This is a genomic window from Pseudomonas sp. DTU12.1, from assembly GCF_009873475.1.
In the GTDB taxonomy this organism is placed as follows: domain Bacteria; phylum Pseudomonadota; class Gammaproteobacteria; order Pseudomonadales; family Pseudomonadaceae; genus Aquipseudomonas; species Aquipseudomonas proteolytica.
The window spans coordinates 858,314-1,316,714 of record NZ_CP045254.1; the positions used below are offsets into that span (position 1 = coordinate 858,314).

Sequence of the window (458,401 nt, forward strand, 5' to 3'; positions counted from 1 at the left end):
CATCTTGCCGTTCACGCCACCCTTGGCGTTGATCTCGTCGATGGTCATCAGCGCCATGTCCTTGAGGGACGTTTCGGAGATGGCCATGGTTCCGGACAGCGAATGCAGGATGCCGACCTTGATGGTCTCGGCGGCCTGGACAGTCCAGGTCATGCCCATGGCGGCAATGGATGCCGACAGAGTGAAAGCCTTTATCAAGCTGCGACGCTTCATGGTGTGGTCTCCAGAACTCAATATTTTTAGGGGGCAGGTAGGGCGCTGAGGGAGCGTTTGCAAAGGCTGTGCCTACTGCGAGTGGCCCCTGGTTATGCGGGGAGTCAGGCGTCTGGATCGCGAGCTGTGCACCAAGTCAGGGCTTGTTTCAGGTGTTGGTGCAGGGCGCGCGCCTGAACGGGGCAGGGTGTGGATAACTATCTAGCGCCCTGGGGATGGCACCAGGGGCAAAGATCGCCGTGACCCTGGCCAGCGTCTGGCCACGGCATATTTGAGGGGATGTCATGGAACGACCTAAACGCGGATGGTTCGGCGGTGGCCTGAAGTCCGATGTGGCGCTACCGCCTGTGGGGCCTGCCTTTATCACCATGGACGATGCGGCCCGCTACGCCCACCGGCAGATCGGCAGCCGGCGTGCTATCGAGTATGGGGGGGTGATTCTGGAGCGCTTGTCAGATGGCTATTTCTATAGCACCGAACCTATTGCGGGGCAGCGCAATACTTTCGACTTCTGGGACGTGCTCAAGGTCGACAGCAACAGTCAGTACTTGCACCCGCAAGGCTATCGGTGCGTGGCCGAATATCACTCACACCCCGATATTTTCGACGCTTTTGCGGCCAATAATCCTGAGCTTTCCGAACGCCAGGCCAGGGCCTTGAACAGCTTCTTTTCGGATATCGACCTGAGTATCAATATTTTGGAGCGCGGCTTTTTTTCTGCTTCTTACCTGTCCGGTCCGGACGGTGCGCTGCTCAAACATGTCACCACGGGGTCGGAGGCGGAGCGGCGCTTTGGCGTGTGGTTGAAGAAAGGCCTGCACTTCGGCCATGAGGACGGTCCCCCCGACGTGAAACCTGAGAGCCTCATCAAGAAGCTGCTCAGCGTCAGCCAATTGTCCTTCGTGGTGCCCAGTGGTTTATGGGGCGGCTCGGTAGGTACAGTGCCCACGCAATGGCAGCCTTTTTCCCCGTTCGTCTCGCGCACCTACGACCTGCCGGCTTGCGGGGCTGTGCAGTCCGGGCTGGATGCCACGCTGGCATTGCTTGAGCACCGCCAAACGGCGTTTATCCTCAAGCACATCGATAAAGAAGATTACGTGCTGATCGAGCCGCTGGCCGGTGGCGCGGCGCCTGTGACCATTCAACAGCTTTTTGCACTGACCCCGGATGGCAATCGGGTGCAGCACGATCAGTTTCATTGGTACGGCGTTTACCAGGGACGCACCCCAGTGCCTGCCAGGCTCACCGCCCAGGAACCATGGTTGTACCGCAACTTTTTTGCTCCCGCCGAACTGGCAACCCAGCTTTATCAAGGGCACCAGTCCAAGGACTTGTTGGGGCCACAGCAGCGGCTGGTGTTCTATCGCAGTGTCAATGATGGGGCCTTGCTGCAATACACCTGTTCGTTCTCGGCGGCGGAGGCCGATCTTTTTCGCGTCGAGGCTGACGGTCGGGTGGTGGATAACCAGATCGATTCGGCGTTACTCGCCGGTACATTGCGGCCTCGGGCCTTTGTGTTGCGCGTGGCCGCAGCAGGGCATCTGACGGTCTTGCGCACGGGAAAAGTCTGGGACAGGAGCGGCCCAGTGGATGCTCAGTGGCGCGCGTTTTCATTGATTCCAAAACCGGTCTTGAGCCCGCCCTTCATCAGCGCTGACGATGCTGCCCGCTGGGCCCACGACCGGATTGGCAATCAGCGAGACAAGGAGTACGGCGGTGTCGTGCTGAAACAGGGAGTGCGCTATTTCGCCACGGAGCCGGTGGCCGGCATGGCCACTCAGTTTAGTTTTGTCACCATCCTGGCCACCGATGAACATGATCACTTCATCGCCCCGCAATCTTATGAGTGCTACGCCCTCTATCACTCCCATCCGGCCAAGTCCGAGGGAGAGCAAGAACTGTTGACGCAACACCCCGCTGATCAGGTCGCTTTGTTTGTCAGCTTTTTTTCGTCGGCTGACGCGACGTTAATCATCGCTAATCGCACGTTTGCTTCGGCCCACTATCTATCGGGGCCGGGGGGCTCGTTGCTCAAATACGTAAGCAGCGGTTCGGCTGCAGAGCAGAAGCTGCTGGATCAGTTGACCGGTGAAGAACCATTTGAGCCGAACACTGAATTTGAGGCAGTGATTTGGAGTATTGCAGACGTTGGAGACCTGCGAGTGGTGCTGCCCAGTCGTATTTGGGGAGGTGTTCGCGGCCGTGTCTCCAAAGGGTGGCGGCTCGGTACGCCGGTCGGTCCTGCCAATGTCGTGCAGGAGCAGCCCTTCTTCACATCCGCCGCGAACACGGGGCAAGTGGCTGCGCTGATTGCACTGAACCAGATGGCCGCCTTGCCAGCCGGTGCGTACCAAGGCGTTGTACTCAAGCACAAGACCACGCAAACCTACGCCGCGACGCTGCCCGTTGCGGCCGGCACGAGCGTGGCAAGCCAGTTTCCGCTGCGGGCCGACGGTCAGCCAAGACTGCCGGCCAATTACCGACTGGTCGGTATCTACCGCAATGCGCCGCCCCTTGATGCCGCGCAACTGCCCGTTCGGGAGGGTTGGCTGTACAGGCGCTTTACCAGCCCGAAATTGCTGGTGGAGAGCGTACAACAGGGGCTGGAAACCTTTGCGTTGCAGGTCGCCGGGCTGGGGCTGAAGTTGTATCTGCGCACCGCCGACGACGCATTGCTGCAATGGCAGGTGCCAGGTGCCGCGCCCGACAACGAACTGGTGACGGTGACTGGCAGTACGGTGACCGACAAAGGCAACCAGGCCGCCTTGCTCGACGGCTCGTTGTCTCCACGGGACTTCGTGCGCCGGGTGATCCGTGCCGGTGCGTTGTCGGTGCTTCAGCAGGGCGCGTTATGGCAAATCCAGGGACCGGTGTATGACAGCGAGAGCCTGCCATTGGGCTCGGTTCCCATGGTGTTGAGTGCGGCGTTCCTGACGGCCGAGGATGCCGCTCGCCATGCCCATGAGCGGATCGGCTTTCGCCGAGCGGCGGCCTATGGTGGTTATATCCTCAAGGGGCTGGATGGGCGATTTGTCTTCACTGAGCCGTTGACTATCCACGGCAATGGATTCACTGCCGACCTGCTCACGCCGGTTGCCGGTAATGGGGTGCTGGTACCGCCGCGAGGTTATGAGCTGCATGCGCGCTACGCCTCCCACGCCGCACTGTCGGCCAGTGACCGCGAGCGCCAGCAGCGGTTGAACTGGACGCTGACGGACCTGGAAGTCATGACCACGATGTTCTCGGATCAGGAACTCCACGCGGTGATTGCGTCGCGCCGACCGGCCTACCTGAGCGGCTCGCCGAACAACCTGATCGGCTACGTCCCCGGCGGCTCGGCCAGGGAGGTGGTGGTGCAGAGCAACACCACCCGTGAGCCTGGCAAGCATGGGTATTTTGAGCGATTGGAAGCAGGTGCGCTCAAGCCGGCAGACATCGTTACCCGGCTGGCTGACGCAGGCGACCTGCAAGTGCTGGTCCGCAGTTCGTTGTGGGGCCCCCGTGGCCGGGTCTACAGCGACTGGACGCCAAACTTCGACTACGCCGATGTCGATCCGTTGAGCCCGGCATTCGGCGCGATTTTCAGCAGCCAGGATGGCGCGGCGCTCAATGCCCATTTGCGTTGGGCAGGCAGGAACCTGGATGCCCAGGGCTACATCGCCTATGTGCTCAAGCACCCAGAGGCGGATGAGTTTGTGGTCAGCGAACTGTTACCGGTAGCCCTCAGCGGGCGTTCGTTACGTGACGCCTCCAAAGGGGCCGGCTATCTGGCTGGTGGTGCTTTTGCCAGGGGCTTTACGGTGGTGGGGCTGCTCTATTCACAGCAATGGCTACCGTCGGGGTTGCCGCCGGTCGAGGCCTGGCTGATGCGGTTTTTTGTCACCCCGGATGTGCTGATGCGTGCCGAAGGCGACGCCCGCTCGATACCGCGTGCTTCAGCGACAGGCATATTGCCGGTCTACCTGTCGACGCTGGACGGCGCCTTGTTGCGTTATCAGCCACAAGGCGCGCCCCTGCTCACAGAGCCCCCTCAAGGTGAGGACGTGACAATCGAGGGCATGAGCCTGCGCAACGGCACGTTCGACACCGCCAAGTTTGTTTCATTGGTCGCCAAGGCTGGGGACTTGCGGGTGCTGTACAGCAGCCAGTGCTGGGATCGGCGAGGGGCGGTGAGCCGAGGCTCCGAGCCATGGCGACCCTATGCCAATTTTCTGCGCCGTCGCCTGGGGCCGGCCTTCCATCATCAGGACGATGCGGTACGCCATGTACAGTTGTTGTTGCTCCAGGGCAACGGCTTGATGGGCGGGGTGATCCTCAAGCGCCCCGACGGCCTGTTTGTGGCCACTGAACCGCTGAAAGTGCCGCGTGAAGATTTCGACCCCAAATGGATCTTCCCGGATGAAGTGGTCAGCACGGGCGGCTTCCCCGCCGCCCACACCCTTGTGGGGCGCTACCGCTCAAGCCCGGTCCGCGAGTTGCCCTTTGCCCTGGAGACCCACCAGGAGCAGCTGTATCGCAATATGCCGTCCACCAGGGTGATTGGCGCAGCGCTTTGGGGGCAGGACGCCAGCTTGACTGACGAGTACCTGTTGGGCGCCGATCGCTGTGTGGTGAGTTACACCCGCAGCGGGACGCCATTGGAAGAGCAACTGAAAAAAGACCTGCAAGCGTTGGACCCGGTGCGCGCAGATCTGCTGGATAACCGCATTGAGCGGCAGATCCGCAAGGGCGAACTGACCCCCACTGAGTTTGTCACCCGCCTGGGCAAAACCGGGGTGTTGCGAGTGGTGCAGGGCAGCCCTGCCTGGGGTGTTCCACGCCGGATCAGTGGGGAGTTCATTGCGTTTCAGGTCGCGCCGTTGATGATCCGCAATGCCCTGGCAGACCCGGCGTTCAGTCCGCTCTTTGCCAACGAAAAGGATGCGATACGTTATGTCCATGAGCGCTGCCGACATGGTGAAAATCTACAGTTTGGCTATCTCTTCAAGTCAAAGAAAACCGCACGTTATATGGCCAGCCTGCCGATGGTGCGCCAGAGCTATCGCGACTTCTGGCAAGTCTTTCCCAATGGCCAGTTTCCCCAGGACTATGGGCTCGAAGGTTTCTACCTGTGCGCCAGCAACGTAGCCCAGGCGCCCGCCGACGATCCACTGCGCCAGGCGTTCTTTGCGCCCACGGATATCGACACCGGCATTCGCTTCTCCCTGCATGGCTTGAAGGACAAGCGCCTGGGGTTGTACTTGTCGTGCCAGGACGGCGCCTTGCTCCACTATGAGTACCAGGGAACCGAGGCCCAATTGGAGGATTTTGGGCGATTGGTCGAGTTGCGCCAGCAGTTACTGGAAGGCAAGCGGACCGTACTCAGTTACGTGCAGGACCTGGTGGCGCGCGGCGATCTGAGCACGCTGATCCAGGGGCGGGTGTGGACCACGCGCAATCGTGTGGATCAGTTCTGGCGGCCTGGCGTGGTCGAGGTCTTGGTCGACCCATGGGCGGCGGCATGTGGCCCGGTGTTCTCCCATGGGGATGATGCGGTGCGCTATCTGCAGCGGCAACTCTCGCCTTATCAGGATCAGCAGTACCTCGCTGCCGTTCTGGCCGACGCCACGCGCTCCTCGTTCCTGGTCACGCTCCCCGTGGCTCCTGGGGTTGGGCGCGCGCTGATTTTGCGGCTGTTCTACAGCGGCCCTCAAGGTCCCGTCCAACCGGTGGAGCCCCCGGCGCCAATGCCGGACTTCCCGTCAAATCATGGGGTTGTCGGGGTGCATCTGCTCTACAGCAGCATGCCTGCCACGGACAGCCTGGATCCAGCGGACCAGGCCCTGTTGCGCAATTTTGTGGGGCCGGAACTCATGAGTTATTTCATCTGGGTATTGCGTAGCTTGCCCCGTGAGTCCGCCGCTCTTTATCTCTCGTGCCAGGGCGGTGCGCTATTGAAATACGTGCCAAGTTTTATGCCCACCGAAGGCAAGACGCTGGTGACCGGGCCCACGGTTTATCCCAGCGTGTTTCTCAAAGGCATGGTCAACGCCGGCAAGCTGTTGGTCCTGGATAAAGACGGATTCTGGATCAACGAAGGGCAGCTGTCCGAGCAGCAGTTGGGATATGCCAATGGTCTGAGCCTGGAAGCGATCGGGGGGGATGAGCCGCTGAACATACGGGATCGGGATGAGCTGTAAGCGCGGGCCCGGTTTTTTCAGGGGGCCGGCGGCCTAACGCTTGCGCATCAGGCCAATGAAAAACAGCCCGCCAATCGCCGCCGTGGCTACGCCGATAGGCAGGTCTTCGGGGGCGATCAGGGTGCGTGCAGCGACGTCGACCCATACCAGGAACAGGCTGCCGAGCAAGCCGCAGGCCGGTAGCAGTCGCCGATGCTCGGCACCCACCAGGCGCCGGGCAATGTGCGGCACCATCAACCCGACAAAGCCGATGGAGCCGCTGATGGACACCAGTACGCCGGTCATCAGCGACGTAATCAGGAACACCTTCAGGCGCACATTGCGTGCGTTCAGGCCCAGGGTGACGGCGGTCTGCTCGCCAGCCATCAGTGCGTTGAGCGGGCGCGCCATGCCCAGCAGCAACAGCAGCCCGAGCAGCACAGTCGCAGAGGGAATTGCCAGCAACTCCCAGCGTGCCAGGCCCAGGCCGCCGAGCATCCAGAACATCACCGCCGACGCGGCGCGATGGTCGCCCATGAACAGCAGCAGGTTGGCCACCGCCATCATCACAAACGACACCGCGACACCGCACAGCAACAGGCGATCACTTTCCAGGCGCCCGTTGCGACTGGCCACGGCCAGCACCACGAGCATGCTCAACAGCGCGCCGATAAATGCGGCCAGCGGCAGAGTCAGCAAGCCGATGACCTGGCCGACATGCAGCACCACGATCACCGCGCCCAAGGTGGCGCCGGAGGTCACGCCCAGCAGATGGGGGTCGGCCAGCGGGTTGCGCGTCACGGCCTGCAGCACCGCGCCGATCAACGCGAGACCCGCGCCCACCAGCGCGCCGAGCAGCATGCGCGGCACGCGGATCAACCAGACGATATGTTCCTGGCCGGCGCTCCAGCTCACCTCGCCAACGCCCGCTACCTTGTGCAGCAGAATCCGCCACACCACGTCCTGGGGCACCCGCGCGGGGCCGAAGCCCAAAGACATCACGCAAGACACCAGCAACAACGCGCCAAGGGCCACCAGCAGCAGGGCGTAGCGACGGTCAATCATGGGTGGTGAAACCCCTTGGCCAGGGTCTGGACCGCCAGCACATTGTCGATACCGGGCGTGGCCTGCACGTAGGGGATCACGATAAAGCGCTGGTGCTTGATGGCGTCCACCGCTTGCAGCGCCGGGTTATCCAGCAGGAATTGCTGCTTCTGTGCGGCGCTGATTTCGCTGTAGTCGACGATCACGATGACCTGTGGGTTGCGCTCGACCACGGTTTCCCAATTGATGCGGGTCCAACTGGCGTCCACGTCATGGAGGATATTGCGCCCGCCCGCCGCCTCGATCAGCGCTTGCGGCATGCCCAGGCGGCCTGAGGTCATGGCGCGGTCTTCGCCACTGTCGTAGAGAAATACCCGGGGTTTTTCCGCCGGCAGGTTTTTTTGTATATCGGCGACCTGTGCCTGCATCCGGGTGATCAAGGCATTGGCGCGCTCCTGCACGTCGAAGATCTTGCCCAGGTTGCGCAGGTCGTTATAGGTGTCATCCAGGGTGGCGGCCGGGCGCTTCATCACAAACGCACAGGACTCGGTCAGCTCCAGCACATTGATGCCCAAAGGTTGCAGGGTTTGCGGCGTGAGGTCGCCGCCCACGCGCATGCCGTAGTCCCAGCCGGCGAAGAAGAAATCGACGTTGGCATTGAGCAGGGTTTCCACCGACGGGTACTTGCTTGCCAGCTCTGGCAGGCCATCGAGCAGCTGGGCCATTTGCGGGGTCACGGATTTCCAGCCCGTCACGCCGCTGTAGCCGACCATGCGCGACTTGAGCCCCAGGGCCAGCATCATCTGGGTCATGTTGATGTCGTGGCTGACGGCGTGTTCCGGCGCCTGGTTGAAGGTCACTTCGCGGTTGCAGCTCTGGATTTTCAGCGGGTAATGGGTCGCTTCGGCAAACGCCTGGGCAGTGCCCAGCAGCAAAGCGAGGGAGAGCAGGGAGCGCAGGATCATGGTTGGGTTATCCAGGTGATTCGAGGGTAGCCGGACAAAGGATGGGCATCGATCAAGGCCTCGACACCGAAGACCTCGCGCAGCAACTCGGTGGTCAACACCTCGTGCGGCGTGCCGCTGGTGATGATGCGCCCGTGGTTTATCACGTACAGGCGATCACAGAAGGCTGCCGCCAGGTTCAGGTCGTGGATACTGGCCAGGGTGCCGATCTGCAGGCGCTTGACCAGCTTGAGCAGCTCAAGCTGGTAGCGCGGATCGAGGTGGTTGGTCGGTTCATCGAGGATCAGCAGTTGCGGTTGCTGGGCCAGGGCGCGGGCGAGGATCACGCGCTGTTTTTCACCGCCGGAAAGGGTGGCGAAGGCGTGGTCCTCAAAGCCCAGCAGGCCGACTGAGTCGAGGGCCTGTTGCACCAGTTGGCGATCGTGTTGGGTATCGCCGTCGAACAGCCCTTTGTGGGGCGTGCGGCCCATGGCGACGACTTCATCGACGCGCAAGCCGAAGGCATCGGGGAACTCCTGCAACACCACGGCGATGCGCTGGGCGCACCAGCGTGAAGGCTGCTTCCAGACGTTCTGGTGATCGAACCGCACTTCGCCCTGCTCGGGTTTGCTGAACCGATAGGCGCAGCGCAACAGGCTGGTCTTGCCGCTGCCATTGGGCCCGATCAACCCGACAAACTCCCCGGCGCCCACCTGCAGGCTGGCATCACGCAGCTGGAACTGGTGATGGCAGTGGCTGTGGCCCAGGGGGGACCAGGCGAGGTGGTGAAGGTCGAGGGTGGGCATCAAATCTCTCAAGTCAAACAGCGATCCAGTGTGGGAGCGGGCTTGCCCGCGATTGCGCTCTGTCAGTAAGTGCATCTTTGACTGATCCGCCGCTATCGCGGGCAAGCCCGCTCCCACATTGTGGGGGGGTTAGAAGGTGTAGTCGGCCGTCACAAAGAACGAGCGCGGCTCCCCCAGTATCCATTGCTGGCCGTCATTGTATTGGCTCACGGCATAGGTGCGGTCGAACAGGTTATTCAATTGCAGGCCCAATGTCGTGTTGCGCAGGGCTTTCCACGAAACGCTGGCATCGACCACGGTGTAGCTGGGCAGCTCGTTCTGGTTGGCCATGTCGGCGTAACGCGCATCCACATAACGTACGCCGGCACTGGCGCGGATGTCTTCGGTCACGGCCTTGCTCAGCCACAGGTTGGCGGTGCGGCGCGGCACGTCCACCGGGCGATTGCCATCGCGCGAGACTTGTACGCCGCCAACATTCTGCTGGAAGTCGTCGTACTGCGCCCGCACGATGGCCGCGTTGGCTTGCAGCTGCCAGGCGTGGGGCAGTTGCAGGTCGAGGCTGGCTTCCAGGCCATTGGAGGATTGCTGGCCCACCTGCTGTTTGAACTGCGGGTTGCCCGGCACATCGGTCAGCAGTTTCTTTTTGACGATATGGTAGGCCGCCAGGGTCCACTCGCCGCGCTGGTCCCAGAAGGCCTGCTTGATACCGATCTCGGTCTGCTTGGCAGTGGACAGGTCGAACGCTTGCTGGCTTGAACTCAGGGAGATCAACCCGCCGACGCCATCGGTGCTGGTGGCGTACTGGCCGTAGACCGAGGTGTCTGGAGTGATGGCAAATACCAGGCCGGCCTTCCAGTTGTTGCCGGTCAGGGTCCTGTCGCTGCGCTCACCGCTGCGCAGTTCATCGCGGTCCAGGTGCACGTAGTCGCGACGGATGCCGGTGATCAGCGAGAGCTGGTCGGTCAGTTGCAGGCGGTTTTCGGCAAAGCCTGCGAACTGCTTGGTGGTGGTGGCGAACAGCGGCAGGAACGGGTCGGCACTTTCAAAAGGGGCCTGGGCCGGGTGTTTCACATCAATCGGCTGGCCACCGGTTACGACGTCTTCAAACGGTGAGTTGCTGGCCAGGCGGAAACGGATGCGGTTGTATTCCACGCCGGTCACGGTCTGGCTGTCGAGGCCGAACAGGGTGTGCTTGAAGGTGAAGGTCTGGCGATCGCCGACCTGCTCCTGGTTGTGCTTGATGCCGTAGAACCCGCTGCGGGTCAGCTGCCCGGCGCCGAAATTGTAGTTCTCGGCGTTCTGCCAGCGGCGCTGGGCCTTGAGGTAGTACAGCTCGTTGCGCGCGCTGACGGCATCGTTGATCTGCCATTCGCTGCTCAGGCGCGTCCACTGGTCGTTGTAATGCTGGGTGTCGTTGCTGACGTTGTAGTTCTTGTCGCGCAGGCCCTTGTGCAAGTGGCCGTTGAGCAGCGGTGTACCAAAGTAGTTCTGTGGGCGCTGGTCGCCGTAGTCGTGGGCCAGGGTGAAGCTCAGGTTGTCGGCGGCCTGCCAGCGCAGGGCGCCGCTGGCAAAATCGCTGGCCGAGTCGCCACGGTCGATAAAGCCATTGCTGCGCAGGCGGTTTAGGTTCAGGCGATAGCTCAAGGTGTCGGTCAGCGAACCGCCGCTGTCCAGGGCTTGTTGCTGGCGATCATAGGAGCCGTAGCCCAGGCGGATGTGGTTTTCGATCTCGCCAGTGAAGGGCTTCTTTGAAATCGTGTTGACCACTGCGCCGGTGGCGCCTTCGCCGTACAGCACCGAGGCCGGGCCGCGCAGCACGTCCACGCGCTCGACCGCCCAGGTGTCGACCGGGAAGGTCGAGGTGCCCATGCCGGTGTACAGGCGGTTGCCGTCATACAACTGCATCACCGAGCCCTGGCCGGTAAAACCACGGGCTTGCAGCGAGGTGCCGCCGTCGCCCGGGGTGCCGGTGCGGCTGATGCCGGTGGCACGGGAGATTGCGTCCTGCACACTGGCGTCGCCCCGTTCGCGGATCTGCGTGCCGGTCTGGCTTTCGACACTGCCGGGGGTTTGCAGGGCTGTGAGGCCCAGGCGCGAACCGGCGGTGGTTGGAGTGCTCAGGTCGATATATTCGCTGTCCACCGCCGGGGCGGTCACGGGGCTGGCGGGCAGGGTCAGGGCCTGGGCGCTGTTTTGCAAGGCAAGCAGGCACAGGCCGCTGGCAAGGTACTTGTTCATCGGACGACAGATCGCTTCTTCGAGACGGTACTCGCCGCTGGACGCGGCGAGTGGGGACGGTGCAGTAAGTGTTATAAGTTAACACTTCTTACGTTTGGGATGAAAGCCCGCGTAAGACTACATAACGTCTCTATGTAGGGCATCTCGCCTACCTCATGGGGAAGATGAGGCCGATTCACGTTGCTTGAAAAAGCGCGCCAGCACCAGCCGATCCAAGACCCACACCAGGATCAGCGACGCGCCGACCAATGGGAAAATGATCGCCAGCGCGAGCATGATCACCATGGCGGTTTTCCACTTCGGCAAATCATGGCGCAACGGTGGAACCCCCAGGCCACCTTGGGGCCGGCGTTTCCACCAGATCACCACGCCGCTGACCGCACTCAGCAGAATCATCAGGCACACCAGCAGCACGATGACCTGGTTGATCACGCCGAACATCTTGCCCTCGTGCAACATCACCCCGGACTCGGTAACCCGCGCCACCGTGTTGTAGTGCTGCCAACGCACATCGGCGAGGACCTTGCCGGTGTATTGGTCCACATGCAGGGTTGCGTCATTGCGCGGGTCGTTGGCGAACACGGCGATGGTGAATACGCCTGTGGCCGTGGTCGGGAAGGTGATGCTGTAGCCCGGCTCGACCTGGCGTGCGGTGGCCAGGTCCACCACCTGTTGCAGGCTGATCGAGGGCGCGGCCGGGCCGTGGTGCATGCCACCGTGCTGCATGTGTTCGGCATGCTCGCCGGACACCGGCATGGGGGTGTTTTCCATGGCCCAGGGCACGGTCTGCTGCGTCGCGGTATTGAGGCTGCGGGCCTGTTGATCGGACTGCGGCACATCGTTCCACATCGCCGCCGGGAAGCGGTTCCACAGGTCGGCGTACTGCTTGCCCCAGAAGCCGGTCCAGGTCATGCCGCTGAGGATCATCAGCAGCAGAAACGCCGCGCCCCAGAACCCGGTGACGGCATGCAGGTCGCGCCAGAACAGGCGCCCGCGACTGCCCAGGCGCGGCCACAGAATCCCGGCAGCAGAGCGACCGCGCGGCCACCACAGGTACAGGCCGGACACCACCAGCATCACCCCCCAGCCGGCCGCGAGTTCAATCAGGCGGTCGCCGGTGGTGCCGATCATCAATTCACCATGCAGGGCACGAACGATGGCTTGCAGGTTGTAGGTCGCGTCCTGCTCGCCAAGCACGCTGCCGCGATAAGGGTCGACAAAAACGGTCAGCTCGTTGCCTGCGTTGTGCAGGACAAACTGCGCGCTGCTGCTGGCGTCCACGGGCGGCAGGTATTTGCTGAGGGTGGCGTGTGGATAGGCGGCCTTGGCCCGCTGCAATTGCTCATCGGCGCTGAGGACGTGTTCGGCGGGCTGCACGTTGAGCAGCTGACCGTACATCAACGGGTCAAGCTGGGGCTTGAACAGGTAGATGATGCCGGTCACTGCCAGCAACACCATGAAGGGGGCGACAAACAGCCCGGCGTAGAAATGCCAGCGCCAGGCCAGGTTGTAGAAGGAGATCTTTGGAGGGTTCATCAGGGTGCTCCGCAAGGACGTTATTTTTGTGCATGACTTGTAGGAGCGAGCTTGCTCGCGAAAAACCTGAGGTTGGCGCGTTGAGTCTGATTTGCTGCGTCATCGTTCACGTTCTTCGCGAGCAAGCTCGCTCCTACAACGGTGGTGGCTAGAAGCTCATGTCGACCTTGGTCCAGAGCGTGCGCCCCGGTTCATTGATGGCTTGTGGGTCGTTGGCCGGGTAGCCGAACCCGGCGTTGCCGGCCAGGTTCAAGTGCTCGGCGTAGGCCTTGCCAAACAGGTTGTCGACGCCAGTGCTGACCTTGAAGCTCTTGTTGATGCGGTATGCAGCATTGAGCGAGAACACGCCAAAACCACCGCTCTTGGCGAAGTCCTTGCCGACCACGTTGCCTTTGTTCTGGTCGATGCGGTTTTGCGCTGCGACCACACGCCACAAGGCGCCGGCGCTCCAGTCGTCTTCGCTGTAGGTCAGGCCAAAGCGTGCGTCCAGGGGCGGCATTTGCGGCAGCGCCTTGCCGTCGCTGCTGTTCTTGCCCCAGGCGTAGGCCAGGGTGGCGTCGGCTTTCCAGTTGGACGTCAGTTTGTACGCTGCGCCCAATTCACCGCCCATGATCCGCGCATCGATGTTCTGCGCCTGGGAGGTCATGCCCATCATCCCTGGGGTGTAGTTGAACAGGATGTAGTCGCGCACTTGGCCGACATAACCGGAGGCCCAGGCTTCCAAGTCTGCGGTCTTGTATTGCAGGCCGAAATCCAGCTGGGTGGTTTTCTCCGGCTTGATCGCGTCGAAGGCATTCAACGAGCCCGCAGGGCCACGGTTGGGGGAGAACAACTCCCAGTAGTCCGGGAAGCGTTCGGCGTGGCCGAGGCCGGCGTAGAGGGTTGTCGGGCTGTCGGCCAAGTCATGTTCATAACGTACGAAACCGGACGGCAGCGTGTCGGCGCGGGTATCGCCGGCGGTAGGGTTGGCGCGACTCATCATGCCGCTGCCGGTGCGCTGGCGGTAATCCTTGACCGAGGCGCGATCCAGGCGGGCGCCGGTAATCAGCCGGTCATTGTCGGCGGCGTACCAGGTCAATTCGCCAAACACCCCATAGTTATGGAAGTCGGCGTCCTTGTTGCGCGGCAGGTTCTTGTAGGTGTCGACCCCGGCGCTGCTGCGCTGGCGGTGCTCGTTGGTCTGCGCATCGATGCCGCTGATCAGTTGCACATCGGCCCAGCGCCAGGTGGCCTTGATCCGCGCGCCGAGGGTGCGGCGGTCGACGTTGGACGCCATGGGCCCGGCCATCATCCCGGTGCCCGAGGGCGTGCGCAGGCTGTAGTTGTCCATCACATGGTCGGCGTAGTTGTAGTAGACCTGGGCTTCGACCTTGTCGAGTACCTCGCCGATATTGGATTTCTCGAAGCGCAGACCGAGGCTTTCGCGCAGGAACTGCGAGCCATCCATGCCACGTCCGGCGTAACGCGCTTCACCATCGCCACGACCGGCGGTGAGTTCCAGCAGCGTGTCGGCGTCCGGGGTCCAGCCGAGGGCGACGTCGCCATTCCATTTGTCGTAGCGCGAGGCGACGGTGTCGTGGTTGCCGTCCTTGTAGTCATCGGCGTGGGCCTGGTTGCCGATCACGCGGATATACCCCAGCGAGCCACCGGCGGCGGCATCCAGCACTTTGTCGAAACGCCCGTTGGAACCGGCGAGGATGCTGGCGTTGACCCGCGTGCCCAGTTCGCCGAACTGCTCCGGCTCACGGTCGAACAGCACCGTGCCGGCCGAGGCGCCGGGGCCCCAGAGCACGGTTTGCGGGCCTTTGATCACGGTGAGCTTGTCGTAGGTTTCCGGCGAGATGTAGGAGGTGGGTGCGTCCATGCGGCCCGGGCAGGCGCCGAGCATCATGCTGCCGTTGGTGAGGATATTCAGGCGCGAGCCGAACATGCCGCGCAGCACCGGGTCGCCATTGGTGCCGCCGTTGCGCACCAGGGCAAAGCCCGGGATGGTCTTGAGGTAGTCGCCGCCGTCACTGGCCGGCACCGGCTGGCGTGGGTCCTTGGGGTTGGTGACGATGGTCAGTGGGGAGCTTGGGGCAACGCCGGTAATCACCGTCGGGCTGAGCTCGTTGTGGTGTTCGGCGTGGTCGTCGGCATACGCCTGTGGGGCCAAGAGTGCGCCGCACAAAACGGCGAGCACGGGGGTACATCCCATACGGGTGTCAGCAGGAAACCTGGACATGAAAAATTCCATCAGTCAGTCGTAAACAACACGGCCAGCAGCCTGCGGCTGTCTGTGTGAAGGCGGCCGTGCGAAGTTGTGTGTGATTGGCGGTTTACGACTGGCCGGGCGGGGCGCGGCTGCGCGCGCCAGGGAAAATGCTCTGCCGGGCATGGCCCAGGCGCGTTGCAGGGGTGAGGGCGTTGGCCGGTGGTGGGGTGCCAAGGGCCACGAATGAAACACTGCCCGGCAGGGCCGGGCAACTGAACAACAGGCTGCAATAGCCGCATTTCTCCCACATGACGTGGTCGGCGGCGGGGGGCTTGGTGTGCTCGGCGGGATGCTTTGGCGCGGCGTGGCAGGTGTCGTCCATGGACATCTGCATGGACATGCCGGCGTGATGATCCATCGGCATCGCTTGGGAAATCAGCGGTCCGATAAAGATCATCAGCATGGCGAACAGGCTGATCCAGCTGCCGCGGGCCAGCCTCAAGGGCTGGCGACGGCGCGTGGTTGACCTGTTGGCGGAAGCACCCATGGGGAGCGGCCTGGGGTGGTTAATGGGCGTGCTTTTGCTCGTGGCCGGCCATCGGCGGTACTTTTTGTACCGAGACTTCCACTTTTACTGGCCCGGCCTTTTCGAAGTTCAGGGTCAGGGGGAAGTGCTGGCCGTCGCGCAACTGGCTGCGATCCTTCAGGTCCAGGAGCATCACGTGATAGGCCATCGGTGCGAAGGTCAGCTCGCCCTTGGACGGCACGGCCACGCTGGGCACCTGTTGCATTTTCATCAAGTCGCCCTGCATGACGTGTTCATGCAGCTCGGCCTTGGCTGCCACCGGCGTATCGACGCTGAGCAGGCGGTCCGGGGCTTCACCCTGGTTATGGATCACAAAGTACGCGGCCACCGTCGGCGCATTGGGTGGCAACTCCTGGGACCAGGGATCGCTGACCAGCAGGTCGCCGGCCTTGTAGTCCTCGGCATTGGCGGCACTGAACACAGGCAGCAGCAAGGCCGCCAGAAGCAGGGAAGATTTGAGCATGGCAGTTCTCCAGAACGATTCAAACGCAGTTCAATTGCGAAGTGATCAAACGACAGGAGAGGCGCGGGGGTTGAGGCTCGGCCATTGCTGGCGCGGAGTCGGGGCTTGCAGGGTGGGTGATGACAGGCCAGGGGCCGGGTCGATCCGTGTGAGATACAACTGCGGCACATGCCCCAGTGCCAGCAGCGGCGGCGAGCCCGAGCAGCACCAGCAATGCTGCATGGAGGAATGCTCGTCCTGCTGCGGCGCCGGTATATCCAGCTTGCCCAGGGAGATCGCCACCAGCTTGCTGCCATTGGAGGAGCAGAAACTGCCCCACAGCAATTGTTCGGCAGGGCTCTGACCCTGCTGCATCGCCCCGGCCATCGGCATGGCAAACGCGTTGAACAGCACTGCAAGGCAGGCGATCCAGGCAAATGCAAAGCGTTGACGGGCCATGGCGGACAATCCGTAGGGTTAAGCGATCAGGTAGGTATTTAGCCTGATCGGGGGGCATAAGTAAAAAGTGGCGGTGTGGTTTGGTGTCGCAGTGATGTCAAGTTATGCGACGGGAACGCCATGCACCTGCATATCGACGCCAAGCCCCTTTCGGAGTACCGCAAATATCGCCGCCAGGTTATCCATGCTGGGGTTGCCATGGGCCGAAAGCATACGGTGCAAGCTTTTGCTCGGTTTGGCCGTCTCTTTTGCCAAACTCTCAAAACCAACAGTGGCGTTGACCAGGTCGCGCAGAATGATGCGGGACAATTCGGGTTCGCCATTGAGAAATAGCGTAGCAGCCTCATCGAGGAGTGCCTGGGCAAACTCTGGGTCGCGCTGGGCGGCTTCGGCAATCGTGAGTTTATAACTGCGGGTAAGTGCCATGCTGGCTACCTCTTTTGTTCCAGTTTTTTGTCGCGTTTATATTCCTCAATCTCAATCATCGCCCGCCTCGAAGGTAACAAATAGGTTACTAATCAAGCAAGCGGGCGATCCTGACTTATTGAGTGAAACTTGCCAATGCTGTGAGTGTTTCTTGGGGCGTCAAAAACTCCCGATCCACCCCCGCCAACACCGGCCGCTGCAATACCAGCACCGGTACGCCGCGCTCGCGGGCCACTTCCAGCTTGGGTTCGGTGGCGCTGCTGCCGCTGTTCTTGCTGATCAAGACATCGATCTGCCGGCGTTCGAACAACGCCCGTTCATCCGCGAGCAAAAACGGCCCGCGGGCGCCGATCACTTCGCAGCGTTCGTTGCCGGGGTAGGTGTCCAATGCGCGCAAGGTCCAGAACTGCCCGGCGGGGATTTCGTCGAGGTGTTGCAGCGGTTCGCGGCCCAGGGTGAACAACGGGCGCTGGAAGGGTTGCAAGGCCTCGATCAGCCCGGCCCAGTCGCGCACTTCGCGCCAGTCATCGCCGGGTTGTGGCTGCCAGGCGGGGCGGCGCAGGGCCCAGCAGGGGATATTGCACATTTGTGCGGCCTGGGCGGCGTTGGCGCTGATCTGTGCGGCGTAGGGGTGGGTGGCGTCGAGGATCAGGCTGATGTGCTCGGCGCGGACAAACTGCGCCAGCCCCTCGGCACCGCCGTAACCGCCGACGCGTAACTGGCATGCCAGGTCGGTGGGCACCCGGCCGATCCCGGCCAGGCTGTAGATATGTTGCGGGCCCAGCGTGCGGGCGATGGCCAGGGCTTCAGTCACGCCGCCCAGCAGCAGGATGCGCTTCATAGCGGCTTGATCACTTCCAGCAGGGTGATGGGCAGCGCCTGGCGCCAGGTGTCGAACTCGCCCAGGGGCTGGGCCTGGGCCACATGGATGCGGGTCAGTTCGCCGCCGTGTTGTGCGCGCCAGTTCATCAAGGTCATTTCGCTTTGCAGGGTCACGGCATTGGCCACCAGTCGCCCACCCGGGCGCAGGTGTTGCCAGCAGGTGTCGAGCACGCCGTCGCGGGTCACACCGCCGCCGATGAAGATCGCATCGGGCGCTTCCAGCCCCGCAAGGGCCTGGGGTGCGCTGCCGCGAATCAAATGCAGGCCGGGCACGCCGAGGGCATCGCGGTTGTGTTCGATCAACTGCTGGCGGCCGGCGTCGGCTTCAATCGCCAGGGCGCGGCAGCTGGGGTGGGCGCGCATCCATTCGATACCGATGGAGCCGCTGCCCGCGCCGACGTCCCAAAGCAACTCGCCGGGGGCGGGGGCAAGGCGCGCGAGGGTCATGGCTCGCACATCGCGCTTGGTCAGTTGGCCGTCATGCTTGAAGGCCGCATCCGGCAGGCCGGCCAGGCGCGACAGGCGCGGGGTATTGGCGTCGGCGAGGCAGTCGATGGCGATCAGGTTCAGCGCCGCAACCGGCGGGTCCTGCCAGCTTTCGGCGTTGCCATCGATGCGCCGTTCAGCGCTGCCACCGAGGTGTTCAAACACACTCAGGCGGCTCAGGCCAAAACCGCTGCTGCGCAACATGGCGGCGATAGCGGCCGGGCTCTGGCCGTCGTTGCTCAACACCAGCAAGCGCACACCGCTGGCCAGATGGGCATTGAGCGCAGCCACCGGGCGGGCGACTACCGACAGCGTCACCACATCCTGCAGCGGCCAGCCCAGGCGTGCCGCCGCCAGCGACACGGAAGAGGGCGCAGGCAGGATCAACAGTTCATCCGCCGCCACCTGCCGCGCCAGGCTGGCGCCGACGCCGTAGAACATCGGGTCGCCACTGGCCAGCACGCATATCGGCTCAAAGCGCCGCGCCAGCAGCGGCGCCAGGGAAAACGGGCTGGGCCACAACTCGCGCTCAGCACGAATGCACACCGGCAGCAAATCCAGCTGGCGCTGGCCGCCAATGATACGAGAGGCGCGCAACAGAGCATGCCGGGCATTCCTGCCCAGGCCCTTGAAGCCGTCTTCACCGATGCCTACTACCGTCAGCCAGGGCGACATATTGATTCCTTGAACGACATCCGACGGGCAGGCTTTTCATGCTGCCGGACAAAGCAGGCATAATACCGCGCCTTTACCCGTGAACCGGTAGCCCCCGTGAAGCCACTTCCTCTGTCCAATAGCAAACGCCCCTCGGGTTGCCCGGGGTTGCTGCGTATTGTCCAGGCGTTGGATGGTGGGATTTGCCGGATCAAATTGGCCGGTGGGGCTATCACCGCTGCGCAGGCCTTGGCCGTGGCGCACGCCGCGCAGGCTTACGCCGGCGGGGTGATCGAGGCGACCAACCGCGCCAACCTGCAGATTCGCGGCATTGGCCCGCAGCATGATGGCTTGATCACGCACCTGCTGGCTGCGGGCCTGGGCCCGACCACCGCCGGCGGCGATGACGTACGCAATGTGATGCTCAGCCCCGGCGCTGGCATCGACCGCGCGATGCTGCTGGACACCCGGCCCCTGGCGGACCAGATCCTCGCCACCCTGCAAGCCCATCCACGGTTTCATGAGTTGTCGGCCAAGTTCGCCGTGCAACTGGATGGCGGTGAAGCCCTGGCGATGCTCGACCATCATCACGACCTGTGGTTATCGGCCTATGCCGCGCAGGGCCAGACGTTATTGGCGTTCGGCCTGGCCGGTTGCCCCGCGCGCGACCTGCCGCTGGCCGCGGTCCGCGTGGATCAAGGGCATGACCTGGTCGTCGCAGTGCTGGAGCTGTTTCTCGACCTGGCCCGGCCCGACCAGAACCGCATGCGCGACCTGCTGGCGCAAACGTCTGTGGATAACTTTGTCGGGCGTTTGAACCTGCCCTTGCTCCCCGCCGATGGCTATCGTCGCCGCGCCACTGCGAGCCGCTTGCGCCTGGGGACTTATCCACAGCGCCAACCCGAGCGGGTCTACGTGGCCGTAGTCACGCCATTGGGCCGGCTGGACCCAGCCATGCTGCGCGGCGCTGCGCAACTGGCCCTCGAATGTGGCGACGGCACATTACGCTTCACCCCGTGGCAGGGCCTGTTGCTGCCCAACCTGGCGCCGCACGCAGCGCCGCGCGTGACTGAAGGCCTGGCGCAGCTGGGCTTCCTGTGTTCGGCCGACCAGGCCCTGGCGCGGATGATTGCCTGCACCGGTTCCAGCGGCTGCGCCAAGGCCCAGGCCGACACCAAGGCCGATGCCTTGCACCTGGCCACGCTGCTCCAGGACCACGGCCAGGGCCTGGACGTGCACCTGTCCGGCTGCCCGCGCACCTGCGCTGCGGCGCACATTGCCCCGGTCACTTTGCTGGCGGTGGGCGTTGGGCACTACGACCTCTATTTTCGCGATGCAGGCCAGCCGGGTTTCGGCCGCCTGCACGCGCACAACCTTTCTATTGAAGCGGCGGGCGCCGTGTTGCGTGCCCGTCCACGGAGCAACACCGATGATTGATTACATCCGCGACGGTCAGGAGATCTATCGCAACTCCTTTGCGATCATTCGCGCAGAGGCCAAGCTTGATCGCATCCCGGCCGACCTGGAAAAACTCGCCGTGCGGGTGATTCACGCCTGCGGCATGGTCGAGGCGATCGACGGTCTGCAGTTCTCCGAAGGCGCAGGCAAGGCCGGCCGTGAGGCCCTGGCCGCTGGCGCGCCGATCCTGTGTGATGCGCGGATGGTTTCTGAAGGGGTGACCCGGGCCCGCCTGCCGGCCAACAACCCAGTGATCTGCACGTTGCGCGACGACAGCGTGCCGCAGTTGGCCCGCGAGTTGGGCAACACCCGTTCCGCTGCCGCCCTGGAACTGTGGCGCCCGCATCTTGCCGGCAGTGTGGTGGTGATCGGCAATGCGCCTACCGCCCTGTTCTACCTGTTGGAAATGCTCGACGCCGGCGCGCCCAAGCCGGCGCTGATCCTCGGTTTCCCGGTAGGTTTTGTCGGCGCCGCCGAGTCCAAGGCGATGCTCGCCGCCGACAGCCGTGGCGTGCCGTTTGTGATCATGCAGGGCCGTCTGGGCGGCAGTGCGATGGCCGCTGCGGCGGTCAACGCCCTGGCCACGGAGGTCGAATGATGCAGGCGCGTGGACGTTTGATCGGCCTGGGCGTCGGCCCCGGCGACCCGGAACTGATCACCCTCAAGGCCCTGCGCCTGCTGCGCGAATCGCCGGTGGTGGCGTACTTCGTCGCCAAGGGCAAGAAGGGCAATGCGTTTGGCATTATCGAAGAGCACCTGGTGCCCCAGCAGACGCTGATGCCGCTGGTGTACCCGGTGACCACCGAAGCCTTGCCGGCGCCGCTGTCCTATGAGCAGGTGATCAGCGATTTTTATGACGCCGCCAGTGTCGACGTGGCCGCGCACCTGGATGCCGGGCGTGATGTGGCGGTGATCTGCGAAGGCGACCCGTTCTTCTACGGCTCCTACATGTACCTGCATGACCGCCTCGCCGAGCGCTACGACGCCCAGGTCATCCCCGGCGTGTGCTCGATGCTCGGCGGCGCTTCGGTGCTGGGCGCACCGTTGGTGTATCGCAACCAGAGCCTGTCGGTACTGTCCGGGGTGCTGCCCCATGACGAACTCAAGCGGCGCCTGGCGGATGCCGATGCGGCGGTGATCATGAAGCTGGGGCGCAACTTCACCAAGGTGCGCCAGGTGCTTGAGGAACTGGGGCTGGCCGGGCGTGCGCTGTATGTCGAGCGCGCGACCATGGCCAACCAGAAAATCGTCGCGCTGGATCAGGTCGAGCCGATGTCGTCGCCGTATTTCTCGTTGATCATCGTGCCGGGCGAAAGGTGGCAAGGGTGATGACGCCGGCGATCGTAATCCTCGGCCAGGGCAGCCTGGCCACGGCTCGCAGCATCCAGCAGGTATACCCCGGCGCGCAGATCCACGGCTTGGCCGGTCGGGTGGAAGGCGCCGACCAGACCTACAGTGAGTTTGGCGCGACCCTGCGCCAGTTGTATCAGCAGGGCACGCCGATCATTGCCCTGTGCGCGGCAGGCATTGTGATCCGCACGTTGGCCGCGCTGTTGCTGGAAAAAGGCGAAGAGCCGGCGGTACTGGCGGTTGCCGAAGACGGCAGCGCGGTGGTGCCGTTGCTCGGTGGCTTGGGTGGGGTCAATGGCATGGCGCGGGAAATCGCGGCGGCCCTGGGTGTGGCGGCCGCGATCACCACCAGTGGCGAGCTGCGCTTTGGCACCTGCCTGCTCAACCCGCCCCAGGGCTATCAACTGGCCGACCTGGAGCTGGGCAAGCGCTTTGTCTCGGACCTGCTGGCCGGTGAGCAAGTGCGTATCGAAGGCGCGGCGCCGTGGCTGGAGCAGGCTAATCTGGCGCAGGACCAGCAGGCGCGCCTGAGCATTCATGTGGGCAGCGCCGAACGTGTGCCGGCGGCCAATGAGCTGCTGATCTATCCGAAGAACACCTGGGTCGCCTGCCGCCCGGGCGCCGAACTGGCGGCGCGGGTTCGCCAGGCGTTACAGCAGGACGGCATCGCTGTGCAGTCGCTGGCGTGCCTGTTGGCCGACGATGCCGACATGGCCAGCGGTCAATTGCAGGAAGCTGCGCTGGAACTGGGTGTGCCACTGCGGTTTACGACGCTGGCTGCCGGGCCGGATATCGTCATCCATGGCGCTGCTGCGCCGGTAGACCTGGCGCAACTGGGCCGCCCCCGTGGCCGTCTCGCCGTGATCGGCCTGGGCCCCGGCGCTGCCGAACTGATGGTGCCGGCGGTCAAGGCCGAACTGGCGCGTTGCACCGATGTGCTGGGCTACGAAACCTATGTGCGCATGGCCGGGCCGTTTCGCGCCGACCAAGTGCAGCACTGCACCGACAACCGTGAAGAAATGCAGCGGGCGCGGCACGCCTTCGAGCTGGCGGCCCAGGGGCGTTCGGTGGTGGTGGTGTCTTCTGGCGACCCTGGCGTATTCGCCATGGCGGCGGCGGTGCTGGAGGCGTTGCATGAATCCAGCGACCCGGCCTGGCAGCGGGTCGAGCTGGAAATCCTGCCGGGGGTCTCGGCCTCCCTCGCCACTGCAGCCCAGGCGGGTGCGCCGCTGGGGCATGACTTCTGCGTGATGTCGCTGTCGGACAACCTCAAGCCCTGGTCCATCATCGAAAAACGCCTGGACCTGGCATGCCAGGCCGACCTGGCCCTGGCGTTCTACAACCCCATCTCCCGTTCGCGCCCATGGCAACTGGGGCGCGCCCTGGAAATCGTCGCCCAGCACCGCAATGCGGCAACGCCGGTGGTGTTGGGGCGGGATATTGGTCGTCCTGGGCAGACGCTGCGCACCCTCACCTTGGGCCAACTGACACCGGACCAGGTGGACATGCGCACCATGGTGCTGATCGGTTCGTCCACCACCTGTGCGTTCTCTCGGCTGGGCGGTGGCGAGTGGGTGTACACGCCACGCTGGTACGGTGAAAAACCGCTCTCCTGATGCAACAGCGGCCCCGCAATGGGGCCGCTGACGGGTAGGAAAAGACCAACTCCCGGCGATGACGTTTCCCTATCCGATGGGGCTGTTTCGACACGCCAGCCATGGTTTCTCACCTTATTGCTACAGAAGCAAACCTGCGCTTTATCAGGCTTGGCGCCCTCCCCAGTGTTTGCGGGAGCTGGCGCTGGCAGGTGCTTTTTGCCCACCGCATTCGGTGCTGCCCGGGCCCCTGAAAAAAACGCCTGGGCCGGCTAGTGTTGGCAGTAGACCCGTGTGGGTTTTTGTGGAGAAACATTCATGGAGCGAAAACATAAACGAATCAATATGGCGAAAAAGAGCAAGTTGATTGCCACTTACCGTTTACCGGTGAGCGCGCAGTCGTCGGTGGGGCCTTTACCCGCCGAGGCGCAGGTCGACCTCAATGGCGCGGTGATTAACAACAGTGTGTTCTCGTTTGTCGCGGGCATGAGCCATCTCAACAAGGAATACACCCGCAAGAGCTACCTGTTGGCCAGCAGCTATGTGAGTGACGTGCTGAACGTGACGCGCGGCAGCCAGGCCTGGTATGACGAGTTCATCAAGGTCATGACCAGCCTGGGGTGGTTGCCGATACGCAGCAGTTTTGAGCGGGTGACGACCTCCAGGAAAGGCCTGACGGTGCAGATGGCGGCGCTCAACATCATCTCGTCCACCGTGGCTTCGACGTCCCTTGCGGGCCCGTTGGCCATGGCGCTGCCCAAGTTGGCAGCGGACGCCTTCGACGCGCTGAAGCAACAGGCGGCGCCGTTTGATCTGTTCAAGCGCAACATTGTCACCCATGAAGGCGGTGACTTTGGCCTGGCGTCCTGCTCTGAAGTCGATGGCGAAGTGCTGATGATTTTGGTGACTTACAGCGCCCATGGCGTCAGCAAGAAACTGGGCGTCCCGTTTTTTGAATGGGACAGCTCCACGGTCGAAGCCTTCAGTGGTCAGACCTGCCTGATGCTCAACCCGGCGGTGGTCAACGAGGCAACCCTCAAGCAGTTGCGCAGGAGTGCAGGCGACAAGGTCTTGCAGGCCATTGCCCAATACCGGATTTGACCGCTGCCTCAGGGCACCAGATAACCGCGTATCCCGGTAAAAATGATCTGCGCGGCCAGCGCGCACACGAACAGGCCCATCAAGCGGCTGACAATCTGCAGGCCCTGGTCACCGAGGATGCGTTCGATCCGATTGGACAGGTACAGCACCACGCCTACGGTCAGGCTGGCCAGGGCAATGCTGAGAATCGCCATGAACTTGTCGTCCCAATGGGGCTGGCTGACCCCCATCACCAGCAGCGCGCCGATGGTGCCCGGGCCGACAGTCAGGGGAATGGTCAGGGGGACGATGGTCACGTCCTGCTGCACATTGTCGGTCTGTACCGCTGACTTGCCTTGGGCCATGCCCAGGGCTGAAATGAACAGCACACTGCCGGCGCCGATGCGGAAGGCATCCACGGTGATGCCAAACACACTGAAAATCACCCGGCCAAACAGGTAGAGCAACACGCTTGACACCAGCGTCGCCAAGGCGACCTTCCAGGCCAGGCGCCGCCGTTCCTTGCTGGAATAGCCGCGGGTCAGGCTGATAAAGCAGGAGAGGACAAAGAAGGGGCTATACAGCACCAGCATCTTCAAATAAACGCTGAACAACACATGGAGCATGGTGGAAGCTCACAGCGAAGGAAGGGCGAGGGGGAGTCTATCAGGCTTGTGGGCTTTCTGTGGCTAGGGGGCTTTCTGAAGGAGAGTGGGCTTTTTGTGGCTAGGGGGCTTGTCCCCCGCTGGGCCGCGAAGCGGCCCCACCCGCCTCATTGAGTTCTTTCAGTTAAATCCGGATAGCAGGTTTAAGGGCCGCTTCGCAGCCCAGCGGGGGACAAGCCCCCTCGCCACAGGGAGCCTCCTTGCCTCAGGAAGTGTGCGCCTGCTCCGCCGGCTGCTCGCGCTGTGTCACCCAGTATTCAACCAGTTCGCGCAGTTGCGATAACTCCACCGGCTTGGCCATATGCCCATCCATCCCGGCCTGGCGTGCGCGTTCCTTGTGTTCCGAGAGAATGTGCGCGGTCAGTGCCACCACCGGCGTGCGGGTGCGCTGGTTGCTGACTTCCCAGACCCGCAGCTGCTGGGTCGCGGAGAAGCCATCGAGGATCGGCATTTCGCAGTCCATCAATACCAGGTCGTAACGCTGGGCCTTCATCGCCTGCAAGGCTTCCTCGCCATTGCTGGCGGTATCGGGTTGCAGGTTGAGCTTGCCGAGCATGCCGCGAATCACTTTGGTGGAGATGCTGTTGTCTTCGGCCACCAGGATGCGGAAATCACTGGGCACGGTGACGGCCACAGGAACGTTCGGCGCGATGTGGCGGGGTTGGACCACGCCTTTGCTGCGCTGGGTCAGTTCGTCGGCCAGGGTGGTCTTGAGGGTGTAGCCCGCAACCGGCTTGGCCAGGATGCGTTTGATCCCGCAGTTGCGCGCGATGATCTTGCTCGGTGCGTTGCTGATGCCGGTGAGCATGATCAGCAGGATGTCGTGGTTCAGGCTCGGGTCTTCCTTGATCTTCGCCGCCAGTTGCATGCCGGTCATGCCGGGCATGTTCTGGTCCAGCAGCACCACGTCGAAATAGTCGCGCAGGTGCGCCTTGGTGCGCAGCAGGGCCAGGGCTTCCTTGCCCGATGGCACGGCGCTGACGTTCAGGCCCCAGGCGGTGCATTGCTGCACCAACACCTTGCGGCAGGTGTCGTTGTCGTCCACCACCAACACCCGCGCGCCTTGCAGCGGGCCGTCGAGATCGGAGGTCGGGTGCTCCAGGCGCTCGGGGTCCAGCGGCAAGGTCAGCCACAGGGTGCTGCCTTGCTGGCTGCCGGCCTTGATGCCGAACTCGCCATTCATCAGCAGGATCAGTTGGCGGGCGATCACCAAGCCGAGGTGGCCGCTCAGGCGGGTGGCCGACAGGAAATTCTTGCTGTGCAGTTCGCTGTGCAGCAGGGCGTCGCGCTCGGCGGCTTCCATCGGCAGGCCGCTGTCTTGCACGGCGATGCGCAGGCGCGGTTTGCTGCTGCGTTCATCCAGGGCGACCACGATCAGCACTTCGCCTTCGTCGGTCTTTTGCAGGGCATTTTCCAGCAGGCTCAGCAGGGCCTGGCGCAGGCGTGTCGGGTCGCCGCTGATGACCCGTGGCACCTGGGGCTGGATAAAGCTGATCAGTTCGACGTTCTGCTGCTCGGCCTTGGCGCGGAAAATACTCAGGCAGTCTTCGATCAGGGCGTTGAGGTCGAACTGCACGTCGTCCAGTTCAATCTGCCCGGACTCGAGCTTGGAAATGTCGAGAATCTCGTTGATCAGGGTCAGCAGTTCATTGCCGGCGCTGTGGATGGTCTGCACGTAGTCACGCTGCTTGACCGACAAAGGCGTGCCCAACAGCAATTCGGTCATGCCCAGTACGCCGTTCATGGGCGTGCGGATTTCATGGCTGATTTTCGCCAGGAACTCGGCCTTGGCCGCGATCTCGGCGTTGCTGGCCGCCAGGTCGCGGCTGAGGCTGAAGCGATCCTCGACGATGCTGCGCTGGCGCTCGCCCAGGGCCTGGCTCATCAGCAGGCCGCTGACGCAGATCACCGCCAGCAGGGTAATGATCAGGCCTTGCGGGGCCACCAGGGTCAGGCCCAGCAGGGCCGGGAGGATAATCAGCGTGCCAGTGTTGAATACCACCATGGCGAGCAAGAACAGGCGTGCAGGCCGGTAGCCTTTTTGCCAGTGGTAGGCCGAGACAAACAGCATGCTCAGGCCGGCCAGTGCCACCAGGGCATAGGTGATGATGTTCAGCGGCAGGGTGTTGACGAACAGCAGTAACAGGCCGCACAGGACGATCAGCAGGATATCGGCCATCAGCAGCTTGTTCAGCGGGTGCGGGCCCAGTGGCGCGAAGAAGCGATAGGCGAACATCAAGCCGCACGGCGCGGTCAGCAGCAACGCCATATAGGCGCCTGGCGTTTGCAGGGCGTGCCAGTTCGGCAGCCAGGGGCCCAGCAGGTTGAGCAGCAGCAACAGGCTGAGCAACAGCAGCACTTCGCAGGCCGCCAGCCACAGGCTGCTGCGCGAACGATGGTAGGCGTAGCGGGTAAGGTTGTGCAGGATCAGCATCAGCAGGCAGCCGAACAGCAGGCCATAGACCAGGGTCTGGGTCTGGTTGGCGGCAGCCATCACGGCCGGTTCCAGGGTCAGGTACGGCCGCAGTTCGTGCTCCGAGACCAGGCGCACATACACATCCAGGGGTTTCTGGCTCTGGGGCATGGGCAGCATGAAGTCGCTGCTCGGCAGCGGACGTTCAGCCTGGGGTTGGCGGGTGCCGGTATTCACTTGCTCGATCAGCGTGTCGCCGTCCAGCACATACAGGTTGAGGTGCGCCAGGTCCGGCGCGAATACGCGCAGCACTTGCTCGTGCTTGCCCGGTTGCAGCCTGAAACGTACCCACAGCGCGCCATTGGGCTCGGCGGCGGTGATCCGGTCCAGTTCGATGGGGCTAAATTGGTTGTTGTAGCGGGGGGAGCGAATGTCGCTCAGTTGCAGGTCGGCCTGTTCATCGAGTAATACGGCCCAGCCACTGCCTTGCGCGACGGCCTGGGCCGGCAACAGGCAGAGCAAGGTCAGCAGGCTGACAGTAAAAACTATGGCGATCCTGAGCCAGCGCACGGCGAAATCCCTTCGTAGGTTGATGCACGGGGTTAACTATGCGCGGGACCGCAATAGGACGGCAAGGGCCAAAGGCCCTTGCCTAGCCGAACGGATAGCTGGTTACTGATCTTCGCCGCGCTCACGGGCAATGGCACGGTAGCCGATGTCCTTGCGGTAGAAGCAGCCCTGCCAGTCGATCTTGGCGGCCAGCTTGTACGCTTGCTGCTGGGCGGCATCGACACTGGCGCCCATGGCCGTGGCGCAGAGTACACGGCCACCGGCGGTGACGACCTGGCCGTCCTTGAGCGCGGTACCGGCGTGGAACACCTTGCCTTCGAGTGTAGCGGCCGCATCCAGGCCCTGGATCACATCACCCTTGGCGTAGTCGGCAGGGTAACCACCGGCCGCCAGCACAATGCCAACGCTCGGACGTGGATCCCACTGTGCTTCAACCTTGTCCAGGGCCTGGGCCAGGGCGGCTTCCACCAGCAGCACCAGGCTCGACTGCAGGCGCAGCATCACCGGTTGGGTTTCCGGGTCGCCGAAGCGGCAGTTGAACTCGATGACTTTCGGGTTGCCGGCCTTGTCGATCATCAGGCCCGCGTACAGGAAGCCGGTGTAGACATTGCCTTCATCGGCCATGCCACGCACGGTCGGCCAGATCACCAGGTCCATCACGCGCTGGTGCACCTGGGCGGTGACCACCGGGGCAGGGGAGTAGGCACCCATGCCACCGGTGTTCGGGCCGGTATCGCCGTCGCCGACGCGCTTGTGGTCCTGGCTGGTAGCCATCGGCAAGACGTTCTTGCCGTCGACCATCACGATGAAGCTGGCTTCTTCGCCGTCGAGGAATTCTTCGATCACCACGCGCGAACCCGCGTCACCGAAGGCATTGCCGGCGAGCATGTCGCGCACGGCGTCTTCTGCTTCCTGCAGGGTCATCGCCACGATCACGCCTTTACCGGCGGCCAGGCCATCGGCCTTGATCACGATCGGTGCGCCTTTTTCACGCAGGTAAGCCAGGGCCGGCTCGATCTCGGTGAAGTTCTGGTAGTCGGCGGTCGGGATCTTGTGGCGAGCCAGGAAATCCTTGGTGAAGGCTTTCGAGCCTTCCAGCTGGGCCGCGCCCGCAGTCGGGCCGAAGCAGTCCAGGCCACGGCTGCGGAACAGGTCCACGACGCCCGCCACCAGCGGTACTTCCGGGCCGACGATGGTCAGCGACACGTTCTTTTGCGCAAAGTCGGCCAGTTGCTCAAGGGCCAATACGTCGATGGAGACGTTTTCGCACTTGGCTTCAATGGCGGTACCGGCGTTGCCGGGGGCCACGAATACTTTCTGCACGCGTGGGTCTTGGGCGACTTTCCAGGCCAGTGCGTGTTCACGGCCACCGCTGCCAATGATCAAAACATTCATTTCAAAAACCTCGAATTCTGTAGGCGCTGCAGGAGCGCTTTAAAATGTGGGAGCGGGCTTGCTCGCGAAAGCGGTGGATCTGTGAGGAATGTGTCGAGTGACACACCCCATTCGCGAGCAAGCCCGCTCCCACATAAGCCCCTCCCACATTTGGATCAGTGACGGAAGTGGCGCATGCCAGTGAAGACCATCGCGATACCGGCTTCATCAGCCGCGGCGATCACCTCGGCATCACGCATCGAACCGCCCGGTTGGATCACGGCAGTCACGCCCGCTTTTGCGGCGTTGTCCAGGCCATCACGGAACGGGAAGAATGCGTCGGAAGCCATCACCGAACCCACCACCTGCAAACCGGCGTGTTCAGCCTTGATCGCGGCGATACGCGCCGAGTTCACACGGCTCATCTGGCCCGCGCCGACACCGATGGTCTGGCGGTTCTTGGCGTAGACGATGGCGTTGGATTTAACGTACTTGGCCACTTTCCAGGCAAAGATCAGGTCGTTGATCTCTTGCTCGGTCGGCGCGCGCTTGGTCACAACTGTAAGGTCTTGGCTGCCGATCATCCCGATGTCGCGGCTCTGTACCAGCAAGCCGCCATTGACGCGCTTGTAGTCCCAGGCAGCGGCACGGTCAGCCGACCACTCGCCGCAGGCCAACAGACGCACATTGGCCTTGGCCGCCACGATGGCACGGGCCTCGCTGCTGACGCTTGGCGCGATGATCACTTCAACGAACTGACGCTCGACGATGGCCTTGGCGGTCTCGGCGTCCAGTTCGCGGTTGAACGCGATGATGCCGCCGAATGCCGATTCGGTATCGGTGGCGTAGGCCAGTTCGTAGGCCTGGCGGATCCCGCCTTCGGCGTCCGGGCTCACGGCCACGCCGCATGGGTTGGCGTGCTTGACGATCACGCAGGCCGGCTTGACGAAGCTCTTCACGCACTCCAGCGCGGCGTCGGTATCGGCCACGTTGTTGTAGGACAGCTCTTTGCCTTGCAGTTGGGTCGCGGTGGCGATGCCCACTTCGGCAGGCTTGGCTTCCACGTAGAACGCCGCGCTCTGGTGCGGGTTCTCGCCGTAGCGCATTTCCTGGGCCTTGATGAACTGGCTGTTGAAGGTGCGCGGGAACTGGCTGCGGCCTTCAGTGCTGAGGGTCTCGGCGGCCTGGTTCACGGTGCCCATGTAGTTGGCAATCATGCCGTCATAGGCGGCGGTGTGTTCGAAGGCCTTGAGCATCAGGTCGAAACGCTGGGCGTAGGTCAGGCCGCCGGCTTTCAGGCTTTCCAATACGTGGGCGTAGTCGCTGGCGTTGACCACGATGGCCACGTCTTTATGGTTCTTGGCTGCCGAGCGCACCATGGTCGGGCCGCCGATATCGATGTTTTCGATAGCGGTCGGCAGGTCGCAGCCTGGCTTGTTGATGGTGGCTTCGAACGGGTAGAGGTTAACGGCCACCAGGTCGATCGGCTTGATGCCGTGCTCGTTCATGATGGCGTCGTCGATACCGCGACGGCCGAGGATGCCGCCATGGATTTTCGGGTGCAGGGTCTTGACCCGACCGTCCATCATTTCTGCGAAACCGGTGTAGTCCGCGACTTCTACTGCGGCCACGCCGTTGTCCTGCAGCAGTTTGAAGGTCCCGCCCGTGGAGAGGATTTCCACACCCAGGGCTTCCAGCTCCCGGGCAAATTCGAGGATCCCGGTCTTGTCGGAAACACTGATCAAGGCGCGGCGGATCGGCAGGCGGGTAGTCTGGTCGGTCATCTCAATTTCCATCAAAAGCAAAGGAGTCAGCAAAAAAGGCGACCGGTTTTACGCGGGCGCCTTTCTGGTTTGATTGAATGCTTACAGCAAATCGTACTGTTTGAGCTTCTTGCGCAGGGTCCCACGGTTCAGGCCCAGCAGCTCACTGGCTTTGGTCTGGTTGCCCTTGACGTAGTTCATCACGCTTTCGAGCAAGGGCGCCTCGACTTCGGAGAGCACCAGGTTGTACACATCCGTGACGGCCGCGCCCTCAAGGTGGGCGAAATAATTGTGCAGCGCTTTCTCGACGCTCCCGCGAAGGGTCTGGCCTTCTTCGCTCGGCGTGTTGAGGTGCTGTTTCAAATTGACGTTGTCGCTCACGGGTGTTGTTCCACTCACTAAAGTCTCGGTCATCATCGTCATGCGGCCACCCCTTCTCCGTCCCCTGCTCTCAGGCTCTTGTCTCGTTCGGCAAAGAACTCACGAACGGCGGTGACCTGTGCTTGCGTTTCATCCAAACGATTGAACCCTGCGCGAAACTCTTTGGCGCCGGGCAGGGTTGCGAGATACCAACCCACATGCTTGCGAGCAATGCGCGCGCCCATCACGTCCCCATAGAAGGTGTGCAGGGCGGCCAGATGCTCTAGCAGAATACGTTCCACCTCGATCAGCCCCGGTGCCGGCATGATTTCGCCGGTACGCAGGAAGTGCTCGATCTCACGAAAGATCCATGGCCGCCCCTGGGCGGCCCGGCCGATCAACAGGCCATCGGCACCGGTTGCGTGCAGTACGCGCCGGGCTTTCTCGGCCGAGTCGATGTCGCCGTTGGCAAAGACCGGAATCGACACCGCCTGCTTGATCGCAGCGATGGTGTCGTATTCGGCTTCACCGGTATAAAGGTCAGCGCGGGTGCGGCCATGCACCGCCAATGCTGTAATGCCTGCCTGTTCGGCGATCTTCGCCACCGTCAGGCCGTTCTTGTTGTCCCGGTCCCAGCCGGTACGGATCTTCAGGGTGACCGGTACATCCACTGCGCCGACAACGGCCTGCAGGATCTCGGCCACCAGTTGCTCATCCTTCAACAGGGCGGAACCGGCGGCCTTGTTGCAGACCTTCTTGGCCGGGCAGCCCATGTTGATATCAATAATCTGTGCACCCAGCTCTACGTTGGCCCGGGCCGCATCCGCCAGCATTTGTGCATCACCACCGGCGATCTGTACCGAGCGGGGCTCGGGATCACCTTCGTGGATCATGCGCATCCGCGATTTGCGGGTGTTCCACAAGCTCATGTCGCTGGTGACCATTTCCGAGACTACAAGGCCCGCGCCCAAACGTTTGCACAGCTGACGAAAGGGCTGGTCGGTGACGCCCGCCATCGGGGCGAGAATCAAAGCGTTTGGCAATGTATATGGGCCGATGCGTACCGCCGACATAGGACTTCCCTGTTGTGGGGCCGGATCATTAGAGTTCGAAAAAGGGTTGGCATGATACCCGCTCTCGATGACTGGTTAAAGGCTGAATTGGATAAAATCTGAGCAGCTATTTTCTTATCGCCAGCGGTTTGGTCGTGGACGGGCAAGTCAATAACCTGCCGTCCGAACCTTGACGCGCGCGGCCAATCACTCGGGGGAGTGGAAACTGAGACTGTAGTTCACAGCTTTGTTGCCCGGGTCGAGAATGTCCAGGGCGATATGGATCGGGGTCTGGGATGGCATCTCGGTCTGGCCGGCCAACTCACCGCTGAGGTACTCGGCGGGCTTGAAGCGCCGGCTGGCGATCATCCGGCCATTGAGGTCGGCAAAGCGCAGCTCCAGCAGCGGGAACGGCTGGGAGAAGGTGGCGCGGTTGTAGATGATCGCATCCACCACCAGCGCGCCGGCGAACTCGGGATGGCTGCGCACCACCAGGTTACTGCTCTTGATATGCGCGATATCGACCCGCGACGGCACGGTGCAGCCCAGTTTCGGGCACAGCTCCTGGAACCACGGCCGGTATTTGTCCTGGCGGGCCAGCTCGTCGAACTGGTAGGCGATGTACTGTCCGGCGAGCGCAGCGGCGGCCAGCAGCACCATGGCCAGCCAGAACAGGCGGCGGCCCCAGCCAGCGGGGCGTTTGCCGGTGTAGAGGTGCAGCGGGTCGTCTTCCAGGTCCTGCAGCATCTCGTCATGGGCATTGGAGGCGGTGCGGGAGCGCTTGCGGCGCGGTTCAGGCTCAGGCTCGTCCGGTTCGCTGCCGAGCGTTGGCTCGGGCGGGTCGAGGGCGTCGGCGGTATGCAGCGCCGTTGGCTCGTCGTCCACCTCGTGAAGGTCGAAGGACATCGAAGGCTCGGTGCGCAGGGGTTTGCCCGTGGGTACTGGGGCCGGCTCGACGGCTTCCTCGGCGTGGGCGATTGTCGCAGCCCGTTCGTCTGGTGGATCGCTGAACAGGCTGGCGGCCCATTGTTCTTCTTCGGCCTTGGCGGTGTCGCGGCTGGCGCTCATCGACTCGTCTTTTTGCCGGCGGTCGGCGCTGGCTTGGCGCCGTTCGCTGCCCTGGGGCTGAGTGTGCTGGATCTCCCGGCGCTCCAGCTTGGCCAGTTCCTCGTCCAGGTCCAGGTTATCCAGGTCCAGCTCTTCGGCGCTCCATTGCTTCTGGCTGATGGCGCGCGGCGCAGCTTCGGCGCTTGGCGCCTCAGGTGCGTGGGCACGCTGCTCCAGCAACTGGCGGGCAGCATTGAACACTTGCAGGCAAGAGCCACAGCGAACCACGCCACGGGCCACGCTCAGTTGAGCATGGCTGACGCGGAAACGGGTTTGGCAATGCGGGCACTGAGTGACGAAACTGTCGGTCATGCGGCCATCCGATTCATGCAGGCGCTCATTCTAGCGCCGACGACCGCTGATGCGTACCCAGCCATCGCGGTTGGCGATGGGGTCCAGGTCAAAGTCCTGGGCATAGGCGGCGGCGACTTCTTCACCCTGCTCGGCGAGGATCCCCGACAGCGCCAGGCGCCCGCCAGGCTTGACCAGGCTCGACAGTTGCGGGGCCAGCGAGACCAGCGGCCCGGCAAGGATATTGGCGACCAACACGTCGGCCTGTACCTGGGGCAACTGCTCCGGTAGGTACAGTGGGAATTTGTCTTCAGGGATGTTGTTGCGCCCGGCGTTATCGCGGGAAGCTTCCAGGGCCTGCACGTCGATATCGGTGCCGACCGCTTCCTTGGCGCCCAGCAGCAGCGCGGCGATGGCCAGGATCCCCGAACCGCAGCCGAAGTCCAGCACGTTGCAACCGTGCAAGTCCTGGCCGTCGAGCCATTCCAGGCACAGGGCGGTGGTCGGGTGGGTGCCGGTGCCGAATGCCAGGCCCGGGTCCAGCAGCAGGTTGACGGCCTCAGGCTCCGGGGCGGCATGCCAGCTGGGTACGATCCACAGGCGCTGGCCGAAACGCATGGGTTGGAAGTTGTCCATCCAGCTGCGTTCCCAGTCCTGGTCTTCGATCACTTCACTGTGGTGCTCGGGCAACGGGCCGCCGGTCAGCAGTTCCATATGGGCAAAGACGCTGGCGGCGTCGGTGCCATCTTCGAACAGGGCCAGCAGGTGGGTGTGGGACCACAGCGGCGTGGTGTTCAGCTCAGGCTCGAAAATCGGCTGGTCTTCGGCGTCCATGAAGGTCACCGACACGGCGCCCACTTCGAGGAACGCGTCTTCATAGGTTTCGGCTTGTTCTGGGCTGATGGCGAGACGGACTTGCAGCCAAGGCATGGCGGGCACCTTTGAAAAAATGAGTGTGCAGCGGGGTGGGGCTGCGAAAGGGCGCAAGTTTACGCGAGAGCAGGCCAGAAGACGACAGTGCCGACGATATGCGCTGCAGCGGGTGTACATGGAGCAAAATGTGGGAGCGGGCTTGCTCGCGAATGCGGTGGGGCAGTGATGGACATGGTCACTGATACACCGCATTCGCGAGCAAGCCCGCTCCCACATTTGGATTGTGTGCATCCATAAACAACAAAACCGCCCGAAGGCGGTTTTGTGAGTGGAGCACAAACTTACTGGTTGGCCAGCTTGTGTTCCAGGTAGTGAATGTTCACACCACCTTCGCAGAAGCCTTCATCGCGAACCAGATCCCGATGCAGTGGGATGTTGGTCTTGATGCCGTCGACCACGATTTCGTCCAGGGCGTTGCGCATACGGGCCATGGCCTCGTCGCGGGTGGCGCCCCAGGTGATCAGCTTGCCGATCAACGAGTCGTAGTTGGACGGAACCTTGTAGCCGCTGTACAGGTGCGAATCCACACGCACGCCGTTGCCGCCTGGCGCATGGAAATGCTTGACCAGGCCAGGGCTTGGGATAAAGGTTTTCGGGTCTTCGGCGTTGATCCGGCACTCCAGGGAGTGGCCGTGCATCTTCACGTCGTCCTGGGTGATGGACAGCACGTTGCCAGCGGCGATGCTCAGCATCTCCTTGACGATGTCGATACCGGTGACCATCTCCGAAACCGGATGCTCTACCTGCACGCGAGTGTTCATCTCGATGAAGTAGAAGCGGCCGTTCTCGTAGAGGAACTCGAAAGTCCCGGCGCCACGGTAGTTGATATCGATGCAAGCCTTGACGCAGCGTGCCAGGACTTCCTGACGCGCCTTTTCATCCAGGCCCGGCGCCGGAGCTTCTTCCAGGACCTTCTGGTGACGACGTTGCAGCGAGCAATCGCGGTCGCCCAGGTGGATGGCGTGGCCCTGGCCGTCGGACAGTACCTGGACTTCCACGTGACGTGGGTTGGTCAGGTATTTTTCCAGGTAGACCATCGGGTTGCCGAACCAGGCGCCCGCTTCCGAGCGAGTCTGCTTGGCTGCTTCGATCAGGTCTTCTTCCTTGTGCACCACGCGCATGCCGCGACCACCACCGCCGCCGGCGGCCTTGATGATCACCGGGTAACCGACTTCACGACCAATGCGCAGAGCGGTTTCCTCGTCTTCCGGCAGCGGGCCGTCGGAGCCTGGAACGGTTGGCACGCCGGCTGCGATCATGGCGTCCTTGGCCGAAACCTTGTCGCCCATCAGGCGAATGGTCTCGGCTTTCGGGCCGATGAAGGCAAAGCCGGATTTTTCCACCTGTTCGGCGAAGTCGGCGTTTTCCGCGAGGAAGCCGTAGCCAGGGTGGATGCCATCAGCGCCGGTCACTTCAGCCGCGGCGATGATGTTCGAGACCTTCAGGTACGAGTTCGTGGCCAGTGGCGGGCCGATGCAGATGCTTTCGTCCGCCAGTTTCACGTGCATCAATTCGGTATCGGCCGTCGAGTAAACAGCGACGGTCTTGATGCCCTCTTCCTTACAGGCGCGCAGGATACGCAGCGCGATCTCGCCGCGGTTGGCGATCAGGACTTTTTGCAGTTTCTTCGCAGGTTTCAACATCGAAGGCGCTCCGCGGTTCAAACGATGGTGAACAGCGGCTGGTCGTACTCAACCGGCTGACCGTTTTCTACCAGGATGGATTCGATGACGCCGGCTTTTTCGGCCGTGATGTGGTTCATCATTTTCATCGCTTCCACGATGCAGATGGTGTCGCCCACTTTCACAGTCTTGCCCACTTCAACGAAGGCTGGCGAGGTCGGTGCCGGGGTGCGGTAGAACGTACCGACCATTGGCGACTTGACCACGAAGCCATTCAGTACAGGAGCGGCCGGGGCAGCAGGCGCGGCGGCAGCGGCTGGCGCGGCAGCAGGTGCAGCGGCTGGAGCCGGTGCTTGCATCTGCGGCGCGTAGAACTGTTGGGCCGGGGTCTTGCTGTGACGGCTGATCCGTACGGACTCTTCGCCTTCCTTGATTTCCAGCTCGTCGATACCGGATTCTTCCAGCAGTTCGATCAGTTTCTTAACTTTACGGATATCCATGAATCATCAACTCCCAAGGGTCGGTCAGGGGCGTTTAGCCTGTTCTTCAACTTGTTCCAGGGCGGCCTCCAGGGCCAGTCGGTAACCGCTGGCGCCAAGGCCGCAGATCACTCCTACCGCTACGTCGGAGAAGTAAGAGTGATGGCGGAAAGCTTCGCGTTTATGCACGTTCGATAAATGCACTTCGATGAATGGGATGCTCACCGCCAGCAGCGCGTCACGTAATGCAACGCTTGTGTGCGTAAAAGCGGCGGGATTGATCAGGATGAAGTCCACGCCTTCGCTGCGCGCGGCGTGAATGCGATCAATCAATTCATACTCGGCATTGCTTTGCAGGTAGAGCAGATGGTGGCCGGCTTCACGGGCCCGTCGTTCCAGATCGAGGTTGATCTGTTCGAGGGTCACTGCACCGTATACACCCGGCTCGCGGGTGCCGAGCAGGTTCAGGTTGGGTCCGTGCAGAACCAGTAAGGTCGCCATCGGCTGTTCCTTGTTATTGGAGGTGGGTACGTCAGAACCCGGCGACTATGCCGCAAAGCCTTTGTGACTGTCCAGTTCTCTGCAATAGCCAGCACGATTAGCGAGGATTGCGCAAAGTATGTGACCGAGGCGCACGATCCGGTCATTGGTAATACGGTCTAGAAAGCAATGAAGATCGACTGTGGGAGCTGGCTTGCCTGCGATAGCGGTGGATCAGTAGCCGATTAGTCGCCTGGCACACCGCTATCGCAGGCAAGCCAGCTCCCACATTTGATCTTCATGGGGCGGGAGATGGCGTTAGACGCGGAAGGCCTGCACGGCCGTATTAAGCTGCCCGCCGAGCACCAACAAATGCTCGCCCTGGCTGCGGCCCTGGCCAATGCGCAGCAGGTTGTCCTCGCCCAACTGGTGGATGCGTTCGCTGTTATCACGGATCTCACTGACGGCGCCGCTCTGCTGCGCCGTGACATCGGCAATGCGGATGGCCGTGTCGGAAATGGTCTGGATCGCGTTGACGATTTCGTCCAGCGCGCCGTCGGCGGCCTGGGCTTGTTGAGCGGTGGCTTCGGCATGTTCGACCTGGGCGCGCATGCCCTCCACCGACTGCCTTGCTGCGGTCTGCAGGCCGGCGATCAGGGTCTGGATTTCGGCGGTGGCGCCTGCGGTGCGCTGGGCCAGGGAACGCACTTCGTCGGCGACCACGGCAAACCCGCGGCCGGCCTCACCGGCGCGGGCGGCTTCGATGGCGGCATTGAGCGCCAGCAGGTTGGTCTGGTCGGCAATCGAGCGGATCACCGTCAGCACGCTGCCAATGGTGGCGGACTCTTCGGCGAGTTTTTCGATCATTTGCGCATTGTCCTGCACCTCGCCCACCAGTGCGTGCAGGCCGGTCAGGCTCAAGCCGATCACCCGTTGGCCATGCTCCACGGCGTCGCCGGCGCTGCGGCTGGCCCCGGCGGCCTGGCTGGCGTCGCCGGCGACCTGCTGGATCGTGGCTTCCAGTTCGCCCAACGAATCGCGGATTTGCGCAGTGTCCCCGGCCTGGCGTTCGGCGCCGTCATGCAGGCCGCCGCTCAGTTCGGCCAGGGCGCGGCTGCTACCGGCCACTTCCTCTGCGTTGGCGCGGATAGTGCCCACCAGGTTCACCAGGTAAGCGCGCAGGCGATTGAGCGAGGCTTCAATATCATGCAGTTCGCGGTTGGTCGCACCCAGGGCGATCGGTTGGCTGAAATCGCCCTCGGCCCAGGTCGACAGGGCCGGCGCCAGGCTGGTGAGCACTCGCGCCAGGCGTCGTTGCAGGGTGTCGATGAGCAGGGCGATCAACAGGATCAGGCCAATCATCACGCCTTGGATCACCCGCACCTCGCCCTGGATCTTGCCGTGCTGGGCACGCACCTCGGGCTCCAGCGCGGCGATGGCTTGCTGCACGGTGTCGATTTTCAGGTGCGTGGCAGCGGCCAGTTCTGCGCGCTTATGGATTTGCTCACGGGTCCGCGCAAGCTCTGCCGGGTAGCGTGTGAGCAGGCTGTTGAGTTCGCGTTTGAGATTGACGCCGGTGTCTTCGGCGGTGGTGGTTTCGCTGCTTTCCAGGCCCATCAACGCAGAAAAGTCATCGCTGTTGGAGGCACTGCTGGCAGTCACGCCCAGTAGTGGCAGTTGCTCAAGCAGGTCAGCCTGGCTGCGGATATTGGTCAGTTCACGTTCCACGTCGGCGGCCAATTCACTGCGCCCGCTGCTCACCAGTTTGTCCCGCGCCAGGGACAGCTTGGCCAGGTGCTGCGAGGCGGCCAGCAGCGGCGGCAGATAACGCCCTGCATCGGCTGAGTTGACGCCCATGGCGTACTGGCTCAGTTGCTCCAGGTTGGCCCCCAGTTCCCGCTCGGCTTGCAGCAGCAAGGCTTGTGGGTCGCCGGCCAGTTTGCCGGCGGCCAGCAGGTCGGTCTTGCTGAAGCCATCGAGGTCGAGCAGGCCGGGCCGCAGTTTTTCGGTCAGCTCAGGCGGCAATTGATCCAGGTGCAGCAACAGGTTTTCCAGGCTCTGGCCGGCCGCGCTCAGGCGCAAGGCGTCGCCGCTGGCCAGATAGTCGTCGATATTGCGCGCGGTCTGGTTCTGGAACGCCTGGGACAGGCCCAGATAACGCTCCATCAATAGATAAGGGCGTTCGAGGGCCCGTTGCGACCACCAGAGCGTAGCGCCCAGGGCCAGGCAAACGGCGACCAGCAGAAGGGTGTTCAGATTCGTCAGCAGCTTCAGGCGCATGCGTGGTTTCAACCAACGGCAGAAGGAGTAAGTGCCTGAAGTTATTGCGTTTTCGTTACAGGGTTATGACGGACTGAGTGGAATCTGGTGAAAAAGTGGCACTTTGCCTTGATTCACCCGAAGCATGCACCCGATTACGCCCGGCGTCCTTGGCGCGGTACAGCGCTTCATCGGCCTGGGCCGCCATCATCAGGCTGTCGGAGCCGTCGCATAGCTGCACCACGCCGGCGCTGAAGGTGCACCATAAATCCTGGGGCTGGGCCGGGTAATGGATTTCGGCAAAGCGCCCACGGATTTCGTCGAGCACCTTGCAGGCGGCGTCCAGGTCGGTGTCGGGCATGACAATGGCAAATTCTTCGCCGCCGTACCGGCCGATATAGTCGGTCTTGCGCAGGCGCTGCTTGAGAAACAGCGCCAGGCTTTTGATCACGCGGTCGCCCATGGGGTGGCCGTGGCTGTCGTTGACCCGCTTGAAGTGGTCAATGTCGAGCATGGCAAAGCTCAGCGGCTTGTTCTCGCGGCGCGAGCGGAAGCTGCAGTCTTCCAGCAGTTGCAGGATATGGGTGTGGTTGTACAGGCCGGTCAGGCTGTCGCGCACCATCCGCGCCTTGAGATGACGGGCGCGGGCCGCGCGGTTGCGCACGGTGGTGATCAGGTGGCGCGGCTTGATCGGCTTGGTGAGGAAGTCGTCGCCGCCTTCGCTCATGGCGTCCAGCTGTTTATCCAGGTCGTCTTCGGCCGACAGGTAAATGATCGGCACGCTGACATAGCGGTCGTTGTGGCGAATCACCTTGGCCAGCTCGGTGCCGGTGCAGGCTGGCATGTACATGTCGAGGATGATCAGGTCGGGCTGGAAATCCGCAAGCTCAGCCATGGCCTGGATCGGTTCGATCAAGGTGCGGGTGACGATCCCGGCGCTGTTGAGCAAGCGTTCGGTGTGCATCGCCTGGGCGCGGGAGTCGTCAATGATCAGCACTTTATAAGGTTCGTACTGGGCGACGCAGGTCAGGACTTCGATTTTTTCCAGCAGGCTGGAGGCTTCCAGGGTGCCGGTGAGAAACTCCTGGCCCCCAGCGCGCACGGCGGCCAGGCGGGTGGGGGTGTCGGTTTCGTGCAGGCTGAAGAACAGCAGCGGCAGTTTCTGCTCCAGGCCTTCCTGGGCTTCGGCGGCCAGCTTCAGGCCCAGGCCGGTGCCGCAGAAGTCCACGTCCATCACAATCGCAGCCGGCAGGCGTTCGGCCATGGACGAACGGAAGGCCGCCACGCTGTCCAGGGACTGCGCGCTCAAGCCAAAGAATTCCAGTTGCTTGGCCAGGCGCTCGGCGCGGTCGTGATCGGCCAGCATCACGTAGATGGGCTTGCGCATCGGCGGCAGGAAGGTCTGGTCCAACTGATCGCCCTGGCGCAGGCCGGTACGGGACAGGCGCTGCATCAAGCGGTTGAGGTCGGTGATCAGGTTGCTGCTCAGGCGGCCGCGGTTTTCATCCACGGCTTTAAGCGACTCGATGATGTGCCGGGCCAGTTGGCCATGCTCGGGTTGCTCAAAGCGCTCGGCAAAACGCAGCAGGCGCAGATTGGCCTCGCTGAGCTCGTTCAATTCGGCGTTCGACCATTCGCTGCGCTGCAAACGCTGCCAGATCTCAAGAATTTGACGCGCCTGATGAATTACCCGCTGGGCAAAGTGGTGCTTGAGACGCTCACGGCTGGGGTCTTCTGGCTCGGTCATATCCTGACTACTAGGTAAGGGTGCATGCTGAGGTCGACTGGTGGCTCTATGCTAGCACCTCTTTTCATTCGCACGAGTGTCATACGTCAATTAACTGCAACGTCCAGATGATTCATTTGCTGACTGTTGGGTCGCGTAGGCGCATCAGCGCCCATCCTTTATAGTTGAGTGCCAGCTTTACGCCACCTTGATTAAAAGCCCCGCACAGACGGGCACGATGGGGTAGGGTTGTGGTCGTAGCTATTGAACTCAAGTGACTGAAAGGATATCCGCCATGCTGGACTGGAAAAACCGTGCAGGCAGCGCCCCAGGCCCAAGCCCTGCGCCCAAGTCGGCCTCCCGCAGCTATTTTCGCAATTTGCTGATGAGTCGTGCCCTGCTGACCCTGGTTGTAATTTACCTGTTGGTCACCGGTGGCCTGGGTTGGTATTGGAGCCAGGAGCCGGCGCTGTTCCCGGTCCAGCAAAACGCGCAAATTGCCGCCGAAAAAGACGGCAAGCAAATGGTGATCGGCTTTACCACCGTCGAAACCGTCAAGACCGTGGTGGGCACCCTGCTGAACAAGCCGGGTGGCTATATCTCCAACGACCGCTTCCCGCCTGGGCTGTGGATGGACAATATGCCCAGCTGGGAATATGGCGTGCTGGTGCAGGTGCGTGACCTGACCCGCGCCCTGCGCAAGGATTTCGCCCGCTCGCAATCGCAATCGGCCGAAGACGCCGACCTGGCCAAGGCCGAGCCGCGCTTCAACTTCGATAACAAGAGCTGGGTGCTGCCTTCCAGTGAATCGGAGTACCAGGAAGGCATCAACTCCCTGAACCGCTACCAGGCGCGCCTGTCCGACCCCAACCAGAAAGGCGCCCTGTTCTATGCGCGTGCCGACAACCTGAACAACTGGCTGGGCGACGTCGCCACTCGCCTGGGTTCGTTGTCGCAGCGCTTGTCGGCCAGTGTGGGCCGGGTCAAGCTCAACACCGCGTTGAAAACCGAAGCGCTGGCGCCGGGCGAAGTGCCGCAGGTCGATGAAGAAGTGGTGGAAACCCCATGGATGCAGATCGACAACGTGTTCTATGAAGCCCGTGGCCAGGCGTGGGCCCTGTCCCACCTGTTGCGCGCCATCGAAGTCGACTTTGCCGACGTACTGGCCAAGAAAAACGCCACCGTCAGCGTACGCCAGATCATTCGTGAGCTGGAGGCGTCGCAGGAAACCCTGTGGAGCCCGATGATCCTCAACGGCAGCGGCTATGGCGTATTGGCCAACCACTCGTTGGTGATGGCCAACTACATCTCCCGCGCCAACGCCGCGGTGATCGACTTGCGTCAACTGCTGAACCAGGGTTGAGTCGTGGTCGATAGCGCCAAGGAGGTCGCGCACCGCGCGGCCTCGGATGCCGAACATATCGCCTGGGTCGACGAGCAGGACAACCTGCTCGGCGCCCTGGTGCGCGCCGACCTGCGTGAACGCGGTCTGATCGGCCGCGGCACCTACATCATGCTATTCAACTCAAAGGGCGAGTTGTGCGTGCACCGGCGCACCCTGAGCAAAGCCATCTATCCCGGTTACTGGGACGTGGCGGCAGGCGGGATGGTGGCGGCTGGCGAAACCTATGAGCAGTCGGCAGCCCGTGAGCTGGAAGAAGAGTTGGGCGTCAGTGGTGTTGAATTGACCGCCCACGACCACTTTTTTTTCGAGGATACGGGCAACCGGCTCTGGTGCTCGGCGTTCTCGGCGGTCTGGGATGGGCCGCTGCAGCTGCAGCCCGAAGAGGTGCTGGAAGCGCGCTTTATGAGTGTCGAGGCGGTGCTTGAGGATATCGAGCGAAAGCCCTATTGCCCCGACTCCCTGGCCGCATTAAAACGCTATCTGGCCGCGCGTCGCTAAAGTTGCATAAATTGGCGCCATTTGGCTCTTAGCAATCAGGCTTTTTGCCGTTACACTGCGCGACTTTTCAAGCCGAACCGCCACCGCGTCTCCCCGGCCCCTGTAGGAGCGAGCTTGCTCGCGAAAAACCCAATGTCACCGCGTGCTGCCTGAATGCCCGCGTTATCGTTGACGATTTTCGCGAGCACGCTCGCTCCTACAGGGGCGGGGAGGGCTGAGCGGTTCGGTAGCGCTGCCCCTGCCTGAGTGGGGCTTCGCGGTCAGCCGCCCATTGCGGGCACTGACCAGTCTTCATCCTCCCAAGAGGATTGCCGGTGGCCAAAAAAGCCGCATCCTTCGCCGCCCTTGGTGGCCTGGTGTTTTCCACCGACGCAGGTCGGCATTGCCCGGACTGTCGCCAGCCCGTGGACGCCTGTACCTGCAAACAGACCCTGATTCCCGAAGGTGACGGCATTGCCCGCGTGCGCCGCGAGAGCAAGGGCCGTGGCGGCAAGACGGTGACCACCATCACCGGCGTGCCCCTGGCCGCCGAGCCACTCAAGGAGTTGGCCACCGTGCTGAAGAAGCGCTGCGGCACCGGTGGTGCCCTGAAAGACGGGATCATCGAAATCCAGGGCGATCACGTCGAGTTGCTGTTGGCCGAGTTGATCAAGCTCGGATACAAGGCGAAGAAATCCGGCGGCTAGCAGCCTCTGTGAAACCCGCACCGACGAGCGCGCTCGTCGTCTCCATGGTTTCACAGAGCCTGTTCCTGACCGGTGTCTAAACTCTGTCCTGCAAGTGGGGTCTACCCCTCTCACAGGCAAATCGTCATTTTCACTCTTTAGACTGCGCCAGCCTCTGACTTGGGTGGCGCTCTTCGACTTTATATAGGGGACTTCGATGTCCGTACGACGCACACGCAAAGACGATGGCAGCCAATGGACAGTTGCGGACAGCCGCAGTGTTTACGGGATTCGCCATTGGGGGGCCGGATATTTCGCGATCAATGATGCCGGTCGCGTTGAAGTCCGTCCGAACGGCCCGAACAGCTCGCCCATCGATTTGTACGAGCAAGTGGACGAGCTGCGCAAAAGCGGCCTGTCCCTGCCATTGCTGGTGCGCTTCCCGGATATCCTGCAAGACCGCGTGCGCCAGCTGACCGGTGCCTTCGACGCGAACATCGAGCGCCTGGAATACCAGAGCAAATACACCGCGCTGTACCCGATCAAGGTCAACCAGCAGGAAGCGGTGATCGAGAACATCATCGCCACCCAGGACGTGTCCATCGGCCTGGAAGCCGGCTCCAAGCCCGAGCTGCTGGCCGTGCTGGCCCTGGCACCGAAGGGCGGCACCATCGTCTGCAACGGTTACAAAGACCGTGAGTTCATCCGCCTGGCGCTGATGGGCCAGAAGCTGGGCCACAACGTGTTCATCGTGATCGAGAAAGAGTCCGAAGTGGGCCTGGTCATCGAAGAAGCCGCCAACCTCAAGGTCAAGCCACAGGTCGGCCTGCGGGTGCGCCTGTCGTCCCTGGCGTCGAGCAAATGGGCAGACACCGGTGGCGAGAAGTCCAAGTTCGGCCTGTCGGCGGCGCAACTGCTGTCGGTGGTCGAGCGCTTCCGCGGCGCTGGCCTGGACCAGGGCATCCGCCTGCTGCACTTTCATATGGGCTCGCAGATCGCCAACCTGGCGGACTACCAGCACGGGTTCAAGGAAGCCATCCGTTACTACGGCGAGCTGCGCAACCTCGGCCTGCCGGTGGACCACATCGACGTCGGTGGCGGCCTGGGCGTGGACTACGACGGTACCCACTCGCGCAACGCCAGCTCGATCAACTACGACATGGACGACTACGCCGGCGTGGTGGTGGGCATGCTCAAGGAATTCTGCGATGCGCAGAACCTGCCGCACCCCAACATCTTCTCCGAGAGCGGCCGCTCCCTGACTGCCCACCACGCCATGCTTGTGGTGCAGGTGACCGACGTCGAGAAACACAACGACGACGTGCCGGTGATCGAGAACAAGGAAAGCCTGCCCGAAACCGTGCAATGGCTGGTCGACCTGCTGGGCCCGACCGACATTGAAATGGTCACCGAAACCTACTGGCGCGCCACCCACTACATGAGCGACGTGGCCGCCCAGTACGCCGACGGCAAGCTGACCCTCGCGGAAAAAGCCCTGGCCGAACAGTGCTACTTCGCCGTGTGCCGTCGCCTGCACAACTCGCTCAAGGCCCGTCAGCGCTCGCACCGCCAGGTGCTGGACGAACTCAACGACAAGCTGGCCGACAAGTACATCTGCAACTTCTCGGTATTCCAGAGCCTGCCGGACACCTGGGCCATCGGCCAGGTCCTGCCGATCCTGCCGCTGCACCGCCTCGACGAAGAGCCGCTGCGCCGTGCGGTGCTGCAGGACCTGACCTGCGACTCCGACGGCAAGATCAAGCAATACGTCGACGAGCAAAGCATCGAGACCAGCCTGCCGGTACATGGCTTGAACGAAGGCGAAGACTACCTGCTGGGGATCTTCCTGGTGGGCGCCTACCAGGAAATCCTCGGGGACATGCACAACCTGTTCGGTGACACCGACTCGGTGAACATCTACCAGCGTGACGATGGCACGGTGTACAGCGCCGGGATCGAGACCCACGACACCATCGAAGACATGCTGCGCTACGTGCACTTGTCGCCGGAGGAGTTGATGACCCACTACCGTGACAAGTGCGCCAGCGCGAAGATCACGGCTGCCGAGCGCACCCAGTTCCTGGATGCGCTGCGCCTGGGCCTGACCCGCTCGTCCTACCTGTCCTCCTAAGACCGGCAGGCAGCGATCCAAACGGTGGGAGCCCGCTTGTGTAGGAGCGGGCTTGCCCGCGAAAGCAGTGGATCAGTCAATACAGGTGCTGACTGATCTGCCGTAATCGCGGCATAGGTATCTACACAACTTTCAGAAACTGACGAACTCTCCTGTGGCGAGCGGGCTTGCCCCGCGCTGGGCTGCGAAGCAGCCCCAAAACCAGCCCCAAAACCAGCCGCTGCGGTGTATCTGGTACAACGCATTCGGCTTATTGGGGCTGCTTCGCAGCCCAGCGCGGGGCAAGCCCGCTCGCCACAACTGCGCTATCTGCCTGGATCTAGGCGTTGCGGCAAAGTTGTGTAGATACCTAGGCTCATCGCGGGCAAGCCCACTCCCACACTAGTTGGCGCCCAGCCAAAGCCCTTGCCGATTCAGCCGCCAGGCAATCGCCCACAACGTCAAACTGCGCACCGCCATGAACAGCAGGAACGTTATCCACAGCCCGTGGTTACCCAACCCCTGCAACGCCCAGGCAACTGGCAGCATCATCAGCACCGTCAGCAACATGCCATTGCGCATCTCCCGCGCGCGGGTCGCGCCAATAAACAAACCATCCAGCAGATAACTCCACACCGCAATCAACGGCAGTACCGCCAGGTACGGCAGGTAGATATCGGCGGTTGTGCGCACGCTGGGGATATCGGTTTGCATGGCGATAAACAAGTGGCCGGCGAAGGTGAACAGCAGCACAAAGCCGAGGCTGGCGATCAGCGACCAGCCGCAGGCGACTACCAGCGAGCGGCGCAATGCCTGGCGATCATGGGCGCCGATGGCGTGGCCGCAGAGTGCTTCCACTGCGTGGGCGAGGCCGTCCAGCGCATGGGCCGTCAACAAGAGCCCGTTGAGCAGCAGGGCATTGGCCGCGACCGTGGCATCGCCCAGCCGAGCGCCTTGCACCGTGATCATGAAAAACACCGATTGCAGCGCCAGGCTGCGAATGAAAATGTCGCGGTTGACCGCCAGCAGCGCGCGCCAGCTTTGCCAGACCTTGAGCGCCGCCCAGGCAATATGCCCGGGGTAGGCGCGCAGGGCTTTTTGCGTAAGGGCCAGGCCGAGCAGGGCGCCGGTCCATTCGGCAATCACCGAGGCCCGCGCCGAACCGGCCACGCCCCAGTCCAGGCCCAGTACAAACCACAGGTTCAGGGCGATATTCACCAGGTTGGTGGTCAAAAGAATCGCCAGCGGCGCCCGGGCGTTTTGCGTGCCGAGGAACCAGCCCACCAGCGCATAAGTGGCCAACGCCGCAGGTAACCCGAACAGGCGGGTGTGGAAAAACTCGCGGGTCAGTTGATTCAACTCGGCCGAAGGCTGCATCCATTCCAGCGCCAGATGGCTCAGGGGAATGCCCACCGTGCCCAGCACCATGGCCAACCCCAGCGCCAACAGCAGGCCTTGCAACAGGATTTGCCGCAGCGCCGCGCCATCATTGCGCCCGGCCGCCTGGGCGGCGAACCCGGTGGTGCCCATGCGCAGAAACCCCATGGCCCAGGCCAGGAAGGTATACAGACTGGCCCCCACGGCCACCGCGCCCAACTGGTGCGCGTGGGGCAGGTGGCCGATGACCATGCTGTCCACCAAGGCCACCAGCGGCACCGAGATATTCGACAGAATCATCGGCGCGGCCAGGGCCCAGACACGGCGATGGGTGGGGCGGTGACGCCAGTCGGTGATTAAGGTGGACATTCGGGCTCCTTGGGGGAGCGGCATTGTAACTGGCCCTCAACAGCGGCGCAGATCCAAATGTGGGAGCGGGCTTGCTCGCGAATGCGGTGGGTCAGTCAACCTATATATTGGCTGATCCACCGCATTCGCGAGCAAGCCCGCTCCCACAGGGGGGGTTCTACGCTTTTGAGGTAGTTGAGAACCAAACCGCCCTCCGTCGGTCAATGTGAGCAGCGCCACAGCCACTTGGCTGGCACTGATATATAGTTCACCCCTCAGACACCCCGACAACGAGTGCCCCATGCTTAACAAAGGATTGTTCCTGGCCTGTGCGCTGGCCCTGCTGAGCGCCTGCGATTCTTCCGATAAACCGGCTGCACCCACTGCCCCTGCGGCGGCGGTGACGGCGCCAAAGCCGGCCAAGGCCGCGGTGGATGTGGCGACGCTCAAGCAGCGTTATGCCGGCCGTGAGTTAAGCGTGGTGGACGTGTCTGAGGTGCAACTGGATGGCGCCAGCACCTTGTCGGTGAGTTTTTCAATCCCGCTGGATCCCGAGCAGAAGTTCGCCGACAAACTGCACCTGGTGGACAGCAAGTCCGGCAAGGTCGACGGTGCCTGGGAGCTTTCCGACAACCTGATGGAATTGCGCCTGCGTCACCTGGAGCCCCAGCGCAAGCTGGTGCTGACCGTGGACGCCGGGCTGCGTGGGGTCAACGACGCCAAGCTCGCCGCTGAATACACGGCACGCCTGGAAACCCGCGACCTGCAAGCCACCGTCGGCTTCGCCAGCCGTGGCACCCTGTTGCCCACTCGTCTGGCCGAAGGCCTGCCGGTGATCGCGTTGAATGTCGACAAGATCGACGTCGAATTCTTCCGCATCAAACCCGAATCGCTGCCGGCGTTCCTCGCCCAGTGGGGCCGCAATACCAGCCTGCAAAGCTACGAATCCCGTGAACTGTTGCCCATGGCCGACCTGGTCTACGGCGGCCGCTTCGACCTCAATCCTGCGCGCAATACCCGCGAAACCCTGTTGTTGCCCATCGCCGGTCTCAAACAGTTGCAACAGCCGGGCGTGTACCTGGCGGTGATGCGTGCTTCGGGCACCTACAACTATTCCCAACCGGCCACGTTGTTCACCCTCAGTGATATCGGCCTGTCGGTACACCGTTACGCCAACCGCCTGGATGTGTTCACCCAGGCGCTGGAGGGCGGCAAGGCGCTGGATGGCGTCGAGCTGGAAATCCTCGATGCCGAAGGCCGCGTGTTGGGCCAGGGCAAGACCGAGAAGGGCGGCCACGCTGAACTGCCGCTGCCGAAAAAGGCCCAGGTATTGCTCGCCAAACAGGGCGAGCAGACCAGCCTGTTGCGCCTCGACAGCGCAGCCCTGGACCTGGCCGAGTTCGATATCGGCGGCCAGCCCGCGCACCCCCTGCAATTCTTTGTGTTCGGCCCGCGCGACCTGTACCGCCCTGGCGAAACCGTGCTGCTCAATGCGCTGCTGCGCGACAAGGACGGGAATGCCGTCAAGCCGCAACCGGTGAGTGTTGAAGTACGCCGCCCGGATGAGCAGGTCAGCCGCAAATTCGTGTGGGATGCCGATGCTTCCGGCCTCTATCAATACCAACTGCAACTGGCCGGCGAAGCGCCGACCGGGCGCTGGCAACTGGTGTTCGACCTGGGTGACGGCAAGCCGCAACTGTACGAATTCCTCGTCGAAGATTTCCTGCCCGAGCGCCTGGCCCTGGAGCTCAAGGGCAGCGATACACCGCTTAATCCTGCAGACAATGCGGTTATCCAGGTCAATGGCCGCTACCTCTACGGCGCCCCTGCGGCGGGCAATCGCCTGAGCGGGCAAGTGTATGTGCGGCCGTTGCGCGAGGCGGTCAAGTCGCTGCCCGGTTATGAGTTTGGCTCGGTGACTGAAGAAGAACTGAGTCAGGATTTTGAACTGGATGAAAGCGTGCTCGACGCCAAGGGCGAGGAAAAACTCACCCTGGAAAGCAAGTGGAGCGAAGCCAAGTCGCCGCTGCAACTGATCGTCCAGGCCAGCCTGCAAGAGTCTGGCGGGCGCCCGATCACCCGGCGCCTGGTGCAGCCGGTCTGGCCGGCCGAGCAACTGCCCGGCCTGCGTGGCCTGTTCGATGGCAAGGAAACCAATGGCGACGGCCCGGCGGAGTTTGAAGTGCTGCTGGCCAACCAGCAGGGCCAGAAACTCGCGGTCGACAACCTCAAGGTCCGCCTGGTTCGCGAGCGCCGCGACTACTACTGGAACTACTCGGACAACGATGGCTGGAGCTATCACTACAACGAGAAATTCCTCAACCTCGATGAGCAGACCGTCAACATCAAGGCCGGCGACACGGCCAAGGTCAGCTTCCAGGTGGAGTGGGGCCCGTACCGCGTCGAAGTCGAAGACCCGCAGACCGGCCTGATCAGCAGCAAGCGCTTCTGGGCCGGTTACCAGGGCCAGGACAACACCGAAGGCGGCGCCGTGCGCCCCGATCAGGTCAAGCTGGCGCTGGACAAACCGGCGTATGGCGATGGCGATACGGCCAACGTCACCGTCACCCCGCCGGCGGCTGGTAAAGGCTACCTGTTGGTGGAGTCCAGCGAAGGCCCGCTGTGGTGGCAAGAGATCGACGTGCCGGCCGAAGGCAAGAGCTTTGCGGTGAAGCTCGACCCGAAATGGTCGCGCCATGACCTGTATGTGAGTGCGCTGGTGATTCGCCCGGGTGAGCGCAAGGCCAACATCACGCCCAAACGCGCCGTGGGCTTGCTGCATCTGCCGTTGGATCGTACCCAGCGCAAACTGGGCCTGACCCTGACCGCGCCGGAAAAAATGCGCCCCAAACAGCCACTGACGGTCAAGGTCGCGGCAAAAAATGCCGATGGCAGCGTGCCCAAACAGGTGCATGTGCTGGTGGCAGCGGTGGACGTGGGCATTCTTAATATCACCGAATACCCAACCCCGGATCCGTACTCCAGCCTGTTTGGCCGCAAGGCCTACGGTGTGGACCAGTTCGATATCTATGGGCAGTTGATCGAAGCCGGCCAGGGCCGCCTGGCCAGCCTGGCCTTTGGTGGTGACGCGGCGCTGGCCAAGGGCGGCAAGCGCCCGGACACCAGCGTCACTATCGTCGCTTTGCAAAGCGCGCCGGTGACCTTGAACGACAAAGGCGAGGGCGAAGTCAGCGTCAATATCCCCGACTTCAACGGCGAACTGCGTCTGATGGCCCAGGCCTGGAGTGACGACCGCTACGGCATGGCCGAAGCCAAGACCGTGATCGCCGCGCCCTTGATTGCCGAACTGTCGGCCCCGCGCTTCCTCGCCGGCGGCGACCAGACGCGCCTGGCACTGGACCTGTCCAACCTGTCGGGCAAGGCACAGAAGCTGGATGTGCAACTGACCGCCGAAGGTCAACTGACCCTGCTGGGCGAGCCATCGCACAGCGTGCAACTGACCGAGGGCCAGCGCACCACCTTGCAGATTCCGGTGCGCGCGCTGGGTGGCTTCGGCCAGGGCAAGGTCAAGGTCACGGTCAATGGCCTGGACCTGCCGGGCGAGAACCTGCCGGCGTTTACCCGCGAATGGACATTGGGCGTGCGCCCGGCTTATCCGGCGTTGCTCAAGCAATATCGCGCGGTGCTCAAGGATGAAGCCTGGAGCCTGCCGGATGCGGAGCTGGCCTTGTTTGAACCCGCCGGGCGTGAGGCGCTGTTGAGTCTGTCGAGCCGGCCACCGTTGAACCTTGGCGAGCAGATTCGTGCACTCAAGGCCTACCCATACGGTTGCCTGGAGCAAACCGCCAGCGGCCTGTATCCGTCGCTGTATGCCGATGCCACCGTGCTGGCGCGCCTGGGTTTGACCGGTGAGCCGGATGCCGAGCGCAAGCGCAAGATCGAACTGGGTATCGAACGCCTATTGGGCATGCAGCGCTACAACGGCAGCTTTGGTTTGTGGGGCGCCGATGGCGAGGAAGAGTACTGGCTGACGGCTTACGTCACCGACTTCCTGCTGCGCGCCCGCGACCAGGGCTTTGCGGTACCGCCTGAAGCGCTGAAGAAGGCCAGCGAACGCCTGCTGCGCTACGTGCAGGAACGCAACCTGATCGAAGTCGACTACAGCGACAACGCCGACCACACACGCTTCGCCGTGCAGGCCTATGCCGGCCTGGTGCTGTCACGTACCCAGCAGGCACCGTTGGGTGCCTTGCGCAGCCTGTTCGAGCGCCGCAGCGATGCGCGTTCGGGCCTGCCGCTGGTGCAGTTGGCGATTGCCTTGCAGAAGATGGGCGATCAGCCGCGTGCCGACCAGGCGCTGCTGGCGGGTCTTGCCGTACAGCGCAAGGCCAATGAATGGCTGGCCGACTACGGCAGCCCGCTGCGTGACCAGGCGATGATCCTGGCCTTGCTCGAAGAAAACGACCTGGCCAAGGGCAAGCGTGAAGAGCGCCTGTTCGAGCTGTCGGACCAGATGGCGGCCAGCCCATGGTTGTCGACCCAGGAGCGCAACTCGCTGTTCCTCGCCGGCCGTGGCTTGCTGGGCAAGCCGGAAACCAACTGGACTGCCCAGTTGAGCAGCGGCGGCGAAACCCGCGAGCTGAACAATGGCCAGTCCGGCCTGAAGCTGGAAGGGCCGTTGCTGGCCTCCCCGCTGACCTTGCGCAACCCAGGCAGCGAGCCGATTTACCAGCAACTGAGCATTTCCGGTTATCCACAGCAGGCGCCAGCGGCGGGCGGTGAAAACCTGAGCATCCGCCGCGAATACCTGGGGATGAATGGCCAGCCGCTGAACCTGCAAAGCCTGCGCAGCGGTGACCTGGTGCTGGTGCATATTGCGGTCAGCGCCAAGAAGCAACGGGTACCGGATGCATTGGTTGTCGATCTGCTGCCGGCTGGCCTGGAGCTGGAGAACCAGAACCTGGGGCAAAGCGCTGCCAGCCTGGAAAACGCCAGCAGCCAGGTCAAGGAGTGGCGTGAGTCGATGCAGAATGCGTCGATCAAGCATCAGGAGTATCGCGATGATCGTTACGTGGCAGCGCTGAACCTGGACGGCTACGGCACCACGCACCTGCTGTACCTGGCTCGCGCGGTCACACCTGGGACATATCGCGTACCGCCACCGCAAGTGGAGTCGATGTACCGGCCGAACTGGCAGGCAGTGGGGGAAACCCCGGCGGATATGGTGATCAAGGGGCGTTAAGCGCCCCACCTGTGGGAGCAGGCTTGATCTTTAATGTGGGAGCGGGCTTGTGTGGGAGCGGGCTTGCCCGCGATAGCGGTGTATCAGCCGCCGAATGTATCGGCTGAAATAGCGCTATCGCGGGCAAGCCCGCTCCCACAGATAAGGGGTGTTAATGCACAACCCAACTGAGCAGCCACAGCCCCAGCAGCAACCAGATAATCCCCATGATGATCGAGGCCCGCATAAATGCCCGGACTGCCGAGTACAACAGCATCAGGCCAATGATCAGGGTGATGATGCTGATGATCGAGGTATCCATGCCCAGGGTGCGGGACAGGCCATCGATAAAATTGCCACCGGCATTGGTCAGGGCGCCGAACAGTCCGCTGAGCCCGTCGACGATAAAGCGGATGACCGAACCGAGCGCCTGGCCCAGCCATTCGAAAAAGCTTTCTACCTGCATATGAGTTTCCTGATGAAAGGGTGGGCGTATCTGCCGGACCTGAGCCTTTGGTCGCCAATCCCTTGGGCGAGTTCCCTTGAAGCATAGAGGTTTGCCCGTTTGAATTTGCGAATAGTTGCACGCGCTACCCTGGGTAGCCTGCTGGTGGTGACAGCCCTGCTTTGGCTGGCCGACCGCCTCTGGCCCTTGCCGCTGCCCAAGGACGACCTGGCCCGCGTGGTGCTGGCCGAAGATGGCACGCCGCTCTGGCGTTTCGCGGATGCCAACGGGGTATGGCGTTACCCGGTCGCCACCGGTGAAGTCTCGCCGTATTACCTCGATGCGCTGCTGACCTACGAAGACCGTTGGTTCTACCAACACCCCGGCGTCAACCCGCTGGCCCTGGTGCGGGCGACCTGGCAGAACCTCTCCGGGGCGCGGGTGGTGTCCGGCGGCAGCACCTTGTCGATGCAAGTGGCGCGCCTGCTCGATCCCCATTCGCGCACCTTGCCGGGCAAGTTTCGCCAGCTGTGGCGCACGGCGCAGTTGGAGTGGCACCTGTCCAAGGATCAAATCCTCAACCTGTACCTCAATCGCGCGCCCTTCGGTGGCACCTTGCAAGGGGTGGCAGCAGCCAGTTGGGCGTACCTGGGCAAATCTCCACAGCACCTGACCCACGCCGAAGCGGCCTTGCTCGCGGTGCTGCCCCAGGCGCCGAGCCGCCTGCGCCCGGATCGCCACCCGCAGCGCGCCCAGGAGGCCCGGGACAAAGTGCTGCGGCGCCTGGCCGAGTTTCAGGTCTGGCCGCAGTCGGCGGTCGACGAGGCCCTGGAAGAACCCCTGTTGCTGGCGCCGCGCCTGGAACCCAGCCTGGCACCGTTGCTGGCGCGCCGCCTGAACCGTCCTGACAGCCCGCCGCTGATTCGCACCACTGTCGATGCAACCTTGCAACGCCGTCTCGAAGACCTGCTGCTGGGCTGGCGCGCACGCCTGCCGGAGCACACCTCGGCGGCCATCCTCGTGGTCGAGGAAGAAAGCATGGCCGTGCGCGCCTACCTGGGGTCGGTGGACATCAACGATGCACGGCGCTTTGGCCATGTGGATATGATCAGCGCCCTGCGCTCGCCGGGCTCGACCCTCAAACCCTTCCTGTATGGCATGGCCCTGGACGCGGGGCTGATTCATTCCGAATCGCTGCTGCAGGATGTGCCGCGGCGCTACGGCGATTACCGGCCGGGCAATTTCTCCATGGGCTTTACCGGTGCGGTGCCGGCCAGTACGGCGCTCTCCAGCTCATTGAACCTGCCGGCGGTGCAACTGCTGGAAGCCTACGGGCCCAAGCGCTTTGCCGGGGAGATGCGCATCGGCGGCATGCCCCTGGCGTTGCCGGCGCTGGCTGAACCGAACCTGGCGTTGATCCTCGGCGGTGCCGGCAGCCGCCTGGAGGACCTGGTCGGTGGCTACAGCGCGTTGGCCCGCGATGGCAAGAGCGCCGCGATCCGCTTGCAGCCTGGGGATGCGCTCAAGGAACGTCCGCTGTTATCGCCAGGTTCGGCGTGGATCGTGCGGCGCATCCTCAGTGGCCAGGCACGGCCGGATCGTGATCCCCGGGCCGAGTTGGTACAGCGCCCGGTGCTGGCCTGGAAGACCGGCACCAGCTACGGCTTTCGCGATGCCTGGGCCATCGGGGTCGGGCCACGCTACTTGATTGGGGTGTGGATCGGCCGCCCGGACGGCACCCCGGTGCCGGGCCAGTTTGGCCTGGCCTCGGCGGCGCCGTTGATGCTGCAAGTACACGACGTGCTGACCAACCGCGACAGCCAGCGCGGCATTACCGCGCCCGTCAAAGCCGTGCCGATGAATGTCGGCGTGGCGGCGATCTGTTGGCCCCTGGGCCAGCCCATGGGGCGTAGCGACCCCAATTGCCGGCGCCAGCGCTTTGCCTGGACGCTGGACAACACCACGCCGCCGACCTTGCAGGCACTGGATCAGCCGTTGGGTGTCGGCTTGATGGAAACCATATGGGTCAACGCCAAAGGCTTGCGCGTGGCCGCCAGTTGTCCGGGCGCGGTATCGCGGGATATTGCACTGTGGCCGGCACCGTTGGAGCCGTGGCTGCCGAAGATCGAGCGGCGTGACGCTCGCATCCCCGCGCCAGACCCGGATTGCCCGCCACCGGCGTTGGCGGCGTCGTCGCCGTTGTCGGTGGTGGGCGTGCGGGAGGGAGATCAACTGCGCTTGCCGGCGGGCAGCCAGCAGCAGTTGCGCTTGAAGCTATCGGCGTTGGGCGGCAGTGGGCGGCGCTGGTGGTTCCTTAACGGGGCGCCGCTGGGCGACAGTGCCAACCAGGACAGCATCAATGCCAGCCTGGAGCAGTTGGGGCGCTATCAACTGAGTGTGCTCGATGAGGCGGGGCAGACGGCCCGGGTTGAATTCAGCGTGGTTGATTAGATCGCTATCGCAGGCAAGCCAGCGCCCACAGTTTGATTTTTGAATACCGTCAAATGTGGGCGCTGGCTTGCCTGCAATGGCGGCCTTGAGCGCGCCGCAAATTTATTTGCCATCCCCGCCCTTGAGCCCGAAGCTATACCCCTTCAGGAGCCCCCCATGAATCTCGAACACCTTACTGAACGCATGCATCGCATCCGCGATAACAACGACTGGAAACAGTTCCACAGCCCGAAAAACCTGGCCATGGCCGCCAGTGTCGAAATGGCTGAACTGGTAGAAATCTTCCAGTGGCTGAGCGAAGACCAATCCCGCCGGTTACCCGCCGACAAACTCGCCCACGCCGGCCAGGAAGTGGGTGACATCGTGCTCTATCTCCTGCTGCTGTGCGGTGAGCTGGGCCTGGATATGAACCAGGTGGTAAGCGCCAAGCTGGCTGACAACGAGCGGCGGTTTACCCATGAGTGATCGTCATTTCGACCAGTTGGCCACGCGATTTGCCGAGAAGATCTACGGCGGTGCCAAGGGCGCGATTCGCCTGGCCGTGTTGCAGGCCGACCTGATCGAGGCCCTGCCGGATCGCCCCTTGCGCGTGCTGGATATCGGCGCAGGCCTGGGCCATATGTCGCTGTGGCTGGCCGAGCGCGGGCATCAGGTGACGTTGGCCGAACCCGCCGAGCCGATGCTCGAAGGCGCCCGCCAGCGTTTCGTCGAGGCGGGGCAGACTGCAACGTTCATCCAGGCGCCGTGGCAGGAGCTGTTGGGTCAGCTCACCGAACCCTATGACCTGGTGCTGTGCCACGCCGTGCTGGAATGGCTGGCTGAACCCCACGCGATCCTGCCGGTGCTGCACCAGTTGACGACGCCGGGCGGCTGGTTGTCCCTGGCGTTCTATAACCGTGACGCGTTGATTTATCGCAACTTGCTCAAGGGCCACTTTCGCAAGATGCGCAAGAACGACATGGCCGGCGAAAAACAGAGCCTGACCCCGCAACAGCCCCTGGACCCGCGTGAACTGGCGGCGCAACTTGAAGGCCTGTGGCAGGTCGAAAGCCAGAGCGGGGTACGGGTATTTCACGACTACATGCCGGTGGAATTCCAGGCCCGCGCCGATTTGCAGGACTTGTTGGAGATGGAACTCGCTCACCGTCGTCACCCAAGCTTTGCCGGACTTGGGCGTTATTTGCACTGGATCTGCCGTCCGGTTTAAGCGGCCCAGTCTGCGGAGATCGAAATGAAGCGCTGTGCATTGATCCTGCTGTGCCTGGGGCTGGGTGCCTGCTCCAGCAACAACCCATATGTTGCGGCGTCCAAGCCCATGCCGCCGGCGCCTGCCCAGGCGGCCAACACCTTTGACGCCAGCGCCTACCCGGCGCCGGTGCGCGACTATGGCGCTTACCGCAACTGGGCCTGGCGCAACGGCCAATTGCCGGCGGGCTCGGCCTGGGCCGATCCTGCGCAGATCGCCGAAGCCGTCAGCGGCGCCCTCGACCAGCGCGGCCTGCGCCCGGTACATGACCAGCGTGCGCCGGACTTGCTGGTCAGCGCCGACGTGCACCTGGAAAAGCGCCTGCGCCAGGTGCAGGACGATTATGGCTATGGCTACGGTGGCTACAATCGCTATGGCAACGGCTACGGCATGTACAACTCGGTGCCGATTGTGCGCACCTATGAAGTGCAGGTCGTGGTGGTGCGCGTCAACCTGTTCGACGCCCGCACGGGCCAGCCGGTGTGGAGCGCCAGCGCCGAAACGGGCAGCCAGGGCAGCTTGAGTGAACGTGGTGATGCCTTGCGCCAGGCTGTGCAGAAGGCGATGACGGCGTATCCTCCGAGTTAACAGCTATTCTCATCTCAGGTTCGGTTTGCCCTTTGGAGAACTACCATGTTGCGTCGTATCGCTTTGCTCGCTTTTGCCGTGCTGCTGGGCGGTTGCCAGACCCATCAGGTCAACCACGACTTTGACGCCAGCCGCGACTTTGGGGCGTACCGTAGCTGGGCCTGGAAAGATCCGGCGTTGCAGTACCGTCCTGACGATCCGCGAATCAAGAGTGACCTTACCGAACAGCGTATCCGCCAGGCGGTGGCCGACCAGCTCGACCAACGCGGCCTGCGCCCGGCCGCCCCCGGGGCCAAGGCTGACGTGAACGTGCAGGCCTACCTGATCGTCGAAGATCGCCAGCAACAAGTCACCACCAACTACGGCGGCGCCTGGGGTGGCCCATGGAATGGCTATTGGGGCGCGCCGATGTACAACGAAACGCGCAACATCACCTATAAGGTCGCCACCCTCCAGATCGACCTGCTCGACGGCAAGGACGGCAAGCTGGTGTGGCGCGGCAGCGATGAACAGATGATGAGCAGCTCGCCCAACCCGCAAGACCGCAACGCGGCGATCCGGGCGACGGTGACCAAGGTGCTGTCCAACTACCCGCCACGGTAAGTCTTACTCGGTCCGAACAGGCGCTGGCTTTCTGTGGCGAGCGGGCTTGCCCCGCGCTGGGCTGCGAAGCAGCCCCCAGTGAACCGAATGCGGTGTATCAGGTTCTCCGTGGCGTCTGGTTTTGGGGCTGCTGCGCAGCCCAGCGCGGGGCAAGCCCGCTCGCCACAAAGGGTTGGTGGGCCTTGAGGGTTCCGTCAGTCGCCAAAGTGGCAACTTGCCAGCGCACCTCCCAAGCCTTGTCTACACTGCTGTTCATTACAGGAGAGTAAGCGCTCGGCAGTTCGCCGGCAAAGGAGTGCTCGATGTCTCCCCGACTTCGTTCTGGCCAACGTGGCGCAATCGGTCTGGTGTTCGCCGGGACCTTGGCCTTGGCCCTGGTATTTCTGTTGCTGGTGGTCGATAGCGGTCGCCTGTACCTGGAAAAACGCAAGCTGCAGGCCGTTGCCGACACCGCCGCCCTGGAAGCCGCCAACCGCGGCGGGCAGTGTGCAGGCAGCACCACCGCCGTCGACTACGCCAAGCAGAACGCCACCCGCAATGGCTTCACCGTCGTCGCCAACGACCCCAGCCGCGCCCTGGCGGTGACGTGTGGGACGTTGTTGACCAATGGCCTCAACACCCGTGTCTTTACGGCGGATGCCACCAAGAATGAGGCCATCCGCGTAGTCGCGAGCCGCACCGTCACCACGGGTATCGCCAATGGGGTGTGGAAGTTGTTCAGCGGGACGTACAACGCAAGTACTACGTTGACTGCGACAGCGGTGGCGGCGCTGGCGCCGCCGGTGGCGCAATTGACGATTCGCAGTTCGCTGCTGACGGTCAATTCGGCTCAGTCAGACATCTTGAACAAAACCATCGGTGGCTTGCTTGGTGGTGGCCTGTCCCTGACCGCCGTGGGTTGGCAGGGCTTGATCAATACCAATGTGAACCTGCTCAGTTACCTGGACCAACTGGCTATTCAAGCGAATGTGGCGGCGGGTGACTACGCGACGCTGCTCAACACCGCGGTTTCGGCGACGCAATTGATCGACGCGGCGGTCAAGGTGCTGCAAACCAACGGTTCGGCGGTCGCGGCGACGATCACCAACGTGCTTGCCATCGAAGCCATCGCACCGAATACCAAGGTGCTCAAACTGGGCGATTTGTTAAATGTCGCGACGGGCACGCCCACAGCGGCCTTGAATACGGATGTGCAGTTGTTCCAGTTGCTGCAGGGCGTGGCCCAACTCTCCAATGGCAATAGTTTGGTGAGGGCAGATTTTCAATTGAGCGTGCCACTGGTCGCCACCTTCTCAGTCAAAACCAAAGTCATGGAGCCGCCACAGCTATCCGCCATCGGCAACCCCGCGCTGGCCAAGGCTGGCTTGGCTACGGGGACAAATCAGATTTCCGTGCGCACTGCACAAGTACGCACGTTGATCTCGGTGGATGCGCCGATTTTGAGGACGGTTTCTTCTGTGATATCGGGGCTGGCAAGCTTGACTGATCCGGTGACCAAAGTGGTGAAGGGGCTTTTGAATCTGGATCTGGCAGCTATCGTGAATGGGCTGTTATGTGCCTTGAGCTGTGAGTACACCAGCGTTGATATTGCCAGTCAGTTGGATGTTTATATCGAGGCCGCCAGTGGCGAAAGTCATGTCACCGACTTCACCTGTGCAACATCCGCAACCAAGACATTAACCGCCCAGGCCACCAGTTCATTGGCCACCCTGGCAGTCGGCAACATTGACCCTACCAAGGCGTTCTCCTCATCGACATCGGTGGATGTCCAGCCGATACGCCTGATTGATATTGGCACTCAGCATTGCACCCTGCTGGGTGGCTGCGCTGCACGTAAACCCAACGTTGGCGGCGGATTCTTGCTGATGGCTCAGTCAGCCGTGGGGCAGAGAACAGAAAGCCTGTTTTATTCACCGGTGGCAGAAATGAACCTCCCGCCGACCTATAAAAGTATCTCCAGTATCAACATCGTCAACAGCCTGGGTAATACCTTGAATGGCCTTCAGGTGACCTATGCACCGCCCCCCGCCCCAGCCGTTCCGAATGGCGCACTGGCGGGTGTCGCGACGCTCCTGGCAACGATCACCACGACCCTTGTCGGTCTCGTTCAAGGGCTTTTGTCCCCGCTGCTGGACCCTATCGTCAATACGCTGTTGGCTGCCTTGGGCATCAACCTGGGCAATGCCGAAGTCGGCGCCAACCTCACCTGCCACATGGGCCGCGCCTACCTCGTCATCTAACCCCCACCCACCACCGGCAACTCCACACAAAACCGCGCCCCGTGTTCACTGTTGGCGACGCTCAGGCGTCCGCCCATGTTTTCCACGATGCCGTAGCTCACCGACAACCCCAACCCGGTGCCGACGCCAATGGGCTTGGTGGTAAAGAACGGCTCGAAGATGCGCTCCAGCAACCGTGCATCGATGCCGCCGCCGTTGTCTTCGACAAAGAGGCGCACATGGCGGCTGTCGTGTTCGCTGTACAGCGCGATCCATGGGTGGAAGTCGTGGTTTTTTTCGTGCCGTGCCATCAGCGCGTCGCGGGCGTTGACTACCAGGTTGATCAGTACCTGTTCCAGTTGGTCCACATGGCCGTTGACCTGCGCGCTGAAGTCCATGGGGGTGATGCGCAGGTCCACGCCCTTGCCGCGCAGGCCTTCGCCCAGCAGTGACTGGGTACCTTCCACTGCCTGGGCCGGGTCGAAGGGTTGTTGCTCGACCTCCGAGCGGCGGCCGAACACGCGCATATGGTCCACCACTCTGGCCGCACGCTGGACCTGGGCGTCGATGCGTTGGAGTTTTTCGGTCAGGTAGTCGATCTGTACGTCGCCGTTGCCCAGGCGCTTGAGCACATTGACGATGGCCATGCGCATCACGTTCAGCGGTTGGTTGATCTCATGGGCCAGGCCGGTAGCCATTTCGCCGAGGGTGGCCATTTTTGCGCTTTGGGTCAGTTGCTGCTGGGAGCGGCGCACTTCAGTGTTGTCGCGGCCCACGGCCTGGATTTCCTGCAGTTGGCCGTGTTCGTCGAACACGCCACGGTCGGACCACACCCACCACGCATGTTCGCGCCCCGGCAGTTGCAGGCTGATTTCGGCAGTACTGACGGGGAATTCCGGGCTCAACTGGCCGATGCGTTTTACGAAGGCGTTGCGCTGTTCTTCAGATAACCAGTGGCCCAGGTTGACCCCCGGCAATTGTGCCGGCGTACATTCCAGGTAGTTGGCCAGGGGCGTGTTGCCGAAGGTCAGGGTCAGGTCCGGGCGGTAGCGGCAGATCATGGCCGGCGAGTCTTCGACGAGGATGCGATAGCGCTCTTCGCTGTCCTTGATCTGTTGCGCCGCCAGGGTCGCTTCCGTGACGTCCAGCCACAGGCCGACGGCTTCCACCGGCAAGCCAAGGTCGTCGCGCAAAAGCTTGGCTTCGTCCAGCAGCCAGTGGTAATTGCCCTGGCGATCGCGCACGCGGTAGCGACTGCGCACGCTGCCTTCGCGCAGCAATTGCCGGGTGCGTTCGAAGTACAGGTCACGGTCTTCGGGGTGTACCCATTCCACGGAGGTGTCGTGGGTGCATTCGGCCAGGGTCCAGCCCAGCAGCGGCAGCAGGCTGTCGCTGAAAAATGCCGGGTGCAGCGCGCCGTTGACGTAGCGCTGCACGTAGATCACCGCCGGGGAGCTGGCGATCAGGTTGTCCAGGCGGGCATGGGCGGCGGCGGCCTGTAGTTGCTGGTTCTTGATGTCGCTGATGTCGAGCATGAAACCGATCCAGCGCCGATGTTCGCCGGTGCCCAGCACCTGGCCCTGTACGCGGTACCAGATGGGGTTCTGCTTGGCGTCGCTGCGCAGCAGGCGCACGCTGGTCAGTAGCGGTTTGCCCAGGGTTTGCAGGTCTTGCAGGCGGCTGTTGAGCTCCTGGCGGTCGGCGGGGTGAATCAACTCCAGCCAGTTGCCCAGCACCTGTTTGGTCGGCGCATCTTCCGGGCTCAGGCTGCGCATCAGTTGCGGCGCCAGCAGGATCTCTTCACCGCTGGCCAGCAGTTCCCACCAGCCAGTGCCGAGCAGGCCTTGCAAGGCTTCAACCCGTTCCAGTTGCTGGTGATGGCGCTGCTCGCGCAGGCGGCTGAGCAGCGGTGCGGCGAGGGCGGCGGCAAGGTTCAGCCAGTCGCGTTCGCTGACGTCGGGGTGGCCACTGTAGAAACCGCACAGTAACCAGGCGGCGACGCCCTGGCTATCGCGGTATGGCACCAGCAGGCCTTCGGCATTGCCAAATACACTGTGCAGGCGCGGGTGTTCGCTGCGGCCCTGCAGGGTTTTGAGGCTCAGTGGGGTGTTGCCGTTGAGGCTGTCCAGGCAGGTGCCGAGGCGTTGGCCCGGCTCCCAGAGCTGTGGCGCGTCATGGGCGCTGTAGCTGCAATACACCAGCCAGTCCTGGTCCTGTTGGTCGAGCAGGACCATGGCCACGCACGGGATGCGCCAACGCTGGGCGAGGCTGCGCAGGTGCTCACTGAAGACCTGGTGCAGGCGCGTCAGGCTGCACACCCGCAGTTGCTCGCTCATCTGGCTGGCGAGTTGATGGTTCTGTTCGCGCTGCTGGGCCAATTGCCGACCGGTCAGCAGGTCGCTGATATCCGTCAGGCGCAGGAGCCAGCCATCGGCGTCCGGCTCGATCCAGCCACGGGTGTGCAAGATGCTGTCGCCGGCGCCTTGGAAGTCCAGGTCCATGCTATGGCGCTGCCAGTCGGCGGGTGTGCCTTCGATGCTTAAAGCGCCGGGCAGGCACAGCAGGTCGCGCAGCAGCGGTTGAGCCTGGTTACCCAGGTGGCGGGCCAGGTGTTGCTGCAATGCACGGCTGATGTCCAGCACATGACCTTGCTGATCCAGGCGCAGGTGCAAGCCCGGCGCGGGTGGGCTGGCGGGCGTCTCCAGGGCCTGGGTGTTGCTGCGGCCCAGCAGCCGGCCGAAGATTTTGTCACCGGAGTTCAAAATTGCAGGCTCGACTGGGCATGCAGCGTGGTCGGCAACCTGGGGACGGTGCCAATGCCCGGCAGGACAATAAACGGCAGGACGTTCTTGAGATTGGCCGAGGGGTAGTTGATTTCGACGGTCAGCACCCCTGCGGTATAGGTCGGCTTGATATGGCCCGCCTGGAACTGGAAGGTCGCGGGGATCCACTGCAATTGGCTTTGTACGGTTTGCGTGGCGCGCTGGATAAGCGCCGCGCTGTAGTTGGGGGTGCTGGGGTCCAATGCCACGCTGCGGCGCACAGCCTCGGCCGTGGCCTGGTTGAAGGACTGCAACAGCAACAGCGGCAGGCTGTAGCTGACCGTGGCATAGAACACCGCAAAAAAGATCACGAACACCGCGGCAAATTCGATGGCGACGGCGCCTTTTTGCTTTCTAGGGAGGCTGGTTTTCATCACTGCGACTACCCTGACTGCTACTACCTGATATCAGCATAGAATCAATCAGCAAAAAGGGACGGTTTTTACGTGATCCAAGGCCTCGTGGTTTTTGTCTGGTTAGTGTTGTGTGCGGTGCAGGATGTTCGCCAGCGGCTGATTGCCAATCGGCTGACCCTCGGCGCATTGCTGCTGGCGCTGCTCTATCTGCTGTGGAGTGGCAGCACCTGGCTTGGTACGTCCAGGTCTGAAGGGGTGTGGGCATTTGTCCTGGCGCTGCTGTTGACGTTGCCGGGCTACGCCCTCGGGCGCCTGGGCGCCGGTGATGTGAAGTTGCTCGCGGCGTTGGCGCTGGCGTCGAATTCGACCTACCTGTTGTGGTCGCTGATAGGTGCCGGCGTAGCCAATGTCGCCTGGCTGGTGTACGGGCCGCGGCTGTTACCACTTGCCAGTCAAGGCGTTAGGGCGCGCCTGGGTTATCTGGTGGTGGATCCGTCAAAAAAACTGCCCTTTGCGCCGTTTCTTTTAGTGGGTTTCACCCTTGCCTGGCTGGTGCTCCATTAGTCGCGGGGGCTCTATATCGCTATGTACATAGTCGGAAAGTACGTCTACGTTTATTTGTACAGCAAGTAGGAAGGTTCTTCGGAACGGATAGGTCAATTTTTGGCTTGCCAGGCATGGAGTAGCGCGTGAACAAGCTTACGTCTGCAGTAAAAGTGCTCGTGGTCGATGATCAGCCGCTGATCGTGGAGGAGCTTTGCGAATTTCTTGAAAGCAGCGGTTATCGCTGTGTCCCTTGCGGCTCCAGCCAGCAGGCGGTGCAACGCTTCAGTGAAGACCCGCAGATCGGCCTGGTGCTGTGTGACCTGCATATGCCGGATATGGACGGTATCGAGTTGGTGCAGGCCCTGCAGAAAATCGCCGGCAAGCAGCGGGCATTCGAAGCCATCATGTTGACCGGCAGGGCCGACAAGCAGGACGTGATCAAGGCGTTGCGCGTGGGTATCTCCGATTATTACCAGAAGCCGATCAACCTCAACGAATTGCTCGAAGGGTTGCAGCGCCAGGAGGCCGCGCTGGAGGAGCGCCACAAGAACCTGCACCTGGGCAACCTGAACCAGAAGCTGCAATACCTTTCTGAATCCATCGACGATTTGTACCAGGACCTGGACAAGGTCCGTCGCGGCCCGGCGCCACAAACCGATGGCGACGGGGCAGGCGAGGAGGGCGAGCGCCTGGAGGTGCCGGCGATCTTCAATCAGTTGTCACCCCGGCAACTGGACGTCGCAAGGCTGGTGGGCAAGGGCCAGACCAATTACCAGATCGCCTGTGAGCTGGGCATCACCGAGAACACGGTCAAGCTGTACGTGTCGCAGGTGTTGCGCCTGACCCATATGCACAACCGCACCCAACTGGCTTTGGCGTTGTCGCCGAGCAATTCGGCATTGCGCCAACGGGTGACGGCGCACTGAGGATTACTGATTACTCAGGACATGCACAAAACAAATGTGGGAGCGGGCTTGCTCGCGAATACGGTGGGTCAGAACCAGATAGGCTGACTGACATGCCGCATTCGCGAGCAAGCCCGCTCCCACATTTTGAGTGGGGTACAGCCGATAGTTCTCCAGTGGCCGTGAGGTCGCCTAGATTATTTGCTACCGCCCGAGCCTGCGCTTGCGCCGTCCTCGCCAAACTTCTCGGGGATCGCGAATTTCTTGCTTTCCAGCAAACGCTGCAGCGCCAGTTCGCGCTCGGCGAGCGTTGCCCTTTGCACCGTGGGCGAGGCGGCTTGCCCGTTGACTTGCAGCCCCAGCCAGTTCTCCGTTTCCTGCTGGGCCTTGGACGAGGGCCCAGGCTCGATGGCCTGTACTGACAGAGGCAGGGCCAGCAGCGTCAGGCTGGCGAGGTAATGGAATTTCATCATCGACTCCTTCAAGCGCTTACTTGATTAGTACGGGCGGTGCATCGCTGGCCGCCGCGACCTGGCCGTTGGCCTTGGCGGCTGGCGTGCCGGCCTTGAGCTTCTCGGCGCGGGCCTGGGCCTCGGTGACCTGCTCGGGGCTCAGGCCCACCTGGCTGGCCAGTTGCGCGGCCTGGCCCCAGTTGTCCTGATAGATCAACAGGGTCACCAGGTTGACGGCCGCCAGTTGATCGCTTTGCTTGAGCTCCATGGCCGTCATGAATTCAAAGCGCGCCTCTTCCAGGCGCCGTTGGTTGAGGTAGACCACCCCCAGGTCGTTGCGGATTTTTTCGTCGGTGGGCGCCAGTTGCGCTGCCCGTTGCATATGGGCCAGGGCTTGTTCGTTGTCGCCACGGGCCGCCGCCAGTTGCCCCAGGCCGTGCTCACCTTCGGCCGCCATGCAGGTGCCCAGCAGGCTGCGGTACAGCGGTTGCGCTTCACTGCGCCCCAGCAGGCGGTAGACCTTGGCCTTGCGCTGGCGCACTTGCGGCAACGACTCCGGCAGGCTTTGCAGGTTGGCCAGGCTGGCGTGCATCTTCCCTTCATTGGCCATGTCGTCGGCCAGGTTCAATGACAACTCCTGCTCGGAACTGGGCTTGGTGCAACTGCCCGGGGTCATCAGCGCCGACCAGGGCATCTGGCCGTTGCTGGCACAGCCGCCGAGCATCAGCAGGCTCAGGCCTGCAATCAGTGCTTTCATCGAGCGCTCCTCAAAAACTGCTCAGGGCCCGGGAGATCGCAATGAATGCCGGCCCCCCCAGCACAATCAACAAAGCGGGAAACAGGAAGACCATCATCACCACCGACATCTTGGCCGACATCTTCGAGATGAACTCCTGCAAACGGGTGAGGCGGCGGTCATCGAGCAGTTGCTTGAGGGCCAGCAGCGACTTCATGGCGCCGCCGCCCTGCTGGATCAATTGCTGCAGAATGATGCAGGTGTCGGTGAACTCGTCCACCGCCAGTAGCCGGGCGGTCTTGCCCAGTTCCTCGCTCAGTTCCAGGCCCGAGTCGACCCGTGCCAGGATCAGTCGCAACTCCTGGGTCAGCGCCGGCAGCAGGCGCTGCGCCTCAACGCTCAACACGCGCAGGGACTGCTCAACCGCCATGCCCGACTCGAACAAGATGCGCAGCAGCGGGATGAAGGTCGACACCTCGCGGGAGATTTGCTGCTGGCGGGCCTTGGCCGCACTGGCGAGGATGCGCTTGGGGATCAGGTAGCCCACGCCCAGGCCGAGCAGGGGGGCGATCCACGGGGAGTCGGAACCAGGGAAGATCAGTTCTTCGCCCACCAGAATCACGCCTGCCAGCACCAGCGGCACGCCAATCTGGCAGGCGGCGAAGATCGAGCGCTGGTTGGCTTTGCGCCAGCCCACACGGTTGAGCAGGATCTGGGTTTCGTTATCCATGCTCACCGAGCGCTGGGCCAGTTGGCTGCTGCCAAACTGGCTGAGCAGGATGCCGAGGCGGTCACCGCGTACCAGTTGGCCTTGCAGGCGTTGGTTGACCAGGCGCTCGCGGCGGCGCTGGCCCAGCAACTGGCCGGCGATCAGCACGAGCGCAGCCAAAAACAGTAAGGCACTGATCAGCAGAACCATCTCAAATACTCCGCAACATGCGCCACATCGTCAGGCAGCCCAGCACCTGCATGGTCAGCGCGGCCAGCAGCATGTAGCGGCCGCTGTCGTCGTTCCACATGGTCAGCAGGTAGCCGGGGTTGATCAGCATGAAATAGCCCACCATCGCAATCGGCATGCCGGCCAGTACAAAGGCGGTGACGCGGGTCTCGCCGGTCATGGCGCGCAATTGCCGCGCGCCTTGCTCCCGTTCGCGGATGACCTTGATCAGGTTCTCCAGCAAGTCACTGGCGTTGCCGCCGTAGCGGTGGTTGACCTTGAGTCCCAGGGCGAGCATGCGGAACTCGTCCTGCTCGTAGAATTCGGCAAAATCACTGGCGGCCTCGGGCAGGCTGACCCCCAATTGCACGTTGCGCTGGATACGTTCCATGGCAGGCTTCAAAGGCGCCTCGGTGCTGTCGATGGCACCCAGCAGGGCATCGGCCAGGGTGCGCCCGGATTTCAGGCTGCGCACGGTGTGGTCGAGGACTTGCGGCAATTGTTCGACCATCCGTTTCACCCGCCGCCGATAGCGCCAGGCGATATACAGCCGCAGTATCAGGGGCGGAAGCACTAACATTGCGGCCAACCCGACCCAGCTCCACACCAGCAAGCCCAGGAGCGCGCCCAACACCCAGCAGGTCACCCACAGGCCCAGGCTGTCAGTGGGCTTGCCCAGGCCCGCGCGCTGGAACATGCGCTCCAGGCCGATCCAGCGGCCGCGCTCTTCGGCCAGCAGCGGTTGCCCTTCGGCGAGCCGCTCCAGGACCCGATCGGTTTCCGCCTGGCGCAGGCCACTGAGGAACAGATGCAGCGACACGCCAATCAGGATCACGCAACTGAACATCAAGATGGCGCCGGTCATGGTGACGCTCCTATAACGGCAAGGCCGATTCGCGACGCAGCTTGTCACCGGCCGGGTTGACCGCCTCGCGCAGGAAACCAAAGCCGGTGCGCCGGTCATGGCGGAACAGGGTGTTGGTGACATACACGTCATCGCGCACCCCCACGACCTCCACCACTTCACTGACGCAGCGCCGGCCATCGGGCATGCGGGTCAGCTGGATCACCACATCCAGGGCCGCACAGATCATCTGGCGCAGGGTTTTCTCCGCGACCACGCGACCGGTCAGGCCCACCAGGGTTTCCAGGCGCAATAGCGCGTCCTGGGCATTGTTGGCGTGCACGGTACTCATGGAACCGTCGTGGCCGGTGTTCATTGCGGTCATCACATCCAGCACTTCCACGCCGCGGATCTCGCCGAGGATGATGCGGTCCGGCCGCATCCGCAGGGCGTTGCGGATCAGGTCGCTGGCCTTTACCTCACCATGCCCTTCGGCATTCGGCGGGCGGGTTTCCAGGCGCACCACGTGGGGGTGGCCCAGTTGCAGTTCGGCGACGTCTTCGATGGTCACCAGGCGTTCATGGGGGTTGATCAATTGGCTGAGGATATTGAGCAGGGTGGTCTTGCCGGTGCCGGTGCCGCCGCTGATCAGGATATTGCAGCGCTTGCCGACCGCCTCCTGGAAAAACTCGAAGATCGCCTGGTCAATGGTCTGCATCGCTACCAGGTCGCTGCTCTTGAGCATGTCCTTGCGAAACTTACGAATCGACAGGCACGGGCCGTCCAGGGCAATCGGCGGGATGATCGCGTTGACCCGGCTGCCATCGGGCAGCCGTGCATCGACCATCGGCGATGACTCATCCAGGCGCCGGCCCAGCGGTGCGAGGATGCGTTGCATGACCCGCTCCACATGATGGGCGTCGATAAAACGCAGGTCGCTCTGGTGCAACAGGCCGTCGCGCTCGACAAATACCCGGTGCGGGCCGTTGACCAGGATCTCGGTCACCGAGGGGTCGCGCAACAACACTTCCAGCGGGCCGAAACCGGTCAGCTCATCGACGATTTCTTCGGCCAGGCGCTCCATCTCATAACGCGAAATCGCCAGGTGCATGCGCGTGATGTATTCCGACACCTTGTCGATGACAAATTGCGCCAGGGATTGGCGCGAGCCTTCCAGCAGGTTTTTGCCTGACTCTTCGATGGCGTCGATGATGTAGCGGTGCAGCACCAGTTTCAGACCGTCGTGATCCACCGCACTGTTAAGTCCGCGGGCGGGTGCGCCGAAGAGTTTTTCGCTGCTCATTTGGGAGTCCCCAGCAGCCGATCGAACCAGCGGGTGGAGGGTTTTTCCAGACCTTCGGAGCGCTTGGCCAGGCGTTCACCGAGGGTCTTGAGGTTTTGCGTCAGGGTCTCCCGGGGCGCCAGGCTGAACAAGGTTTGCCCCTGGTTCTTGGCGTTCAGGCGCACCTCGGGGCTGAAGGGCAACACGGCGATGGCCTCCAGGCCGAAGCTCTTTTCCAGGGCATCGGTGTCCGGCGCGGCACCTTTGAGGTAGCGGTCCACCAGCAGCTTGGCATGATCAAGCTTCATGCCTTTTTCCCGCCACTGATTGAGTACCGCCAGGTTGCGCCGGCAGTCGAGGACGTTCTGGTCGGTGCACCACAAGAGCTTGTCGCAATGGCTGACGAAGGTGCGCAAGGCTTCGCTGTCGCGCTGGCCGGTGAGGTTCACCACGATGTGCTGGAAGTGCTGGCGCAGGGCGCTGAGCAGCATGTACAACTCGGCGGCGCTGGTCATCTCCAGTGGCTCGTCGCTTTCGGTATAGGCGAGGATGCGCAGCCCACCCTCGGTGGCGGTGAACGCGCTGTTGATCAGGGTGGTGTCCAGGCGGCGCAGGTGGCGCAGGGCATCGCCAAAGTTGAACGAACTTTCCAGGCCCAGCAGCGCCAGGCTGTCGCCACGGGGCAGGCCCAGGTCCAGCAGCAGGGTCTGTTGACCACTCTTTTGCACCACCATCGCCAGGTGGCTGGCGAGCAGGGCGCCGTCGGCATTGCCCTGGGTGCCATACAGCACGGTGAGGCCGCCCAGGTGTGCGCTGTGCGCCACCGGTGGCAGGCGCTTGCTCAGGCGTCGCACCAGGCCGGCGACTTCGCTGGAACGTGAGCCGTAGGCGACAAAATCCCGCGCGCCGGCACGCATTGCGTTGAGCACCAGTTGATTGTCCATGCCGTCGCCCAGGGCGACGATGGCCAGCATGGGCTTGGCTTCCAGGGCGCCTTCGATCAAGGCGCTCTGGGCCACCACATGCTCGCGGTCCAGGCCCACGAACACCAGGTTGGCGAAGGTCACGTCCACCAGGGCCAACAGTTCATCAAGGCTGCCACCACCGGCACTGACCACTTGGCCCAGGGGCGCCAGGGCGCCTTGCAGCCATTCCAGGTCGGTGGTGTTGCGGGTGATTGCCAGGAACGTCTGGCTCAGGCTATCGCTCATTGGGAAAGTCCTGTGCGTCGGTCGAAGTTGCCGTTTTCCAGGAAGTACAGGCGATACCAGTTGGGGTCGTAGGTGCGCAGTTTTTCCCCGGGCAGGGACGGCAGGCGTGCATTGGCGGCCAGGGGCTGGACCAAGTGCGGGGTGACGATCATCAGCAGCTCTTTTTCCTCGCGGCTGACGTTGCTGTCGCGGAAAAACGCGCCGAGGATCGGGATATCGCCCAGGCCTGGAAACTTGCTGATGGTGGAGCGGTTGTTATTGCTGATCAGGCCGCTGATCACAAAGCTTTCGCCATCGGCCAGGGACACCGTGGTGTCGGTGCGGCGCACGGTCAGGGCCGGCACCTGGATGCCCTCTACCTGTAGGGCGTTGGCGTAATCCAGCTCGCTGACTTCCGGCGCCACCTTCAGGGAAATCCGCGTGCGGTCGATCACGGTCGGGGTCAGCGTCAGGCGGATGCCGAACTCTTTGTACTCGATGGAGATCGTGTCGCTGCCGGCGCTGGGCACCGGGATCGGCACTTCGCCGCCGGCCAGAAAGGTCGCACTGTGCCCGCTCATGGCAACCAGGCTCGGACGCGCCAGGGTGTAGGCAAAGCCGCTGCGTTCCAGGGCATTGATCACCGCCGAAAAACGCCCCCCACCAATGCCGATATTAAAACTCTCGTTATCCAGCGGCAGGCTCATCCCGGCGGTGCGCGGGCTACCGAACAGGAAGTTGCGCGTGCCGCCAAAGATCGAGGTACTGGCCTCCTTGAGCTTGGTGCGGCTGACTTCCACAAAGCGGATATCGGTCTGCACCTGGCTCGGCAGGGACGGGTCGTCGGAGGGCGACAGGGCCATGCTGGTCAGGCTTGAGCTGGCCTTGCCCTTGACGAACACCATGCTCTGACGCGGGGCACTGGAACAACGGGTCCAGACCATCAGGCTAGTGGCGCCAGAGGCCACGCCGGTGAGCAGGAACGCGCGGTCACCATTGAGGTGTACGTCGGCGATTTTGGGGTCACCAATGGCCAGCCGGGTGATCGCCACCGGTGACTGCAGGTTTTGCTGCAAGCCTTCGCCGACCTCGACCACGGCCGGCAGGGCACCCAGGTTGCTGCAGGTGTCCGAGGCGCCGAATGCCAGGCCGACAGGCAGGCTGGACAGCATCAAGGCCCAGGCCATTTGAGTGAACGCAGGTGCGAAACGTTGGCGCATTCAGGGCATCCTTGCTCAATCAGGGGTTTTGTTGGGTCGCTTGGTTACCACGTATGACCTCGATGCCGGAGCGCCTGGTTTCGTTGGCGCCCCCGGCTTGCGCGACTCTTTTCGGGGCCCCGAGCATCGCCAGTTGAGTGAACTGGTACAGCTCGCGATTAGCGCTTTGCAGGTTGGCGGGGGCCTCGTTGTTGCCGGCCCAGTACTGGCTCAACAACTGCTCATCGGCACTGCGTACGGCCAGGCGCAAGGTGCCGGCGCTGGTTGCCAGCATCAAGCGGCTCATCAACTGTTGTGGCACTGCCAACACCACGGTCCGTGGCGGGCTTGCCTGGCGTTGTGCCTGGCGGGCCTTTTCTTCATCGGTGGTGGGCGGGGCTACGGCCGGCTTGCGATCGTTGGTCGGGCCGAGGTTATCGCCCACACTGAGCAGGCGCAGGGCCGGCACGATGACCTGGGCCGTGGCCTCAGGGTTGGTGCCTTCCGGACGCAGGAACAGCAGCACATCCACAAAATCCCCGGGGCTCAACTGGCCGGCGGCGCCGATGACCTCATCGACGGCGACCGCCAGGGCGCGTTCGTCAGGGCGGATCATGCGGGCCAGGGGGCCACCGGCATTGAAGCTCGAATCATCCAGCCAGGTACCGGCAGGCAGTGCTCTCAAGGGCGTGCGGCCGATGGCCTGGTCGAGGCTGGTCAGGCTGCCGGCCGGTGCCGTGCGCAGTCTTTCCAGGGTCAGGTCGGCGGCGGTGAGGGCGATATACGGCGGCACATCATGGGCCAGGACCACCACCGATTGGCGGGTCTGGTCTTCGACGGCGGCGACGGTTTTTTCCACGGAAACGCCAGATGGCGACGGTTCGACAACCGGCTCAGGCGGGCGACTCAGCACCAGCCCCCAATAGCCTGCGAATAGCGCACCGATTAATAACAACCCGGCCAGGATCATGCTGACACGACTGTTCATGAAGGCTCTCCCTTTCCTGTTGCACTACGGGCCCGTTTTTCCCAACGAGTTGATTTCGCAACCAGGCAGCTATGAACATCTAACGATTTCGCTATTTGACGGTAGCCGAGCTAGGACAAAATGCCATTAGCCATCACGATTTATTTTGGAACTATCGACATGCCTCCTGAAAACGCGGGTTTATGACGCCAGTGTTGCGACTACTACTTTGTGATTAATCCGTTCTTACAGTTGTTGATGTGGGGTTTGTTGACAATGCTCTAGTGGCACGCAGCAATCACCGTGCAGTACCGCGATCTGCGCAAGCAAGCGCAAAGGAGAAGTCATATGTTCCTTACCTTCATGATGAAGCTCTACCTTCAACTCCAACTGCTGTTTCATCGCAAAGAGGGCGCTACGGCGATCGAGTATGTGATCCTCGTAGCAGTTATTGCGTTAGTCGTATTGGCAGCAGGGAAATTGCTTGGGCCTCAGATCGCGGCCATGTTCGCTAAAGTCGGGGCAGCCTTGACCTGATTGGCAACAGCGCTTTGAGCAAGCCCATCAGTGATTGTCTTGGAAGGTATTGCTCATGAACGCTGTTGTGACGAGCCGCCAGCAGATCCTGTTGGTGGATGACGAAGAAGATGCCCTCGTAGAACTGGCGGAATCGCTGGGGAACGAGGGCTTTGTTTGCTTCTGTGCCAGCTCCGTCACGGATGCACTACAGGAGCTGACACTGCATCCTGATATTGCGCTGGTCATCACTGACTTGCGCATGCCTGAGGAAAGCGGCATTTCCCTGATCAAGCGCTTGCGTGAGCACACCTCACGCCAGCACCTGCCCGTGATTGTCATGTCGGGTCATGCCGAAATGGATGACGTCAGTGACATGTTGCGCTTGCAGGTCCTGGACCTGTTTCGCAAACCCATCTACCTGGTTCGTTTGATCGATACCCTAAACAATCTGTTTCCCAGGGCGTAGGGAGCAGTTGGCCAGTCCGTAGCGCCCATCTGAGGAGATGTTCTATGTTGCCTGCCCTGCTGCTGAGGATTTGCACGTGGTGGATGCTGTTGTTGCGCCGACGGGACGGTGCGACGGCGATTGAATATGTGATTTTGATTGTGGTGATTGCGTTGGTAGTGCTGGCCGCCGGGAAGTTGCTGGGACCGCAGATTGCGACATTCTTTGGCAAGGTGGGGGATGCGTTGACCTGAGTACGGCGGCTATTGTGGCGAGGGGGCTTGTCCCCCGTTGGGCTGCGCAGCAGCCCCAAAACCGGCCACTTCGGTGTGGCTGATAAAAATCAGTAAGTCTTATTGGGGCTGCTGCGCAGCCCAACGGGGGACAAGCCCCCTCTCCACAGGTCCGCGTGCCTTTATTAGCTCAATCCACCCCTACAACTGATAGCTGAAACTCAACGTATACCGCGGCCGCCGGTTAAAACTGTCCAGCGCCATATCCGACATCGGCTTGGCCGCCTCCAACGCAATGTTGTAGTACTTGGCATCGCCAAACCGCAGGCCTATGGCGGCAGAGGACATGTCGCTATCTTTCACCGGCAAGTTGTTGAACCACGCCTTGGCACGGTCGAGCACGATGTAGGGCTGCACGATCCTTACCCAGTCACCACTGCGGTTGTAGCTGTAGTTGACCTCGTAGGCCACCCCCCAGCCCTTGTCGCCCGAGCCCTGGTCATCCGGGTAACCACGCCCGAAATTCTGCCCGCCGAACACTGCGCGTTCGCTGTCGGGCAAGGTGTCGTCGCTCCAGTACAGCGCTGCCGAGAGCACGCCTTGCCAATTGTCGAAGAACTTGTCGCTCTGTACCCCGGACAGGCGCAGGCGGAAGAAGTCCAGGTCAGACTTTATCCCTTCCAGGTCGCTGCGTGTCTTGGCCCCCAAGCCGTCGATGCCTTGGTACAGGCCGGCACTGAGGATGCGCAATTGGCGATCATCGGCCTTGCGCCAGTCTCCTTCGAAGGCCAGTGCGCGCAGGTCGGTTTCTACGTCGAACCGTTGCGGGTAACCCACCAGTTGATAGCGGGTCCGGTCGTTCACTCCGTAGAAGCGGGTGCCGAGGGTCAGGGACTCGCTGGGCGAGGCGATCAGCGGATGGCTCAGGCCGATGGAGAAGCGGTCGTTCTCCCGGTGCGGCTTGAGTGAAAAGCCGCCGTCCAGGCGGATACGGGTGCTCGGGTCGCTGCGATAGCGCGCGCCATACAGGCTCAATTGCGTGCCTTCGGCATTGATGAACTGGCTGTAGTCGAGCCGGTAGTAGCGCTCTTTGTCTTCCCCCGGCGGGAACAGGCCGCTCAGGCTCACTTGTTCGCCCATTGCAGTGTGGGAGTTGCTGGTGCCGGCGATCAGGGCTTGCAGGCCGCCACGGCTGTCGTCGGTCATGCTCATGCTGCTGGTAAACGGTTTGCGGCTGGCCTGGATATTCATATGCGCGGCACCGTCGGTGGTGCCCGGTGGCGGTACTTGCGCTTGCAGGGTCACGCCGGGAATCCGCCCCATCAAGGTGGTGTAACGCTCAAACGTCTTGCGGGTCAGCGGGCGTTCGGCCTGGAGCTTTTGCGCCAGCTTGTCGACGTAGCCCGAGACCGAACCAATGTCGCCCTGCACTTGGTAGTCCTTGATGTAGCCCTCGACCAAAACCACCCGCACCAGGCCCTGCTCGAAGCGTTGGTCGGGCAGGAAGGCGTAGGACAACAGGTAGCCGTCCTGCTGATAGCGACGGGTGATGCTGCGGGTGGCTTCGATCAGTTGCGCAAGGTTGGTTTCATGGCCAATCAACGGCTCGAAAACCTGGGCGACTTCCTGCAGCGGGTACACGGTGCCGCCCTCGATCTGCAGTTTGCGGATGGTGACTTTGGTGTCCATCAGCAACGGTTGCGCTTGTGCGGCCGGGGTCTCTGGTAGCTGGGTCTGCGGCGTCACCGGGCGGTAGGCGTCGGCCGGCAGGTTGGGTACGGGGAGGTTGCGGATGGTGTCGTTGCTGTTGAGGAAGCTGGGTAGGGTCTCGGCGTGTACGTAAGCGCTGAGGGTGAGCAATAACAACGGCGTCAAAACGCGCATAGGACACTCCATGGTCAAAACTGCAGCGGCATTTCGCAGGTTCCCGCCGGGTTCTTGGGCACGGTTCGGGAGTTCCAATAAAAAAGACGAGAGACCCATTGGAATCTCTCGTCTCAACCAAGCGTAGGCGCTGTAGAGGAGGCCGTCTAATGGCCAGGTGCAATTCTTCTATTTGCCGGTCAGGCCCTTGAGCAGGCCACCTACGCCGGTGTTTGCAGTGGCCGATCCAGACGCCGTGGCATTGGCGTTGGCGTTGATGTTCAGGCCGCCGAGCAGGCCACCACCACTACTACCGCTGGTGCCGCCGGTTACCAGGCCACCGACCGAGGACACCACCCCACCGACTGTGTTGACGGTCTGGCCTACAGTGTTGGTGATTGGGTTGGCATTGGCTGCAGTGATGTTGCCGCCGAGGCTGCTGACTGCGCCGCCCACTTGAGTCACCAGGCCGTTGACCGGTGCGCCGATGCCGGTGGTGGTGCCGATGTTCTGGGTCAGGCTGCTGACACCCGAAGTCACAGGGTTAAGCGCCGCGCCCACATTGGTCGCCAGACCTGCTACCGGTGCGGTTGCCGCGGTGTTGGCCACACCGTTGCCACCGATCACTGTGCCGAGCGAGGCCACGGTGTTGCCCAGTGCGCCACCTGCCACACCCCCTGCACTGACGGTGCCGTTGGTGTTGCCCGCATTCAGGCCGTTACCGACGTTGGCCACCAGGCCGCCCACCAGTTCAGGCAGACCGGATGCCGGGGCACTGCCACTGCCGGTACCGGCAGACGGTGCCACATAACCACCCGCAGTGCCTGCTACCGCACCGACACCGCTGAGCACGCTGCCCACGGCACCGGTCACTGGGTTGCCAGCGCCACCTGCGCCTGCCACCTGAGTGCCGAGGCCGGTGACGGTAGAGCCGACTTTATCCAGCAGGCCATTGACCGGGTTGCCCAGGCCGGTGGCTTTACCCAGGTTGCCGGTGGTGTTTTCCACCAGCGAGACCACAGGCACCAGCACTTTGCCGCCCAGGGTGTTGGTGACCGATCCCAGTGGGCCGGTGGTGCTGGCGGTACTCAAGGTATCGCCGAGCATGGTGACGGCCTGGCCAACTTTATCCACCAGGCCACCAGCTGCCCCACCGACGCCGCCGGTAAGGCCGCCGACTACCGGGATACCGCCCAGGGTAGTCGAGAGTGTTTTGCCGGTGTTCGAAACACCCGTGCCCAGGTCGGCAACGCCGTTGGCCACGCCGGCCACGGTAACGCCTACGGAGTTGCTGTTGGTGCCCAGGGAGCCCAGGCCAGTGCCGACGCCAGTGCCGACGCTGCCAACCGCGGTGCCCACGCTGGTCACCAGGCCGCCTGCGGCAGTGCCGACTACAGGAACGCCGCCAACGGTTGTGCCGATGCCACCGATCGCTGTACCGACGTTACCGAGGGTGCTGCCCAGATTGGCCGCAATCTGACCAGTGACCAATGGGCTGGTAGTCGAGCCTGTGCCGCCGCCAGTACCACCGCCGGTTCCGCCACCTGTGCCGCCGCCAGTACCACCGCCGGTGCCGCCACCTGTGCCGCCGCCAGTACCACCGCCGGTGCCGCCACCCGTGCCGCCACCCGTGCCGCCGCCAGTGCCACCGCCGGTTCCGCCACCTGTGCCGCCGCCAGTGCCACCGCCGGTTCCGCCACCCGTGCCGCCGCCAGTGCCACCGCCGGTTCCGCCACCTGTGCCGCCGCCAGTGCCACCACCGTCGCCGCCACCCGTGCCGCCGCCGTCACCACCACCGGTACCGGCGCCAGCATCCGGGGACGAGGATGCAACGCTGCTCTTATGACCGCCACCACCACTGCTGCAGCCTCCCAGGCTCATCGCCAAGATAAGGGCCAATGCAGTACTTGCCTTCCACAACACGACTTGAGTTTTCATGATGAGTTCCTTAGCACCTGGTACAGCCTTTGTTGGTCTCGCAAGTTCACCCGTTCTTCAGCAGGCAATATTTGCGTCCGTTGTGGCTATAACAGTCCTCGGCACTCTTTGTCGCAACGCTCAACTTGGTATTAACGATTTATATACAGGCACGGATATGCGTCTTGGTGATTAATACCAACGGTATATAAGGTGGTTTTTTGTCAGATGCGATGTGATGTAAATCAAGCACTTGAAAAAATTAGCGGGCTGTCGATAGCCCGCTATAACTTAGGTTGTATATATACAATTAATCAGCCGCTTAAACCGATTTCAGGCAATCGCTTGCCACTTGCCGAGCATATGCTCGATATCGCCAGCGCCCTTGAGTTGCAACTCGCCGCTGGAACCGGGCGCACTGCTCAACAAGATGACCTCGCCAGGCAGGCGTACCGGTTTCTTGAACTCAACGTAGATCTCGATGTTCGCCGCGGGTAGATGTTCATGCAGGGCCGCCACAGTGCGCGCCTTGTTCCACAGGCCATGGGCGATCGCCTGGGGGAAGCCGAACAACTTGGCGGTCAGGGCGCTTAAGTGGATCGGGTTGTAGTCGCCGGATACCCGGGCATACCGCCGACCGATGTCGGACGGTGCCTTCCAGCGAGTCAGCTCGCTGACCGTACTGGGCGCTGGCAGGGATTGCTCCGGTACCTCGCCATCGAGTTTCACCCCGCGACAGAGCATTTGGCTTTCACCTTCCCACAGCAAACCCAGGGAATCCTCGACGGTGGTGATCAGGTCAAAGGTCGCGCCCTTGGCGTGGGGTTGCAGGTTGCGCGTATGCACACTGACCCGCACCTCGCTGACCCCGCCCATGGGGCGAAACACGCGGATACGGTTGCTCAAGTGCACCAGCCCTAGCAGCGGGAAGGGGAACTGCGGTGCCGTCAGCAGTTGCAGCTGCAGGCCGAACGCCATGATGTGTGGATAAGTCGCCGGCAACATCGGGCTCTCGGCAAACCCACAGACCTTGCGGTAGGCCGTCACTGCCGCAGGATTGACCTGCACCCGGCAATGCAACCCTGAGTCGGGCAGCGTGGTGCCGGTGATCTTGCGCTTGAGTGCGGCGCGCCAATACAGCGGCGGCAGTGCCGGGCTGCGAGGTAATGTGTACCACAGCATAGTTACGCTCCCAGCAGGCTTTGCCCGCATACACGCAACGCCTGGCCACTGACCGCACCTGAGCCCGGTTGGCCCAGCCACGCTACCGCTTCGGCGACATCCTGCGGCAAGCCGCCCTGGCCCAGGGAGCTCATGCGCCGCCCGGCTTCACGCAAGGCGAAAGGAATATGTGCAGTCATCTGGGTTTCGATAAAGCCCGGGGCCACGGCGTTGATGCTGATGCCCCGTTGCGCCAGCAGCGGCGCCCAGGCCTGGGCCAGGCCGATCAGCCCGGCCTTGCTCGCGGCGTAGTTGGTTTGTCCGCGGTTGCCGGCGATGCCGCTGATCGAAGCCAGCAACACCACGCGGCCGTTGTCGTGCAGGGTGCCGCTGTCGAGCAGGGCCTTGGTCAGCACTTGTGGGGCGTTGAGGTTGACCGCCAATACGGCGTCCCAGTATTCCGGGGTCATATTGGCCAGGGTCTTGTCGCGGGTGATCCCGGCGTTGTGCACCACGATGTCGATGCCATCTGGCAATTGTTCAATCAGTTGCGTGGCGGCGTCATCGGCGCAGATATCCAGGGCAATGCCACGCCCGCCCAAGCGTGCGGCGAGGGCGTCGAGATCGTCCTTGGCCTGCGGCACATCCAGCAACACAATTTCGGCACCGTCCCGGGCCAGGGTTTCGGCAATCGAAGCGCCGATACCTCGGGCAGCCCCGGTCACCAGGGCCTTGAGCCCGGCCAGTGGGCGCGTCCAGTCATGCACTTGGGTCGGGCAGGCGCTCAGGCGCAGCACCTGGCCCGAGATATAGGCGCTTTTCGGCGAGAGGAAAAACCGCAGCGCGCCTTCCAACTGTGCTTCGGCGCCTTCGCCGACATACAGCAACTGCAAGGTGCCGCCGTTGCGCAGCTCCTTGGCCAGCGACCGGCTGAAGCCTTCGAGGGCCCGCTGGGCACTGGCGGCGAATGGATCGCTGAGGCTTTCCGGGGCGCGACCGAGAATCACCAGGTGCGCGCTGTGATCGAGATTTTTCAGCAGCGGCTGGAAGAACTCGCGCAGTTGCTTGAGTTGGTCGGTGTGTTGCAAATGGCTGGCATCGAACAGTACCGCCTTGAGCTTGGGGCCATGCCCGGGGATCCAGGGCGTGGCTTTGAGCGGCTCGGCCCCGTAGCTGTAGATGGCCTCGGTGAGTTTATTGGCAAATCCCAGCACCTGGGCCGCCAGCGGGCCGCCACCCAACAGCAGGGCGCCTTCCACCGGGCGCAGGCGCCCGGCTTGCCAGCGCTCCAGGCGTACCGGGGACGGCAGGCCAATGGCCGAGACCACGCGGTGGCCAAGGCTTGAGTTGGCGAAGTCGATATAACGGTCAGACATGGAACGCTCTCCGGCTGCTGGGGTTCAAAGGGTGGACCATCAATAGGTGACAGTCGTTCCTAGTCTAGGCTCAGGATTGCACCTACCACCTAACAGGGAGCTTTCCATGACTCAGTTGCGCCGTGTCGCGATCATTGGCGGTAATCGTATCCCCTTCGCCCGTTCCAATGGCCCCTACGCCACGGCCAGTAACCAGGCGATGCTGACGGCTGCCCTGGAAGGTTTGATCGAGCGCTACAACCTGCACGGCCTGCGCATGGGCGAAGTGGCTGCAGGTGCGGTGCTCAAGCATTCGCGGGACTTCAACCTGACCCGTGAGTGCGTGCTGGGCTCGCGCCTGTCGCCGCAAACCCCGGCCTACGACATTCAACAGGCCTGTGGCACCGGGCTGGAAGCGGCGCTGCTGGTGGCCAACAAGATTGCCCTGGGGCAGATCGAATGTGGGATCGCAGGTGGTGTCGACACCACTTCCGACGCGCCCATCGGAGTGAATGAGGGCCTGCGCAAAATCCTCCTGCAAGCCAATCGCAGCAAATCCATGGCGGATAAATTAAAAGTCCTGTTACAACTTCGTCCCCAGCACCTCAAACCGGAGTTGCCGCGCAATGGCGAGCCGCGTACTGGCCTGTCCATGGGCCAGCATTGCGAATTGATGGCGCAGACCTGGCAGATTCCCCGCGCCGAGCAGGACCAACTGGCCCTGCAAAGCCATCAGAAAATGGCCGCGTCCTATGCCGAGGGCTGGCACAACGATTTGCTCACGCCGTTCCTGGGCCTGACCCGTGACAACAACCTGCGCCCGGACCTGACCCTGGAGAAACTCGCCAGCCTCAAACCGGCTTTTGAGCGCAGTGAAAAGGGCACTCTCACCGCTGGCAACTCCACGCCACTGACCGATGGCGCCTCCCTGGTGTTGCTGGGCAGCGAAGCCTGGGCCAAGGAACGTGGCCTGCCGATTCTCGCCTACCTGCGTGATGGCGAAGCGGCGGCGGTGGATTTCGTCAACGGTGCCGAAGGGCTGTTGATGGCGCCGGTGTATGCCGTCCCACGCTTGCTGGCGAGAAATGGCCTGACCTTGCAGGATTTTGATTACTACGAAATTCACGAAGCCTTCGCTGCCCAAGTGCTATGCACACTCAAGGCCTGGGAAGATGCCGATTACTGCAAGACCCGCCTGGGGCTGGATGCGCCGTTGGGCTCAATCGACCGCAGCCGCCTGAACGTCAAGGGCAGTTCCCTGGCCGCCGGGCACCCATTTGCCGCCACCGGTGGGCGTATTGTCGCCAACCTGGCCAAGCTGCTGGACGCGGCGGGCAAGGGGCGCGGGCTGATCTCGATCTGCGCGGCGGGGGGCCAAGGCGTGACGGCGATCATTGAGCGCTGATCTCGGCTATTATCCGAACGCCTCGGGCAATAGCGGCTTTGTCGGATTAATCTGGCATATTGGATGCATTCTTTAGCAGATCAAGGCTCGTTACCCTCTCCCCGCTGTGCGAGGATTGCCGTATAACGAGTGCCATACGCGTGTTTGGTAATAAAGGACCCACAATAAAAGCTGATGAAGACTCCTAAACGCATTGAACCCCTGATCGAGGACGGTCTGGTCGACGAAGTGCTGCGCCCACTCATGAGTGGTAAAGAAGCAGCTGTTTATGTGGTGCGCTGCGGCAACGAGTTACGTTGCGCCAAGGTCTACAAGGAGGCGAATAAACGAAGTTTTCGTCAGGCGGCCGAATACCAGGAAGGCCGCAAGGTCCGCAACAGCCGGCAGGCCCGGGCCATGGCCAAGGGTTCCAAGTTCGGCAAGAAAGAAACCGAAGACGCGTGGCAGAACGCCGAAGTTGCGGCTCTGTTTCGTTTGGCCGGCGCCGGTGTGCGCGTGCCCCAGCCCTACGACTTCCTTGAAGGCGTATTGCTGATGGAGCTGGTGGCCGATGAATACGGTGATGCGGCGCCAAGGCTCAACGACGTGGTGCTGGAGCCGGATCAGGCCCGTGAGTATCACGCGTTCCTGATCTCGCAGATCGTGCTGATGCTGTGTACCGGCCTGGTGCACGGTGACCTCTCGGAGTTCAACGTACTGTTGACGCCGACGGGCCCCGTGATCATCGACTTGCCGCAAGCGGTGGACGCGGCGGGCAACAACCACGCATTCACCATGCTGGAGCGGGACGTGGGCAACATGGCTTCGTATTTCGGGCGATTTGCCCCGGAATTGAAGACCACCAAGTACGCCAAGGAGATGTGGGCGCTGTACGAAGCCGGCACCTTGCACCCGGCCAGTGTGTTGACTGGCGAGTTCGACGAGCCGGAAGAATTGGCAGACGTCGGCGGTGTGATGCGTGAGATCGAAGCGGCGCGGCTCGACGAAGAGCGACGCCAGGCGATCCGCGCAGCGGACGATGCACCACCGGGCAAACCGGCGGAAGAACCGCCGCCGCCTTGGATGCAGTGATCGCCCGGCATACTGGGGGTTAAAAATGTGGGAGCTGGCTTGTGTGGGAGCTGGCTTGCCTGCGATAGCATCACCTCAGTGCAACTGATGTACCGAGGTGCCTGTATCACAGGCAAGCCAGCTCCCACACAAGCCAGCTCCCACATTGGGTTTTGCGTTCAGTCAGTTGGATCCGCAGCAGCTGCCTGACGCCAATTCCTTGAGAATCGGACAATCGGGCCGGTGATCGCCCTGGCAGTGCTCCACCAGGTCCTGCAACGTATCGCGCAACTGCCCCAGTTCGCGGATCTTGTGATCCAGCTCCTCGATATGCTGGCGAGCCAACGCTTTCACGTCGGCACTGGCCCGTTGCCGGTCCTGCCACAACTCCAGCAACTTGCCGACTTCCTCCAGGGAAAACCCCAGGTCTCGCGAGCGTTTGATAAAGCCCAGGGTGTGCAGGTCGTCGTCGTTATACAGGCGATAGCCGCTGTCGCTGCGATGGGCCGGCTTGAGCAGGTTGATCGACTCGTAATAGCGAATCATCTTGGCGCTCAAGCCGCTTTGCCGGGCTGCCTGGCCGATGTTCATTGGCGGTGATCCTCCAGATCCTTGGGTTTCCAGGTTTTCAACAGTAGCGCATTGCTGACCACGCTCACGCTGGACAGGGCCATGGCGGCGCCGGCCAATACCGGGTTGAGCAGGCCGAATACGGCCAGCGGAATGCCGATCAAGTTATACACAAAGGCCCAGAACAGGTTCTGTCGAATTTTCGCGTAGGTCTTGCGGCTGATTTCCAGGGCCGCGGGCACCAGGCGCGGATCGCCGCGCATCAAGGTGATGCCGGCCGCGTGCATGGCGACGTCGGTGCCGCCGCCCATGGCAATGCCGATATCTGCTGCGGCCAGGGCCGGCGCATCGTTGATGCCGTCGCCGACCATGGCCACCACGCCGGTCTTTTTCAGCTCGGCGACGGTGGCGGCTTTATCGGCGGGCAATACTTCGGCGTGCACATCATCGATGCCCAGCGCTTGTGCCACCACGCGGGCGCTGCCGCGGTTGTCACCGGTCAGCAAATGGCTGCTGATATGCCGGGCCTTGAGCTGTTGCACGGCTTGCAGGGCACCCTCCTTGAGCGTGTCGCCAAAGGCGAACAGGCCCAGCACGCGAAGCTGTGGGCTTTGCTCGATCAGCCAGGACAAGGTGCGGCCTTCGGCTTCCCAGGCGCTGGCATTGGCGGCCAGGTCACCTGGTTTCAAGCCGGTTTCATCGAGCATGCGCCGATTGCCCAGGGCCAGTTGCCGACCGTCCAGGGTGCCGGCAATGCCGCGTCCGGTCAGGGATTGGCTGGCGCTCACATCGGCAACCGGCAAACCTTGATCATTACAGGCGTCCAGCACCGCCTTGGCCAAGGGGTGTTCGCTGCCGCGTTGCAGCGCGCCGGCCTGTTGCAGCAACAAGGCTTCGTTGCCATCCACTGCCCTCAGATGGGCGATTTTCGGCGCGCCGGAGGTGAGGGTGCCGGTCTTGTCGAATACCACCGCGCTGACTTCGTGGGCGCGCTCCAGCGCTTCAGCGTCCTTGATCAGAATCCCGTGGCGGGCCGCGACGCCAGTGCCGGCCATGATCGCCGTTGGCGTGGCCAGGCCCAGTGCGCAAGGGCAGGCAATGACCAGCACCGCCACCGCATTGATCAATGCCGTTTCCAGCGGTGCACCGTACAACCACCAGCCAATCAGCGTGGCGAGGGCGATCACCAGCACGGTCGGCACAAACACCTGGCTGACTTTATCCACCAGTTTCTGGATCGGCGCCTTGGCCGCCTGGGCGTCTTCGACCAGGCGAATGATCCGCGCCAGCACGCTCTCGGCACCGAGGGCCAGGGTGCGTACCAGCAAACGGCCTTCACCGTTGATTGCGCCGCCGGTGACTTTATCCCCAGGCTGTTTCGGCACCGGCAAGCTTTCACCGGTGATCAAGGCTTCATCGGCGTGGCTTTGGCCTTCGACCACTTCGCCATCCACCGGAAAGCGCTCGCCGGGCTTGACCAGCACCAGGTCGTTGAGGCGCAGGGCGCTGATGGCAACCTCTTGCTCACGGCCATCGATCAGCTGAATTGCCCGCTCCGGCCGCAAGGCCTCCAGGGCACGGATGGCGCTGGCGGTCTGGCGTTTGGCGCGGCTTTCCAGGTATTTGCCCAGCAGCACCAGGGCAATCACTACCGCCGAGGCTTCGAAGTATAGATGGGGTTCAACCCCTGCCGGGGCGATAAGCCACTGGTAGATACTCAGGCCATACCCGGCGCTGGTACCGATGGCCACCAGCAGGTCCATATTGCCGGCGCCGGCGCGCACGGCTTTCCAGGCGGCGACATAGAAGCGCGCACCGAAAATGAACTGCACCGGCGTGGCGAGGAGGAACTGCACCCAGGCCGGCAGCATCCAGTGCAGGCCGAAGGGCTGCACCAGCATCGGCAAAACCAGCGGCAATGCCAACGCAATGGCCATTACCAGCGACCAGCGTTCGCGTTTCAGACGCTGTTCCTGGCTGGCTTGGGTGGCGGTTTCGCTTTGCGGCAGGGTGGCGGTGTAGCCGGCTTTTTCCACGGCGGCGATCAGCACGGCAGGGTCCATCTGGCCCGCCACCTCGACATGGGCCCGTTCATTGGCCAGGTTGACGCTGACGCTTTGCACGCCGGGCACCTTGTTCAGGGCGCGCTCGACCCGGCCCACGCAACTGGCGCAGGTCATGCCGCTGATCGGCAGGTCGAAGGTGGTGGATCCATTCATGGGGCGTTCCTCCAGGAAAAGTTGCCTGTAGGATCAAGCTTGACCTTAGGGGAAGGTCAAGCCCCTTAATTCACGGCAAGCCCTGATACCGTTTTTTTGTAGGAGCGAGCTTGCTCGCGAAGAACTGGAGAGCGCCGCATTTACCCGGTAAATACGCGTCATCGTTGTCGTTCTTCGCGAGCAAGCTCGCTCCTACAAAAACGGTCAGTAACCGAGCTTGGCGGCCTTGAGGTACATGCCGTCCGCGCCCTGGGCAATGCGCAACTTGCGTACGTCGCCGGCTTTCAGCGTGATCTCTTGGGCCTTGGGCGCCAACAGCCCCGGCAGGCAGCCTGGAGCCTGGCCCGGCAGCAGCTTGAGACGCAGCGAGACCTTGCCTTCCGGGAAGTTGAACGAGGTGGCCTGCTCCTGGAACAGCCGCCCGGCCAGTTGGTCATTGACGTACAGGCCAATCTCGCAGTTGGTGGGCACTTCCAGGCGCTCCCTGGATACGATCAGCACCGCGTAGTCCTCGGCGGCGCTGGCCTGGGGAACGGCGGCGAACAGGCTCAGCAGACTGGCAAGGCCAAAAAACGACCAGCGCATGGTGAATTCTCCGGTTTAGATCGTTGATGCTTGCAGCTTGGCGGACGTCGCCGGGGAATACCAGCCCGGCAGTTGTTTTCAGCGCTTGACCTTGCCATCGTGGCAAGGATGAGACTGGGTGCAACCTCACTCAAGGAGTCATGTCATGCAAATATTCAGCGTTGAAGGAATGACCTGCGGCCACTGCGTTCGGGCCGTGACCCAAGCGGTACAGGCCAAGGACCCGGCGGCCAGTGTGAATGTGAATCTGGCCGCCAAGGAAGTCGGCGTTGAAAGTCGTTTATCGCCGGACGAAGTGATCAGCCTGATCAGCGAAGAAGGCTACAGCGCCAAGCTCGCCTGATTATTTAATAGGTAGCGAGCTAACGTAATGTTCAAGGCACCCAAGCGCGGCTAGACTGTCGGGCTGCCGACTCTACCGGGTGCCTGATGAACCTTCGCATAATCCTTATTCTGGGGGCCTTGAGCGCATTTGCGCCGCTGGCCATCGACTTTTACCTGCCGGGCTTCCCGGCCATGGCCGTGGCATTCGGCACTGACGAAAAACATATCCAACTGACCCTGGCGGTGTACTTCACGGGCCTGGCGATCGGTCAGTTGATCTATGGGCCGCTGGCGGATCGTTTTGGCCGGCGTATCCCGCTGTTGAGCGGTGTCACTTTGTTCACCGTGGCTTCCCTGGCGTGCGCCTATGCGCCGTCCCTGGAATGGCTGATCGGTGCGCGCTTCGTCCAGGCCCTGGGCGGGTGTGCGGGCATGGTGATTTCCCGGGCGGTGGTCAGCGACAAGTGCGATGCGGTGGGCTCGGCCAAGGTTTTTTCGCAATTGATGCTGGTGGTCGGGCTGGCACCGATCCTGGCGCCGATGCTCGGTGGGGTGATGGTCAGCCTGTGGGGCTGGCAGTCGATCTTCCTCGCGTTGACGGTATTCAGTGTCGGCGCCGGGGTGGCGGTGGCTGTCGGCTTGCCGGAAAGTTTTCCGGCCCATCAGCCTCGGCAGCCACTGTCCGGGGCGTTGCGCCAATACGGGCGGCTGCTGGCTGATCGGGTCTACCTGGGGTATGCCGTAACTGGCGGTATCGCAATTGGCGGGATGTTTGCCTATATCGCCGGTTCACCTTTCGTCTTTATCAAGCTGTATGGCGTGCCGGCCGAGCACTACGGTTGGTTGTTCGGCACCAATGCCGCGGGCTTTATCCTGGTGGCCCAGGTCAACGCGCGGCTGCTGTCCAAGCGCGGCCCGGCGTTTCTGCTGACCCGCACGGTGTGGGTCTACCTCGCAGCGGCGTTGGCTTTGCTGGCGGTCAGTGCCTTGCATACCGAAGCATTGTGGCCGCTGCTGGTGCCGCTGTTCCTGTGTATTGCCAGCCTGGGTTGCATCATGCCCAACACTTCGGCATGCGCCATGAACGGCCAGGGGGCACGGGCCGGCAGCGCGTCGGCACTGCTGGGCTGCATCCAGTTTGGCGTGGCCGCGGGTGCAGCGTCGTTGGTCGGCGCATTGCACGACGGCACAGCCATGCCGATGTCGATCGTCATCAGCTTGTGCGGGGTGTTGGCGGTAGTGGTGGCCATGTTGACCCAGCGCCTGCAACGGCAGCGAGCCTTGCAAGCGCAGGTCTGACGGCGTTTTCAGCCAGTAGCGCGCTGCTGGCTTTCGGGAAAGCGGTGGGGCGCCTGGATGCGGTTTTGCAGGGTGTTGGCGAAGGCGCGGGCCTCGGCTTCAGTGCGGAAGGTAAAGGCGTCGTGGTCCAGGCGGACCTGCCATTTGTTGCCTTGGGATTTTGCTAACGCTTTTATCAGGATCTTCATTGCTGACTTCCTCACGTAAAAGATTGCGTGGCAAAGGCGGCCAATATAAACCCGAATACGCTCACAAATATGACAAGGATCAAGTCTCTGACTAGCGGTGCCGTCCGTTACCTACAGAGATAACAGACGGTACTGACAGAGCCCTTGGCTTAGAAGCCTTCCAGCACGATCTTGCCCTTGGCCTTGCCGCTTTCCAGCAGGGCATGGGCCCGGCGCAGGTTCTCTGCGTTGATCAGGCCGAAGTGTTCGCCCACCGTGGTTTTCAGGGTGCCGGCATCGATCAGTTCGGCTACCCGATTGAGCAGGTTGTGCTGCTCGATCATGTCGGCGGTCTCGAACATCGAGCGGGTGTACATGAACTCCCAGTGCAGCGACAGGCTCTTGCGCTTGAGCTTGAGCACGTCCAGTGACTTGGGATCATCGATCAAGGCCAGTTTGCCCTGGGGCGCGAGGGCTTCGACCAACTGGTCCAGATGCTGGTCGGTCTGGGTCAGGCTGGCGACATGGGTCACCTGTGGGTGGCCTGCGCGCTTGAGTTCTTCGCTCAGTGGCTGGCTGTGGTCGACCACCAGATCAGCCCCCAGGTCCTTGGCCCAGGCCTGGGTTTGCGGGCGCGAGGCACTGCCGATCACCTTGAGCGCGGTGAGTTGCGCAGCCAGCTGGGTAAGGATCGACCCTACGCCACCGGCAGCGCCGACGATCAGCAGGCTCTGGCCTTGATCGGTCTGGCCTTCAGCTATTTGCAGGCGCTCGAACAGCAGCTCCCAGGCGGTGATGGCCGTCAACGGCAGGGCGGCCGCCTCGGCAAAACCCAGGCTCTGGGGCATATGGCCGACGATGCGCTCATCCACGGTGTGCAACTCGCTGTTGCCGCCCGGGCGTGTCAGGGAACCGGCGTAAAACACCTTGTCGCCGACCTTGAATAGGGTGACGTCGCTGCCCACGGCCTTGACCACGCCAGCCACGTCCCAGCCCAGCACCTTGGCCGCGCCGTTTTCCGGGGCGACGTTCTGGCGGATCTTGGTATCGACCGGGTTGACCGAGATGGCTTTGACTTCCACCAGCAGGTCGCGCGGGCCGGCTACCGGCTCAGGCAGTTGCACATCTTGCAGGGACTTGGGGTCGTTGATCGGCAATGCGGCGTAGTAGGCGATGGCTTTCATGACGAGTTCCAGGGTGTACGGAATGGGATGGGTAGATCATTGGCTATTTCTCTTGCAGATAAAACCCGCTAAAAGAGCAGTCTCTTTCAACATTTTTTTGATAATTGCCCGGGGCGGTGCTCATGCTGCGTTTTGATGATTTGCAGTTGTTCGTGCGTGCGGCGGATTTGGGGAGCTTGTCGGCTGCCGCACGGGTCATGGATATGTCGGCAGCGGTGGCCAGTGCTGCGTTGAAACGCATTGAGCAACAGTTGGGCGCGCGCTTGCTGGCACGTTCCACCCGCAGCCTGCGCCTGACCGCCGAGGGCGAAGGCTTTCTAGAGTACGCCCGGGGTGCCTTGAGCCAACTGGATGAAGGCCGGCGCCTGCTGGCCAGCGGCCAGGATCATGTCAGCGGCGTCCTGCAGCTGTCGGCGCCATCGGACTTCGGACGGAACCTGTTGCTGCCGTGGTTGGACGAGTTTCAGCGCGAGCACCCGCAATTGAGCGTGCGCCTGCTGCTGGGCGACCGGATCGCCGACCTGTTCCGCCAACCGGTGGATATAGCCTTGCGTTATGGCGAACCCGAGGATTCGAGCCTGGTGGCGTTGCCGGTGGCGCCGGACAATCGTCGGGTACTGTGCGCATCGCCCGGCTACTTGGCCCGGCATGGCGAGCCGCGCCATCTGGAAGAACTGGCCCAGCACAATTGCCTGCTCTATATGCTCGGCAGCCGGGTGCACGACCATTGGCGGTTTCAGGACGCCAAACGGGAAATCAGCCTGACCGTCAGCGGTGACCGTTTCAGTGACGATGCGGATGTGGTGCGGCGCTGGGCCGTGGCCGGGGTGGGCATTGCCTACAAGTCCTGGCTGGATGTCAGCGCCGATGTGCTGGCTGGTCGCCTGCAGTTGCTCTTGCCCGAGCTGCAGGGTGAACGCACACCGCTCAATCTGCTGTGTGCCCATCGCGCGCAATTGAGTAAACCGATCAACCTCTTGCGTGAAATGCTTGTGGCACGTTGTGGGAAGTTGAGCGCGCAATTGCCCGAACGCAGGGGAACTACGCAATAACCTCAGGGATTTCAGGAAATTTCAGGCAGCTGCTGTCGCTGATTTGGCGGTAGGACGCCACGGAATCTGCTGCCCACACACTTATACTTTTGCGCGAAATGGAGCAGACCAACGATTCAACAGGGAGTGAGTACATGGAACAGGCACCTTGCATCAGCCAGATCGCCACCTTGCTGGCAGACCCCAAGCGCACTGCAATGATCTGGGCGTTGATGGACGGTTCGGCCAAGCCGTCCGAGGAGCTGGCGATGCTGGCCGGGTTGTCAGCGTCATCGGCCAATGCGCATTTGGCGCGGTTGGCGGCGGGCGGGTTGCTGCGTATTGAAGCCCGGGGGCGCAAGCGCTTCTTCCGCATGGCGGCGGCGGATGTGGCCGCAGCCATCGATGCATTGGCCAGTACCACAATGGCCAGTGTGGCGCGCAGTGCGCCCAGCCGGTCGGTCGCGGTATTGCTGGCGCCGGCGTTGTTGCGTCAGGCACGGCTCTGCCATGACCACCTGGGCGGGGAAATGGCCGCGGCACTTTATCAACGCATGGTGTTGGCGAAGTGGATTGAACGCTTCGAGCAGCGGATCCACGTGACCCCCTTGGGCGCACGCCATTTGGCCGAGCATGGCATTTTTACCCAGGCCCTGGCCCACCAGAGTTACGCGACGATGGCTTGCGATTGTTATGACTGGAGCGAACAGCAGCCGCACCTGGGGGGGGGCGTTGGGGGCAGGGTTGTTGCAGTTGTTCATGCAGTCGCGCTGGTTGCAGACGATCAGTGAGTCGAGCGCACTGCAGGTTACCGAGACCGGGCGCATGGAAATTGCCCGGATGGCAGCGGTGTAGGAGCGGGCTTGCCCGCGAACAATTCAAAGGCGCCGCGTTCATCCAGGATGTACGCTTTATCGTTGGCGTCCTTCGCGAGCAAGCTCGCTCCTACAGGGAGGGGTCAGGGCTTGACCAGGCGTGCATCCAGGCTGTTTTGCGCCAGGCGGCTAGCCTGGTCCTGGGTCATGCCCAGGGAGGTGTGCAGCGCGTGGAAGTTTTCGGTGATATACCCGCCAAAGTAAGCCGGGTCATCGGAGTTCACCGTGACCTTCACCCCACGCTCGAGCATGTCGAGGATGTTGTGCTGGGCCATGTCGTCGAATACACACAGCTTGGTATTGGACAGCGGGCACACAGTCAGGGGGATCTGCTCGTCGATGATCCGCTGCATCAGGCGCTCGTCTTCGATGGCGCGCACGCCATGGTCGATACGCTGGATTTTCAGCAGGTCGAGGGCTTCCCAGATGTATTCCGGCGGGCCTTCTTCGCCAGCATGGGCGACGGTCAGGAAACCTTCGCCACGGGCGCGATCGAACACGCGCTGGAACTTGCTCGGTGGGTGGCCCATTTCCGAGCTGTCCAGGCCCACGGCGACAAACGCATCACGGAACGGCAGCGCCTGGTCGAGGGTTTTTTGCGCTTCTTCTTCGCTCAGGTGGCGCAGGAAGCTGAGGATCAGGCCGCTGGTGATACACAGTTGCTGCTCGCCATCTTTGAGCGCGCTGGCGATGCCATTGAGCACTACTTCAAAAGGGATGCCACGGTCGGTGTGGGTCTGCGGGTCGAAGAACGGCTCGGTATGAATCACGTTCTGCGCCTTGCAACGCAGCAGGTAGGCCCAGGTCAGGTCGTAGAAATCCTGGGACGTGCGTAATACATCGGCGCCCTTGTAATAGAGGTCGAGAAACTCCTGCAGGTTGTTGAAGGCGTAGGCCTTGCGCAGGGTCTCGACGTCGTTCCACGGCAGCGCGATCTTGTTGCGTTCGGCCAGGCTGAACAGCAGCTCGGGCTCCAGCGAACCCTCCAGGTGCAGGTGCAGTTCAGCCTTGGGCAGGGCGTTTAGCCAGTCGTACATGTGTGCGTTCTCATCAGGTGCAATGGCGACATTCTACAGGCCAGGGCGCAAATAATCGGTAAAACCTGACCGAGCGGTAAGCATTCTTCGTGCCTGTGCCAGTGGGTGAATGAACTAAGGTGTAACGAAACGTTAGCGATTCGCTGCAGTCTGTACCCCATCAATGACTGAATCGCCGCTCGAAAAGGCCCGCAATGCTCACATCCCTCAAGCAAGAAAAATTCATGTGGCTGGCGCTGATCGCCGCCATCGCGGCCTACCCGCTGGAACACTGGCTGCTGCACAGTGGGCAGGCCACGGCGCTGCTCGGTGGCCTGGTGCTGATCGGCTTTATTGTCATGGCTTCGATGCGCGTGGCCCATCACGCCGAACTGCTCGCCGAAAAGGTGGGCGACCCCTACGGCACGATGATCCTGACCCTCGCGGCAGTGCTGGTGGAAGTGGTGATCCTGGCGATCATGATGAGCAACGAGGCGTCGCCGACCCTGGTGCGCGACACGATTTATTCGGCGGTGATGCTGGATATCAACGGCATCCTCGGCCTGGCCGCGCTGATGGGCGGCATCAAGCATGGCGAGCAGTCCTACAACGATGATTCGGCGCGGACCTACAGCGTGATGATCCTGACCGCCATGGGTGTGTCCATGGTGGTGCCGGAATTCATCCCCGAGGCCGACTGGAAAATCTACTCGGCCTTCACCATTGGCGCGATGGTGGTGCTGTATGCCTTGTTCCTGCGCATGCAGGTGGGGCCACACAGTTACTTCTTCAGCTACAGCTATCCGGAAAAACGCCGCAAGACGCTGCCGCAAGAACAGGCGTCGCCGGTCAACCTGACATTCTCCATCGCAACCCTGGTGTTTGGCGTGGTGGTGATTGGCGCATTGGCCGAAGTGATGTCCAAGACCCTGGACCTTGGCCTGGAGGGCACGGGTGCGCCGCCGGTGATCACGGCGATCCTGGTGGCAGCGATTTCTGCCGCGCCGGAGATACTGACCGCGTTGCGTGCAGCGTTGGCCAACCGCATGCAGTCGGTGGTCAACATCGCGCTGGGGGCTTCGTTGTCGACGGTGATCTTGACTGTGCCGGTGATGGAAGCGATGGCGCTGTACACCGGCCAGCCGTTTCAGATGGCGATGACACCGGTGCAGACAGTGATGGTGTTTATCACGCTGATTGTCAGCGCGATCAACCTCAACGATGGCGAAACCAACGCCATCGAAGGGATGACCCACTTTGTGCTGTTTGCGACCTTTATCATGTTGTCGCTGCTGGGTGTGTAGCTAGCCGGCAATCAACTGCCGCGCCGCTTGGCTGTGATCGGCGATCAGGCCCTTGAGGTCCATGCCCTCGATTTGCCCGTCGATCACCCGCCACTTGCCGCCCACCATCACCCGGTCCGCGCGGTCGGCGCCGCACAGCAGCAGCGCCGAAACAGGATCGTGGCTGCCGGAGAAGCGCAGCTCATCAAGCTTGAACAGCGCCAGGTCAGCTTGTTTGCCTACGGCCAACTCGCCGATGTCGCTACGGCCGAGCAGTTGCGCAGAGCCTTTGGTGGCCCAGCCCAGCACGCCTTCAGGGGTGATTTTTTCCGCCCCGTAGCGCAGGCGCTGGATATACAGGGCCTGGCGTGCTTCGAGGATCATATTGGACGCGTCGTTGGAGGCTGAACCGTCGACGCCCAGGCCAATCGGCGCGCCGGCGGCGATCAGGTCCAGGGTCGGGCAGATGCCGGAGGCCAGGCGCATGTTGGAGCTTGGGCAGTGGCAAATCCCGGTGCCGGCCGCGCCCAGCCGGGCGATTTCATCGGGGTTGAAGTGAATACCATGGGCCAGCCAGGTACGTGGTCCGAGCCAGCCGACGCTGTCGAGGTAGTCCACGGTGCGCAAGCCGAAGCGTTGCAGGCAGAAGTCTTCTTCGTCGAGGGTTTCGGCCAGATGGGTGTGCAGGCGTACGTCGAGCTGGTTGGCCAGTTCAGCGCTGGCGCTCATGATTTCGGGGGTGACCGAGAACGGCGAGCAGGGCGCCAGGGCGATCTGGATTTGCGCGCCGTCGCCGCGCTCGTGGTAGCGCTTGATCAGGCGCTGGCTGTCTTCGAGAATCACTTCACCCTGCTGCACGGTCTGCTGCGGCGGCAGCCCACCGTCGGCTTCGCCCAGGCTCATGGAACCGCGCGTGAGCATGGCGCGCATGCCCAGTTCGCGCACGCTGTCGACTTGCACGTCGATCGCATTTTCCAGGCCGTCGGGGAACAGGTAGTGGTGGTCGGCGGCGGTGGTGCAGCCCGAGAGCAGTAATTCTGCCAGGGCGACCTTGCTGGCCAGCGCGAGTTTTTCCGGGGTCAGGCGTGCCCACACCGGGTACAGGGTTTTCAGCCAGGGGAACAACGGCTGGTTGACCACCGGCGCCCAGGCGCGGGTCAGGGTTTGGTAGAAGTGATGGTGGGTGTTGATCATGCCGGGAAGGATCACATGCTCGCGCGCGTCGAAGGTTTGTTCGCAGGCCATGCTCGGTTGTTGGCCGAGGGCGAGCACTTCGACGATCACGCCGTCTTGCAGCACCAGGCCGCCACGGGCATCGAGGGCATTGGCGGTGAAGATCGCGAGAGGGTTTTTTAACCAGATACGGGTCGCAGGCATTGGCCGGCTCCTCTGAATGATGGGTTCAGGTTTGCCAGCTCAGTGTTGCCCTGTCTGCTGATCCAGGGTCGCCGGTAAGGGCGAGGAGGGAAGTCTACGTGGAGTGAGCGGTGGGGTCTATCCACCGCTCATCGGTGGTGAGTGTGTTGTGGCAAGTTGGCTTGTCGTGGCGAGCGGGCTTGCCCCGCGCTGGGCTGCGTAGCAGCCCTGAAACCTGGCGCCGAGGTGTGTCTGAAAAAATAGGGTGAGCTTGTTGGGGCTGCTGCGCAGCCCAGCGCGGGGCAAGCCCGCTCGCCACAACAAGCCCGCGCGCCATCGCTACAGTCTTACCAGGGAATGGTCTGGCCCTTGTAGTTGACGAAGTGATGGCCGCCCTTGCCGGTGTAGGCGTTCACTTGGGCAATCAGGCCGCGCACGCTGGTCTCCACATCCAGGTCGGCACCTTCGCCGCCCATATCGGTCTTGACCCACCCCGGGTGCAGTGACAGTACGGTCAACTTCTGCTCGCCCAATTGCGTTACAAAGCTGTTGGTCATGGAGTTCAGCGCGGCTTTGCTCGCCTTGTACAGCGCCAGGTCCGGCGCATCGGGCATGGTTACGCTGCCCAGTACCGAACTCATGAATGCCAGTACGCCACTGCCTTGGCGGATCTGCGGGGCAAAGCGTTGGGCCAGGTTGATCGGTGCCACGGCGTTGGTGAAAAACAGTTGGCCGACTTCGGCCTGGGTCGCGTGGCCTGGGGTCTGGATGGCCGGGCCCTTGACGCCGGCGTTGACGAACAGCAGGTCGAAGGTGCGGTCCTTGAGGCGCTGGCTCAGGGCGATCACGGCCTGCTGGTCGTCCATGTCGAGTTTCTCGATCTGGACCGGGCCCACAGCTTTCAGGGCATCGGCCTTGCTTGGGTCACGCACGGTGGCGGTCACATCCCAGCCGTCCGGGAGCAATTGCTTGACCAGGCCCAGGCCCAGCCCGCGCGAGGCGCCGATGATCAATGCGGTTTTTGGCGTAGACATGAAGGCTTCCTTTGGCGTCGAGGTTCAGTGAACAACATTATCAGGTTCAACGTTGCAGCAGGATTCGCCCACGGCTCAGGTCGGCCAACTGCGATTGCAGGGTGTCGATATGGGCTTCGCCGAGTGCCAGTTGCAGCTCCACGCCGTTGGCGGTGAAGGTTTCTTCCAGGACCAGGCCGCCCAGTTCGGCGACACGCAGCTTTACCAGCGGCAACTCAGCAAAACCACAGGCACAGCTCAAGGGCACGCGGCTGATCAACTCGACCCGTTCGGCGTTTTGCAGGCATTTATTGGCGCCGCCCCCATAGGCACGGGCCAGGCCACCGGTGCCCAGTTGGATGCCGCCGTACCAGCGGACCACCAGCACCGCGACCTGGTCAAACCCCTGGGCCTCGATGGCGGCCAGGATCGGGCGCCCGGCGGTGCCGCCGGGTTCGCCGTCATCGTTGCTGCGGTATTGCCCGCCCAGTTTCCAGGCCCAGCAGTTATGTGTGGCGTTGAGGTCGCTGTGCTGCTCGATAAACGCCTGTGCGTCTTGCGGGCTGGTAATCGGTGCAGCAAAGGTGATGAAGCGGCTTTTGCGGATTTCTTCGCGAAATTCACAAAAGCCCGTAAGGGTGAAAGGCATCGGGTCGCTTCGTTCAGAGGGCCGGCTTGATGCCACAGCCCTTGAGAATAATGTGGATGAGGTTGGTGCCAGCGTCTTCCATGTCCTGCTTGGTCAGCTTGGTGCGCCCGGTCACGCGGCAGATCTGGGTCGCGAAGTCGGCGTAATGCTGGGTGCTGCCCCACAGCAGGAAGATCAAGTGTACCGGATCCACGGGGTCCATCTTGCCGGCATCGATCCAGGCCTGGAATACCGCGGCCCGGCCACTGAACCAGGTGCGGTAGTCCTGGCTGAAATATTCGGTAAGGCATTCGCCGCCGCTGATGATCTCCATGGCGAAAATCCGCGAGGCCTGTGGTTGGCGTCGCGAGTATTCCATCTTGGTGCGGATATAGCGGGTCAGCGCCTCGGCGGGATCATCCTCGGCGGTGAGGGTGTTGAAGGTGCTGTCCCACAGTTCGAGGATATTGCTCAGCACCGCGATGTACAGCCCCAGCTTATTGGTGAAGTAATAATGCAGGTTGGCCTTCGGCAGCCCGGCACTCGCGGCGATGGTGTTCATGCTGGTGCCTTTGTAGCCGTGCCGGGCGAATTCGTCTTCGGCGGCCTGGATGATCGCTTGTTCGTTCTTTTGTCGAATGCGGCTGGCGGGTTTTCCGGCGTGGCTGTTGTGGGCAGGAACTTCGAGGCTCATGGAGGTTTCCGTGCAGATCGATGAATGCGATTGCTGCACAGATAACCCACCCTCAAGCCTCAGACAAGTCCCGATACGATAAAAGCGTCAAAGCGGTTCCAGTGTGTCGTTTTCCACGAGTGGATTTGCGGCGCGCGTTTCGGCCTTGGATTCCGGCAGGATCAGGCACAGCACAATTGCCGTCAGCCCGCCGCTGGTGATGGCCGAGTCGAACAGGTTTTGCACCAGGGTTGGCATCAGGTGCAACAAATTCGGTTGCGCGGCGATGCCCAGGCCGACCCCAAACGAGGTGGCGATGATCAGCATGCTGCGTCGGTCCAGCGGGGCCTGGGCCAGGATGCGCACGCCGGCGGCGGCCACACTGCCGAACATTACCAGGGTCGCCCCGCCGAGCACCGGCTTGGGGATTTGCTGCAGTACCGCGCCAATCAGCGGAAACAGCCCGAGACAAAACAGCACCACGCCGATGTATAGCCCCACATAGCGGCTGGCGACGCCGGTCAACTGAATCACCCCGTTGTTCTGGGCGAAGGTGGTGTTGGGAAAGGCGCTGAAGGTGGCGGCGATCATGCAGCTGACGCCATCCCCGAGCACGCCGCCCTTGAGCCGGCTTATATAGGAAGGGCCGCTGATGGGTTGGCGGGCGATCATGCAGTTGGCGGTGAGGTCGCCGACGGTTTCGATGCTGCTGATCAGATAAATCAGCGCGACCGGCAGGAAGGCGCTCCAGTCGAAGTTGAAACCAAAGCGGAACGGTGTCGGCAGGCTGATCAAGGGCAGGTCGGGCAGGGGCTGGGGTACCAGTTTGCCGCTGAACCATGCAGCGAGGCTGCCCAGTACCAGGCCGATGATGATCGCGCTAAGGCGTACCCACGGCGTATCCGAACGGTTGAGCAGGATAATCGTCAGCACCACGAACAGGCCCAGGGCCAGGTTGGTCGGCGCGCCAAAGTCCGGGGCATTGAAGCCGCCGCCCAGGTCGGTGATGCCCACTTTGATCAGGCTGATGCCAATCAGGGTAATCACAATGCCGGTCACCAGCGGCGTGATGACCCGGCGCAATTGGCCGATAAAACGGCTCAGCACGATCTGCACCAGCGCGCCGAAAAAGCACACGCCGAAAATCATCGCCAGGATGTCTTCCGGGCTGCCGCCGCGCTGCTTGACCAGGAAACCCGCTGACAAGACCGCGCCGAGAAAGGCAAAGCTGGTGCCTTGCAGGCAGATCATCCCCGCGCCAATTCCAAACGGCCTACGCGCTTGGATGAAGGTGCCGACACCGGAAACCATCAACGCCATGCTGATCAGGTAGGGCAGGTGGGCGGCCAGGCCCAGGGTGGAGCCGATGATCAGTGGCGGGGTGATGATGCCGACGAAGCTGGCGAGCACATGTTGCAGTGCCGCGAGCAAGGCGGGCAGTGGTTTGGGGCGGTCGTTGAGACCGTAGATCAGGTCGCTGGCGCTGGAGGATTCTGGTGGCATGGCATGTGGACTCAGGGCTGACGGTTCATGGTCCCTGTGCCTTGCAAAAAGCTGTCCACTTGCTCAGGTTTTGTGTGGAGCCCGTATCAGCGGGTCGCGGCCAGGCTTTCGAGGAAGCTTTCCAGCACCAAATGAGGGCGGCGGCCTTTGCGCGTGACCGAAGCCAGGCTTAAATCGTAAAAGCGTGTAGGCGGTTTCAGCGCACGCAGTCGGCCTTGTTGTACCCACAGACTGGCGTAGTGATCGGGCAGGTAGCCGATATAGCGCCCGGTAAGGATCAGGAAGGCCATGCCTTCGCGGTCGGACGCGCTGGCGGTGCAGTTGAGCGCCTGATAATGGGCCTGGATATCGGCGGGCAGGCGGAAGGTCGGTGCGATGGCGTCCTGGCTGTTGATGCGTTGATCGTCCAATTGCTTGTCGTCGGCGTAAAACAGCGGGTGGCCCACCGCGCAGTAGAGCAGCGAACGCTCGCTGTACAGGGGTTGGTATTCCAGGCCCGACAGGGCGCTGGCCTGGGGGACCACGCCGACATGCAGGCGCCCGTCGAGCACGCCTTGCTCAACTTCATTGGGGGCGATCATGCGGATCTGGATTTGCACGTCGGGGCCGCGCTCTTTCAACTGCGCCAGTGCATGGGTGATGCGCATATGGGGCAGGGTCACCAGGTTATCGGTCAGGCCGATGATCAGTTCGCCGCGCAGGTGTTGGTGCAGGCCGTTGACCTCGGTGCGGAAACTTTCCAGCGCACTTAACAGTTGCAGGGCCGATTGGTAGACCTCCCGGCCTTCTTCCGTCAGGGAGAAACCGGCGCGCCCGCGTTGGCACAGACGCAGGCCCAGGCGCTGCTCGAGATCGCTCATTTGCTGGCTGATCGCAGAGCGACCAATGCCCAGCACGGTTTCCGCCGCCGAGAAGCCTCCGCACTCCACCACGCTGCGGAAGATGCGCAACAGGCGGATATCGAAGTCGCTCACTTGGGCCAGCGGGTCGGGTCGGCGGCTGCTCATAGTTTAGTAAAAGCCTGACTGAAGGTTAGAAGAGTTGCATTTCCCAGACTTTATCCCCGTGGCAATTTAGCTGCAACAACGCTTTTCAATCCCGACGCTGCCTTTTGCCCTGCGAGGTTTTGCTGATGAACATGCCCGAAAACGCCCCATCCACCCTGGCCAGCCAGCTGAAGCTGGATGCTCACTGGATGCCTTACACCGCCAACCGCAACTTCCAACGCGACCCGCGTCTGATCGTGGGGGCCGAAGGCAGTTGGTTGATCGATGACAAGGGGCGTCGGGTGTACGACTCGTTGTCGGGCCTGTGGACCTGCGGCGCGGGGCACACCCGCAAGGAAATCCAGGAAGCCGTCGCCAAACAACTCGGCACCCTGGATTACTCGCCGGGCTTCCAATACGGCCATCCTTTGTCCTTCCAGTTGGCGGAAAAGATCACCGACCTGACCCCCGGCAATCTGAACCATGTGTTCTTCACCGACTCCGGTTCCGAGTGCGCCGATACAGCAGTGAAGATGGTGCGTGCGTACTGGCGCCTAAAGGGACAGGCGACCAAGACCAAGATGATCGGGCGTGCCCGTGGTTATCACGGGGTGAACATCGCCGGTACCAGCCTGGGTGGCGTCAACGGCAACCGTAAGATTTTTGGCCAGGCGATGATGGATGTCGATCACCTGCCTCACACGCTGCTGGCGAGCAATGCCTTCTCCCGCGGCATGCCGGAGCTGGGTGGTATTGCCCTGGCTGACGAGTTGCTCAAGCTGATCGAGTTGCATGATGCGTCGAACATTGCTGCGGTGTTCGTTGAGCCGATGGCAGGCTCGGCCGGGGTGCTCGTACCGCCGCAGGGCTACCTCAAGCGGCTACGTGAGATCTGTGACCAGCACAATATCCTGCTGGTGTTCGACGAAGTGATCACCGGCTTTGGTCGTACCGGCTCGATGTTCGGTGCAGATAGCTTCGGTGTGACGCCGGACCTGATGTGCATCGCCAAGCAGGTCACCAACGGTGCGATTCCGATGGGGGCAGTGATTGCCAGCAGCGAGATCTATCAGACCTTCATGAACCAGGCGACGCCTGAGTACGCGGTGGAATTCCCACACGGCTACACCTACTCGGCCCACCCGGTAGCCTGCGCGGCCGGGCTGGCGGCATTGGATCTGCTGCAGAAGGAAAACCTGGTGCAGAGCGTGGCCGAAGTCGCACCGCACTTTGAGAATGCGCTGCATGGTCTCAAGGGCAGCAAGAACGTGATCGACATCCGTAACTACGGCCTGGCCGGTGCGATCCAGATCGCCCCGCGTGATGGGGATGCCATCGTGCGTCCATTCGAAGCGGGCATGGCGTTGTGGAAGGCCGGGTTCTATGTGCGCTTTGGCGGCGACACCCTGCAGTTCGGCCCAACCTTCAACAGCAAGCCGCAGGACCTGGATCGCTTGTTCGATGCCGTCGGCGAAGTGCTGAACAAGATCGACTGATTTCTCCTTCTATATAGAACAACAGCCAGGCGCGACGCGTGTCGCGCCTGTGGACAACTTTTCAGGAGCCTTGCATGAGCCTTATCCAGCATTTGATCAACGGCGAACTGGTCAACGACAGCGGTCGCAGCGCCGACGTTTACAACCCTTCTACTGGCCAGGTGATTCACCAGGTGCCATTGGCCAGCCGTGAAACCATTCAACAGGCTATCGACTCGGCCAAGGCCGCATTCCCGGCCTGGCGCAATACGCCGCCGGCCAAGCGCGCCCAGGTGATGTTTCGTTTCAAGCAATTGCTGGAGCAGAACGAAGCCCGTATCTCGCAGTTGATCAGCGAAGAACATGGCAAGACCCTGGAAGATGCTGCCGGTGAGTTGAAGCGCGGGATCGAGAACGTCGAGTACGCGTGTTCGGCGCCGGAGATCCTCAAGGGCGAGTACAGCCGTAACGTCGGCCCGAACATTGATGCCTGGTCCGACTTCCAGCCGCTGGGCGTGGTGGCCGGTATTACGCCGTTCAACTTCCCGGCCATGGTGCCGCTGTGGATGTATCCACTGGCGATCGTCTGCGGTAACTGCTTCATCCTCAAGCCATCGGAGCGCGATCCAAGCTCGACGCTGCTGATTGCCCAACTGTTGCAGGAAGCCGGTTTGCCCAAAGGTGTGTTGAGTGTGGTCCATGGCGACAAGGGCGCGGTGGATGCGCTGATCGAGGCGCCTGAGGTCAAGGCCTTGAGTTTTGTGGGTTCGACGCCGATTGCCGAGTACATCTATTCCGAAGCGACCAAGCGCGGCAAGCGCGTACAGGCGCTGGGCGGGGCGAAGAACCATGCGGTGCTGATGCCGGATGCGGATCTGGATAATGCCGTAAGCGCCTTGATGGGGGCCGCCTATGGCTCCTGCGGCGAGCGTTGCATGGCGATCTCGGTGGCGGTCTGCGTGGGTGACCAGGTGGCGGATGCATTGATTGCCAAGCTGGTACCGCAGGTCAAGGCACTGAAGATTGGTGCAGGTACTTCCTGTGGCTTGGACATGGGGCCACTGGTCTCTGCGCAGGCGCGGGACAAGGTCAGCGGCTATATAGAGGATGGTGTGTCTTCGGGCGCTGAGCTGGTGGTCGATGGGCGTGGCCTGAGCGTTGCTGGGAATGAAGACGGATTCTTCCTGGGTGGCTGCCTGTTTGATCGCGTGACGCCCGAGATGCGCATCTATAAAGAAGAGATCTTTGGCCCAGTGCTGTGCGTCGTCCGGGTGAACAGCCTGGAAGCGGCGATGCAACTGATCAACGACCATGAATATGGTAACGGTACCTGCATTTTCACCCGTGACGGTGAGGCGGCGCGTCTGTTCTGTGACGAGATTGAAGTGGGCATGGTGGGGGTTAACGTGCCATTGCCGGTGCCGGTGGCTTATCACAGCTTTGGCGGCTGGAAGCGTTCGCTGTTTGGCGACTTGCACGCCTATGGGCCGGACGGGGTGCGTTTCTATACCCGTCGCAAGGCGATCACCCAGCGTTGGCCGCAGCGTGCCAGCCATGAAGCGTCGCAGTTTGCCTTCCCTAGTTTGTAAGGTTGGATGAGCAGAAGGCCGGCCCCTTGGGGCCGGCCTTTGCGTTTCTGGGCTTTTTTGATTGATATGACAGAAATGTGAAAGTAACGGTTGACGGCGAATTATATCTGTCTATAATTCGCCCCACTTCCGGCGCAGTCGAAACGGAAAACTCCTTGCTAAACAATGAGTTATGCGAGATTCGACAGCAAGTTACTTCAGTTCATCGAAGCCAAAAGGAAGTTGAAAAAGAGGTGTTGACAGCAGCGTGTAACGCTGTAGAATTCGCCTCCCGCTGACGAGAGATCGGAAGCGCAAGTGGTTGAAGTTGTTGAGGAAAACCTCGAAAGCTTCTGAAAATAACCACTTGACAGCAAATGAGGCTGCTGTAGAATGCGCGCCTCGGTTGAGACGAAAGATCTTAACCAATCGCTCTTTAACAACTGAATCAAGCAATTCGTGTGGGTGCTTGTGGAGTCAGACTGATAGTCAACAAGATTATCAGCATCACAAGTTACTCCGCGAGAAATCAAAGATGTAACCAACGATTGCTGAGCCAAGTTTAGGGTTTCTTAAAAACCCAAAGATGTTTGAACTGAAGAGTTTGATCATGGCTCAGATTGAACGCTGGCGGCAGGCCTAACACATGCAAGTCGAGCGGTAGAGAGAAGCTTGCTTCTCTTGAGAGCGGCGGACGGGTGAGTAATGCCTAGGAATCTGCCTGGTAGTGGGGGATAACGTTCGGAAACGGACGCTAATACCGCATACGTCCTACGGGAGAAAGCAGGGGACCTTCGGGCCTTGCGCTATCAGATGAGCCTAGGTCGGATTAGCTAGTTGGTGGGGTAATGGCTCACCAAGGCGACGATCCGTAACTGGTCTGAGAGGATGATCAGTCACACTGGAACTGAGACACGGTCCAGACTCCTACGGGAGGCAGCAGTGGGGAATATTGGACAATGGGCGAAAGCCTGATCCAGCCATGCCGCGTGTGTGAAGAAGGTCTTCGGATTGTAAAGCACTTTAAGTTGGGAGGAAGGGCAGTAAATTAATACTTTGCTGTTTTGACGTTACCGACAGAATAAGCACCGGCTAACTCTGTGCCAGCAGCCGCGGTAATACAGAGGGTGCAAGCGTTAATCGGAATTACTGGGCGTAAAGCGCGCGTAGGTGGTTAGTTAAGTTGGATGTGAAATCCCCGGGCTCAACCTGGGAACTGCATTCAAAACTGACTGACTAGAGTATGGTAGAGGGTGGTGGAATTTCCTGTGTAGCGGTGAAATGCGTAGATATAGGAAGGAACACCAGTGGCGAAGGCGACCACCTGGACTGATACTGACACTGAGGTGCGAAAGCGTGGGGAGCAAACAGGATTAGATACCCTGGTAGTCCACGCCGTAAACGATGTCAACTAGCCGTTGGGAGCCTTGAGCTCTTAGTGGCGCAGCTAACGCATTAAGTTGACCGCCTGGGGAGTACGGCCGCAAGGTTAAAACTCAAATGAATTGACGGGGGCCCGCACAAGCGGTGGAGCATGTGGTTTAATTCGAAGCAACGCGAAGAACCTTACCAGGCCTTGACATCCAATGAACTTTCTAGAGATAGATTGGTGCCTTCGGGAACATTGAGACAGGTGCTGCATGGCTGTCGTCAGCTCGTGTCGTGAGATGTTGGGTTAAGTCCCGTAACGAGCGCAACCCTTGTCCTTAGTTACCAGCACGTTATGGTGGGCACTCTAAGGAGACTGCCGGTGACAAACCGGAGGAAGGTGGGGATGACGTCAAGTCATCATGGCCCTTACGGCCTGGGCTACACACGTGCTACAATGGTCGGTACAGAGGGTTGCCAAGCCGCGAGGTGGAGCTAATCCCACAAAACCGATCGTAGTCCGGATCGCAGTCTGCAACTCGACTGCGTGAAGTCGGAATCGCTAGTAATCGCGAATCAGAATGTCGCGGTGAATACGTTCCCGGGCCTTGTACACACCGCCCGTCACACCATGGGAGTGGGTTGCACCAGAAGTAGCTAGTCTAACCTTCGGGAGGACGGTTACCACGGTGTGATTCATGACTGGGGTGAAGTCGTAACAAGGTAGCCGTAGGGGAACCTGCGGCTGGATCACCTCCTTAATCGACGACATCAGCTGCTCCATAAGTTCCCACACGAATTGCTTGATTCATTGAAGAAGACGAAAAGAAGCAGCCCGAAATTGGGTCTGTAGCTCAGTTGGTTAGAGCGCACCCCTGATAAGGGTGAGGTCGGCAGTTCGAATCTGCCCAGACCCACCAATTTTGTGTGGGAAACGCCTGTAGAAATACGGGGCCATAGCTCAGCTGGGAGAGCGCCTGCCTTGCACGCAGGAGGTCAACGGTTCGATCCCGTTTGGCTCCACCACTACTGCTTCTGTTTGTATAAAGCTTAGAAATGAGCATTCCATCGTTATGATGGTGAATGTTGATTTCTAGTCTTTGACTAGTTCGTTCTTTAAAAATTTGGGTATGTGATAGAAAGATAGACTGAACGTTACTTTCACTGGTAACGGATCAGGCTAAGGTAAAATTTGTGAGTTCTCTTAGTTGAGAAATTCGAATTTTCGGCGAATGTCGTCTTCACAGTATAACCAGATTGCTTGGGGTTATATGGTCAAGTGAAGAAGCGCATACGGTGGATGCCTTGGCAGTCAGAGGCGATGAAAGACGTGGTAGCCTGCGAAAAGCTTCGGGGAGTCGGCAAACAGACTTTGATCCGGAGATGTCTGAATGGGGGAACCCAGCCATCATAAGATGGTTATCTTACGCTGAATACATAGGCGTAAGAGGCGAACCAGGGGAACTGAAACATCTAAGTACCCTGAGGAAAAGAAATCAACCGAGATTCCCTTAGTAGTGGCGAGCGAACGGGGACTAGCCCTTAAGTGGCTTTGAGATTAGCGGAACGCTCTGGAAAGTGCGGCCATAGTGGGTGATAGCCCTGTACGCGAAAATCTCTTAGTCATGAAATCGAGTAGGACGGAGCACGAGAAACTTTGTCTGAATATGGGGGGACCATCCTCCAAGGCTAAATACTACTGACTGACCGATAGTGAACTAGTACCGTGAGGGAAAGGCGAAAAGAACCCCGGAGAGGGGAGTGAAATAGATCCTGAAACCGTATGCGTACAAGCAGTGGGAGCCCACTTTGTTGGGTGACTGCGTACCTTTTGTATAATGGGTCAGCGACTTATTTTCAGTGGCGAGCTTAACCGAATAGGGGAGGCGTAGCGAAAGCGAGTCTTAATAGGGCGTCTAGTCGCTGGGAATAGACCCGAAACCGGGCGATCTATCCATGGGCAGGTTGAAGGTTGGGTAACACTAACTGGAGGACCGAACCGACTACCGTTGAAAAGTTAGCGGATGACCTGTGGATCGGAGTGAAAGGCTAATCAAGCTCGGAGATAGCTGGTTCTCCTCGAAAGCTATTTAGGTAGCGCCTCATGTATCACTGTAGGGGGTAGAGCACTGTTTCGGCTAGGGGGTCATCCCGACTTACCAAACCGATGCAAACTCCGAATACCTACAAGTGCCGAGCATGGGAGACACACGGCGGGTGCTAACGTCCGTCGTGAAAAGGGAAACAACCCAGACCGTCAGCTAAGGTCCCAAAGTTATGGTTAAGTGGGAAACGATGTGGGAAGGCTTAGACAGCTAGGAGGTTGGCTTAGAAGCAGCCACCCTTTAAAGAAAGCGTAATAGCTCACTAGTCGAGTCGGCCTGCGCGGAAGATGTAACGGGGCTCAAACCATACACCGAAGCTACGGGTATCACCCTCGGGTGATGCGGTAGAGGAGCGTTCTGTAAGCCTGTGAAGGTGAGTTGAGAAGCTTGCTGGAGGTATCAGAAGTGCGAATGCTGACATGAGTAACGACAATGGGTGTGAAAAACACCCACGCCGAAAGACCAAGGTTTCCTGCGCAACGTTAATCGACGCAGGGTTAGTCGGTCCCTAAGGCGAGGCTGAAAAGCGTAGTCGATGGAAAACAGGTTAATATTCCTGTACTTCTGGTTATTGCGATGGAGGGACGGAGAAGGCTAGGCCAGCTTGGCGTTGGTTGTCCAAGTTTAAGGTGGTAGGCTGGAATCTTAGGTAAATCCGGGATTCTAAGGCCGAGAGCTGATGACGAGTTACCCTTTGGGTGACGAAGTGGTTGATGCCATGCTTCCAAGAAAAGCTTCTAAGCTTCAGGTAACCAGGAACCGTACCCCAAACCGACACAGGTGGTTGGGTAGAGAATACCAAGGCGCTTGAGAGAACTCGGGTGAAGGAACTAGGCAAAATGGCACCGTAACTTCGGGAGAAGGTGCGCCGGTGAGGGTGAAGGACTTGCTCCGTAAGCTCATGCCGGTCGAAGATACCAGGCCGCTGCGACTGTTTATTAAAAACACAGCACTCTGCAAACACGAAAGTGGACGTATAGGGTGTGACGCCTGCCCGGTGCCGGAAGGTTAATTGATGGGGTTAGCTAACGCGAAGCTCTTGATCGAAGCCCCGGTAAACGGCGGCCGTAACTATAACGGTCCTAAGGTAGCGAAATTCCTTGTCGGGTAAGTTCCGACCTGCACGAATGGCGTAACGATGGCGGCGCTGTCTCCACCCGAGACTCAGTGAAATTGAAATCGCTGTGAAGATGCAGTGTATCCGCGGCTAGACGGAAAGACCCCGTGAACCTTTACTATAGCTTTGCACTGGACTTTGAATTTGCTTGTGTAGGATAGGTGGGAGGCTTTGAAGCGTGGACGCCAGTCTGCGTGGAGCCAACCTTGAAATACCACCCTGGCAACTTTGAGGTTCTAACTCAGGTCCGTTATCCGGATCGAGGACAGTGTATGGTGGGTAGTTTGACTGGGGCGGTCTCCTCCTAAAGAGTAACGGAGGAGTACGAAGGTGCGCTCAGACCGGTCGGAAATCGGTCGTAGAGTATAAAGGCAAAAGCGCGCTTGACTGCGAGACAGACACGTCGAGCAGGTACGAAAGTAGGTCTTAGTGATCCGGTGGTTCTGTATGGAAGGGCCATCGCTCAACGGATAAAAGGTACTCCGGGGATAACAGGCTGATACCGCCCAAGAGTTCATATCGACGGCGGTGTTTGGCACCTCGATGTCGGCTCATCACATCCTGGGGCTGAAGCCGGTCCCAAGGGTATGGCTGTTCGCCATTTAAAGTGGTACGCGAGCTGGGTTTAGAACGTCGTGAGACAGTTCGGTCCCTATCTGCCGTGGACGTTTGAGATTTGAGAGGGGCTGCTCCTAGTACGAGAGGACCGGAGTGGACGAACCTCTGGTGTTCCGGTTGTCACGCCAGTGGCATTGCCGGGTAGCTATGTTCGGAATAGATAACCGCTGAAAGCATCTAAGCGGGAAACTAGCCTCAAGATGAGATCTCACTGGAACCTTGAGTTCCCTGAAGGGCCGTCGAAGACTACGACGTTGATAGGTTGGGTGTGTAAGCGCTGTGAGGCGTTGAGCTAACCAATACTAATTGCCCGTGAGGCTTGACCATATAACACCCAAGCAATTTGCGTCGAAAGGCCAGATTGCGGTGTGTGAAGACGAAACGAACCGAAAGTTCGATTCTTGCAAACACCGACTTCTATTACATACCCAATTTGCTGAAGCGAGGCCAGCTGGCCACGACTCAGTACCCGAATTTCTTGACGACCATAGAGCATTGGAACCACCTGATCCCATCCCGAACTCAGTAGTGAAACGATGCATCGCCGATGGTAGTGTGGGGTTTCCCCATGTGAGAGTAGGTCATCGTCAAGATTAAATTCCGAAACCCCAATTGCGAAAGCAATTGGGGTTTTGTTTTGGGCGGTAGAAAAGCGCTGATGGGATTTTGCGCTTAGTCCAACACCGCCCATAACGCCCTTCAATGCTAAAGTCGCTGCCTCGATTTTGCTTTTCCCAAGGAAGCCGTTATGCCGGATGCAACGTCCCTCAGTGCTGGATTCATGGTCGTCCACGGCAATCGCCTGGATGAACTGCGCAGCCTGGTCGTCAGTTGGATGCGTCGCTATCCACTGGCTCCCCTGGAAAACGAAATCGCCCTGGTGCAAAGCAACGGCATCGCACAATGGCTCAAACTGGCGCTTGCTGAAGATCCAGAGGATGACGACGCGGGTGGCTGCGGCATCGCCGCTGCGATCGACGTGCAACTGCCCGGCAGTTTCATGTGGCAGCTTTATCGCATGGTCCTGGGACGCGACGAAATCCCGGTCAAGTCCCTTCTGGATAAAGCCCCGCTAACCTGGCGCCTTATGCGCTTGCTGCCTGAGCTGATCGACCAGCCGCATTTCGAGCCCCTGCAACGCTTCCTCACTCATGACACCGACCTGCGTAAGCGCTACCAACTGGCGGAACGCCTGGCCGACTTGTTCGACCAATACCAGGTCTATCGTGCGGACTGGCTGGAAGACTGGGCCGGGGGGCGACATCAACTGCGCAACGGCCGAGGCGAGGCCAAACCCCTGAGCCCGGCCAACTGCTGGCAGGCCGAGTTATGGCGGGCATTGCTGCTGGATGTCGGCGAGGAGGGGATGGCACAGAGCCGTGCCGGAGTTCACCAGCGCTTTATCGAGCGTATCAACAAGCTGGACACCGCCCCCCAAGGCCTGCCGTCTCGGGTCATTGTGTTTGGCATCTCTTCCTTGCCCGCCCAGGCGCTTGAAGCGCTGGCCGGCCTAGCACGTTTCAGCCAGGTCCTGCTTTGCGTGCACAACCCTTGCCGCCACCATTGGTCTGACATCGTTGCCGACAAAGACCTGCTGCGAAACGAATACAAGCGCCAGGCGCGCAAGACCGGGATGCCCGTCACCATCGACCCGCAAACCCTGCACCAGCATGCCCATCCACTGTTGGCCGCCTGGGGCAAGCAAGGTCGCGACTACATCAACCTGCTGGACAGCTACGACGATCCCAACAGCTACCGATCAGCTTTCCGTGATGGACGCATCGACCTGTTCAGCGATAGCGAACCGACCACAATCCTCAACCAACTGCAGGATGACATCCTCGAACTGCGCCCCCTCCCCGAAACACGGGAGCGCTGGCCTGCCGTCGATCTGCAGCACGACACCTCGATCCGCTTCCACATCGCCCACAGCGCCCAGCGGGAAGTGGAAATCCTCCACGACCAACTGCTACAGCGCTTCAGCGAAAATCCCGCGCTGCGGCCTCGCGACATTATCGTGATGGTCCCGGATGTGGACAGCTACGCGCCGCATATCCGTGCGGTATTCGGTCAACTGGACAAAAAAGACCCGCGCTTCATCCCCTTCACCCTCACTGACCAGGGCCAACGGGGCCGCGATCCACTGTTGATCGCCGTCGAGCACCTGCTGAAACTTCCCGACAGCCGTTTTCCGGTCAGCGAAATACTCGACTTGCTGGACGTTCCCGCCCTGCGTGAACGCTTCGCCATCCAGGAGCGCGACCTGCCCACTCTGCACCGCTGGATAGAAGGGGCCGGCATCCGCTGGGGCCTGAACGCCGAGCAGCGTGCAGGTCTTGGCCTGCCCAGTGAGCTGGAGCAAAACAGCTGGCGGTTCGGCCTGCGCCGTATGCTGCTGGGCTACGCCGTTGGCAGTGGTGCCGCCTGCGCCGGCATTGAGCCCTACGATGAAATCGGCGGCCTTGATGCTGCGCTGATCGGCCCATTGGTAGCCTTGCTAGACGCATTGCACGATGCACACCAAGCCCTGTCACAACCGGCGACACCGCAAGCCTGGGGCGTACGCCTGCAAGACCTGATGCAGCGCTTTTTCCTGGCCAGCAATGAACACGATGACTATCTGCTGGGCCAGTTGGAGCAACTGCGGGAAGACTGGCTGGAAACCTGCGAATCCGTCGGCCTGTACGACGAATTACCGCTGACGGTGGTCCGTGAGGCTTGGCTGGCCGGTCTCGACCAGGGCCGCCTGTCCCAGCGCTTCCTCGCCGGCGCGGTGAACTTCTGCACCCTGATGCCGATGCGTGCGATCCCGTTCAAGCTGGTGTGCCTACTGGGCATGAACGATGGCGACTATCCACGCGCCCAACCGCCACTGGATTTCGACCTGATGGGCAGCGACTACCGCCCCGGCGACCGTTCTCGTCGCGAAGACGACCGCTACCTGTTGCTGGAAGCTTTGCTCTCAGCACGCGACCAACTCTACATAAGCTGGATCGGCCGCAGCATCCGTGACAACAGTGAGCGCCCGGCGTCCGTGCTGATCGGCCAACTGCGCGATCACCTCGCCAGCGGCTGGCAACATGCCCAAGAGCAATCGCTGCTGGAGGCAATGACCCAGGAACACCCTTTGCAACCCTTCAGCGCGCGCTATTTCCACGAAGGTGATCCGCTGTTCAGCTACGCCCGCGAATGGCAGTTGTTGCACGAAGCCCAAGACCTGCCCCTCGACACAACCTGCCTGTCAGCCTACGTCCAGGAAGAACCCCTGAGCCTGGGCCAGGTGCAGGACTTCCTGCGTAACCCCGTCAGGCATTTCTTCAGCCAGCGCCTCAAAGTGTTTTTCGAAGCCGCCGAGGTACCCCTGGCCGATGAAGAGCCCTTTGTCCTCGACGCCCTGCAGCGCTACACCTTGAGCGACAGCCTGCTCGCCGCTGCACTGAGCGATCCGGATCATCTGGAGCAGGCCCTGGATGCCCAGGCCCAGCGTCTGCAAGGCAGCGGCCTGCTGCCCATGGTTGGCTTTGGCGAATGCCTGCGCAGCGAACTGATCGAGCCTTTGCCTGACCTGTTGCAACGCTACCAGCAACTCCTGGCACTCTGGCCCACGCCGCACAACACCGCAGAACCTGTCAGCTACGCACACCAGGGGATTGAACTCGAAGGCTGGGTCAGCGGCCTGCACCGACGCAGCGATGGCGGCTTGCTCAGCGTGACCACCATTCCCAACAGCATCGGCTCGATCAAGACCCGCAAGTGGCATCGCCTGATCCGCCCATGGGTCAATCACCTGGTGGCCTGCGCCTGTGGCCTTCCGTTGAGCACGGGCCTGGTGGCCAGCGACGACACACTCTTGCTGGCTCCCCTGGAGCAAAGCCTTGCCCAGGATATCCTCGGCAACCTGCTCCTGGCTTGGCAGGCCGGCATGAGTGAACCACTGCCGGTCGCGGTCAAGACTGCGTTTGCCTGGCTCGGCCAGACCGATCCGGACAAAGCCCAGGCTGCGGCCCTAAAAGCCTACGAAGGCGATGGCATCAACAGTGACGGCGAGCGCCGCGAAAGCCCGGCCCTTACCCGGCAGTTTCCCGATTATGCAGCGCTGGTCGCCAGCGAGGATTTCGAAGGCTGGTGCGAAACCCTCTATCGACCCTTGATAACCGCCCCCTGGCGATCACTGACAAGCGAAGAGGCCCGCCCATGAGCGCCATCAAACCCCTGGCCCTGGCCTTTCCCCTGCGCGGCAGCCAACTGATCGAGGCCAGCGCCGGCACCGGCAAGACCTTCACCATCTCTGCGTTGTACCTGCGCCTGGTGCTCGGCCACGGCGGCGAGCTGCAAGGCTTTGGCCGTGAATTGCTGCCGCCGCAGATCCTTGTGGTGACCTTCACCGATGCTGCCACCAAAGAGTTGCGCGAGCGTATCCGTACCCGCCTGGCACAAGCGGCGCGCTACTTTCGTGATGAAATCGAGCAGCCCGACACCTTGATCGCCGAGTTGCGCGACGAATACAGCGCCGAGCAATGGCCAGGTTGCGCCAATCGCCTCGACATTGCCGCGCAATGGATGGACGAAGCCGCCGTCTCGACCATTCACAGTTGGTGCCAGCGCATGCTGCGCGAACACGCCTTCGACAGTGGCAGCCTGTTTACCCAGACCCTGGAAACGGACCACAGCGACCTGCTCGGCGAAGTGTTGCGCGACTACTGGCGGCTGTTCTGCTACCCGATGCACGGCGATGCCCTGAACTGGGTACGCAGCCACTGGGGTGGCCCTGCGGCGCTGATGCCGCGAGTGCGCGCCTTGTTCGGCAGCGAGCGCCCCAGTGACGAACCACGGGAGCCTGCCGAACTGATCGAGGCCTGCCTGCACGAGCGCCGCGAGGCCCTGGTGGCGCTCAAGGCTCCCTGGCAGCAGTGGGCCGCCGAGTTGCGGGAGATCTGCCTGCAGGCCGTCGCCGCCAAGGCTGTTGATGGCCGCAAGATGCAGGCCCGTTATTTCGAGCCCTGGTTCGAGAAAATCAGCGCCTGGGCCGCAGACGAAACCCTGGAGCAACTGGATATCGGCACCGGCTTCAGCCGCCTGACGCCAGAGGGTATGGCCGAAGCCTGGAAGGGCGACGCGCCGCATCATCCGGGCCTGGATGCCATGGTGGGTCTCAAAGCCAGCCTGGACGCCTTGCCCGCGCCCGACGCCGCGGTGCTCCAACACGCGGCGGCCTGGGTCGGTAAACGTTTTGAAGATGAGAAGCGCCGGCGTGCCGAGATGGGCTTCGACGACATGCTCATCCGCTTGGACGCGGCCCTGCAAGCCGAGGGCGGCGAGCGCCTGGCCAGTGTGATCCGCGAGCAATTCCCGGTGGCCCTGATCGATGAATTCCAGGACACCGACCCGGTGCAGTACCGGATCTTCGAAAGCATCTACCGCATTGAAGACAACAGCCCGCTCAGTGGCCTGTTCCTGATCGGCGACCCCAAGCAAGCGATCTACGCCTTTCGCGGTGCCGATATCTACACCTACCTGCGCGCCCGCCAGGCCACCGCCGGGCGCTTGCACACCCTGGGCACCAACTTCCGCTCCAGCCATGCGATGGTCGCGGCGGTCAACCACGTGTTCGAACGTGCAGAAACCGGGCGTGGGGCATTTCTGTTTCGCCAGCCGGACGGCGAGAACCCGGTGCCGTTCCAGCCGGTATCGTCCCAAGGCCGCAAGGAGCACTTGCAGGTCGATGGCCACACAGTGCCAGCCCTGAATATCTGGCACCTGCCCACCGACCAGCCGATCTCCAACGTGCTTTATCGCCAACAATTGGCCGGTGCCTGTGCCAGCCAGATCGTCGCGTTGCTCAATGGCGGCCAGCAAGGCAGTGCAGGGTTCGTCAAGGGTGGCGACTTCTCCCCCGTGCAACCGTCGAACATCGCCATCCTTGTGCGTGACGGCAAGGAGGCCCAGGCCGTGCGCGGTGAGCTGGCCGCGCGCGGTGTGCGCAGCGTGTACCTGTCCGATAAGGATTCGGTGTTTGCCTCCCAGGAAGCCCACGACGTACTCGCCTGGCTCAAGGCCTGCGCCGAACCGGACGTGGAGCGCCCGCTGCGCGCGGCCCTGGCCTGCGTCACCCTCAACCTGTCGCTGGCGCAACTGGAGCAACTGAACCAGGACGAACTGGCCTGGGAACAGCGGGTCATGCAGTTTCGCGATTACCGCGTGATCTGGCGGACCCAGGGCGTGTTGCCGATGCTGCGACGCCTGCTACATGACTTCAAGTTGCCGCAAACCCTGATTGCCCGCAGCGATGGTGAAAGGGTGCTGACCAACCTGCTGCACCTGTGCGAATTGCTGCAACAAGCCGCCGCTGAGCTAGATGGCGAACAGGCACTGATCCGCCATCTGGCGGAGCATCTGGCGCTGTCGGGCCAGGCCGGCGAAGAGCAGATCCTGCGCCTGGAAAGTGATGAGCAACTGGTCAAGGTGGTGACCATCCACAAATCCAAGGGCCTGGAATACGATCTGGTGTTCCTGCCGTTCATCTGCTCGGCCAAGCCCGTCGACGGCAGTCGTCTGCCGCTGCACTACCACGATGCCCACGGCAAGTCCCAGGTCAGCCTCAAACCCACCGCCGAACTGATCGCCCAGGCCGATGACGAACGCCTGGCTGAAGACCTGCGCCTGTTCTACGTGGCGCTGACGCGGGCCAAACATGCCTGTTGGCTCGGTGTGGCCGACCTCAAACGGGGTAATACCAACAGCTCGGTGTTGCACCTGTCGGCGCTGGGTTATCTGTTGGGTGGTGGCGCGGCCCTGGCGGAATCCGCAGCCTTGGCCCGCTGGCTGATGGACTTGCAGGACGGCTGCGCGGCGATTGCCTACGGGCACATGCCAGAGGCCCAGAGCAGCACCTACCAGCCACCGCGCAATGACGCGACCTTGCTCGCGCCGCTGCTGCCCAAGCGCAAGGCTGCGGAAAACTGGTGGATTGCGTCCTACAGCGCCCTGCGTATTGGCGAAAGCATGAGCGCCGCCAGCCTGGAGGCTCCGGAAAGCCCACAAGCGCAGAAGTTGTTCGACGACGAACGCCTGGACCCGGATGCCCCGCGCGAAGTTGCCGCGTCTGGCGGCGACATTCATCGATTCCCACGGGGGCCCAATCCCGGGACCTTTCTCCACGGCCTGCTGGAGTGGGCCGGCAACGATGGCTTCGACGTAACGCCCGAAGCCATCGAAGATGCTGTCGCACGGCGCTGCAACCGGCGCGGCTGGGAAGGCTGGATCGGCACCCTCAGCGGCTGGCTTGGGCACCTGTTGCAAGCGCCACTGAGCCTGGGCCAGGGGCCGGAATCGGTGACCCTGAGTGACTTGCAGCACTATCAGATCGAAATGGAGTTCTGGTTCGCCAGCCATAAAGTCGATGTGCTCGCCCTCGACCAACTGGTCTGCCAATACACCCACGACGGTGTGTCGCGGGTGTCTGCCGAACCGGTAATGCTCAACGGGATGTTCAAAGGCTTTATCGACCTGACCTTCGAACATGACGGCCGCTATTACGTGGCCGACTACAAATCCAACTGGCTCGGCGCCGACGACGCGGCCTACACCCAACAGGCCATGGAACAGTCGATTCTCGACCATCGCTATGACCTGCAATACGTCCTCTACCTGCTGGCCCTGCACCGCCAGCTCAAGGCGCGCCTGCCCGATTACGATTACGACCGGCACGTGGGTGGCGCGCTCTACCTGTTCCTGCGCGGCAGCCAAGCCGTGAGCCAGGGGGCGTATTTCACCCGGCCGCCACGTGAACTGATCGAGCGCCTGGACCTGTTGTTCCAAGGCAAGCCGCAACCGCCCAAGGTCGAACCCGCCTGGGAACAAGGAGTCCTGTTATGAGCCTCTCGACTGTGCCGCTGGAGGCACTGGCACCGCTGGAGCATGCCGACGACCTGGTGCACCTGCTGGAGCGCTGGGTCGAGCGCGGCTGGCTGCGCTCGCTGGACAAGGCGTTCGTCGGCTTTCTCCACGAACTTGACCCACCGGCCGATCCTCTGGTGCTGCTGGCTGCTGCCCTGACCAGTCACCAACTGGGCCACGGGCACGTGTGCCTGGATCTGTTCGAGACCCTGAATGCCCCGGATTTCGCCCTGTCGCTGCCCCCTGAAGGTGATCTTTCAAGTGGCGTGATGTTGTTGCCCTCGCAATTGCTCGACGGCCTGGACGGCGCCCATTGGTGCCATGCCCTGGCCGCAAGCCCGCTGGTGGCGCTGGCCGTGGATGGCAGTGCTGCAGCGCAGAGCCGGCCCTTGGTGTTGTCGGGCAAGCGCCTGTACCTGCGGCGCTACTGGACCTATGAGCGACGCATCGACAGCGCCTTGCGTCAGCGTCTGGCCGTGCAGGAAACGGTCTCGGCGGACCTGCCCCAGCGCTTGAACGGCCTGTTCGACCAGCCACCTCCCAATGGCGTGGTCGATTGGCAGAAGCTCGCCTGCGCCCTGGCCACGCGGGGGGCGTTCAGCATCGTCACCGGCGGCCCCGGCACCGGCAAGACCACCACCGTGGTGCGCCTGTTGGCATTGCTGCAAGCGCCAGCGGTGGAGCAGGGCACGGCCTTGCGCATCCGTCTGGCGGCGCCCACCGGCAAGGCGGCGGCGCGGTTGACCGAGTCCATCAGCCAGCAAGTGCGCTCGCTGCAAGTGGCCGAAGCCGTGCGCGAAAAAATCCCCACCGAGGTCACCACCGTGCACCGCCTGTTGGGCAGCCGTCCCGGCACCCGGCATTTCCGCCATCACGCGGGCAACTTGTTGCCGCTGGATGTGCTGGTGGTTGATGAAGCCTCGATGATCGACCTGGAAATGATGGCCAACCTGCTGGATGCCTTGCCAGCCCATGCGCGCCTGGTGCTGCTGGGGGACAAGGACCAGTTGGCTTCGGTGGAAGCCGGTGCGGTGCTCGGCGATTTGTGCCGCGATGCCGAGGCAGGCTGGTACAGCCCCGGCACCCGCCAATGGCTGGAAAGTGTCAGCGGCGAAACGCTGGCGGGCAGCGGCCTGGAGCAAGACCTCGACGCCAGCCATCCCCTGGCGCAACAAGTGGTGATGTTGCGTTATTCCCGGCGCTTCGGCGAAGGCAGTGGCATCGGCCAACTGGCGCGTTGGGTCAACCAGCAAAACCCCGATCAGGCTCGCCAACTGCTGGACGCCGGCAGCCACGACCTGTTTTGCCTGCGCCTCAAGGGCGAGCATGACCGCGCCCTCGAGCGCCTGGTGCTGGACGGGCAGGGCGCCGACGCCCAGGGCTATCGCTACTACCTGAACCTGCTGCGCACCTCGCGGCCGGCAGCCGAGACACCCCGGGACGATCCGCGCTGGACCGACTGGGCGCGCCAGTTGTTGCAAGCCTTTGATGCCTTCCAGTTGCTGTGCGCGGTGCGCAAGGGCCCCTGGGGCGTGGAAGGCCTCAACCAACGCATCACCGACGCGCTGCTTAAGGCCCGGCTGATCGATAGCGACCAGCAATGGTACGAAGGCCGCCCGGTGCTGATGACCCGCAATGACTACGGCCTGGGCTTGATGAACGGGGACATCGGTATCGCCTTGAAGCTGCCCGAAACTGACGGCGGGCCGCAGGTGCTGCGCGTCGCTTTCCCGCGCAACGATGGCCAGGGCGGGGTGCGCTTTGTCTTGCCCAGCCGGCTCAACGATGTAGAAACCGTCTACGCCATGACCGTGCACAAGTCCCAGGGCTCGGAGTTCGCCCACACGGCCTTGATCCTGCCGGATGCGCTGAACCCGGTACTGACCAAAGAGCTGATCTACACCGGCATCACCCGCGCGAAAGACCGCTTCAGTTTGATCGAAACCCGTGGTGGGGTTTTCGAGGAAGCGGTACGGCGCAAGGTGAAACGTTTAAGCGGGCTGATGTTGGAGCTGGGGACATGATGGCGTAGGAAAAACCTGACTGATGTGTCGGGTTTTTCTTGTTAAATGGCGGAATCTACCTAGGCCCCGTCTCGATGGGGTTTCCGCCGATATGCTATCGTTGCGGCATCATCCCGAGAAGATCATAGAGAATCGCTGCATGAACGTGGCTGTCTCGCCCACAGAGCGTAGTTGGAGCTGGAGACGATTGCTGCTATCGGCCGTTCTGTGCCTCGTCACGCCTCTGGCTTTTGCCCAGGCGTCTACCGCCAGTGCGGCCGACCAGCGGGCCCAGGCCGTCACCCAAGTGGTGTTGGGGATTCTCAGCTACGCCCGTTGGCCGGTTGAGCCCACCCAACTGCGGTTGTGCATCGTTGGCCCGACCCAATACACCGATGACCTGGTCAAGGGCACTACCCAGGCTACGGGGCGGCCGGTGGTGGTCCAGCGTTTGCTGGCCGACAACCCCAATATCGTCAATGCCTGCGACGCGCTGTATATCGGCAAGCTCTCCCCTGACGAGCGCAGTCACTTGTTCACGGCCTTGATCGGGCGTCCGGTGCTGAGCATCAGCGAAGGCGGCGATCAATGCACAGTGGGCAGCCTGTTCTGCCTGCGGGTTAGTGATGAGCAGGTGTCATTCGAGGTCAACCTCGACTCCGTGGCCCGCAGCGGAGTGCGTATTCATCCCAGCGTCCTGCAGTTGTCCCGTCGTCGAGCGCCGGAACCATGAGGCTGCGCAACGCCAAAACCCGCCCTACATTACGTTCGGTCCTTGGTCGCGGGCACCTGAGTGTGGCATTGGTGGCGGTCGCCATGGCCAGCGTATCCCTGACCCTGCTGGGCGTGCTGGCCCTGCGGGTCTATGCCGATCACAACCTGCACCTGATCGCCCGCTCGATCAACTACACCGTGGAAGCTGCGGTGGTGTTCAACGACCGCGTAGTGGCCACCGAAGCCCTGGCGCTGATTGCCTCCACTGAAGAAGTGGCCGAAGCCCGGGTGCTGGACCTCAATGGCAACACCCTGGCGCACTGGGTGCGCCCGGAAACGGGGGTGTTGTCCAAGGTGGAGCTGGAACTGGCCCACACACTGCTGGAAGAACCCATCAGCCAACCGATCCTGCACCAAGGCAAGAAAATCGGCACCGTCGAGTTGAGCGGCCACGGTGGTAGCCTGTTGCGCTTTTTGCTCAGCGGCCTGGCGGGGATCATCATCTGTACTGCCATCAGTGGCTGGGTCGCGATTTACCTGGCGCGGCGCATGTTGCGCGGTATCACCGGCCCCTTGCACAGCCTGGCCGACGTCGCCCACGCCGCGCGCAGTGAGCGGGCTTTCGACCGGCGCGTGCCGCCGGCACAGATCGCCGAACTCGACAGCCTGGGTAACGACTTCAATGCCCTGCTCGACGAACTCGAAGCCTGGCAAACCCATCTGCAAAGCGAAAACGAAACCCTCGCCCACCTGGCCAGCCATGACAGCCTCACCGGGCTGCCCAATCGCGCTTTCTTCGAGGGCCGGCTGATCCGTGCGCTGCGCAGTGCAGCCAAGCTCAACGAGCGGGTGGCGGTGCTGTTCCTCGACAGCGACCGCTTCAAAGATATCAACGATAACTTCGGGCATGCCGCCGGTGACGCCGTGCTGGTAGCCGTCGCCGCGCGTGTGCGGGCACAACTGCGCGAGAGCGACCTGGTAGCGCGCCTGGGCGGCGATGAGTTCGCCATCCTGCTCTCGCCCCTGCACAAGCTTGAGGATGCCCAGCGCATCGCCGACAAAATCATCGCCAGCATGGACCAACCCATTCCGCTGCCGGGCAACACCGAAGTGTTGACCTCACTCAGTATCGGTATCGCGGTTTATCCCGATCATGGCGCCACTCCCGGCGCCTTGCTCAATGCCGCCGATGCGGCGATGTACCAGGCCAAACGCCTTTCCCAGGGCGGCCAGCACACGGCGGAGTCGGAGCACCCCGCTGCCAACGTTCAACACAGGAGTTGATCCCTTGTTTGCTAACACACGTGTTCTCTTTATCACCTTGTTTATCGCGCTGCTGGCACTGAGCGGCTGCCAGACCGCTCCGCCCAAGGGCCTGACACCGGCACAAGTGGCGGTACTCAAACAACAAGGCTTCGAACTGACCGACGAAGGCTGGGCGTTTGGCCTGTCGGGCAAAGTGCTGTTTGGCAGCGACGTCGAAAAACTCAACAAGCCCAGCACTGAAATCGTCGAGCGCATCGGCAAGGCCCTCACCGGCGTAGGCATCGAACGCGTGCGCGTAGACGGCCACACCGACGCCTCGGGCAAGGAAGCGTACAACCAGCAACTGTCCTTGCGCCGGGCGAAAAGCGTGGGCAAGGTCCTGGTGGGCGTGGGTATGAAGGAAGAAAATGTGCAACTGCGTGGCCTGGGCAGCAGCGAACCGGTGGCCTCCAACAGCACCTCTGCGGGCCGTACCGAAAACCGCCGGGTATCGATCGTGGTGATCGCCGACTGAGCCGACAGGTCGGCCTAACTGTGCAACCAAACTGTGGGAGCGGGCTTGCCCGCGAAGGCGGTGGTTCAGCCGGGTATGTATCGATTGACCCACCGCTATCGCTGGCAAGCCAGCTCCTACAGTTGTTCGTGGCGCCCCAAAATTCTGCGCCCGCCGCCACTCACCTGTGGGAGCGGGCTTGCCCGCGATGGCGGCTCAGTCGGCAAACACCATCTCTCGCGTCTCGCCCATCAAAAGCCCCTGGTTCTGCTCCGTCACCTCACGGATGTAATCCCACAACAACGTAATGCGCTTCAACTTGCGCAAATCCTCCCGGCAATACATCCAGAACTGCCGCGTAATAGTGATCTCCTCCCCCAGCACCGGCAGCAACCGCGAGTCCTGCGCGGCTAAGAAGCACGGCAGGATCGCCAGTGAACGCCCCTGCTGCGCCGCCACGTACTGCGCAATCACGCTGGTGCTGCGCAGGCTGGCGCTGGCGCCCGGTACGACATTGGCCAGGTACAGCAGCTCCGAGCTGAACGCCAGGTCATCCACATAGCTGATAAACGGATGCTCGGCCAGGTCGGCCGGGCGGCGGATGGGTGGGTGTTGGTCGAGGTAGTCCTGGGTCGCGTACAGCTGCAGTTTGTAGTCGCACAGTTTGCAGCACACGTAGGGCCCGTGTTCAGGGCGTTCCAGGGCGATGACGATATCGGCCTCACGCTTGGACAGGCTGATGAAGTGGGGCAGGGGCAGGATATCCACTGAGATCGCCGGGTAGGTGTCGACGAAGTGGCTCAGTTGCGGGGTGACGAAAAAGCTACCGAAACCCTCGGTGCAGCCCATGCGCACATGCCCCGACAGCGCCACGCCGGAGCCGGACACTTGTTCGCAGGCCATGTGCAGGGTGCTTTCAATGGACTCGGCATAACCCAGCAAGCGCTGGCCTTCGTTGGTCAGGACGAAGCCGCTGGTCCGGGACTTTTCGAACAACAGGGTGCCCAACGAACCTTCCAACGAACTGATACGCCGCGACACCGTGGTGTAGTCCACCGCCAGGCGCTTGGCGGCGACGCTGGCCTTGCGGGTGCGCGCCACTTCGAGGAAAAACTTCAGGTCATCCCAGTTCAGCGACCCTAAAGACGTGATGTTTTTTTGCATGTTGGACCGGCTTTTATGTGGGTTCTTATTGGAAGTTTGCACATCTATACTCCAAAAATCGTCCGAACGCCTCATCCTCAAGGCGCTTCACGCCTTGGCTCTCTGCATAACTACAAGATCTGGAGACCACAATGAACGCATCGCTTACGTCTGCCGATACCACCGTGAAACAGGCCAAACTGTTGATCAACGGTGAATGGGTCGAGTCCAAGACCACCGAGTGGCAAGACATCGTCAACCCGGCGACCCAACAAGTCCTGGCCCGTGTGCCCTTTGCCACAGCCGATGAAGTCAACGCGGCCATCGACGCTGCCCAGCGCGCCTTCCAGACCTGGAAGCTGACGCCGATCGGCGCGCGCATGCGCATCATGCTCAAGCTGCAAGCGCTGATCCGCGAGCACTCCAAGCGCATTGCCGCAGTACTCAGTGCCGAGCAGGGCAAGACCATTGCCGACGCGGAAGGCGATATTTTCCGTGGCCTGGAAGTGGTCGAGCACGCCTGTTCCATCGGCACCCTGCAAATGGGCGAATTTGCCGAGAACGTGGCCGGCGGTGTCGACACCTACACCCTGCGCCAACCGATCGGCGTGTGCGCCGGCATCACCCCGTTCAACTTCCCGGCAATGATCCCGCTGTGGATGTTCCCGATGGCCATCGCCTGCGGTAACACCTTCGTGCTCAAGCCTTCGGAACAGGATCCATTGTCGACCCTGATGCTGGTGGAACTGGCGCTGGAGGCTGGCGTGCCAGCGGGTGTGCTGAACGTGGTCCACGGTGGCAAGGATGTGGTGGATGCACTTTGCACTCACAAAGATATCAAGGCCGTGTCCTTCGTTGGCTCGACCGCCGTCGGCACCCACGTCTACGACCTGGCGGGCAAGCACGGCAAGCGCGTGCAGTCGATGATGGGCGCGAAAAACCATGCGGTAGTGCTGCCGGACGCCAACCGCGAACAAACCCTCAATGCCCTGGTCGGCGCCGGTTTCGGTGCCGCCGGCCAGCGCTGCATGGCCACCTCGGTGGTGGTCTTGGTTGGCGCGGCCAAGCAATGGCTGCCGGACCTCAAGGCCCTGGCGCAGAAGCTTAAAGTCAACGCCGGCAGCGAAGCGGGTACCGACGTGGGCCCAGTGATCTCCAAGCGTGCCAAGGCACGTATCCTCGACCTGATCGAGAGCGGCGTGAAAGAAGGCGCCAAGCTGGAACTGGACGGCCGTGGCATCCAGGTGCCGGGCTTCGAGCAAGGCAACTTCGTCGGCCCGACCCTGTTCTCGGGCGTGACCACCGACATGCAGATCTACACCCAGGAAATCTTCGGCCCGGTGCTGGTGGTGCTGGAAGTCGATACCCTCGATGAGGCGATCGCCCTGGTCAACGCCAACCCGTTCGGCAACGGCACCGGCCTGTTCACCCAAAGCGGTGCGGCGGCGCGCAAGTTCCAGAGCGAAATCGACGTCGGCCAGGTGGGCATCAACATCCCGATCCCCGTGCCAGTCCCGATCTTCAGCTTCACCGGTTCCCGTGGTTCGAAACTCGGCGACCTGGGCCCGTACGGCAAGCAAGTGGTGCAGTTCTACACCCAGACCAAAACCGTCACCAGCCGCTGGTTCGACGACGACAGCGTCAATGATGGCGTCAACACCACCATCAACCTGCGTTGATCAAGGAGACGACCATGAAGATTGCATTTATCGGCCTGGGCAATATGGGCGCGCCCATGGCCCGCAACCTGATCAAGGCTGGCCATGCGCTGAACCTGTTCGACCTGAACCAGACGGTGCTCAACGAACTGGCCGCGCTGGGCGGCACCATCAGCGCTTCGCCGCGTGATGCGGCCCAGGGCGCGGAGCTGGTATTGACCATGCTGCCCGCCGCCGCCCATGTGCGTAGCGTATGGCTCAACGAAGACGGCGTGCTGGCCGGCATCGGCAAAGGCGTGCCTGCGGTGGATTGCAGCACCATCGACCCACAGACCGCGCGCGACGTAGCGGCGGCTGCAGCCAAACACGGCGTGGCGATGGCCGATGCCCCGGTTTCCGGTGGCACCGGTGGCGCCCAGGCCGGGACGTTGACCTTTATGGTCGGCGCCAACCCGGAACTGTTCGCCACCCTGCAGCCGGTGCTGGCGCAGATGGGCCGCAACATCGTGCATTGCGGTGATGTGGGCACCGGGCAAATCGCCAAGATCTGCAACAACCTGCTGCTGGGGATCAGTATGGTGGGCGTCAGCGAGGCCATGGCCCTGGGCGATGCGCTGGGTATCGACACGCAAGTGCTGGCCGGCATCATCAACAGCTCCACCGGGCGTTGCTGGAGTTCCGACACCTACAACCCTTGGCCGGGTGTGATTGAAACTGCGCCGTCATCCCGAGGCTATACCGGTGGGTTTGGCGCCGACCTGATGCTCAAGGACCTGGGCCTGGCAACCGAAGCCGCGCGCCAGGCGCACCAGCCGGTGATCCTGGGGGCGGTGGCGCAGCAGTTGTATCAATCGATGAGCCAGCGTGGGGAAGGGGGCAAGGACTTCTCGGCGATCATCAACAGCTATCGCAAGCCTCAATAGGTCAGAGGGCTCGCGATCAAGAGGCGGCTTGTTGTGATGAGACTTGTTGTGGCGAGGGGGCTTGTCCCCCGTTGGGTGGCGAAGCCACCCCAGTAGGCCTGCGAGGCGGTAGGTTTTGGGGCTGCTGCGCAGCCCAGCGGGGGACAAGCCCCCTCGCCACGACGAACCGGCTTGCTACAACAAAGCCGGCTTGCTGCATAGCCTGTATCAGGCAAACACAAAGTACTTACGCACCGTCTCGACCACTTCCCACGTGCCCTTCATCCCGGGCTCCACCACAAAGATATCCCCAGCGCGCAAATGGATCGGCTCCAGGCCGTCCGGGGTGATCACGCAGTAGCCTTCCTGGAAATGGCAGTATTCCCACTTCACATATTCCACCCGCCATTTGCCAGGGGTGCAGATCCAGGTGCCCATGATCTTGCTGCCGTCTTCGCTGGTGTAGGCGTTGAGGTTGACGGTGTGCGGGTCGCCCTCGAGCTTCTCCCATTTGCAGGCATCCAGGACCGGCAGGGGGTGGGTGTCGCGCAATACGGTGATGGGCTGGGACATGATGGCTCCAAGGCAGGAAAGACAAAGGTGAACCCTATAGCGCCGGGGCGAATGCCTGTGGTCTGAACTCGACATCGGGATGCCCAGAAGCGCAGCTCACACACTCTGCAAAAATACACAAAACCCTGTGGGAGCGGGCTTGCTCGCGAAAGCGGTGGGTCGGTTGATTAATCATTGCCTGACACTGCGCAATCGCGAGCAAGCCCGCTCCCACATTTTTATCTGTGGGGCTGAAGGATCCATTCACTAATCAGACGTTTCTTCGCAGTAAGTGCGAAAGAAATCCTGCCTGGCGCTGGAAATCGCAAGAATATTTACCGCTGGCCCTCGTATCATTCACTTTAGAAACAACCGAGAGCCTCGTATGAATCCAATAAAAACGTGGTGGGATATCAGCCCACCCTTGAGCACCGCCACCCCGACGTGGCCGGGCGATACGCCGTTCCAGGAAGAACGCGTCTGGCAGTTCGGCCCCGAATGCCCGGTCAACGTCGGGCGTATCACCCTGTCGCCCCACACCGGTGCCCATGTCGATGCGCCGTTGCACTACAGCGCCGACGGTGCGCCTATCGGCGAAGTCTCGCTGGACGTGTATATGGGCCCGTGTCGGGTGCTGTACTGCCTGGACAGCGGCGCTCTGGTACAGCCGGAGCAGTTGCAGGGCCACTTGGATAACCTGCCGGAACGGGTCCTGCTGCGTACTTATCACAAGGCGCCCCTGAGCAATTGGGATTCGAACTTCACCGCCGTCGCCAAGGAAACCGTCGAGCTGCTGGCCAGCCTGGGTGTGCGTCTGATCGGCATCGACACCCCGTCCCTGGACCCGCAACAGTCCAAGACCATGGATGCCCACAACGCCGTCGCCCGCCATGGCATGGCGATTCTCGAAGGCATCGTGCTCGACGATGTACCGCAAGGCGATTATGAGTTGATCGCCCTGCCGCTACGTTTTGCCAACCTCGATGCCAGCCCGGTACGAGCAATCCTGCGCCCGCTCAAGGAGCCCACGCGATGAGCCAGTGTCCTTTCTCCCCTGATTACCAGCCGCCGGAAGAATGGCATAACGCTGAGCTGAATTTTTCCGAGTCCATGAGCTACGGCGACTACCTGGACCTGGGCAAGGTGCTCACGGCCCAGCACCCGTTGTCGCCGGACCATAACGAAATGCTGTTTATCATCCAGCACCAGACTTCCGAGCTGTGGATGAAGCTGATGCTCCACGAACTCAAGGCCGCCCGTGAGCACGTGCGCCTGGGTGAGCTGGCGCCGGCGTTCAAGATGCTGGCGCGGGTCTCGCGCATCTTCGACCAACTGGTGCACGCCTGGGCGGTACTGGCGACCATGACGCCGTCGGAATACAAGTCGATCCGGCCGTACCTGGGGCAGTCGTCGGGCTTCCAGTCGTTCCAGTATCGGGAAATCGAGTTCATCCTCGGCAATAAAAGCGCGGCGCTGTTGCGGCCCCATGCCCACCGTCCGGAGTTGCTCAAGGAGCTGCAAGTGGCGATTGCCACGCCGTCGCTGTATGACGAGGCGATCAACCTGATGATCAAGGCGGGCCTGGCGATTGACCCGCAGCGCGCGCAACGCGATCCGACGGCGCCTACGGTGCATGACGAATCCGTGGAAGCGGCGTGGCGCGAGGTGTACCGCGATCCGAACCGGTACTGGGACCTGTACCAGTTGGCCGAGAAGTTTATCGACCTGGAAGACTCGTTCCGCCAATGGCGCTTCCGCCATGTGACCACGGTGGAGCGGATCATCGGCTTCCAGCCGGGCACCGGCGGCACCGAGGGCGTGGGTTACCTGCGCAAGATGCTCGACACCGTGCTGTTCCCCGAGCTGTGGCGAGTGCGTTCAACGCTCTGATTGAAACCCAACAAAAAGCCCCGGCGCTCATCGAGTACCGGGGCTTTTTGTTGGTATGCATTCCTGTTGTGGCCCTGTTCATGTGGGAGCCGGGCTTGCCTTAAACGAACGCAATGCTCAAAGCAGCGAAGATCAGATGTGGGAGCGGGCTTGCTCGCGAAGACGTCGGCTCAGCAAACATTGATGTTGACTGACCCACTGCTTTCGCGAGCAAGCCCGCTCCCACACAAGCCCGCTCCCAGATGAGCGGGCGCCTACACAGGTTACTGCGCGACAGCCACGGCCTTGGTCTTCTTGGAGCGCAACCAGTACGCCAGGAAGAGAACCCCTACCCACACCGGCATCGCATACACCGACGGGCGCATGTCCGGAATCGCCAGCATCACGCCCACGATCACCAGCATGAACGCCAGGCACAGGTAGTTGCTGAACGGGAACCAGAAGGTCTTGAACGTCGGCACCACGCCTTGTTCGCCCATGGCCTTGCGGAACTTGATATGGGTCAGGCTGATCAGCGCCCAGTTGATCATCAGCGAGGCAACCACCAGCGCAAACAACAGCACCAGGGCATCCTTGGGCGCCACGTAGTTGATCACCACGCACAGCAGCGTCACCAGGGCCGAAATGCCCAGGGCACGCAGTGGCACGCCTTGCTTGTTGAGCTTCATCAGCGTCTTGGGCGCGTCGCCTTGCTCGGCCAGGCCGAACAGCATGCGGCTGTTGCAGTACACGCCGCTGTTGTACACCGACAGCGCCGCGGTCAGCACCACGAAGTTGAGGATGTGCGCAGCGGTGTCGTTACCGATCAGCGAGAAGATCTGCACGAACGGGCTGGCGCTGTAGGCATCGCCCGAGGCGCCGAGGGTTTGCAGCAGTTGATCCCATGGGTACAGCGACAGCAGCACGGTGAGTGCGCCGACGTAGAAAATCAGGATCCGGTACACCACCTGGTTGATCGCCTTGGGGATCACTTTGCGTGGCTCGCTGGCTTCGGCTGCGGTAATACCCACCAGCTCCAGGCCACCGAACGAGAACATGATGAAGGCCATGGCCATCAGCAGGCCCATGCCGCCATTGGGGAAGAAACCGCCGTGGTCCCACAGGTTGCTGATCGACGCCTGCGGGCCGCCGGTGCCACTGAACAGCAGGTAGCAGCCGAGCACGATCATGCCGATGATCGCCACCACCTTGATAATCGCGAACCAGAACTCGGTCTCACCGAAGAACTTCACGTTCAGGGTATTGATCAGGTTCACCGCAATGAAGAACACCACGGCACTGACCCAGGTCGGTATTTCCGGCCACCAGAACTGGATGTACTTGCCCACCGCCGTCAATTCGGCCATGCCCACCAGCACATACAGCACCCAGTAGTTCCAGCCGGCGAGGAAGCCTGCGTAGCCGCCCCAGTATTTGTGGGCGAAGTGGCTGAAGGAGCCGGCGACCGGTTCCTCGACGATCATCTCGCCCAGCTGGCGCATGATCAGGAACGCGATGAACCCGGCTATCGCATAGCCCAGGATCATCGACGGCCCCGCCGACTTCAGCACCCCGGCCGAACCGAGGAACAAGCCCGTACCAATCGCCCCACCCAGGGCAATCAGCTGAATATGCCGGTTTTTCAGGCCACGCTTGAGGCCCACCGGGTTAACCATGTCATCCGCCATTAACATTCCCTTCTACTTGTTTTTTTCAGGGTTGATCCTGCACGCCAGACCCGCCCCTCACTGCTGAGGGGTCAGATATTACTCTCGGTAAACTTTTCGTAATACAGCTGAACGCCATCAAGTGCCTGTTCTTGCAGCCAGTTCTTGATGGATTCGACCATCGGAGGGGGGCCACATACGTACATATCGGCCGATCTATCCCGCAATTCGGCCAGGTCGAAATGCTCGGTCAAATACCCGCGCTTGCCCAACCACTGCGGCGATGGGTCGCTGAGCACTTCGGTGTAGCGAAATCCCGGGATTGATTCGGCATAGGCCTGGATGCGCTGCGCTTCGCACAAGTCTTCAGCGCCACGCACGCCGTAATACAAATGCACCGGTTGCTCGCAGCCGCGCTCGGCCAGTTCGTCCAGCATCCCCAGCAGCGCCGACAATCCGGTACCGCCGGCCACCAGCACCAGTGGCTGGGTGACGTGGCGCAGATAAAACGCGCCCAGAGGTGCCTCCAGTTGCAGTTCATCGCCGACCTGGCAGCGTTCGCGGATGTAATTGCTCATCACCCCGTCCGGCAGCAGGCGGATCAGAAACTGCAAACGGTCGCCCGGACGGTTGGCGAAGGAGTACGAGCGCTGGCTATCGGTACCGGGAATCGACAGCCGGGCGTACTGGCCCGGCAGGAAATCCAGGCCCTGCTCAAGCTGCACCGACAAGATCGCCGTGCTGGCCGACACCTGTTGTACCTCGCACACCGTGGCGCGGACCTGCGCCGGCCCCGGCGCATTGCACAGGCTTGAATCGAAATCGAAGTAAAACGCTGCGTCGGATTGCACCCGGGTCTGGCAACTGAGCATTTTGCGCTGTTGCAGGTCGAGGCTGGAAAGCGCCTCGTCGTCCACATAATCCTGGCTGTAGTCGCCGGACTCGCAACGCCCCTGGCAAGTGCCGCAGACACCTTCGCGGCAATCAAGGGGGATCTTGATCCCGTTGCGCAGCGCCGCGTCCAGCAAGATCTCGTTGGCGCCCACCGGGAAGAACAAGGTCTTGCCGTCGGCAAAACTGAAGGCCACTTTGTGATTCATCCACCGTTCTCCGCGTAGATAGATTTGCCCCTGTGGCGAGGGGGCTTGTCCCCCGCTGGGCTGCGCAGCAGCCCCAAAACCAGGCGCCGTGTTTGGCCCGCTGGAATGGGGTCAGCCAATTGGGGCCGCTGCGCAGCCCAGCGGGGGACAAGCCCCCTTGCCACAGGGGACTGTTAGAGGTGGTAGAAATCCAGCACCGAGTTGATGGTGTCGTTGAGCAGCAGCGCATGCTTGCGCGTGATCAGCCAGCTGTCGCCATGGGGCTTGAGGCTATAGGTGGCGTGGCCATAGAACTGCTCCGACGTCGCCAACCGATAAAACAGCGTGTGCCAGTTCAAGCGCACCTCCAGGCAGCCGTCTGCCAGCTCGGTAACCCGCACGTTGTTGATCAGGTGCAAGGTGCGCGGCATCGGCGTGGCGGACGCAGCCTTGCCAGTGCGCAGGCGGAACACCCGGTCTTCCAGGCCCGAACGGTTGGCGTAGTAGATCAGCGACATCTCGCGTTTGGGGTCGCGGGTATAGACGTGTTCCGAATCCCACTGCGGCAAATGGAACTCACTCTGCGGGTCAAACAACTGCACATAGGCATCCCAGTCCTGGGCGTCGCACAGCTCGGATTTGCGGTAGAAAAACTGCTCGATCTGGTACTGCAATTGCGCGTTCATCATTTCACCTCGTGCAGTTTCAGGGCTTGTGCGTCGAGACCGTCCAGCAGGAATGTCTGCCAGTTGCGGTGCTGGTTGACGTACAGCCCTTCGTGGGTGAATTCGGTGCCGGTCATCGCCGGTGTAATGCCGATGGCCTCGCTGTTGGGCGTCGACCCGGTTGCCCAGCGGTGGCTGCCCCGGGAGATATCGCTCCAGCGTTCCAGGCGGCCCTGGAAACCACGTTGGGCTTCGCGAAATTCCACCAGGTCATCCGGGGTGCCCATGCCGGACACGTTGAAGAAGTCTTCAAATTGGCGGATCCGGTTTTCGCGGTCGGCGTCGGACTCGTGCTTGACCCCCAGGCACTGGCTGATGATCTCGGTCTTGTTCCACGCCACCGGGCGGATGATGCGCAGTTGCGAGCTGATCTGGTCGAGGAAGAACAGGCTCGGGTAGACGTTCAGGTTGCGCAGGCGGTGCATCATCCACTCGGCCTTCTGCTGGCCGTGTTCTGCCACCAGGCGCGGCATGATGGTGGCGTAGCCGGAGCGCACACTGGGGTTGGGCATGTCGCTGAACAACACGCTGTGGCCGTTGTTGAAGGCAAACCAGCCGTCATCGGTGTTGGCATCGCCAGCGCCGAGCTTGCTGTAGTCCAGTGTGGTGCCCGAACCGGTGCCATTCTCGGTATTCACCTGCTGGCGGTGCTGCACCGTGGCCACGTAGTTATAGTGCACGGTGCTGACGTGGTAGCCGTCCAGGCCGTTTTCGTTTTGCAGCTTCCAGTTGCCGTCGTAGGTATAGGCCGACTTGCCCGGCAGCACTTCCAGCTCACCGGTGGCGGACTGCGCGACCATCATGTCGAAGAACACTTTGGCGTCGCCGAGGAAGTCTTGCAGGCTGTCGGTGCCCTGCACGTCGAGGCTGATAAACACAAAGCCCTTGTAGCTTTCGATGCGCGCCTTCTTCAGGCCGCGGGTGGCCTTGTCGAAACCTTCCGGGTATTCCCCCGGCGCCTTGACCTTCACCAGGCGGCCATCGCTCTTGTAGCACCAGGCATGGAACGGGCAGGTGAAGGTGGACTGGTTGCCCTTGCCGACGCGGGTCAGGGTGGTGCCGCGATGCTGGCAGGCGTTGATCAGCGCATTGAGCTGGCCTTCACCGTCGCGGGTGATGATCATCGGCTGGCGCCCGGCGCGCATGGTCACGAAGTCATGGTTGTTGGCCAGTTCGCTTTCGTGGCAGGCGTAGATCCAGTTCTTTTCGAAGATCAGTTCCATCTCCAGGTCGAACAGCTCGGGCTCGGTAAACATGTCCCGGGCGATGCGGAACACGCCCTCGGCCGGACGGAAGTCCAGGCAGCTTTCGATAAATGTTTTCCACTGCTCGACGCTTCTTGCACCACTCATGGGAGGCACCTTTTATTGGGTAGCTAATCGGTGGTTCATTAGAGGCGGGCAGGGGGGCGGCCAGCTATCCGCTTAGTGGGGGAAGATGGGCCGCATAGTTGGGGCGCAAATACCCACTTCAGTGCAAGGGCATGCGGCAATGGGCTACTGTCTTGCCAGGCAATGGTCGCAAAAGCGGGCTTCTTATCCACTTAGTCGGCGGTCGTTATCCATTGAGTGGGTAAACCGCCTGCGTGGCGCAGAACTTGCCTTGATCCACCGGACGCGCCGTCAGAGCGCGCTGGCCACAACCGCCGTGAGTGCAACCTGATGAGTAGCCATACACGCGATATCCGTATTGAACGTTTCGACCTTGAAGGCGCCCGCAGTTGGATGTCGGGCATCTGCGGGCCCCATCGGCTGGAAACCACCACCCCGGAACGCCTGCGATTCCACCACAGTGCCAATGTGTTCAAGTCCCGCGCCACTACGCTGGGGGTAATTGAGTACGGCACCGACGTGACCATCGATATCGAAGACGCCGAACACTTCAGCAGCTACAGCCTGAGCCTGCCGCTGGTGGGCGAGCAGGAGCTGAGCAAGGGGGGCCAGCGCCTGATCTCCAACCGCGACCAGGGTGTGATCATTTCGCCCAATGAACACCAGGTGCTGGCGATCTCCGGCGATTGCCGCAAGCTGCAAGTGGTGATTACCCGCGCGGCAATGAGCGAAACCCTGGAGGGCCTGTTGCAGCGCCCGATCGATGCGCCGCTGCGCTTTGAGTCGGTGATGGATGCGGTGCAGGGCGCACCCGCAGCGTGGTGGCGCATGGCGCGGCACTTCATCGCGGAGCTGGAACACAGCAGCGAACTGTATGACCAGGCCGCCTTCACCCGTGACCTGGAAAGCTCGCTGATCAAGGGCCTGATCCTGGCCCAGCCGAACAACTACTCCGAAGAGCTGCGCGACGTGCTGGGGGTCAAGTTGCCCCACTATCTGCTCCGCGCCCGCCAGTATATCCACGCCAACGCCCGCGAAGCGCTGCACCTGGAAGACCTGGAGGCGGCCACCGGCGTGTCGCGGTTCAAGCTGTTTGATGCCTTTCGCAAATACTTTGCCCTGTCGCCCATGGCGTATTTGAAAAAGTACCGCCTGAGCGCGGTGCGCCAGGAAATTCTCGAACACGGGGCCACCCGCACCATTTCCGAGATTGCCCTGGGCTGGGGCTTTACCCACCTGGGAAGGTTTTCGGCGGAGTACCGCAAACTGTTCGACGAGTCCCCCAGCCAGACCTTGCAGCGCAACGATGCCCGACGCATGCGCGGTGCCTGAACACACCACTGATCCAATGTGGGAGCAGGCAAGCCAGCTCCCACATTGGATCAGTGGTGTTTGGGCGATTTCAGATCAGCTCTTCAACCAATTGCAGGCAATGACCCAACCCCGGCGATTGATCATTAATCCGCCGGCTGAGAATGATCGGCGACGTCGCGGTGGCCTCGACAATCGGCGTATAGCCGATATCCGCCCGGTGCAGCATCTGCACCGACGCCGGCACCAGCGTCACGCCCATGCCCGCGCCGACCAGGCCGATGGCGGTCTGCAATTCATTGGTCCATTGCGCCACCTTGATCGCCAAGCCGTGGGTGTCGAACAGTGCGATCACATGGTCGGCATAGCTGGGGCGCGGGTTGCCGGGATAGAGCACCAGTGGCTCGGCGGCCAGTTGCGCGAGCGTTACCGGCGCGCCCAGCAGCGGGTGCCCGGCGGGCAACACTGCCACCAGCCGATCCTCCACCAGCACGCGCTGGACGATGGCTGGGTCGTCAATGCGAATCCGCCCGAAGCCCACATCGATGCGTCCGGCCTTGAGCGCTTCGACCTGTTGCAGCGTCGTCATCTCCGCCAGCCCCAACTCCAGCTCCAGCGCGTCATGGCTGCGCAGGCGGCGAATCAGCTCTGGCAGCACGCCATACAGGGTCGAGGGGGCAAAACCGATGCCCAGCCAGGTCTTCTGCCCCAGGCCAATGCGCCGCGTGTTATCGCAGGTCTTGGCCAGTTGTTCCAACAGCACATTGGCGTGTTCATAGAAGTAGCGCCCGGCTTCGGTCAGCCGCAGTGGCCGGCCACGCTCCAGCAGGACCACGCCCAACTCATCCTCCAATTGCTGGATCTGCCGGCTCAACGGCGGCTGGGCGATGTGCAGGCGTTCGGCGGCGCGGGTGAAATTCAGGGTTTCCCCCAGCACCTGGAAGTAACGCAAGTGGCGCAGTTCCATACGGGTTCCTCTCATACCTTGAGGGTATTGTTCGAGACCAATTCTATATTGGAAGCCAACAACAATGGGCGACAGAATCAGGCCAGACCTATAAAGAACCCAACGGGTATTGCCATGCCGATTTGCGCCATCGAGTCGATCGAGACCATCATCGTCGATCTCCCCACCATTCGCCCGCACAAGCTGGCGATGCACACCATGCAAAACCAGACCCTGGTGATCATTCGTGTGCGTTGCGCCGACGGCATCGAAGGCATTGGCGAGTCCACCACCATCGGTGGCCTGAGCTACGGCAACGAAAGCCCCGACAGCATCAAGACCAATATCGACCACCACTTCGCGCCGCTCTTGATCGGCCAGGACGCCAGCAATATCAACGCGGCGATGTTGCGCCTGGAGCGCAGCATCCGTGGCAACACCTTTGCCAAGTCCGGTATCGAAAGCGCCTTGCTCGATGCCCTCGGCAAGCGCCTGGGTTTGCCCGTCAGCGAGCTGCTCGGCGGCCGCGTGCGCGATGCCTTGCCGGTGGCGTGGACCCTGGCCAGCGGCAACACCGCAAAAGACATCGAAGAGGCCGAGAAGATGCTCGACCTGCGCCGCCATCGCATCTTCAAGTTGAAGATCGGCGCCGGTGAAGTCAGCCAGGACCTGGCCCACGTGATCGCGATCAAAAAGGCCCTGGGCGAACGCGCCAGCGTGCGGGTCGACGTCAATCAGGCCTGGGACGAAGCCGTGGCCCTGCGCGCCTGCAAGGTGCTGGGTGACAACGGTATCGACCTGATCGAGCAGCCGATCTCGCGCAACAACCGTGGCGGCATGGCCCGGCTCAACCTGTCGAGCCCGGCGCCGATCATGGCGGACGAATCCATCGAATGTGTCGAAGATGCCTTCAACCTGGCCCGCGAAGGTGCGGCCTCGGTGTTCGCGCTGAAGATCGCGAAAAACGGCGGCCCGCGCGCGGTGCTACGCACGGCGGCGATTGCCGAGGCGGCGGGGATCGGCCTGTATGGCGGCACCATGCTCGAAGGCGGGATCGGCACCCTGGCCTCGGCCCATGCGTTTCTCACCCTGAATAAACTGGCCTGGGACACTGAGCTGTTCGGGCCGCTGCTGCTCACCGAGGACATCCTCAGCGAGCCGCTGGTGTATCGCGATTTCCACCTGCATGTCTCGACCGCCCCGGGCCTGGGCCTGGCCATCGATGAGGAACGCCTGGCGTTCTTCCGTCGCGACAAACATTAAGAGGACGCCTGGGATGTTGTTTCACGTAAAAATGACCGTAAACCTGCCCGTCGACATGAACCCCGAGCGCGCGGCGGCCCTCAAGGCCGACGAAAAGGCCCTGGCCCAACGCCTGCAAGCGCAGGGCAAGTGGCGCCACCTGTGGCGTATCGCCGGGTTGTACGCCAACTACAGCGTGTTCGATGTCGACAGCGTGCAGGAACTGCATGACCTGCTGATGCAACTGCCGCTCTATCCCTACATGGCCATCGAAGTGAATGCCCTGTGCCGGCATCCGTCGTCGATCCATGAGGATGACCGCTGAGTCTGTCTAGCCACCTAATAATTACAAGATGAGGATTGCACCATGTCCATTCGACTGTCCCAGACTGCCCACGCCCAGCGCTTCCTCGAAGAAGCCAGCGGCAACCTCAATGACGCCGGCAACCCACGGGCCAAGGCGCTGATCTACCGGATCCTGCGCGATACGGTGAACATCATCGAAGACCTGGAAGTGACCCCGGAAGAGTTCTGGAAGGCGGTCAACTACCTCAATGAGCTGGGCAAGAACCAGGAAGCCGGGTTGCTCGCCGCAGGCCTGGGCCTGGAGCATTACCTGGATATGTTGATGGACGCGGCCGACGAGGAAGCCGGCAAGTCCGGCGGTACCCCGCGCACCATCGAAGGGCCGCTGTACGTGGCCGGCGCGCCGCTGTCCAAGTACGAAGCGCGGCTGGACGACGGCCTGGATGCGGCGGTGCCGCTGTTCATGCGTGGGCAGGTGCGCGATGTCGACGGCAAGCCATTGGCCGGGGCGATTGTGGACGTGTGGCAGGCCAATACCGGCGGCACTTACTCCTGGTTCGACCCGACGCAATCGGAGTTCAATCTGCGTCGCCGGATCGAGACCGATGCCCAGGGCAACTACCGCTTTCGCAGCATTGTCCCGTCCGGCTACGGCTGCCCGCCGACCGGCCCGACCCAGCAGTTGCTCGATCAACTGGGCCGCCACGGCCAGCGGCCGGCGCATATCCACTTCTTCATCTCGGCACCGGGGCATCGGCACCTGACCACGCAGATCAACCTGTCGGATGATCCGTATCTGCACGATGACTTTGCCTATGCCACCCGGGACGAGTTGATTGCCGAAATTCGCTTCAGCGAAGACCCGCAACTGGCACGGGAATTTGGCGTGGAGGGCAAGTTTGCGCAGATCGATTTTGACTTCGAACTACAGCCGGCGGCCGCGCCCGTAGAGCAAACACGCATGCAACGCGTGCGCGCCCTCGAAGACTGAATGCGGTAAAAATGTGGGAGCGGGCTTGCTCGCGAAAGCGGTGTGTCAGTCAATACATCTGGTGACTGACACACCGCTTTCGCGAGCAAGCCCGCTCCCACATTGGTTTTGTGGTGGGGCTGGTTATTTGCGTACGACCAGGTCCAGCACCTCATCCCGATCCTTGATCTTCTGCAGCACGATCTCCGAGCGGATATCCATCACCCCCGCCGTGCGGTTCAGGTGGTTCACGATAAAGTCGGAGAAGTGCTTGAGGTTGCGCGCCTGCACCCGCAGCACATAGTTGCTGGCGCCGGTGATCACGTAGGCGCTGGCCACTTCCGGCCAGCCCTGGACCTTCTTGATAAAGGTCTCGTGCCAATCCTCCATATCCTGGCGCAATGACAGGTGGACGATGGCTTCCAGCTCGATCCCCAACTGCTCGGCATTGAGCACCGCGCGATAACCACTGATCACGCCCTCACTCTCCAGCAGGCGCAAACGGCGCAGGCAGGCGGATGGCGACAGGGCGACTTTCTCCGCCAGTTCCTGGTTGCTGATACGGCCATCCTGTTGCAGGAAATGCAGGAGGCGCAGGTCGGTGGCGTCGAGAATCATGCTTAGAATTAATCCGCGTATTTGGAGGTTAAATTCGAATTTCCTACGGCTTATTAAGCCAGTTGTAGCGCACTTTGCACGAAAATTCTGCAAATCTTCGTTCATTATTTGGTCCATCGTCACCTATAAAAACAGGACTTTCCATGACCAGCCGAAACCATTGCCAGACCCTCGACGCTCAGGACCCGCTGGCGCCACTGCGCGATCAATTCGCCCTGCCGGAAGGCGTGATCTACCTCGACGGCAACTCCCTCGGCGCGCGTCCGGTGGCAGCGCTGGAACGGGCGCAAGCGGTCATCGCCGAGGAGTGGGGCAACGGTCTGATCCGCAGCTGGAACAGCGCCGGCTGGGCCGACCTGTCCCAGCGTCTGGGCAATCGCCTGGCACCGCTGATCGGCGCGGGCGAGGCTGAAGTGGTGATAACCGATACCACCTCGATCAACCTGTTCAAGGTGCTCAGCGCAGCCTTGACCGTGCAGCGCCAACGCCAGCCGCAACGCAAAGTGATTGTCAGTGAAGCGAGCAACTTCCCCACCGACCTGTACATCGCCGAAGGCCTGGCCGCGCTGTTGCAACAGGGCTACTCCCTGCGCCTGGTGAACAGCCCCGAGGAACTGCCGCAAGCCATCGACCAGGACACGGCGGTGGTGATGATCACCCACGTCAACTACAAGACCGGCTACATGCACGACATGCAGGCGCTGACCGCGCTGAGCCATGAGTGCGGTGCGCTGGCGATCTGGGACCTGGCGCATTCGGCGGGCGCGGTGCCGATCGACCTGCACCAGGCCGGCGCCGACTACGCCATTGGCTGCACCTACAAATACCTCAACGGCGGCCCGGGTTCCCAGGCGTTTGTGTGGGTCAACCCAGCGCTGGTGGAGTTGGTGACACAGCCTCTGTCGGGTTGGTTCGGCCATAGCCGCCAGTTCGCCATGGAGTCCAACTACGTCGCAGGCAAGGGCATCACCCGCTACCTGTGCGGCACCCAGCCGATCACCTCGCTGGCGATGGTCGAGTGCGGCCTGGATATCTTCGCCCAGACCGACATGGCCAGCCTGCGCCGCAAATCCCTGGCGCTGACCGACCTGTTTATCGAGCTGGTGCAAAGCCGCTGCGCCGCCCACGACCTGACCCTGATTACCCCGCTCGAGCATGCCAAGCGCGGCAGTCATGTCAGCTTTGAACACCCGCAAGGCTACGCCATCGTCCAGGCGCTGATCGCCCGTGGCGTGATCGGTGATTACCGTGAGCCGAAAATCATGCGTTTTGGCTTTACCCCGCTGTACACCAGCTTTACCGAGGTGTGGGATGCGGTGGAAATCCTCGGCGAAATCCTCGACGGCAAAACCTGGGACCAGCCACAATTCAAAGTGCGCCACAGCGTCACCTGAGAACACCACAAAACCCCTGTAGGAGCTGGCTTGCCTGCGATGAAATCGCCTCGGTCTGACTGACTACCGAGGTGCCTGCATCACAGGCAAGCCAGCTCCTACAGGTGCCTGGTCAGCAGTCAACATCACAATAATAAAGGGGCACGCCACGTGACCACGCCAGACAACGGCTTTGCAGCAATCACCAATCGCGAACTGGGCCTGCGGCGCCAGCTCACTTCCGGGCAGATGAGCATGATCGCCATCGGTGGCGCCATCGGTACCGGGTTGTTCATGGGCAGTGCCTACGCCATCGGTTATGCCGGGCCCAGCGTGCTGGTCAGCTACGCCATCGGTGCGTTGATCACCTTGTTGTTGATGGGCTGCCTGGCGGAGATGACGGTGGCCCATTCCACCTCCGGCTCCTTTGGCGCCTACGCCGAGTTCTATATCAGCCCATTGGCCGGCTTCCTGGTGCGCTATGCCTACTGGGCGGCGATTGTGCTGGCGGTGGGCGCCGAGGTCACGGCGGTGGCGATGTACATGAAGTACTGGTTCGCCAACGTGCCGGAATGGGTGTGGATCGTCTCGTTCTCCAGCGTGTTGATCGTGCTCAACGCCATCAGCGTGAAGACGTTCGGTAACTTCGAGTACTGGTTCTCGACGATCAAGATCAGCGCCATCGTCGGTTTCATCATCCTCGCGGTGTACGTGGTGTTCGGCTCTGGCAACCCGGATTACGGGGTGCAGAACTACACGGCCCACGGCGGGTTTTTCCCCAATGGCCTGAGCGGTATGTGGATTGCGGTGATTGTGTCGATCTTCAGCTACCTGAGCGTGGAGATGATCGCAGTGGCAGCGGGTGAAGCGGCCGACCCGGAGCAGGCGGTGAAAAAAGCCTTCCGCGCCACGATTGTGCGGCTGGTGGTGTTCTACCTGCTGACCCTGGCGTTGATGCTCGCCATCGTGCCGTGGAACCAGTCCGGGCAGAGCCAGAGCCCGTTTGTCACGGTGATGCAGACCATCGGCATTCCCGGCGCCACCGGGGTGATGAACTTTGTGATTTTGATTGCCGCGTTGTCGGCGATGAACAGCCAGCTCTACATCACCACGCGCATGATGTTCAGCCTGTCCCGTGGCGGCTTTGCGCCAAAATCCATGGGTGCCCTGAGCAAAAGCGGGATCCCGCTCAACGCCCTGTTGCTGTCCAGTTCGGGCATTGCCCTGGCGACCTTGTTGAACGTGGTGTACCCAGAAAGCTCCTTCACCCTGATGATGGCCATCTCGATGTTTGGTGCGATCTTCACCTGGTTCATGATCTTCCTCACGCACCTGTTCTTCCGCCGCTACCGCAAGCGTCACGGCGGGCCGAAGTTATCCTTCCAACTGCGGTTGTTCCCCTACAGCACACTGCTGGGGCTGGTGCTGATGGGCGCGGTGATGATCACCACGTTCTTCACCGAGGCGTTCAAGATGACCCTGGTGTTTGGCGTGCCGTTCCTGTTGATCCTGTCGGCGGTGTATTACGTGTTCTTCCGCAAGCGCCGCGCAACCCCTGTAGGAGCGAGCGTGCTCGCGAAAAACCCGAGTACGCCACGTTAAACCTGCAAGCCCGCGTTATCGTTGACCACCTTCGCGGGCAAGCCCGCTCCTACCGTGAGTGCGTCCAGCAGGGCAGTGGCATAACCCGGCAACTGCTCGAACGAACGTGCGCACAACAGCAGTTTGCGACAGGCCCAGTCCTCCGTCAGGGGCTGGGCCTGCAATTGCTCGGCGTGGGGCCAGCGCTGCAACGCCGCCTGCGGCACAATCCCCAGCCCTGCGCCACGGGCGACCATGCGCATCACCCCATCAAAGCCGTCGGCGCGCACCCGGGTCTGCAAGCGAAAACCTGCGTGCAGGGCCTGTTCTTCCAGGTACACCGCCAACGCGCTGTTGGCCGCCAATCCCACATAGTCGTGGAACAGACTGTCGATAAAACTCACCGGCCCTGCCGTCAGCGGATGACCTATGGGCATGATCAGCACCAGCGGGTCATCGCGAAATGCCCGGGTCTGTAAGCCGTGGGTGTCCACCGCATCGGAAATTATCCCCAGGTCTGCCGCGCCCTGGCGCAAGGCGTGGGTGATGCGCAGGCTGGGCAGTTCCTGCAGGTCGATATCAAGGTTGGGGTGGGCGCAGAGAAAATCCGCCAGCAACTCCGGCAGGTACTCACTGAGGGCGGTGGTGTTGCACAGCAGGCGCACCTGGCCTTTGACGCCGTTGGCGTACTCCGTTAGCTCCTGTTGCAGGCGCTCGGCCTGTTGTAACAACAAGCGGGCATGACGGGCCAGGGCGTTGCCGGCGGCGGTCGGGGTCACGCCGCGCCGGCCGCGCACTAGGAAGGCGACGCCTGATGAGGCTTCCATCGCCCGGATGCGCGCACTGGCGGCGGCCAGGGACAAATGGCTGCGGGCGGCACCAGCGGTGATGTTGCCGGTGTCGAGGATGTGCAGGTAGAGGCGCAGGTCGGTCAGGTCAAAGTGCATGGCTGGAAATCCCGGGTGCCTGGAAGGGCCTCATCGCAGGCAAGCCAGCTCCCACATTTGAATGTGTTCACAAATCCAAATGTGGGAGCTGGCTTGCCTGCGATAGCGTTCTGAGCCTCACGCAAAACAAGAGGCTGCCTCAGTATATGGCGAATTTCCAACCCCTCGCCAAACCCGCACAATTCCCGCTATGACGACCTTCCTCGCGTTCTACCAAAACCTCGGCCCAGCCTTGACGCTGCTGGTGATCGGTACCTTCCTGCTGGCCGGCACCGTCAAGGGTGTGATCGGCCTGGGCCTGCCCACCGTCGCCATGGGCCTGCTCGGCCTGGCTATGCTGCCGGCGCAGGCTGCAGCCCTGCTGATCATCCCGTCTACCATCACCAACCTCTGGCAACTGGCCTTCGGTGGGCACTTGGGCGCATTGAGCAAACGCCTGTGGCCCATGCTCCTGCTGATTTTCCTTGGCACCGGGCTCGGTTCGCTGTGGCTGGGCATGGACGGTGGTGCATGGGTGGTGCGGGCATTGGGCGGGGCATTGCTGGTGTATGCGCTGTGCGGGTTGTTCCTGCCGGCGTTCAGCGTGCCGATCAGCACCGAACGCTGGCTGGGCCCGGTGTGTGGCCTGTTGACGGGCGTCATCACCTCGGCCACCGGCGTGTTCGTGATCCCGGCCGTGCCGTACCTGCAAGCGCTGGGCTTGAACCGTGACCAACTGGTGCAGGCGCTGGGCCTGTCCTTCACTGTGTCTACCCTGGCCCTGGCGGCCGGGCTGTTCTGGCGCGACAACCTCGGTGCCGGCGAGTTGAATGCCTCGCTGCTGGCGCTGGTGCCGGCGCTGCTGGGCATGTGGCTGGGGCAAAAGCTGCGCCAGCGCATCAGTGGCGTGCTGTTCAAGCGTGTGTTTTTTATCGGCATGGCGGCACTGGGCGGGCACTTGCTGATTGGCGGCTAGCGCAACAATCAAATGATTACTCGTGCTTGAAGGTCAAAAGTGTTTTGCCGATCCGTGGCTTACTCACCCGAGGGGTTGCCCGTAGCCTGCGCTCATACATTTTCAACCTTCAGGTAATCCCCATGAAAAAAGTTCTGTTGCTCAACGGTGGTAAGAAATTCGCCCACTCGGACGGTCGCTACAACGACACCTTGCACGACGCCGCCCTGGCCGTGCTGGACCGTGGTGGTATCGACGTGAAAGTCACCCACATCGATGCCGGCTACGACGTTGCGCAAGAAGTTGCCAAGTTTCTCTGGGCCGACGTGATCATCTACCAGATGCCCGGCTGGTGGATGGGCGCGCCGTGGATCGTCAAGAAGTACATCGACGAAGTCTTCACTGAAGGCCACGGCAGCCTGTACGCCAGCGATGGCCGCACCCGTTCCGACGCGTCGCAGAAATACGGCAGCGGCGGCCTGATCCAGGGCAAGCAGTACATGTTGTCGCTGACCTGGAACGCGCCGCAGGCGGCCTTCGACGATCCGAGCGACTTCTTCGAAGCCAAGGGCGTGGATGCGGTGTATTTCCCGTTCCACAAGGCCAACCAGTTCCTTGGCATGAGTAGCCTGCCGACGTTCCTCTGTGTGGACGTGATGAAGCGCCCCTCCATCGAGGCTGATGTGCTGCGTTACGAGCAGCATCTGGCGCAGGTGTTTAACCTGCCCCGGTAATACGGCTAGTATCCACGCAGCCGTATTCACGAGGATTCACGTTGAAAGCCCGATCCGATGAGCTACAGATCTTCGTCTGCGTGATTGAATGCGGGTCGATTTCCGCCGCTGCCGAACAGGTTGGGCAGACGCCCTCGGCGGTCAGCCGTACCTTGTCACGGCTTGAAGCCAAGCTCGACACCACCCTGATCAACCGCACCACGCGGCGCATGGACCTGACCGAAGAGGGCAAGTATTTCTTCGAGCAGGCCAAGCTGATCCTGGCGCAGATGGAGGAGTTGGAAGAGCGCCTGTCGTCGCGGCAGAAAACCCCGTCCGGGCGCCTGCGGATCAACGCGGCGTCGCCGTTCATGCTGCATGCCATCGTGCCGTACGTCGCGGAGTTTCGCCGCCTGTACCCGGATATCCAGTTGGAGCTCAACAGCAACGACTTGATCATCGACCTGCTGGAGCAGAGCACCGATATTGCGATCCGCATCGGCACCCTGGCGGACTCGACCCTGCATGCCCGCTCCCTGGGCTGCAGCCCGCTGCATATCCTCGCCAGCCCCGCGTACCTTGCGCAACACGGTACGCCGAGCACGGTGGCCGAGTTGGCGGATCACACGTTGCTGGGCTTCACCCAGACCGAAACCCTCAACCACTGGCCGCTGCGCCATGTGCAGGGTGATCGTTGGCAGATCGAGCCGGGCATTGCCGCGTCCAGCGGTGAAACCCTGCGCCAGTTGGCGCTGGAAGGGCAGGGGATCGCCTGCCTGTCGCACTTCATGACCATCGAAGACATCAACGCCGGCCGCTTGCAGACGGTGCTCGCCCCGTTCAACAGTGGTTATCGCCAGCCGATCAATGCGGTGTACTACCGCAACTCGCAACTGGCCCTGCGTATCCAGTGCTTCCTCGACTTTATCCAGGAAAAACTGGCGCGCTACGCCTGTTGACCCGACTGCCCACCTGTGGCAAGCCCGCTCGCCACGGTGGTTCCATCTGATGTATTTGCGTACCATCGCCACCTCATTCCCCGCAATTCCCCCGGTAAACCCATGAAGCTCTCTCGTCTGCGTGCCGACGCCCTGGCCGGACTCACCACGTCTTTTGCCTTGCTGCCCGAATGCATCGCCTTTGCCCTGGTGGCCCACCTCAACCCGCTGATGGGGCTGTATGGTGCCTTTATCATCTGCACCTTGACCGCCTTGTTCGGCGGCCGGCCGGGGATGGTCTCGGGGGCGGCGGGGTCGATGGCGGTGGTGATCGTCGCGCTGGTGGTGCAGCACGGGGTGCAGTACTTGCTGGCGACAGTGCTGCTGGGCGGTTTGATCATGATTGCCTTCGGCCTGCTACGCCTGGGCAAACTGGTGCGCATGGTGCCGCACCCGGTGATGCTCGGCTTCGTCAACGGCCTGGCGATCATCATTGCCCTGGCGCAACTGGAGCATTTCAAGAGCGGTGAGACCTGGCTCAGCGGCACACCGTTGTACGTGATGAGCGGGCTGGTGGCGGCGACCATGGCCATCGTCTACCTGTTGCCGCGCCTGACCCGCGCGGTGCCGCCGGCGCTGGTGGCGATTCTCGGCGTGGGGTTGGCGGTGTACCTGCTGGGCTTGCCCACGCGCACCCTGGGCGACATGGCCCATATCGCCGGCGGCCTGCCGACCTTCGCGCTGCCGCAGATTCCCTGGACCCTGGAAACCCTCGGCATCATCGCGCCGTACGCGTTTTTGATGGCGATGGTGGGGCTGCTGGAAACCCTGCTGACCTTGAACCTCACCGATGAAATCACCGAGACCCGCGGCTACCCCGACCGTGAAAGCGTGGCCCTGGGCGCGGCGAATATGGTCAGCGGGGTGTTTGGCGGCATGGGCGGCTGCGCAATGATCGGGCAGACCGTGATCAACCTCAGCTCGGGCGGGCGCGGGCGCTTCTCCGGGGTGTTTGCCGGGGTGATGATCCTGCTGTTTATTTTGTTCCTGTCGCCGCTGATCGAGCGCATTCCCCTGGCGGCGCTGGTGGGGGTGATGTTCGTGGTGTCCCAGCAGACGTTTGCCTGGGCGTCGCTGCGGGTGATCAACAAAGTGCCGCTCAATGATGTGTTGGTGATCATGGCGGTGACGGTGATCACCGTCTTTACCGACCTGGCCACCGCGGTGCTGTGCGGGATTGTGATTGCCGCGCTCAACTTTGCCTGGCAGCAGGCCCGCGAGCTGTACGCCGATGAACACCTGGAGGCGGATGGCAGCAAGCTCTACCGGCTGCACGGTACGTTGTTTTTTGCCTCGACCACGCCGTTCCTGAACCAGTTCGACCCGGCCAACGACCCGGCCCAGGTCACGCTGGACTGCCGGCACCTGAGCTTTGTCGACTACTCCGCCATCGCGGCGTTGATGACCTTGCGCGAGCGCTATAGCAAGGCTGGCAAGCACCTGCGGGTGCTGCACTTGTCCGAGCGCTGCAAGAAACTGCTCAAGCGCGCACGAGTGCAACACGACTGACCCCCCTGTAGGAGCGAGCTTGCTCGCGAAAAACGTCAACGATAACGCGGGCTTTCTGGATGCACGCGGCGCTCTCAGGTTTCTCGCGAGCAAGCTCGCTCCTACAGGTGCTCACGGCTTGTCGGCGATGGGCATAGGTATCTACACAACTTTGCCGCAACGCCTAAATCCAGACAGATAGCGCAGTTGTGGCGAGCGGGCTTGCCCCGCGATGGGCTGCGAAGCAGCCCAAATAAGCCGAATGCGTTGTACCAGATACACCGCAGCGGCTGGTTTTGGGGCTGCTTCGCAGCCCAGCGCGGGGCAAGCCCGCTCGCCACAGGGGAGTTCGTCAGTTTCTGAAAGTTGTGTAGATACCGATGCGGCGATGGGGCCAGGAGATCGACGCAGGCTTATGGCCCGACGAGGTTTTCCAGTTCTTCGGCGCGGGTCTGGGTCATGTCCAGTACACAGCCAGAGCCATTGACCTGGTCAATACTGCCGCCGGTCGCGGAGCCGGCGAAGGCGCAATTGGCATCGCGGTACTTGATCCACAGGCGCTGCACATCCTGCAATTGTTGCTTGCGCGGGCCTTGCTGGGCCTGCAGCGCGGTTTTGTAGGCGCTGTTCAGGCGCTTGTCCTGGACCTTGGTTTCCTGGGCGTTGCAGCCGACCATCGCGGCTGTGGTGTTGGCGCTGTCCATGCATTTTTGCAGGGCAGGGCTGCTGTCGGCGGCCATCGTGGTGCCGGACGAGGCCAGCAGTAATGCGCTGATGGCGAGGGTTCTACGGTTCATGACGGCATTCCTGAAGATGATTCGGTGTGCAACTTGAGACCGGGCACGGGCAGTCGAGTTTCCCTTACCCCCTGCAGCGCGCATGTAAGAACTGTCCCCTGATTTTCATCCCGGGTCTGCGGGCATGTCCCAAAGCGACAGCGCTTATCTGTGGGCGAAAATTACTTTCATAAAATTTGAAAACGCTCCTCGGTAATGATTTATGAGTTTCACAACCAATTCGACGTGACCCTTTCCGAGGAGTACCGCATGGCCACATCACCTGGCGTCTGGCTGTTGGCATACGCTGCCATCGCCATCATTGCATTGATCGTGCTGATTGCACGTTACCGGCTCAACCCGTTTATCGTCATCACCCTGGTGTCCATCGGCCTGGCGCTGCTGGCCGGGATGCCGGCGGATACGATCATGGGCTCTTACGAAGCGGGTGTCGGCAAGACCCTGGGGCATATCGCGCTGGTGGTGGCCCTGGGCACCATGCTCGGCAAGATGATGGCCGAATCCGGCGGCGCCGAGCAGGTGGCGCGAACCCTGATCAACCGCTTTGGCGAACGCAATGCCCATTGGGCCATGGTGTGCATTGCCTTCCTGGTGGGGCTGCCGCTGTTTTTCGAAGTCGGTTTTGTATTGCTGGTGCCGATTGCATTTACCGTGGCCCGGCGCGTGGGGGTGTCGATCCTGATGGTCGGCCTGCCGATGGTCGCCGGTCTGTCGGTGGTGCATGCGCTGGTGCCGCCGCACCCGGCGGCGATGATGGCGGTACTGGCGTATAACGCCTCCGTCGGGCAAACCGTGTTGTACGCGATTTTGATCGGCATCCCGACCGCGATCATCGCCGGGCCGGTATACGCCAAGTTCATCGTGCCGCGCATTCACCTGCCTGCCGAGAACCCACTGGAGCGCCAGTTCATCGAGCGCGAACCACGCACCCGTCTGCCAAGTTTCGGCCTGACCATGGGTACCATCCTGTTGCCGGTGGTGCTGATGATGATCGGCGGGTGGGCCAACCTGATCTCCACGCCCGGCAGCGGCTTCAACCAGTTCCTGTTGTTTATCGGCAACTCGGTGATCGCCTTGTTGGTGGCGACCCTGGTCAGCTTCTGGACCCTGGGCCTGGCCCAGGGCTTCAACCGCGAGTCGATCCTCAAGTTCACCAACGAATGCCTGGCGCCGACCGCCAGCATCACCTTGCTGGTGGGCGCGGGCGGCGGTTTGAACCGGATCCTGGTGGACGCCGGCGTGACCCACGAGATCCTCGGCATGGCCAATGCCTTCAACCTGTCGCCGCTGGTGATGGGCTGGTTGTTCGCCGCGCTGATGCGCATTGCCACCGGCTCGGCCACTGTGGCCATGACTACCGCGTCCGGCGTTGTTGCGCCTGTGGCCCTGGGCCTGGGTTATCCACACCCGGAATTGCTGGTGCTGGCGACTGGTGCCGGCTCGGTGATTTTTTCCCACGTCAATGACGGCGGCTTCTGGCTGATCAAGGAATACTTCAATATGACGGTAATCCAGACCTTCAAGACCTGGACCGTGCTGGAGACTTTGATTTCGGTGGTCGCCTTCGGCCTGACCTACGGCCTGTCTCTTGTTTTATGAGCCTGATCCTGTAACCCGGAGACCCCATGGACATCCTCTACCAGATCCGCGCCCGCCAGGATTCCTTCAGCGCTGGCGAAGGGCGAATCGCCCGGCTGATGCTTGATGATGTGGGCTTCGCCGCATCCGCCAGCCTGGAAGAGTTGTCCCTGCGGGCCGAGGTCAGCACCGCCACCTTGTCGCGCTTTGCCCGCAGTGTCGGTTGCCGGGATCTGCGCGACCTGCGCCTGCAACTGGCCCAGGCCAGCGGGGTGGGCAGTCGTTTCCTCGACCCGGCGGGGTTGCCCGAGCAGTCGGCGTTTCATCGGCAGATCCTCGGTGATATCGAAGCGACCCTGCGCCAGCATCTGTCGGGCTTCAACCAGGCCGCTTTTGCCGATGCGGTGCACCTGCTGGGCAAGGCGCGGATGATCCACGCGTTTGGCATGGGCGGCCCGTCGAGCCTGTGCAGCGAAGAATTGCAGGTGCGCCTGGTACGCCTGGGCTACCCGATTGCCGCGTGCCGCGACCCGGTAATGATGCGGGTCACGGCCGCCACATTGAGTGCTGATCACGCATTGATTGTCTGCTCCCTGACCGGCCTCACGCCCGAACTGCTGGGCGTGGTGGAGCTGGCGCGCAACTATGGGGCGCGGGTCGTCGCCATCACCCTGGCCGATTCACCGCTGGCGCAGTTGGCCGACGTACTGCTGCCGCTGCAACCGGCCGAAACCAGTTTTATCTACAAACCCACTGCGGCGCGCTACGGAATGCTGCTGGCCATTGACGTGCTTGCCACTGAGCTGGCGCTGGCCAGGCCGGACGACAACCAGGAACGCCTGCGCCGGATCAAGCTGGCCCTGGACGACTATCGCGGCGGCCCTGACAGCCTGCCGCTTGGAGATTGAGATGAAGTACCACACGTTGATCCGCCAGGCGCTGATCATTGATGGCAGCAACACGCCGGGGTATATCGCTGACGTGGGCCTGCGCGACGGGCGTATCGAGACGATCGGCGACTTGGCGGGCGCCCAGGGCGAGCATGAGATCGAGGCAAGTGGCCGCGTATTGGCGCCGGGATTTATCGACGTGCACACCCATGACGACACCGTGGTGATCCGCCAGCCGCAGATGTTGCCCAAACTCAGCCAGGGCGTGACTACGGTGATTGTCGGCAACTGTGGTATCAGCGCCTCGCCGGTCAGCCTGCGCGGTGATCCGCCGGATCCGATGAACCTGCTGGGCAAGGCCGAGGCGTTTGTCTATCCGCGGTTTACCGATTACCGCGCCGCCGTGGAAAACGCCGAGCCAGCGCTCAACGTCGCCGCATTGGTCGGCCATACGGCATTGCGCAGCAACCATATGGACGACCTGCAGCGCAGCGCCACACCGACCGAAATCGCGTTGATGCGCGTGCAATTGCACGAGAGCCTTGAAGCCGGCGCCCTGGGCTTATCCACAGGCCTGGCCTACGCCAGCGCGTTCAACGCCGACACCGACGAGGTGCTGCAACTGAGTGAAGAACTGACCGCGTTTGGCGCGGTATACACCACCCATCTGCGCAGTGAATTCGAACCGGTGCTGGAGGCCATGGACGAGGCGTTCCTGATCGGCCGCCACGCCAAGGCGCCGGTGATCATCTCCCACCTCAAGTGCGCCGGCGCGGGCAACTGGGGGCGCAGTCCGCAATTGCTGGCGTCCCTGGAGCAGGCCGCCAAGACCCATCCGGTGGGCTGCGATTGTTACCCCTATGCCGCCAGCTCCTCGACCCTGGACCTCAAGCAAGTGACCGATGCTTTTCGTATCACCATCACCTGGTCGACACCGCACCCGGAAATGGGCGGACAGGATCTGCAGGCTATCGCAGGCACGTGGGGGGTATCGCTGATGGATGCCGCGCGGCGTCTGCAACCGGCCGGCGCGGTGTATTACGGAATGGACGAGAGCGATGTGCAACGGATCCTCGCCCATCCCCTGTCGATGGTGGGTTCAGATGGCCTGCCGGAAGACCCGTTCCCTCATCCGCGCTTGTGGGGTGCCTTCCCACGGGTGCTCGGGCATTTCAGCCGCGACCTGGGCCTGTTTCCGCTGCACACCGCAGTACACAAAATGACCGGCCTGTCGGCCGCACGGTTTGGCCTGGCCGGGCGCGGTGCAATCCGCGAAGGGTACTGGGCCGACCTGGTGCTGTTCGACCCGGTGCGGGTGCGCGATGTGGCCGACTTCAAGGACCCGCAACGGGCTGCCGAAGGGATAGATGGGGTGTGGATCAATGGCGTGCTGAGCTACCGCGACGGACAGGCGAATGGTCAGCGGGCGGGGCGGTTTCTGGCGCGCAGCGGTGATTTGCGTGGGGGGTTCTGATTTCAAGGCTTGGGTTGAAGCCCGCTCGCCACGGGTGGGGTGTTTGCCTATAGTGGCTGCTTCAAAACAGGGAGCCGTCGCCATGCAGTTAGGAACAGTCACCCCCATCTTGCGGACCTTCGACGAGGCCAAGACTGAGGAGTTTTATATCGGTTTCCTTGGCTTCAAGGTCGATTGGCAGCACCGCTTTGAAGATAATTTCCCGTTGTATCTGCAAGTGTCGTTCGGTGCCTGTGTACTGCACCTGTCCGAGCACCATGGTGATGCCTCACCGGGCGCCGCAGTGCGGATCCAGGCCGCGGGCCTGGACGCTTACCAGCAGCAATTGCAGGCCAAGGACTATCGCTTTGCCAAGCCGCAAATCGAAGAAACACCCTGGGGCACGCGGGAGATGAGCATCAAGGATCCATTTGGCAATCGGCTGGTATTTGTCGAGGAAGGCCAGGCCTGATCGACAAATGGCAGGCAATAAAAAACCGCCTTTGCAGGGCGGTTTTTTATTGCAATCCCAGTTAGTGGCTGGGGTTGCATGCTCAAAGGAAGCAGTGATGTGCGAACAAATACTACTTTTGGTTTTGGGTATTCGCAAGGCTTGGCGACAATCGGCATTGTTCGTTTTTGATGCCTGACCTTATCCAAGTGTAGACGCAAAAAATGGTAATAAAACACTGTGGAACTACAGAGTGTTTGATGGGCGTTCGTCACACCTTGGACGTGGATCTTGGTTAGTATCGCCCCTGTTCTGCGTTTGTCGTTTGGTAGGTGAGGCTGGGTACGCGCTCGAATTCTGGACCGACCGCCACGGGCTAGTAATCCGTGCCGGATTCATGCGGGAGGAACCAAAGCCCGGCCGCCTCAAAGGAAGCAGTGATGTGCATCCCAAGGCTCACGTGTTCCGGTAAGTGCGCTGGAGGTAAGGCCCAACTTCAGGAGGGCCGAGTATGTCCAAGTTTGCACGACGTACGTGGGACCTCGTAGTGAATTGCCTGCGTGTTTATCACGTCTGGAAATTCCTGCGAGACAGCTTCGATGACCGTTAAGGCCTGAGAAGCGCAGCCGCCCCGGTTTTGGCCGGGGCGGCTTTTTGTTTACACCCGGAAATGGCTGACCATCTGCTGCAACTGGCTGCCCAATCGTGCCAACTCGACACTGGACTTGGCGGTCTCGTCGCTGGCGGTAGCAGTCTGCTCCGACACATCGCGCACATTGACGATGCTGCGGCTGATTTCTTCGGCCACGGCGCTTTGCTGTTCGGCGGCGGCGGCGATCTGCTGGTTCATCGACTGGATGTTCGACACCGTGCGGGTGATGTTCTCCAGGGAGACGCCAGCCTTGCGGGTCAATTCGACGCTGCTGTCGGTCAGGCTGCGGCTGTTGTTCATCACATTGGCCACTTGCTGGGTACCGTTCTGCAAGCCGGCGACCAGGCCTTCGATCTCCTCGGTGGATTTCTGCGTGCGCTGGGCCAGCCCACGGACCTCGTCGGCCACCACGGCAAACCCACGCCCGGCTTCACCGGCACGGGCGGCTTCGATGGCGGCGTTGAGCGCCAGCAAGTTGGTCTGTTCGGCCACGGCCTTGATCACGTCCATCACGCTGCCGATCTTGTTGCTCTCTTGTTGCAGGTGCGCCATGGCGTCGGTGGAGCGCGCCACTTCATCGGCCAGGCGTTCGATCTGGGCGATGGCTTCGGCCACCACCTTGTCGCCTTCACGGGCCTGGCCATCGGCGGCGGAGGCGGCCTGGGACGCCTGTTCGGCGTTGCGCGCAACTTCCTGCACGGTGGCTGTCATCTCATGCATTGCCGTAGCCACTTGATCGGTCTCGATCTTCTGGCTGTTGACCCCGGCGCTGGTCTGTTCGGTCACGGCCGACAACTCTTCGGCGGCGCTGGCGATCTGGGTGACGCCGTCGCGAATACCGGAAATCAGCTCGCGCAAGGTAGTGCCCATGCGCTGGATACCTTGTTGCAGCACGCCCAGTTCGTCACGGCGGGTTACCTGGATGTTGTGGCTCAGGTCGCCGGACGCGATGCGCTCGACCACGGCCAGGGTTTCCTGCAGTGGGCGGGTGATCTGCCGGGTGATGAGCAGCGCGGCGATAATCCCCACCAACAGGGCCAGCACGGTGCTGATCAGTTGCAGGCTGCGGGCCTGGGCGCTTTCTGCATCGCGGCGTTGCAGTTGGATGTCATACAGAGCTTCGCTGCGCGACACGATATCGGCGCCTTGCACGGTCATTTCCTGGCGGGCGAGGACGATATTGGCATTGGCTGCCTTGTAGGCCTGCACCGCGCTGCGGTAGGCGCCCAAGGCGTTTTCCAGGGCGCTCAGTTCGGTTTGCTGGGATTGACCGAATACGTCCTTCAATCCCTTGAGGCCATTGATCGCCGACTCGATTTGCGCGGCTGCGCGGGCTTCGGTTTGCGGGTTGACGTTGCCGGTATAGCCGCGCACTTCATAGCGGGCGATCTGGAACTCTTCCTTGGCGTGGTTGATCGCTTCGTACTGGGCGAAGCGCTCGCTGCTTTCGGGCATCTGGCGCACGCTGCGGTCCAGGGCGGCAATCACCAGGCCTGCGGCGTCGGCACGTTCACCCATGGTTTGGCGCGCTGCGTTACCGTTGCGGTAGGCCTCGCGCATTTTGTTCAGCGACTGCCGGTAGGCGGTGATGGTGTCTTTCTGCTCGTTGAGCAGCTTGAGGTTTTCCGGGCTTTTGAAGCTGTTGATCAGCTGTTGTTGCTGCGCGGCAAAACTGTCGAGGCTGGCCTGGACATTCTGTGCCACGTCCTCGTCGCCGTTGGCCAGCATGTATTGCAGGCGCACGATGCGCAGCTTGGTCAGCGAAGCGTTGAGCTGGGTGATGTCGCTCATCCAGTTGCTGCGGTCGATCAGGTTGCCCAGGCTGGTCCAGCCCGTGAGCGCGAGGATCGAGGTGAGCACCAGCACCAGGCCGAAGCCCAGGCCCAGTTTCAAGTTGACGCTGATGTTGCCAAACCATGTATTCATCGAATTCCTCCAGGAACAGATTGCGTGTACATCAGTTGCTGGAAGGTCGCCCAGCCGATGGATAGACAGGGGATATCGGCAGCCAGGGCGAGAGCTGAAACGGTTTTTTAATGAATGTGGGATTGGCGGATGAGCGGTATGCAAGAGCCGGCTTGCCGGCTCCTGCGGGGGGGCTTTATCCGTTGGGGAGGGTGGTCAGGATCAGGCACGACGCCGCATCCCGGCTCAGGTGCAGACGGTTGTGAGCAATGCGCGGATGCCGGGCCTGGCCCTCGGCTTCGCCGCTGTTGGGGTTGACGTCGAAGCGCGGGAAGTTGCTACTGGATATGTCCAGGCGCAGGCGATGACCTTGTTTGAACAGGTTGCAGGTGGCGAATGGCTCGATAGTCAGCTTCACCCGCTCACCGGGTGCCAGCGGTTTGGGCTGCTCCCAATCGTCGCGATAACGGCAGCGGCGGATGCCGTCTGTGATGTTCATCGCAAAGCCTTCCGGATACGCCACGCTCGGCGGGTAGACATCCACTAGCTTGGCGGTGAAGTCAGTGTCTGGCGCGTCGCTGTCGATCCACAGTTCGATCTGCACGGGACCTGCGACGACCAAGTCTTCGGCCAGGGGCGCGGTCTGGAAACTCAGCACGTCGTCGCGCTCGGACAAGGGGCGATTGTCGCCCCGGCTGCCAAAAAAGTCGGCGCGCTCGCGCTGGTCGAAGGCGCCGCCGACAAAAATCGGTGCGCCGGACGTCAATGCCCCTCCCACGGTCGGCACCGGGTTGGCCGGGTCGGCGTAGTAACCCAAGACGGACTCTTCGGCACTGGGCGCAACCTCGGTCAGTTGCCGTTGCGCATCCAGGTACAAGGTCAGTGACTGGGTGCCGGGCAGCGGCCATTGCTCGCCCTGCAGCCAACGGCCGCCATGCTGCAGGCGGCCGTTTTCATCCGGCGTGCCGCTGCCGCCGCCCATCAAGAACACCTTCACGCCTGCCTGCGGCGGTGGCGTCCCGGGCTTTAGGGACTGCTCGAACCATTGCAGGCGGCAACTCAGCCAATCCTGCGCCACCTGGCCGTCAAAGGCCGCCTGGGCACCGAACTCTACATCACCGCTGTGGCTGATATTGCGGTCGCCGTGCAGCCACGGGCCCATGATCAATTGCTGCGGTGCGCTGCGGGCTCGGTTGAAGGCGGTGTAGTTGGCCAGGGTCGAGCTGACATAAGCGTCGTACCAACTGGACATGAACAGCACCGGGATATCCGGTAAGTCACCGTAATGACCTTCGGCATAAATCCCCGACTTCTGCCAGTAGGGGCCGAAACTGCCCTGGGCCCACTGCTCCAGCAGATAGGCTTCGTACTCGGGCACATGGCGCAATGGCGATCGGCCCGCCTGCCAGGGCATACGGCGGAACCACTCGTGGATATCTTCGTCTTCCAGCGCCTGGCGCACCTGCGGGTCGGCCAGCGCGGCCGGGCTTTCCTTGGCCTGGCGAACCGCCCAGGTGGCCTGCTTGAGTTCAAACGCGCCACCCTGGCGAATCCCGCATTGGTAGGCATTGGCGAAGCCGCCGCTGTCGAGCACCATGCTGCCCAGGCCCGGCGGATGCAGGCAGGCCATCGCCAGTTGGGTGTGCGCCGCGTAGGACAGGCCCATGCTGCCGATCTTGCCGTTGCACCATGGCTGGCGGACGATCCAGGCCAGGGTGTCGAAACCGTCTTCGCCCTCGGCAGTGTATTTGGTGAACACCCCTTCGGAGGCGTAGCGCCCGCGACAATCCTGGAAGATCGCGACAAAGCCCCGGGCGGTAAAACGAGCGGCCATTTGCTCGCGGGAAATGTGCTGGCCGTCGAGCTGTTTTTCCGAGCGCGACGGTTTGCACTTGTCATAGGGCGTACGTTCGATCACCACCGGATACGGGCCGTCGCCGCCTGCCGGCAGGTAGATGTCGGTGGCCAGGTGGATGCCGTCGCGCATGGCGATCATCTGGTTGTGCAGGGTTTGCATAGGTAAAACACTCATCGACTCAATATCCGGTTTGCACTGCAATGGCCAACAGCACCATCGCCAGCACCGCATAGATCAGGAACAGCGGCAGGATATAGCGCGCCCATTGGCCCCAGCCGACGTTGGCGGTGGCCAGCAGTACCAGCAGGCCGCTGGAGGTTGGGGTGATCATGTTGGTCAGGCCGTTGCCCATCAAAAAGGCAAAGACGGTGGTTTGTGGGCTGACCCCGGACAACTGGCCCAGCGGCCCGAAGATCGGCATGGTCACGGCCGCCTGGCCGGAGGTGGAGGGGATCAGCACGTCCAGCCCCAATTGCGCGAAGAACATGCCGTAGGCCGACACCACTGGCCCATGGTCGCCCACCAGGTTGGCCAGGTTGTTGACGATGGTGTCCAGTACCTGGCCGGTGCTGAGGATGATTTCCACGGCGGTCGCCAGGCCGATCAGGACGCCAGCGATCAGGACCTTTTTCATGCCGTCGACAAAAGCACTGGCGGCGGTGCTGGCGGCCAGGCCGGCGATCAGCGCGAAGGCCACGGTCAGCAGCAGGTAGAACGCCGACAGCTCATGGTATTTCCAGCCCCAGCGGTTCGAGGCATAGACCAGAAAACCAATCCCGCCACCCAGCACCAGCAGGTTCAGCAGATGACGCACGGGCAGGGGTTTACTCTCGAAGGTGATCTGCGCGCTGGCATCAAACCCGTGCTTGCGAATGCTCCACAACACAAACGCGATGCCCACCAGCAGGAAGGTGCAATAGGCCGCGACGCGCATGCTCAAGCCGCTGAAAATCGGCAGGCCGACCATTGGTTGGGCCACCGACAAGGCCACGGGGTTGGAGATGGACGCCAGGTAACCGATCTTCACCGAGATGGTGACGATGGCCAGGCCAATCAGGTTCGACAGCCCGAGGCGATTGGCCATGGCTACCATTAACGGCACGATCAGGATGAATTCCTTGGCCAGTCCCATAAAGGTACTGCCGGCGGAAAATACCAGCATCAGGCTCGGTACCAACACGTAGATATTGCCCCGGGTCAGCCCCAGCAGGCGCTCCAGCCCGGCATCGATCACCCCGGCCTTGTTCAGCACGCCGAACATGCCGCCGATGAACAGCACCATGAAAATCAGCGCCGCACGCTTTTCGATGCCTTGGGGAATGGCCATGAAACCTTCCACCAGCGACACCGGGCGGGCCGTTGTATCGCCCGCCTTGCGGGGTTCCAGGGAGAACAACTGGCTGAAGGAATCCTGCTTTTCCAACACCTGGTACGAGCCGGGTACCACCAGGCCATTCTGGCGCTGGAACTTGCCGGCGTTGACCGCATAGGTGAAAGCCACGGCGAGCAGGACGATGCTCAGCAGAATGATTGCCGGGTTGATTTGCTTGCGTTGCACGGGTTTGTATGCGACCGCCTCGGTGGGCGGTGGGGTACGGAGGATCTGCGGTTCGGTCATGCTGGCGGCCCCGGCGCGGCCCCCGTCTGAGCGGGGTACGTGCGCTGTTATTGTTGTGGGTAGTGACGCTTGGTTGGGCGGACACTAGGGCAAAGTTTTGCCGGCCACAACGTTATGCGTGGGGCGGGTTGGGGTATGCGTTTTTGTTGTGGTGGGCAGGGTTGCTTGTTGTGACAATGTGGTTTTTTGTGGCTAGGGGGCTTGTCCCCCGCTGGGTGGCGAAGCCGCCCCAAAACCTACCGCCTCGGTCTATCTGAAGGAAGTCGGGGGGCCTACTGGGGTGGCTTCGCCACCCAGCGGGGGACAAGCCCCCTCGCCACAACAAGCCGGCTCATCACAACAAGCACTCTGGGGATCTATGTGCTCAGATTCAGTCGCTGTTTAAGGTGATCGGCAAAGGCCGTTACCAGCTGTGAGCGTGGCTCGTCGGCACGGAAGGCCAGGCCGAACTCATAGGGCAGCGCCGGGCGGAACGGGCGGCTGACAATCGGCAGATGCATGAAGTGGCTGGCCAGCAAACCGTTGACGATCGACACCCCCAGCCCTTCGGCGACAAAGCTGCACGCGGCGCCCACCGAGTGCACTTCGACCCGCACTTGCGGTGTCAGGTTGGCAGCGCGGAACATCTGGTTCAGCTCGGTACGCACTGCCCGCTGTCGGCCCAGCATCACCAGCGGCACATTGCGCAGATGCTGTACCTCGATGAAGTCGTGGCGACTCAATGGGTGGTCGACCGGCATCACGCACACGCCTTCGGTGTGCAGCACCGGCTCGACATCGAAGTCGGGCATCTCGGTGGGCAGGCGCACAAAGCCCAGGTCGGCGGAGCGGTCCAGTACGGCACGTTCGATCATGTCGTAGGAGCCGGTCAGCAGTTCGACCACGATGTCTTCATGGTCCTTGAGAAAGTCCGCGACAATACGCGGCAACAATTCCTGGGTCATGCTGGTGGGTACGCCGACCTTGAGCAGGCTTTTGCGTGAGCGACCTACGCGCATTTCATCGGCCAGGCGCTGGATTCGTTGCATGCCGTCCACCAATCCTGCGACTTCGGTGAGCAATTCCTCGGCCTCTGGCGTGGCCATCAAACGGCCCTTTTTGCGCAGGAACAGCGCAAAACCCAGGGCGTCCTCCAACTGGCTCAACAGGCGGCTGACCGCAGATTGCGACAAGCCCATGCGCGTGGCTGCGCCGATGGTCGAGCCGGTGGACATGATCGCCTTGAAGGCTTCGAGTTGCTTGAGGTTCACCGTGGGTTTCCTGTCGAAGGGCGGCTTTGCGCATAGCGTCATGCGCTTCTCGCATAACGTTGTGGGGCGTTCGGCAAGCCGTTAGTGTCCGCCCCAATGTGACCTGGCGTCCAGCCTGGCACACGGAGCAACTGCCCATAAAAATCGACAATACGGCATTGAGGAAACACTGATGCGTGAGCTTTTCACGAAGGGCGGCGTCGTCACCGCAGGCTTACTGGCGAGTGTGTCGCCGGCGCTGATGGCCCAGGGTTTCTGGGAGGACTCCCATGGAAAATTGACCCTGCGCAATTACTATTTCAACGACGGTTATCGCGACGGTGGCGAGGACCGCAAGGAGTGGGCGCAAGGCTTTTTGCTCAACCTGCAATCGGGCTACACCGAAGGCACCGTAGGATTTGGCCTGGACGCCCTGGGGCTGTCGGGGATCAAGCTCGACTCCAGCCGCACCCACGCCGGTACCGGCTTGTTGCCGGTCCACGATGACGGGCGCGCCGCCAATGAATTCTCAAGCCTGGGCGTGACCGCAAAAATGCGCATCGGCGCTACCGTGCTGAAAACGGGCACGTTGCTGCCGAAGATCCCGGTGCTGGTACACAACGACGGTCGCTTGCTGCCGCAGACGTTTCGCGGCACGCAGATCGAATACACCGGCATCCGCAACCTGTACCTGCACAGTGGGCACCTGGACCAATTCAAGCTGCGTAACTCCACCGACAGCGTGGATATTTATCCACAGGGCTACAGCGGCAAAAAGGGCACTGACTTCGATTTCGCCGGTGCCACCTATGCTTTCACGCCTACTCTCAGTGGCACTTGGTACTACGGCGAAATGCGCGAATTCTATCGCCAACAATTCCTTGGGCTGGTGCATAAGCAGCCGTTGGGGCCGGGCAGCCTGACCAGCGACCTGCGCTACTTCATCAGCAACGAAGCGGGCGAGGCGCGTAACGGCGAGGTCGACAGCGACATGTTCAGCGGCCTGTTCACTTACCGCCTGGGTCGGCAGGCATTGGGCGTGGGCTACCAGAAAGTCAGCGGCGACACCGCGCTGCCCTATGCCAGCGTGTCGACGGTGTACTCGTTCAGCAACGCCGGGGTCGGCAAATTCATCCAGGCTGGTGAGCAAACCTGGATGCTGCGCTATGACTACGACTTGGCTGCGGTGCTGCCGGGCTTGAGTTTCATGACCCGTTACTACAAGGGCCAGAACGGCGACTTCAAGGGCCGTGAAGCCCGCGAGTGGGAGTCCGATACCAACCTGCGCTACGTGATCCAGGACAGCACCTTCAAAGGCCTGGGCGTGGAGTTGCGCAAGGCCACTTACCGTTCTACCTATGCCAGTGACCGTGATAACTACCGGGTTTATCTCACGTACGACCTGGCGCTCTGGTAGGCCTTACTGTTCGACAAAGGAGTAGGGGCGACTGCCCACGGTGATCTGCTTGAGGGCGGTGACCGGGATGGTCAGTTGCTCGATACGGTCCAGCAACGCCAGGTTGCCCGGCCTGGCATCCAGATAGGTACGCAGTTGTGCCTCTGTGTGCAGGATCGGCAAGTTGCTCTGGGTGTAAAACACGGTGGCGCCGGCCACGCGCTCGTTGGGCTGGTACAGCACCACCGTGTGGCCTTGGGCTTGTAATGCCTGGATTTGGCGGGTCAGGGGGACGAAGGATTCACGCCGGTCGGCCTTTGGCGCATACCAGATAGCGGCGCCCAGGTAGCAGGCAATCACCACGCTAAACACGCCACTGATCAATCCACGACGATAGGCCGGCAGGCGGCTGAGCAGGACCGCGCCATACTCGGCCGCGAGGACCGCTGCCGCCGGTGTCAGGGCCATCAGATACACAATGCGTTTGCTCGACGCGAAGGTCAGCAGGGTAAATTGCGCCACCAGCCACAGGCTGAAAAACAGCAGGTAACGATTGCTCGCCAGGCTTTTGCGAAAGTGCCACAGGCCCAGGTACACCAGGATGTTCCATGGCAAAAAGGCTTCGGGCAATTTGGCGAGGTAGTAGTAGATGGGCTCGTAATGCCCGGCTTCGACGAAGGAACCGCTGAAACGCCCGACGCTGTTGGTCCATAACACCTCACCGACTGCTTGCAGGCCGCCGCGTTGATACAGGAAGCCCAGCCAGATCAACAGCGGCACCAGTGCGAGCACCGTGAAGGCGCCCGGTTTTAGCCATTGGCCGAGTTGCAAGCGTTTGTCCATCAGGCTGGTGCAGGCCAGGTAGGCGAATATCACAATGCCCGGCATCGCCAGGCCCAACACGCCTTTGCTCAGCGTGGCGATCATCATCCCCAGGGTAAACAGCAGCCAACTGCCGACGTTGGCGCTGTGCCGGGACTCGGGGCGCATGGCCTGGTAGAACGCCAGCAGGGCCAGGGTTACGCCGAGGCTGAGCAGCGCATCTTCACCCACGCCGCGCACGTTGCTCCAGTAACTGGCCATGGTCGCCAGTATCAGCGCTGCGCAAAACGCCAGCGACGTGGGCCGCCCGAACCGGCGCAGCATGCCGTACAGCAGCATCACGCTGAACAACCCGGCAAACGCCGAGGCCAGCCGTACCGCGCCGGTGCTGGCGCCAAACAGGCGAATCGCCCCGGCATCCAGCCACAGGCTCAGGGGTGGTTTTTCCAGGAATGGCTCACCGAACAGCCGCGGCACCACCCAGTCATTGTCCAGGTGCATGGCCATGGCAATTCCCGCCACCCGGGCTTCGGTGGAGCCTTGCAACTGGTGATTGCCCAGGGCAACGAAGAACAGCAAACCGGCAAGCAGCAGCAACAGCGTGGCAGGGCGTGTCATGGAGTGGGTTACCGGATGGGAGGGGGGCAGCGTTGGAGTATACGAAGGCAATCCTTAACCAATTGTGAACGTACATCCGGTTGTGGATTGGCCTGCCCGGTGGCCTGGAAGTGGTCGGTTTGCCGCCGCCTCGGGAACCTACCATTGCCAGGTCCCGATCCACTCCGGAACGGGTTCCCCTACAGGAGAAAGCGATGAGTAACGATCCACAGGCCATCGTGGTCAGAGCCGTGCAAGCCGAGGACTATGAGCAATGGCTGCAACTGTGGCTGGCCTACCAGGACTTTTATCAAGTGACCCTGGATGAGACCACGACCCGCACGGCCTTCAGCCGCTTGCTCGATGCCGATCAAACCATGGCCTGCGCGGTAGCGGTACAGGGCGATGAGGTGGTGGGGCTGGTGCATGCGCTGTTGCATCGTTCGACCTGGGCGGTGGCTGACTTTTGCTACCTCGAAGACCTGTACGTGGCCCCCACGGTACGCGGTGGCGGTACCGGCAAGTTGCTGATCGAATGGGTCCAGCGCTATGCGCAGTATCACGGCTGTGCACGTTTGTACTGGCATACCCAGCAGACTAATAAGCGCGCGCAAAAACTCTACAACTGGATCGCCGAAGACTCAGGTTGCATCGAGTACCGGATGGCCCTGTAAAGCCCCGCCCATACGGCTCGCCGATATTGGTCGTGGACATATCGGCGGCTTCGCACAAAGATGCATGGTTTTTTAGCCCTTGGCCAAGTCAATGACCCACAACCTGGAACTGGACACGCTGAAGATCCGCCTGACGGACCCCAAGCTGGCCTCGCTGGATTTGCGGGTGCGGGTGCAACGCGTGCTGCGCCAATTGATCCTCGAGGGCGTCCTCGCGCCAGGCAGCCGCTTGCCTGCGACCCGCACACTGTGCAAGTCACTGGGCATTTCCCGGGATACCGTAGAAATGGCCTACGTCCAACTGCAACTGGACGGTTACCTGAGCCGGCGCGAAGGCTCGGGCAGTTTCGTCTCCGAGAAGATCGGGCCGAGCCTGCGGGGTGCGCGCAAGCGCCAGCCGCTGATGCCAAACCAGGCCCCGGCGCTGAGTGCCAGGGGCGCGCAGATCCTCGCCAGCGGCGGCGTCAGCGACCAGCAGGTGGTCAAGGCGTTTGCCACGGGGCTGCCGGAAACGCGCACCTTCCCCGTGGACATCTGGGAGCGCCTGCACCGCCAAGCATTGAAGGACTACCGCCCGAACCTGCTGTTGCACGGCGACCCGCAAGGTGCTGAACCCCTGCGCCAGGCCATCGCCGACTACCTGAACCTGGAACGCGGTGCGCGGGTCACGCCGGATCAGGTGCTGGTGCTGTCCAGTACGCGTCAGGCCCTGTACTTGTGCGCGCAGGTGCTGGTCGACAGCGGCCAGCCGATCCTGATGGAAGACCCCGGTTACTTCGGCGCCCGCAAGGCGTTTGAAATGGCCCAGCTCAAGGTGGTACCGGTGGCGGTGGACGCCAAAGGCCTGTGCATCGACGCCTTGCGCGCCGACCGCAGCGGCGCCAATGCGGTCTATGTCACGCCGTCCCATCAATACCCCACAGGCGCGACCCTGGCGTTGGAACGGCGCCTGGACCTGATCGCCTGGGCCGAGCAACGCCAAGGCTGGATCATCGAGGACGACTACGACAGCCAGTTTCATTACGAAGGCTTGCCGACCGCCTGTGTGCAGGGCCTGGACAACTACCAGCGCACGCTCTACCTCGGCACTTTCAGTAAGTCGCTGTACCCCGGCTTGCGCATGGGCTTTATGGTGCTGCCCCGGGAGTTGGTCAAACCCATGACCTACGCCCGCAGCATCCTCGACGGCCACACCCCGCAAATCGCCCAGTTGACCCTGGCGCGCTTCATGAACGATGGGCATTTCGGCAGCCATATACGCGCGATGCGCAAAATCTACGGCGAGCGCCGGGATGCGATGGCCGAAGCGGTTGAGCGTCACTTGAGCCATGTGGTCACCGCCAGCTTGCCGCCCGGGGGCTTGCAGTTACCGTGTGTGTTGCATGAGGGGTGGTCGGAGCTGGAGACCATTCGCCAGGCGGCGCGGGTGGGTATCCAATTGCCAGGCCTGACTCGGCTCTACGCCCAGCCGCCGGCGAGGGGCGGTTGGCTGCTGGGGTTCTCGGCGCTGACGCCCGGTGAAATCGACGGCGCCAGCCGGCAGTTGGCCAAGGCGCTCAAGGGTGGTCTGGTGCAAGGTGGCGAAGTGGACTGAAAGGACGGTCCGGTGCTTGTTAGCCTTTGCGGCCTTAACAAAAGGAATGCGCCATGAACCGACCCGCCCCACGCCTGCGCCTCGCCGATTACCTGTCACCGAGCATCAGTGCGCTGATTTCCGTCATCGTCAATTACGCCGGCACTTTTGTCCTGGTGTTCCAGGCCGCGCACCTGGCGCAGTTGAGTGCGGCGCAAACGGCTTCATGGGTGTGGTCGGTGAGTATCGGCGTGGGCGTGACCGGTGCGTGGTTGAGCTACCGCTACCGCGAGCCGATCATCACGGCGTGGTCGACGCCGGGTGTGGCTTTTCTGGCGACGGTCATGCCGTTTACTCCCTATGCCGAGGTGATTGGCGCCTATGTGATGTGCGCCATCGGCTTTATCGTGCTGGGCCTGAGCGGTGCGTTTGAGCGCTTGGTGCGGCTGATCCCCGGTGGCATTGCCGCGGGTTTGCTGGCGGGGATTCTCCTGCAGTTTGGCGTGGCGGCGTTTGGTGGGGCCAGTGCAGACCCGCTGTTGGTGATCGTGTTGGTGGTGGCCTACGCGGTGCTGCGCCGCTTTACCTCACGTTATGCGATGGTCGGGATTCTGTTGATTGGCCTGGGGCTGCTGCTCGCCCAGCAGCGGCTCGACTTGCACAGCCTTGAGCTGCAACTGGCGGCACCGGTGTTTGAAATGCCGCATTTTTCCATCGCGGCGTTTTTTGGCGTGGCCTTGCCGTTGTTCGTAATCACCCTGACCGGGCAATACATCCCCGGCATGCTGGTGCTGCGCAACGACGGGTTCAAGACCAGCGCCAATCCGATCATCACCGTCACGGGCCTGGGCTCTTTGCTGATGGCGCCGTTCGGGGCTCATGCGTTCAACGTCGCGGCAATCACGGCGGCGATCTGCACCGGGCGCGATACCCATCAGGACCCGTCCAAACGCTACATCGCGGGGTTGGTGTGTGGGGCGTTGTATATCCTCGTCGGGGTGTTTGGCGTGACGTTGGCGACCTTGTTCATGGTCCTGCCGCGCGCATTCATCACCACCTTGGCGGGCCTGGCGCTGCTCGGCGCCATTGGTTCAAGCCTGGCCAATGCAATGGCCGATACCCGCACCCGGGAAACGGCGTTGATCACCTTTTTGGCGACGGCGGCCAATGTCACGTTACTGGGGATTGGCGGCGCGTTCTGGGGGCTGGTGGCGGGGTTGCTGGTGCATGGGGTGATTCATGGTGGGCGCCGGGCGCTGGCCTAGCCCCATAAACCCCAGCAGATAGGGCTTTTGTGGCGAGCGGGCTTGCCCCGCGTTGGGCTGCGAAGCAGCCCCAATAAACCGAATGCGCCGTAACAGACACACCGCGGAGGCTGGTTTTGGGGCCGCTTCGCAGCCCAGCGCGGGGCAAGCCCGCTCGCCACAGGGGACTTTGTCAGAGGAGATGCCCTTGTTGCACGACGATCCCCATTGGGCCGCTGAGTTTTTCGACCCGTATTTCACCGCCATCCCTGAGCGCGCCGGGGTGGCAAACCCTGATTTTCTTCGCCACCTCTTGATCGTAGACCGTTGCACCGGTGCAACTGCGTTTGCCGTGGGCGGCATATTCGTAGGTGGCGACGTAGCTGACCGGAATGGTGCTCGACCAGTAAGTCAGATAGGACAACACCACCACGCCCAGCAGCAACGACAGGACACACGTGCCGCCCGCGACCTTCAGCCAGTGGAGCGGGGTGTATTTGAGGCGAGGGTTCCTGCGCCACACCATCAACGCAAACCCCGCCACGGCAAACGCGGTCGAGCTCACTTGGTAGATCTTTACGGTCAGCGCATTGAAGTACACCACCAGGTCGATATGGAACAGCCAGTTCACAATCGTGACCGCAAAAAGTAGCAGAGCAGTGCCGACGAGCAGCTGCGAGAGGATAGGTTTTTTACTCAATTCAAATGGCTTCCCTGCATAAAAACGGTGTGCAAGCGTGGTCCATCGTCCCCTGGCTTGCCTTTTGGTCAGATAAAACAGCGGGGAGTATAAACTTCTACTTGTCTCTAATGAGAAGTATTACCATGTGCGACTCCCGTCAGTTGTCAATCTGGATATCTCACCGATGGCCGCATACTCTTCCACCCACCGCGCTGTGGGTGAACTCTACGCCCAGCACCACGGCTGGGTGGTGCAGTTGCTACGGCGCAAGCTGGGTGGGCAGGAGCAGGCGCTGGACCTGGCGCAGGACACCTTCGTGCGCATTCTCAGCAGTGGACCATTGCCGTCGTTGCGTGAACCACGGGCCTATCTGAACACGGTGGCCAGCCGTTTGTGCGGCCAGTATTTTCGCCGGCAGGCCCTGGAGCGGGCGTACGAACAATCCCTGGCGATCCTTGAGCCGGAACACGCGCCATCCCCGGAAACCCGCTTGCTGGTGCTTGAAGCGCTGGATGCGGTAGGGCAGGTGTTGGACGGGCTGGGGAGCCGGGTGCGGGAGGTTTTCCTGCTGTCGCAGTTGGACGGCCTGACTTATCCACAGATCGCCGAGCAACTGGGCCTGACCGTGAATGTTGTGCAAAAGGCCATGCTCAAGGCCTATCGGCATTGCTACCTGGCGGTGTACCAGGCATGACGATGTTCCAGCCCGCCGACGATCAGTTGTTGGATGAATACGTGCTGGATCAGGCACTGATGTGGATGGTCACCCTGCAATCGGGTGTCAGTGGCGCGGCAGAGCAGCGGGCATGTGCCGCCTGGCGCAATGCCAACCCCCAGCATGAACTGGCCTGGCAGCGCTTGGCCGGCTTGAGCCGCGACCTGCGCAGCAGCACCAGCGCGTTGCCCGCCCCCAGTGCCCGGCAGTTGTTGCGGGCCCGCAGCCTGACGTCGCGGCGCACGTTGCTCAAGGGCTTCGCCGGCCTGGGGATTGCGGCGGCCATGGGGTTGAGCGTGCGTGAACGGGTACTGCTGCCCCAGTTGTTCAGTGACTATCGCACCACCACGGGCGAGCGGCGGCCAGTGCGGTTGGCCGGTGCCGGTGAAGTGCAACTCGATACCCAGACCGCCGTGGATGTACGCGGCCCGCAATTGACCCTGAACCAGGGGCGCCTGCTGTTGGCGACGGCGGCGGATACCTTCGTCGGCATCAAGACCGCCCATGGCTGCGTACGGCCGGCGGCGCTGTCGCGGCTGATCATCAGCCAGGACCTGGCGGGCCAGCACGGGACCCAGGTGCAAATGCTGGCCGGCAGTGTAGTGGTCGAACCGTTGCAGGGCGCCCGAGTCGCGATCGGTACCGGCCAGCAGTTGACGTTTGACCGTCACCAAAGCAGCCCGGCGCAACCCCTCTTGCCCGCCGCCGATGCCTGGACCCGTGGCCTGCTGATTGCCGAGCGCATGCCCCTGGCCCAGGTGATCGAGCAACTCAACCGCTACCGGCGCGGTGTGCTGCGCTGTGACCCGGCCGTCGCCGGCCTGCAAGTCTCGGGTTCGTTCTCCCTCGACCGGCCGGACGCCAGTCTGGATTTGCTGGCCAAGGTATTGCCGGTCCGCGTGCAGCGGATCTTCGGCTACCTGGCGACAGTGGTCCCCGCCTAGGTTAAAAAAAATCCCATTGGGTCGGCAGTATTTGCCATCTCGTGCATCAAGACAGGGAAGACGCTGAATAAAAGCGCCCTCCAACCTTTCACCACAGGACAGTCTTTATGCACAGCCGCGTCACTCCGCTTGCCAGCGCCCTGCGCGCCATAATCGTCGGTTTAACCGTGGCAACGGCCAGCCACGCCGCCATGGCCGCCACCTCGCAGCCTGCCACCGAACAAGCCCCGCGCCAGTCCTACGACATTGCTGCCGGTAGCCTGGACCGTGTGCTGGGGGCTTTCGGCAATCAGGCAGGAGTGATGATCGCCATCGACTCGGCGCTGGCCAAGGGTGTGCAAAGCCAGGGCTTGCACGGCAGTTTTGCCGTAGCCGAGGGGCTTGAGCGCCTGCTGGCACCGCTGGGCATGCAGGCCGAGTACGAGCAGGGCAGTTATCGCGTGGTGGCGCGGGCCGCCGACGGGCAAGTGCAATTGCAGGCTACGCAGATCAGCGCCAACCAGTTGGGCTCGATCACCGAAGGCACTGGCTCCTACACCCCCGGGACGATTGCCACGGCCACGCGCATGGTGCTCACCCCACGGGAAACGCCGCAATCGATCTCGGTGGTCACGCGCCAGGTGATGGACGACTTCGGCCTCAATGCCATCGACGACGTGATGCGCCACACCCCCGGCATCACCGTGTCGACCTATGACACCGAACGTACCAACTACTATTCCCGTGGTTTTTCCATCGTCAACTTCCAGTACGACGGCATTCCCACCCTGCGCGACGCCCAGTACTCGGCGGGGCAGACCCTGACCGATATGGCCCTGTATGACCGCGTTGAAGTGCTCAAGGGCGCCACCGGCCTGCTGACCGGCGCGGGTGGCCCGGGCGGCACCATCAACCTGATTCGCAAGAAGCCCACTTCCGAGTTCAAGAGCAGCATCGAACTGGGCGCTGGCTCCTGGGATAACTACCGCTCGCAGATCGACGTCAGCGGCCCGTTGACTGAAACCGGCAACGTGCGCGGCCGGGCTGTGGCGGCCTACCAGGACAAAAAATCATTCCTCGACCACTATTCGCGCAAGACCGGCGTCTACTACGGCATCCTCGAAGTCGACCTCGACCCCGACACCTTGCTGACCCTGGGCGCCGACTACCAGGACAGCGATCCCAAAGGCTCCAGCTGGACCGGTACGCGCACCATCTTCGATCCGGCCGGCAATAAGCTGGACCTGCCGCGCTCGTTCAACAACGGGCCGAAGTGGAGCAGTTGGGAGCAGTACAGCCGCACCCTGTTCGCCACCCTGGAGCACAACTTCGACAATGGTTGGGTCACCAAGGGCCAGTACAACCATCAGATCAATGGCTACGACGCGCCGTTGGGCTACATCTCTCAGGACACCCTGAGCGCCAGCTCGATCTTCGCGCGTAAATACACCGGCGAGACCACCAGTGACAGCCTCGATGTGTACGCATCCGGGCCCTTTGAACTGTTCGGTCGTGAGCACCAACTGGTGGTGGGCCAGTCGTTGTCCATCTCCAAATGGAAAGGCAAGGACTACGGCAGCGCGACTTATTTCGACAATTCCTACGACTTCTACAAGTGGCACGGCGAAGCCATCAAGCCGCTGTGGAACCAGCCGACCAAGATCAATGACGAAACCACGCGCCAGACCGGCAGCTACATCACCGGCCGTTTCAGCCTGATGGATGACCTGCACTTGCTGTTGGGGACGCGCATCGCCAACTACCAGGTCACCGGCACCAGCGACACCCAGGAAAGCGGCAAAGTCGTGCCCTACGCCGGCCTGACCTACGACCTCAACGACAACTTCACGGCCTACGCCAGCTACACCGAAATCTTCCAGCCGCAAACCCAATATCGCGACCGTACGCGCACCATGCTTGATCCCAACGAAGGCAAGAACTACGAACTGGGCCTCAAGGGCGAATTCTTCGACGGGCGCCTGAATGCCAGCCTGGCCTACTTCGAGGTCCATGAGGAGAATCGCCCGATTGCCGATACCGCCTACAACTCCCAGCCGGGCGTGGACTACTCCTACATCGGCACGAAAACCCAAACCAAGGGCTACGAAGCGGAAATCTCCGGTGAACTGCGCCCCGGCTGGCAGCTGCAGGCCGGCTACACCCACAAGATTGCCCGTGATGACGACAAGAAAAAGGTCGCCACCTGGGAGCCGGAAGATCAACTGAGCTTCTACACCAGCTACAAACTCCAAGGCCGCCTGGACAAACTCACCCTGGGTGGTGGCGCGCGTTGGCAGGCTGCAGGCTGGCAAAACGTCAACAACCCTGGCACGCGTCAGAGCGAGAAATTCACCCAGGACCCTTACTGGTTGGTGGACGTGATGGCTCGCTACCAATTGACGGAAAACCTGTCGGCCACGTTGAACGTCAACAACCTGTTCGACAAGGCGTACTACACCAACATCGGCTTCTACGACTCGGCGTATTACGGCGACCCACGCAATGTGATGGTGACCACGCGCTGGGATTTCTGATGGTCTGATCGTGGTGATAGGGCAGTGGAGGGGGCTGTAGTGGTGAGGGGTTTTGTGGGGAAGGGACAAGCCCCCTCTCCACAAGAGCCCGCTCACAACCCTTGAGCCATTTAGAGGCTGCGATCAGCTCTGGGCTTGCTCCACCAACCAGTCGATCAGCGCCTTGAGTCGTTTGGGCATGGTTTGGTGGGCGGGGTGCACCAGGTAGTAACCGTAGTTGACCGCCTCCCTGAACCCGCCGAAGGGCAGCACCAACTCGCCATCCTGCACGCGCTTGCGCACCAGTTGTTCGCGACCGATGGCCACGCCCGCATGGTTGATCGCCGCAAGGGTGCTCAAGTCGGAGCGGTCAAAGGTCATGAAGCGGTCTGGCAATGGGCTGCTGTCGCCCACCGCATCCAGCCATAAACGCCATTCTGCATCGAATGAGATGTTGTCCCACGCCGCCACATCGTGCAGCACCGTGCACTGTGCCAAGCGTTCCGGGTGGCCCATCAGGCCATGGGCCTGGGCATAGTGCGGGCTGCACACCGGGGCAATCCGCTCGGGCATCAGGCGGATACTTTCCAGGCCCGGATGCTCGCCGTTGGAGTAGCACAGCACCAGGTCGATGCGGCGGGTGCGATAGTCGATGGGTTCGTTGCCGACCCGCACATCCAGTTGAATCCCAGGGTAGCGTGCGGTGAAGTCGGCCAGCCTGGGCACCAGCCAGCATTGCGCGACGGAAGGCCTTGCGTAGAAGCACAGCTGGCCTTCGATCTGGCTGTCGGAACGTTCTTGCACGGCCTCGGACAGGGTGTCCATGGTGTGCTGCATGACCTTGAAAATCCGCTCGCCGTCATCGGTCAGGTCGACCTTGCGGGGCAGGCGATGGAACAGCTTGAGCGACAGATCCTCCTCAAGGCGGGCGATCCGGTGGCTGACCGCGCTGGCGGTCAGGCACAGCTCGTCAGCGGCGCGGGCAAAGCTTAAGTGGCGGGCGGCGACCAGGAACGTATGCAGGTTGGACAGGTGGGCGCCGTTAAGTTTGGGCGCTTTGCTCAGGCCAGGTACTGCCATGTGTTTATCCCTCTTCGCGTCGACCGCCGGCGATCAACGATGGGTTGTGGTTTGCAGCGCACGCCCCTTGTCCAGGTAAGTGGCGTACTCCTCGGTAGGGACCATGCTGCCGCCGGTTCCCCAGATCAAGTGGGTGGCATTGGCCAAACGCGCTGGCGTGACGCCAATGCGCTGCAAATACTGCGCGTCCTTGAGTACCCGCACAATGCCAGGTGCGCCGGCCAGGGCCGAAGGTTCGAGTTTTACCCCTTCAAGCTCGTGGGCGAGGAACATCAGGCGGTAGAGTTCTTCATCGGTGACGGTGTAGTAACCATCGATCAGGCGCTGCATCGCCCGCCCGACGAAACCCGAGGGTCGGCCCACGGCCAGGCCGTCAGCGGCGGTGACATTGTCGATGCCGAAGTCCTGCACACTCACCTGGTCGTGCAGCCCGGTATACACACCAAGCAGCATGCACGGCGAGTGGGTGGGTTCGGCAAACACACAATGCACGGCATCGCCAAACGCCAGCTTCAAACCAAACGCCACACCGCCAGGGCCGCCGCCAACACCGCAGGGCAGGTACACGAACAGCGGATGCTCGGCGTCCACCAGCACGCCTGCCACTTCAAATTGCCGGGCCAGGCGCTCGGCGGCCACGGCATAGCCGAGGAACAGGTGGGGCGAGTTTTCATCGTCGATGAAATAGCAGGCAGGATCGTTTTGCGCCTGCAGGCGACCGTTTTCTACGGCAACGCTGTAGTCGGATGGGTACTCGACCACGGTCACGCCGCTGGCGCGCAGTCTGTCCTTCTTCCATTGGCGGGCATCCGATGACATATGCACCGTTGCCTGGAAGCCCAGCTTGGCGCTCATGATGCCGATGGACAGGCCAAGGTTGCCGGTGGAACCCACGGCGATTTTGTACTGGCTGAAAAACCCCAGTGCGCGTTCGCTGGCCAAGGTCTCGTAGTTGTCGTCGAGCGTGATCAAACCAGCCTGCAGGGCCAGGTCTTCGGCATGTTTGAGCACCTCATGGATACCGCCACGGGCCTTGATCGAGCCCGAGATCGGCAAGTCGTTGTCTTTTTTCAGCCACAGCGCGCCGCTGTCGGGCAGGGCGGCCTCGCTCAAAAGCGCTTGCTGCAAGGTCTTCAGCGGCTGGATCGCCGACTCGATAATGCCGCCCGCCGCTGCAGTTTGCGGGAACACCTTGGCCAGATAGGGCGCGAAGCGCAGCAGGCGTGCGCTGGCGTCTTTTACATCGGCCAGGGTCAGGCCGACATCCCCAAGCGCCACAGCGGCTGGGGCGATCGCGGGGTTGAACCAGCTGACCTGCTCCAGCGCGACCAATGGCTGGATAACGGGATGGCTTGCGTACCAGGCGTCTAGGGTTTTGCCTTGAATCATGGGAACTGCCTTTGAGGTGGGGTTCATCATACAAACCGCGAAAGAATCAGGGTAAAGACCAGGGCCGCCACCGAGGCGAGCACAGTGGCGCCAGTGAACTTCTTGAGGGCTTCGGAGAGGGAGATCCCCAGGTACTCTTTTACGACCCAGAACGCCGAGTCCGTCACGTGGGTCCAGCCGATGGCGCCGGCACCGATGGCGATCACCAGAATCTCGGGGCTGTATTGCGGGTTCTGTCCGAGGATCGGCAGCACCATGCCGGCGGTGCTGATCATGGCGACGGTGGCCGAGCCGACGGCGAAGTGCATCAAGCCGGCGATCAACCACGCGAGGATGATCGGGTTGATGTTGGACTGGCCCAGCACGTCTGCCAGCACCTTGCCGATGCCGCTGCCGACCAGCATGTCGTTGAACGCGCCACCGGCACCGATCACCAGCAAAATGCCGGCCAACGGCGGGAAGCAGCGGTGGGTCAGGTCAAGCAGGTCGCCCATGCCCAGCCCACGGCGCAGGCCCAGGGACCAGTAGGCAAAGCAAATCGACAGTACGAGCGCAATCAGCGGGTTGCCTATAAAGGACACCCACTCAAACGCCATCGAGCCTTTGCTCAGCAACGGGGTGGTCAGGGTTTTGCCCACCATCAGGGCCAAGGGCAACAGCACGGTGATCATCGCAACCCCGAAGCTGGGCGTTTGGCTGTCGTCGATATTCCCTTCGCCACGCTCGGCCAGAAACTGAGCCTGACTGGCAGGCGCCTGCCGCGCGCAGGTCAGCTTGACCCAGATCGGCCCGGCAATCACCGCCGTGGGCAGGCCGACGATCAAACCGTAGAGAATCACCTTGCCGATATCGGCATTGAGCATGCCGGTAATGGCCGTGGCGGCGGGGTGCGGCGGCAGGATGCAGTGCACCACCATCAGTGAGGTCGCCAGCGGTACGCCCAGGTACAACAGGTTGATCCGGGTCTGACGGGCGACGACATAAATCAGCGGGATCAGCAGGACAAATCCCACCTCGAAGAACACCGGAATCCCGGCAATAAAGCCCACCAGCATCATCGCCCACGCGGCGTTCTTTTCGCCCAGGGCTCTCAAGAGCGTGGTTGCGATGCGCTTGGCACCGCCGGACTCCTCCAGCAGCTTGCCGAGGATGCTGCCCAACCCAATGATGCCGGCGAGGAACCCGAGCGTGCTGCCCATGCCCTTCTCAAAGGCCGAGACAATGGCGGTTGGCGTCATTCCCGTACCGACGCCCACCAGCAGGCTGGCGGCGATCAGGGCCAGGAACGGATGGACACGGCATTTTCCGATCAGCACGACAATCAACAGGATTGACGCGCCAAGAACCAATAGAGAAAAGGTAGGGGACATGGGTGGGTCTGCTCCATCGCAGTTATTGTTAGTTGTTTGCGATGGATTAGATTTCAGGCCTATGGCGCGGACAAACGATGATTCGTCAGGCGCTAGCTGAAGCCTGTTCACTTATGGTCAGGGGCTGCCGATTGCTCGACAATGCACGGCGCCTGCGCAATCGCCAGGTCCTTACAGGAGTTCGAACCCTTGAAAGCCGCACTGTTAACCGCATGCATTGCCCTGGTCTTGACGGGATGCACCTTCACCGGCGTCAACGAAATCGCCCCCGGCCAGTACATGATCACCAGCCACGGCAGCATCTTTAACTCCCGCGAAGGGTTGCTGGAGAACATCAACCAGAAGGCTGCCAAGGCCTGTGATGGCAAGCCTTACCATCTGGAGGGTGACGCTGGGGCCAATATGGTGGTTGCCACGCAGTCGCATCTTGGTAGTACACCGACCACTGTTTTGGGGTTGAAGGCTGTGTGTGACTAGTCTGGCTGAACCACTGGAACTTGACGTTCATCCAGTGAAGCTCTGCGCTGTGCAACTCATAATGGCGTGGTGAGCGAAAACGGAATACGCAGCGCTTCGACAGGCCCTGTATCCCGGCCGCACATTTCGTCGTGCACGCATTGCTGCACCAGCACGCAAGGAAATGCCGGCACGGTCTGCAGCAAGTCCCGCAGGTGGGTGATCGAACGCAGGTGCATCGGCTTGGCCGCATCATCCAGCAAGGTGAACTGGCCGTGATCAAGGCGGATCCTTGCCAGGTAAAAACCACCTTCGAGTGACAGCAGTTCCAGCTCGCGTATTGCTCTGTTGGCCGCATGCTCGGTGAGGGTTTGCAGGTTCATGCGTCACTCCTTGCCTACCAGGGCAGGCGTTCTCCATCGTAGGAATAGAAATAGCCGCTGTCGGCCGGCGTCAACTGGTCAATCACGGTCAGCAATTGGGCCGCGGCGATGTCTGCCGGACGGGCATTGGCGGCTCCGCTGAACGGCTGCGACAACCCCGACACAACCGTGCCCGGGTGCAGACTGAGCAAGCGGACCTGCGGGCGAGTGCGCGCCAGTTCGGCGGCGCTGGCAAATCGTTTCGGGCTGTTCAAGGTCCAGCACGGGTCCTGTTTGAGCTGTTCGCAAAAAGCCGTGCCAAGGGAGGTCATGGTCCATGCGCGGCTCATTGGCCCGCTCCGGCGCCTTGGCGACGGAAGAACAACGTCACCTGGCCGACCTCGACCCCGAACTTGGACATACGGGTGCGGTTGATCAGCGTGTCCTCGTCCATCAAGTACATCCAGTCGTCCATGCTCATTTCGTAGGTCGAGTCGCCGACCGGCAGGTTCAGGCGATAACGCCAGTGCAAGGTGTTGCCAGCGACTTGGCCGTCAGCCACGCCTACCACATCATCCGCACGCCCGATCCAGCCCCCTTGGCCCGTGGGCGTGAGCACCCAGACGCGGCGCTGGCGGGTGCCGTCGCTGTACAGGAAGCGCTCGTCGAGAATCAGGTTGCTGCCCTCGCGCCAGCTGACGATATTGACCTCGAAACGCTTGGCAACCTCACCGCTACGCTTCTGAAACATCCCCCAGGCTTTAACGGGCTGGCTGAAAAAGCGCTCCAGATCCAATGTCGGTTGCTGATCGGCATAACGGGCGACATCCACACTGCCGCAGCTGGCGATGCTGAGCGCCAGTACCAGTAACAGCAGAAGTCGGGTCATTGACTTACTCCCTGAAGTACACAGCTGATGAGGGGGAGGTTTCGAGCTATCGTCGTCCGATGAGCTGCAGGAACTCTTGCCGCGTCGTCGAACTATCACGGAACACGCCCAGCATGACGGACGAAGTCATGACCGAATTCTGCTTCTCTACGCCGCGCATCATCATGCACATGTGCTTGGCTTCAATGACCACCGCCACACCGGCGGCACCGGTGATCTGCTCGATGGCTTCAGCAATCTGCCGGGTGAGGGTATCCAACAGCCCCTCGCGCTCGGGGTTTTCACCGATGCCAACGAGAATTTCACGGTAATGGCTGGCTAATAGTGGGTTCATTCAAGTTTCTCGCGGCGATGCGGTGCGTGAGGGCCGATCCATAGCCAATACTTATACCTGGCAATGTATCTTGTATAGGTTTTAATCAAGATAGGCTGAAAAAAATCACCTGACAATGAATCGACAATCTTTTTGTGCAGATGCGAAATTCTCACGCACGCCTCGGATGAGGCTGCCCTGCGCTGTGAATTCCGTTTTTGTGGGGGCAATCGAGTTTGAGGTATTGACTGTACAAAATAAGTATTTGGTATAACTTTCAAGGACGCTTATTGAGTCACATTGAGGTCTTCGCATGTCCAGGCAGACGAGCCGTTTAATCCGCCAGGCTATCTGTTTTGTTCTGATGCTCCAGAGCGCAGAACTATTTGCTGATTGGCGCGAAGCTGTTCCCAATGCTCGTCGGCTGGGGTACGGGGAGATGCGCGTATTCGGATTTGCCGTTTACAACGCGCAATTCTGGAGCTCACGCTCCACTGCCGATGGAACGCTGGATGCTGATGCGCCTTTTGCACTGGAGCTGACCTACAGTCGCGCTATCAGTCGCGATGACCTGGTAGAGGCCAGCATCAAAGAAATCCGTCGCCTGTCGCCCAACACCCAGAATTCAGAACTGATGGCCCGCTGGGAGGCGGAGATGTTGCAAGCGTTTGTCGATGTGCGTGCGGGTGACCAGATCACCGGCGTTTATATGCCGGGAGAGGGCGCACGGTTTTATGTTGGAAAGAGACTTCAGCATGTGGTGAGGGATGTTGCGTTCGCTAAAGCGTTTTTTGCTATATGGCTTGATCCTCGGACACGTAATCCGGAGTTGCGGGGGCGGTTGTTGGGGGTGGGGGAGCGGTGAGAAATGTAAACGATGTCCCCGGTTTGAACCGGGGGCTGTTTTGCGGTGGTCTTGCGAGTGTGGGGGGCACGCGCACTAGGGGGTAGAGGTTTGTACTGGGGCTTGGTGTTGCGGCAGTTGGTGGGTTTTCAGGGGCGTGGGGGGGAACGTTGCTTTGCTAGTGAGCGGGTGAGCGCTTTGTGTTCCTATCAACTGTGGGATGTCCTGGGATTAGGTGGGGAGACGCGGGTAAGAACAAAGCCGTAGGGCTTTGATTTTGCTATGTGTTACGGCTTTTTTGGGCTTTCTAGCCAGACACATGGCCGGGGTAATCTGAACCAATCATGTAAGTTACTGATATAAATAATATATTTAGGTTAGGAAAACTGCATGGGATACTGGTTGGAATACAGAGTTTTGATGCTGTTGCGTCAGGGCAGTGTCGGGTGATGTGAGTGCGTCACCTATCAGCGAAAGGAGGCTCATGGGGGGGCTGGCTAATAATCAAGGTGTATCCCTGCTTCGAATTCACCGGTTATCAGCCGCACTATGACTTGCGGTCGCTTCAGTTTGTGCTTTGCGGCCAATTCATCCAGCTGGGCGAGCCGGTTGCTACATTTCGAAAAAGCAGTCAGTGTCGAGCTGCCGTTACACCTCGCTAGTCATAACCCAGAAACCCTCAGAAGGGCGATTCGCTACGCGAAGCTGTTTGAGCGTACGGAGTCGCCGCTCTGGCTTGCCATGCGTGCGTTGCTCGCAGGGGATGAGTGGCAAGTTTTCTTCGGTGTTTGCGACCGTTTATTGGATCAACTCAAGCCTTTTGATGAGCTGATTGCCCGCTCTGAAAAACAGCTTAAGCATTTATCGCTGCTTGAGTTGTTTTCCTACCTCAGCGTGCTGGCTTAGGGGATAACCCACGAAGGTGCTTGCCGAATAGTGGCTGGAGCGGATCTCCTGCTTGGACTCGATCTCGCGCTGGTCTCCAGGCAAACCCAAAGCCTATAAGAAGTTAGTTTTGGCTGCAAAATTTTAGTTTGACTAGCAAAATGTCACGCTAAGAAAAGCCACCGTGTTACCCTCGGGGTTCACGAGAAGACCAATTTCCAGGGGCACAGCCATGATCCGCTGCCATCTCGCCCGCATGATGGGCGAGCACAAAATGCGTATTGCTGACGTAGCCAGAGAAACGGGGCTCAGCCGCGCCACGGTGACCCTGCTCTACAAAGAAACAGCGCAGAAAGTGGATCTGGAAGCCATTGAGAAACTGTGCCTAATGTTTGAATGTCAAGTAGGCGACCTGCTTGAGCTGAAACCAGCATAGACAGCGCTGCTTCCACAGCTCCGGATCACACAGCAAGCGCCTTAACGACATCCAATAAACGACTAAATCCTAGAAAATTAACAGGGAAACCGCATGACCAGCACCCAACAACGCGCCGCTCTGCAGCGCCAGATATGGGCCATTGCCAACGATGTCCGTGGCGCCGTCGATGGCTGGGACTTCAAGCAATACGTGCTCGGCACCCTGTTCTACCGCTTCATCAGCGAAAACTTCGCTGATTACATGACGGGCGGCGATGAGTCAGTCGATTACGCAGCCATGGATAATGGCGACAAGAATATCGCGGCAGTCAAAGACGATGCCATAAGGACGAAGGGTTACTTCATCTACCCCAGCCAGATGTTTGCCAATGTCGTCGCCAGCGCCAATACCAACGAAAGCCTGAACACCGACCTGGCTAACATCTTTAAAGACATTGAAGCGTCCGCCAATGGCTACCCCTCCGAACGCGATATCAAAGGCCTGTTTGCCGACTTCGACACCACCAGCAACCGCTTGGGCAATACCGTCAAGGACAAGAATGCGCGCCTCGCTGACGTGCTCAAAGGCGTAGCCGGGTTGGATTTTGGCACCTTTGACGAAAGCCACATCGACCTGTTTGGCGACGCTTACGAATTCCTCATCTCCAACTACGCCGCCAATGCCGGCAAATCGGGCGGTGAGTTCTTCACTCCGCAGCAGGTCTCCAAGCTGATCGCCCAGCTCGCCATGCACAAGCAAACCAGTATCAACAAGATCTACGATCCCGCTTGCGGCTCGGGCTCGCTGCTGCTGCAAGCCAAGAGGCACTTTGATGAACACATCATCGAAGACGGTTTTTTCGGTCAGGAACTCAACCACACCACGTATAACCTGGCGCGGATGAACATGTTCCTTCACAACGTCAACTACGACAAATTCAACATCCAGCTAGGCGACACCCTAGCCGAGCCACACTTCGGCGATGATAAACCTTTCGATGCCATCGTCTCCAACCCGCCCTACTCGGTGAAGTGGAAGGGCATGGACGACCCCACCCTGATCAACGACGACCGCTTTGCCCCGGCCGGCGTGCTTGCGCCGAAGTCCAAGGCCGACTTTGCTTTTGTGCTACACGCCCTCAGCTACCTCTCGGCCAAAGGTCGCGCTGCCATCGTCTGCTTCCCCGGCATTTTCTACCGGGGCGGAGCCGAGCAGAAGATCCGCCAATACTTAGTGGACAACAACTATGTGGAAAGCGTGATTTCGCTCGCCTCCAACCTGTTTTATGGCACCTCCATTGCTGTGAATATTCTGGTGCTGTCCAAACACAAGACGGACACCACCACTCAATTTATCGACGCCAGCAGTCTGCTCAAGAAAGAAACCAACAACAACGTGCTGCTGGACATGCATATCGAGCAGATCATGCAGGTGTTCGACAGCAAGGCGAATGTGGATCACTTTGCCCAATCCGTTCCTTTGGAGAAGGTAGCAGCCAACGACTACAACCTGTCCGTTAGCAGCTATATCGATGCCAAGGACACCCGCGACGTGGTGAATATCGCTCAGCTCAATGCCGACCTGAAAACCACGGTTGCTAGGATCGATCAACTGCGGGCCGAGATTGATGCCATCGTTGCGGAGATTGAAGGCGAGGAGTTGGGGGTATGAGCGGCGTGAGCTTTTTGGAGAAGCTGCTGGATGGCGTAGTGGTGGAGTGGCTATCACTTGGTGACGTTACGAAATATGAACAACCAACTAAGTATTTAGTAGCAACAAAGAACTACAGCGACGAATTTGAAACCCCCGTTCTGACTGCTGGAAAAACCTTTGTACTCGGCTACACGGACGAGGCTCACGGTATCTATAAGGCTTCTGAAAGCCCTGTAATAATCTTTGATGACTTTACGACCGCTAATAAATGGGTGGACTTTGATTTCAAAGCCAAATCATCGGCCATGAAGATGATTACCTCAAGCGACGAAGGTAAGAGTTTAACTAAATATATTTATTTCTGGCTTAACACATTGCCAAGCGAACTGGTTGATGGCGACCACAAGCGCCAGTGGATCAGTAATTATGCATGCAAAAAAATCCCGATCCCTTGCCCAGAAAACCCCAAGAAATCGCTTGAAATCCAGGCCGAAATCGTTCGCATACTGAATACTTTTACTGAACTGACCGCCGAGCTGACCGCCGAGCTGACCGCGCGAAAAAAGCAATACAACTATTACCGTGACCAACTGTTGAGCTTTAAAAATAGGAATGTAGAATGGAAGGCGCTGTGCGAAGTTGGTGAGTTTATTCGTGGCAAGCGTTTTACCAAGGCTGACTATGTGGAAGACGGAATCAGCGTTATCCATTACGGCGAAATATACACGCGTTACGGCGTTTTTACGACACGAGCTTTTTCTCAGGTCAGAAACAATATGGCTGGGTCACTGCGCTATGCAGAGCCGGGCGATGTAGTGATAACTGACGTGGGTGAGACTGTTGAAGATGTTGGTAAGGCAGTGGCATGGCTCGGAGATGAAAAGGTCGCTATTCACGACCACTGCTATGCTTTTCGGCATTCAATGAATCCGAAGTTTGTTTCCTATTGCATGCAAGCGACATCGTTCGTTGCCGAGAAGGCGAAATATATAGCCAGAACCAAAGTCAATACATTGCTGATTAATGGATTTTCAAAGATTAAAATCCCTGTTCCGTATCCAGGTGATTTTGATAAATCCCTTGCAGAACAAGCCCGCATCGTCGCTATCCTCGATAAATTATACGTGTTGACAAACTCTGTCAGTAAAGGCTTGCCGTGCGAAATTGCGTTGCGCCAAAAACAATACGCGTATTATCGCGACATACTTTTGAATTTCCCCAGGCCAGAAGAGGTAGCGGCGTAATATGGGCAAGACGCTATCGGAAATAGCTCAACAGTTGAGCACTCCTAAAACGGTTCAAAAAACCGTTCCTGAAAAGACGAAGGTGATAGAAGAGGCTAAACCTGTGCCCAAGGTGCAGCTTATCTATGCCTTTAACGGTACGGGCAAAACACGCCTGTCGCGTGAGTTAAAGCAGCTAATTGCACCGAAGGGCGATGGTGGAGACGGAGCTGGTGAGGCAGATCAGCTTGAGTTGTCTCGTAACAAGATTCTTTATTACAATGCGTTTACCGAAGACTTGTTCTTTTGGGATAACGATTTGGCGGGAGACGCAGAGCCCAAGCTGAAGATTCAACCGAATTCATACACGGATTGGTTGCTCGCGCTACTTAAAGATTTGGGTCAAGACGGAAACATCGTCAAGTATTTCCAGCGCTATGCAAATGACAAACTAACGCCACATTTTAGTGAAGACCTCACAGAGGTAAGCTTTTCTCTGGAACGTGGCGACAACGAACGATCTGGCTATATCAAGATATCCAAGGGGGAAGAAAGTAATTTCGTATGGAGTATCTTTTATGCCCTGTTGGATCAAGTAATCACGATATTAAATTTCGCCGAGCCTGAAGGCCGGGAGACCAACCAGTTTGATCGCCTGGAATACGTCTTTATTGATGATCCGGTCAGCTCTCTTGATGACAACCATTTGATCGAATTGGCGGTCAACTTAGGAGGGTTGATCAAATCCAGTCGATCCGACCTGAAGTTTATCGTTACGACGCACAGTCCTTTGTTCTACAACGTATTATTCAATGAGTTGAAAAATAAGGTCTGCTATTTGCTAGAGCATCTTGATGATGGAACTTATGCTCTCACTGAAAAGCCCGGCGACTCTAACAAAAGCTTTTCCTATCATCTACATTTGAAGCAAACGATAGAGCAGGCGATTGCTGAAAACAAAGTTGAAAGGTATCACTTCACTTTGCTGCGCAATCTCTACGAAAAAACTTCCAGCTTTTTGGGGTATCCCAATTGGTCGGAGCTCTTGCCTGATGACAAGCAGCTCTATCTGGGCAGGGTCATGAATTTTACAAGCCATAGCACGTTGTCTAATGAGGCCGTTGCAGAACCCACTCCAGCAGAAAAAGCCATGGTCAAGTTGTTGCTCGATAATTTGAAGGACAAATACGGCTTTTGGAAGCAAGAGGGCGTATGAAGGCATGACCGCCATCATTCCCAGTGATTACCACCGACGCCGGTAGCCATCAAGCAGCGCCCATGCGCTTAGGTGAATGTACGAACCCTGCGTGCCATAACACGAGAGAACGACCATGTCCAAGTACAACCTTACATTGCGCGATCAAACCACTGAGTTCTGCTCTACACCGCGTCTAATGGCGCTATAAAGGTAGAGGTATTGCTCAGCAATGAGAATATTTGGCTGACGCAGAAGCGGCTACGGCACGGTGTCGCGCCAGCAGGCGGAACAGAAAACCCTTGCCGAGTATGAAAAGTTCAATACACAGCAGCGCATCGAATCTGATTTCGACCGCGACGTGAAAAAGCTGTTGCAGAAAAGGGACGCGCAAGAATGAGCGATTACACGACCATCGCCGAATCGAAAAGCTTCATCGTTCTGGACCAGTACACAAAGGAATCGCAGGTAGCCGAAAGCTATCAGAGCGAAGTCGATTTAGAGCGTGAGTTTATTGAGGATCTGGTCAATCAGGGTTATGAATACCTGCCCGGCCTGAACACGCCCCAAGCCCTGCTGGTCAATGTGCGCATGCAGCTGCAAACGCTTAATAACGCGCAGTTTTCCGACAGTGAGTGGCAGCGCTTTGTTGAGAGCTGGCTGGACAAGTCCAGTGATGGCCTCAATGAGAAAACCCGCAAGATCCATGACGACTACATTCATGACTTCGTCTTTGACGATGGCCGTATCCAGAACATCTACCTGCTGGACAAGAAAAACGTTCTGCGCAACAAGATGCAGGTGATCAAGCAGTTTGAGCAAAAGGGCAGCCACGCCAATCGCTACGACGTGACGATTCTGATCAATGGCTTGCCTCTGGTGCAGGTGGAATTGAAGAAGCGTGGTGTGGCGATTCGTGAGGCCTTCAATCAGGTGCACCGCTACAGCAAGGAGAGCTTGAATAGTGAGCATTCCTTGTTCAAATACCTGCAGCTAGTCGTGATCTCCAACGGCACCGACAGCCGTTACTTTGCCAACACCACTCAGCGCAACAAGAACAGCTTCGACTTCACCATGAACTGGGCGAGGGCCGATAACAGCCTGATCAAAGATCTGAAAGACTTTACCGCCACCTTCTTCCAGAAAGACACCTTGCTGAAGGTGCTGCTGCGCTATTCGGTTTTCGATACCAGCAACACACTGCTGGTGATGCGCCCGTACCAGATTGCCGCCACAGAACGCATTTTGTGGACGATCAACTGCGCGTATCAGGCCAAGAACTGGAGCAAGCGCGAAGGTGGCGGCTTCATCTGGCACACCACAGGCTCCGGCAAGACGCTGACCAGCTTCAAGGCGGCTCGTCTGGCCACTGAGCTGGCGTTTGTCGACAAGGTGTTCTTCGTGGTGGACCGCAAGGATCTGGATTACCAGACCATGAAGGAATACCAGCGCTTTTCCCCGGAAAGCGTGAATGGTTCGGACAGCACGGCGGGCCTGAAGCGTAACCTGGACAAGGACGACAACAAGATCATCGTCACCACCATCCAGAAGCTCAACAACCTCATGAAGAGCGAGCCCGACCTGCCCATTTACGGGAAACAGGTGGTGTTCATTTTCGACGAGTGCCACCGTAGCCAGTTTGGTGAAGCGCAGAAGAACCTGAAGAAGAAGTTCAAGAAGTTTTATCAGTTCGGCTTTACCGGCACGCCGATCTTTGCAGGCCATAACGCCTTAGGTGCGGAAGATACGGCAGGCGTGTTTGGCCGTGAATTGCACTCGTACGTGATCACCGATGCGATTCGCGACCAAAAGGTGCTCAAGTTTAAGGTCGATTACAACGATGTGCGGCCGCAGTTCAAGGCCATTGAAACCGAGCAGGATGAGAAAAAACTCAGCGCGGCTGAAAACAAGCAGGCGTTGCTGCACCCCGAGCGTATCCGAGAGATCACGCAGTACATTCTGAACAGCTACCGGCAGAAAACCCATCGCCTGCACGCGGGAAATAAGGGCTTCAACGCCATGTTCGCGGTCAGCAGCGTGGACGCTGCCAAGCTGTACTACGAGTCTTTCAGGGCGTTACAGAAGGGCAGTGACAAGCCTTTGAGGGTGGCCACTATCTTCTCGTTCGCGGCCAATGAGGAGCAGGATGCGGTCGGTGAGATCGAGGACGAAAGCTTCGATGTTTCTGCCATGAACAGCAGCGCCAAGGAGTTTTTGAATGCGGCTATTGCGGACTACAACGGGCTGTTCAAAACCAACTTCAGCGTCGACAGCAACGGCTTTCAGAACTACTACCGCGACCTGGCTAAGCAGGTCAAAGCCAGGGAAATTGACCTGTTGATCGTGGTGGGCATGTTCCTCACCGGCTTCGATGCGCCCACGCTCAACACGCTGTTCGTCGACAAGAACCTGCGCTACCACGGCCTGATACAGGCCTATTCGCGCACCAACCGGATTTTTGATGCGACCAAGACCTTTGGCAATATCGTGACTTTCCGCGATCTGGAACAGGCGACCATCGATGCCATCACCTTGTTCGGCAACAGCAATACCCGAAACGTGGTGCTGGAGAAGAGCTACAAGGAGTACATGGAGGGCTTTACCGATGTGCTAACGGGCGAGGCGCGGCGTGGTTTCGTTGAGGTCGTTACAGAGCTGGAGCAGCGCTTCCCCAATCCTGCAGCGATTGAAAAAGAGTCTGATAAAAAGGCCTTTACCAAGCTGTTTGGCGAGTACTTGCGCGTGGAGAACGTGCTCCAGAACTACGATGAATTCGCCAGTCTGAAGGCCTTGCAAAGCTTGGACATGAACGATTCGGCGGCAATTGAGGCGTTCAAGGCACAGCATTATTTGAGCGATGAAGATCTTGCCGCATTGCAAGCGATCAAGATGCCGGCGGAGCGGAAAATCCAGGATTACCGCTCGACCTATAACGATGTGCGTGATTGGCTACGCCGGGAAAAAGCGGGCGCAGAAAAGGAAAAATCCACCATCGATTGGGATGATGTGGTCTTTGAAGTGGACCTGCTCAAATCGCAGGAAATCAATCTAGATTACATCCTGGAGCTGATTTTTGAGCACAACAAGAAGATCAAGAGCAAATCGGACCTGGTGGATGAAGTGCGCCGGGTGATTCGTGCCAGTTTGGGTAATCGCGCGAAGGAAAGCTTGTTGGTCGATTTCATCAACCAGACCGATCTGGATCAGATTGGCGACAAGGCAAGCGTGATCGACGCCTTCTTCAGCTTTGCTCAAGAGGAACAGCTGCGTGAGGCACAAGAGCTGATCTGCACCGAGAATCTGAATACCGAGGCGGCTAGACGCTATATCACCACCTCGCTCAAGCGTGAGTTTGCCAGTGACAGTGGTACTGAGCTGAATGCCGTTTTGCCCAAGATGAGCCCGTTGAATCCGCAGTACTTGACCAAAAAGCAGAATGTTTTCCAGAAAATCGCAGCATTTGTTGAGAAGTTTAAAGGGGTGGGCGGGAGCGTTTAAAAAATGAAGCTTAGCTCTTGAACCTTTTTCAGCCTGATCATGGCCAATTTTTTAGCTGCTTAAGCCCAGGCTGCCCGCACTGCTGCACTGGGGTTGGATCAAAGTGGTATTGATCGACGGTGTTGAGCTGGCGCGATTGATAGTAGAGAACAACTCGGGCGTGAGCGTTAAGCAGGTGTACGAGGTGAAGCAACTCGACAGCGATTATTTCGCGGGCGAGTGAGTTGCAACGTAGCTAGCAGGGTTAGTGATTTTCAGATCGGTGACGCATGGGCGGTCTGTGGCAAAAAGTTGTTTTCGACTTTGGCTGGAAGCTCGAGCTGAGTTTGGCAATGGCATCGTTGCGCGAAATTTGTGACACGTGGGGGCTTTGTGCTACTCCCTTCCAATTTGGAGCGCACTGCGTACCAAATTGAGCCCGACCCCGCTAAGCGATAGCGCCCATTCTTGATGTACCACCCTGACGATCTATCTGTCGCTCATTGCAGAATATCTTTGTGGGCGGGCGATTGGACCAGACTTTCCGCGGAGGACAATTTTTGCACGGGCAGAGGCTAATTCAAGCATCTGAGAGTCTGCCGCATAGACCGCGTCGACCTGACGGTCACGCGAGCTGCTTTTAACGCTCATCATCTCTGCAAAGTTGAGTTCTTCTGAATGCAGGAGGTCGTTGATCATAATGAAACTACCCATAAGTAGGGGGCGTTGAACTTCGATTTGAGATTAACACGCTGATTCGGGGTGTAAGCAGTTGAAAGTCTTTGATCGCGAGGCTTTAGCCGACGAAATGCATCGCCGTCAGTTCAACGATAGGGTTGGGATTGATTAGCTGAACGGTCAGCTACGATTTCAAAAAAAACCAGCTCCGGCCTAGTCTTTTCAATATTAGCTGTGCAGTGAGTCGGTAGTAATAACGGGTGGTTTCTGAATGGTCCTTCAGATGGTGTACCAAAAACCAACGCACATGCTTGAAGTGCCAGCCCCAAGGGTTATCGCGCTGCCACCTCTGTTGGATAGCTGCCTGCATGATACGAGCTTGTCGGATGTGTCTTTGCTGTGTAGCTGTCGAGCCGGTCAATACGCCGCTCAGGAAAAGCGTCATATCAAAAGGCTCGCTCACGCTCTCCCCCCAATGTAGGCCGAAACCACATCGATTCGGTTATGCCCAAGCTCAAGGCTGATTTGCCATCGCGCCTTTTGTTCCAGAGCGTGGTCGATGCGATAGCATCGGCCACCGTTGACGGGGGCCGCGTGGCCAGTGAGTTGTGCGTAACGCTCGCACGCATAAGCTGCTCGCAATTCATGAACCCCCTTCAGTCCTAGCTTCTGAAGCAATTCACGCGCTGGCCTCACCGTCTGCTGCTGGAACTTGGCGTAGCTTTCGCCTTGGGCCAGCAAATTGCGGCTGTGGGGCGGCGAAGCGTGACGAGCTATCTGCAACGCTGCCTTCACCTCTTTATTTGCGATGATCCAGCGCGGTGCCGAAGCACCAGCCCGGCCGCCTTTGGTCCCATCTTGAATATTGATGCGGCCTAAGTGTTTAGCCTCGCGCTGCAAGCGTGGCAAGTCAGCCAGGATTGCTTCGCGCAAGCGCATGCCGGTTGCGCGGGCCAAGCAGACAATCGCAGCGACGCGGTGGTGTTGCTGTTCGCGAAGCGCTTCAATCACTCGACTCAGTTGTTGTCGGTCTTGGCCATCCGGTGCTCGGATGCGCACGCTTGATCGCTGCATGCCGAGTGCCTTACTCGGGCTGGCGATTTTCACATACAGATCACCGCGTAGCGCTGCGAGGGTGCGGTTGACGCTACTCAGGCGGTTCTGCGCGGTGGCGATGCAGATTTCACCTTGTTGGATTTGCTGACGCAGGTGTGTGGCGTAGCTGTGCAAGGTACTGCGATCTATCTGGCGGGCATCGTTGTAACCGGGGCCGTCCGCTGACCGACACCACTTCACGAAAGCCTGCCAGCGATCACTGTGTGCTTTGACCGTAGCGAAGTGGCCGCCGACAAACATATCTTTCAGCGCTTGTGGGCCGGCATAGCTGAGCTGACGGCCGTAGCCAAAGTTGCGGCCATCACGCCGGCCGACCAGTGCCATCGGTTTCACCGTTTTCCGTGTCTTGCAGAAAGCGCAGCACCGCTTTCCAGTGGGCGCTGATCTTGTCCGTCTGATGCCAATGTGTGGGACGAATAATCAGGGCGTTTTGCTGATGCCGCAGCATTGCTCCCTCTTCGCGCAGTTGGTGGATCAGTTGCCCGATCTCGACAGCCCCTAAGACGGGTGTGGCGACAACGGCGACAGTGGCGACAACCCTTGTAGTTGCTGCTCTGAAGCATGGCGACAAGGCGGCGACGGAAGTGGCGACACTCCGCAACGCAGGTCGTGTCTGATGCTGCGCCTGGTAACGGAGCACCGCGTCATTGAGGCGGAACATGGCGCACCTCGAAGGTCTTTCCGTCATGAGAGTCCAGCCAGCTATGTGAGATCAATTCGACCAGCAGCGTAATGGTGTGCTGACTGCTTTTGCGGGCAAAGCGAGGGCCATTGCGGTTGAGGTCGCGGACGGTAAATTGGGTCCAGCCTTTTTGCGTCAGCCAGCGCAGCAGTCGATCCGCTTCCTCGCGTAACGTGTTGATGGGCTCTTGCTCCGTCAGGCGCTGGATTTCGGCCAGGTAGTAATCCATCAGCGTCGAGGCGCGCTGAATATGGGGTTCGTCCACTGCATGCGCGTCTTCAATCACCGCCAACACTCCGGCGATACGCAGCACATTGGCTGCTGCTTTTCCGGCTACGGATTGAATGCCGGACAGCTCGCCAAACTCACCAGATTGACACTCGATGGTGTCGTGAATATCGATCCAGGCAGTGCGCGCGCTGGGTGTCAGTTCCAGCCTGTCAGGGTTAAGTGAACCATCCTTGTGCAGCGACATCGGCTTATCCAGCAGAGCGGTAATGCGCGCTTGAAAGCGCTGGATCTTGGCATCTCGCGTTAGGTCCACTGCCTTGTACAAGCGCCGCCCCACTAGGCGTTCAGGCCAACTGATCAGGCAGCGGCCAAGAATGCCTTGGCCGTTGATCATTCGATCTGTGAGTAGCTGGTTGGCCAGGTAAGGTTGCAGCATCAGATGCATACTGAGGCGACGATCATAAGCCCGCAGGCTTTCGCCTGGCATGGAGCGCGCCCGGTCGATGGGGCTGCCGTCCCAGAGTGCTGACAGGGTGGTGATGGCCTTGAGTTGGTTCTCTTTGCTCATGGTGCTGCTGCCCAGAAACTGGCCACCCTCATCGTTGAATAACCCCATGCTGGGCAAGCCCTGGCATAGGTTTTTGATCAGCGCCTCAATGGTGGGCTCGGCGATGATCAACCTGGGCGGTACGGGGTCGGATAACTCACGAGCTTCGTGCTTTCCTCGAATGGCGGCGCGATTGGCTTTCAGTTGCTCCAAATACAACATCCACTGCCGCCGCTCCCAATCACGCGCAGCTGCTAGCACCAGATGATCCACTGCGCTTTTCCGATCACCCGACGATGCCACCGTCAGCATGTACAGGGACAACGGATAAACACGGCCATCGAGATGCACATTGGCGTGCGACTGGCTCACCAAGGCGGCAGTGGCCAACACCGATTGCGCAGCCATGGCGCAGGGCACGCCGATCACCTCGGCCATGCGTTCGACGGCTGGCCCTAATATCTGTCCCAACGCTTCGACTGGATACGCCAGCGTCTCGGGCTGGTATTCCAGCAGCGGCCGTGGCAGGTCGAACACTTCGCACAATTGCATCGTCATTCTCCTGGTGCTTCGAATTTCTCCCTCACTCTCTCCGCCACGGTTGTTGAGTGTTATCAGGGATCAAGGCCCCTGCAGCCTGTGAGGGCGTCCACTTACGCGGGACGGGCGGCTCTTTACGACCGGGAGCTTGGGCATCTCATGATCTGGCCTCCTGAGCACCGATAACGGTGGGCGGGTGGAGGCTGCGTTGGCTGACGAGACCAGCGCCGCGAGATCCTGAGTCTGTTGCAGGCAGTGATGCGATGACCGGGGCGTGCCTGACTGTCAGTCAGGTGCAGTCCATTCCGTGGGCTGCGGCACCATCATCTGCATTGCTGCTGCGGGTGACATCGGGGTTTGTCACGCCGATTGTCACAGGGACAAACGCTGCAATGTGTTGCCCGGCAAGGGCTGCGGCAGTGGTTTCGGCGCCCGTCTCTTTCCTGGAGAAAGAGACGGGCGTGGGCTGTCGCATTTGCACTGTGGATAAGTTGGCTTCGATCACGTTGGGCGTGACTGCGCGCCTAATTGGAAGCGAGCGCGCATGGGCTGGGACCACCACTGTAGGGCGTAGCCTTAAAGGTCCTGGCTACCTGGGCAATGCTGTCGATGACAGCGCTTTACGGCTCTGGTGTAGCGCGTGCTCGGAGGGTGGTCAACCGGGTGTGCGATGGGGTTTTTAGGCTGTGGATGTGTATGGAAGACGGTGGCTTTGAATGGACAGTTGGCCGTTCGTCGGTTTTTAAAGTGAGCCCCTGAGGACGGGAAGGCAAAGCCTTCCTGCCCTCAGGGGCTGGGCCTTAAAAGCTTGTGGGCGATGCAGATGGTGGCGACGGTCGCCGCTTTGTCGCCATGGGCAGGACCGCTAAATAAGTGGGTTGTCGCCAGTGTCGCCGCTGTCGCCAGTAGGAACTGATTAACGAAACGGGATGACGTTCCCGTTTTTGTTTTCATGAATGGCCGTCACCGACAAATTGCCGGTGGCGGCTTTTTGAATGTACTCGCTCCACCAAGTCATCATCGGGCGTCTTCGCTCGATGTAGTCCGCTCGGTTGTACGCGCTTCGGACTTCGTCTTTGTCGACATGGGCGAGTGCGACTTCAATCAACTCCGGGTCCCATCCATGTTCGTTGAGGATGGTACTGGCCATTGATCGCAGGCCGTGGCTGACCAGCCGATCCTGAAAACCCATACGTTTTAACGCCATGTTCGCGGTTTGGCTGTTGGCGTGAGTACGCGGATTTCGGTCTGCCGGAAACACATGTTCCCGGTGGCCGCTATAGGGTTTGAGTGTCTCCAGCAGCGCGAGCGTCTGGTCGCTCAGCGGGATGGGGTGCGCTCGGCGTTTTTTCATGCGCTCCTTTGGGATGGTCCAGATGCGTTTCTCGAAATCAATTTCTGCCCAGGCCGTTCCGGCAGCCTCGGCAGGGCGGGTCATGGTGTGCAGTTGCCATTCGATGAGGCAGCGGGTGATGCGTTTAATGCTGGCGTTGGCAATCGCCACCATGAGGTCGGGTAGTTCTTCGGGGGGAAGTGCCGGCATGTTTTCTTTTTGCGGCTTTTTGAAGGCTGCCCGAATGCCGCTGAGCGGGTTCGCGAAGATCAGTCCGCAGTTGACGCCGTAGGCCATGATTTCGTTGAGACGTTGGGAAAGTCGCTTGACCGTCTCCAGGCTGCCTTTGGCCTCGATCGGGCGTAGGAGCTTGATGATCATGGGGGCGGTGATGTCTGCAAGGGGTGCGGCTTTGAGGCTGGGGAAAACATGCAGCGTGAGTGAGCGCCAGATGTCTTCGGCGTAGGCCGTTGTGACGGAGTGTTTTTTCAGTTCGAACCAGGCGGTGGCCACCTTCTCGAATGTGTGTTCGGTCTTCGCCAGCTTGGCTTGCCTGAGCTCATCGCGGTGAGCCTTGGGATCAATGCCTAGCGCCAGTAGTTCACGTGCTTCTTGAGCTTTCTTTCTGGCGTTCGCCAACGAGAGGGCCGGGTAAGGGCCCAGCGCCATATTGAGGCGGTTTTTGGTTACCGGCTCGCGGTAGTTGAAATTCCATATCATCGAGCCACTGGCTCTGACCCTGAGTTGAAGGCCGTCGCCGTCAGTGAGAACGAAGTCTTTTCCTGTTGCCTTGACTGCCTTGAGTTGGCGGTCTGAGAGGCGGGTTGCATTAGTAGGCATGAGAGCTACCTCCGACACCGTTTTGGTATCCCAAAAATAGCACCGCTGGGTCCGGGATACCAAATGGGATACCAAAACGCCTGGAACTCAAAATGCCTCTGCGGAAGCCAATGGCCCTTAAACCCTTGATTTCACTGGATCTCAGGCACAAAAAAAGACGTCCGTGGACGTCTTTAGATGATGAAGTGGTGGAGCCGGGGGGATTTGAACCCCCGTCCGCCAGTACTCTGCTGTCGGTACTACATGCGTAGCCGTGTCTATTAAGTTAACCCTCAGCGACCCGACGGGCAGGGTGCTTTGGGCGAGTTGTGTAAGTTTTAGCCGCTTCGTCCACAACGTACTGCACGGCGATTCTGTTCTATATGACAATCACTTTGGGTTTACAGACATCCCCTGATGATTGCTGGACCCGAAGGTACCAGGAGGGAAGGGCTAAGGCTGCTTACGCAGCGAGAGCGTATTCCCCGTAGGTTTCGTCATTGGCAACTATAGAAAGTTGCAACAGTGGATTTACGAGTTCTGTTACCAACTCGGCATGCACCTAAAGGTTCGCAACCGGCGTCGAATCCTAAACGGCCCCGTGCTTGTTGATCGATGTGATCGTGAGCAACAAGCCTGCGCAGTGTACGTCAAACGGTCACAGAAGGCCAACCCGAAAGGTTGGCCTTGAGCGGTTGGCGGGTTATGGGTTGCCGCCCTTTTCCAGGTTCTGCAGGTCTTGCAGGGCCTTGGACGTGATCTCGATACACTTCTTTTCATCGTCGGCCGCGTGGGCGGCTTTGGCTTGGGAGACGGCGGTGTCGATCTCGCCGCTTTTGCCGCTGGTGTCAGTGGCTAGCAGCGCTTTGCTGTTGTTGATTTTTTCCAGGTTGATCTGGCACAGATCTGCTTCATTGCCTGCGGCAAACACGGGGGAGGCCAGCATCGCAGCGGTGACGAATACACCAGCCAGTACGGAACGCTTCATGGGTATCTCCTTGTGCAAAGAGGTCTCGATGCTGCGCGGTACGTGCGGCAGCTGGCGAGGTTATTGGTCAGCCCCGGTTGCCCGGGGCTTAAGCAAGTGACTACGCCAGTGTGCAGGGGTTCGTTTTTATTACGCGGGCCTGGGTCACCCGGTCGACCAGGTAGACCAGGCCGTGGTAATCGATCCCACCATGCTGGGTCAGACCGATCTCACAGGTGCGGCTGGTGGAGATGCCCTCGCTGCAGTACTGCACGGCGTCCTTGAGGGAGCGCAGGGAGTGGGCGTTGAGCTCCGGGGTGGTGAAGCCTTTGTCGCCGGCGAAGCCGCAGCAGTGGATGCCTTCGGGGATTACTACGTTGTTGCTGCAGCGCCGGGCGAGGTCGATCAGGGCCTGGCTTTCGCCCAGGTGCTGGGTGCTGCAGGTGACATGCACGGCAATGGGGGCATCCTGGGGTGTGAAGTCCAGGCGGTCCATCAGGTGGGTGCGGATAAATCGAACTGGGTCATAGAGGTCCAGACGCGTTTGCCCCAGGTCCTGGACCAGGCGCAAGGTGCAGGGGCTGGTATCGCAATAGATCGGGTCGAGGCCGCCACGGCTGGCGTGGAGCAGGGCGCCGATCAGTTCCTGGCGTTTGTGCTCGGCCTGTTCGGCGTAGCCTTTGGAAGCGAAGGGCTGGCCGCAGCACAGGCTGTCTGGGTTGTCCGGGATGACTACTTGGTAACCGGCTTTTTCCAGCAGGCCGCGGGTTTTGTCGTACAGCGACATTTGCTCTTTGTCCCCGGCCGCCGGGCCCATTGCTCGCGATACACAGGCCGCGAGGTAGACCACACGTGGTCGTTCGTCGTTGACCGCGGGGCTGAAGCGGATGGCTTTTTCCGGCTGTGGCATGGCGCTGGTCCACTGCGGGATCTGGCCCTTGGACAGCTTGGTTACGGAAGCCGAGAGTTTCGCCAGGCGTGGCGCGCCGAGCAGCATGCGCGCGCCGTTGGCCACATGCAGGGTAAAGCGCGCACCTTGCAATGCGGTGGAGAAATGGCTGGCCAGCCACTCGGCGGTTTTCGTACTGTCAGCTTCGCGGCTACGCAGCTTTTTCACCAGGTCACCGGTATTGATGCCTACCGGGCAACGCTGGGCGCACAACCCGGTGGCGGCGCAGGTGTCGATGCCTTGGTAGTGATACGCCGCTTCCAGCTCGGTGGTGTCGATGCCGGCGCGTTTACGTGCCTGGATATCGCGCCAGATCACGATGCGCTGGCGTGGGCTGAGGGTCAGGCCCTTGGATGGGCATACTGGCTCGCAGAAACCGCACTCGATGCACTTATCCACAATCTCGTCGGCGGCCGGCAGCGGCTTGAGGTTTTTCAGGTGGATTTGCGGATCTTCGCTCAGCACCACGTCCGGGTTGAGAATGCCGTTGGGGTCGAGCAGGCGCTTGAGTTGCCACATCAGTTGATAGGCATCGCTGCCCCACTCCAACTCGACGAAGGGCGCCATGTTCCGACCGGTGCCGTGCTCGGCTTTCAGCGAGCCGCCGAACTCCACGGCCACCAGTTGCGCTACGTCATCCATGAACGCTTGGTAGCGTGTGACTTCTTCGGCGCTGTTGAAGCCTTGGGTGAAGACAAAGTGCAGATTGCCTTCCAGCGCGTGTCCGAAAAGGATGGCCTCGTCGTAGTGATGTTTGTCGAACAGCTCGATCAAGCGGTTCACGCCGATAGCCAGTTGCTCCACCGGGAAGGTCACGTCTTCGATGATCACCGTGGTGCCGGTTTTGCGTACGGCGCCGACGGCAGGGAAGGTGTCTTTGCGGATGGCCCACAGGCGAGCGTTTTCCACCGGGTCTTCGGTGAAGTCGACTTGTTTCTCGACCGGGAAGTTGGCCAGCGACGCCATGATCAGCGCCAGTTGCTCCTGCAGCAGCGAAGATGACGCGGCGCGGGATTCGATCAATAGCGCGCAGGCACCTTCCGATAGCTGCTGTACGAAAGCAGGCATGCCGGGTTTGTCTTGCACCGAGCGCATGCTGCGCCGGTCCAGCAACTCGACCGCCGACACCGGCTGGGTTTTCAGCACCGTTACGGCGTTGCAGCAGGTTTCTACATCGGGAAATACGATCAGGGCCGAAGCCTTGTTCGGGTGGTCGATCACCGTGTCGTAGGTCACGGCGCTGATAAAGCCCAGGGTGCCTTCGGAACCCACCAGCAGATGGCTGAGGATATCCAGTGGTTCGTCGAAATCCACCAAGGCGTTTAGCGACAGGCCAGTGGTGTTTTTCAGACGGTATTTATGGCGAATTCTTGCGGCCAGTTCAGCATTGGCCCGCGTCTCGCGGCCCAGGGTAGCCAGGCGTTCCAGCAACGGGCCGTGTTGCTCGCGGAAAGCGGCGACGCTGGCGGCATCCTCGGTGTCGAGGCGGCTGCCGTCGGCCAGTACCAGGCGAATCCCTGCCAGGGTGTGGTAGGTGTTCTGGGCGGTGCCGCAGCACATGCCGCTGGCATTGTTGGCGACAATCCCGCCGATCTTGCAGGCATTGATCGATGCCGGATCCGGGCCGATCTTACGCCCGAATGGCGCAAGCCACGCGTTGGCCTGGGCTCCGATCACCCCGGGTTGCAGGCGGATTTGCGTACCTTGGCCACGAATCTCGCGCCCGTTCCAGTTATCGCCGAGCACGATCAGCACCGAATCGCTTATCGCCTGGCCGGAAAGGCTGGTGCCAGCTGCACGAAAGGTCACTGGCACGCGATCGCGTTGTGCCAGTTGCAGCAACTCAACGACTTCATCTTCCGATTCGACTCGGATCACCAGTTGTGGGATCAGTCGGTAAAAACTGGCGTCGGTGCCGAAAGCCAGGGTGGAAAGAGGATCGTCGAAGCGCCGATCTTTCGGGATCAGTCGTGCGACAGCATCAAGGAACGCGATGGGCAGACTCATGGGTCCTCCAGGATCAGCAGCACCCAGTCTGGGGAGCCTAGGCGCCACGGTCCAGCAGACTGGGTTGTGAATAGCTGACGCCGCAAGGCTGCGGCGTCGGTTCTAACGGTATTGCCTGTGGTCTTAATGCACCAGCATGCCGGTGAACCAGTACGCCTGGGCGTAGGTGATCAGGCCGACAATTGTGGCGAAAAACAGGCTGTGCTTGAGGGTAAAGCGGAACAGGTCGGATTCTTTACCCACCAGGCCGGTCGCGGCGCAGGCGACGGCGATCGATTGCGGGGAGATCATCTTGCCAGTCACGCCGCCACTGGTGTTCGCCGCCACCAGCAGGGTGTCGCTGACACCGATCTGGTGTGCGGTAGTGGCTTGCAGGGAGCTGAACAGGGCATTGGATGAGGTATCGGAACCGGTGAGGAACACGCCCAGCCAGCCGAGGAACGGCGAGAAGAACGGGAATGCTGCGCCGGTGCCGGCCAGTACCAGCGCCATGGTCGAAGACATGCCGGAATAGTTGGTGACGAACGCGAACGCCAGCACCATGCCGATGGACAGGATTGGCCAGCGCAGCTCGTAGAAGGTCTCTTTCAAAGTGGTCAGACCAGTTTTGAAGTTGATCTTCAGCACCAGCATGGAGATCAGCGCAGAGAAGAAAATCGCTGTACCGGTCGCGGAAATCGGGTCCAGTTTGAACACCGCTGGAATGGCAGTGGGGTTGGTGACAATCGGCGCAACCTTGATCACCATCTGGTCCAGGTGCGGAATCGCAAAGTTGAACACCCAGCTGTACATCGAACCGCCAGCGGCGAACATCGCCTTGAACGGCTTGAGGGTCCAGATGGTGACCAATACGGTCAGGATCAGGAACGGCGACCAGGCCTTGAAAATTTCCATCAGGCTGTAAGGCGAAGCCACGGAAGTACGTGGCTGGCCGAAACCGCCGACGCTGCCGGTGACCGAAACGCTCGACGTGGCGCCGGCAATCTGGGCACCTGCAGTGCGCTTGGGCTGCCAGACTTTCAGGAACAGGGTCAGGGAAATCAGGCTGGCCAGGGCCGAGGTGATGTCAGGCAGTTCCGGGCCGATAAAGTTGGAGGTGAAGTACTGGGTGATGGCAAAGCTCAAGCCGGCCACCAGTGCGGCAGGCCAGGTTTCCTTGACGCCGCGCAAGCCGTCCATCATGAACACCAGCCAGAACGGCACGAACAGCGACAGCAGCGGCAGTTGGCGGCCGGTCATGGCGCCGATCTTGAAAGCATCGATACCGGTGACTTGGCCGGCGACGATGATCGGGATCCCCAGGGCGCCGAACGCCACCGGTGCAGTGTTGGCAATCAGGCACAGGCCGGCGGCATACAGTGGGTTGAAGCCCAGCCCTACGAGCAGCGCGGCAGTAATCGCTACCGGGGCACCGAAACCGGCGGCGCCTTCGAGGAATGCGCCGAAGCAGAAGCCGATCAGCAGCACTTGCAGGCGTTGGTCATCGGTAATCGACAGCACTGAGCTGCGGATCACTTCGAACTGGCCGCTCTTGACCGTCAGTTTGTAGAGGAATACCGCGGCGACGATGATCCAGGCGATTGGCCACAGGCCGTAGGCAAAGCCGTAGCCGGCGGCAGCGATTGCCATATCGACTGGCATCTGGAAGGCGAAGATCGCTACCAGAATCGACAGCGCCAGGGTGATGCTCCCGGCAACATGGCCTTTAAGGCGAAACACCGCCAGGGCCAGGAAGAAAAACACGATAGGAATAACGGCGGCCAGTGCGGACAGGCCAAGGCTGCCGAGTGGGCTGTAGAGCTGTTGCCAGGTTTGCATATGGGGTGGCCCCTAATTGTTGTTGGTCATGCATGTTTAGCTGATTTGGGTAATTGGTAAGACCAATTTACAATCGCTGATGGCTAGGTTAAGAGCCTTCGGGGTGATGTGTCAATTTGCCGCCTGAGAAACTTTGGTCGCATGTCGGCGGCGTGGGGTCTGATCGGTGTAATCAAAGGGGTTCTGATAGGTGCCGACAGCGCGGCAATAGGCCAGAATAGAGGGCCCGGCGAGTGGCCGGGATCGTGGAGAGTCAGTTATGGCGTTTGATCAGGTGCGTCAGCGCCGTTTGTCCGACGATATCGTCGAGCAGCTTGAGGGGATGATCCTTGAGGGCACGTTGAAGTCGGGCGAGCGATTGCCGGCCGAGCGCGCACTGGCTGAACAGTTCGGTGTGTCGCGCCCGTCGTTGCGCGAGGCGATCCAGAAGCTGGCGGCCAAGGGGTTGCTGGTCAGTCGCCAGGGCGGCGGTAATTATGTGGTGGAGACGCTGGGTTCTACCTTCAGCGACCCCTTGTTGCATCTGCTGGAAAACAACCCCGAAGCCCAGCGTGATCTGTTGGAATTTCGCCAGACGCTAGAAGCATCGTGTGCTTATTACGCCGCGCTGCGCGCCACGGAAGTGGACCGCGAGCGTCTGACTGCGGCTTTTGATGCCTTGCAGGATTGTTATACGCGTGATGATGAGGTGAGCCGTATCGAAGAGGGCGCGGCCGATGCCAGGTTTCACTTGGCTATCGCCGAAGCCAGCCACAATGCGGTCTTGCTGCACACCATCCGCGGCTTGTTTGATCTGCTCAAGCGTAACGTGGTGACCAATATCGGTGGCATGTACCAGCAGCGCAGCGAAACCCGCGACATGCTGATCAATCAGCATCGGGACTTGTACCTGGCGATTATCGAAGGGCGGGCCGAGCAGGCGCGGGAAGTTTCGACACGGCACCTGCTATATGTGCAGGAGGTGTTGGAGGAGGTGCGTCAGGAAGTGCAGCGCATGGCGCGGGCGGAGCGGCGTAAGGGGATGTAGCCAATAGTGCGGCGCAGGGAGCGGGCTCCCTGGCCACATGGGCGCGCTTCAGGGGCGGGGAAGATCAGTCTTCCTTGCCCTTGTTGCGTACGGCGCGCTGCAATTCCCGATTGGAGTCGCGCTCGCGCTCGGTATCACGCTTGTCGTATTCCTTCTTGCCCTTGCCCAACGCGATTTCGCACTTGACCAGATGCTTGCTCCAGTACCACGACAGGCAGACGCAAGCGTAGCCTTTCTGTTGTACCGCGGCGGCGAGCTTTTCCAGTTCGCGTGCATTGAGCAGCAGTTTGCGCGTGCGTACCGGATCGGCAATCACGTGGGTGCTGGCGGTCATCAACGGCGTGATATGACTGCCGAGCAGCCAGGCTTCGCCATCTTTGAGCAGCACGTAACTGTCGACCAGTTGCAGCTTGCTGGCGCGCAGACTTTTTACTTCCCAGCCGGCCAGGACCAGACCAGCCTCGAACCGATGTTCGATGAAGTAATCGTGTCGCGCCTTTTTGTTTTGCGCGATGGTCCCTGTTGGGTGTTTCTTTTGTTTAGCCATAGGGGCGGCATTATAGGCAGTTGCGAGCGTGTCGGCTACGGTCAACCTGCGTGCTTGAGCGTGTTGGACGAATCCCGGACAATACCGCCAGTTTTCTGGTTTTTTTCTCTCGCGAATCGGGCAGTCTTTTCGCGATGTTTGCCGCTCAGCTTCGGAAATAACGCTCCCATGACGACGCATATTCAACGCTCGGCCCTGCTGCCTTACCCGGCGCAAGCGCTTTATGACCTGGTCAACGACGTGGCGAGCTACCCGGATTTCCTGCCCTGGTGCTCCTCATCCACGGTATTGGAGAGCAGCGATGAGCACATGCGCGCGAGTCTCGAGGTGTCCAAGGGCGGGCTTGGCCAGAAGTTTGTCACCCGTAATGTGCTGGTTCCTGGGCGGTCCATCGAGATGAATCTGGAAGAAGGGCCATTCACCCAGTTGCACGGGGTCTGGGTATTCAAGCCATTGGGGGAGAAGGCGTGCAAGATCAGCCTGGACCTGACGTTTGATTACGCAGGCTCCATTGTACGGGCGACCCTGGGGCCGCTGTTCAACCAGGCGGCGAATACCTTGGTGGATGCGTTTTGCCAGCGGGCCAAGCAACTGCATGGCTGAGCGATTGATTGAGATTGAGGTGGTCTACGCCGCAGTGGATCGCCAATTGTTGTTGAGCCTGGCGGTTGCGCCGGGGACGAGCCTACGGGCGGCGGTGCTGGCGTCAGGCATTGCGGCACAGTTTCCCGAGCTGGATATCGACAGTTGCCCATTGGGGGTTTTTGGCAAAGTTGTGGCGGACGCTGAAACCCGTAGCGTGCAGGCTGGTGATCGCATCGAGATCTATCGGCCCTTGCTGGCCGATCCGAAGGAAGTGAGGCGCTTGCGAGCGGCAAAAGCAGCCGAAGCTCGGCGGTTGAATCCATAGTCTGTGAAACAGCAGGCAACAAAAAGCCCGGCATGCCGGGCTTTTTGTTGAGCGATGCAAATTATTGCGGGCTGGCGTCCAGAGGTTCTGGAGTTGGCACCGGAACGGTTTGCACACCGTCGATATCTTTCTGAATCTGGTCAAGCAAGGAGCCTGGCTTGGCCGGTACTTCGGACTTGGGCTGTTCAGCATTCTGCGCTGGCGCAGTGACGCTGGTCCCGCTGTCCTTGCCCAACAGGGCTTCATCACGGCTTACGCCAGGCATGAAGTCACCGGAAAGGCTGACGAGCTGATCGTTGCCATTAAAGATGACACTGACGCGCTCCTGTTGGCGCTCCCCGCCTCCAGGTTGCAGGCTATAGAGATAATCCCAGCGATCGGCATGGAATGTGTCGGTCAGCAGGGGATTGCCCATGATAAACCGTACTTGCCGTCGGGTCATTCCCGGGCGTAACTGGTCTATCATGTCCTGCGTGACGACATTGCCCTGCTGGATGTCGATTTTGTAAACCCCGGGGAATGAACAACCGGCGAGTGCGAGCAGTCCCACAAGGGTGAAACTGGTTAGCAAGAGCTTGGTGTTTTGCATCGGTGGGCGACTTCCACTATCTTGGCTGGGACAACGTAAACGCCGATCATACCCGTATTAAGAGAAGCTGCGAAGCAGCATCCGCGAGAAAGCTAACCATGGTTGAAAATAGCGAACTACGCAAAGCCGGTCTTAAAGTGACTCTGCCACGAGTCAAGATTCTACAAATGCTCGATTCCGCCGAGCAACGCCACATGAGTGCCGAGGATGTCTACAAGGCGCTGATGGAGTCTAACGAGGACGTTGGCCTGGCCACGGTTTACCGTGTACTGACCCAGTTCGAAGCCGCAGGGCTGGTGGTTCGTCATAATTTCGACGGCGGTCATGCAGTGTTTGAACTGGCTGACGGTGGTCATCACGACCACATGGTTGACCTGGATACCAATGAGGTTATCGAGTTCACCAGCCCCGAGATCGAGGCGCTGCAGCACAAGATTGCTGAGGAGCACGGATTCGATTTGGTTGACCACAATCTGGTTCTGTACATACGTAAGAAAAAGTAAGAAAGCTACGCAGATTCACTCTGCGAAACGATCGAAGGCGACCCTAGGGTCGCCTTCGTGTTTTCTATCGGGGGGAAACCCAGGGTGAGATAGGGCTCAGGCCTTCGCTGTCACCACCATTTTCTTCGCATGGGCCAGGGACTCCTTGGTCAGATCGATGCCGCCGAGCATGCGCGCGACTTCTTCGACCCGTTCGGTCTTGTTTAGCTTGGACACAGCAGTATGTGTCGCATCGCTGCCCCTGACCTTATGTACAAACAGATGCTGATGCCCCTGGGCTGCCACTTGGGGCAAGTGGGTAACGGTCAATACCTGCCCGCGTTCGCCGAGGCGACGCAACAATTGGCCGACGATTTCTGCCGTCGGTCCACCGATCCCCACGTCCACTTCGTCGAATACCAGTGTAGGTACGCGGGAGGTCTGGGCGGTAATGACCTGGATCGCCAGGCTGATCCGTGACAGTTCACCACCAGACGCTACCTTCGCCAGGGCCTTGAGGGGTTGGCCTGGGTTGGCGCTCACCAGCAGCTCGACCTGTTCCAGGCCGTTGGGCTGCAGCTCGTTGCCACTATTGGCATGCAACTCGATGGTGAAGCGCCCACCGGGCATGCCCAGTCGCTGGATTTCCTGTTCCACGGCGCAGGCCAGTCCGGTTGCCGCTTGCTGGCGCAGGTCGCTCAGTTCCCGGGCTTTTTCCTGATAGTGGCGGGCGAAAGAGGCCAGTTCATCGCCCAGGCGCTCGATGGATTCATCGTTGGCATTCAGGGTTTCGATCTCGTCCAGCAGTTTTTGCTGCATGGCTGCCACTTCGGTTGGCTGGATCCGATGTTTGCGCGCCAGGGTATAAATAGTGTCGAGGCGCTCTTCGATCTCTTGCAGGCGTGCCGGATCTGCATCGAAGTGGTCAAGGAAGCGGTTCAGCTCGCCAACCGCCTCTTCTACCTGGATCTGCGCACTGGTCAGCAGGGTGGTGGCTTCATTCAGCGAGCCAGAGCCACTGTTCACACTCGACAGGCGGTTAAGGCTTGCCGTCAGGGCGTTCAGCACATTGCCGGAATCGCTTTCGCTGCATTGCTCGACAACCTGGCGACAAATGCCCAGCAAGGTTTCGGCATTGGTCAGGTTCTTGTGCTCCTGCTCCAGTTGTTCCAGTTCTGTTTCGCCCAGGCCCAGGCTTTCCAGTTCTTCCAATTGATAGCTTAGGAGTTGGTGGCGGGCCCGCTGCTCGTCGCCGGAGTTGGACAGACGCTCCAGCTCCTGGCGGGTCTGGCGCCAACGTTGTGCGGCCAACTGCACCTGGCGCGCCAGGTCGGTGGCACCGGCGTACTCATCCAGGAGCCGGCGATGGGTATCGGTTTTGAGCAGGGATTGATGTTCGTGCTGGCTGTGGATATCGATCAGCAATTCGCCCAGGGCTTTCAGGTCGCCAAGGGGGCAGGGCGTGCCATTGATATAGCCCCGTGAGCGGCCTTCGGCGGTGATTACGCGGCGCAGGATGCACGGGCCGTCGCTATCAAGGTCGCGCTCGGCAAGCCAGGCGCTGGCTTCCGGAATATCCGCCAGGTCAAAAGTCGCGAGGATATCGGCCTTGTCTGCGCCGGGGCGAACCACGCCGCTGTCGGCGCGATCGCCCAGGGTCAGGCCCAGGGCATCGAGCATGATCGATTTGCCGGCGCCGGTTTCGCCTGTGATTACGCTCATCCCGCGATCCAGTTCAAGATCCAGGTGCTCGACGATGGCGTAGTTATGTACGGACAGGTGAACCAGCATAGTGGCTGCTCCCAGGCTTTAGGTCTGGTTATTTATACAGTGTTTTGTTTGGCGCTGACAATCCTGAGGTTTAGCTCGATTTGCTTGGATGGCGGGATTTTTTAGTGCGATGTGGAATGTGCGGGAAAGTGTGAGTCGGGGCGTGTCGGCCCTTGAACCTGGAAATTGTGGCCCCATATACCGGAACAGAAGCGCGAGTTGAGTTCGCGCAGGATTCTGAAAGGAGAAAATTATGGCTGACGAACAGACGCTGGATACGCAAAACCCAGACGCCAACCAGGCCTCGCAGGCAGCGGGTGAAGACCTGGCGGCTCGCGTGCAAGTGCTCGAAGAGCAACTGGCAGGCGCTCAGGATCAGGCTTTGCGTGTTGCTGCCGATCTGCAGAACGTCCGCCGCCGCGCCGAGCAGGATGTAGAAAAAGCCCACAAGTTCGCGCTGGAGAAGTTCGCCGGTGATCTGTTGCCGATCATCGACAGCCTGGAGCGCGGCCTGGAGCTGTCTAGCCCGGACGACGAAAACATCCGTGGCATGCGCGAAGGGATCGAGCTGACCCTGAAGATGTTCCAAGACACCCTGAAGCGTTATCAGATGGAAGCCATCGATCCACAAGGCGGCGAGCCGTTCAACGCGGAGCATCACCAGGCCATGGCCATGCAGGAAAATGCTGACCTTGAGCCCAATAGCGTGTTGAAGGTGTTCCAGAAGGGCTACCAGCTCAATGGTCGCCTGTTGCGCCCGGCGATGGTGGTGGTGAGCAAGGCTCCCGCACCGGTTTCGCCATCGATTGACGAGCAGGCTTGAAATCGTTCGTAACGACCCCATTTATAAGTCAAGCGTTTAAGTGCTACCGCAGTTAGCCACCACTGCTGCGGCAACCAAATCCAAAGTTTCGGGAGAGTGAATCATGGGCAAAATTATCGGTATCGACCTGGGGACCACCAACTCCTGCGTCTCCGTGCTGGAAAACGGCGTATCCAAGGTTATTGAGAACGCCGAAGGCGCACGTACTACCCCTTCCATCGTGGCTTACGCCAACGACGGCGAAATCCTGGTAGGCCAGTCCGCCAAGCGTCAGGCTGTGACCAATCCGCATAACACCCTGTACGCGGTGAAGCGTTTGATCGGTCGTAAGTTCGACGAAGAAGTCGTACAGAAAGACATCAAGATGGTGCCGTACAAAATCGCCAAGGCCGACAACGGTGACGCCTGGGTTGAAGTGAACGGCCAGAAAATGTCGCCGCCACAAATCTCGGCTGAAATCTTGAAAAAGATGAAGAAGACTGCCGAAGACTACCTCGGTGAAGCAGTGACCGAAGCGGTGATCACCGTTCCGGCCTACTTCAACGACAGCCAGCGCCAGGCGACCAAAGACGCCGGCCGTATCGCGGGCCTGGACGTAAAACGTATCATCAACGAGCCAACCGCGGCTGCTCTGGCCTATGGCATGGACAAGGCCAAGGGCGACCACACCGTGATCGTTTATGACCTGGGTGGCGGTACTTTCGACGTTTCCGTGATCGAAATCGCTGAAGTCGATGGCGAGCACCAGTTCGAAGTGTTGGCGACCAACGGTGACACATTCCTGGGCGGTGAAGACTTTGACATTCGTCTGATCGACTACCTCGTCGACGAATTCAAGAAAGAAAGCGGCATGAACCTCAAGGGTGACCCGCTGGCGATGCAGCGCCTGAAAGAAGCCGCTGAAAAAGCCAAGATCGAACTGTCTTCGAGCAATTCGACCGACGTGAACCTGCCGTACATCACTGCAGACGCCACCGGTCCTAAGCACTTGAACGTGAAGATCTCGCGCGCCAAGCTCGAATCGCTGGTTGAAGACCTGGTTCAGCGCACCATCGAACCTTGCCGCATCGCCCTGAAAGACTCGGGTATCGATGTTGGCTCGATCAACGACGTGATTCTGGTCGGTGGTCAGACCCGTATGCCGCTGGTGCAGCAGAAGGTTACCGAGTTCTTCGGTAAAGAAGCGCGTAAAGACGTCAACCCGGACGAAGCAGTTGCCATGGGTGCTGCCATCCAGGGTGCGGTATTGGCCGGCGACGTGAAAGACGTGCTGCTGCTGGACGTCAGCCCGCTGACCCTGGGTATCGAAACCATGGGCGGCGTGATGACTGCGCTGATCGAGAAGAACACCACGATTCCTACCAAGAAATCGCAAGTGTTCTCGACTGCCGATGACAACCAGGGCGCGGTGACCATTCACGTGCTGCAAGGTGAGCGTAAGCAGGCTGCGCAGAACAAGTCCCTGGGCAAGTTCGACCTGGCTGAGATTCCACCAGCTCCACGTGGCGTGCCACAGATTGAAGTGACCTTCGACATCGACGCCAACGGCATTCTGCACGTAGGCGCCAAGGACAAGGCCACTGGCAAGACTCAGTCGATCGTGATCAAGGCCAACTCCGGCCTGTCCGAGGAAGAAATTCAGCAGATGATCAACGACGCTGAAAAGAACGCCGAGGAAGATCGCAAGTTCGAAGAGCTGGCCGCTGCCCGCAACCAGGGTGATGCACTGGTTCACTCGACGCGCAAAATGATCGCTGATGCTGGCGACAAAGTGACTGCTGAAGAGAAGACTGCAATCGAAGCCGCAGTGGTTGCCCTGGAAGCCGCCGTTAAAGGTGATGACAAGGCCACTATCGAAGCCAAGGTTGAGGAGCTGTCGAAAGTCTCCGCGCCAGTAGCTCAGAAGATGTACGCCGAGCAAGGCCAGCCAGCTGACGGTGCCGCGCAACAGGCAGAGCCTGAAGCCAAGCACGATGATGTTGTCGATGCCGAGTTCGAAGAAGTAAAAGAAGACCAGAAGAAGTAACTTGGTCGCCCGGTTGACCGCTATCAAGCGGTGACTGGTAGGATGTCGCCGCGCGGGAGCTTGCTCCCGCGTTGGCGTGTCTGGGGTACGCGAATTTTTACAGCATGCGACAAGGTTCGGATGTTGGCGGTGTGATCGGGAATGCTCCTGCTTTGCGATCAACAATCACCGCGTTTTTAGCTGGGTCTCGGCTGAGAGCAGTAAAGACCAGGATCGTTGAATTTGACGTGAGTTGGGTCCGGGCCTGTATTGGGGCTCAACGAGTTTGGCAGGCTCAGGAGGGTTTTGCCGGACGTCCTTAAGAGTGCAAAGACTTATGGCAAAGCGTGACTATTACGAAGTGTTGGGTGTGGAGCGCGGCTCCAGCGAGGCGGACCTGAAGAAGGCTTACCGTCGCCTGGCGATGAAGCATCACCCGGACCGTAATCCGGATAACAAAGAATCCGAAGAATTGTTCAAGGAGGCCAACGAGGCCTACGAATGCCTGTGTGATCCGAACAAGCGCGCAGCCTACGACCAGTACGGCCACGCGGGTGTCGATCCGAGCATGGGTGGCGGCGGTGCCGGTTTTGGCGGGCAGAACTTCTCCGATATCTTCGGTGACGTGTTCAGCGACTTCTTCGGTGGCGGTCGCGGCGGTCAGCGTGGTGGTGCCCAGCGCGGCAGCGACTTGCGCTACACCCTGGAGCTGAATCTGGAAGAGGCCGTGCGCGGCACCAGCGTCAACATCCGCGTGCCGACGCTGGTCAATTGCAAGCCGTGCGACGGTTCAGGTGCCAAGAAGGGCTCTTCGCCGATTACCTGCCCGACTTGTGGCGGTATTGGCCAGGTGCGCATGCAGCAGGGCTTCTTCTCTGTGCAGCAAACCTGCCCGCGTTGCCATGGCCAGGGCAAGATCATTTCCGATCCGTGCGACTCTTGCCACGGCGAAGGGCGTGTCGAAGAGTACAAGACGCTGTCGGTGAAAGTGCCGGCGGGTGTCGATACTGGCGACCGTATCCGCTTGTCGGGTGAAGGCGAGGCGGGTGCGCAGGGTGGCCCGACGGGCGATCTGTACGTGGTGATCAATGTGCGCGAGCACTCGATCTTCCAGCGCGACGGCAAGCACCTGTTCTGTGAGGTGCCGATCAGCTTTGTCGATGCCGCCCTGGGTGGCGAGCTGGAGATTCCGACCCTCGATGGTCGGGTCAAGCTGAAGATCCCTGAGGGGACGCAGACCGGCAAGCAGTTCCGGATCCGTGGCAAGGGCGTTGCACCAGTGCGTGGCGGTGGGGCGGGCGACTTGATGTGCCGTGTGGCCGTTGAGACCCCGGTCAACCTGGATCGTCGTCAGCGTGAGTTGCTCGAAGAATTGCGCAGCTCGCTGGACGGTGATGGCTCCCATTCGCCGAAGACCGCTGGCTGGTTCGAAGGCGTGAAGCGCTTCTTCGGCGACCTGTAAGGACGTGGATATGCGACGTATAGCAGTGATGGGCGCCGCCGGGCGCATGGGCAAGAACCTGGTGGAGGCGGTGCAGCAGCGCTCGCCTCTGTCGGGGCTGACTGCGGCGATCGTGCGCCCGGGCAGTACGCTGATTGGCGCCGATGCTGGTGAGCTGGCTTCGCTGGGGCGGATCGGAGTGTCGTTGTCCGGTAGCCTGGAGCAGGTGGTTGATGAGTTCGATGTGCTGATCGACTTCACCCTGCCCGAAGTGATGCTGAAAAACCTGGCCTTCTGCCGTAAGGCTGGCAAGGCCATGGTTATCGGTACTACTGGCCTGAATGCCGAGCAGAAGCAGTTGCTGGTTGCGGCGGGCAAGGACATCCCTATCGTGTTTGCCGCCAACTTCAGTGTGGGCGTCAACTTGTCGCTGAAGTTGCTCGACATGGCCGCACGGGTGCTGGGGGATGATGCGGATATCGAGATCATCGAGGCTCATCACCGGCACAAGGTGGATGCGCCATCGGGCACCGCCATGCGCATGGGCGAGGTGATTGCCGATGCCTTGGGGCGCGATTTGTCGAAAGTCGCGGTGTATGGTCGCGAAGGTCATACCGGCGCGCGTGAGCGCGAGACCATTGGCTTTGCTACGGTGCGCGGCGGTGACGTGGTGGGTGACCACACGGTGCTGTTTGCTGCCGAAGGCGAGCGCCTGGAGATTACCCATAAAGCCTCCAGCCGTATGACCTTCGCCAAGGGCGCAGTGCGTGCGGCATTGTGGCTGGAGGGTCGCGAAGCGGGCCTCTACGACATGCAAGACGTGCTGGATCTGCGTTAATCAGTAGCAAAAACGGGCCCCGGGTATTACTCTAGGGCCCCGTTTTTACCCGCTAAGCGACGTCCTGTCGCATTCTCCTGCCTTTTAGGCTCTTTAGCGGTGGACCAAAAAAGCCTTTTTCTGTAAGCTACAGCTTTAGTGTGTCCACTAAAAGCGCGCAGAATAATTCAGTGAAGAAGCGGGGTGACGTGTCCATACGTCACTCCGCTTTTTTACAACCTGCGATCGCCCTTTCAGGCTTTATTTACGGGAGGTCTTCTTGACTAAGCCAGCCATACTCGCCCTTGCTGATGGCAGCATTTTTCGCGGCGAAGCCATTGGAGCCGACGGTCAGACCGTTGGAGAGGTGGTGTTCAACACCGCCATGACCGGCTATCAGGAAATCCTTACCGATCCTTCCTACGCCCAACAGATCGTTACCCTGACCTATCCGCACATCGGCAACACCGGTACTACACCGGAAGATATCGAGTCTGATCGTGTCTGGTCGGCTGGTCTGGTGATTCGTGACCTGCCACTGGTTGCGAGCAACTGGCGTAACACGATGTCGCTGTCCGATTACCTGAAAGCCAACAACGTTGTGGCGATCGCCGGTATCGATACGCGCCGCCTGACACGCATCCTGCGTGAAAAAGGCTCGCAGAATGGCTGCATCATGGTCGGTGACGATGTTTCCGAAGCCGCAGCGATTGCTGCAGCGCAAGGCTTCCCTGGCCTGAAAGGCATGGATCTGGCGAAAGTCGTCAGCACCAAAGAGCAGTACGAGTGGCGCTCCACTGTCTGGGACTTGAAGACTGACAGCCACGCAACCATCGAGGCTAGCGAGTTGCCTTACCACGTGGTCGCTTACGACTACGGCGTGAAGTACAACATCCTGCGCATGCTGGTCGAGCGCGGTTGCCGCGTGACCGTGGTGCCGGCGCAAACCCCGGCCGCCGACGTACTGGCCCTGCAACCGGATGGTGTGTTCCTGTCCAACGGTCCGGGTGACCCGGAGCCATGCGACTACGCGATCAAGGCCATCAAGGAAGTGCTAGACACCGAGATCCCGGTATTCGGTATCTGCCTGGGTCACCAACTGCTGGCCCTGGCCTCCGGCGCCAAGACCCTGAAAATGGGCCATGGCCATCACGGTGCCAACCACCCGGTACAAGACCTGGACACTGGCGTAGTGATGATCACCAGCCAGAACCACGGTTTTGCGGTGGATGAAGCCACCTTGCCGGCCAATGTGCGCGCCATTCACAAGTCGCTGTTCGACGGTTCCCTGCAGGGTATCGAGCGCACCGACAAGAGCGCGTTCAGCTTCCAGGGCCACCCTGAAGCGAGCCCGGGCCCGAACGACGTAGCGCCGCTGTTCGACCGTTTCATCAATGAGATGGCCAAGCGACGCTAAATGAGCGGCCTGAGGGCGGCCCGGGAAACCGGCGGCCCCCTCAGGCTTTTCAAGGATTGTTCAAGACGGCTTGCCGACTGACCTGCGGATTTGAGTGACAAACCCATGCCAAAACGTACAGACATAAAAAGCATCCTGATTCTCGGCGCTGGCCCGATCGTTATCGGCCAGGCCTGCGAATTCGACTACTCCGGCGCCCAGGCCTGCAAGGCCCTGCGCGAAGAGGGTTACCGCGTCATCCTGGTGAACTCCAACCCGGCCACCATCATGACCGACCCGGACATGGCCGACGCCACCTACATCGAACCGATCAAATGGCAGACCGTTGCCAAGATCATCGAGAAAGAGCGTCCAGATGCACTGCTGCCGACCATGGGCGGCCAGACTGCACTGAACTGCGCCCTGGACCTGGAGCGCGAAGGCGTCCTGGAAAAGTTCGGCGTAGAGATGATTGGCGCCAATGCCGACACCATCGACAAGGCTGAAGACCGCTCGCGTTTCGACAAGGCCATGAAGTCCATCGGTCTTGATTGCCCGCGCTCGGGCATCGCCCACAGCATGGAAGAGGCCAACGCGGTTCTCGAAAAGCTGGGTTTCCCGTGCATTATCCGTCCGTCCTTCACGATGGGCGGCACTGGCGGTGGTATCGCTTACAACCGTGAAGAATTCGAAGAAATCTGCGCACGCGGTCTGGACCTGTCGCCGACCAAAGAGCTGCTGATCGACGAATCCCTGATCGGCTGGAAAGAGTACGAGATGGAAGTTGTCCGCGACAAAAAGGACAACTGCATCATCGTCTGCTCGATCGAAAACTTCGACCCAATGGGTGTGCACACCGGTGACTCGATCACCGTGGCTCCGGCACAGACCCTGACGGACAAGGAATACCAGATCATGCGTAACGCCTCGTTGGCGGTACTGCGTGAGATCGGCGTTGAAACCGGCGGTTCCAACGTTCAGTTCGGTATCTGCCCGAACACCGGCCGTATGGTCGTAATCGAGATGAACCCGCGTGTATCGCGTTCTTCGGCGCTGGCATCAAAAGCTACCGGCTTCCCGATTGCGCGCATCGCTGCCAAGCTGGCGATCGGTTATACCTTGGACGAGCTGCAAAACGAGATCACTGGTGGTGCTACGCCGGCGTCCTTCGAGCCGTCGATCGACTATGTCGTCACTAAGCTGCCACGCTTCGCTTTCGAGAAATTCCCGAAAGCCGACGCCCGCCTGACCACTCAGATGAAGTCGGTCGGTGAAGTCATGGCCATCGGCCGGACCTTCCAGGAGTCGCTGCAGAAAGCCCTGCGTGGCCTGGAAGTGGGCGTTTGCGGTCTGGACGAGAAGCTCGACCTGAGCAACCCGGAAAGCATGAGCGTGCTCAAGCGCGAGCTGACCGTGCCGGGCGCCGAGCGTATCTGGTACGTGGCTGATGCTTTCCGCGCTGGCATGACCGTCGAAGATATCTTCGGCATGAACATGATTGACCCGTGGTTCCTGGTGCAGATCGAAGATCTGATCAAGGAAGAAGAGAAGGTCAAGACCCTGGGTCTGTCCTCTATCGACCGCGACCTGATGTTCCGCCTCAAACGCAAAGGCTTCTCTGACCAGCGTCTGGCCAAGCTGCTGGGCGTGACCGAGAAGAACCTGCGCACCCATCGTCACAAGCTGGATATCTTCCCGGTCTACAAGCGCGTTGACACGTGCGCCGCAGAGTTCGCCACCGACACCGCGTACCTGTACTCCACCTACGAGGAAGAGTGCGAAGCCGCGCCGTCGGGCCGCGACAAGATCATCATCCTGGGCGGCGGTCCAAACCGTATTGGCCAGGGCATCGAGTTCGACTACTGCTGCGTCCACGCCGCCCTCGCCCTGCGCGAAGACGGGTACGAGACCATCATGGTCAACTGCAACCCGGAAACCGTTTCCACTGACTACGACACCTCCGATCGCCTGTACTTCGAGCCAGTAACCCTGGAAGACGTGCTGGAAATCTGTCGCGTCGAGAAGCCAAAAGGCGTGATCGTCCAGTACGGCGGGCAAACTCCACTGAAACTGGCGCGTGCCCTGGAAGCGGCCGGCGTACCGATCATCGGTACCAGCCCTGACGCCATCGACCGTGCCGAAGATCGTGAGCGCTTCCAGCAGATGGTCGAGCGCCTGAACCTGCGCCAGCCGCCAAACGCGACCGTGCGCAGCGAAGACGAGGCCATCCGTGCAGCCAGCAAGATTGGCTACCCGTTGGTGGTACGTCCGTCCTACGTGTTGGGCGGCCGGGCGATGGAAATCGTCTACGAAGAAGAAGAACTCAAGCGCTACCTGCGTGACGCGGTGAAAGTGTCCAATGACAGCCCGGTGCTGCTGGACCACTTCCTCAACTGCGCCATCGAGATGGACGTGGATGCGGTCTGCGACGGTACCGACGTGGTGATTGGCGCGATCATGCAGCACATCGAGCAGGCAGGCGTTCACTCCGGTGACTCCGCGTGCTCCCTGCCGCCGTACTCGCTGCCGCTGCACATCCAGGACGAGATGCGCGAGCAGGTCAAGAAAATGGCCCTTGAACTGGGTGTGGTCGGCCTGATGAACGTACAGTTGGCGCTGCAAGGCGAAGACATCTACGTCATCGAGGTCAACCCGCGTGCTTCGCGTACCGTGCCGTTTGTTTCCAAGTGCATCGGCGTGTCCCTGGCGATGATTGCCGCCCGTGTGATGGCCGGTAAAACCTTGAAGGAAATCGGCTTCACCAAGGAAATCATTCCGAACTTCTACAGTGTGAAAGAAGCGGTGTTCCCTTTCGCCAAATTCCCTGGTGTGGACCCGATCCTGGGCCCAGAGATGAAGTCCACCGGTGAAGTGATGGGCGTGGGCGATACCTTCGGCGAAGCATTCGCCAAGGCCCAGATGGGCGCCAGCGAAGTGCTGCCGACCGGCGGTACTGCGTTTATCAGCGTGCGTGACGATGACAAGCCACTGGTTGCAGGCGTGGCCCGTGATCTGATCAACTTGGGCTTCGAAGTCGTCGCGACTGCCGGGACTGCCAAGTTGATTGAAGCGGCTGGCCTGAAAGTGCGTCGCGTGAACAAGGTAACGGAAGGTCGTCCGCACGTGGTCGACATGATCAAGAATGACGAAGTCACCCTGATCATCAACACCACCGAAGGTCGCCAGTCGATCGCGGACTCCTACTCCATTCGTCGAAACGCCTTGCAGCACAAGATCTACTGCACCACCACCATTGCTGCTGGCGAAGCTATCTGTGAAGCGCTCAAGTTCGGTCCGGAAAAGACCGTGCGTCGCTTGCAGGATCTACACGCAGGATTGAAGGCATGATCAAATACCCTATGACTGTCCAGGGCGCCAAGGCCCTGGAAGAGGAGCACGCCCATCTGACCAAGGTCGTACGTCCAAAGCTGAGCCAGGACATCGGTACGGCCCGCGAGCTGGGTGACTTGAAGGAAAACGCCGAATACCACGCTGCCCGCGAGCAGCAGGGTATGGTCGAGGCGCGGATCCGTGATATTGAAGGGCGGATTCAGAATCAGGTCATCATTGATGTCACAAGCATTCCGCACACCGGCAAAGTGATTTTCGGTACCACTGTGGAAATCGCCAACGTCGAGACGGATGAGCGCGTGACTTACCACATCGTGGGTGAGGATGAAGCTGACTTCAAACTCGGCAAGATCTCCGTCGGCTCGCCCCTGGCCCGTGCCTTGATCGCCAAGGAGGAGGGTGATGTGGTGGCCGTCAAGACGCCTGGTGGCGTGATCGAGTACGAGATTGTCGAAGTTCGTCACATCTGAACGGCGGCGCCCGCTTCGAGCGGGCGCCATGCTTTGGCAGTTGGCCCAGATGCTCTGGGTTGGCGGCCTGTGGCTGTTGCACCTGGGTGTATTGCCGGTGCTGGGCATGATTGGCCTGGCGCCGTTGCTGATCGATGAGATCGGCGGATTATTGAGTGCGTTGCTGGTAGGTTTTGCAGCCGCGTGCGTGACGCTCCAGGCACTTGTGCTGATCAAGGCCGAGGGCTTGGGGAGTTTGTGGCGGGATATGCGTGGGCAACTGCTGTTGATGGCGCTGTATGCGTGCGCAATGTATTGCGTGGTGCGCATATTGCTGCCGGAAGCGTTGCGCTGGCAGCTGTTCAGCTATCTTGTGCTAGGGTTTTCTGGCTTGGTGCTGGTGGTACAGCCTGCGCCGGGGTGGAGCGGCAGGGCGCGCGAAGCACGCCCGTGACCCTTGAATCATTTGAAGCGATGAACGTTCGACAGTTGCTTGTTGGCGCTGAAATTCTTGCGATACAGCAGCGCCATCTTGCCGATGACCTGAACCAGGTCCGCTTTGCCCACCTTGCACAGTTCTGCAATGGCGGCCAGGCGTGCTTCGCGATCAAGGATATTGACCTTGATCTTGATCAGCTCGTGATCGCCTAATGCGCGTTCAAGTTCGGCTAACACACCTTCAGTCAAACCGTTGTCTGCCACAATCAGAACTGGTTTCAGATGGTGGCCAATGGATTTGTACTGTTTCTTCTGCTCTTGAGTGAGCGGCATAATCTGACCCCTGCGTCTGATCTTGTAAAAAGCGGCGGCCAGTTTACCCGAGCGAGTCCGGGACCGCCCAGTTAATCACGACCCGTTTTATTTTCGAGGTGGCCCGTGGCCCGTTCCAAAACTAGCCTTAAGTGGCTGCAAGAGCATTTCAACGATCCTTACGTCAAAAAGGCGCAGAAGGACGGCTACCGTTCACGGGCCAGTTACAAACTGCTGGAGATCCAGGACAAGGACAAGCTGATCCGTCCGGGCATGAGCGTTATTGACCTGGGGGCCGCCCCAGGTGGTTGGTCCCAGGTGACCAGTCGTCTGATTGGTGGGCAGGGGCGTCTGATCGCGTCCGACATCCTGGAAATGGACAGCATCCCGGATGTGACCTTTGTTCACGGTGACTTCACCGAGGACGCCGTACTTGCGCAGATCCTTGAGGCGGTAGGAAATTCACAGGTAGACCTTGTGATTTCCGACATGGCCCCCAATATGAGTGGATTACCGGCCGTTGATATGCCGCGCGCGATGTTCCTTTGTGAATTGGCGCTGGATTTGGCGGGTCGGGTTTTGCGTCCAGGTGGAGATTTCCTTGTGAAGGTATTCCAGGGCGAAGGTTTTGACGAGTACCACAAGAACATTCGCAAGTTGTTCGACAAGGTGCAGACGCGCAAGCCTGACTCTTCCCGGGACAGGTCCAGGGAGCAGTATTTGTTGTGCCGCGGCTTCCGCGGTGTCGAGGGCGCTGCGAGCGAAGAGCGTTTTTGAGGAATTCGAGGTAGGCGATAGGTTTTTTTATATCGCTTTCGTCATGAAGCTTTACGAATATTGTGTAGTCAAAGTTTCACAAAGGGTTACAGACGGCGCCTGCCAGAGTTGTAGGTAATGTAGTAAGTTAGGCCGGTGAATATCATGCGAAGCGCGCGCCAGTAGCGGAGCTTGCTTCAGAGGGTAGTTAATTGAACGATATGGCAAAGAATCTGATCCTGTGGTTGATCATCGCGGCTGTCCTGGTGACGGTGATGAACAACTTCTCCAGCCCTAACGAGCCGCAGACCCTCAACTATTCCGACTTCATCCAGCAAGTTAAGGATGGCAAGGTCGAGCGCGTGGCGGTTGATGGCTACGTGATCACTGGCAAGCGCAACGATGGTGATAGCTTCAAGACCATTCGTCCGGCGATCCAGGACAATGGCCTGATCGGCGACCTGGTGGATAACAAGGTCGTCGTCGAAGGTAAGCAGCCTGAGCAGCAGAGCATCTGGACCCAGTTGCTGGTAGCCAGCTTCCCGATCCTGGTGATTATCGCCGTGTTCATGTTCTTCATGCGCCAGATGCAAGGCGGCGCGGGGGGCAAGGGCGGGCCGATGAGCTTCGGCAAGAGCAAGGCGCGCCTGCTTTCTGAAGATCAGGTGAAAACTACCCTGGCTGACGTTGCAGGTTGCGACGAAGCCAAGGAAGAAGTCGGTGAGTTGGTCGAGTTCCTGCGCGATCCGGGCAAGTTCCAGCGCCTGGGCGGCCGTATTCCTCGCGGTGTACTGATGGTCGGTCCTCCGGGTACCGGTAAGACCCTGCTTGCCAAGGCGATTGCCGGCGAAGCCAAGGTACCGTTCTTCACCATTTCCGGTTCCGACTTCGTCGAGATGTTTGTCGGCGTAGGTGCAAGCCGCGTGCGTGACATGTTCGAGCAGGCCAAGAAGCACGCGCCGTGCATCATCTTCATCGATGAAATCGACGCTGTCGGTCGCCATCGTGGTGCTGGTATGGGCGGTGGTCACGACGAGCGTGAGCAGACCCTCAACCAGTTGCTGGTGGAGATGGACGGCTTTGAAATGAACGATGGCATCATCGTGATTGCCGCCACCAACCGTCCTGACGTACTTGACCCTGCGCTGCTGCGTCCGGGCCGTTTCGACCGTCAGGTCGTGGTGGGCTTGCCAGATATCCGTGGCCGCGAGCAGATTCTCAAGGTCCATATGCGCAAAGTGCCAATGGGCGATGACGTGGCTCCGGGCGTGATTGCCCGTGGTACTCCTGGTTTCTCCGGTGCCGACCTGGCGAACCTGGTGAACGAGGCCTCGCTGTTCGCTGCCCGTACCGGCAAGCGCATCGTCGAGATGAAAGAATTCGAGCTGGCCAAAGACAAGATCATGATGGGTGCCGAGCGCAAATCCATGGTCATGTCCGAAAAAGAGAAGCAGAACACCGCTTATCACGAAGCTGGTCACGCCATTGTCGGTCGTGTTGTGCCTGAGCATGACCCGGTCTACAAGGTCTCGATCATTCCACGTGGTCGCGCACTGGGTGTCACCATGTTCCTGCCGGAAGAGGATCGCTACAGCCTCTCCAAGCGCGCCCTGATCAGCCAGATCTGTTCGCTGTACGGCGGCCGTATCGCTGAAGAGATGACCTTGGGTTTTGACGGTGTTACCACCGGCGCGTCCAACGACATCATGCGTGCCAGCCAGATTGCGCGGAATATGGTCACCAAGTGGGGTCTGTCGGAAAAACTCGGCCCGCTGATGTATGCCGAGGAAGAAGGTGAGGTGTTCCTGGGGCGTGGCGGCGGTGGTCAAAGTGCCAGCTTCTCTGGTGAGACTGCCAAGCTGATTGACTCCGAAGTGCGCAGCATCATTGACCAGTGCTACGGCACGGCCAAGCAGATCCTTACCGATAACCGCGACAAGCTCGACGCCATGGCTGATGCCCTGATGAAGTACGAGACCATTGATGCCGAGCAGATTGACGACATCATGGCCGGCCGTACGCCTCGTGAGCCTCGGGATTGGGAAGGTGGTTCGGGTACTTCAGGCACACCGCCAGTAGTACAGAACGAGCGCCCGGAAAACCCAATCGGCGGTCCGGCTGCCGACCTTTAAGGCTTGAAATGACTTCTGCGTCGCCCTCTACCCGGTTGCCTTGCGGCAGCCGGGTTCTTGATTTGGCCCGTACTCACGTTATGGGCATTCTCAATGTAACCCCTGATTCCTTTTCTGACGGTGGCCGCTTCAGCCAGCTGGATGTGGCATTGCGCCATGCAGAAGCGATGGTCGCTGCAGGCGCGACCCTGATTGATGTTGGTGGCGAATCGACCCGGCCTGGAGCGCGCGCTGTCTCCCCATTGGAGGAGATGGAGCGTGTAGCGCCGATTGTCGAGCGAATCCATCGCGAATTGGATGTAATCATTTCAGTAGACACCTCGACCCCTGCCGTCATGCGCGAAACCGCGCGGCTCGGAGCGGGGTTGATCAACGACGTGCGCTCATTGCAGCGCGACGGCGCGCTGGACGCTGCTGCGGCCACTGGGTTGCCGGTCTGTCTGATGCATATGCTCGGTGAGCCCGGGACGATGCAGGACGCTCCGCACTACGACAACCTTGTTGAAGAAGTGACGGAATTCCTGGTGGATCGCATTGCCCAATGCGCCGCTGTGGGAATTGCACCTGAGCGGATCATTCTCGACCCCGGGTTTGGTTTTGCCAAAACCCTGCAGCACAACTTGAGCCTGTTCAAACATATGCAGTCGCTGCATGCCCTTGGTCGTCCCCTGTTGGTTGGGGTGTCGCGCAAGAGCATGATAGGCATGGCCTTGAATCGTCCCGTGGGCGAGCGCCTGCACGGCGGACTGGCCCTGGCGGCCTTGGCCGTCGCCAAGGGCGCGCGCATTCTACGGGTGCACGATGTGGCCGAGACCGTTGACGTAGTGCGGATGATCGAAGCGGTAGAATCAGCCGAATAAGAATGATGGAGCACTTATGACAAAGAAATATTTTGGCACCGACGGTATTCGTGGTCGGGTCGGCGAATTCCCGATCACTCCGGATTTCATGCTCAAGCTGGGCTGGGCGGCCGGGATGGCTTTCCGCAGCATGGGGGCATGTCGCATCCTGGTCGGCAAGGACACGCGGATCTCTGGTTACATGTTCGAATCTGCATTGGAGGCGGGCCTGTCTGCTGCCGGGGCTGACGTGATGTTGCTGGGGCCGATGCCTACGCCGGCGATCGCTTACCTCACGCGTACCTTTCACGCTGAAGCCGGGATTGTGATCAGCGCTTCGCACAATCCCCATGATGATAATGGCATCAAGTTCTTTTCGGGTCAGGGCACCAAGCTGCCGGACGAGATCGAGCACATGATTGAAGAGCTGCTGGATGCGCCGATGACCGTCGTCGAATCGAGCAAGCTGGGCAAGGTTTCGCGGATCAACGACGCTTCGGGTCGTTATATCGAGTTTTGCAAAAGCAGCGTGCCCACCAGTACCAATTTTGCCGGGCTCAAGGTGGTGATCGACTGCGCCCACGGTGCGACCTACAAGGTGGCGCCCAGCGTATTCAAGGAGCTGGGGGCCGAGGTGACTGTGCTGTCGGCTCAGCCCAACGGCCTGAACATCAACGACAACTGCGGCTCGACCCATATGGGGCAGTTGCAGGCGGCGGTATTGGCTGAGCACGCGGACCTGGGTATTGCCTTTGATGGCGACGGCGACCGCGTGTTGATGGTCGATCACACGGGCACCATCGTTGACGGTGACGACCTGCTGTTCATCATTGCCCGTGACCTGCATGAGCGTAACAAGCTGCAAGGCGGCGTCGTCGGTACCTTGATGAGTAACCTGGGGCTGGAGTTGGCCCTGGCAGATCTGGGGATCCCGTTTGTGCGCGCCAATGTTGGCGACCGCTACGTGATTGCCGAGCTGCTGGAGCGCAACTGGGTGGTGGGTGGCGAGAATTCCGGGCACGTAGTGTGCTTCCAGCACACCACTACCGGTGATGCGATCATCGCTGCGTTGCAGGTTCTATTGGCCTTGCGTCGCCGTGAAGAGAGCCTGGCCCAGGCGCGTCAAGCATTGCGCAAATGTCCTCAGGTACTGCTCAATGTGCGTTTCTCTGGGGGTGAGAACCCTATCGAGCACCCGGCCATCAAGGAAGCCTGTGAGCGTGTTACCGTCGCCATGGCGGGCCGTGGCCGGGTCTTGTTGCGCAAGTCGGGGACCGAGCCTTTGGTGCGTGTCATGGTCGAAGGCGATGACGAAACACAGGTTCGCGGCTATGCCGAAGAGCTGGCAAAACTGGTAACTGAAGTTTGCGCCTGAATTCGGCTTGCCAGTGTTGATGCGGTTGGGTAACATCTGCGCCCACTTTGACCGACGAGGTACAGCATGCGTCGCACTATGGTAGCTGGTAACTGGAAGATGCACGGTACCCGCGCCAGTGTCGCTGAGCTGGTCAATGGCCTTCGTCACTTGGCACTGCCGAGTGGTGTCGATATCGCGGTATTCCCGCCTTGCTTGCATATCAACCAAGTGGTTGATGGCTTGAAAGGCAAGTCGATCCAGGTCGGCGCGCAGAATTCCGCAGTAGAAGCCATGCAGGGTGCGTTGACTGGTGAAATTGCACCGAGTCAGCTGGTTGATGCAGGTTGTTCCTATGTGCTCGTTGGGCACTCCGAGCGCCGTCAGATGATGGGCGAGCGTGATGGGACACTCAACCGCAAGTTCGCAGCGGCACAGGCTTGTGGCCTGATTCCCGTGTTGTGCATAGGGGAGACCCTTGAGCAGCGTGAATCCGGCAAGACTCTTGAAGTTGTCTCGCGTCAGCTGGGCAGCATCATCGAGGAGCTGGGTGTTGGTGCATTTGCAAAGGCAGTGATTGCTTACGAGCCGGTCTGGGCCATTGGCACCGGGCTGACTGCTACACCGCAACAGGCGCAGGATGTGCACGCAGCCATCCGCGCGCAGTTGGCGGCAGAGAATTCTGAGGTCGCGCAAGGTGTGCGGCTTCTATACGGCGGCAGCGTGAAGGCGGCCAATGCGGTCGAACTGTTCGGCATGCCGGATATCGATGGGGGGCTCATTGGTGGAGCTTCCCTGAATGCAGATGAGTTCGGTGCGATTTGTCGCGCCGCGGGAAACTGAGAAAATGCTGGAAACAGTCGTAGTCGTTTTTCATCTGTTGGGTGCACTGGGCGTTGTTGCCTTGGTATTGCTGCAACAGGGTAAAGGTGCGGACGCTGGTGCGTCTTTCGGGGCAGGTGCTTCAAATACTGTGTTCGGAAGCCAAGGTTCCTCTACCTTTCTTAGTAAGTTTACTGCTATACTTGCCGCCGGTTTCTTCATAACCAGCCTGGGGTTAGGTTACTTTGCTAAAGAGAAAGCTCATGTGCTGACTCAAGCAGGTTTGCCAGATCCAGCAGTGTTGGAAGTTCCAAAAGCAAAACCGGCTTCTGATGATGTCCCGGTGCTTCAAGAGCAAAAGTCGGCTACTCCAGCGACTGACGTGCCTCCAGCTCAAGAGCAGAAGTAAGAAGGTTGTAAACGCTGTATTGCCGAGGTGGTGGAATTGGTAGACACGCAACCTTGAGGTGGTTGTGCCCATAGGGTGTAGGGGTTCGAGTCCCCTTCTCGGTACCAATTATCAGGAGAGCCCGCTGTTGCGGGCTTTCTTGTAGGTGGAAGGTTACATTGACCCTGTAAGGGATCGGTCGTATACTTCCGCCCCAGCTTTGTCGCGGGGTGGAGCAGTCTGGTAGCTCGTCGGGCTCATAACCCGAAGGTCGTCGGTTCAAATCCGGCCCCCGCAACCAGTTTTAGCGGAGCCCCTTTTAAGGGGCTTTTTGTTAGCTGGACACTTTCAACGCCGCTGTTCGACGGCGTTTCAAGGATGGGCGTTTCGCCCATTTTTTTATTTTGCACAGCATGCACATACATGCACGAGGGGGTTCAGGTGTCGAGCAAGCTAGAAGAGTTGCAGGCCTTGCTGGCCCCGGTGGTCGTGGCCCTAGGCTATGAATGCTGGGGTATTGAGTTTTCGGCTCAAGGTCGCCACTCAATGTTGCGCGTTTATATCGATAAAGAGGGCGGCGTGCTGGTGGACGATTGTGCCATCGTCAGCCGTCAGATCAGTGGTGTCCTGGATGTTGAAGATCCGATCGCCGTTGAATACACCCTCGAAGTTTCCTCGCCAGGCATGGAACGCCCACTGTTCACTATTGAGCAGTTTGCTAAATATGCCGGTGAACAAGTGAAGATCAAGCTGCGATCTCCTTTCGAAGGGCGACGCAACTTTCAGGGCCTTCTGCGCGGTGTAGAAGAACAGGATGTAGTGGTGCAGGTAGAAGACCACGAGTTCCTGTTGCCGATCGATATGATCGACAAGGCCAACATTATTCCCAGTTTTGACTGAGACGTGCCAGAAACTGCGGATCCCGCGGATCCAATGGCTTGCGAAAGGCGAGGCGTACGATGAGCAAAGAAGTACTGCTGGTTGTTGAGTCGGTATCCAATGAAAAGGGCGTACCGGCAAACGTGATTTTTGAAGCGCTGGAGCTGGCCCTGGCCACTGCTACCAAAAAGCGTTTTGAAGACGAAGTTGATCTGCGTGTGGAAATCAATCGCCACACCGGAGCCTATGAGACGTTCCGTCGCTGGACGGTCGTCGAAGAAGCCGATCTTGATGATCCGGCCATCGAAACCTGGCCGAGCAAGGTTGCGTTAACGCATCCTGGTGCCCAGGTTGGTGACGTCGTCGAGGAAAAGATCGAGTCCATCGAGTTCGGCCGCATCGCTGCACAGACTGCCAAGCAGGTCATCGTGCAAAAGGTTCGCGAAGCCGAGCGCGCCCAGGTTGTTGATGCCTATCGCGAGCGCCTGGGGGAAATCATCTCCGGCACCGTGAAGAAAGTGACTCGCGACAACGTGATCGTCGACCTGGGTAACAACGCAGAAGCGTTGTTGGCCCGTGAAGACATCATTTCCCGCGAAACCTTCCGTGTTGGCGTGCGTTTGCGCGCGCTACTCAAGGAAATCCGCACTGAGAACCGCGGCCCTCAACTGATCCTGTCGCGTACTGCGCCGGAAATGTTGATCGAGCTGTTCCGTATCGAAGTGCCGGAAATTGCCGAAGGCCTGATCGAAGTCATGGCTGCGTCCCGCGACCCGGGTTCGCGTGCCAAGATCGCGGTCCGCTCCAAGGACAAACGCATCGACCCGCAAGGCGCTTGCATTGGTATGCGCGGTTCGCGCGTCCAGGCAGTGTCGGGCGAATTGGGCGGTGAGCGCGTGGATATCGTGCTGTGGGACGATAACCCAGCGCAGTTCGTGATCAACGCCATGTCCCCGGCCGAAGTTGCGGCAATTATTGTTGACGAAGATGCCCATGCAATGGACATCGCCGTTGGCGCAGACAATCTGGCCCAGGCCATCGGTCGCGGTGGTCAGAACGTGCGTCTGGCCAGCCAGTTGACTGGTTGGACCCTGAACGTCATGACCGAATCGGACATCCAGGCTAAGCAGCAAGCAGAAACCGGCGATATCCTGCGCAACTTCATCGACGAGCTGGAAGTCGACGAAGATCTGGCACAGGTGCTGGTAGATGAAGGCTTCACCAGCCTGGAAGAGATTGCCTACGTACCGGTGGAGGAAATGCTCAACATCGACGGCTTTGACGAAGACACCGTCAACGAGCTTCGCGCTCGGGCCAAGGATCGCTTGTTGACTAAAGCCATCGCTACTGAGGAAAAGCTGGCAGACGCCCATCCGGCCGAAGACCTGCTCTCGCTTGAGGGTATGGACAAGGATTTGGCGATGGAACTGGCGGTGCGCGGCGTAATTACCCGCGAAGACCTGGCCGAGCAGTCTATTGACGACCTGCTCGACATCGACGGCATTGACGATGATCGTGCCGGCAAGTTGATCATGGCCGCCCGAGCCCATTGGTTCGAGTAATTAGGCGCGGCCTGAGGAGAGAAGTGCATGACGCAAGTCACGGTGAAACAACTGGCCGATGAGGTCAAAACACCGGTAGAGCGCCTGTTGCAGCAGATGCGTGAGGCAGGTCTGCCGCACACCGCCGCCGAGGAACATGTGAGCGACAGTGAGAAGCAATCGTTGCTGACTCACTTGAAAAGCAGCCACAAGGCGAAAGTGGAAGAACCGCGCAAGATTACATTGCAGCGCAAAACAACCAGCACCCTGCGGGTGGCTGGTAGCAAGAGCATCAGCGTTGAAGTACGTAAGAAGAAAGTCTTCGTACAGCGCAGCCCGGAAGAAATCGAAGCCGAGCGCAAACGCGAGATGGACGAACGTCGCGCAGTAGAAAATGCTGCACGTCAGAAGGCTGAAGAAGAAGCCAAGCGTCGCGCCGAAGAAGAAGCGCGTCGCCAGCCTGCTGCTGCGCAATCCGCTACTGATGCAGTCGCCGCTCCTGCAGCGCCTGTTGAAGCTGTGCGTGAGGCTGCTCCGGTTGCCGCTGCACCAGCACCTGCTGCTGACGCTCGCAAGCGCGACGAACCTCGTCGTCCGGACAAGCCACGTGCCGACGATAACAATCGTCGCAGTGGTGGTGGCGATGGCGAGCGTAAAAACGCTCCGCATCGTGCCTCGGTCAAAGAGAAAGCGCCTGCTCCACGCGTTGCGCCACGTACTACCGACGAAGAAAGCGATGGCTTCCGTCGTGGTGGTCGCGGCAAGGCCAAGCTGAAGAAACGCAACGCCCACGGTTTCCAGAGCCCAACCGGCCCTGTCGTGCGTGATGTGCAGATCGGTGAGACCATCACTGTTGGCGATTTGGCCAATCAGATGTCGGTCAAGGCTGCTGAAATCATCAAGTTCATGTTCAAACTGGGTACTCCAGCGACCATCAACCAGGTGCTTGACCAGGAAACTGCTCAACTGGTAGCCGAAGAACTGGGCCACAAAGTGACCCTGGTCAGCGACACCGCCCTGGAAGACTCCCTGGCCGAGTCCCTTAAGTTTGAAGGCGAGACCTTCTCCCGTGCGCCAGTCGTGACCGTAATGGGTCACGTTGACCATGGTAAGACCTCGCTGCTCGACTACATCCGTCGTGCCAAGGTAGCTGCCGGCGAAGCCGGTGGTATCACCCAGCACATCGGTGCATACCACGTTGAAACCGAGCGCGGTATGGTCACCTTCCTTGACACCCCAGGTCACGCCGCGTTTACCGCAATGCGTGCCCGTGGTGCCAAGGCGACCGACATCGTGATCCTGGTAGTTGCAGCGGACGACGGCGTAATGCCGCAGACCATTGAAGCTGTCCAGCACGCCAAGGCCGCTGGTGTTCCACTGGTTGTTGCCGTGAACAAAATCGACAAGCCGGGCGCTGATCTTGATCGCATCCGTAGCGAACTGTCGGTTCACGGTGTGACTTCCGAAGAGTGGGGTGGTGATACGCCGTTCGTTTCGGTTTCGGCGAAGGTCGGTACCGGCGTAGACGAACTGCTCGAAGCTGTTCTGCTGCAAGCCGAAGTCCTGGAACTCAAGGCAACCCCATCGGCCCCGGGTCGTGGTGTTGTGGTTGAATCGCGTCTCGACAAAGGTCGTGGCCCGGTTGCTACCGTTCTGGTTCAAGACGGTACCCTGCGCCAAGGCGACATGGTGCTGGTCGGTTCGAACTATGGCCGTGTACGTGCCATGCTCGACGAGAACGGCAAGCCAATCAAGGAAGCGGGTCCATCCATCCCTGTCGAGATCCTCGGCCTGGACGGTACCCCGGACGCTGGCGACGAGATGAGCGTACTGTCGGACGAGAAGAAAGCCCGTGAAGTGGCTCTGTTCCGTCAAGGCAAGTTCCGCGAAGTCAAACTGGCCCGTGCTCACGCCGGCAAGCTGGAAAACATCTTCGAGAACATGGGCCAGGCAGAGAAGAAGACGCTCAACATCGTCCTCAAATCTGACGTCCGTGGTTCCCTCGAAGCGTTGAACGGCGCCTTGAACGGCCTGGGTAACGACGAAGTGCAAGTGCGTGTTGTCGGTGGCGGTGTCGGTGGTATCACCGAGTCCGACGCCAACCTGGCACTGGCTTCCAACGCTGTACTGTTCGGCTTCAACGTGCGTGCCGATGCTGGCGCACGGAAGATCGTCGAGCAGGAAGGCCTGGACATGCGTTACTACAACGTCATCTACGACATCATCGAAGACGTCAAGAAGGCCCTCACCGGCATGCTTGGCAGTGACGTCCGGGAGAATATCCTGGGTATCGCTGAAGTTCGTGACGTGTTCCGTTCGCCGAAGTTCGGCGCGATTGCCGGTTGCATGGTTATCGAAGGTACTGTGTACCGCAACCGTCCAATCCGTGTACTGCGTGAAGACATCGTTATCTTCGAAGGCGAGCTGGAATCCCTGCGCCGCTTCAAGGATGACGCTTCCGAAGTGCGTGCCGGCATGGAATGCGGTATCGGCGTCAAGAGCTACAACGACGTCAAGCCTGGCGACAAGATCGAAGTTTACGAGAAGGTCCAGGTTGCTCGCAGCCTCTAACTCGCGCACTTCAGGAGCCACGCCGCGTGTGGGCATGCAAATGCCCCGCGTAGTGTCCGGACTCTAAACGCAACGCCCGGTCTGGCTTTTGTCAGGCCGGGCGTTTGCCGCTTTCAGACCCCACGGGTTTCACCGTGTGGCAGTAACAGGTAACAAGACATGGCAAAAGAATACAGCCGTACCCAACGTATCGGCGATCAGATGCAGCGCGAGCTGGCCCAACTGATCCGTCGCGAAGTCAAAGACCCGCGCGTTGGCCTGGTCACCATCACCGCTGTTGAAGTGAGCCGTGACGTTGGTCACGCGAAGATCTTCATCACCGTGATGGGCCAGGACAACAGTGAAGAGATCGCGCAAAGCATCAAGGTGCTCAACTCCGCCGCAGGGTTTTTGCGGATGCAGTTGGCCCGCGAGATGAAGCTGCGCAGCGTGCCGCAGTTGCACTTCCACTACGACGAAAGCGTCGTGCGTGGTGCGCATCTGTCGGCCCTGATCGAACGTGCAGTGGCTGAAGACAATCAGCATCCGTCCACACCTGAAGACGCCAAGGAGTAAGCGGTGGCTCAGGTCAAACGTATCCGTCGTAACGTCAGCGGTATCATCCTGCTCGACAAGCCCATTGGCTTTACCTCCAATGCCGCTTTGCAGAAGGTCCGCTGGCTGCTCAATGCCGAGAAGGCGGGGCACACCGGTAGCCTTGATCCCCTGGCGACTGGCGTATTGCCATTGTGTTTCGGGGAGGCTACCAAGTTCTCCCAGTACCTGCTCGATTCGGACAAGGGTTACGAAACCCTGATGCAACTGGGCAAGACCACTACCACGGCCGATGCCGAAGGTGATGTTCTGCAGGTTCGCGACGTGACCGTTGGTCGTGCAGATATTGAGGCTGCCTTACCCGCTTTTCGTGGGCAAATCAGTCAGATACCGCCGATGTACTCGGCTCTCAAGCGTGATGGCCAGCCTCTTTACAAGCTGGCACGTGCGGGCGAAGTAGTGGAGCGTGAACCGCGTTCTGTTACTATTGCGCGCTTGGAATTGCTCGCCTGTGAAGGCGAGACCGCCCGTTTGGCCGTGGACTGCAGCAAAGGCACCTATATCCGTACCCTGGTGGAAGATATTGGTGAACAACTCGGTTGCGGCGCGTACGTTGCAGAACTGCGACGCACACAGGCAGGCCCTTTCACCCTGGCCCAGACGGTCACGCTGGAAGAGTTGGAAGCCGTGCATGCCGAAGGCGGCAACGAAGCAGTTGATCGCTTCCTGATGCCATCGGACAGCGGTTTGCTGGATTGGCCATTGCTGCACTTCTCGGAGCACAGCGCGTTCTACTGGCTTAACGGCCAACCGGTACGCGCTCCGGATGCGCCGAAGTTCGGCATGGTGCGGGTACAAGATCACAACGGTCGCTTTATCGGTATCGGTGAAGTGAGCGAAGACGGGCGCATCGCGCCGCGTCGACTGATTCGGTCAGAATGACCGGACGAGGGTGGCTGTTAACAGGCACGGTCACTACTCATTTTTAGATACAGGGATTTGTCCCTGGCCTGTTGAAACTACCCTTTGGGTGGTTTCCTGAAAAAAGGATTGCCTCATGGCTCTCGACGTTCAAGAAAAAGCACAAATCGTAGCTGACTATCAGCAAGCTGTTGGTGACACTGGTTCGCCAGAAGTGCAAGTTGCACTGCTGACCCACAACATCAACAAGCTGCAAGGTCACTTCAAGGCCAACGGTAAAGATCACCACTCCCGTCGTGGTCTGATCCGCATGGTAAACCAGCGCCGTAAGCTGCTGGACTACCTGAAAGGCAAGGATCTGGGTCGTTATCAGACTCTGATCGGTCGCCTGGGTCTGCGTCGCTAATCAGCGATTGCGCTAGAGGTTGGTTGTTTGCCGTGTGTCAGTGGGATTCCCGCTGGCCCATGGCAGGCTCCCAGCCTCAAGTTTTATCTGGATACACGTTTTACCCTGGACAAGGGTTGGGCCGATTCCCGACATTGCCCAAGAATTTCGCAAGAAGACAAGTTCCCCAAGAGCCACAAAGAAGGTAGGACACCGTGAACCCGGTAATCAAAAAATTCCAGTTCGGTCAGTCGACCGTTACCCTCGAGACAGGCCGTATCGCCCGTCAGGCCTCCGGCGCAGTGCTGGTCACCGTTGACGACGACGTCACCGTATTGGTGACCGTTGTTGGCGCCAAGACCGCTGACCCGAGCAAAGGCTTCTTCCCTCTGTCCGTTCACTACCAGGAAAAGACTTACGCTGCCGGTAAGATCCCTGGCGGTTTCTTCAAGCGCGAAGGCCGTCCTTCCGAGAAAGAAACCCTGACTTCCCGACTGATCGACCGTCCGATCCGTCCGCTGTTCCCAGAAGGCTTCATGAACGAAGTGCAGGTTGTCTGCACCGTCGTTTCCACCAGCAAGAAGACCGATCCGGACGTCGCTGCGATGATCGGTACTTCGGCGGCCCTGGCCATCTCCGGCATTCCGTTCGATGGCCCGATCGGCGCCGCTCGCGTTGCTTTCCACGAAAGCACCGGCTACCTGCTGAACCCGACTTACGAGCAGCAGAAAGCCTCGAGCCTGGACATGGTCGTTGCCGGTACTTCGGAAGCCGTGTTGATGGTTGAATCGGAAGCCAAAGAGCTGACCGAAGACCAGATGCTGGGCGCCGTACTGTTTGCTCACGACGAGTTCCAGGTCGTGATCAACGCCGTTAAAGAACTGGCCGCCGAAGCTGCCAAGCCAACCTGGACCTGGGCTCCTCAGCCAGAAGCCACCGCACTGCTGGGCGCTATCCGCTCCGAGTTCGGCGCTGCTATCTCCGACGCCTACACCATCACTGTCAAGGCCGACCGTTACGCTCGCCTGGGTGAGCTGAAGGACCAAGTCGTTGCCAAGCTGTCCGGCGAAGAAGGTCAGCCTTCTTCCAGCGAAGTCAAAGCAGCCTTCGGTGAAATCGAATACCGCACCGTTCGCGAAAACATCGTTAACGGCAAGCCACGTATCGACGGCCGTGACACCCGCACCGTGCGCCCGCTGAACATCGAAGTCGGCGTTCTGCCGAAGACTCACGGTTCGGCCCTGTTCACCCGTGGTGAAACCCAGGCCCTGGTTGTTGCGACCCTGGGTACTGCCCGTGACGCACAGCTGCTGGACACCCTGGAAGGCGAGAAAAAAGACCCCTTCATGCTGCACTACAACTTCCCTCCGTTCTCGGTGGGCGAGTGTGGTCGCATGGGCGGTGCTGGTCGTCGCGAAATCGGTCACGGCCGCCTGGCCCGTCGTTCGATTTCGGCCATGCTGCCGGCCGCCGACGTGTTCCCGTACACCATCCGTGTGGTATCGGAAATCACCGAGTCGAACGGTTCCAGCTCCATGGCTTCCGTTTGCGGTGCTTCCCTGGCACTGATGGACGCCGGTGTGCCGATGAAGGCACCGGTCGCCGGTATCGCCATGGGTCTGGTTAAAGAAGGCGAGAAGTTCGCCATCCTGACCGACATCCTGGGTGACGAAGACCACCTGGGCGACATGGACTTCAAAGTAGCCGGTACCGCCAAAGGTGTTACCGCGCTGCAGATGGACATCAAGATCAAGGGCATCACCGAAGAGATCATGGAGATCGCCCTGGGCCAAGCCCTGGAAGCGCGCCTGAACATCCTCGGTCAGATGAACCAGATCATTGGTCAGTCCCGCACCGAGCTGTCGGAAAATGCTCCGACCATGATCGCGATGAAAATCGACACCGACAAAATCCGTGATGTTATCGGTAAAGGTGGCGCGACCATCCGTGCGATCTGTGAAGAAACCAAGGCCTCGATCGATATCGAAGACGACGGTTCGATCAAGATCTTCGGCGAAACCAAGGAAGCGGCTGAAGCAGCACGTCAGCGCGTACTGGGTATCACCGCTGAAGCCGAGATCGGCAAGATCTACGTGGGTAAGGTTGAGCGCATCGTCGACTTCGGCGCATTCGTCAACATCCTGCCTGGCAAGGATGGCCTGGTTCACATCTCCATGCTGAGCGACGCTCGCGTTGAGAAAGTGACCGACATTCTGAAAGAAGGCCAGGAAGTGGAAGTGCTGGTACTGGACGTGGACAACCGCGGCCGTATCAAGCTGTCCATCAAGGACGTAGCGGCAGCCAAGGCTTCGGGCGTTTAATCACTCCCAGGCTTCACGCTGAAAAAGAGGACTCTTCGGAGTCCTTTTTTTATGGCTTTGGGAAAGTGACGGTAAATCAGCCGTTTAGCCAAGGGCAAAAGCCGCAACTTGCATGCAGGCATGAAGGTCTTCATGCAAGTTGCACGATTTCGAAAAAGTCCTATTTTGTTAACTTGTTGTTTTATAAGGATTTATTTTAGTGTTTAGACTTGGCACACTGCCTGCAATATTCCTGTTAACGCTGCAGCATCAAGGTTCACACACTGCAGACTTTTAATAAAACAGGAGTTACTCGTATGAAGAAGTTCGCTCTCGCTACTGCTACCGCTCTGACCCTGGCCATGGGTGCTAACGTGGCCTTTGCCCAGACTTCCCAAGCTCCAATGACCCTGGCGGCCGGTGAAGCCACCAAGGCAAAAGAAAGCGTTTCGGATACTTGGATCACCACTAAAGTTAAGTCTGATCTGCTGACCGAAAAAGGCATTCCTGGTTCGGACATCAAGGTTGAAACCAACAAAGGTGTGGTTTCCCTGTCGTCGACTGTAGCCATTTCGGATTCGCAGAAAGCAACCGCTGTAGCGATCACCAAGAAAATCAAAGGTGTAACCGCGGTTTCTGCTGACGGCCTGCTGGCTGGCGGCGCTACCAAGGCAGACAACATCGACAAAACCAAAAGCGCAGCTGCAGGCGCCAAAGAGTCCACTTCCGATACCTGGATCACTACCAAAGTGAAAGCTGACCTGGTAACCGAGAAAGGCATTCCTGGTACCGATATCAAAGTCGAAACCAACAAGGGCGTAGTTTCCCTGTCCTCTTCGGTCGCTGTGACTGAAGCGCAGAAAACTACTGCGGTGAATATCACCAAGAAAATCAAAGGCGTTAAAGCTGTATCGGCCGACGGCCTGAAAGCAGAGTAACGCTTAACAACTCGACTGAACCCAGGCGGCCTAGAGCGAGGCAGATATCCGCTCAATGCACCTTACAGGTTCATGCGACCGACCACAGGGATGTGGTCACTACGGGCCCCGGCACTTGTGTCGGGGCCCGTTTTATTGTGGGTTGGAATTCATCTTTGCAGATTATGCAGAGCAAATGTAGGAGCTGGCTTGCCTGCGATGGCCATAGGTATCTACACAACTTTCAGAAGCTGACGATCTTCCCTGTGGCGTTCCGACAAGCCCGCTCGCCACAACAGCCCTATCTGCCTGGGTTTATGCGATGCAGCAAAATTGTGTAGATACCTATGCTGCGATGGCGGTGTATCAGCGGCAAATAGGCTGGCTGACCCACCGCCTTCGCAGGCAAGCCAGCTCCTACACTTCAGACTTCTGGTGCCGGTAGTTACTCGGCATCCAGGTGCATTGGCGTGACAACCCGGCCATCTTTCTCGGCCTGCCCCAGGTTGGCATCGATGAAGTACACCCGGTCATCTTCCAACTGGCCCTTGTCGACCAGATAGTCCTTGATCGTACTGGCACGGTCCTGGCCCAGTTGGCGTAGCAGCACGTCGCTGCCGCTCCAGAACTTGATCACGCCGTCGCGCAGTTTCGCCGAGCGTTCATCGCTGCCCAGGTCTTTCCACTCAGCCGGTGGCTGTTGCTTCAAGCGGGTGCGATAGATGCCTTCGAGCAGCGGGGCTTTTTCCTTTTCAGGTACTACAAGCAACGACGCCTGGGCCGGGACTTTATCGCCGCGACGCTGGAGAATCTTGTAGTAGTTGTACTGATACTCGCGCTCAAGCCGCTCGGCCGCCAGGAACGGACCGTCGCTGCTGGCTGCCGCGGTGCCTTCGATCTCCAGGCGCAGCGCAGGGCGCTCCTTGAGGGCCTTGGCGAGGCTGTCCAGGGCCGACTCGGCGTCCTTGCTCAGTGCGCTGGAACCTGCGGCGAACGACACGTTGCCCAGATCCTGCGCGCCACCACCGGTTACCAGCCCGCCAATGAACTTGAACGGCGCCGTCGCCGCGCGTACCACCAGGTTGCGCAGGGTTTGCCAGACAATCGGCATCACGCTGAATTGCGGGTTATTCAGGTCGCCAGTCACCGGCAATTCGATGGAGATCTTGCCGTCCGTGTCCTTGAGCAGGGCGATCGCCAGGCGAATCGGCAGGTCCACCGCATCTGCGCTATCGACTTTCTCGCCCAGTTGCAGTTGCTCCACTACCACCTTGTTCTCGGCCTTCAACTGGCCTTTGGTGATCACGTAGTGCAGATCGAGGTTGAGCCGGCCCTTACGGATACGGAACCCGGCAAATTTGCCGGAATACGGGGTCAGGGTAGTCAGCTCGACGCGTTTGAAGCTGGTGGCGATATCCAGGGCGGCCATCGGGTCAAACGGATTCACGCTGCCCTTGATGGTCACTGGCGCATAGCGGTCGACCTTACCCTTGATATCGACGCTGGCCGGCTTGGCCTGGCGGCTGTCGATGGTACCGATCTGGCCATTGAGCTGCTGGATCGCTGTGGCGAAGTTCGGCGTGAGGCTGAAGTCGGCAAAGTTGGCCGAACCATCGTTGATCGCGATCTGGCCGATGCGGATACCCAAAGGCTTTTCGTTGCTCGCGCTGGATTTGGCGGTAGATTTGGCACCGCTGTCAGCCGGTTGCGGGATCAGCAGATCATCGACGTTGGTGGTGCGGTCGTCGTTGATCATAAAGCGTGCATAGGGTTGCAGCAGGTTGATCTTGTCGATCGACAGGCTGTTGCCGTGCTGGTAGTTCAAGCCTTCAACCACCAGGCGCTGCCACTTGAGGAAGTCGCGGGTCTTGAGGGTATCGAGGGTGTGCAACTGATCCACTTGCGCCCGGCCGGTGATCTGCAGTGCGAGGGGCTCGGTACTCTTGAGGTTCACGTCCAGGTTGCTGCCGAGCATGCCGCTACGCAGTTCCAGGCGGATAAACGGGCTGATATAGGATTGGGCAACCCGCAGGTCGATATCCTTGGTGTCGACTTTCAGCTTGGCGCTGACCGGGTTCAGGTTGACCTGGCCGCTCGCCTGAAGCTTGCCCTGCTTGCCCAGGCCACTGTCGATCTTCAAGGTGAAGGGGCTTTGATTGAGGCTGTCGAAGTCTTGTACATCGACATTCAGCGGGCCCAGTTCCAGTGCCACAGCAGGTTTTACCTGGCGATCAGCCAAGTGCACCTGGTAGTTGCGCAGTTGCACGTCCTTGAGCAGTACTTGCCAAGGCTTGCTCGGTGCTGTGGGTGCGGGTTCCGGCGAATCGGCTGTAGCGGGCGCCGTGGCTGGCTCGGGCTTGGTGGCCGGCTTGCTCGGCTGGCTGGCGAACAGTTTCTGCCAGTCCAGTTGGCCGTCGGCTTCGCGGGCGGCCCAGGTTTCGAGCTTGTTACTGCGGATCTTGCCAACGATCACTTGCTGCTTGGCCAGGTCGATCGAGGTTTCGCTGACATCCAGGCGTTCCAGGCGCGCCAGGGGCCGCCCATCCGGGGCCTTGATCGCGAACGGCGCGATGCTCGCGGAGACGTTGGTCAGGTTCAGCTCGGTTTCTTTGGCCAGGTTCAGCTTGTAGTCGGTGCTGAAGTTGAGGATGCCGTCTTCCAGGACCAGCGGCAGGGCGTCCCGTACATAGGGCCACCAGACCTTCATTTTGCCATCGGTGACCTTGAGCTTACCTTCGGAGGTGATCGGTACCAGGCTGAAATTGCCGGTCCAGTCGATCTGACCGCCTTCGGGGCCGGCGGCGACCAGGGTCATGTCGGCATTGTCTTCGGGCAGGGTGCTGAGGTTTTTCAGTTCAAAGTCGAGTTTGTCGTAGAGGAACTCGATAGGCTCGCTGGGGCGCACGTCTTCAAAGTGCACGTAGCCGTCGGCCAGCTTGATGCGTTCGATACGCAGCGGGAACGGTTTGCTGTCGGGGTCATCGGGGGTTGGTTCGCTCGGCGGTACTTTGAACAGTTGCGCCAGGTTGAGCGTGCCGGCTTTGTCGAAGAGGATTTCGGTCCTGGGCTTGTCCAGCTGCACATCGGCCAGGTGCAGGGCGCGTGTCCAGAGGCTGTCGATCTGCAGGTTGGCGTAGAGACGCTCAAAACCCACTTGTTCCTTGCCGGGCTCGCCGATCTTCAGGCCCCAGAGGGTCAGCTCCAGGCTGAACGGGTTGAGCTCGATACGCTCGATACGGGCCGGTACCGTGGCGTAGTTGGCCAACTGCTGGTTGGCCACGCGAAGGGCAATACCGGGCAGAATCAGGAAGCCCAGCAAGCTGTAGAGTGCAAGGGCGGTCAGCAAGGCGCCTGCGGCGCGAATCAATCCTTTGGACATGGGTGACGCCATCTATATCAATCAGGAGTGCCTTGGAGTATGGCACGGGTTTGCGGTTCCGAAGAACCGCGCCTTTATTACGCCAGGCCAAGCCTTTCAGGACAATCCTACAGTTGCAGGATCAAGGTCTTCAGTGGGGGCTGTTGGTCTTGTGAGGGAAAGTCTGCACCGGGTGTCATCACTTTCCAGTCGCGTACAGGTCGGCCGGCCTTTTCAGCGCAGCGCAAGACCTGTTCGCGCCAGTCGTCCATGCTGACTTTTGCCAGGTTGTTGCAGCAGATCAGCACGCCATCTTGTGCGGTGGCCAGCAATGCCGGCTTGAGCAGGCTCTGGTAGTCACGCAGCAAGTCCACGGTCCCAAAGGCGCTCTTGGCCCAGGCCGGCGGGTCGAGCAGCACCAGGTCATATTGACGTGGTTCCAGGCGCGGGTAGCTCGGCAGTTTTTGCCCGCGACGCTGGGTGATCGGCAGCCCGGCCAGTTGGCGGATGGCCGGAAAGTAATCGGACTGTACAAACGTCATGGGCGGCAACTGTGGGTTCAGGTCGCCGTTCTCGCGGCCGACTGCCAGGTTGCCCTCCGCAAAGTCCAGGTTGCACACCTCACGGGCACCCCCGGCCGCTGCGCTGAGGCCGACGCCGCAGGTGTACGCAAACAGGTTAAGTACGCTTTTGCCGGCACTGTGGGCCTTGACCCAGCCGCGGGTGTTGCGCAGGTCCAGGAACAGCAGCGGGTCCTGCCCAGGATGGCGGCCGCGCACGCGATAGTTCAGGCCCCATTCATGGCCGACCAGGTCTTCCAGGGCGGCGGGCTCGGCGCGGTATACGGTGTCTTCGCGGTCGATACGCGAGTTGCCTCGGGAGCGGTCGTTATAGACCAGCAACAATTCAAGCCCCAGGTACTGGTTGATCATCAGGTGCAATTGCAGCAGTGCATCGCTGTCCAGCGCCTGGTGAAAGCTCTGCACCATCAATTGCGGGCCGTAGCGGTCGATGGTCAAGCCGCCGGCGCCTTCCTGGCTGCCATGGAACAACCGATAGCAATCGGTGCCTTGGGCATGCAGTTCGGCGAGCAGGTCTTGGCGGTGATCGAGGGCGGCGCGCAGCGCCTGATTCAGGGACGACATGGAGCGCGCCTTGCTGGGGAATTTAAGCGCGCAAGTTTAACAGCTCCTGTGGGTCGCGGCTTTTACAGGAACGGGCTTGCCCGCGAAAAACTCGACATCGCCGCGTTTCTTCAGGCGTGTTGCGTCAGCGTTGACGATTTTCGCTGGCAAGCCCGCTCCTACAAAGCTGCGTTACAGCAGGCCCATGCGCCTGTGGGCGCGCTGCACCGAGCCGTTGCGCATCGCCCAGCGCAGCAGTGGCGCGCTGCGCCTGACCCCAGTGCGGATCAGTTGGCGTTGCAGTGGGCTTTGTTGTTGGCCAAGCATGTCGTTGGCCCAGTCCGGAAGCAGATCAATACCCGCTTGCATCATCAGCGCGCCGAACGGCTTGGCCAGGGTGCTGGGTGCCGGGGCGTTGAGCAGCAGGCGCAGCACTTCACGGCTGCGTTCGTCACACAGCAGTTGTGGGCGAATCCGCTGCAGATAATCCGAAATTTCCTGCCGTGAGCGCGGCACATGCCGAGCTCCCAGCTGTTCGGCGATCAGGGCTATTTCGCTGTAGTAGCGGTCTTGATCCCTGGGCGATAAATCCGGGTTTTTGTAGCGCAGGTGCGCCGCGAGAAAGCTGCTGACTTCGGCGACGTGGACCCAGGTCAGCAATTCGGGATCGCTGGCCGCATAAGGACGCCCGTCAGGCGCATGCCCGACCACTTGCAGGTGGATGGTGCGCACCTTTTCGATCAGCCATGACGCGTCGCGGCGCGAGCCAAAGGTGGTACCGGAAATAAACTGCGAAGTGCGGCGCAAACGCCCGAGCATGTCCTGGCGAAAATTCGAATGGTCCCACACGCCGGCCAACGCCAGGGGATGCAGCGCCTGCAACATCAAGGCGCTGATGCCACCGATCAGCATGCTGCTGAAGTCACCATGGACCTTCCAGCTTACCGAGTCCGGCCCGAACAGCCCTGGGTCGCCTTTGGGGCTCTCCAGGTCCAGATTGCCGAGGGACAGGCCCGTCAGGCTCATCAACTGGGATTCGATACGGTTGCGCAGAAATTCCATGGTGGCTTGGGGGTTCCTATCGGTTCAGGCGTTTGTCGATCAGGCCGTCGACCACGCTCGGATCGGCCAGGGTCGAGGTATCGCCCAGGCTGTCCAGCTCATTGCAAGCGATCTTGCGCAGGATACGTCGCATGATCTTGCCTGAACGGGTTTTGGGCAAGGCCGGCGCCCATTGGATCAGCTCGGGCTTGGCGAAACTACCGATTTCCTTGCTGACCAGTTCCAAGAGGTGCTTTTTCAGCTCGTCGCTGGGCTCGACGCCATTCATCGGCGTGACAAACGCATAGATGCCCTGGCCCTTGAGGTCATGGGGATAGCCGACGACGGCGGCCTCGGCCACCTTGTCATGCAGCACCAGCGCGCTTTCCACCTCGGCGGTGCCGATGCGATGGCCGGACACGTTGATCACATCATCGATACGCCCGGTGATCCAGTAGTCGCCATCCTCGTCGCGCCGCGCGCCGTCGCCGGTAAAGTAGTAGCCGGGGTAGGGCTTGAAGTAGGTATCGATCATCCGCTGTGGGTCGCCATACACGCTGCGGATCTGCCCCGGCCAACTGGACTTGATCGCCAGGACGCCACTGCCGGCGCCGTTGATTTCCTTACCCTGTTCGTCGAGCAATACCGGCTGCACCCCAAACATCGGTTGGGTGGCGCAGCCAGGCTTGATGCGCTGGGCGCTGACCAGCGGGCTGAGCATGATGCCGCCGGTTTCGGTCTGCCACCAGGTATCGACAATCGGGCAGCGCTGTTCGCCGACGGCATTGAAATACCACTCCCAGGCTTCCGGGTTGATCGGCTCGCCGACACTGCCGAGCAACCTCAGGCTGGCCCGGGATGTGTTCTCCAGCGGGCCATGGCCCTCACGCATCAGGGCCCGCAAGGCGGTGGGCGCGGTGTAGAAGATATTCACCTGATGCTTGTCGATCACCTGCCAGAAGCGCGAGCTGTCCGGGTAACTCGGCACGCCCTCAAACATCAGGGAGGTGGCGCCATTGGCCAGTGGCCCGTACACGATATAGCTATGGCCCGTGACCCAGCCGACGTCGGCGGTGCACCAGAACACCTCGCCCTCGCGGTAGTCGAGCACGTACTTGAAGGTCATTGCCGCTTGCAGCAGGTAGCCACCGGTGGTGTGCAACACGCCTTTGGGCTTGCCGGTGCTGCCGGAGGTATAGAGGATAAACAGCGGGTCTTCGGCATCCATTGCCTCGGGCGGGCATTCGCCGCTGACCGCGTCAACAGCCTGTTGATACTTGAGGTCGCGCCCCTCGGTCCAGGCCACCGCAGCGCCCGTGCGTTCCACCACCAGTACCGTCGTGACATTTGGGCAACTGGCCAAGGCCTTGTCGACATTCTGTTTCAGTGCCACGGGCCTGCCGCCGCGCACGCCTTCATCGGCAGTGATCACCGTGCGGCAGTCGGCATCCAGAATGCGGTCGCGCAAGGCATCCGGTGAGAACCCGCCAAACACCACCGAGTGCACCGCGCCAATCCGCGTACAGGCCAGCATCGCGTAAGCGGCCTCGGGAATCATCGGCATGTAGATACACACCCGATCGCCTTTCTTCACCCCACGGCTTTTCAGCACATTGGCCAGGCGGCTGACGTTTTGATGAAGTTGGCGGTAGGTGATTTTGGAAGATTTTGCAGGATCGTCGCCTTCCCAGATAAAGGCCGGCTGATCGGCACGTTGCGCCAGGTGCCGGTCAATGCAGTTGTAGCTGACGTTCAGCTGGCCGCCGGCAAACCACTGGGCGGCGCCGGTGTGGATATCGCAGTGCTGGACGGTCTGCCAGGGCGTGATCCAGTCGAGCAAGGCTTTGGCCTGTTCGGCCCAGAAGATGTCGGGGTGATCGATGGATTGACGATAGAGGCGCTGATAGTCCTCCTGGCCCAGTTGTGCGGCACGGCGCACGGCATCGGCATGGGGAAACTGGCTGATATCGAACATAAGGGATCCCTCTTCTTGTTATAGATACAAGAGCTCAAGGCTGACCCTTGTGTAGGAGCTGGCAAGCCAGTTCCTACACAAGGGCGCTTGTGCAGGTTCAATCCCTGATTGTAGTGCCGATCACTTCAACCGCGGTGACGACCACGGAAGTAGTTGATCAGGCCCTGGGTCGAGGCATCTTCGGCCGAGGTTTCCTCAGCGCCTGTCAGGCGGTTGTAGACGCCTTTGCCCAGCTCCTTGCCCAGCTCAACGCCCCATTGGTCAAAAGCGTTGATGCCCCAGATGACGCTCTGCACGAACACCTTGTGCTCATACATCGCCACCAATGCGCCGAGGCGACGGGGGCTGATCCGTTCGACCACCAGGGTGTTGCTCGGGCGGTTGCCAGGGATGACTTTGTGTGGCGCCAGTTTCTGTACTTCTTCCTCGGCCATGCCTTTGTCACGCAGTTCGGCTTCGGCTTCGCTGCGAGTCTTGCCGAGCATCAGCGCCTGGCTCTGGGACAGGCAGTTGGCATACAGCCACTGGTGATGGTCGGAGACCGGGTTGAAGCTGACGATCGGCACAATGAAGTCGGCCGGGATCAGTTGGGTGCCCTGGTGCAGCAACTGGTGGTAAGCGTGCTGGCCGTTGCAGCCCACGCCGCCCCAGATCACCGGGCCGGTGTCGACTGCAACCGGCTTGCCGTCCTGGCGTACGCTTTTGCCGTTGGATTCCATGTCCAGTTGTTGCAGGTGCTTGGTGATGTTGCGCAGGTAGTGGTCGTACGGCAGGATCGCATGGCTCTGTGCGCCCCAGAAGTTGCCGTACCACACACCCAGCAGGCCCAGCAGCACAGGCATGTTCTGCTCGAATGGGGCGTTCTGGAAGTGCTGGTCCATGGAGTAGGCGCCAGACAGCAGTTCCTTGAAGTTGGACATGCCGATAGCCAGGGCGATTGGCAAGCCGATGGCCGACCACAACGAGTAACGGCCGCCGACCCAGTCCCACATCGGGAAGATGTTCTCTTCACGGATACCGAAGGCCACGGCCGCCGCGTTGTTGCTCGACACGGCGATGAAATGGCGATACAGCTCGGCTTCCGAGCCACCCTGGGCCAGGTACCAGGCGCGGGCGGCCTGGGCGTTTTTCAGGGTTTCGAGGGTGTTGAAGGATTTCGACGAGACAATAAACAGCGTGGTCTCGGCGCGCAGCTTCTGGGTCAGTTCGTGGAACTCACTGCCATCGATATTCGCCAGGTAATGGCAGCGCACGCCTTTGTGTGCGTAGGACAACAGCGCTTCAGAGACCAGCTCCGGGCCGAGGAACGAACCACCGATACCGATGTTGACCACGTCAGTGATCGGCTTCTCGGTGTAGCCGCGCCACAGCCCATCATGGATGCGCCCCACCAGATCGGTGATCTGGTTCAGCACCTTGTGCACGTCGGGCATGATGTTGGTGCCGTTGACCGACAGCTTGTCGCCCACCGGGCGGCGCAGTGCAGTGTGCAGTGCCGGACGACCTTCCGAAGAGTTGACCGGCTCGCCGTCGAACAGCGCCTTGATCGCGCCTTTGAGATCGACTTCGTTGGCCAGGCCCACCAGCAGGTCGCGGGTTTCAGGGGTAATCAGGTTTTTCGAGTAATCGAGGAACAGTCCGCAGCTGCTCAACGTGAATTGGGTAAAGCGCTGGGGATCGGCATTGAACGCGTCGCGCATGCTGAAATCCTGCATGGCTTGGCGATGTTGATTGAGCGCTTGCCAGGCGGGCAGAGCGGTAACGTCATGAGGAGTGCGGTAATACGCCATCGCTGCGGGTTTCCTTTTTATTACTGGGACTGCCTTTAGGACACTTCTAAACCCGGAACGTCCAGTCTTGTATCAAGGATTGGGTTCCAGACAGCGCTAACTATAACGCCGGGCGATTACATTAAACCTAGCGTGTCGATATGTCTTGGCTTTGTCTGTGCAGAGGTCGGTACTTTTTTATACCGAGGGCTTTGAGGGGCGCTACAAAACCCATGTGGGCGCAGGTTTATGTAGGAGCGGGCTTGCCCGCGATGGCAGACTGTCAGTCGATGCATTTGTCGCTGACCCACCGCAATCGCGGGCAAGCCCGCTCCCACACAAACCGTTCCTACAGTGGACTCTCGCCAGGATCAGGCGGGTAGATTTAGGTGCAGGTTGTCGATCAACCGCGTCGCGCCCAGGTAAGCGGCAACTAGGATCACCACATCACGATCCTCGACAGTTGCAGGGCGCAGGTGCTGGCCCTGGCGAACTTCCAGGTAGTCCATCCGCAGGCCGGCGGCCTCGATGTGCTGGATCTGTTCGGCGCGCAGTTTGGCAAAGTCGCGGTCGCCGGCTTGGATCGCGGTGGCGATCTGGCAGAGGCTGCGGTACAGCACCGGGGCGATGGCGCGCTGTTCTTCGCTCAGGTAACCGTTGCGCGAGGACAGCGCGAGGCCGTCCTCGGCGCGCACGGTGGGTTCGCCGATAATCTGGATCGGCATGTTCAGGTCGCGCACCATGGCGCGGATCACCGCCAGTTGCTGATAGTCCTTTTGCCCGAATACCGCCAGGTCAGGCTGGACCATGTTGAACAACTTGCTCACCACGGTCGCCACACCCTCGAAGTGGCCCGGACGGCTGGCGCCGCACAGGCCTTCGGACAATTGCGGCACGCTGACCCGAGTCTGCACGGTCATGCCGCCGGGGTACATCTCGTCAACCGTAGGGGCAAATAGCAGGTTGCAGCCTGCCACCAGCAGCTTTTCCTGGTCGGCGGCGAGGGTGCGTGGGTACTTGTCCAGGTCTTCGCCGGCGCCAAACTGCAGTGGGTTGACGAAAATGCTCGCCACCACGAAGTCGGCTTGCTCGGCGGCGCGGGTTACCAGCGTAGCGTGGCCGGCATGCAGGTTGCCCATGGTGGGCACGAAGCCGATGCGCTTGCCGGCGCTACGCGCGTGGGTGACGGCGGCTCGCAGTTCGCGCAGGGTTTTGACGGTGTTCATGCAGAGAATCCGTGTTCGATGCCTGGGAAGGTAACGGCTTTGACTTCGGCGACATAGGCGCTCAGTGCAGCCTGGATGTTGTCCTGGCCGGCCATGAAGTTCTTCACGAATTTTGGTGCGCGGCCGGTGAGGTTCAGGCCCAGCATATCGTGCAGTACCAGGACCTGGCCGTCAGTCGCGCTGCCCGCACCAATGCCGATCACCGGGATTTTCACCGCCTGGGTGATTTCTTGCGCCAGTTCGCTTGGCACGCATTCGAGTACGATCATCGCGGCGCCAGCCTGCTCCAGGGCGATGGCATCGGCACGCATCTGCCGCGCCTGGGCTTCATTGCGGCCCTGGACCTTGTAGCCACCGAGGATGTTCACCGACTGTGGGGTGAGGCCCATATGCGCGCATACCGGCACGCCGCGTTCAGCCAGCAGGCGGATCGACTCGGCGAGCCACACGGCACCTTCCACTTTGATCATATGTGCCCCGGCCTGCATCAGCTTGCCGGCGTTCTGGAACGTCTGCTCCAGCGTCGCGTAACCCATGAACGGCAGGTCGGCGATGATGAACGCGCCCTCGTTACCGCGCTTGACGCTGGCGGTGTGGTAGGCGAGCTCATCGGTGGTGACGGGGAGGGTGCTGTCATTCCCTTGAAGAACCATGCCCAGGGAGTCACCTACCAGTAACACCTCGACGCCGGCCTGGCAGCAGGCCTGGGCGAACGTGGCGTCATAGCAGGTCAGCATGGCGATTTTTTCACCTTTGAGTTTGAGGCTCTGCAAGGTGGTCAGGGTAATGTCTGGCATGAAAAGGGTCCTCGTTCAGGCGCTTGGAAACAGCGAGTAACGCGCGTGAGTCTTCGTTTATACAGGCGCACTTTCTTCAGAGCAGTGCTTATAAGGCCTGGATTGCGCCCTTCAGCGCCGGGTTGGCGGCAGCGGGACGCCTATAGTCGTGAGGAGGACTCGGGAAGTCAATTGGATGTGTTACCGCATTGTTACGAGCGGGGTGTTACCGCTGTTACTGATGCGGTTGTAGGAGCGAGCTTGCTCGCGAAGAACATCTAGACAACGCGTTTAATCAGGCCGCCTGCATTTATATTGACGATTTTCGCGAGCAAGCTCGCTCCTACAACCGCAGGCGTTCGAGGCCGACGAACGGGCATTCGGCGAGCACGTCGCTGAGTAGGCGGCCGTCAGGCAGTTTTAAAGTGGACGGCGCCAATTCGGCAAGTGGATAGAGCACAAAAGCCCTTAGATGCATCTGGTAGTGAGGCACCTTGAGGCGCGGCTCGTCGATCAGGCGATCACCAAACAGCAGGATATCCAGGTCCAGGGTGCGTGGCCCCCAGCGCTCAAGGCGTTCGCGGCCCTGATCGTTCTCGATGGCCTGCAGCGCATCCAGCAGTACCAGCGGCGCAAGCGTGCTGTCCAGCGCCGCCACGGCATTGGTGTAGCGCGGCTGGCCGCTAAGCAGGGAATCACTTTGATAGAAGGCAGAAACACCCGCGAATGTGGTGTTCGGCAATTGCGCCAACGCCTTGAGGGCGTCGCGCAACTGCTGTTGCGGGGCAGCAAGGTTGCTGCCCATACCGATGTAGATACGCTCCACCGTGCTTATTCGCCAGAGGTGTCGGCGGCACTGCGCTTGCGTTTGCTGCCACTGCTGCGGCGGCGTTTCTTCGGCCCGTCGCCAGTGGCTTCGCCTTTGCTGCTGAGCTCACGGATCATCTCGCGACGTTCGCTGTCATTGGCGTCCTGGTAGTCGGTCCACCATTCGCCCAAGCCATCGGTCTGCTCGCCGGCGCTTTCGCGCAGCAGCAGGAAGTCATAGCCGGCACGGAAGCGCGGGTTGTCCAGCAGCAGGTCGGCACGTTTGCCACTGCGGCGTGGCAGGCGCTCCTGCATGTCCCAGATCTCGCGGATCGGCATGGTGAAACGCTTGGGGATCGCGATGCGCTGGCACTGTTCAGCGATCAGTTCGTGGGCGGCTTCCTGCATCGCTGGAATTGGCGGCATGCCACGGTTCTGCAGGCGCAGCACCCGGGCTGGCAACGCAGGCCAGAGCAGGGCGGCAAACAGGAAGGCCGGGGTCACCGGTTTGTTCTGTTTGATCCTAAGGTCAGTGTTGATCAAGGCTTCACTGATCAGGGTGTGGGTGTACGTCGGGTTGTGCTCCAGTGCATCGGCGCTGGCCGGGAACAGTGGGTCGAACAACTGCAGGTCCACCAGCATTTCGAACGTGTCGGCGGCATGCCCGGACAGGAACAGCTTGAGCACTTCTTCGAACAGGCGCGCCGAGGGGATTTCCCGCAGCATCGGAGCCAGTTCGCGAATCGGCGCGGCTGTGTGTTTCTCGATACCGAAGTTCAGCTTGGCGGCAAACCGCACGGCCCGCAGCATGCGCACCGGGTCTTCCTGGTAGCGCTGCGTGGGGTCGCCGATCAGGCGGATCAGGTGATTGCGGATATCGTGCACGCCGTTGGCGTAATCGAGGATGCGCTCGCTGACCGGATCGTAATAGAGGGCATTGATGGTGAAGTCGCGACGTTGCGCGTCTTCTTCCAGGGTGCCGTACACATTGTCCCGCAGGATGCGTCCGCTTTCGTTGCGGGAAGATTGGTTGCTGTCTTCCTCTTCATCGTTTTGCGGGTGGCCCGCGCGGAAGGTCGCGACCTCGATGATCTCGCGACCAAAGTGGATATGCACCAATTTGAAGCGCCGACCGATGATCCGCGCGTTGCGAAACTCGGCACGCACTTGTTCAGGCGTGGCGCTGGTGGCGACGTCGAAATCCTTTGGGGTGATGTTGAGCAACATGTCGCGCACGCAACCGCCGACCAGGTAGGCCTGGTAGCCAGCGTTCTGCAGGCGTTCGACGATGTTCACCGCATAACGGCTGAACTGGGCGCGCTGCAGCGAATGTTGATTGCTGTTGAGCACTTCAGGCGTGCTGCGAATGTGTTGCGTACGACGCAAGGGGGAACGGAATGACTGGAACAACTTCTTCAGCATGGGATGCACTGTTTGAAGGAATGTTCGGCCATAACGAAGAATGACCGCATGATGGGCCGGGATTCTAGCATTTAGTCAGGGGATGGTGTAGGAACTAGCTGCAAGCCGTGAGCCAGATGCTTAAATGGGGCCGGTTGACGCTCAAATCGCAGAAACTACAAGGGGAGCCGAAGCTCCCCCAGAAAGTAGTTGCGTGCTCTATTTTTATTATTGATTTCGGGCTTCTTGTTTTTGTTGATCGCCCTCGTCATGAGATTTGACCTTCATGACACTCCCAATCGGGAGTCAAGAGCAAACGGATTGCTTTGGTCGCTGTGTTGCGATGATCAATGATCCAACCAGTTCAGGCTCTGCCTTAGGGCAGTTTTTGTTGTTCTCGGCCTGGTTGCGGGGCAAGCCCCAAATGCAACGCCTCTCCAAAAGAATCAGTTAGCTGCGCCTCCGCCGTGTTGTTTTTATTGTGCGTGAGTCGATTCGTCTTATTTTTATTGTGTGTGTACGGTGCTTTTTATTGTTCTTGTACTAAGCATATAGCAGGGTGCGTGCCAACTTTTGCAAACCCCAGCAAAACAAGGGGTTTGGTCGGATCTGGTGGGTTTGGCGGGCATAAAAAAGCCGGGGCTTCGTTACCGTAAGCCCCGGCTTTTTGTTACGTGAATATCTGAGGTAACAGTTTTTTCACGTTTGGGGTGTTACCCCATGTGAGTTGGCCTCAGCTTTCGCTGGCAACCCCGGTCTTGCGCCTTGGAATGCCCAGGCGCTGGCGCCGCTCCCACAGGCATTTGCGGCTGACGCCCAATTTGCGCGCCAGTTCGGTCTCGGTCATGTGGTCCTGGTGTTCCAGGACGAAGTGCTGGAAGTAGTCTTCTAGGGACAAGTCTTCCGTGGGCTCGTGGCTGGTGTTACTGCCGCCCTGTTGGGGGGCCAGGCCAATGAAGTCGTCATCGTCCAGGTCGCTCAGTTCGATGTCGATGCCCAACAGCTCTGCGGAGATCTGCGGGCTTTCCGAAAGGATTACCGCGCGCTCCACGGCGTTTTCCAGCTCGCGCACGTTGCCTGGCCACGAATAGTGGCGGATGGCCTGTTCGGCGTCGGCCGCAAACGTCAGGTCGGTACGGTTGACTCGTGCGCTCTGGCGCAACAGGAACGCATTGGCAATCTCGTTGACGTCGGCGCCGCGTTCACGCAAGGCCGGCAGCTTGAGGGCGATCACGTGCAGGCGGTAGTACAGGTCTTCGCGGAACTGGCCGATCTTGGCCAGGCTTTTCAGGTCGCGGTGAGTCGCGGCGATCAGGCGCACATCGACTTTTTGCGACTGGACCGAGCCCACCCGACGAATCTCGCCTTCCTGCAACACTCGCAGCAGGCGCGCCTGGGCTTCCAGGGGCAGTTCACCGATTTCGTCGAGGAACAGCGTGCCGCCGTCCGCCGCTTCTACCAGGCCTGCGCGTCCGGCGCTGGCACCGGTAAAGGCACCTTTCTCATGGCCGAACAGTTCGGACTCGATCAGGGATTCAGGGATTGCCGCGCAGTTCACCGAAATCATCGGCGCCTTGGCACGCTTGGACAGGTTGTGCAGGGCACGGGCCACCAACTCCTTGCCGGTACCGGACTCGCCCTGGATCAATACATTGGAGTCCGTGGGCGCAACCTTGCGGATCTTGACGTACAGGTCCTGCATGGGCGGGCAGGAGCCGATGATGCCGATTTCGCCATTACTGTTGTCGACCCCGGGCTTGTCGCTGGCGGCCTTGCCGGCCGGCCGTTCCGCCGGGGCACTGCTGGCCGATTGACGATCACGCAGGATGCGAGCCACCGCCTGGAGCATTTCGTCGTGATCGAAAGGCTTGGCGATGTAGTCCACCGCGCCCATCTTCATCGAGTCGACGGCGGAGCGCAGGCTGGCGTAGCTGGTCATGATCAGCACCGGCGTGCCCTGGCCCAGCTTGATCAGTTCGGTGCCCGGTGCGCCAGGCAGGCGCAGGTCACTGACGATCAGGTCAAAGGTGGGAATGCTGAAACGCTCCTGGGCTTCCTGCACCGAGCCGGCTTCGCTGACCTGGTACTGATTACGTTCAAGCAGGCGACGCAAGGCAGAGCGGATAATGGTTTCGTCTTCGACGATCAAAATGTGCGGCATTGATTCAATTCTCTCGACGGTCTCAGTTCACAGCGGACGTCGCTTCGACATGACGCGGCAAGGTCACCCGAATACGGGTGCCGCGTTGGCTTTCGGTGTCAGCCGGGCTGTCGATGGTGATTTGTCCATAATGCTCTTCAACGATGGAATAGACCAGTGCAAGGCCCAGACCGGTACCTTCACCAGGGTCCTTGGTGGTGAAGAAGGGTTCGAACAATCGGTCCATGATGTTCTGTGGAATACCGCTGCCTTCGTCCTCCACGATCAGGTCGACCGTGTGCTCGAAAGCCTCGCTCTTGACCCTTACCGCACTGCCGGCGGGTGTCGCGTCGCGGGCATTGGACAGCAGGTTGATCAGCACCTGGGCCAGGCGTTGTGAGTCGCCGACCACCCAGTGTTCCGGATCGCACAAGTTATAGAACTGTACTTCGAAATTGCGCCGGTTCAAGGCCAGCAGCCCAATGGCATCCTGGGCGACTTCGGCCAGGCACACGGCTTCATCGTGATTCTGGTGGCCGCCGGCATGGGCAAAGCTCATCAGCGATTGCACGATGCGCGAGACGCGTTTGGTCTGTTCGAGGATCTGCCCGCTGATTTCGGTGATTTCGTCGTCCTCTTCGCGCTCTTCGCGCAGGTTCTGCGCCAGGCACGCGATACCGGTGATCGGATTGCCAATCTCGTGGGCCACCCCGGCCGCCAGGCGCCCGATACTGGCCAGGCGCTCGGAGTGCACCAGTTTGTCTTCGAGCATTTGGGTTTCGGTCAGGTCTTCGACCAGCAATACCAGGCCACTGTTACCGGGGGCCAGGGGCTCGTCGATCGCGGCTTTGTGCAGGTTCAGCCAGCGCGTCTGGCCGTCGAGGGCCAGATGCTGTTTGTGCAAGTGTTCGTCCGGCAGGTTGATAAAGCCCTGCAGCAGTTCCTTCCACGGATCGGCGATGGTGGTCAGGCGCGAGCCCACCACGCGTTGGGCGGCGATGCCGGTCAGCTCTTCCATGGCCTTGTTCCACATCAGGATTTCCTGGTCCTTGGCCAGGGAGCAGACGCCCATGGGCAGTTCCTGCAGGGTCTGGCGGTGGTAGCGGCGCAGGGCGTCGAGTTCGGCGGCAAGGCCGGTGAGGCGCGAGTGGTAGTCCTCCAGCCGGCTCTCGATGAAGTGGATATCTTCGGTGACATAGTTTTCGCCGCCGGCCTTGTAGGGCAGGAAAGTCTCCACCATGTCCTGGGACACGCTGGGGCCCATCAACCCCGACAGGTTGGCCTCGATGCGGTCGCGCAGGCGGCGCAGGGCGTAGGGGCGGCGCTCATCGAAGGGCAGGTACAGATCGCGCAGTGCCTGCTCCACTTCCTTTTGTGCGGCCTTGGCGCCCAGGGGCTTGGCCAGTTGGGTGGCGAACTCCTGGGGCGATGCCGCATGCAGTTCGCGGCGTTGCGGGCGGCGCACGTTATCCACCGCGCAGGCTTCGGCAGCGCTGGTTTCTTCGGGGCTGGCGTTGGTGAACAGGGAAATCAGGGTGAACATCAGCACGTTGGCCGCCAGCGAGGCGATGGCAGCCATGTGCCAACTGGTGTCATCCAGCACGTAGATCATGTTCAGCAGCGGGATATAGAAGCCCTGCAGATTACCGACCAGCGGCAGCAGCATAGTCACCAGCCACACCAGGATCCCCGCCAGCAGCCCGGCGATGAACCCGCGTCGATTGGCGGTCGGCCAGTACAGCACCGACAGAACCCCCGGCAAGAACTGCAAGGTGGCGACGAAGGCCACGATTCCGAGGTTGGCCAGGTCCTGCTCGGCCGCCATCAGCAGGTAGAAGCCATAGCCGGCCATGATGATGGCTACGATCAGCGCGCGGCGTGTCCATTTCAGCCAGCGGTAGATGTTGCCTTCGGCAGGTGGCTGATACAGCGGCAGCACCAGGTGGTTGAGGGCCATGCCCGACAGCGCCAGGGTGGTGACAATGATCAAACCACTGGCCGCCGATAAGCCGCCGACGTAGGCCAGCAATGCCAGGGACTTACTGTTGGCCGCGATGCCGATGCCGAGGGTGAAATATTCCGGGTTGGTGGTGGCCCCCAGTTTCAGGCCGGCCCAGAGGATCAGCGGTACTGCCAGGCTCATCAGCAGCAGGAACAGCGGCAAGCCCCAACTGGCGCTGACCAGCGAGCGCGGGTTGAGGTTCTCGGTAAAGGTCATGTGGTACATGTGCGGCATGACGATGGCGGAGGCAAAGAACACCAGCAACAGCGTGCGCCATGGGCCTTCTTGCAGCGGGGTGTGCAGGGCGGCGAGAGCGGTCTGGTTTTGCAGCAGCCACAGCTCGAGTTGCTGCGGGCCGTCGAACACCCCGTACAGCGCGTACAGGCCCACGCCACCGATGGCGATCAGCTTGATCACCGACTCGAAGGCAATCGCAAACACCAAGCCTTCGTGTTTTTCCCGGGTGGCGATATGCCGCGAGCCAAAAAAAATCGTGAACAGGGTAATCAGCGCACAAAAGCTCAGGGCCACCCGATGTTGCACCGGTTCATGGGTGAGGATGCTGATGGAGTCAGCCACGGCCTGGATTTGCAGGGCCAGCAGCGGCAGTACGCCGATCAGCATGAAAATGGTGGTCAGCGCGCCGGCCCAGGTGCTGCGAAAGCGGAACGCAAACAGGTCGGCCAACGACGACAACTGGTAGGTGCGGGTGATCTTCAGGATCGGGTACAGCAACACCGGCGCCAGCAGGAAGGCCCCGGACACCCCGAGGTAGCTGGAAAGAAACCCATAACCGTACTGGTAGGCCAGGCCCACCGTGCCATAGAACGCCCAGGCGCTGGCATACACGCCCAGCGACAAGGTGTAGGTCAGCGGGTGGCGAATGATCGCCCGCGGGATCATTCCACGCTCACTGATCCAGGCCACCCCGAACAGCGCCGCCAGGTAGGCGGCGCTGATCAGCAGCATCTGGGTCAGGCTAAAGCTCATCGGCATCTTTTTGGCTCTGCAGGATAAAGGTCACGACGATCAGGATCAGCCACAGCAGATAGGGGCGATACCAGGCGCCCGTGGCGTCGATCCACCAGTCCATGATGGCGGGAGAAAACAGGTAGATCCCGACGACCAACAGCAGGACCAAGCGATAGATGTACATGTTGGCCTCTGATTGAAAAACTGCGGCGATGTTAACGGATGGCTGGCAGGCTGCAAGCGCCTTCAGTGTAATTGCGCCTCGGCCAATGTGAGTGTGCGCGGGATCCGGGTGGCATCCCAGTGCGCAATGCCCCAATCCAGCAATTCTCGTGGGCTGGCATGGTGCAGTTCATCCCCGGGTTGCTGGCCGAGCGCGCGCAACGCCCTTAGTAGCAACGGCGTGGCCTGGTCGGGCGTCAACGGCGGGGAGCGGTAGGATTTGCCCAGCTTGTTACCGTCCGGCTGGGTGATCAGGGGCACATGCAGGTAGCGCGGCTGGCGCAGGCCCAGCAGCTCCTGCAGGTACAACTGGCGAGGTGTGGAGTCCAGCAGGTCGGCGCCGCGCACGATATCGGTGACGCCTTGCCAGGCATCGTCGAGCACCACGGCCAGTTGATAGGCGTACAGGCCGTCGCGGCGGCGGATGATGAAATCGCCGACATCGCGCCCCAGGTGTTGTCGGAATTGGCCTTGAACACGGTCGGTGAAGTGGTATTCCAGCTCGGGAACCCGTAGACGAATGGCGGCATCCTGCTGGTCGTGACCGGCATTGCGGCACAGGCCGGGGTAAATGCCGTTATACGCTTCCAGTTGCTTGCGTGAGCAGGTGCAGGCGTAGGCCAGGCCATGGTTGAACATATCGTTCAAAACTTTGGCGTAGGCATCATGCCGCTCGCTTTGGCGGACCAGTTCGCCGTCCCATTCAAAACCGTAGCTTTCCAGGGCATGCAGGATCGCCGCCTGGGCGCCGGGTTCTTCACGGGGTGGGTCGAGGTCTTCCATGCGCATCAGCCAGCGGCCGTGATTGGCGCGGGCGTCGAGGTAGGAGGCGAGGGCTGCAACCAGGGAGCCAAAGTGCAAATGGCCGCTGGGCGTGGGGGCGAAGCGCCCGATATAAGGAGAGGCTGTCATGGCCTGGATATTACTGGAAAACCGCCAAACTCCAGAAACAAAAATGGGGCGTTTGCACGCCCCATTCGTTCAGCCCGGCAGGGATTACTTGCCGACCTGTTTTTCCTTGATTTCGGCCAAGGTCTTGCAGTCTACGCACATGTCAGCAGTAGGACGGGCTTCCAGGCGACGAATGCCGATCTCGACGCCGCAGGATTCGCACCAGCCGTACTCTTCGTCTTCGATCAGTTGCAGCGTCTTGTCGATCTTCTTGATCAGCTTGCGCTCGCGATCACGGGCGCGCAGTTCAAGGCTGAACTCTTCTTCCTGGCTGGCACGGTCGGCCGGGTCAGGGAAGTTGGCTGCTTCGTCCTTCATATGGTCAACCGTACGGTCGACCTCCTGCATCAAGTCCTGCTTCCATTTCTGCAGGATCTTGGTGAAGTGCTTGCGCATGGGCTCGCCCATGTACTCCTCGCCCTTCGTCTCGATGTAGGGTTCGAAGCCGCTGATGCTCTGTTGCTTTGCTTGGGTGGACATGAATAGACCGCCTCTCACTCTTCTAATCCATTGCGCAGGATTGCAACATCACCGACACCTGCCGGCCCTGCGGCTGCAAGCGGGCGAACTTACCAGATAGATTCGGGGTGCGCCACTCCCGGTTGTCTGGGCCCGTCATGCGGGGGTTGCAAACTGTTGCGACCCGCCATGGAAGGGCATCCACCGTCTCGAATGATGATTTTAGTCTTTTTGCAGGCGCTTGCCCGGCTCATCATCCCGGTCGGGCAGGCAATAGAACATGTTTTACCTCACGGGTTCGGTAGAATCCCGATTTTGTCCTCATTGTTAAGGAAGGCTAATGGCTCAGCCCTACAGTGCTCGCAGTCGTGCTATCGAACCGTTTCATGTCATGGCGTTGCTGGCGCGGGCCAATGAGTTGCAAGCTGCGGGCCATGATGTGATTCACCTGGAAATCGGCGAGCCGGACTTCACCACCGCCGAGCCGATCATCCAGGCCGGCCAGGCCGCGCTGGCCAATGGCAAGACCCGCTACACCGCCGCCCGTGGCCTGCCGGAGTTGCGCGAGGCCATCAGTGGTTTCTACCAGCAGCGCTACGGCTTGAATATCGACCCCGAGCGCATCCTGATCACCCCGGGCGGCTCCGGGGCCTTGCTCCTGGCCAGCAGCCTATTGGTGGATCCCGGCAAGCATTGGCTGCTGGCGGATCCCGGCTACCCCTGCAACCGGCACTTCCTGCGCCTGGTGGAAGGCGCGGCGCAATTGGTGCCGGTCGGTCCCGAGGTGCGCTACCAGCTGACCGCCGACCTGGTGGAGCGCTATTGGAACCAGGACAGTGTGGGGGCCTTGGTCGCCTCGCCGGCCAACCCGACTGGAACCATCCTGACCCGCGATGAGCTGGCCGGCCTGTCCAGTGCGATCAAAGCGCGCAATGGCCATCTGGTGGTGGATGAGATCTATCATGGCCTGACCTATGGCACTGATGCGGCCAGCGTGCTGGAAGTGGATGACGAGGCGTTTGTCCTAAACAGTTTTTCAAAGTATTTCGGCATGACCGGTTGGCGCCTGGGTTGGCTGGTGGCACCGCCCGCAGCCGTGGGCGAACTGGAGAAGCTGGCGCAGAACCTGTACATCAGTGCACCCAGCATGGCCCAGCATGCGGCATTGGCCTGTTTTACCCCGCAAACCCTGGCGATTCTCGAAGAGCGCCGGGCCGAGTTCGGGCGCCGGCGTGACTTTCTGTTGCCGGCCTTGCGTGAGTTGGGTTTCGGTATTGCGGTCGAGCCTGAGGGCGCGTTTTACCTGTATGCCGATATCAGCGCCTTTGGCGGTGATGCTTTCGCATTTTGCCGGCACTTTCTTGAAACTGAGCATGTGGCATTCACGCCGGGGTTGGATTTCGGTCGCTTCCAGGCGGGTCATCATGTGCGTTTTGCCTACACGCAAAACCTCGACCGTCTCCAGGAAGCCGTGGAGCGGATTGCCCGTGGCTTGCGGAGTTGGCAAGGCTGATGCTTTTTAATCCTCCCCTCGAAGAAGGCCGGCTGATTCGCCGTTACAAGCGTTTTCTGGCCGATATCGAAACCGCTACTGGCGAACTGCTCACCATCCACTGCCCGAACACCGGCTCGATGTTCAACTGCATGGTTGAGGGCGGCCCGGTCTGGTTCAGCCGCTCCAACGATCCCAAGCGCAAACTGCCGGGCACTTGGGAGATTGCGCAAACCCCCCAGGGCCGCCTGGCGTGCGTCAACACCGCGCGGGCCAACCCGTTGGTTGAAGAGGCGCTGAATGCCGGGGTGATCACGGAGCTCAACGGCTTTACCGCGTTAAAGCGTGAAGTACCCTACGGCCAGGAGAAGAGCCGTATCGACTTTCGCCTGGACTACCCTGGCGGCGCAGCCTATGTCGAAGTCAAAAGTGTCACCCTGGGCTTTGACGGCACGTCTGTCGCGGCGTTTCCCGATGCGGTGACTCAGCGTGGCGCCAAGCATCTGCGGGAGTTGGCGCACCTGGCCCGTAGCGGTGTACGAGCCGTGCAGTTGTATTGCGTGAATCTGTCCGGCATTGATGGCGTAAGGCCCGCTGTGGAAATAGATGCGGGGTACGCCGTTGCGCTGCTCGAGGCCAAGGCTGCCGGGGTGGAAGTCCTGGCTTACGGCGTGCAGGTGAGTGCCCAGCAAATCTGCATCGACCGCCCATTGTTGGTGTTGCTCAACGATTAGAGTTGTACCCACAACCCCTGAGCGTCTTCACGGCCGGGCAGGGGCGTCAGGCTCTGGCCCGCGCAGGGGCCGGCGACGCATTCGCCGTTTTCGATCAGAAACAACGCGCCATGGGTGGCACATTGGATCATGCTCGCGCTGGGGTCGAGAAACCGGTCAGGTTGCCACTCCAGCGGTACGCCGCGATGAGGGCAACGGTTGATATAGAAATACACGCGGCCTTCGCGGCGTACGGCAAACAGCTTGCGGCCATCGAGATCGAAGCCGCGACTGCTGCCAGGGGCCAGTTCGTGGGAGGGGCACAGAAACTTCATAAGTGTTCTCAGGTGGCGCGGCTCAAGGGCTGTAGAGTGATCCGGGGTTTGCGGGCGAGCCCGGTGCTTGACGTGCAAATGCAAACAATTATCAAATGCCGGCTTCGCCCGTTGGCTGACTGCGTGCTCAGTACGATGCCAGGCGGTCATATGACTGACCCCACCCTTGGAAGGAAACCCTTTTATGCGCCTGAGTACCAGCGCTATTGCGCTTGTTGTTGGACTGCTGGTCAACCACGTGGCGCAAGCCGCTGAGCTGCCTCAACGCTGGGTCAGCGCCGGCGGTGCGTTGTCGGAGTGGGTGGCGGCCCTTGGCGGGGAGTCGAAGCTGGTGGGTGTCGATACTACCAGCCAGCATCCGCAGTCGCTCAAGGCGCTGCCGAGTATCGGTTACCAGCGCCAGCTCTCCGCCGAAGGGATCCTGAGCCTGCGCCCGCAGATCCTGGTGGGCACCGAGGAAATGGGGCCACCACCGGTGCTGGCGCAGATTCGAAACGCGGGGGTGCAAGTGGAACTGTTCTCCGCGCAACCGGACCTGCCGACCCTGCAAGGCAACCTGCAACACCTGGGCAAGTTGTTGGGTGCCGAAGACAAGGCCGCGGCACTGTTCAGCACTTATCAACAGCAACTGAACCTGCAGAAAAAGACCGTGACCCAGGCGCAAGCCCGGCAAAAGGCGCCCGGCGTGCTGCTGGTGCTCGGGCATGCCGGTGGCAAGCCGCTGATCGCTGGCACGGACACGGCCGCCGATTGGGTGTTGCAACAAGCGGGTGGGCGCAACCTGGCGACGCACAGCGGCTATAAGCAGTTTTCGGTTGAGTCGCTGGCGGAGTTGAGCCCAGAAGTGCTGGTGTTCTCCGACCGCGCCCTGAGTGGCGAGGCGGCCCGCGCGGCCTTGTTCAAAGAGAACCCGATTCTGGCGAAAACCTCGGCGGCCCAGTCAGGCCGGGTGTTTGAGTTGGACGCCACGCTGCTGGTCGGTGGCCTTGGCCCGCGATTGCCGGCTAGCCTGCAAGCTTTGTCCGCCGGGTTCTATCCCGCTAAAGCCCAAGCCGCCCCATGACCACTCTGGTTAAACCGCGTGCGCTGTTTATCGGCTTGAGCCTGTTGTGTGTATTGGCGATCTGGCTGTCCCTGGCCCTGGGGCCGGTCAGCCTGCCGTTGCTCGACACATTGCGCGCCGCCCTGCGCTTGCTGGGCGTGCCCATCGAGGCCCAGGGCCTGGAGCAGGCTGAACTGATTCTTGGCCAGATCCGCCTGCCGCGCACGTTGTTGGGGCTGGCGGTTGGCGGGGTGCTGGCGCTGTCGGGGGTGGCCATGCAGGGGTTGTTCCGTAACCCGTTGGCCGACCCGGGGCTGGTCGGGGTGTCCAGTGGGGCTGCGCTGGGGGCCGCGGTGGCCATCGTCGGCGGCGCGGCTTTCGGTGGCCTGCCGGACGCGGTGGGGCCGTATCTGCTGTCGCTGTTTGCATTTCTTGGTGGCTTGGGTGTGACTGCATTGGTGTATCGCCTGGGGCGTCGCGACGGCCAGACCAATGTTGCAACCATGCTCTTGGCCGGCATCGCCTTGACCGCCCTGGCGGCTTCGGCGGTGGGCCTGTTCACCTACCTGGCGGATGACGCCACTTTGCGCACCCTGACGTTCTGGAACCTGGGCAGCCTCAATGGCGCCAGCTACTCGCGGTTGTGGCCGTTGCTGCTGGTAAGTGCGGGCGTGGCGCTATGGCTGCCGCGCCGGGCCAAGGCGCTCAATGCCTTGCTCCTGGGCGAATCGGAGGCCAGCCATCTGGGGATCAATGTCGAGGGTCTCAAGCGCGAACTGGTGTTTTGCACGGCCCTTGGGGTGGGCGCAGCGGTCGCTGCTGCAGGGCTGATCGGTTTTGTCGGGCTGGTGGTGCCGCACCTGGTGCGGCTATTGGCGGGGCCGGATCACCGCGTGCTCCTGCCGGCCTCGGTACTGGCGGGTGCGAGTCTGTTGCTGTTCGCCGATCTGGTGGCCCGCCTGGCGCTGGCACCGGCTGAGTTGCCCATCGGCATTGTTACCGCCTTTATCGGTGCTCCGTTTTTTCTCTACCTGCTGTTGCGAGGACGCGCCTGATGCTGCGAGTGGAAAACCTGCAGATCCGCCGCGGTCGCAAAACCGTATTGGCCGATGTGACCCTTGACCTCCGGCCGGGTGAAGTATTGGGTGTGTTGGGCCCCAATGGAGCGGGTAAAAGTACCTTGCTGGGCGCGTTGTGCGCGCAATTGCATCCGGATGAAGGGCGAGTCTGGCTGGACGAACGCGAGCTCAAGGATTGGCAGGGCGCGCAACGGGCACAGCGGCTGGCGGTGCTGCCCCAGGTGTCGACCCTGGATTTTGCTTTTCGCGTCGAGGAAGTGGTGGGCATGGGGCGCTTGCCCCATCAAAGCGGGCGGGTACGCGACGATGAAATCATCGAAGCCGCCTTACGCGCTGCTGATGTAGGCCATTTGAGTGGGCGTAGCTACCTGGCCCTGTCCGGCGGTGAGCGCCAGCGCGTGCACCTGGCGCGGGTGCTGGCGCAATTATGGCCGGGCGAGGCGGGGCAGACGTTACTGCTCGATGAGCCGACCTCGATGCTTGACCCCTTGCACCAGCACACCACCTTGCAGGCCATCCGCAGCTTCGCCGACCGTGGTGCCGCCGTGCTGGTGATCCTCCACGACTTGAATCTGGCGGCGCGCTACTGCGACCGCATCCTGCTGTTGGAGAATGGCCGCCCCCATGCCCTGGATACGCCGACGCAAGTATTGCGTCCTGAGCTGCTCAAGGCAGTGTTTGGCCTGGATGTGCTAGTGCAGCCCCATCCTGAACTAGGCCATCCACTGATCATCGCCCGCTAAAACCGGTAGGAGCCGGCAAGCCAGCTCCCACAAGGAATGCACTCATGTGCCTGGGCCATAAAACGCAGGCAAAAAAAGACCCGGCAAGAGCCGGGTCAAATAACCGTGATTAGCCTGATGAGGAGATAATCTGAGAGTCCGAACCAATGGTCTTTCAGTTATCGGCTGATCTCGCGACCAGTTGTGATAATCATAACGATTCTCATTTGAGAGTCAACATTTGTTTTTGCACCCTGGAAGGTTTTCCTCAAACGCTTGTTTGGAATCCCCGCAAACACTGGGCTTTGGCTCTTCTCAGTTCTTATTGCGTGCCGACAACGCTTCCAATTGGCGATTCAAGGCTTCCTTGCGCTCGGTTGGAATATCGTTCCAATGCACGTCCATCAATGCACCCTCGATGGCATACAGCAGGACCTTTGAAGCCCGAAAGCCGCGGGTACGTACCGCCCGGTAGGCGTCTACCGCGCCCAGGCGACGCAGGTCCGAAGCGCTATGAATGCCCACCGCATGCAGCCATTGCGCCGAGGTCTTGCCAAGGTTTTTCAGGTGTTGCAGCTCATCATTCATCAAGCCTCCTTGCGACGGCCGAATGGTTCGGTGGGTATCGTGACCAGGCAAGCCTGAAAGGAGTGTAGCGCTCAGTAGGAAAAGCGTAGTTGTTTGCTCAGAAACGACGTAAACGCTTCTAAGGCTGACGCTGGAATCTTGACGGTGGCAGGTGCCGGCCCCCAGCCCGCATTGCGCGCAGCTGGGTATGAAGGTGTACGGTCAGCGGGTGCGGTAACGCAGGCGAGTGCCGAAATTGACCGACATGAGGATCTCGTCAGCGCTCAGTTCTGGGGGGAAGTAAGTGCCCGAGATCTGCGCATGGGCCAAGCTCGCGCCTTCCAGCGCGCAGTCGCGCAAGTCCAGGCCACGCAGGTCGGCAGAACGGAAATAGGCGTCGGTAAAATCCACGCCCTCGGCGTCCAGGTGACGCAGGTCGAGCCCTCGGAAGTCGCCGCCGCGCATATCTATGACGCCATCCTTGGGGCGCTCCTGATTGAAGCCACGGATGTCATCTTTATGCAGCAGCGCGTAGAGCGGGGTATCAAGCAGCTTCGGCTGGCCCATGGCGGCATCTCCTGTTGGACTTATAATGCCATTATAGTGCCACTATTTCCGGCCGTGAGCTGTTAACGGCATCACGGCCAGGAAATATTTCTTACAACCCTGGCAGGTGCTGGCGAACATGGGCAACCAGCGCGTCCAGCGTCCCGCTCTCATTGGTCTCGACCCGCTTGCTCAGCAGCAGCTCTTCGGCGCCCAGGGCATCACGGCTGGCTTGCTGCTGTTCAATGACCGCCAGGGTGGCGTCGGACGGATCGTTTTTATCTGCCTGACGTTTTGCCAGCCAGCTAGCGATAACCGCCTGCGGTGCATTGCAATCCAGGATCAGGAATGGCGCGCCGGTGGCTTCTGCGACTTTGGCGGCAGCGTCTCGTTGCTCGCGTTTGAGGTAGGTTGCGTCCAGGACCACCGGGAAGCCTGCGCGTAGCACGGTTTCGGCGAGGGTATTCAGGCGGGCGTAGGTCGCGGCACTGGCGTCCGAGGCATAGATCCCGGCTTGCGGAGTGTTCTCCACCTGCTGCTCGCCGAACAGGCGTTTACGCTCGACATCCGAGCGCAGGCGAATGGCGCCCAGCGCGTCCACCAGGCGCATCGCCACATGGCTTTTGCCGGTCGCCGACACGCCATGGGTAATTGCCAGGAAGCGCGAGGGGATGGTGCTGTAGCTTTCGGCCAGGTTGGCGTAGTTGCGGTATTGGCGCAGGGTGGTTGCACGTTCGACCGGAGTTGCCTCGGACGGCATGCTGAACAGCGCGACCTTGGCGCGGACCAGCGCGCGGTAGGCTTTGTAGAAGTTCAGCAGCTCCAGGCTCTGGTAGTCGCCGGTCAGCTCCAGGTACTGGCTGATAAAACGCCGGGCCAGGGACTTGAGGCCACGGTCTTCCAGATCCATGGCCAGGAAGCCGGTGTCGGCGCACACGTCGGTGAAGCGGAACGGTTCGTTGAACTCGATGCAATCGAAGATCACCACGTGCCCGTCGATCATGGTCGCGTTGCCCAGGTGGATATCACCGTGGCACTCGCGGATAAAACCATTGAGCTTGCGCTGCTCCAGCAGGGGCTTGAGGCGTTCAAAGCTGCTCTCGGCCCAGGCTTGCAGTGCTTCCAGTTGGGCCAGGTCGGCCTTGTCGCTGAGGAACGGAAGAATCTGCTCGAAGTTCTGCCGCACCGGCGCCATTACTTCGTTCGGGGTGCCGGCCGGATGTGCCTCGGGAACCTTGGGCGCGTTCAGGTGAAATTGCGCAATCTGGCTAGCCATCTCATCAATGTGGCCGCTGGTCAGCTCGCCGTTGGCCTGCAAGGTACTCAGCAGTTGGCTTTGCGGGAACTGGCGCATTTTCAGCACATATTCGATGGCGGGGCCTTCGCCGCCCAGTTGCGGTGCTTCAACGCTGCCGGTGATCGGCAACACTTCAAGATACAAATCTTGCGTCAGGCGTTGGTTCAGGCGCAGCTCTTCGTTGCAGAAGTGGGCGCGGGCATCCAGTTGGGTGAAGTCGAGGAAGCCGAAGTTCACCGGCTTCTTGATTTTATAGGCATAGGGACCGGTGAGCAGGACCCAGGAAATATGGGTTTCGATGACTTGAAACGTTTCGACCGGATGAGGAAACAGGGCCGGGTTTTGCAGGGCGGCAATCAGGGGCTGGCTCACGGGCGATCCTTCGGAGTCTGGGAAAATAATGGAGCGCATTATGGCCGCTCAAGCCGGTCATGCAAACCGCCGTCCGGTTCATGTTGATCATCAATAAAGTGCGTATAATCCGCCGCCATGACTCGTACTCGATCTCCCCGTTCCCGTAAAAAACCTCCTTCCCGCAGCCTGCGCCCCTGGTTGGGCTGGGCGCTCAAGCTCGGCCTGGTGGGCCTGGTGGTGATCGCCGGCATCGCGGTCTACCTCGATGCGGTGGTGCAGGAGAAGTTCTCTGGCAAGCGCTGGACCATCCCGGCGAAGGTCTACGCTCGCCCGCTGGAACTGTTTACCGGCCAGAAGCTGAGCAAGGCCGACTTCCTTACCGAACTCGATGCGTTGGGCTACCGGCGCGAAGCCGTGGCCAATGGTCCGGGGGCGGCGGCGGTCAGCGGCAATACCGTGGATCTGAACACCCGCGGCTTCCAGTTCTACGAGGGCCTCGAAAAGGCGCAGCCGGTGCGCGTGCGCTTCTCCGGGGACTACGTGGCCGAGCTTTCTGCACTCAATGGCGGCAAGCTGCCGGTGGTGCGCCTTGAACCATTGTTGATCGGCGGGATTTACCCGAAGAACCTTGAAGATCGCATCCTGATCAAGATCGATCAGGTGCCGCCGTATCTGCTGGAAACCCTGGTTGCGGTCGAAGACCGGGATTTCTATAGCCACTGGGGCGTATCGCCCAAGTCCATCGCCCGCGCCATCTGGGTCAACACCTCGGGTGGGCGGATGACCCAGGGCGGCAGTACCCTGACGCAACAATTGGTCAAGAACTTCTACCTGACCAGCGAACGCAGCCTGACCCGTAAACTCACCGAAGCCATGATGGCGATGCTGCTGGAGTTGCATTACAGCAAGCAGGAGATTCTGGAGGCCTACCTCAACGAGGTGTTCGTCGGCCAGGATGGTCAGCGCGCGGTGCACGGTTTCGGCCTGGCCAGTCAGTTCTTCTTCGGCCAGCCATTGTCCGAGCTCAAGTTGCACCAAGTGGCGCTGCTGGTGGGCATGGTCAAGGGACCGTCCTATTACAACCCGCGCCGCAACCCGGAACGGGCCCTGGAGCGCCGCAACCTGGTGCTCGATGTGCTGGAGCAGCAGGGCGTTGCAACCGCTGAACAGGTTGCTGCTGCGAAGAAGATGCCCCTGGGTGTCACCACCCGTGGCAAGTTGGCCGACAGCTCCTTCCCCGGCTTTATCGACCTGGTCAAACGCCAGTTGCGCGAAGACTATCGCGACGAAGACTTGACCGAAGAAGGCCTGCGGATCTTTACCAGTTTCGACCCGATTCTGCAGATGAAGGCCGAAGCCTCGGTCAGCGATACCTTCAAGCGCCTGGCCGGGCGTAAAGGCTCGGACGAGGTCGAAGCGGCCATGGTGGTGACCAATCCGGAAACCGGTGAAGTCCAGGCCATGATCGGCAGTCGCCAGGCCAGCTTTGCTGGCTTCAACCGTGCGCTGGATGCCGTGCGGCCGATTGGCTCGCTGATCAAGCCGGCGGTGTACCTCACCGCGCTGGAAAAACCGAGCAAATACACCCTGACCAGTTGGCTGTCCGACGAAGCGTTTTCGGTCAAGGGCGCCGACGGCCAGGTGTGGAAGCCGCAGAACTATGATCGTCGCTCCCACGGCACCGTATTCCTGTACCAGGGGCTGGCGCATTCCTACAACCTGTCCACGGCGCGGCTTGGCCTGGAACTGGGTGTGCCGAATGTGCTCAAGACGCTGGCGCGGCTGGGCGTCAGCCGCGAGTTCCCGGCGTTCCCGTCGATGTTGCTGGGCGCAGGGGGCTTGAGCCCGATGGAAGTGGCAACCATGTACCAGACCCTCGCCAACGGTGGTTTCAATACGCCGATGCGTGGGATCCGCAGTGTTCTCACGGCGGAAGGCGAACCGCTCAAACGCTACCCGTTCCAGATCGAGCAGCGCTTTGATCCGGCCTCCATCTACCTGATCCAGAACGCCATGCAGCGCGTCATGCGCGAAGGTACCGGGCGGTCGGTGTATAGCTCACTGCCGGGCAACCTGACGCTGGCTGGCAAAACCGGTACCAGTAACGATTCCCGTGACAGTTGGTTCGCCGGTTTCAGCCAGGACCTGCTTGCGGTGGTATGGCTGGGGCGCGATGACAACGGCAAGACACCCTTTACCGGCGCGACCGGCGCGTTGCAGGTCTGGACCAGCTTTATGCGCAAGGCCGACCCGCTGCCACTGAACATGCCACAACCTGACAATATCGTTCAGGCCTGGATCGACCCCCATACCGGCCAGGGCTCCGATGCCAACTGTCCGGGCGCGGTGCAGATGCCGTATATTCGCGGCAGCGAACCGCCAGCCGGCGCTCCGTGTGGCACAGGTGTGCCCACAGACGCGGATTCGGTGATGGATTGGGTCAAGGGCTGGATGAATTAAGCAAAGAGGATTTCAAGTGAACAAGTGGTTGATTCCGGCTATTACAACGTTAGCTTTGCTCAGTGGTTGCTCCAGCGTGCAGCGCGGCTCCATCCCTGTGGTGGATTCCGGCACGGCTGTGTCCAACAATGATCGGATTTCGGCCAATGGCGGCTTTCGCCAGACCGTGACCACCCGTCCCAACCCTGCCACGACCCAGGCCGTGCCGCAGGATTCTGGCGTGGTAGTGATGGTCCCTGGCGGAGGCGCCACCACGTCAGCGCCGATCAGCTCCGCGCCTTGGACGCCGGGCCCGATTACACCAGGGCCGTCGAATTCCGCGCCGATTGATACGGCGCCGATCAACCAGGGTTCCTACAACATGCCGTCGACACCGAGCGGGATTCCTTCGGCCAATGCTGGCGGCTTGTCTGCCGACGAGCAGTTGGACGGCCCGGTCCTGGCCTTGCTCACCACCGCGCAGCAACAGCAGGCCGGTGGCGACTTGAACGGCGCATCGTCCAGCCTCGAGCGCGCCCAGCGTGTTGCACCACGTGAGCCGCAGGTGCTCTACCGTCTGGCGCAAGTGCGCATGGCCCAGGGTGACGCGCCACAAGCTGAACAGTTCGCCCGTCGTGGCTTGACCATGGCCAACGGTCGTCCTGATCTGCAGGCCAGCCTGTGGGCCTTGATTGGTGATGCACGTGCCGCGCAAGGTGATGCTGCCGGCGCCGCCCAGGCCCGGCAAAAAGCCAAGGTCAGCCTCTGATGGATTCGCGTTTTCCGGCGATTGCCGAACAGTTGTTGTTGATTGAGCGTGAACTGCGTGTGCAGGGCTGGTGGGATGATGTGTCTCCCAGTGTCGAGGCGCTGAGCAGCGTCGAGCCGTTTTCTGTCGATACCCTGGACTTTCACCAGTGGTTGCAGTGGGTTTTCCTGGCCCGGATGAAGCAGATCCTGGAACAGGACTTGCCGCTGCCCAATGCGTCGGGAATCCTGGAGATGGCCGAGATGGTCTACGCCGATCGTCCGCGCGAGAGCCTCGGCTTGCGCAATGCGCTGAAAAAGTTCGACCAACTGATCGTCGACGCTCGTTAATTGCCTGACTGCCGGGTTTTCCGGCAGTCTTGCGCACATTTCTACCGCTTGACGACATTCAGGCGAGTTTTATCCCTCCTCAAACCCCTTTCTTCTTCGTTCTCATGCGCTTACTTGGAAAAAAGCGCAATTATTGCTTGACTTGAAGGGGCTGAAACAGAAGAATCCAAAGTCCGCTGTATCGGGACTGCCAGAAGCAGGCCCGCTCAGCAGATCATGAGGCGCACATCCGCGCCGACCTGTTACACCCGCAACGCGTTACCTCGCGCTGGGTGGGAAAAGCCCGCAACACTTGGGACGATCCCAATACTTGCTCAGTCAGTGCTGACGTAGTCGGCGACCACCGTCGCTCATGCTCTGTTGAGAAGTAAACCTATTAAGACCCGTCGGTTTTCAACGGACGGTATTCTGGCGTTTTAGAGGTGAACAACGTGGAGCTTTTATCTGGTGGTGAGATGCTCGTCCGCTTTTTGCGTGACGAAGGCGTCGACTATATCTACGGGTACCCAGGTGGTGCTCTGCTGCATGTCTACGACGCACTGTTCAAGGAACCTGGTGTTACCCACATCCTGGTTCGCCACGAACAGGCCGCGACCCATATGGCTGACGGTTACGCCCGTGCCACCGGTAAAGCCGGCGTGGTGCTGGTAACGTCCGGCCCAGGCGCAACCAATGCCATTACCGGCATCGCGACTGCTTATATGGACTCCATTCCGATGGTGATCATTTCCGGCCAGGTGCCTAGCACCATGGTTGGTACCGATGCATTCCAGGAAACCGATATGATCGGTATCTCCCGGCCGATCGTGAAACACAGCTTCATGATCAAGCATCCGTCGGAGATCCCGGACGTCATGAAAAAGGCCTTCTACCTCGCACAGTCCGGTCGCCCGGGGCCTGTGGTGGTCGATATCCCGAAAGACATGACCAACCCGGCGGAAAAATTCGAATACGTCTTCCCCAAGAAAGCCAAGCTGCGTTCCTACAGCCCGGCCGTTCGTGGGCACTCGGGGCAGATCCGCAAGGCCGCAGAAATGCTCCTGGCGGCCAAGCGTCCGGTGCTGTACTCCGGTGGTGGGGTGATCCTGGGTGGTGGTTCCGCACCTTTGACCGAATTGGCCAAGATGCTCAACCTGCCGGTGACCAACACCTTGATGGGCCTCGGCGCGTTCCCGGGTTCGGATCGTCAGTTCGTCGGTATGCTCGGCATGCACGGCAGCTACACGGCCAACCTGACCATGCACCATGCCGACGTGATTTTGGCCGTGGGTGCGCGGTTCGATGACCGGGTGATCAACGGCGCGAGCAAGTTCTGCCCGAATGCCAAAATCATCCACATCGACATCGACCCGGCGTCCATCTCCAAGACCATCAAGGCCGACGTGCCGATCGTAGGTCCAGTGGAAAGCGTATTGACCGAAATGGTCGCCGCGCTCAAGGACATTGGCGAGACGCCGAACAAGGAATCCGTTGCCAGTTGGTGGAAGCAGATCGACGAATGGCGTGGTGACCGCGGCCTGTTCCCTTACGACAAGGGCGACGGCAGCATCATCAAGCCACAGACCGTGATCGAAACCCTGTGCGAAGTGACCAAGGGCGACGCCTTTGTGACCTCCGACGTGGGCCAGCACCAGATGTTCGCCGCGCAGTACTACAAGTTCGACAAGCCTAACCGCTGGATCAACTCCGGTGGCCTGGGCACGATGGGCTTTGGTTTCCCTGCGGCCATGGGTGTGAAGCTGAGCTTCCCCGACACCGACGTTGCGTGCGTGACCGGTGAGGGCAGTATCCAGATGAACATCCAGGAGCTGTCGACCTGCCTGCAGTATGGCTTGCCGGTGAAGATCGTCTGCCTGAACAACGGTGTACTGGGCATGGTTCGCCAGTGGCAGGACATGAGCTACAACAGCCGTCACTCCCATTCCTACATGGAATCGCTGCCTGATTTCGTCAAGCTGGTTGAAGCCTATGGCCATGTCGGCATGCGCATCACTGATTTGAAGGATCTGAAGCCGAAGATGGAAGAGGCGTTCGCCATGAAGGATCGCCTGGTGTTCATCGACATCCAGGTCGACACCAGCGAGCACGTCTACCCGATGCAGATCAAAGACGGCTCTATGCGCGACATGTGGCTGAACAAGACGGAGCGAACCTAATCATGCGGCACATTATCTCCCTGCTTCTGGAGAACGAACCCGGCGCTCTGTCTCGTGTGGTCGGCCTGTTTTCGCAACGCAACTACAACATCGAAAGCCTGACCGTGGCCCCGACCGAAGACCCGACCCTGTCGCGCCTGACGTTGACTACTGTAGGTCACGATGAGGTGATCGAGCAGATCACCAAGAACCTCAACAAGCTGATCGAAGTGGTCAAGCTGGTCGATCTGTCGGAAAGTGCCCACATCGAGCGTGAGCTGATGCTGGTTAAAGTCAAGGCTACGGGTGCCCAACGTGCCGAGATCAAGCGCACTACCGATATTTATCGTGGGCAGATCGTCGATGTGAGCGCCAGCGTTTATACCGTGCAACTGACCGGTACAAGCGACAAGCTGGACAGCTTCATCCAGTCGATCGGGACGGCCTCGATTCTGGAAACCGTACGCAGTGGTGTCACCGGGATTGCCCGTGGCGACAAAGTACTCAGCATCTAACCCAAATTAGTGAATGGCCTTACGGCCTGGATATATAGAGGAACCTCATGAAAGTTTATTACGAAAAAGATTGTGACCTGTCGATCATCCAGGGCAAAAAAGTCGCCATCATCGGCTACGGTTCCCAGGGCCACGCTCAAGCGTGCAACCTGAAAGACTCCGGCGTTGACGTGACTGTTGGCCTGCGCAAAGGCTCGGCGACCGTTGCCAAGGCCGAGGCTCATGGCCTGAAAGTGACTGACGTTGCTTCCGCTGTTGCTGCTGCCGACCTGGTCATGATCCTGACCCCGGACGAGTTCCAGTCCGCGCTGTACAAGAACGAAATCGAACCGAACATCAAGAAGGGCGCTACCCTGGCCTTCTCCCACGGCTTCGCGATCCACTACAACCAGGTTGTACCGCGCGCTGACCTCGACGTGATCATGATCGCGCCGAAAGCACCGGGCCACACCGTGCGTTCCGAGTTCGTCAAGGGCGGCGGTATCCCTGACCTGATCGCGATCTACCAGGACGCCTCGGGCAACGCCAAGAACGTTGCACTGTCCTACGCTGCTGGCGTTGGTGGTGGTCGTACCGGCATCATCGAAACCACCTTCAAGGACGAGACCGAAACCGACCTGTTCGGCGAGCAGGCTGTTCTGTGCGGCGGTACCGTCGAGTTGGTAAAAGCCGGTTTCGAAACCCTGGTTGAAGCTGGCTACGCGCCGGAAATGGCCTACTTCGAGTGCCTGCACGAACTGAAGCTGATCGTTGACCTCATGTACGAAGGCGGTATCGCCAACATGAACTACTCGATCTCCAACAACGCTGAATACGGCGAGTATGTGACCGGCCCGGAAGTGATCAACGCCGAATCCCGTCAGGCCATGCGCAACGCCCTGAAACGTATTCAGGACGGCGAGTACGCCAAAATGTTCATCAGCGAAGGCGCAACCGGCTACCCTTCGATGACCGCCAAGCGTCGTAACAACGCCGCTCACGGTATCGAAATCATCGGCGAGCAACTGCGCTCCATGATGCCGTGGATCGGTGCCAACAAGATCGTCGACAAAGCCAAGAACTAAGTCGTACGGATCAAGTGAAAACGCGGCCTAGGCCGCGTTTTTTCGTTTGAGGGCTGGTTCTGGTATAAAGCTGCATCGTTTGCGGGCGAACACTCGCCGCAAGTGTCTGTCGAATTTTTTCACACCGTTGCAAGGTAAAGTCCATGAGCGAACGTCCCGAAGAGCCAAACCAGGCCTCTGACGCCGAAAGCCTGCTACCGATCGATGAGCATGTCGAAGAAGGGCATGACGCGGAAGGCCGCAAGGTCCGGCATCGTGGCATCTATCTTCTGCCCAACCTGTTCACCACGGCGAACCTGTTTGCCGGTTTCTACTCCATCATCAATTCCATGAGTGCCCAGAGCGCATTGGCGGCAGGTGATGCGGCGAGTGCCAGCAAATATTTCGGTTTTGCCGCCATCGCGATCTTCGTGGCCATGGTGCTCGACGGCCTTGATGGGCGCGTGGCGCGGATGACCAATACCCAAAGCGCCTTCGGTGCCGAGTACGACTCGCTGTCGGACATGGTTGCCTTTGGTGTCGCACCTGCGTTGTTGGCGTTTGCCTGGGCGCTGGGGGATATGGGCAAGGTTGGCTGGATGGTTGCCTTCATCTATGTGGCGGGAGCTGCGTTGCGTCTGGCGCGCTTCAATACCCAGGTAGGCACTGCCGACAAGCGCTACTTCATTGGCCTGGCCAGTCCTGCTGCGGCAGGTGTGGTGGCGGGTATTGTCTGGGCGTTCAGTGACTATGGTATCCAGGGGTCGAAGATGTCCTTCCTGGTAGCCTTGATGGTCGCGGCGGCTGGCATGCTGATGGTCAGCAACATCAAGTACAACAGCTTCAAGGAGTTCGACCTGAAGGGGCGGGTGCCTTTCGTGGCAATTCTGGTGGTGGTGCTGGTTTTCGCGGTCGTCTTCAGCGATCCGCCGCGGATTCTGCTGCTGGCGTTCCTGGTATATGCCGCTTCGGGTCCGGTTCAGTACCTGTTGCATCTTCGCCGGGACAAAACATTGCCTTAATGTAATTTCCCACATACTCCGCAGTCTATTGGTGCATCAGTTCTCCAATGCTGCGGAGTTGCCATGTTAATCAAATTGCCCAAAGCGTCCGACTGCCACGAATCGGATGTCACCCCAGAATCCCTCTATTTCTCCCGTCGCAGTTTGCTCGGTGGCGCGCTTGCCGGTATGGCGGCCAGTAGCCTGCCGCGTTGGGCGAGTGCGGCTGACACTGCGCGTTATGCTGATGTCGAGCCCGGCAAGGCGCCTGGCTGGTTCGCCGAAAAGCTTCCAGGTACGCAATGGCAGGCAGTGACGGTAAAAGACGAAGCCATCACCCCGTTCAAAGATGCGACCCACTACAACAACTTCTATGAGTTCGGTACAGACAAGGGCGACCCCGCGGCAAATGCCGGGTCGCTCAAGACCGAGCCATGGAGTGTCGTAATTGATGGCGAGGTTGCAAAACCGGGGCGTTACGCCTTGGAAGACTTTATGAAACCGTACCAGTTAGAAGAGCGGATCTATCGTCTGCGCTGTGTTGAGGCTTGGTCGATGGTCATTCCCTGGATGGGGTTCCCCATATCAGCCCTGCTGAAGCAGGTTGAGCCGACCTCCAAGGCCAAGTACATCCGCTTTGAAACCCTCCAAGACCCCAAGAGCATGCCGGGCCAGCGTTCGAGCTTCGGCCTGATCGACTGGCCTTATGTAGAAGGGTTGCGCCTGGATGAAGCGATGAACCCTCTGGCGATCCTGGCAGTGGGCATGTATGGGCGTGAATTGCCCAACCAGAACGGTGCGCCGCTGCGTTTGGTGGTGCCATGGAAGTATGGTTTCAAGAGTGTGAAGTCCATCGTGCGGATCAGCCTGGTAAGTGAGCAGCCGAAAACTACCTGGCAAAGCATTGCGGCGGATGAGTATGGGTTTTATGCGAATGTGAATCCCACGGTCGACCATCCGCGCTGGACCCAGGCGCGAGAACGACGCCTGCCCAGTGGTTTATTCAGCCCGAATGTGCGCGAGACGCAGATGTTCAACGGTTACTCGGAAGAGGTCGCCTCTCTTTATACGGGTCTTGATCTGCGGAAGAACTATTGATGCGTTACCCCATCTGGCGCGTTGGCGTCTTTATAGCAGCGGCGGTGTGGCCGTTGTATTGGTTGTATGAGGCCTGGAGTTTGGCCTTGGGCCCTGATCCCGGCAAAGTGCTGGTTGATCGCCTGGGGTTGGGGACGCTGATCCTGTTGCTGGTCACCCTGGGGATGACGCCTCTGCAAAAGCTCAGCGGTTGGGCAGGGTGGATCGCTGTGCGCCGACAGCTGGGGTTGTGGTGTTTTGCCTATGTGGTGTTGCACCTCGCGGCTTACTGCGTATTTATCCTGGGGTTGGATTGGTCGCAATTGGGCGTGGAGTTACGCAAGCGCCCCTACATTATTGTGGGGGCGTTGGGTTTCCTGTGTTTGCTGGCGTTGGCGGTGACCTCCAATCGCTACAGCCAGCGTCGGCTGGGGAGCCGTTGGAAGAAGCTGCATCGCTTGGTGTACGTGATTCTGGGGCTTGGTTTATTGCATATGCTTTGGATCGTACGGGCTGATCTTAAGGAGTGGGCTATCTATGCTTCTATAGGTGCGTTGCTCTTGCTCCTGCGGATCCCGCCTGTGATGCGTCGAATCCCGCGTCTTATGGCTAAAAAAGCACCATCTGCAACAAAAGTGTAATTAGTCCTTGACCGCAGAATCAGGAAGTCTATAATTCGCCCCACTTCCGGCGCAGTCGAAACGGAAAACTCCTTGGTAAACAATGAGTTATGCGAGATTCGACAGCAAGTTGCTTCAGTTCATCGAAGCCAAAAGGAAGTTGAAAAAGAGGTGTTGACAGCAGCGTGTAACGCTGTAGAATTCGCCTCCCGCTGACGAGAGATCGGAAGCGCAAGTGGTTGAAGTTGTTGAGGAAAACCTCGAAAGCTTCTGAAAATAACCACTTGACAGCAAATGAGGCTGCTGTAGAATGCGCGCCTCGGTTGAGACGAAAGATCTTAACCAATCGCTCTTTAACAACTGAATCAAGCAATTCGTGTGGGTGCTTGTGGAGTCAGACTGATAGTCAACAAGATTATCAGCATCACAAGTTACTCCGCGAGAAATCAAAGATGTAACCAACGATTGCTGAGCCAAGTTTAGGGTTTCTTAAAAACCCAAAGATGTTTGAACTGAAGAGTTTGATCATGGCTCAGATTGAACGCTGGCGGCAGGCCTAACACATGCAAGTCGAGCGGTAGAGAGAAGCTTGCTTCTCTTGAGAGCGGCGGACGGGTGAGTAATGCCTAGGAATCTGCCTGGTAGTGGGGGATAACGTTCGGAAACGGACGCTAATACCGCATACGTCCTACGGGAGAAAGCAGGGGACCTTCGGGCCTTGCGCTATCAGATGAGCCTAGGTCGGATTAGCTAGTTGGTGGGGTAATGGCTCACCAAGGCGACGATCCGTAACTGGTCTGAGAGGATGATCAGTCACACTGGAACTGAGACACGGTCCAGACTCCTACGGGAGGCAGCAGTGGGGAATATTGGACAATGGGCGAAAGCCTGATCCAGCCATGCCGCGTGTGTGAAGAAGGTCTTCGGATTGTAAAGCACTTTAAGTTGGGAGGAAGGGCAGTAAATTAATACTTTGCTGTTTTGACGTTACCGACAGAATAAGCACCGGCTAACTCTGTGCCAGCAGCCGCGGTAATACAGAGGGTGCAAGCGTTAATCGGAATTACTGGGCGTAAAGCGCGCGTAGGTGGTTAGTTAAGTTGGATGTGAAATCCCCGGGCTCAACCTGGGAACTGCATTCAAAACTGACTGACTAGAGTATGGTAGAGGGTGGTGGAATTTCCTGTGTAGCGGTGAAATGCGTAGATATAGGAAGGAACACCAGTGGCGAAGGCGACCACCTGGACTGATACTGACACTGAGGTGCGAAAGCGTGGGGAGCAAACAGGATTAGATACCCTGGTAGTCCACGCCGTAAACGATGTCAACTAGCCGTTGGGAGCCTTGAGCTCTTAGTGGCGCAGCTAACGCATTAAGTTGACCGCCTGGGGAGTACGGCCGCAAGGTTAAAACTCAAATGAATTGACGGGGGCCCGCACAAGCGGTGGAGCATGTGGTTTAATTCGAAGCAACGCGAAGAACCTTACCAGGCCTTGACATCCAATGAACTTTCTAGAGATAGATTGGTGCCTTCGGGAACATTGAGACAGGTGCTGCATGGCTGTCGTCAGCTCGTGTCGTGAGATGTTGGGTTAAGTCCCGTAACGAGCGCAACCCTTGTCCTTAGTTACCAGCACGTTATGGTGGGCACTCTAAGGAGACTGCCGGTGACAAACCGGAGGAAGGTGGGGATGACGTCAAGTCATCATGGCCCTTACGGCCTGGGCTACACACGTGCTACAATGGTCGGTACAGAGGGTTGCCAAGCCGCGAGGTGGAGCTAATCCCACAAAACCGATCGTAGTCCGGATCGCAGTCTGCAACTCGACTGCGTGAAGTCGGAATCGCTAGTAATCGCGAATCAGAATGTCGCGGTGAATACGTTCCCGGGCCTTGTACACACCGCCCGTCACACCATGGGAGTGGGTTGCACCAGAAGTAGCTAGTCTAACCTTCGGGAGGACGGTTACCACGGTGTGATTCATGACTGGGGTGAAGTCGTAACAAGGTAGCCGTAGGGGAACCTGCGGCTGGATCACCTCCTTAATCGACGACATCAGCTGCTCCATAAGTTCCCACACGAATTGCTTGATTCATTGAAGAAGACGAAAAGAAGCAGCCCGAAATTGGGTCTGTAGCTCAGTTGGTTAGAGCGCACCCCTGATAAGGGTGAGGTCGGCAGTTCGAATCTGCCCAGACCCACCAATTTTGTGTGGGAAACGCCTGTAGAAATACGGGGCCATAGCTCAGCTGGGAGAGCGCCTGCCTTGCACGCAGGAGGTCAACGGTTCGATCCCGTTTGGCTCCACCACTACTGCTTCTGTTTGTATAAAGCTTAGAAATGAGCATTCCATCGTTATGATGGTGAATGTTGATTTCTAGTCTTTGACTAGTTCGTTCTTTAAAAATTTGGGTATGTGATAGAAAGATAGACTGAACGTTACTTTCACTGGTAACGGATCAGGCTAAGGTAAAATTTGTGAGTTCTCTTAGTTGAGAAATTCGAATTTTCGGCGAATGTCGTCTTCACAGTATAACCAGATTGCTTGGGGTTATATGGTCAAGTGAAGAAGCGCATACGGTGGATGCCTTGGCAGTCAGAGGCGATGAAAGACGTGGTAGCCTGCGAAAAGCTTCGGGGAGTCGGCAAACAGACTTTGATCCGGAGATGTCTGAATGGGGGAACCCAGCCATCATAAGATGGTTATCTTACGCTGAATACATAGGCGTAAGAGGCGAACCAGGGGAACTGAAACATCTAAGTACCCTGAGGAAAAGAAATCAACCGAGATTCCCTTAGTAGTGGCGAGCGAACGGGGACTAGCCCTTAAGTGGCTTTGAGATTAGCGGAACGCTCTGGAAAGTGCGGCCATAGTGGGTGATAGCCCTGTACGCGAAAATCTCTTAGTCATGAAATCGAGTAGGACGGAGCACGAGAAACTTTGTCTGAATATGGGGGGACCATCCTCCAAGGCTAAATACTACTGACTGACCGATAGTGAACTAGTACCGTGAGGGAAAGGCGAAAAGAACCCCGGAGAGGGGAGTGAAATAGATCCTGAAACCGTATGCGTACAAGCAGTGGGAGCCCACTTTGTTGGGTGACTGCGTACCTTTTGTATAATGGGTCAGCGACTTATTTTCAGTGGCGAGCTTAACCGAATAGGGGAGGCGTAGCGAAAGCGAGTCTTAATAGGGCGTCTAGTCGCTGGGAATAGACCCGAAACCGGGCGATCTATCCATGGGCAGGTTGAAGGTTGGGTAACACTAACTGGAGGACCGAACCGACTACCGTTGAAAAGTTAGCGGATGACCTGTGGATCGGAGTGAAAGGCTAATCAAGCTCGGAGATAGCTGGTTCTCCTCGAAAGCTATTTAGGTAGCGCCTCATGTATCACTGTAGGGGGTAGAGCACTGTTTCGGCTAGGGGGTCATCCCGACTTACCAAACCGATGCAAACTCCGAATACCTACAAGTGCCGAGCATGGGAGACACACGGCGGGTGCTAACGTCCGTCGTGAAAAGGGAAACAACCCAGACCGTCAGCTAAGGTCCCAAAGTTATGGTTAAGTGGGAAACGATGTGGGAAGGCTTAGACAGCTAGGAGGTTGGCTTAGAAGCAGCCACCCTTTAAAGAAAGCGTAATAGCTCACTAGTCGAGTCGGCCTGCGCGGAAGATGTAACGGGGCTCAAACCATACACCGAAGCTACGGGTATCACCCTCGGGTGATGCGGTAGAGGAGCGTTCTGTAAGCCTGTGAAGGTGAGTTGAGAAGCTTGCTGGAGGTATCAGAAGTGCGAATGCTGACATGAGTAACGACAATGGGTGTGAAAAACACCCACGCCGAAAGACCAAGGTTTCCTGCGCAACGTTAATCGACGCAGGGTTAGTCGGTCCCTAAGGCGAGGCTGAAAAGCGTAGTCGATGGAAAACAGGTTAATATTCCTGTACTTCTGGTTATTGCGATGGAGGGACGGAGAAGGCTAGGCCAGCTTGGCGTTGGTTGTCCAAGTTTAAGGTGGTAGGCTGGAATCTTAGGTAAATCCGGGATTCTAAGGCCGAGAGCTGATGACGAGTTACCCTTTGGGTGACGAAGTGGTTGATGCCATGCTTCCAAGAAAAGCTTCTAAGCTTCAGGTAACCAGGAACCGTACCCCAAACCGACACAGGTGGTTGGGTAGAGAATACCAAGGCGCTTGAGAGAACTCGGGTGAAGGAACTAGGCAAAATGGCACCGTAACTTCGGGAGAAGGTGCGCCGGTGAGGGTGAAGGACTTGCTCCGTAAGCTCATGCCGGTCGAAGATACCAGGCCGCTGCGACTGTTTATTAAAAACACAGCACTCTGCAAACACGAAAGTGGACGTATAGGGTGTGACGCCTGCCCGGTGCCGGAAGGTTAATTGATGGGGTTAGCTAACGCGAAGCTCTTGATCGAAGCCCCGGTAAACGGCGGCCGTAACTATAACGGTCCTAAGGTAGCGAAATTCCTTGTCGGGTAAGTTCCGACCTGCACGAATGGCGTAACGATGGCGGCGCTGTCTCCACCCGAGACTCAGTGAAATTGAAATCGCTGTGAAGATGCAGTGTATCCGCGGCTAGACGGAAAGACCCCGTGAACCTTTACTATAGCTTTGCACTGGACTTTGAATTTGCTTGTGTAGGATAGGTGGGAGGCTTTGAAGCGTGGACGCCAGTCTGCGTGGAGCCAACCTTGAAATACCACCCTGGCAACTTTGAGGTTCTAACTCAGGTCCGTTATCCGGATCGAGGACAGTGTATGGTGGGTAGTTTGACTGGGGCGGTCTCCTCCTAAAGAGTAACGGAGGAGTACGAAGGTGCGCTCAGACCGGTCGGAAATCGGTCGTAGAGTATAAAGGCAAAAGCGCGCTTGACTGCGAGACAGACACGTCGAGCAGGTACGAAAGTAGGTCTTAGTGATCCGGTGGTTCTGTATGGAAGGGCCATCGCTCAACGGATAAAAGGTACTCCGGGGATAACAGGCTGATACCGCCCAAGAGTTCATATCGACGGCGGTGTTTGGCACCTCGATGTCGGCTCATCACATCCTGGGGCTGAAGCCGGTCCCAAGGGTATGGCTGTTCGCCATTTAAAGTGGTACGCGAGCTGGGTTTAGAACGTCGTGAGACAGTTCGGTCCCTATCTGCCGTGGACGTTTGAGATTTGAGAGGGGCTGCTCCTAGTACGAGAGGACCGGAGTGGACGAACCTCTGGTGTTCCGGTTGTCACGCCAGTGGCATTGCCGGGTAGCTATGTTCGGAATAGATAACCGCTGAAAGCATCTAAGCGGGAAACTAGCCTCAAGATGAGATCTCACTGGAACCTTGAGTTCCCTGAAGGGCCGTCGAAGACTACGACGTTGATAGGTTGGGTGTGTAAGCGCTGTGAGGCGTTGAGCTAACCAATACTAATTGCCCGTGAGGCTTGACCATATAACACCCAAGCAATTTGCGTCGAAAGGCCAGATTGCGGTGTGTGAAGACGAAACGAACCGAAAGTTCGATTCTTGCAAACACCGACTTCTATTACATACCCAATTTGCTGAAGCGAGGCCAGCTGGCCACGACTCAGTACCCGAATTTCTTGACGACCATAGAGCATTGGAACCACCTGATCCCATCCCGAACTCAGTAGTGAAACGATGCATCGCCGATGGTAGTGTGGGGTTTCCCCATGTGAGAGTAGGTCATCGTCAAGATTAAATTCCGAAACCCCAATTGCGAAAGCAGTTGGGGTTTTGTTTTGGGCGGTCGAAAAGGTTCTGGCATATCGCCACTGTTCACCCCGACAAATTTGCACAGTTATTTCTGAGCCAGAACACTAGAATAGACGCCTGATCATTTTAGACTTAGAGCCCTATATGTCCGACCCGGTTGATACCCCTCAGGTGTCCGACCTACCTCTGGAGGACCTGGTTGCCTGTCATGAGTGCGACTTGCTGATGCGCAAGCCAGAACTTGCGCACGGTGAAAAGGCCCTGTGCCCGCGCTGTGGTTATGAGATGTACGCCCACCGCTACAATGTCGTCGAGCGCAGCCTGGCCTTGGTGATCGCGGCGCTGTTGCTGTACATCCCGGCGAACTTTCTACCCATCATGCAGCTCAATCTACTCGGGCAGTCTTCTGAAGACACGGTCTGGAGCGGCGTAGTCGCCCTGTTTAATACCGGGATGCAAGGCGTGGCCGTGGTGGTGTTCCTGTGCAGTATGGGCATTCCATTGCTTAAGTTGCTGTGCCAACTGGCGGTCTTGCTCAGCATTCGTTGGAACGTAGGCCGCAACTACGGCCTGTTGCTGTACCGCATTTATCACCATCTGCGCGATTGGGGGATGCTTGAGGTCTACCTGATGGGCGTGCTGGTGGCGATCGTAAAGTTGGCCGACATGGCCGCCCTCAGCGTAGGCCTGGGACTGGCCTGTTTTGTCAGCCTGTTGATGGTCCAGGTGCTGCTGGAGGTAGTCATGTCACCTCATCAGATCTGGCAAGCGTTGTCCGGGGAGGACGAACATGCGGGCGATTGATGCTGGCATTCTGATCTGTACTGAATGTCACGAATTGAACAGGCAAGACCCGGACACCGACGAGCAAACCTGCACCCGTTGCGGCGCGCTGGTTCACGCTCGCCGTCCGAACAGCCTGATGCGCACCTGGGCATTGCTGATTACTGCGGCAATTCTGTACATCCCGGCTAACCTGTTGCCTATCATGACGGTCAACTCCCTGGGGCAGGGCGCGCCGAGCACGATCATGGCCGGCGTGATCGAACTGGTTCAGCACGGTATGTTCCCGATTGCCGCCGTGGTGTTTATTGCCAGTATCCTGGTACCAACCTTCAAGCTGGTAGGCATTGCGCTGTTGCTGTTCTCGGTGCAGCGTCACCAGCCGCTTTCTGCCCGACAACGCATTATCATGTACCGCTTTATCGAATTCATCGGCCGCTGGTCCATGCTGGATATTTTCGTGATCGCTATTCTGGTTGCGGTCGTAAACTTTGGGCGACTTGCCAGTATCGAGGCCAATCTCGGTGCCGTGGCATTCGCCAGTGTGGTGATTTTGACGATGCTTGCTGCAGTAACTTTCGATCCCCGACTGATTTGGGATAACACGGAGTCGGACGACGACCATGACTGATTTGCCAAAGGCTAAAACCCGCCCCGCTTCGAACTGGTCGGCCATATGGGTACTGCCCTTGATCGCCCTGGTGATCGGCGGCTGGCTCGGATGGCGTGCCTACAGCCAGACGGGCATCGAGATCCAGGTTCGCTTTGAGAGCGGCGAAGGCATCCAGGTCAACAAGACAGAAGTGGTCTACAAAGGCATGCCTGTGGGCAAGGTCAAGACCCTGGCCCTGGATGATGAGGGCAGTAATCGCGGGGTGATTGCCACCATCGAGATGAACAAGGATGTCGAGCAGTACCTCAAGGCCAATACGCGCTTCTGGCTGGTCAAGCCAAGCGTCAGCCTGGCTGGCATTACAGGCCTGGAAACCCTGGTCTCGGGCAACTATATCGCTGCCAGCCCTGGCGACGGCGAGCCTACGCGCAAGTTCAAGGCGCTCTCCGAAGAGCCACCTTTATCCGACGCCAAGCCCGGCCTGCACCTGACCGTCAAGGCCGAGCGGCTCGGCTCGCTCGACCGTGGCAGCCCGGTGTTCTACAAACAGATCCAGGTCGGCCAGGTCAAAAGCTACCTGCTGTCCGCCGATCAAAACACCGTCGAGGTGAAGATCTACATCGAGCCAACCTACGCCAGCCTAGTGCGCAAACATACGCGCTTCTGGAATGCCAGCGGCATCAGCATCGACGCCAACCTGTCCGGGGTCAAAGTGCGCAGCGAGTCCCTGGCCAGTATTGTCTCCGGTGGTATCGCCTTCGCCACGCCGGAGAATCGCAAGGACAGCCCGCCCACCGATCCGAGCCTGCCGTTCCGCCTCTACGAAGACTTCGATGCCGCCGCCGCGGGTATCCGCGTCAAGGTCAAGCTCAGTGACTTCGAGGGCCTGCAGGCAGGTCGCACACCGGTGATGTACAAAGGTATCCAGGTCGGCAGCCTCAAGGCTCTGAAGGTGGACTCTGATCTGTCCAGCGCCAGCGCCGACCTGACCCTCGACCCATTGGCCGAGGACTACCTGGTGGAAGGCACCCAGTTCTGGGTGGTCAAGCCGTCCATTTCCCTGGCGGGCATCACTGGCCTGGAAGCGTTGGTAAAGGGTAACTACATTGCCATCCGTCCCGGCGACAAAGGCGCCAGCCCGCAACGCGAGTTTGTCGCGCGGCCCAAGGCGCCACCGCTGGACCTGCGCTCCCCAGGCTTGCACCTGGTCCTGCTCACCGAGAGCCTCGGCTCCCTGGAGGTCGGCAGCCCGATCCTCTACAAGCAGGTCAAGGTCGGTTCGGTACAGAGCTATCAGTTCTCGCGCAAGCGCAAGCAACTGGTGATCGGCGTGCATATCGAGAAGGAATACGAAGGCCTGGTCAACGGCTCGACGCGTTTCTGGAACGCCAGTGGCGTGACCCTTACCGGTGGACTCACCGGCGGCATCCAGGTCAAAAGCGAATCGCTGCAAAGCCTGATGGCCGGTGGTATCGCCTTTGAAACCCCTGAGCCGAATGTGCCGCTGAGAAATCGCATTCCACGTTTCCGCCTGTTTGCCGATCATGAAGCCTCCAGCCAACGCGGCACCCTGATCACCATCAAGGTGGACCGCGCCGATGGCCTGCGCACCGACACGCCAATCCGCTTCAAAGGCCTGGACGTGGGCAAGATTGAAAGCGTCGACCTGAGCGCCGACATGCAGTCGGTGATGCTCAGCGCACGCATCACCGAAGTGCCTGAGCGGATCGCCCGCGCTGGCAGCCAGTTCTGGGTGGTCAAGCCCGAGTTGGGCCTGATGAAAACCGCCAACCTGGAAACCCTGGTCACAGGCCAGTACATCGAAGTTCTGCCACCGGTGAAAAGCACCGGCCCGCAAAAGAACTTCGTGGCCCTGGCCCAGCCGCCAGAGACCAATGTGCAGGAGGCCGGCTTGAGCCTGGTGCTCAGCGCTGCCCGTCGTGGTTCGTTGAAAGTTGGCGTACCGGTCACCTACCGTGAAGTCACCGTGGGCAAGGTCACTGGATACGAGCTGGGCAAGACCGCTGATCGCGTGCTGATCCATGTGCTGATCGAGCCCAAGTACGCACCGTTGGTTCGCAGTGGCAGCCGTTTCTGGAACAGCAGTGGCTTTGGTCTGGACTTCGGTCTGTTCAAAGGCGCGACGGTACGCACCGAGTCCTTGGAAACCCTGATTCAGGGCGGGATCGCCTTTGCCACTCCCGACGGCGAGCGCATGGGCAACCCGGCGCTGCCTGAGCAGACGTTCCCGTTGTTCGACAAGTTTGAAGACGAATGGCTGATCTGGGCGCCGAAGATCCCTCTGGGGAAATAAATCCAGCAGCCACAAAAAAGGCCGCGATCCAAAAGATCGCGGCCTTTTTATTGCTTCACAGGGGCTGGTCAGACCTCATCCAACTCCGGCTCGTCCGCCTGCACATTCACCGTTGCCTTCACCACATCATGGCGACGGATGTACTTCCAGTCCGCCTCATCGATGTAGATCCCGTTCGGCCCGCTGCCGCCTTCCAGGTCGATCGCCACCTGGGCGGAAACCTGCGGCTTCACACTGGCCAGGATCGGCACGAAGCCCAGTTGCAGGCTGGTTTCCAGCAGGGCTGCCTGGTTCTTCTCGTCGATATCCGCTGCCTCATCAAGGTAGTACGGCAGGCGCACACGACCGGCCTGGTCGCGGTCCATCAAGTGCAGCAACAAGTACATGTTGGTCAGCGCCTTGATGGTCATGGTGGTGCCGTTGGACGCGGCACCATCGATGTCGGTGTGAATCACCGGCTGGCCATTGACCTTGGTGATCTCGAACGCCAACTCGAACAGATCCTTGAGCCCCAACTGGTTATGGTTGGCGGCGACCAGGCGCGCCAGGTATTCCTTGGCCTCTTCGTTCTTGTTGTCCTGCTCGGCGCTTTGGCTGAGGTCGAACACCGACAGGGTCTCGCCTTCCTCATACTGACCAGCGCTGTGGATGATCTGGTCGATATGCTTGAGCGCTTCCTTGTTTGGCGCGAGCACAATGCGGAAGCTTTGCAGGTTCGACACCTGGCGCTTGTTGATCTCTCGGTTGAACAGCGCCAACTGGTGCTCAAGGCTGTCGTAGTCGCTGCGGATATTGCGCAGGGTCCGCGCGATATCCGTCACCGCCGCACGGCGTGCCTTGCCCAGGGTCAGGGCTTCGTCGGTACGGTGTGCGTACGCGTTGATCAACAGGTGCAGGCGACGCTCCATATCGTCTTCGCTGTCGAACTTGGCCACGCCCTTGAGGCGCACCTGGGCATACAACGCCTCGATCTGGCCATCGGCGCGCAGCAAACCCTGCCAGCTGTCCTGATAGTCGTTGAGCAGTGGCAGCAGGTTGTCCATGGAGTCGTCGACCGGGTCCATGAACGGTGTGCCGAACGGCAAGTCAGCCGGCAACAACTGGCGACGGCGCAGCGCGTCATCCAAAGTGCGTTGCTTGGCTTCCATATCGCCGATTTGCCGGCCGACCAGCTGCAACTTGGCCGACAGCTGTTGCACGCGTTCGGTAAACGCATCGCTGGAGCGCTTCAACTCGTCCTGCGCGGCTTCCATCTGCGCCAGGTGCTCCAGTTTTTCGCCTTCCTCGGCGCTCAGGGTCTGGCTGCGACGGAAGTCTTCCAGGGCTTTCTGCGCATCCAGTACTTGCTGGTACAGCGCTTCAGTCTGGGTTTTGCTCGCCGCCCGGTCAGACGCTACCGCCTGCTGGGTTTTGAGTTGCTTGAGTTCTTTTTCCAGGCGCTCTTTCTGGTCGCGCAATGCCGCACGATCCGCCAGGGCTTGCAGGGCAGGTGGCTCGATATGCGAGATGTCGATGGACAGCCCCGGCACTTCAAAGCGCTCGCCAGTGAAGCCATCAAGGATCAGCTCCAGGGATTTTACCCACTGGCCGTCTTCATCCAGGGTGATGCCATGTTCGCCCAGCGGCAGGCTGAACAGCGAACTGTTGAACAGGCGCATCAGACGCTCGACGTCTTGCTGTGAGAATTCTTCCCGCAGTTTGGCGTAGCTGTTGTTGTCGGCGTGATCGAGTTGCTGCTTGACCGACTTCAGGCGTTTTTCCAGGTCGCGCAGGCGCTCATCCAGATCCTCGGCGCTGAACTGTCGCGACTGCGCCAGGGCGCCGGCCAGTTCGTCGTGCGCATCCTTGGCCGCCAGCAGTTGCTGCTCCAGGACCTTGACGTCATCCACCAGCGCAAAGCGATGCTTGAGCACCGACAACTCGCCCAACCAGCGCTGGATACCGCTGATTTCCCGCTCCAGGCGCATCAATTCCTGGGTGCCACCGCGCTGATCGTTCTGCAGCGCATCCTGCTCGTTGCGGTAGTGTTCGGCCTGGATTGTCAGCTCTTCCTTGCGCGCACTGGCATAGTCCGACCAGGTGCCCAGCAACGAATCGAGCAACGGCGACAAGCGATGTAGCTTGCCACGCAGGACGTCGCGCTGTTTCACGCCATTGGCCAAGGCTTCGACCAGGGGGCCGGCGGCGACCAGGGAGTTGTAGTCCTGCTCCATGCGCCGCACATCGCGGAAGGCTTCTTCGCACGCGGCGATGTAATCCACGCTGCCAGAGCGCAGGCTGTGCTCGAACGCATCGAGGAACAGCTGCTTGAGCTTGGCCGCAGTGATTTCGCGCATGTGCAGCAGGTTGATAAACAGTGCGCGGAAGGTCTTCAGGCTTTGCTCGCTGGTGGAGCGCAGCGGAATGAGGGTCAGGTCCAGCGGGATCGAAGTATGGCCACCCACCAGCAAACGTCGCAGTTCATCGGGCTTGAGCTCATAGGCTTTCAGGCCTTCGCGCTCAAGGTTGGTGAACAGCTCTTTCTGGCGCAGGCAGGTGTCATTCTTCTGATAGTGGGCCAGGTCCAGCTTGCCGGCGTAGGCAAAGAACTGGTGACCGAAACCGCCGCCCGGGCCGCGGCCGACCACGCCGATTACGTGGGGGCCATGGGGCAGGGACACTTCGACGAGGATGTAGCTGGTGTCGGTGGCAAAGTAGAAGCGTCGCGACTGTTCCAGGGTGTACTTGCCGAAGCTCATGTCCGACATACGCGCCAGGATCGGGAACTGCAAGGCGTTGATCGAAGCCGATTTACCGAGGTTGTTCGCGCCATACACCGACAGCGGCTCTTCCAGTGGGAACAGGCCCAGGCTGTAGCCGGCGGTATTCAATAGGGCGAAGCGGCGAATGCCGTAGCGTTCCTTGCTCATGCATCGGTCTCCTGTTCTTCGGCAATGGCGCGGGCCAGGGCGTCTTCCTCGCTTTGTGTTTCAAACTCGCTGAGGTCCAGCGGGTCATCGGTCTGCAGCAGTTTTTCATCGCTGTCTTCGTCGATGATCACCGGCGCCGGCAACGGCAGCACGCTGTGCACACTGGCCGCCAGGTCGCGGTCGGCCTGGACCGACAGGCACACGTCGAGGAAACGGTGCATTGGCGGCAGGAACCGGTAGACGCCGTTATCTTCACTGGCAAAGCCGAGCTGGGTCATGCGGCGCATGATTTTTTCTTCCAGTTCTTCCTGGGTCTGCACTTCGGCCTGGATAAACAGGTCGCGGTATTTCTCCAGCAAGGAGGGCAACTCATCGCGGCCCAGGCTGCCACCATCCAGCACGGCAATCGGGTCGCGGCCCTGGTCGGCCAGGTGCTCGACGATGATGAAGGTGAACAGTGCCAGGCGCTGTGCGGTCTTGTTCACCTGCGCGGCGGCTACGGCGGTGTCCGGCACGAAGTAGTAGAAACCACGGGTATCGCACACCAGCTCAAAGCCCAGGGCCTTGAACAGCGTGCGGTACTGGTCCTGGAAGTTCGACAGTTGCGCGTACAACTCTGGGTCGCGGCGGCTGACGTGGTAACCCTTGAACAACTCGCGAAAGATCGGCGCCAGTTGGGACAGTTCGGATAGATCAAGATGCATGAGGTGTGCTCGCAGAGTGCTCGGCCGCGTCGCTGGCCGGGAGCAGGGCGAATGAGCGCAGGCTGACCTGGTGCTCGTGAGTATGGTAATCCTGGCGTTCCAGGCGCTCGCGCTTGAAACGCTTCTCCCGCGACAGGCGCGAGAACCAGTACAGCAATTCGTCGGTGGCACCGTCCGGTTCCTGCTCCAGCAGCCAGGTCATCAGGTCCGGCATCGGCAGGGCGTCTTCGCAACGCTCCAGCATCTCCTTGACCGTACGCGGCGCACGCTGGGCTTCGCCCTTGTGGGATTTGTGCGCCTTGGGGAAGCGCGCCGGTTTAGGTTCGAAGTTCGCCAGGGCATACACGTAGGCCTCGACCTGGCTGGCACTGCCCAGGAAGGTACTTTGCGGCCGGGTAAACATCGGCATCGCCGCTTGCGGCACCGCGTCCAGGCCCTTGCGCCGGATTGCCGACAGGGCCAGCGCCGCGCCACGGGTCACCGCGTTGTGCCGGCGTGCTTCTTCACGCAGCGGCAGCAGCAGTTCGCGGGCGTGACGCAAGGTCAACTGGGCGCTGGTCTGCATTTCGAGGATGCGCGCGTGGGTGCGCAGCAACATGTCGTCATCCACCAGGTGGCCCAGGCGCTGCTGCTCGGTGAGCATGCGCAGCAGCACGTTCTCCACCTTGCGTACGCCTTGCTCGAAGGCGCCGTCGGCGTTCACCAGTTGAATCATCGGTTCGACGTACTCATCCCAGGTCGCCAGGACCTCGGCATAGCGCTGGCGCAACGGGATCTGTCGGTCGCTGGTCTTGGCGCGGTCGGCCACGGCAGCGAGGGCCTGTTCGTCGTTGGCGAGTTTTTTCAGCACGTCACGCACGCGCATGTCCAACAACCGCAGTTGGCGGGCCAGGTCATGGCCGTCGCGGATGTCGAAGGCGTCCTGGATATAGCCGGCCAGGCGCTCGAGATGGCGCAGGTAGGCTTCGATTTCCAGGCACAGGCCTAGCCGGTGCTCCTTGCGAAGATAGGCCAGGAAGTCATGGATCTGCGCATTGAGCTCGAAACGGTTCGGGCTTTTGGCGACAGGCACCAGGATATCCAGGCGAATCCACACGTCCAGCAGGCTGGTGATGTCCTGTGGCGTGCTGTCCAGTTGTTGGGCGGCCAGTTGCGCGCGCAGTTCGCCAAGGCTCAGGGTGCCTTGGTCGAAGTGTTCGCACAGTGGCTCAAGCAGGGCCCAGTGTTCGGCGAGGGCGCGCAAGACGCGCTTGGGTTCGATCATCGGAATGGCCGGCTGGTTGGCGATTAAAAGCGGCGATTGTACTGCATCAGGCGCGGGATTTATCCACAGCCGGTCAGGGCGCCTTCGCGATGGAGGGTCAGGAATGCAGAGAAAAGCATCAACGGTGGGCGATCGTTGCCGAAGGGCGGTAGAATCTGCGCTCTTTAGTTATCCACAAGTGGCCGAGCCTTGCTTATCGAGTCCCGACGTCGCGCTTACTTGACCGCCATGCAGGTGGTCAACTGGCTGCCGCGCACCGAATTGCCCTTTGCCGCCCCGTCGCGGCCCGAACTGCTGCAAGCGCTGGAACCGTTCGAGCCGTTCGCTGCCTCGGGCGAAGAAGCGGCGGCGCCGGTTGCGGTAGTCAAGCCCGCGGCTGAAGCGTCCGTGCGGCCATCGGAGCGGGTCAAGATCGAAGTGCCGCGCCCATCAATGGCGCCCAAGGTCGCCGCAGTGGCCGAAGATGCCCCGGCGTCGGTCGCCAAGGCCCCGGTCGTACCGCCACCGCGTTTTGCCTTGCAACTGCTGCGGGCCGGGCGCTGTTTGTTGTTGGTGGAGTTGCCGACCGGCGAGCGTTTCCAGGCCCGCGATCCTGCCTATCTGCTGCTCAAGGACATGCTGCGCGCCGCCGGCCTGCCCGACAGCCCGCAGATCGTCGGCGAGCCCGTGCGCTGGCCGCTGCTGGTGCGCGGCAATATGGACCAGGGCCCGGACGCCGCGCGTGACTTCGTGCAGGGGTTTGTCTCGGCCCGCCTGGAAGACGAACCCTGCGTATGCCTGTGGCTGATCGGCCTGCCCGCCGTGCGGTTTGCCGGTGAGGCGAATGCCGAGGCCTGGTACCGCGAGCTGCAGGTCGAAGGCCTGGGTTCGGTGTGGGCCTTGCCGGGCCTGGAATTATTAATGGAAGAGCCACAGCGTAAGGCTGATGTCTGGCAAGCCATGCGCCGGCTGATGGCGCGCTGGAAAACAACCGATGAGTGAGGCTTTATCCTTTCGCCCGATGACCGAGGCTGACCTCGACGCGGTGCTTAAAATCGAATACGCGGCGTTCAGCCACCCCTGGACCCGTGGCATCTTTCTCGACGGGCTGGGCAAGTACCAGATCTGGCTGATGTTCGAAGGCGAGCAGCAGGTGGGCCACGGTGTAGTGCAGATCATCCTCGATGAAGCGCATTTGCTGAACATCACCGTCAAACCGGAAAACCAGGGCCGCGGTCTGGGCTTGGCGTTGCTGGAACACCTGATGTCCCGTGCCTATGCCGCCAGCGCCCGGGAATGCTTCCTCGAAGTGCGCGACAGCAATACCGGCGCATTTCGCCTGTATGAACGCTATGGGTTCAACGAAATCGGCCGTCGCCGCGATTACTACCCTGCCGTCGGTGGTCGCGAAGACGCCGTCGTCATGGCCTGCACCCTGGTCGACTAAACACCCAACCCCCCTGTAGGCGCTGGCTTGCCAGCGATAGCGGTATTGAGTTCACCATCGCTATCGCAGCATAGGTATCTACACAACTATCTTCTTGGTGTGTGTGCATATCCGTTGCTGCGGTCACGGCGGCTAATGGTTCCGCCCTGACGGCGGGTCACTTTCGAAGAGCGCGAAAGTAACCAAAGCGCTCTTGCCCCACCACTCGGTGCCTCGCCTAGGCTCGGCATGCCCGCAGTCAGGCATTGCTCCGTGGGCCCGCCGCGATCGGCCATCCATGGCCGTGTCGCGGCTACCCCGGCATCCATGCCGGGGTGCCCACTGCGCAATACCTGCCTGCGGCCATCGTGGTTTGACGGGGCGCACAAGATCAAAAGCCAGATCAAAAACAGAGCAACAGCACCGCCAGAGCGCGCAGTTGCATTCCCCTGTGGGAGCAGGCAAGCCAGCTCCTGCAAGGGCCAGGTGTGTCAGCGGTTGCCGTCTATCGGGTCAATATCGGCCAGCTCAGCCTCATCCAGGCCATTGCCGCCGCCAATCTCATCTTCATCGACGATACTCAGGTCCCAATCGGCCTGTTCGCCTTCACCTTCTTCCCGGGCATCTCGCGCGCCATCTTCATGGATCAGGGTTTCGGGGCTCATATCATCATCCGTGGGCTCGTGATCCGCCGTCGAAGCCCCCGTCATCCCGGCCTCGCGCACCCGTTCGTCGGGCATCAGGTGCTCGCGTTCACCTCGGGGGATCTCATCGCCGATTTCCGCCGTCGGCTCCTCCTCGTCAAAATCCAGCTCGCGCATCGAGCCCATGCGATCTTCGTTGTCATCAATCGGTGCAGGCGTCGGGGCGCCGTACGGACGTCGTGATTGCGTCATGGCCAATCCTCATACTGTGGGGCTTATAGTGTGTGGACAGGCACAGCCTCCCAAAGATTCAAGCTAATTTGCGTGCGGCGTGACCTGGGCGAGCGGTTGTCAGTCACAAAACTGCGCATCATTCCTGAGGCTTTCCCTGATGAACGAACTACAAGACCTGCTTGATAACAACGAACGCTGGGCGGATGCGATCAAACAGGAAGATCCCGAATTCTTCGCCAAGCTCGCCCGCCAGCAGACCCCGGAATACCTGTGGATCGGCTGTTCGGACGCCCGGGTGCCGGCCAACGAGATCGTCGGCATGCTGCCTGGCGACCTGTTTGTGCACCGCAATGTGGCCAACGTGGTGCTGCACACCGACCTTAACTGCCTGTCGGTGATCCAGTACGCGGTGGATGTGCTCAAGGTCAAACATATCCTGGTCACCGGCCACTATGGTTGCGGCGGCGTACGTGCCTCGATGCAGGATCGCCAGTTTGGCCTGATCGACGGTTGGCTGCGCTCGATCCGCGACCTGTACTACGAGAACCGCGAAGTGCTGGCCCAGTTGCCCACCGAAGAAGAACGCGTTGATCGCCTGTGTGAACTCAACGTCATCCAGCAAGTGGCCAACGTCGGTCACACCAGCATTGTGCAGAACGCCTGGCACCGCGGGCAGAGCCTGTCGATCCACGGTTGCATCTACGGCATCAAGGACGGCCGCTGGAAAAGCCTCAACGCCACCATCACCGGGTTCGAGCAACTGCCGCCGCAGTACCGCCTGCGCCCGATTGAGGCGATTTAATAGCGTTTGCGTTGGCGCCACTGTTCCATGAACAGTTGGCCCTGCGGGTTCAGCGGCTCTTTTGCGCCGGTGATCCAGCCGCGGCAGTTACCGGCACCGCAGCGGCAAGCGAACTGGCGGAACAGCACATCTTCGGTGGTGGCGTAATCCATCGTCAGCAGCGTGCCGGGGCGAATGGCCTGGATCGACCATAGCTCCAGTTCGCTGATGTCGAGAAACACATTCGGATCGCACGAATGCAGGAGCAGGCCGCTGAACCACGGGTCGTACAAGTGGATACGTGACGATATCTGCAGCGTGTGCAAGTGCCGTTCGCCCAATGCGTACCCGGAAATCTTCGCAATACGTATACGGCTGTCGAAGGCGACGCGGGTTTTGATGCCGGTTCCGCGACCATTGCGGGTGCTTACGACTTCGAACTGTCGGGGCGAGGGGTAACCTTTTTTGGCCAGCAGGTTGGCGAAGGGATAAATACAGTCGATCGCATCAGCCGGCGCATCTTCCATGACTTGGGTTTTCATAGCATTCCTTGTCGGGCTGCATCGACCTCCTGGTGTTGATATGACTGCCAGTCTTGCAGCAAGTGGGCACGTTCCAAGGTTTACGCAAGTTGCAGCCGATATCTACTGTCAAATCTGACAGTAGATATCGGCTTTTTTTTGCGTAAGCCAAAACGGATAAGCCGGATGCTCAAAGGGCGGGGGCGGGTACAGAGGCTTCTGGCAGCGGGCTTTTCAGGCGCTTGAGCTGCGTCTTGATGGTGGCGGTGGCGCATTTTTCCCTGGCGTGGTCGGCGGACAGTTCGCGAATCGAGGTGTAGAACAGCTCGCAAGTCTGTTCCTTGCGCGTGACCTGCCAGGTATTCATGCAGCCTTTGAGCAACACGTTGGGATCGCTGGCCGGCTTCTGGCCCATGCCGGCCTGCCAGCACGCTGCGCTCAAGTCCTGGCCCATGACTTTCAGGCCGGCGTCGTCGGCCTTCTGTTCATCACCGTCGTAGCTGTCCGGGTTGGCGGCGTACCAGATGTAACTGGGGTGATTGGCCCCCAATACGGCGACGCTACTGCCCTCGGCCGGGCTTATCTGCCCCAGGCCCAATACGCCAAGGGTTTGCCCGTACTGTTGCTGGATCCAACTGCGAACGGGGGCGCCGAAGGCGACCATTGGCAATGAGCCGCTGGGATGCAGGCTCAGCTCCCGGACAATCCGCGTCTGGTACTCGGTGAAATAGCCATACACGCCTTCCAGGTCCTTGCCGGCCGTGGAGGGCGCGGCTATCGGCGCAATGTCGATGATGGTCTGGTACTCCGGGGTCTGGGCCGCCGCTATGCCATTGGCGGTCAGTAATGTGGCCCAACGGTCAGTCGTGGCCGACTCCAGATAGTCCTGGTAATGGGTCAGGGAGTAGTCGGGCGGAAAATGCATCAACTCGATGCTCTTGCGGTTTTCCAAGGCCATGCCCAACGGCAGGAACAGGTACCAGCTAAATTGCCACTTGCCATCATGGTTCAGCCGGTGGGCCCCGTCATAGGCCAGGTCGGCGGTGTCCAACAATGCGGTCAAGGGCTGGCCATACCCATCGGGTACCCCGGTAAAGTGGGCGCGGACCTGGTCCTGCTGGGTTTTCACACTGACCCTGGCCCGACTGTAGCCGTCGCGGTGCAGGCTCTGGGTCAGGTAGTGCTCGACTGTCTGTTCCAGCGTCAGCGGCCGAAAGCAGATCACACTGCAATTATTGGGGTAGGCGAACAATTGCCTGACCCGTTGCACGGTGCCCAGGTCAAGCTCGACATCGGCGTGTACGACCGTGCTCACAGTCAGTGCGACAAAGGTGAAGGACAGCCTGGTCAGTTTAAACATGCGTGTTTCCTTGTCAGCTAAAGCCCGTCTGCGCGGGATGAATGCCCACCCTCACACAGTAGCGGCTGACCGGGAAAATGCGTCGGGAAATGCGTTTTTTTGCGGGGCGCATACAAGCGGCCTGGTGCATGAGGTGCAACTTTTTCCACATTGCTTGCCATGGAGTTGACGCAGCGTCTGCTGCCAGGGAGTGACGCGAGCATGCGAATCCATTCGCGGCACTGCTAGACTGGCCTGATCTTGCATGTCGTCGAGGTGAATCATGAAACCTTCAATAGCCCTTGATCTTAAGAGAGCTGCCGTGCGTGAAGTGGTCGGGCGCTTTCACATTTCTAATCCAAGAGTCTTTGGTTCGGTTTTGCTGGGTACAGATAAAGAGGGCAGCGATCTTGATTTATTGGTCGATGCCCCTCCTGGGACCACACTGTTTGACCTCGGTGGGCTTCAGGACGAGTTGCAGGACCTGTTGGGCGTCAACGTTGATCTGCTGACGCCTGGCGACTTGCCACTGAAGTTTCGTGCACAGGTATTGGCCGAGGCTCGGCCAGTATGACAAAACGTCTTGGAGACTACTTGGGTCACATGCGCCAAGCGTCATCCGACGCGATTATCTTTGTCGAAGGCCTGAGTAAATCGGAGTTCTTTGAGGACAAGCGTACTCAGCAGGCGGTGATCATGAGTTTGATCATCATCGGCGAAGCGTCGACCAAAATAATGGACCAATACCCAGATTTTACGGCAGGTCAGCCACAAGTACCTTGGCGCAGCATGCGCGGGATGCGTAACCGAATCGCACATGGATATTTTGAAATAAACCTTGAGGTGGTATGGGATACCGTTCAGCACGCACTGCCGGCGTTGTTGAACCAATTGTCCGACACTCCAACCTGACCGCACCCGTCGTAACGACAGGTGCGGTTCTCAACGATTAAGGCATCACAGGCGGCATGTACTTCAACGTCGTCCCCAACGCCCACAGCAAAAACAGCACCAACGGCGTGTGCACCAGCAACTGCACAAACGAGAAGCCAATCAGGTCCCGCGCCTTGAGCCCCAGCACACCGAGCAGCGGTAGCATGTAGAACGGGTTGATCAGGTTCGGCAGCGCCTCGGCGGCGTTGTAGATCTGCACGGCCCAGCCCAGGTGATATTGCAGGTCATTGGCCACCTGCATCACATACGGCGCCTCGATGATCCACTTGCCACCGCCCGATGGGATAAAGAACCCCAGTACCGCCGAATACACGCCCATCAGCAGCGCATAGGTGTCGTGTGAAGCGATGGAGGTGAAGAAGGTCGAGATATGGTGGGCCAGGGTCTGGCCATCGCCGCCCTTGACCACGGTCATCAGCGCCGCGATGGAGCCATACAGCGGGAACTGGATCAACACCCCGGTGGTGGTCGGCACCGCGCGGGCCACGGCATCGAGGAAGCTGCGCGGGCGCCAGTGCAGCAAGGCGCCGACCATGATGAACAGGAAGTTATAGGTGTTGAGCCCCGAGATAGCGCTGATCGCAGGTTTGGTCGAGAACTCATGGAACAGCCAGCCGGCAGCCAGCAGCGCCAGCAAAATGGTGAGCAAGGGGCTGTGTTCCAGCCATTCTCCCGGACGGCTTGGTGGCTGTGGCTTGGGCAGGTTGAATGCCGGGTCCACACCGCAGGCCTTGGCGTCACGCGCCGAGTTGGGGCCCGGTGCGGTGACGTAGGCGATGACCAACGACACCACGATCAGCGCCAGCAACAGCACGCCCGATTGCCACAAAAAGATCGTATCGGTGAAGGGAATAGTGCCGGTGATCGCCAGGATCGACGGCGGCAAGCTGGCCGGGTTGGCCTGCAGTTGCGCGGCCGATGACGACAACCCCAGCGCCCACACGGCACCCAGGCCCAGATAGGCCGCCGCGCCGGCAGCGCGATAGTCCATGCGCAAATCCGTGCGGCGGGCCAGCGCCCGCACCAGCAACCCGCCGAACACCAGGGACAGGCCCCAGTTGAGCAGCGAGGCAACCATCGAGATCAACGCCACCCACGCCACGGCCGAGCGGCCGTTTTTCGGGATGCGCGCCAGGCGGTCGATCAACTTCACGGCAGGCGGCGAGCTGGCGACCACATAGCCACCAATCACCACGAAGGCCATTTGCATGGTGAACGGTATCAGGCTCCAGAAACCGTCGCCAAAGGCCTTGGCGGCGTCGGTGGGCGCTGCACCCATGCCCAGCGCGGCCACGGCGACAATGATCACGGCGAGGGCGGCAAATACCCAGGAGTCAGGAAACCAGCGTTCGGCAAAGTTCGAGCAACGCAGGGCAAAGCGGGCGTAGCGGCTTTCTTCGATAGGATCGGCCACGTTATTTACCTCTTGTATTTATTATGGGGCGGATTGCGGGCATCTTGGCCCACGGCCATTTATTTGGGAATGTTGTTATTTTCATGGATCAATGAGTAAACCGAATATATCCGCTGCGATTGCCAGGATCCGGCCCAGCTCATAACCTGCACGCCATTTTGTCTGTCTGCCGAGCTTCTCCATGACTGCCACCGCTTATCCACAGGCGCAGCGCTTTTCCCGCTCCGACTATAAAACCCTGGGCCTGGCCGCCCTGGGCGGTGCCCTGGAAATCTACGACTTCATCATTTTCGTATTTTTCGCCCTGACCCTGAGCCAGTTGTTCTTCCCCCCGGAAATGCCCGAATGGCTGCGCCTGCTGCAGAGTTTCGGAATTTTCGTCACCGGCTACCTGGCGCGGCCGCTGGGCGGCATCCTGATGGCGCACTTCGCCGATCACCTGGGGCGCAAGCGGGTGTTCAGCCTGAGCATCCTGATGATGGCCTTGCCGTGCCTACTGATCGGGATCATGCCGACCTACGCGCAAATCGGCTATTTCGCACCGCTGATCCTACTGGCGCTGCGGGTCTTGCAGGGCGCCGCGGTGGGCGGCGAAGTGCCCAGCGCCTGGGTCTTTGTCGCTGAGCACGCGCCGGCCAACCATCGCGGTTATGCCTTGGGGTTCCTGCAAGCCGGGCTGACCTTCGGTTACCTGCTGGGGGCATTGACGGCGACCTTGCTGGCGCAGATGTTCACCGCTGAACAAATCCTCGATTACGCCTGGCGCTTTCCGTTTCTATTGGGCGGTGTGTTTGGTGTGATCGGTGTCTGGCTACGCCGCTGGCTCAGTGAAACCCCGGTGTTCCTGGCCATGCAGGCGCGCCGCCAGGCCGACGCCGAACTGCCGCTGCGCACGGTGTTGCGCGACCATCGCCAGGCATTGTTGCCGGCCATGTTGCTGACCTGTGTGCTCACCTCGGCGGTGGTGGTGTTGGTGGTAATCACGCCAACCATGATGCAGAAAACCTTCGGCATGAGCCCCAGCCACACCTTCGCCCTGAGTGCATTGGGCATCGTCTTCCTGAATATCGGTTGCGTATTGGCGGGCCTGTTGGTGGATCGCATCGGCGCCTGGCGCGCGGTGCTGGTCTACAGCCTGCTGCTGCCGGTGGGCATCGCCGTGCTTTACGCCAGCCTGATTGCCGGCGGCGTGTGGCTGGGCGCGGCCTATGCCATTGCCGGGTTGAGTTGCGGGGTGGTGGGCGCGGTGCCTTCGGTGATGGTCAGCCTGTTCCCGGCGCCGGTGCGGGTGTCGGGGATTTCGTTTACCTACAACATTGCCTACGCGCTGTGGGCGAGTACCACGCCGTTGATGCTGATTGCATTGATGCCCACCAGCCCATGGATTTGCGTTTTTTATTGCATGGCGATGGGCGCGGTCGGCGTGGCCAGTGCCGTGCGGTTTGCCAATCGACCGGTTTTTTAAAGCCACTGCCTTACAAATGTGGGAGCGGGCTTGCTCGCGAAAGCGGTGTGTCAGTCGGCACATGCATCAACTGACAGGCTGCTTTCGCGAGCAAGCCCGCTCCCACAGGGGCAGTCCATAACGAAGGCCAGGGTTTAGCCAGGAATCGCTCGCGCACGGACCGCTACTCGCGCTCTTCCAGCACGTAGCCCACCCCGCGCAGGGTGTGGATCAACTTGCGCTCGAACGGGTCGTCGATCTTTGCGCGCAGGCGGCGGATCGAGACTTCGACCACGTTGGTGTCGCAATCGAAGTTCATGTCCCACACAAACGAGATGATTTGCGTACGTGACAGCACCACGCCGCTCTGGCGCATCAGCAGGTGCAGCAGGGCGAACTCCTTGGTGGTCAGGTCAATGCGCTGGCTGCCGCGAAAGGCCCGGTGGCGACCCTGGTCCAGTTCCAGGTCGCCCACCCGCAGCACGTCCGGTACCGCCGCCTCGACGCTGCGGCGCATCAGAGTGCGGACCCTGGCCAGCAGTTCGGGAAACTCGAAAGGCTTGACCAGGTAGTCGTCGGCGCCCAGTTCCAGGCCTTTGATTTTGTCGGCCAGGCGGCCGTGGGCGGTCAGCATCATGATCCGCGTGTTGCTGGTCTGGCGGATCCGCTGCAACACATCCCAACCGTCCATCAGCGGTAGGTTCACATCCAGAATCACCAGGTCATAGGCGTGTTGCCGCGCCAGGTGCACGCCGTCCGCGCCACTGGCTGCGCAGTCGACCACATAGCCACTCTCGCTCAGTCCCTGGTGCAAGTACTCGGCCGTTTTCAGTTCATCTTCGATAACCAGGATTCGCATGTCGAGGGTGCCTCGGTGCAAGGGGAAGTCGCTGAAATTGCCGCGAAGGTTAAAGCAAAAGCCCGGGCCAGAGCCTTTGCTAACGGATTTGTAATGTTCTGGCCACCCCCCTGATAAGTAGCGAAAGTTACATTGCCCCTGCTTGGATTTGTCCGCCAACTCATGGGTGTGGAACGCTTGTTATGCCAATGTTTTCAAGAACAATTGTGTGCTCCGTAGTGGGGTTATTGGCGATGGCCCAAGTGGCAAGCGCCCAGACCCTGACCCTCGAATCGGCCCTGCAAAGTGCGTTTGCCGGCAACCCGGACCTGGCCGCTGCGCAATGGGAAATCGACATCGCCCAGGGCGGTCGCCAGCAGGCCGGGCTGATCCCCAACCCGGTGGCCTCCTGGGATGCCGAAGACACCCGCCGCAGCACCCGCACCACCACCGTCAAGCTGAGCCAGACCCTGGAGCTGGGCGGCAAGCGCGGGGCGCGCATCGAGGTGGCCTCGCGGGCCCAAGAGGCGGCCGCCCAGGAACTGGAACAGCGGCGCAACCTGCTGCGAGCCGAGGTCATCGATGGCTTTTATGGTGCGCTGTGGGCCCAGGAGCGCCTGGAACTGGCCCAGCGTTCAATGGCGCTGGCCGAGCGCGGCCTGGTGATTGCCAATGGCCGGGTCACGGCGGGCAAGGCGTCGCCGGTCGAAGCCACCCGCGCCCAGGTAGAGGTCTCGCAAATCCGCCTGGAGCGCAGCCGCGCCGAGATCGGCGTAAGTGATGCCTACCGCCGCCTGGCGGCCATCACTGGCAGCTCCACCATCGGTTTTGAACGTGTCGAGGCAGGTGCCGTGAATACGCCGGCGCTGCCTTCGGCCACCCAACTGCTGGCGCGCCTGGAGAGCACCGCCGAACTGCGCTTGGCGCAGCTGCAAATCCAGCAACGGGACGCCGGCCTGGGCCTGGAGAAGGCCCAGCGGATTCCCGACCTGGATGTCTCCATCGGCAGCCAGTATGACGCCAGCGTCCGCGAGCGGGTGAATCTGGTGGGCGTCTCGATGCCGATCCCGCTATTCAATCGTAACCAGGGCAATGTGCTGGCGGCCAGCCGCCGAGCCGATCAGGCGCGGGACCTGCGCAACGCCACCGAGCTGCGCCTGCGCACCGAAACCCGCCAGGCCCTGGACCTGTGGGCAACCGCCAACAGTGAGGTGCGCGCTTTCAACCAAGTGATCCTGCCCGCCGCCCAAAGCGCGGTGGACAGTGCCACCCGTGGCTTTGAGATGGGCAAGTTCAACTTCCTCGATGTGCTCGACGCCCAGCGCACCTTGATCGCCGCCCGCACCCAATACCTCGCCGCACTCGCCCAGGCCACCGATGCCTGGGTGCGCATCGAACGGATTTACGGCGACCTCGCCCGCATTTGATCTTTCAGGAGTTCCCCATGAACAAACAACAAGGCCTGGCTTTGGCTGTTGCAGCGGCTATTGCCCTCGCGGCGATGGTGTTTTGGCCGGCCACCAGCGTGGCGCCCCAGGCACCGGTGGCGAGCGTCAAAGCGCCGGAGGCAGAAGAGGAAGAGGGCGTGCTGGTGCTCAATGAGCAGCAGATCCAGGCCGCCGGCATTCAACTGGCCAAGGCCCAGCCCCGACAAATCAGCACTCTGCTTTCGTTGCCGGGCGAGGTGCGATTCGACGAAGACCGCACCTCCCATATCGTGCCCCGTGCGGCGGGGGTGGTGGAGTCGGTGAAGGTCAACCTTGGGCAGAAGGTCAAGCAAGGCGAGCTGTTGGCGGTGATCGCCAGCCAGCAGATTTCGGATCAGCGCAGCGAGTTGGCGGCCAGCCAACGCCGGGTCGAACTGGCCCGCACCACCTTCCAGCGCGAGCGCCAGTTATGGCAGGACAAGATCTCCGCCGAACAGGATTACCTGCTGGCCCGCCAGAGCCTGCAAGAAGCCGAAATTGCCCTGAACAACGCGCGGCAAAAGATGAACGCCCTGAGTGGCAGCGCGGTCCTGGTCGGCGGCAATCGCTACGAACTGCGTGCGCCGTTTGCCGGAGTGGTGGTGGAAAAACACCTGGGCGTCGGCGAAGTGGTGAGTGAGACCAGCGCCGCTTTCACCCTGTCGGACCTGTCCCAGGTGTGGGTCACGTTTGGTGTGTTCCCCAAGGATCTGAACAAGGTCCAGGTCGGTCGGCCGGTGAAGGTCAGCTCGGCGGAAATGGGTACCGACGTGATGGGCACCGTGGCCTATGTCGGCAACTTGCTGGGCGAGCAGACGCGTACCGCCACGGTGCGGGTCAGCGTGGCCAACCCCGACGACTCGTGGCGCCCCGGCCTGTTTGTCGCGGTGCAGGTGGCCACGGATAGCTATCCGGCGCCGGTCACTGTGCCGGTGGAGGCGATCCAGACCGTGGAAGACAAACCCTCGCTGTTTGTGCGCACCGCCGAAGGCTTCGTCACCCGCCACGTTGAACTGGGTGTCAGTGAAAACGGCTTTGTCGAGGTGCGCCAGGGCCTGGAGGCTGGCGCCGAGGTGGCGACCGTTGGCAGCTTCGTCCTCAAGTCCGAACTGGGCAAGGCTTCGGCCGAGCACGCCCATTGATCCTGCGAGTGATTCCCCATGTTTGAACGTCTGATTCAATTTGCCATCGAGCAGCGCATCATCGTGTTGCTGGCGGTGTTGTTGATGGCCGGTGTCGGCATCGCCAGCTACCAGAAACTGCCGATCGACGCGGTACCGGACATCACCAACGTCCAGGTGCAGATCAACTCGGCGGCGCCCGGCTTTTCACCGCTGGAAACCGAACAGCGCATCACCTTTCCCATCGAAACCGCCATGGCCGGTTTGCCGGGCTTGCAGCAGACCCGTTCGCTGTCGCGTTCGGGGCTGTCCCAGGTCACGGTGATCTTCAAGGATGGCACCGATCTGTTCTTCGCCCGGCAACTGGTCAACGAGCGTTTGCAGGTGGCCCGCGAACAATTGCCGGACGGTATTGAAACAGCGATGGGGCCGATTTCCACTGGCCTTGGGGAAATCTTCCTGTGGACCGTGGAGGCCGAGGAGGGGGCGCGCAAGGAAGACGGCTCGGCCTACACGCCGACGGACCTGCGGGTGATCCAGGACTGGATCATCAAACCGCAGTTGCGCAACGTGCCTGGCGTGGCCGAGATCAACACCATTGGCGGCTTCGCCAAGGAATACCAGATCGCCCCGGACCCCAAGCGCCTGGCCGCCTACAACCTGACCTTGAGCGACCTGGTGACGGCGCTTGAACGCAACAACGCCAACGTCGGCGCCGGTTACATCGAGCGCAGCGGCGAGCAATTGCTGATCCGCGCGCCGGGACAGGTGGCGTCCATCGATGACATCGCCAACATCGTGATCAACACCGTCGACGGCACGCCGATCCGCGTGCGCAATGTGGCCCAGGTCGATATCGGTCGCGAGTTGCGCACCGGCGCAGCCACCGAAAATGGCCGTGAAGTGGTACTCGGCACGGTGTTCATGTTGATCGGCGAAAACAGCCGCAGCGTGTCCCGGGCGGTGGCGAAAAAACTCGAAGAGATCAACCGTTCGCTGCCCGAAGGCGTGGTCGCGGTCACGGTCTATGACCGCACCAACCTGGTGGAAAAAGCCATCGCCACCGTGAAGAAAAACCTCTTCGAAGGTGCGCTGCTGGTCATCGTGATTCTGTTCCTGTTCCTGGGCAACATCCGCGCGGCGTTGATCACCGCGATGGTGATCCCGCTGGCCATGTTGTTCACCTTTACCGGGATGTTCACTAACAAGGTCAGCGCCAACCTGATGAGCCTGGGGGCGTTGGATTTCGGGATTATCGTCGATGGCGCGGTAGTGATCGTCGAGAACGCCATCCGCCGCCTGGCCCATGCGCAGCAACGCCACGGCCGCCTGCTGACCCGCAGTGAGCGCCTGCACGAAGTGTTCGCCGCTGCCAAAGAAGCGCGCCGCGCGCTGATCTTCGGGCAACTGATCATCATGGTGGTGTACCTGCCGATCTTCGCCCTGACCGGGGTGGCCGGGAAAATGTTCCATCCCATGGCGTTCACCGTGGTCATGGCCTTGCTGGGCGCGATGATTCTGTCGGTGACTTTCGTCCCGGCGGCGATTGCGCTGTTCGTCACCGGCAAGGTCAAGGAGGACGAAAACTGGGTGATGCGCAACGCGCGCCGTGGTTATGCGCCGGTGCTGGATTGGGTGATGGCGCACCGTAGCTGGGCGTTCGGCCTGGCGCTGTTGACCATCGTGATGTCTGGCGCCGTGGCCAGCCGCATGGGCAGCGAATTTATCCCCAGCCTCAGTGAAGGTGACTTCGCCCTGCAAGCCTTGCGCGTTCCGGGCACCAGCCTCACGCAATCGGTGCAGATGCAGCAGCAACTGGAAAAAACCTTGATGGCGCAGGTGCCGGAAATCCAGCGGGTATTTGCCCGTACTGGCACTGCAGAAATTGCCTCCGACCCGATGCCGCCGAATATTTCCGACGCCTACTTGATGCTCAAGCCCAGGGAGCAGTGGCCGGATCCGAAAAAGTCCCGCGAAGCGCTGATCGCCGATATCCAGCGCGCCAGTGCGATTGTGCCGGGCAGCCAGTACGAGTTGTCGCAGCCAATCCAACTGCGTTTCAACGAGCTGATTTCCGGGGTGCGCAGTGACGTGGCGGTGAAAGTATTTGGCGATGATCGGGATGTGCTGAACAACACTGCCGGGGAAATTGCCGAAACCTTGCGCAAGCTTGATGGCGCCTCGGAACTGAAGGTGGAACAGACCTCCGGCTTGCCGGTGCTGACCATCAACATCGACCGAGACAAGGCCGCGCGCTTTGGCCTGAATGTGGGTGATGTGCAAGACACCATCGCCGTCGCCGTGGGCGGGCGCCAGGCCGGCACGATGTACGAAGGCGACCGGCGTTTTGACATGGTGGTGCGTTTGTCGGAAACCCTGCGCACCGATATCGAAGGCTTGTCGCGGCTACTGATCCCGATCCCCGCGCTGGCCGGCAATACCACGGGGCAACTGAGCTTTATCGCCCTGTCGCAAGTGGCCAGCCTGGACCTGGTGTTGGGCCCGAACCAGATCAGCCGCGAAAACGGCAAGCGGCTGGTGATTGTCAGCGCCAACGTGCGCGGGCGGGACATCGGCTCGTTTGTCGCCGAGGCCGAACGGGTGATGGCAGAGCAGGTGAAGATCCCCGCCGGCTACTGGACAACCTGGGGCGGCCAGTTCGAACAGCTCAAGGAAGCCTCCGAGCGCTTGCAGATCGTGGTCCCGGTGGCGTTGCTGCTGGTGTTCGGCTTGTTGTTCATGATGTTCAACAACCTCAAGGATGGGCTGCTGGTATTCACCGGCATTCCCTTTGCGTTGACCGGTGGGATCATGGCGCTGTGGTTGCGCGATATTCCGTTGTCGATTTCTGCCGGGGTGGGGTTTATCGCGTTGTCGGGGGTGGCGGTGCTCAATGGCCTGGTGATGATTGCGTTTATCCGCAACCTGCGTGAGGAGGGGCGTTCGTTGTCGGTGGCGATCAACGAAGGAGCCTTGACCCGCTTGCGCCCGGTGTTGATGACGGCGTTGGTGGCGTCCCTCGGCTTTATCCCCATGGCCCTGGCCACCGGCACCGGCGCTGAAGTACAGCGGCCGCTGGCGACGGTGGTGATTGGCGGGATTATCTCGTCGACCTTGTTGACCTTGCTGGTACTGCCAGCGCTTTACCACTGGGCCCATCGGCGCGATGAAGAGCCGGTAGCGTCCTGACCTCACGCTGGACGGGCTTACGGTGGAGCGGGGGCTTGTTGTGGAGAGGGGGACTTATTGTGAAGGGGAGACTTATTGTGGAGAGAGGGCTTGTTGTGGAGAGGGGGCTTGTTGTGGAGAGGGGGCTTGTCCCCCGTTGGGTGGCGAAGCCGCCCTAAAACCTGCTTGCTCGGTGTGCCTGGCGAAACTGGGGTGGGTTTGTTGGGGCTGCTGCGCAGCCCAGCGCGGGGCAAGCCCGCTCGCCACAGTAGGGTGGTTGGGGCGGGAAATGTGGAGGGGGGACTCGTTGTGGAGGGGGGACTTATTGTGGAGAGGGGGCTTGTCCCCCGTTGGGTGGCGAAGCCGCCCTAAAACCTGCTTGCGCGGTGTGCCTGGCGAAACTGGGGTGGCTTGTTGGGGCTGCTGCGCAGCCCAGCGCGGGGCAAGCCCGCTCGCCACAGTGGGGTGGCTGGCGCGGGAAATGTGGAGAGGGGACTTGTTGTGGAGAGGTGGCTTGTTGTGGAGAGGGGGCTTGAACCCCGTTGGGTGGCGAAGCCGCCCTAAAACCTGCTTGCTCGGTGTGCCTGGGGTAAGTGGGGTGGGTTTGTTGGGGCTGCTGCGCAGCCCAGCGCGGGGCAAGCCCGCTCGCCACAGTGGGGTGGTTGCTGCGGGAAATGTGGAGGGGGGACTTATTGTGGAGAGAGGGCTTGTTGTGGAGAGGGGGCTTGTCCCCCGTTGGGTGGCGAAGCCGCCCTAAAACCTGCTTGCTCGGTGTGTCAGGGGTAACTGGGGTGGCTTGTTGGGGCTGCTGCGCAGCCCAGCGCGGGGCAAGCCCGCTCGCCACGACAAGGCCGCTCGCCACGACAAGACCGTTCTCCACGACGAACCTGCTTGCCATAGCAAGCCCGTTTGCGGCAATAAGACTGCTGAGTGCGGTAAGGGAGTCGGTAGCTACGGGACTTGCGGGGTGGCGGACAGGGTGGGGAATATCAGCCGGAACTGGGTCACGTCGCCCGGCACGCAGTTGGCCTCGGCCTGGCCCTGGTGCAGGCTCATGATCGAGCGCACGATCGCCAGCCCCAGCCCGGTGCCGCCTTCGGTGCGGGCGCGGCTGTTGTCGGCGCGGTAAAAACGCTCGAACAGGTGCGGCAGGTGTTGCGCTTCAATTCCCGTGCCCGGGTTGCTGACGGTCAGCGATACACGCTGGTGGTGGGTGTCGACCTGCAATGAAATTCTAGAGCCGTGCGGGCTATGGCGGATTGCGTTGGACAGCAGGTTGGAAATGGCCCGTTGAATCATCAGCCGATCACCCAGGACCCAGGCGTCGCCCGCCTGGCTCAGCTTCAACGCTTTGTCTTCGGCGCTCAACGCAAACAGCTCCATGACCCGTAGCGCTTCATCGCGCAGGTTCACTGCGGTAAACGAAGCCCGCGCCGCCGGATGGCTGACCTGGGCCAGAAACAGCATGTCGGCGACGATCCGCGCCAAGCGGTCCAGTTCTTCGGTGCTGGATTCCAGAGCCGATTTGTACTCGTCGGGCGCCCGGGCACGGGACAAGGTCACCTGGGCCTTGCCCATCAGGTTGGTCAAGGGCGCGCGCAGTTCGTGGGCCAGGTCGTCGGAAAATTGCGACAACTGCTGCACACCGGCATCCAGCCGATCGAGCATTACATTGATGCCCCGCGCCAGTTCGTTGAGTTCCCTGGGCAGGTTGTCGACGGCCAGGCGATGGCTCAGGTCCTGGGTAGTGACTTTGGCGGCGACGCGGCTGAATTGCTGCAACGGCGCGAGCCCGCGCTGCACCAGCCACCACGCACCCATGCCAATCAGGATCAACAACAGCGGCAGGGCGATGACCGTGGATTGCAGGTAGGCACTGAGCAGTGCCTGATCGTCGGAACGATCCAGGGACAGCAACACCCGCACGTTCTCCCCGGTGTGCAGGCGCATCAGGCTCGATGCGCTGAGGATCTGGTTATCACGGCCATCGGTCCAGTTCAGAAACCCCAGGGTTTGCCTCGCAGCAAAGTCCAGCAGCAAGGGCTCCTGGGGCCGGGCACCGACGCTCAGCAACACCGCATTGGCGGGCGCGGGGCCGATGATGGTCAGGTAGAAGTTGTCATGGCCCATCACCAGGTCCAGCAGTGAATGGGGCCGGGCACTGATGTCGCGGGTGTTGAGGTCTTGCAGCAGGCTGTGCTGGATCTGCTCCATCTTGCTTTCCAGGCCCTTGCGCGCGAGGTTTTCCAGCTCATGGGTGAGGGCCAGGTACGCCAGGCTCGCCAGCAACAGCACCAGGCCGGCGCCCATCAGGCTGACGGTGAGCCCCAGGCGCATGGATAGACTGCCGGTTCTCATTGGCGTGTTTCCAGTACGTAGCCCACGCCACGAATGGTGTGGATCAACTTGACCTCGCTCTGGTCATCGACCTTGGCCCGCAGCCGGCTGATCGAGACCTCTACCACATTGGTGTCGCAGTCGAAGTTCATGTCCCAGACCAGCGAGATAATCTGTGTGCGCGTCAGCACCTCGCCACTCTGGCGCATCAATACCTGCAACAGCGCAAACTCCTTGGTGGTCAGGTCAATGCGCCGCGTACCCCGGTATGCCCGGTGGCGACGTGGGTCCAGCTCCAGGTCGGCGACGCGCAATATTTCCGGCAACGCAATCGGCTCACTGCGCCGCAGCAACGAGCGCACCCTGGCCAGCAACTCGGGAAATTCGAAAGGCTTTACCAGATAGTCATCGGCGCCCATGTCCAGGCCTTTGATCTTATCGGCCAGGCGGCCACGGGCGGTGAGCATCATCACCCGCAAGGTGTTGTCGCGGCGCAACTGTTGCAGCACCTGCCAGCCGTCCTGGCCGGGCAGGTTGACGTCGAGGATCACCAGTTCATAGCGGTGCTGGCCGGCCAGGTGCAGGCCGTCGATGCCGCTGGCGGCGCAATCGACGACATAACCACTCTCACTCAAGCCTTGATGCAAGTAGTCGGCAGTTTTTGGCTCGTCCTCAACAACAAGGATACGCATGCAGATTGACCTCTTACTGATAAGCGAATAGGCGAAGGGAGCTACACGGGATAACGGCTGTAGTCCACAAAGTAGGAAAATTCTGAGCCTTGAAGTAGCTTCAGGGTCAAGGGCGGCGTTGGATGGCATCGAGCGGGCAAAAAAAAGCGCCCGTGAGGGCGCTAAAAATTCATCTCCTTCCAAAGGAGCTCCACAAAAAAAGCTTCAAGAGATGAATGTGCTCGGGGGGCGCCGCTCAGATGGCCGTGGGGGCCGATGTATCCGAGGGCGCTGGATTTTGCTCGGCCACGGCTTGGCTGCCGTGGATCTGTTGCTGCTGCTGGCGAAACTCGGCCAGCCACTGGCGGGAGCGATCACCGCCGTCATCGGCCAGGGCTGCGGTGGAGGCAGCACTGATTAAAACGCTGAATAAAATGTGCAGTGGCTTCATTAACTTTCTCCGCAAAAGACCCGTGCCGTTAGTTCGCGGTCGGTCGAGGCAGGCAGTATATGAAGGGCAACTTAACGAGAACGTGAGGCGCATATTACAGTTCTGACAGGCTGCAAATTGTGAAGAAGTGCTAGTCAACGGCAAGTGAATGTAAGCACTTGCCGTTGAGTGTTATCAGAGGATGGCCAGCGGGTATTCCATGATCAGTCGCAATTCTTCCAGGTCCGATTCAAAGGCGCTGGAGCGTACCGTCGCCTGGCGAATGCGTATCGACAGGTCTTTCAGGCTGCCGCCCTGGAACACGTACTTGGCCTCGATATCGCGCTCCCAGCGGCGCTGGTCGGTGAGTGGGTCACCCAAGGCGTCGCGACGCATATACACCGAGTTGGCGTTGCTGTAGTCAGCGCCGGTGCCCTTGCCATAGCGGGTCATGAACGACAGGCCGGGGATGCCCAGGGTCTGCATGTCCAGGTCATACCGCAAGGCCCACGAACGTTCCTTGGGCGAGTTGAAGTCGCTGTATTGGATCGAATTGTCGAGGAAGATCGAGTCGGACTGGCGCAGGTAATCGAAGTCATCGTTGCCGTTGTTGCGCTGGTGGGACAGCGCCAGGCGATGGGCGCCGACCTTCACCCCAAGCTTGGCACTCCAGATATTGTTGTTGAGCTCGCCCAGCAACCGCTTACCCTCGTCCTGGGCGTTGTAATAGTTGAAACCGGCAAACATCGCCACCTCGTCCGTCAGCGGATAATTGACCGCTGTACCGAAGTAGTACTGATCCCACGCGTCCTTGAGGCGGCTGCTGTAGAGGCTCAGGCTCCAATGCTGATTGGCCTGGTAGTCGCCGCCGAAGTAACCGACCCAGGGCGCGTTCACATTGCCTGCGTAAAACGTCGCAAAACCCTCACGCATGCCGCTTTGGGTTGGCTGGCTCATGGCGTGCAAGCGTCCACCTTGCAAGGTCAGGCCTTCCAGGCTGGTGTTTTCCAGGGTCACACCACGAAAGCTTTCCGGCAGCAGGCGTGAGTCGCCGTAGTGCACCACCGGGGTTTGCGGGAAGACGTCGCCGACTTTGACCACCGTGTCCAGCAAACGCATTTTTACTGCACCGCCGAGCTTGCTGTAGTCGTCTTCGGGACGGTTGTCGCTGTCTACCGGCAACATGTCGAATGAACCCCGGCCGCCGCTGCGCCCGGTGCCGGAATCGAGCTTGAGGCCATACATCGCAAACGCATCCAGACCGAACCCCACGGTGCCCTGGGTGAACCCGGATTCGAACTTGCCGATCAGGCCCTGGGCCCAGGCTTCTGAATAGCCGTTTCCGGTCGGGCTTGACTGGCCTTTGCGGTCATCGCGATTGAAGTAAAAGTTGCGCGCCAGTACGTTCAGCGTACTGCCTTCGATAAACCCCTCGGGTTTATCTTCTGCGGCCATGCCCGCCAGCGGTGTTGCGCTGGCCAGTGCTGCGATGATGGAAAGGGAAAGTGTGCGGTTAGTACGCATGTATCGCTCCTCGGTGTTGGCAGCTATGAGCTTTTTAGTCGCCTGGGGCGTTCTTATTGGAGAGCTATCCCTGATGCGGGGAGCCCGGCTCATAGTTGCAAACAGCGGATAACGCCGAGGTGGCCTGCACATTACAATTTTGCCAGTTCAACGGTTTATGACGGATACGTAATCCGCCCGTGAAGCTCCTGACAGGAAGCGTTAGTTACCCTCGATCCTGAACTTTCAACGACTTGAAATCAGACGAGGACACTTTAATGAAGCATTTGACACGAGCCCTGGGCGTGGTGGTTTTTTCTCTGTCCATGGGGGCGATGGCCGAAGGTGGCGGGGACCGCGCCATGGCGCAGTTGATGCAAAAAAACCAGGAGGCCATGGCGCGCTATGCCACCGCGCAGGGCAAGCCGGTGCCTGAAGTGCAGGCTTATCGCTACGGGATGAAGCTGGATATCGCGCGGGTGGTGAATGTCACGCCGCCGGTGCGAACCTGCAAGGTGGTGCCCTCGCGCATGACCTATGAAGATTCCAGCGGTCAGCTCAAGACCCTTGAGTATCAGGTCTTGGGCTTGTGCCGTAATAACGGAAGTTGAGGCACTGAAAAAATAATTGTATCAGGGGGCTCAAGCCCTCTTCAGAAAACGCCGGCAGCGCCGATGGTTAGACAATCCACTATGACTGCCCTCCGGTGTTCCCCATGTTCAATACCCGCTTGAAGCAGGAGCTGTCCGCTCTTCGCGAAGAACTGTCCAGCCTGCAGCAGGTCAAGGAAAGCCTGGAGAGCGAGATGCTGGCATTGAGCCTCGACCCTGAGGGCCGGATCGAGTCGGTCAATCAGAACTTCCTCGACGAAATGTTCTACAAGTCCAGCGACCTGCTGGGCCATGCCATCCATGGGTTTGTGCCGGAGCATGTGAAGCGCGACGAATTCCAGCAGCGCTTTGCCAACGCCTTGAGCCGTGGCGAACACTTTGCCGGCACCGTGCGCCTGCTGCGCGGCAATGGCAAGGAAGCGTGGTTGCGCTCCATCGTGCAGCCGGTGCGGAGCGCGGACGGGCGCATCAAGCGGTTTTCGGTGTACTCCAGCGACCTGACCCGCACCATTGAGGCGTCCCGTGAGCATGAAAACCTGATCACCGCGCTGGTGCGCTCCACGGCGGTGATCGAGTTCGACCTCAATGGCAATGTGCTAGGCGCCAACGAGCGTTTCCTGCAGGGCATGGGTTACAGCCTGGCGCAGATCCAGGGCAAACATCACCGTATGTTCTGTGAGCCCCAGGATTACAACAGCGCTGACTACCAGGCCTTCTGGAAACGCTTGAACAGCGGTGAGTTTGTCGCCGGCCGCTTCAAGCGCGTGGATGCCCATGGCCGCGAAGTCTGGCTGGAAGCCTCCTATAACCCGGTGCTGGACGCCAACGACCGGCTGTACAAAGTGGTCAAGTTCGCCACGGTAATCACCGACCAGATCAATCAGGAACGCGCGGTGGCCGAGGCCGCCAACATTGCCTACAGCACCTCATTGCACACCGACAGCAGTGCCCAGCGCGGTACCGCTGTGGTCACCCAGGCGGTGGAGGTGATGCGCGACTTGGCCAAGCACATGGAACAGGCCGGCGAGGGCATCGAGGCGCTCAACGCCCAGTCCCAGGTGATTGGCACTATCGTCAAGACCATCAGCGGGATTGCCGAGCAGACCAACCTGCTGGCGCTCAACGCCGCGATTGAAGCGGCCCGTGCCGGCGAGCAGGGTCGCGGGTTTGCGGTGGTGGCCGATGAAGTGCGCCAGTTGGCCTCGCGTACCAGCAAAGCCACGGAAGAAATCGTCGGCGTGGTGCGCCAGAACCAGGACATGGCCCGCGATGCCGTGGCGCTGATGACCGATGGCCGGTTGCAGGCCGAGCAGGGTTTGTCGCTGGCGGCAGAGGCGGGCACGGTGATCGTCGAGATCCAGGACGGCGCGCAGAAAGTGGTCAGTGCGGTGGGCCAGTTTGCCAACCAGTTGTCCACCTAGACTCAAGGCCGGCCAATCAGGGGGCATGAACCTCGAACAGCAGCAGGTCGAACCATTGTCCATCGAGCAGGAACGCCTTGCGTGAATGCCCGTACTGGGTAAAACCGTTGCGCTGCAACACCCGCAGCGAGCCCGGGTTCTGCGGGCGTACGGTGGCTTCGATGCGCTTGAGGGCATGCTCGCCAAAGGCTTTTTGCAGGCCCAGCGCCACGGCCTGTCGTGCCAGGCCACGCCCGGTGAACTGGGCCCCCATGCGGTAGCCCAGGGACGCCGAGTGATAGTAGCGGCGGCGCACTTGGGTAAAGTTGATCCGCCCCACCAGCACGCCGTTTTCGCGGATCAGATACTGATAGGCGCGGTCTTCGCTGGCCTCCAGCAGTGCGCTCTCGATGGCGCGCTGTACGCCTTCGACGCTGTAGTACGCTTCGGGGCGGGCATTGATCCAACTTTCGAAAAAGTCCCGATTGGCCAGCTCGAACGCCAGTAATTCGTTCACGTCATCCCATTGTGGGGGCGTCAATGTCAGGTTCATCCCTGGAAAACCTCTTGGTGGTGGCCGCGCATTCTTTCTTCTCACAATCGGGCCGCTGGATTCAAGCGCTGCCTACCATTGCGCCTGTGCCAATGCGTCGGCAAAGGCGATCAGCTTCGGCGAGTATTGGCGCGAGGGTGGATACACCAGGGATATTGCGCGGCTGCGCCCGGCGAAGCTTTCCAGGATCGGCACCAGGCGCCCGGCAGCGAGGTCGTCGCGCACGGCAAAGTCCATCACCTGGGCAATCCCGAAGCCGCCCACCGCGCCGTCCACCAGGGCATCGCCAATGTCGAAGATCAGCCGCCCTTCGACGCTGACATCGCGCACCTTGCCGTCGAGCATGAACTGCCAGTCCACCATCCGCCCGCTGCGCAGATTGCGCACGGTCAGGCAGCTATGGTCGTGCAATTCTTCGACGGTTTGCGGGGTGCCAAAGCGCGCCAGGTAGGCGGGGGAGGCGACGGTCACCCAGCGCAGGGGCGTCAAGGCCCGGGCGATCAGGCGCTGGTCCTGGATCTCGCCGGTACGCAGCAGGGCGTCGAAACCCTCATCGACGATATCCACCAGACGGTCGGTCATCACCGCTTCGATGCGCAACTCGGGGTAGCGTAGGGTCAGCTCACCAATCACCGGCATCACCACTTTGCGCCCGAACAGCGACGGGGTGCTGATTTTCAGTAAACCCGAGGGCGTGCTGCGACGGTCGAGCAGCAGCTTTTCGGTTTCGGCCAGCTCGGCCAGCAACGGTGCGCTGCGTTCATACAGCATTTGCCCATCCGGGGTCAGGCTGACGCTGCGGGTGTTGCGTTGCAGCAGGCGCACGCCCAGCTCGGCTTCAAGGCGTGAAATGGCGCGCGACAAACCTGATTGGGTAAGCCCCAGATCCCCGGCGGCGCGGGTGAAACTGCGGGTTTCGGCGACGCGAACCAGCAAGCGAACGGCGTTCAGATCCATGATTAAAGTCATAACTGAAAGAGTGATATGGCTATTTATCATCTGCTGGGCATGAAAGACACTGGCCGCACTCTTTTTCGCGCAGGATGTTGTGATGCCCGCCCTTCCCTCAAGTCGTCCCTCGGGCTGGATGCTGATGTTGCTGGCCACGGCCCAACTGATCATCGCCCTGGACGCGACCATTGTGTTTGTCGCCTTGCCGCAGATCGGCAGCCACCTGGGCTTTTCTGCCCAACAGTTGCAGTGGGTGGTCAGCGCGTACACCGTGGCGTTTGGCGGTTTTCTATTGCTCGGTGGCCGGGCCACGGACCTGCTGGGCAAACGCCGTATGTACCGGGTGGGCCAGTCGATGTACGCGCTGTCATCGTTGGCGGCGGTACTGGGCGGCAGCGCGTTGCTGCTGGTGCTGGCGCGCGCCGTACAAGGGGTGGGCGGTGCGCTGCTGTTTCCGGCGACCTTGGCGTTGATCAACACGCACTATGCGCAAGGGCCGCAGCGCAACCGGGCCTTTGCGGTGTGGAGTGCGGCGTCGGCCGCCGGGTTGGCGTTGGGTGCGTTGTTGGGCGGCGTGCTGACCCAATGGTGGGGCTGGGAGGCGGTGTTTCTGGTCAACGTGCCCTTGGCAGGCGGCTGTGCGCTGGCGGCGCGCTACTGGATCCCCGCCGATGGCGAGCGCAGCCGGGGTCGCAGTTTTGATGTGAGTGGCGCGTTGACCGTTACCGTCGGCGGCACCCTGCTGGTGTTCGCCCTGGTGCAGGGGCCTGAATGGGGCTGGGCGGCACCCGCGACCCTGGGCTGCATGTTGCTGGCGCTGGCCTTGCTCGGGCTGTTCGCCTGGATCGAGCACCGTGGCCGTGACCCGTTGATGCCACTGCGCCTGCTGGGTTACCGCGAGTTACGCATGGCGATGGTGCTGACCGCTGTCTTTATGAGCAGCTTCGGCGTGCAGTACTACTTCCTCGCGCTGTACTACCAGCAAGTCTACGGCTACAGCGTGCTGCAGGCGGGGCTGGCGTTCTTGCCGGCGACACTGGTGTGCACCCTGGGCATCTGGCTGGCCGAGCGCGCGCTGGTCAAGATCGGCTTGCGCAACACGCTGGTCAGCGGCCAGTTGGCGGGGGCGCTGGGGATTGCCCTGGTGTGCCTGGCGTTGCCCACAGGGGTAGGGTTCTGGTCGTTGCTGCCGGGGATCTTTATCTTGAGCCTTGGCCAGGGCATGACCTGGACCGCGATGTGGGTGGCCGCAGGCCTTGGCGTCAAGCCGGGAGAGCAGGGCGTGGCGGCGGGCATGGCCTCGACCACGCAACAGATCGGCGGCGCGCTGGGGTTGGCGGTGCTGGTGTCGCTGGCCAACGCCGGTGGCGCGACGGGCGCGGCTCAAGCCCAGGGGATTGAGTTGGCATTGTGGTGGAGCGCGGGCATCGCGTTGGTGGGAGCGCTGGTGGCATTGCGACTGAGGTCATCGCGGCCCGGACCGGTTCTGGAGGTGGCTTAGGATTTGTGTAGGAGCGAGCTTGCTCGCGAAGAGCTTAACTGCACTGCGTTTATCCTGGATAAACGTGGCGTTCTCAGGTTTTTCGCGAGCAAGCTCGCTCCTACAGGTTAGCGGCCGAGCATCTTCACCCAGCGTGACGGTGGGATACCGAAGGTGCTGCGAAATTGTCGCGTCATGTGGCTCTGGTCGGTGAAACCGGCGATCAGCGCCGCATCCACCAATGACTGGCCCTGGCCCAGCAGGTTGCGCACCAGATCCAGGCGGCGCATGGTCAGGTAGCGGTAGGGGCTGGTGCCGAACAATAGGCGAAAGTCCCGCGACAAGGCCCAGCGATCCCGCCCGCAGTGTGCGGCCATCTCGTCCAGGGTGATGCTGCGCCCCAAGGCGCTGTGGATGAATTCCCGGGCCCGCTCGGCGGCCTGGTAGTCAAAGGTCTTGCGGTTGGCGCTGATACCCGATGCGTTGTTCAGTGCGTGGGCCAGGTCGAACAATGCGTCCTGCTCCTGCATCGGGTCCAGCGGGCAATCGAGTTGCTGCACAAAGGCCTGGCAGGCCCGGTGCAGCCACGGGTCGTTGGACAGTCCGTTGTGGATAAAAGGCAACGGTTTGCCGCCGAGAACCTGCTGGATCAGCGCCGGCTCTACATAAATCATCCGGTACTTGAAGCCCTCATCGCTGCCGGCCCAGCCATCGTGGACCTCATCGGGATGAATCACCATGGTCGTGCCTGGCAGGCTGTGGGTCTGGCTGCCGCGATAATGAAAGCTCTGCACACCGAACAAAGTGTGGCCAATGGCGTAGGTATCGTGGCGATGAGGGTCGAAGCCAAACCCGGAAAAATACGCTTCGATCCGCTCCAGGCCGCTGCCATGGGGCGCGCGGTGCAGCCAGTCGATATTCGCGGTGAGTTTGCCCATGGAATGTTTTCGAAAGATGTCGGATGGAGTTACGTTAACTGAGTCTGGGGCGGCTGTCTGCCGGGGTCTTGTACGATTGTGCGCGGTCGCAACGCTGGCGAAGCGCTGACGGCCCGTGGTAATAAGCCTTACTTTCTACAGTGAGGCCGGGTCATGAGTCAGTTGCGGGTAGGGATTATTTTTGGTGGCCGTTCGGCCGAGCACGAAGTGTCGTTGCAGTCGGCACGCAACATCGTCGACGCCCTCGACCGGACGCGCTTCGAGCCGGTGCTGATTGGCATCGACAAGGCTGGCCACTGGCACCTCAATGACACCTCGAACTTCCTGCTCAACCAGGAAAACCCTGCGCTGATCGCCCTCAACCAGTCCAACCGCGAACTGGCGGTAGTGCCAGGCAAGGCCAGCCAGCAACTGGTGGAAACCTCGGGGCAGGGCCTGCTGGAACATGTCGATGTGATCTTCCCGATTGTCCACGGCACCCTTGGCGAAGACGGTTGCCTGCAAGGTTTGCTGCGCATGGCAGACCTGCCGTTCGTGGGGTCCGATGTGCTGGGCTCGGCGGTGTGCATGGACAAGGACATCAGCAAACGCCTGCTGCGCGATGCCGGCATTGCCGTGGCGCCCTTTATCACCCTCAACCGTGGCAACGCGGCGCGCACAACCTTCGACCAGGCCCGGCAAAAGCTCGGTTTGCCGCTGTTCGTCAAGCCTGCCAACCAAGGCTCCTCCGTGGGCGTGAGCAAAGTCGCTAATGAAGCCGAGTATCTGGCCGCTGTTGAGCTGGCGTTGGGCTTCGATGAAAAAGTGTTGGTGGAATCCGCCGTCAAAGGCCGGGAGATCGAATGCGCGGTACTGGGCAATGAGCGTCCGGTTGCCAGCGGTTGTGGCGAGATCGTGGTCCGCGACGGCTTCTATTCCTACGACAGCAAATACATCGACGACCAGGCCGCGCAAGTGCTGGTGCCGGCCGACATCAGCGTCGAGGCCAGCGAGCGCATCCGGGCCCTGGCCGTCGAGGCGTTTGAAGTGCTGGGCTGCGCCGGGCTGGCGCGGGTGGATGTGTTCCTGTGTGAAGACGGTGAAGTCCTGATCAACGAAGTCAACTCACTGCCCGGCTTCACCCGCATCAGCATGTACCCCAAGTTGTGGCAGGCGGCGGGGATGAGCTATAGCGAACTGGTCAGCCGCCTGATCGAGCTGGCGCTGGAACGGCACACGGCGCGCAAGGGCTTGAGGATCAGCCGCTAAGGGACGGACCAAGGACTGTGGCTAGGGGGCTGGCTCTCAATCCCCCAGCGCCTCGCCCTCACGCCGCGGATCCGCGCCGCCACTCCACGTCGCCTTGCCCTGGGCATCGCGCACTCGCACGATGGCCTGGGTGCCGCTGGTCATATCGATCTCGCTCAAGGCGTGCCCGCGGTCCTTGAGTGCCGCTTTCAATTGCGCGCTGAACAGCCCTCGTTCCAGCTCGGTCGCGCCGTTGCGGCTACCGAAGTTGGGCAGGCTGATGGCGGCTTGCGGGTCGAGGTTCCAGTCGAGCATGCCCACCAGGGATTTGCTCACGTATTCGATGATCTGCGACCCGCCGGGGGAGCCGACCGTGGCCAGCAGTTCGCCGCTTTGGCGGTCGAACACCAGGGTCGGCGCCATGGACGAACGCGGGCGTTTGCCCGGCTCGATTCGGTTGGCCACCGGTTGGCCGTTTTCTTCGGGGATAAAGGAAAAGTCCGTCATCTGATTATTCAGCAGGAAGCCCTGGACCATCACGTGGGAGCCGAACGCGGCTTCGATGGTGGTGGTCATCGACACCGCGCCGCCCAGGTCATCTACAGCGACCACTTGCGAGGTGGAAATACGCAGTGGCGAGCGATCTGGCGCGTAAGCCACCTGAACCCCCGCCGGTTGGCCGGGCTTGGCTACGCCCATGCTGCGCTCGCCAATCAATGCCGCGCGGCTGGCCAGATAGCCGGGGGCGACCAGGCCCGCGACCGGCACGGCGACGAAGTCTTGATCGGCCACATATTGCGCACGGTCGGCGTAGGCCAGGCGATCGGCCTCGGCGATCAAATGCACCGCCTCGGGTAAGGGTTCCAGGCCAGCGGCAGTCGCGGTCTTCACGGGTTTGAGCGGCGCCAGGGCCCAGCGCGGGTCGCGGGCTTCGAGGGCCTGCAAGGTGCCGAGGATCTGCGCAATGGCCACCCCACCCGAAGACGGCGGCGGCATGCCGCATACCTGCCAGCGCTTGTAGTCGGTGCACAGCGGCGCACGCTCTTTGGCGCGGTAGGCCTGGAGATCGTTCAGCGCAAGGCGGCCAGTGTTGTGATGGCCCTGGACCTTGCGTGCAATCTCCTCGGCGATCGGGCCGTGGTAAAGCGCGTCGGGCCCTTCCTTGGCGATACGTTTGAATACATTGGCCAGCGCCGGGTTTTTCAACAGGGTGCCAGTGGCCTTTGGGCTGCCGTCGGCGTTGAGGAAGTACGCCGCCATGTCCGGTGACTGGCTGATGTAGCGGTCGGCGGCGATCAGGCTGTGCAGGCGCGCAGAAATCGCAAAACCTTGCTCGGAGAGCTGGATCGCTGGCGCAAACAATTGCGCCCAGGGCAGGCGGCCGCTTTGTTCGTGGGCCATCTTCAGCGCGCGCAGTACACCGGGGGTGGCGACCGAACGGCCCCCGATCTGCGCCTGGGCAAACGCCATCGGTGTGCCGTCGGCATTGAGCAGCATATCGGGCGTGGCGCTGGCCGGTGCGGTTTCACGGCCGTCATAGGCCCGTACCTGCTTGCCATCCCACAGCATGATGAATGCGCCACCGCCGATCCCCGAGGACTGCGGCTCCACCAGCGTCAGCACCGCCTGCATGGCGATGGCCGCATCGATGGCCGAGCCACCCTGGCGCAGGATGCTTCGCCCGGCTTCGGCCGCCAGCGGGTTGGCTGCCGCTGCCATATGGCGCTCGGCGTGGCGTACGTGCATGTCGGTGCGATAGCCCGAACCCAGCTCCGGGGCGGGCGGCAAATCGGGGCTGCTGGCGTTGTGGCAGGCGCCGAGGCTGAGGGCGGCGGCGATCACCGAAAGGCTGGTAAGGCGTTGCAAGCGTAGGGTGAAAAGCACGCGCTGAACTCCGTTCATTTTGAGAATGATCTGTTGTCCCTGGGGTGATGCATTGCGGCTAAGTCGCACCTGGCAGGTATCTGCGGGGAAGGAGGGCGGACACTAACAGCGGGGATGCAGGAGCGTCAAAAGCTGAGCGCGATCAACCTGACGGTGGACTTCTGGTGCTTCAGTCAACCGGTGAAGGTCAAGCAGGGCAACTGTCGTTTAACTGGCCACTCGGGGACGGGAGCAGAGCATTATTTCGACTTTTTAGTAAATATTTTAAAGTTGCCAAATATCTGGTTATTGGCGTGTTTTCCAGATTTTCGACGAATTTTGCAGAAAATAAATCTGCTTGAAATGTATGGAATTGTATCGGACTTGTCATAAATGCTTTTCTAAATGATAAGGATTTGCATTACACTCCGCAGCCTTTAGTGCTCCGTCTTGGTGCATGCCGGCTCAACAAGGACTGTTTGCAATGAATAATCCCCCCTATCTTTTCAGCTCTCTTTTCCTGGCCGTCGGCATGCTGATCGCCGCCCCGGCGTTGCAAGCAGAAGAGATTGGTGAGGTCGATAAACACGCCGTCACAGAACTTGATACTTCGTTCGTCACCGCCACCGGCGGCGCCACCGACCTGCGCGATGCGCCGGCCAGCGTCAGCGTCATTACCCGCGAAGAAATCGAGCGCCAGCCGGTTTATGACCTCAACACCCTGCTGCGGCGTGTGCCGGGTGTCACCGGCGGCTTCGGGCCGGTGGGCGAGCAGTCGAAAATCAAACTGCGCGGCCTGGACGACAAGTACACCTTGATCCTGGTGGATGGCAAACGCCTCGGCGGCTCGGGGGACTTGAGCTATCGCCGCGACCTGGCGCGCCAGGACCTGAACTGGATCACCCCGAACATGATCGAGCGCATCGAGATCGTGCGCGGGCCCATGTCTTCGCTGTACGGCTCGGATGCCATGGGCGGCGTGATCAACATCATCACCCGCAAGGTGTCGCGCACCTGGAGCGGTTCGGCCAACGTCAACACCACGATTCCCGAAGATTCCGACCGCGGCCAGACTACCCAGACCAGTCTCAACCTGTCCGGGCCTCTGACCGAGTCGGTGGGCCTGCGCCTGGGTGCCAACCTCACCCGCCGTGCGGCTGATGAGGTCACTGCGCGCGTGGATAAGGATGGCGAGTTCATGTACGGCGACGGCGCGGGCGGCGCCAAGGACCACAGCGTCAACGCCTTGCTCGATTGGAAGATCAATGACGAGCAAAGCCTGTCGTTCGAGGCTGTGCATGGCGTCGAACGGTCCTGGTCGAGCAAAAAGACCTTTGGTGACTGGGGCGAAACCCTGGGTGAGGGCTTCGGTCCCGGCCGTTTGATTCGCGACAGCTATTCCGTGTCCCACACGGGCGACTGGAGTTTCGGTACGTCGAAAGTGGACCTGTACCTGAACAAGTTCAAGAACGACATCGACTGGGGCAAATCCAGCGCCGAAGAAAAAATCGCCGAAGGCAGCCTGAACATCCCGTTTGAATTCCTTCTCGATCAGCGTTTGACGGTGGGCGGGCAGTGGAAGCGTGAAGAGCTGACCAACAGCGACACCCTGGGCACGGTGCCCGTGGACTATCAAGGTACTGCAGTCTCCGGTTCTTCGCTCAAGGGCGACTACTCGGCCGCGTTTATCGAAGATGAGTTGTACCTGCTCGACAACCTGGCGCTGACCCTGGGTAACCGCTTCGACCACAGTCAAGACTATGGCAACCACAACAGCCCGCGGGCGTACCTGGTCTACCATCCGCATCCAGACTGGACCGTGCGCGGCGGTGTGTCCAAGGGCTTCCGTGCGCCCAGCCTGAAAGAGGGCAGCGCCGGTGCCGCCACCGAGTCCGGCGGTCGCGGTTGCGGTTCGTTGAAACCCCTGGGTTACGTGAGCGGCAGTTGCTGGATGGCCGGTAACCCGAACCTGTCGCCAGAAACCAGCGTCAACAAGGAGATTGGCGTGTCGTTCGACCGTGACGGTTGGGAGGCCAGCCTCACCTACTTCCACACCGATTTCGAAGACAAGATCGAATACGCGCCACTGGGCCAGTTCCAGGGCCGCTGGTGGACCATGCTGGAAAACGTCGAAGAAGCCCGGACCCGTGGCTGGGAAGGCTCGGTTCGCGTCCCGCTGACCGACTCCCTGGACTGGCGCACCAACGCCACCTACATGCTGGAGAGCAAAAACCTGTCCACCGGCCAGGACCTGATCAGCGCGCCCAAGTTGTCTGCCTTCAGTGCGCTCAACTGGCAAGTCACCGACAAGCTCAACACCGAACTGTCGGCGCAGCATGTCGGCAAACAGCGGGGTATTGGCAATGATTTCGTCAAGTCGTACACCACCTACGACCTGACGGCGAACCTGGCTGTGACCAAGTGGTTGACGTTGAATGGCGGCGTGCAGAACTTGCTGGATGAAGATGCGCGCGATGGTTCGACGACGTTCTATGTGCCGGGCCGTGCGTTCTTTGCCGGGGCGACCACTTACTTTTGAGGGGTAGCTAAGCCAGGGCCCACGAGCGTCAGTAGCTCGTGGGCTTGCTCTCGAAGATTTCTGCGGGCATAAAAAAACGGCCTACCTTTCGGTAAGCCGTTTTTAGTACTTGGTGGCTACACAGGGACTTGAACCCCGGACCCCAGCATTATGAATGCTATGCTCTAACCAACTGAGCTATGTAGCCAAGTGGCGCGCATTATTCGCTCAGAACGAAGAAGCGTCAAGCGCTTTTTTTGAAAATTTATCTACGCTATCAACTGTTTAAGCAAAAACGCCGGGTAAGGCGGCCATTGGCTGGGTTTTGCGCAGGTCCCAAAGCCGCAAAGATTAAAGTGCGGGAGCGGGCTTGCTCGCGATGGCGGTGTATCAGGTTAGCAGTACTTGACTGACACGCCGCCTTCGCGGGCAAGCCCGCTCCCACATTTGATCTGGGGTGTTCTACCGTCGGCGTACTAGCTTGCTGGCCCTTTACAAGACATGACCGCTGCATCGATTCACCTACTCGTTAGCCTGCTAACGGGATAGCCTTCCTGCCCCAATAAGTGGCACATTGTCACACCTGCACCTGTGCATCCATCTGCTGTACGGAAACGTTCCTCATGGCTCTTACCAATTCCCAGCCTTCAGTGGCTACGACGCCGGCCGCCGGGCAATCCAGCCCGTTGGTCATGTCTATCATCGGCGCCGTAGCGCTGGCGCACTTGATCAATGACCTGATTCAGGCGGTGTTGCCGTCGATCTATCCGATGCTCAAGGAAAGTTATGGCCTGACCTTTACCCAGGTCGGCCTGATTACCCTGACGTTCCAACTCACGGCGTCCTTGCTCCAGCCGTGGGTGGGTTACTACACCGATCGCCATCCCAAGCCGTTCCTGCTGCCGTGCGGGATGATCTGCACGCTGATCGGGATTCTGATGATGTCCCAGGTCGGCAGTTTTCCACTGATTCTGCTGGCGGCGGCCTTGATCGGTATCGGTTCCTCGACCTTCCACCCGGAAGCATCCCGCGTGGCGCGCCTGGCATCGGGTGGCCGCTACGGCCTGGCGCAGTCGACCTTCCAGGTGGGCGGTAACGCCGGCTCGGCCTTTGGCCCGTTGCTGGCGGCGGCGATCATCATTCCGTTTGGCCAGGGCAACGTGGCCTGGTTCGGTTTGTTCGCGGTGTTCGCCCTGGGGGTGCTGTACGCGATCAGCCGCTGGTACCGCAACCACTTGAATCTGTTCAAGCTCAAGCAAGGCCAGGCCGCTACCCATGGCCTGTCGAAAAACCGCGTACTGGGTGCGCTGGTGGTGCTGGGGTTGTTGGTGTTTTCCAAGTACTTCTACATGGCCAGCTTCACCAGCTACTTCACCTTTTACCTGATCGAGAAGTTCGACCTGTCGGTGGCCAGCTCCCAACTGCATCTGTTCCTGTTCCTTGGGGCGGTGGCGGCGGGCACGTTCTTTGGTGGGCCGATTGGCGACAAAATCGGCCGTAAGGCGGTGATCTGGTTCTCGATCCTGGGCGTGGCCCCGTTCACCCTGTTGCTGCCCCATGTCGATCTGTTCTGGACCAGCGTGCTCAGTGTGGTGATCGGTTTTATCCTGGCCTCGGCGTTCTCGGCGATTGTGGTGTACGCGCAGGAATTGGTACCGGGCAATGTGGGGATGATCGCCGGGGTATTCTTTGGCCTGATGTTCGGGTTTGGCGGGATTGGTGCGGCGTTGCTGGGCTATCTGGCGGACATCCACGGCATCGAATACGTGTACACGCTGTGCTCGTTCCTGCCGCTGCTTGGGGTGCTGGCGATTTTGTTGCCACGCTCGAAAAAAGCCTGAAACCGGGAGGTTGGCCCTATCCCTGGGCGGTCCCTCTCCTACTGGAACGGGTGAGAGTTTGTCGCGCGTTTCAGTTGTTCCCGTGCCCGGGACAGGCGGGAACGGACGGTACCGATCGGAATCGCCAGGGCATCGGCGGTGTCCTGGTAGCTGCCGTCGGTTTCCAGTGAGGCATACAAGGTGTTGCGCATTTCCAGGGGCAGGTGCTGGATCGCATTGAGGGTGTTTTCCAGCCGGCGGCTGATCTCGAATTGGCGCGCCAGGTCCTGCTCTTCGTTGTGTCCGTGGGACAACGATTCATCGAACTCGCAATGCACCGGCTTGGCATAGAGCCGGCGAAAGTGATTGCGGATCAAATTCAGCGCAATCCCGCACATCCAGGTGCTCAGGGACGCCTGCGCGCTGAAGTGATGGCGGTTACGCCATGCCTCCAGATACGTCAGTTGCAGGATATCGTCCGCATCCTCCGGGTTCAGTACGCGCTTATGAATGAACCGGCGCAGGCGTTTGTGGTGCTCATCGGACAGATCTTGGATGGATTGGCTAGGGTCACGGGGAAGATTGACTAAAACACTGATTGGGATATCCATGATTTTTCCTCAGGGTGAAAACGGTCGAAATGGTTTCGACGAGAACCCTGTTAGCACCGCTTGTGCCAAACGGAAAATGTAGATATCTATTTGATAAATATAAGGAAATATCTTGTTTTAGGTGTTTTTTGTGCAATCGCTTGCGCAGAGCATCGTGGATTTGTGCGGGTATTTTCATGCGCCATGGCAAGCGCATGAAGATGGAACCGGATCGGGCCTTCCAGCCACACAAGGATACGAATCTCTTGCTATGGCATTTCCATGAAAGTCGATCCCAACCTAGATGTGCAAAATTCCGCGCACCTGAATCAACCGGCACCGGCACGGATTGAAAGTGGGCTGTCTTCGCCGATAAGCGCCCCCGTTGCGGACGATCTCAGTGTGCTGTTCAGCCAAGAGGTCGAACTCAACGCCCGGGCGTTGGGGCAGCGCCAACTAGGCTTGCGCATCCCGGCGGTCGAGCAACTGACCCAGCTCTATGAGCAATTGGGTCACCCGGCCCAGGCGAAAATGGCGACCATCGCTCGCAATGTCAGGGTCCAGCTGCTGCTCGGTGGCGGGGTCGGCAAGATGATGGACATCACCGGCAACGACCCCGCGCGGGCCTATGTGGTGCTCAAGCACGTGGCGCTGCAGGCGGATGCCGAGGGGCGCACCGCAGAGGCAAGCCTGGCGCGCACTTCCCTGGCTGGCCTGGAGGCCGATTACAAGCCACAGATCCAGGCGGGGCTGAACACCGCACTGGCGCTGCAGGCGGGCACGGATGACCCGCAGCTGCGCCAGGCTGTACGCAGCATGTATTACACCAGCGTGGTCACGAGCCAATCGCTGGCGACCCTGATGCAATCATTGCTGGGGCTGTTCGGTGAAGGGGACTTTGCGTCCGGGTTGAAGCTGATACGCCGGGCCCTGGCCGATGATGTTGCGGCACAGACCTCGTCGGTCGACCGGGGCCAGTTGCGAACCTTGCTGCTGGGCCTCAACGATTGCAGTCGATTGAGTGGTGTGCTCGCGCGCTGCAAGGCGTTGATCGGGCAATCCCTGCTTCTGTACCCCGAACTGCAGCTGGATCCGGTGGGCTTGTTGCAGCGCTTGCTGGGGTATGCGGCCGGTGGTCTTTCCTCCCAGGAAATCAAACACCTGGCCCGGGATTTGGGCGGCAGTCAGCTGGCTCATCAGTTGAGTGGCCTCAGTGCTTTTTTCCCGGAGCTCAAGGCCCTGCCCCTGGCCTGGTGGTGTGATGCAAGACGGCGCGAAGAAGCGTTGAACAGCTACAAGCACGTGCTGCTTGAATACGCCGCGCAGGAGCGTGGCTCGCGCCATACCCACACGTGGCCGGGATTGAAGGCATGAGTGCGTTGCGGGCAATCAATGCGTTGCTGCTGAAGGTTGCACAACGCGCCGAGGTGCTGGGCGCGGTGGTGGTCATGGCCATCGTGTTTATCTTTATCGTGCCGTTGCCCACCTGGCTGGTGGATATCCTGATTGCCCTCAATATTTGTATTTCGTGCCTGTTGATCGTGCTGGCGTTGTATTTGCCGGGTCCGCTGGCCTTTTCTTCGTTTCCATCGATTCTGCTGTTGACCACGATGTTTCGCCTGGCGTTGTCGATTGCGACCACACGCTTGATCCTGCTGGAGCAGGACGCCGGTGACATTGTCGAGGCGTTCGGCAACTTTGTGGTGGGCGGCAATCTGGCGGTGGGGTTGGTGATCTTCATGATCCTGACCCTGGTCAACTTCCTGGTCATCACCAAGGGCTCGGAACGGGTCGCGGAAGTGGCAGCACGCTTTAGCCTGGACGCGATGCCCGGCAAGCAAATGTCCATCGACAGCGACCTGCGTGCCGGGCTGATCGACGGCAACCAGGCCCGGGACAAGCGTGAGCAACTGTCGCGCGAAAGCCAGCTGTTCGGGGCCATGGACGGCGCGATGAAGTTCGTCAAGGGAGACGCCATCGCGGGGTTGATCATTGTGGTGATCAACTTGCTGGGTGGTTTTGCCACCGGCATGTTCCAGCATGGCATGAGCGCCGGCGACTCCATGGCGTTGTACTCGGTATTGACCATTGGTGATGGCTTGATCGCGCAGATTCCGGCCCTGCTGATCTCGCTGACTGCCGGCATGATTATCACCCGTGTGGCCCCGTCCGGGCGCAGCAAGGGCAGCAACAACATGGGCGCCGAAATTGCCCGGCAAATGACCAGCGAACCCAAGAGCTGGATGATCGCTTCGGTCGGCATGCTTGCTTTTGCGGCGTTGCCGGGGATGCCCACGGTGGTGTTTATCCTGATTTCGCTGATGACTGGCAGCCTGGGTTATTACCTGATGCGCCAGCGCCAGCGTGAGGAAAAATCACAGGAGCCGGTTACCGATACCGTCCCGCCTGAGCAAAACGGGGTGGAGGACCTGCGCGGTTTTGATCCGTCGCGCCCCTACCTGTTGCAGTTTCCGCTGGCCCTGCAGAACAGCCCGCTGGTGACGGAGGTCATCCACGGCGTGCGCCAGAGCCGCAACAGCCTGGTGACCCAGATTGGCTTGACGTTACCGCCATTTGAAGTCGAGTTTGCGCCGGCGTTGGCCGACGATGAATTTCGCTTCTGCGTGCACGAAGTGCCCCTGTTGAAGGCCACGCTCGGTGACTGGGTTGGCGTGGAGCTTGCGGCACTGGCAGCGGATCCAGAAAGCGGGAGCAGGGGCCTGGCCGAGCGCGATGAACAGGACTGGGTGTGGTTTGCGCCCGACGACCCTGTGCTTGCCGATGAACACTTGGCGCGCTCGACGGCGTACAGCCTGCTTCAGGAGCGGATGACCCGGGCCATGTTGCTCAGCGGCCCGCAGTTCCTCGGCATCCAGGAGAGCAAGGCGATTCTCAGTTGGCTGGAGTTCAATCAGCCGGAGCTGGTGCAGGAACTGCAACGGATCATGCCGCTTTCGCGGTTCTCATCGGTGTTGCAGCGCCTGGCCGGCGAAGGCGTACCGCTGCGGGCCGTGCGGCTGATTGTCGAGGCCCTGATCGAACACGGTCAGCATGAACGTGAACCGGAAGCCCTGACCGACTATGCGCGCATTGCCCTCAAGTCGCAGATTCTTCACCAGTACAGCGAAGCCGACGGCCTGCATGCCTGGCTGTTGTCACCCCACACCGAAAACGTGTTGCGCGATGCCCTGCGCCAGACCCAGACGGGTGTGTTCTTTTCCCTGGATAACGAAAGCAGTGCGGCGCTGGTCAGCCTGCTCAAGCAAGCCTTTGTCGTGCGCCCCAAGAGCAAAAGTGTGCTGCTGGTTGCACAGGATTTGCGCAGTCCCATGCGCACCTTGCTGTTGGAGGAGTTCAACCATGTACCGGTCCTGTCGTTCGCCGAGCTCAGCGCTTCGTCCAAGGTCAAGGTGTTGGGGCGCTTTGATCTTGCCCAGGACAATCTGTTGCGCGAGGAGGTGGCATGAGCATGTCTGGGGTGGTTGTGCAGGCTGTTGAACACGTCACTGTCATTGCAACGTTCATGAGGCCTGGCGATGTTTGAGCTACGTGTGCTTGATGGTTCGCGCCAGGGCGCGGCGTTGCCGTTGTTCGGCGGGCAATGGAGTATTGGTGCGCATCCGGATGCCGACCTTTCGCTGTATGACGAAGGGATTGCCGAGCGCCATGTGGTGCTGCGGTGTATTGAACAGCACTGGTCGGTCCAGGCTCAAGAAGGGTTGGTGCGGGCCAGTGACGGTCAGCTCCTGGCACAGATTGCCGACCTGGCACTGGGCGTTCCTTTTGCCCTGGGCAACATTCGACTGTGCGTCACCCTGGCCGATCAGCCCTGGCCGCAAGCCCCCGCTGCCATGCCCATCGCGCCAGCGGCCAGGCCGGTGAATGAGGCTGCACCGGCGCTGATGTTGTCGTCGATATCCGGGGCGCAGCAGAAGCGCCTGATCAGCCTGGTGCTGGTGATCGCAGCCATCATCATGGTAGTGGGCCTGGCAACCACCGGAGAGCATGAGGCCCAGGCGTCGTTGATGGCCGCGCCAACTCAGAAAAACGAGCTGGGTTCGGCCTACGAAGTACGCCAGCAACTGCTGAAAATGCTCAACGAACGTGAACTGGGCAATCGCATCCGCCTGCAGGTGATCAATGACCAGGTGACATTGGAAGGGGACGTGGCCCAGGAAGAGATGGGATTGGTGTCGCGCATGCTCAATCGTTTTGGTGAGCAGTTCGATACGTCTGTGCCAGTGATCAGCCGGGTCAAGGAACGTAGCACGGCACTCCCTTTCAAGATTCTGCAGATCGTCGGTGGGCCCAATGGCCATGTGGTCCTGGATGAAGGCAATCGGCTGTTTGTGGGAGATGAAGTGGATGGCTTGCGATTGGTCCTGATCGATAACACCAAGGTGGTGTTCGACGGCGTACAGCGTTATGAGGTGCGTTGGTGAGTGCCGACCTGCAGGCGCGCCTGGAGGCCTGGCAGCAGGACCGGGCGCAGGCGCTGGCCAGCTTTGCGCCGGTCTCGGTGCGCGGGCGTATCCAGCGCGTCAACGGCATGTTGCTGCAATGCCGTTTGCCCCAGGCGCGTATCGGTGATTTGTGCCAGGTTGAAAAGTCCACCGGCGATTACATGCTGGCCGAGATCATCGGTTTCGATCAGCAGGATGCGGTGCTCAGTGCCCTGGGCAATCTTGAAGGCGTGCGGGTGGGCGCCAGTGTCGAACAGTTGGGCGTCTCGCACCGGGTACGCGTCAGTGATGAACTGTTGGGCCAGGTGCTGGATGGCTTTGGGCGCCCGATTACGGGGGAGGGCGCCAGCGCCTTCGTCGAGGCGCACGCCGATGACACCAGCCTGGTGTTGTGCGAGGCGCCCTTGCCCACCGAGCGGCCGCGTATCCACCGGGCACTGGCCACCGGGGTGCGCTCGATCGATGGTCTGTTGACCCTGGGCGAAGGCCAGCGCGTTGGTTTGTTTGCGGGCGCCGGTTGTGGCAAGACCACCTTGCTCGCGGAGATCGCGCGTAACGTTGACTGTGATGTGATTGTGTTCGGCCTGATTGGTGAGCGTGGCCGCGAGCTGCGCGAGTTTCTCGATCACGAACTGGACGATCAACTGCGCGCCAAGGCGGTGCTGGTGTGCGCGACGTCCGACCGCTCAAGCATGGAGCGCGCCCGCGCCGCCTTCACCGCCACGGCATTGGCTGAAGGCTATCGACGCCAGGGCAAACGGGTCCTGCTGCTGATCGACTCCCTGACCCGTTTTGCCCGGGCCCAGCGTGAAATCGGCCTGGCCGCTGGCGAACCGCTGGGGCGTGGCGGTCTGCCGCCTTCGGTATACAGCTTGCTGCCACGTCTGGTGGAACGTGCCGGGTTGACCCGCGAAGGGGTGATCACGGCGATCTACACCGTACTTATCGAGCAGGACTCCATGAGCGATCCGGTGGCCGATGAAGTGCGCTCGCTGCTTGATGGCCATATCGTCTTGTCGCGCAAACTGGCCGAGCGCGGCCACTACCCGGCGGTGGATGTGCTGGCCAGCCTGTCGCGGATTCTGAGCAACGTCGCCGAGCCCGCGCACATCCAGGCCGGCACCGCGCTGCGCCGCTTGTTATCGGCGTATCAGCAGATTGAGTTGATGCTCAAGTTGGGCGAGTACCAACCGGGCAGCGATGCCCTGACTGATATGGCGGTGGACAGTCGCCAGGCGGTAGACGGCTTTCTGCGCCAGGACTTGCGCGAACCCGCGCCGATGCCGTTGACACTCGAGCAACTGATGAGCCTGACCACCCATGTCCCTTTCTGAAATCGACACCTTGCGGCGACTACGTCGGCATCGGGCAGACCGCGCCGAGCGCGCGTTGCGTGAAGCCAAGCGGCATCAGCAAGCCCTGTTGGTGCAAATCCAGCAGGCACAGGCGGCGCTTGAGCAAACGCGCCTGCAGGAGATCGAGAAAACCGCCGAGTTGCTGGATAAGCATCAAGGCCAGGTGCTCTCGTTGCAGCAACTCAAGGCCTGGAGCCTCCAAGAGCGCACCTTGTCCGCTGGGACCCGGCGCGAAGAAGGCCAGTTGGGTCAATTGCATGACCAGCGGGAGGAGCACGTGGTGCAGATCGCCAGCGCGCAGAAACAGGTGAGCCAATGCTTGCGAGAGGTCGAGAAACTCCAGGAGTTGTCGGTTTTATTGAGGCAGGAAGAGGTACAGGAAGAACTATGACCCAAGTCCAAGCAAGCAAACCTGAACGCCCGCGCCCGCGCGATCCACGAGCGGAACAGGAGCCTCAACCGTCGGGGGTCGTACCTTGGGAGCAGGGGCGGTTATTTGCGCAACTGCTGGACAGTGATGGCGAGGGGGCAGGCTACGGCACCTCGGCAACGGCCGCCGGGGTGGCGGGCGATTCCTTGATGATCGAGGCGATGACGGCGCAATTGGCCCCCCGGATTCATGGCAGCGCGCAATGGCCGCTGCAGGCGGTACTTTACTTGCCGCGCCTGGGGCGGATCAGCGCCAGTGTGCGCCGTGAGCAGGGGCTGTGGAACATCGAGCTGGCGGCCGAGCAGGAGCTTGCCGCGCGTTGGCTGGGCGGTGTGCGCGAGCGCTGTGAGGAGCGTCTGGCCGATGCCCTGGGCGCGCCTGTCGCGTTACACCTGGTCCATGTGGGCGCGGCATGATCATGCCGGCACTCGCGATTCCCTTGGTCAAAAGCGCCACGGTTGCGGCACGCCTGCGCCTGGGGCGGGGCCTGCGTATGCCGTTTCAGGTCACAGGCCAGCACGGTGAGCTGCTGCTTGAGCCTGGTCGTGCGCCCAGGAGTGCCGCGCCTCTGTATTTCGAAACCGCCTGTGGGCTGTTGGCTTTCAGCGAGCCAGGGCCGATGTTCAGTCTTCTGGGGGAGTGCCCGGTGACGCTGGCCGAGGCCGGCAATGATCCGGACTCCTGGTTCTGGGAACTGTTCCAGCACCACTTGAGCCCTCAGGTACGCGCGTTGTTTGGTTATCTGCGGCTGCGGGCCTCCCCTGGAAAACTGAATTTCGGCTGCCGGCTCACGGTGACATTGGGCGCCTCCAGGGTGGTGGGCTACCTGTTGCTGGCTCCCGAAAGTCTATTGGCATTGTGTGATGCGGGGCGCTGGCAACCCACGGCCCTGCCATTGCCGCCCTCGTTTCAACTGACGATTGCCGCGACGTTGGGGCGTTTGAAGCTGCCCCTGAGCCAAGTTCGCGGCCTGCGTGCCGGTGATGTGGTGATGCTGGAGCAGGCTTTTTTTGATGTGCATGGCAATGGCCATTTACGGATTGGCAAGCATCGCCTGCATGGGCGCATTGACGATGAATCGGGGCCAATGGGCCTGACACTTATATCTACTGAGGAAACGTCTGTGGACGAGGATCTTTCAGCACAACACTACTCGGGGTATGAAGAGCATGACCTTGATGAACCCGTGGTGGATGTTTTTGGCCATGAGCCTTTCGATGAGTTGAGCATGGCCTTGAATGTGCGCTGTGGCACCCTGAACCTGACGCTCGGGGAACTGCGCAACCTTGCGCCCGGTGCGGTGTTGAGCATCGCGGGCTACGCCCCCGGCATGGCGGGGCTCTACTATGGCGATCGGCCGATTGGCCAGGGCCAGTTGGTGGAGATGGACGGACGCCTGGGCTTGCAGCTGTCCCGTGTGATTTTCGCGCGATGACGTTCCAGGGGGTCGAGCCCGTAATCCTCGCGTTATTCATCGGCGCACTGGCCTTGATGCCGATGCTGTTGATCGTCTGCACCGCCTTTCTGAAAATTATCATTGTGCTGATGATCACCCGTAACGCCATCGGCGTGCAGCAGGTGCCGCCGAGCATGGCGCTCAACGGCATCGCCCTGGCGGCGACCCTGTTTATCATGGCGCCGGTAGGGTATGCCATCGCCCAGAACGTCAAGCAAGCCCCGGTGGACTTGAGCAGCGTGCAACGCTTCCAGGAAACGGGGCTGGTGGCCATCGAGCCGCTGCGCCTGTTCATGACCCGCAATACCGACCCGGACGTCCTCACGCACCTGCTGGAAAACACCGCACGCATGTGGCCGCCGGAAATGGCGCAGAACGCCCAGCGCGACGACCTCATCTTGCTGATTCCGGCCTACGTGATTTCACAATTGCAGGCGGGGTTCGAAATCGGTTTCCTGATCTATATCCCCTTTATCGTCATCGACCTGATTGTCTCCAACCTGCTGCTGGCCCTGGGCATGCAGATGGTCTCGCCGATGACCATTTCCCTGCCCCTCAAGTTGCTGCTGTTCGTCTTGGTTTCCGGTTGGTCGCGGCTGCTCGACAGTCTGTTCCTTTCTTATCTGTGAGTGACCTATGGAACCGATCGTACTGTTCAAGCAAGGCATGCTGTTGGTGGTGGTGCTCTCGGCGCCGCCGCTGATTGTCGCGGTGATCGTCGGGGTGTTGACCTCCCTGGTGCAGGCCCTGATGCAGGTACAGGACCAGACATTGCCCTTTGGCATCAAGCTGGTGGCCGTCGGCATCACCCTGATCCTGACCGGGCGCTGGATTGGCGTGGAGTTGATTCAACTGATCAACATGACATTCGACATGATTGCCCGCTCGGCACTGAACTGAGGCACACGCATTGCTCCTTTACCTTGAGTTCTTGCCCAGCCTGTTGATCAGCATGGCGCGCATCTACCCGTGCATGTTCCTGGTGCCGGCCTTCTGTTTCCAGCATGTGCGCGGGATGACCCGGCACACGATCGTGATGGTCGTGGCCCTGTTTCCCACACCCGGCATTCATGCTGCATTGATGGGCAAGGACTACTCCGCATTGATGCTGGGCGGGCTGGTGCTCAAGGAGGCGGCCCTGGGGTTCTTGCTCGGGGTTTTGCTGTTCATGCCGTTCTGGATGTTCGAGTCGGTAGGCGCGTTGCTCGATAACCAGCGTGGCGCCCTGGCGGGCGGGCAACTCAACCCTTCGTTGGGGCCGGATGCGACACCGGTCGGGCACCTGTTCAAGCAGTTGGCGATTTTTCTGCTGATCTCGACCCTTGGGTTGGGCGTGCTGACGCAAGTGATCTGGGACAGCTACCTGATCTGGCCACCCACGGCGTGGGTGCCGCTGCCGGCGGTCAATGGCTTCAGCGAGTTCCTTGGCCTGCTCGGCGATACCTTCGTGCACATGATGCTCTACGCGGCGCCGTTTATTGCGGTGCTGTTGCTGCTGGAGTTCGGTTTCGCCTTGCTCGGGCTCTACAGTCCGCAGCTACAGGTGTCCACCCTGGCCATGCCGGCCAAGAGCCTGGCGGGCCTGGCTTTCCTGCTGCTGTACTTTGCCCTGTTGGAGGATTTGATCGTCGGGCGCATGGGCTTGCTGACGGACCTCAAGCATGCTCTTGGCCTGATGGTTCGGGGCCCGCGGCAATGAGTGACTCCGGCGAGAAAAAACACGCGGCGAGCCCCAAGAAACTCAAGGACCAACGCAAGAAAGGCCAGGTTGCCCAAAGCCAGGACGTGGCCAAACTGTTGGTGCTCACCGCGATCAGCGAGATCGCTCTGTTCACCGCCGAAACCAGCCTGCAGCGCTTCCAGCAGATGATGGCATTGCCTTTTGCGCGGCTCGGCCAGCCGTTTGTGCGCGCCCTGGAAGAAGTGCTGATGGATGGCCTGGTAGTGTTTTTTTCGTTCGGCCTGTTGATGTGCGGGGTGGCGATCGCGGTGAAGCTGATAAGCAGCTGGATGCAGTTCGGCTTGTTGTTCGCCCCGGAAAGCCTGAAGCCGGACTTCAATCGCCTCAACCCGCTCAGCCAGCTCAAGCAAATGTTCTCTGCGCAGTCGGTGATCAATCTCTTGATGGGACTGGGCAAGGCGTTGTTGCTCTCGCTGATCCTCTATGTGGTGATCACCCCCTCGCTACAGGTGCTGATCGACCTGGCCACCAGCGATCTGCAAAGCTACATCGTGGCGCTGATCGCCCTGTTCCGCCACTTGCTGCATGCCTGCCTGGGGCTGCTGCTGGTGCTCGCGCTGATCGACTGGAGCATGCAGAAGTATTTCTTTGCCAAGCGCATGCGCATGACCCAGGTGGAGGTGGTCAAGGAGTACAAGGACATGGAGGGCGACCCTCACGTCAAGGGCCAGCGTCGCTCCCTGGCCTACCAACTCGCCCAGGAAGAGCCAAAGGTCAAGCTGCCCAAGCTGGAAGAGTCCGACATGCTGGTGGTCAACCCGACGCACTTTGCCGTGGCGCTGTACTACCGCCCCGGCAAAACGCCGCTGCCGATGTTGGTCGACAAAGGCACAGACGCCCAGGCGCGCCAGTTGATTGGCCGGGCCAAGGCCGCCGACGTGCCGGTGATCCAGTGTGTGTGGCTGGCGCGCATGCTGTATGAGCGAAAGCTGGGGGCGCCGATTCCACGGGAGAGTTTGCAGGCGGTAGCGCTGATCTATCGCACCCTGCGTGAGCTGAATGATGAATCCAAGCGCCAGACCCTTGAGTTACCGGAGCTTGCGCGCCGCTAGGGCGCGCGTTGTACATCCAGGGTTTCGAGCTTGGCCAGTGAGAGCAGGCGGCTGACGATGTCATCGAGCGGCTGGCCGTTGGGCACCAGCGCATGCCATATCACCAGGTTGCCCTTGGCATCGAGGTACACGAAGCATCCATCGAACACCATGGCGTGGACAAAGCGCCGCTCCAGCACCCGCTGCACCTGGCCGGCCTGCAGCGCCTCAGGTGCAATCTGCAGGGCCAGGCCGGGTTTTTGGCCGGCGCTCAACCGGCACAGGCTGATGCCCGGGCACAACGTGTGGTGAGCGACGTCGCCGCTCATCAGTTTGTCCAGAGGCACCTGGCGAGGCGCATCAGTGTCGGGTAAGCCCATGGCGGTCACTGTTCCAACGAGATCGTCTGATAGTCCGCCCTTTCGCCTGATGGGCCGGGTTCGACGCGCATTTGCGGCGGCCACCAGACCACCAGCTTGCCAGCGCTCGATTGCGGCCGGGAGCAGGAGTTGCCTTTGCACGTCGGGGTACAGCCGGCCATAAGCAGCACTAGGCCCAGGAGGGTGATGCAGGAGAGTCGCTGTTTCATGGCGCGGTCTTCCGTGTTGGCGTGAGCAGGGAGGGGCGGGTTACACCGATATGTTCATCCTTCGCCACCGGGCGCATGGCGATGAACACCTCCGCCTCTTCGCCCGGCTTGAGCCAGGCCCGTGGCCAGACGCTGACGGCCAGGGTCTGGGAATTGCTGCATTCGTTCTCGTCGATGCGCACGTTGCGATTGAACTGATTGCGCATCACCACCACCGCCACGTTGAACTGCGGGCCGGCGTACCACTGGCTGCGTTCGGTGTTGAGCGCCAGCAGGTCACGGGTTTTGCACAAGGTGTCCAGGCCCAGCGGCATGGGGGCGGCTTTGAAGGCGTCAGGTACTTGCCCGGTGACGAGGTGGGCGAGGGCGCTGGTGATCGCGCTGCGCTTGATCACCGGCGGGTGCTCGGCATAGCGCCTGGCCAACGGTTTGAGGGCCGCCTGCAGTTCTACCTGGTCGTCCGGTGGCAAGTAGCGTGACGGGTCGGCCTGGTCGCCGATAACGCGGGGGGTGAGGATAAACAGGCGTTCACGTCGGTTGTTCTGCCGCTCGGTGGAAGAGAACAGTGCCTTGCCCAGCAACGGTATATCGCCCAGCAACGGCACCTTGCTTCTTTTATCGGTGCTTTCGGTGACATGGAACCCGCCGACCACCAGCGAACGTTTTTCCGCCATCACCGCCTGGGTGCTGACTTTGCCCCGGCGTACATCGGGGCCTATGCGTTCGGGGTTGGACTCGTCGAAGTTGCCGTCTTCGATATCCACCGCCAGATGGACCTGGTGCCTGCCACGGGTGGTAATGACCCGTGGCACCACCTGGAAACTGGTGCCCACGGTGATCGGCAGGATGGTCGCGTTTTCGACGCCGGCAGTCAGGTATTGAGTGCGGTTGAAGTCAATCACCGCAGGTTGGTTTTCCAGGGTCAGCACCGAAGGGTTGGACACCATGGTCGCCAGGCCCTTGGCCTCCAGGGCCCGTACATCGGCGTAGAAACGGTCGCGCTTTTCGATCGACAGTTGCGCCGATGTCCCAGGCGCCATGTTCACACCGCCGAGAAAGCGGCTGTTCTGAAAACCCCAGTTGACCCCGAACTCTTGCAGTTGGGTGCGCTCGATATCCAGGATGATTGCGTCGATCTCCACCAGTTTGCGTGCCACATCGAGTTGGGCGATCAGCTCGCGGTACATTGCCTGGCGTTCTGGCAAGTCATAGATCAAGACGGCGTTGTTGCGCACATCCGCCTCGACCCGAATTCGCCCTCTTGCAGTGGGGGCTCTGGAGGTGAGCGACATGCCGGGCTCCGTCTGCCCCAGGGGCGCCTGTGCGCCGAGCAACTGGTTCAGCATCGGGTTGCCCAGCCGGGGAAGGATCGGGGTGATGGGCGAGGGCTGCGCTGCCGAGGCCGGGCGTGGGCTCATCGACGACAGGACAGAGTTGTCCCGGGGCTCCAACAGCCCGCGTAGCATGCTGGCAACACCCGCGATGACCAGCTTTTCTCCGCGATAATCAATCGGGCGGTCCGCCGCGTTGGCGAATCTCAGCGGGAACGTCAGCACGCTCTGTTTTTCATCGGGGGATTTTCGCTGGCTGCTGAATTGCCTGATCTGTTCGATGTAACGCTTGGGGCCGGATATCAGCACCACGCCATCGTCAGGGAGTTCCCCCCAACCGAAACGGTTGTCGAGCAGGCCAATGTCAGTCAATGCCTGCTTAAGGTCCGCAACGGTTTGCGATGAGACCTCCAGGCGCGCGGACTGCTGCTGGTCCAGGGTGCTGATGTACAGCATGTTGTTGTACATGTACCACTGGAAGCGATGCTCTACTGCCAGCCGGTCAAGCAACGACTGCGGGGTGTTGGCGCGTATCTTGCCGTTGACGGTGCCTTCCAGGTGGCCGTCGAATTGAATCTGCGTGCCAAAGGTCTGGGCGAAATCCTCCAGCACCTCACGCACCTGCTTATGGTCAGCCTCATAGGCGTAGGCGGTATTTTTCCATTCGGCGGGGATCGCGGCGAGCGAGCTTTGCATGGGCAAAAGCAACCAGGGCAGTACCAGCAGGTAGCGCCAATGAGGGCCTTTTTGAAGGGCCGCGGGCGAGACGGAGCGCAAGCGGGTGCGCTCGTGATTCTTGTTGGGCATGGGGTGTTCTCTGATTAGTGCGGCAGCGAGCGCAGTGACGTGGGTTGGAACCGTGGGGCCTGTTTTGCAAGGCGCGTAATCATTGCGCGCCAGGTATCGCGCTGGTTGAGCAGGGCTTGGAGACTGTCCAGCAAAGGCTTCTCGCTGGTGCTTTGCTGTAGACACTGAGTCAACCAGAGCGCACCCGTTGCAGGCGCCTGTGCGAGTGCACCTTGAAAGTGACTCAGGCTTGCGTTACCCAGGAGCATCCAGGTGTTGAGCTGTGATTTGTCAGGGCGGCCCTGGGTCAGTTGGACCTGCAACAAGAGGGTGTCAGGGCCGTGGCGCAGGAGTATTTCGTCATGGTCTTCGATCAGCCTTAATTCTTCGGCGCGGCTGTTCAACCAATTGGTAATGAGCGCCTTCACGTTATTGTCCGCTGTCCAGGCCGGACTTCAGTAGCATATGTCTGGCCCTGATATGTTCAGTGAAAGCGTATTCGGATTTACGGTTGGTCATCACCAGTTCATAGAACAAGTCCATGTCCGCCTCGGATCCAGAGTTCTGCTCCATCAAGTCGCTGACATCGTTTCTGCTGCGCTTCGCATCGCTAAGAAGTTGCTCTCTGTAACCTGAGTAGTAGTTCATGGATTTGCTCCTTTTTTGTGTTTCCTCTCTGTGGTTTTGTATGTCGAATTGGTTCCATGTGTAGCCGTTTATTTGGCGCGTGTGCGTGGTGGAAAATCAGGCATCCAACCGCTTACTGCTTGGCTCTAGAAAGGTGTCGCGCATGGCGGCCCAATCAATGCAAAAGTCGCCCTCTTCGGTTTGTAACAGCAACGTCTGGGGTTTGACGGTATCGTCGGCGCGTAGCGCCCAGAGCGTGGTGTTGTGGTCGGCGAGAGCCTGGCGTGCGGCCTCCAGCTCCTGGGGATGGCATAGCAATGCCGCCTTGACCATCGGCATCTGGCTGACCATCAATTGTCTGACCAACGCGGCCATGCGTTGTGGCAGGGGCGTATCTTCCAGCAGCAGACGAATCGCCTGGTTGGCGATTGAAGAGGCATATCGTTCAAGGTTGTCGTACATCGCCTGGCGTTCGCCTTCCCAGCGTTTGAACTGCGCGTCGGCACGCCGCCAGATTTCAAGGCCGGCCTGCTCCAGCAGCTTTTCCCGCTGCTTTTCTGCCCGCTTCAGCAATTGCCTGGCCTGGGCCTTGGCATGCTCCAGTGTGTTGTGGGCATGGGCGTAATTGGCCAGGGTTTCGCGGGGGATCAGGGTTTCGGCAAAGGCGGTGGAGCCTTTGGGTAAGTCGATTTTATGTCGGCAAAACATCGTGTTCAGTCTCCATGGTCCTTGGCGCAAGGTGCTTGAGCGTCGCTGTGGATTGTCGCAATACGCCAGACCACGGCGTGCCAAAGGGTATCGAGGCGGCTGTAGGAGTCCCCAAGCGAAAGGGCTTTTTTTTCCAGTTCCAGAACGCGCTGGCGAGGGAATCTCAACCTGATGCGTTGCCAGGTGGCGGGGCTGACCCAGGTGCGTAGCAGCTGCAAGGGGTCCTCATCGGGCTGCAGCATATCTGGGGGCAATGCCTTGGACAGTCTGTTGCACCACTGGTGGAGGTTTTCATTCAACGCGCTTGCGTAGGCCGGGCGACACGCGCTGTCAATCAACGCCAGCACCAGGTCCAGTTGCTCCGGCGAGGCGAGCGCCAGTTGCAGCAATGTGGGCTGAGGCGTGGGCGGCAGGCAGGGCGTGATCCCATAGAGTCTGGCTACCCACAGGTGTCGACTGTGACCAAGCGCAGTCAGTGCTGCGTGCTCATCAACCGTTCTCCAGCCTTCGCGTGAATGCAGCCAGGGGGTTGCCCACCACTGGACCCATGCCAGGTTACTCATCGTGCGAGGATGGCCCGGCCGTTTGGGCATGCGGCAGCGCTCGCTGGCCCCTGATCCGCCAGAATGTCACGGCGATAATGAGCACCACTAAAACGATCATGGTGAAGGTGACGCTGGCCCGCCAAAAGCCAATGTCATCGCCCGGCACCAGGAACGGACCGAAATAGGCCAGGCGTTGCTGCTCCAGATAAGCCGTTGCGGGAACGAATACCACCGTCAGTTTTTGCGGATTTTCGACGGCGTTGGTCATGCCAGGAATACTGCTGGAGACCATCCGGCGCACACGGGCCTGGATGTTGTCGGGGTCAAGCCTGGGATCGTGCTTGATGAACACGGACGCGGAGGCCGGTTGTACCGGTTCGCCCGGTGCAACACGCTCGGGCAACACTACGTGTACGCGGGCGACAATCACGCCGTCGATGTTCGATAACGTGGTTTCCAGTTCCTGGGACAAGGCATAGATATAGCGCGCGCGCTCCTCAAGCGGAGTTGAGATCACCCCTTCCTTGCGAAAGGTGTCGCCCAGGGTAGCGCGGGCGGTCTTGGGCAATCCAACGGCTTCCAGGGTGCGTACGGCCCGCCCGATATCGGAGGCGTTGACCACGACGACCACGCCGTCTTTGGCGGGGACTTTGGTGGCGCGTATATGCTTGTCTGCCAACTCCGCGATGACTTCATTGGCTTCCTGCTCGGAGAGTTGGCGGTGAAGTTCGACGCGGTCACTGCAGGCATTGAGCATGAATGACAACACTAGCGTTAACGTAATAAACCGTAGGCGAGTCATTTTTATCTACTGAAGGTTGCAGATTTTATCGATGCCTTGTGCGGTTTTACCGACACTTTTAACGAGCATTTGCGTCAGCAATAACGTATCGGACAGTTGCTCAGGATACTTTCGCGCTTCATCAAACTTATTCTCGCTGCTCAAGGCTCGCAGACTTTTGGTCATGCGCTGGGTGACAGAAGTCAGCCGCTCGGATGCTTCGGACAGCATGCTCTGTGGCGTCGTGTAATGGGGCCCTGGGCTGGGCTGGGCTGACGAGTCCATGATTGAGGCGAAATAATTGACATCGGTGTGGGAGATCGAGGACTCCTGTGCGCTGGAGGACCCATTGAGATCCTCATGTTCAGCAGAGCGTACTCTTCCTATAAACATATGGCGCCTATTAAGTAAGTATCGCGGGGAGGGTTTGTTATTGATGAGGCCATTCGTTGTTAGATTGGCGAAGTGACCTTCCCGCCACCCAGTGGCAGGAAGGTCAGAGAGGGCCAGGCTGATTACAAACGGAGTGCGTCAGACGCGGTTTTGATGCCTGCGGTATTTTGGTTTACCGCAGTTTTCCAGGCATTTTTCACACCGTCAGCCCTCTTTTTCGCTTCTGCGGCTTCAAGGCCTGCGTCTGCCTGCTCTGCACTCATACCACCAGCGCCGCTACCGTAAGGGTTGGAGCCGGAAGAGCCAACTGAACCAATACTCATATTGTTTACTCCGTATTTAACGTTGATTTCACTGGACGCTAGCGATGCTGAGAGAAGCATTTATCACATGCAGTTTCGCCGTTCCATAATTTATGTGGCGCAGGAAATGTATGCGTTCCAATTGTGTCTGCAGGGTATGTTTCAAAAAATGTAATTTTTCAGTTTGTTGCCAGATCTTTATAGTGCGCAAGTTATGTCAGTGATATTTCCAGTTGCTTCATTCGGTAATAGAGGGTGCGCTTGGGCACGCCTAACTCGATGGCGACGCCATCAACATTATGGGCATGCCGGTTCAGCGACTCTTCAATCAGAACTTTCTCGATTTGCTGTAAACGTTCCTTGAGCGGCATCTCCCAGTCCTGGCGTTCTTTTACCGCAGCACAGAGGGGAGGGAGCCCCAGGACGAAACGCTTGGCTGTCGAGCGCAGTTCGCGCACATTCCCTGACCAGGGATGGCAAAGCAATTGTGAAAGCAGAGCGTTGGGAGGCGAGGGTGCTGGGCACTTGAAGTACTCAGCCTCCTGCCGGATCATTTTCACGAACAGCGGGATGATGCGCTCTGGTTGCTGCCTGAGTGGCGCCAGGTTGATGTTGACCACATTCAGGCGAAAGTACAGGTCGCGCCTGAAGGCCCCTTGAGCGACCATCTCATGCAAGGACTGCTGGGCAGAGGCAATGACGCGCATGTCTACGGGGATAAACCGGGTCGAGCCCAAGCGTTCGACGCCACGGGACTCCAATACCCGCAGCAACTTGGCTTGCAGGGGAAGCGGCATGCTGTCTATTTCGTCCAGGTACAACGTGCCCAGGTGCGCAGCTTCGACAGAACCTGCACGCGATTGCATGGCCCCGGTGTAGGCGCCGCTGTTGACTCCAAAGAGCTGGCTTTCGGCAAGGCTCTCCGGTATCGCCGCACAGTTGACCGCGACGAAGTTCCCCCGTCGTCCTGACAGGCAATGAATACGTTGCGCTAAAGTGTCCTTGCCGGTGCCTGTTTCCCCAAGCAGCAGAATGTCGATGTTGAGCGCGGCAGTGTTATTGATGGTTGTTTCTATGTCTGGGCAATCATTGAACGGGGTGTCTGTTTCAACTTCACTTTGATAGGAGGCCGACATGTTGCTATTGCTCCAATTCCATTAGAGTTGTCGCGTCACTATTGTTTGATTTTTCTAGTGATAGGGATCAGTAGACCGGAAAATGCCCATGATGTCATGGCGAAAGGATGTTGGGATTGTTCACTGTTTTGCCGGTGTTGTTAAAGAACTTGAATTGGAAAAATATTCAAGTTTTTGTAGGAGTGGTATTTGCTGTAGCGCGTAGGAGCAATCCTAAATATTTTATGATTGTTATTTAATTGGCGGGCTGCGCGCTTGAAGTGTCAGTTTTCTGCTCTGCCTGTTCATGTTATTAAAATACATAACAGTGTCTTAATATTTCCCCCGCTGGAAAGTCCCTGTTGTAAATGAAGCACCCACAAAAAAGCCGATGCAGGGCATCGGCTTTTTTGTGGGCGGCAGGTGCCGCAGGTCAAGCGTTACACGTTGAAGCGGAAGTGCATTACATCGCCATCTTTGACGATGTATTCCTTGCCTTCCAGGCGCCATTTACCGGCTTCCTTGGCCCCGGCTTCACCCTTGAACTGGATGAAATCGTTGTAGGCGATCACTTCGGCGCGGATAAAGCCTTTTTCGAAGTCGGTGTGGATCACGCCGGCAGCCTGTGGCGCGGTGGCGCCGACCTTGACGGTCCAGGCGCGGACCTCTTCGACACCAGCGGTGAAGTAGGTTTGCAGGTGCAGCATTTCGTAGCCTGCACGGATCACACGGTTCAGGCCGGGCTCTTCCAGGCCCAGGGCCTCGAGGAACATGTCTTTTTCTTCGCCGTCTTCCAGTTCGGCGATTTCCGCTTCGATCTTATTGCACACCGGAACAACCATTGCGCCTTCTTCTTCGGCAATGGCCAGGACCACGTCGAGTAGCGGGTTGTTCTCGAAGCCGTCTTCAGCCACGTTGGCGATGTACATCACAGGCTTGGTGGTCAGCAGGTGGAAGCCCTTGATCACAGCCTTTTCGTCGACGCTCATGTTCTTCATCAGGCTGCGTGCAGGCTTGCCCAGGGTGAAGTGAGCAGTCAGTTGCTCAAGCAGGGCCTTCTGCACCACGGCGTCCTTGTCACCGCCTTTGGCATTGCGCGTAACCTTTTGCAGTTGCTTCTCGCAGCTGTCGAGGTCGGCGAAGATCAGTTCCAGGTCGATGATCTCGATGTCGCGTTTCGGGTCGACGCTGTTGGAGACGTGAATCACGTTCTCGTCTTCAAAGCAGCGGACCACGTGAGCGATGGCATCGGTCTCACGGATGTTGGCCAGGAACTTGTTGCCCAAGCCTTCACCTTTCGACGCACCGGCTACCAGGCCTGCGATGTCGACGAACTCCATGGTGGTCGGCAGGATGCGCTTGGGATTGACGATGGCGGCCAGGGCCTCCAGGCGCGGATCGGGCATCGGCACGATACCGGTGTTGGGTTCGATGGTGCAGAAGGGGAAGTTCTCCGCCGCAATACCGGACTTGGTCAGGGCGTTGAACAGGGTGGACTTGCCGACGTTAGGTAGGCCGACGATGCCGCAATTGAATCCCATGGTGTTTCCCCTCGGAAAAAAGTCAGGCCTTCTGGCTGTGCAGGTTTTTCATCGCACGGTTCCATTCACCGGCGAAGATATCCGGCAGCACGCCGAGGGCAAAATCGATGCTGGCATCGAGTTTTTCCTGTTCGGCGCGTGGCGCACGACCCAGGACGAAATTTGAAACCATACTGGCAACGCCTGGGTGGCCAATGCCGAGCCGCAGACGGTAAAAGGTATTCTGATTGCCCAACTGCGCAATGATGTCGCGCAGGCCATTATGACCGCCATGGCCGCCGCCTTGCTTGAGCTTGGCAACGCCGGGTGGCAGGTCCAGTTCGTCATGGGCCACCAGGATTTCTTCGGGTTTGATCCGGAAGAACCCCGCAAGCGCCGCGACAGCCTGGCCGCTGCGGTTCATGTAGGTGGTGGGAATCAGCAGACGAACATCCTGACCCTGATGCGAGAAGCGTCCGGTCAGGCCAAAATATTTGCGATCGGCCACAAGATTGACGCCTTGGGCGTGGGCGATGCGCTCAACAAAAAGGGCCCCCGCGTTATGCCGGGTCTGTTCGTATTCGGCGCCTGGATTTCCCAGGCCAACGATCAGTTTGATGGCAGTCACGACAGGGGCCCTTCCTTTGGAGTTGTGGATAACATCGCCGCAACCTCGTTGCGGCGAAAGTGGACGACAGGAGCTCACTTATCCAGAGATAAACTTCGCGTTATCGCCCGCTTTCTCGCTACGTTTCGGTCCGCGATGTTTCCTCAAGCTCCGACGCTGCAGAGAGTATTACTCGGCAGCGGTTTCGCCAGCTTCATCTTCTGCTACAACACGTGGCGCGTGGACGTTGGCAACAGCCTTGTCGTCGTTGTGAGCCAGTGCAACGAACTCAACGCCTTTAGGGGCCTTGAGGTCGGACAGGTGAATGATGGTGCCGATTTCAGCAGCCGACAGGTCGACTTCGATGAACTCAGGCAGATCTTTCGGCAGGCAGCTTACTTCCAGCTCGGTAGTGGTGTGGGAAACAACGCCACCTTTCTTGACCGGAGCTTCTTCACCAACAAAGTGCACAGGCACGATAGCGGTCAGTTTCTGACCAGCAACAACGCGTACGAAGTCAGCGTGCAGTACGTGACCTTTGGCCGGGTGGCGTTGCAGAGCCTTGATGATAACGTTCTGCTTTTTGCCGCCAACGTTCAGTTCGATAACGTGGCTGTAGGCAGCATCGTTTTCGAGCAGTTTGGCAACTTCTTTAGCCAGCATGCTGATGGATTCAGGGGCTTTTTCGCCACCGTAAACTACAGCTGGAACCAGGCTTGCGAGACGACGCAGGCGGCGGCTCGCACCTTTCCCCAGGTCGGAACGCAGTTCAGCATTCAAAGTAAAATCGTTCATGTTGTATCTCCAAAATAACCACATTCGCCCCAGCGTTTGCGACCAGCGCTAAAGGCGATATGGGCAAAAAAGCCCCGCCCCAGCATGGTGCTGGGGCGGGGCGCTTTTCGTCAGGTTGATGCCACCAAGGTTTGACCCTTAGCGGAACATCGCACTGATCGATTCTTCATTGCTGATGCGGCGAACCGCCTCAGCAACAACCGGTGCGATATCCAGTTGACGGATACGCGCACAGGCTTGAGCAGCGGCGGACAACGGGATGGTGTTGGTCACCACCAGTTCGTCCAGCACGGAATTCTCGATGTTCTCGATCGCTCGGCCCGACAGCACAGGGTGTGTGCAGTAGGCGAAGACTTTAGCCGCACCGTGCTCTTTCAAGGCTTTAGCCGCGTGGCACAGGGTGCCGGCGGTATCGACCATGTCATCGACCAGAATACAGGTACGCCCTTCGACATCACCGATGATATGCATCACTTCAGAGTGATTGGCTTTCTCACGGCGTTTGTCGATGATCCCGAGGTCCACGCCCAGGGATTTGGCAACAGCCCGTGCACGCACGACGCCACCAATGTCCGGGGACACGATCATCAGGTTTTCAAAGCGCTGGTCTTCGATGTCATCCACCAGAACGGGGGAGCCGTAGATGTTATCTACCGGAATATCGAAGAACCCCTGGATTTGGTCAGCGTGCAGGTCAACCGTGAGAACACGATCGATACCTACCACGGTCAGCATGTCAGCGACGACTTTCGCGCTGATAGCCACACGTGCGGAACGCGGACGGCGATCCTGACGGGCATAACCAAAGTAAGGGATTACAGCTGTGATTCGAGTCGCTGAGGAGCGGCGGAAGGCATCAGCCATCACGACGAGTTCCATCAGGTTATCGTTGGTCGGAGCGCAAGTCGGCTGAATAATGAAAACATCTTTACCGCGGACATTTTCATTGATCTCGGCTGTAATCTCGCCGTCGGAAAATTTACCGACTGAGATGTCACCGAGAGGGATATGCAGCTGACGTACAACACGCCGAGCCAGATCGGGGTTAGCATTCCCCGTAAAGACCATCATCTTGGACACGCGCAGTACCTAGAGGCTGAGGGTAACCTGGATGAGTATAGAAAATGGCAGGGGCGGCTGGATTCGAACCAACGCATGGCAGGATCAAAACCTGCTGCCTTACCGCTTGGCGACGCCCCTGTATCTGTTGCAACGAGTACCCAGTACTCGGTTCCTTTAGAGCAGACTTTGCAGCTTGCGATGCAACATCGAAACGTTGCTTCCCTTTGCTACAAACCCTGTAAGGGTCTCTGTAAGAAGGGCCGAGACTTTATCAGCTTCAGCTTTGTTTGGGAAGCCCCCAAACACACAACTTCCAGTTCCGGTGAGTTTTGCTTCGGTAAATTTACCTAACAAATTCAATGCGTTACGTACATCTGGATAACGCCTTGCTACCACCGGTAAGCAGTCATTTCGACTGTTTCCCTTGGGAACGGGGCGCACTTTAATGGGAGAAGAGTTACGTGTCAACAACGGATCTGAAAAAATTTCTGCTGTACTTACAGATACTTGCGGAACAAGCACGACATACCACGGCTCTTCGGGGTCTACGGGGGTGAGTTTTTCCCCGACACCCTCAGCAAATGCGGCGTGCCCACGCACAAAAACCGGGACGTCGGCGCCCAGTGTCAGGCCCAGTGCGGCCAGGCGATCTTCATCCCAGCCCAGTTGCCACAAGTGATTAAGACCGAGCAGGGTGGTTGCGGCATTCGAGCTGCCACCGCCGATGCCGCCGCCCATTGGCAGGATTTTATCGATCCAGATATCAATACCCAGCGAACAGCCGGATTGTTCCTGGAGCTTTTTTGCCGCCTTCACGATCAGATTGCTGTCATGGGGCACATCGGCAAATTCGGTGTGCAGTTGAATCACCCCATCGTCGCGTACGGCGAAGGTCATCTCATCGCCGTAGTCGAGAAATTGAAACAGCGTCTGCAACTCGTGATAGCCGTCTTCACGACGACCGAGGATGTGCAGCATCAAATTGAGCTTGGCCGGGGAGGGCAGGGTCAGGCGTTCGGTCATGTCACTGCCCCAGCTTGCGCGGTTGCCAGTCCTTGATCACCAGCGTGACGTCAAGGTTGCTGCCGTGCAGCTTGATGCGCTCGGGCAGCCAATAGCCGCTTTGCTCCACATAACTGAGGTACTCAACCTGCCAGCCATCCTGTTCCAGGGTGGCCAGGCGGCTATCGCCATTGAGGCTCAAGCGGCTCTTGCTGTCAGGCGCGGGCAGGCCGCGAACCCACCAGACCAGGTGCGAGACCGGCAGCTTCCAGCCGACCTGCTCTTCAAGCAACGCCTCCGGTGATGGCGCTTCATAGCGGCCCTGGTTGGCCACTTCGAGGCTCACTTGCCCCGGTCGCCCGGTCAGGCGTGCAGCGCCACGGCCCAGGGGGCCAGAGAGGCGGATGTCGTAATAATCCTGGCGTTGCAGCCAGAACAAGGTGCCGCTGCCCGAATCCTTCGGTGCACGCACTCCGATCTTGCCTTCGATCTGCCAGCCATCAATGCTGCTGAGCTGATCCTTGTGCTGGCGCCACTGCGCCGGGTTGCCCTGGCCTTCGACGGATTCACGGGCACCGAAGCCCGCACAACCGGCGAGCAGGGCGATAAAACTGAAAACGATGGCGTGGCGCAAAAACATAGAATTAAAGAGTCTCGGATCCGGTCAGGCGCTTGATGGTGCTGCGCAGGATAGGGCTGTCGGGTTGTTCCTTGAGGAACTTGGCCCAGATTTGTCGAGCTTCGCGTTGGTTGCCCTTGGCCCAGAGCACTTCGCCCAGGTGTGCGGCCACTTCCTGGTCGGGGAACCGCTCCAGGGCTTGGCGCAACAGGCGTTCGGCTTCGTCGAGGTTGCCCAGGCGGTAATTCACCCAGCCCAGGCTGTCCAGCACTGCCGGGTCTTCCGGGTTGAGCTGGTGCGCCTGTTCGATCAGGACCTTGGCCTCGGCATAGCGCGTTGTACGGTCTGACAAGGTGTAGCCCAGGGCGTTCAGTGCCATGGCATTGTCCGGATCGCGCTTGATGATCAGGCGCAGGTCCTTTTCCATCTGCGCCAGGTCATTGCGTTTCTCGGCCTGCATGGCGCGGGTGTATAGCAAGTTCAGGTCGTCGGGGTATTGCAGCAGGGCCTGGGCGAGGATTTTCCAGGCGCGCTCCCCCTGATTGTTGGCCGACAAGGTCTCGGCCTGGATCAGATACAGCTGGATGGCATAGTCCGGCTCGGCATCGCGGGCAGCGGCCAGGCGTTTTTCGGCTTCGTCGGTGCGACCGTTGTTCATCAGGATATCGGCCTGGCGCAGTTGCGCCGGCAGGTAGTCGTTGCCCGGGCCGACCTGGGCGTACTCGATCAGCGCGCCTTGCGGGTCATCCCGTTCCTCGGCGATGCGCCCCAGGTTCAGGTGGGCCGAGTCGACGTGGCTTTCCCGGGCGATCAGTTCTTCCAGGTAACCCTTGGCCTCTTCCCAGGCCTTGGCTTCCAGGCAGACCAGCGCCAGGGAGTAACGTAGTTCGTCATCATCCGGGTATTGCTGGACCAGGCTGGCGAACTCCACCTTGGCGTCTTCCATGCGGTCCTGTTCCACCAACATGCGCGCGTAAGTCAGGCGCAGGCGCTTGTCGTCCGGATACTTCTTGATGCTCTTTTGCAGCAGCGGCAAGGCTTCCTTGCCCCGGTTGAGGCTTTGCAGCAGGCGTGCGCGCAACAGCAGCGGGGCTATTTCACCTTCTTCCGGCGGGTTTTGCTCCAGCAACTTGAGGGCGGCTTGCGGTTCGTCATCCTGTTGCAACAACAGCGCCTTGCCAAATACCAACTGGCCGTTGCTCGGGTGCTTTTGCAGCAGGCGGTCGAAACTCTTCATCAGGCCATCGCGGGTGTCCTGGTCGGTATCGGCCGCGGAGAGGGCGAGGAAGTCAAAGTGGGTATCGCCCTTGCCCTGCAAGACTTTCTCCATGTAGACCATGGAGTCGTCGTAGCGCCCGGCCCGCGCCAGCTGGATCGCCGCGGCGCGCTGGGCCTCCAGGTCGTTCGGGGCGTTTTTCGCCCAGATCAACGCGGTATCCAGGGCTGCCTGGTCGGCGCCCAGGTATTCAGCGATGCGAAACGCTCGCTCGGAGATCCCCGGGTCCTGGGTGTTGATGGCCTGGGTCACGTAGTTATCCAGAGCAATGTCGAAACGATTGCGCTGGCCGGCGAGCTCCGCGCTCAGCAGGCTGAACACCGTTTCTTCGCTGAACGAGGAATAAACCTTGGGCTTTTCAGGGGCGGGGGTGCTGTCTTCCACCGGCGCAGGACTCTGCGACGATACGGGGGCCATGGACTGGCAGCCCCCGAGGAAGGCAAGGGCAAGGAGCAACGCGGAAGATCTATTCATATAGGAAGAGGACGACTAACCTGCGGTCGGATCATCATGACACAAGCCCTCGGCCAAACATAACCGGGGCACTCGTATTGCCTTAAATGCCTTCTATGTAGCAGCGAGCTTGCTCGCGAAAAACGCCAAGATGCCGCGTTTACCCAAGGTGCCAGCGTTTTCGTTGACGATTTTTGCGAGCAAGCTCGCTCCTGCAAAGGGTCTTTATAGACACAAGGCATTAGGACAATAGACGACGGTGGTTGTTCTGGATGAGTCGAAGTAGGACAATTGTCGGCTTCTCGACATCATCAGCGATATTGAATGGCCTTCCTTGCTCTGGGTATCAACCACAAGACTGCTTCTGTAGACGTCCGCGAGCGCGTGGCGTTTACCCCGGAGCAATTGGTTGAGGCTTTGCAGCAGCTGTGCCGGCTCACCGACAGCCGCGAAGCTGCGATCCTTTCCACCTGCAATCGCAGCGAGCTCTATATAGAGCAGGAACATCTTTCGGCGGATGTCGTGCTGCGCTGGCTGGCTGATTACCATCATTTGAGCCTGGATGACCTGCGCGCCAGTGCTTATGTGCATGAAGATGATGCGGCAGTTCGTCACATGATGCGTGTTGCATCCGGGCTTGATTCGCTGGTGCTGGGCGAACCGCAAATCCTCGGCCAGATGAAGTCGGCCTACGCCGTGGCCCGCGAAGCCGGGACCGTGGGGCCGTTGCTGGGGCGTTTGTTCCAGGCCACCTTCAATTCGGCCAAGCAGGTGCGCACCGATACGGCGATCGGTGAAAACCCGGTTTCCGTGGCTTTTGCTGCCGTCAGCCTGGCCAAGCAGATCTTCAGCGACCTGCAGCGCAGCCAGGCCCTGCTGATCGGCGCGGGCGAGACCATCACCCTGGTCGCCCGGCACCTGCATGACCTGGGCGTCAAGCGTATCGTGGTAGCCAACCGAACCCTGGAGCGCGCCAGCATCCTGGCCGAAGAGTTCGGTGCCCACGCGGTATTGCTGGCTGACATCCCGGCCGAGCTGGTGCGCAGCGATATCGTGATCAGCTCCACCGCCAGCCAGTTGCCGATCCTGGGCAAGGGGGCGGTGGAAAGCGCCTTGAAGCTGCGCAAGCACAAGCCGATTTTCATGGTGGATATAGCCGTTCCCCGGGATATCGAGCCAGAAGTCGGCGAGTTGGACGACGTTTACCTCTATAGCGTCGACGACCTGCATGAAGTGGTCGCCGAAAACCTCAAGAGCCGCCAGGGTGCTGCCCAGGCTGCCGAGGAAATGGTCGCGATCGGCGCCGATGACTTTATGGTGCGCCTGCGCGAGCTGGCTGCCGTGGATGTGCTCAAGGCCTATCGCCAACAGGGCGAGCGCTTGCGTGACGAGGAATTGCTCAAGGCCCAGCGTCTGCTGGCCAATGGCGGTAACGCTGAAGATATTTTGATGCAATTGGCCCGTGGCCTCACCAACAAGCTGTTGCATGCTCCCAGCGTACAGCTTAAAAAACTGACAGCCGAAGGCCGCCTCGATGCGCTGGCCATGGCCCAGGAACTCTTTGCCCTCGGTGAGGGCGCGTCAGACAGCTCTTCGGATAAAAAACTGCAATGAAAGCGTCACTGCTCAATAAACTGGACGTGCTCCAGGACCGTTTCGAAGAACTGACCGCCTTGCTTGGCGATGGCGAGGTTATTTCCGATCAAACCAAGTTCCGCGCCTATTCCAAGGAATACGCCGAAGTTGAGCCGATCGTGACCACCTACTCGCAACTGCTCAAAGTGCAGGCCGACCTCGAAGGCGCCCAGGCGCTGCTCAAGGACAGCGACCCGGACATGCGTGAAATGGCCGTGGAAGAAGTCCGCGAAGCCAAGGAAAAGCTCGTTGAACTGGAAGGCGACCTGCAACGCATGCTGCTGCCCAAGGATCCTAACGATGGGCGCAACGTCTTCCTGGAAATCCGCGCCGGTACCGGCGGCGACGAGGCGGCGATCTTCTCCGGCGACCTGTTCCGCATGTATTCGCGCTATGCCGAGCGTCGCGGCTGGCGTGTCGAAATCCTCTCCGAGAACGAAGGGGAGCATGGCGGCTACAAGGAAATCATCGCCCGGGTCGAAGGCGAGAACGTCTACGGCAAGCTGAAGTTCGAATCCGGCGCCCACCGCGTACAGCGCGTTCCAGCCACCGAGTCCCAAGGCCGCATCCACACCTCGGCCTGCACCGTGGCGGTATTGCCCGAGCCGGACGAGCAGGAAACCATCGAAATCAATCCGGCAGATTTGCGTGTCGACACCTATCGTTCGTCCGGCGCCGGTGGCCAGCACGTCAACAAGACCGACTCGGCAATCCGCATCACTCACTTGCCGTCCGGCATTGTGGTGGAGTGCCAGGAAGAGCGGTCCCAGCACAAGAACCGTGCGCGGGCCATGTCCTGGCTGTCGGCCAAGCTCAACGACCAGCAGACCAGCGCCGCCGCCAACGCGATTGCCAGCGAGCGCAAGTTGCTGGTGGGCTCGGGTGACCGGTCCGAGCGCATTCGCACCTATAACTACGCCCAGGGCCGGGTCACCGACCATCGGGTCAACCTGACCCTGTATTCCCTGGACGAGATCCTTGCCGGTGGCGTGGACGCAGTGATCGAGCCGTTGCTTGCCGAATACCAGGCCGACCAACTGGCCGCGATAGGTGAATAAATGACCATTATTGCCAGCTTGTTGCGCGCCGCCGAGCTGCCCGACTCGCCGACTGCCCGTCTGGATGCGGAGTTGCTGCTGGCGGCTGCCCTGGGCAAGTCCCGCAGTTACCTGCACACCTGGCCAGAAAAAATCGTCAGCAGCGAAGACGCGCTACGTTTTGCCGGCTACCTGCAACGTCGTCGCAGCGGTGAGCCGGTGGCCTATATCCTCGGCCAACAGGGCTTCTGGAAGCTCGACCTGGAAGTTGCGCCGCACACGTTGATCCCGCGCCCCGACACCGAACTGCTGGTGGAAGCGGCCCTGGAATTATTGCCCGCCAGCCCGGCCAACGTCCTCGACCTGGGCACCGGTAGCGGCGCCATCGCCCTGGCCCTGGCCAGCGAGCGCCCGGCCTGGCGCGTGACGGCGGTGGATCGCGTATTTGAGGCCGTGGCCCTGGCCGAGCGCAATCGCCAGCGCCTGCACCTGGATAACGTCACGGTGCTCAACAGCCACTGGTTCAGCGCCCTGAAAGATCACACCTATCACCTGATCATCAGCAATCCCCCCTATATTGCCGACAATGATCCGCACCTGGTGGCGGGCGATGTGCGCTTCGAACCCGCCAGCGCACTGGTCGCAGGTCACGATGGCCTGGACGACCTGCGCCTGATCATCGCCCAGGCGCCGCTGCACCTGGAGGCCGGAGGCTGGTTGCTGCTGGAGCATGGTTACGACCAGGCGCCGGCCGTGCGTGACCTGTTGCTGGCGCAAGGTTTTGCCGAGGTCCACAGCCGTATCGACCTCGGCGGCCATGAGCGCATCAGCCTGGGACGCCGGCCGTGCTGACCGATCAGGAGCTGTTGCGCTATAGCCGACAGATTCTGTTGCAACAGGTCGATATCGACGGCCAGTTGCGCCTGAAAAACAGCCGTGTATTGATCGTCGGCCTAGGTGGCCTCGGTGCTCCGGTGGCCCTGTACCTGGCAGCCGCAGGTGTGGGTGAGCTGCATCTGGCGGACTTTGACACGGTCGACCTGACCAACCTGCAACGCCAGATCATCCACGACACCGACAGCGTCGGCCTGAGCAAGGTCGATTCGGCTATCCGCCGCTTGAGCGCGATCAACCCAGAGATCCGGCTGGTTGCCCACCGCGCTGCGCTGGACGTTGATTCGTTGGCCGCTGCTGTAGCCGGCGTGGACCTGGTGCTCGATTGCTGCGACAACTTCGCGACCCGCGAAGCAGTGAACACGGCGTGCGTCGAAGCTGGCAAGCCTTTGGTCAGCGGCGCGGCGATTCGCCTGGAAGGCCAACTCTCGGTGTTCGATCCGCGACGCCCGGAAAGCCCGTGCTACCACTGTTTATATGGGCACGGCAGCGACACCGAACTGACCTGTAGCGAAGCCGGCGTCGCCGGTCCGCTGGTAGGCCTGGTCGGCAGCCTGCAAGCCTTGGAAGCCCTGAAACTGCTGGCCGGTTTTGGCGAACCGCTGGTCGGCCGCCTGCTGCTGATCGACGCCCTGGGCACACGTTTTCGCGAGCTGCGGGTCAAGCGTGATCCCGCTTGCAGCGTCTGCGGTCGCCAGCATGGTTAAGGATGCACCGATTGGTGTATTCGACTCCGGGGTCGGCGGCCTGTCGGTGCTCGACGAAATTCATCGTTTGTTGCCCCATGAGTCGCTGCTGTACGTGGCGGATTGCGGGCATATCCCCTACGGCGAGAAAACCCCGGCATTCATTCGCGAACGTTCGCGGGTGGTTGCAGAGTTTTTCCGCGGGCAGGGCGCCAAGGCCTTTGTGATTGCCTGCAACACGGCCACTGTGGCAGCGGTCGCGGATTTGCGCAGTGATTATCCGGATTGGCCGCTGGTGGGCATGGAGCCGGCGGTCAAACCTGCGGCTGCCGCGACGCGCAGTGGTGTGGTCGGGGTACTTGCCACCACGGGCACCTTGCAAAGCGCCAAGTTCGCCGCGCTGCTGGATCGCTTCGCCACCGATGTGCGGGTGGTGACGCAACCTTGCCCGGGGCTGGTAGAGCTGATCGAAGCCGGAGACCTCAACAGCCCGGCGCTGCGCCAGATGCTGCAAGGGTATGTCGCGCCGCTGATCGAGGCCGGGTGCGACACCATTATTCTGGGCTGCACTCACTATCCCTTCCTCAAGCCCTTGCTGGCGACGCTGCTGCCACCGTCAATCATCCTGATCGACACCGGCGCGGCAGTGGCGCGTCAGTTGCAGCGCCTGCTGGGCGAACGCCAACTGCTGGCCGAGGGCAATCCTCGGGCGGCGCAATTCTGGACCAGCGGTGATCCGCAACATCTCAGAAATATCCTACCCACACTATGGAAATTCAGCGGCGTTGTGCGAAGCTTCGCCCTGTGAAAAATTCGTGAAATAGCGGGTTTTTTAGCTGAACTTCTGCGTTGTCCGTGATTTCTATAGCTCTTGATGAGCAATACAAAACCATACAACTTCGTTTGGAAAGGATGTTTCTTATGAAGCGCTTGTTCTGTTTGGCCGCGATTGCGGCCGTTTTGGTAGGGCACTCTGTTTCTTCCCAGGCTGCCGGCCTGGAATTTGGGGTGGGGCATACAAGCGATTCGACCATGACCTATCGCCTGGGCCTGCAATCGGACTGGGACAAGAGCTGGTTGCAGAGCGATGTCGGGCGCCTGACCGGCTACTGGAGCGGCGCCTATACCTTCTGGGATGGTGACGAACGCGCCAGTGTCAGCAGCTTGTCGTTTTCCCCGGTGTTTGTGTATGAGTTCGCCGGCGAGTCGGTGAAACCCTATATCGAAGCGGGGATCGGCGTGGCGCTGTTCTCACGCACAAAGGTGGAAGACAACAACATTGGCGGGGCTTTCCAGTTTGAAGATCGGCTGGGCTTTGGCTTGCGCTTCGCCGGCGGGCACCAGGTGGGGATCCGTGCCACGCACTATTCCAACGCGGGCATCAGCAGCCACAACGATGGTATCGAGAGCTATTCGTTGAACTACACAATGCCGCTCTGATACTCCCCAAGCACAGCCCGACCCATGTAGGAGCGGGCTTGTGTGGGAGCCGGGCTTGCCCGCGATGCAGACGACTCGGTGCTTCAGGCAAACTGAAGTGATGCTATCGCAGGCAAGCCAGCTCCCACACAAGCCAGCTCCCACATTTGACCACCACCGTTTTCAGAATCAGCGGTAGACCGTTGCAATCCCCTGGCGCTCTTCAAGGCACTCCGGCGCGCCCATCTCGAACTCCCGGCAAATCAGCGGTCGTTTTTCATAGATCGTGCACATCATCGTGTCGCGATCCAGCGCGGCGCACCAGCCGTCGTCCAGGCGCAGCATGACTTCGCCGCCCCAATCGTCCGTGTCGATATAGCGATCAGGCACGCCGGTGTCGGTGATCAGCATGACTTCCAATTGACAGCAGCAGGCTGCGCACGTGGAACAGGTGACGGCGGGTTCGGTGATTTGGGTGTGGGGGATGTTGGTCATAGACGCGCAGTGTAAGGCAAGCCGGTCGAATGCGTGTGAAAGCTCTGACGGACGTCAGCGCGCGAGTCGGTGCAGGCCGGGAAATACCACGGCCCAAAGCAGCGCGATTGCCACCAGGGTCGGGGCTGTGGCAAATCCGAAGCTCACGCCTGCCAACTGGCTGCCGGCGTAGTACGACAGCGGCCCGCCCACGCCCCCCAGCAGGCTTGCGCGCCACCAGGGCCGGGCGCTCCAGGCCAGGCAATGGCGCAAGGTGGTCGCCAGCAACGCCCACAGCAAGATCAACCACCCAGGAATCAACGGGCCGGGTTCACTGAACTCGAACACGCCTAACGTGCGCAATAGCGTGTCGAGCAGGGTGCCGAGCACGGTCACGCTCAAGATCAACCGCCCCTCAGCGGCCCATGAAGTTATCCACAGCAGGTGAATTGCCAGCACGACCAGCCCGAGCAATAACCACAGGCTGTCGCCCCCCATCACACAGGCAAACCAGCCGCACTGGAACAGCGCGGCATTGGCCAGGTTTTTAAGCATTGAAACGCCCGAGCAGCGGTTGTGTCACCGCGCTGGGCTTGGCCAGCAGCAATTGCGCAGTGCCGATGGTGCGCTCCATAAAGCCGCCTTCGCAGTAGCACAGGTAGAACTCCCACAACCGCAGGAAGTATTCGTCGTAGCCCAATTCCGTGAGCCGGCCATGGGCGCGGCGAAAGTTCTCGTGCCACAAGCGCAGGGTTCGCGCGTAATGCAGGCCGAAGTCTTCCATGTGCAGCAGGTTCATATCGGTGTCGCGGCTGACGATCTGCAACATTTTCTGCACACAGGGCAGGGCGCCGCCGGGGAAGATGTAGCGCTGGATGAAGTCGACGCTGCTTTTGGCCTGCTCGTAGCGTTGTTCGCGAATGGTGATGGCCTGCAGCAACATCAGCCCGTCGCTCTTGAGCAAGTGTGCGCATTGCTTGAAGTAGGTGGGCAAGAAACGATGGCCAACCGCTTCGATCATTTCAATGGACACCAGCTTGTCGTACTGCCCGCTCAGGTCGCGGTAGTCCTGCAGCAGCAGCGTCACCTGATTCTGCAAACCCAAGGCCTGGATGCGCTGTTCGGTGTAGGCAAATTGCTCTTTGGACAAGGTAGTCGTGGTAACCCGGCAGCCGTATTGCTGGGCTGCGTACAGGGCCATGCTGCCCCAGCCAGTACCGATTTCCAGCAAGTGGTCCGAGGGCTTGAGTGCCAGTTTCTGGCAGATGCGCTCCAGCTTGTTGAGCTGTGCCTGCTCCAGCGTATCGTCGGCGCTAAGGAACTGCGCCGCCGAATACATCATGGTCGGGTCGAGAAACTCCTGGAACAGGTCGTTACCCAGGTCGTAGTGGGCGGCGATGTTTTTTTGCGAGCCCTTGCGGGTATTGCGGTTGAGCCAGTGCAAGCCTTGGGTGAAGGGGCGGGCCAGCTTGGCCAGGCCACCCTCGAGGGCGTCCAGTACATCAAGGTTGCTGACCATCACGCGTACCACGGCAGTCAGGTCCGGGCTGCTCCAGAAACCATGAATGAACGCCTCGCCCGCGCCGATGGAACCGTTGGCAGCCACCAGGCCCCACACGGCCGGGTCGAGGATCTGGATCTCACCCAACAAATGCGCTTCCCGTGCCCCGAACACCTGGCGTTCACCGTCCTCGATCACCACCAGTTGGCCATGGCGCAGCTTGCCGAGTTGGCGTAGCACGGCTTTGCGCAACAGCGCGCCGGTCAGGCCGTTGATGTTCAGGCGCTGGGATTTGATCGATAAGCTAGGGGATTTCATGGTGGCGATCCTTGGGATACCCAATTGCACAGGCGTCATCGGCCGCCTGATGGGGGAAAATCGGTGTGCGTTTAAGGAGCAGGCGCAGGGCTTGCCAGTAGATAGCCAGGCAGGTCTTGGCGGTCATCCACGGAAAGCGCCGCAAATAGCGATGCAGGCTGGCGCGGTCGAGGGCTTCGCGTTGCAGGCTCAAGGTGGCGTCGAACACCTTGCTCTCGCCTTGCCAGTCGGCCATATGCACCCCCAGGCGTTGGCCGGGCGGGCTGAAGCTCATGCGGTATTGCAGATCCCGGGGCAGGAAGGGCGATACATGAAATGCCTTGGCCACCGCGAAATGCTGATGCTCGCCGCCCGCCAGGGCCCGGGCGGGCAGCACATAGTGGTAACGCTCGCGCCACGGGGTGTTGGTCACTTCACAGACAATCGCCGCCAGTTGCCCGTCGCCCTCGAAGCAGTAGAAGAAACTCACCGGGTTAAACGCCAGGCCCCAACTGCGGGCCTGGGTCAGCAGGCAGATATTGCCTTGGGGTGTATGCCCAAGGGTCGTGCCGACCAGTTGGCGCACGGCGTCGCTCAAGCAGGTGCCATCGCGGGTCAACTCACGCAGGTAATCCTGCTGGCGAAACGCAAAGGGTGCGAAGCGGCCACTGCCGGCCAACGGTGACAGCCCCAGCACCTGCTCCTGTTCGCTGAGGTCCAGGTACAGCAGGCCGATGCGATAGCGAAAGGCATGGCCCTTGGGGGTAAATCGCCGATGGGCAATCCAGCCGCTGTAGAGGGCGCTGTTCACAGGGTTTCCCCAAACGCCTGGGCCACGCGCAGGGCGCTGACCACGCCGTCTTCATGAAAGCCGCTGGCCCAGTAGGCCCCGCAATAATAGGTGTGCTGCGCGCCATGCAATTCTTCCCAGCGTGCCTGTGCCGCCACCGCCGCCAGGCTGTATTGCGGATGGGCATAGGTGTAGCGGGCAAGGATTTTCAGCGGGTTGATAATCGCTGTCTGGTTGAGGCTCACACAAAAGGTGGTGTCGCTGTCGATCCCTTGCAGGATGTTCATGGCGTAGGTGACGGCTGCCGGCTTGTGCGTGCTGGCGTCCAGCCGATAGTTCCAACTGGCCCAGGCCAGGCGGCGGTCGGGCAGCAAGCGCGTATCGGTGTGCAGGACCACGTCATTGTCGGCGTAGGTTATCGCCCCCAGGATCTGCTGTTCGGCCAGGCTGGGATCGTCCAGCAAAGCCAGGGCCTGGTCGCTGTGGCAGGCGAAGATCACTTTGTCGAAGATTTCGCGGCCGTCGGCACTGTAGATCACTGCGCCTTCTGGCGTGCGCTCGACTTTCTGTACCGGGCAGTTGAGGCGGATGTGCTGGCGAAACGAGTGGGTCAGTGGCTCGATATAGCGGCTGGAGCCACCTTCGATCACGCACCATTGCGGCCGGTTGCTCACCGACAGCAAGCCGTGGTTTTTAAAGAAACGCACAAAGAACTGCAGCGGAAACGCCAGCATGTCCGCCAGGGACATCGACCAGATCGCCGCGCCCATGGGCACGATGTAGTGGCGGATAAACCGCGGGCCATAATTGCCCGCCTGCAAGTATTCACCCAGGGTCATCTGCGCGCTGATGCGTTGTTCCTGCAAATCCAGGGGCGCCTGGCGATTGAAACGCAGAATGTCGCGCAACATGCCCCAGAAACCCGGGGACAGGATATTGCTGCGCTGGGCGAACAGGCTGTTGAGGTTATTGCCGTTGTACTCGACGTTTTCCTCCGGGGCGCAGACCGAGAAGCTCATTTGGGTCGGCTTGAACGGCACGCCAATTTGCTGCAGCAGGCGGATGAAGTTGGGGTAGGTCCAGTCGTTGAACACGATAAAGCCGGTGTCCAGCGCGTACTGTGCGCCGTCGACGGTCACGTCTACCGTGTGGGTATGGCCGCCAATTCGGTCGGCGGCTTCGAACAGCGTGATGTCATGGCGGCGGCTGAGCAGATAGGCGCTGGTCAGCCCGGAAATTCCGCTGCCGATAATCGCGACTTTCACAGGTTGTCCTTGTGCGGCGGCGGGCTGCGCAGCATGCGTTTGCCGATGATCAGTTGCGCGCGGTTCGGCAGTTTCGACAGCGGCCACAGGGTGGCGATGAACAGGGCCGGGAAGGCGATCTCCAGTGGGCGTTTTTCAAGTTTGCCGAAGATATGCCGTGCGGCTTTGTCGGCCGGCCAGCTCAAGGGCATAGGGAAATCGTTGCGTTCGGTCAGTGGGGTATCGACGAAACCGGGGCTCACCACCGTGACATCAATGCCTTCGGGCGACAGGTCGATGCGCAGGGATTCGAACAAGTAGCGCAGGCCGGCCTTGGACGCGCCATAGGCTTCTGCGCGGGGCATCGGCAGGTAGGTGACGGCACTGGCGACCCCCACCAAATGCGGGGTTTGCCCGGCACGCAGCAGCGGCAGCGCGGCTTCGATGCAATAACTGCTGGCCAGCAGGTTGGTGCGCACCACGTGTTCGATAATCGAGGCATCGAACTGCTTGGCATCCACATATTCACAGGTGCCGGCATTGAGGATCACGGTGTCCAGGGCGCCCCAGGTTTGCGCGATCTGTTCGCCGATTTCCCGTACCACCTGGCTGTTGGTCAAGTCGCCGGCGACCACCAGCACTTGCCCGGGGTAGCGTTGGGCCAGTTGTTCCAGTGGCGCCTTGGAGCGCGCACTCAGCGCCACCTGCGCACCACTGCCGAGCAGCTCTTCGGCCAATGCGGCACCGATGCCACTGCTTGCCCCTGTCAGCCAATAACGCCGTGGCGATTTCAGGCTCATGCCATTCTCCCTTTCAACCAACGGACCAGCCGGCCAAGGACCGGTAGGTGTTCGTAAAGCAGCGCGCCAGCATCAAAGTAATCGCGGTGCCGGTAAACCTTGTCGTGCCATAGCAGATGGGAGCAGCCCTCGACCTGAATCTGTCGGCCACCCGCCAGGCGTGGGTGGCAGAAACTCATGGTCCAGCGCAGATAACCCTCGCCATCGGCCACATTGTCAAAGGCGTGGAAGTCAAAATGCAGTTGCTCGACGTTGCTATAAAGCTCGGCGAAGTACGCTTGCAGCGCGCTGATACCGTGGACCTGATGCAGTGGGTCGGTAAACGATATGTCCTGGCTGTACAGGCTGTCGAGCAGGTGCAGGTTGTGCTTGTCCAGGCGGGCGAAGGACTGGGCGAACTGGCGCAGGAAGTCACTCATACACGCCTCCCACCGCCTGACGTGAGGGCAGGGCACGAAAGGCCGCCAACGCGCGCTCACGGGAATGTTTGAGGTCGACGATGGGGCGCGGGTAGTCGGCCACGCCAAACAGGCCGCCGGCGGCGTCGGGGTTGTGTACTTCCTTCTTGTTCAAGCCCGCCAGTTGCGGCAGCCATTGCTTGATAAAGCGCCCTTCGCCGTCGAATTTCTCGGACTGGCTCAGCGGGCTGAAAATGCGGAAGTACGGTGCCGAATCAGTGCCGGTGGACGAACTCCACTGCCAGCCGCCGTTGTTGGCCGCCAGATCGCCGTCGATCAAGTGCCGCATAAAAAAGCGCTCGCCTTCGCGCCAGTCGATCAGCAGGTTCTTGGTCAGGAACATCGCCACCACCATGCGCAGGCGGTTATGCATCCAGCCGGTTTCCAGCAGTTGGCGCATCGCGGCGTCGATGATCGGCAGGCCGGTGCGCGCCTCTTGCCAGGCTGCAAGGTCAGCGGGGGCATGGCGCCAGGCCACGGCTTCGGTTTCCGGGCGAAACGCACGGTGGCGCGACACCCGTGGGTAGCCCACCAGGATATGTTTATAGAACTCGCGCCACAGCAACTCGTTGATCCAGGTGATGGCGCCGATATCGCCGCTTTCGAATTCACCCTGGTTGCTTTGCAGCGCCGCATGCAGGCACTGGCGCGGCGAAACCACGCCGGCTGCGAGGTACGCCGACAGTTGGCTGGTGCCAGGCTTGGCCGGGTAGTCGCGCTCGTCCTTGTAGTAGCTGATCTGAGCGTCGGCAAACTGCGCAAGGCGCCGCTGTGCCTCGTCTTCACCGGCCGGCCAAAGTGCGCGCAGGGCGTCGCTGGGCGGGGCAAACCCTGGGACTTGCTCGGGAACCGCATCACTGGCCAATGGCAGCGCGGTCTGGGCCTTGGGGGTTGGCACTCGACGTGGCAGGGCGCTGTGCAGGCGGTTGTAGCAGACCTTGCGAAACTGGCTGAACACTTGGAAGTAGGTGCCCGTCTTGGTCAGCACGCTGCCGGGCTGGAACAGCAATTGGTCCAGGTAGCGGTAAAAACCCAGGCCTTGGGCTTCCAGGGCCTGGGCCACGGCAGCGTCACGCCGGCTCTCGTGGATCCCGTACTCTTCGTTGACGTGCACGGTCTGGACCGACAACTCCTGGCACAACTGCAGCAATACCTGTGGGACTTGGTCCCACGTGTCCGCGTGGCGGATCAGCAATGGGATGTTCAGCTCACCCAGGGCCTGGCCCAGGCACTTGAGGTTGCGCAGCCAGAAGTCGACTTTGCACGGTGCGTCGTCATGGGCCAGCCATTGCCCAGGCGTGATCAAGTACACCGCCGCCGTCGGGCCTCGCTCGCAGGCGGCCGCAAGGGCGGTGTTGTCATGCAGGCGCAGATCGCTGCGCAGCCAGATCAGGTGCATTTAAAGAAGCCCACGCTGGATCAGGAGTTGATGAGCCGACAACGGGTCTTCGGCCAGCAGCAACTGAGGAATGTCTTGGGTTAATACCGCCAACTCGGCCTGGTGGATGCACACCGTTGGTCCGGCGATAAGGGTCGGGCAGTTGGTGCCGCTCAAGAGTTTCGGCAGGGCCGCCAGATGGATGGCCTTGCTTGAGTACAGCAGCACGGCGCGCGGTTGCAAATGCTCAACGGCCAAGGCCAGTTCGCCGTTGGGCAACGGCCAGTCGAAGACCTCCACCGGGCAATCGGCGCTGCTGGCCAGCCAGGCGCTCAGCCACAGGTGCGGCTCCAGCGGCAGGTCGGAATGATTGATCAACAGCAGCGGCGGGCCATTGAGCTGGCGATTGTTGTGATACATCCGCGCGCCAAATTTGCTGCGCAGCCAGGAGTGGAAAAACACCCGCTCCATTTGTGCGCCGAACTGGCCCTGCCAGCGCTGTTCCAGTTCCTTGAGCAGCGGCAACAACAGCTGCTCGCACAGAGTGCGCGGTGGGTAGAGGGCCATGGCCTGGTTGAACACATCGTCCACCCGGCGTTCGGCCAGTTGAGCGATGGCCTGCACCAGCGTCTGGCGCAGGCTCTGCCATTCGTTTTCGATGCTGTCGTCCACCGGCTGGGCGTTGTCGATCAACTGCTTGACCTGGCTGACCGGCACGCCACGGTTGAGCCAGGTCAGGATGGTCTGGATGCGCTGCACATGTTCGGCGTTGAACAGCCGGTGGCCCTTGGGGGTGCGCTGGGGCACGATCAAGCCATAGCGCCGCTCCCACGCGCGCAAAGTCACCGCGTTGACCCCGGTCTGGCGCGCCACTTCGCGAATCGGCAGCCAGCCTTGTTCCAGGGCCTGGGCCACGTCTTCGACGGGTGGGGTTGGGTGTTGCAGGGAAACATTCATGGGTTAGATCGCATTACGCAGGCTGAGATTTTCCGGATGGGGCTGCAGGTACGCCTGTTGCGCGATGTAGCGGTCCGGGTGTTGGCGAAAGTGATGTTTGAGCAGGGTCAGCGGCACCACCAGCGGCACGATGCCGTGACGGTATTGGCCGATCAGGGTCTGCATTTCTTGTTTGTCGTCGGCGCTGAGGGCTTGCTTGAGGTAGCCGCTGATGTGTTGCAGCACGTTGGAATGGGTGCCACGGGTCGCGCACTTTTTCAGTGCGCTCATCAGCTCAGTGAAATAGTCGCTGGCCAGGGCTTGCAGGTCGCAGCCCTTGCCCATGCTGCCCAGCAGATGACCCAGGCTCTTGTAGTGGGCCGGGCTGTGGGCCATCAGCAGGTATTTGTAGCGCGAGTGGAAGGCCAGCAGGCGATGACGGGTCAAGCCCTCTGCCAGCAGTTGCTGCCAGGTGGCATACACGAACACCCGCGTCAGGAAATTTTCGCGCAGCACCGGGTCGTGCAGGCGACCGTCTTCTTCCACCGGCAGGTTGGGGTGGCGGGCACAGAAGGCCTGGGCATAGATGCCGCGCCCGCCGCCGTCCACCGGAGTGCCGTTGTCGCGGTAGACCTTGACCCGTTCCAGGCCACAGGACGGCGACTTCTGCATGAAGATGTAGCCGCACAGGTCGGTATGCTCGGCGGCCATTTGTTGACCATAGGCGTCCAGGGGCGCGGTTACATTCAATTCACGGTGCACGGTGCCCACGGCTTGCGGTTGCTGCGGATCGCCCACCAGGCGAATCGGCTCGCGGGGGATGCCCAGGCCAATGGCGACTTCGGGGCACAGCGGCACGAAGTCAAAGTATTCACCGAGTGTCTGGCTGCACAGGGGGGATTGCTTGTGCCCGCCGTTGAAGCGCACGTTTTCGCCAAGCAGGCAGGCGCTGATGGCGATCTTGGGTTTGCCGGTGGCGGACACAGGGGTGGACATGGCAAAACCTCTACAAGATTCATGTACAGAATTTAATTTCTGTACAACTAAATCTCATCATAGGTCTGAGGCTGTACAAGTCAAATTATTTGTACAGGTTTTTACGTCCAGCCGATTTTCCAGCGCTCGGCATCTTGCAGGCTTTGCCAGGCCAGGCGCTCTGAACGGCGGGTGAGGACGGCTTGCAGTTCAATCTCCAGCACGCTGCCTTCGTCATCGCGAAACAATTCGGTGACCAGGAAATGTTTTTCCTTGTGCCGAGGTTGCGTGGCTGTCCATTTCGAGAGCAGCAATTTCGCCGGGTTGATGCGGTTCATTGCAGGTGTTCGAGCAGGCGCCGCGCCGCTTCCTGGCCGCTGAGCCATGCGCCTTCGACCCTGCCGGACAGGCACCAGTCGCCACACACGTACAACCCCAGGTCGGCGTCCGCCAGCACGCCCCATTCATGGCTGCCCGCCGGGCGGGCGTACAGCCAGCGGTGGGCGAGGCTGAAGGAGGGCGCCGGCATGCTGCAGTGCAGCAATTCGGCAAAGGCGCCGTGCAGCAATTCGATAATGGCTTCCTTGGGCAGGTCCAGGTGCTTTTTGCTCCAGGCACTGCTGGCATGCAGGATCCAGGTGTCGGGCGTGGCATCGCGCCCGGGTTTGCTGCGGTTGCGGGCCAGCCAATCCAGGGGGCTGTCCTGTACAAAGCAGCCTTCCATAGGGGTATCCAGCGGCGTGTCGAAGGCCAGGGCGATGGCCCAGGTCGGGTCCATTTTCACCCCGGCGGCAGTGCTCGCCAGTTTCGGCGCTGCCGCCAGCAGGGCAGTGGCCTGGTGCGCCGGGGTGGCGATGATCACGTGGCTGAAGGGGCCGTGGTTGCCGCCATCGGCGTCCAGCAGGTTCCAGTGTTGCTGGCCCTGGAACACTTCGGTGATACGGCAGCCAAACTCTACCGGCAGGTCATCGAGCAGGGCGCGGGTGATGGCGCTCATGCGCGGGGTGCCGACCCAGCGGGTCTGTTCGTCCGGGGAGGGGCTCAGTTGGCCGGATTGGCAATTGTAGAGTTGCGGCTCCCACTCGGCAGCCCAGCCATTGGCTTGCCAGCGTTGGACTTCATTGACGAAACGTCGGTCGCGCGCGGTGAAATACTGCGCGCCCAGGTCCAGTGCACCGGCTTCGCTGCGCTTGCTGGACATGCGTCCGCCACTGCCGCGGCTTTTATCGAAGAGTTGTACAACGTGCCCGGCATCTTTTAGCGCTCGGGCGGCCGAAAGTCCGGCGATGCCGGTACCGATGATCGCGATAGGAACAGTCATGGGAGGCCTCGTTTTACCGTTGGGTACAGACTACGCCGACACCAATAGCTGTACAATATTGTTTTTTGGTATAAGTTTCGGCATGCCTGAATGTGTCGCGTGACCTATGGTTAAACCTAGGTTGCGCCGATTAAAAAGATCCCTGCTTATAAAATAGACCAGCGACGCTCGGCCAACGTTACAGGAGGAAGATCTCATGCACATTTTGCTGACCGGCGGTACGGGTCTGATCGGCCGCCAGCTCTGCCAACACTGGAGCGCCCAGGGGCATCGGTTGACGGTCTGGAGCCGCAACCCCACGCAGGTCGCCACGCTGTGCGGTGCGCAAGTGCAGGGCGTCGCCCGTTTGCAGGATGTAACGCAGCCGGTGGACGCGGTGATCAACCTGGCCGGCGCGCCGATTGCCGACCGCCTCTGGACCCACAAACGCAAGGCGTTGCTGTGGAGCAGCCGGATCAGCCTGACGGAAACCCTGCTGGCCTGGCTCGAGGGCCTGGCAGTCAAACCTGCGGTATTGATCAGCGGCTCGGCGGTGGGTTGGTACGGCGATGGCGGTGAGCGTGAGCTGACCGAAGCCAGCGGCCCGGTGCAGGACGATTTCCCCAGCCAGTTATGCATCGCCTGGGAAGAAACCGCCCAGCGCGCCGAAGCTTTTGGCTTGCGGGTGGTGCTGGTGCGTACTGGCTTGGTGCTAGCGGCTGAGGGCGGCTTTTTGTCGCGGCTGTTGCTGCCCTTCAAGGTGGCGCTGGGCGGGCCTATCGGCAATGGTCGGCAGTGGATGCCGTGGGTGCATATCAAGGATCAAATCGCCCTGATTGATTTTCTTCTGCATAAACCTGACGCCAGCGGTCCTTATAATGCCTGCGCGCCACAGCCGGTGCGTAACCGCGAGTTCGCCAAGACCTTGGGCCAGGTCCTGCACCGCCCGGCGTTCATGCCCATGCCGGCGTTTGCCTTGCGGCTGGGGTTGGGCGAGTTGTCCGGGTTATTGCTGGGGGGGCAGAGGGCAGTACCCGAGCGGCTGTTGGCTGCCGGTTTCATTTTTCAGTTCACTGATTTGCACGCGGCCCTGGACGACTTGTCCAGCCGCCTCTAGAGATAGGATGTTGCATGACGGATCACGCGTTGTTACTGGTCAACCTGGGTTCACCGGCGTCCACTTCGGTGGCCGATGTGCGCAGCTACCTCAATCAGTTTTTGATGGACCCCTATGTGATTGACCTGCCGTGGCCGGTCCGGCGCTTGCTGGTGTCGCTGATCCTGATCAAGCGCCCCGCGCAGTCGGCCCATGCCTACGCCTCGATCTGGTGGGACGAAGGCTCGCCGCTGGTAGTCCTCAGTCGCCGCCTGCAGCAGCAGATGACCGCCCAGTGGACGCAGGGTCCGGTGGAGCTGGCGATGCGCTATGGCGAACCCTCGATCGAAAGTGTACTCACCCGCCTGGCCGGGCAGGGCATCAGCAAGGTCACGCTGGCGCCGCTGTATCCGCAATTTGCCGACAGCACCGTGACCACGGTGATTGAAGAAGCGCGACGGGTGGTGCGGGATAAGCAACTCAACCTGCAGTTCTCGATCCTGCAACCGTTCTACGACCAGCCGGAATACCTCGACGCCCTGGTGGCCAGTGCCAGGCCGCACTTGCAGCAGGATTACGATCACCTGCTGTTCAGCTTCCATGGCCTGCCGGAACGGCACCTGAACAAACTCAACCCTGGGCATTCGCTTGAAGGCAGTGGTGACTGCTGCGCCAATGCCTCGCCCGAGGTGCGCACGACGTGTTATCGCGGGCAGTGCTTCAGCGTCGCCCGTGACTTTGCTGCGCGCATGGGCCTGCCGGACGATAAATGGTCGGTGGCGTTCCAGTCGCGCCTGGGCCGGGCGAAGTGGATCGAACCCTACACCGAGGCACGCCTGGAGGCACTGGCCCAGCAAGGGGTGAAGAAGTTGTTGGTGATGTGCCCGGCGTTTGTCGCCGATTGCATCGAGACCCTGGAAGAGATCGGTGATCGCGGGCTGGAGCAGTTCCGCGAAGCCGGGGGCGAGGAGTTGGTGTTGGTGCCGTGCCTCAATGATGATCCGCAATGGGCGGTGGCGCTCAACACCTTGTGCGAAAGAGCGCCTGTCAGCCTTTAGCGTGGCAGCGGGCTTGTGTGGGAGCTGATGTGGAAGCTGGCTAGTGTGGGAGCTGGCTTGCCTGCGATGCGGGCACCTCGGTGTGTCTATCCGACCTCGGTGATGCTATCGCAGGCAAGCCAGCTCCCACCCAAGCCAGCCCCTGCACAAGCCAGCTCCCAGATGGGTTCACTGGGGGTTATTCGTGGTGCGGTTGGCCGAGGAAGGTCAGTGAGCTGAACAGCGCACGGGTCTGGATCTCGCTATCACCTTGGACCGGTACTTCCACCTGCGCCGCAATCACATTCAACGCCTCGTTGCGCACCAGTACCTGGGCCCGGCCATCCTTGTCGGTCTCGGTGCTCAAGGTGTTCGGCGCGCTGCGGTAGTCGCCAATCAACTTGATCCCCGCAGCAGGCTTGCCATCGATCAACACCCGCACCGGCAGGGATTTGCCAGGGCCAACGGTGAGCGGATCGACCTCGGGCACGATCACCATCCTCAATTGATCCAGCTTGGGCAACTTGGCCCCGGCCTGATAGATCGCCAGGCTGTACTTAAGGGCCTGGGTGGTTTCGAGGGCGCCGGGTACTTGGCTGCGGCCCTTGTTCACCCACTTCTTGTCCGGGGTTTGCGACCACAAGCCATTATCAAACGCCACCGCCAGCACCGCAGGCGGCTTGAGCGGTTGCAGGCGCGCCTGGTCGTCCAGGCGTTGCACCGTCACCGGGATCATCCGGCCACTGGGGTCATAGGCCCAGGCACCGCTGACCTTCTTCGCCTTGAAGGCTTCGTCTTCGGCACCGTGGCCATAGACCACCTCGATATGGCCCCGGCGTTGCTCGGTCCACAGGCCATGGGCCGAGACCTGGGTGGCGAACAGCAGACCGAGCACGGCCAATGATTTGAGCGCTTGCATGGGGACGTCCTTTTACAGGTTGAGGGTCAGGCTGACGGTGAAGTTGCGCGGCTCTCCGGGGTTGACCCAGTAGTTGCTGTAGGAGCGCTCGTAGTACTTTTCGTCGAACAGGTTGTTGAGATTCAGGCCCACGGTGACGTTATCGCTGGCTTTGTAATGGGCCAGCAGGTCGACGGTGTGGTAGGCCGGCAACTCGAAGCTTTTGCCCGCCTCGCCCGAACGGTCGCCGACATAAGTAAACGCCGCGCCCACGTCAGAGCCGCGCAGGGCGCCATCCTGGAACTCATACACGCCCAACAGGCTGCCACTGCGCTTGGCCACGCCGAGAATGCGGCTGCCGGTGGGCACGTCTTGGTCGCCCTTGGTCACTTCTGCGTCGATGTAGGCAAAGGCGCCAATCACCCGCACGGCGTCAGTCAGTTGCCCGGTCAGTTGCAGGTCGAAACCCTGGCTGCGGGCCTTGCCGATGGCGCGCTTGGTGTCGGTGGCCGGGTCCGTGGCCAGGGTGTTTTCCTTCTCGATATGGAAGGCGGCGAGGGTGGTGCTCAGGCGGTCGTCGAACAGCTCGCTCTTGATGCCCACTTCATAACCGACGCCTTCCTCGGGCTTGAGGAAATTGCCGGCAGCATCCAGATCACTTTGTGGTTTGAACGAGGTGGAGGCGTTGGCAAACAGGCCCACTTGCGGGGTCAGTTGATACAGCAGGCCGGCCCGTTGCGTCATGACGTCGTGGGTTTTCTGGGTCTTGGCCCCGTTACGGGTAAAGTCCTCTGAACGTTGCTCGACGTGCTCCAGGCGCATGCCAACCACACCGCGCAGGCGCTCGGTAAAGACGATCTGGTCTTGCAGGTTCAGCGCCTGGCTTTTCACCTGGGTGAAAAAATCAGTGCCCGAGCGCTGGCCATTGGGCTTGGGCTGGCCATAGACCGGCCGGTAGATATCAATCGGGTAACTGCCGGCGATGGCGGTCACCCGTTCTTTCTTGCGGTAGTCCTCGTACTCGGTGCCGATCAGCAGTTCATGCTGCCAACTGCCCACCTCGAACAGGCCGCGCAGTTCCAGTTGGGTGATGCTGTCGTGCCAACCCATGGAGCGTTGGCGGTAGCGGCGGTTGACGGTATGGCCATCGGCATTCAGCGCACGGCTCTCCGAGGCTTCGCCCCACAGGCTGCCCTGTTTGTAATGGCTGGCCAGGCGCAGCTTCCAGGCATCGTTCAAGTGATGCTCGAGGGTGGCTTGCAGACGGTTGTTGTGGTTGTCGATATCGCCATCGTTCGGCTCGCCGAGGAAGGTCGAGCGCGACATACCGCTCCAACGGTTGTTGGGGGCCACGATGCCCCGGTCGAAGGTCGAGCTGTGGCGCACGAACTCACTCTCCACCAGCAGGCTGGTGTCCGGGTCCAGTTGCCAGCTGAAGGAGGGCGCAACAAACACCCGCTTGCTCTGCACGTGATCGCGGAAGCTGTGGTTGTCTTCCACCGCCAGGTTGACCCGCGATAACACCTGGCCTTCGCTGTCCAGCGGGGTGTTGATATCGACGGCGGTGCGGTAGCGATCCCAACTGCCGGCGCTGGTCTGTACGGTGGTGAAGGCTTCGGCTTGGGGCTTCTTGGTGACGATGTTTACGGTACCGCCGGGATCGCCACGGCCATACAGGCTGGCGGCGGGGCCCTTGAGCACTTCGATGCGTTCGATATTGGCCGTGTCCGGCGTACTGGGGTAGCCGCGGTTGGCGCTGAAACCGTCCTGGTAGAACTGTGAGGTGGTGAAGCCGCGAATACTGTACTCGTAAAGGGTCAGGCCGCCGAAGTTGTTCTGCTTGGACACGCCGCCGGCAAACTCCAGGGCGCGCTCGACGTTGTTGCTGCCCAGGTCCTTGAGCACTGTGGCGGGAATCACACTGATCGATTGTGGGATATCGCGCAGGGCCGTGTCGGTCTTGGTCGCGCTGGCCGAGCGGGTCGCGCGGTAGCCCTGGACCGGGCCGGTGGCGGATTCATACGCCTCACCGGTGATGCTGGTGGTGCCCAACTCAAGGGTGTTGGTGTCTTCTGCAAACACCGGGTCCACCAGCAATCCCAAGGCGAGACCGGCCAGGGGCGCAAACTTTCGAGACGTCATGGTCTAACATTCCAATATCAATATTGAAATAATATAACATGACTGTTGAGAGTGTATCTCTTTAAGAACGCCCTTTATTCTTGCTCTTTAGCCGGTGCTGGCGGCGGCCGCAGCCCCACTTCGGCCAGGAGTTTGATCTCTTTGCCGTTGCGCATGACCTGGATCGCGACCTTTTCCGTTGGCTTGATCCGCGCCACCTGGTTCATCGAACGACGGCCATCGCCAGCCGGTTCGCCGTCGATGCTGAGGATCACATCGCCCACCTGCATCCCGGCTTTTTCCGCTGGACCGCCGCGCAGGATGCCGGCAATGACAATGCCGGGGCGCCCGGTCAGGCCAAAGGATTCGGACAGCTCCTTGGTCAGCGGCTGCACTTCAATCCCCAGCCAGCCACGGATCACCTGGCCGTGCTCGATGATCGACTTCATCACTTCCATCGCCAGCTTTACCGGGATCGCGAAACCAATGCCTTGGGAGCCACCGGACTTGGAGAAAATCGCGGTGTTGATGCCCGTCAGGTTGCCGCTGGCATCCACCAGCGCGCCGCCGGAGTTGCCTGGGTTGATTGCTGCGTCGGTCTGAATAAAGTCTTCGTAGCTGTTGAGGCCCAACTGATTACGCCCGGTGGCGCTGATGATGCCCATGGTCACGGTCTGGCCGACGCCGAACGGGTTGCCGATGGCCAGCGCCACATCGCCGACGCGCAGGCCTTCGGAGCGGCCGATGGTAATGGAGGGCAGGTTCTTCAGGTCGATTTTCAGCACCGCAAGGTCGGTTTCCGGGTCGCTGCCCACCACCCGCGCCAGGGTTTCGCGGCCATCGCGCAGGGCCACCACAATCTGGTCGGCGCCGGTGCTCACATGGTTGTTGGTCAGGATGTAGCCTTCCGGGCTCATGATCACCCCGGAGCCGAGGCTCGATTCCATGCGGCGCTGCTTGGGCGAGTTGTCACCGAAAAAACGCCGGAACTGTGGGTCTTCAAACAGCGGATGCGCCGGTTTATTGATGACTTTGGTGGTGTACAGGTTGACCACCGCAGGCGCCGCGACCACTACCGCATCGGCATAGGTCACCGGGCCCTGTTGCACCGCGTTGGTTTGCGGTGCCTGTTGCAGGTTGACGTCCAGGCTTGGCAGGCCGACCCATTGCGGATAACGCTGAATGATCAGCATCGCGATCAGCACGCCGGCCAACAATGGCCATCCAAAAAAACGCAGCGCCTTGAGCATCAAGTAAGTCCTGACAGGTTGCAGGGGGCGCGGGAGCGCCCATAATGTCGCGCATTATACGAGGCCGCGAGCGCCTCTGAACGGGATATTTAGGAGTCTTTTATGGCCGTCGCCCTGAGCACCCTGGTTGAAGAAGCGGATCGCTACTTGAACAGCGCAAAAATTGCCGATTACTGCCCCAATGGCCTGCAGGTCGAAGGGCGGCCGCAGGTGTTGCGTATTGTCAGTGGCGTGACTGCCAGCCAGGCGCTGCTCGATGCAGCCGTCGAGGCCAAGGCCGACCTGGTGCTGGTGCATCACGGCTATTTCTGGAAAGGCGAAAGCCCATGCATCACCGGCATGAAGCAGCGCCGCCTCAAGACCCTGCTCAAGCACGACATCAGCCTGCTGGCCTACCACCTGCCGCTGGACCTGCACCCGGAAGTGGGCAACAACGTGCAATTGGCCCGTCAGTTGGACATCACCGTCGAAGGCCCGCTGGACCCGGACAACCTCAAGGTTGTGGGCCTCGTGGGCTCCCTGGCCGAGCCGCTGTCGGCGCGCGATTTCGCCCGTCGTGTGCAGGAAGCCATGGGCCGCGAGCCGCTGCTGATCGAAGGCAGCGCGATGATCCGCCGCGTGGGCTGGTGCACCGGCGGCGGCCAGGGCTACATCGACCAGGCCGTGGCGGCCGGAGTCGACTTGTACCTGAGCGGCGAAGCTTCAGAGCAGACGTTCCACAGCGCCCGTGAAAACGACATCAGCTTCATCGCCGCCGGCCATCACGCCACCGAGCGTTACGGCGTGCAGGCCCTGGGCGACTACCTGGCCCGGCGCTTTGCCCTGGAACACCTGTTCATCGACTGCCCCAACCCGATCTAAGCCTCCATTGCGTCCACTGTAGGAGCCGGCTTGCCGGCGATGAGGCCCTTGAGTCATGCATTGATTTCAAGGACACCATCGCCGGCAAGGCGGCTCCTACGGGGCGATGTACGGCCAAACGAGGCGGTATATCCATATACCGTTTCGATCTAGCTGGCTCCCTGAATAGAAGAAGGTGCTGTGCTAGCATGCCCCGCTCGAACACGGCCCGCAGGCCGTCCAAAAAGAATCGTTTTTCCGTGAGTAGCCATGGTCGACAAACTGACGCATCTGAAACAGCTGGAGGCGGAGAGCATCCACATCATCCGTGAGGTTGCCGCCGAGTTCGACAACCCGGTAATGCTCTACTCCATCGGCAAAGACTCCGCCGTGATGCTGCATCTGGCGCGCAAGGCATTCTTCCCGGGCAAGCTGCCGTTTCCGGTGATGCATGTGGACACCCAGTGGAAATTCCAGGAAATGTACAAATTCCGCGACCGCATGGTTGAGGAACTGGGCCTGGAACTGATCACCCACGTCAACCCGGATGGCGTCGCGCAGGGCATCAACCCGTTCACCCACGGCAGCGCCAAGCACACCGATATCATGAAGACCGAAGGCCTCAAGCAGGCCTTGGACAAGTATGGTTTCGACGCAGCATTCGGCGGCGCCCGTCGCGATGAAGAGAAATCCCGTGCCAAAGAGCGCGTGTACTCGTTCCGCGACAGCAAGCACCGCTGGGATCCGAAAAACCAGCGCCCGGAGCTGTGGAACGTCTACAACGGCAACGTCAACAAGGGCGAGTCGATCCGTGTGTTCCCGCTGTCCAACTGGACCGAACTGGATATCTGGCAGTACATCTACCTCGAAGGCATTCCCATCGTGCCGCTGTACTTCGCCGCCGAACGGGAAGTGATCGAGAAGAACGGCACGCTGATCATGATCGACGACGAGCGCATCCTCGAGCACCTGTCCGACGAAGACAAAGCCCGTATCGTCAAAAAGAAAGTACGTTTCCGTACCCTTGGCTGCTACCCGTTGACGGGCGCGGTGGAGTCCGAAGCCGAGACGCTGACGGACATCATCCAGGAAATGCTCCTGACGCGAACTTCCGAGCGCCAGGGCCGTGTCATCGACCACGATGGCGCCGGCTCCATGGAAGACAAAAAACGTCAGGGTTATTTCTAAGGGGTTGTCATGTCGCACGTATCTGATTTGATCAGCGAGGACATCCTCGCTTACCTGGGCCAGCATGAACGCAAGGAAATGCTGCGCTTTCTGACCTGTGGCAACGTCGATGACGGCAAGAGCACCCTGATCGGGCGCCTGCTGCACGACTCGAAGATGATCTACGAAGATCATCTGGAAGCCATCACCCGCGATTCGAAGAAAGTCGGCACCACCGGTGACGACATCGACCTGGCATTGCTGGTCGACGGCCTGCAGGCCGAGCGTGAGCAGGGCATCACCATCGATGTGGCCTACCGCTATTTCTCCACCGCCAAGCGCAAGTTCATCATCGCCGACACCCCTGGCCATGAGCAGTACACCCGCAACATGGCCACCGGTGCTTCCACCTGTGACCTGGCGATCATCCTGGTGGATGCGCGCTACGGCGTGCAGACCCAGACCCGTCGCCACAGCTTTATTGCTTCGCTGTTGGGCATCAAGCACATCGTCATCGCGATCAACAAGATGGACCTCAACGGTTTCGACGAGAGCATTTTCGAATCGATCAAGGCCGACTACCTGAAGTTTGCCGATGGCATCGCGTTCAAGCCGAGCACCATGGCCTTTGTGCCGATGTCGGCGCTCAAGGGCGACAACGTGGTGAACAAGAGCGAGCGTTCGCCCTGGTACACCGGCCAGTCGCTGATGGAGATCCTCGAAACCGTCGAGATTGCCAACGACCGCAACTACACCGACCTGCGGTTCCCGGTGCAGTACGTCAACCGTCCGAACCTGAACTTCCGTGGTTTCGCCGGCACCCTGGCCAGCGGCATCGTGCACAAGGGCGACGAAGTCGTGGTGCTGCCGTCGGGCAAGAGCAGCCGCGTCAAATCCATCGTCACCTTCGAAGGTGAACTGGAACACGCAGGCCCCGGCCAGGCCGTGACCCTGACCATGGAAGACGAGATCGACATCTCCCGTGGCGACCTGCTGGTGCATGCCGACAACGTGCCGCAAGTCACCGACGCCTTCGACGCCATGCTGGTGTGGATGGCCGAGGAGCCGATGCTGCCGGGCAAGAAATACGACATCAAGCGCGCCACCAGCTACGTGCCGGGTTCCATCACCAGCATCGTGCACCGTGTGGATGTGAACACGCTCGAAGAAGGCCCGGCCAGTGCCTTGCAGTTGAACGAGATCGGCCGGGTCAAGGTCAGCCTCGATGCGGCCATCGCCCTGGACGGTTACGCCAGCAACCGCACCACTGGCGCCTTTATTGTGATTGACCGGTTGACCAATGGCACCGTGGCGGCGGGCATGATTATCGCGCCGCCGGTCAGCCATGGCAGCGCAGCGCAGCACGGCAAGTTGGCCCACGTGGCCACCGAGGAACGCGCCCAGCGTTTCGGCCAGCAGCCAGCCACCGTGTTGTTCAGTGGCCTGTCGGGCGCTGGCAAGAGCACCCTGGCCTATGCGGTCGAGCGCAAGTTGTTCGATATGGGGCGTGCGGTGTTTGTGCTCGATGGGCAGAACCTGCGCCATGACCTCAATAAAGGTCTGCCGCAGGATCGTGCCGGGCGTACCGAGAACTGGCGTCGTGCCGCCCACGTGGCGCGTCAGTTCAACGAAGCCGGCTTGCTGACCCTGGCGGCCTTTGTGGCGCCGGACGCCGAAGGCCGTGAACAGGCCAAGGCGTTGATCGGCAGTGATCGTTTGCTCACCGTATACGTGCAGGCATCGCCGCTGGTATGTGCCGAGCGTGACCCGCAAGGCCTGTACGCCGCCGGTGGGGATAACATCCCTGGCGAGTCGTTCCCCTACGACGTGCCGTTGAATGCCGACCTGGTGATCGACACCCAGGCCCTGTCGTTGGAAGACAGCGTCAAGCAAGTGCTGGAACTGTTGCGTCAGCGCGGCGCGATCTAAACCGCGCCGCCATAAAAAGCCCGCCACCGATCACTCGGTGGCGGGCTTTTTATCACACTTTAAAGGTCAACACCGTCAATGTGGGAGCTGGCTTGCCTGCGATTGCAGGAGGCCAGGCAATGCACTTATCTCTGACAGACCGCTATCGCAGGCAAGCCAGCTCCCACATCGTGATCACCTATTGCCTGGGTACTCGATGTGAAGTCGGCTCAGCAGAGCATCCTTGTCTTCCCATAACTGGTTGATCCATCCCTGGAACGCCAGCCGATACTCCCCATCCTGCTCATAATTCTTGCCAATGAACTCGGCCGGGATCTGCACCTCTTCAAACTGCACAACCACGTCTTTGACATTGCCGCACAGCAAGTCCCAGTACCCCGGACGCCCGTCAGGGTAGTGGATCGTCACGTTCACCAATGACTTCAACTGCTCGCCCATGGCATCCAGCACAAACGCAATGCCACCGGCCTTGGGCTTGAGCAGGTAACGAAACGGCGACTGCTGCTGCGCATGTTTGCCTGGGGTAAAGCGTGTGCCTTCGGCAAAGTTGAAAATGCCCACCGGGTTGTCACGGAACTTTGCACAGGTCTTGCGGGTGGTTGCCAGGTCCTTGCCTTTCTTCTCCGGGTGTTTTTCCAGGTAAGCCTTGGTGTAGCGCTTCATGAAGGGGAAGCCCAGCGCCCACCAGGCCAGGCCAATCACCGGCACCCAGATCAGTTCCTGTTTGAGGAAAAACTTCAGCGGGCGGATCCGCCGGTTGAGCACGTACTGCAACACCATGATATCGACCCAGCTCTGGTGGTTGCTGGTCACCAGGTACGAGTGCTGGTAGTCCAGGCCTTCCAGGCCCTTGATGTGCCAGCGTGTGCGGCGCACCAGGTTCATCCAGGTGTTGTTATTGCTGATCCAGGCCTCGTGGGTCTGGTTCATCAGCCATTCGCTGAAGCGTTTGGCGAACGGCAGCGCCTTGAACAACGCGACGATAAACAGGAATGAACACAACAGGATGGTGTTCAACGCCAACAGCAGCGAGGCGATCACCCCACGCAGGGGGGCAGGCAGAAAGTCCAGCATTTAGGCATCCATAGGTCGGTTGGCGGCTTGAATCGCGGTCAGGGCGATGGTGTAGACGATGTCATCTACCTGGGCCCCACGGGGCAGGTCGTTCACGGGTTTGCGCAGGCCTTGCAGCATCGGGCCGAGGCTGACGCAATCGGCACTGCGCTGCACCGCCTTGTGGGTGGTGTTGCCGGTATTGAGGTCGGGGAACACAAAGACCGTGGCCTTGCCCGCCACCAGGCTGTTGGGCGCCAGTTGCCGGGCGACGTTTTCGTTGGCCGCTGCGTCGTACTGCAACGGGCCGTCGATCAGCAGCGAGCTTTGCTGTTCGTGGGCCAACAGGGTGGCCTCGCGGACTTTTTCCACTTCCTCGCCACTGGCCGAGTCACCGCTGGAATAGCTGATCATCGCCACGCGCGGGGTAATGCCGAAGGCGGCGGCCGAGTCGGCGCTTTGCAGGGCGATTTCCGCCAGCTCCGCGGCGCTGGGGTGCGGGTTCATCACGCAGTCGCCGTAGACCAGCACCTGCTCGGGAAACAGCATGAAAAACACCGACGACACCAGGGTGCAACCCGGCGCCGTTTTAATCAGCTGCAATGCAGGGCGGATGGTATTGGCGGTGGAGTGGATCACCCCGGACACCAGCCCATCCACTTCATCCAGCGCCAGCATCATGGTAGCGATCACTACGGTGTCTTCCAGTTGCTGCTCGGCCATCGGCGCATTGAGGCTTTTGCTCTTGCGCAGCGCCACCATCGGCTCGACGTAGCGCTGGCGGATCAGGTCCGGGTCGAGAATTTCCAGGCCTTCGGGCAGTTCGATGCCATGGGCGCGGGCCACGGCCTCGACGTCGGCCGGCTTGGCCAGCAGCACGCAACGGGCAATGCCGCGGGCCTGGCAGATGGAGGCGGCTTGCACGGTCAACGGCTCGCTGCCTTCGGGCAGCACGATGCGCTTGTTGGCGGCCTGGGCGCGCTGGATCAACTGGTAGCGGAACACCGCCGGCGACAGGCGCATCTCCCGTGGTGTACCGCAACGCTGGTGCAGCCAGCGCGCATCCAGGTGACTGGCGACGAAATCGGTGATGATCTCCGCACGTTCGCGGTCATCAATCGGGATTTCCTTGTTCAGGCTGTTGAGCTGGTTGGCGGTGTCATAGGACCCGGTGCTCACCGACAGCACCGGCAACCCGGCCTGGAACGCACCACGGCACAGCTCCATGATCCGTGGGTCAGGCAGGGTGTCGCTGGTCAGCAGCAGGCCGGCCAGGGGCACGCCATTGATCGCGGCCAGGCTGACGGCGAGGATGATGTCGTCGCGATCCCCCGGTGTCACCACCAGCACGCCGGGCTTGAGCAGCTCCACGGTGTTGCGCATGGTGCGCGCGCAGATGATGATTTTGCTCATGCGCCGGGTTTCATAGTCGCCTGCGTTGAGCACTTGCGCGCCCATCAGGTCGGCCACGTCACGGGTGCGCGGGGCGTTGAGCTCGGGCTGGAACGGGATGCAGCCGAGCAGGCGGAAATCGCCACTGCGCAGCAGCGGCGAATGCTCCTTGAGACGGGCGGCGAAGGCCTCCATGCTCTCGTCGGTCTGCACTTTGTTGAGAATCACGCCGAGCACTTTCGGGTCTTTCGGGCCACCGAACAGTTGCGCCTGCAATTCCACACGCCCGGACAGTTCGGTCAGCACTTCGTTTTCCGGGGCCGAGACCAGGATGACTTCGGCATCCAGGCTTTTTGCCAGGTGCAGGTTGACCCGTGCCGCATAGCTGGCGCTGCGGGTCGGCACCATGCCCTCGACAATCAGCACGTCCTTGCCCACGGCGGCCTGTTGGTAAAGGGTGATGATCTCTTCGAGCAACTCATCCAGCTGGCCATCGCCGAGCATCCGCTCGACATGGGCCAGGCCCAGTGGCTGCGGTGGTTTCAGGCCATGGGTACGGGCCACCAGCTCGGTGGAGCGCTCAGGCCCCGTGTCGCCGGGATGGGGCTGGGCAATGGGCTTGAAAAACCCGACTTTCAGCCCGGCCCGTTCAAGGGTACGCACCAGCCCAAGGCTGATGGAGGTCAGACCCACACCAAAGTCGGTGGGCGCGATAAAAAAAGTCTGCATGCGAATTCTCTGAAGGTGCATGGCTTCGGTGGTGCGCTATGGCTGCGCGCCGACCGGGAATCAGCTGCCAAGGGTATCGTTATCCGGGCGCTGCGCACACCAGCCACAGGCAAAGGGCTGGCCTATTTTTGCCAGGCGTTGCGCCGCATCCAGCACCCAGCCCCGGGATTGCCAGGGCGGTTGGTGCCGTAGGTGCTGCGTATGGCCGCAGGACAGCGTGGCGACCCAGTGGCCGTCCGCGTCCTGACGAAATCCGACGACCGTCGAGTCACCGGATCGACTCCGTCTGTCCGGGTTGTGTTCGCTTTCGGGCAAATCCTTGTTTAGACTTGTCCGTTCTTCATTCTTATGCAAAAGGTCTCGCCCCATGCCGATCGCCGCCAACAAGGCTGTCTCCATTGACTATACCCTGACCAACGACGCTGGTGAGGTCATCGACAGCTCCGCCGGCGGCGCGCCGCTGGTCTACCTGCAAGGCGCAGGTAACATCATCCCGGGCCTGGAAAAGGCCCTGGAAGGCAAAGAGGTTGGTGATGAGCTGACCGTTGCCATCGAACCTGAAGATGCCTATGGCGAGTACTCGGCCGAACTGGTCAGCACCCTGAGCCGCAGCATGTTCGAAGGCGTCGACGAACTGGAAGTGGGCATGCAGTTCCACGCCTCCGCGCCGGACGGCCAGATGCAGATCGTGACCATCCGCGACCTGGACGGCGACGACGTCACCGTCGACGGCAACCACCCGCTGGCCGGCCAGCGCCTGAACTTCCAGGTCAAGATCGTTGCCATCCGCGACGCCTCCCAGGAAGAAGTGGCTCACGGCCACGTGCACGGCGAAGGTGGTCACCACCATTGATTGACGGGCTACGGCCGGTCAGTTGAAAAGAAAGGCGCCTTCGGGCGCCTTTTTTGATTGGCGGCTATTCTTGCCGACTTGGCGGCTGTAATCTCGAAATGCCGTTAACCAGAATATGGGAAACCTGGAGTGTGTCATGAGTGCTTTCCACGACCTTAAACTCAAAGCCCTGGATGGTCAGGAGCTGCCTCTGGCGCCCTATAAAGGGCAAGTCGTGCTGGTGGTCAATGTCGCCTCCAAATGTGGGCTGACCCCGCAATATGCGGCGCTGGAAAACCTCTACCAGCTATACAAGGATCAGGGGTTTACCGTGCTGGGCCTGCCGTGCAATCAGTTTGCAGGCCAGGAGCCGGGTACCGAAGAAGAGATTCAGGAGTTCTGTAGCCTCAACTATGGCGTGACCTTTCCCCTGGGCAGCAAGCTTTCGGTGAACGGTCCTGATCGCCATCAGTTGTACCGTCTATTGGCGGGTGAGGGCGCCGAGTTTCCTGGGGACATCACCTGGAATTTCGAGAAGTTCCTGCTGGGCAAGGATGGGCGGGTTTTGGCGCGTTTCTCCCCGCGCACTGCGCCAGAAGACACCGCGATCGTCCAAGCCATCGAAAAAGCCCTGGCCTGATCCATGTAGGAGCCGGCTTGCCGGGTCCTGCAATGTGTTGTGTAGCTCCCGGCTTTTGCATGTTAATCACTGAAATCAATAGTGCTACCCAGCACCGCCCGCACTCCATATTATCCGCATCATAAAATCCCTCTCGTGCGGAGTGCTCCCATGCCTGTCCAAGCCTTGTTCAAACCTTTCCAGCTCGGTGCCCTGCAACTGCCGTCCCGTGTGGTCATGGCGCCGATGACCCGCTCGTTTTCCCCGGGTGGCGTACCCAATTCCAAAGTGATCGAGTACTACCGTCGCCGCGCCGGGGCCGGCGTAGGCCTGATCATCACCGAAGGCACGGTAGTGGGCCATCAGGCTTCCAACGGTTACCCGAATGTCCCGCATTTCTACGGTGCAGCGGCATTGGCTGGCTGGAAGAAAGTGGTCGATGCGGTGCATGCCGAAGGCGGCAAGATCGTCCCGCAGTTGTGGCACGTCGGCAGCGTACGGCGTATCGGCACCGAGCCGGACGCCAGCGTGCCGGCCTACGGCCCGATGGAAAAACTCAAGGATGGCACCGTGCTGGTCCACGGCATGACGGTCCAGGATATCCAGGAGGTGATCGCCGCCTTCGCCCAGGCGGCCAAAGATGCCCAGGATATTGGCATGGACGGTGTGGAAATCCACGGCGCCCACGGTTACCTGGTCGACCAGTTCTTTTGGGAAGGCAGCAACCAGCGTACGGACGAATACGGCGGTAGCCTGGCCAACCGTTCGCGGTTTGCCATTGAATTGATCCAAGCCGTGCGGGCTGCCACAGGCCCCGATTTCCCGATCATTTTCCGTTTCTCCCAGTGGAAGCAGCAGGATTACACCGCGCGTCTGGTGCAAACCCCCGAGGCCCTGGGGGAGTTCCTCAAGCCGTTGGCCGACGCCGGTGTGGATATTTTTCACTGCTCCACCCGTCGGTTCTGGGAGCCGGAGTTCGAGGGCTCCGAGCTGAACCTGGCCGGTTGGACCCGTAAGCTCACCGGCAAGCCGACCATCACCGTGGGCAGTGTGGGCCTGGATGGTGAGTTCCTGCAGTTCATGGTCAATACCGACAAAATCGCTCAGCCAGCGAGCCTGGAAAAACTGCTGGAGCGCTTGAACAACGATGAGTTCGATCTGGTGGCCGTGGGCCGTGCGCTGCTGGTCGACCCGGACTGGGCGGTGAAGGTGCGTGAAGGCCGTGAGGGGGATATCTTGCCCTTCAGTCGCGAGGCGCTGACCACTCTGGTTTAGGGGGGAATTGACGGGCGCCATCGCGGGCAAGCCCGCTCCCACAGGTTGATTGCATTCCAATGTGGGAGCGGGCTTGCCCGCGATAGGGCTCGTCAGGTCAGCTTCGAACCGCCCGTCTCCATCACATCCTCACCACACGCCCCGCGCAATTGCTGTTCAAACCGCTCGATAATCGCCGGCCAACCCTGGCGACTGGCGTGCTGGCGCGCGTTCAGGCGCACCCGACGCAAGCTCTCGGGTTCTTCCAGCAACCAACAGGCGGCATCGCAAAACGCATCCTCATCCCCCGGCATCGCCACGGCACCGCTGTAGCCATGGCGGATGTGCTGGGTGGCGGCCGCCTGGTCGTAGGCCACCACGCCCAATCCCGATGCCATCGCTTCGAGCACCACATTGCCAAAGGTCTCGGTGAGGCTGGGGAACAGAAACAGGTCCCCCGACGCATAGTGGCGCGCCAGTTCCTCACCGCGTTGTGTGCCGCAGAAAATTGCGCCGGGGAGGGCCTTGGCCAGTGCCTCGCGTTGCGGCCCATCGCCGACGACGATCAGCGTCAGTCGGCGCTGTGGATAAGTCGCCTGCAAGGCCTCGAGGCAGCGTTTGAGCACACCGAGGTTTTTCTCCGGTGCCAGGCGGCCTACATGCATGACGGCAATGTCCTCAGTGCCCAGCCCCCACTGTTCACGTAGGACGTTGTCACGTCTGGCTGGGTGGAACAGCTGGCTGTCGACGCCTCGCGATAACAGGTCCAGGCGTTCGAAGTGGCGGCGTTCCAGTTCCAGGCGCTGGCTGACGCTGGGCACCAGGGTCAGGCTGGAGCGGTTATGGAACCAGCGCAGGTAGTGGGTCAGGATGCGGCTGAGCATGCCCAGGCCGTATTGGCTGGAATACTGCTGGAAGTTGGTGTGGAAACCGCTGACCACGCTGATCCCCAGGCGCCGTGCCGCCCGCAAAGCCGACAAGCCCAGCGGGCCTTCGGTAGCGATGTACAGCACGTCTGGACGCTGGCGTTTCCAGCGCCGCAGCAGTTTGTGCATGGAGGACTGGCCCCATTGCAGGCCGGGATAACCCGGTAGAGGCCAGCCGCGACACAGCAGCAGGCCGTCGTCGCTCTGGCGACTCAAGTCGCCAGTCTGGCGCGGGCGCACCAGTTCCACCTGATGTCCACGTGCGCGCAGGCCGTCACACAGGCGGCCAAGGGTGTTGGCCACGCCGTTGATTTCCGGTGGGAAGGTTTCGGTAATCAGGGTGATATTCAGGAAAGCTGTCGTCATGCAGCCAGTGTCGGCGCGGGCCATGTCGCCATTGTGTCGTCGCAATGACGGATTTATGACGACCGGCCCGCTACTGGCTTAGTTGAACGGCGCAGGACGCGGGGTCTTGGCCGAGGACGGCGGGAGGATCGGCAGCTTGAAGTCCGGCTGGTCGCCGGTCAGGGTGTCGAGGAACGCGACCATCTGGCTGACCTCATCGGTGCTCAACTTGCGCCCCAATTGCAGGCGGGCCATGACGTCTACCGCTTCGCTCAGGTTCCAGTAGGCACCGTCGTGGAAGTAGGGGTAGGTCAGGGCGACGTTGCGCAAGGTCGGCACCTTGAACATCATCCGGTCCTGATCCTTGCCGGTCAGGCCTGCCACGCCTTGGGCCGGGTTCTTGGTGGCATAGGGTTCGACCATGCCCATTTTCTGGAAGGTGCTGCCACCGACCGCCTCGCCGTTATGGCAGGCCACGCAGCCGATGCTCTTGAACAACTGGTAGCCCTGCGCTGCCGTGGCGCTGATGGCTTTTTTATCGCCCAGCAGCCAGCGGTCGAACGGGGCGTTGGGGGTGACCAGGGTTTCTTCGAAGGCCGCGATGGCGTTGGTCACATCGTCGAACTTGATGCCGTCATCGCCATACACTTTCTTGAATGAGGCCTGGTACTGCGGGATCGAGCGCAGCACGTCCACGGCCAGATCATGGGTGAAGCCCATTTCGCCCGGGTTGGAAATCGGGCCGCCGGCCTGCTCTTGCAGGGTCGCTGCGCGTCCATCCCAGAACTGCGCAACGCTCATGCTGGAGTTGAGCACCGTCGGTGAGTTGATCGGCCCCTGGTGCCAGTTATGGCCGATGGAGGTGGGCAGATTGTCGCTGCCGCCCATGCTCAGGTTGTGGCACGAGTTGCAGGAAATGAAGCCGGACTTGGACAGGCGCGGGTCGAAGAACAATTGCTTGCCCAACTCGACCTTGGCGGCGTCAGTGATTTTCGCCGGCTGCACCGGCAAGATCGGCTCGTTGGCGGCAGCGGCCCCCCAGGCCTCGCCGCCCAACATCAACCCAAACATCAGCATCAACGGTCTGTACATGGCTTGCTCCCCACAGGCTTATAGTTTTAATAACCATGTGCTTTATGTGGGCAAATCGTCATGATCCAGGTCAATCGAACAGATTAGGGCTTTTGCGCCAGCATCGTTTCGGCGCCGCGCTCACGCACCCAGAACAACGTCGCCCCGGCCACCGCCGCGGGCATCATCAGTAGGTTGACCACCGGCACCAGCAACACCAGGTAAACAATCCCACCGAAGCTCATGCTCTGCCAGCGCTTCTGCCGCAGCCAGGCGAGCATTTCGTTCCAGCCCAGCTTGTGGTTATCGGCTGGGTAGTCGATGTACTGGATCGCCATCATCCATACCCCGAACAGCAGCCACAGGGGGGCGGCGATCAGGTTGACCACGGGAATGAACGACAGGATAAACAGGCCGATGGCGCGTGGCAGGAAGTAGCCGAGCTTGCGCATTTCCCGCGCCAGTGTGCGCGGGACCATGGCGAACAGTTCGGCCCAACTGAAGGCCGGGAAGTCATCGGTACCGCGCACCACTACTTCGACCTTCTCGGCGAGAAAACCATTGAACGGCGCAGCGATGATATTGGCGAGCATGGTGAAGCTGAAAAACACCATAAAAGCCACCAGCAGCACGAACAGCGGCCACAGGATGTAGCTGAGGAAACTCAGCCAACTGGGCAGCGTTGGCATCAAGGTGTCGACCCACAGGCTGAACTGATGGCCAGCAAAATAGATCAATCCGACGAACAGTATCAGGTTGATCGCCAGGGGCAGCAGGACGAACAGGCGCAGGCCTGGGCTCAAGACCAGTTTCAGGCCTTCGCGCAGGTATTGTGGGCCTGACAGAACGGGGGCGGGCATGGGTAACTCCGGGTAAAAGGGCAAACGCGCCGACCTTACCGGCTTTGCGAAAGCGGTGAAAGCACGGTCAGCGAGTCGACATTAACGGTAACAAACATGTCGATTAATAGGGGGCACAGGATAGAGACCACCTATGAGCTGGATTGTTATTCCGTATTTCCTTAATCTTGCCCCCCTCTATACGCTGCACCCATTATTTTCAGGGCCTGCGAGTTCAAGCCTTCCCCAAGTGCTTCGCGGTCCTTTTTTATTCCAGCCGCTCTGTAGTCCGGGCGGTCGATAGGAGTGAGTCATGTCTGATACCCGTCATTCGCGAGTGATTATTCTCGGTTCCGGCCCTGCCGGTTACAGCGCTGCGGTCTACGCGGCCCGGGCCAACCTCAAGCCGTTGCTGATCACCGGCATGCAGGCGGGTGGTCAGCTGACCACCACCACTGAAGTCGACAACTGGCCGGGCGACGTCCATGGCCTGACCGGCCCGGTGCTGATGGAACGCATGAAAGAACACGCCGAGCGCTTCGAGACCGAAATCGTCTTCGACCACATCAATGCCGTGGACTTCTCGAAAAAGCCCTACAGCCTGACTGGCGACAGCGGCGTCTACACCTGTGACGCGCTGATCATCGCCACTGGCGCCAGCGCCCGTTACCTGGGCCTGCCATCGGAAGAGGCCTTTATGGGCAAGGGCGTTTCCGCCTGCGCGACCTGCGATGGTTTCTTCTACCGCAACAAGCCGGTGGCGGTGGTCGGTGGTGGTAACACCGCCGTGGAAGAAGCACTGTACCTGGCCAATATCGCCAGCACCGTGACCCTGGTTCACCGTCGCGAAACCTTCCGCGCCGAGAAGATCCTGATCGACAAGCTGCACGCGCGGGTTGCCGAAGGCAAGATCATCCTCAAGCTCAACGCCAACCTGGATGAAGTCCTGGGCGACAACATGGGCGTGACCGGTGCGCGTTTGAAGAACAACGATGGCAGCTTCGACGAGCTGAAAGTCGACGGCGTATTCATTGCTATCGGCCACACCCCGAACACATCGTTGTTCGAAGGCAAGCTGACCGCCAAAGACGGTTACCTGGTGGTGCAGGGCGGTCGTGAAGGCAATGCCACCGCGACCAACATCGAAGGCATCTTTGCCGCTGGCGACGTGGCCGACCACGTCTACCGCCAGGCCATCACCTCGGCCGGCGCCGGTTGCATGGCGGCCCTGGATGCCGAGCGTTACCTCGATGGTTTGAAAGACGCTTCTTTCTAAACCGTTGCAATAAAAAAACCGGCCGCGCGGCCGGTTTTTTTGTGGCGAGCGGGCTTGCCCCGCGTTGGGTGGCGAAGCCGCCCCAAAACCTGCTGGCTCGGTACACCTGAAACAACCGCGGTGCCTGAAGTGGGGCTGCTACGCAGCCCAGCGCGGGGCAAGCCCGCTCGCCACAGGGAAGTTCGTCAGTTTCTGGAAGTTGTGTAGATACCTACCGCCATCGCGGGCAAGCCCGGCTCCCACATTGACCGGGTTTGCAAGCGGGATCAGCGGCGGGTCAAAGGCGGCTGGACAAACTTCACTCCCGCCAACCCATGCTCGATCAACGCGCGGATGTTGCTGTGATCTGTGCCCCCAGGCGTCGCCAGCACCGAACGGTAATGCTCGCCGAACGCCAGCAAAGCCTGCTGGTCGCTCAAGCCTTCGAGCAGCGCCAGGCCCAGGGTCTTGCACGAGCCTTCGTTCTGCCCAGCGGCGTTTTCTACGCTGCCATTGGTAAAGGCCTGTGGCTGGTAGTCGTAGCCAGCGGCGATGAAGGCCAGGGTATCGGCAAACTGGTGTTCGCCGCTGTCGAGGCTGGTGTGCAGGGTGTTCAGGTCAGTCATGGGGTTTTCCTTTGGCAAACGCCGCTTGTTGTTCGGCGCTGGCTTCTTGCTGGTACTGGGCTTTCCACTCGGCGTACGGCATGCCGTACACCACTTCGCGGGCGTCATCGAGGCTGACTTCGATCTGGCGTTCGTCGGCCTCGGCCTTGTACCACTTGGACAGGCAGTTGCGGCAGAACCCGGCAAGGTTCATCAGGTCGATGTTCTGCACATCCTTGCGGCTGTCCAGGTGCGCAACCAGGCGGCGGAAGGCAGCAGCTTCGAGTTCCAGGCGTTGTTGATCGGTCATAGGGTTCACGCAGATTCAGGGGGGTTAACGGCTGGCCGCGAGCGTAATCGATACCGATTCGGCAAAGCGCAGCGCATGGGGCTTGTCGACTTCGACTTCGGCATACAGCACCGACTCATTGCTCATCACCAGGTCCAGCACTTCCTGGGTCAGGCGTTCGAGCAGGGCAAAGCGGTTGCTTTCGACGTGGGCGATGATGGCCTTGGTGATGGTGCGGTAGTTCAAGGCGTGGTCGATATCGTTGTCGCGCACGGCGTCTTGTGCGGCATACAGGATGGTCAGGTTGATCAACACATCCTGCTTGTTGAGGATTTCATCCTCGTTGATGCCAATAAAGGTACGCAGACACAGGTCCTTGACCCGGATGCGCGCCATACCTGGTTGAAGTTGTGGCATTGCTACTTGCTCCGTCCAATCAGTTGCAGGAACCCCAGGCGGCTGGTGTTCGGGTTTACTTGACATGGCGCCCGCCATTGACGGTCAGGGTGGTGCCGGTCACATAAGGGTTGTCCAGCAGGTAACGCACGCTCTGGTAGATCACCTCAGGCCCGGGTTCGATACCCAGTGCCGACTTGGCCAGGACCTTGGCGCGATAAGCCGCGTCGTCGCCTTCGTTGAACATCACCATGGCTGGCGCGATGCCATTGACCTTGATCCCAGGCGCGTATTGGGCGGCGAAGGACAGGGTCAGGCTGTCGAGCCCGGCCTTGGTGGCGCAGTAGGCGATATGCTGGCGGCTGCCCTTGCGGGTGACGTCGTCGCTGATATGCACAATGTCGGCCGGCGTCGAGCCTCTGAGCAAGTCAGCACAATGCAGGTTGATCAGGTACGGCGCAAGCATGTGCACGCTGAACATATCGATAAAGGCGCTGGCCTCGTCACCAGGTGTCTCTGCGGCCCAGGTCGAGGCGTTGTGGATGATTGCCCGCAGGCTGTCGGTATGGGTCTTGAGTTCGCTGATGAACGCCAGGATACCGGCCTCGGACGAGAAATCGGCAAATACGCCCACCGCGCCACGCTCGCGCAAGGCCTGCACACCGGGACGTTCACTGCGATAGCTGAAGATCACCGGTTGCTGTTCATCCAGCAGGCGCTGGGCGCAGTGCAGGCCGACACGTTGGCCGGCGCCGGTGATGAGGATCGGGGCGGGGGTGCAGGTCATGGGAAGCTCGGGTCGCGGGCAAGCTAAAACTATACCAGCGACCGGCCTGTAGTGGATCGGCTCAAACGGTTGCTTCGCCAGGTTTTACCCGGCGCGGAGCAGGATTGAGCCAGCCGGCCAGCAAATGGGTCGACAGGGGAATGAACAGATAGACCATCAAGGGCGTCAGGGCCAGGGTGCTGACCAGCACGCGGCTGAACAAGCCCAACTCGGCCAACAACGGTTCCAGGCCGACGTTGAACAGCAGTGACACCGGGAAAAACGCCAGCCAGATCGCCACGGCCTGTTTCCAGCGCGGTGGGCGCTGGCCTACGGCGCCAAACCAGCCCTCCATGCCGCTGACACGATGCTCCATGGGGTCGGCGAACAATTCGCTGCCGCGCCCCAGCCAGGCACTGCGCGAGGCGGAGAACTCCCAGGCGTGCAGGGTCTGCTCGTCGGCGAAGCGGAAGATGATCTGGAATTCGCCACCGTCGGCAGGCGGTGCAAGCACGCCTGAACCCAGGTAGCCGGGGAAGTCCGTGGCCAGTTGCTCGCCTTCGCGCAGCCAGCTCATCATGTCCTGATAACGACCTTGGGCAGCGCGGCGCGCGACCATCAAGGTGACGGGTAGGGTAGACATTGTGTATCTCCGAATGCGTGGGAGCGCGGCACCGGGTAGGTGGCGTCCCTGGCGAAACCGCAGGGTAGGGCGGCGACGCAGAAAAACAGGCAAGGATTATTCCTGATTTGACGAAATACACCAGCGGCATTGGACGGCTGGGCAGGTCCCTTGAAAAAGACAGGTATAAAAGCGTTAAATGGGATCCAACTTCGTATAAGTTCCTGGTCATTCGATGCCTGTAATCACAGCCCTGCCCCCCGGTCTTGAGCATGGCGGTCTAGCCGCCGCGGATGAGTTGTTCCCGATTCGTGAAGTCGCAAGATTGACAGGTATTAACCCGATCACCTTGCGTGCGTGGGAGCGCCGTTATGGTTTGATCCAGCCGGTGCGCACCGAAAGTGGGCATCGCCTGTACACGCAGAAGGACATAGAGACCGTTCATCGCATTCTGGATTGGATCGAGCGGGGCGTGGCAGTCAGCAAAGTCGGCAAGATCCTCGCCCGGGACGATGCGCAAGTGTCTTCACTACAAGACCAACAGGAAGGCAGCGGTGAGCTTGAGTGGGCGCAGTGGCAGCAGCAGTTGCAACTGGCCATCGGCGCGTTTGATGAGCTGCAACTGGAGCGCCTGTACGGGCAGGTATTTGCGGCCTACCCCGCTTCAGTGGCGTTTCAGGACATCCTGATGCCCCTTTGGCGCCAATTGCTGCGGCATCAGGGCCGTTTTGGCCAGGCCAGCGAATGGCTGTTTTTCGACAGCTTCTTGCGCGCGCGAATTTCCCAGCGCCTGCAACTGGCCCGCGCCGGCCGTACGCCGCAGGTACTGCTGGCAGCCATTGCCGGTGAATGCCGAGAACTGGAATTGCTGGTGGCGGGGCTCATGCTCAGTGGTGAGGACCTGGCCGTGCATGTGCTGAACGTGGGCCAGCCCCTGGATGAGTTGACACTGATCTGCGAGAAGACCCGCCCGCAGGCGCTGGTGCTGTTCTCCAATCGTTCACCGACCCATGAGTTGCCCAAGCGGTTGGCGCGATTGGCCCTGACCCTGGAGTGCCCGCTGCTGCTGGCCGGTGATGCCTCCGACATGGCCGAGCAGCTACTGGCCGATACTGCCATTGGCTGCCTGGGCAATGAGGGAAGATTGATGCAGCGGCGCTTGCAGCAGTTCCTCAGGGGAACCCTGGATACCTGAATTCAGGCATGCACTTCGGGGTGCGCCAGGCGATGCTGTTGCAGGATGAACTGGCGCAGGCGCTCGGTTTCATCCACATCGCCCTGGCTCAAGCGGTAGGCAAACAGCCCGCGAGCGGTCTCGCGCTCCAGCGTGCCACGCACCGCAATCCTCTCGTAGCCGGACGGGCTGAACCACATCGAGAAAGTCCTGGGTGGTTTGCTGCGGCCACGGGATTGCACCAGCAAGCCCTTGAACGATACTTCATGTACCCATAGCGCCCCGGGCTGGCCCTTGACGTTTTCCAGGGCGACCGGCTCTTCGAGGACCAGGCGCCAAGGCCGGATCATCGGCCCGTCTTCAAAAATGCTCGGTACCCCCAGTCGCAGGTGCAGGGCATGAAACTCGTCCTCCACCAATTGCAGGGGAAAGGTCATCTGCTGGTTATCGAACTGCGCCTGGATCGTTACCTGTTCATGGGCCGCCAGGCGCGTGAGCAGGTCGCGGATCTGCGCGCCGCCATTGACCGTCAGGCTCGACGACACATCCCGCACATTCAGTTGCGGGTTGTGGTGCATGTTCTGGATGAAGTCCAGTTCGTCCTGCGTCAAAAGCGCGTCGCGTTGCATTGATGTGGCTCAAGGAAATGCGTGATTAAACTGATTATCACCCTAAAGACCGTGTTTTCTAAAGTTTGTTAGATCCGCTCGTCGCTCGGAGTGCTGCCAGCTCGGCTGTAAGCTGCGCCACCTGGGCTTCAAGCTGGGCTACACGCTGCTGGGCCTTGACCTGAACCGTTACATCTTTTTGCACGCCAACGAAGTACGTCTGCTGATCGGCCTGATTGTAAACCGTCGATAATGACAGCTCATTCCAGAAGTGCGTGCCGTCCTTGCGGAAGTTGCGCAGGATTTCCCGGCACGCGCCGCCAGTGTCCAGGGCTTCGCGGATGGCCATCAGGGCCGGCTGGTCACGGTCACCCGATTGCAGGAAGCGGCAATCCTGGTAAAGGATTTCGTCCAGGCTGTAGCCGGTCATGCGTTCGAAGGCCGGGTTCACGTAAATCAGGGGCTTGTCCTTGCCCTCCCTCTCAGCCACGGTGATCCCGTCGTTAGAGGCATTGATCACCATCTGCATCAGCTTGGCGTTGATCATTGAGCGATCCATAGCGTGTTTGTGGATTTCGTAGTGTAAGACAACTCACGCGGCTGCCAACTGCTAATATCCCAGGTTTTCACTCAACTACAGGATCAGATTGATGAAAGTCGCCATCCTTTCCGGCTCGGTCTATGGCACGGCCGAAGAAGTTGCCCGCCACGCCATGGGTCTCCTCAACGCAGCCGGGTTCGAGGCCTGGCATAACCCGCGGGCGACCCTGGCCGATGTGCAGGCCTTCGCCCCGGACGCCTTTCTGGCCGTAACCTCCACCACCGGCATGGGCGAATTGCCAGACAACCTGATGCCGCTGTATTCGACAATCCGCGATCAACTGCCCGCCGCCTGGCGCGGTTTGCCAGGTGCGGTGATCGGCCTGGGTGATGCCAGCTATGGCGATACCTTCTGTGGCGGCGGCGAGCAGATGCGCGAGCTGTTCGGCGAGTTGGGCGTGCGTGAAGTGCTGCCGATGCTGCGCCTGGATGCCAGCGAAAGCGTCACCCCGGAAGCCGATGCCGAGCCATGGCTGGCAGAGCTGGTCACGGCACTGCGCGGCTGATCGGGTACTCGCGTAGTAACGCCAGCCAGGCCAGGGCGGCTTTCGACAGATAGGCGCCCTGGCGCCAGATAAAAGCGATGTCCCAGCGTAGGAATTCGGGCGCCCTGAGTGTCAGGCGCACCACGCCAGGGCGCTCCAGGCCGCGCGCGACCACACTGGGCAGCAGCACCACGCCCTGGCCGGCAGCCACCAGTGCCACGAGAAAATCCGCCTGGCCGCTGCGTCCGCTTTCCCGGGGTGTGAAGCCCACTTGCTGGCAAGCCTGGAGCAGCCGGTCATTGAGCACAAAGCTGCGCTGATACATCAAAAACGGCGTGTCGGCCAATTCCTCCAAGCCAATCTGCCCACGCTGCGCTAGCGGGTGGTCCACGGGCAGCAGCGCATCCAGTGGTTCATCACAGAAGGCTTGCCAGGCAAACGCCGGATCGGTGGGCAACAAGCTGCCGCCTACGTCCAGTTCCCCGGCGAGGATCGCCTGCTCGATATTGCGACTGCCGCCCTCAAGCAATTGGATGCTGACATTGGGATAGCGTCGCCGATATTCGGCAAACAACTCGGCAAACAGTGTGTCGCCCCCCAGTTGCGGCAGGCCCATGCGCAACTCGCCACGGGTCAACTGATTCAAGTCGTCCAACTCGCTCAACAATTCGGTTTGCAGGCGCAGCATCGCCTCGGCCCGTTGCAGCACCACGTGCCCGGCGGCGGTCAGGCGCACCTGCGAGCCAATGCGGTCGAGCAGCGGCGTACCCAGGCTTTGCTCCAGTTGCGCCACTTGCTTGCTCACGGCGGACTGGCTGATATGCAGGGTTCTCCCGGCCTGGGTAAAGCCGCCACGGTGAACCACTTCGATAAAACTGCGCAGCTGTTTGAATTCCATTACGGTAATTCCAGATTGGAATGGCTTGCAGTCTAACAATTCGCTTTGGGGATGCCAGGGGGCTCTTTAACATGGGGGCCTGCGAGGAACCCATGTCTACTAAACGTTTCACCTTCAAATATGTGTGCCGGTTGCTGGTTGAGTTGCTGGTATTGCTGGCGATTTACCTGCTGGGCTGCCAAGTGGCTCTGTGGCTGGCCTGGCCGATTCCAGGCGGGGTCATCGGCCTGGGCCTGCTGTTGCTGGTGTTCGCCAGTGGCCTGATCAAGCCCGCAGCCCTGCAATTGGGCGCTGGCATGTTGATGGCGGAAATGCTGCTGTTCTTTATCCCGGCGTTGATGAGCCTGCTCGATTACGGTGGGCTGATGCGCCACGACGGTTGGCGCATCATGTTGGTGATCGCTCTTAGCACCCTGATGGTGATGTTGGTCACGGCATTTACCGTTGAACTCGTCTGCCGCTGGAAGCTGCGCCATGAAGCTTGAACTGATGCCATTGTTCTGGCTGGCCCTGACCCTTGTGGCCTACGGTTTCAGCCGCTGGATCTACCGGCGCACCGGGCGTTACCTGCTATCGCCGCTGATCCTGGTGCCCGCGCTGCTGCTGGCGGTGGCCGTGCCGCTGAACACCGCCTACGCCGAGTACGCCACCGACACCCATTGGCTGATGCTGGTGCTGGGACCGGTGACGGTGGCGTTCGCCATCCCGATCTGGCAGCAGCGCCAGTTATTGATGCGCCACTGGTCGGCATTGCTGCTGGGCATGCTGGCGGGTAGCACGGCGTCCATCGGGACTTCTTTCGGCTTGGCCAAGGCGTTGGCCTTGGATAGTTCGGTCACCCTGTCATTGGTGCCGCGCTCGATCACTACGCCCTTTGCCATGCCCCTGGCCCACGACCTGGGCGGCGTGCCGGAACTCACGGCGGTATTCGTGATGTTCACCGGCGTGTTCGGCGCCCTGCTTGGCGGGGTGCTGCTCAAGTGGCTGCCGCTGCGCAGTGCCCTGGCGCGGGGCGCGTTGTTTGGCGTGGGCGCCCACGGTGCTGGCGTCAGTCGTGCCCATGAAGTAGGCGGCGAAGAGGGCTCGGTGGCGGGCTTGGTGATGGTGCTTACGGGCTTGCTCAACCTGTTCGCCGCACCTTTATTGGCGTCGCTTCTCTGACACCACGTTGTACGAATCCGAACTATCCTCACGGTTGACTCGCTCGGTCATCAAGCTGGCTGCCAACGCAACTACGGCGTGCCCGAGGTCTGACTAGACTGGCCCTTCAGTCTAAAAATAATAAAAACACCACAGCGTCGAGGTCATTGCCGTGAGCCTAGCCCCCGTTCAATCGACACAGAGTGTTAAAGACCAGGTCAGCGCTGCCGAATGGCAGGCCCGCATAGACTTGGCCGCGTGCTATCGCCTGGTGGCCATGCATGGTTGGGATGATCTGATTTTCACCCACATCTCGGCCAAGGTACCCGGCACTGAAGACTTCCTGATCAACCCCTTCGGGCTGATGTTCCACGAGATCACCGCCTCCAGTCTGGTCAAGGTCGACCAGGCCGGTAACAAACTGATGGACAGCCCCTACGAGATCAACCCGGCGGGCTACACCATTCACAGCGCGGTACACGAAGTACGTCACGACGTGGTCTGCGTGCTGCACACCCATACCGCAGCCGGCGTGGCGGTGTCGGCGCAGAAGCAGGGCGTGCTGCCCATCAGCCAGCAGTCGCTGTTCGTGCTGTCGAGCTTGGCCTATCACGCCTACGAAGGCGTCGCGCTGAACCACGAGGAAAAGGCCCGCCTGCAAGCCGACCTGGGGCCGAACATTTTTCTGATGCTGCACAACCATGGCCTGCTGACCTGCGGGGCGACCATCGCCGATACCTTCCTGATGATGTTCACCTTCCAGCGCGCCTGCGATATCCAGGTACTGGCGCAAAACGGCGGGGCCGAATTGATCGCCATCGAGCCGCAGATTCTGGCGGGGGCCAAGGCGATGATCGCTGGCGTGACCAAGAGCGCCCAAGGCATGGGTGGTGCATTGGCCTGGCCGGCGCTGTTGCGCAAACTCGATAAACAAGACCCTGGATACCGACTCTAATGCCACTGGCCGAGATTCCGCTGCGTGCCTGGCGCAAACGCGGGCAGAGTTTTGTTTTTCGCGGGCAGACCATCCGTTACTGGGTGGCCGGCCAGGGCGAGCCATTGTTGCTGATCCACGGCTTCCCCAGCGCCAGTTGGGACTGGCATTACCTCTGGCAGCCCCTGGCCCAGCGCAACCTGGTGATTGCCTGCGACATGCTCGGGTTTGGCGACTCGGCCAAGCCCCTGGACCACACCTATTGCCTGCTGGAGCAGGCTGATCTGCAACAGGCCCTGCTGGCCCATCTGCGCGTGCAGCAGCCGGTGCATATCATGGCCCATGACTACGGCGACAGCGTGGCCCAGGAACTGCTCGCCCGGCACTACGAGGGCAGCTTCCAGCTGGCCAGTTGTGTCTTTCTCAATGGCGGGCTCTTCCCCGAGACGCACCGCGCGGCGCTGGTGCAAAAACTATTGCTCAGCCCCTTGGGTTGGATGATCGGCCGTGCATTCGGGCGCAACGCCTTGGCTGACAGTTTCAAGCAGATCTTCGGCCCCGGCACCCGCCCCAGCGAAAGCGCTCTGGATGACTTCTGGAGCCTGATCGAAAACAACGACGGCCCACGGATCCTGCACAAACTCATCGCCTACATCCCCCAGCGCCGTCAACAACGCGAGCGCTGGGTGGCGGCCATGCAACGCGGCGAAGTACCGTTACGGGTGATCGATGGCGAGGTAGACCCGATTTCCGGCGGGCATATGGTCGCGCGCTACCGCGAGCTGATAGCGGATGCCGACACGGTATTGCTGGCCAATATCGGCCACTACCCGCAGGTGGAGGCGCCGGTCCAGGTGCTCAAGCATTACCTGGCGTTTCGCGAGGGCATTGAAAGCAACCAGGATCGCCTGTGGGAACTGGCTTATGCAGGAGCAGGCTTGCCTGCGATGCGGGTACCTCGATAAGTCAGTTGCACCGAGGTGATTCAATCGCAGGCAAGCCAGCTCCCACACAAGCCAGCTTCTACACGAGCCGATCATCCCCGTACCTTATTGCGCACCATTCACCCCCGCCCGTATTTATTGTGACCACAAGCTCCGTGCCTGACACTCAACCCATCGTCCACTGTCTTCGCTGGAGTTCCCTATGAGTGAGTCTGTGCAGTTCCAAGATAAAGTGGTGATCGTTACCGGGGCCGGTGGTGGCTTGGGTCGTGCCCATGCGCTGCTGTTCGCCAGGCACGGGGCCAAGGTACTGGTCAACGACCTTGGCGGCTCGACTCAGGGCGAAGGCGCCAACGCCTCGGCCGCCGACCGCGTAGTGGCCGAGATCCGCGAGGCCGGGGGCATTGCCGAGGCCAACCATGATTCGGTGACCGACGGCGAAAAGATCGTGCAACACGCCCTCGATGTATTTGGCCGCATCGACGTGGTGGTGAACAACGCTGGGATCCTGCGCGACAAGACCTTTCATAAAATGGAGGACGGCGACTGGGACCTGGTTTACCGCGTGCACGTCGAAGGTGCCTACAAAGTCACCCGTGCTGCCTGGCCGCATATGCGCGAGCAGGGTTATGGCCGGGTGATTTTCACCGCGTCGACGTCGGGCATCTACGGCAACTTCGGCCAGTCCAACTACGGCATGGCCAAGCTCGGCCTGTATGGCCTGACCCGCACCCTGGCGTTGGAAGGGCGCAAGAACAACATCCTGGTCAATGCCATCGCGCCCACGGGCGGTACGCGCATGACCGAAGGCCTGATCCCGCCACAGGTGTTCGAGCGCCTCAAGCCCGAGCTGGTCAGCCCGCTGGTGGTGTACCTGGGCAGCGAGGCGTGCCAGGAAACTTCCGGGCTGTTCGAAGTGGGGGGCGGCTGGATCGGCAAGACCCGTTGGGAGCGCAGCCTGGGCGTGGGCTTTGATCCCGAGGCCGGCTTCTCGCCAGAGGATGTGGCGGCGCACTGGCAGCAGATCTGCGACTTTGAAGGGGCGGCCCATCCCAAGGACAACATCGAAGCCCTGAAAGAGATGATGGACAACCTGCAGAAATACAGCCTCTGATCGTTACCTAAAAATATTCAATCCTGCGGGGCGCTGATGGCGCCCCGCTTTGTTTCAGGCATAAAAAAGGCCGCTGCATACGCAGCGGCCGAAGTAAGACGTTGGATCAAGGAGCTACAAATCAACGTCAGTGAACACGGGTAACAGACTGAAAATTCGCTTCAATCTGTTGAAGACTGGCTTCCAGGAAACGGATGGTTTGTTCTGAAAGCCCGGTAAGAATAGTCCCTTGTCGCGGAATGAAAAATACTGATTCAGGACAAGGACTATTACCAAAACAACAACAGTGACTACCCCCTGTAGGAGCGAGCTTGCTCACGAAAAACGTGAACGATGACGCGTTTTGTCTGGTTTAACGCGGCGTACTCACGTTCTTCGCGAGCAAGCTCGCTCCTACAGGGGGCGGGGGGTTATCCATTCTCTTGATAACCCTTCATCCACTACGTCGATAGCCCCGCCAATACCCGCGCTAGAGCCTGCGCTAATCCTTTCGAGCGACAAAACGAATACCTCCTTGGTGCGCTTATCGCTCCTGATGGCGGGCAGTAGGGTGGGGCCTTCTGTCACACCACCGGGGAAGACGCATGACAAAAACAACAATGCGCGCCATCTTCAGGCCACAGGCGCTGGCCGCTGCGGTTGCTTTGGGTTGCTGCGTTCAGGCGCAGGCTGTTTCATTCAACATCGGCGAGATCGAGGGGCAATTCGATTCGTCGCTGTCGGTAGGTGCCAGCTGGGGCATGCGCGATGCCGACCGCAAGCTGGTGGGCACGGTCAATGGCGGTAGTGGCCAGGCCTCCACTGGGGATGACGGGCGCTTGAACTTCAAGAAAGGCGAGACCTTCTCGAAAATCTTCAAGGGCCTGCACGACCTGGAGCTCAAGTACGGCGATACCGGTGTGTTTGTGCGGGGCAAATACTGGTACGACTTCGAACTCAAGGACGAAGACCGCGAGTTCAAGCCCATCAGCGACCACAACCGCAAGGAAGGCTCCAAATCCAGCGGGGCGCAGATCCTCGATGCCTTCGTCTATCACAACTACTCCCTGTGGGATTTGCCGGGCACCGTGCGCGCCGGTAAACAGGTGGTCAGCTGGGGCGAAAGTACCTTCATCGGCAACTCCATCAACAGCATCAACCCTATCGACGTCTCGGCCTTCCGCCGGCCCGGCGCCGAGATCAAGGAAGGCCTGATTCCGGTGAACATGCTGTTCGCCTCCCAGGGCCTGACCAACCAACTGACCGTGGAAGGCTTCTACCAACTGGAATGGGACCAGACGGTGCTGGACAACTGCGGCACCTTCTTTGGTGGCGACGTGGCGGCCGATGGCTGCACCGACAACTACACCGTCGGCAGCCCGGCGATCCGCCCGCTGCAACCGGTGGCCGCCGCGTTTGGCCAGGGGTTTGGCGTGACCGATGAAGGGGTGATCGTGCGCCGCGCCGCCGACCGTGATGCCCGGGATTCCGGGCAGTTCGGCATGGCGTTGCGCTGGCTCGGCGATGACACCGAGTACGGCCTGTACTTCATGAATTACCACAGCCGCACGCCGACCGTGGGCACGCTTACGGCCAACACTAACCTTGCGACCATCGGCAATATCATCAATACCGCCAACGGCATTGCCCCCGGCAGTGGCGCCGGCCTGGCGCAGAGCGTGATGCTCGGACGCGGCCAGTACTACCTGGATTACCCGGAAGACATCCGCCTGTACGGCGCCAGCTTTTCCACCACCTTGCCCACCGGCACGGCCTGGACCGGGGAAATCAGCTACCGTCCCAACGCGCCCGTGCAACTCAACACCACAGACCTGACCCTGGCCCTGGTCAACCCGATTGCCGGTAACACCGTGTCACCCATTCGCAGCTCATTCGGTGCCGACAACACCGGCTACCGGCGCAAGGAAATCACCCAGTTCCAAACCACCATGACCCAGTTCTTCGACCAGGTGCTGGGCGCCGAACGCCTGACTGTAGTGGGCGAGGCGGCCATCGTGCGGGTGGGCGGGCTGGAGAACAAAACCAAGCTGCGCTACGGCCGCGATTCGGTCTACGGCCAGTACGGCTTTGGTGGTGATACCGACGGCTTCGTCACGGCGACGTCCTGGGGTTATCGCGCCAGGGCCATTCTTGATTACAACAACGTGATCGCCGGGATCAACCTCAAGCCCAACCTGTCCTGGTCCCATGACGTCAAGGGCTATGGCCCCAACGGCCTGTTCAACGAGGGGGCCAAGGCGCTCAGCGTCGGGGTCGATGCGGACTACCGCAACACCTACACCGCGAGCCTGAGCTACACCGACTTTTTTGGCGGTGACTACAACACCCTGACCGACCGTGACTTCCTCGCCCTCAGCTTTGGCGTGAACTTCTGATTCGGCTAAAAAAGAACAAGGACAATAACCATGCGTAAGATGATTTTGCAGTGCGGCGTACTGGCCCTCAGCCTGTTGGCCGCCAACGTGATGGCTGCCGTGTCAGCGGAAGAAGCCGCCAAGCTTGGGACCACCTTGACTCCGGTCGGCGCGCAAATGGCCGGTAATGCCGATGGCTCGATCCCGGCCTGGACCGGTGGCATCCCGAAAAACGCCGGTGCAGTCGACAGCAAGGGCTTTTTGGCCGACCCGTTCGCCAATGAAAAACCGCTGTTTGTGATCACCGCCGCCACGGTCGACAAGTACAAGGACAAGCTGTCGGATGGCCAGGTGGCGATGTTCAAACGTTACCCCGAGACTTACAAAATCCCGGTCTACACCACCCACCGCACGGTCAACCTGCCCGACGATATCTACGAGTCGATCAAGCGCAGCGCACTCAACGTCAAGTCGATCAACGACGGCAACGGCCTGGAGAACTTCACCGGCAACCGTTACTACGCCTTCCCGATCCCGAAGACTGGCGTCGAGGTGTTGTGGAACCACATCACCCGTTACCACGGTGGCAACCTGCGGCGCATCATCACCCAGGCCACACCGCAGACCAACGGCAGCTACACGCCGATCCGCTTTGAAGAAGAAGTGGCGGTGCCGCAACTGATCCCCGACATGGACCCGGCCAAGGGCGCCAACGTGCTGACGTTCTTCAAACAGTCGGTCACCGCCCCCGCGCGCCTGGCGGGCAACGTGCTGCTGGTACACGAAACCCTCGACCAGGTGAAGGAACCGCGCCTGGCGTGGATCTACAACGCCGGCCAACGCCGCGTACGCCGCGCACCGCAAGTGGCCTACGACGGGCCGGGCACCGCGTCCGACGGCCTGCGCACCTCGGATAACTTCGACATGTTCTCCGGTGCGCCAGATCGCTACGACTGGAAGCTGGTGGGCAAGAAGGAAATGTACATTCCCTACAACGCCTACAAGCTCGACTCGCCTTCGCTCAAGTACGACGACATCATCAAGGCCGGGCATATCAACCAGGACCTGACCCGCTACGAACTGCACCGGGTCTGGGAGGTGGTCGGCACCGTCAAGCCGAGCGAGCGGCACATCTACGCCAAGCGCCATATGTACATCGATGAAGACAGCTGGCAGGTGGCGCTGGTGGATCACTACGACGGTCGTGGCCAACTGTGGCGCGTTGCCGAAGGTCACGCGCAGTTCTACTACAACCACCAGACCCCGGCCTACACCGTCGAGACCCTGTACGACATCATCGCCGGGCGCTACATCGCCCTGGGCATGAAGAACGAGGAGAAGAGCAGTTTTGTGTTCGGCTTCAATGCCAAGGCGGCGGACTACACCCCCTCGGCCCTGCGCGCCTCGGGCGTACGCTGATCCAAGGTTGTAGACCCAATCATTGTGGGAGCTGGCTTATCTTTGATCATGCCGGGCTTGTTTTGAAGCCCGGCTTTTTTATGCCCGGCAATCAGCCCGCTGAATACTTCTTCAACAACGCCCATCGAGGGGACTACGGTAGGCCGCACGCCGCATAAAAATAAAAAAGGGACGCTGTAATGACCGCCATGACCCGTCGCCTGGATCGTCCTGGATTCATGCCACGTTTGTCTTCCCACCATTTGCTGCGCCCCCGCCTGGCCGACCCGTTGCTAGGGACGCAGGCGCGGGTAAGGTTGCTGTGCGCGCCGGCCGGCAGCGGCAAGAGCGCCTTGTTGGCTGAATGCGCCCAGCAGGCACCGGCGAGCTGCCAGGTGTATTGGTTGGCGCTCAACGGTACGGCATTGGACCCTCATGCTCTGTGCCAGCGCCTGGCACAAAGCCTGGGCCTGGCGTTTGTCGATGAAGCCAGCTTGTTGCTGGACCTGAGCCGCTGGCAAACGCCAGCCTGGCTGTTTCTCGATGACTATTGCCGGGTGGCGGCGCCCGCATTGGATGCTTTGCTCGATCGGCTGCTGGCCTCGAGTAGCCCGGCCTTGACCTGGTGGCTGGGCGCGCGACGTCGGCCGGCGTGCAATTGGCCGCGGTTGCTGCTCGATGATGAGCTGTGGGAATGGGGCGGCAGCGAGTTGGCGTTCGATCAGCGCGAGGTCCAGCAACTGCTCGATCACCACGCCGCTGCCGGGCAGTCTGCCGACAAAGTCCTGCAATTTTCTGCGGGCTGGTGCGCAGGCGTGCGTATCGCCCTGCTCGAAGGCGACAACCATCCCGACAGCGGCGCCTGGCATGGGCGTTCGCAAACCTTGCTCGATTACCTGCAACACGAGCTGTTCAGCACGTTGCCCGAAGAATTGGAGGAGGCCTGGCGCGTCCTGGCACATCTGCCGCGTTTCAACCCTGGACTGTGCGAGCACCTGTTCGGGTTTGGCGATGGCGCCGGCTACCTGCGCGACCTTCAGGCCCTGGGTGCGTTCATCGAGCCCTGGGACGACTCGCCAGACTGGCTGCAGGTCTTCCCGCCCCTGGCCCAGTTGCTGCGCGACGAACCGTGGCCGGCCCGACGCTCCTGGCATCGGCGCGCCTGCCAATGGTTCACCGCGGCCCAGGACTGGCAGGCGGCGTTTGAGCAGGCGCTGTTGGCTGAGGAATACGAAGTGGCGGTCAGCCTGTTGGAGCACTTCAGCTTTGAAGACTTGTTCCGCCAGCAAAACGCCGTGCTGTTGTTGCGCCTGCATGAGCAACATGGCGACGAGTTGATGCTCGGCTCGGCGCAACTGGTGGGGCTGGTCACCGCTGCCTTGCTGTTTGCCGGGCGTTTCGACCAGGCCGCGCAATGTATCGACCAACTGGCGCGCTTCACCCCGCAACCTACGGCCGCCCTGCAACGGCATCTGCTGGCGCGCTGGCAGGCGCAGTGGGGGTGGTTGTTGCATCTTGGGGGGGACGCGGTACCCGCGCGCGGGCATTTTCTGGAGGCGTTGAATGACTTGCCGGACAGTGCCTGGACATCGCGGTTAATGTGCTTGTCGGGCCTGACCCAGCAAGCGTTGCTGCGCGGCGAACTGGACGTGGCCCAAGCCCTCAACCGTGAGGCGTTGTGCCTGGCGCGGGCCAACGGTTCGTTGCTGTTGGAGGCGGTGCTGGAACTTGACCATGCGCAGCTGCTGGAACAGCGAGGCGCACCGTACCGGGCCCAGAGCCTGTTGGAAGGTGTGCAGGCGATGCTGGTGCAGCAGCGCCTCAAGGCGGGGCCATTGATGGGCCGGATAGCCTTGCGCCGTGGCCACCTGGCCTTGCGCCAGGGGCATGATGCGTTGGCCACCGAGTGCCTCGAAGCCGGCCTGGGCATGTGCTTGCACAGCCAGGACAAGCGTGTGCTCTATGGTTTCCTTGGGATGGCGATGCTGGCGGCCAATCGTGGTGATTACGCCCAGGCGTTTATCCAGCTACGTGACGCCGAACGCCTGATGCAACGCCGGCACGTGCCCGACACGGTGTACCGGGCGGTGTTGCTCTTGCTCAGCGGGCATTTCTGGTTACAGCAGGGGCGGGCCGAGCTGACCCAGGAAGCGGTCAGCCGGGTGCTGCGCCACTATCACGGCCCCCAGGCCAAACAGGCACCGCCGGCGACCCTGGAACTGATCCCCCGGCTGGAATACCTGTTGGTGCTGGCCCAAGTCAAACTGCGCCAGGCCGAGCAGCCCATCCAGCGGCTCACAGCCTTGCTCGACACTGCCCGCGAGCGCGGCATGCAATGCCTGGAGGTGGAACTGCACTTGGTGTTGGGCGAGGTGGCCTGGCAACTGGGCGAGCGAGCGAACGCGGTGCGCTCGCTGCAAACCGGGCTGGCCCTGGCGGCGCGCTGCCAGGTGCAGCAGGCGGTGCGTGAACTGCGCCTGCGCCAGCCGGGGTTGCTCTGTGAGTTGGGGCTTGAACCTCAAGAGGCGGTGGCGGCACCTGGAGAAAACCCCCTGAGCCAGCGGGAATTGGAGGTGCTGCAACTGATTGCGCTGGGCAACTCCAACCTGGAAATTGCCGATCTGTTGTTTATCTCGCTGCACACCGTAAAGACCCATGCCCGGCGGATCCACAGCAAGCTGGGGGTGGAGCGCCGCACCCAGGCGGTGGCCAAGGCCAAGACCCTGGGCCTGATGGCCTGATTTTCAAGCAACGCAGCTCAGCATGTAGGAGCAGGCCAGCCAGCTCTTATCAAACATAAAATAAATTGTTGATTTTAAAGGATTAAATTTTTTACTTAAGTGACTGTTTTTTGTGGCGAGCGGGCTTGTCGGAACGCCGCATCGCCCGCGCTGGGGCGCGTAGCGCCCCTAATAAAGGACGAATGCGGTGTACCCGATACTGCGCAGAGACTGGTTTTGGGGCTGCTGCGCAGCCCAGCGCGGGGCAAGCCCGCTCGCCACAGGGAATCCAGTTTGATGCGCGACAGCGCTAAGTCGAAGAGGTAGTGGGGTCTCCCACATTTACCCGCGTGCGTGCAGTCAGGGCTGATACCCCATCCGCCAACTCACCGCCTGGCTCGCCGCAAGCAATTGCCTGGCCGCCGGCCCATCTTCATCGGCATGGAACAACGAGGTCGGCCCCACCACGGTCATCACTGCCACCACCTGCCCCATCGCGTTGAACACCGGCGCCGACAGCGCATCGACTCCCGGCATCAGCAAACCATGCACAAAGTGCAGGCCACGCTGGCGAATCTGCTCACAGGCATGCCTATACGCCTGGTCGTCCGCCAGCGCATGGGCGGTGCCGGCCTCGATCTCCTGCGCGCGCAGGTCTACGGTTTCGCGCTCTGGCAAGAAGGCGCTGAACACCAGCCCGGTTGAGGAGCTGAGCAGCGGCAGCACCGACCCCAGTTGCGTCACCACCGTGACCGCGCGTACGGCCGGTTCGATATGCACCACGGTCGCGCCGTGGTTGCCCCACACCGCGAGAAAGCAGGTTTCATTCAACTCATCGCGCAACTGCGCCAGGGGCAGGGTGGCGACTTTCAGTACATCCATGCTACCCAGCGCCGCCAGCCCCACGCGCAGGGCCTCGCGACCCAGGCCGTAATGGTTGGTGGCGGTGTTCTGCTCGGCAAAACCCGAGGCAATCAGGGCCTGCAAGTAGCGGTGGACCTTGCTGGCGGGCATCTGCACATGTTCGGCCAGGCGCGACAGGGAGGTGGCCGGCGACAGTTCGGCCAGGGCCTTGAGGATGTCGGTGCCGACTTCGGCCGAGCGGACTTTCTGTTTACCGGTGTCGCGGGGGGCGGGCGGCTTTTCCATGGAGAACGTGTGTCCCAAAGACGAATGGCGGTCTTTATAGCTTGACGGTCGATACGGAGCAAATTACGTTATGCGTAACTGGATTACGATAAAAACAACTTCCTTACTGAGGACGATCCATGACCCTCGATTATCAATCGGGCTTTGGCAATGAATTCGCCAGCGAAGCCTTGCCAGGTGCACTGCCGGTCGGCCAGAACTCCCCGCAAAAAGCGCCCTACGGGCTGTACACCGAGCTGTTCTCCGGCACCGCCTTCACTATGGTGCGCAGCGAAGCCCGACGCACCTGGATGTATCGCATCCAGCCGTCGGCCAATCACCCTGCATTCATCAAACTGGAACGGCAACTGGCCGGTGGCCCGCTGGGTGAGGTCACGCCTAACCGCCTGCGTTGGAACCCGTTGGATGTTCCCGCAGAACCCACCGACTTTATCGATGGGCTGGTGGCCATGGTGGCCAACTCCGGCGCCGAAAAGCCCTCAGGCATCAGCATCTATCATTACCGCGCCAACCGCTCCATGGAGCGCGTGTTCTTTAACGCCGATGGCGAACTGTTGATCGTTCCCGAGCAAGGCCGCCTGCGCATCGCCACCGAGTTGGGCGTGTTGGAGGTCGAGCCGCTGGAAATCGTCGTGCTGCCTCGGGGCCTGAAATTTCGCATCGAACTGCTGGATGCTCAGGCGCGCGGCTACGTTGCCGAAAACCACGGCGCACCGCTGCGCCTGCCGGACCTGGGGCCGATCGGCAGCAATGGCCTGGCCAACCCGCGGGACTTCCTGACCCCGGTCGCCCACTACGAAGACCTGTCCCAACCCACGCCCCTGGTGCAGAAGTTCCTCGGCCAATTGTGGGGCTGCACCCTGGACCACTCACCGCTGAACGTGGTGGCCTGGCACGGCAACAACGTGCCGTACAAATACGACCTGCGCCGCTTCAACACCATCGGTACGGTGAGTTTCGATCACCCGGACCCGTCGATCTTTACCGTGTTGACCTCGCCCACCAGCGTCCATGGTCTGGCCAACCTCGACTTCGTGATCTTCCCGCCGCGCTGGATGGTGGCCGAGAACACCTTCCGGCCACCGTGGTTCCACCGCAACCTGATGAACGAATACATGGGCCTGATCCAGGGCGCCTACGATGCCAAGGCCGAAGGCTTCCTGCCGGGCGGCGCGTCGCTGCACAGCTGCATGAGCGCCCACGGCCCGGATGGCGAGACCTGCACCAAGGCCATCGCCGTGGACCTGGCGCCGCACAAGATCGATAACACCATGGCCTTCATGTTCGAGACCAGCCAGGTGCTGCGCCCGACCCGGTTCGCCCTGGACTGCCCGCAACTGCAAAACACTTACGACGCTTGCTGGGCCACGTTGCCGGCAACCTTCAACCCGAATCGGAGATAAACCATGACTCAGTCCACTCTCACCCGTAGTTGGGTGGCCTCGGCCAACGGTCACACGGATTTCCCCCTGCAGAACCTGCCCCTGGGCATCTTCAGCCTCAACGGTTCGGCGCCGCGCAGTGGCGTGGCGATTGGCGAGCATATTTTTGATCTGCAGGCCGCCCGTGAGCTGTTTGACGGTGAAGCGCGCCGCGCCATCGACGCCATGGCAGGCGGCCAATTGAACGCCTTCTTCGAACTGGGCCGCGGCCCGCGGGTTGCCCTGCGCGAACGCCTGCTGGAATTGCTGGCCGAGGGCAGCGAACAGCAAGCCAAGTTGCAAGCCCTGGGCGCCCAGGTGTTGCCCCTGGCCAGCGATTGCCAGATGCACCTGCCGGCGAAAATCAACGACTACACCGACTTCTACGTCGGCATCGAGCACGCGCAGAACGTCGGCAAACTGTTTCGCCCCGACAACCCCTTGCTGCCCAACTACAAGTACGTGCCGATCGGGTATCACGGTCGTGCGTCGACCATCCGCACCTCCGGCACCGAGGTGCGTCGGCCCAAGGGCCAGACCCTGCCAGCCGGCCACAGCGAACCGACCTTCGGCCCGTGCGCACGCCTGGACTATGAATTGGAACTGGGCATCTGGATCGGCCAGGGCAATGCCATGGGCGACTCGATTGCCATTGGCGACGCCGCCGAGCATATCGCCGGTTTCTGCCTGCTCAACGACTGGTCGGCGCGGGATATCCAGGCCTGGGAATACCAGCCGCTGGGGCCGTTCCTGTCCAAAAGCTTCATCACCAGCATCTCGCCGTGGGTGGTCACGGCCGAAGCCCTGGAACCGTTCCGCAAGGCCCAGCCCGCGCGGCCGGCCGGTGATCCACAACCGCTGCCGTACCTGCTGGACAGCCGCGACCAGGCCGCTGGTGGCTTTGATATCGAACTGGAAGTACTGCTCACCACCGCCGCGATGCGCGAGCAGAACCTGCCGGCCCATCGCCTGACCCTGAGTAACACCCAGCACATGTACTGGACCGTGGCGCAAATGGTTGCGCACCACAGTGTCAACGGCTGCCAATTGCAGGCGGGCGACCTGTTTGGTTCGGGCACTTTGTCGGGCCCGGCGGCCGGCCAGTTCGGCAGCTTGCTGGAAATCACCGAAGACGGGAAAAAGCCGATTGAACTGGCCTCGGGCGAGGTGCGCAAGTTCCTTGAAGACGGCGACGAAATCATCCTGCGTGCCCGCTGCCAGCGTGATGGATTTGCCTCCATCGGCTTTGGCGAATGCCGTGGCACCGTAGTCGCGGCGCGCTAAGAGGGCAGGGGCATGGAACTCTATACCTACTACCGTTCCACGGCGTCCTATCGGGTGCGCATTGCCCTGGCCCTCAAGGGCCTGGCGTTCACCGCGCTGCCAGTCAACCTGCTGGTACCCAAGGGCGGCGCCAATCGCCAGCCCGAATACCTGGCGATCAACCCGCAGGGCCGTGTCCCGGCCTTGCGCACCGATGAAGGCGAGTTGCTGATCCAGTCGCCGGCGATCATCGAGTACCTGGATGAACGTTATCCACAGCCCGCGCTACTGGCCGAGGACCTGGCGACCCGCGCCCATGAGCGCGCGGTGGCCGCGATCATCGGCTGTGACATTCACCCGCTGCACAACTCCAGCACCCAGAACCTCCTGCGCCAGTGGGGGCATGACGAAGCGCAGTTGCTGGCATGGATCGGGCACTGGATCAGCCAGGGCCTGGGCGCCGTCGAGCAATTGATCGGCGACCAGGGTTACTGCTTTGGCGAGCAGCCTGGCTTGGCGGATACCTTTCTGATCCCTCAGTTGTACGCGGCGGAGCGCTTCAAAGTGGCGCTGGACAGCTATCCACGGATCCTGCGCGTCGCAGCCTTGGCTGCCAAACATCCTGCATTTATCCAGGCCCATCCCTCCAACCAACCTGACACCCCCTAGATCAATGTAGGCGCTGGCTTGCCTGCGATGACGGTGTTGACTGACACACTGCCATCGCAGGCAAGCCAGCTCCCACAAGTGATACCCCATAAAAACAAAACAGGTACCTTGCGATGCACAATCAGATTGCCAGCTTTCGCGCGGCACTCGACGCCCGTCCGGTGTCGCGCTATCAGTGGTTGATTCTTCTGTTGTTGGCGTTGTTGCTGGTGACCGATGGCTACGATGCCCAGGTGCTGGGTTACGTGGTCCCGGCCCTGGCCCAGGACTGGGGCCTGGAAAAAGCCGCCTTCGGCCCTGTGTTCAGTGCCAACCTGCTGGGGCTGACCCTCGGCTCGCTGGCCGTGACGCCCTTGGCTGATCGCTTCGGCGTGCGCCGAATTTTGCTCGCTTGCGTACTGATCTACGCCAGCCTCACGGTGTTGATGGTGTTCGCCAATTCCCTCGAAACGCTGATGGTCGCGCGTTTTATCTGCGGCATTGGCATGGGCGGCGCGATGCCCAGCGCCATGGCGTTGATGTCGGAATACTCGCCACCGCGTATGCGCACCTTGATGGTGACGTTGGCGGCCTGTGGCTTCTCGTTCGGCGGGGCGGCGGGTGGTTTTGTTGCGGCGGGCTTTATCGACAGCTTCGGCTGGCAGGCGGTGTTCCTCGCCGGCGGCGTGACGCCATTGCTGTTGTTCCCGTTTCTGGCATGGCTGCTGCCTGAGTCCTTACCGCGTTTGTTGCGCGATGCGCCGCCCTATGCGCGCCTGCAAAAAGTCACGGCGCGCATGCTGCCCGGCTGGCAGGCACCGGCGGCCAGCGAACAACAGAATCGCCAGGAACAGGGCAGCAAACTGACGGTGGTGGAGTTGTTCCGCAATGGTTATGCGCGGCCAACGTTGCTGATCTGGTCGACCTTTTTCGTCAGCCTGATCCTGCTGTATTTCATGATCAGCTGGTTGCCGTCACTGTTGCTGGAAAGTGGCATGGCCTTGAATAAAGCCAACCTGGTGACCTCGATGTTCCTGTTCGCCGGCACCTTGGGCGCGATTGGCATGGCCTGGTTTGCCGACCGCCTGAAAAGCAAAGTGCGCTTGCTCTCGGGTGTGCTGGCGGCAGCGGCGGTGTGCACGATTCTGCTGGGGCTCAATCACGATAACCCGCGTTACCTGGTGGCATCTGTGTTTGCGGCGGGCTTTTGCATCATTGGCGGCCAGTTGACCCTCAATGCGTTTGCCAGCAACTTCTACCCGGCCCATGTGCGGGCCACTGGCACGGGATGGGCGTTGGGTGTCGGGCGCTTTGGTTCGATCCTGGGGCCACTGTTTGGCAGCATGCTGCTGGCGATGCATGTACCGGTGCAGCAGATTTTCTTCTTCTGTGCGATTCCGGCGGTGATTGCCGCGTTACTGATCATTCAGGTGCGTTCGCCCGAGGCCAAGGCGCCAAAAGATTCACTGCGTGGCGATATCCTCAAAACCTGAAGAACACCATGCTTATCTGTGGGAACTGTCGAGCCCGGCGCGGCTGCGATGGGGGCGACGCGGTCTAACGGTCGCCCCCATTCAATGCACCACCGCGCCAGGTGGCAGGTGGCCCAGGCGTTCAGTCAGTCTGAGTCGCTGCACCGGATCCTCGCTGAGCAACAGCGCATGCTCAAGGTCGAAGCGCTCGGCATTCGGGCAATCCAGATGCTTGTACAGACTGGCCCGCGCCAGATAGTCGGCGGCATTGGCGTCGCCCAGTTCCAGCACCCGTTCGGCATCGATCAGCGCCGCGAGGTGATTGTCATTGGCCACGTGCAGTTGCCGCAGGTTGCGCGACAGCCGTTGCAGGATCAGCCGCGGTTCGGCGCTGCGCAAGTGTTCGGCTTGCAGCTTGAGATTGGGGCCGTACTGGCGTTGCAGCAATTCGCGGCAGTCGTTGGGGTACAGCCGTCGCCCGCCACAGGGATCGAGCAAATGATCGGCACCGCTCACCCGTAGCAGGAAGTGCCCCGGAAAGTTGACCCCGGCCATGGGAATCCCCAGGCGCCGCGCCAACTCCAGGGCAATCAGACCCAGGGCCAGGGGCTGCCCGCGTCGACGCTGCAACACCTTGTCCAACAGCGCGGCGGCGGGGCGCAAGGGGGTGAAGTCGTCCTGGGCGAACCCCAGGTCATTCATTATCCGCAGCAACGGCTGGCCCAGTTCATCGGCCGGCAGCAGCGGCATGCCGAGGCTGACCTGCTGGTGCAGCACAGTGAAGTCAGCCAGGATCGCCCGTGGCTCTACGGTAGGGTCGTGCTCGGCAGCGATCCATAAGGCGGCTTCAAACAGCGCCGGAGGCGAGCGGTGCAGGCAGTCGAAAAAGGCTTGGCGGGGATTCATTGCATTCTCCGTCGGATGTCCCGTTTTAGCCTTGCCGAGAACTTTCGTCCAGTCCCTTAGGACCTGGCCTACCTGGTTATGTCGCAAAGCCTGTAATTACGGGCTGCTTATTCCTGCGCGCTCCTGCAACCTTTTCCCGGCGGCCTATACTTGGCGACTACAAGCAGTCATTCGGGAGCTCGACGATGTTTGCTCTCATGCACAGCACCCGCGTTGAATCCCTGCACCTGAGCGTTGACCCGGTGACCGGGTTGAAGGCGGTCATTGCCATTCACAGCAGTCGCCTGGGGCCGGCCCTGGGTGGCTGTCGCTACCTGGCTTACCCCGACGACGAAAGCGCCGTGGCCGACGCCGCACGCCTGGCCCAGGGCATGAGCTACAAAGCCGCGCTGGCCGGTTTGCCGGTAGGCGGCGGCAACGCGGTGATCATCCGTCCCGCCCATGTCGAAAGCCGCGCCGCGTTGTTCGAAGCCTTCGGCCGGTGTATCGAGCAGCTCGATGGCCGCTACATCACTGCCATCGACAGCGGCACTTCCGTGGCCGACATGGATTGCATCGCCCAGCACACACGTTTTGTCACCAGCACCACCGCCGCCGGCGACCCGTCACCCCATGCGGCCATGGGCGTATTCGCCGGCATCCGCACCGCCGCCATGGCCCGCCTGGGCAGCGACAACCTCGAAGGCCTGCGAGTGGCAATCCAGGGCCTGGGCAACGTCGGCTACGCCCTGGCCGAACAACTGCACGCCGCCGGCGCCGAATTGCTGGTGAGTGATATCGACCCTGGCAAAGTGCAACTGGCCATGGAGCAACTGGGCGCCCACCCGATTGCCAACGATGCGTTGCTCAGCACCCCGTGCGACATCCTCGCGCCCTGCGGCCTGGGCGCCGTGCTCAATCGCCAGAGCGTCGCCCAACTGCGCTGCGCCGCCGTGGCCGGCTCGGCCAGCGCACAACTGACCCACCTGCAAGTGGCCGACCAGTTGGAGGCACGTGGCATCCTCTACGCACCGGATTACGTGATCAACTCCGGCGGCCTGATCTACGTCGCCCTCAAGCACGGTGGCGCGGACCTGGCGACTATCACCGCACACCTGTCCAACATCGGTACACGCCTGACCGAAATCTTCGCCCACGCCCAAGCTGAAAAACGCTCACCCGCGCGGGTTGCCGATGAACTGGCCGAGCGCCTGCTGTACGCCTAGCACTTATTAAAAAGGCCCTGAATCATCGATTCAGGGCCTGTTCAATTCGGGCTTTATTCCGCCGCGGGGTTCAGCAACTCGGACAGCGCGTCCGGCTGGCTCTTGAACGCCTTGGCAAACACATCGCGATTCTTCGCCATGTAGATCCCGGCTTCCTCCACCTGCTGCTCACTGAGGGACGGCACGGCTTTTTGCAACACTTCTGCGAGCAACTCAGCGAGTTCAAGCATCTTGTCATGACGGTCAGCTTCGGCTTTATCCATGAACAAACGCTCCAGATCTCGGCTGCTGCGGTATACCACTTCGACGGCCATTCACCACCTCACATGCCTTCACGATAGTTGTCTATTGCGACTACTGTATTTATATACAGCTAAAAGGATAAGCCAATCCAGGGGGTTTGGGTAGCAGCTTTTTAATGTAGTCGGGAAATGGGGCTTTGCTACAAAGGAAAATTTCTGACAACTTGCCGGGGTTGCGCTGGATTTGTCCGGTGGCTTACCTTCCTCGGGCGCTGCGTATGCAGCGATTGGGCTTGTCGGCCCGGTAGAAGATAGCGCAACAACCCCCATCAAGAACGCTGGTGTTTTTACGCCTGCTTTCCTGTGTCGAGGCGGGGTGCTGGGTTTCTTCTTAGCGGTCCGTCACCCAATCTGCTTGGCGGCAGACGGTGCTGGATATCCATTCGATCAAGAAGAGATACGCCATGCCCACCCCCCCAGACTCACTTCATCGCTTTGAGCACGACAGTCAAAACAGCAACGACTAGACTCCTTCTTCATCAACAATGGAGGCTTTTATGGACACTTCCTTTTCTTCTGCTACCCCCGCAGAGAGTGAAGAGCAGGCCGACAGCTATGACCGGTGGTTTCGCGCCAAGGTGCAAGCCGCTCTTGATGACCCAAGGCCAGGTATTCCTCATGATGAGGTGATGGCTGAGATGCGCGCCCTGATCGCATCCAAGCGCAACAAAGGCGATGCTGATTGAGTGGGCGCCCGCAGCGCGGGAGCAACTCCAGCAAATTATTAGTTACATCAGTGACCGCAATTTAGTCGCAGCACTTGAGCTAAACCAGGCAATAGAAGCCTCTGTACTGGCTCTGTCCCGTAGGCCCCATCTTTACCGACCCGGACGTGTTATCGGCACGCGGGAGATGGTGGTTCATCCAAATTATCTGGTTGTTTATCAAGTGACGGACTACATCCGGGTACTCTCGGTCTTGCATGCGCGCCAACGGTATCCCTGATAAACCGGCCTCTCGGATGCTCAGAGTTAATGTGTTTTTCTGTATGCGTGTCTCCTGTCATTCCACCATCATCTCATTCTGCAATCTCTGGCCTTCTTTCTGCATGCAGAGAAATCGTCATGCCAAACGGGCAATATCCCCCGGGCCAAAGCATGGCTTAGGCAATGGCAAACAGTTGGCTATTTTTTAAACAGTGGTGGTGAGTAATGACAGAAATGAAGTGGGCCGACAAAGTGCGCAAAAGCTTGCACGCAAACGCAGATTCCCTGGGCAATCTGGCGGTGGAGGCGTTTCACTATCTGGCGCTGTTTGGCATCGGTGCAATCACTGCCTATGCGGCTGTGCTGACCTTTATCGACATGTTGCAAAAAGGTGGCATCAGCGTTGATGACATCCTGTTGCTGTTTATCTACCTGGAGTTGGGCGCCATGGTGGGGATCTATTTCAAGACCAACCACATGCCCATCCGCTTCCTGCTCTACGTGGCAATCACCGCATTGACCCGTCTGCTGATCGGCGACGTGTCTCACCACAATGCCCCGGACCTGGGCATCATTTACCTGTGCGGTGGGATTCTGCTGTTGGCGTTTGCCATCCTGGTGGTGCGCTTTGCGTCGTCGCGCTACCCATCGGTCAAGGAAAAGTCCGAGTCCTGAGTCAGAGCCCGGCCGTGATCGACGGCCGGTTGCTCGGTGGGCGCTGCAGCAGTTTGTGACTGTCGCCGTCGGTCATCACCGCCAGGATCTCCATGGCGCTGTGCCCCTGTTCAATGGCAATACCGAATTGCACGCTTTGCACCAGGCGTTTGAGGCGTTGTGGGTCGTTGCGCTGTTCAGCGCTGATCATGCGTTTGGCAACCACGCCGCTGTCGTCGGAGAGGGTCAGCATGATGCTGCCGTCCAGGCGCTGGATGCTCAGGTTGACCCGGTATTTTGGGGTGAACGTGTCGGTGATCAGCTGAAAAGGATTGTCCATGGTGCGTTACCGCCTGATAAGAACATGCACTGATTGACGACCGGTATCGGGATTGGTTCGTGTTGCCTGACCACCGGTCACAAGCTCCGTTTTCCTTCAGTGGGTGTACAGCAAGGGGCGTGCCGTACAGGCATTTTTCAGACGACGAGCTGCCCCTGTGGGAGCGGGCTTGCCCGCGATTGCGGTGGATCAACCAAGCATTTAGTGACTGACATACCGCCATCGCGGGCAAGCCCGCTCCTACAGGGTGATCTGTTTCAGGGCACCAGCGAGAAAATGACCGCAGACAGCGCAATCAACCCCAGCAGCACCACAAATACGTTCGATACCTGGCCCGAATACTGGCGCAGCGATGGCACGCGGCGGATGGCGTACATCGGCATCAGGAACAGCAAGCACGCGATGATCGGCCCGCCCATGGTTTCGATCATGCCCAGGATGCTTGGGTTGAAGGTGGCGACGGCCCAGCAACTGAGGATCATGAACACGGCGGTGCAACGTTCCAGCCAGCGCGCCGACAGGGTGCGGTTGCGCCCGCGCAGGGATTTGACGATCAGGCCCTGGAAGCCTTCGCTGGCGCCGATGTAGTGGCCGAGGAAGGATTTGGTGATGGCCACCAGCGCGATCAAAGGCGCAGCGTAGGCGATCACCGGGGTCTGGAAGTGGTTGGCCAGGTAGGACAGGATCGAGATGTTCTGTGCCTTGGCGGCCGCGAGGTCGGCGGGCGACAGTGCCAGTACGCAACTGAAGCAGAAGAACATCACGGTGAGCACCATCATGCCGTGGGCCATGGCCAGGATGCCGCTGCTCTTGCGTTCGGCTTGGGCGCCGTACACGCGTTTCTGGTCCACCGCGAAGGCCGAGATGATCGGCGAATGGTTAAACGAAAACACCATCACCGGAATCGCCAGCCACAGGGTCTTGAAGAATGCCGGCAGGGGCATGCCCTCGCTGGCCGAAGCGAAGAACGCACCGTTCCAGTTGGGGATCAGGCTCAGCGCCAGCAACAGCAAGGCGGCGACAAACGGGTAGACCAGCACGCTCATGGCCTTGACGATCACGCCCTGGCCGCAACGCACAATGGCCATCAGGCCGAGGATCAGTACCAGGGACAGGATCGCCCGTGGGGGCGGGGTCATGTGTAGTTGGTGTTCCATGAAACTGCCGAGGGTGTTGGTCAGCGCGACGCTGTACACCAGCAGGATCGGGAAGATGGCGAAAAAGTACAGCAGGGTGATCAGCTTGCCGGCGCCAACGCCGAAATGTTCTTCCACGACGTCCGTAATGTCGCCGGATTTGCCCGACAGCACAAAGCGCGTCAGCCCACGGTGGGCGAAGAAGGTCATGGGGAAGGCCAGCAGCGCCAGGATGATCAATGGCCAGAAGCCACCGACCCCGGCGTTGATCGGCAGGAACAGGGTGCCGGCACCGATGGCGGTGCCGTAGAGGCCGAGCATCCAGGTGGTGTCGTGCTTGGTCCAGCCGGTGGTTACGGTTTGCGTGACAGAAGCGGGATTTTCGGCAGCAGGTGTACGTACATCGGTCATCGTTATTGCCTCGTTATTATTTTTGCGCGGGCTCACGTATGGGGCGGGTAGTCGTGCTCCTCAGCACTCCACCCAACTGACAGCCAGGCCGCCCCGTGAAGTTTCTTTGTATTTGTCATGCATGTCGGCGCCGGTATCGCGCATGGTGCGGATCACCCGGTCGAGGGAGATAAAGTGCTTGCCGTCGCCGCGCAGGGCCATTTGCGTGGCGTTGATGGCTTTGACGGCGGCGATGGCATTGCGCTCGATACAGGGCACCTGGACCAGGCCACCGACTGGATCGCAGGTCAGGCCGAGGTTGTGCTCCAGGCCGATTTCGGCGGCGTTTTCCAGTTGCTCGGGGGTGGCGCCGAGAATGTCCGCCAGACCTGCGGCGGCCATGGCGCAGGCCGAGCCGACTTCGCCCTGGCAGCCGACTTCGGCGCCGGAGATCGAGGCGTTTTTCTTGCACAGGATGCCGACGGCGGCGGCAGCCAGAAAGAAATTGACCACATCATCATCAGACGCGTCGGCGTTGAATTTCATGTAGTAGTGCAGCACTGCCGGAATGATCCCGGCCGCGCCATTGGTCGGCGCGGTGACCATGCGCCCACCGGCGGCGTTTTCTTCGTTGACGGCGAGGGCGAACAGGTTGACCCATTCCATGGCCGACAACGTTGAAGTGATCACATTCGGTTTGCCTATTTCCAGCAGGCTACGGTGCAGCTTGGCGGCGCGGCGCGGTACATCCAGGCCGCCGGGCAAGATGCCCTCATCACGCAGGCCCTGCTCGACGCACTCGCGCATCACCGACCAGATATGCAGCAGGCCGCTACGGATGTCTTCGTCAGTGCGCCAGGCGCGCTCGTTGGCCATCATCAATTCGGAAACCCGCAGGCCGTGCTTGTTGCACAGGGCCAGCAGTTCGACGGCACTGGAAAAGTCGTAGGGCAGTTCTACATCGCTGGTGGGAGCAATACCCGACTCGGCTTCCGCGGCCTCGATGATGAAACCACCGCCCACCGAGTAGTAGGTCTGTTCGCTCAACAGGCCGTCTGTCCCGTGGGCATGCAGGGACATGGCGTTGGGGTGGTAGGGCAGGCTTTCCTCCAGCAGCAGGAGGTCGTGCTGCCAGTTGAAGGAGATTTCTTGGGTGCCGGCAAGCAACAATCGGCCTGATTCGCGCAACTGCTGGATACGCGGCCCGATCGAGGTAGGGTCAACCCGATCCGGCCATTCGCCCATCAGCCCCATCACGCAGGCGCGGTCGGTGGCATGGCCCACGCCGGTGGCGGACAGAGAACCGTACAGGCGCACTTCCACGCGCTGGGTTTGCTCCAGCACTTGTTGGTCTGCGAGGGATTGGGCGAAGGTGGCCGCCGCCCGCATGGGGCCGACGGTATGGGAGCTGGACGGGCCGATGCCCACCTTGAATAGATCAAAAACACTGATAGCCATGCTAAAGCCTTACAAGCTATGGAGTAGGAAATCGCTGCCATTGTTTGTAGGACAAGCGGAAGTGGCGCGATACTGCCCCTCTAGATCGGCACTGACCAACGAATTATCCTAAGACACCCTTTAGCAGGACTAAACTCTATGGCCCGCCCCCTGCATGCCCAGACGTATGTCTGGTTGCACGTATTTGCCTGCGCCGCACGGCATCTGTCCTTTACCCGTTGCGCCGAAGAACTGCACATCACACCCGGTGCGGTCAGCCAGCAGATTCGCCAATTGGAAGAGCGCCTGGGCTTTCGCCTGTTTCATCGCCGGGCGCGCGGCGTGGAGTTGAGTGCCGAAGGGCAGCGGCTGGCGATCACGGTGAGCGAGGCCTACGGCAGTATCGATGCCGAGTTGCAGCGCCTGGATGCGGGGATGATCAGCGGCACCTTGCGCCTGCGCTCCATTCCGTCATTCCTCGGCAAGTGGTTGACGCCGCGCCTGCCGCGTTTGCAGCAGCGTTTTCCGGATATCCAGCTGCGACTGGTGGCCGAAGACAGCAGCATCGCCTTGCACGAAGGCGACTTCGATCTGGCCATCGACCTTAACGACGGCAGTTATCCGGGTTTGTTATCCACAGCCTTGCTGGATGAGCAGATATTCCCGGTGTGCGCGCCGAGCCTGTTGCGCGGTCGGCCGCCGCTGCACGGCCCGGCCGACCTGGCCCATTTCCCGTTACTGCACGACATCACCGCTTGGCGTGGGAGTTATGAGTATGCGGAGTGGGAGTTTTACCTGAATGCTATCGGCTATCACGACGCGGACGTGCGGCGCGGCCACACCTTCAACCGCAACCACCTGACCATCGAGGCTGCCATTGCCGGCATGGGTGTGGCGATTGCCCGGCGCACCCTGCTCAATGATGAATTGGAGCGTGGCACCCTGATCGTGCCGTTCGGGCTCGCGGTTGCGAATCACAAACGCTACGTGCTGCTGTATGCGCCAGGCGCGCTGAACCATCCCGGCGTACGTGCGGTGCATGACTGGCTGGTGGAGGAGGCGGAGATTTTTCGCGGATTGCACCCCTTGGGAGAGGGTCAATTGTGAGGATTTACGCAGGTGAGCAGGTGTACCCAACTCCCGACCATAACAGCGCTTTGGGCGGTTGTCAGACTTAATTTGTAATGTAGGATTTATCTTTGCGTAGGGGTTGAATTGTTCTCTCAGGTGCTCAATTGTGTAATCAAGAGGTCATGGTTTCACCGCATCGGTGTTGCAGTTGTGATCTCTGGCGAGCTAGCTGAAATAAGGGAAACACTATGCAAATCCTAGTCAACAGCGATAACCATATTGAAAGCAGCATCCGACTGGAGGAGTGGGTACGTACTACCATTGAGAGCACGCTCGAACGTTATGAAGAAGACTTGACCCGCATCGAAGTCTTTTTGAAGGATGAGAACGGCGACAAGCCGGGCCCCCACGATTTAAGTTGCCGCCTGGAAGCGCGGCCAAAGGGTCATCAACCGATTTCGGTTATCCATAAAGCCGACACCCTGGAACAAGCGATCGACGGGGCGGCCACCAAACTGGATAACGCGCTGGAACATCTGTTCGGCAGGCTGCAAGGCAAGCCGCGTGCAGAGAAAAGCACGCCAAACAACCAAGTCGATGAAGCCGGGCTTGAAGAGGAATTCCTGGAAAACGAACAGGCTGCGCTTAACAGCTGATTGCTGAGTGTTTTTCAACCCCATACAAAACGGGCCTGCAGATGCAGGCCCGTTTTTTTGTGTCTGATGAACGCTTCACTGTGGGAGCGAGCTTGCTCGCGAAGAGCGTAAAGGACAACGCGCAGATCCTGCGGGCACGCGGTGTTCTCAAGCTTTTCGCGAGCAAGCTCGCTCCTACAGTAAGCCGGTAGTCCGGCCGTCAGAATGCGACCGAGGTCTGTACGTACACCGTGCGCGGTTCGCCCACGTATTTGCCCTTGTTGTTGTCGTCAAACGAGCGGGTGTAGTACTGGGTGTTGAAGATGTTCTTCACCCCCACCGCCACATTCAAGTCCGACAATTGCGGGCCGAAGTCATAGGCCGCGCGGCTGCTGAACAGCATGTAGCCAGGAATGCGCCCGGTGCTGCCGTCCACGCTTTCAGCCCGGGTGTTGGCGTTGTCGGCGAATTGGCTGCTCTGGTAGGTGCTGTCCAGGTTCAACTTCCATGCACCTTCGGTGTAGCCCACGCCCAGGGTGCCTTTGTGCTTGGACGAGAACGGCACGCGGTTGCCTTTGTTCGGGCCGTCTTCACGGATGGTTGCATCGACGTAGGCGTAGCTGGCGTACACATCAAAACCGGCCAGCGCCGGGCTCAAGCCATCGAGAGCATAATTGAGGCTGGACTCGATGCCCTGGTGCCGGGTTTCGCCCCGGGCGATCACCGAGTCGTTGGTCTGGTTGCTTTCATACTGGTTGTCGAAGTTGATCAGGAACGCACCGATTTCCGCGCGCAGCGCGCCGTTGTCGTAGCGGGTGCCGACTTCCCAGGTGCGGGCCTTTTCCGGCTTGACCGCGCCGCTGCTCACACGGTTGGGCATCTGGCTGTACTGCACGCTGCCGAAGGAGCCTTCGGTGTTGGCGTACAGGTTCCAGTCGTCGGTCAGGTGATAGAGCACGTTCAACGCCGGCAAGGCGGTGTTGTAGTCGCCCTTGTATTTGACGTTGGTCAGGTTGTTGGTCTGTTGCGACTTGATCATCTCGTATCGGATGCCAGGGGTTATGGTCCACTTGCCGATATCGATCCGGTCGTCGATAAAGAATGCATTGGCTTCGGTGCCACCCCGGGTGTCGCGGTCGTTGCGGCTGTCGGAGTTGGGCAGTTGCTGGTTGGCCGCAATCGGCGTGCGGTAGCGCAATTCATGCCCGGCTTCGTTGATGTAACGGTAGCCCACACCGACTTCGTGGCTGGTCGGGCCGAGGTCGAAGCCCTGGGCCAGGCGCGTTTCCAGGCCGCGTACCCAATACTCGCGCGGTGACAGCGAAAGGAAGCTGCCCTGGTCCAGATAACCGCTGCGCAGGGTCTTGGTAAAGAAGCTGTTGACGGTGAATTCCCGGCGATCTTCCTGGTAGCGGTAGCCGACGTTAAACATCGTACGGCGGCCCCAGAATTTGTCGTAGGGGCGGGTGGACTGATACGGGTCGGCCTTGTAGGCCGCAGTGCTCAAGCCACCGGGCATATCGGCCTGACCTTCGTAGTACTGGGCCATGGCATTGAAGCTGTTGGCTTCGTCCAGTTGGTAGTTGCCCTTGAGGATCAGGTCGTCGATTTGTGTGTCGCTGTGTTCTCGCCAGTCACCGCCGCGGGTGCCGGAATACAGGATCGCGCCGCCCAGGCCGTTGTCGGCGGTGCCACCCGCCAGCAGATTGCCGGTGGTCTTGAAGCCATCATGGCTGGAGGATGGGCTGGTCTCGGTCTGCAGGCCACCCTTGACCGTCGGTGCATCCGGAATCGCCCGGGTCACGAAGTTGACTACGCCGCCGACGTTTTGCGGCCCGTAACGCACGGCGCCGCCGCCGCGCACCACGTCTACTGCATCCATGTTGCCCATGCTGACCGGCGCGAACGACAGTTGCGGTTGGCCATACGGGGCGAAGGGCACCGGAATCCCGTCCATCAATACCGTCGAGCGTGACGCCAGGCGCGGATTGAGCCCGCGAATGCCGAAGTTCAGCGCCATGTCGTGGCTGCCGGTGCCGTTGTTTTCTGGAGCGTTGACCCCGGGAATGCGGTTGAGCACGTCCCTGGCCTGGGTTGCGCCCTGGCGCTCGAACTCTTCGCGACGGATCACATCACGGGCGCCGGGGTGTTCGAAGACGTTGGTTTGTGCGGCATCGCCCAGCCAGTCGCCCACGACATTGGACGTGCCCAGCTCCAGGGTGGCCGGCGCGTTCAGCGGTTGCAGGCTGTAGGCGTTGTTACCTTCGGCGCGGGCTTGCAGGCCGGTGCCCTTGAGCAATGCGTTCAAACCTTGCTCGGTGGTGTAGTTGCCTGTCAGGCCCTGGCTTTGTACGCCGGCGGTCACTTCCGAGCCAAAGGAAATCAGCACGCCGGCTTCACGGCCAAACTGATTCAGCGCGGCCTCCAGGGACGTCGGGGCGATCTGATAAGGCTTGGCCTCGGCCGCCATGGCGTAGGGCAGGGCGCTGAAACTGAGGCTCGCGCCCAGCAGCAAGTGGCGCAGCGTGCGGGTAAGTGGCGTCAGGCGAGTCGGTTGCAGGGGCATGAAGAACGTTCCTCAGAGGTGGGAAACTGGGTGGCTTTCCCTCTCTGTCACGCGAGGTCCGGAAAACGGCTCACGTTTGCCGAAAATAATTTAAACGCGGGCTTCGACGCTGACCCAGTAACGGGTAAAACGTCGCACTTTGACCGGCAGGCTGATTTGCAGCAGGTCGAGGATGCGTTCGCTGTCGTCCAACGGGTAGCTGCCGGAGATCAGCAAGTTCGCCACCTGTGGATCGCACTGCAATTGGCCACGGCGATATCGGCTCAGTTCCTCGAGGAAATCTGCCAGGCGCATGTGCGACGCCACCAGCATGCCGTCGGCCCAGGCGCCCGTATTGGCATCGGTGGGGCGCGGCATATCCCAGCCTTTGCGGGTGAGGTTGGCCAGGTGGGATTTTTCCAGGGTCAGGGGTAGGCCGCTGTAGGACTTGGGTGACATTTGCACCTGGCCGTCCAGCACCGCGACCTGGGTGTGATCGTTGAACTGGCGCACGTTCACCTGCGCCGCCTGAGTGGTGACGATGCCCTGGCTGGTGATGATCTGCAGTGGAGTGTTGGCGCGCAGCAATATCTCGCCTTCGAGCAGGCGGATCAGCCGTTGTGGGCCATCGAATTGCACATCCACCGCACTCGCGGTATTGAGTTGCAGTTGGCTGCCATCGGCCAGTTGTACCTTGCGCCGCTGGCCGAGGGGGCTGCGGTAGTCGGCGGTCAATGGCGGGATCAAGTGCTGCTGGCGCAAGCCCCAGGTCGCTGCCGAACCGGCGCCCAGAATCAACAACAGCTTCAGGGCCTGGCGCCGACTACTGGATTGCGGTGCGTTCAACGCCGCATGGGCCAGGGGCGAGGGCATCCCGCGCAAGCGCTGGTTGACACGCTGTATATGCTCCCACGCCCGTTGATGCTCGCTATGGGCATCCAGCCAATGCTGCCAGTTTGCCTGTTGGCGCGGGTTGAGCGGGCCTTGCTGCATTTGCATCAGCCACTGCACCGCCTGCTCGGCGACTTGGGTCGAGAAGTTCGCGGTGGGGTTCATAGGGCGAAATAGCAGCGCATGGCGGCTTTATTCAGATGACGTTTGACGGTGGCGATGGAGATCCCCAGTTCGGCAGCGATTTGCCCGTAGGTCAGGCCATCGAGTTGGGCCAGCAGGAAGGCACGCTTGACCAGCACTGGCAAACCGTCGAGCAACTGGTCCAGCTCCATCAGGGTTTGCAGGATGATTGCCCGCTCTTCTTCCGACGGCGCAGCGAACTCGGGCATTTGCGCCAGCGCATCAAGGTAGGCGCGTTCCAGGTCCTGGCGGCGGTAGTGGTTGAACAGCACGCGCTTGGCGATGGTGGTGAGGAAGGCGCGGGGCTCGATCAGCGTCGGTGTCTCGCGGGCGGTCAACACCCGGATAAACGTATCCTGGGCCAGGTCTGCGGCACTTTGCGGGCAGCCGAGCTTGCGTCGCAACCAGCCGGTCAGCCAGTGGTGATGGTCGTGATACAGGACTTCGACGGTATTGGACGGCCGCAACGCGAACACTCCGGCAGCATCTGCATGCTTTAGGTAACGAGAATTGTTCGCATTGTAGGCGGCGAGATGGCATTCAGCAATCGGCAGAAGACCGATAGCCGCTTTTATAGCCGCCAGTCACCTGTGGGAGCTGGCTTGCCTGCGATAGCGCTGTGTCAGTCACCTATGCGTTAACTGACCCACCGCTATCGCAGGCAAGCCAGCTCCCACATTTGTTTTGGGGCATGTCCAAAACTCCCTGCCTCGCCGAGATCCCCTGTGTGGGCTTGCCCGCGAAGGCGGTGGTTCAGCCACCTGTATATCCACTGACCCACCGCCATTGCAGGCAAGGTACATTTGATGTTCGTCGTTCTCTTTTGCTTATGAGAATATTTATCATTAAACTCCCGCCCCTGATAAACCAGGCGCCACTGGCATGAAAAGCAAAGCCTCACTTCCTCTTTCCTATCGCCTCGGTGTGACGTCGCGCCTGCTGGCGGCTGTCGTCGGCGGCTATGTGTTGGCGTCCCTGGCCAGCGTGTGCCTGAGCTTCTGGCTGCCACTATCGCGCGCCGATGCGGTGGTCAGTGGCATGCTCAGTTCCTTTGTGTTCTACCTGCTGGCGGTGATCTGGTGCTTTGCCTGCCGCAGTGCGGCCCGCGCCTGGTTTGGCGTGCTGGTGCCGTGCGCGATATTGGCCACCCTGGCTGGCCTGGCCTATTGGATGGGGCGCCCATGAAAGAGGGTTTCCGTCAGGCAATGGCCTGGTTGCACACCTGGGCCGGGTTGATTTTCGGCTGGTTGCTGTTCGCGATTTTCCTCACCGGCACCCTGTCTTACTTCAAGGGCGAAATCACCCACTGGATGCAGCCGGAAGTACCCGCCCATGCCGTGGACGATGCGCGCAGCGTGGCCGTGGCGCAGCGCTACCTGGAACAGCACGCACCCACGGCGGCCCGTTGGTTTATCGGCTTGCCCGATAGCCGCGACCCCGGTTTATCGGTGATGTGGCAAGACAAGATCGACCCTGGCCGGCGCGGCAATTTCATCGAGAAAATGCTCGACCCGGTCTCCGGCGAACAGCTCCAGGCCCGGGAAACCATGGGCGGCGAGTTCTTCTACCGGTTCCACTTCCAGTTGCAGATGCCCCATCCGTGGGGCCGCTGGTTGTCGACTATCGCCGCGATGGTGATGTTCGTCGCGCTGATCACCGGGATCATCACCCACAAGAAAATCTTCAAGGACTTCTTCACCTTCCGTCCGCGCAAGGGCCAGCGCTCCTGGCTCGATGGGCACAATGCGGTCGGCGTGCTGGTGTTGCCGTTCCACCTGATGATCACCTACAGCAGCCTGGTGATTTTCATGACCATGGTCATGCCCGCCAGCATCATTGCGTCCTATGACGGCGACACCCGCGCCTTCTTCAATGAATTGTTCCCCGCCACCGACAACGCGCCGGCCCTCGGCCAGCCGGGCAAACTGCTGCCGTTGGCGCCGCTGGTGGAACAGGCGCGGGCGCAGTGGGACGGTGGTCATGTGGGGCGGCTGGCGGTGAACAACCCTGGCGACGTGAATGCCTCGGTCAATGTCTCCCGCGCCGGCTCTGACCGGGTGGTGCATGATTTCGGCAGTACCGTGTCGTTTAATGGCAACACTGGCGAGCTGCTACGGGTCAGTGCCGAACAGTCGCTGCCGATGGCGATTGGGGGCAGCTTCTATGGCCTGCACATGGGGCATTTTGCTGGCCCGGTGCTGCGGTGGCTGTACTTTATCTGCGGCCTGGCGGGCACGGCGATGATTGGCACCGGCCTGGTGATCTGGCTGGGCAAGCGGCAGCTCAAGCACGCAAAAACCGGGGTGATGCCGTTTGAATTGCGCCTGGTGGAAGTGCTGAACCTGGCCAGTATGTCCGGGCTGCTCATCGCCATTGCTGTGTTTTTCTGGGCCAATCGCCTGCTGCCTGCGACCTTCGCTGAGCGTTCGGACTGGGAAGTGCAGAGCTTCTTTATCGCCTGGGGCCTGACCTTGCTCCACGCCATGCTGCGCCGTGGCCGCCGCGCCTGGATCGAGCAACTGGGCCTGGGCGCCGTGCTGTTTATGGCGGTGCCGCTGCTCAATGCGCTGACCACTTCCGAGCATCTGGGCGTGTCGCTGGCCAAGGGTGATTGGGCCATGGCCGGTTTTGACCTGACGTGCCTGGGCAGCGGCCTGTTCCTGGCCTGGGCTGCCTGGAAAATGCAGCACCGCAGCGCCGTGCAGCCCCGGGCCGAGCGCGCCCGCCCACTGACCCTCAAAGGCGAGGTGCACTGATGTTGCTGGCCTTGTTGCTGTGCTACGCAGGTTTTGTTGCGCTGTGCCTGTCCCTGGACCGTCACCACGGCGAGTTGCTGCACAGCAAACCTTCGCCACGGCGGCGCCTGGGGTTGCGTGTGGGCGGATGGCTGCTGTTGGCGCTGTCGATCTGGCCGGCGGTGCACATGGCCGGCTGGAGTCGGGGCCTGGTGGACTGGTGCGCGGTGCTGATGCTCAGCGGGCTGTTGCTGGTGTTGCTGTTGCCGTATCGGCCAAGGCTGGCCTTGATCCTCGCGGGCGTCGGCCTGCTGGCCAGCCCCGTTGCGGCATTCGCGACCCTCTGAGCCCTGTCGATGATCAGCACACCGCCCGAACCCCAGGATCACCCCCACGCAGAATCGTCGGGCGGGCGTGCACATTTCCTGCAGGTATTTTTGTCTCAGCGCTCACAGATGGAGGCGTTGGTCAGCCGCCGCGTAGGCTGCCGGGCGACGGCCGCGGACCTGGTGCAGGACTTGTTCCTGCGCTTCTGGCGCCGGCCCCTGGTGCAGGTCGAAGAACTCAGCACCTACCTGCTGCGCTGCGCCGGCAATATCGCCATCGACCACTTGCGCAGCGAAGGCGCGCGGGTGCGCGGCAATGAAGGCTGGTTGCCGGAACATCAGGATCATCACGGCTCCGAGCCCCAGGCCGCGCTGGAAGCGGGCAACGATCTGCGCCATGTGGAAGCGGCGCTGCGCAGTTTGCCGGAGCGTACGCGGCAGATCTTTTTGCTCAACCGCATCCACGGGCGCAAATACGCAGAAATCGCCAAGGCCATGGGCCTGTCCCAAAGTGCCGTGGAAAAACATATGATGCGCGCCCTCGAAGCCTGCAAAGCCAGCCTTCGTGAACCCCCACCACCACGCTCGCCAGGGAAAGCACCGTGAACGTCACCCCGACGCCCGCCCAGGAACAGGCCGCCCTGGCCTGGCTCAGCCTGCTGCACGATGCGCCGAGCAGTGGCGACCAGGCCACGTTCAGCCACTGGCTGCGCGCCGACCCGGCCCATGTCGAGGCGTATGCCCAGGCCCAGGTGTTGTGGGAGTTGAGCGAAGTGCCGGCGAGCACCCTGGCCGACGAAGATGCCTTGGCCTTGCAGCGTTACCTCAAGGCCATGGATGGCGCGAAACCCGCCCGTATGCGCCGCTGGTCTGTGGCACTGGCGATGGCGGCTTGCCTGGTGTTGATGGTGTCGATGGGCGCCGGTTGGCAGCCGCAGCGCTGGGCCGACGACCTGGGCGCCGATTACGTCAGCGCGCCGGGTGAAGTCAAAACCGTGACCCTGGCCGATCACAGCCAAATCACCCTGGATGCCGACAGCGCGATTGCCGTGGATTTCAGCCAGGGCGAGCGGCATATCCAACTGCGTCGTGGCGCCGGTTTTTTCAATGTCGCCCACACAGGGCAAGCCTTTGTGGTGCACGCCGACAGCGGCGAAGTGCGGGTGCTGGGCACGCAGTTTGAAGTGCGCCTGCAACCGGCGGGCGCCCAGGTAACGGTGTTGTCGGGGCGGGTAGGGGTGACGCCTTCTGCCCAGGGTACTCAGCAGATTCTGACGGCCGGCCAGCAAGTGACCTACGTCGAGGGTGTGGCTGATGAGCGGCATGCCGTGGACAGTGAATCACGCCTGGGGTGGCGCGACGGCTGGCTCAACTACTACAAGGCCCCATTGGCCGATGTGGTCAAGGACCTTGGCCGTTACTACCCCGGCCGCATCCTGCTGCTCAATGACCAACTCGGCGCCCGCCGGGTCAGCGGCAGCTTCCCGAGCAAGGACCCCGAGGCGGTGCTCAAGGCATTGCAAGCAGTGCTGGGTTTTGAGCAGCACAATGTGCTGGGCCGGCTGATCGTCGTTCGCTAAAAACTATCCACACCCCTGTAGGAGCCGGCCGGCGATGGCGTCGTCAAGAGCAGCGTAGGTCTTGGGGGCCTCATCGCTGCATAGGTATCTACACAACTTTGCCGCAACGCCTAGATCCAGGCAGATAGCGCAGTTGTGGCGAGCGGGCTTGTCGGAACGCCGCATCGCCCGCGCTGGGCTGCGAAGCAGCCCTAAACCCTGCCATCGCGGTTTACCTGAAGAAATGCGGCGGGCTTTTTGGGGCTGCTTCGCAGCCCAGCGCGGGCGATGCGGCGTTCCGACAAGCCCGCTCGCCACAGGAGAGTTCGTCAGTTTCTGAAAGTTGTGTAGATACCTATGCTCATCGCTGGCAAGCCAGTTCCTACAGGGAATGGGTGAGTGAGAGAGTTGATAACTGTTCTTATTTGTATTTATGATATGTTATTACATTAAAGCGAAGGAGCCTCCCCCATGAAAGTCCTGTCCTCACTCAAAGAAGCCAAAAACCGTCACCGCGACTGCCAGATCGTCAAGCGCCGTGGGCGGATCTATGTGATCTGCAAATCCAACCCACGCTTCAAGGCCCGCCAGGGTGGGGCAAAAAACAAGAATAAAGGCTGAGGGTGAAATTATTTTCAATTTCACCTGAGGTAAAACCCCACGCCATCCGTGTAGTGCTTGAAACTGCGATCAATTCGCATTAACGGCGTTTTCTACACGGGTTCTCAAGCATGAAGTCCAGGGCAAAGTCGGCGGCAGGCGGTTCGGTTAAACAGTGGCTGGGAGCCTCCCTTCTGGCCGCTTCAGGTCTGGCGGTATTGCCGCTGAGCCTGGCGCAGGCGGCGGATGCGCAACAGCAAAGCACGGTCTTCAACTTTGCACTCCAGGCCAAACCGTTGCCCCAGGCACTGAGCGATTTCAGTCGCGTGACCGGCATCAGCGTGGTCTACACCGACGAAGCGCCCTACACCCTCAATGCCCCGGCCGTCACTGGGCAGATGAGTGCGGCCCAGGCCCTGCAGCGCCTGCTGGGCAGTTCCGGCTTGACCTTCCGCCAGATCGACGCGCGCACCCTGGCCCTGGAGCCGCTGCCTACCGAAGGCGCGGTCAACCTCGGCGCCACGACCATCAGCGGCGTGAACCCGCAGCAAGCCACCAGCTACCAGCCACCGCCCACCAGTTCGGTGATGCGCTCCCAGGGCTTGCTGCTGGAAACCCCGCAAACCGTGAACATCGTGCCGGCCCAGGTGATGCGCGACCAGGTGCCGCGCAACCTCGACGATGCATTGACCAACATCAGCGGCGTCACCCAGGCCAACACCTTGGGCAGCACCCAGGATGCGGTGATGCTGCGTGGCTTTGGGGATAACCGCAATGGCTCGGTCATGCGCGACGGCATGCCGGTGGTGCAGGGGCGGGCGCTGAACGAAACCGCCGAGCGCGTCGAAGTGCTCAAGGGCCCGGCGTCGTTGTTGTATGGCATCCAGGACCCGGGCGGGGTGATCAATATCGTCAGCAAGAAACCCGAGCTGACCCAATCCACCGCTCTTACTGTGCGCGGCTCGAGCTATGGCAGCGGCAAGAACGGCAGCGGCGGCAACCTCGATACCACCGGCCCCATCGGCGACAGCGGCCTGGCTTACCGCTTGATTGTCGATCATCAGGATGAAGACTACTGGCGCAACTTTGGCACCTACCGCGAAAGCCTGATCGCACCGTCCCTGGCCTGGTACGGCGACAACACCAAAGTGTTGCTGGCCTACGAGCACCGCGAATTCCTCTCGCCGTTCGACCGTGGCACAGCCATCGACCCGAATACCAACCACCCACTGAACATCCCCGCCACGCGCCGCCTGGACGAGTCGTTCAACAATATGGAAGGCCGCTCCGACCTGTATCGCTTCGAGGTTGACCACGATCTGAATGACGACTGGAAGGCCCATTTCGGCTACAGCTGGAACCGCGAAACCTACGACGCCAGCCAAGTGCGCGTGACCAAGGTCAACCCCAATGGCACCCTGAACCGCAACATGGACGGCACCCAGGGCGCGCTGACCACCGACCGCTTCACCACCGTCAGCCTCGAAGGCAAGGTGGATGTGGCCGGCATGCGCCATGACCTGGTGTTCGGCCTGGATGACGAGTACCGCAAAATCTACCGCGCCGACCTGATCCGCCAAGCCAGCCGCAGTGTGTTCAATTACAACGACCCGGTGTATGGCCGCGAAGTGGCCGGCACCACGGTCAGCGCGCCGGACAGCAACCAGACCGATCTGCTGCGCAGCGACTCGGTGTTTTTCCAGGATGCCATCCACCTCACCGACCAGTGGATCCTGGTCGGTGGCGCCCGCTTCCAGGAGTACGACCAGTACGCCGGCAAAGGCCGGCCGTTCACCGCCAACACCGACAGCAACGGCCAGAAGTGGGTGCCCCGCGCCGGTCTGGTGTACCGCTATACCGATGCGCTGTCGTTTTACGGCAGCTACACCGAATCGTTCAAACCCAACTCCACCATCGCGCCGTTGGACAACAAGATGGTGATCGACGGCAGCATCGCCCCGGAAGAATCCAAGTCCTGGGAGCTGGGGGCCAAGCTCGATATGCCGGGGCGCATTACCGCCAACGTGGCGTTGTTTGATATCCACAAGCGCAACGTGCTGGTGTCGATCACCGAGGGCGCGACCTCGATCTACAGCGTCGCCGGCAAGGTACGTTCCCGTGGTCTGGAAATGGACCTGAGCGGGCAATTGACCGAGCAGTGGAGCCTGATCGGCAGCTACGCCTACACCGATGCCGAAGTCACCGAAGACCCGACCTACAAAGGCAAGGGCCTGCAAAACGTGGCGAAGAATTCCGGCTCTGTTTCAGCCGTGTACGACTTCGGCACTGTCGTCGGCGGCGATCAACTGCGCGTCGGTGCCGGTGCGCGTTATGTCGGTGAGCGTGCCGGCGATGCCCTCAACAGCTTCGACTTGCCGGGCTATACCGTGGCGGATGCGTTTGCCACCTACGACACCAAGGTCGACGGGCAGAAGGTCAAGTTCCAGCTCAACGTAAAGAACCTGTTTGACCGTACTTACTACACCTCGGCCGTCAGCCGTCTGTTTGTGTCCATGGGCGATGCGCGCCAGGTGACGTTGTCCAGCACCCTGGAGTTCTGATCATTGGCGATGACGCTGGCGGCGTGAGCTGCTAGCGTTGCGGTCTTTGATGATTGCCGGGACGGTTTGATGCAGTTGGGACGATGGATACACGCCAGTGCCATGCTGGTGGGCTTGAGCCTGTTGTTGGGTGGCTGTGCCACGTCTTCGAAAACCAGCGAGCAGGCACTGGACCAATTGCTGGCCGATCCGGCCCTGGCCGGTGCCAGCGTTTCCCTGATGGTGCGCGATGCCCGCAGCGGCAACACGCTGTACCAGCACAACCCACGCACGCGGCTGGTGCCGGCTTCCAGCATGAAACTGCTGACCACGGCGGCGGCCATGGATGTGCTGGGCCCGCAGTATCGGTTTTCTACGCAGTTGCTGAGTAATGGCAGCCAACAAGGCACACGCCTGATGGGCAATCTGTACCTGCGCGGCCTGGGCGACCCGACGATCCAGTGGGCCGATTACCAGGCGCTGGCGGCGAGCCTGGCCGCGCAGGGCATCCAGCAGATCCAGGGCGATTTGGTGTTCGATGACACTTGGTTCGACGCCGAACGCCTGGGCGTGGATTGGGCCCATGACGACGAAGACAAGTATTACGGCGCGCAGATTTCCGCGCTGACGGTGTCACCCAATGCCGATTTTGATGCGGGCACCTTGATCGTCACGGCCAAGGCGCCTGTGGCGGTCGGCCAACCGCTGAGCGTCACCCTCAGCCCACCTACCGATTATGTGCAACTGAGCAATCTGGCCGTCAGTGGCCCAGGCAACAGCTATGGGCTCAATCGCCAGCATGGCAGCAACCTGCTGCGCCTCAGTGGCACCCTCAAGCCGGGGACGCAAAGCCGCCAGTGGGTCAGCGTGTGGGAGCCGACGCAACTGGTGGCCAATCTGTTTGCCCAGGCCCTGGCGGAGCAGGGGATCAGCGTGCAGGGTCGGCGGGTGATCGGAGGTGTGAGCCCGGCGAACGCCACTGTGCTGGCGACACACCAGTCGGCGCCGTTGCAGGAGCTGATCAGGCCGCTGCTCAAGCTGTCCAACAACAGCATGGCCGAAGCACTGCTCAAGGCCATGGGGCGACAACAGGCGAATGCCGGGACAGCGGCGGCGGGTGTGGCAGCGGTTGCGGATTTTCTGCGCCGCCAAGGCCTGGACCCGGCAACGCTGAACCAGGTGGATGGCTCCGGTTTGTCGCGACGTAACCTGGTGTCGGCGCAGAACTTCACCGACCTGCTGCTGGCCATGGGCAAGCAGCCGTGGTTTAACGCCTGGTACGACGCGCTGCCGATTGCCGGCAACCCGGATCGGCTGAGCGGCGGCAGCCTGCGTTACCGCCTGCGCGGGACCGCGGCACAAGGCAACCTGCAGGCCAAGACGGGTTCGATGGGTGGGGTGTCTTCGTTGACGGGCTACCTCACCGATGCGAGTGGGCGGCGGTTGGTGTTTTCGATGCTGACCAATAACTACGTGGTAGAGGGTAGCCGGATCAAGGCTGTGGAAGACCGTGTGGCGACAGTCCTTTGTAGGAGCGAGCTTGCTCGCGAAGGTCGTTAACGCTAACGCGGGGAACCTGACTGCCTGCATTGGCCTCAGGTTTTTCGCGAGCAAGCTCACTCCTACAGCGGCGGGGTTGGAGTTCCTGGCGAAACCAGTTGGCAACGGCCCTGGCCCAAAGCCCCTTGTAGGAGCGAGCTTGCTCGCGAAGGTCGTTAACGCTAACGCGGGGAACCTGGCTGCCCGCATTGGCCTCAGGTTTTTCGCGAGCAAGCTCGCTCCTACAGGGGGCGGGGTTGGAACGCCTGCCGGTATTCACCCGGTGTCGCGCCCATCGCCTGGCGAAACCGGTTGGTAAAGTGGCTGGCACTGGAAAACCCGCACGCCAGGGCAATCTCCCCCAATGGCAGTGATCCGCCGCGCAACATGGCCTGGGCCCGTACCAGGCGGCGGGCCAGCACATATTGGTGAGGCGGCAGGCCGAAACTGGTGCGAAACATCCGCGCAAAGTGGTACTCCGACAACGCACACAACCCCGCCAATTGCCCCAGGCTGAGCGGCTCGGCCAGTTGCTGTTCGATGTATTCCACCAACTGCCGGCGTTGGTGTGCGGCCAATCCACCCTTGAGCCGCAAACCTTCGCGCAGGCCGACCTGGCTGAGCAGGGTGTGGCTGAGCATTTCATGGGCCAGGCTGCTGGTCAGCAGGCGTTCGGCGGGCTCCTGCCAGTTCAGGCCGATCAACCGGTGAAAACGCCCGGCCTGCTGCGGGTCTTCCAGGAACGTGCTTTCGCGCAGTTGCAGCGCCCGGGGTTCGCGGTCCAGCAGGGTGACGCAACCCAGGGCAAATTGCTCCGGGCTGAAATACACATGGGCCAGGCGGATTTCGCCGTTGATCACCCAGGCCGACTGATGCTCGGCGGGCAGGATGCACAATTTGTCGGGACCGCCCTTGGTGCCGGGCTGGCCACGGCGAAATGTCTCAGTGCCACCGCCGACGTAGCAGGACAGGGTGTGATGGCTGGGGGCCTCGTAGTCCTGGGCGTCGTGGTGGTTGCTCCACAAAGCCGCAGACAAGCCGTCACCCAGCTCGGCACTCAGCTCAAGGCGAGCGTTGGGCGAGCTGTTCAGGGCTTTGAAGACTTGTAGGTTTTCCAGTGCAGACATGGGGTTCTCTCCGACGCCTTGCATCCTACTCCCGGCGGCTGGCGCTGTGATCCCTCGGCCCGACAAAAGCGCAAGAATCTGCAAGTGCCTGGCAGCCAGTCGGGGTGAAACTGTGGCTCAACCACCGGAGTGCGCCATGAACCTATCCCTGTACTTACTGACCGTGCTGATCTGGGGCACCACCTGGATCGCCCTCAAATGGCAACTGGGTGTGGTGGAAATTGCGGCATCCATCGTCTATCGCTTCGGCCTGGCGGCACTGGTGCTGTTTGTGTTGCTGCTGCTCAGTCGCAAATTGCAGGTGATGAACCGCCGTGGGCACCTGATCTGCCTGGCCCAGGGCTTGTGCCTGTTTTGCGTGAACTTCATGTGCTTCCTTACCGCCAGCCAATGGATCCCCAGTGGCCTGGTGGCCGTGGTGTTCTCCACCGCGACGCTATGGAATGCCTTGAATGCCCGAGTGTTCTTCGGGCAGAAAGTGGCACGTAACGTGTTGCTGGGCGGCGGCCTCGGGTTGCTCGGCCTGGGGTTGTTGTTCTGGCCGGAACTGGTCGGGCATACCGCCAGCCCCGAGACGCTGCTGGGCTTGGGCCTGGCGTTGCTGGGGACGATGTGTTTCTCGGCGGGCAACATGCTGTCGAGCCTGCAACAGAAAGCCGGGCTCAAGCCGTTGACCACCAACGCCTGGGGCATGGCTTACGGCGCATCGATGCTGGCGTTGTACTGCGTGATCCAGGGCATTCCTTTTGAAATGGAATGGAACACCCGTTACATCGGCTCGTTGCTGTACCTAGTGATCCCCGGCTCGGTGATCGGCTTTACCGCCTACCTGACCCTGGTCGGCCGCATGGGCCCGGAGCGTGCGGCCTATTGCACGGTGTTGTTCCCGGTGGTGGCGCTGAACGTCTCGGCGCTGCTCGAAGGCTACCAGTGGACCGCCCCGGCGCTGTGCGGGTTGGTGCTGGTGATGCTGGGGAATGTGTTGGTGTTTCGTAAGACCCGAGCGATTACGCCTGTGAGTCCGCTTTGGGAATCGAAGCAAATCTGATGTGGGAGCAGGCAAGCCAGCTCCCACAGTTTGATCGGGGTTACTTCAGGCCCAGGCGTTTGGCCATGCGCCCCAAGTTGGCGCGGTCCAGCCCCAGTTCGCGGGCGGCGCTGGCCCAGTTGTGCTGATGGCGTTCCAGGCAGGCGCTGATGACTTGCCTCTGGTAATGCTCGGTGGCCTGGCGCAAGTCACCGGTCACCACGGCTAGCTCGGCCTGTTCCTCAATCAGCGGCGCCGCTTCACTCGGCAAATCCAGGTCCTTGGCGCTGAGGCTGAGGATCTTCGGCCGCTCCCGGTGGTTGCCCAAGGCTTTCAGCGCGCTGCGGCCAATCAAGTGTTCCAGCTCTCGCACATTCCCGGGCCAGCCATAAGCCAGCAACGCCGCCTGGGCATCGCTGGTCAGGCGCAGGCTGCCCAGGCCCATGCGCGAGCGGTTCTGTTCCAGGAAGAAACCGGCCAGCAGCAACACGTCGCGCCCGCGTTCACGCAAGGCCGGAACTTGCAGCGGGTACACGCTCAAGCGGTGATAGAAGTCGGCGCGGTAACGGCCGTTGCGCACTTCTTCGGCCAAGTCACGGTTGGTGGCGGCGATCAAGCGCACGTCCACTTGATGCTCCTTATCCGAACCCAGTCGCTGCAACTGTCCGCTTTGCAACACCCGCAACAGCTTGGCCTGGACCGCCAGCGACAACTCGCCCACTTCATCGAGGAACAAGGTGCCGCCATTGGCCAGCTCGAACTTGCCCCGCCGTTCGTTCAGCGCCCCGGTGAACGCGCCGCGAACGTGGCCAAACAGCTCACTTTCCACCAGGGTCTCTGGCAGTGCTGCGCAGTTGAGGCTGATCAGCGGTTTCTCTGAACGGGGCGAGGCTGCGTGAATGGCCTGGGCCACCAGCTCCTTGCCGACCCCGGTCTCGCCGGTGATCAACACGGTCAAGTCACTGCCGCCCACCAGCTTGATTTCTTCCACCAGGCGTTTGTGGGTCTTGCTCTGGCCGATCATTTCCTTGTGCTGCTGGCCGCTGGCCTGGCGATAGATTTCTGCACGCTGGTGTTCGTCCTCGGCGCGCAAGGCCAGGTGTTCCATGCGTTCGGCGACATTGACCGTGGCGGCGGCGAGGCTGGCAAACGCCTGCAAGGCGTCCAGTTCAACGCGCTCGAAGCGTTCGGTGTCGAGGGCATCCAGGGTCAGCAGGCCCCAGGGATGGTCGTCGACAAACAGCGGGCAGCCCATGCAGTCGTGGACTTCCAGGTGCCCGTGCAGGCCATCGACCAGGCCGTCGTAGGGGTCGGGCAATTCGCTGTCGCTATCAAAGCGGGTTGGGCCGGGGCTGCTCAGCAGCACGGCAAAGCGCGGATGTTCGCTGATCTTGAAGCGTCGCCCCAGGGTGTCAGGGCTCAAGCCGTCCACCGCCAGCGGCACCAGCCATTCGCCGTCCAGGCGCAGCAGTGCGGCGGCATCGCAGGGCAGCAGGGTGCGCATGGCTTGCAGCAGGCGTCGGTAGCGCTCGCCTTCCGGCAGTTCGCGGGAAAGGTCGGCAACCAGTGGCAGCAGGGTGGTGAGCAGGGAGTGTGCAGTCATAATGACTCCTTGTAGTCCTAATGACTATAAGTTGTGGGAAGTCATATTGACTACTGTTAATTTAAGTCATTGATAACTAACGGATTATTTTTTGGCACGAATACTGAGTATCCCAAGGTAATCATTCAGAAGCCCAAAGGCTCAGGAGTCTCCCCATGCTTAGCGTTCAAGACCGTGCCATCGTCAAATCTACTGTGCCGCTGCTCGAAAGCGGTGGTGAAGCCCTGATCACCCACTTCTACCGCATGATGTTGTCCGAGTACCCCGAAGTGCGCCCGCTGTTCAACCAGGCCCACCAGGCCAGCGGCGACCAGCCTCGCGCCTTGGCCAACGGTGTGCTGATGTACGCCCGGCACATCGACCAGTTGGATCAGTTGGGCGACCTCGTGGCCAAGATCATCAACAAGCACGTGGCCCTGCAAATCCTGCCGGAGCATTACCCGATTGTCGGCAACTGCCTGCTGCGGGCGATTTCCGAGGTGCTGGGTGATGAAATCGCCACCCCTGAAGTGATGAGTGCATGGGGCGCAGCCTACGGGCAACTGGCTGATATCCTGATCGGCGCAGAGAGTGCCATCTACGACGAAAAAGCCCAGGCCGTTGGCGGCTGGCGCGGGGCGCGCCCGTTTTTGCTGGTCAAGCGCGTGGAGGAGAGCAGTGAAATCATCTCCTTGTACTTTGCCCCGGTGGACAACGGCCCGATCCTCGCCGCTGAGCCCGGCCAGTACATCGGCCTGAAGCTGATCCTCGATGGCGAAGAAGTGCGCCGCAACTATTCATTGTCGGCGCGTACCGATGCGGGCCTATACCGCATCAGCGTCAAGCGCGAAGCGGGCGGGCGCGTGTCCAATTACCTGCATGACCAGATGCACGTGGGGGCGAGCATCGACCTGTTCCCGCCATCGGGGGAGTTCACGCTGGTGGACAGCGACAAACCCCTGGTGCTGATCAGTGGCGGTGTGGGCATCACGCCAACCCTGCCGATGCTGGAAGCGGCGTTGGCGACCGAGCGCCCGGTGCACTTTATCCACTGCGCGCGCAATGGTGGCGTGCATGCGTTTCGCGACTGGGTCGATGCCCTGGCCGCGCGTCACCCGCAACTGCAGCGCTTCTACTGCTACGCCGAAGACGACGGCATCAGCCCGGCGGCGGACAAGCTCGGCATGCTGACCCAGGAGCAACTGGCGGCGTGGTTGCCTGAGGAGCGTGATGTGGATGCCTACTTCCTCGGGCCCAAGGGGTTTATGAGTGCGATCAAGCGTCACCTCAAGGCTTTGGGTGTGCCTGAAAAGCAGAGCCGGTATGAGTTCTTCGGGCCGGCGGCGGCGCTGGAATAAGCGGCCGCTCTTCAACACCGCATTGGCCTCTTCGCGAGCAAGCCCGCTCCCACATTTGATCTGTGAATACATTCAAATGTGGGAGCGGGCTTGCTCGCGAAGAGGCCCGAAAGACCACCACATTAATGTGCCGTTAACCCGTTTTGCCTACCCTCCCGCTGCCTACTGCTAAATTTTCACCTCCTGTGTGTAAACTTGCGGCCATTGGCACACCCATCATTAGGCAAAGGGAAACGGGGATGATTGACGAAATGCGGTTAGCGCGTGAGCGGCGCTTTTTGGTGTTGCTGGGGATTATCTGCCTGGCGCTGATCGGTGGCGCGCTCTATATGCAGATAGTGCTGGGTGAAGCGCCATGCCCACTGTGCATCCTGCAGCGTTATGCCTTGTTGCTGATTGCGCTCTTTGCCTTTATTGGCGCGGCGATGCGCACCCAGCGCAGTGTCACGGTCTTTGAAGTGCTGGTGGTGCTCAGCGCCCTGGGTGGTGTCGCTGCCGCCGGGCACCATGTGTATACCCAGTTCTATCCGGCCATCAGTTGCGGTGTCGATGTACTGCAGCCGATTGTCGATGACCTGCCCCTGGCGAAGATCTTCCCCCTGGGCTTCCAGGTCGATGGTTTCTGCAGCACGCCGTACCCGCCGGTACTGGGCTTGTCCCTGGCCCAGTGGGCGCTGGTGGCGTTCGTGTTGACGGTGATCCTGGTGCCCCTGGGCATTTACCGCAATCGCAAGCACAGCGCTTAAATCGTCCTACAAAACGCCCCGGTCCTGCTGATGCAGGCCGGGGCGTTTTTGTGTGTGGGCATTTTGTGAACGGACCGTGACGCTGGACAAGATTGGCGGTGCGCGAAGTGCGACACGTTGTCACAGTGAAGGTGCCGCAGGAGGTTTCCTACCCCTGGGTTTGCCGGTTAATCCACCCTCGGGCAGTTGCTTTTACCTGTCACTTTCTGCTTGGAGCCGAGCCGCGAACGGCGTGCGTTGCAGAACTTGCGGTGATCTACGAATGCCTTGTTTTTAGAGGGCTTGCCTGGGGTTTGGCGACCCGGGAAGGACCCCTTGGGTGCGACACAATGGGCAATAACACGGCATTTTTTGTGGTTTTTGTTGAGAATCAAACGCGATACGATCCCGAACCTTTGCAACAATGGCGCAGGATTATTGCTGGAATCGATAAAAATTATTTCTTTATAAGTCATGGTTTATACATCGCTAGCTAACTACAATCGCCCGCACTGAGTGTCCGGTGCTGCTCAACCCTGAGCAAATAGGGCGGTCGAGAGGCGAAAACATTGCTTCATGCGACCCCAGGTGCCGGCAGCCTTTCAACTATCCGCACCAAATGGAATTGGTCTGTAACAAGGCCTTTGACCAACGAAATCGAATAAGAATTCACCGCCAGACCTGGACGTGTCGATCAGCGCATGAAGCGCCGGGCAGGCCCTTATTCAATCGAAGAGAAATGCCAACCCTTGGCAGGGTGAAGTGTTGGCGATCAAAACCCAACTGCATTGCGCAAGCTGCTTTAGAGGTCGTGAGATGAGTAAAAACAGGTACACCCGATTACTAGGCATAGTGCCGCTTTTCGGCATGTTATTGCTGGGAGGCTGCAACTGGACGCTGCTCGACCCTGTGGGTCAGGTCGGCGTGGAGCAACGTAACCTGATCATCACCGCTACGCTGCTGATGTTGTTGGTCGTGGTGCCGGTGATCGTGATGACCTTCGCGTTCGCCTGGAAATACCGCGCGTCCAACACCAAGGCCACCTACGCGCCGAAGTGGTCGCACTCCACCAAGATCGAGATCGCGGTGTGGCTGGTACCTGTACTCATCATCATCGCCCTGGGTTACATCACCTATAAGTCGACCCACGAGCTGGACCCTTACCGTCCGCTGGAATCCGACGTGCCGCCAATCACTATCGAAGTGGTCGCGCTGGACTGGAAGTGGCTGTTCATCTATCCCGAGCAAGGGATCGCTACCGTCAACAAGATCGTGTTCCCGGCCAACACCCCGATCAACTTCAAAGTGACCTCGGATGCGGTGATGAACTCGTTCTTCATCCCGGGCCTGGGTGGCCAGATCTACGCGATGGCGGGCATGCAGACCAAGCTGCACCTGATTGCCAACCAGAACGCCGAGCTCGACGGTATCTCCGCCAACTACAGCGGCGCGGGCTTTACCGGCATGAAATTCAAAGCAATCGCCACCACTCAGGAAGACTTCAACGCCTGGGTACAAGAAGCCAAGAGCTCACCAAAACAGCTTGAAAAAGCTGAATACGAAGCCCTTGCCAAGCCAAGCCAGAACAACCCTGTAGAGCTGTACTCCTCGTACACGCCGGACCTGTTTCAGAAAATCATCGATAAGTATGAAGGGATGAAGCCAGGCAAGCCGGTCAAGCACGAGAAGAAAGAAGTGGCTGCTGTGGAAGGGACGGACGCAAATTCGCATTCAGCTGCCGGGGCAGAGGAGTAAACGATGTTTGGTAAATTAAGTTGGGAAGCGGTCCCATTCCACGAGCCGATCGTGATGGTGACCATCGCCATGATCGCGCTGGGTGGTCTGGCGCTGTTTGCGGCAATCACCTACTTCAAGAAGTGGACCTACTTGTGGACCGAGTGGCTGACGTCGGTCGACCACAAGAAAATCGGCGTGATGTACATCATCGTCGCCATGGTCATGCTGCTGCGCGGTTTTGCCGACGCCATCATGATGCGGACCCAGTTGGCCATGGCCACCGAAGGTTCGCCTGGCTACCTGCCGCCTGAACACTATGACCAGATCTTCACCGCCCACGGTGTGATCATGATCATCTTCATGGCGATGCCTTTCTTCACCGGCCTGATGAACCTGGCAGTGCCGCTGCAGATCGGTGCGCGTGACGTTGCGTTCCCGTTCCTCAACTCCCTGAGCTTCTGGCTGCTGGTTTCCGGCGTCGTGCTGATCAACCTGTCCCTGGGCGTCGGCGAATTCGCCAAGACCGGTTGGGTTGCCTATCCGCCGTTGTCGGGGCTGCAATACAGTCCGGGCGTGGGGATGGATTACTACATCTGGGCGCTACAGTTATCCGGGTTGGGTACGACGCTAACGGGGGTCAACTTCCTGGCCACCGTGCTGAAAATGCGTACCCCAGGCATGAAACTGATGGACATGCCGATCTTCACCTGGACCTGCACCTGGGCCAACGTCCTGATCGTGGCTTCGTTCCCGATCCTGACCGCTACCCTGGCACTGCTGACGCTTGACCGTTACATGGATTTCCACATTTTCACCAATGAACTTGGTGGCAATCCAATGATGTACGTGAACCTGTTCTGGGCATGGGGTCACCCTGAGGTGTACATCCTGATCCTGCCAGCGTTCGGTATCTTCTCCGAAGTGATCTCGACCTTTACCGGCAAGCGCCTGTTTGGTCACCACTCGATGGTCTACGCCTCCGGCGCGATCTCGGTGCTGGGCTTCATGGTTTGGCTGCACCACTTCTTCACCATGGGTTCGGGGGCCAGCGTCAACGCCTTCTTCGGCCTGGCGACGATGCTGATTTCGATCCCAACGGGGGTGAAGCTATTCAACTGGCTGTTCACCATCTACCACGGCCGCCTGCGCTTCACCAGCCAGGTTCTGTGGACCCTGGGCTTCATGGTGACCTTCGCCATCGGCGGCATGACTGGCGTACTGCTGGCCATCCCGGGTGCTGACTTCGTACTGCACAACAGCCTGTTCGTGATCGCTCACTTCCACAACGTGATCATCGGCGGCGCGGTATTCGGCTACATCGCTGGTTTCAGCTTCTACTTCCCGAAAGCGTTCGGCTTCAAGCTGCACGAAGGCTGGGGCAAGGCTGCATTCTGGTTCTGGATCACCGGCTTCTTCGTCGCGTTCATGCCGCTCTATGCACTGGGCTTCATGGGCATGACCCGTCGTCTGAACGCCACTACCAACCCTGAGTGGGTGCCGTACCTGTACGTCGCCATGTTCGGTGCGGTGATGATCGCTGTCGGTATCGCCTGCCAGTTGATCCAGCTGTACGTGAGTATCCGTGACCGCAAGCAAAACGCCTGCGACTCCGGCGATCCATGGAATGCACACACCCTGGAATGGTCGACCTCGTCGCCACCACCGTTCTACAACTTCGCCGTGCTGCCTAAGGCCGAGACCATCGACCCGTTCACCGAAGCCAAGGAAAACGGTACGGCGTACCAGCGTCCTGTGCGCTACTCGCCGATCCACATGCCGAACAACACCGCCACTGGCGTGGTGATGGGCGCGCTGTTGACGGTCTTCGGTTTCGCGATGATCTGGCACATCTGGTGGCTGGCTATCGCAAGCCTGGCTGGCACCGTGATCTATTTCGTGATCCACGCGGCTCGTGATGATCAAGGCTACATGGTGCCGGTCGACGTGATCGAGCGCATCGAAGCCGAGCAGCACGCTCGCCTGGTAGCCGAGAAGAAGATTCCGGCCAACCGTGTTGAAACCTCGTTGGAACAGGCTTAAACCATGTCGAACTTAGTGACCAATGCTGGACACGCCCATGTCGATGACCATGGGCACGATGACCACCACGACGCGGGCGAGATGACCGTATACGGTTTCTGGCTCTACCTGATGACCGACTGCATCCTGTTTGCATCGATCTTCGCGGTATACGCGGTACTGGTAAACAACGTAGCGGGTGGCCCGTCGGGCCACGACATCTTCGAACTGAACTACGTACTGGGCGAAACCGCCTTGCTGCTGTTCAGTTCGATCACCTACGGCTTCGCCATGCTGGCGTTCTTCCGTGGCAACAAGGCAGGCGTGCTCAAGTGGCTGGGCCTGACCTTCCTGCTCGGCCTTGGCTTTATCGCCATGGAGATCAACGAGTTCCACCTGCTGATCTCCGAAGGCTACGGCCCTAGCCGTTCCGGCTTCCTGTCGGCGTTCTTCACCCTGGTCGGTACCCACGGTCTGCACGTAACCGCTGGTCTGATCTGGATGGCGATCATGATGTACCAGGTCAACAAGCATGGCCTGACGTCGACCAACAAGACGCGCCTGAGCTGCCTGAGCCTGTTCTGGCACTTCCTGGACGTGGTCTGGATCTGCGTCTTCACCGTTGTCTACTTGATGGGGACTCTGTAATGGCTAATGCACACTCCCATGACAGCCATGATGCGAGCCACGGCAGCGTAAAGTCTTACGCTATCGGCTTCATCCTGTCGGTGATCCTGACGATCATCCCGTTCGGCCTGGTGATGTACCCGACCCTGCCGAAGGCCACCACATTGGCTATCGTGCTGTTGTTCGCGGTGATCCAGGTGGTTGTCCACCTGTATTACTTCCTGCACCTGGATCGCTCCCAGGCCCAGCGCAACAACGTGATTGCGTTTGTGTTCACGGCCATTGTGATCCTGCTGCTGGTTGGCCTGTCGTTGTGGATCATGTTCAGCATCCACACCTACATGATGGCGAAGTGAGGTAAGACCCGATGTCGCTTAAGCACTTTATCCAAATCACCAAACCGGGGATCATTTTCGGTAACGTGCTTTCTGTGGCAGGCGGTTTCTTCCTGGCCTCCAAGGGGCATGTCGATCTGGCCATCTTCCTGGCGGCAATGATCGGCACTTCCCTTGTTGTGGCCTCCGGTTGCGTGTTCAACAACTGCATCGACCGTGACATCGATATCAAGATGGAGCGCACCAAGAATCGCGTGCTGGTCCAGGGCCTTATTTCCCTGAAACTGGCACTGATCTTTGCGACCGTCCTCGGTGTTGCCGGCGTGGCATTGCTGTACACGGTGGCCAATCCGCTGGCGGCGTTGTTTGCCGTGATCGGTTTTGTCATCTACGTCGGCCTCTACAGCCTGTACCTCAAGCGCAAGTCGGTTCACGGCACGCTGGTGGGCAGTCTGTCGGGGGCGATGCCGCCGGTGATTGGTTACGTGGCTGTGACCAATAGCTTCGACATGGCCGCGCTGGTGCTGCTGGTGATGTTCAGCCTGTGGCAGATGCCGCACTCCTACGCCATTGCGATCTTCCGTTTCAACGACTACCTGGCGGCTTCGATTCCGGTATTGCCGGTCAAGCGCGGCATCCAGGTGGCGAAGAAACACATCCTGCTCTACATCCTGGCTTTCCTCGTGGCGACCTTGATGTTGACCTTCAGTGGCTACGCCGGCATGAGCTACCTCGCCGTCGCCGCGGCCATGGGCATGTACTGGTTGTACATGGCCTGGACCGGCTACAAGGCGGTGGATGACACCGTCTGGGCGCGCAAGTTGTTCGTCTTCTCGATCTTCACCATCACCGCCTTGAGCGTGATGATGTCCCTGGATTTCCAGGTGCCGAAAGAGTTGCTGCTGACTTACGCCCACTGAGTTGGGATGCAATGAAAAGCCCCGCCTTCGAGAGAAGAGCGGGGCTTTTTATTGAACTCTGAAAGTACCGCAGAACCCCTGTGGGAGCGGGCTTGCTCGCGAAAGCGGTGTATCAATCAACAAATAAAGTGACTGACACTGCGCATTCGCGAGCAAGCCCGCTCCCACATTAGAGAGGTGGTGCGGCGGCTTATTGCTGGGCGATGCTGTAGCCGTCAAACGCCGTCTGCTGCTGCAGCGCGGTGACGATGCTCTTGCGCGTCAAAGGCTGCTCGGCACCGGAGTTATCCACAAAGGTCTCGCTCTCAAGCTCGGCCTCGTCGCCTTCACCCACAAAGTTGAAACCGAGGAATTCCAGCGCCTCGCGGTCGACATTGAGTTTGGAGCGCGGTGTGCGTAATGGCAGGGTGACGCTGATGCCATCCTTGCTGATCACAAACACTTCCACTTCCTTCTTCACCCGTGCGGCCTTGCCTTTGCCGGCGCTTGGGTTGCTGATGGCCTGGTGGGTCTGGTTCAGCACCTTCAGCGCCAGGCCGTAGACCAGTTCCTGGAACTCTGGGTCGTCCTTGAAGCTGGAAAGGATGCGGCTGATCGAGAACTTGCTGCTCAGGTCTTCGAGGGCGGCGTTGTCGGCGGCTTCGGCGTCCTTGAGCTGCTTGAGCTGGCCCATCAGGTCGTAGGCCTTGTCATCGTCAAAGGCGTCGTGGGCCTGGCGGATGGCCACGCGCAACTCGCGGATCTGGTCGCTTTCCTTGGAGGTATGGAACGCGTCCAGCACCATTTCACTGATGTTCTTGGCCGCTGGCACATGCTGTGAAAGATTGATGGCGTTTTCGTATTCAGCTTTGGATTGCAAGGTGACTACGGATTCTTCGGTACGGGAATCAGACATTGAAATTTCACTACTTCTGTAAGCGGGGAGACGAAAAAGCGTCGGGCATTTTCAAGGGCCAGGGTAGCAAGGTCAAGGCGGCACTCTGCCTTCATCGTCATCCGCGTCTACAGGCCCTGTATCTCCTGCAATTGCGCCTCCAACCGCTCCCGCAGGTCACTGCCGCGCCGCGCGATAAACACCAGTTGTGCCGAATTTTGCGCATGCTCGCCGCTGGCCAGGGTGAACTGGCTGCGGTTGCCCACATGTTGCAGCCAGAAGGGCTGGTCGTTGCCCTGCAAATGCACCAGGCCTTTAAGGCGGAACACGTCCTTGGGCAGTTGCCCCAGCCAGTCGCGCAGGGCCTTGGCCGGCAGGGCCTGGGTGCCTTGCCAGGTCCAGCTTTCAAACAGTTCATGGTGCGGCGCCGGCACGGGAGTAAAGCCGTTGCGCGGGCTGCGTTCGCCCAGTAGCAGGGCGTCGGGGATCTGCGCCTGCACGGTGCTGATCACCCGCGTGCGCGCACCGATAGTTGCGCGCAGGCTTTGCAGTTCGGCGGCGCTGACCAGATCGGCCTTGTTCAGCAGCACCAGGTCGGCACAGGCCACCTGAGCGCGGGACAAACGGGCGAACTCACCTTCCAGGGCGGCATAACCGCTGGCATCCACCAGGGTGATCACCGTATCCAGATGCAAGTGCGCCTTGAGCTGTGGATAACCCAGGGTCTGCACAATGCGCTGCGGGTCGGACACGCCACTGCACTCGATCACGATGCGATCCAGGCGCGGGCGCAGTTGGCTCAGGCTCACCAGTTGCGCCAGCAGGTCCTCTTGCACGGTGCAGCAGATGCAGCCGTTCTGCAGGCTGAACACCGCATCGGTGACTTCGGCTATGATCGCCGCATCGATATTCAGCTCGCCAAAGTCATTCACGATCACCGCCATCCGGCCATGTTGCGGCTGCTGTGCGATGCGGTTGAGCAGGGTGGTCTTGCCGGCGCCGAGAAAGCCCGAGACCACCGTGACGGCAATGCTGTCGTTATTCATTCGATCACCGGCGGCAGGCCCTGCCACACAGCTTGCAAGGCTGTGCCTTCAAACGCGTTGAGACGGTCGTAGACCGGACGGCCATCGACAAAGGTCAGCAGCACCTGGGTCTGGTGGATGTAGTTGCGCGCCGGCTGGGCGAACAGGTCGCGGTCGATCACGATCAGGTCGGCGCACTTGCCCACTTCCAGGCTGCCGGTGGAATGCTCCAGGCCCATGGCGTGGGCGCCGTTGAGGGTCGCCACTTGCAGCGCCTGTTCCAGGGTGATCGGCTCGCCGAAGCAGTCCGGTTCCTGGTTCCACGGGTTCTGCCGCGTGACCATGGTTTCCAGGGCCAGCCACGGGTCAATCGAGGCCACCGGCCAGTCAGTACCCATCACCGCCAGGCCACCTTCGGCCAGCACACCTTTGAAGTCGTAGATGCGCTTGAGGCGTTCGGCGCCATAACCGGAGCGGGCGCCACTGGCAAACGGCGTCGGGTACCAGGCCGCCGGGGAGAACTCGGCGATCACGTTCAGCGCCTTGAAGCGCTTGAGGTTGCCCGGATGCAGCAGCGTGCTGTGGGCGCACTGGTGACGGATGCCGCTGTCGCCATTGACCCGCCGCGCCTCGGCCACCGCATCGAGGAATACATCGGAGGCGCCGTCGCCGGTGCAGTGGGCGATCACCCGCAGGCCGCGACGGTCCATGTCCACCACCATGTCGGTGATGTGTTCCGGGGTCAGGTTGAGCTTGCCGCGCCAGGTGGAGTCGGCGGCCCAGGGTGTCATCAGGTACGAAGACTTGGGCTCCACGGTGCCGTCGAAGTGGAACTTCACCGCGTTGGCATTGAGCCGCGCGCTGCGGTAGTAGTGACGCTCGCCACCGAGCAGTTCCCAGCGCCGGCGCACCGGGAAAATATCGTCCTGCCAACTGATCGCCGCTTCCACGCGCACGCTCAACTCACCGGCGTCGTCCAGTTCCTTGAGGGCGTCCAGGCGCCGCTCGCAGACGTGCACGTACTTGGTCGCGGTAACACCGCGTGAGCTCTGGAAGTGCACGCCGTCGCGGTAGGCCCGGCGCAGCACCGCCACCGGTGTGGGCGGCATGGCCGCGTGGATCAGCGCGTAGGCACCGTCGATCATCAGGCCATTGGGCTCGCCGCTGAGTTCGTCGCGCTCCATATAGCCGTTGCGCGGGTCGGCGGTGTGGCGGTCGATGCCGGCCAGTTTCAAGGCGCAGGAGTTGACCATCATGGTGCCCCACATGCGGTCCAGCAGCGCCACCGGGCGGTCCGGCATGATGCTGTCGAGCCATTCGCGACCTGGGGTCAGCCCGGCTTCGCGGAAGGTGTAGCGCACCCAGTATTGGCCGTAGATCCAGCCATCACCGGGGTGGGCGTCGGCATAGGCGTGGATCGCCGCCGCCAGTTGTTCGGGGGTGGGGTCTTCGATGCCCACGTCCAGGTCATCGCTGTAACGCGGGGCCAGGGCGAGGTCGGGGTGAGTGTGCATGTCGTGCAGGCCGGGCATGCAGAATGCGCCCAGCAGATCGTGCTGGCGGGTCTGCGGGCCGATCAGGTGTTGCAGCTCGGCGAGCGTGCCCACCGCGATAAAACGTCCCCCGCGAATCGCCACCGCGTCGGCCCACGGCTGGCTCGGGTCGAGGGTGTAGAAACGGCCATGGTGCAGCACCAGGTCAGCGTGCTCGCCGACAACGGAGTGGGTGGAAGTGAATTGGTCGGAAGCGGTCACGGGGCAAACCTCAATATTCAAGACGAGCAAAGATCAAATGTGGGAGCAGGCAAGCCAGCTCCCACATCAATCCCAGTGTTCACATAATCAGCGGTTGGCTCTCAGGCCCTCGACGAACCCGGCAATGCGCTGGCAGGCGTCCTTGAGGGTGTCGTCGGCGACGGTAAAGGAGATGCGCACAAAGCCCTCGGCACTGGCGCCAAACGCCTGGGCATCGAGCACCGAAACGCCGGTGGCGCGGAACAGCTGCCAGGCGAAGTCCATGCTCGACAGCCCCGTGCGGCGCACGTCCACCAGCATGAACATCCCGGCCTGGGGCACGCGGCAATCGAGGTCGGCAATGCCGCCGAGGCCCGCTACCACCAGGTCACGCCGGCGGCGATACACCGTGCGCGCATCGCTGACCACTTCGTCATCCAGTTCCAGGGCCTTGATCGCCGCTTCCTGGATAAACCCCGGCAAGCCATAGAGCATGCACAGCAGCAGGTTATCCAGGTGGCCCACCAACGCAGTCGGCGCCACCACCCAACCCACGCGCCAGCCGGTCATGGCGTGGGTTTTCGACAGGCTGTTGAGCACCACGGTGCGCTCAGCCATGCCCGGCAGCGAGGCGATGCTCAGGTGCGGCTGGTCGTAAGTGATCTGGCCGTAGACTTCATCGGAAATCACCCACAGGTCATGCTCACGGGCGACTTCGGCCACCAGTTCCAGCTCTTCCCGGCTGTAGACGTTGCCGGTGGGGTTGCAGGGCGTGGCCAGGGCAATGCCCCGGGTCTTGGCGCTAATGGCTTTTTCCAGGGCGGCGCGGGTCAGGCGGAAACCGTTGGCCGCCGGTTGTTCGATGGTTGCGATGCGCGCACCGGAAGCATGGATGCACGCTTCATAAGTCAGGTACATCGGTTCTGGCACCAGCACTTCATCGCCCTGGCTGAACAGGCACAGCGAGGTGGCGAACAGGCCGTTTTGCGCACCGGCCACCAGGGCCACGTTATCAGCGTGTACGGCAATCCCTTGCAGGCGGCTTTGCTTGGCGGCAATCGCCTCGCGCAGGGCCGGCCGGCCGAGGACGTGGGTGTAGTGAGTGTCGCCGGCGCGCAGGGCATCGACGGCGGTTTCGCAAATGGCGCTGGCGGTGGCGAAGTCCGGGTCGCCCACGCTCAACACAATCACATCTTCGCCACGGCCACGGGCTTCGACGGCCGCGTAGTGAATATCCCAGGCGCTGACGGACTCGCCACTAATGCGCTCGACAAACGGTGAATAACGCATCCTTGTTCTCCTAAAGTTGATTCAAGCCTGGCGCTGCGGGACTTTGCCCCAGCGCGAGAAGACGTGTTCGATCACGAACGCCAGGACAATGTAGATCACCGCCACGGCCAGCAGGGGTTCGTACACCCGCAGCGTCTGCGCACGCACCAGGTTGGCGGCGCCGAGCAAGTCGGTGACGGCCACGGTGGAAGCCAGCGCGGTGGCCTTGAGCAGCAGCACGGTCTCGCCCACCAATGTCGGCTTCACCAGCTCCAGCGCCCGCGGCAGCCAGACCCGGCGCAGCACCATCAGGCGCTTCATGCCAAAGGCCCGCGCCGCTTCCAACTCGCCCCGTGGCACCGCACGCAGGGCGCCGCGCAACACTTCGCCGACATACGCGCCGACACACAGGATCAGCGCCAGGGCCACGTACCAGAAACCTTCACGCAAGTACGGCCAGAGGAAGCTGCCGCGAATCAGCGGGTAGCTGGCAAACACGCTGCCTACGCCGTAGTACAGGATGTAGATCTGCACCAGCAGCGGCGTGCCCCGGAATACCGCGGTGTAGGCGCGCAGCGGCGCACTGATCAGCGGGTTGGACGACAAGCGCCCCAACGCCACCAGCACCGCCAGCAAGAACCCGAACACCCCGGACAACGCCAGCAATTTCAGGGTGATGCCCAGGCCATGCAGCAGCTCGTTGCCAAAACTGTTGATCCATGAAAAATCCATCCACTGCGCTCCTTAGTGCTGCGGCATCCAGCGGTTGATCCGTCGCTCGAACACCCGGAAGGCGCCGTTGGAAATCAGGGTGATGATGAAATACACCGCTGCCACCGCCAGGTAGAACACCAGGTAATGTTTGGTGGAACCGGCCGCCTGCTTGCCCACCGAGAGCAGCTCGCTGTAGCCGACGATGCTGATCAGCGCGCTGTCCTTGACCAGCACCAGCCACAGGTTCGACAGGCCGGCCATGGCAAACGGCAGCATGCTGGGCAGCAGCACCCGGCGTACCAGCAACCAGCGTTCGATGCCAAAGGCCCGCGCTGCTTCCAATTGGCCGACGGGAATGGCCTGGATCGCGCCACGAATGATCTCCGCCGAATAGGCGCCCTGGACAATGCCCAGCACCAGCACGGCGGCGATAAAGCCGTTGACCGTCACGCTGTCGCGGCCCATCGCGGCCATCGCCATGTTCAGCAGGTCGGTGCCGGCGTAATACAGCAGCAAAATCAGCAGCAACTCCGGCACCGCGCGGTACAGCGTGGTGTACAGGTTGGCCAGGCGCACCATCCAGCGTGGGCCCTTGAGCTTGATCATGGCCACCAGCAGGCCGATGCCCAGGCCCAGCACAAAGGCCCCGGCGGAAATCTGCAAGGTCACCACCGCCCCCTGGAGCAGGGCGTTGAGCCAGCCGTCGGCGACGAACAGCTGGGAGAGTTCGGACAAAGAAATCATGGCGCGTTCCGTTGGACGTTATTGCGCGGAAATATCGACGCTGAAATAGCGGCTGCGAATTTTGTCGTAGGTGCCGTCAGCCTTCAGCGCCGCCAGCGCGGTGTTGAGCTGCTCGCGCAGGTTGTCATCACCCTTGCGCACGGCGGCGCCGATGCCGGAGCCGAACAATGGATCCTTGGGCGCCAGGCCCTTGTCGGCCAGGCCGCTGCCGGCATCAGACTTGAGCATCGGCTCGATGGTCAGGGCGTCGGCCAGCATGACGTCGATCCGTCCGCTTTGCAGGTCGGCGGTCATGTCGTCCTGGGTGTTGTAGTAGCGCAGGGTCGAACCCTTGGCGTAGTAAGCCTTGAGATACGTGGCGTTGGACGTCGAGCCCTGCACGCCGATCAGCTTGCCCTTGAGGCCTTCGGGGGTGGTGACCAGCTCCAGGCTCTTGTCGGCGACCCACATGGCCGGGGTCTGGTAGTAAGGGGCGGTGAAGGCGATGACCTTTTCGCGTTCCTCGGTGATGCTCAGGGAGTTGAGGATCACGTCGATCTGGCTCGATTGCAGCGCCGGAATCAGGCCGTCCCAGGACACTTCCTTGAGCGGGCATTGGGCTTGCAGGCGTTCGCACAGGGCCTTGATCAGGTCCGGTTCGAAACCGCTCCAGGCGCCATTGCCGGCTTTTTCGGAGAACGGTGGGTACGGTTCCAGGGCGATGCCAAAGACAATTTTGTCGGCGGCAACGGCACTGTGGGAAAGCACGGCGAGCACGCAGCCGGCGGCGAGGGATTTCAGAGAGTTGTGCATGGCTTGACCCTTTCGAAGTTATTGTTTTGAAGGATGGAAGCGGCAGTTCAAACGCGATTGTCCTGGGCCATGACGAACTGGCGGCAACGCTCGCTGGTGGGGTTCTGGAAGACTTGCTGTGGCGTGCCTTCTTCTTCAACCAACCCTTGGTGCAAAAACATGACTTTGCTCGATACGTCGCGGGCAAACGCCATTTCGTGGGTGACGAGGATCATGGTGCGGCCTTCTTCGGCGATGCCCTGGATCACCTTCAGCACTTCGCCGACCAACTCCGGGTCGAGGGCCGAGGTAGGTTCATCCATCAGCAATACGCGCGGGCGCATGGCCAGGGCGCGGGCGATGGCCACGCGTTGTTGCTGGCCACCGGAAAGGAAGGCGGGGAACGCATCGCGCTTGCTGGCCAGGCCGACTTTTTCCAGCAGGTGCTCGGCGTGGGCGATGGCGTCCTTGCGGTCTTCACCCAGCACATACACCGGGGCTTCGATGACATTTTCCAGCACGGTGCGGTGGGGCCACAGGTTGAAGCTCTGGAACACCATGCCCAGTTGCGTGCGCAGGCGAGCGACTTGATCCGGGTCGGCGATCAGCGGGTTGCCGGCGCGGTCCTTTTTCAGGCGCACTTCTTCGCCGTTGATGCGCAGGCTGCCGCTGCAAGGGATTTCCAGCAGGTTGATGCAACGCAGCAGGGTGCTTTTGCCCGAACCGCTGGAACCGATCAGCGACACCACATCGCCTTCGTTGGCGCGCAGGGAAATGCCTTTGAGAACATGGTGCGCAGCGTAGCTCTTGTGCAGAGCATCAATGGCGACCACTGGGGTGACTGGGTTCAAGGGTTTTCCCTCTTTATTTTTGTAAATTGATCAACCTGGACACCGCCCCCTGTGGGAGCTGGCTTGCCAGCGAAAAACGCAAGAACACCACGTTTATCCAGCCTGCCCATGTCATCGTTGACGACCAACGCCGGCAAGTTTGGGCGTGCCGTGCTGAAGGTCGAGAATAGCCACTGGCCATTTGAGGTCAATCGAGCATTTTTCCGTCGATCTTGAAATTTAATTCAACTGTCCGCTTTGCCGGTGGCTATGTCTGACGGCCGATTACGGCTATGGTGCGGGTATCTTTGAGCAGGTGAACATCCATGCGTTACCCCTCCATGACCGCCTTGCGGGCGCTGGACGCGGTGGCCCGGCTGGGCAGTGTGTCCGAGGCCGCTACTGAGCTGAACCTCACCCCCAGCGCCATCAGCCACCAGATCAAAAGCCTGGAACAAACCCTGGGCTTTGCCCTGACCGAGCGCACCGGGCGCAATATCCGCATCACCTGGCAAGGCGAGCGCTATGCCCGGGATATCCATGGGCTGCTGGCCAATATCCTCGAGGCTGGCCAGCGCTTTGATGGCCAGCAGGTCAGCGGGCGCCTGTGTATCAGCAGCCCGGCGGGCTTTGCCACCTATTGGCTGTGCACGCATATCGCCGACTTCCAGGCCCTTTATCCACAGGTCGAACTGCACCTGATTTCACCGCGTACCCCAGACGACACCAGCGACCACGGCGCCGACCTGTTTATCGCCTATGGCATGGGCGACTGGCCCAACCAGCATGTGCAGAAGATCGTTTCGCTGCGCTACTTCCCGGTGTGCAGCCCGCGCCTGGTCAACACCATGGGCGGCCTGAAGAACCCGGAGCACCTGGCCGGCGCACCTTTGCTGCATATGATCGACTACTCCGACTGGCGCGTCTGGCTGGCCGCCGCCGGGGCGCCGAATGTCGATGTGCAGCGCGGCATCGTGTTTGCCGATGCGCACTTTGTGCAGTCGGCGTGCATCGCCAGCCAGGGTATCGCCATGGGCGACAACCTGATCAGCGGTGAAGCCCTGGCCAGGGGCTTGCTGGTGCGACCGTTCGAGACCGAGATCGAGTCCAACCGTGGCTATTACCTGGTGGCCGATCACCAGAAAGTCGAACGACCGGTGGTGCAGGCGTTTGGCGAGTGGGTGAAGTCGCAGTTGGGCGGCGGGCTTTGACGCCAGGCAATCCGTGAATTTTTTTTGCCAATGGCCGGTAAATTTTTTGCTTGTCCGCCCTCGGGTCGCACCCTAAGGTCTGGCCAATCGACAAAGAACAATAAGAAGGAAGTGAGCAATGACCACCTGCGCCCAGTCCCTGGTTCGCCTGCTGGAAGGTTATGGGGTAGATACCGTGTTCGGTATCCCCGGCGTGCATACCGTCGAGCTCTATCGCGGCCTGCACGGCAGCCGCCTGCGCCATGTCAGCCCGCGCCATGAACAGGGTGCCGGTTTTATGGCCGACGGCTACGCCCGCGCCAGCGGCAAGCCGGGCGTCTGTTTCATCATTACCGGCCCGGGCATGACCAATATTCTGACCGCCATGGGCCAGGCTTATGCCGACTCGGTGCCGATGCTGGTGATTTCCACCACCAACCGCCGCGAACATCTGCGCCTGGGCCACGGGCATCTGCACGAGTTGCCGGATCAGCGCTCGATGGTCGCGGGGGTGTGTGCGTTCAGCCACACGTTGCAATCGCCCGAGCAATTGCCCGAGCTGCTGGCCCGCGCTTTCGCCGTGTTCAAATGTGCGCGCCCGCGCCCTGTGCACCTGGAAATCCCTCTGGATGTGCTGGACATGCCGGCCATCGACCTCAACCTGATGCCCCGCAGCCTGCCAGGCGCACCGGCCCCGGCGCCGGCCTCGTTGCGTGCGGCGTTGAATTTGCTCAACGACGCGCGCCGGCCGCTGATTCTCGCCGGCGGCGGTGCCCGTGATTGCGCCGAGGTGTTGCAGCAACTGGCCGAGCGCCTGCAAGCGCCGGTGGCCCTGACCACTAATGCCCGTGGCTTGCTGCCCATGAACCACCCCTTATTGCTGGACGGCGTGCAGTCATCCAAACATGGCCGCTCGCTGTTTGACGAAGCCGATGTGATCCTCGCCGTGGGCACGGAGCTTGGGGAAACCGACTACGACTTCTTCGGCCTTGGCCCACTGAAATTCAAGGCACCACTGATCCGTCTGGATATCGACCCGATGCAAGTCATGGGCGTGCAACGGGCCCATGTCGGGCTGGTGGGCGATGCCCGCGAAGGGTTGCAGGCGCTGCTGGATGAGGTCCGCCCACCTGCCCCGAGCGGGCGTTGGGCACAGGACAGCGTGCAGCGGGTCAACCGTCTGGAGCGCGAGACATGGAATGCCAAGCAACAGGGGCTGCAAGGCTTGCTGGACCTGCTGCGCGACAGCCTGGTCGACCCATTGATCGTCGGCGATTCGACCCAGCCGGTGTATCAGGGCGCGGTGGGTTACCAGGCGCCGGCGGCCAACAGCTGGTTCAATGCTGGCACTGGCTACGGCACTCTCGGCTACGGGTTGCCGGCGGCTATCGGTGCCAAGCTGGCCAAGCCCGAGCGACCGGTGGTGGCGCTGGTGGGCGATGGCGGCCTGCAGTTTGCCAGCAACGAACTGATCGCAGCCCGGGAGGCGGGTATCGGCGTGATCCTGGTGGTGTGGAACAACCAGTGCTACGGCGAGATCCGCGACTATATGCAAGCCCGGGAAATCACCCCGCTGGGCGTGGATATCATGACCCCGGACTTTGCCGCGATGGCCCGCAGCTGCCATGTCGAGCACCACACGGCGGACACGCCACAGGCCTTGCACACGTTGTTGCAAACCCTGGCCACCAGCCGCCAACCGGTGATGATCGAACTCGACGCTGCGCAATACCTGCAAAACGCCTGAACCTCCCCCGGCCCTGATCCATATCAACGGGCCACCCTCGAAAATCCGCTACAACAAACCGGGGCTTACAAAGCCCCGGTTGTCCGCCTGATGACCTCATAAAAACGAAGATAAACCTGTACCCAGGGGCCAACCCCCAGGCCAGGTTATTAAAGGAATAATGCGATGGCCCTTTCTCTGTCACGTTTGGCCTTGATGGGGGCGACGCTGTGTCTTGCGCTTCCCCTGCACGCCAACGAACCTGCCAAACCCGATACCGAGCTGATCGCCCAAGGCAAATACGTGGCCCAACTCGGTGACTGCATCGCCTGCCACACCGCCAAGCAAGGTCCACAGATGGCCGGCGGCCTGGAACTGAGCACGCCCATGGGCACCATCTATTCCAGCAACATCACCCCGGACCGCGAGACCGGCATCGGTCACTACAGCTTTGAACAGTTCGACCGCGTGATGCGTGAAGGTGTGACACCTGCTGGTATGAACCTGTACCCAGCCATGCCGTATCCGTCCTACGCGAAGATGAGCGAAGAGGACATGCGCGCCTTGTTCGCCTACCTGATGCATGAGGTCAAGCCGGTGAGCCAGGCCAACCTCGAAGCAGACATGGGGTTCCCGTTCAACCAGCGCTGGGGCCTGGCGTTGTGGAACTTCATGTTCCTCGACAAACAACCGTTCCAGCCCGACCCGGCCCGGGATGCAGTGCTCAACCGCGGCGCCTATCTGGTCCAGGGCCTCGGCCACTGCGGCTCGTGCCATACCCCGCGGGGTATCGCCTTCCAGGAAAAAGCCATGAGCGACACCGGCAGCGGCGGCGAGCACTACCTGGGCGGGGAAACCGTCGAGCATTGGCGCGCCTTGAGTCTGCGCAACCTGTGGACGGTGGAAGACACCGTGCAACTGCTCAAGACCGGGCAGAACCGCTTTGCCACAGTGTCGGGCAACATGGTGGACGTGATCCGTCACAGTACCCAGCATTTCACGGACGCCGACCTGACGGCCGTCGCGACGTATTTGAAATCCCTGCCTCCGGGCAAGGACGACCTGCCGATGCCAGCGGTCGCCAAAGGCCCTGCCGAACTGCCCAAGGATTTGTTCACCAGCCGTGGCGGCCTGGGTTACATGCAGTTCTGCAGCGATTGCCACCGCAGCGACGGCGCCGGTGTGAAAGGGCTGTTCCCGGCATTGGCCGGCAACGCCGGCGTGGTTGCCAGCAACCCGACCTCGTTGCTGCACATTACCCTTACCGGTTGGGAAACCGCCGAGACCGCAGCCCATCCACGGGTCTACACCATGCCGGGCTTTGCGCGCCTGGGGAACAACGAAGTAGCGGAAATTCTCACCTTTGTGCGCACGCGCTGGGGTAACGAAGGCACGCCGATCAGTACCGCCCAGGTGAAGAAAATGCGTGACCAGCTCAACCCGGTCAGCACCGACTCATCGGCGTTCGAAACCCCGCGCCTGGCCAATCTGCTGGCAGCTTCGAATGCCGACCAAGTGATACGCGGCATGCGCTTGCACCTGCAAACCAAGGAACTGCTGCCAGACAATGTCGGCAACTCGCTGAACTGCACCAGTTGCCATCTCAATGCCGGCACCGTGGCGGATGGTTCGCCGTTTGTCGGCGTGTCGGCCTTCTTCCCCAGCTACGCCCCGCGTGCTGGCAAGGTGGTGAGCCTGGAAGAACGCATCAACGGTTGCTTCCGCCGCTCGATGAATGGCAAACCGGTGCCGCCACAATCGGCGGACATGCAGGCGATGGTGGCCTACTTCGACTGGATGAAAAACAACACCAAGCCCGAGGACAAGGTGCCTGGCCGGGGTGTCGGCAAGATCGACCCGGCCATCAAGCCCGACCTTGCCAATGGCGAACAGGTCTACGCCAAGCAATGCGCGGTATGCCACGGCAATGACGGCGAAGGCCTGGCCCGAGCGGACGGCACTTTGGTGTACCCACCGTTGTGGGGCGATCAGTCGTTCAACATCGGTGCCGGCATGGCCCGCACTTACACCGCGGCCGCGTTCGTCAAACGCAACATGCCGATCGGCTTCCACGAAAAATTCCCGTTGGGCCAGGGCGGCTTGTCGGACCAGGAAGCGGTGGACGTTGCCGCCTACTTCTCGCAAAAACCACGCCCGGACTTCCCGGACAAGGTCAAGGACTGGCCGAACGGTGGCAAGCCGGTGGATGCGCGTTACTAGCGCGGGGGTATTGGCAAAAAAACTGTGCCCTGTGGGGAATGGGGGCTGCTGCGCAGCCCAGCGCGGGGCAAGCCCGCTCGCCACAACAAGCCCGCTTGCCACAACGGGCGCTCTGGCTGCAGTCGGGGGGCTGGAGCGGTAAATGTGGAGAGGGGGCTTGTCCCCCGTTGGGTGGCGAAGCCGCCCTAAAACCTGTTTGCTCGGTGTGTCTGGGGTAGCTGGGGTGGGTTTGTTGGGGCTGCTGCGCAGCCCAGCGCGGGGCAAGCCCGCTCGCCACAACAAGCCCGCTTGCCACAACGGGCGCTCTGGCCGCAGTCGGGGGGCTGGCGCGGTAAATGTGGAGAGGGGGCTTGTCCCCCGTTGGGTGGCGAAGCCGCCCCAAAACCTGTTTGCTCGGTGTGTCTGGGGTAGCTGGGGTGGGTTTGTTGGGGCTGCTGCGCAGCCCAGCGCGGGCAAGCCCGCTCGCCACAACAAGCCCGCTTGCCACAACGGGCGTTCTGGCCGCAGTTGGGGGGCTGGCGCGGTAAATGTGGAGAGGGGGCTTGTCCCCCGTTGGGTGGCGAAGCCGCCCTAAAACCTGTTTGCTCGGTGTGTCTGGGGTAGCTGGGGTGGGTTTGTTGGGGCTGCTGCGCAGCCCAGCGCGGGCAAGCCCGCTCGCCACAACAAGCCCGCTTGCCACAACGGGCGTTCTGGCCGCAGTCGGCAGGCTGGTGCGGTAAATGTGGAGAGGGGGCTTGTCCCCCGTTGGGTGGCGAAGCCGCCCCAAAGCCAGTTTGCTTGGTGTGTCTGGGGTAGCTGGGGTGGGTTTGTTGGGGCTGCTGCGCAGCCCAGCGCGGGCAAGCCCGCTCGCCACAGCAAGCCCGGTTGCCACAACGGGTGCTCTGGCCGCAGTCGGGGGGCTGGTGCGGTAAATGTGGAGAGGGGGCTTGTCCCCCGTTGGGTGGCGAAGCCGCCCTAAAACCTGCTTGCTCGGTGTGTCTGGGGTAACTGGGGTGGGTTTGTTGGGGCTGCTGCGCAGCCCAGCGCGGGGCAAGCCCGCTCGCCACAACAAGCCCGCTTGCCACAACGGGCGCTCGGGCCGCAGTCGGCAGGCTGGCGCGGTAAATGTGGAGAGGGGGCTTGTCCCCCGTTGGGTGGCGAAGCCGCCCTAAAACCTGCTTGCTCGGTGTGTCTGGGGTAGCTGGGGTGGGTTTGTTGGGGCTGCTGCGCAGCCCAGCGCGGGGCAAGCCCGCTCGCCACAACAAGCCCGCTTGCCACAGGTATAGGCACAGTCCCTATTGTGAAACCCGGTCCTTGCCTGCTGCCTTGGACCGGTACAACGCCTGGTCCGCCCGAGCCATCAGGTTGCTGGGCGATTCGTGGTCGAGGCGTTGTACCACCCCCAGGCTCAAGGTCACCTTGAAATCACCCACAGGGGGGATGTCGAGGACTGCCTGGCGGATACGCTCGGCCAGTGCCATGGCAGTTTCCACGGTGCTCTTGGGCATGATCACCATAAACTCATCACCACCCCAGCGTGCCAGTAGATCGCCCTGGCGCACGCAATGCTCCAGGCGTTCGACTACCTGCAGCAGGGTGGCATCGCCCACGGCATGCCCGTGCTGGTCGTTGATCGGTTTGAAGTCATCGACATCCATGGCAATCACCGCCAACGGCAGGCGAAACCGCTGGGCGCGTTCGCATTCTTCCAGCAAGGCTTTTTCCAGGCGATAGCGGCTGGCGATACGGGTCAACGTATCGCGCTCGGCCAGGGAGCGGTTTTCGTCCAGTTGTAGCTGCAGTTGCTGGTTGACCCGCGACAGCTCACGGGTGCGTTCGGCCACCAGGGCTTCCAGGGATTGGTTGCGCCGCTCAAGTTGTTCCAGGGAGCGTTTGCGTTCGTGAATGCTGCGGTGTGCGCCGACCATACGCCACACCGAACCATCGGGATTGCGGGCGATCACGTAGCCACGGTCTTCGATCCATAGCCATGTGCCGTCTTTTTTTCGACAGCGGTACTCGACTTGATAGTGGGTGGCGCGGCTATTGATGTAGTCATCGAAGACTTTCATCACATGGGGGTAATCGTCGGGATGGATCACGCTTTCCCAGGTGAAGACGGTGTTTTCCAGGGAGTGGGGATTGTAGCCCAGCATTTCGTACCAGCCGGGGTTGCGATAGACAAACCCGGTGTTGGCATTCCAGTCCCATATTCCATCGCTGACCAGTTCCATGATGGCATGGACCAGGTCGGCATTGACGTCGAAAAGCTCACCTTTCAACGGATCCTTTTCGGATATATCGCCCATCTGCGCGCTCCCTGCGAGGGTGCTGGCTCACTATGGCCAGTCAGGTGTTAACGCCGATACTCCGTGGCTTGGCGTACTGTACAACGAGGCTTGCCTGCGTAGAAGAGGCCGCAAAACTATGGCTAAGTGCCATTGTTCGCGGCCTGCAGGCTATTGCGGCTCTACCATGCGCGTGGGCGGCGCCCCGTTGGCATTGTGCTGGTAGATCGATTCAGGCTGGCCTTGCTCGTTGAAAAATACCTGGCCGATGCCGGCACTGTTCCACAGGCGCTCGCCGGCTTCGGCATGCTCCGGGATATACGGCACCACCTGCATGCGACGGCGACGGGTCAGCCAGTTCAGGGGCGAGCGCGGCGAGTACAGCCAGCGGTTGAGGCGGTCGAACCATTCCAGCAGGCGCGGCGGGAACTGGTTCTTGATGCCGCTGCTGGTGATCTGCCAGATATGCGGCCCGACATTGCGATGGCGGATCAGCACCTTGTAGACGAACGAGTAGTGCACATCCCCGGACAGAATCACGTAGTTCCCCGGGGTACGCGAGTGGCGGAAGATATTCAGGATCACTTGTGCGGCGCCACGGTGGGCCATCCAGTTTTCGGCATCTACCAATAGCGGGTAGCCGCACCAACTGAAGATTTTCTGCACGGTTTCTATCAGCTTGACGCCGAAGATCGGCGCGGGCGAAACGATGATGGCCGACGGGTGGTCCAGCAGTTCCTGTTGCAATTCGCTCAAGGCTTCCCAGTCCAGCAGGCCGGACGGTTGCTTGAGGGTGAACTCACTGCGCCAGCGCCGCGTGCGGGTGTCGATGACCACCAGCGCCGGAGTGGTGGGTAGCACGTAGTGCCACTGCTGGAATTTCAGGAGTTCTTCCAGCAATTGGTCCTGGCTGGGGGCATGCAGATGATTGTCGTGGTCCTGGGCGGTGGCGGTCAGGGCCAGGGTTTTTTCCACGATTAGGGCGAAGGCATCGGGGTTGTTGCCCCAGCCCTGGCAAAGCATGTAGGCAAGCAGGGCGTTGCCGATGATGCGCTTGGAGAAGGGGTTGCCGTAGGCGGTCTGCTCCCACTGGGCGCTGAGGTTCCAGTCATCGGTAATGTCGTGATCATCGAAGATCATCAGGCATGGAACATGGGCGAACACCCGGGCCACGCCGGCCAGGCCATCGCGAAACTTATCCACAGGCACCTGTTCACGGGCGTAGCGTGCCCGTTCTTCCAGGGATAACCGCGTGGGAGGTTGCGGGGCGATCAGGCTCCAGGGGGTTGGCGACCAGGCCAGCAGGTACATCGCCATGACTTCGGCGAAAGTCACCAGGTGGTTGTCGGCGGTGCTGCTGGTGAAGATCGGTTTCTTCACGCCGCCAAAGAAGCGTTCGCGCAGGGTCTCGTTGCTCTCCAGCGCCGGTAACAGGTCGGCGCGATGGTAGTAGCTGGCGGGGTGGTCGTAGAGTCGGGTGCTGTCGTCCACCACTGCGCCATCGAGGTGTTCATCGAACAGGCCCAGGCGAGCAATCAGGCCATGAATGGCGCGCAGCATCGGCCCGGCGACATCGTCGGCATACACCTGGTCGCCGCTCATCATCAACAGGGCCGGGCGCTGGGCCAGGCTGCGATCTTCGGCCAACAGGCGGTCTGCGCAGAGCAGGCCTTCATCGGCGTAATGGTGGGGTTTGCGGCAAGAGCCGTGCAGCAACTGGCGGATACGGCTGTGCAGGATGAAATCCGGGGTCTGGGCATTGGCGTACAGCAGGTGCGGCGCCCACTCGGCGATGCCGCTTTGATCATCGCTCAGCAGGTCATAGCTGATGGGCACGTCCTGGGGCAGCGGCGTGTCCAGCGTTACATCGATCAGGTGGATAAACGCTGCGCGACCTACGGGGATCACCTGGCAGCGGCTGGCGTCGAGGTCGATATCCAGCGACTGTTGGCGCGCGTGCTGGGTGAACTGCAATCGCAGGGTCAGTGCCAGTGCTCGACTGCCCACCAGCCACAACACCAGGCGCCCAGGTTCCAGACGACGCAACAGGGGGCCGGCGAGGACGGCGGGCAATGTGTCGGGTTGCAGCATGAAAAAATGGCTCTGTGCGAAGGATGACAGCGCAGGTTAGCGCAGGGGATGTCGGTGTTTTGTCAACGCGGCAGGTGCGGGGCCCCGGCCTGGATCATCTACAGCAGGTTCCCACGGCCCAGGCTGTCCAGCGTGCCGGTGTTCTTGCGGCGGTCGTTGGCCGAAAGGCGGTTGAAGTCATTGGCCGGGCCCGCGGCGAAGGGCTGGTCGTAGGAACGTTTGTTGCGCGTGAGGGCGGGTTCGTCCGAGTGTGCAGGGTACTGATGCAGGTGTACGAGGGGGGAAGTGATAGTGGCGATCATCGGTATCGTCTCGGTAAGAATGTCTGGCGCTGCCATGGCGACGCCAACGCTACCTAGCAGGCTGATAGTCGAGCTATAAACAACTCGCTTCCAAATATGAATGCGAAGATGGCGACGCTGTGGCAAGCGGGCTTGCCACAGCATGCCCGATCATAGGTGTGATTCTTTCGGCGCTTTTGGCACGGTAAAGCGGAACTCACTGCCACGTCCCAGCTCGCTTTGGGCCTCGATCCGGCCGCCGTGGGCCTTGACGATACCCTGGGTGATGTACAAACCCAGGCCGCTACCCGTGGGATTGTTTTCGGTCAGGGTCCAATAGCGATCAAACACATGGGGCAACTGGTCAGGGGCAATGCCCTCACCGGAGTCACGCACTGAAAACACAATTTCCTCGTCATTGCTCATCGCCGAAATACCGATAATGCCCTGGCGAGGTGTGAATTTGATGGCGTTGCCGATCAGGTTCGACAGCACCTGGAACAGGCGCTCGGGGTCGGCGTTGATCTGCAGGCCGGGTTCGGCGTTGAACGACAGGTCCACGCCCTTTTCCAGGGCCAGGGGCGCCAGCAGTGAGTAGGCCTCTTCGAAGATCTGGCTGACGTCCAGCGGCACCGGCCTGACGGTGTAGCGGCCCGCTTCGATTTTTGAGGTATCGAGCAAATCTTCCAGCAACACATTCATGCGCCCGGCGGCTTGTTGCATGGTGTCGATGGCCGAGGAAATCCGCCGCGAGGTGTGGGTGCCATCGGAACTGAAAGCCTTTTGCATCATGCCGCAGAGCATCGAGATCACGGTCATCGGGTTGCGCAGGTCATGGGATACCACGGCTACCAGCTCATCCCGGGCGCGCACGGCCTGTTGTTCGCGCAGGACCTGGCGGGCCAGGTCGTTTTCCAGGGCCGAGCGGCGCAGATCGTTGGCGGCAAAGCGGTCGCCGGGGCTCCACTTGGTGGAGATGCCGGCCATTTCCACCTTCCAGATTTCAAACGAGGTGCGTGGGCGAAGGCGCAGGCCAGTGTCGGATTTTTCCAGGGCCAGCGGTTTCTTCGGGTCGCCGCTCCACTGGATGTTCTCTTTGACTTCCGGGCGGAACCACAGCACGCCGTTGTCCACCGGTTTGGGCAAACTCATGGCCATGACGCCACTGGCTACCGCCTGATAATCCGCCGCGGGCGGGTAGACCGCTGACAGATGGTGGCTGGCAAACACCGGTTGCCCGGTGTCCTTCAACCACTTGTGCAAGGCGCGGATCTGCTCCGGCTCGGGGCAGTTGCCGTAGCGGTGCAGTTGCTGGCCTTCAATGATTGCCACGCCGCCGGCCTGCACCAGGTCCATCAGCACCTGTGGACATTGGGCCAGGCCGTCGAACACCGCGTCCGATGAGTTGCTCATTGCCTGGTTAAGTTCGCCCAGGGCGTCGACCTTTTCTTCACGCTGGCGGCTGATATCCAGGGCTTCCATGGCGCTGATCTGCAACGACAGCACCTGGCCGATGGTCTGGCAGGTGGTGCGCAGATCGTTGGGCACGTGCAGCGGCTCGCGGTTACCGCAGCTGATCAGGCCCCACAGTTTGTCGCCCTTCATCAGCGAGATGCTCATGGACGACAGCACGCCCATGTTCTTCATGTATTGGCAGTGGATCGGCGACACACTACGCAGGGTGGCGAAGCTCAGATCTAGCGGCTGTCCGGTGTCCGGGCGCAGCTTGGGCAGCAGCGGCACCGGCTCGTAGTCGGCATTGGGGATGATCCGCAACCAGTTGGTGCGATACAGCTCGCGGGCTTGTTGCGGGATGTCGGACGCGGGGAAGAACAGGCCGTTGAACAATTCCATGGAGGGCGCGGATGCTTCGGCGATGACCTGGCCGTGGCCTTCCTCTTCGAAGCGATAAATCAGTACCCGGTCATAGCCGGTCATGGCCTGGATTTCGCTCACGCTGATTTCGTACAAGGCTTGCAGGGTTTTCGCCGACTGCAACCGTTGCAGCATCTTGCACAGGTTGCTGGTGCGACCATTCCGGGACTTGGGCTGGAAGTGCTCGGAGTGTGGCTCGAATTCCAGCACCAGCACGCCTTGGTGGCGATGCAACAGGCCTTCGAACTGGCCACCGTTAAGGGTGACGTACAGTGGCGGGGCATCGATAAAGCTGGGTTGGCCGGCCATCTGGCGCACAACGTCGGTAGGTTGCGTGCCCAGCAGCGTGTCCAGTGGTTGGCCGAGCAAGGCCTCGGGCTGGTGATTGAACAGGCTGGCCACGTTGGCGCTGACTTGCACGATCCGCAGGTCTGGTTCGCTCAGGGTCAGCAGCACGCCGTGAGGCTGGATCGCACCGGGAAAACGGATTGGCTCGTCAGCACAGTTGGCCAGCAGTTGTTCAAAGTCATCGGGTTTCATAGCAGTACCTCCTGGCTGTCGAGCCATTGCTCAAAACAGCGAAATGTCGCACAGGCCGCGTCCACCGCCTGCTGACGGCCAAGGTCGTCCAGCGGGACGTGGCCCAGGTAGTCGAGAAAGTCTTTCCAGCGCCGACCGGTCTCGGCGCCATAAACATTGAGAAAGGCGCCGCCATTGCTGGCGTCCAGCCCCAGGCTGCGGGCCATCTCTCGGCGCAGCACCTGACCGCCAAGGGTCGCACCTTCGAGCACATACAACACGCCCAGGCAGGCGGCCGGCGTGCCGAGAGGAGGGAGGCTCGGGCAGAGGGGCAGGGCGACAATCGCTGGGTTAGCCAGGCCCAAGGCAATCAGGTCACTGTGCAGGGTTGGTGTTTTCACTCGCAGCGTCTGGTCGAATCCCACGGGAATCATCGCGCTGTCGTACAGTCGCGATTCCATCGGATGGTAGAAACCGTAGTAGGCCGCAAGCAGGCGGCCATACCAGTCGGCATCAAGCCTCGGTGAAAAGAACGGCAAGCGTTTTTCCAGGGCCACATGGAGTTGGGCTGTGCCCGAGCGCAAGGCTTCAAGCAGGGAGGGCGCCGCGACGTCATGGGCCGGTGGATGCATGCAGGAAGCTCGGAGGGGTCGGCCAGGGCGGGCCATGGCTGACGCGTGAGTGAAGGGTGAACGCACAATTCTATACGCCCGACCGTCTGTATCTGAGAGGTCATAACGAAAAACCTGACGTTTTCGTCAGAAAAATAACCGGATACTCAAAAACAGACCTCACACGCTGTCGCGAAGTTCGATTGCCGCGATATTGCGATGCTATTAGTGCAGGGAGGTACCTTGCACCAACGCGGCTTGCACACAGTCGAGCAGCCGCTCCGTGCTCCAGGGCTTGGGCAAAAACTTCACCGTGCTGCCCAATTGTGCGGCCATCACCGTATTGCCTGAGGTCAGCACCACTGGCAAGGATGGCCAGCGATGGGCCACGACCTTGCTCAGGTCATAGCCGTTGAGCAGGCCGGGCATCTGGATATCGCTGACAATCAGGTCTACCGGATCACTGGTCCTCTCCAGAAAAATCATCCCCTCATCGGCCGAAGGGAAAGAGGTCACCACGGCGCCGAATTCCTCCAGCACGTCCACCATCAGCGAGCGAATAATCTCGTCGTCTTCCAATACCAATATCGATGGCTGAGCCATGATCCTTACTCCACCATCTGGGTTGAATAAGGTGGAGTGGCCTGTCAGGGGTTAGGTTCGATTGGATGTTTTTTATTCGATGGGTGGTCATTTGGTGGTATCTACGGCGCCTGCACAACCGCTATAGCTTGCGAGTCTTGGGTGGGTTAAGCCAGGATGTGGGCCGGAAAATTCACCGCAAGGAATGCCAGTGTGAAAGAAATGATCGGCGCGTTGATCGTCGTTGCCACCGTTTTGTTCGGTTGCACCGGGGTATTGGTGGCAGTGGCGTTCAGCACCAAGAAAAGTCGCCTGGAAATACTCAAGAGCTTGAGCGGCATGAGCCTTGGCCGTGATCGCTTTATCGGGATAGCGCAGTTGTGGGCCAGTTGCTTCCAGCGGGTGTTCGGGCGCACGTTACTGGCCAGGCGCCAGTTGATCAGCATCCCGCTGTACACCTTGCTGGTGTCACTGGTGTTTTTTGTCGTGTGGCTGCTGGATCTCTACCTGTTTAAAAACCCTGAGCACGTGTTCAATGTGCCGCCGCCGCCCAATGTGCTGCAGGCGATCAAGGACTTTTATAGCAAGGGCCTGCTCGTCGCGATCGCGATCGATTGCGTGACCATTCAATTGACGAAATGGAGCATCAATGTGGGGATGCGCCGCGGCTTTGGTTCGTGGCGGTTTTTGTGGTGCTTTTCGGCGACGATTGCCTTGGCGTACCTGCTGTTCAGCGCGGCGGTTTACTGGTTTCGCTGGTCGGATATGAGCGAGCTGTACGCCATGTTGCCCGCCGACGAAGTGCGGCCGACGATCGCGTTCAGTCCATTGCGCGATGTGCTGTATTCGATTTCGCTGTTTCAGCCCGTGACGTTTATCTACGCCACGTCCGAAGGTTTTATCTCCAGCTACTTCATGCCTGAGCCGATCCTGTTTTACTGCGCGGTCACCGGCACACTCTCACTGCTTACCATCACCGTGGCCTACCAGTTCGCCAGAGGCGCTGACTGGCTGCGACGCTTGTGCATGGGGGTTGTCTGCCACGTTGGCACGCCCCGGACCAACGCCATGAGTGTGGTGTTCATGATGTTGTTGGGGCTGGTGTTGGTGCCGTTGTGCCTGATGGCGATCTACCTGGCTGTCTGAAGATTCGGCCTATTGAGTCAGAAGCGCTCATCGAGCAGAGCCGGCAACGTCAGCTCCTTGACGAAGCTGGCCGATGACAGGCTCATGGCCATGCGCACCACCTGCACCACGTCATGTACCGGGATCAACTGCCCGTCGCCGCGCTGCTCGGCCTCAAGCCGTGATGTGCTCAACGGGTCCTCGGTATTCAGGTAGCCCAGGTTCAGGCAGGTCACGCCCAGGCGCTGGTGCCGATAGCCTTCGCGCAGGGCATCGGCCATGCCGCGCAGGGCGAATTTCGACGCGCCAAACGTGACTTCCGGGCGCCCGCTCTGGGGCAGTCCCGAGGTCGAGCCGGTCAGGATGATGCGTGGGTTGGGGCTTTTTAACAGTACGGGCAGCAGGCGCTTGATCAGCAGCAGAGGCGCGGTGATGTTGCAACTGACGATGGCTTCCAACTGCGTGTCTTCATCCTTGAGAAAGCTGTAGGCCTCATCGAACGCCCGATCCTCCCAGATGCCCAGGTTATAGATCAGCGTGTCCAGGCCGTCCTGCGCCACTGCTTGTTCGATGAGCTGCGCGGCCTGTGCTGGTTGGCCAAGGTCGGCTTCTACCCACGACACTTCGGCGCCGGTGCTGGAGACCAAGCCAGTGGGGCGGCTGCGCGAGACACCGATCAAGGTATCGCCCACCCCGGCCAGGCCTTCCATAAATGCCCTGCCCAAACCTTTGCTTGCACCGACCACCATGGTTCTCATCGATCGCTCCTGAACTGACGTGCTGAGGGAAAGTGCGCATGCAAGCAGAGGGCGGGAGTGATGGCAATTAAATGGCTGTGTCTAAATGTTATGTCGGGGCAGGGCGGGATTGTTCTTCGACTGATTTAGAATGATGGCTCTTTGATATTTGTCCAGCCGAAGCCAGGGAAGAAAATGAAACGGATCGAACGCGACTTCATCACCTTATTCAATTGCCTGTGGTATCAGGATTTTCCGGTGGAGGTCGATGCCGTCACCAACCGTGCGGGCTGGACGATTCATGTGGGGTTGGTAATGCGCGAATGCGCGAAATTGCTGGGCGCACGTGCTTATTTCGAACAGGGCGGGCGTACCGATGCGGTCCTGAAGTATCCCGACAAGAGCATTTTGTCCAATGTCGAATGGGAGTGGGTCCAGTCCCACAACGATAAAGTGGATGAAATCAGCAAGCTGTTTAAAAACCATGAACAGGCGGCGTTCTCCACCTTCGTGTCCTACAGCACCAAAAGCCATTTGCCCGAAGCCATCGAGAAGGCTTCCAAGCTCTGGGCCAAGGCCAGCACGCCACTGATCTTTTTCGTCGTGACCTTTGAATCAGTTGGGCGCGACCGACACTTCCTAGAACTGCAAACGCACTTTTTCAGCCGTGGCAAACACAAGAAAATCCGTTCGCAGCCAGCCCTGCCTTGGCAGATCAACCGGGCACGCTTCAATAACGTGGACGAGGACAAGTAAACCGCAGGCATAATTGCCGCCTTCACTGCTGAAGCCCTGACCTGGAGCCCCTGATGAAACCCGCTGCCTTACTGACTCTTTTGCTCACTGCCGCGCTCTTTAACACTTCGGCGACGGCAGCGGGTGATGCCGAGGCGGGTGGCAGGTTGTTCACCAAGACCTGCGGCGGTTGCCACAGTGTCGGGTTGAATGCGCGCGGCGGTTTCGGGCCACAGCTCAATGGGGTGATCGGGCGGCTGGCGGGTACCACGGCGGACTATCAGTATTCCGACGCGATGAAAAACTCAGGTGTGGTGTGGACGCGGGAAACACTTGCCGCCTATATCGAGAACCCGAAGAAAGTGGTGAGCGGCACCCGTATGATTTTCTGGGGGATCAGCGATCAGGAGAAGATCGAGAATCTGCTGGCGTATCTTGAGACTTTCCAGACGCAATAGCCCAAACCAGCCGCTACGAATATCTGATACACCGCATTTGGCTGGTTGGGGCTGCTTTGCAGCCCAGCGCGGGCGATGCGGCGCTCCGACAAGCCCGCTCGCCACAGACGAGCAGGCTGCCAGGATCAGGTGCCCTGGGGTGTTTCACCACGCGCTAGCCGCCCATTGATGTCATCGATCACCGCTGGCAGGTCGACGATGGTATCGATCAGGTAGTGTGGTCGCGCACCCTCAAACATCTGGCAAATACGCTCACGCTCCTGGGCCAGTTCTTCGGCCGGTAGCGCTTTGTATTGTGCGTAAGTGCGCCCCAGCGCGTTGCCGGAGCAGGTCAGCGCCACCGTCCACATGCCGGCACTGCGCCCTTCCAGGATCCCTGGCCAAGTGTCATCGACCTTGACGCATGCCGCCACATCGCTGATGCCCAAGGCGATCACGTTGGCCAGGGCCTGGGCCGGATGTGGACGTCCGTTGGGCACTTCGTCAGTGGCCACCACATGATCGGCCACGTAGCCATTTTGCCGCGCCAACTCAACCACCTTGGCCATCACCACCGCCGGATAGCCCGAGCACGAGCCGATCCTCAGGCCTTTGCCCCGCAGGGTTTCAATTGCCTGCAGTGCGCCGGGAATCACCGCCGAATGCAGGGCGATTTTCTCGATCTGCAGTGGCATGAACCGCTCATACAGGGCGGTGACGTCCTCGTCGCTCGGCAGGCGATGGAACACGGCGCGATAACGTTCGGCAATCTGCGGCTGATTGCACAGGGTGCGGATGTGATCCCACTTGCCCATGCCCATGGGGCCGCGCGCTTCCTCCAGGGAAACCGCGACGCCGAACTCGGCAAAGGCTTCGACAAAAATCTGCGTGGGGGCGAAGGAGCCGAAGTCGACGACGGTGCCGGCCCAGTCCAGGACCGCGGCTTGCAGCTTGGCAGGTTGTTGGTAATGCATGAGCAATCTCCAGTTTCGGGTATGAGTGGGCCGTCCCCCGATAAACGGGGTAAGCCGGTTGCGTACAAAAAAATCAGGCGATTCAGGTAGCCGGTATGGGGCTGGCCTCAAACAGTTCGGCGATCATCGGGCGGTTGCGCCGGATCCCCAGGCAACACAGGTGGTAGTCGATGGAAAACGGGTGATCGACAAAGGTGATCGGGGTGGTGCCCGGCGTTTCGGCGTAC

Annotated in this window: 395 protein-coding genes, 8 tRNA genes, 6 rRNA genes, 1 other RNA gene and 6 pseudogenes (2 of these 416 cut by a window edge); 211 read left to right on the top strand and 205 right to left on the bottom strand. The window is 60.7% G+C overall.

Going from position 1 to position 458,401, the window contains the following annotated elements:
* A protein-coding gene (gene urtA, locus GDV60_RS03725; protein WP_029297732.1) for an urea ABC transporter substrate-binding protein crosses the window boundary here: on the bottom strand, nt 1–213 show its 5' portion. Its footprint begins 1,053 nt before the window's first position; only the first 213 of its 1,266 coding nucleotides appear in the window; its start codon is at nt 211–213; the stop codon falls past the left edge of the window.
* Nucleotides 214–497: 284 nt separating this feature from the next.
* Here urtA and GDV60_RS03730 point away from each other — a divergent pair, with 284 nt between their 5' ends.
* Entirely contained in the window at nt 498–6,392 is a 5,895-nt protein-coding gene (locus GDV60_RS03730; RefSeq protein WP_159906329.1) for a DUF4329 domain-containing protein, read from the top strand.
* A 33-nt stretch (nt 6,393–6,425) separates the two neighbouring features.
* On the opposite strand, the gene GDV60_RS03735 is transcribed toward GDV60_RS03730, so the two are convergent.
* From GDV60_RS03735 to cbiE, 12 genes are all read right to left on the bottom strand, one after another.
* Entirely contained in the window at nt 6,426–7,436 is a 1,011-nt protein-coding gene (locus tag GDV60_RS03735) for an iron ABC transporter permease (protein ID WP_029297729.1), read from the bottom strand.
* Complete coding sequence (locus tag GDV60_RS03740; RefSeq protein ID WP_159906331.1) at nt 7,433–8,380, bottom strand: ABC transporter substrate-binding protein; 948 nt, start codon at nt 8,378–8,380, stop codon at nt 7,433–7,435. The genes GDV60_RS03735 and GDV60_RS03740 overlap by 4 nt, the downstream gene beginning before the upstream one ends.
* On the bottom strand, nt 8,377–9,165 hold the full coding sequence (locus tag GDV60_RS03745) for an ABC transporter ATP-binding protein (protein ID WP_029297725.1): 789 nt from the start codon (nt 9,163–9,165) through the stop codon (nt 8,377–8,379). Before GDV60_RS03745 ends, GDV60_RS03740 begins: the two co-directional genes overlap by 4 nt.
* Before the next feature lie 129 nt (nt 9,166–9,294).
* Complete coding sequence (locus GDV60_RS03750; RefSeq protein WP_159906333.1) at nt 9,295–11,403, bottom strand: TonB-dependent siderophore receptor; 2,109 nt, start codon at nt 11,401–11,403, stop codon at nt 9,295–9,297.
* A 153-nt stretch (nt 11,404–11,556) separates the two neighbouring features.
* Nucleotides 11,557–12,939 (bottom strand): PepSY domain-containing protein, encoded by a 1,383-nt coding sequence (locus GDV60_RS03755; RefSeq protein WP_159906335.1) that lies wholly within the window; start codon nt 12,937–12,939, stop codon nt 11,557–11,559.
* A 148-nt stretch (nt 12,940–13,087) separates the two neighbouring features.
* The gene (locus tag GDV60_RS03760; RefSeq protein WP_159906337.1) at nt 13,088–15,163 is read right to left on the bottom strand and encodes a TonB-dependent copper receptor; all 2,076 of its coding nucleotides are present in this window, start codon (nt 15,161–15,163) and stop codon (nt 13,088–13,090) included.
* A gap of 94 nt (nt 15,164–15,257) precedes the next feature.
* Nucleotides 15,258–15,680 (bottom strand): DUF2946 domain-containing protein, encoded by a 423-nt coding sequence (locus tag GDV60_RS03765; protein WP_159906338.1) that lies wholly within the window; start codon nt 15,678–15,680, stop codon nt 15,258–15,260.
* A gap of 19 nt (nt 15,681–15,699) precedes the next feature.
* Nucleotides 15,700–16,182, bottom strand: coding sequence for a copper chaperone PCu(A)C (locus tag GDV60_RS03770; protein WP_159906339.1), 483 nt, complete (start codon nt 16,180–16,182; stop codon nt 15,700–15,702).
* 45 nt (nt 16,183–16,227) lie between these two features.
* Nucleotides 16,228–16,620 (bottom strand): DUF2946 domain-containing protein, encoded by a 393-nt coding sequence (locus tag GDV60_RS03775; protein ID WP_159906340.1) that lies wholly within the window; start codon nt 16,618–16,620, stop codon nt 16,228–16,230.
* A 102-nt stretch (nt 16,621–16,722) separates the two neighbouring features.
* Nucleotides 16,723–17,046 carry a DNA-binding protein gene (locus GDV60_RS03780; protein WP_057958200.1) on the bottom strand — a complete coding sequence of 108 codons (324 nt, stop codon included), beginning with the start codon at nt 17,044–17,046 and terminating at the stop codon, nt 16,723–16,725.
* Nucleotides 17,047–17,161: 115 nt separating this feature from the next.
* Nucleotides 17,162–17,887: a cobalt-precorrin-6A reductase gene (locus GDV60_RS03785; protein WP_159906341.1), complete on the bottom strand. Its 726-nt coding sequence runs from the start codon at nt 17,885–17,887 to the stop codon at nt 17,162–17,164.
* Nucleotides 17,884–19,089: a precorrin-6y C5,15-methyltransferase (decarboxylating) subunit CbiE gene (gene cbiE, locus GDV60_RS03790; protein ID WP_159906342.1), complete on the bottom strand. Its 1,206-nt coding sequence runs from the start codon at nt 19,087–19,089 to the stop codon at nt 17,884–17,886. Before cbiE ends, GDV60_RS03785 begins: the two co-directional genes overlap by 4 nt.
* 111 nt (nt 19,090–19,200) lie before the next feature.
* Between cbiE and cobG the strand changes: the two genes are divergently transcribed.
* The 5 genes from cobG (at nt 19,201) to GDV60_RS03815 (ending at nt 24,572) form a co-directional block, all read left to right on the top strand.
* Nucleotides 19,201–20,505: a precorrin-3B synthase gene (cobG, locus tag GDV60_RS03795; protein WP_159909177.1), complete on the top strand. Its 1,305-nt coding sequence runs from the start codon at nt 19,201–19,203 to the stop codon at nt 20,503–20,505.
* Nucleotides 20,498–21,124: a precorrin-8X methylmutase gene (locus tag GDV60_RS03800; protein WP_029297694.1), complete on the top strand. Its 627-nt coding sequence runs from the start codon at nt 20,498–20,500 to the stop codon at nt 21,122–21,124. Before cobG ends, GDV60_RS03800 begins: the two co-directional genes overlap by 8 nt.
* Nucleotides 21,121–21,855 carry a precorrin-2 C(20)-methyltransferase gene (locus GDV60_RS03805; protein WP_370694595.1) on the top strand — a complete coding sequence of 245 codons (735 nt, stop codon included), beginning with the start codon at nt 21,121–21,123 and terminating at the stop codon, nt 21,853–21,855. Before GDV60_RS03800 ends, GDV60_RS03805 begins: the two co-directional genes overlap by 4 nt.
* Nucleotides 21,855–23,492, top strand: coding sequence for a precorrin-3B C(17)-methyltransferase (gene cobJ, locus GDV60_RS03810; protein WP_159906343.1), 1,638 nt, complete (start codon nt 21,855–21,857; stop codon nt 23,490–23,492). The genes GDV60_RS03805 and cobJ overlap by 1 nt, the downstream gene beginning before the upstream one ends.
* 297 nt (nt 23,493–23,789) lie before the next feature.
* The gene (locus GDV60_RS03815) at nt 23,790–24,572 is read left to right on the top strand and encodes a hypothetical protein (RefSeq protein WP_159906344.1); all 783 of its coding nucleotides are present in this window, start codon (nt 23,790–23,792) and stop codon (nt 24,570–24,572) included.
* An 8-nt stretch (nt 24,573–24,580) separates the two neighbouring features.
* Here the strand turns inward: GDV60_RS03815 and GDV60_RS03820 are convergent, their stop codons facing one another.
* From GDV60_RS03820 to GDV60_RS03880, 13 genes are all read right to left on the bottom strand, one after another.
* Nucleotides 24,581–25,177 (bottom strand): MarC family protein, encoded by a 597-nt coding sequence (locus tag GDV60_RS03820; protein WP_029297681.1) that lies wholly within the window; start codon nt 25,175–25,177, stop codon nt 24,581–24,583.
* Between the two features lie 244 nt (nt 25,178–25,421).
* Nucleotides 25,422–28,199 carry a hybrid sensor histidine kinase/response regulator gene (locus tag GDV60_RS03825; protein ID WP_029297680.1) on the bottom strand — a complete coding sequence of 926 codons (2,778 nt, stop codon included), beginning with the start codon at nt 28,197–28,199 and terminating at the stop codon, nt 25,422–25,424.
* Between the two features lie 102 nt (nt 28,200–28,301).
* Nucleotides 28,302–29,594: a phosphoribosylamine--glycine ligase gene (purD, locus tag GDV60_RS03830; RefSeq protein WP_159906345.1), complete on the bottom strand. Its 1,293-nt coding sequence runs from the start codon at nt 29,592–29,594 to the stop codon at nt 28,302–28,304.
* 155 nt (nt 29,595–29,749) lie between these two features.
* Nucleotides 29,750–31,357, bottom strand: a complete 1,608-nt coding sequence (gene purH, locus GDV60_RS03835) for a bifunctional phosphoribosylaminoimidazolecarboxamide formyltransferase/IMP cyclohydrolase (protein ID WP_070994300.1) — start codon at nt 31,355–31,357, stop codon at nt 29,750–29,752.
* Nucleotides 31,358–31,438: 81 nt separating this feature from the next.
* Nucleotides 31,439–31,759: a DNA-binding transcriptional regulator Fis gene (gene fis / locus GDV60_RS03840; RefSeq protein WP_003186237.1), complete on the bottom strand. Its 321-nt coding sequence runs from the start codon at nt 31,757–31,759 to the stop codon at nt 31,439–31,441.
* On the bottom strand, nt 31,756–32,769 hold the full coding sequence (gene dusB, locus GDV60_RS03845) for a tRNA dihydrouridine synthase DusB (protein ID WP_029297661.1): 1,014 nt from the start codon (nt 32,767–32,769) through the stop codon (nt 31,756–31,758). The genes fis and dusB overlap by 4 nt, the downstream gene beginning before the upstream one ends.
* Nucleotides 32,770–32,955: 186 nt before the next feature.
* Complete coding sequence (locus GDV60_RS03850) at nt 32,956–34,167, bottom strand: DUF3426 domain-containing protein (RefSeq protein WP_159906346.1); 1,212 nt, start codon at nt 34,165–34,167, stop codon at nt 32,956–32,958.
* Between the two features lie 30 nt (nt 34,168–34,197).
* Nucleotides 34,198–35,076 (bottom strand): 50S ribosomal protein L11 methyltransferase, encoded by an 879-nt coding sequence (gene prmA / locus GDV60_RS03855; protein ID WP_104911498.1) that lies wholly within the window; start codon nt 35,074–35,076, stop codon nt 34,198–34,200.
* Nucleotides 35,077–35,360: 284 nt separating this feature from the next.
* Nucleotides 35,361–36,722, bottom strand: coding sequence for an acetyl-CoA carboxylase biotin carboxylase subunit (gene accC / locus GDV60_RS03860; RefSeq protein WP_159906348.1), 1,362 nt, complete (start codon nt 36,720–36,722; stop codon nt 35,361–35,363).
* A gap of 17 nt (nt 36,723–36,739) precedes the next feature.
* Nucleotides 36,740–37,201: an acetyl-CoA carboxylase biotin carboxyl carrier protein gene (accB, locus tag GDV60_RS03865; protein WP_116627258.1), complete on the bottom strand. Its 462-nt coding sequence runs from the start codon at nt 37,199–37,201 to the stop codon at nt 36,740–36,742.
* Nucleotides 37,202–37,225: 24 nt separating this feature from the next.
* The gene (gene aroQ / locus GDV60_RS03870) at nt 37,226–37,681 is read right to left on the bottom strand and encodes a type II 3-dehydroquinate dehydratase (protein ID WP_029297648.1); all 456 of its coding nucleotides are present in this window, start codon (nt 37,679–37,681) and stop codon (nt 37,226–37,228) included.
* Nucleotides 37,682–37,978: 297 nt separating this feature from the next.
* A complete protein-coding gene (locus GDV60_RS03875; protein WP_159906350.1) occupies nt 37,979–39,940 on the bottom strand; it encodes a methyl-accepting chemotaxis protein in 1,962 nt (653 codons plus the stop codon).
* Nucleotides 39,941–39,995: 55 nt separating this feature from the next.
* Entirely contained in the window at nt 39,996–41,666 is a 1,671-nt protein-coding gene (locus tag GDV60_RS03880) for a PleD family two-component system response regulator (protein ID WP_029297642.1), read from the bottom strand.
* 274 nt (nt 41,667–41,940) lie between these two features.
* Between GDV60_RS03880 and GDV60_RS03885 the strand changes: the two genes are divergently transcribed.
* The 4 genes from GDV60_RS03885 to speA all read left to right on the top strand — a co-directional run bounded on the left by GDV60_RS03885 (nt 41,941) and on the right by speA (nt 46,344).
* Entirely contained in the window at nt 41,941–43,008 is a 1,068-nt protein-coding gene (locus GDV60_RS03885; RefSeq protein WP_029297639.1) for a DUF2333 family protein, read from the top strand.
* A gap of 3 nt (nt 43,009–43,011) precedes the next feature.
* On the top strand, nt 43,012–43,548 hold the full coding sequence (locus GDV60_RS03890; RefSeq protein ID WP_092233171.1) for an NUDIX hydrolase: 537 nt from the start codon (nt 43,012–43,014) through the stop codon (nt 43,546–43,548).
* A gap of 314 nt (nt 43,549–43,862) precedes the next feature.
* Complete coding sequence (locus GDV60_RS03895; RefSeq protein ID WP_029297635.1) at nt 43,863–44,234, top strand: translation initiation factor Sui1; 372 nt, start codon at nt 43,863–43,865, stop codon at nt 44,232–44,234.
* 196 nt (nt 44,235–44,430) lie between these two features.
* Nucleotides 44,431–46,344 (top strand): arginine decarboxylase, encoded by a 1,914-nt coding sequence (gene speA, locus GDV60_RS03900; protein ID WP_159906352.1) that lies wholly within the window; start codon nt 44,431–44,433, stop codon nt 46,342–46,344.
* 381 nt (nt 46,345–46,725) lie between these two features.
* On the opposite strand, the gene GDV60_RS03905 is transcribed toward speA, so the two are convergent.
* Entirely contained in the window at nt 46,726–48,069 is a 1,344-nt protein-coding gene (locus GDV60_RS03905; protein WP_092233174.1) for an MATE family efflux transporter, read from the bottom strand.
* Nucleotides 48,070–48,349: 280 nt separating this feature from the next.
* Here GDV60_RS03905 and GDV60_RS03910 point away from each other — a divergent pair, with 280 nt between their 5' ends.
* Nucleotides 48,350–53,251: an alpha-2-macroglobulin gene (locus tag GDV60_RS03910; protein ID WP_159906354.1), complete on the top strand. Its 4,902-nt coding sequence runs from the start codon at nt 48,350–48,352 to the stop codon at nt 53,249–53,251.
* Between the two features lie 151 nt (nt 53,252–53,402).
* On the opposite strand, the gene GDV60_RS03915 is transcribed toward GDV60_RS03910, so the two are convergent.
* A complete protein-coding gene (locus tag GDV60_RS03915; RefSeq protein ID WP_029297627.1) occupies nt 53,403–53,696 on the bottom strand; it encodes a hypothetical protein in 294 nt (97 codons plus the stop codon).
* Nucleotides 53,697–53,795: 99 nt separating this feature from the next.
* On the opposite strand from GDV60_RS03915, the gene pbpC reads away from it, so the two are divergent.
* The 6 genes from pbpC (at nt 53,796) to GDV60_RS03945 (ending at nt 60,803) form a co-directional block, all read left to right on the top strand.
* Nucleotides 53,796–56,126 carry a peptidoglycan glycosyltransferase PbpC gene (gene pbpC / locus GDV60_RS03920; RefSeq protein WP_159906356.1) on the top strand — a complete coding sequence of 777 codons (2,331 nt, stop codon included), beginning with the start codon at nt 53,796–53,798 and terminating at the stop codon, nt 56,124–56,126.
* Between the two features lie 156 nt (nt 56,127–56,282).
* Complete coding sequence (locus GDV60_RS03925; RefSeq protein ID WP_159906358.1) at nt 56,283–56,591, top strand: MazG-like family protein; 309 nt, start codon at nt 56,283–56,285, stop codon at nt 56,589–56,591.
* The gene (locus GDV60_RS03930) at nt 56,584–57,333 is read left to right on the top strand and encodes a methyltransferase domain-containing protein (RefSeq protein ID WP_159906360.1); all 750 of its coding nucleotides are present in this window, start codon (nt 56,584–56,586) and stop codon (nt 57,331–57,333) included. Before GDV60_RS03925 ends, GDV60_RS03930 begins: the two co-directional genes overlap by 8 nt.
* Nucleotides 57,334–57,357: 24 nt before the next feature.
* Nucleotides 57,358–57,960, top strand: coding sequence for a DUF4136 domain-containing protein (locus tag GDV60_RS03935; RefSeq protein ID WP_029297619.1), 603 nt, complete (start codon nt 57,358–57,360; stop codon nt 57,958–57,960).
* A 45-nt stretch (nt 57,961–58,005) separates the two neighbouring features.
* Nucleotides 58,006–58,563: a DUF4136 domain-containing protein gene (locus tag GDV60_RS03940; RefSeq protein ID WP_159906362.1), complete on the top strand. Its 558-nt coding sequence runs from the start codon at nt 58,006–58,008 to the stop codon at nt 58,561–58,563.
* Between the two features lie 302 nt (nt 58,564–58,865).
* Nucleotides 58,866–60,803, top strand: coding sequence for a pilus assembly protein TadG-related protein (locus tag GDV60_RS03945; protein WP_104911504.1), 1,938 nt, complete (start codon nt 58,866–58,868; stop codon nt 60,801–60,803).
* On the opposite strand, the gene GDV60_RS03950 is transcribed toward GDV60_RS03945, so the two are convergent.
* Together GDV60_RS03950 and GDV60_RS03955 are read right to left on the bottom strand one after the other, a co-directional pair.
* Nucleotides 60,800–63,544, bottom strand: a complete 2,745-nt coding sequence (locus GDV60_RS03950) for an ATP-binding protein (protein ID WP_159906364.1) — start codon at nt 63,542–63,544, stop codon at nt 60,800–60,802. The genes GDV60_RS03945 and GDV60_RS03950 overlap by 4 nt on opposite strands.
* Nucleotides 63,541–63,978, bottom strand: a complete 438-nt coding sequence (locus GDV60_RS03955) for a TadE/TadG family type IV pilus assembly protein (protein ID WP_029297611.1) — start codon at nt 63,976–63,978, stop codon at nt 63,541–63,543. Before GDV60_RS03955 ends, GDV60_RS03950 begins: the two co-directional genes overlap by 4 nt.
* Nucleotides 63,979–64,050: 72 nt before the next feature.
* Between GDV60_RS03955 and GDV60_RS03960 the strand changes: the two genes are divergently transcribed.
* On the top strand, nt 64,051–64,524 hold the full coding sequence (locus tag GDV60_RS03960) for a prepilin peptidase (protein ID WP_159906366.1): 474 nt from the start codon (nt 64,051–64,053) through the stop codon (nt 64,522–64,524).
* Between the two features lie 125 nt (nt 64,525–64,649).
* Nucleotides 64,650–65,432 carry a response regulator transcription factor gene (locus GDV60_RS03965; protein WP_159906368.1) on the top strand — a complete coding sequence of 261 codons (783 nt, stop codon included), beginning with the start codon at nt 64,650–64,652 and terminating at the stop codon, nt 65,430–65,432.
* A 176-nt stretch (nt 65,433–65,608) separates the two neighbouring features.
* Here GDV60_RS03965 and GDV60_RS03970 read toward each other — a convergent pair whose 3' ends face one another.
* The 8 genes from GDV60_RS03970 to cpaB are packed head-to-tail and all read right to left on the bottom strand — an operon-like array spanning nt 65,609 to nt 73,039.
* Nucleotides 65,609–65,881: a DUF3613 domain-containing protein gene (locus GDV60_RS03970; RefSeq protein WP_133713877.1), complete on the bottom strand. Its 273-nt coding sequence runs from the start codon at nt 65,879–65,881 to the stop codon at nt 65,609–65,611.
* A gap of 19 nt (nt 65,882–65,900) precedes the next feature.
* On the bottom strand, nt 65,901–66,620 hold the full coding sequence (locus GDV60_RS03975; protein WP_029297603.1) for a tetratricopeptide repeat protein: 720 nt from the start codon (nt 66,618–66,620) through the stop codon (nt 65,901–65,903).
* 10 nt (nt 66,621–66,630) lie between these two features.
* Nucleotides 66,631–67,518, bottom strand: a complete 888-nt coding sequence (locus tag GDV60_RS03980) for a type II secretion system F family protein (RefSeq protein ID WP_159906370.1) — start codon at nt 67,516–67,518, stop codon at nt 66,631–66,633.
* Nucleotide 67,519: 1 nt separating this feature from the next.
* Nucleotides 67,520–68,401, bottom strand: coding sequence for a type II secretion system F family protein (locus GDV60_RS03985; RefSeq protein WP_159906372.1), 882 nt, complete (start codon nt 68,399–68,401; stop codon nt 67,520–67,522).
* A 10-nt stretch (nt 68,402–68,411) separates the two neighbouring features.
* Nucleotides 68,412–69,683 (bottom strand): CpaF family protein, encoded by a 1,272-nt coding sequence (locus GDV60_RS03990; protein WP_070994311.1) that lies wholly within the window; start codon nt 69,681–69,683, stop codon nt 68,412–68,414.
* On the bottom strand, nt 69,680–70,873 hold the full coding sequence (locus GDV60_RS03995; protein ID WP_092233194.1) for a pilus assembly protein: 1,194 nt from the start codon (nt 70,871–70,873) through the stop codon (nt 69,680–69,682). Before GDV60_RS03995 ends, GDV60_RS03990 begins: the two co-directional genes overlap by 4 nt.
* Nucleotides 70,870–72,072 (bottom strand): type II and III secretion system protein family protein, encoded by a 1,203-nt coding sequence (locus tag GDV60_RS04000; protein ID WP_029297593.1) that lies wholly within the window; start codon nt 72,070–72,072, stop codon nt 70,870–70,872. Before GDV60_RS04000 ends, GDV60_RS03995 begins: the two co-directional genes overlap by 4 nt.
* A gap of 19 nt (nt 72,073–72,091) precedes the next feature.
* Nucleotides 72,092–73,039, bottom strand: a complete 948-nt coding sequence (gene cpaB / locus GDV60_RS04005; RefSeq protein ID WP_159906374.1) for a Flp pilus assembly protein CpaB — start codon at nt 73,037–73,039, stop codon at nt 72,092–72,094.
* 327 nt (nt 73,040–73,366) lie between these two features.
* Between cpaB and GDV60_RS04010 the strand changes: the two genes are divergently transcribed.
* The 3 genes from GDV60_RS04010 to GDV60_RS04020 are packed head-to-tail and all read left to right on the top strand — an operon-like array spanning nt 73,367 to nt 74,236.
* Nucleotides 73,367–73,555: a Flp family type IVb pilin gene (locus GDV60_RS04010; protein WP_029297589.1), complete on the top strand. Its 189-nt coding sequence runs from the start codon at nt 73,367–73,369 to the stop codon at nt 73,553–73,555.
* A gap of 55 nt (nt 73,556–73,610) precedes the next feature.
* Complete coding sequence (locus GDV60_RS04015; protein ID WP_029297587.1) at nt 73,611–74,003, top strand: response regulator; 393 nt, start codon at nt 73,611–73,613, stop codon at nt 74,001–74,003.
* A gap of 44 nt (nt 74,004–74,047) precedes the next feature.
* Nucleotides 74,048–74,236 (top strand): Flp family type IVb pilin, encoded by a 189-nt coding sequence (locus GDV60_RS04020; protein WP_104911509.1) that lies wholly within the window; start codon nt 74,048–74,050, stop codon nt 74,234–74,236.
* A 180-nt stretch (nt 74,237–74,416) separates the two neighbouring features.
* Here the strand turns inward: GDV60_RS04020 and GDV60_RS04025 are convergent, their stop codons facing one another.
* The 4 genes from GDV60_RS04025 to GDV60_RS04045 form a co-directional block, all read right to left on the bottom strand.
* The gene (locus GDV60_RS04025; RefSeq protein ID WP_070994314.1) at nt 74,417–76,099 is read right to left on the bottom strand and encodes a ShlB/FhaC/HecB family hemolysin secretion/activation protein; all 1,683 of its coding nucleotides are present in this window, start codon (nt 76,097–76,099) and stop codon (nt 74,417–74,419) included.
* 168 nt (nt 76,100–76,267) lie between these two features.
* Nucleotides 76,268–78,016 carry a collagen-like triple helix repeat-containing protein gene (locus tag GDV60_RS04030; RefSeq protein WP_240160337.1) on the bottom strand — a complete coding sequence of 583 codons (1,749 nt, stop codon included), beginning with the start codon at nt 78,014–78,016 and terminating at the stop codon, nt 76,268–76,270.
* A 312-nt stretch (nt 78,017–78,328) separates the two neighbouring features.
* Complete coding sequence (locus GDV60_RS04040) at nt 78,329–79,177, bottom strand: MaoC family dehydratase (RefSeq protein WP_159906378.1); 849 nt, start codon at nt 79,175–79,177, stop codon at nt 78,329–78,331.
* A 2-nt stretch (nt 79,178–79,179) separates the two neighbouring features.
* Nucleotides 79,180–80,532, bottom strand: a complete 1,353-nt coding sequence (locus tag GDV60_RS04045) for a 3-oxoacyl-ACP reductase (RefSeq protein ID WP_159906380.1) — start codon at nt 80,530–80,532, stop codon at nt 79,180–79,182.
* A 106-nt stretch (nt 80,533–80,638) separates the two neighbouring features.
* Here GDV60_RS04045 and GDV60_RS04050 point away from each other — a divergent pair, with 106 nt between their 5' ends.
* Nucleotides 80,639–81,916 (top strand): acetyl-CoA C-acetyltransferase, encoded by a 1,278-nt coding sequence (locus tag GDV60_RS04050; RefSeq protein ID WP_092233214.1) that lies wholly within the window; start codon nt 80,639–80,641, stop codon nt 81,914–81,916.
* Nucleotides 81,917–82,090: 174 nt separating this feature from the next.
* Complete coding sequence (locus GDV60_RS04055; protein ID WP_029297573.1) at nt 82,091–82,987, top strand: PA4780 family RIO1-like protein kinase; 897 nt, start codon at nt 82,091–82,093, stop codon at nt 82,985–82,987.
* Between the two features lie 162 nt (nt 82,988–83,149).
* Here GDV60_RS04055 and cueR read toward each other — a convergent pair whose 3' ends face one another.
* The 3 genes from cueR to GDV60_RS04070 form a co-directional block, all read right to left on the bottom strand.
* Nucleotides 83,150–83,557: a Cu(I)-responsive transcriptional regulator gene (gene cueR, locus GDV60_RS04060; RefSeq protein ID WP_029297571.1), complete on the bottom strand. Its 408-nt coding sequence runs from the start codon at nt 83,555–83,557 to the stop codon at nt 83,150–83,152.
* On the bottom strand, nt 83,554–85,755 hold the full coding sequence (locus GDV60_RS04065; protein WP_029297569.1) for a cation-translocating P-type ATPase: 2,202 nt from the start codon (nt 85,753–85,755) through the stop codon (nt 83,554–83,556). Before GDV60_RS04065 ends, cueR begins: the two co-directional genes overlap by 4 nt.
* Before the next feature lie 204 nt (nt 85,756–85,959).
* Nucleotides 85,960–86,340: a hypothetical protein gene (locus GDV60_RS04070; RefSeq protein WP_029297567.1), complete on the bottom strand. Its 381-nt coding sequence runs from the start codon at nt 86,338–86,340 to the stop codon at nt 85,960–85,962.
* A 145-nt stretch (nt 86,341–86,485) separates the two neighbouring features.
* Between GDV60_RS04070 and GDV60_RS04075 the strand changes: the two genes are divergently transcribed.
* Nucleotides 86,486–86,683, top strand: coding sequence for a heavy-metal-associated domain-containing protein (locus GDV60_RS04075; RefSeq protein WP_029297565.1), 198 nt, complete (start codon nt 86,486–86,488; stop codon nt 86,681–86,683).
* An 86-nt stretch (nt 86,684–86,769) separates the two neighbouring features.
* On the top strand, nt 86,770–87,963 hold the full coding sequence (locus tag GDV60_RS04080; RefSeq protein ID WP_029297563.1) for a multidrug effflux MFS transporter: 1,194 nt from the start codon (nt 86,770–86,772) through the stop codon (nt 87,961–87,963).
* 8 nt (nt 87,964–87,971) lie between these two features.
* On the opposite strand, the gene GDV60_RS04085 is transcribed toward GDV60_RS04080, so the two are convergent.
* Together GDV60_RS04085 and GDV60_RS04090 are read right to left on the bottom strand one after the other, a co-directional pair.
* Nucleotides 87,972–88,151 carry a hypothetical protein gene (locus GDV60_RS04085; protein WP_029297561.1) on the bottom strand — a complete coding sequence of 60 codons (180 nt, stop codon included), beginning with the start codon at nt 88,149–88,151 and terminating at the stop codon, nt 87,972–87,974.
* Nucleotides 88,152–88,300: 149 nt separating this feature from the next.
* Nucleotides 88,301–89,314: a zinc-binding alcohol dehydrogenase family protein gene (locus tag GDV60_RS04090; RefSeq protein WP_029297560.1), complete on the bottom strand. Its 1,014-nt coding sequence runs from the start codon at nt 89,312–89,314 to the stop codon at nt 88,301–88,303.
* 122 nt (nt 89,315–89,436) lie between these two features.
* Between GDV60_RS04090 and GDV60_RS04095 the strand changes: the two genes are divergently transcribed.
* Both GDV60_RS04095 and GDV60_RS04100 read left to right on the top strand, forming a co-directional pair.
* Nucleotides 89,437–90,366: a LysR family transcriptional regulator gene (locus GDV60_RS04095; protein WP_133713870.1), complete on the top strand. Its 930-nt coding sequence runs from the start codon at nt 89,437–89,439 to the stop codon at nt 90,364–90,366.
* Nucleotides 90,367–90,500: 134 nt separating this feature from the next.
* Nucleotides 90,501–91,200 (top strand): annotated as a pseudogene (locus GDV60_RS04100) (ArsR/SmtB family transcription factor).
* A gap of 103 nt (nt 91,201–91,303) precedes the next feature.
* Here GDV60_RS04100 and GDV60_RS04105 read toward each other — a convergent pair.
* Nucleotides 91,304–92,257: an adenosine deaminase gene (locus GDV60_RS04105; protein ID WP_159906382.1), complete on the bottom strand. Its 954-nt coding sequence runs from the start codon at nt 92,255–92,257 to the stop codon at nt 91,304–91,306.
* 194 nt (nt 92,258–92,451) lie between these two features.
* On the opposite strand from GDV60_RS04105, the gene GDV60_RS04110 reads away from it, so the two are divergent.
* On the top strand, nt 92,452–93,540 hold the full coding sequence (locus GDV60_RS04110) for a calcium:proton antiporter (RefSeq protein WP_092233230.1): 1,089 nt from the start codon (nt 92,452–92,454) through the stop codon (nt 93,538–93,540).
* Here the strand turns inward: GDV60_RS04110 and GDV60_RS04115 are convergent, their stop codons facing one another.
* From GDV60_RS04115 to GDV60_RS04140, 6 genes are all read right to left on the bottom strand, one after another.
* Nucleotides 93,541–94,896, bottom strand: a complete 1,356-nt coding sequence (locus tag GDV60_RS04115) for an 8-oxoguanine deaminase (protein ID WP_159906384.1) — start codon at nt 94,894–94,896, stop codon at nt 93,541–93,543. It lies immediately after the preceding gene.
* A gap of 326 nt (nt 94,897–95,222) precedes the next feature.
* Nucleotides 95,223–95,909, bottom strand: a complete 687-nt coding sequence (locus GDV60_RS04120; RefSeq protein WP_159906386.1) for an SDR family oxidoreductase — start codon at nt 95,907–95,909, stop codon at nt 95,223–95,225.
* A 46-nt stretch (nt 95,910–95,955) separates the two neighbouring features.
* Nucleotides 95,956–96,537 (bottom strand): YigZ family protein, encoded by a 582-nt coding sequence (locus GDV60_RS04125; protein ID WP_159906388.1) that lies wholly within the window; start codon nt 96,535–96,537, stop codon nt 95,956–95,958.
* Between the two features lie 13 nt (nt 96,538–96,550).
* Entirely contained in the window at nt 96,551–97,210 is a 660-nt protein-coding gene (locus GDV60_RS04130) for a TetR/AcrR family transcriptional regulator (protein WP_104911518.1), read from the bottom strand.
* Between the two features lie 87 nt (nt 97,211–97,297).
* The gene (locus tag GDV60_RS04135; RefSeq protein WP_154907300.1) at nt 97,298–98,692 is read right to left on the bottom strand and encodes a uracil-xanthine permease family protein; all 1,395 of its coding nucleotides are present in this window, start codon (nt 98,690–98,692) and stop codon (nt 97,298–97,300) included.
* 86 nt (nt 98,693–98,778) lie between these two features.
* Nucleotides 98,779–99,699 carry a LysR family transcriptional regulator gene (locus GDV60_RS04140; protein ID WP_029297541.1) on the bottom strand — a complete coding sequence of 307 codons (921 nt, stop codon included), beginning with the start codon at nt 99,697–99,699 and terminating at the stop codon, nt 98,779–98,781.
* A 125-nt stretch (nt 99,700–99,824) separates the two neighbouring features.
* Between GDV60_RS04140 and GDV60_RS04145 the strand changes: the two genes are divergently transcribed.
* The 13 genes from GDV60_RS04145 to GDV60_RS04210 all read left to right on the top strand — a co-directional run bounded on the left by GDV60_RS04145 (nt 99,825) and on the right by GDV60_RS04210 (nt 120,322).
* Nucleotides 99,825–101,174 (top strand): aspartate aminotransferase family protein, encoded by a 1,350-nt coding sequence (locus GDV60_RS04145; RefSeq protein ID WP_029297539.1) that lies wholly within the window; start codon nt 99,825–99,827, stop codon nt 101,172–101,174.
* A 74-nt stretch (nt 101,175–101,248) separates the two neighbouring features.
* Nucleotides 101,249–102,742 carry a CoA-acylating methylmalonate-semialdehyde dehydrogenase gene (locus GDV60_RS04150; RefSeq protein WP_070994359.1) on the top strand — a complete coding sequence of 498 codons (1,494 nt, stop codon included), beginning with the start codon at nt 101,249–101,251 and terminating at the stop codon, nt 102,740–102,742.
* A gap of 571 nt (nt 102,743–103,313) precedes the next feature.
* A 16S ribosomal RNA gene (locus tag GDV60_RS04160) occupies nt 103,314–104,850 on the top strand.
* Between the two features lie 82 nt (nt 104,851–104,932).
* Nucleotides 104,933–105,009 (top strand) — tRNA-Ile (locus tag GDV60_RS04165).
* Nucleotides 105,010–105,039: 30 nt separating this feature from the next.
* Nucleotides 105,040–105,115, top strand: a tRNA-Ala gene (locus GDV60_RS04170).
* Nucleotides 105,116–105,362: 247 nt separating this feature from the next.
* Nucleotides 105,363–108,256 (top strand): 23S ribosomal RNA (locus GDV60_RS04175).
* Nucleotides 108,257–108,406: 150 nt separating this feature from the next.
* Nucleotides 108,407–108,522 (top strand): 5S ribosomal RNA (gene rrf / locus GDV60_RS04180).
* The 16S, 23S and 5S rRNA genes sit together here with 2 tRNA genes alongside, the layout of an rRNA operon.
* Before the next feature lie 155 nt (nt 108,523–108,677).
* Entirely contained in the window at nt 108,678–112,127 is a 3,450-nt protein-coding gene (gene recC, locus GDV60_RS04185) for an exodeoxyribonuclease V subunit gamma (protein WP_159906390.1), read from the top strand.
* Complete coding sequence (gene recB, locus GDV60_RS04190) at nt 112,124–115,804, top strand: exodeoxyribonuclease V subunit beta (RefSeq protein WP_159906392.1); 3,681 nt, start codon at nt 112,124–112,126, stop codon at nt 115,802–115,804. Before recC ends, recB begins: the two co-directional genes overlap by 4 nt.
* On the top strand, nt 115,801–117,849 hold the full coding sequence (gene recD / locus GDV60_RS04195; protein WP_159906394.1) for an exodeoxyribonuclease V subunit alpha: 2,049 nt from the start codon (nt 115,801–115,803) through the stop codon (nt 117,847–117,849). The genes recB and recD overlap by 4 nt, the downstream gene beginning before the upstream one ends.
* 139 nt (nt 117,850–117,988) lie before the next feature.
* Nucleotides 117,989–118,561 (top strand): YfiR family protein, encoded by a 573-nt coding sequence (locus GDV60_RS04200; protein WP_159906396.1) that lies wholly within the window; start codon nt 117,989–117,991, stop codon nt 118,559–118,561.
* The gene (locus GDV60_RS04205; RefSeq protein ID WP_133715897.1) at nt 118,558–119,826 is read left to right on the top strand and encodes a diguanylate cyclase domain-containing protein; all 1,269 of its coding nucleotides are present in this window, start codon (nt 118,558–118,560) and stop codon (nt 119,824–119,826) included. Before GDV60_RS04200 ends, GDV60_RS04205 begins: the two co-directional genes overlap by 4 nt.
* Nucleotides 119,827–119,830: 4 nt before the next feature.
* Complete coding sequence (locus GDV60_RS04210) at nt 119,831–120,322, top strand: OmpA family protein (protein WP_133715896.1); 492 nt, start codon at nt 119,831–119,833, stop codon at nt 120,320–120,322.
* Nucleotides 120,323–120,517: 195 nt separating this feature from the next.
* Here GDV60_RS04210 and GDV60_RS04215 read toward each other — a convergent pair whose 3' ends face one another.
* Complete coding sequence (locus GDV60_RS04215) at nt 120,518–121,465, bottom strand: LysR family transcriptional regulator (protein ID WP_070994421.1); 948 nt, start codon at nt 121,463–121,465, stop codon at nt 120,518–120,520.
* A gap of 131 nt (nt 121,466–121,596) precedes the next feature.
* On the opposite strand from GDV60_RS04215, the gene GDV60_RS04220 reads away from it, so the two are divergent.
* A complete protein-coding gene (locus tag GDV60_RS04220; RefSeq protein ID WP_029299921.1) occupies nt 121,597–123,123 on the top strand; it encodes a CoA-acylating methylmalonate-semialdehyde dehydrogenase in 1,527 nt (508 codons plus the stop codon).
* Nucleotides 123,124–123,137: 14 nt separating this feature from the next.
* Nucleotides 123,138–124,025 (top strand): 3-hydroxyisobutyrate dehydrogenase, encoded by an 888-nt coding sequence (mmsB, locus tag GDV60_RS04225; RefSeq protein WP_029299919.1) that lies wholly within the window; start codon nt 123,138–123,140, stop codon nt 124,023–124,025.
* A gap of 207 nt (nt 124,026–124,232) precedes the next feature.
* Here the strand turns inward: mmsB and GDV60_RS04230 are convergent, their stop codons facing one another.
* Nucleotides 124,233–124,577 (bottom strand): cupin domain-containing protein, encoded by a 345-nt coding sequence (locus tag GDV60_RS04230; RefSeq protein WP_029299917.1) that lies wholly within the window; start codon nt 124,575–124,577, stop codon nt 124,233–124,235.
* A 364-nt stretch (nt 124,578–124,941) separates the two neighbouring features.
* Here GDV60_RS04230 and kynB point away from each other — a divergent pair, with 364 nt between their 5' ends.
* Nucleotides 124,942–125,592, top strand: a complete 651-nt coding sequence (gene kynB / locus GDV60_RS04235; RefSeq protein ID WP_070994420.1) for an arylformamidase — start codon at nt 124,942–124,944, stop codon at nt 125,590–125,592.
* Nucleotides 125,589–126,446, top strand: coding sequence for a tryptophan 2,3-dioxygenase (kynA, locus tag GDV60_RS04240; protein ID WP_029299913.1), 858 nt, complete (start codon nt 125,589–125,591; stop codon nt 126,444–126,446). The genes kynB and kynA overlap by 4 nt, the downstream gene beginning before the upstream one ends.
* 263 nt (nt 126,447–126,709) lie before the next feature.
* Here the strand turns inward: kynA and GDV60_RS04245 are convergent, their stop codons facing one another.
* The 4 genes from GDV60_RS04245 to antA form a co-directional block, all read right to left on the bottom strand.
* Nucleotides 126,710–128,113 carry an amino acid permease gene (locus tag GDV60_RS04245; protein ID WP_159906398.1) on the bottom strand — a complete coding sequence of 468 codons (1,404 nt, stop codon included), beginning with the start codon at nt 128,111–128,113 and terminating at the stop codon, nt 126,710–126,712.
* A gap of 71 nt (nt 128,114–128,184) precedes the next feature.
* Nucleotides 128,185–129,192 carry an anthranilate 1,2-dioxygenase electron transfer component AntC gene (antC, locus tag GDV60_RS04250; RefSeq protein WP_159906400.1) on the bottom strand — a complete coding sequence of 336 codons (1,008 nt, stop codon included), beginning with the start codon at nt 129,190–129,192 and terminating at the stop codon, nt 128,185–128,187.
* A 173-nt stretch (nt 129,193–129,365) separates the two neighbouring features.
* Nucleotides 129,366–129,857, bottom strand: coding sequence for an anthranilate 1,2-dioxygenase small subunit (gene antB, locus GDV60_RS04255; RefSeq protein ID WP_159909181.1), 492 nt, complete (start codon nt 129,855–129,857; stop codon nt 129,366–129,368).
* Nucleotides 129,857–131,248, bottom strand: coding sequence for an anthranilate 1,2-dioxygenase large subunit (gene antA / locus GDV60_RS04260; RefSeq protein ID WP_159906402.1), 1,392 nt, complete (start codon nt 131,246–131,248; stop codon nt 129,857–129,859). Before antA ends, antB begins: the two co-directional genes overlap by 1 nt.
* Nucleotides 131,249–131,557: 309 nt before the next feature.
* Here antA and GDV60_RS04265 point away from each other — a divergent pair, with 309 nt between their 5' ends.
* Nucleotides 131,558–132,559, top strand: a complete 1,002-nt coding sequence (locus tag GDV60_RS04265) for a helix-turn-helix domain-containing protein (protein WP_092233255.1) — start codon at nt 131,558–131,560, stop codon at nt 132,557–132,559.
* Between the two features lie 70 nt (nt 132,560–132,629).
* On the opposite strand, the gene GDV60_RS04270 is transcribed toward GDV60_RS04265, so the two are convergent.
* Nucleotides 132,630–133,505, bottom strand: coding sequence for a LysR family transcriptional regulator (locus GDV60_RS04270; protein WP_029299903.1), 876 nt, complete (start codon nt 133,503–133,505; stop codon nt 132,630–132,632).
* Nucleotides 133,506–133,619: 114 nt separating this feature from the next.
* Here GDV60_RS04270 and GDV60_RS04275 point away from each other — a divergent pair, with 114 nt between their 5' ends.
* Genes GDV60_RS04275 through catA form a run of 3 tightly spaced genes read left to right on the top strand, consistent with a single transcriptional unit; the run spans nt 133,620 to nt 136,023 of the window.
* Complete coding sequence (locus GDV60_RS04275; RefSeq protein WP_029299902.1) at nt 133,620–134,747, top strand: muconate cycloisomerase family protein; 1,128 nt, start codon at nt 133,620–133,622, stop codon at nt 134,745–134,747.
* Nucleotides 134,748–134,760: 13 nt separating this feature from the next.
* Nucleotides 134,761–135,051, top strand: a complete 291-nt coding sequence (gene catC, locus GDV60_RS04280) for a muconolactone Delta-isomerase (RefSeq protein ID WP_029299901.1) — start codon at nt 134,761–134,763, stop codon at nt 135,049–135,051.
* Between the two features lie 42 nt (nt 135,052–135,093).
* Complete coding sequence (gene catA, locus GDV60_RS04285) at nt 135,094–136,023, top strand: catechol 1,2-dioxygenase (RefSeq protein WP_154907829.1); 930 nt, start codon at nt 135,094–135,096, stop codon at nt 136,021–136,023.
* 123 nt (nt 136,024–136,146) lie between these two features.
* Here the strand turns inward: catA and GDV60_RS04290 are convergent, their stop codons facing one another.
* The gene (locus tag GDV60_RS04290) at nt 136,147–136,620 is read right to left on the bottom strand and encodes an Lrp/AsnC family transcriptional regulator (protein ID WP_029299899.1); all 474 of its coding nucleotides are present in this window, start codon (nt 136,618–136,620) and stop codon (nt 136,147–136,149) included.
* 143 nt (nt 136,621–136,763) lie between these two features.
* Between GDV60_RS04290 and kynU the strand changes: the two genes are divergently transcribed.
* Both kynU and GDV60_RS04300 read left to right on the top strand, forming a co-directional pair.
* Nucleotides 136,764–138,014 (top strand): kynureninase, encoded by a 1,251-nt coding sequence (gene kynU / locus GDV60_RS04295; RefSeq protein WP_029299898.1) that lies wholly within the window; start codon nt 136,764–136,766, stop codon nt 138,012–138,014.
* A 150-nt stretch (nt 138,015–138,164) separates the two neighbouring features.
* Entirely contained in the window at nt 138,165–139,595 is a 1,431-nt protein-coding gene (locus GDV60_RS04300; RefSeq protein WP_029299897.1) for an amino acid permease, read from the top strand.
* Here the strand turns inward: GDV60_RS04300 and GDV60_RS04305 are convergent.
* Nucleotides 139,592–140,521 carry a LysR substrate-binding domain-containing protein gene (locus tag GDV60_RS04305; RefSeq protein ID WP_159906403.1) on the bottom strand — a complete coding sequence of 310 codons (930 nt, stop codon included), beginning with the start codon at nt 140,519–140,521 and terminating at the stop codon, nt 139,592–139,594. The genes GDV60_RS04300 and GDV60_RS04305 overlap by 4 nt on opposite strands.
* Nucleotides 140,522–140,711: 190 nt before the next feature.
* Here GDV60_RS04305 and GDV60_RS04310 point away from each other — a divergent pair, with 190 nt between their 5' ends.
* The 4 genes from GDV60_RS04310 (at nt 140,712) to GDV60_RS04325 (ending at nt 144,675) form a co-directional block, all read left to right on the top strand.
* Entirely contained in the window at nt 140,712–141,476 is a 765-nt protein-coding gene (locus tag GDV60_RS04310; protein WP_159906404.1) for a sulfite exporter TauE/SafE family protein, read from the top strand.
* Between the two features lie 122 nt (nt 141,477–141,598).
* Complete coding sequence (locus tag GDV60_RS04315) at nt 141,599–142,189, top strand: NAD(P)H-dependent oxidoreductase (RefSeq protein WP_159906405.1); 591 nt, start codon at nt 141,599–141,601, stop codon at nt 142,187–142,189.
* 41 nt (nt 142,190–142,230) lie between these two features.
* Nucleotides 142,231–143,127 (top strand): LysR family transcriptional regulator, encoded by an 897-nt coding sequence (locus GDV60_RS04320; RefSeq protein WP_029299893.1) that lies wholly within the window; start codon nt 142,231–142,233, stop codon nt 143,125–143,127.
* 102 nt (nt 143,128–143,229) lie between these two features.
* Nucleotides 143,230–144,675 carry a SulP family inorganic anion transporter gene (locus GDV60_RS04325; protein WP_029299892.1) on the top strand — a complete coding sequence of 482 codons (1,446 nt, stop codon included), beginning with the start codon at nt 143,230–143,232 and terminating at the stop codon, nt 144,673–144,675.
* Between the two features lie 392 nt (nt 144,676–145,067).
* On the opposite strand, the gene GDV60_RS04330 is transcribed toward GDV60_RS04325, so the two are convergent.
* A complete protein-coding gene (locus tag GDV60_RS04330) occupies nt 145,068–145,451 on the bottom strand; it encodes a lysozyme inhibitor LprI family protein (protein ID WP_092233276.1) in 384 nt (127 codons plus the stop codon).
* Between the two features lie 195 nt (nt 145,452–145,646).
* Between GDV60_RS04330 and GDV60_RS04335 the strand changes: the two genes are divergently transcribed.
* The 5 genes from GDV60_RS04335 (at nt 145,647) to GDV60_RS04355 (ending at nt 150,022) form a co-directional block, all read left to right on the top strand.
* On the top strand, nt 145,647–147,050 hold the full coding sequence (locus tag GDV60_RS04335; RefSeq protein WP_070994410.1) for a gluconate:H+ symporter: 1,404 nt from the start codon (nt 145,647–145,649) through the stop codon (nt 147,048–147,050).
* A 26-nt stretch (nt 147,051–147,076) separates the two neighbouring features.
* A complete protein-coding gene (locus GDV60_RS04340) occupies nt 147,077–147,937 on the top strand; it encodes a MurR/RpiR family transcriptional regulator (protein WP_159906406.1) in 861 nt (286 codons plus the stop codon).
* Between the two features lies 1 nt (nt 147,938).
* Nucleotides 147,939–149,393 carry an amidohydrolase family protein gene (locus GDV60_RS04345; protein ID WP_029299887.1) on the top strand — a complete coding sequence of 485 codons (1,455 nt, stop codon included), beginning with the start codon at nt 147,939–147,941 and terminating at the stop codon, nt 149,391–149,393.
* 82 nt (nt 149,394–149,475) lie between these two features.
* The gene (locus GDV60_RS04350; RefSeq protein ID WP_029299885.1) at nt 149,476–149,844 is read left to right on the top strand and encodes a glyoxalase superfamily protein; all 369 of its coding nucleotides are present in this window, start codon (nt 149,476–149,478) and stop codon (nt 149,842–149,844) included.
* 7 nt (nt 149,845–149,851) lie between these two features.
* A complete protein-coding gene (locus tag GDV60_RS04355) occupies nt 149,852–150,022 on the top strand; it encodes a hypothetical protein (RefSeq protein ID WP_159906407.1) in 171 nt (56 codons plus the stop codon).
* Nucleotides 150,023–150,481: 459 nt separating this feature from the next.
* Here the strand turns inward: GDV60_RS04355 and GDV60_RS27045 are convergent, their stop codons facing one another.
* The 5 genes and pseudogenes from GDV60_RS27045 to GDV60_RS04375 all read right to left on the bottom strand — a co-directional run bounded on the left by GDV60_RS27045 (nt 150,482) and on the right by GDV60_RS04375 (nt 157,106).
* Nucleotides 150,482–151,345: a methyl-accepting chemotaxis protein gene (locus GDV60_RS27045; protein WP_371923395.1), complete on the bottom strand. Its 864-nt coding sequence runs from the start codon at nt 151,343–151,345 to the stop codon at nt 150,482–150,484.
* A 39-nt stretch (nt 151,346–151,384) separates the two neighbouring features.
* A pseudogene (locus GDV60_RS27050) lies at nt 151,385–152,401 on the bottom strand (methyl-accepting chemotaxis protein); the annotation flags it as partial.
* A gap of 175 nt (nt 152,402–152,576) precedes the next feature.
* The gene (locus tag GDV60_RS04365; RefSeq protein ID WP_159909183.1) at nt 152,577–154,397 is read right to left on the bottom strand and encodes a CocE/NonD family hydrolase; all 1,821 of its coding nucleotides are present in this window, start codon (nt 154,395–154,397) and stop codon (nt 152,577–152,579) included.
* Between the two features lie 19 nt (nt 154,398–154,416).
* Nucleotides 154,417–155,856, bottom strand: coding sequence for a YfcC family protein (locus GDV60_RS04370; protein WP_159906408.1), 1,440 nt, complete (start codon nt 155,854–155,856; stop codon nt 154,417–154,419).
* A gap of 356 nt (nt 155,857–156,212) precedes the next feature.
* Nucleotides 156,213–157,106, bottom strand: a complete 894-nt coding sequence (locus GDV60_RS04375; protein ID WP_092233297.1) for a LysR family transcriptional regulator — start codon at nt 157,104–157,106, stop codon at nt 156,213–156,215.
* A 172-nt stretch (nt 157,107–157,278) separates the two neighbouring features.
* On the opposite strand from GDV60_RS04375, the gene GDV60_RS04380 reads away from it, so the two are divergent.
* Nucleotides 157,279–158,502 (top strand): OprD family porin, encoded by a 1,224-nt coding sequence (locus GDV60_RS04380; RefSeq protein ID WP_159906409.1) that lies wholly within the window; start codon nt 157,279–157,281, stop codon nt 158,500–158,502.
* A gap of 3 nt (nt 158,503–158,505) precedes the next feature.
* Here the strand turns inward: GDV60_RS04380 and GDV60_RS04385 are convergent, their stop codons facing one another.
* Complete coding sequence (locus tag GDV60_RS04385; RefSeq protein WP_159906410.1) at nt 158,506–159,921, bottom strand: glycosyltransferase family 39 protein; 1,416 nt, start codon at nt 159,919–159,921, stop codon at nt 158,506–158,508.
* A gap of 194 nt (nt 159,922–160,115) precedes the next feature.
* Between GDV60_RS04385 and GDV60_RS04390 the strand changes: the two genes are divergently transcribed.
* From GDV60_RS04390 to GDV60_RS04400, 3 genes are all read left to right on the top strand, one after another.
* Nucleotides 160,116–160,574 carry a GNAT family N-acetyltransferase gene (locus GDV60_RS04390; protein WP_029299880.1) on the top strand — a complete coding sequence of 153 codons (459 nt, stop codon included), beginning with the start codon at nt 160,116–160,118 and terminating at the stop codon, nt 160,572–160,574.
* A 91-nt stretch (nt 160,575–160,665) separates the two neighbouring features.
* The gene (locus GDV60_RS04395; RefSeq protein ID WP_159906412.1) at nt 160,666–162,168 is read left to right on the top strand and encodes a PLP-dependent aminotransferase family protein; all 1,503 of its coding nucleotides are present in this window, start codon (nt 160,666–160,668) and stop codon (nt 162,166–162,168) included.
* A 53-nt stretch (nt 162,169–162,221) separates the two neighbouring features.
* Complete coding sequence (locus tag GDV60_RS04400) at nt 162,222–163,412, top strand: benzoate/H(+) symporter BenE family transporter (RefSeq protein ID WP_070994406.1); 1,191 nt, start codon at nt 162,222–162,224, stop codon at nt 163,410–163,412.
* Between the two features lie 172 nt (nt 163,413–163,584).
* On the opposite strand, the gene GDV60_RS04405 is transcribed toward GDV60_RS04400, so the two are convergent.
* Nucleotides 163,585–164,091, bottom strand: coding sequence for a hypothetical protein (locus GDV60_RS04405; RefSeq protein WP_159906414.1), 507 nt, complete (start codon nt 164,089–164,091; stop codon nt 163,585–163,587).
* 166 nt (nt 164,092–164,257) lie between these two features.
* Between GDV60_RS04405 and GDV60_RS04410 the strand changes: the two genes are divergently transcribed.
* The 3 genes from GDV60_RS04410 (at nt 164,258) to GDV60_RS04420 (ending at nt 168,245) form a co-directional block, all read left to right on the top strand.
* A complete protein-coding gene (locus GDV60_RS04410) occupies nt 164,258–164,767 on the top strand; it encodes a sigma-70 family RNA polymerase sigma factor (protein WP_159906416.1) in 510 nt (169 codons plus the stop codon).
* Nucleotides 164,764–165,732 (top strand): DUF4880 domain-containing protein, encoded by a 969-nt coding sequence (locus GDV60_RS04415; RefSeq protein ID WP_159906418.1) that lies wholly within the window; start codon nt 164,764–164,766, stop codon nt 165,730–165,732. Before GDV60_RS04410 ends, GDV60_RS04415 begins: the two co-directional genes overlap by 4 nt.
* 107 nt (nt 165,733–165,839) lie before the next feature.
* Nucleotides 165,840–168,245: a TonB-dependent siderophore receptor gene (locus GDV60_RS04420; RefSeq protein ID WP_159906420.1), complete on the top strand. Its 2,406-nt coding sequence runs from the start codon at nt 165,840–165,842 to the stop codon at nt 168,243–168,245.
* A gap of 123 nt (nt 168,246–168,368) precedes the next feature.
* Here GDV60_RS04420 and dsdC read toward each other — a convergent pair whose 3' ends face one another.
* The 3 genes from dsdC to GDV60_RS04435 are packed head-to-tail and all read right to left on the bottom strand — an operon-like array spanning nt 168,369 to nt 172,063.
* Nucleotides 168,369–169,304: a DNA-binding transcriptional regulator DsdC gene (gene dsdC, locus GDV60_RS04425; protein WP_159906422.1), complete on the bottom strand. Its 936-nt coding sequence runs from the start codon at nt 169,302–169,304 to the stop codon at nt 168,369–168,371.
* Between the two features lie 33 nt (nt 169,305–169,337).
* Complete coding sequence (locus GDV60_RS04430) at nt 169,338–170,693, bottom strand: D-serine ammonia-lyase (protein WP_159906424.1); 1,356 nt, start codon at nt 170,691–170,693, stop codon at nt 169,338–169,340.
* A 26-nt stretch (nt 170,694–170,719) separates the two neighbouring features.
* Complete coding sequence (locus GDV60_RS04435) at nt 170,720–172,063, bottom strand: gluconate:H+ symporter (protein WP_159906426.1); 1,344 nt, start codon at nt 172,061–172,063, stop codon at nt 170,720–170,722.
* Between the two features lie 189 nt (nt 172,064–172,252).
* Here GDV60_RS04435 and GDV60_RS04440 point away from each other — a divergent pair, with 189 nt between their 5' ends.
* Nucleotides 172,253–172,540 (top strand): hypothetical protein, encoded by a 288-nt coding sequence (locus tag GDV60_RS04440; protein WP_070994398.1) that lies wholly within the window; start codon nt 172,253–172,255, stop codon nt 172,538–172,540.
* Between the two features lie 56 nt (nt 172,541–172,596).
* On the opposite strand, the gene GDV60_RS04445 is transcribed toward GDV60_RS04440, so the two are convergent.
* The 4 genes and pseudogenes from GDV60_RS04445 to GDV60_RS04460 form a co-directional block, all read right to left on the bottom strand.
* Complete coding sequence (locus tag GDV60_RS04445) at nt 172,597–172,902, bottom strand: DUF6482 family protein (RefSeq protein WP_159906428.1); 306 nt, start codon at nt 172,900–172,902, stop codon at nt 172,597–172,599.
* Between the two features lie 14 nt (nt 172,903–172,916).
* A pseudogene (locus tag GDV60_RS04450) lies at nt 172,917–173,132 on the bottom strand (short-chain dehydrogenase); the annotation flags it as partial.
* A gap of 95 nt (nt 173,133–173,227) precedes the next feature.
* Nucleotides 173,228–173,770 carry a DUF3833 domain-containing protein gene (locus tag GDV60_RS04455; RefSeq protein WP_104911551.1) on the bottom strand — a complete coding sequence of 181 codons (543 nt, stop codon included), beginning with the start codon at nt 173,768–173,770 and terminating at the stop codon, nt 173,228–173,230.
* Between the two features lie 46 nt (nt 173,771–173,816).
* Nucleotides 173,817–174,104: a GTP cyclohydrolase I gene (locus tag GDV60_RS04460; protein ID WP_104911552.1), complete on the bottom strand. Its 288-nt coding sequence runs from the start codon at nt 174,102–174,104 to the stop codon at nt 173,817–173,819.
* A 292-nt stretch (nt 174,105–174,396) separates the two neighbouring features.
* Between GDV60_RS04460 and GDV60_RS04465 the strand changes: the two genes are divergently transcribed.
* From GDV60_RS04465 to GDV60_RS04500, 8 genes are all read left to right on the top strand, one after another.
* Nucleotides 174,397–174,948, top strand: a complete 552-nt coding sequence (locus GDV60_RS04465; protein WP_104911553.1) for a chalcone isomerase family protein — start codon at nt 174,397–174,399, stop codon at nt 174,946–174,948.
* 528 nt (nt 174,949–175,476) lie between these two features.
* Nucleotides 175,477–175,833: a hypothetical protein gene (locus GDV60_RS04470; RefSeq protein WP_256679356.1), complete on the top strand. Its 357-nt coding sequence runs from the start codon at nt 175,477–175,479 to the stop codon at nt 175,831–175,833.
* Between the two features lie 211 nt (nt 175,834–176,044).
* Nucleotides 176,045–176,248, top strand: a complete 204-nt coding sequence (locus tag GDV60_RS04475) for a helix-turn-helix transcriptional regulator (protein ID WP_159906430.1) — start codon at nt 176,045–176,047, stop codon at nt 176,246–176,248.
* Between the two features lie 93 nt (nt 176,249–176,341).
* Nucleotides 176,342–177,901, top strand: coding sequence for a type I restriction-modification system subunit M (locus GDV60_RS04480; RefSeq protein ID WP_159906432.1), 1,560 nt, complete (start codon nt 176,342–176,344; stop codon nt 177,899–177,901).
* Complete coding sequence (locus GDV60_RS04485; RefSeq protein ID WP_159906434.1) at nt 177,898–179,127, top strand: restriction endonuclease subunit S; 1,230 nt, start codon at nt 177,898–177,900, stop codon at nt 179,125–179,127. Before GDV60_RS04480 ends, GDV60_RS04485 begins: the two co-directional genes overlap by 4 nt.
* A gap of 1 nt (nt 179,128) precedes the next feature.
* A complete protein-coding gene (locus GDV60_RS04490) occupies nt 179,129–180,322 on the top strand; it encodes an AAA family ATPase (protein ID WP_159906436.1) in 1,194 nt (397 codons plus the stop codon).
* A 250-nt stretch (nt 180,323–180,572) separates the two neighbouring features.
* Nucleotides 180,573–180,701 carry a hypothetical protein gene (locus GDV60_RS26705; RefSeq protein WP_256679357.1) on the top strand — a complete coding sequence of 43 codons (129 nt, stop codon included), beginning with the start codon at nt 180,573–180,575 and terminating at the stop codon, nt 180,699–180,701.
* Nucleotides 180,698–183,799, top strand: a complete 3,102-nt coding sequence (locus tag GDV60_RS04500) for a type I restriction endonuclease subunit R (RefSeq protein ID WP_159906438.1) — start codon at nt 180,698–180,700, stop codon at nt 183,797–183,799. The genes GDV60_RS26705 and GDV60_RS04500 overlap by 4 nt, the downstream gene beginning before the upstream one ends.
* A gap of 841 nt (nt 183,800–184,640) precedes the next feature.
* Here GDV60_RS04500 and GDV60_RS26710 read toward each other — a convergent pair.
* From GDV60_RS26710 to GDV60_RS04540, 9 genes are all read right to left on the bottom strand, one after another.
* On the bottom strand, nt 184,641–184,919 hold the full coding sequence (locus tag GDV60_RS26710; protein ID WP_256679358.1) for a hypothetical protein: 279 nt from the start codon (nt 184,917–184,919) through the stop codon (nt 184,641–184,643).
* Nucleotides 184,916–185,896: an integrase domain-containing protein gene (locus tag GDV60_RS04505; RefSeq protein WP_159906440.1), complete on the bottom strand. Its 981-nt coding sequence runs from the start codon at nt 185,894–185,896 to the stop codon at nt 184,916–184,918. The genes GDV60_RS26710 and GDV60_RS04505 overlap by 4 nt, the downstream gene beginning before the upstream one ends.
* Complete coding sequence (locus GDV60_RS04510) at nt 185,874–186,233, bottom strand: hypothetical protein (RefSeq protein WP_159906442.1); 360 nt, start codon at nt 186,231–186,233, stop codon at nt 185,874–185,876. Before GDV60_RS04510 ends, GDV60_RS04505 begins: the two co-directional genes overlap by 23 nt.
* The gene (locus tag GDV60_RS04515; RefSeq protein WP_159906444.1) at nt 186,217–187,584 is read right to left on the bottom strand and encodes a YfjI family protein; all 1,368 of its coding nucleotides are present in this window, start codon (nt 187,582–187,584) and stop codon (nt 186,217–186,219) included. The genes GDV60_RS04510 and GDV60_RS04515 overlap by 17 nt, the downstream gene beginning before the upstream one ends.
* Before the next feature lie 904 nt (nt 187,585–188,488).
* Complete coding sequence (locus GDV60_RS04520) at nt 188,489–189,745, bottom strand: integrase domain-containing protein (RefSeq protein ID WP_159906446.1); 1,257 nt, start codon at nt 189,743–189,745, stop codon at nt 188,489–188,491.
* Between the two features lie 186 nt (nt 189,746–189,931).
* Nucleotides 189,932–190,325: a transfer-messenger RNA gene (gene ssrA, locus GDV60_RS04525) on the bottom strand.
* Nucleotides 190,326–190,427: 102 nt separating this feature from the next.
* Nucleotides 190,428–190,712 carry a hypothetical protein gene (locus GDV60_RS04530; protein ID WP_133715807.1) on the bottom strand — a complete coding sequence of 95 codons (285 nt, stop codon included), beginning with the start codon at nt 190,710–190,712 and terminating at the stop codon, nt 190,428–190,430.
* Nucleotides 190,713–190,812: 100 nt separating this feature from the next.
* Nucleotides 190,813–193,647, bottom strand: coding sequence for an FAD-binding and (Fe-S)-binding domain-containing protein (locus tag GDV60_RS04535; RefSeq protein ID WP_159906448.1), 2,835 nt, complete (start codon nt 193,645–193,647; stop codon nt 190,813–190,815).
* 123 nt (nt 193,648–193,770) lie between these two features.
* Nucleotides 193,771–195,465 carry a lactate permease LctP family transporter gene (locus GDV60_RS04540; protein ID WP_029299015.1) on the bottom strand — a complete coding sequence of 565 codons (1,695 nt, stop codon included), beginning with the start codon at nt 195,463–195,465 and terminating at the stop codon, nt 193,771–193,773.
* Nucleotides 195,466–195,724: 259 nt separating this feature from the next.
* Between GDV60_RS04540 and GDV60_RS04545 the strand changes: the two genes are divergently transcribed.
* The gene (locus tag GDV60_RS04545) at nt 195,725–196,492 is read left to right on the top strand and encodes an FCD domain-containing protein (RefSeq protein WP_070994380.1); all 768 of its coding nucleotides are present in this window, start codon (nt 195,725–195,727) and stop codon (nt 196,490–196,492) included.
* 64 nt (nt 196,493–196,556) lie between these two features.
* On the opposite strand, the gene smpB is transcribed toward GDV60_RS04545, so the two are convergent.
* The gene (smpB, locus tag GDV60_RS04550) at nt 196,557–197,039 is read right to left on the bottom strand and encodes an SsrA-binding protein SmpB (RefSeq protein ID WP_029299012.1); all 483 of its coding nucleotides are present in this window, start codon (nt 197,037–197,039) and stop codon (nt 196,557–196,559) included.
* Nucleotides 197,040–197,207: 168 nt separating this feature from the next.
* Between smpB and GDV60_RS04555 the strand changes: the two genes are divergently transcribed.
* Together GDV60_RS04555 and GDV60_RS04560 are read left to right on the top strand one after the other, a co-directional pair.
* A complete protein-coding gene (locus GDV60_RS04555; protein WP_029299010.1) occupies nt 197,208–197,642 on the top strand; it encodes a type II toxin-antitoxin system RatA family toxin in 435 nt (144 codons plus the stop codon).
* Nucleotides 197,635–197,949: an RnfH family protein gene (locus GDV60_RS04560; protein ID WP_154907882.1), complete on the top strand. Its 315-nt coding sequence runs from the start codon at nt 197,635–197,637 to the stop codon at nt 197,947–197,949. The genes GDV60_RS04555 and GDV60_RS04560 overlap by 8 nt, the downstream gene beginning before the upstream one ends.
* A 61-nt stretch (nt 197,950–198,010) precedes the next feature.
* On the opposite strand, the gene GDV60_RS04565 is transcribed toward GDV60_RS04560, so the two are convergent.
* A complete protein-coding gene (locus tag GDV60_RS04565; protein WP_029299006.1) occupies nt 198,011–198,538 on the bottom strand; it encodes an outer membrane protein assembly factor BamE in 528 nt (175 codons plus the stop codon).
* Nucleotides 198,539–198,636: 98 nt separating this feature from the next.
* Between GDV60_RS04565 and fur the strand changes: the two genes are divergently transcribed.
* Complete coding sequence (gene fur / locus GDV60_RS04570; protein WP_003194220.1) at nt 198,637–199,041, top strand: ferric iron uptake transcriptional regulator; 405 nt, start codon at nt 198,637–198,639, stop codon at nt 199,039–199,041.
* A 96-nt stretch (nt 199,042–199,137) separates the two neighbouring features.
* On the opposite strand, the gene recN is transcribed toward fur, so the two are convergent.
* Nucleotides 199,138–200,811: a DNA repair protein RecN gene (recN, locus tag GDV60_RS04575; RefSeq protein ID WP_159906450.1), complete on the bottom strand. Its 1,674-nt coding sequence runs from the start codon at nt 200,809–200,811 to the stop codon at nt 199,138–199,140.
* A 232-nt stretch (nt 200,812–201,043) separates the two neighbouring features.
* Here recN and grpE point away from each other — a divergent pair, with 232 nt between their 5' ends.
* From grpE to GDV60_RS04615, 8 genes are all read left to right on the top strand, one after another.
* Nucleotides 201,044–201,613, top strand: coding sequence for a nucleotide exchange factor GrpE (gene grpE / locus GDV60_RS04580; RefSeq protein WP_029299004.1), 570 nt, complete (start codon nt 201,044–201,046; stop codon nt 201,611–201,613).
* A gap of 103 nt (nt 201,614–201,716) precedes the next feature.
* Complete coding sequence (gene dnaK / locus GDV60_RS04585; RefSeq protein WP_029299003.1) at nt 201,717–203,639, top strand: molecular chaperone DnaK; 1,923 nt, start codon at nt 201,717–201,719, stop codon at nt 203,637–203,639.
* A 316-nt stretch (nt 203,640–203,955) separates the two neighbouring features.
* Nucleotides 203,956–205,080, top strand: a complete 1,125-nt coding sequence (gene dnaJ / locus GDV60_RS04590; RefSeq protein ID WP_029299001.1) for a molecular chaperone DnaJ — start codon at nt 203,956–203,958, stop codon at nt 205,078–205,080.
* A gap of 10 nt (nt 205,081–205,090) precedes the next feature.
* Nucleotides 205,091–205,897 carry a 4-hydroxy-tetrahydrodipicolinate reductase gene (gene dapB, locus GDV60_RS04595; protein ID WP_029298999.1) on the top strand — a complete coding sequence of 269 codons (807 nt, stop codon included), beginning with the start codon at nt 205,091–205,093 and terminating at the stop codon, nt 205,895–205,897.
* A 259-nt stretch (nt 205,898–206,156) separates the two neighbouring features.
* On the top strand, nt 206,157–207,293 hold the full coding sequence (gene carA / locus GDV60_RS04600; RefSeq protein ID WP_029298997.1) for a glutamine-hydrolyzing carbamoyl-phosphate synthase small subunit: 1,137 nt from the start codon (nt 206,157–206,159) through the stop codon (nt 207,291–207,293).
* A gap of 105 nt (nt 207,294–207,398) precedes the next feature.
* Nucleotides 207,399–210,620, top strand: a complete 3,222-nt coding sequence (gene carB, locus GDV60_RS04605) for a carbamoyl-phosphate synthase large subunit (RefSeq protein WP_029298996.1) — start codon at nt 207,399–207,401, stop codon at nt 210,618–210,620.
* Complete coding sequence (gene greA / locus GDV60_RS04610) at nt 210,617–211,093, top strand: transcription elongation factor GreA (protein ID WP_008029775.1); 477 nt, start codon at nt 210,617–210,619, stop codon at nt 211,091–211,093. Before carB ends, greA begins: the two co-directional genes overlap by 4 nt.
* 28 nt (nt 211,094–211,121) lie before the next feature.
* Complete coding sequence (locus GDV60_RS04615) at nt 211,122–211,526, top strand: MFS transporter (protein ID WP_159906451.1); 405 nt, start codon at nt 211,122–211,124, stop codon at nt 211,524–211,526.
* Between the two features lie 8 nt (nt 211,527–211,534).
* Here the strand turns inward: GDV60_RS04615 and GDV60_RS04620 are convergent, their stop codons facing one another.
* On the bottom strand, nt 211,535–211,843 hold the full coding sequence (locus GDV60_RS04620; protein ID WP_029298992.1) for a YhbY family RNA-binding protein: 309 nt from the start codon (nt 211,841–211,843) through the stop codon (nt 211,535–211,537).
* A gap of 105 nt (nt 211,844–211,948) precedes the next feature.
* Here GDV60_RS04620 and rlmE point away from each other — a divergent pair, with 105 nt between their 5' ends.
* The 16 genes from rlmE (at nt 211,949) to GDV60_RS04700 (ending at nt 228,182) form a co-directional block, all read left to right on the top strand.
* On the top strand, nt 211,949–212,599 hold the full coding sequence (gene rlmE, locus GDV60_RS04625) for a 23S rRNA (uridine(2552)-2'-O)-methyltransferase RlmE (protein ID WP_029298990.1): 651 nt from the start codon (nt 211,949–211,951) through the stop codon (nt 212,597–212,599).
* 200 nt (nt 212,600–212,799) lie between these two features.
* Nucleotides 212,800–214,710 (top strand): ATP-dependent zinc metalloprotease FtsH, encoded by a 1,911-nt coding sequence (ftsH, locus tag GDV60_RS04630; protein WP_029298988.1) that lies wholly within the window; start codon nt 212,800–212,802, stop codon nt 214,708–214,710.
* 8 nt (nt 214,711–214,718) lie between these two features.
* On the top strand, nt 214,719–215,570 hold the full coding sequence (folP, locus tag GDV60_RS04635; protein ID WP_092233364.1) for a dihydropteroate synthase: 852 nt from the start codon (nt 214,719–214,721) through the stop codon (nt 215,568–215,570).
* 16 nt (nt 215,571–215,586) lie between these two features.
* Nucleotides 215,587–216,924 carry a phosphoglucosamine mutase gene (gene glmM, locus GDV60_RS04640; RefSeq protein WP_159906452.1) on the top strand — a complete coding sequence of 446 codons (1,338 nt, stop codon included), beginning with the start codon at nt 215,587–215,589 and terminating at the stop codon, nt 216,922–216,924.
* Nucleotides 216,925–216,990: 66 nt separating this feature from the next.
* Nucleotides 216,991–217,746 carry a triose-phosphate isomerase gene (gene tpiA / locus GDV60_RS04645; protein ID WP_070994377.1) on the top strand — a complete coding sequence of 252 codons (756 nt, stop codon included), beginning with the start codon at nt 216,991–216,993 and terminating at the stop codon, nt 217,744–217,746.
* Nucleotides 217,747–217,750: 4 nt separating this feature from the next.
* Nucleotides 217,751–218,134 carry a preprotein translocase subunit SecG gene (secG, locus tag GDV60_RS04650; RefSeq protein WP_029298979.1) on the top strand — a complete coding sequence of 128 codons (384 nt, stop codon included), beginning with the start codon at nt 217,751–217,753 and terminating at the stop codon, nt 218,132–218,134.
* Nucleotides 218,135–218,155: 21 nt separating this feature from the next.
* Nucleotides 218,156–218,241 (top strand) — tRNA-Leu (locus GDV60_RS04655).
* A 96-nt stretch (nt 218,242–218,337) separates the two neighbouring features.
* A tRNA-Met gene (locus GDV60_RS04660) sits at nt 218,338–218,414 on the top strand.
* A gap of 140 nt (nt 218,415–218,554) precedes the next feature.
* Nucleotides 218,555–219,013, top strand: a complete 459-nt coding sequence (gene rimP / locus GDV60_RS04665; protein ID WP_032867412.1) for a ribosome maturation factor RimP — start codon at nt 218,555–218,557, stop codon at nt 219,011–219,013.
* Between the two features lie 59 nt (nt 219,014–219,072).
* A complete protein-coding gene (gene nusA / locus GDV60_RS04670) occupies nt 219,073–220,554 on the top strand; it encodes a transcription termination factor NusA (protein ID WP_029298976.1) in 1,482 nt (493 codons plus the stop codon).
* 27 nt (nt 220,555–220,581) lie between these two features.
* Nucleotides 220,582–223,104: a translation initiation factor IF-2 gene (gene infB, locus GDV60_RS04675; protein ID WP_029298975.1), complete on the top strand. Its 2,523-nt coding sequence runs from the start codon at nt 220,582–220,584 to the stop codon at nt 223,102–223,104.
* Between the two features lie 159 nt (nt 223,105–223,263).
* Nucleotides 223,264–223,659: a 30S ribosome-binding factor RbfA gene (gene rbfA, locus GDV60_RS04680; RefSeq protein WP_029298974.1), complete on the top strand. Its 396-nt coding sequence runs from the start codon at nt 223,264–223,266 to the stop codon at nt 223,657–223,659.
* A gap of 3 nt (nt 223,660–223,662) precedes the next feature.
* Complete coding sequence (gene truB / locus GDV60_RS04685) at nt 223,663–224,580, top strand: tRNA pseudouridine(55) synthase TruB (RefSeq protein WP_104911564.1); 918 nt, start codon at nt 223,663–223,665, stop codon at nt 224,578–224,580.
* Between the two features lie 115 nt (nt 224,581–224,695).
* Nucleotides 224,696–224,965 (top strand): 30S ribosomal protein S15, encoded by a 270-nt coding sequence (gene rpsO, locus GDV60_RS04690; RefSeq protein WP_003177875.1) that lies wholly within the window; start codon nt 224,696–224,698, stop codon nt 224,963–224,965.
* Between the two features lie 194 nt (nt 224,966–225,159).
* The gene (pnp, locus tag GDV60_RS04695; RefSeq protein WP_029298969.1) at nt 225,160–227,265 is read left to right on the top strand and encodes a polyribonucleotide nucleotidyltransferase; all 2,106 of its coding nucleotides are present in this window, start codon (nt 225,160–225,162) and stop codon (nt 227,263–227,265) included.
* 296 nt (nt 227,266–227,561) lie between these two features.
* Nucleotides 227,562–228,182, top strand: a complete 621-nt coding sequence (locus tag GDV60_RS04700; protein WP_029298967.1) for a BON domain-containing protein — start codon at nt 227,562–227,564, stop codon at nt 228,180–228,182.
* Between the two features lie 424 nt (nt 228,183–228,606).
* On the opposite strand, the gene GDV60_RS04705 is transcribed toward GDV60_RS04700, so the two are convergent.
* The 14 genes from GDV60_RS04705 to dksA form a co-directional block, all read right to left on the bottom strand.
* Nucleotides 228,607–231,540: a DUF748 domain-containing protein gene (locus GDV60_RS04705; protein WP_070994375.1), complete on the bottom strand. Its 2,934-nt coding sequence runs from the start codon at nt 231,538–231,540 to the stop codon at nt 228,607–228,609.
* A gap of 107 nt (nt 231,541–231,647) precedes the next feature.
* Complete coding sequence (locus GDV60_RS04710) at nt 231,648–232,664, bottom strand: class I SAM-dependent rRNA methyltransferase (RefSeq protein WP_133715801.1); 1,017 nt, start codon at nt 232,662–232,664, stop codon at nt 231,648–231,650.
* 171 nt (nt 232,665–232,835) lie between these two features.
* On the bottom strand, nt 232,836–233,705 hold the full coding sequence (locus GDV60_RS04715) for an oxygenase MpaB family protein (protein WP_029298961.1): 870 nt from the start codon (nt 233,703–233,705) through the stop codon (nt 232,836–232,838).
* A 16-nt stretch (nt 233,706–233,721) separates the two neighbouring features.
* On the bottom strand, nt 233,722–235,659 hold the full coding sequence (acs, locus tag GDV60_RS04720) for an acetate--CoA ligase (RefSeq protein WP_092233376.1): 1,938 nt from the start codon (nt 235,657–235,659) through the stop codon (nt 233,722–233,724).
* A 125-nt stretch (nt 235,660–235,784) separates the two neighbouring features.
* The gene (gene pgi, locus GDV60_RS04725; protein WP_159906453.1) at nt 235,785–237,449 is read right to left on the bottom strand and encodes a glucose-6-phosphate isomerase; all 1,665 of its coding nucleotides are present in this window, start codon (nt 237,447–237,449) and stop codon (nt 235,785–235,787) included.
* Between the two features lie 350 nt (nt 237,450–237,799).
* Nucleotides 237,800–238,654, bottom strand: coding sequence for a pantoate--beta-alanine ligase (gene panC, locus GDV60_RS04730; RefSeq protein ID WP_159906454.1), 855 nt, complete (start codon nt 238,652–238,654; stop codon nt 237,800–237,802).
* Nucleotides 238,651–239,451 (bottom strand): 3-methyl-2-oxobutanoate hydroxymethyltransferase, encoded by an 801-nt coding sequence (gene panB / locus GDV60_RS04735; protein WP_029298953.1) that lies wholly within the window; start codon nt 239,449–239,451, stop codon nt 238,651–238,653. Before panB ends, panC begins: the two co-directional genes overlap by 4 nt.
* 322 nt (nt 239,452–239,773) lie before the next feature.
* A complete protein-coding gene (gene folK, locus GDV60_RS04740; protein WP_159906455.1) occupies nt 239,774–240,256 on the bottom strand; it encodes a 2-amino-4-hydroxy-6-hydroxymethyldihydropteridine diphosphokinase in 483 nt (160 codons plus the stop codon).
* A gap of 5 nt (nt 240,257–240,261) precedes the next feature.
* Entirely contained in the window at nt 240,262–241,659 is a 1,398-nt protein-coding gene (locus GDV60_RS04745) for a polynucleotide adenylyltransferase PcnB (RefSeq protein WP_029298948.1), read from the bottom strand.
* A gap of 712 nt (nt 241,660–242,371) precedes the next feature.
* Nucleotides 242,372–243,799: a sigma-54 dependent transcriptional regulator gene (locus tag GDV60_RS04750; protein WP_029298946.1), complete on the bottom strand. Its 1,428-nt coding sequence runs from the start codon at nt 243,797–243,799 to the stop codon at nt 242,372–242,374.
* Nucleotides 243,800–243,821: 22 nt separating this feature from the next.
* On the bottom strand, nt 243,822–246,776 hold the full coding sequence (locus tag GDV60_RS04755; RefSeq protein ID WP_029298944.1) for a sensor histidine kinase: 2,955 nt from the start codon (nt 246,774–246,776) through the stop codon (nt 243,822–243,824).
* Entirely contained in the window at nt 246,760–246,936 is a 177-nt protein-coding gene (locus GDV60_RS04760; RefSeq protein WP_003176118.1) for a hypothetical protein, read from the bottom strand. Before GDV60_RS04760 ends, GDV60_RS04755 begins: the two co-directional genes overlap by 17 nt.
* Before the next feature lie 62 nt (nt 246,937–246,998).
* Nucleotides 246,999–247,886 (bottom strand): tRNA glutamyl-Q(34) synthetase GluQRS, encoded by an 888-nt coding sequence (gene gluQRS / locus GDV60_RS04765; protein ID WP_029298942.1) that lies wholly within the window; start codon nt 247,884–247,886, stop codon nt 246,999–247,001.
* A gap of 84 nt (nt 247,887–247,970) precedes the next feature.
* Nucleotides 247,971–248,405 carry an RNA polymerase-binding protein DksA gene (dksA, locus tag GDV60_RS04770; RefSeq protein ID WP_029298940.1) on the bottom strand — a complete coding sequence of 145 codons (435 nt, stop codon included), beginning with the start codon at nt 248,403–248,405 and terminating at the stop codon, nt 247,971–247,973.
* Between the two features lie 319 nt (nt 248,406–248,724).
* Here dksA and GDV60_RS04775 point away from each other — a divergent pair, with 319 nt between their 5' ends.
* Together GDV60_RS04775 and sfsA are read left to right on the top strand one after the other, a co-directional pair.
* Nucleotides 248,725–249,897 carry a pyridoxal phosphate-dependent aminotransferase gene (locus GDV60_RS04775; protein ID WP_104911569.1) on the top strand — a complete coding sequence of 391 codons (1,173 nt, stop codon included), beginning with the start codon at nt 248,725–248,727 and terminating at the stop codon, nt 249,895–249,897.
* The gene (gene sfsA, locus GDV60_RS04780) at nt 249,897–250,610 is read left to right on the top strand and encodes a DNA/RNA nuclease SfsA (RefSeq protein WP_159906456.1); all 714 of its coding nucleotides are present in this window, start codon (nt 249,897–249,899) and stop codon (nt 250,608–250,610) included. The genes GDV60_RS04775 and sfsA overlap by 1 nt, the downstream gene beginning before the upstream one ends.
* Here sfsA and GDV60_RS04785 read toward each other — a convergent pair.
* Nucleotides 250,607–250,924 carry a Rieske (2Fe-2S) protein gene (locus tag GDV60_RS04785; protein WP_029298934.1) on the bottom strand — a complete coding sequence of 106 codons (318 nt, stop codon included), beginning with the start codon at nt 250,922–250,924 and terminating at the stop codon, nt 250,607–250,609. The genes sfsA and GDV60_RS04785 overlap by 4 nt on opposite strands.
* A 184-nt stretch (nt 250,925–251,108) precedes the next feature.
* Between GDV60_RS04785 and GDV60_RS04790 the strand changes: the two genes are divergently transcribed.
* The 3 genes from GDV60_RS04790 to GDV60_RS04800 are packed head-to-tail and all read left to right on the top strand — an operon-like array spanning nt 251,109 to nt 253,788.
* Nucleotides 251,109–251,987: a hemin ABC transporter substrate-binding protein gene (locus GDV60_RS04790; protein WP_159906457.1), complete on the top strand. Its 879-nt coding sequence runs from the start codon at nt 251,109–251,111 to the stop codon at nt 251,985–251,987.
* Nucleotides 251,984–253,021: an iron ABC transporter permease gene (locus tag GDV60_RS04795; protein ID WP_159906458.1), complete on the top strand. Its 1,038-nt coding sequence runs from the start codon at nt 251,984–251,986 to the stop codon at nt 253,019–253,021. The genes GDV60_RS04790 and GDV60_RS04795 overlap by 4 nt, the downstream gene beginning before the upstream one ends.
* Nucleotides 253,021–253,788, top strand: coding sequence for a heme ABC transporter ATP-binding protein (locus GDV60_RS04800; RefSeq protein WP_029298928.1), 768 nt, complete (start codon nt 253,021–253,023; stop codon nt 253,786–253,788). The genes GDV60_RS04795 and GDV60_RS04800 overlap by 1 nt, the downstream gene beginning before the upstream one ends.
* A 294-nt stretch (nt 253,789–254,082) precedes the next feature.
* Here GDV60_RS04800 and GDV60_RS04805 read toward each other — a convergent pair whose 3' ends face one another.
* From GDV60_RS04805 to GDV60_RS04815, 3 genes are all read right to left on the bottom strand, one after another.
* Entirely contained in the window at nt 254,083–254,355 is a 273-nt protein-coding gene (locus GDV60_RS04805) for a TfoX/Sxy family protein (protein WP_029298926.1), read from the bottom strand.
* 201 nt (nt 254,356–254,556) lie between these two features.
* Entirely contained in the window at nt 254,557–254,901 is a 345-nt protein-coding gene (locus tag GDV60_RS04810) for a pentapeptide repeat-containing protein (protein WP_070994367.1), read from the bottom strand.
* Between the two features lie 91 nt (nt 254,902–254,992).
* Nucleotides 254,993–256,549 (bottom strand): bifunctional aminoglycoside phosphotransferase/ATP-binding protein, encoded by a 1,557-nt coding sequence (locus tag GDV60_RS04815; RefSeq protein ID WP_159906459.1) that lies wholly within the window; start codon nt 256,547–256,549, stop codon nt 254,993–254,995.
* Nucleotides 256,550–256,666: 117 nt separating this feature from the next.
* Here GDV60_RS04815 and mrcB point away from each other — a divergent pair, with 117 nt between their 5' ends.
* From mrcB to GDV60_RS04905, 17 genes are all read left to right on the top strand, one after another.
* Nucleotides 256,667–258,991 (top strand): penicillin-binding protein 1B, encoded by a 2,325-nt coding sequence (gene mrcB / locus GDV60_RS04820; protein ID WP_029298920.1) that lies wholly within the window; start codon nt 256,667–256,669, stop codon nt 258,989–258,991.
* A 16-nt stretch (nt 258,992–259,007) separates the two neighbouring features.
* A complete protein-coding gene (locus tag GDV60_RS04825) occupies nt 259,008–259,739 on the top strand; it encodes a tetratricopeptide repeat protein (RefSeq protein ID WP_029298918.1) in 732 nt (243 codons plus the stop codon).
* Entirely contained in the window at nt 259,739–260,068 is a 330-nt protein-coding gene (locus GDV60_RS04830) for a YqcC family protein (protein WP_092233399.1), read from the top strand. Before GDV60_RS04825 ends, GDV60_RS04830 begins: the two co-directional genes overlap by 1 nt.
* A 431-nt stretch (nt 260,069–260,499) precedes the next feature.
* Nucleotides 260,500–262,224 (top strand): acetolactate synthase 3 large subunit, encoded by a 1,725-nt coding sequence (locus GDV60_RS04835; protein ID WP_029298914.1) that lies wholly within the window; start codon nt 260,500–260,502, stop codon nt 262,222–262,224.
* 2 nt (nt 262,225–262,226) lie between these two features.
* On the top strand, nt 262,227–262,718 hold the full coding sequence (ilvN, locus tag GDV60_RS04840) for an acetolactate synthase small subunit (protein WP_003176102.1): 492 nt from the start codon (nt 262,227–262,229) through the stop codon (nt 262,716–262,718).
* Between the two features lie 47 nt (nt 262,719–262,765).
* Nucleotides 262,766–263,782: a ketol-acid reductoisomerase gene (gene ilvC / locus GDV60_RS04845; protein ID WP_007948647.1), complete on the top strand. Its 1,017-nt coding sequence runs from the start codon at nt 262,766–262,768 to the stop codon at nt 263,780–263,782.
* A gap of 143 nt (nt 263,783–263,925) precedes the next feature.
* Entirely contained in the window at nt 263,926–264,783 is an 858-nt protein-coding gene (gene pssA, locus GDV60_RS04850; protein ID WP_029298897.1) for a CDP-diacylglycerol--serine O-phosphatidyltransferase, read from the top strand.
* Between the two features lie 63 nt (nt 264,784–264,846).
* A complete protein-coding gene (gene msrP / locus GDV60_RS04855; protein ID WP_104911573.1) occupies nt 264,847–265,860 on the top strand; it encodes a protein-methionine-sulfoxide reductase catalytic subunit MsrP in 1,014 nt (337 codons plus the stop codon).
* A complete protein-coding gene (gene msrQ / locus GDV60_RS04860; RefSeq protein WP_092233408.1) occupies nt 265,860–266,480 on the top strand; it encodes a protein-methionine-sulfoxide reductase heme-binding subunit MsrQ in 621 nt (206 codons plus the stop codon). The genes msrP and msrQ overlap by 1 nt, the downstream gene beginning before the upstream one ends.
* Before the next feature lie 488 nt (nt 266,481–266,968).
* A 16S ribosomal RNA gene (locus GDV60_RS04870) occupies nt 266,969–268,505 on the top strand.
* An 82-nt stretch (nt 268,506–268,587) separates the two neighbouring features.
* Nucleotides 268,588–268,664: transfer RNA gene (locus GDV60_RS04875), tRNA-Ile, on the top strand.
* 30 nt (nt 268,665–268,694) lie between these two features.
* A tRNA-Ala gene (locus tag GDV60_RS04880) sits at nt 268,695–268,770 on the top strand.
* Nucleotides 268,771–269,017: 247 nt separating this feature from the next.
* Nucleotides 269,018–271,911 (top strand): 23S ribosomal RNA (locus GDV60_RS04885).
* A 150-nt stretch (nt 271,912–272,061) separates the two neighbouring features.
* Nucleotides 272,062–272,177: ribosomal RNA gene (rrf, locus tag GDV60_RS04890) — 5S ribosomal RNA — on the top strand.
* A 162-nt stretch (nt 272,178–272,339) separates the two neighbouring features.
* A complete protein-coding gene (locus GDV60_RS04895; protein ID WP_029295839.1) occupies nt 272,340–272,999 on the top strand; it encodes a paraquat-inducible protein A in 660 nt (219 codons plus the stop codon).
* Nucleotides 272,986–273,609: a paraquat-inducible protein A gene (locus GDV60_RS04900; protein ID WP_029295837.1), complete on the top strand. Its 624-nt coding sequence runs from the start codon at nt 272,986–272,988 to the stop codon at nt 273,607–273,609. The genes GDV60_RS04895 and GDV60_RS04900 overlap by 14 nt, the downstream gene beginning before the upstream one ends.
* Nucleotides 273,602–275,905 carry a PqiB family protein gene (locus GDV60_RS04905; RefSeq protein ID WP_070996415.1) on the top strand — a complete coding sequence of 768 codons (2,304 nt, stop codon included), beginning with the start codon at nt 273,602–273,604 and terminating at the stop codon, nt 275,903–275,905. Before GDV60_RS04900 ends, GDV60_RS04905 begins: the two co-directional genes overlap by 8 nt.
* Nucleotides 275,906–275,973: 68 nt before the next feature.
* Here GDV60_RS04905 and mksF read toward each other — a convergent pair whose 3' ends face one another.
* Genes mksF through mksB form a run of 3 tightly spaced genes read right to left on the bottom strand, consistent with a single transcriptional unit; the run spans nt 275,974 to nt 280,782 of the window.
* Nucleotides 275,974–278,814 (bottom strand): Mks condensin complex protein MksF, encoded by a 2,841-nt coding sequence (gene mksF / locus GDV60_RS04910; protein ID WP_029295833.1) that lies wholly within the window; start codon nt 278,812–278,814, stop codon nt 275,974–275,976.
* Nucleotides 278,811–279,518: an Mks condensin complex protein MksE gene (gene mksE / locus GDV60_RS04915; RefSeq protein ID WP_029295831.1), complete on the bottom strand. Its 708-nt coding sequence runs from the start codon at nt 279,516–279,518 to the stop codon at nt 278,811–278,813. Before mksE ends, mksF begins: the two co-directional genes overlap by 4 nt.
* Nucleotides 279,508–280,782, bottom strand: a complete 1,275-nt coding sequence (gene mksB / locus GDV60_RS04920) for an Mks condensin complex protein MksB (protein ID WP_070996414.1) — start codon at nt 280,780–280,782, stop codon at nt 279,508–279,510. The genes mksE and mksB overlap by 11 nt, the downstream gene beginning before the upstream one ends.
* A 228-nt stretch (nt 280,783–281,010) precedes the next feature.
* On the opposite strand from mksB, the gene GDV60_RS04925 reads away from it, so the two are divergent.
* Nucleotides 281,011–281,763, top strand: a complete 753-nt coding sequence (locus GDV60_RS04925) for an energy transducer TonB (protein ID WP_159909185.1) — start codon at nt 281,011–281,013, stop codon at nt 281,761–281,763.
* Entirely contained in the window at nt 281,756–282,208 is a 453-nt protein-coding gene (rimI, locus tag GDV60_RS04930) for a ribosomal protein S18-alanine N-acetyltransferase (protein ID WP_005784514.1), read from the top strand. Before GDV60_RS04925 ends, rimI begins: the two co-directional genes overlap by 8 nt.
* Nucleotides 282,209–282,678: 470 nt before the next feature.
* Here rimI and GDV60_RS04935 read toward each other — a convergent pair whose 3' ends face one another.
* Nucleotides 282,679–283,083 (bottom strand): serine kinase/phosphatase, encoded by a 405-nt coding sequence (locus GDV60_RS04935; protein WP_159906461.1) that lies wholly within the window; start codon nt 283,081–283,083, stop codon nt 282,679–282,681.
* 139 nt (nt 283,084–283,222) lie between these two features.
* Here GDV60_RS04935 and can point away from each other — a divergent pair, with 139 nt between their 5' ends.
* On the top strand, nt 283,223–283,867 hold the full coding sequence (can, locus tag GDV60_RS04940) for a carbonate dehydratase (RefSeq protein ID WP_029295821.1): 645 nt from the start codon (nt 283,223–283,225) through the stop codon (nt 283,865–283,867).
* On the opposite strand, the gene GDV60_RS04945 is transcribed toward can, so the two are convergent.
* A complete protein-coding gene (locus tag GDV60_RS04945) occupies nt 283,864–284,388 on the bottom strand; it encodes an SET domain-containing protein-lysine N-methyltransferase (RefSeq protein ID WP_092233417.1) in 525 nt (174 codons plus the stop codon). The genes can and GDV60_RS04945 overlap by 4 nt on opposite strands.
* Nucleotides 284,389–284,557: 169 nt before the next feature.
* Nucleotides 284,558–285,727, bottom strand: coding sequence for a hypothetical protein (locus GDV60_RS04950; RefSeq protein WP_092233420.1), 1,170 nt, complete (start codon nt 285,725–285,727; stop codon nt 284,558–284,560).
* Between the two features lie 262 nt (nt 285,728–285,989).
* Here GDV60_RS04950 and GDV60_RS04955 point away from each other — a divergent pair, with 262 nt between their 5' ends.
* A complete protein-coding gene (locus GDV60_RS04955; RefSeq protein WP_029295815.1) occupies nt 285,990–286,280 on the top strand; it encodes a nucleotidyltransferase family protein in 291 nt (96 codons plus the stop codon).
* The gene (locus GDV60_RS04960; RefSeq protein WP_159906463.1) at nt 286,277–286,618 is read left to right on the top strand and encodes a DUF86 domain-containing protein; all 342 of its coding nucleotides are present in this window, start codon (nt 286,277–286,279) and stop codon (nt 286,616–286,618) included. The genes GDV60_RS04955 and GDV60_RS04960 overlap by 4 nt, the downstream gene beginning before the upstream one ends.
* A gap of 37 nt (nt 286,619–286,655) precedes the next feature.
* Here the strand turns inward: GDV60_RS04960 and GDV60_RS04965 are convergent, their stop codons facing one another.
* On the bottom strand, nt 286,656–288,074 hold the full coding sequence (locus GDV60_RS04965) for a short-chain fatty acid transporter (protein WP_029295811.1): 1,419 nt from the start codon (nt 288,072–288,074) through the stop codon (nt 286,656–286,658).
* A 181-nt stretch (nt 288,075–288,255) separates the two neighbouring features.
* Here GDV60_RS04965 and GDV60_RS04970 point away from each other — a divergent pair, with 181 nt between their 5' ends.
* A complete protein-coding gene (locus tag GDV60_RS04970) occupies nt 288,256–289,539 on the top strand; it encodes an MFS transporter (RefSeq protein WP_159906464.1) in 1,284 nt (427 codons plus the stop codon).
* A 163-nt stretch (nt 289,540–289,702) separates the two neighbouring features.
* On the opposite strand, the gene GDV60_RS04975 is transcribed toward GDV60_RS04970, so the two are convergent.
* The gene (locus GDV60_RS04975) at nt 289,703–290,377 is read right to left on the bottom strand and encodes a heavy metal response regulator transcription factor (protein ID WP_029295806.1); all 675 of its coding nucleotides are present in this window, start codon (nt 290,375–290,377) and stop codon (nt 289,703–289,705) included.
* 182 nt (nt 290,378–290,559) lie between these two features.
* Here GDV60_RS04975 and GDV60_RS04980 point away from each other — a divergent pair, with 182 nt between their 5' ends.
* The 3 genes from GDV60_RS04980 to GDV60_RS04990 are packed head-to-tail and all read left to right on the top strand — an operon-like array spanning nt 290,560 to nt 296,132.
* The gene (locus tag GDV60_RS04980; RefSeq protein ID WP_159906465.1) at nt 290,560–291,783 is read left to right on the top strand and encodes a TolC family protein; all 1,224 of its coding nucleotides are present in this window, start codon (nt 290,560–290,562) and stop codon (nt 291,781–291,783) included.
* Between the two features lie 17 nt (nt 291,784–291,800).
* Nucleotides 291,801–292,964, top strand: a complete 1,164-nt coding sequence (locus GDV60_RS04985) for an efflux RND transporter periplasmic adaptor subunit (RefSeq protein WP_159906466.1) — start codon at nt 291,801–291,803, stop codon at nt 292,962–292,964.
* Nucleotides 292,965–292,982: 18 nt separating this feature from the next.
* Complete coding sequence (locus GDV60_RS04990; protein ID WP_159906467.1) at nt 292,983–296,132, top strand: CusA/CzcA family heavy metal efflux RND transporter; 3,150 nt, start codon at nt 292,983–292,985, stop codon at nt 296,130–296,132.
* A gap of 930 nt (nt 296,133–297,062) precedes the next feature.
* On the opposite strand, the gene GDV60_RS04995 is transcribed toward GDV60_RS04990, so the two are convergent.
* The 4 genes from GDV60_RS04995 to GDV60_RS05010 all read right to left on the bottom strand — a co-directional run bounded on the left by GDV60_RS04995 (nt 297,063) and on the right by GDV60_RS05010 (nt 301,073).
* Nucleotides 297,063–298,469: a heavy metal sensor histidine kinase gene (locus tag GDV60_RS04995; protein WP_159906468.1), complete on the bottom strand. Its 1,407-nt coding sequence runs from the start codon at nt 298,467–298,469 to the stop codon at nt 297,063–297,065.
* Nucleotides 298,466–299,140, bottom strand: a complete 675-nt coding sequence (locus GDV60_RS05000; RefSeq protein WP_029295795.1) for a heavy metal response regulator transcription factor — start codon at nt 299,138–299,140, stop codon at nt 298,466–298,468. The genes GDV60_RS04995 and GDV60_RS05000 overlap by 4 nt, the downstream gene beginning before the upstream one ends.
* A 235-nt stretch (nt 299,141–299,375) precedes the next feature.
* Entirely contained in the window at nt 299,376–299,570 is a 195-nt protein-coding gene (locus tag GDV60_RS05005; protein ID WP_029295793.1) for a hypothetical protein, read from the bottom strand.
* Nucleotides 299,571–299,744: 174 nt separating this feature from the next.
* Nucleotides 299,745–301,073, bottom strand: coding sequence for an OprD family porin (locus GDV60_RS05010; RefSeq protein ID WP_104911585.1), 1,329 nt, complete (start codon nt 301,071–301,073; stop codon nt 299,745–299,747).
* Nucleotides 301,074–301,330: 257 nt separating this feature from the next.
* Between GDV60_RS05010 and GDV60_RS05015 the strand changes: the two genes are divergently transcribed.
* The 3 genes and pseudogenes from GDV60_RS05015 to GDV60_RS27060 all read left to right on the top strand — a co-directional run.
* Nucleotides 301,331–301,663: a DUF2790 domain-containing protein gene (locus GDV60_RS05015; protein ID WP_029295788.1), complete on the top strand. Its 333-nt coding sequence runs from the start codon at nt 301,331–301,333 to the stop codon at nt 301,661–301,663.
* A 194-nt stretch (nt 301,664–301,857) separates the two neighbouring features.
* Nucleotides 301,858–302,544 (top strand): annotated as a pseudogene (locus tag GDV60_RS27055) (PAS domain-containing protein); the annotation flags it as partial.
* 111 nt (nt 302,545–302,655) lie between these two features.
* Nucleotides 302,656–303,084 (top strand): annotated as a pseudogene (locus tag GDV60_RS27060) (methyl-accepting chemotaxis protein); the annotation flags it as partial.
* Between the two features lie 16 nt (nt 303,085–303,100).
* Here the strand turns inward: GDV60_RS27060 and GDV60_RS05025 are convergent.
* Entirely contained in the window at nt 303,101–303,616 is a 516-nt protein-coding gene (locus tag GDV60_RS05025; RefSeq protein WP_029295784.1) for a GNAT family N-acetyltransferase, read from the bottom strand.
* A gap of 72 nt (nt 303,617–303,688) precedes the next feature.
* On the bottom strand, nt 303,689–304,573 hold the full coding sequence (locus GDV60_RS05030; RefSeq protein WP_092233447.1) for a LysR family transcriptional regulator: 885 nt from the start codon (nt 304,571–304,573) through the stop codon (nt 303,689–303,691).
* 130 nt (nt 304,574–304,703) lie between these two features.
* Here GDV60_RS05030 and GDV60_RS05035 point away from each other — a divergent pair, with 130 nt between their 5' ends.
* Nucleotides 304,704–306,068 (top strand): MFS transporter, encoded by a 1,365-nt coding sequence (locus tag GDV60_RS05035; RefSeq protein WP_371923821.1) that lies wholly within the window; start codon nt 304,704–304,706, stop codon nt 306,066–306,068.
* A gap of 107 nt (nt 306,069–306,175) precedes the next feature.
* Here the strand turns inward: GDV60_RS05035 and GDV60_RS05040 are convergent, their stop codons facing one another.
* The gene (locus GDV60_RS05040; protein WP_070996734.1) at nt 306,176–306,985 is read right to left on the bottom strand and encodes an AraC family transcriptional regulator; all 810 of its coding nucleotides are present in this window, start codon (nt 306,983–306,985) and stop codon (nt 306,176–306,178) included.
* A gap of 153 nt (nt 306,986–307,138) precedes the next feature.
* Between GDV60_RS05040 and ddlA the strand changes: the two genes are divergently transcribed.
* Nucleotides 307,139–308,233 (top strand): D-alanine--D-alanine ligase, encoded by a 1,095-nt coding sequence (gene ddlA, locus GDV60_RS05045; protein WP_159906470.1) that lies wholly within the window; start codon nt 307,139–307,141, stop codon nt 308,231–308,233.
* Between the two features lie 36 nt (nt 308,234–308,269).
* Here ddlA and ggt read toward each other — a convergent pair whose 3' ends face one another.
* Nucleotides 308,270–310,114 carry a gamma-glutamyltransferase gene (gene ggt, locus GDV60_RS05050; RefSeq protein WP_159906471.1) on the bottom strand — a complete coding sequence of 615 codons (1,845 nt, stop codon included), beginning with the start codon at nt 310,112–310,114 and terminating at the stop codon, nt 308,270–308,272.
* 445 nt (nt 310,115–310,559) lie between these two features.
* On the opposite strand from ggt, the gene GDV60_RS05055 reads away from it, so the two are divergent.
* The gene (locus GDV60_RS05055; protein WP_159906472.1) at nt 310,560–312,614 is read left to right on the top strand and encodes a TonB-dependent receptor domain-containing protein; all 2,055 of its coding nucleotides are present in this window, start codon (nt 310,560–310,562) and stop codon (nt 312,612–312,614) included.
* A 110-nt stretch (nt 312,615–312,724) separates the two neighbouring features.
* Here GDV60_RS05055 and GDV60_RS05060 read toward each other — a convergent pair.
* Nucleotides 312,725–312,801, bottom strand: a tRNA-Met gene (locus GDV60_RS05060).
* 415 nt (nt 312,802–313,216) lie between these two features.
* On the opposite strand from GDV60_RS05060, the gene GDV60_RS05065 reads away from it, so the two are divergent.
* Entirely contained in the window at nt 313,217–314,434 is a 1,218-nt protein-coding gene (locus GDV60_RS05065) for an MFS transporter (RefSeq protein WP_032857819.1), read from the top strand.
* Nucleotides 314,435–314,472: 38 nt separating this feature from the next.
* Here the strand turns inward: GDV60_RS05065 and GDV60_RS05070 are convergent, their stop codons facing one another.
* Nucleotides 314,473–315,024 carry an RNA polymerase sigma factor gene (locus GDV60_RS05070; RefSeq protein WP_029295739.1) on the bottom strand — a complete coding sequence of 184 codons (552 nt, stop codon included), beginning with the start codon at nt 315,022–315,024 and terminating at the stop codon, nt 314,473–314,475.
* Between the two features lie 261 nt (nt 315,025–315,285).
* Here GDV60_RS05070 and GDV60_RS05075 point away from each other — a divergent pair, with 261 nt between their 5' ends.
* The 11 genes from GDV60_RS05075 to sctU all read left to right on the top strand — a co-directional run bounded on the left by GDV60_RS05075 (nt 315,286) and on the right by sctU (nt 325,500).
* Nucleotides 315,286–316,377 carry an HrpJ domain-containing protein gene (locus GDV60_RS05075; protein ID WP_092233494.1) on the top strand — a complete coding sequence of 364 codons (1,092 nt, stop codon included), beginning with the start codon at nt 315,286–315,288 and terminating at the stop codon, nt 316,375–316,377.
* Nucleotides 316,374–318,470 carry a type III secretion system export apparatus subunit SctV gene (gene sctV, locus GDV60_RS05080; RefSeq protein ID WP_133715592.1) on the top strand — a complete coding sequence of 699 codons (2,097 nt, stop codon included), beginning with the start codon at nt 316,374–316,376 and terminating at the stop codon, nt 318,468–318,470. The genes GDV60_RS05075 and sctV overlap by 4 nt, the downstream gene beginning before the upstream one ends.
* 69 nt (nt 318,471–318,539) lie before the next feature.
* Nucleotides 318,540–319,445 carry an FHA domain-containing protein gene (locus tag GDV60_RS05085; RefSeq protein ID WP_159906473.1) on the top strand — a complete coding sequence of 302 codons (906 nt, stop codon included), beginning with the start codon at nt 318,540–318,542 and terminating at the stop codon, nt 319,443–319,445.
* Nucleotides 319,442–320,800, top strand: coding sequence for a FliI/YscN family ATPase (locus GDV60_RS05090; RefSeq protein ID WP_092233499.1), 1,359 nt, complete (start codon nt 319,442–319,444; stop codon nt 320,798–320,800). Before GDV60_RS05085 ends, GDV60_RS05090 begins: the two co-directional genes overlap by 4 nt.
* Complete coding sequence (locus tag GDV60_RS05095; protein ID WP_092233501.1) at nt 320,787–321,212, top strand: YscO family type III secretion system apparatus protein; 426 nt, start codon at nt 320,787–320,789, stop codon at nt 321,210–321,212. The genes GDV60_RS05090 and GDV60_RS05095 overlap by 14 nt, the downstream gene beginning before the upstream one ends.
* A complete protein-coding gene (locus GDV60_RS05100) occupies nt 321,209–321,667 on the top strand; it encodes a type III secretion system HrpP C-terminal domain-containing protein (protein WP_029295726.1) in 459 nt (152 codons plus the stop codon). The genes GDV60_RS05095 and GDV60_RS05100 overlap by 4 nt, the downstream gene beginning before the upstream one ends.
* Complete coding sequence (locus GDV60_RS05105) at nt 321,664–322,686, top strand: FliM/FliN family flagellar motor switch protein (protein ID WP_070996750.1); 1,023 nt, start codon at nt 321,664–321,666, stop codon at nt 322,684–322,686. The genes GDV60_RS05100 and GDV60_RS05105 overlap by 4 nt, the downstream gene beginning before the upstream one ends.
* On the top strand, nt 322,683–323,336 hold the full coding sequence (gene sctR / locus GDV60_RS05110) for a type III secretion system export apparatus subunit SctR (RefSeq protein WP_029295721.1): 654 nt from the start codon (nt 322,683–322,685) through the stop codon (nt 323,334–323,336). Before GDV60_RS05105 ends, sctR begins: the two co-directional genes overlap by 4 nt.
* Nucleotides 323,337–323,343: 7 nt before the next feature.
* Nucleotides 323,344–323,607, top strand: coding sequence for a type III secretion system export apparatus subunit SctS (gene sctS, locus GDV60_RS05115; RefSeq protein ID WP_029295719.1), 264 nt, complete (start codon nt 323,344–323,346; stop codon nt 323,605–323,607).
* A 10-nt stretch (nt 323,608–323,617) separates the two neighbouring features.
* Complete coding sequence (sctT, locus tag GDV60_RS05120; protein ID WP_159906475.1) at nt 323,618–324,406, top strand: type III secretion system export apparatus subunit SctT; 789 nt, start codon at nt 323,618–323,620, stop codon at nt 324,404–324,406.
* Nucleotides 324,403–325,500, top strand: coding sequence for a type III secretion system export apparatus subunit SctU (gene sctU / locus GDV60_RS05125; RefSeq protein ID WP_159906476.1), 1,098 nt, complete (start codon nt 324,403–324,405; stop codon nt 325,498–325,500). Before sctT ends, sctU begins: the two co-directional genes overlap by 4 nt.
* Here sctU and GDV60_RS05130 read toward each other — a convergent pair.
* The 19 genes from GDV60_RS05130 to GDV60_RS05220 form a co-directional block, all read right to left on the bottom strand.
* Nucleotides 325,497–325,808, bottom strand: a complete 312-nt coding sequence (locus GDV60_RS05130; protein WP_256679359.1) for a transcriptional regulator — start codon at nt 325,806–325,808, stop codon at nt 325,497–325,499. The genes sctU and GDV60_RS05130 overlap by 4 nt on opposite strands.
* A 56-nt stretch (nt 325,809–325,864) precedes the next feature.
* The gene (gene hrpT / locus GDV60_RS26715) at nt 325,865–326,068 is read right to left on the bottom strand and encodes an HrpT family type III secretion system protein (RefSeq protein WP_029295710.1); all 204 of its coding nucleotides are present in this window, start codon (nt 326,066–326,068) and stop codon (nt 325,865–325,867) included.
* Nucleotides 326,065–328,206, bottom strand: a complete 2,142-nt coding sequence (gene sctC, locus GDV60_RS05140; protein ID WP_159906478.1) for a type III secretion system outer membrane ring subunit SctC — start codon at nt 328,204–328,206, stop codon at nt 326,065–326,067. Before sctC ends, hrpT begins: the two co-directional genes overlap by 4 nt.
* 14 nt (nt 328,207–328,220) lie before the next feature.
* Complete coding sequence (locus GDV60_RS05145; RefSeq protein WP_029295706.1) at nt 328,221–328,613, bottom strand: hypothetical protein; 393 nt, start codon at nt 328,611–328,613, stop codon at nt 328,221–328,223.
* A 1-nt stretch (nt 328,614) separates the two neighbouring features.
* The gene (locus GDV60_RS05150; protein WP_029295703.1) at nt 328,615–328,833 is read right to left on the bottom strand and encodes a hypothetical protein; all 219 of its coding nucleotides are present in this window, start codon (nt 328,831–328,833) and stop codon (nt 328,615–328,617) included.
* 96 nt (nt 328,834–328,929) lie between these two features.
* The gene (sctL, locus tag GDV60_RS05155) at nt 328,930–329,520 is read right to left on the bottom strand and encodes a type III secretion system stator protein SctL (protein WP_159906479.1); all 591 of its coding nucleotides are present in this window, start codon (nt 329,518–329,520) and stop codon (nt 328,930–328,932) included.
* A 5-nt stretch (nt 329,521–329,525) separates the two neighbouring features.
* The gene (locus GDV60_RS05160; RefSeq protein ID WP_092233522.1) at nt 329,526–330,083 is read right to left on the bottom strand and encodes a type III secretion protein; all 558 of its coding nucleotides are present in this window, start codon (nt 330,081–330,083) and stop codon (nt 329,526–329,528) included.
* The gene (gene sctJ / locus GDV60_RS05165) at nt 330,076–330,822 is read right to left on the bottom strand and encodes a type III secretion system inner membrane ring lipoprotein SctJ (RefSeq protein WP_236299122.1); all 747 of its coding nucleotides are present in this window, start codon (nt 330,820–330,822) and stop codon (nt 330,076–330,078) included. The genes GDV60_RS05160 and sctJ overlap by 8 nt, the downstream gene beginning before the upstream one ends.
* Nucleotides 330,823–330,873: 51 nt before the next feature.
* Nucleotides 330,874–331,077 (bottom strand): type III secretion system rspB, encoded by a 204-nt coding sequence (locus GDV60_RS05170; RefSeq protein WP_224791186.1) that lies wholly within the window; start codon nt 331,075–331,077, stop codon nt 330,874–330,876.
* A 284-nt stretch (nt 331,078–331,361) separates the two neighbouring features.
* Nucleotides 331,362–331,562, bottom strand: coding sequence for a hypothetical protein (locus GDV60_RS05175; protein WP_133715585.1), 201 nt, complete (start codon nt 331,560–331,562; stop codon nt 331,362–331,364).
* Between the two features lie 191 nt (nt 331,563–331,753).
* On the bottom strand, nt 331,754–332,677 hold the full coding sequence (locus GDV60_RS05180; protein WP_029295693.1) for a sigma-54-dependent Fis family transcriptional regulator: 924 nt from the start codon (nt 332,675–332,677) through the stop codon (nt 331,754–331,756).
* 419 nt (nt 332,678–333,096) lie between these two features.
* A complete protein-coding gene (gene ychF, locus GDV60_RS05185) occupies nt 333,097–334,197 on the bottom strand; it encodes a redox-regulated ATPase YchF (protein ID WP_159906480.1) in 1,101 nt (366 codons plus the stop codon).
* Between the two features lie 22 nt (nt 334,198–334,219).
* Nucleotides 334,220–334,804, bottom strand: a complete 585-nt coding sequence (gene pth / locus GDV60_RS05190) for an aminoacyl-tRNA hydrolase (RefSeq protein WP_003208389.1) — start codon at nt 334,802–334,804, stop codon at nt 334,220–334,222.
* A gap of 168 nt (nt 334,805–334,972) precedes the next feature.
* Complete coding sequence (locus GDV60_RS05195) at nt 334,973–335,578, bottom strand: 50S ribosomal protein L25/general stress protein Ctc (protein ID WP_029295688.1); 606 nt, start codon at nt 335,576–335,578, stop codon at nt 334,973–334,975.
* A 138-nt stretch (nt 335,579–335,716) separates the two neighbouring features.
* Entirely contained in the window at nt 335,717–336,658 is a 942-nt protein-coding gene (locus GDV60_RS05200) for a ribose-phosphate pyrophosphokinase (protein ID WP_003171603.1), read from the bottom strand.
* 45 nt (nt 336,659–336,703) lie between these two features.
* Nucleotides 336,704–336,778, bottom strand: a tRNA-Gln gene (locus tag GDV60_RS05205).
* A gap of 36 nt (nt 336,779–336,814) precedes the next feature.
* On the bottom strand, nt 336,815–337,663 hold the full coding sequence (ispE, locus tag GDV60_RS05210; protein ID WP_092233525.1) for a 4-(cytidine 5'-diphospho)-2-C-methyl-D-erythritol kinase: 849 nt from the start codon (nt 337,661–337,663) through the stop codon (nt 336,815–336,817).
* Nucleotide 337,664: 1 nt separating this feature from the next.
* A complete protein-coding gene (lolB, locus tag GDV60_RS05215) occupies nt 337,665–338,282 on the bottom strand; it encodes a lipoprotein insertase outer membrane protein LolB (protein WP_070996768.1) in 618 nt (205 codons plus the stop codon).
* 4 nt (nt 338,283–338,286) lie between these two features.
* Entirely contained in the window at nt 338,287–340,011 is a 1,725-nt protein-coding gene (locus tag GDV60_RS05220; RefSeq protein WP_159906481.1) for a tetratricopeptide repeat protein, read from the bottom strand.
* Between the two features lie 303 nt (nt 340,012–340,314).
* Here GDV60_RS05220 and hemA point away from each other — a divergent pair, with 303 nt between their 5' ends.
* From hemA to GDV60_RS05250, 6 genes are all read left to right on the top strand, one after another.
* On the top strand, nt 340,315–341,604 hold the full coding sequence (gene hemA / locus GDV60_RS05225; protein WP_029295660.1) for a glutamyl-tRNA reductase: 1,290 nt from the start codon (nt 340,315–340,317) through the stop codon (nt 341,602–341,604).
* Nucleotides 341,601–342,683 carry a peptide chain release factor 1 gene (gene prfA, locus GDV60_RS05230; protein WP_029295658.1) on the top strand — a complete coding sequence of 361 codons (1,083 nt, stop codon included), beginning with the start codon at nt 341,601–341,603 and terminating at the stop codon, nt 342,681–342,683. Before hemA ends, prfA begins: the two co-directional genes overlap by 4 nt.
* Nucleotides 342,684–343,514, top strand: a complete 831-nt coding sequence (prmC, locus tag GDV60_RS05235; protein WP_029295656.1) for a peptide chain release factor N(5)-glutamine methyltransferase — start codon at nt 342,684–342,686, stop codon at nt 343,512–343,514.
* The gene (locus GDV60_RS05240) at nt 343,508–344,263 is read left to right on the top strand and encodes a molybdopterin-synthase adenylyltransferase MoeB (RefSeq protein ID WP_159906482.1); all 756 of its coding nucleotides are present in this window, start codon (nt 343,508–343,510) and stop codon (nt 344,261–344,263) included. Before prmC ends, GDV60_RS05240 begins: the two co-directional genes overlap by 7 nt.
* Nucleotides 344,256–345,050 (top strand): glutamate racemase, encoded by a 795-nt coding sequence (gene murI, locus GDV60_RS05245; protein ID WP_029295652.1) that lies wholly within the window; start codon nt 344,256–344,258, stop codon nt 345,048–345,050. The genes GDV60_RS05240 and murI overlap by 8 nt, the downstream gene beginning before the upstream one ends.
* A 113-nt stretch (nt 345,051–345,163) precedes the next feature.
* Nucleotides 345,164–345,682 (top strand): acyloxyacyl hydrolase, encoded by a 519-nt coding sequence (locus tag GDV60_RS05250; RefSeq protein WP_092233542.1) that lies wholly within the window; start codon nt 345,164–345,166, stop codon nt 345,680–345,682.
* Nucleotides 345,683–345,850: 168 nt separating this feature from the next.
* Here the strand turns inward: GDV60_RS05250 and GDV60_RS05255 are convergent, their stop codons facing one another.
* The 12 genes from GDV60_RS05255 to GDV60_RS05310 all read right to left on the bottom strand — a co-directional run bounded on the left by GDV60_RS05255 (nt 345,851) and on the right by GDV60_RS05310 (nt 355,835).
* Entirely contained in the window at nt 345,851–346,156 is a 306-nt protein-coding gene (locus GDV60_RS05255; protein ID WP_029295648.1) for a YkgJ family cysteine cluster protein, read from the bottom strand.
* 54 nt (nt 346,157–346,210) lie between these two features.
* Nucleotides 346,211–346,690: a DUF2878 domain-containing protein gene (locus tag GDV60_RS05260; RefSeq protein ID WP_159906483.1), complete on the bottom strand. Its 480-nt coding sequence runs from the start codon at nt 346,688–346,690 to the stop codon at nt 346,211–346,213.
* Nucleotides 346,683–347,954 (bottom strand): cyclopropane-fatty-acyl-phospholipid synthase family protein, encoded by a 1,272-nt coding sequence (locus GDV60_RS05265; RefSeq protein WP_092233548.1) that lies wholly within the window; start codon nt 347,952–347,954, stop codon nt 346,683–346,685. The genes GDV60_RS05260 and GDV60_RS05265 overlap by 8 nt, the downstream gene beginning before the upstream one ends.
* The gene (locus GDV60_RS05270) at nt 347,941–348,744 is read right to left on the bottom strand and encodes a DUF1365 domain-containing protein (protein ID WP_070996784.1); all 804 of its coding nucleotides are present in this window, start codon (nt 348,742–348,744) and stop codon (nt 347,941–347,943) included. The genes GDV60_RS05265 and GDV60_RS05270 overlap by 14 nt, the downstream gene beginning before the upstream one ends.
* Nucleotides 348,741–349,988 (bottom strand): NAD(P)/FAD-dependent oxidoreductase, encoded by a 1,248-nt coding sequence (locus GDV60_RS05275; protein ID WP_159906485.1) that lies wholly within the window; start codon nt 349,986–349,988, stop codon nt 348,741–348,743. Before GDV60_RS05275 ends, GDV60_RS05270 begins: the two co-directional genes overlap by 4 nt.
* On the bottom strand, nt 349,985–350,767 hold the full coding sequence (locus GDV60_RS05280) for an SDR family oxidoreductase (protein ID WP_029295635.1): 783 nt from the start codon (nt 350,765–350,767) through the stop codon (nt 349,985–349,987). Before GDV60_RS05280 ends, GDV60_RS05275 begins: the two co-directional genes overlap by 4 nt.
* Nucleotides 350,764–351,186: a nuclear transport factor 2 family protein gene (locus tag GDV60_RS05285; protein ID WP_159906486.1), complete on the bottom strand. Its 423-nt coding sequence runs from the start codon at nt 351,184–351,186 to the stop codon at nt 350,764–350,766. Before GDV60_RS05285 ends, GDV60_RS05280 begins: the two co-directional genes overlap by 4 nt.
* Nucleotides 351,179–352,624 carry a deoxyribodipyrimidine photo-lyase gene (phrB, locus tag GDV60_RS05290; RefSeq protein WP_159906488.1) on the bottom strand — a complete coding sequence of 482 codons (1,446 nt, stop codon included), beginning with the start codon at nt 352,622–352,624 and terminating at the stop codon, nt 351,179–351,181. Before phrB ends, GDV60_RS05285 begins: the two co-directional genes overlap by 8 nt.
* Nucleotides 352,625–353,560, bottom strand: coding sequence for a MerR family transcriptional regulator (locus GDV60_RS05295; RefSeq protein WP_029295628.1), 936 nt, complete (start codon nt 353,558–353,560; stop codon nt 352,625–352,627).
* A 3-nt stretch (nt 353,561–353,563) separates the two neighbouring features.
* Entirely contained in the window at nt 353,564–354,523 is a 960-nt protein-coding gene (locus GDV60_RS05300) for a DUF523 and DUF1722 domain-containing protein (RefSeq protein WP_083335493.1), read from the bottom strand.
* A 113-nt stretch (nt 354,524–354,636) separates the two neighbouring features.
* Complete coding sequence (locus GDV60_RS05305) at nt 354,637–354,852, bottom strand: TIGR02450 family Trp-rich protein (RefSeq protein ID WP_070996794.1); 216 nt, start codon at nt 354,850–354,852, stop codon at nt 354,637–354,639.
* A complete protein-coding gene (locus GDV60_RS05310) occupies nt 354,849–355,835 on the bottom strand; it encodes an NAD(P)/FAD-dependent oxidoreductase (RefSeq protein WP_029295620.1) in 987 nt (328 codons plus the stop codon). The genes GDV60_RS05305 and GDV60_RS05310 overlap by 4 nt, the downstream gene beginning before the upstream one ends.
* A gap of 196 nt (nt 355,836–356,031) precedes the next feature.
* On the opposite strand from GDV60_RS05310, the gene GDV60_RS05315 reads away from it, so the two are divergent.
* Both GDV60_RS05315 and hemH read left to right on the top strand, forming a co-directional pair.
* The gene (locus GDV60_RS05315) at nt 356,032–356,931 is read left to right on the top strand and encodes a TIGR01777 family oxidoreductase (protein ID WP_159906490.1); all 900 of its coding nucleotides are present in this window, start codon (nt 356,032–356,034) and stop codon (nt 356,929–356,931) included.
* 14 nt (nt 356,932–356,945) lie between these two features.
* The gene (gene hemH / locus GDV60_RS05320; protein WP_159906492.1) at nt 356,946–357,968 is read left to right on the top strand and encodes a ferrochelatase; all 1,023 of its coding nucleotides are present in this window, start codon (nt 356,946–356,948) and stop codon (nt 357,966–357,968) included.
* Nucleotides 357,969–358,146: 178 nt separating this feature from the next.
* Here the strand turns inward: hemH and GDV60_RS05325 are convergent, their stop codons facing one another.
* From GDV60_RS05325 to algW, 3 genes are all read right to left on the bottom strand, one after another.
* Entirely contained in the window at nt 358,147–358,866 is a 720-nt protein-coding gene (locus tag GDV60_RS05325; protein WP_070996798.1) for a DUF4198 domain-containing protein, read from the bottom strand.
* Between the two features lie 12 nt (nt 358,867–358,878).
* On the bottom strand, nt 358,879–360,987 hold the full coding sequence (locus GDV60_RS05330) for a TonB-dependent siderophore receptor (protein ID WP_159906494.1): 2,109 nt from the start codon (nt 360,985–360,987) through the stop codon (nt 358,879–358,881).
* A 74-nt stretch (nt 360,988–361,061) separates the two neighbouring features.
* Nucleotides 361,062–362,216: a Do family serine endopeptidase AlgW gene (gene algW, locus GDV60_RS05335; protein ID WP_159906496.1), complete on the bottom strand. Its 1,155-nt coding sequence runs from the start codon at nt 362,214–362,216 to the stop codon at nt 361,062–361,064.
* 102 nt (nt 362,217–362,318) lie between these two features.
* On the opposite strand from algW, the gene GDV60_RS05340 reads away from it, so the two are divergent.
* The 3 genes from GDV60_RS05340 to cysN all read left to right on the top strand — a co-directional run bounded on the left by GDV60_RS05340 (nt 362,319) and on the right by cysN (nt 366,152).
* Complete coding sequence (locus GDV60_RS05340) at nt 362,319–363,077, top strand: Nif3-like dinuclear metal center hexameric protein (protein ID WP_029295607.1); 759 nt, start codon at nt 362,319–362,321, stop codon at nt 363,075–363,077.
* A 249-nt stretch (nt 363,078–363,326) separates the two neighbouring features.
* Nucleotides 363,327–364,244, top strand: coding sequence for a sulfate adenylyltransferase subunit CysD (gene cysD, locus GDV60_RS05345; RefSeq protein WP_029295601.1), 918 nt, complete (start codon nt 363,327–363,329; stop codon nt 364,242–364,244).
* Nucleotides 364,245–364,253: 9 nt separating this feature from the next.
* Nucleotides 364,254–366,152: a sulfate adenylyltransferase subunit CysN gene (cysN, locus tag GDV60_RS05350; protein WP_029295599.1), complete on the top strand. Its 1,899-nt coding sequence runs from the start codon at nt 364,254–364,256 to the stop codon at nt 366,150–366,152.
* 174 nt (nt 366,153–366,326) lie between these two features.
* Here the strand turns inward: cysN and GDV60_RS05355 are convergent, their stop codons facing one another.
* The 3 genes from GDV60_RS05355 to GDV60_RS05365 are packed head-to-tail and all read right to left on the bottom strand — an operon-like array spanning nt 366,327 to nt 369,725.
* Entirely contained in the window at nt 366,327–367,226 is a 900-nt protein-coding gene (locus tag GDV60_RS05355; RefSeq protein WP_104911618.1) for an acyltransferase, read from the bottom strand.
* A complete protein-coding gene (gene pta / locus GDV60_RS05360) occupies nt 367,227–369,326 on the bottom strand; it encodes a phosphate acetyltransferase (protein ID WP_159906498.1) in 2,100 nt (699 codons plus the stop codon). It abuts the gene before it with no gap.
* 60 nt (nt 369,327–369,386) lie between these two features.
* Complete coding sequence (locus tag GDV60_RS05365) at nt 369,387–369,725, bottom strand: DUF3565 domain-containing protein (protein WP_159906500.1); 339 nt, start codon at nt 369,723–369,725, stop codon at nt 369,387–369,389.
* Between GDV60_RS05365 and GDV60_RS05370 the strand changes: the two genes are divergently transcribed.
* The 3 genes from GDV60_RS05370 (at nt 369,694) to GDV60_RS05380 (ending at nt 372,052) form a co-directional block, all read left to right on the top strand.
* Nucleotides 369,694–370,179, top strand: coding sequence for a peptidylprolyl isomerase (locus GDV60_RS05370; protein ID WP_092233582.1), 486 nt, complete (start codon nt 369,694–369,696; stop codon nt 370,177–370,179). The genes GDV60_RS05365 and GDV60_RS05370 overlap by 32 nt on opposite strands.
* A gap of 136 nt (nt 370,180–370,315) precedes the next feature.
* Nucleotides 370,316–370,798: a glutathione peroxidase gene (locus tag GDV60_RS05375; RefSeq protein ID WP_159906502.1), complete on the top strand. Its 483-nt coding sequence runs from the start codon at nt 370,316–370,318 to the stop codon at nt 370,796–370,798.
* A 150-nt stretch (nt 370,799–370,948) separates the two neighbouring features.
* Complete coding sequence (locus tag GDV60_RS05380; RefSeq protein ID WP_070996801.1) at nt 370,949–372,052, top strand: NADH:flavin oxidoreductase; 1,104 nt, start codon at nt 370,949–370,951, stop codon at nt 372,050–372,052.
* A gap of 92 nt (nt 372,053–372,144) precedes the next feature.
* Here the strand turns inward: GDV60_RS05380 and GDV60_RS05385 are convergent, their stop codons facing one another.
* From GDV60_RS05385 to cysZ, 3 genes are all read right to left on the bottom strand, one after another.
* Nucleotides 372,145–373,323: a glycosyltransferase family 1 protein gene (locus GDV60_RS05385; RefSeq protein WP_169852056.1), complete on the bottom strand. Its 1,179-nt coding sequence runs from the start codon at nt 373,321–373,323 to the stop codon at nt 372,145–372,147.
* A gap of 78 nt (nt 373,324–373,401) precedes the next feature.
* The gene (locus tag GDV60_RS05390) at nt 373,402–374,394 is read right to left on the bottom strand and encodes a cytochrome-c peroxidase (RefSeq protein WP_133715565.1); all 993 of its coding nucleotides are present in this window, start codon (nt 374,392–374,394) and stop codon (nt 373,402–373,404) included.
* Nucleotides 374,395–374,477: 83 nt separating this feature from the next.
* Entirely contained in the window at nt 374,478–375,233 is a 756-nt protein-coding gene (gene cysZ / locus GDV60_RS05395) for a sulfate transporter CysZ (RefSeq protein WP_029295586.1), read from the bottom strand.
* Between the two features lie 292 nt (nt 375,234–375,525).
* Between cysZ and trxB the strand changes: the two genes are divergently transcribed.
* Nucleotides 375,526–376,488 (top strand): thioredoxin-disulfide reductase, encoded by a 963-nt coding sequence (gene trxB, locus GDV60_RS05400; RefSeq protein ID WP_029295584.1) that lies wholly within the window; start codon nt 375,526–375,528, stop codon nt 376,486–376,488.
* A gap of 266 nt (nt 376,489–376,754) precedes the next feature.
* Here the strand turns inward: trxB and GDV60_RS05405 are convergent, their stop codons facing one another.
* The 5 genes from GDV60_RS05405 to GDV60_RS05425 all read right to left on the bottom strand — a co-directional run bounded on the left by GDV60_RS05405 (nt 376,755) and on the right by GDV60_RS05425 (nt 379,166).
* The gene (locus GDV60_RS05405) at nt 376,755–377,093 is read right to left on the bottom strand and encodes a HopJ type III effector protein (protein WP_178121272.1); all 339 of its coding nucleotides are present in this window, start codon (nt 377,091–377,093) and stop codon (nt 376,755–376,757) included.
* Nucleotides 377,086–377,382 carry a DUF1244 domain-containing protein gene (locus GDV60_RS05410; RefSeq protein WP_057437796.1) on the bottom strand — a complete coding sequence of 99 codons (297 nt, stop codon included), beginning with the start codon at nt 377,380–377,382 and terminating at the stop codon, nt 377,086–377,088. The genes GDV60_RS05405 and GDV60_RS05410 overlap by 8 nt, the downstream gene beginning before the upstream one ends.
* A 24-nt stretch (nt 377,383–377,406) precedes the next feature.
* Nucleotides 377,407–377,778, bottom strand: a complete 372-nt coding sequence (gene folX, locus GDV60_RS05415) for a dihydroneopterin triphosphate 2'-epimerase (RefSeq protein WP_029295577.1) — start codon at nt 377,776–377,778, stop codon at nt 377,407–377,409.
* A 55-nt stretch (nt 377,779–377,833) separates the two neighbouring features.
* Nucleotides 377,834–378,544 carry a dihydromonapterin reductase gene (folM, locus tag GDV60_RS05420; RefSeq protein WP_159906525.1) on the bottom strand — a complete coding sequence of 237 codons (711 nt, stop codon included), beginning with the start codon at nt 378,542–378,544 and terminating at the stop codon, nt 377,834–377,836.
* Between the two features lie 61 nt (nt 378,545–378,605).
* On the bottom strand, nt 378,606–379,166 hold the full coding sequence (locus tag GDV60_RS05425; protein ID WP_159906527.1) for an antibiotic biosynthesis monooxygenase: 561 nt from the start codon (nt 379,164–379,166) through the stop codon (nt 378,606–378,608).
* 214 nt (nt 379,167–379,380) lie between these two features.
* Between GDV60_RS05425 and GDV60_RS05430 the strand changes: the two genes are divergently transcribed.
* Complete coding sequence (locus GDV60_RS05430) at nt 379,381–380,340, top strand: MerR family transcriptional regulator (RefSeq protein WP_159906529.1); 960 nt, start codon at nt 379,381–379,383, stop codon at nt 380,338–380,340.
* A gap of 2 nt (nt 380,341–380,342) precedes the next feature.
* Here the strand turns inward: GDV60_RS05430 and GDV60_RS05435 are convergent, their stop codons facing one another.
* Both GDV60_RS05435 and GDV60_RS05440 read right to left on the bottom strand, forming a co-directional pair.
* A complete protein-coding gene (locus GDV60_RS05435) occupies nt 380,343–380,948 on the bottom strand; it encodes a hypothetical protein (RefSeq protein WP_159906531.1) in 606 nt (201 codons plus the stop codon).
* 58 nt (nt 380,949–381,006) lie between these two features.
* On the bottom strand, nt 381,007–381,474 hold the full coding sequence (locus GDV60_RS05440) for a PAS domain S-box protein (protein ID WP_104911623.1): 468 nt from the start codon (nt 381,472–381,474) through the stop codon (nt 381,007–381,009).
* Between the two features lie 103 nt (nt 381,475–381,577).
* Between GDV60_RS05440 and GDV60_RS05445 the strand changes: the two genes are divergently transcribed.
* The gene (locus GDV60_RS05445) at nt 381,578–382,033 is read left to right on the top strand and encodes a flavodoxin (RefSeq protein ID WP_104911624.1); all 456 of its coding nucleotides are present in this window, start codon (nt 381,578–381,580) and stop codon (nt 382,031–382,033) included.
* Here GDV60_RS05445 and GDV60_RS05450 read toward each other — a convergent pair.
* The gene (locus tag GDV60_RS05450; protein WP_029295563.1) at nt 382,014–382,910 is read right to left on the bottom strand and encodes a LysR family transcriptional regulator; all 897 of its coding nucleotides are present in this window, start codon (nt 382,908–382,910) and stop codon (nt 382,014–382,016) included. The two genes, GDV60_RS05445 and GDV60_RS05450, sit on opposite strands and share 20 nt — an antisense overlap.
* Nucleotides 382,911–383,002: 92 nt before the next feature.
* Here GDV60_RS05450 and GDV60_RS05455 point away from each other — a divergent pair, with 92 nt between their 5' ends.
* The 8 genes from GDV60_RS05455 to GDV60_RS05490 all read left to right on the top strand — a co-directional run bounded on the left by GDV60_RS05455 (nt 383,003) and on the right by GDV60_RS05490 (nt 393,535).
* Nucleotides 383,003–383,395 carry a CidA/LrgA family protein gene (locus tag GDV60_RS05455; RefSeq protein WP_029295561.1) on the top strand — a complete coding sequence of 131 codons (393 nt, stop codon included), beginning with the start codon at nt 383,003–383,005 and terminating at the stop codon, nt 383,393–383,395.
* Nucleotides 383,385–384,071 (top strand): LrgB family protein, encoded by a 687-nt coding sequence (locus GDV60_RS05460; RefSeq protein WP_159906533.1) that lies wholly within the window; start codon nt 383,385–383,387, stop codon nt 384,069–384,071. The genes GDV60_RS05455 and GDV60_RS05460 overlap by 11 nt, the downstream gene beginning before the upstream one ends.
* Nucleotides 384,072–384,222: 151 nt before the next feature.
* On the top strand, nt 384,223–385,005 hold the full coding sequence (locus tag GDV60_RS05465; RefSeq protein WP_159906535.1) for a class II aldolase/adducin family protein: 783 nt from the start codon (nt 384,223–384,225) through the stop codon (nt 385,003–385,005).
* Entirely contained in the window at nt 385,005–385,949 is a 945-nt protein-coding gene (locus GDV60_RS05470; RefSeq protein ID WP_050492893.1) for an alpha/beta fold hydrolase, read from the top strand. The genes GDV60_RS05465 and GDV60_RS05470 overlap by 1 nt, the downstream gene beginning before the upstream one ends.
* 181 nt (nt 385,950–386,130) lie before the next feature.
* Nucleotides 386,131–387,042, top strand: coding sequence for an SDR family oxidoreductase (locus GDV60_RS05475; RefSeq protein ID WP_029295554.1), 912 nt, complete (start codon nt 386,131–386,133; stop codon nt 387,040–387,042).
* Between the two features lie 584 nt (nt 387,043–387,626).
* Nucleotides 387,627–389,417: a DUF1302 domain-containing protein gene (locus GDV60_RS05480; protein WP_029295552.1), complete on the top strand. Its 1,791-nt coding sequence runs from the start codon at nt 387,627–387,629 to the stop codon at nt 389,415–389,417.
* Between the two features lie 30 nt (nt 389,418–389,447).
* On the top strand, nt 389,448–390,815 hold the full coding sequence (locus GDV60_RS05485) for a DUF1329 domain-containing protein (protein WP_029295549.1): 1,368 nt from the start codon (nt 389,448–389,450) through the stop codon (nt 390,813–390,815).
* A gap of 179 nt (nt 390,816–390,994) precedes the next feature.
* On the top strand, nt 390,995–393,535 hold the full coding sequence (locus GDV60_RS05490; RefSeq protein WP_159906537.1) for a LuxR C-terminal-related transcriptional regulator: 2,541 nt from the start codon (nt 390,995–390,997) through the stop codon (nt 393,533–393,535).
* 339 nt (nt 393,536–393,874) lie between these two features.
* Here GDV60_RS05490 and GDV60_RS05495 read toward each other — a convergent pair whose 3' ends face one another.
* Nucleotides 393,875–394,663, bottom strand: coding sequence for an IclR family transcriptional regulator (locus GDV60_RS05495; RefSeq protein ID WP_159906539.1), 789 nt, complete (start codon nt 394,661–394,663; stop codon nt 393,875–393,877).
* 119 nt (nt 394,664–394,782) lie between these two features.
* Between GDV60_RS05495 and hmgA the strand changes: the two genes are divergently transcribed.
* The 4 genes from hmgA to GDV60_RS05515 all read left to right on the top strand — a co-directional run bounded on the left by hmgA (nt 394,783) and on the right by GDV60_RS05515 (nt 399,488).
* Nucleotides 394,783–396,066 (top strand): homogentisate 1,2-dioxygenase, encoded by a 1,284-nt coding sequence (gene hmgA / locus GDV60_RS05500; protein ID WP_159906541.1) that lies wholly within the window; start codon nt 394,783–394,785, stop codon nt 396,064–396,066.
* A 3-nt stretch (nt 396,067–396,069) separates the two neighbouring features.
* Nucleotides 396,070–397,368: a fumarylacetoacetase gene (gene fahA / locus GDV60_RS05505; RefSeq protein WP_159906543.1), complete on the top strand. Its 1,299-nt coding sequence runs from the start codon at nt 396,070–396,072 to the stop codon at nt 397,366–397,368.
* 12 nt (nt 397,369–397,380) lie between these two features.
* On the top strand, nt 397,381–398,016 hold the full coding sequence (gene maiA, locus GDV60_RS05510) for a maleylacetoacetate isomerase (RefSeq protein WP_070996829.1): 636 nt from the start codon (nt 397,381–397,383) through the stop codon (nt 398,014–398,016).
* A gap of 113 nt (nt 398,017–398,129) precedes the next feature.
* The gene (locus GDV60_RS05515) at nt 398,130–399,488 is read left to right on the top strand and encodes an aromatic acid/H+ symport family MFS transporter (protein ID WP_159906545.1); all 1,359 of its coding nucleotides are present in this window, start codon (nt 398,130–398,132) and stop codon (nt 399,486–399,488) included.
* Nucleotides 399,489–399,569: 81 nt separating this feature from the next.
* Here the strand turns inward: GDV60_RS05515 and GDV60_RS05520 are convergent, their stop codons facing one another.
* Nucleotides 399,570–400,373 (bottom strand): SirB1 family protein, encoded by an 804-nt coding sequence (locus GDV60_RS05520; protein WP_159906547.1) that lies wholly within the window; start codon nt 400,371–400,373, stop codon nt 399,570–399,572.
* Between the two features lie 185 nt (nt 400,374–400,558).
* Here GDV60_RS05520 and GDV60_RS05525 point away from each other — a divergent pair, with 185 nt between their 5' ends.
* Nucleotides 400,559–401,578, top strand: coding sequence for a Glu/Leu/Phe/Val dehydrogenase dimerization domain-containing protein (locus tag GDV60_RS05525; protein WP_029295541.1), 1,020 nt, complete (start codon nt 400,559–400,561; stop codon nt 401,576–401,578).
* A gap of 53 nt (nt 401,579–401,631) precedes the next feature.
* Here the strand turns inward: GDV60_RS05525 and GDV60_RS05530 are convergent, their stop codons facing one another.
* Nucleotides 401,632–401,892, bottom strand: a complete 261-nt coding sequence (locus tag GDV60_RS05530; RefSeq protein ID WP_003188807.1) for a YebG family protein — start codon at nt 401,890–401,892, stop codon at nt 401,632–401,634.
* A gap of 485 nt (nt 401,893–402,377) precedes the next feature.
* On the opposite strand from GDV60_RS05530, the gene GDV60_RS05535 reads away from it, so the two are divergent.
* The 3 genes from GDV60_RS05535 to GDV60_RS05545 all read left to right on the top strand — a co-directional run bounded on the left by GDV60_RS05535 (nt 402,378) and on the right by GDV60_RS05545 (nt 403,481).
* Nucleotides 402,378–402,566, top strand: a complete 189-nt coding sequence (locus tag GDV60_RS05535; protein WP_159906549.1) for an antitoxin — start codon at nt 402,378–402,380, stop codon at nt 402,564–402,566.
* Nucleotides 402,556–402,825 (top strand): type II toxin-antitoxin system RelE/ParE family toxin, encoded by a 270-nt coding sequence (locus GDV60_RS05540; RefSeq protein ID WP_070996835.1) that lies wholly within the window; start codon nt 402,556–402,558, stop codon nt 402,823–402,825. The genes GDV60_RS05535 and GDV60_RS05540 overlap by 11 nt, the downstream gene beginning before the upstream one ends.
* 206 nt (nt 402,826–403,031) lie before the next feature.
* Nucleotides 403,032–403,481 (top strand): phosphate-starvation-inducible protein PsiE, encoded by a 450-nt coding sequence (locus GDV60_RS05545; protein WP_029295539.1) that lies wholly within the window; start codon nt 403,032–403,034, stop codon nt 403,479–403,481.
* Nucleotide 403,482: 1 nt separating this feature from the next.
* Here the strand turns inward: GDV60_RS05545 and GDV60_RS05550 are convergent, their stop codons facing one another.
* The 3 genes from GDV60_RS05550 to GDV60_RS05560 form a co-directional block, all read right to left on the bottom strand.
* Nucleotides 403,483–403,800 carry a DUF3509 domain-containing protein gene (locus tag GDV60_RS05550; RefSeq protein ID WP_133715550.1) on the bottom strand — a complete coding sequence of 106 codons (318 nt, stop codon included), beginning with the start codon at nt 403,798–403,800 and terminating at the stop codon, nt 403,483–403,485.
* Between the two features lie 257 nt (nt 403,801–404,057).
* The gene (locus GDV60_RS05555; protein ID WP_070996839.1) at nt 404,058–405,347 is read right to left on the bottom strand and encodes a serine/threonine transporter; all 1,290 of its coding nucleotides are present in this window, start codon (nt 405,345–405,347) and stop codon (nt 404,058–404,060) included.
* 60 nt (nt 405,348–405,407) lie between these two features.
* Nucleotides 405,408–406,784, bottom strand: a complete 1,377-nt coding sequence (locus GDV60_RS05560) for an L-serine ammonia-lyase (protein ID WP_159906551.1) — start codon at nt 406,782–406,784, stop codon at nt 405,408–405,410.
* A gap of 138 nt (nt 406,785–406,922) precedes the next feature.
* Between GDV60_RS05560 and GDV60_RS05565 the strand changes: the two genes are divergently transcribed.
* Both GDV60_RS05565 and GDV60_RS05570 read left to right on the top strand, forming a co-directional pair.
* Nucleotides 406,923–407,870 (top strand): LysR substrate-binding domain-containing protein, encoded by a 948-nt coding sequence (locus GDV60_RS05565; RefSeq protein ID WP_029295534.1) that lies wholly within the window; start codon nt 406,923–406,925, stop codon nt 407,868–407,870.
* A 212-nt stretch (nt 407,871–408,082) separates the two neighbouring features.
* A complete protein-coding gene (locus tag GDV60_RS05570) occupies nt 408,083–408,490 on the top strand; it encodes an HPF/RaiA family ribosome-associated protein (protein ID WP_029295532.1) in 408 nt (135 codons plus the stop codon).
* Nucleotides 408,491–408,689: 199 nt separating this feature from the next.
* On the opposite strand, the gene fecA is transcribed toward GDV60_RS05570, so the two are convergent.
* The 3 genes from fecA to GDV60_RS05585 all read right to left on the bottom strand — a co-directional run bounded on the left by fecA (nt 408,690) and on the right by GDV60_RS05585 (nt 412,555).
* Nucleotides 408,690–411,035 carry a TonB-dependent Fe(3+) dicitrate receptor FecA gene (gene fecA / locus GDV60_RS05575; protein WP_159906553.1) on the bottom strand — a complete coding sequence of 782 codons (2,346 nt, stop codon included), beginning with the start codon at nt 411,033–411,035 and terminating at the stop codon, nt 408,690–408,692.
* A gap of 90 nt (nt 411,036–411,125) precedes the next feature.
* Nucleotides 411,126–412,070 (bottom strand): FecR domain-containing protein, encoded by a 945-nt coding sequence (locus tag GDV60_RS05580; protein WP_029295527.1) that lies wholly within the window; start codon nt 412,068–412,070, stop codon nt 411,126–411,128.
* Nucleotides 412,067–412,555, bottom strand: coding sequence for a sigma-70 family RNA polymerase sigma factor (locus GDV60_RS05585; protein WP_029295525.1), 489 nt, complete (start codon nt 412,553–412,555; stop codon nt 412,067–412,069). The genes GDV60_RS05580 and GDV60_RS05585 overlap by 4 nt, the downstream gene beginning before the upstream one ends.
* 415 nt (nt 412,556–412,970) lie before the next feature.
* Here GDV60_RS05585 and GDV60_RS05590 point away from each other — a divergent pair, with 415 nt between their 5' ends.
* The 8 genes from GDV60_RS05590 (at nt 412,971) to dacB (ending at nt 421,408) form a co-directional block, all read left to right on the top strand.
* On the top strand, nt 412,971–413,273 hold the full coding sequence (locus tag GDV60_RS05590) for a DUF3649 domain-containing protein (protein ID WP_029295523.1): 303 nt from the start codon (nt 412,971–412,973) through the stop codon (nt 413,271–413,273).
* Nucleotides 413,270–414,844, top strand: a complete 1,575-nt coding sequence (locus tag GDV60_RS05595; protein ID WP_159906555.1) for a PepSY domain-containing protein — start codon at nt 413,270–413,272, stop codon at nt 414,842–414,844. Before GDV60_RS05590 ends, GDV60_RS05595 begins: the two co-directional genes overlap by 4 nt.
* Entirely contained in the window at nt 414,844–415,170 is a 327-nt protein-coding gene (locus GDV60_RS05600) for a DUF3325 domain-containing protein (protein WP_092233692.1), read from the top strand. The genes GDV60_RS05595 and GDV60_RS05600 overlap by 1 nt, the downstream gene beginning before the upstream one ends.
* A 9-nt stretch (nt 415,171–415,179) precedes the next feature.
* Nucleotides 415,180–415,755, top strand: coding sequence for an RNA polymerase sigma factor (locus GDV60_RS05605; protein ID WP_029295516.1), 576 nt, complete (start codon nt 415,180–415,182; stop codon nt 415,753–415,755).
* On the top strand, nt 415,752–416,729 hold the full coding sequence (locus tag GDV60_RS05610; RefSeq protein WP_159906557.1) for a FecR family protein: 978 nt from the start codon (nt 415,752–415,754) through the stop codon (nt 416,727–416,729). The genes GDV60_RS05605 and GDV60_RS05610 overlap by 4 nt, the downstream gene beginning before the upstream one ends.
* Nucleotides 416,730–417,179: 450 nt before the next feature.
* Entirely contained in the window at nt 417,180–417,329 is a 150-nt protein-coding gene (gene ykgO, locus GDV60_RS05615) for a type B 50S ribosomal protein L36 (RefSeq protein WP_020297337.1), read from the top strand.
* A gap of 110 nt (nt 417,330–417,439) precedes the next feature.
* Entirely contained in the window at nt 417,440–419,869 is a 2,430-nt protein-coding gene (locus tag GDV60_RS05620) for a TonB-dependent receptor (protein WP_092233698.1), read from the top strand.
* A gap of 69 nt (nt 419,870–419,938) precedes the next feature.
* Nucleotides 419,939–421,408 carry a D-alanyl-D-alanine carboxypeptidase/D-alanyl-D-alanine-endopeptidase gene (dacB, locus tag GDV60_RS05625; RefSeq protein WP_092233701.1) on the top strand — a complete coding sequence of 490 codons (1,470 nt, stop codon included), beginning with the start codon at nt 419,939–419,941 and terminating at the stop codon, nt 421,406–421,408.
* 221 nt (nt 421,409–421,629) lie between these two features.
* Here the strand turns inward: dacB and GDV60_RS05630 are convergent, their stop codons facing one another.
* Entirely contained in the window at nt 421,630–422,514 is an 885-nt protein-coding gene (locus tag GDV60_RS05630; protein ID WP_104911639.1) for an AraC family transcriptional regulator, read from the bottom strand.
* A gap of 136 nt (nt 422,515–422,650) precedes the next feature.
* On the opposite strand from GDV60_RS05630, the gene GDV60_RS05635 reads away from it, so the two are divergent.
* Complete coding sequence (locus GDV60_RS05635) at nt 422,651–423,562, top strand: DMT family transporter (RefSeq protein ID WP_159906559.1); 912 nt, start codon at nt 422,651–422,653, stop codon at nt 423,560–423,562.
* Nucleotides 423,563–423,602: 40 nt separating this feature from the next.
* Here GDV60_RS05635 and norR read toward each other — a convergent pair whose 3' ends face one another.
* The gene (gene norR / locus GDV60_RS05640; protein WP_029300201.1) at nt 423,603–425,144 is read right to left on the bottom strand and encodes a nitric oxide reductase transcriptional regulator NorR; all 1,542 of its coding nucleotides are present in this window, start codon (nt 425,142–425,144) and stop codon (nt 423,603–423,605) included.
* A gap of 155 nt (nt 425,145–425,299) precedes the next feature.
* On the opposite strand from norR, the gene hmpA reads away from it, so the two are divergent.
* Nucleotides 425,300–426,481 (top strand): NO-inducible flavohemoprotein, encoded by a 1,182-nt coding sequence (gene hmpA / locus GDV60_RS05645; protein ID WP_029300203.1) that lies wholly within the window; start codon nt 425,300–425,302, stop codon nt 426,479–426,481.
* Nucleotides 426,482–426,720: 239 nt separating this feature from the next.
* Nucleotides 426,721–427,227 carry a disulfide bond formation protein B gene (locus GDV60_RS05650; RefSeq protein ID WP_159906561.1) on the top strand — a complete coding sequence of 169 codons (507 nt, stop codon included), beginning with the start codon at nt 426,721–426,723 and terminating at the stop codon, nt 427,225–427,227.
* A 167-nt stretch (nt 427,228–427,394) separates the two neighbouring features.
* On the opposite strand, the gene GDV60_RS05655 is transcribed toward GDV60_RS05650, so the two are convergent.
* Nucleotides 427,395–427,682, bottom strand: coding sequence for a hypothetical protein (locus tag GDV60_RS05655; RefSeq protein ID WP_139273553.1), 288 nt, complete (start codon nt 427,680–427,682; stop codon nt 427,395–427,397).
* Nucleotides 427,683–427,780: 98 nt separating this feature from the next.
* Nucleotides 427,781–427,995 (bottom strand): annotated as a pseudogene (locus GDV60_RS26995) (hypothetical protein).
* A 27-nt stretch (nt 427,996–428,022) separates the two neighbouring features.
* Here GDV60_RS26995 and cyoA point away from each other — a divergent pair.
* From cyoA to cyoE, 5 genes are read left to right on the top strand one after another with little or no spacing between them, the layout of a single operon-like run.
* Complete coding sequence (gene cyoA, locus GDV60_RS05660) at nt 428,023–428,961, top strand: ubiquinol oxidase subunit II (RefSeq protein WP_029300208.1); 939 nt, start codon at nt 428,023–428,025, stop codon at nt 428,959–428,961.
* Between the two features lie 3 nt (nt 428,962–428,964).
* Nucleotides 428,965–430,983, top strand: coding sequence for a cytochrome o ubiquinol oxidase subunit I (gene cyoB / locus GDV60_RS05665; RefSeq protein WP_029300211.1), 2,019 nt, complete (start codon nt 428,965–428,967; stop codon nt 430,981–430,983).
* A 3-nt stretch (nt 430,984–430,986) separates the two neighbouring features.
* Entirely contained in the window at nt 430,987–431,610 is a 624-nt protein-coding gene (cyoC, locus tag GDV60_RS05670) for a cytochrome o ubiquinol oxidase subunit III (RefSeq protein ID WP_029300213.1), read from the top strand.
* The gene (gene cyoD / locus GDV60_RS05675) at nt 431,610–431,945 is read left to right on the top strand and encodes a cytochrome o ubiquinol oxidase subunit IV (RefSeq protein WP_029300215.1); all 336 of its coding nucleotides are present in this window, start codon (nt 431,610–431,612) and stop codon (nt 431,943–431,945) included. Before cyoC ends, cyoD begins: the two co-directional genes overlap by 1 nt.
* 11 nt (nt 431,946–431,956) lie before the next feature.
* Entirely contained in the window at nt 431,957–432,844 is an 888-nt protein-coding gene (gene cyoE / locus GDV60_RS05680; RefSeq protein ID WP_029300217.1) for a heme o synthase, read from the top strand.
* Between the two features lie 190 nt (nt 432,845–433,034).
* Here cyoE and GDV60_RS05685 read toward each other — a convergent pair whose 3' ends face one another.
* The 8 genes from GDV60_RS05685 to GDV60_RS05720 all read right to left on the bottom strand — a co-directional run bounded on the left by GDV60_RS05685 (nt 433,035) and on the right by GDV60_RS05720 (nt 440,825).
* Nucleotides 433,035–433,739: a hypothetical protein gene (locus GDV60_RS05685; RefSeq protein WP_029300219.1), complete on the bottom strand. Its 705-nt coding sequence runs from the start codon at nt 433,737–433,739 to the stop codon at nt 433,035–433,037.
* A gap of 107 nt (nt 433,740–433,846) precedes the next feature.
* Nucleotides 433,847–434,764 carry a GTP-binding protein gene (locus GDV60_RS05690; protein WP_154907783.1) on the bottom strand — a complete coding sequence of 306 codons (918 nt, stop codon included), beginning with the start codon at nt 434,762–434,764 and terminating at the stop codon, nt 433,847–433,849.
* Nucleotides 434,761–436,497, bottom strand: a complete 1,737-nt coding sequence (locus GDV60_RS05695; protein WP_070996865.1) for an amidohydrolase — start codon at nt 436,495–436,497, stop codon at nt 434,761–434,763. Before GDV60_RS05695 ends, GDV60_RS05690 begins: the two co-directional genes overlap by 4 nt.
* An 87-nt stretch (nt 436,498–436,584) precedes the next feature.
* Nucleotides 436,585–437,766 carry a pyridoxal phosphate-dependent aminotransferase gene (locus tag GDV60_RS05700; protein WP_029300225.1) on the bottom strand — a complete coding sequence of 394 codons (1,182 nt, stop codon included), beginning with the start codon at nt 437,764–437,766 and terminating at the stop codon, nt 436,585–436,587.
* A 21-nt stretch (nt 437,767–437,787) separates the two neighbouring features.
* The gene (locus GDV60_RS05705) at nt 437,788–438,477 is read right to left on the bottom strand and encodes an ABC transporter permease (RefSeq protein WP_029300227.1); all 690 of its coding nucleotides are present in this window, start codon (nt 438,475–438,477) and stop codon (nt 437,788–437,790) included.
* 12 nt (nt 438,478–438,489) lie between these two features.
* Nucleotides 438,490–439,203 (bottom strand): ABC transporter permease, encoded by a 714-nt coding sequence (locus GDV60_RS05710; RefSeq protein WP_029300229.1) that lies wholly within the window; start codon nt 439,201–439,203, stop codon nt 438,490–438,492.
* A gap of 18 nt (nt 439,204–439,221) precedes the next feature.
* Nucleotides 439,222–439,995, bottom strand: a complete 774-nt coding sequence (locus GDV60_RS05715; RefSeq protein WP_159906563.1) for a transporter substrate-binding domain-containing protein — start codon at nt 439,993–439,995, stop codon at nt 439,222–439,224.
* A gap of 47 nt (nt 439,996–440,042) precedes the next feature.
* On the bottom strand, nt 440,043–440,825 hold the full coding sequence (locus tag GDV60_RS05720; protein WP_029300232.1) for an ABC transporter ATP-binding protein: 783 nt from the start codon (nt 440,823–440,825) through the stop codon (nt 440,043–440,045).
* Nucleotides 440,826–441,130: 305 nt separating this feature from the next.
* Between GDV60_RS05720 and GDV60_RS05725 the strand changes: the two genes are divergently transcribed.
* The 3 genes from GDV60_RS05725 (at nt 441,131) to GDV60_RS05735 (ending at nt 445,940) form a co-directional block, all read left to right on the top strand.
* On the top strand, nt 441,131–442,015 hold the full coding sequence (locus GDV60_RS05725) for a LysR substrate-binding domain-containing protein (protein WP_029300234.1): 885 nt from the start codon (nt 441,131–441,133) through the stop codon (nt 442,013–442,015).
* A gap of 118 nt (nt 442,016–442,133) precedes the next feature.
* On the top strand, nt 442,134–443,741 hold the full coding sequence (locus tag GDV60_RS05730; RefSeq protein WP_159906565.1) for a 5-guanidino-2-oxopentanoate decarboxylase: 1,608 nt from the start codon (nt 442,134–442,136) through the stop codon (nt 443,739–443,741).
* A gap of 165 nt (nt 443,742–443,906) precedes the next feature.
* Nucleotides 443,907–445,940, top strand: coding sequence for a c-type cytochrome (locus GDV60_RS05735; RefSeq protein ID WP_159906567.1), 2,034 nt, complete (start codon nt 443,907–443,909; stop codon nt 445,938–445,940).
* A gap of 1,274 nt (nt 445,941–447,214) precedes the next feature.
* On the opposite strand, the gene GDV60_RS05740 is transcribed toward GDV60_RS05735, so the two are convergent.
* From GDV60_RS05740 to GDV60_RS05765, 6 genes are all read right to left on the bottom strand, one after another.
* Nucleotides 447,215–448,228, bottom strand: a complete 1,014-nt coding sequence (locus GDV60_RS05740) for a diguanylate cyclase domain-containing protein (protein WP_092233737.1) — start codon at nt 448,226–448,228, stop codon at nt 447,215–447,217.
* A 150-nt stretch (nt 448,229–448,378) separates the two neighbouring features.
* Nucleotides 448,379–450,298 carry an alkaline phosphatase D family protein gene (locus tag GDV60_RS05745; RefSeq protein WP_159906569.1) on the bottom strand — a complete coding sequence of 640 codons (1,920 nt, stop codon included), beginning with the start codon at nt 450,296–450,298 and terminating at the stop codon, nt 448,379–448,381.
* 98 nt (nt 450,299–450,396) lie between these two features.
* Nucleotides 450,397–450,636 (bottom strand): hypothetical protein, encoded by a 240-nt coding sequence (locus tag GDV60_RS05750; protein ID WP_139273554.1) that lies wholly within the window; start codon nt 450,634–450,636, stop codon nt 450,397–450,399.
* Between the two features lie 114 nt (nt 450,637–450,750).
* Entirely contained in the window at nt 450,751–452,994 is a 2,244-nt protein-coding gene (locus GDV60_RS05755) for an ATP-binding protein (RefSeq protein ID WP_159906571.1), read from the bottom strand.
* Nucleotides 452,991–453,605 carry a biliverdin-producing heme oxygenase gene (locus tag GDV60_RS05760; RefSeq protein WP_133715535.1) on the bottom strand — a complete coding sequence of 205 codons (615 nt, stop codon included), beginning with the start codon at nt 453,603–453,605 and terminating at the stop codon, nt 452,991–452,993. Before GDV60_RS05760 ends, GDV60_RS05755 begins: the two co-directional genes overlap by 4 nt.
* Before the next feature lie 204 nt (nt 453,606–453,809).
* The gene (locus tag GDV60_RS05765) at nt 453,810–454,187 is read right to left on the bottom strand and encodes a response regulator (protein ID WP_029300246.1); all 378 of its coding nucleotides are present in this window, start codon (nt 454,185–454,187) and stop codon (nt 453,810–453,812) included.
* Nucleotides 454,188–454,379: 192 nt separating this feature from the next.
* Here GDV60_RS05765 and GDV60_RS05770 point away from each other — a divergent pair, with 192 nt between their 5' ends.
* Nucleotides 454,380–455,312 (top strand): hypothetical protein, encoded by a 933-nt coding sequence (locus tag GDV60_RS05770; protein WP_159906573.1) that lies wholly within the window; start codon nt 454,380–454,382, stop codon nt 455,310–455,312.
* A gap of 17 nt (nt 455,313–455,329) precedes the next feature.
* Here the strand turns inward: GDV60_RS05770 and GDV60_RS05775 are convergent, their stop codons facing one another.
* On the bottom strand, nt 455,330–456,049 hold the full coding sequence (locus GDV60_RS05775) for an SDR family oxidoreductase (RefSeq protein WP_159906575.1): 720 nt from the start codon (nt 456,047–456,049) through the stop codon (nt 455,330–455,332).
* 174 nt (nt 456,050–456,223) lie between these two features.
* Between GDV60_RS05775 and GDV60_RS05780 the strand changes: the two genes are divergently transcribed.
* Both GDV60_RS05780 and GDV60_RS05785 read left to right on the top strand, forming a co-directional pair.
* Complete coding sequence (locus GDV60_RS05780; RefSeq protein WP_029300252.1) at nt 456,224–456,784, top strand: hypothetical protein; 561 nt, start codon at nt 456,224–456,226, stop codon at nt 456,782–456,784.
* Nucleotides 456,785–456,837: 53 nt separating this feature from the next.
* Nucleotides 456,838–457,221 carry a cytochrome c family protein gene (locus GDV60_RS05785; RefSeq protein WP_070996882.1) on the top strand — a complete coding sequence of 128 codons (384 nt, stop codon included), beginning with the start codon at nt 456,838–456,840 and terminating at the stop codon, nt 457,219–457,221.
* A 125-nt stretch (nt 457,222–457,346) separates the two neighbouring features.
* Here GDV60_RS05785 and phnX read toward each other — a convergent pair whose 3' ends face one another.
* Together phnX and GDV60_RS05795 are read right to left on the bottom strand one after the other, a co-directional pair.
* Complete coding sequence (gene phnX, locus GDV60_RS05790; protein ID WP_159906577.1) at nt 457,347–458,174, bottom strand: phosphonoacetaldehyde hydrolase; 828 nt, start codon at nt 458,172–458,174, stop codon at nt 457,347–457,349.
* Nucleotides 458,175–458,256: 82 nt separating this feature from the next.
* A protein-coding gene (locus GDV60_RS05795) for a LysR substrate-binding domain-containing protein (RefSeq protein WP_092233755.1) crosses the window boundary here: on the bottom strand, nt 458,257–458,401 show its 3' end. It continues 728 nt past the right edge of the window; 145 of the gene's 873 nt are visible here — the last part of the coding sequence; its start codon lies off the right edge, out of view; its stop codon occupies nt 458,257–458,259.

Excerpts from the sequence above, each read along its gene's own strand:
- speA (WP_159906352.1), top strand. The coding sequence starts at position 44,431 with ATGTCCGTACGACGCACACGCAAAGACGATGGCAGCCAATGGACAGTT.
- GDV60_RS05385 (WP_169852056.1), bottom strand. The coding sequence starts at position 373,323 with ATGACGACAGCTTTCCTGAATATCACCCTGATTACCGAAACCTTCCCA.
- msrP (WP_104911573.1), top strand. The coding sequence starts at position 264,847 with ATGTTAATCAAATTGCCCAAAGCGTCCGACTGCCACGAATCGGATGTC.
- GDV60_RS04500 (WP_159906438.1), top strand. The coding sequence starts at position 180,698 with ATGAGCGATTACACGACCATCGCCGAATCGAAAAGCTTCATCGTTCTG.
- hmgA (WP_159906541.1), top strand. The coding sequence starts at position 394,783 with ATGACCCTCGATTATCAATCGGGCTTTGGCAATGAATTCGCCAGCGAA.
- GDV60_RS03910 (WP_159906354.1), top strand. The coding sequence starts at position 48,350 with ATGCTTAACAAAGGATTGTTCCTGGCCTGTGCGCTGGCCCTGCTGAGC.
- GDV60_RS04960 (WP_159906463.1), top strand. The coding sequence starts at position 286,277 with ATGACAAAACGTCTTGGAGACTACTTGGGTCACATGCGCCAAGCGTCA.
- GDV60_RS05065 (WP_032857819.1), top strand. The coding sequence starts at position 313,217 with ATGGCTCTTACCAATTCCCAGCCTTCAGTGGCTACGACGCCGGCCGCC.
- GDV60_RS04290 (WP_029299899.1), bottom strand. The coding sequence starts at position 136,620 with ATGATTCTCGACGCCACCGACCTGCGCCTCCTGCATTTCCTGCAACAG.
- dusB (WP_029297661.1), bottom strand. The coding sequence starts at position 32,769 with ATGTCGGCGGTACGCATCGGCCCATATACATTGCCAAACGCTTTGATT.
- GDV60_RS04150 (WP_070994359.1), top strand. The coding sequence starts at position 101,249 with ATGAGCCTTATCCAGCATTTGATCAACGGCGAACTGGTCAACGACAGC.
- GDV60_RS03765 (WP_159906338.1), bottom strand. The coding sequence starts at position 15,680 with ATGGGTGCTTCCGCCAACAGGTCAACCACGCGCCGTCGCCAGCCCTTG.
- GDV60_RS03730 (WP_159906329.1), top strand. The coding sequence starts at position 498 with ATGGAACGACCTAAACGCGGATGGTTCGGCGGTGGCCTGAAGTCCGAT.
- lolB (WP_070996768.1), bottom strand. The coding sequence starts at position 338,282 with ATGTTTTTGCGCCACGCCATCGTTTTCAGTTTTATCGCCCTGCTCGCC.
- GDV60_RS04230 (WP_029299917.1), bottom strand. The coding sequence starts at position 124,577 with ATGTCCCAGCCCATCACCGTATTGCGCGACACCCACCCCCTGCCGGTC.
- GDV60_RS04560 (WP_154907882.1), top strand. The coding sequence starts at position 197,635 with ATGGCTGAGCGATTGATTGAGATTGAGGTGGTCTACGCCGCAGTGGAT.
- panB (WP_029298953.1), bottom strand. The coding sequence starts at position 239,451 with ATGCCAGACATTACCCTGACCACCTTGCAGAGCCTCAAACTCAAAGGT.
- rbfA (WP_029298974.1), top strand. The coding sequence starts at position 223,264 with ATGGCAAAAGAATACAGCCGTACCCAACGTATCGGCGATCAGATGCAG.
- GDV60_RS05485 (WP_029295549.1), top strand. The coding sequence starts at position 389,448 with ATGCGTAAGATGATTTTGCAGTGCGGCGTACTGGCCCTCAGCCTGTTG.
- cyoD (WP_029300215.1), top strand. The coding sequence starts at position 431,610 with ATGGCTAATGCACACTCCCATGACAGCCATGATGCGAGCCACGGCAGC.
- sctJ (WP_236299122.1), bottom strand. The coding sequence starts at position 330,822 with ATGCTCAATGCCTGCAGTGACCGCGTCGAACTTCACCGCCAACTCTCC.
- GDV60_RS05715 (WP_159906563.1), bottom strand. The coding sequence starts at position 439,995 with ATGCACAACTCTCTGAAATCCCTCGCCGCCGGCTGCGTGCTCGCCGTG.
- GDV60_RS04745 (WP_029298948.1), bottom strand. The coding sequence starts at position 241,659 with ATGCTGAAGAAGTTGTTCCAGTCATTCCGTTCCCCCTTGCGTCGTACG.
- mrcB (WP_029298920.1), top strand. The coding sequence starts at position 256,667 with ATGACTCGTACTCGATCTCCCCGTTCCCGTAAAAAACCTCCTTCCCGC.
- GDV60_RS05620 (WP_092233698.1), top strand. The coding sequence starts at position 417,440 with ATGAAGTCCAGGGCAAAGTCGGCGGCAGGCGGTTCGGTTAAACAGTGG.
- GDV60_RS03970 (WP_133713877.1), bottom strand. The coding sequence starts at position 65,881 with ATGAAATTCCATTACCTCGCCAGCCTGACGCTGCTGGCCCTGCCTCTG.
- GDV60_RS05095 (WP_092233501.1), top strand. The coding sequence starts at position 320,787 with ATGTCCCTTTCTGAAATCGACACCTTGCGGCGACTACGTCGGCATCGG.
- prmC (WP_029295656.1), top strand. The coding sequence starts at position 342,684 with ATGACCATTATTGCCAGCTTGTTGCGCGCCGCCGAGCTGCCCGACTCG.
- sctV (WP_133715592.1), top strand. The coding sequence starts at position 316,374 with ATGAGTGCGTTGCGGGCAATCAATGCGTTGCTGCTGAAGGTTGCACAA.
- greA (WP_008029775.1), top strand. The coding sequence starts at position 210,617 with ATGATCAAATACCCTATGACTGTCCAGGGCGCCAAGGCCCTGGAAGAG.
- recD (WP_159906394.1), top strand. The coding sequence starts at position 115,801 with ATGAGCCTCTCGACTGTGCCGCTGGAGGCACTGGCACCGCTGGAGCAT.
- ilvC (WP_007948647.1), top strand. The coding sequence starts at position 262,766 with ATGAAAGTTTATTACGAAAAAGATTGTGACCTGTCGATCATCCAGGGC.
- GDV60_RS04520 (WP_159906446.1), bottom strand. The coding sequence starts at position 189,745 with ATGCCTACTAATGCAACCCGCCTCTCAGACCGCCAACTCAAGGCAGTC.
- msrQ (WP_092233408.1), top strand. The coding sequence starts at position 265,860 with ATGCGTTACCCCATCTGGCGCGTTGGCGTCTTTATAGCAGCGGCGGTG.
- GDV60_RS04390 (WP_029299880.1), top strand. The coding sequence starts at position 160,116 with ATGAGTAACGATCCACAGGCCATCGTGGTCAGAGCCGTGCAAGCCGAG.
- GDV60_RS04990 (WP_159906467.1), top strand. The coding sequence starts at position 292,983 with ATGTTTGAACGTCTGATTCAATTTGCCATCGAGCAGCGCATCATCGTG.
- GDV60_RS04130 (WP_104911518.1), bottom strand. The coding sequence starts at position 97,210 with ATGAGCCTCGAAGTTCCTGCCCACAACAGCCACGCCGGAAAACCCGCC.
- GDV60_RS04490 (WP_159906436.1), top strand. The coding sequence starts at position 179,129 with ATGGGCAAGACGCTATCGGAAATAGCTCAACAGTTGAGCACTCCTAAA.
- GDV60_RS04455 (WP_104911551.1), bottom strand. The coding sequence starts at position 173,770 with ATGACCCGACTTCTGCTGTTACTGGTACTGGCGCTCAGCATCGCCAGC.
- GDV60_RS05220 (WP_159906481.1), bottom strand. The coding sequence starts at position 340,011 with ATGAATAGATCTTCCGCGTTGCTCCTTGCCCTTGCCTTCCTCGGGGGC.
- GDV60_RS04785 (WP_029298934.1), bottom strand. The coding sequence starts at position 250,924 with ATGAAGTTTCTGTGCCCCTCCCACGAACTGGCCCCTGGCAGCAGTCGC.
- GDV60_RS05370 (WP_092233582.1), top strand. The coding sequence starts at position 369,694 with ATGCCGATCGCCGCCAACAAGGCTGTCTCCATTGACTATACCCTGACC.
- GDV60_RS05005 (WP_029295793.1), bottom strand. The coding sequence starts at position 299,570 with ATGAAGCCACTGCACATTTTATTCAGCGTTTTAATCAGTGCTGCCTCC.
- GDV60_RS04345 (WP_029299887.1), top strand. The coding sequence starts at position 147,939 with ATGAAGTACCACACGTTGATCCGCCAGGCGCTGATCATTGATGGCAGC.
- GDV60_RS03735 (WP_029297729.1), bottom strand. The coding sequence starts at position 7,436 with ATGATTGACCGTCGCTACGCCCTGCTGCTGGTGGCCCTTGGCGCGTTG.
- GDV60_RS05515 (WP_159906545.1), top strand. The coding sequence starts at position 398,130 with ATGCACAATCAGATTGCCAGCTTTCGCGCGGCACTCGACGCCCGTCCG.
- GDV60_RS04125 (WP_159906388.1), bottom strand. The coding sequence starts at position 96,537 with ATGCCTTTCACCCTTACGGGCTTTTGTGAATTTCGCGAAGAAATCCGC.
- GDV60_RS03740 (WP_159906331.1), bottom strand. The coding sequence starts at position 8,380 with ATGATCCTGCGCTCCCTGCTCTCCCTCGCTTTGCTGCTGGGCACTGCC.
- GDV60_RS04065 (WP_029297569.1), bottom strand. The coding sequence starts at position 85,755 with ATGAATGGATCCACCACCTTCGACCTGCCGATCAGCGGCATGACCTGC.
- GDV60_RS05700 (WP_029300225.1), bottom strand. The coding sequence starts at position 437,766 with ATGCGTTATTCACCGTTTGTCGAGCGCATTAGTGGCGAGTCCGTCAGC.
- dapB (WP_029298999.1), top strand. The coding sequence starts at position 205,091 with ATGCGACGTATAGCAGTGATGGGCGCCGCCGGGCGCATGGGCAAGAAC.
- GDV60_RS04710 (WP_133715801.1), bottom strand. The coding sequence starts at position 232,664 with ATGTCGTCCCTGAATCAGGCGCTGCGCGCCGCCCTCGATCACCGCCAA.
- GDV60_RS05000 (WP_029295795.1), bottom strand. The coding sequence starts at position 299,140 with ATGCGTATCCTTGTTGTTGAGGACGAGCCAAAAACTGCCGACTACTTG.
- GDV60_RS05285 (WP_159906486.1), bottom strand. The coding sequence starts at position 351,186 with ATGAGTGACTTCCTGCGCCAGTTCGCCCAGTCCTTCGCCCGCCTGGAC.
- GDV60_RS04485 (WP_159906434.1), top strand. The coding sequence starts at position 177,898 with ATGAGCGGCGTGAGCTTTTTGGAGAAGCTGCTGGATGGCGTAGTGGTG.
- dksA (WP_029298940.1), bottom strand. The coding sequence starts at position 248,405 with ATGTCCACCCAAGCAAAGCAACAGAGCATCAGCGGCTTCGAACCCTAC.
- infB (WP_029298975.1), top strand. The coding sequence starts at position 220,582 with ATGACGCAAGTCACGGTGAAACAACTGGCCGATGAGGTCAAAACACCG.
- GDV60_RS04020 (WP_104911509.1), top strand. The coding sequence starts at position 74,048 with ATGTTGCCTGCCCTGCTGCTGAGGATTTGCACGTGGTGGATGCTGTTG.
- nusA (WP_029298976.1), top strand. The coding sequence starts at position 219,073 with ATGAGCAAAGAAGTACTGCTGGTTGTTGAGTCGGTATCCAATGAAAAG.
- sctL (WP_159906479.1), bottom strand. The coding sequence starts at position 329,520 with ATGTTTTGCCGACATAAAATCGACTTACCCAAAGGCTCCACCGCCTTT.
- GDV60_RS05475 (WP_029295554.1), top strand. The coding sequence starts at position 386,131 with ATGAGTGAGTCTGTGCAGTTCCAAGATAAAGTGGTGATCGTTACCGGG.
- dnaK (WP_029299003.1), top strand. The coding sequence starts at position 201,717 with ATGGGCAAAATTATCGGTATCGACCTGGGGACCACCAACTCCTGCGTC.
- pgi (WP_159906453.1), bottom strand. The coding sequence starts at position 237,449 with ATGGCGTATTACCGCACTCCTCATGACGTTACCGCTCTGCCCGCCTGG.
- GDV60_RS05560 (WP_159906551.1), bottom strand. The coding sequence starts at position 406,784 with ATGGCTATCAGTGTTTTTGATCTATTCAAGGTGGGCATCGGCCCGTCC.
- GDV60_RS05775 (WP_159906575.1), bottom strand. The coding sequence starts at position 456,049 with ATGAGAACCATGGTGGTCGGTGCAAGCAAAGGTTTGGGCAGGGCATTT.
- GDV60_RS05535 (WP_159906549.1), top strand. The coding sequence starts at position 402,378 with ATGGACACTTCCTTTTCTTCTGCTACCCCCGCAGAGAGTGAAGAGCAG.
- GDV60_RS05725 (WP_029300234.1), top strand. The coding sequence starts at position 441,131 with ATGCGTTACCCCTCCATGACCGCCTTGCGGGCGCTGGACGCGGTGGCC.
- GDV60_RS04205 (WP_133715897.1), top strand. The coding sequence starts at position 118,558 with ATGAGGCTGCGCAACGCCAAAACCCGCCCTACATTACGTTCGGTCCTT.
- cysN (WP_029295599.1), top strand. The coding sequence starts at position 364,254 with ATGTCGCACGTATCTGATTTGATCAGCGAGGACATCCTCGCTTACCTG.
- cyoC (WP_029300213.1), top strand. The coding sequence starts at position 430,987 with ATGTCGAACTTAGTGACCAATGCTGGACACGCCCATGTCGATGACCAT.
- GDV60_RS04340 (WP_159906406.1), top strand. The coding sequence starts at position 147,077 with ATGGACATCCTCTACCAGATCCGCGCCCGCCAGGATTCCTTCAGCGCT.
- GDV60_RS03995 (WP_092233194.1), bottom strand. The coding sequence starts at position 70,873 with ATGAGCGATAGCCTGAGCCAGACGTTCCTGGCAATCACCCGCAACACC.
- GDV60_RS04565 (WP_029299006.1), bottom strand. The coding sequence starts at position 198,538 with ATGCAAAACACCAAGCTCTTGCTAACCAGTTTCACCCTTGTGGGACTG.
- GDV60_RS05590 (WP_029295523.1), top strand. The coding sequence starts at position 412,971 with ATGAAAAGCAAAGCCTCACTTCCTCTTTCCTATCGCCTCGGTGTGACG.
- GDV60_RS04430 (WP_159906424.1), bottom strand. The coding sequence starts at position 170,693 with ATGATTCAAGGCAAAACCCTAGACGCCTGGTACGCAAGCCATCCCGTT.
- hmpA (WP_029300203.1), top strand. The coding sequence starts at position 425,300 with ATGCTTAGCGTTCAAGACCGTGCCATCGTCAAATCTACTGTGCCGCTG.
- GDV60_RS05755 (WP_159906571.1), bottom strand. The coding sequence starts at position 452,994 with ATGAAACCCGATGACTTTGAACAACTGCTGGCCAACTGTGCTGACGAG.
- ddlA (WP_159906470.1), top strand. The coding sequence starts at position 307,139 with ATGAGTCAGTTGCGGGTAGGGATTATTTTTGGTGGCCGTTCGGCCGAG.
- GDV60_RS04925 (WP_159909185.1), top strand. The coding sequence starts at position 281,011 with ATGCAGGTGGTCAACTGGCTGCCGCGCACCGAATTGCCCTTTGCCGCC.
- GDV60_RS05425 (WP_159906527.1), bottom strand. The coding sequence starts at position 379,166 with ATGTCTACCCTACCCGTCACCTTGATGGTCGCGCGCCGCGCTGCCCAA.
- maiA (WP_070996829.1), top strand. The coding sequence starts at position 397,381 with ATGGAACTCTATACCTACTACCGTTCCACGGCGTCCTATCGGGTGCGC.
- GDV60_RS05605 (WP_029295516.1), top strand. The coding sequence starts at position 415,180 with ATGATCAGCACACCGCCCGAACCCCAGGATCACCCCCACGCAGAATCG.
- GDV60_RS05735 (WP_159906567.1), top strand. The coding sequence starts at position 443,907 with ATGGCCCTTTCTCTGTCACGTTTGGCCTTGATGGGGGCGACGCTGTGT.
- GDV60_RS04270 (WP_029299903.1), bottom strand. The coding sequence starts at position 133,505 with ATGGAACTGCGCCACTTGCGTTACTTCCAGGTGCTGGGGGAAACCCTG.
- GDV60_RS03750 (WP_159906333.1), bottom strand. The coding sequence starts at position 11,403 with ATGAACAAGTACCTTGCCAGCGGCCTGTGCCTGCTTGCCTTGCAAAAC.
- GDV60_RS04830 (WP_092233399.1), top strand. The coding sequence starts at position 259,739 with ATGGATTCGCGTTTTCCGGCGATTGCCGAACAGTTGTTGTTGATTGAG.
- GDV60_RS05580 (WP_029295527.1), bottom strand. The coding sequence starts at position 412,070 with ATGAACCCCACCGCGAACTTCTCGACCCAAGTCGCCGAGCAGGCGGTG.
- GDV60_RS05635 (WP_159906559.1), top strand. The coding sequence starts at position 422,651 with ATGAACCTATCCCTGTACTTACTGACCGTGCTGATCTGGGGCACCACC.
- GDV60_RS05450 (WP_029295563.1), bottom strand. The coding sequence starts at position 382,910 with ATGGAATTCAAACAGCTGCGCAGTTTTATCGAAGTGGTTCACCGTGGC.
- GDV60_RS04905 (WP_070996415.1), top strand. The coding sequence starts at position 273,602 with ATGACTGATTTGCCAAAGGCTAAAACCCGCCCCGCTTCGAACTGGTCG.
- GDV60_RS04095 (WP_133713870.1), top strand. The coding sequence starts at position 89,437 with ATGCTGCGTTTTGATGATTTGCAGTTGTTCGTGCGTGCGGCGGATTTG.
- GDV60_RS05705 (WP_029300227.1), bottom strand. The coding sequence starts at position 438,477 with ATGGATTTTTCATGGATCAACAGTTTTGGCAACGAGCTGCTGCATGGC.
- sctU (WP_159906476.1), top strand. The coding sequence starts at position 324,403 with ATGAGTGACTCCGGCGAGAAAAAACACGCGGCGAGCCCCAAGAAACTC.
- folM (WP_159906525.1), bottom strand. The coding sequence starts at position 378,544 with ATGACCTGCACCCCCGCCCCGATCCTCATCACCGGCGCCGGCCAACGT.
- GDV60_RS05780 (WP_029300252.1), top strand. The coding sequence starts at position 456,224 with ATGAAACGGATCGAACGCGACTTCATCACCTTATTCAATTGCCTGTGG.
- GDV60_RS04055 (WP_029297573.1), top strand. The coding sequence starts at position 82,091 with ATGAAGACTCCTAAACGCATTGAACCCCTGATCGAGGACGGTCTGGTC.
- hemH (WP_159906492.1), top strand. The coding sequence starts at position 356,946 with ATGACGGATCACGCGTTGTTACTGGTCAACCTGGGTTCACCGGCGTCC.
- GDV60_RS05565 (WP_029295534.1), top strand. The coding sequence starts at position 406,923 with ATGGCCCGCCCCCTGCATGCCCAGACGTATGTCTGGTTGCACGTATTT.
- GDV60_RS03745 (WP_029297725.1), bottom strand. The coding sequence starts at position 9,165 with ATGCCCACCCTCGACCTTCACCACCTCGCCTGGTCCCCCCTGGGCCAC.
- GDV60_RS03785 (WP_159906341.1), bottom strand. The coding sequence starts at position 17,887 with ATGAAGCGCATCCTGCTGCTGGGCGGCGTGACTGAAGCCCTGGCCATC.
- GDV60_RS05255 (WP_029295648.1), bottom strand. The coding sequence starts at position 346,156 with ATGACCAACATCCCCCACACCCAAATCACCGAACCCGCCGTCACCTGT.
- smpB (WP_029299012.1), bottom strand. The coding sequence starts at position 197,039 with ATGGCTAAACAAAAGAAACACCCAACAGGGACCATCGCGCAAAACAAA.
- GDV60_RS05455 (WP_029295561.1), top strand. The coding sequence starts at position 383,003 with ATGTCTACTAAACGTTTCACCTTCAAATATGTGTGCCGGTTGCTGGTT.
- GDV60_RS04505 (WP_159906440.1), bottom strand. The coding sequence starts at position 185,896 with ATGGCACTGGTCGGCCGGCGTGATGGCCGCAACTTTGGCTACGGCCGT.
- purH (WP_070994300.1), bottom strand. The coding sequence starts at position 31,357 with ATGACCGACCAGACTACCCGCCTGCCGATCCGCCGCGCCTTGATCAGT.
- GDV60_RS04275 (WP_029299902.1), top strand. The coding sequence starts at position 133,620 with ATGCCGATTTGCGCCATCGAGTCGATCGAGACCATCATCGTCGATCTC.
- GDV60_RS05175 (WP_133715585.1), bottom strand. The coding sequence starts at position 331,562 with ATGAGTATTGGTTCAGTTGGCTCTTCCGGCTCCAACCCTTACGGTAGC.
- ggt (WP_159906471.1), bottom strand. The coding sequence starts at position 310,114 with ATGAACGGAGTTCAGCGCGTGCTTTTCACCCTACGCTTGCAACGCCTT.
- GDV60_RS03990 (WP_070994311.1), bottom strand. The coding sequence starts at position 69,683 with ATGAGCAGCGAAAAACTCTTCGGCGCACCCGCCCGCGGACTTAACAGT.
- GDV60_RS03760 (WP_159906337.1), bottom strand. The coding sequence starts at position 15,163 with ATGTCCAGGTTTCCTGCTGACACCCGTATGGGATGTACCCCCGTGCTC.
- sfsA (WP_159906456.1), top strand. The coding sequence starts at position 249,897 with ATGCTTTTTAATCCTCCCCTCGAAGAAGGCCGGCTGATTCGCCGTTAC.
- GDV60_RS04215 (WP_070994421.1), bottom strand. The coding sequence starts at position 121,465 with ATGCAAAAAAACATCACGTCTTTAGGGTCGCTGAACTGGGATGACCTG.
- GDV60_RS03885 (WP_029297639.1), top strand. The coding sequence starts at position 41,941 with ATGCTGGACTGGAAAAACCGTGCAGGCAGCGCCCCAGGCCCAAGCCCT.
- cyoA (WP_029300208.1), top strand. The coding sequence starts at position 428,023 with ATGAGTAAAAACAGGTACACCCGATTACTAGGCATAGTGCCGCTTTTC.
- GDV60_RS04410 (WP_159906416.1), top strand. The coding sequence starts at position 164,258 with ATGGCCGCATACTCTTCCACCCACCGCGCTGTGGGTGAACTCTACGCC.
- GDV60_RS04010 (WP_029297589.1), top strand. The coding sequence starts at position 73,367 with ATGTTCCTTACCTTCATGATGAAGCTCTACCTTCAACTCCAACTGCTG.
- GDV60_RS04220 (WP_029299921.1), top strand. The coding sequence starts at position 121,597 with ATGAACGCATCGCTTACGTCTGCCGATACCACCGTGAAACAGGCCAAA.
- GDV60_RS03850 (WP_159906346.1), bottom strand. The coding sequence starts at position 34,167 with ATGACCGACAGTTTCGTCACTCAGTGCCCGCATTGCCAAACCCGTTTC.
- GDV60_RS04355 (WP_159906407.1), top strand. The coding sequence starts at position 149,852 with ATGGCAGGCAATAAAAAACCGCCTTTGCAGGGCGGTTTTTTATTGCAA.
- GDV60_RS04045 (WP_159906380.1), bottom strand. The coding sequence starts at position 80,532 with ATGTCTGACCGTTATATCGACTTCGCCAACTCAAGCCTTGGCCACCGC.
- GDV60_RS04370 (WP_159906408.1), bottom strand. The coding sequence starts at position 155,856 with ATGACCGAACCGCAGATCCTCCGTACCCCACCGCCCACCGAGGCGGTC.
- GDV60_RS05730 (WP_159906565.1), top strand. The coding sequence starts at position 442,134 with ATGACCACCTGCGCCCAGTCCCTGGTTCGCCTGCTGGAAGGTTATGGG.
- GDV60_RS04515 (WP_159906444.1), bottom strand. The coding sequence starts at position 187,584 with ATGCAATTGTGCGAAGTGTTCGACCTGCCACGGCCGCTGCTGGAATAC.
- GDV60_RS04400 (WP_070994406.1), top strand. The coding sequence starts at position 162,222 with ATGAACCGACCCGCCCCACGCCTGCGCCTCGCCGATTACCTGTCACCG.
- GDV60_RS05355 (WP_104911618.1), bottom strand. The coding sequence starts at position 367,226 with ATGCTGGACTTTCTGCCTGCCCCCCTGCGTGGGGTGATCGCCTCGCTG.
- accB (WP_116627258.1), bottom strand. The coding sequence starts at position 37,201 with ATGGATATCCGTAAAGTTAAGAAACTGATCGAACTGCTGGAAGAATCC.
- GDV60_RS05055 (WP_159906472.1), top strand. The coding sequence starts at position 310,560 with ATGAATAATCCCCCCTATCTTTTCAGCTCTCTTTTCCTGGCCGTCGGC.
- GDV60_RS05460 (WP_159906533.1), top strand. The coding sequence starts at position 383,385 with ATGAAGCTTGAACTGATGCCATTGTTCTGGCTGGCCCTGACCCTTGTG.
- cysZ (WP_029295586.1), bottom strand. The coding sequence starts at position 375,233 with ATGCCCGCCCCCGTTCTGTCAGGCCCACAATACCTGCGCGAAGGCCTG.
- GDV60_RS05105 (WP_070996750.1), top strand. The coding sequence starts at position 321,664 with ATGATCATGCCGGCACTCGCGATTCCCTTGGTCAAAAGCGCCACGGTT.
- GDV60_RS05490 (WP_159906537.1), top strand. The coding sequence starts at position 390,995 with ATGACCGCCATGACCCGTCGCCTGGATCGTCCTGGATTCATGCCACGT.
- GDV60_RS04545 (WP_070994380.1), top strand. The coding sequence starts at position 195,725 with ATGGCGTTTGATCAGGTGCGTCAGCGCCGTTTGTCCGACGATATCGTC.
- GDV60_RS04475 (WP_159906430.1), top strand. The coding sequence starts at position 176,045 with ATGATCCGCTGCCATCTCGCCCGCATGATGGGCGAGCACAAAATGCGT.
- ychF (WP_159906480.1), bottom strand. The coding sequence starts at position 334,197 with ATGGGATTCAATTGCGGCATCGTCGGCCTACCTAACGTCGGCAAGTCC.
- GDV60_RS04085 (WP_029297561.1), bottom strand. The coding sequence starts at position 88,151 with ATGAAGATCCTGATAAAAGCGTTAGCAAAATCCCAAGGCAACAAATGG.
- GDV60_RS05435 (WP_159906531.1), bottom strand. The coding sequence starts at position 380,948 with ATGCAACGCGACGCGCTTTTGACGCAGGACGAACTGGACTTCATCCAG.
- GDV60_RS05180 (WP_029295693.1), bottom strand. The coding sequence starts at position 332,677 with ATGTCGGCCTCCTATCAAAGTGAAGTTGAAACAGACACCCCGTTCAAT.
- recB (WP_159906392.1), top strand. The coding sequence starts at position 112,124 with ATGAGCGCCATCAAACCCCTGGCCCTGGCCTTTCCCCTGCGCGGCAGC.
- GDV60_RS05260 (WP_159906483.1), bottom strand. The coding sequence starts at position 346,690 with ATGCTTAAAAACCTGGCCAATGCCGCGCTGTTCCAGTGCGGCTGGTTT.
- GDV60_RS05195 (WP_029295688.1), bottom strand. The coding sequence starts at position 335,578 with ATGAACGATTTTACTTTGAATGCTGAACTGCGTTCCGACCTGGGGAAA.
- kynA (WP_029299913.1), top strand. The coding sequence starts at position 125,589 with ATGAGCCAGTGTCCTTTCTCCCCTGATTACCAGCCGCCGGAAGAATGG.
- GDV60_RS04460 (WP_104911552.1), bottom strand. The coding sequence starts at position 174,104 with ATGAACCCACTATTAGCCAGCCATTACCGTGAAATTCTCGTTGGCATC.
- GDV60_RS03945 (WP_104911504.1), top strand. The coding sequence starts at position 58,866 with ATGTCTCCCCGACTTCGTTCTGGCCAACGTGGCGCAATCGGTCTGGTG.
- GDV60_RS05365 (WP_159906500.1), bottom strand. The coding sequence starts at position 369,725 with ATGGAGACAGCCTTGTTGGCGGCGATCGGCATGGGGCGAGACCTTTTG.
- aroQ (WP_029297648.1), bottom strand. The coding sequence starts at position 37,681 with ATGGCGACCTTACTGGTTCTGCACGGACCCAACCTGAACCTGCTCGGC.
- GDV60_RS03755 (WP_159906335.1), bottom strand. The coding sequence starts at position 12,939 with ATGAACCCTCCAAAGATCTCCTTCTACAACCTGGCCTGGCGCTGGCAT.
- GDV60_RS04975 (WP_029295806.1), bottom strand. The coding sequence starts at position 290,377 with ATGCGAATCCTGGTTATCGAAGATGAACTGAAAACGGCCGAGTACTTG.
- GDV60_RS04245 (WP_159906398.1), bottom strand. The coding sequence starts at position 128,113 with ATGGCGGATGACATGGTTAACCCGGTGGGCCTCAAGCGTGGCCTGAAA.
- can (WP_029295821.1), top strand. The coding sequence starts at position 283,223 with ATGAACGAACTACAAGACCTGCTTGATAACAACGAACGCTGGGCGGAT.
- GDV60_RS04995 (WP_159906468.1), bottom strand. The coding sequence starts at position 298,469 with ATGAGAACCGGCAGTCTATCCATGCGCCTGGGGCTCACCGTCAGCCTG.
- kynB (WP_070994420.1), top strand. The coding sequence starts at position 124,942 with ATGAATCCAATAAAAACGTGGTGGGATATCAGCCCACCCTTGAGCACC.
- catA (WP_154907829.1), top strand. The coding sequence starts at position 135,094 with ATGTCCATTCGACTGTCCCAGACTGCCCACGCCCAGCGCTTCCTCGAA.
- GDV60_RS04715 (WP_029298961.1), bottom strand. The coding sequence starts at position 233,705 with ATGGAATTTCTGCGCAACCGTATCGAATCCCAGTTGATGAGCCTGACG.
- GDV60_RS03905 (WP_092233174.1), bottom strand. The coding sequence starts at position 48,069 with ATGTCCACCTTAATCACCGACTGGCGTCACCGCCCCACCCATCGCCGT.
- GDV60_RS05545 (WP_029295539.1), top strand. The coding sequence starts at position 403,032 with ATGACAGAAATGAAGTGGGCCGACAAAGTGCGCAAAAGCTTGCACGCA.
- accC (WP_159906348.1), bottom strand. The coding sequence starts at position 36,722 with ATGTTGAAACCTGCGAAGAAACTGCAAAAAGTCCTGATCGCCAACCGC.
- GDV60_RS04980 (WP_159906465.1), top strand. The coding sequence starts at position 290,560 with ATGCCAATGTTTTCAAGAACAATTGTGTGCTCCGTAGTGGGGTTATTG.
- GDV60_RS04530 (WP_133715807.1), bottom strand. The coding sequence starts at position 190,712 with ATGAAGCGTTCCGTACTGGCTGGTGTATTCGTCACCGCTGCGATGCTG.
- mksE (WP_029295831.1), bottom strand. The coding sequence starts at position 279,518 with ATGCATCTTGATCTATCCGAACTGTCCCAACTGGCGCCGATCTTTCGC.
- GDV60_RS05340 (WP_029295607.1), top strand. The coding sequence starts at position 362,319 with ATGGCCGTCGCCCTGAGCACCCTGGTTGAAGAAGCGGATCGCTACTTG.
- GDV60_RS05265 (WP_092233548.1), bottom strand. The coding sequence starts at position 347,954 with ATGAAATCCCCTAGCTTATCGATCAAATCCCAGCGCCTGAACATCAAC.
- ftsH (WP_029298988.1), top strand. The coding sequence starts at position 212,800 with ATGGCAAAGAATCTGATCCTGTGGTTGATCATCGCGGCTGTCCTGGTG.
- GDV60_RS04135 (WP_154907300.1), bottom strand. The coding sequence starts at position 98,692 with ATGCCACCAGAATCCTCCAGCGCCAGCGACCTGATCTACGGTCTCAAC.
- GDV60_RS05085 (WP_159906473.1), top strand. The coding sequence starts at position 318,540 with ATGTTTGAGCTACGTGTGCTTGATGGTTCGCGCCAGGGCGCGGCGTTG.
- cobJ (WP_159906343.1), top strand. The coding sequence starts at position 21,855 with ATGACGCCGGCGATCGTAATCCTCGGCCAGGGCAGCCTGGCCACGGCT.
- cueR (WP_029297571.1), bottom strand. The coding sequence starts at position 83,557 with ATGAACATCGGCCAGGCAGCCCGGCAAAGCGGCTTGAGCGCCAAGATG.
- GDV60_RS03800 (WP_029297694.1), top strand. The coding sequence starts at position 20,498 with ATGATTGATTACATCCGCGACGGTCAGGAGATCTATCGCAACTCCTTT.
- glmM (WP_159906452.1), top strand. The coding sequence starts at position 215,587 with ATGACAAAGAAATATTTTGGCACCGACGGTATTCGTGGTCGGGTCGGC.
- GDV60_RS03915 (WP_029297627.1), bottom strand. The coding sequence starts at position 53,696 with ATGCAGGTAGAAAGCTTTTTCGAATGGCTGGGCCAGGCGCTCGGTTCG.
- GDV60_RS05765 (WP_029300246.1), bottom strand. The coding sequence starts at position 454,187 with ATGGCTCAGCCATCGATATTGGTATTGGAAGACGACGAGATTATTCGC.
- GDV60_RS04315 (WP_159906405.1), top strand. The coding sequence starts at position 141,599 with ATGAAAAAAGTTCTGTTGCTCAACGGTGGTAAGAAATTCGCCCACTCG.
- GDV60_RS04935 (WP_159906461.1), bottom strand. The coding sequence starts at position 283,083 with ATGACGCAATCACGACGTCCGTACGGCGCCCCGACGCCTGCACCGATT.
- GDV60_RS05630 (WP_104911639.1), bottom strand. The coding sequence starts at position 422,514 with ATGTCTGCACTGGAAAACCTACAAGTCTTCAAAGCCCTGAACAGCTCG.
- GDV60_RS05655 (WP_139273553.1), bottom strand. The coding sequence starts at position 427,682 with ATGACTTATAAAGAAATAATTTTTATCGATTCCAGCAATAATCCTGCG.
- GDV60_RS04705 (WP_070994375.1), bottom strand. The coding sequence starts at position 231,540 with ATGTCCAAAGGATTGATTCGCGCCGCAGGCGCCTTGCTGACCGCCCTT.
- prfA (WP_029295658.1), top strand. The coding sequence starts at position 341,601 with ATGAAAGCGTCACTGCTCAATAAACTGGACGTGCTCCAGGACCGTTTC.
- GDV60_RS05555 (WP_070996839.1), bottom strand. The coding sequence starts at position 405,347 with ATGACCGATGTACGTACACCTGCTGCCGAAAATCCCGCTTCTGTCACG.
- GDV60_RS05495 (WP_159906539.1), bottom strand. The coding sequence starts at position 394,663 with ATGGAAAAGCCGCCCGCCCCCCGCGACACCGGTAAACAGAAAGTCCGC.
- GDV60_RS05440 (WP_104911623.1), bottom strand. The coding sequence starts at position 381,474 with ATGATCAACGCCAAGCTGATGCAGATGGTGATCAATGCCTCTAACGAC.
- GDV60_RS05315 (WP_159906490.1), top strand. The coding sequence starts at position 356,032 with ATGCACATTTTGCTGACCGGCGGTACGGGTCTGATCGGCCGCCAGCTC.
- GDV60_RS04365 (WP_159909183.1), bottom strand. The coding sequence starts at position 154,397 with ATGCAAACCCTGCACAACCAGATGATCGCCATGCGCGACGGCATCCAC.
- GDV60_RS04080 (WP_029297563.1), top strand. The coding sequence starts at position 86,770 with ATGAACCTTCGCATAATCCTTATTCTGGGGGCCTTGAGCGCATTTGCG.
- GDV60_RS04775 (WP_104911569.1), top strand. The coding sequence starts at position 248,725 with ATGGCTCAGCCCTACAGTGCTCGCAGTCGTGCTATCGAACCGTTTCAT.
- purD (WP_159906345.1), bottom strand. The coding sequence starts at position 29,594 with ATGAATGTTTTGATCATTGGCAGCGGTGGCCGTGAACACGCACTGGCC.
- GDV60_RS05760 (WP_133715535.1), bottom strand. The coding sequence starts at position 453,605 with ATGCATCCACCGGCCCATGACGTCGCGGCGCCCTCCCTGCTTGAAGCC.
- hrpT (WP_029295710.1), bottom strand. The coding sequence starts at position 326,068 with ATGAAACAGCGACTCTCCTGCATCACCCTCCTGGGCCTAGTGCTGCTT.
- GDV60_RS05380 (WP_070996801.1), top strand. The coding sequence starts at position 370,949 with ATGCCTGTCCAAGCCTTGTTCAAACCTTTCCAGCTCGGTGCCCTGCAA.
- GDV60_RS04145 (WP_029297539.1), top strand. The coding sequence starts at position 99,825 with ATGAACATGCCCGAAAACGCCCCATCCACCCTGGCCAGCCAGCTGAAG.
- GDV60_RS05685 (WP_029300219.1), bottom strand. The coding sequence starts at position 433,739 with ATGTCTGATTCCCGTACCGAAGAATCCGTAGTCACCTTGCAATCCAAA.
- GDV60_RS03935 (WP_029297619.1), top strand. The coding sequence starts at position 57,358 with ATGAAGCGCTGTGCATTGATCCTGCTGTGCCTGGGGCTGGGTGCCTGC.
- GDV60_RS05785 (WP_070996882.1), top strand. The coding sequence starts at position 456,838 with ATGAAACCCGCTGCCTTACTGACTCTTTTGCTCACTGCCGCGCTCTTT.
- dacB (WP_092233701.1), top strand. The coding sequence starts at position 419,939 with ATGCAGTTGGGACGATGGATACACGCCAGTGCCATGCTGGTGGGCTTG.
- acs (WP_092233376.1), bottom strand. The coding sequence starts at position 235,659 with ATGTTCGATATCAGCCAGTTTCCCCATGCCGATGCCGTGCGCCGTGCC.
- GDV60_RS04330 (WP_092233276.1), bottom strand. The coding sequence starts at position 145,451 with ATGAACCGTAGAACCCTCGCCATCAGCGCATTACTGCTGGCCTCGTCC.
- GDV60_RS04075 (WP_029297565.1), top strand. The coding sequence starts at position 86,486 with ATGCAAATATTCAGCGTTGAAGGAATGACCTGCGGCCACTGCGTTCGG.
- GDV60_RS03955 (WP_029297611.1), bottom strand. The coding sequence starts at position 63,978 with ATGAAAACCAGCCTCCCTAGAAAGCAAAAAGGCGCCGTCGCCATCGAA.
- GDV60_RS27045 (WP_371923395.1), bottom strand. The coding sequence starts at position 151,345 with ATGGGCACTACCTTGCGCGAGCTGATTTCCGGTATTCGCGACGGCGTC.
- GDV60_RS05305 (WP_070996794.1), bottom strand. The coding sequence starts at position 354,852 with ATGAACCGCATCAACCCGGCGAAATTGCTGCTCTCGAAATGGACAGCC.
- GDV60_RS04900 (WP_029295837.1), top strand. The coding sequence starts at position 272,986 with ATGCGGGCGATTGATGCTGGCATTCTGATCTGTACTGAATGTCACGAA.
- fur (WP_003194220.1), top strand. The coding sequence starts at position 198,637 with ATGGTTGAAAATAGCGAACTACGCAAAGCCGGTCTTAAAGTGACTCTG.
- GDV60_RS04120 (WP_159906386.1), bottom strand. The coding sequence starts at position 95,909 with ATGTCTACGCCAAAAACCGCATTGATCATCGGCGCCTCGCGCGGGCTG.
- dnaJ (WP_029299001.1), top strand. The coding sequence starts at position 203,956 with ATGGCAAAGCGTGACTATTACGAAGTGTTGGGTGTGGAGCGCGGCTCC.
- GDV60_RS05070 (WP_029295739.1), bottom strand. The coding sequence starts at position 315,024 with ATGGATATCCCAATCAGTGTTTTAGTCAATCTTCCCCGTGACCCTAGC.
- GDV60_RS05160 (WP_092233522.1), bottom strand. The coding sequence starts at position 330,083 with ATGAGTAACCTGGCATGGGTCCAGTGGTGGGCAACCCCCTGGCTGCAT.
- GDV60_RS03875 (WP_159906350.1), bottom strand. The coding sequence starts at position 39,940 with ATGCGCCTGAAGCTGCTGACGAATCTGAACACCCTTCTGCTGGTCGCC.
- GDV60_RS04015 (WP_029297587.1), top strand. The coding sequence starts at position 73,611 with ATGAACGCTGTTGTGACGAGCCGCCAGCAGATCCTGTTGGTGGATGAC.
- GDV60_RS04950 (WP_092233420.1), bottom strand. The coding sequence starts at position 285,727 with ATGTTTAAACTGACCAGGCTGTCCTTCACCTTTGTCGCACTGACTGTG.
- GDV60_RS04325 (WP_029299892.1), top strand. The coding sequence starts at position 143,230 with ATGAAGCTCTCTCGTCTGCGTGCCGACGCCCTGGCCGGACTCACCACG.
- ykgO (WP_020297337.1), top strand. The coding sequence starts at position 417,180 with ATGAAAGTCCTGTCCTCACTCAAAGAAGCCAAAAACCGTCACCGCGAC.
- dsdC (WP_159906422.1), bottom strand. The coding sequence starts at position 169,304 with ATGGCAGTACCTGGCCTGAGCAAAGCGCCCAAACTTAACGGCGCCCAC.
- GDV60_RS04420 (WP_159906420.1), top strand. The coding sequence starts at position 165,840 with ATGCACAGCCGCGTCACTCCGCTTGCCAGCGCCCTGCGCGCCATAATC.
- sctR (WP_029295721.1), top strand. The coding sequence starts at position 322,683 with ATGACGTTCCAGGGGGTCGAGCCCGTAATCCTCGCGTTATTCATCGGC.
- GDV60_RS05595 (WP_159906555.1), top strand. The coding sequence starts at position 413,270 with ATGAAAGAGGGTTTCCGTCAGGCAATGGCCTGGTTGCACACCTGGGCC.
- GDV60_RS04800 (WP_029298928.1), top strand. The coding sequence starts at position 253,021 with ATGCTGCGAGTGGAAAACCTGCAGATCCGCCGCGGTCGCAAAACCGTA.
- cbiE (WP_159906342.1), bottom strand. The coding sequence starts at position 19,089 with ATGTCGCCCTGGCTGACGGTAGTAGGCATCGGTGAAGACGGCTTCAAG.
- antB (WP_159909181.1), bottom strand. The coding sequence starts at position 129,857 with ATGAACGCGCAATTGCAGTACCAGATCGAGCAGTTTTTCTACCGCAAA.
- GDV60_RS03980 (WP_159906370.1), bottom strand. The coding sequence starts at position 67,518 with ATGGTTCTGCTGATCAGTGCCTTACTGTTTTTGGCTGCGCTCGTGCTG.
- GDV60_RS05150 (WP_029295703.1), bottom strand. The coding sequence starts at position 328,833 with ATGAACTACTACTCAGGTTACAGAGAGCAACTTCTTAGCGATGCGAAG.
- pssA (WP_029298897.1), top strand. The coding sequence starts at position 263,926 with ATGAGCGAACGTCCCGAAGAGCCAAACCAGGCCTCTGACGCCGAAAGC.
- GDV60_RS04435 (WP_159906426.1), bottom strand. The coding sequence starts at position 172,063 with ATGTCCCCTACCTTTTCTCTATTGGTTCTTGGCGCGTCAATCCTGTTG.
- GDV60_RS04790 (WP_159906457.1), top strand. The coding sequence starts at position 251,109 with ATGCGCCTGAGTACCAGCGCTATTGCGCTTGTTGTTGGACTGCTGGTC.
- antA (WP_159906402.1), bottom strand. The coding sequence starts at position 131,248 with ATGAGTGGTGCAAGAAGCGTCGAGCAGTGGAAAACATTTATCGAAAGC.
- GDV60_RS05280 (WP_029295635.1), bottom strand. The coding sequence starts at position 350,767 with ATGAGCCTGAAATCGCCACGGCGTTATTGGCTGACAGGGGCAAGCAGT.
- phrB (WP_159906488.1), bottom strand. The coding sequence starts at position 352,624 with ATGCACCTGATCTGGCTGCGCAGCGATCTGCGCCTGCATGACAACACC.
- grpE (WP_029299004.1), top strand. The coding sequence starts at position 201,044 with ATGGCTGACGAACAGACGCTGGATACGCAAAACCCAGACGCCAACCAG.
- GDV60_RS04335 (WP_070994410.1), top strand. The coding sequence starts at position 145,647 with ATGATTTATGAGTTTCACAACCAATTCGACGTGACCCTTTCCGAGGAG.
- GDV60_RS03940 (WP_159906362.1), top strand. The coding sequence starts at position 58,006 with ATGTTGCGTCGTATCGCTTTGCTCGCTTTTGCCGTGCTGCTGGGCGGT.
- mmsB (WP_029299919.1), top strand. The coding sequence starts at position 123,138 with ATGAAGATTGCATTTATCGGCCTGGGCAATATGGGCGCGCCCATGGCC.
- GDV60_RS03985 (WP_159906372.1), bottom strand. The coding sequence starts at position 68,401 with ATGACCGGCGCCATCTTGATGTTCAGTTGCGTGATCCTGATTGGCGTG.
- fahA (WP_159906543.1), top strand. The coding sequence starts at position 396,070 with ATGACTCAGTCCACTCTCACCCGTAGTTGGGTGGCCTCGGCCAACGGT.
- prmA (WP_104911498.1), bottom strand. The coding sequence starts at position 35,076 with ATGCCTTGGCTGCAAGTCCGTCTCGCCATCAGCCCAGAACAAGCCGAA.
- GDV60_RS05520 (WP_159906547.1), bottom strand. The coding sequence starts at position 400,373 with ATGAATCCCCGCCAAGCCTTTTTCGACTGCCTGCACCGCTCGCCTCCG.
- GDV60_RS05690 (WP_154907783.1), bottom strand. The coding sequence starts at position 434,764 with ATGAATAACGACAGCATTGCCGTCACGGTGGTCTCGGGCTTTCTCGGC.
- sctC (WP_159906478.1), bottom strand. The coding sequence starts at position 328,206 with ATGCCCAACAAGAATCACGAGCGCACCCGCTTGCGCTCCGTCTCGCCC.
- GDV60_RS03805 (WP_370694595.1), top strand. The coding sequence starts at position 21,121 with ATGATGCAGGCGCGTGGACGTTTGATCGGCCTGGGCGTCGGCCCCGGC.
- cysD (WP_029295601.1), top strand. The coding sequence starts at position 363,327 with ATGGTCGACAAACTGACGCATCTGAAACAGCTGGAGGCGGAGAGCATC.
- GDV60_RS04110 (WP_092233230.1), top strand. The coding sequence starts at position 92,452 with ATGCTCACATCCCTCAAGCAAGAAAAATTCATGTGGCTGGCGCTGATC.
- GDV60_RS05530 (WP_003188807.1), bottom strand. The coding sequence starts at position 401,892 with ATGGCCGTCGAAGTGGTATACCGCAGCAGCCGAGATCTGGAGCGTTTG.
- GDV60_RS05295 (WP_029295628.1), bottom strand. The coding sequence starts at position 353,560 with ATGAATGTTTCCCTGCAACACCCAACCCCACCCGTCGAAGACGTGGCC.
- GDV60_RS04750 (WP_029298946.1), bottom strand. The coding sequence starts at position 243,799 with ATGCCGCACATTTTGATCGTCGAAGACGAAACCATTATCCGCTCTGCC.
- ispE (WP_092233525.1), bottom strand. The coding sequence starts at position 337,663 with ATGACCGAACGCCTGACCCTGCCCTCCCCGGCCAAGCTCAATTTGATG.
- antC (WP_159906400.1), bottom strand. The coding sequence starts at position 129,192 with ATGAATCACAAAGTGGCCTTCAGTTTTGCCGACGGCAAGACCTTGTTC.
- trxB (WP_029295584.1), top strand. The coding sequence starts at position 375,526 with ATGTCTGATACCCGTCATTCGCGAGTGATTATTCTCGGTTCCGGCCCT.
- catC (WP_029299901.1), top strand. The coding sequence starts at position 134,761 with ATGTTGTTTCACGTAAAAATGACCGTAAACCTGCCCGTCGACATGAAC.
- GDV60_RS04000 (WP_029297593.1), bottom strand. The coding sequence starts at position 72,072 with ATGCGCCAACGTTTCGCACCTGCGTTCACTCAAATGGCCTGGGCCTTG.
- GDV60_RS03975 (WP_029297603.1), bottom strand. The coding sequence starts at position 66,620 with ATGAAAGCACTGATTGCAGGCCTGAGCCTGCTGATGCTCGGCGGCTGT.
- GDV60_RS04385 (WP_159906410.1), bottom strand. The coding sequence starts at position 159,921 with ATGACACGCCCTGCCACGCTGTTGCTGCTGCTTGCCGGTTTGCTGTTC.
- mksB (WP_070996414.1), bottom strand. The coding sequence starts at position 280,782 with ATGATCGAACCCAAGCGCGTCTTGCGCGCCCTCGCCGAACACTGGGCC.
- GDV60_RS04025 (WP_070994314.1), bottom strand. The coding sequence starts at position 76,099 with ATGCGCGTTTTGACGCCGTTGTTATTGCTCACCCTCAGCGCTTACGTA.
- GDV60_RS05330 (WP_159906494.1), bottom strand. The coding sequence starts at position 360,987 with ATGACGTCTCGAAAGTTTGCGCCCCTGGCCGGTCTCGCCTTGGGATTG.
- fis (WP_003186237.1), bottom strand. The coding sequence starts at position 31,759 with ATGACGATGATGACCGAGACTTTAGTGAGTGGAACAACACCCGTGAGC.
- GDV60_RS04795 (WP_159906458.1), top strand. The coding sequence starts at position 251,984 with ATGACCACTCTGGTTAAACCGCGTGCGCTGTTTATCGGCTTGAGCCTG.
- GDV60_RS05410 (WP_057437796.1), bottom strand. The coding sequence starts at position 377,382 with ATGACCGATCAACAACGCCTGGAACTCGAAGCTGCTGCCTTCCGCCGC.
- GDV60_RS04755 (WP_029298944.1), bottom strand. The coding sequence starts at position 246,776 with ATGCCGATGAGCTTTAGCCTGACCCAGATGCTGCTGATCAGCGCCGCC.
- GDV60_RS05310 (WP_029295620.1), bottom strand. The coding sequence starts at position 355,835 with ATGACTGTTCCTATCGCGATCATCGGTACCGGCATCGCCGGACTTTCG.
- GDV60_RS04480 (WP_159906432.1), top strand. The coding sequence starts at position 176,342 with ATGACCAGCACCCAACAACGCGCCGCTCTGCAGCGCCAGATATGGGCC.
- GDV60_RS03770 (WP_159906339.1), bottom strand. The coding sequence starts at position 16,182 with ATGCTCAAATCTTCCCTGCTTCTGGCGGCCTTGCTGCTGCCTGTGTTC.
- GDV60_RS05600 (WP_092233692.1), top strand. The coding sequence starts at position 414,844 with ATGTTGCTGGCCTTGTTGCTGTGCTACGCAGGTTTTGTTGCGCTGTGC.
- GDV60_RS04810 (WP_070994367.1), bottom strand. The coding sequence starts at position 254,901 with ATGGGCCAGCCGAAGCTGCTTGATACCCCGCTCTACGCGCTGCTGCAT.
- GDV60_RS05130 (WP_256679359.1), bottom strand. The coding sequence starts at position 325,808 with ATGAGCGGCGACGTCGCTCACCACACGTTGTGCCCGGGCATCAGCCTG.
- GDV60_RS04050 (WP_092233214.1), top strand. The coding sequence starts at position 80,639 with ATGACTCAGTTGCGCCGTGTCGCGATCATTGGCGGTAATCGTATCCCC.
- folP (WP_092233364.1), top strand. The coding sequence starts at position 214,719 with ATGACTTCTGCGTCGCCCTCTACCCGGTTGCCTTGCGGCAGCCGGGTT.
- GDV60_RS05525 (WP_029295541.1), top strand. The coding sequence starts at position 400,559 with ATGTTTGCTCTCATGCACAGCACCCGCGTTGAATCCCTGCACCTGAGC.
- GDV60_RS04615 (WP_159906451.1), top strand. The coding sequence starts at position 211,122 with ATGCTTTGGCAGTTGGCCCAGATGCTCTGGGTTGGCGGCCTGTGGCTG.
- GDV60_RS03880 (WP_029297642.1), bottom strand. The coding sequence starts at position 41,666 with ATGACCGAGCCAGAAGACCCCAGCCGTGAGCGTCTCAAGCACCACTTT.
- cyoB (WP_029300211.1), top strand. The coding sequence starts at position 428,965 with ATGTTTGGTAAATTAAGTTGGGAAGCGGTCCCATTCCACGAGCCGATC.
- GDV60_RS04760 (WP_003176118.1), bottom strand. The coding sequence starts at position 246,936 with ATGTACATCTATCGCTTGGTCCTGCTGTTGGTCGTCGGGATCTACCTG.
- GDV60_RS04415 (WP_159906418.1), top strand. The coding sequence starts at position 164,764 with ATGACGATGTTCCAGCCCGCCGACGATCAGTTGTTGGATGAATACGTG.
- GDV60_RS05015 (WP_029295788.1), top strand. The coding sequence starts at position 301,331 with ATGAAGCATTTGACACGAGCCCTGGGCGTGGTGGTTTTTTCTCTGTCC.
- kynU (WP_029299898.1), top strand. The coding sequence starts at position 136,764 with ATGACCAGCCGAAACCATTGCCAGACCCTCGACGCTCAGGACCCGCTG.
- recC (WP_159906390.1), top strand. The coding sequence starts at position 108,678 with ATGCCGGATGCAACGTCCCTCAGTGCTGGATTCATGGTCGTCCACGGC.
- GDV60_RS04115 (WP_159906384.1), bottom strand. The coding sequence starts at position 94,896 with ATGCCTGCGACCCGTATCTGGTTAAAAAACCCTCTCGCGATCTTCACC.
- GDV60_RS04895 (WP_029295839.1), top strand. The coding sequence starts at position 272,340 with ATGTCCGACCCGGTTGATACCCCTCAGGTGTCCGACCTACCTCTGGAG.
- GDV60_RS05075 (WP_092233494.1), top strand. The coding sequence starts at position 315,286 with ATGAAAGTCGATCCCAACCTAGATGTGCAAAATTCCGCGCACCTGAAT.
- cpaB (WP_159906374.1), bottom strand. The coding sequence starts at position 73,039 with ATGAACAGTCGTGTCAGCATGATCCTGGCCGGGTTGTTATTAATCGGT.
- GDV60_RS05745 (WP_159906569.1), bottom strand. The coding sequence starts at position 450,298 with ATGCTGCAACCCGACACATTGCCCGCCGTCCTCGCCGGCCCCCTGTTG.
- GDV60_RS04310 (WP_159906404.1), top strand. The coding sequence starts at position 140,712 with ATGACGACCTTCCTCGCGTTCTACCAAAACCTCGGCCCAGCCTTGACG.
- GDV60_RS04955 (WP_029295815.1), top strand. The coding sequence starts at position 285,990 with ATGAAACCTTCAATAGCCCTTGATCTTAAGAGAGCTGCCGTGCGTGAA.
- GDV60_RS04465 (WP_104911553.1), top strand. The coding sequence starts at position 174,397 with ATGTCCAGGCAGACGAGCCGTTTAATCCGCCAGGCTATCTGTTTTGTT.
- GDV60_RS05750 (WP_139273554.1), bottom strand. The coding sequence starts at position 450,636 with ATGGCAGCGCCAGACATTCTTACCGAGACGATACCGATGATCGCCACT.
- GDV60_RS05570 (WP_029295532.1), top strand. The coding sequence starts at position 408,083 with ATGCAAATCCTAGTCAACAGCGATAACCATATTGAAAGCAGCATCCGA.
- sctS (WP_029295719.1), top strand. The coding sequence starts at position 323,344 with ATGGAACCGATCGTACTGTTCAAGCAAGGCATGCTGTTGGTGGTGGTG.
- GDV60_RS05430 (WP_159906529.1), top strand. The coding sequence starts at position 379,381 with ATGCCTGTAATCACAGCCCTGCCCCCCGGTCTTGAGCATGGCGGTCTA.
- GDV60_RS05740 (WP_092233737.1), bottom strand. The coding sequence starts at position 448,228 with ATGGGCGATATATCCGAAAAGGATCCGTTGAAAGGTGAGCTTTTCGAC.
- GDV60_RS04535 (WP_159906448.1), bottom strand. The coding sequence starts at position 193,647 with ATGAGTCTGCCCATCGCGTTCCTTGATGCTGTCGCACGACTGATCCCG.
- GDV60_RS04395 (WP_159906412.1), top strand. The coding sequence starts at position 160,666 with ATGACCCACAACCTGGAACTGGACACGCTGAAGATCCGCCTGACGGAC.
- GDV60_RS05030 (WP_092233447.1), bottom strand. The coding sequence starts at position 304,573 with ATGGATCTGAACGCCGTTCGCTTGCTGGTTCGCGTCGCCGAAACCCGC.
- GDV60_RS05100 (WP_029295726.1), top strand. The coding sequence starts at position 321,209 with ATGACCCAAGTCCAAGCAAGCAAACCTGAACGCCCGCGCCCGCGCGAT.
- GDV60_RS04200 (WP_159906396.1), top strand. The coding sequence starts at position 117,989 with ATGAACGTGGCTGTCTCGCCCACAGAGCGTAGTTGGAGCTGGAGACGA.
- GDV60_RS04945 (WP_092233417.1), bottom strand. The coding sequence starts at position 284,388 with ATGAAAACCCAAGTCATGGAAGATGCGCCGGCTGATGCGATCGACTGT.
- norR (WP_029300201.1), bottom strand. The coding sequence starts at position 425,144 with ATGACTGCACACTCCCTGCTCACCACCCTGCTGCCACTGGTTGCCGAC.
- fecA (WP_159906553.1), bottom strand. The coding sequence starts at position 411,035 with ATGCCCCTGCAACCGACTCGCCTGACGCCACTTACCCGCACGCTGCGC.
- rpsO (WP_003177875.1), top strand. The coding sequence starts at position 224,696 with ATGGCTCTCGACGTTCAAGAAAAAGCACAAATCGTAGCTGACTATCAG.
- GDV60_RS04555 (WP_029299010.1), top strand. The coding sequence starts at position 197,208 with ATGACGACGCATATTCAACGCTCGGCCCTGCTGCCTTACCCGGCGCAA.
- GDV60_RS05405 (WP_178121272.1), bottom strand. The coding sequence starts at position 377,093 with ATGACTGACCTGAACACCCTGCACACCAGCCTCGACAGCGGCGAACAC.
- GDV60_RS04805 (WP_029298926.1), bottom strand. The coding sequence starts at position 254,355 with ATGAATGATGAGCTGCAACACCTGAAAAACCTTGGCAAGACCTCGGCG.
- GDV60_RS05170 (WP_224791186.1), bottom strand. The coding sequence starts at position 331,077 with ATGCTGTCCGAAGCATCCGAGCGGCTGACTTCTGTCACCCAGCGCATG.
- GDV60_RS04030 (WP_240160337.1), bottom strand. The coding sequence starts at position 78,016 with ATGAAAACTCAAGTCGTGTTGTGGAAGGCAAGTACTGCATTGGCCCTT.
- murI (WP_029295652.1), top strand. The coding sequence starts at position 344,256 with ATGGTTAAGGATGCACCGATTGGTGTATTCGACTCCGGGGTCGGCGGC.
- GDV60_RS05035 (WP_371923821.1), top strand. The coding sequence starts at position 304,704 with ATGCTGATGTTGCTGGCCACGGCCCAACTGATCATCGCCCTGGACGCG.
- GDV60_RS04040 (WP_159906378.1), bottom strand. The coding sequence starts at position 79,177 with ATGCTGTGGTACACATTACCTCGCAGCCCGGCACTGCCGCCGCTGTAT.
- GDV60_RS04700 (WP_029298967.1), top strand. The coding sequence starts at position 227,562 with ATGAAGAAGTTCGCTCTCGCTACTGCTACCGCTCTGACCCTGGCCATG.
- GDV60_RS03775 (WP_159906340.1), bottom strand. The coding sequence starts at position 16,620 with ATGGCCCGTCAACGCTTTGCATTTGCCTGGATCGCCTGCCTTGCAGTG.
- GDV60_RS05375 (WP_159906502.1), top strand. The coding sequence starts at position 370,316 with ATGAGTGCTTTCCACGACCTTAAACTCAAAGCCCTGGATGGTCAGGAG.
- GDV60_RS05480 (WP_029295552.1), top strand. The coding sequence starts at position 387,627 with ATGACAAAAACAACAATGCGCGCCATCTTCAGGCCACAGGCGCTGGCC.
- mksF (WP_029295833.1), bottom strand. The coding sequence starts at position 278,814 with ATGAGCAAGGAACGCTACGGCATTCGCCGCTTCGCCCTATTGAATACC.
- GDV60_RS05550 (WP_133715550.1), bottom strand. The coding sequence starts at position 403,800 with ATGGACAATCCTTTTCAGCTGATCACCGACACGTTCACCCCAAAATAC.
- GDV60_RS05650 (WP_159906561.1), top strand. The coding sequence starts at position 426,721 with ATGATTGACGAAATGCGGTTAGCGCGTGAGCGGCGCTTTTTGGTGTTG.
- GDV60_RS03780 (WP_057958200.1), bottom strand. The coding sequence starts at position 17,046 with ATGGCACTTACCCGCAGTTATAAACTCACGATTGCCGAAGCCGCCCAG.
- GDV60_RS05325 (WP_070996798.1), bottom strand. The coding sequence starts at position 358,866 with ATGCAAGCGCTCAAATCATTGGCCGTGCTCGGTCTGCTGTTCGCCACC.
- GDV60_RS04985 (WP_159906466.1), top strand. The coding sequence starts at position 291,801 with ATGAACAAACAACAAGGCCTGGCTTTGGCTGTTGCAGCGGCTATTGCC.
- panC (WP_159906454.1), bottom strand. The coding sequence starts at position 238,654 with ATGAACACCGTCAAAACCCTGCGCGAACTGCGAGCCGCCGTCACCCAC.
- phnX (WP_159906577.1), bottom strand. The coding sequence starts at position 458,174 with ATGCATTACCAACAACCTGCCAAGCTGCAAGCCGCGGTCCTGGACTGG.
- GDV60_RS04970 (WP_159906464.1), top strand. The coding sequence starts at position 288,256 with ATGACTGCCACCGCTTATCCACAGGCGCAGCGCTTTTCCCGCTCCGAC.
- GDV60_RS05470 (WP_050492893.1), top strand. The coding sequence starts at position 385,005 with ATGCCACTGGCCGAGATTCCGCTGCGTGCCTGGCGCAAACGCGGGCAG.
- GDV60_RS05025 (WP_029295784.1), bottom strand. The coding sequence starts at position 303,616 with ATGAACCTGACATTGACGCCCCCACAATGGGATGACGTGAACGAATTA.
- pta (WP_159906498.1), bottom strand. The coding sequence starts at position 369,326 with ATGCAGACTTTTTTTATCGCGCCCACCGACTTTGGTGTGGGTCTGACC.
- GDV60_RS03820 (WP_029297681.1), bottom strand. The coding sequence starts at position 25,177 with ATGCTCCATGTGTTGTTCAGCGTTTATTTGAAGATGCTGGTGCTGTAT.
- GDV60_RS04510 (WP_159906442.1), bottom strand. The coding sequence starts at position 186,233 with ATGTTCCGCCTCAATGACGCGGTGCTCCGTTACCAGGCGCAGCATCAG.
- recN (WP_159906450.1), bottom strand. The coding sequence starts at position 200,811 with ATGCTGGTTCACCTGTCCGTACATAACTACGCCATCGTCGAGCACCTG.
- GDV60_RS04090 (WP_029297560.1), bottom strand. The coding sequence starts at position 89,314 with ATGAAAGCCATCGCCTACTACGCCGCATTGCCGATCAACGACCCCAAG.
- GDV60_RS04445 (WP_159906428.1), bottom strand. The coding sequence starts at position 172,902 with ATGAACCTGCAAACCCTCACCGAGCATGCGGCCAACAGAGCAATACGC.
- GDV60_RS03815 (WP_159906344.1), top strand. The coding sequence starts at position 23,790 with ATGGAGCGAAAACATAAACGAATCAATATGGCGAAAAAGAGCAAGTTG.
- tpiA (WP_070994377.1), top strand. The coding sequence starts at position 216,991 with ATGCGTCGCACTATGGTAGCTGGTAACTGGAAGATGCACGGTACCCGC.
- GDV60_RS04265 (WP_092233255.1), top strand. The coding sequence starts at position 131,558 with ATGAGTAGCCATACACGCGATATCCGTATTGAACGTTTCGACCTTGAA.
- GDV60_RS04540 (WP_029299015.1), bottom strand. The coding sequence starts at position 195,465 with ATGCAAACCTGGCAACAGCTCTACAGCCCACTCGGCAGCCTTGGCCTG.
- rimI (WP_005784514.1), top strand. The coding sequence starts at position 281,756 with ATGAGTGAGGCTTTATCCTTTCGCCCGATGACCGAGGCTGACCTCGAC.
- GDV60_RS03925 (WP_159906358.1), top strand. The coding sequence starts at position 56,283 with ATGAATCTCGAACACCTTACTGAACGCATGCATCGCATCCGCGATAAC.
- GDV60_RS04380 (WP_159906409.1), top strand. The coding sequence starts at position 157,279 with ATGCGTGAGCTTTTCACGAAGGGCGGCGTCGTCACCGCAGGCTTACTG.
- GDV60_RS04140 (WP_029297541.1), bottom strand. The coding sequence starts at position 99,699 with ATGAGCAGCCGCCGACCCGACCCGCTGGCCCAAGTGAGCGACTTCGAT.
- hemA (WP_029295660.1), top strand. The coding sequence starts at position 340,315 with ATGGCCTTCCTTGCTCTGGGTATCAACCACAAGACTGCTTCTGTAGAC.
- GDV60_RS05010 (WP_104911585.1), bottom strand. The coding sequence starts at position 301,073 with ATGCGTACTAACCGCACACTTTCCCTTTCCATCATCGCAGCACTGGCC.
- folX (WP_029295577.1), bottom strand. The coding sequence starts at position 377,778 with ATGCCACAACTTCAACCAGGTATGGCGCGCATCCGGGTCAAGGACCTG.
- GDV60_RS04350 (WP_029299885.1), top strand. The coding sequence starts at position 149,476 with ATGCAGTTAGGAACAGTCACCCCCATCTTGCGGACCTTCGACGAGGCC.
- GDV60_RS04470 (WP_256679356.1), top strand. The coding sequence starts at position 175,477 with ATGACTTGCGGTCGCTTCAGTTTGTGCTTTGCGGCCAATTCATCCAGC.
- GDV60_RS05540 (WP_070996835.1), top strand. The coding sequence starts at position 402,556 with ATGCTGATTGAGTGGGCGCCCGCAGCGCGGGAGCAACTCCAGCAAATT.
- secG (WP_029298979.1), top strand. The coding sequence starts at position 217,751 with ATGCTGGAAACAGTCGTAGTCGTTTTTCATCTGTTGGGTGCACTGGGC.
- GDV60_RS05040 (WP_070996734.1), bottom strand. The coding sequence starts at position 306,985 with ATGGGCAAACTCACCGCGAATATCGACTGGCTGCACCGCGCGCCCCAT.
- carB (WP_029298996.1), top strand. The coding sequence starts at position 207,399 with ATGCCAAAACGTACAGACATAAAAAGCATCCTGATTCTCGGCGCTGGC.
- gluQRS (WP_029298942.1), bottom strand. The coding sequence starts at position 247,886 with ATGACAGCCTCTCCTTATATCGGGCGCTTCGCCCCCACGCCCAGCGGC.
- GDV60_RS03930 (WP_159906360.1), top strand. The coding sequence starts at position 56,584 with ATGAGTGATCGTCATTTCGACCAGTTGGCCACGCGATTTGCCGAGAAG.
- algW (WP_159906496.1), bottom strand. The coding sequence starts at position 362,216 with ATGCTCAAGGCGCTGCGTTTTTTTGGATGGCCATTGTTGGCCGGCGTG.
- GDV60_RS04070 (WP_029297567.1), bottom strand. The coding sequence starts at position 86,340 with ATGCGCTGGTCGTTTTTTGGCCTTGCCAGTCTGCTGAGCCTGTTCGCC.
- GDV60_RS04620 (WP_029298992.1), bottom strand. The coding sequence starts at position 211,843 with ATGCCGCTCACTCAAGAGCAGAAGAAACAGTACAAATCCATTGGCCAC.
- GDV60_RS04305 (WP_159906403.1), bottom strand. The coding sequence starts at position 140,521 with ATGCACTTTGACCTGACCGACCTGCGCCTCTACCTGCACATCCTCGAC.
- GDV60_RS05710 (WP_029300229.1), bottom strand. The coding sequence starts at position 439,203 with ATGATTTCTTTGTCCGAACTCTCCCAGCTGTTCGTCGCCGACGGCTGG.
- GDV60_RS05390 (WP_133715565.1), bottom strand. The coding sequence starts at position 374,394 with ATGTACAGACCGTTGATGCTGATGTTTGGGTTGATGTTGGGCGGCGAG.
- GDV60_RS04105 (WP_159906382.1), bottom strand. The coding sequence starts at position 92,257 with ATGTACGACTGGCTAAACGCCCTGCCCAAGGCTGAACTGCACCTGCAC.
- ilvN (WP_003176102.1), top strand. The coding sequence starts at position 262,227 with ATGCGGCACATTATCTCCCTGCTTCTGGAGAACGAACCCGGCGCTCTG.
- GDV60_RS05445 (WP_104911624.1), top strand. The coding sequence starts at position 381,578 with ATGAAAGTCGCCATCCTTTCCGGCTCGGTCTATGGCACGGCCGAAGAA.
- GDV60_RS05250 (WP_092233542.1), top strand. The coding sequence starts at position 345,164 with ATGAAGCGCTTGTTCTGTTTGGCCGCGATTGCGGCCGTTTTGGTAGGG.
- cyoE (WP_029300217.1), top strand. The coding sequence starts at position 431,957 with ATGTCGCTTAAGCACTTTATCCAAATCACCAAACCGGGGATCATTTTC.